Origin of the sequence: Streptomyces bauhiniae, assembly GCF_004784475.1 — a bacterium.
In the GTDB taxonomy this organism is placed as follows: domain Bacteria; phylum Actinomycetota; class Actinomycetes; order Streptomycetales; family Streptomycetaceae; genus Streptomyces; species Streptomyces seoulensis.
Genome location: NZ_SRRT01000001.1, coordinates 734,401 through 1,129,882 on the forward strand (window position 1 = coordinate 734,401; position 395,482 = coordinate 1,129,882).

346 protein-coding genes, 6 tRNA genes, 4 pseudogenes and 2 riboswitches (1 of these 358 cut by a window edge) are annotated in these 395,482 nt (G+C 71.2%); of the genes and pseudogenes, 227 read left to right on the forward strand and 129 right to left on the reverse strand.

Annotated elements, in window-relative coordinates:
* On the forward strand, positions 1-569 hold the 3' portion of the coding sequence (locus tag E5083_RS03520; protein ID WP_167513443.1) for an HAD domain-containing protein. It extends 40 nt beyond the left edge of the window; only the last 569 of its 609 coding nucleotides appear in the window; its start codon lies off the left edge, out of view; it ends in the stop codon at positions 567-569.
* 23 nt (positions 570-592) lie between these two features.
* Here the strand turns inward: E5083_RS03520 and sodN are convergent, their stop codons facing one another.
* On the reverse strand, positions 593-988 hold the full coding sequence (gene sodN / locus E5083_RS03525) for a superoxide dismutase, Ni (RefSeq protein WP_030807512.1): 396 nt from the start codon (positions 986-988) through the stop codon (positions 593-595).
* A 144-nt stretch (positions 989-1,132) separates the two neighbouring features.
* On the opposite strand from sodN, the gene sodX reads away from it, so the two are divergent.
* Complete coding sequence (sodX, locus tag E5083_RS03530) at positions 1,133-1,564, forward strand: nickel-type superoxide dismutase maturation protease (RefSeq protein ID WP_135784087.1); 432 nt, start codon at positions 1,133-1,135, stop codon at positions 1,562-1,564.
* Here the strand turns inward: sodX and E5083_RS03535 are convergent.
* Positions 1,450-2,097, reverse strand: coding sequence for a CGNR zinc finger domain-containing protein (locus tag E5083_RS03535; RefSeq protein ID WP_135784088.1), 648 nt, complete (start codon positions 2,095-2,097; stop codon positions 1,450-1,452). The genes sodX and E5083_RS03535 overlap by 115 nt on opposite strands.
* Positions 2,098-2,144: 47 nt before the next feature.
* Here E5083_RS03535 and E5083_RS03540 point away from each other — a divergent pair, with 47 nt between their 5' ends.
* Complete coding sequence (locus E5083_RS03540) at positions 2,145-2,960, forward strand: class I SAM-dependent methyltransferase (protein ID WP_135784089.1); 816 nt, start codon at positions 2,145-2,147, stop codon at positions 2,958-2,960.
* 59 nt (positions 2,961-3,019) lie between these two features.
* Here E5083_RS03540 and E5083_RS03545 read toward each other — a convergent pair whose 3' ends face one another.
* From E5083_RS03545 to E5083_RS03555, 3 genes are read right to left on the reverse strand one after another with little or no spacing between them, the layout of a single operon-like run.
* Complete coding sequence (locus E5083_RS03545) at positions 3,020-3,820, reverse strand: amino acid ABC transporter ATP-binding protein (RefSeq protein WP_135784090.1); 801 nt, start codon at positions 3,818-3,820, stop codon at positions 3,020-3,022.
* Entirely contained in the window at positions 3,817-4,746 is a 930-nt protein-coding gene (locus E5083_RS03550) for an amino acid ABC transporter permease (RefSeq protein ID WP_135784091.1), read from the reverse strand. Before E5083_RS03550 ends, E5083_RS03545 begins: the two co-directional genes overlap by 4 nt.
* Before the next feature lie 31 nt (positions 4,747-4,777).
* Positions 4,778-5,728, reverse strand: a complete 951-nt coding sequence (locus E5083_RS03555) for an ABC transporter substrate-binding protein (RefSeq protein WP_135784092.1) — start codon at positions 5,726-5,728, stop codon at positions 4,778-4,780.
* 553 nt (positions 5,729-6,281) lie between these two features.
* Here E5083_RS03555 and E5083_RS03560 point away from each other — a divergent pair.
* The 4 genes from E5083_RS03560 to E5083_RS03575 all read left to right on the forward strand — a co-directional run bounded on the left by E5083_RS03560 (position 6,282) and on the right by E5083_RS03575 (position 9,698).
* Entirely contained in the window at positions 6,282-7,505 is a 1,224-nt protein-coding gene (locus E5083_RS03560) for an NAD(P)-dependent malic enzyme (protein WP_135784093.1), read from the forward strand.
* Positions 7,506-7,852: 347 nt separating this feature from the next.
* Positions 7,853-8,818: a zinc-binding dehydrogenase gene (locus E5083_RS03565; RefSeq protein WP_030807535.1), complete on the forward strand. Its 966-nt coding sequence runs from the start codon at positions 7,853-7,855 to the stop codon at positions 8,816-8,818.
* Positions 8,819-8,925: 107 nt separating this feature from the next.
* Positions 8,926-9,135 (forward strand): helix-turn-helix domain-containing protein, encoded by a 210-nt coding sequence (locus E5083_RS03570; protein WP_030807538.1) that lies wholly within the window; start codon positions 8,926-8,928, stop codon positions 9,133-9,135.
* The gene (locus tag E5083_RS03575; RefSeq protein WP_135784094.1) at positions 9,135-9,698 is read left to right on the forward strand and encodes a Clp protease N-terminal domain-containing protein; all 564 of its coding nucleotides are present in this window, start codon (positions 9,135-9,137) and stop codon (positions 9,696-9,698) included. Before E5083_RS03570 ends, E5083_RS03575 begins: the two co-directional genes overlap by 1 nt.
* A 20-nt stretch (positions 9,699-9,718) precedes the next feature.
* Here E5083_RS03575 and E5083_RS03580 read toward each other — a convergent pair whose 3' ends face one another.
* The 3 genes from E5083_RS03580 to E5083_RS03590 all read right to left on the reverse strand — a co-directional run bounded on the left by E5083_RS03580 (position 9,719) and on the right by E5083_RS03590 (position 12,092).
* Positions 9,719-10,765 carry a PadR family transcriptional regulator gene (locus E5083_RS03580; protein WP_135784095.1) on the reverse strand — a complete coding sequence of 349 codons (1,047 nt, stop codon included), beginning with the start codon at positions 10,763-10,765 and terminating at the stop codon, positions 9,719-9,721.
* A 1-nt stretch (position 10,766) separates the two neighbouring features.
* Positions 10,767-11,657 (reverse strand): DUF4097 family beta strand repeat-containing protein, encoded by an 891-nt coding sequence (locus E5083_RS03585; protein WP_135784096.1) that lies wholly within the window; start codon positions 11,655-11,657, stop codon positions 10,767-10,769.
* Positions 11,658-11,912: 255 nt separating this feature from the next.
* Positions 11,913-12,092, reverse strand: a complete 180-nt coding sequence (locus E5083_RS03590; RefSeq protein WP_003992906.1) for a DUF6104 family protein — start codon at positions 12,090-12,092, stop codon at positions 11,913-11,915.
* A gap of 226 nt (positions 12,093-12,318) precedes the next feature.
* Here E5083_RS03590 and E5083_RS31625 point away from each other — a divergent pair, with 226 nt between their 5' ends.
* The 8 genes from E5083_RS31625 (at position 12,319) to fxsT (ending at position 25,421) form a co-directional block, all read left to right on the forward strand.
* On the forward strand, positions 12,319-12,855 hold the full coding sequence (locus E5083_RS31625) for a CU044_2847 family protein (protein WP_244317362.1): 537 nt from the start codon (positions 12,319-12,321) through the stop codon (positions 12,853-12,855).
* Between the two features lie 80 nt (positions 12,856-12,935).
* A complete protein-coding gene (locus E5083_RS03600) occupies positions 12,936-14,951 on the forward strand; it encodes a VMAP-C domain-containing protein (RefSeq protein ID WP_341869856.1) in 2,016 nt (671 codons plus the stop codon).
* A gap of 100 nt (positions 14,952-15,051) precedes the next feature.
* Positions 15,052-16,089, forward strand: a complete 1,038-nt coding sequence (locus E5083_RS03605) for an AAA family ATPase (RefSeq protein ID WP_135784098.1) — start codon at positions 15,052-15,054, stop codon at positions 16,087-16,089.
* A 7-nt stretch (positions 16,090-16,096) separates the two neighbouring features.
* Positions 16,097-19,387 carry an SAV_2336 N-terminal domain-related protein gene (locus tag E5083_RS03610; protein ID WP_135784099.1) on the forward strand — a complete coding sequence of 1,097 codons (3,291 nt, stop codon included), beginning with the start codon at positions 16,097-16,099 and terminating at the stop codon, positions 19,385-19,387.
* Positions 19,388-19,423: 36 nt separating this feature from the next.
* Positions 19,424-19,609, forward strand: a complete 186-nt coding sequence (fxsA, locus tag E5083_RS03615) for an FxSxx-COOH cyclophane-containing RiPP peptide (protein ID WP_135784100.1) — start codon at positions 19,424-19,426, stop codon at positions 19,607-19,609.
* 137 nt (positions 19,610-19,746) lie between these two features.
* On the forward strand, positions 19,747-20,892 hold the full coding sequence (locus E5083_RS03620) for an FxsB family cyclophane-forming radical SAM/SPASM peptide maturase (protein ID WP_135784101.1): 1,146 nt from the start codon (positions 19,747-19,749) through the stop codon (positions 20,890-20,892).
* On the forward strand, positions 20,889-22,286 hold the full coding sequence (locus tag E5083_RS03625) for an aKG-HExxH-type peptide beta-hydroxylase (protein ID WP_135784102.1): 1,398 nt from the start codon (positions 20,889-20,891) through the stop codon (positions 22,284-22,286). The genes E5083_RS03620 and E5083_RS03625 overlap by 4 nt, the downstream gene beginning before the upstream one ends.
* A gap of 129 nt (positions 22,287-22,415) precedes the next feature.
* Complete coding sequence (gene fxsT / locus E5083_RS03630; protein WP_135784103.1) at positions 22,416-25,421, forward strand: FxSxx-COOH system tetratricopeptide repeat protein; 3,006 nt, start codon at positions 22,416-22,418, stop codon at positions 25,419-25,421.
* 75 nt (positions 25,422-25,496) lie between these two features.
* Here the strand turns inward: fxsT and E5083_RS03635 are convergent, their stop codons facing one another.
* The 4 genes from E5083_RS03635 to E5083_RS03655 form a co-directional block, all read right to left on the reverse strand.
* Positions 25,497-29,342 carry a multifunctional oxoglutarate decarboxylase/oxoglutarate dehydrogenase thiamine pyrophosphate-binding subunit/dihydrolipoyllysine-residue succinyltransferase subunit gene (locus tag E5083_RS03635; protein ID WP_135784104.1) on the reverse strand — a complete coding sequence of 1,282 codons (3,846 nt, stop codon included), beginning with the start codon at positions 29,340-29,342 and terminating at the stop codon, positions 25,497-25,499.
* A 314-nt stretch (positions 29,343-29,656) separates the two neighbouring features.
* Positions 29,657-30,769 carry a HAMP domain-containing sensor histidine kinase gene (locus E5083_RS03645; RefSeq protein ID WP_135784106.1) on the reverse strand — a complete coding sequence of 371 codons (1,113 nt, stop codon included), beginning with the start codon at positions 30,767-30,769 and terminating at the stop codon, positions 29,657-29,659.
* Entirely contained in the window at positions 30,766-31,506 is a 741-nt protein-coding gene (locus tag E5083_RS03650; protein ID WP_030816749.1) for a response regulator transcription factor, read from the reverse strand. The genes E5083_RS03645 and E5083_RS03650 overlap by 4 nt, the downstream gene beginning before the upstream one ends.
* A gap of 108 nt (positions 31,507-31,614) precedes the next feature.
* Complete coding sequence (locus E5083_RS03655; protein WP_135784107.1) at positions 31,615-32,301, reverse strand: spermine/spermidine synthase domain-containing protein; 687 nt, start codon at positions 32,299-32,301, stop codon at positions 31,615-31,617.
* A gap of 126 nt (positions 32,302-32,427) precedes the next feature.
* On the opposite strand from E5083_RS03655, the gene lon reads away from it, so the two are divergent.
* Positions 32,428-34,857, forward strand: coding sequence for an endopeptidase La (gene lon / locus E5083_RS03660; RefSeq protein WP_135784108.1), 2,430 nt, complete (start codon positions 32,428-32,430; stop codon positions 34,855-34,857).
* A gap of 57 nt (positions 34,858-34,914) precedes the next feature.
* Here the strand turns inward: lon and E5083_RS03665 are convergent, their stop codons facing one another.
* Positions 34,915-35,742, reverse strand: coding sequence for a lysozyme (locus E5083_RS03665; RefSeq protein WP_135784109.1), 828 nt, complete (start codon positions 35,740-35,742; stop codon positions 34,915-34,917).
* A gap of 227 nt (positions 35,743-35,969) precedes the next feature.
* Here E5083_RS03665 and E5083_RS03670 point away from each other — a divergent pair, with 227 nt between their 5' ends.
* Positions 35,970-36,461 carry a MarR family winged helix-turn-helix transcriptional regulator gene (locus tag E5083_RS03670; RefSeq protein ID WP_135784110.1) on the forward strand — a complete coding sequence of 164 codons (492 nt, stop codon included), beginning with the start codon at positions 35,970-35,972 and terminating at the stop codon, positions 36,459-36,461.
* 19 nt (positions 36,462-36,480) lie between these two features.
* Here E5083_RS03670 and E5083_RS03675 read toward each other — a convergent pair whose 3' ends face one another.
* Positions 36,481-37,269 (reverse strand): protein phosphatase 2C domain-containing protein, encoded by a 789-nt coding sequence (locus tag E5083_RS03675; RefSeq protein WP_135784111.1) that lies wholly within the window; start codon positions 37,267-37,269, stop codon positions 36,481-36,483.
* 381 nt (positions 37,270-37,650) lie between these two features.
* Between E5083_RS03675 and E5083_RS03680 the strand changes: the two genes are divergently transcribed.
* Genes E5083_RS03680 through E5083_RS03700 form a run of 5 tightly spaced genes read left to right on the forward strand, consistent with a single transcriptional unit; the run spans position 37,651 to position 43,250 of the window.
* Complete coding sequence (locus tag E5083_RS03680) at positions 37,651-40,410, forward strand: sensor histidine kinase (RefSeq protein WP_208753943.1); 2,760 nt, start codon at positions 37,651-37,653, stop codon at positions 40,408-40,410.
* Positions 40,407-40,907 (forward strand): roadblock/LC7 domain-containing protein, encoded by a 501-nt coding sequence (locus E5083_RS03685; protein WP_135784113.1) that lies wholly within the window; start codon positions 40,407-40,409, stop codon positions 40,905-40,907. Before E5083_RS03680 ends, E5083_RS03685 begins: the two co-directional genes overlap by 4 nt.
* The gene (locus tag E5083_RS03690; RefSeq protein WP_135784114.1) at positions 40,904-41,326 is read left to right on the forward strand and encodes a DUF742 domain-containing protein; all 423 of its coding nucleotides are present in this window, start codon (positions 40,904-40,906) and stop codon (positions 41,324-41,326) included. The genes E5083_RS03685 and E5083_RS03690 overlap by 4 nt, the downstream gene beginning before the upstream one ends.
* Positions 41,307-41,963: a GTP-binding protein gene (locus E5083_RS03695; RefSeq protein ID WP_030816740.1), complete on the forward strand. Its 657-nt coding sequence runs from the start codon at positions 41,307-41,309 to the stop codon at positions 41,961-41,963. The genes E5083_RS03690 and E5083_RS03695 overlap by 20 nt, the downstream gene beginning before the upstream one ends.
* A 30-nt stretch (positions 41,964-41,993) precedes the next feature.
* Positions 41,994-43,250: a styrene monooxygenase/indole monooxygenase family protein gene (locus E5083_RS03700; RefSeq protein ID WP_135784115.1), complete on the forward strand. Its 1,257-nt coding sequence runs from the start codon at positions 41,994-41,996 to the stop codon at positions 43,248-43,250.
* A gap of 35 nt (positions 43,251-43,285) precedes the next feature.
* Here the strand turns inward: E5083_RS03700 and E5083_RS03705 are convergent, their stop codons facing one another.
* The 7 genes from E5083_RS03705 to E5083_RS03735 all read right to left on the reverse strand — a co-directional run bounded on the left by E5083_RS03705 (position 43,286) and on the right by E5083_RS03735 (position 49,815).
* On the reverse strand, positions 43,286-44,332 hold the full coding sequence (locus tag E5083_RS03705; protein WP_135784116.1) for a C40 family peptidase: 1,047 nt from the start codon (positions 44,330-44,332) through the stop codon (positions 43,286-43,288).
* 115 nt (positions 44,333-44,447) lie between these two features.
* Positions 44,448-44,759, reverse strand: coding sequence for a hypothetical protein (locus E5083_RS03710; RefSeq protein ID WP_135784117.1), 312 nt, complete (start codon positions 44,757-44,759; stop codon positions 44,448-44,450).
* Between the two features lie 5 nt (positions 44,760-44,764).
* On the reverse strand, positions 44,765-45,424 hold the full coding sequence (locus E5083_RS03715; RefSeq protein ID WP_135784118.1) for a TetR/AcrR family transcriptional regulator: 660 nt from the start codon (positions 45,422-45,424) through the stop codon (positions 44,765-44,767).
* 46 nt (positions 45,425-45,470) lie between these two features.
* A complete protein-coding gene (locus E5083_RS03720; protein WP_135784119.1) occupies positions 45,471-46,412 on the reverse strand; it encodes an AurF N-oxygenase family protein in 942 nt (313 codons plus the stop codon).
* A 121-nt stretch (positions 46,413-46,533) separates the two neighbouring features.
* The gene (locus E5083_RS03725; RefSeq protein ID WP_135784417.1) at positions 46,534-47,985 is read right to left on the reverse strand and encodes a penicillin-binding transpeptidase domain-containing protein; all 1,452 of its coding nucleotides are present in this window, start codon (positions 47,983-47,985) and stop codon (positions 46,534-46,536) included.
* Positions 47,986-48,017: 32 nt separating this feature from the next.
* Positions 48,018-49,379: an FtsW/RodA/SpoVE family cell cycle protein gene (locus tag E5083_RS03730; RefSeq protein WP_135784120.1), complete on the reverse strand. Its 1,362-nt coding sequence runs from the start codon at positions 49,377-49,379 to the stop codon at positions 48,018-48,020.
* A gap of 25 nt (positions 49,380-49,404) precedes the next feature.
* Entirely contained in the window at positions 49,405-49,815 is a 411-nt protein-coding gene (locus tag E5083_RS03735; RefSeq protein ID WP_135784121.1) for an SH3 domain-containing protein, read from the reverse strand.
* A gap of 144 nt (positions 49,816-49,959) precedes the next feature.
* On the opposite strand from E5083_RS03735, the gene E5083_RS03740 reads away from it, so the two are divergent.
* Complete coding sequence (locus E5083_RS03740; protein WP_135784122.1) at positions 49,960-50,733, forward strand: NERD domain-containing protein; 774 nt, start codon at positions 49,960-49,962, stop codon at positions 50,731-50,733.
* Here E5083_RS03740 and ligD read toward each other — a convergent pair whose 3' ends face one another.
* Positions 50,734-51,615, reverse strand: coding sequence for a non-homologous end-joining DNA ligase (gene ligD / locus E5083_RS03745; RefSeq protein ID WP_135784123.1), 882 nt, complete (start codon positions 51,613-51,615; stop codon positions 50,734-50,736).
* Between the two features lie 65 nt (positions 51,616-51,680).
* Here ligD and ku point away from each other — a divergent pair, with 65 nt between their 5' ends.
* Positions 51,681-52,712 (forward strand): non-homologous end joining protein Ku, encoded by a 1,032-nt coding sequence (ku, locus tag E5083_RS03750; protein ID WP_167513444.1) that lies wholly within the window; start codon positions 51,681-51,683, stop codon positions 52,710-52,712.
* Positions 52,713-52,850: 138 nt separating this feature from the next.
* A complete protein-coding gene (locus E5083_RS03755; protein WP_135784125.1) occupies positions 52,851-53,918 on the forward strand; it encodes a hypothetical protein in 1,068 nt (355 codons plus the stop codon).
* A gap of 135 nt (positions 53,919-54,053) precedes the next feature.
* On the opposite strand, the gene E5083_RS32120 is transcribed toward E5083_RS03755, so the two are convergent.
* A complete protein-coding gene (locus tag E5083_RS32120) occupies positions 54,054-54,527 on the reverse strand; it encodes a hypothetical protein (RefSeq protein ID WP_341869857.1) in 474 nt (157 codons plus the stop codon).
* On the opposite strand from E5083_RS32120, the gene E5083_RS32125 reads away from it, so the two are divergent.
* A complete protein-coding gene (locus E5083_RS32125) occupies positions 54,520-54,606 on the forward strand; it encodes a DUF3761 domain-containing protein (RefSeq protein ID WP_341869859.1) in 87 nt (28 codons plus the stop codon). The genes E5083_RS32120 and E5083_RS32125 overlap by 8 nt on opposite strands.
* Positions 54,607-55,027: 421 nt before the next feature.
* Here E5083_RS32125 and E5083_RS03765 read toward each other — a convergent pair whose 3' ends face one another.
* Positions 55,028-55,897: a hypothetical protein gene (locus E5083_RS03765; protein WP_135784127.1), complete on the reverse strand. Its 870-nt coding sequence runs from the start codon at positions 55,895-55,897 to the stop codon at positions 55,028-55,030.
* 486 nt (positions 55,898-56,383) lie between these two features.
* On the opposite strand from E5083_RS03765, the gene E5083_RS03770 reads away from it, so the two are divergent.
* Complete coding sequence (locus tag E5083_RS03770; RefSeq protein ID WP_244317363.1) at positions 56,384-56,944, forward strand: hypothetical protein; 561 nt, start codon at positions 56,384-56,386, stop codon at positions 56,942-56,944.
* Positions 56,945-56,967: 23 nt separating this feature from the next.
* Here E5083_RS03770 and E5083_RS03775 read toward each other — a convergent pair.
* A protein-coding gene (locus tag E5083_RS03775; protein ID WP_425276693.1) for an IS5 family transposase occupies positions 56,968-57,764 on the reverse strand; the annotation gives its coding sequence in 2 pieces (ribosomal slippage) (positions 56,968-57,434 and positions 57,434-57,764; 798 coding nt in all).
* Positions 57,765-57,841: 77 nt separating this feature from the next.
* Between E5083_RS03775 and E5083_RS03780 the strand changes: the two genes are divergently transcribed.
* Complete coding sequence (locus tag E5083_RS03780) at positions 57,842-58,321, forward strand: hypothetical protein (RefSeq protein WP_135784128.1); 480 nt, start codon at positions 57,842-57,844, stop codon at positions 58,319-58,321.
* A 26-nt stretch (positions 58,322-58,347) separates the two neighbouring features.
* Here the strand turns inward: E5083_RS03780 and E5083_RS03785 are convergent, their stop codons facing one another.
* A complete protein-coding gene (locus tag E5083_RS03785) occupies positions 58,348-58,809 on the reverse strand; it encodes a UTRA domain-containing protein (RefSeq protein ID WP_135784129.1) in 462 nt (153 codons plus the stop codon).
* Positions 58,810-58,872: 63 nt separating this feature from the next.
* Positions 58,873-58,944: transfer RNA gene (locus tag E5083_RS03790), tRNA-Arg, on the reverse strand.
* Between the two features lie 626 nt (positions 58,945-59,570).
* Between E5083_RS03790 and E5083_RS03795 the strand changes: the two genes are divergently transcribed.
* The 25 genes from E5083_RS03795 (at position 59,571) to E5083_RS03915 (ending at position 85,486) form a co-directional block, all read left to right on the forward strand.
* On the forward strand, positions 59,571-59,978 hold the full coding sequence (locus E5083_RS03795) for a response regulator (RefSeq protein ID WP_135784130.1): 408 nt from the start codon (positions 59,571-59,573) through the stop codon (positions 59,976-59,978).
* A 44-nt stretch (positions 59,979-60,022) separates the two neighbouring features.
* Positions 60,023-61,060, forward strand: coding sequence for an ArgS-related anticodon-binding protein NrtL (nrtL, locus tag E5083_RS03800; protein ID WP_135784131.1), 1,038 nt, complete (start codon positions 60,023-60,025; stop codon positions 61,058-61,060).
* Between the two features lie 16 nt (positions 61,061-61,076).
* Positions 61,077-62,468, forward strand: a complete 1,392-nt coding sequence (lysA, locus tag E5083_RS03805; protein ID WP_135784132.1) for a diaminopimelate decarboxylase — start codon at positions 61,077-61,079, stop codon at positions 62,466-62,468.
* Between the two features lie 133 nt (positions 62,469-62,601).
* The gene (locus E5083_RS03810; RefSeq protein ID WP_167513446.1) at positions 62,602-63,894 is read left to right on the forward strand and encodes a homoserine dehydrogenase; all 1,293 of its coding nucleotides are present in this window, start codon (positions 62,602-62,604) and stop codon (positions 63,892-63,894) included.
* A 6-nt stretch (positions 63,895-63,900) separates the two neighbouring features.
* On the forward strand, positions 63,901-64,959 hold the full coding sequence (gene thrC, locus E5083_RS03815; RefSeq protein ID WP_030815927.1) for a threonine synthase: 1,059 nt from the start codon (positions 63,901-63,903) through the stop codon (positions 64,957-64,959).
* Positions 64,960-65,227: 268 nt separating this feature from the next.
* Complete coding sequence (gene thrB / locus E5083_RS03820) at positions 65,228-66,145, forward strand: homoserine kinase (RefSeq protein ID WP_135784133.1); 918 nt, start codon at positions 65,228-65,230, stop codon at positions 66,143-66,145.
* Between the two features lie 405 nt (positions 66,146-66,550).
* Positions 66,551-68,551, forward strand: a complete 2,001-nt coding sequence (rho, locus tag E5083_RS03825) for a transcription termination factor Rho (RefSeq protein ID WP_135784134.1) — start codon at positions 66,551-66,553, stop codon at positions 68,549-68,551.
* Between the two features lie 360 nt (positions 68,552-68,911).
* The gene (locus tag E5083_RS03830; RefSeq protein ID WP_135784135.1) at positions 68,912-70,042 is read left to right on the forward strand and encodes an LCP family protein; all 1,131 of its coding nucleotides are present in this window, start codon (positions 68,912-68,914) and stop codon (positions 70,040-70,042) included.
* Between the two features lie 161 nt (positions 70,043-70,203).
* Positions 70,204-70,422, forward strand: coding sequence for a 50S ribosomal protein L31 (gene rpmE / locus E5083_RS03835; protein ID WP_030815934.1), 219 nt, complete (start codon positions 70,204-70,206; stop codon positions 70,420-70,422).
* 107 nt (positions 70,423-70,529) lie between these two features.
* Entirely contained in the window at positions 70,530-71,606 is a 1,077-nt protein-coding gene (gene prfA, locus E5083_RS03840) for a peptide chain release factor 1 (RefSeq protein WP_135784136.1), read from the forward strand.
* 93 nt (positions 71,607-71,699) lie between these two features.
* Entirely contained in the window at positions 71,700-72,539 is an 840-nt protein-coding gene (prmC, locus tag E5083_RS03845) for a peptide chain release factor N(5)-glutamine methyltransferase (RefSeq protein ID WP_030815940.1), read from the forward strand.
* A gap of 52 nt (positions 72,540-72,591) precedes the next feature.
* The gene (locus tag E5083_RS03850) at positions 72,592-73,239 is read left to right on the forward strand and encodes an L-threonylcarbamoyladenylate synthase (protein WP_086692404.1); all 648 of its coding nucleotides are present in this window, start codon (positions 72,592-72,594) and stop codon (positions 73,237-73,239) included.
* 52 nt (positions 73,240-73,291) lie between these two features.
* Positions 73,292-73,951 carry an arsenate reductase/protein-tyrosine-phosphatase family protein gene (locus tag E5083_RS03855; RefSeq protein WP_030815947.1) on the forward strand — a complete coding sequence of 220 codons (660 nt, stop codon included), beginning with the start codon at positions 73,292-73,294 and terminating at the stop codon, positions 73,949-73,951.
* A 118-nt stretch (positions 73,952-74,069) separates the two neighbouring features.
* Positions 74,070-75,308: a serine hydroxymethyltransferase gene (locus E5083_RS03860; protein ID WP_135784137.1), complete on the forward strand. Its 1,239-nt coding sequence runs from the start codon at positions 74,070-74,072 to the stop codon at positions 75,306-75,308.
* A 139-nt stretch (positions 75,309-75,447) separates the two neighbouring features.
* Positions 75,448-76,791 (forward strand): MraY family glycosyltransferase, encoded by a 1,344-nt coding sequence (locus tag E5083_RS03865; protein ID WP_135784138.1) that lies wholly within the window; start codon positions 75,448-75,450, stop codon positions 76,789-76,791.
* A 277-nt stretch (positions 76,792-77,068) separates the two neighbouring features.
* On the forward strand, positions 77,069-77,509 hold the full coding sequence (locus E5083_RS03870) for a Cg1360 family ATP-synthase-associated protein (protein ID WP_135784139.1): 441 nt from the start codon (positions 77,069-77,071) through the stop codon (positions 77,507-77,509).
* 210 nt (positions 77,510-77,719) lie between these two features.
* Positions 77,720-78,556 carry a F0F1 ATP synthase subunit A gene (atpB, locus tag E5083_RS03875; RefSeq protein WP_135784140.1) on the forward strand — a complete coding sequence of 279 codons (837 nt, stop codon included), beginning with the start codon at positions 77,720-77,722 and terminating at the stop codon, positions 78,554-78,556.
* A 74-nt stretch (positions 78,557-78,630) separates the two neighbouring features.
* Positions 78,631-78,879, forward strand: coding sequence for an ATP synthase subunit c family protein (locus E5083_RS03880; protein WP_010357477.1), 249 nt, complete (start codon positions 78,631-78,633; stop codon positions 78,877-78,879).
* Between the two features lie 38 nt (positions 78,880-78,917).
* Positions 78,918-79,463 (forward strand): F0F1 ATP synthase subunit B, encoded by a 546-nt coding sequence (locus tag E5083_RS03885; protein WP_030815957.1) that lies wholly within the window; start codon positions 78,918-78,920, stop codon positions 79,461-79,463.
* Positions 79,460-80,275, forward strand: a complete 816-nt coding sequence (locus E5083_RS03890; RefSeq protein WP_135784141.1) for a F0F1 ATP synthase subunit delta — start codon at positions 79,460-79,462, stop codon at positions 80,273-80,275. The genes E5083_RS03885 and E5083_RS03890 overlap by 4 nt, the downstream gene beginning before the upstream one ends.
* A gap of 134 nt (positions 80,276-80,409) precedes the next feature.
* Entirely contained in the window at positions 80,410-82,002 is a 1,593-nt protein-coding gene (gene atpA, locus E5083_RS03895; protein ID WP_135784142.1) for a F0F1 ATP synthase subunit alpha, read from the forward strand.
* 21 nt (positions 82,003-82,023) lie between these two features.
* A complete protein-coding gene (locus E5083_RS03900; RefSeq protein ID WP_135784143.1) occupies positions 82,024-82,941 on the forward strand; it encodes a F0F1 ATP synthase subunit gamma in 918 nt (305 codons plus the stop codon).
* Entirely contained in the window at positions 82,942-84,378 is a 1,437-nt protein-coding gene (gene atpD / locus E5083_RS03905; protein WP_030815964.1) for a F0F1 ATP synthase subunit beta, read from the forward strand. It abuts the gene before it with no gap.
* Between the two features lie 111 nt (positions 84,379-84,489).
* On the forward strand, positions 84,490-84,867 hold the full coding sequence (locus E5083_RS03910; protein WP_030815967.1) for a F0F1 ATP synthase subunit epsilon: 378 nt from the start codon (positions 84,490-84,492) through the stop codon (positions 84,865-84,867).
* Positions 84,868-85,039: 172 nt separating this feature from the next.
* Entirely contained in the window at positions 85,040-85,486 is a 447-nt protein-coding gene (locus E5083_RS03915; RefSeq protein ID WP_135784144.1) for a DUF2550 domain-containing protein, read from the forward strand.
* 23 nt (positions 85,487-85,509) lie between these two features.
* On the opposite strand, the gene E5083_RS03920 is transcribed toward E5083_RS03915, so the two are convergent.
* Positions 85,510-87,336 (reverse strand): glycoside hydrolase family 18 chitinase, encoded by a 1,827-nt coding sequence (locus E5083_RS03920; RefSeq protein WP_135784145.1) that lies wholly within the window; start codon positions 87,334-87,336, stop codon positions 85,510-85,512.
* A 195-nt stretch (positions 87,337-87,531) separates the two neighbouring features.
* Here E5083_RS03920 and E5083_RS03925 point away from each other — a divergent pair.
* The 4 genes and pseudogenes from E5083_RS03925 (at position 87,532) to E5083_RS03940 (ending at position 90,334) form a co-directional block, all read left to right on the forward strand.
* Positions 87,532-88,226, forward strand: a pseudogene (locus E5083_RS03925) (response regulator transcription factor).
* Positions 88,223-89,671, forward strand: a complete 1,449-nt coding sequence (locus tag E5083_RS03930) for a sensor histidine kinase (protein ID WP_135784146.1) — start codon at positions 88,223-88,225, stop codon at positions 89,669-89,671. Before E5083_RS03925 ends, E5083_RS03930 begins: the two are co-directional and overlap by 4 nt.
* Positions 89,672-89,726: 55 nt before the next feature.
* The gene (locus E5083_RS03935; RefSeq protein WP_135784147.1) at positions 89,727-90,137 is read left to right on the forward strand and encodes a hypothetical protein; all 411 of its coding nucleotides are present in this window, start codon (positions 89,727-89,729) and stop codon (positions 90,135-90,137) included.
* On the forward strand, positions 90,134-90,334 hold the full coding sequence (locus E5083_RS03940) for a hypothetical protein (RefSeq protein ID WP_135784148.1): 201 nt from the start codon (positions 90,134-90,136) through the stop codon (positions 90,332-90,334). The genes E5083_RS03935 and E5083_RS03940 overlap by 4 nt, the downstream gene beginning before the upstream one ends.
* A gap of 63 nt (positions 90,335-90,397) precedes the next feature.
* Here E5083_RS03940 and E5083_RS03945 read toward each other — a convergent pair whose 3' ends face one another.
* Entirely contained in the window at positions 90,398-90,970 is a 573-nt protein-coding gene (locus E5083_RS03945; protein WP_135784149.1) for a cob(I)yrinic acid a,c-diamide adenosyltransferase, read from the reverse strand.
* Between the two features lie 189 nt (positions 90,971-91,159).
* Here E5083_RS03945 and E5083_RS03950 point away from each other — a divergent pair, with 189 nt between their 5' ends.
* From E5083_RS03950 to E5083_RS03960, 3 genes are all read left to right on the forward strand, one after another.
* The gene (locus E5083_RS03950; protein WP_135784150.1) at positions 91,160-92,008 is read left to right on the forward strand and encodes a 3-hydroxyacyl-CoA dehydrogenase family protein; all 849 of its coding nucleotides are present in this window, start codon (positions 91,160-91,162) and stop codon (positions 92,006-92,008) included.
* A gap of 179 nt (positions 92,009-92,187) precedes the next feature.
* Positions 92,188-92,511 (forward strand): STAS domain-containing protein, encoded by a 324-nt coding sequence (locus tag E5083_RS03955; protein ID WP_031181232.1) that lies wholly within the window; start codon positions 92,188-92,190, stop codon positions 92,509-92,511.
* A 257-nt stretch (positions 92,512-92,768) separates the two neighbouring features.
* Positions 92,769-95,273 carry an ATP-binding protein gene (locus tag E5083_RS03960; RefSeq protein ID WP_135784151.1) on the forward strand — a complete coding sequence of 835 codons (2,505 nt, stop codon included), beginning with the start codon at positions 92,769-92,771 and terminating at the stop codon, positions 95,271-95,273.
* A 12-nt stretch (positions 95,274-95,285) separates the two neighbouring features.
* Here the strand turns inward: E5083_RS03960 and nucS are convergent, their stop codons facing one another.
* On the reverse strand, positions 95,286-95,957 hold the full coding sequence (nucS, locus tag E5083_RS03965) for an endonuclease NucS (protein WP_031181234.1): 672 nt from the start codon (positions 95,955-95,957) through the stop codon (positions 95,286-95,288).
* Positions 95,958-96,255: 298 nt separating this feature from the next.
* Between nucS and E5083_RS03970 the strand changes: the two genes are divergently transcribed.
* Complete coding sequence (locus E5083_RS03970) at positions 96,256-96,648, forward strand: SCO5389 family protein (RefSeq protein WP_135784152.1); 393 nt, start codon at positions 96,256-96,258, stop codon at positions 96,646-96,648.
* 28 nt (positions 96,649-96,676) lie between these two features.
* On the opposite strand, the gene E5083_RS03975 is transcribed toward E5083_RS03970, so the two are convergent.
* Complete coding sequence (locus tag E5083_RS03975; protein ID WP_135784153.1) at positions 96,677-97,705, reverse strand: LLM class flavin-dependent oxidoreductase; 1,029 nt, start codon at positions 97,703-97,705, stop codon at positions 96,677-96,679.
* 243 nt (positions 97,706-97,948) lie between these two features.
* On the opposite strand from E5083_RS03975, the gene E5083_RS03980 reads away from it, so the two are divergent.
* A complete protein-coding gene (locus E5083_RS03980) occupies positions 97,949-98,281 on the forward strand; it encodes an ATP/GTP-binding protein (protein WP_135784154.1) in 333 nt (110 codons plus the stop codon).
* 12 nt (positions 98,282-98,293) lie between these two features.
* Here E5083_RS03980 and E5083_RS03985 read toward each other — a convergent pair whose 3' ends face one another.
* From E5083_RS03985 to mce, 5 genes are all read right to left on the reverse strand, one after another.
* The gene (locus tag E5083_RS03985; protein WP_135784155.1) at positions 98,294-99,148 is read right to left on the reverse strand and encodes an ABC transporter permease; all 855 of its coding nucleotides are present in this window, start codon (positions 99,146-99,148) and stop codon (positions 98,294-98,296) included.
* Positions 99,145-100,272 (reverse strand): ABC transporter ATP-binding protein, encoded by a 1,128-nt coding sequence (locus E5083_RS03990; RefSeq protein ID WP_244317364.1) that lies wholly within the window; start codon positions 100,270-100,272, stop codon positions 99,145-99,147. Before E5083_RS03990 ends, E5083_RS03985 begins: the two co-directional genes overlap by 4 nt.
* Positions 100,273-100,481: 209 nt before the next feature.
* Positions 100,482-101,417 carry a coiled-coil domain-containing protein gene (locus tag E5083_RS03995; protein ID WP_135784157.1) on the reverse strand — a complete coding sequence of 312 codons (936 nt, stop codon included), beginning with the start codon at positions 101,415-101,417 and terminating at the stop codon, positions 100,482-100,484.
* A gap of 157 nt (positions 101,418-101,574) precedes the next feature.
* Complete coding sequence (scy, locus tag E5083_RS04000; RefSeq protein WP_135784158.1) at positions 101,575-105,420, reverse strand: polarized growth protein Scy; 3,846 nt, start codon at positions 105,418-105,420, stop codon at positions 101,575-101,577.
* A gap of 208 nt (positions 105,421-105,628) precedes the next feature.
* On the reverse strand, positions 105,629-106,069 hold the full coding sequence (gene mce, locus E5083_RS04005) for a methylmalonyl-CoA epimerase (protein WP_135784159.1): 441 nt from the start codon (positions 106,067-106,069) through the stop codon (positions 105,629-105,631).
* A gap of 149 nt (positions 106,070-106,218) precedes the next feature.
* On the opposite strand from mce, the gene E5083_RS04010 reads away from it, so the two are divergent.
* Together E5083_RS04010 and meaB are read left to right on the forward strand one after the other, a co-directional pair.
* A complete protein-coding gene (locus E5083_RS04010) occupies positions 106,219-107,418 on the forward strand; it encodes an acetyl-CoA C-acetyltransferase (RefSeq protein WP_208753946.1) in 1,200 nt (399 codons plus the stop codon).
* Between the two features lie 43 nt (positions 107,419-107,461).
* The gene (meaB, locus tag E5083_RS04015; protein ID WP_135784161.1) at positions 107,462-108,418 is read left to right on the forward strand and encodes a methylmalonyl Co-A mutase-associated GTPase MeaB; all 957 of its coding nucleotides are present in this window, start codon (positions 107,462-107,464) and stop codon (positions 108,416-108,418) included.
* A gap of 155 nt (positions 108,419-108,573) precedes the next feature.
* Here the strand turns inward: meaB and E5083_RS04020 are convergent, their stop codons facing one another.
* The 4 genes from E5083_RS04020 to E5083_RS04035 form a co-directional block, all read right to left on the reverse strand.
* Positions 108,574-109,050 carry a MarR family winged helix-turn-helix transcriptional regulator gene (locus E5083_RS04020; protein WP_086695678.1) on the reverse strand — a complete coding sequence of 159 codons (477 nt, stop codon included), beginning with the start codon at positions 109,048-109,050 and terminating at the stop codon, positions 108,574-108,576.
* Positions 109,051-109,142: 92 nt separating this feature from the next.
* Positions 109,143-109,949, reverse strand: coding sequence for an AIM24 family protein (locus tag E5083_RS04025; protein ID WP_135784162.1), 807 nt, complete (start codon positions 109,947-109,949; stop codon positions 109,143-109,145).
* Positions 109,946-110,596: an AIM24 family protein gene (locus tag E5083_RS04030; RefSeq protein WP_135784163.1), complete on the reverse strand. Its 651-nt coding sequence runs from the start codon at positions 110,594-110,596 to the stop codon at positions 109,946-109,948. Before E5083_RS04030 ends, E5083_RS04025 begins: the two co-directional genes overlap by 4 nt.
* Before the next feature lies 1 nt (position 110,597).
* Complete coding sequence (locus E5083_RS04035; RefSeq protein WP_135784164.1) at positions 110,598-111,230, reverse strand: AIM24 family protein; 633 nt, start codon at positions 111,228-111,230, stop codon at positions 110,598-110,600.
* A 198-nt stretch (positions 111,231-111,428) separates the two neighbouring features.
* On the opposite strand from E5083_RS04035, the gene E5083_RS04040 reads away from it, so the two are divergent.
* Both E5083_RS04040 and E5083_RS04045 read left to right on the forward strand, forming a co-directional pair.
* On the forward strand, positions 111,429-111,773 hold the full coding sequence (locus E5083_RS04040) for a DUF3817 domain-containing protein (protein ID WP_135784165.1): 345 nt from the start codon (positions 111,429-111,431) through the stop codon (positions 111,771-111,773).
* Positions 111,770-112,063, forward strand: a complete 294-nt coding sequence (locus E5083_RS04045) for an MTH1187 family thiamine-binding protein (protein WP_093798987.1) — start codon at positions 111,770-111,772, stop codon at positions 112,061-112,063. Before E5083_RS04040 ends, E5083_RS04045 begins: the two co-directional genes overlap by 4 nt.
* A gap of 51 nt (positions 112,064-112,114) precedes the next feature.
* Here E5083_RS04045 and E5083_RS04050 read toward each other — a convergent pair whose 3' ends face one another.
* Positions 112,115-113,092, reverse strand: coding sequence for an ArsR/SmtB family transcription factor (locus E5083_RS04050; RefSeq protein ID WP_135784166.1), 978 nt, complete (start codon positions 113,090-113,092; stop codon positions 112,115-112,117).
* Positions 113,093-113,167: 75 nt separating this feature from the next.
* Here E5083_RS04050 and E5083_RS04055 point away from each other — a divergent pair, with 75 nt between their 5' ends.
* The 3 genes from E5083_RS04055 to E5083_RS04065 all read left to right on the forward strand — a co-directional run bounded on the left by E5083_RS04055 (position 113,168) and on the right by E5083_RS04065 (position 115,585).
* Entirely contained in the window at positions 113,168-114,412 is a 1,245-nt protein-coding gene (locus E5083_RS04055; RefSeq protein ID WP_135784167.1) for an MFS transporter, read from the forward strand.
* Positions 114,413-114,423: 11 nt separating this feature from the next.
* Entirely contained in the window at positions 114,424-114,933 is a 510-nt protein-coding gene (locus E5083_RS04060) for a MarR family winged helix-turn-helix transcriptional regulator (protein WP_135784168.1), read from the forward strand.
* 157 nt (positions 114,934-115,090) lie between these two features.
* Positions 115,091-115,585, forward strand: coding sequence for a hypothetical protein (locus E5083_RS04065; protein ID WP_244317365.1), 495 nt, complete (start codon positions 115,091-115,093; stop codon positions 115,583-115,585).
* 1 nt (position 115,586) lies between these two features.
* Here the strand turns inward: E5083_RS04065 and E5083_RS04070 are convergent, their stop codons facing one another.
* Positions 115,587-115,928 (reverse strand): DUF3817 domain-containing protein, encoded by a 342-nt coding sequence (locus E5083_RS04070; protein ID WP_135784169.1) that lies wholly within the window; start codon positions 115,926-115,928, stop codon positions 115,587-115,589.
* Between the two features lie 138 nt (positions 115,929-116,066).
* On the opposite strand from E5083_RS04070, the gene icmA reads away from it, so the two are divergent.
* On the forward strand, positions 116,067-117,767 hold the full coding sequence (icmA, locus tag E5083_RS04075) for a coenzyme B12-dependent isobutyryl-CoA mutase large subunit (protein WP_135784170.1): 1,701 nt from the start codon (positions 116,067-116,069) through the stop codon (positions 117,765-117,767).
* Positions 117,768-117,773: 6 nt separating this feature from the next.
* Here the strand turns inward: icmA and E5083_RS04080 are convergent, their stop codons facing one another.
* Positions 117,774-118,424, reverse strand: a complete 651-nt coding sequence (locus tag E5083_RS04080) for a TetR/AcrR family transcriptional regulator (RefSeq protein ID WP_135784171.1) — start codon at positions 118,422-118,424, stop codon at positions 117,774-117,776.
* A gap of 223 nt (positions 118,425-118,647) precedes the next feature.
* Here E5083_RS04080 and E5083_RS04085 point away from each other — a divergent pair, with 223 nt between their 5' ends.
* The 4 genes from E5083_RS04085 to E5083_RS04105 all read left to right on the forward strand — a co-directional run bounded on the left by E5083_RS04085 (position 118,648) and on the right by E5083_RS04105 (position 122,867).
* A complete protein-coding gene (locus E5083_RS04085) occupies positions 118,648-119,619 on the forward strand; it encodes a tetratricopeptide repeat protein (RefSeq protein WP_135784172.1) in 972 nt (323 codons plus the stop codon).
* Positions 119,620-120,242: 623 nt separating this feature from the next.
* Positions 120,243-120,896: a DUF6230 family protein gene (locus E5083_RS04095; RefSeq protein ID WP_135784173.1), complete on the forward strand. Its 654-nt coding sequence runs from the start codon at positions 120,243-120,245 to the stop codon at positions 120,894-120,896.
* A 116-nt stretch (positions 120,897-121,012) separates the two neighbouring features.
* Complete coding sequence (locus tag E5083_RS04100) at positions 121,013-121,540, forward strand: DUF6114 domain-containing protein (RefSeq protein WP_135784174.1); 528 nt, start codon at positions 121,013-121,015, stop codon at positions 121,538-121,540.
* Positions 121,530-122,867: a hypothetical protein gene (locus E5083_RS04105; RefSeq protein ID WP_135784175.1), complete on the forward strand. Its 1,338-nt coding sequence runs from the start codon at positions 121,530-121,532 to the stop codon at positions 122,865-122,867. Before E5083_RS04100 ends, E5083_RS04105 begins: the two co-directional genes overlap by 11 nt.
* A 91-nt stretch (positions 122,868-122,958) precedes the next feature.
* On the opposite strand, the gene pyk is transcribed toward E5083_RS04105, so the two are convergent.
* The 3 genes from pyk to pta form a co-directional block, all read right to left on the reverse strand.
* Positions 122,959-124,389: a pyruvate kinase gene (gene pyk / locus E5083_RS04110; protein ID WP_135784176.1), complete on the reverse strand. Its 1,431-nt coding sequence runs from the start codon at positions 124,387-124,389 to the stop codon at positions 122,959-122,961.
* A 120-nt stretch (positions 124,390-124,509) separates the two neighbouring features.
* Positions 124,510-125,718: an acetate kinase gene (locus tag E5083_RS04115; protein ID WP_135784177.1), complete on the reverse strand. Its 1,209-nt coding sequence runs from the start codon at positions 125,716-125,718 to the stop codon at positions 124,510-124,512.
* Entirely contained in the window at positions 125,715-127,805 is a 2,091-nt protein-coding gene (gene pta / locus E5083_RS04120; RefSeq protein WP_135784178.1) for a phosphate acetyltransferase, read from the reverse strand. The genes E5083_RS04115 and pta overlap by 4 nt, the downstream gene beginning before the upstream one ends.
* 209 nt (positions 127,806-128,014) lie before the next feature.
* Here pta and E5083_RS04125 point away from each other — a divergent pair, with 209 nt between their 5' ends.
* Positions 128,015-129,040, forward strand: a complete 1,026-nt coding sequence (locus E5083_RS04125; RefSeq protein WP_135784179.1) for an ATP-dependent 6-phosphofructokinase — start codon at positions 128,015-128,017, stop codon at positions 129,038-129,040.
* A gap of 6 nt (positions 129,041-129,046) precedes the next feature.
* On the opposite strand, the gene E5083_RS04130 is transcribed toward E5083_RS04125, so the two are convergent.
* The 3 genes from E5083_RS04130 to E5083_RS04140 form a co-directional block, all read right to left on the reverse strand.
* Positions 129,047-129,706: a hypothetical protein gene (locus E5083_RS04130; protein WP_135784180.1), complete on the reverse strand. Its 660-nt coding sequence runs from the start codon at positions 129,704-129,706 to the stop codon at positions 129,047-129,049.
* Between the two features lie 73 nt (positions 129,707-129,779).
* On the reverse strand, positions 129,780-130,484 hold the full coding sequence (locus tag E5083_RS04135; protein WP_135784181.1) for a response regulator: 705 nt from the start codon (positions 130,482-130,484) through the stop codon (positions 129,780-129,782).
* Positions 130,481-132,136 carry a sensor histidine kinase gene (locus E5083_RS04140; protein WP_135784182.1) on the reverse strand — a complete coding sequence of 552 codons (1,656 nt, stop codon included), beginning with the start codon at positions 132,134-132,136 and terminating at the stop codon, positions 130,481-130,483. The genes E5083_RS04135 and E5083_RS04140 overlap by 4 nt, the downstream gene beginning before the upstream one ends.
* A 123-nt stretch (positions 132,137-132,259) precedes the next feature.
* Here E5083_RS04140 and E5083_RS04145 point away from each other — a divergent pair, with 123 nt between their 5' ends.
* Positions 132,260-133,663, forward strand: coding sequence for a cation:dicarboxylate symporter family transporter (locus E5083_RS04145; RefSeq protein ID WP_135784422.1), 1,404 nt, complete (start codon positions 132,260-132,262; stop codon positions 133,661-133,663).
* An 82-nt stretch (positions 133,664-133,745) separates the two neighbouring features.
* Here E5083_RS04145 and E5083_RS04150 read toward each other — a convergent pair whose 3' ends face one another.
* Positions 133,746-134,360 carry a TetR/AcrR family transcriptional regulator gene (locus E5083_RS04150; RefSeq protein WP_208753948.1) on the reverse strand — a complete coding sequence of 205 codons (615 nt, stop codon included), beginning with the start codon at positions 134,358-134,360 and terminating at the stop codon, positions 133,746-133,748.
* 131 nt (positions 134,361-134,491) lie between these two features.
* Between E5083_RS04150 and E5083_RS04155 the strand changes: the two genes are divergently transcribed.
* Positions 134,492-136,225, forward strand: coding sequence for an MFS transporter (locus E5083_RS04155; RefSeq protein WP_135784184.1), 1,734 nt, complete (start codon positions 134,492-134,494; stop codon positions 136,223-136,225).
* Between the two features lie 120 nt (positions 136,226-136,345).
* On the opposite strand, the gene E5083_RS04160 is transcribed toward E5083_RS04155, so the two are convergent.
* Together E5083_RS04160 and E5083_RS04165 are read right to left on the reverse strand one after the other, a co-directional pair.
* Complete coding sequence (locus tag E5083_RS04160; protein ID WP_135784185.1) at positions 136,346-138,484, reverse strand: tetratricopeptide repeat protein; 2,139 nt, start codon at positions 138,482-138,484, stop codon at positions 136,346-136,348.
* Entirely contained in the window at positions 138,481-138,891 is a 411-nt protein-coding gene (locus E5083_RS04165) for a hypothetical protein (protein WP_135784186.1), read from the reverse strand. Before E5083_RS04165 ends, E5083_RS04160 begins: the two co-directional genes overlap by 4 nt.
* A gap of 119 nt (positions 138,892-139,010) precedes the next feature.
* Between E5083_RS04165 and E5083_RS04170 the strand changes: the two genes are divergently transcribed.
* The 4 genes from E5083_RS04170 (at position 139,011) to E5083_RS04185 (ending at position 143,088) form a co-directional block, all read left to right on the forward strand.
* Positions 139,011-139,439, forward strand: coding sequence for a MerR family transcriptional regulator (locus E5083_RS04170; protein ID WP_135784187.1), 429 nt, complete (start codon positions 139,011-139,013; stop codon positions 139,437-139,439).
* Positions 139,436-139,759 (forward strand): thioredoxin family protein, encoded by a 324-nt coding sequence (locus E5083_RS04175; protein ID WP_135784188.1) that lies wholly within the window; start codon positions 139,436-139,438, stop codon positions 139,757-139,759. Before E5083_RS04170 ends, E5083_RS04175 begins: the two co-directional genes overlap by 4 nt.
* A 134-nt stretch (positions 139,760-139,893) precedes the next feature.
* Positions 139,894-142,170: a HelD family protein gene (locus E5083_RS04180; protein ID WP_135784189.1), complete on the forward strand. Its 2,277-nt coding sequence runs from the start codon at positions 139,894-139,896 to the stop codon at positions 142,168-142,170.
* Between the two features lie 63 nt (positions 142,171-142,233).
* The gene (locus E5083_RS04185; RefSeq protein WP_135784190.1) at positions 142,234-143,088 is read left to right on the forward strand and encodes an aminotransferase class IV family protein; all 855 of its coding nucleotides are present in this window, start codon (positions 142,234-142,236) and stop codon (positions 143,086-143,088) included.
* 153 nt (positions 143,089-143,241) lie between these two features.
* Here the strand turns inward: E5083_RS04185 and glgB are convergent, their stop codons facing one another.
* The 4 genes from glgB to E5083_RS04205 form a co-directional block, all read right to left on the reverse strand.
* Entirely contained in the window at positions 143,242-145,596 is a 2,355-nt protein-coding gene (gene glgB / locus E5083_RS04190) for a 1,4-alpha-glucan branching enzyme (protein WP_135784191.1), read from the reverse strand.
* A 32-nt stretch (positions 145,597-145,628) separates the two neighbouring features.
* Positions 145,629-147,023 (reverse strand): maltokinase N-terminal cap-like domain-containing protein, encoded by a 1,395-nt coding sequence (locus E5083_RS04195; RefSeq protein WP_135784192.1) that lies wholly within the window; start codon positions 147,021-147,023, stop codon positions 145,629-145,631.
* A gap of 104 nt (positions 147,024-147,127) precedes the next feature.
* A complete protein-coding gene (gene treS / locus E5083_RS04200; protein ID WP_135784193.1) occupies positions 147,128-148,828 on the reverse strand; it encodes a maltose alpha-D-glucosyltransferase in 1,701 nt (566 codons plus the stop codon).
* The gene (locus E5083_RS04205; protein WP_135784194.1) at positions 148,825-150,933 is read right to left on the reverse strand and encodes an alpha-1,4-glucan--maltose-1-phosphate maltosyltransferase; all 2,109 of its coding nucleotides are present in this window, start codon (positions 150,931-150,933) and stop codon (positions 148,825-148,827) included. The genes treS and E5083_RS04205 overlap by 4 nt, the downstream gene beginning before the upstream one ends.
* A gap of 454 nt (positions 150,934-151,387) precedes the next feature.
* Here E5083_RS04205 and E5083_RS04210 point away from each other — a divergent pair, with 454 nt between their 5' ends.
* Positions 151,388-154,006 (forward strand): glycosyltransferase family 1 protein, encoded by a 2,619-nt coding sequence (locus tag E5083_RS04210; protein ID WP_135784195.1) that lies wholly within the window; start codon positions 151,388-151,390, stop codon positions 154,004-154,006.
* Positions 154,007-154,073: 67 nt separating this feature from the next.
* Positions 154,074-154,670, forward strand: coding sequence for a hypothetical protein (locus E5083_RS04215; protein ID WP_135784196.1), 597 nt, complete (start codon positions 154,074-154,076; stop codon positions 154,668-154,670).
* Here the strand turns inward: E5083_RS04215 and E5083_RS04220 are convergent.
* The 8 genes from E5083_RS04220 to glgX all read right to left on the reverse strand — a co-directional run bounded on the left by E5083_RS04220 (position 154,667) and on the right by glgX (position 168,970).
* Positions 154,667-155,188, reverse strand: coding sequence for a DUF1990 family protein (locus E5083_RS04220; protein WP_135784197.1), 522 nt, complete (start codon positions 155,186-155,188; stop codon positions 154,667-154,669). The two genes, E5083_RS04215 and E5083_RS04220, sit on opposite strands and share 4 nt — an antisense overlap.
* Positions 155,189-155,258: 70 nt before the next feature.
* Positions 155,259-156,896 (reverse strand): M4 family metallopeptidase, encoded by a 1,638-nt coding sequence (locus E5083_RS04225; protein ID WP_135784198.1) that lies wholly within the window; start codon positions 156,894-156,896, stop codon positions 155,259-155,261.
* 255 nt (positions 156,897-157,151) lie between these two features.
* Complete coding sequence (locus E5083_RS04230; protein WP_208753953.1) at positions 157,152-159,188, reverse strand: M4 family metallopeptidase; 2,037 nt, start codon at positions 159,186-159,188, stop codon at positions 157,152-157,154.
* Positions 159,189-159,490: 302 nt separating this feature from the next.
* Positions 159,491-161,251 (reverse strand): ABC transporter ATP-binding protein, encoded by a 1,761-nt coding sequence (locus E5083_RS04235; RefSeq protein WP_135784200.1) that lies wholly within the window; start codon positions 161,249-161,251, stop codon positions 159,491-159,493.
* Complete coding sequence (locus tag E5083_RS04240; RefSeq protein WP_135784201.1) at positions 161,248-162,960, reverse strand: ABC transporter transmembrane domain-containing protein; 1,713 nt, start codon at positions 162,958-162,960, stop codon at positions 161,248-161,250. The genes E5083_RS04235 and E5083_RS04240 overlap by 4 nt, the downstream gene beginning before the upstream one ends.
* 22 nt (positions 162,961-162,982) lie before the next feature.
* Positions 162,983-164,848, reverse strand: a complete 1,866-nt coding sequence (locus tag E5083_RS04245) for an ABC transporter ATP-binding protein (RefSeq protein WP_135784202.1) — start codon at positions 164,846-164,848, stop codon at positions 162,983-162,985.
* Positions 164,845-166,647: an ABC transporter ATP-binding protein gene (locus E5083_RS04250; protein WP_135784203.1), complete on the reverse strand. Its 1,803-nt coding sequence runs from the start codon at positions 166,645-166,647 to the stop codon at positions 164,845-164,847. Before E5083_RS04250 ends, E5083_RS04245 begins: the two co-directional genes overlap by 4 nt.
* A 76-nt stretch (positions 166,648-166,723) precedes the next feature.
* Positions 166,724-168,970 carry a glycogen debranching protein GlgX gene (gene glgX, locus E5083_RS04255; RefSeq protein ID WP_208753954.1) on the reverse strand — a complete coding sequence of 749 codons (2,247 nt, stop codon included), beginning with the start codon at positions 168,968-168,970 and terminating at the stop codon, positions 166,724-166,726.
* Positions 168,971-169,208: 238 nt separating this feature from the next.
* Here glgX and E5083_RS04260 point away from each other — a divergent pair, with 238 nt between their 5' ends.
* The 5 genes from E5083_RS04260 (at position 169,209) to E5083_RS04280 (ending at position 174,166) form a co-directional block, all read left to right on the forward strand.
* Entirely contained in the window at positions 169,209-170,441 is a 1,233-nt protein-coding gene (locus E5083_RS04260; RefSeq protein WP_135784204.1) for a L,D-transpeptidase, read from the forward strand.
* Between the two features lie 165 nt (positions 170,442-170,606).
* Positions 170,607-171,836, forward strand: coding sequence for a L,D-transpeptidase (locus E5083_RS04265; protein ID WP_208753956.1), 1,230 nt, complete (start codon positions 170,607-170,609; stop codon positions 171,834-171,836).
* A gap of 78 nt (positions 171,837-171,914) precedes the next feature.
* Entirely contained in the window at positions 171,915-172,682 is a 768-nt protein-coding gene (locus E5083_RS04270) for an enoyl-CoA hydratase/isomerase family protein (RefSeq protein WP_130332491.1), read from the forward strand.
* Between the two features lie 180 nt (positions 172,683-172,862).
* Positions 172,863-173,471: an ATP-binding protein gene (locus E5083_RS04275; RefSeq protein WP_208753975.1), complete on the forward strand. Its 609-nt coding sequence runs from the start codon at positions 172,863-172,865 to the stop codon at positions 173,469-173,471.
* An 86-nt stretch (positions 173,472-173,557) separates the two neighbouring features.
* Positions 173,558-174,166 carry an ADP-ribosyltransferase gene (locus E5083_RS04280; RefSeq protein ID WP_135784207.1) on the forward strand — a complete coding sequence of 203 codons (609 nt, stop codon included), beginning with the start codon at positions 173,558-173,560 and terminating at the stop codon, positions 174,164-174,166.
* Here the strand turns inward: E5083_RS04280 and E5083_RS04285 are convergent.
* Positions 174,120-174,779 carry a GNAT family N-acetyltransferase gene (locus E5083_RS04285; RefSeq protein WP_135784208.1) on the reverse strand — a complete coding sequence of 220 codons (660 nt, stop codon included), beginning with the start codon at positions 174,777-174,779 and terminating at the stop codon, positions 174,120-174,122. The genes E5083_RS04280 and E5083_RS04285 overlap by 47 nt on opposite strands.
* A gap of 109 nt (positions 174,780-174,888) precedes the next feature.
* On the opposite strand from E5083_RS04285, the gene E5083_RS04290 reads away from it, so the two are divergent.
* Complete coding sequence (locus E5083_RS04290) at positions 174,889-175,101, forward strand: EF-hand domain-containing protein (protein WP_135784209.1); 213 nt, start codon at positions 174,889-174,891, stop codon at positions 175,099-175,101.
* A gap of 43 nt (positions 175,102-175,144) precedes the next feature.
* On the opposite strand, the gene E5083_RS04295 is transcribed toward E5083_RS04290, so the two are convergent.
* Entirely contained in the window at positions 175,145-175,702 is a 558-nt protein-coding gene (locus E5083_RS04295) for a GH25 family lysozyme (protein ID WP_135784210.1), read from the reverse strand.
* A gap of 77 nt (positions 175,703-175,779) precedes the next feature.
* Between E5083_RS04295 and E5083_RS04300 the strand changes: the two genes are divergently transcribed.
* Positions 175,780-176,241 carry a redoxin domain-containing protein gene (locus tag E5083_RS04300; protein ID WP_135784211.1) on the forward strand — a complete coding sequence of 154 codons (462 nt, stop codon included), beginning with the start codon at positions 175,780-175,782 and terminating at the stop codon, positions 176,239-176,241.
* On the opposite strand, the gene E5083_RS04305 is transcribed toward E5083_RS04300, so the two are convergent.
* Positions 176,228-177,082 carry a PP2C family protein-serine/threonine phosphatase gene (locus tag E5083_RS04305; RefSeq protein WP_135784212.1) on the reverse strand — a complete coding sequence of 285 codons (855 nt, stop codon included), beginning with the start codon at positions 177,080-177,082 and terminating at the stop codon, positions 176,228-176,230. The genes E5083_RS04300 and E5083_RS04305 overlap by 14 nt on opposite strands.
* A 214-nt stretch (positions 177,083-177,296) precedes the next feature.
* Here E5083_RS04305 and E5083_RS04310 point away from each other — a divergent pair, with 214 nt between their 5' ends.
* Positions 177,297-178,316, forward strand: a complete 1,020-nt coding sequence (locus tag E5083_RS04310) for an LLM class flavin-dependent oxidoreductase (protein WP_135784213.1) — start codon at positions 177,297-177,299, stop codon at positions 178,314-178,316.
* Between the two features lie 13 nt (positions 178,317-178,329).
* Here E5083_RS04310 and E5083_RS31630 read toward each other — a convergent pair.
* The 6 genes and pseudogenes from E5083_RS31630 to gcvT all read right to left on the reverse strand — a co-directional run.
* A pseudogene (locus tag E5083_RS31630) lies at positions 178,330-178,491 on the reverse strand (alcohol dehydrogenase catalytic domain-containing protein); the annotation flags it as partial.
* A 22-nt stretch (positions 178,492-178,513) separates the two neighbouring features.
* On the reverse strand, positions 178,514-179,137 hold the full coding sequence (locus tag E5083_RS04320; RefSeq protein ID WP_135784214.1) for a flavin reductase family protein: 624 nt from the start codon (positions 179,135-179,137) through the stop codon (positions 178,514-178,516).
* 27 nt (positions 179,138-179,164) lie between these two features.
* Positions 179,165-180,532: an L-serine ammonia-lyase gene (locus tag E5083_RS04325; protein WP_135784215.1), complete on the reverse strand. Its 1,368-nt coding sequence runs from the start codon at positions 180,530-180,532 to the stop codon at positions 179,165-179,167.
* 104 nt (positions 180,533-180,636) lie between these two features.
* Complete coding sequence (gene glyA, locus E5083_RS04330; RefSeq protein WP_135784216.1) at positions 180,637-181,905, reverse strand: serine hydroxymethyltransferase; 1,269 nt, start codon at positions 181,903-181,905, stop codon at positions 180,637-180,639.
* A gap of 15 nt (positions 181,906-181,920) precedes the next feature.
* Positions 181,921-182,298, reverse strand: a complete 378-nt coding sequence (gcvH, locus tag E5083_RS04335) for a glycine cleavage system protein GcvH (protein ID WP_135784217.1) — start codon at positions 182,296-182,298, stop codon at positions 181,921-181,923.
* 120 nt (positions 182,299-182,418) lie between these two features.
* Positions 182,419-183,546: a glycine cleavage system aminomethyltransferase GcvT gene (gene gcvT, locus E5083_RS04340; protein ID WP_135784218.1), complete on the reverse strand. Its 1,128-nt coding sequence runs from the start codon at positions 183,544-183,546 to the stop codon at positions 182,419-182,421.
* 41 nt (positions 183,547-183,587) lie between these two features.
* Positions 183,588-183,704, reverse strand: a riboswitch (glycine riboswitch).
* A riboswitch (glycine riboswitch) is annotated at positions 183,705-183,793 on the reverse strand.
* 181 nt (positions 183,794-183,974) lie between these two features.
* Between gcvT and E5083_RS04345 the strand changes: the two genes are divergently transcribed.
* The 10 genes from E5083_RS04345 to E5083_RS04390 all read left to right on the forward strand — a co-directional run bounded on the left by E5083_RS04345 (position 183,975) and on the right by E5083_RS04390 (position 194,883).
* Positions 183,975-184,640 carry an AAA family ATPase gene (locus tag E5083_RS04345; protein ID WP_135784219.1) on the forward strand — a complete coding sequence of 222 codons (666 nt, stop codon included), beginning with the start codon at positions 183,975-183,977 and terminating at the stop codon, positions 184,638-184,640.
* A 64-nt stretch (positions 184,641-184,704) separates the two neighbouring features.
* The gene (locus tag E5083_RS04350) at positions 184,705-185,496 is read left to right on the forward strand and encodes an enhanced serine sensitivity protein SseB (protein WP_135784220.1); all 792 of its coding nucleotides are present in this window, start codon (positions 184,705-184,707) and stop codon (positions 185,494-185,496) included.
* 197 nt (positions 185,497-185,693) lie between these two features.
* Entirely contained in the window at positions 185,694-186,419 is a 726-nt protein-coding gene (locus tag E5083_RS04355) for an enhanced serine sensitivity protein SseB C-terminal domain-containing protein (RefSeq protein WP_208753976.1), read from the forward strand.
* A 392-nt stretch (positions 186,420-186,811) separates the two neighbouring features.
* A complete protein-coding gene (locus tag E5083_RS04360; RefSeq protein ID WP_030808264.1) occupies positions 186,812-187,810 on the forward strand; it encodes an ABC transporter permease in 999 nt (332 codons plus the stop codon).
* Positions 187,811-187,865: 55 nt separating this feature from the next.
* Entirely contained in the window at positions 187,866-189,611 is a 1,746-nt protein-coding gene (locus E5083_RS04365; RefSeq protein ID WP_135784222.1) for an ABC transporter substrate-binding protein, read from the forward strand.
* Between the two features lie 72 nt (positions 189,612-189,683).
* On the forward strand, positions 189,684-190,691 hold the full coding sequence (locus E5083_RS04370) for an ABC transporter permease (RefSeq protein ID WP_135784223.1): 1,008 nt from the start codon (positions 189,684-189,686) through the stop codon (positions 190,689-190,691).
* A complete protein-coding gene (locus E5083_RS04375; RefSeq protein WP_135784224.1) occupies positions 190,688-191,785 on the forward strand; it encodes an ABC transporter ATP-binding protein in 1,098 nt (365 codons plus the stop codon). The genes E5083_RS04370 and E5083_RS04375 overlap by 4 nt, the downstream gene beginning before the upstream one ends.
* Positions 191,782-193,209 carry an ABC transporter ATP-binding protein gene (locus E5083_RS04380; RefSeq protein ID WP_425276687.1) on the forward strand — a complete coding sequence of 476 codons (1,428 nt, stop codon included), beginning with the start codon at positions 191,782-191,784 and terminating at the stop codon, positions 193,207-193,209. Before E5083_RS04375 ends, E5083_RS04380 begins: the two co-directional genes overlap by 4 nt.
* Positions 193,210-193,293: 84 nt before the next feature.
* Positions 193,294-193,953, forward strand: coding sequence for a trimeric intracellular cation channel family protein (locus tag E5083_RS04385; RefSeq protein WP_135784225.1), 660 nt, complete (start codon positions 193,294-193,296; stop codon positions 193,951-193,953).
* A 69-nt stretch (positions 193,954-194,022) separates the two neighbouring features.
* Positions 194,023-194,883: a thioesterase family protein gene (locus E5083_RS04390; RefSeq protein ID WP_031181726.1), complete on the forward strand. Its 861-nt coding sequence runs from the start codon at positions 194,023-194,025 to the stop codon at positions 194,881-194,883.
* A gap of 12 nt (positions 194,884-194,895) precedes the next feature.
* On the opposite strand, the gene E5083_RS04395 is transcribed toward E5083_RS04390, so the two are convergent.
* Positions 194,896-195,543 carry a TetR family transcriptional regulator gene (locus tag E5083_RS04395; protein ID WP_135784226.1) on the reverse strand — a complete coding sequence of 216 codons (648 nt, stop codon included), beginning with the start codon at positions 195,541-195,543 and terminating at the stop codon, positions 194,896-194,898.
* Between the two features lie 122 nt (positions 195,544-195,665).
* On the opposite strand from E5083_RS04395, the gene E5083_RS31080 reads away from it, so the two are divergent.
* From E5083_RS31080 to E5083_RS04415, 5 genes are all read left to right on the forward strand, one after another.
* Positions 195,666-195,830, forward strand: a complete 165-nt coding sequence (locus E5083_RS31080; protein ID WP_167513447.1) for a hypothetical protein — start codon at positions 195,666-195,668, stop codon at positions 195,828-195,830.
* 37 nt (positions 195,831-195,867) lie between these two features.
* Positions 195,868-196,143, forward strand: a complete 276-nt coding sequence (locus E5083_RS04400) for a DUF4190 domain-containing protein (protein ID WP_135784227.1) — start codon at positions 195,868-195,870, stop codon at positions 196,141-196,143.
* Between the two features lie 55 nt (positions 196,144-196,198).
* Positions 196,199-197,368, forward strand: coding sequence for a cysteine desulfurase family protein (locus E5083_RS04405; RefSeq protein WP_135784228.1), 1,170 nt, complete (start codon positions 196,199-196,201; stop codon positions 197,366-197,368).
* 98 nt (positions 197,369-197,466) lie between these two features.
* Positions 197,467-197,700, forward strand: coding sequence for a type II toxin-antitoxin system VapB family antitoxin (locus E5083_RS04410; RefSeq protein WP_135784229.1), 234 nt, complete (start codon positions 197,467-197,469; stop codon positions 197,698-197,700).
* Positions 197,697-198,107, forward strand: coding sequence for a PIN domain-containing protein (locus tag E5083_RS04415; RefSeq protein ID WP_135784230.1), 411 nt, complete (start codon positions 197,697-197,699; stop codon positions 198,105-198,107). Before E5083_RS04410 ends, E5083_RS04415 begins: the two co-directional genes overlap by 4 nt.
* Before the next feature lie 7 nt (positions 198,108-198,114).
* Here E5083_RS04415 and E5083_RS04420 read toward each other — a convergent pair whose 3' ends face one another.
* Entirely contained in the window at positions 198,115-198,774 is a 660-nt protein-coding gene (locus E5083_RS04420; RefSeq protein ID WP_135784231.1) for an N-acetylmuramoyl-L-alanine amidase, read from the reverse strand.
* A gap of 96 nt (positions 198,775-198,870) precedes the next feature.
* On the opposite strand from E5083_RS04420, the gene mnmA reads away from it, so the two are divergent.
* Positions 198,871-199,995 carry a tRNA 2-thiouridine(34) synthase MnmA gene (gene mnmA, locus E5083_RS04425; protein WP_135784232.1) on the forward strand — a complete coding sequence of 375 codons (1,125 nt, stop codon included), beginning with the start codon at positions 198,871-198,873 and terminating at the stop codon, positions 199,993-199,995.
* 13 nt (positions 199,996-200,008) lie between these two features.
* Here mnmA and E5083_RS04430 read toward each other — a convergent pair whose 3' ends face one another.
* Positions 200,009-200,791 (reverse strand): alpha/beta fold hydrolase, encoded by a 783-nt coding sequence (locus tag E5083_RS04430; protein WP_135784424.1) that lies wholly within the window; start codon positions 200,789-200,791, stop codon positions 200,009-200,011.
* 61 nt (positions 200,792-200,852) lie between these two features.
* A complete protein-coding gene (locus tag E5083_RS04435; RefSeq protein WP_135784233.1) occupies positions 200,853-201,176 on the reverse strand; it encodes a DUF427 domain-containing protein in 324 nt (107 codons plus the stop codon).
* Positions 201,177-201,235: 59 nt separating this feature from the next.
* On the opposite strand from E5083_RS04435, the gene E5083_RS04440 reads away from it, so the two are divergent.
* The 12 genes from E5083_RS04440 (at position 201,236) to E5083_RS04495 (ending at position 213,552) form a co-directional block, all read left to right on the forward strand.
* Entirely contained in the window at positions 201,236-201,775 is a 540-nt protein-coding gene (locus tag E5083_RS04440; RefSeq protein ID WP_135784234.1) for an LOG family protein, read from the forward strand.
* 16 nt (positions 201,776-201,791) lie between these two features.
* Positions 201,792-202,481: an SDR family oxidoreductase gene (locus E5083_RS04445; RefSeq protein ID WP_208753958.1), complete on the forward strand. Its 690-nt coding sequence runs from the start codon at positions 201,792-201,794 to the stop codon at positions 202,479-202,481.
* A 34-nt stretch (positions 202,482-202,515) separates the two neighbouring features.
* Entirely contained in the window at positions 202,516-203,523 is a 1,008-nt protein-coding gene (locus tag E5083_RS04450) for a methionine synthase (RefSeq protein ID WP_135784236.1), read from the forward strand.
* A gap of 15 nt (positions 203,524-203,538) precedes the next feature.
* Positions 203,539-205,734, forward strand: coding sequence for an NAD-dependent DNA ligase LigA (gene ligA / locus E5083_RS04455; RefSeq protein WP_135784237.1), 2,196 nt, complete (start codon positions 203,539-203,541; stop codon positions 205,732-205,734).
* Positions 205,735-205,994: 260 nt separating this feature from the next.
* Positions 205,995-208,214 (forward strand): putative bifunctional diguanylate cyclase/phosphodiesterase, encoded by a 2,220-nt coding sequence (locus tag E5083_RS04460; protein ID WP_135784238.1) that lies wholly within the window; start codon positions 205,995-205,997, stop codon positions 208,212-208,214.
* A 126-nt stretch (positions 208,215-208,340) separates the two neighbouring features.
* Positions 208,341-208,637 (forward strand): Asp-tRNA(Asn)/Glu-tRNA(Gln) amidotransferase subunit GatC, encoded by a 297-nt coding sequence (gatC, locus tag E5083_RS04465; RefSeq protein ID WP_018544665.1) that lies wholly within the window; start codon positions 208,341-208,343, stop codon positions 208,635-208,637.
* Between the two features lie 6 nt (positions 208,638-208,643).
* Positions 208,644-210,137, forward strand: a complete 1,494-nt coding sequence (gene gatA / locus E5083_RS04470; RefSeq protein WP_086696012.1) for an Asp-tRNA(Asn)/Glu-tRNA(Gln) amidotransferase subunit GatA — start codon at positions 208,644-208,646, stop codon at positions 210,135-210,137.
* Positions 210,134-210,373: a hypothetical protein gene (locus tag E5083_RS04475; RefSeq protein WP_030808328.1), complete on the forward strand. Its 240-nt coding sequence runs from the start codon at positions 210,134-210,136 to the stop codon at positions 210,371-210,373. Before gatA ends, E5083_RS04475 begins: the two co-directional genes overlap by 4 nt.
* A 16-nt stretch (positions 210,374-210,389) precedes the next feature.
* Complete coding sequence (gene gatB / locus E5083_RS04480; protein ID WP_135784239.1) at positions 210,390-211,904, forward strand: Asp-tRNA(Asn)/Glu-tRNA(Gln) amidotransferase subunit GatB; 1,515 nt, start codon at positions 210,390-210,392, stop codon at positions 211,902-211,904.
* A gap of 105 nt (positions 211,905-212,009) precedes the next feature.
* Complete coding sequence (locus tag E5083_RS04485) at positions 212,010-212,375, forward strand: hypothetical protein (protein ID WP_208753959.1); 366 nt, start codon at positions 212,010-212,012, stop codon at positions 212,373-212,375.
* 23 nt (positions 212,376-212,398) lie between these two features.
* Positions 212,399-212,974 carry a GNAT family N-acetyltransferase gene (locus tag E5083_RS04490; RefSeq protein WP_135784240.1) on the forward strand — a complete coding sequence of 192 codons (576 nt, stop codon included), beginning with the start codon at positions 212,399-212,401 and terminating at the stop codon, positions 212,972-212,974.
* A 35-nt stretch (positions 212,975-213,009) separates the two neighbouring features.
* Positions 213,010-213,552 (forward strand): hypothetical protein, encoded by a 543-nt coding sequence (locus tag E5083_RS04495; RefSeq protein ID WP_135784241.1) that lies wholly within the window; start codon positions 213,010-213,012, stop codon positions 213,550-213,552.
* A 30-nt stretch (positions 213,553-213,582) separates the two neighbouring features.
* Here E5083_RS04495 and E5083_RS04500 read toward each other — a convergent pair whose 3' ends face one another.
* Both E5083_RS04500 and E5083_RS04505 read right to left on the reverse strand, forming a co-directional pair.
* Positions 213,583-214,734 carry a PQQ-dependent sugar dehydrogenase gene (locus E5083_RS04500; protein WP_135784242.1) on the reverse strand — a complete coding sequence of 384 codons (1,152 nt, stop codon included), beginning with the start codon at positions 214,732-214,734 and terminating at the stop codon, positions 213,583-213,585.
* A 67-nt stretch (positions 214,735-214,801) separates the two neighbouring features.
* On the reverse strand, positions 214,802-215,800 hold the full coding sequence (locus E5083_RS04505) for an aldo/keto reductase (protein ID WP_135784243.1): 999 nt from the start codon (positions 215,798-215,800) through the stop codon (positions 214,802-214,804).
* 74 nt (positions 215,801-215,874) lie between these two features.
* Here E5083_RS04505 and E5083_RS04510 point away from each other — a divergent pair, with 74 nt between their 5' ends.
* The 6 genes from E5083_RS04510 (at position 215,875) to serA (ending at position 225,746) form a co-directional block, all read left to right on the forward strand.
* Positions 215,875-216,813, forward strand: a complete 939-nt coding sequence (locus E5083_RS04510; RefSeq protein WP_135784244.1) for a 2-hydroxyacid dehydrogenase — start codon at positions 215,875-215,877, stop codon at positions 216,811-216,813.
* Between the two features lie 373 nt (positions 216,814-217,186).
* Entirely contained in the window at positions 217,187-220,186 is a 3,000-nt protein-coding gene (locus E5083_RS04520) for a putative bifunctional diguanylate cyclase/phosphodiesterase (RefSeq protein ID WP_167513448.1), read from the forward strand.
* A gap of 252 nt (positions 220,187-220,438) precedes the next feature.
* Positions 220,439-222,289: an acetolactate synthase large subunit gene (locus E5083_RS04525; RefSeq protein WP_135784246.1), complete on the forward strand. Its 1,851-nt coding sequence runs from the start codon at positions 220,439-220,441 to the stop codon at positions 222,287-222,289.
* 37 nt (positions 222,290-222,326) lie between these two features.
* Positions 222,327-222,851, forward strand: a complete 525-nt coding sequence (ilvN, locus tag E5083_RS04530; protein WP_135784247.1) for an acetolactate synthase small subunit — start codon at positions 222,327-222,329, stop codon at positions 222,849-222,851.
* Between the two features lie 110 nt (positions 222,852-222,961).
* The gene (ilvC, locus tag E5083_RS04535) at positions 222,962-223,960 is read left to right on the forward strand and encodes a ketol-acid reductoisomerase (RefSeq protein WP_135784248.1); all 999 of its coding nucleotides are present in this window, start codon (positions 222,962-222,964) and stop codon (positions 223,958-223,960) included.
* Positions 223,961-224,144: 184 nt separating this feature from the next.
* Positions 224,145-225,746: a phosphoglycerate dehydrogenase gene (gene serA, locus E5083_RS04540; protein WP_135784249.1), complete on the forward strand. Its 1,602-nt coding sequence runs from the start codon at positions 224,145-224,147 to the stop codon at positions 225,744-225,746.
* A gap of 55 nt (positions 225,747-225,801) precedes the next feature.
* Here the strand turns inward: serA and E5083_RS04545 are convergent, their stop codons facing one another.
* On the reverse strand, positions 225,802-227,340 hold the full coding sequence (locus tag E5083_RS04545; protein ID WP_135784250.1) for an MFS transporter: 1,539 nt from the start codon (positions 227,338-227,340) through the stop codon (positions 225,802-225,804).
* Positions 227,341-227,449: 109 nt separating this feature from the next.
* Between E5083_RS04545 and E5083_RS04550 the strand changes: the two genes are divergently transcribed.
* Positions 227,450-228,019 (forward strand): TetR/AcrR family transcriptional regulator, encoded by a 570-nt coding sequence (locus E5083_RS04550; protein WP_135784251.1) that lies wholly within the window; start codon positions 227,450-227,452, stop codon positions 228,017-228,019.
* 4 nt (positions 228,020-228,023) lie between these two features.
* On the opposite strand, the gene E5083_RS04555 is transcribed toward E5083_RS04550, so the two are convergent.
* Complete coding sequence (locus E5083_RS04555; protein ID WP_208753960.1) at positions 228,024-229,217, reverse strand: PucR family transcriptional regulator; 1,194 nt, start codon at positions 229,215-229,217, stop codon at positions 228,024-228,026.
* A gap of 165 nt (positions 229,218-229,382) precedes the next feature.
* Between E5083_RS04555 and E5083_RS04560 the strand changes: the two genes are divergently transcribed.
* From E5083_RS04560 to cimA, 6 genes are all read left to right on the forward strand, one after another.
* A complete protein-coding gene (locus tag E5083_RS04560) occupies positions 229,383-230,309 on the forward strand; it encodes a proline dehydrogenase family protein (RefSeq protein ID WP_135784253.1) in 927 nt (308 codons plus the stop codon).
* A 39-nt stretch (positions 230,310-230,348) separates the two neighbouring features.
* Positions 230,349-231,980: an L-glutamate gamma-semialdehyde dehydrogenase gene (gene pruA / locus E5083_RS04565; RefSeq protein ID WP_135784254.1), complete on the forward strand. Its 1,632-nt coding sequence runs from the start codon at positions 230,349-230,351 to the stop codon at positions 231,978-231,980.
* A gap of 506 nt (positions 231,981-232,486) precedes the next feature.
* Entirely contained in the window at positions 232,487-232,618 is a 132-nt protein-coding gene (locus E5083_RS31960) for a hypothetical protein (protein ID WP_086690483.1), read from the forward strand.
* A gap of 94 nt (positions 232,619-232,712) precedes the next feature.
* Positions 232,713-233,756, forward strand: coding sequence for a 3-isopropylmalate dehydrogenase (locus E5083_RS04575; RefSeq protein ID WP_135784255.1), 1,044 nt, complete (start codon positions 232,713-232,715; stop codon positions 233,754-233,756).
* A 289-nt stretch (positions 233,757-234,045) separates the two neighbouring features.
* Positions 234,046-235,134: a branched-chain amino acid aminotransferase gene (locus tag E5083_RS04580; RefSeq protein ID WP_135784256.1), complete on the forward strand. Its 1,089-nt coding sequence runs from the start codon at positions 234,046-234,048 to the stop codon at positions 235,132-235,134.
* Positions 235,135-235,486: 352 nt separating this feature from the next.
* Positions 235,487-237,091, forward strand: a complete 1,605-nt coding sequence (gene cimA / locus E5083_RS04585) for a citramalate synthase (protein ID WP_135784257.1) — start codon at positions 235,487-235,489, stop codon at positions 237,089-237,091.
* 16 nt (positions 237,092-237,107) lie between these two features.
* Here cimA and E5083_RS04590 read toward each other — a convergent pair whose 3' ends face one another.
* Entirely contained in the window at positions 237,108-237,728 is a 621-nt protein-coding gene (locus E5083_RS04590) for a GPP34 family phosphoprotein (protein ID WP_135784258.1), read from the reverse strand.
* A gap of 79 nt (positions 237,729-237,807) precedes the next feature.
* Positions 237,808-239,676, reverse strand: coding sequence for a ricin-type beta-trefoil lectin domain protein (locus E5083_RS04595; RefSeq protein WP_135784259.1), 1,869 nt, complete (start codon positions 239,674-239,676; stop codon positions 237,808-237,810).
* A 252-nt stretch (positions 239,677-239,928) separates the two neighbouring features.
* Between E5083_RS04595 and E5083_RS04600 the strand changes: the two genes are divergently transcribed.
* Together E5083_RS04600 and E5083_RS04605 are read left to right on the forward strand one after the other, a co-directional pair.
* Entirely contained in the window at positions 239,929-242,952 is a 3,024-nt protein-coding gene (locus tag E5083_RS04600; RefSeq protein ID WP_135784260.1) for a glycoside hydrolase family 3 protein, read from the forward strand.
* Between the two features lie 60 nt (positions 242,953-243,012).
* Entirely contained in the window at positions 243,013-244,389 is a 1,377-nt protein-coding gene (locus tag E5083_RS04605; protein ID WP_135784261.1) for a hypothetical protein, read from the forward strand.
* A gap of 93 nt (positions 244,390-244,482) precedes the next feature.
* Here the strand turns inward: E5083_RS04605 and E5083_RS04610 are convergent, their stop codons facing one another.
* Positions 244,483-245,091, reverse strand: a complete 609-nt coding sequence (locus tag E5083_RS04610) for a YceI family protein (RefSeq protein ID WP_135784262.1) — start codon at positions 245,089-245,091, stop codon at positions 244,483-244,485.
* A 237-nt stretch (positions 245,092-245,328) separates the two neighbouring features.
* Here E5083_RS04610 and E5083_RS04615 point away from each other — a divergent pair, with 237 nt between their 5' ends.
* From E5083_RS04615 to E5083_RS04625, 3 genes are all read left to right on the forward strand, one after another.
* Positions 245,329-245,826, forward strand: a complete 498-nt coding sequence (locus E5083_RS04615; protein ID WP_135784263.1) for a hypothetical protein — start codon at positions 245,329-245,331, stop codon at positions 245,824-245,826.
* Between the two features lie 278 nt (positions 245,827-246,104).
* Positions 246,105-247,688, forward strand: coding sequence for an acyl-CoA carboxylase subunit beta (locus E5083_RS04620; protein ID WP_135784264.1), 1,584 nt, complete (start codon positions 246,105-246,107; stop codon positions 247,686-247,688).
* A 23-nt stretch (positions 247,689-247,711) separates the two neighbouring features.
* Positions 247,712-247,900 (forward strand): acyl-CoA carboxylase subunit epsilon, encoded by a 189-nt coding sequence (locus E5083_RS04625; RefSeq protein WP_135784426.1) that lies wholly within the window; start codon positions 247,712-247,714, stop codon positions 247,898-247,900.
* 53 nt (positions 247,901-247,953) lie between these two features.
* Here E5083_RS04625 and E5083_RS04630 read toward each other — a convergent pair whose 3' ends face one another.
* The 9 genes from E5083_RS04630 to E5083_RS04670 form a co-directional block, all read right to left on the reverse strand.
* Positions 247,954-250,968, reverse strand: a complete 3,015-nt coding sequence (locus tag E5083_RS04630) for an NACHT N-terminal Helical domain 1-containing protein (RefSeq protein ID WP_135784265.1) — start codon at positions 250,966-250,968, stop codon at positions 247,954-247,956.
* Positions 250,969-251,064: 96 nt separating this feature from the next.
* The gene (locus E5083_RS04635; protein ID WP_030793786.1) at positions 251,065-251,646 is read right to left on the reverse strand and encodes a GTP-binding protein; all 582 of its coding nucleotides are present in this window, start codon (positions 251,644-251,646) and stop codon (positions 251,065-251,067) included.
* Positions 251,627-252,199 (reverse strand): DUF742 domain-containing protein, encoded by a 573-nt coding sequence (locus E5083_RS04640; RefSeq protein ID WP_135784266.1) that lies wholly within the window; start codon positions 252,197-252,199, stop codon positions 251,627-251,629. Before E5083_RS04640 ends, E5083_RS04635 begins: the two co-directional genes overlap by 20 nt.
* A 93-nt stretch (positions 252,200-252,292) precedes the next feature.
* Positions 252,293-252,706, reverse strand: a complete 414-nt coding sequence (locus tag E5083_RS04645) for a roadblock/LC7 domain-containing protein (RefSeq protein WP_005479603.1) — start codon at positions 252,704-252,706, stop codon at positions 252,293-252,295.
* Between the two features lie 10 nt (positions 252,707-252,716).
* On the reverse strand, positions 252,717-256,091 hold the full coding sequence (locus tag E5083_RS04650; protein WP_135784267.1) for a nitrate- and nitrite sensing domain-containing protein: 3,375 nt from the start codon (positions 256,089-256,091) through the stop codon (positions 252,717-252,719).
* A 366-nt stretch (positions 256,092-256,457) separates the two neighbouring features.
* Positions 256,458-257,033 carry a GTP-binding protein gene (locus E5083_RS04655; RefSeq protein WP_030808427.1) on the reverse strand — a complete coding sequence of 192 codons (576 nt, stop codon included), beginning with the start codon at positions 257,031-257,033 and terminating at the stop codon, positions 256,458-256,460.
* Positions 257,014-257,412 carry a DUF742 domain-containing protein gene (locus tag E5083_RS04660; protein WP_030808431.1) on the reverse strand — a complete coding sequence of 133 codons (399 nt, stop codon included), beginning with the start codon at positions 257,410-257,412 and terminating at the stop codon, positions 257,014-257,016. The genes E5083_RS04655 and E5083_RS04660 overlap by 20 nt, the downstream gene beginning before the upstream one ends.
* Positions 257,413-257,523: 111 nt before the next feature.
* Positions 257,524-257,937 carry a roadblock/LC7 domain-containing protein gene (locus E5083_RS04665; protein ID WP_020128762.1) on the reverse strand — a complete coding sequence of 138 codons (414 nt, stop codon included), beginning with the start codon at positions 257,935-257,937 and terminating at the stop codon, positions 257,524-257,526.
* A gap of 9 nt (positions 257,938-257,946) precedes the next feature.
* The gene (locus tag E5083_RS04670; protein WP_208753961.1) at positions 257,947-261,705 is read right to left on the reverse strand and encodes a sensor histidine kinase; all 3,759 of its coding nucleotides are present in this window, start codon (positions 261,703-261,705) and stop codon (positions 257,947-257,949) included.
* Between the two features lie 598 nt (positions 261,706-262,303).
* On the opposite strand from E5083_RS04670, the gene E5083_RS04675 reads away from it, so the two are divergent.
* The 9 genes from E5083_RS04675 to E5083_RS04715 all read left to right on the forward strand — a co-directional run bounded on the left by E5083_RS04675 (position 262,304) and on the right by E5083_RS04715 (position 266,536).
* Complete coding sequence (locus E5083_RS04675; RefSeq protein WP_135784268.1) at positions 262,304-262,498, forward strand: hypothetical protein; 195 nt, start codon at positions 262,304-262,306, stop codon at positions 262,496-262,498.
* Positions 262,499-262,875: 377 nt separating this feature from the next.
* Positions 262,876-263,661, forward strand: a complete 786-nt coding sequence (locus E5083_RS04680) for a fumarylacetoacetate hydrolase family protein (RefSeq protein ID WP_135784269.1) — start codon at positions 262,876-262,878, stop codon at positions 263,659-263,661.
* Positions 263,654-265,138 carry a glutamate--tRNA ligase gene (gltX, locus tag E5083_RS04685; RefSeq protein ID WP_135784270.1) on the forward strand — a complete coding sequence of 495 codons (1,485 nt, stop codon included), beginning with the start codon at positions 263,654-263,656 and terminating at the stop codon, positions 265,136-265,138. Before E5083_RS04680 ends, gltX begins: the two co-directional genes overlap by 8 nt.
* A gap of 99 nt (positions 265,139-265,237) precedes the next feature.
* Entirely contained in the window at positions 265,238-265,966 is a 729-nt protein-coding gene (locus tag E5083_RS04690; protein ID WP_208753962.1) for an HAD family hydrolase, read from the forward strand.
* Positions 265,967-266,057: 91 nt separating this feature from the next.
* Positions 266,058-266,129, forward strand: a tRNA-Gln gene (locus E5083_RS04695).
* Between the two features lie 39 nt (positions 266,130-266,168).
* Positions 266,169-266,241: transfer RNA gene (locus tag E5083_RS04700), tRNA-Glu, on the forward strand.
* A 28-nt stretch (positions 266,242-266,269) separates the two neighbouring features.
* A tRNA-Glu gene (locus tag E5083_RS04705) sits at positions 266,270-266,342 on the forward strand.
* A 21-nt stretch (positions 266,343-266,363) separates the two neighbouring features.
* A tRNA-Gln gene (locus E5083_RS04710) sits at positions 266,364-266,435 on the forward strand.
* A 28-nt stretch (positions 266,436-266,463) separates the two neighbouring features.
* Positions 266,464-266,536: transfer RNA gene (locus E5083_RS04715), tRNA-Glu, on the forward strand.
* A gap of 168 nt (positions 266,537-266,704) precedes the next feature.
* Here E5083_RS04715 and ndgR read toward each other — a convergent pair.
* Positions 266,705-267,421, reverse strand: a complete 717-nt coding sequence (gene ndgR / locus E5083_RS04720) for an IclR family transcriptional regulator NdgR (protein ID WP_135784271.1) — start codon at positions 267,419-267,421, stop codon at positions 266,705-266,707.
* 197 nt (positions 267,422-267,618) lie between these two features.
* On the opposite strand from ndgR, the gene leuC reads away from it, so the two are divergent.
* The 4 genes from leuC (at position 267,619) to E5083_RS04740 (ending at position 270,882) form a co-directional block, all read left to right on the forward strand.
* The gene (gene leuC, locus E5083_RS04725) at positions 267,619-269,046 is read left to right on the forward strand and encodes a 3-isopropylmalate dehydratase large subunit (protein WP_135784272.1); all 1,428 of its coding nucleotides are present in this window, start codon (positions 267,619-267,621) and stop codon (positions 269,044-269,046) included.
* A gap of 2 nt (positions 269,047-269,048) precedes the next feature.
* Positions 269,049-269,642 carry a 3-isopropylmalate dehydratase small subunit gene (leuD, locus tag E5083_RS04730; RefSeq protein ID WP_135784273.1) on the forward strand — a complete coding sequence of 198 codons (594 nt, stop codon included), beginning with the start codon at positions 269,049-269,051 and terminating at the stop codon, positions 269,640-269,642.
* A 263-nt stretch (positions 269,643-269,905) separates the two neighbouring features.
* Positions 269,906-270,136 (forward strand): SCO5555 family protein, encoded by a 231-nt coding sequence (locus tag E5083_RS04735; RefSeq protein ID WP_030808451.1) that lies wholly within the window; start codon positions 269,906-269,908, stop codon positions 270,134-270,136.
* A 137-nt stretch (positions 270,137-270,273) separates the two neighbouring features.
* Entirely contained in the window at positions 270,274-270,882 is a 609-nt protein-coding gene (locus tag E5083_RS04740) for an HU family DNA-binding protein (RefSeq protein ID WP_135784274.1), read from the forward strand.
* Between the two features lie 119 nt (positions 270,883-271,001).
* Here the strand turns inward: E5083_RS04740 and E5083_RS04745 are convergent, their stop codons facing one another.
* Together E5083_RS04745 and cofC are read right to left on the reverse strand one after the other, a co-directional pair.
* Positions 271,002-271,205: a hypothetical protein gene (locus tag E5083_RS04745; RefSeq protein ID WP_135784275.1), complete on the reverse strand. Its 204-nt coding sequence runs from the start codon at positions 271,203-271,205 to the stop codon at positions 271,002-271,004.
* 9 nt (positions 271,206-271,214) lie between these two features.
* Positions 271,215-271,865 carry a 2-phospho-L-lactate guanylyltransferase gene (cofC, locus tag E5083_RS04750; RefSeq protein WP_135784276.1) on the reverse strand — a complete coding sequence of 217 codons (651 nt, stop codon included), beginning with the start codon at positions 271,863-271,865 and terminating at the stop codon, positions 271,215-271,217.
* 222 nt (positions 271,866-272,087) lie between these two features.
* Here cofC and E5083_RS04755 point away from each other — a divergent pair, with 222 nt between their 5' ends.
* The 3 genes from E5083_RS04755 to E5083_RS04765 are packed head-to-tail and all read left to right on the forward strand — an operon-like array spanning position 272,088 to position 275,166.
* Positions 272,088-272,945: a lysophospholipid acyltransferase family protein gene (locus E5083_RS04755; RefSeq protein WP_135784277.1), complete on the forward strand. Its 858-nt coding sequence runs from the start codon at positions 272,088-272,090 to the stop codon at positions 272,943-272,945.
* Positions 272,942-273,952, forward strand: a complete 1,011-nt coding sequence (locus E5083_RS04760) for an NAD(P)H-dependent glycerol-3-phosphate dehydrogenase (RefSeq protein WP_135784278.1) — start codon at positions 272,942-272,944, stop codon at positions 273,950-273,952. Before E5083_RS04755 ends, E5083_RS04760 begins: the two co-directional genes overlap by 4 nt.
* A gap of 56 nt (positions 273,953-274,008) precedes the next feature.
* A complete protein-coding gene (locus E5083_RS04765) occupies positions 274,009-275,166 on the forward strand; it encodes a D-alanine--D-alanine ligase family protein (protein WP_135784279.1) in 1,158 nt (385 codons plus the stop codon).
* 20 nt (positions 275,167-275,186) lie between these two features.
* Here the strand turns inward: E5083_RS04765 and E5083_RS04770 are convergent, their stop codons facing one another.
* Together E5083_RS04770 and E5083_RS04775 are read right to left on the reverse strand one after the other, a co-directional pair.
* The gene (locus E5083_RS04770; protein ID WP_135784280.1) at positions 275,187-275,705 is read right to left on the reverse strand and encodes a DUF3515 domain-containing protein; all 519 of its coding nucleotides are present in this window, start codon (positions 275,703-275,705) and stop codon (positions 275,187-275,189) included.
* A gap of 20 nt (positions 275,706-275,725) precedes the next feature.
* Positions 275,726-275,959: an Lrp/AsnC family transcriptional regulator gene (locus E5083_RS04775; protein WP_135784281.1), complete on the reverse strand. Its 234-nt coding sequence runs from the start codon at positions 275,957-275,959 to the stop codon at positions 275,726-275,728.
* 205 nt (positions 275,960-276,164) lie between these two features.
* On the opposite strand from E5083_RS04775, the gene E5083_RS04780 reads away from it, so the two are divergent.
* Complete coding sequence (locus tag E5083_RS04780; RefSeq protein WP_135784282.1) at positions 276,165-277,127, forward strand: thiamine-phosphate kinase; 963 nt, start codon at positions 276,165-276,167, stop codon at positions 277,125-277,127.
* Entirely contained in the window at positions 277,124-277,921 is a 798-nt protein-coding gene (gene thiD / locus E5083_RS04785; RefSeq protein WP_135784283.1) for a bifunctional hydroxymethylpyrimidine kinase/phosphomethylpyrimidine kinase, read from the forward strand. The genes E5083_RS04780 and thiD overlap by 4 nt, the downstream gene beginning before the upstream one ends.
* Before the next feature lie 90 nt (positions 277,922-278,011).
* Here the strand turns inward: thiD and rpmB are convergent, their stop codons facing one another.
* Positions 278,012-278,197, reverse strand: coding sequence for a 50S ribosomal protein L28 (gene rpmB / locus E5083_RS04790; protein ID WP_004924906.1), 186 nt, complete (start codon positions 278,195-278,197; stop codon positions 278,012-278,014).
* Positions 278,198-278,456: 259 nt separating this feature from the next.
* Here rpmB and E5083_RS04795 point away from each other — a divergent pair, with 259 nt between their 5' ends.
* Positions 278,457-280,097, forward strand: a complete 1,641-nt coding sequence (locus tag E5083_RS04795; protein ID WP_135784284.1) for a DAK2 domain-containing protein — start codon at positions 278,457-278,459, stop codon at positions 280,095-280,097.
* A gap of 15 nt (positions 280,098-280,112) precedes the next feature.
* Here E5083_RS04795 and E5083_RS04800 read toward each other — a convergent pair whose 3' ends face one another.
* Positions 280,113-282,962, reverse strand: coding sequence for a tetratricopeptide repeat protein (locus tag E5083_RS04800; protein ID WP_135784285.1), 2,850 nt, complete (start codon positions 282,960-282,962; stop codon positions 280,113-280,115).
* A complete protein-coding gene (locus tag E5083_RS04805; RefSeq protein WP_135784429.1) occupies positions 282,959-284,776 on the reverse strand; it encodes an HSP90 family protein in 1,818 nt (605 codons plus the stop codon). The genes E5083_RS04800 and E5083_RS04805 overlap by 4 nt, the downstream gene beginning before the upstream one ends.
* 196 nt (positions 284,777-284,972) lie before the next feature.
* Here E5083_RS04805 and recG point away from each other — a divergent pair, with 196 nt between their 5' ends.
* From recG to mutM, 8 genes are all read left to right on the forward strand, one after another.
* Positions 284,973-287,174, forward strand: a complete 2,202-nt coding sequence (gene recG, locus E5083_RS04810) for an ATP-dependent DNA helicase RecG (protein WP_135784286.1) — start codon at positions 284,973-284,975, stop codon at positions 287,172-287,174.
* Between the two features lie 132 nt (positions 287,175-287,306).
* Positions 287,307-287,894, forward strand: a complete 588-nt coding sequence (rsmD, locus tag E5083_RS04815; RefSeq protein WP_135784287.1) for a 16S rRNA (guanine(966)-N(2))-methyltransferase RsmD — start codon at positions 287,307-287,309, stop codon at positions 287,892-287,894.
* A gap of 26 nt (positions 287,895-287,920) precedes the next feature.
* A complete protein-coding gene (coaD, locus tag E5083_RS04820; RefSeq protein ID WP_030808495.1) occupies positions 287,921-288,400 on the forward strand; it encodes a pantetheine-phosphate adenylyltransferase in 480 nt (159 codons plus the stop codon).
* A gap of 129 nt (positions 288,401-288,529) precedes the next feature.
* Positions 288,530-289,621, forward strand: a complete 1,092-nt coding sequence (locus E5083_RS04825; RefSeq protein ID WP_135784430.1) for a cell division initiation protein — start codon at positions 288,530-288,532, stop codon at positions 289,619-289,621.
* 134 nt (positions 289,622-289,755) lie between these two features.
* On the forward strand, positions 289,756-290,409 hold the full coding sequence (locus tag E5083_RS04830; protein ID WP_086695411.1) for a YceD family protein: 654 nt from the start codon (positions 289,756-289,758) through the stop codon (positions 290,407-290,409).
* 2 nt (positions 290,410-290,411) lie between these two features.
* Positions 290,412-290,585 (forward strand): 50S ribosomal protein L32, encoded by a 174-nt coding sequence (gene rpmF, locus E5083_RS04835; protein WP_003951102.1) that lies wholly within the window; start codon positions 290,412-290,414, stop codon positions 290,583-290,585.
* A 7-nt stretch (positions 290,586-290,592) separates the two neighbouring features.
* Positions 290,593-291,441: a ribonuclease III gene (gene rnc, locus E5083_RS04840; protein ID WP_208753964.1), complete on the forward strand. Its 849-nt coding sequence runs from the start codon at positions 290,593-290,595 to the stop codon at positions 291,439-291,441.
* Between the two features lie 82 nt (positions 291,442-291,523).
* Positions 291,524-292,384: a bifunctional DNA-formamidopyrimidine glycosylase/DNA-(apurinic or apyrimidinic site) lyase gene (gene mutM / locus E5083_RS04845; RefSeq protein WP_135784289.1), complete on the forward strand. Its 861-nt coding sequence runs from the start codon at positions 291,524-291,526 to the stop codon at positions 292,382-292,384.
* Here mutM and E5083_RS04850 read toward each other — a convergent pair.
* Entirely contained in the window at positions 292,357-292,758 is a 402-nt protein-coding gene (locus tag E5083_RS04850) for a winged helix-turn-helix transcriptional regulator (protein ID WP_135784290.1), read from the reverse strand. The genes mutM and E5083_RS04850 overlap by 28 nt on opposite strands.
* Before the next feature lie 67 nt (positions 292,759-292,825).
* On the reverse strand, positions 292,826-293,857 hold the full coding sequence (locus E5083_RS04855) for a CAP domain-containing protein (protein WP_135784291.1): 1,032 nt from the start codon (positions 293,855-293,857) through the stop codon (positions 292,826-292,828).
* 179 nt (positions 293,858-294,036) lie between these two features.
* On the opposite strand from E5083_RS04855, the gene E5083_RS04860 reads away from it, so the two are divergent.
* From E5083_RS04860 to E5083_RS04880, 4 genes are all read left to right on the forward strand, one after another.
* Positions 294,037-294,318, forward strand: a complete 282-nt coding sequence (locus E5083_RS04860; protein ID WP_086694401.1) for an acylphosphatase — start codon at positions 294,037-294,039, stop codon at positions 294,316-294,318.
* Positions 294,319-294,699: 381 nt separating this feature from the next.
* Positions 294,700-294,903, forward strand: a complete 204-nt coding sequence (locus tag E5083_RS04870; RefSeq protein WP_030808525.1) for a hypothetical protein — start codon at positions 294,700-294,702, stop codon at positions 294,901-294,903.
* 221 nt (positions 294,904-295,124) lie between these two features.
* Entirely contained in the window at positions 295,125-298,697 is a 3,573-nt protein-coding gene (gene smc, locus E5083_RS04875) for a chromosome segregation protein SMC (protein ID WP_135784292.1), read from the forward strand.
* A 226-nt stretch (positions 298,698-298,923) separates the two neighbouring features.
* A complete protein-coding gene (locus E5083_RS04880) occupies positions 298,924-300,342 on the forward strand; it encodes a sugar porter family MFS transporter (protein WP_135784293.1) in 1,419 nt (472 codons plus the stop codon).
* Between the two features lie 536 nt (positions 300,343-300,878).
* Here E5083_RS04880 and E5083_RS04885 read toward each other — a convergent pair.
* The gene (locus E5083_RS04885) at positions 300,879-302,336 is read right to left on the reverse strand and encodes a cytosine permease (protein ID WP_135784294.1); all 1,458 of its coding nucleotides are present in this window, start codon (positions 302,334-302,336) and stop codon (positions 300,879-300,881) included.
* A gap of 180 nt (positions 302,337-302,516) precedes the next feature.
* On the opposite strand from E5083_RS04885, the gene ftsY reads away from it, so the two are divergent.
* Positions 302,517-303,731 (forward strand): signal recognition particle-docking protein FtsY, encoded by a 1,215-nt coding sequence (gene ftsY / locus E5083_RS04890; protein ID WP_135784295.1) that lies wholly within the window; start codon positions 302,517-302,519, stop codon positions 303,729-303,731.
* 90 nt (positions 303,732-303,821) lie between these two features.
* Here the strand turns inward: ftsY and E5083_RS04895 are convergent, their stop codons facing one another.
* Positions 303,822-304,484 (reverse strand): bifunctional DNA primase/polymerase, encoded by a 663-nt coding sequence (locus E5083_RS04895; protein ID WP_135784296.1) that lies wholly within the window; start codon positions 304,482-304,484, stop codon positions 303,822-303,824.
* A gap of 460 nt (positions 304,485-304,944) precedes the next feature.
* On the opposite strand from E5083_RS04895, the gene nsdA reads away from it, so the two are divergent.
* The 5 genes from nsdA (at position 304,945) to ffh (ending at position 312,600) form a co-directional block, all read left to right on the forward strand.
* Positions 304,945-306,423: a transcriptional repressor NsdA gene (nsdA, locus tag E5083_RS04900; RefSeq protein WP_135784297.1), complete on the forward strand. Its 1,479-nt coding sequence runs from the start codon at positions 304,945-304,947 to the stop codon at positions 306,421-306,423.
* Between the two features lie 358 nt (positions 306,424-306,781).
* A complete protein-coding gene (locus E5083_RS04905; protein ID WP_135784298.1) occupies positions 306,782-308,122 on the forward strand; it encodes an ammonium transporter in 1,341 nt (446 codons plus the stop codon).
* A complete protein-coding gene (locus E5083_RS04910) occupies positions 308,119-308,457 on the forward strand; it encodes a P-II family nitrogen regulator (RefSeq protein WP_031181810.1) in 339 nt (112 codons plus the stop codon). The genes E5083_RS04905 and E5083_RS04910 overlap by 4 nt, the downstream gene beginning before the upstream one ends.
* 26 nt (positions 308,458-308,483) lie before the next feature.
* Positions 308,484-310,931 (forward strand): [protein-PII] uridylyltransferase, encoded by a 2,448-nt coding sequence (locus E5083_RS04915; RefSeq protein WP_135784299.1) that lies wholly within the window; start codon positions 308,484-308,486, stop codon positions 310,929-310,931.
* 118 nt (positions 310,932-311,049) lie between these two features.
* Complete coding sequence (gene ffh, locus E5083_RS04920; protein ID WP_135784300.1) at positions 311,050-312,600, forward strand: signal recognition particle protein; 1,551 nt, start codon at positions 311,050-311,052, stop codon at positions 312,598-312,600.
* 69 nt (positions 312,601-312,669) lie between these two features.
* Here the strand turns inward: ffh and E5083_RS04925 are convergent, their stop codons facing one another.
* Positions 312,670-313,512, reverse strand: coding sequence for a methyltransferase domain-containing protein (locus E5083_RS04925; RefSeq protein ID WP_135784301.1), 843 nt, complete (start codon positions 313,510-313,512; stop codon positions 312,670-312,672).
* Between the two features lie 436 nt (positions 313,513-313,948).
* Between E5083_RS04925 and E5083_RS04930 the strand changes: the two genes are divergently transcribed.
* The 17 genes from E5083_RS04930 to E5083_RS05010 all read left to right on the forward strand — a co-directional run bounded on the left by E5083_RS04930 (position 313,949) and on the right by E5083_RS05010 (position 327,003).
* Positions 313,949-314,548, forward strand: a complete 600-nt coding sequence (locus tag E5083_RS04930) for a hypothetical protein (protein WP_135784302.1) — start codon at positions 313,949-313,951, stop codon at positions 314,546-314,548.
* Positions 314,549-314,801: 253 nt separating this feature from the next.
* Positions 314,802-315,224, forward strand: coding sequence for a 30S ribosomal protein S16 (gene rpsP / locus E5083_RS04935; RefSeq protein ID WP_031183689.1), 423 nt, complete (start codon positions 314,802-314,804; stop codon positions 315,222-315,224).
* Positions 315,225-315,229: 5 nt separating this feature from the next.
* Positions 315,230-315,469: an RNA-binding protein gene (locus E5083_RS04940; protein ID WP_005479813.1), complete on the forward strand. Its 240-nt coding sequence runs from the start codon at positions 315,230-315,232 to the stop codon at positions 315,467-315,469.
* 82 nt (positions 315,470-315,551) lie between these two features.
* On the forward strand, positions 315,552-316,103 hold the full coding sequence (gene rimM, locus E5083_RS04945; protein WP_135784303.1) for a ribosome maturation factor RimM: 552 nt from the start codon (positions 315,552-315,554) through the stop codon (positions 316,101-316,103).
* Entirely contained in the window at positions 316,100-316,933 is an 834-nt protein-coding gene (gene trmD / locus E5083_RS04950) for a tRNA (guanosine(37)-N1)-methyltransferase TrmD (RefSeq protein WP_135784304.1), read from the forward strand. The genes rimM and trmD overlap by 4 nt, the downstream gene beginning before the upstream one ends.
* A gap of 135 nt (positions 316,934-317,068) precedes the next feature.
* Positions 317,069-317,419: a 50S ribosomal protein L19 gene (rplS, locus tag E5083_RS04955; RefSeq protein WP_007493339.1), complete on the forward strand. Its 351-nt coding sequence runs from the start codon at positions 317,069-317,071 to the stop codon at positions 317,417-317,419.
* Between the two features lie 45 nt (positions 317,420-317,464).
* Positions 317,465-318,157, forward strand: a complete 693-nt coding sequence (gene lepB / locus E5083_RS04960) for a signal peptidase I (RefSeq protein ID WP_135784305.1) — start codon at positions 317,465-317,467, stop codon at positions 318,155-318,157.
* Entirely contained in the window at positions 318,150-319,259 is a 1,110-nt protein-coding gene (lepB, locus tag E5083_RS04965; protein WP_135784306.1) for a signal peptidase I, read from the forward strand. The genes lepB (E5083_RS04960) and lepB (E5083_RS04965) overlap by 8 nt, the downstream gene beginning before the upstream one ends.
* Positions 319,225-320,133: a signal peptidase I gene (lepB, locus tag E5083_RS04970; protein ID WP_425276688.1), complete on the forward strand. Its 909-nt coding sequence runs from the start codon at positions 319,225-319,227 to the stop codon at positions 320,131-320,133. Before lepB (E5083_RS04965) ends, lepB (E5083_RS04970) begins: the two co-directional genes overlap by 35 nt.
* A gap of 173 nt (positions 320,134-320,306) precedes the next feature.
* On the forward strand, positions 320,307-321,059 hold the full coding sequence (gene lepB, locus E5083_RS04975; protein ID WP_135784308.1) for a signal peptidase I: 753 nt from the start codon (positions 320,307-320,309) through the stop codon (positions 321,057-321,059).
* On the forward strand, positions 321,049-321,555 hold the full coding sequence (locus E5083_RS04980) for an NUDIX hydrolase (protein ID WP_135784309.1): 507 nt from the start codon (positions 321,049-321,051) through the stop codon (positions 321,553-321,555). Before lepB (E5083_RS04975) ends, E5083_RS04980 begins: the two co-directional genes overlap by 11 nt.
* A gap of 56 nt (positions 321,556-321,611) precedes the next feature.
* Positions 321,612-321,920: a DUF2469 domain-containing protein gene (locus E5083_RS04985; protein ID WP_003993268.1), complete on the forward strand. Its 309-nt coding sequence runs from the start codon at positions 321,612-321,614 to the stop codon at positions 321,918-321,920.
* A 144-nt stretch (positions 321,921-322,064) separates the two neighbouring features.
* A complete protein-coding gene (locus E5083_RS04990; RefSeq protein ID WP_135784310.1) occupies positions 322,065-322,430 on the forward strand; it encodes a YraN family protein in 366 nt (121 codons plus the stop codon).
* Positions 322,431-324,056, forward strand: coding sequence for a YifB family Mg chelatase-like AAA ATPase (locus E5083_RS04995; RefSeq protein WP_135784311.1), 1,626 nt, complete (start codon positions 322,431-322,433; stop codon positions 324,054-324,056). It abuts the gene before it with no gap.
* Positions 324,053-325,210 (forward strand): DNA-processing protein DprA, encoded by a 1,158-nt coding sequence (dprA, locus tag E5083_RS05000; RefSeq protein ID WP_135784312.1) that lies wholly within the window; start codon positions 324,053-324,055, stop codon positions 325,208-325,210. The genes E5083_RS04995 and dprA overlap by 4 nt, the downstream gene beginning before the upstream one ends.
* Positions 325,211-325,538: 328 nt before the next feature.
* Complete coding sequence (whiG, locus tag E5083_RS05005) at positions 325,539-326,381, forward strand: RNA polymerase sigma factor WhiG (protein WP_031183700.1); 843 nt, start codon at positions 325,539-325,541, stop codon at positions 326,379-326,381.
* A gap of 64 nt (positions 326,382-326,445) precedes the next feature.
* Positions 326,446-327,003, forward strand: coding sequence for a TetR/AcrR family transcriptional regulator (locus E5083_RS05010; RefSeq protein ID WP_135784431.1), 558 nt, complete (start codon positions 326,446-326,448; stop codon positions 327,001-327,003).
* Between the two features lie 20 nt (positions 327,004-327,023).
* On the opposite strand, the gene E5083_RS05015 is transcribed toward E5083_RS05010, so the two are convergent.
* Complete coding sequence (locus tag E5083_RS05015) at positions 327,024-327,602, reverse strand: M23 family metallopeptidase (protein WP_135784313.1); 579 nt, start codon at positions 327,600-327,602, stop codon at positions 327,024-327,026.
* 271 nt (positions 327,603-327,873) lie between these two features.
* On the opposite strand from E5083_RS05015, the gene rpsB reads away from it, so the two are divergent.
* The 5 genes from rpsB to E5083_RS05040 all read left to right on the forward strand — a co-directional run bounded on the left by rpsB (position 327,874) and on the right by E5083_RS05040 (position 332,489).
* Positions 327,874-328,779 (forward strand): 30S ribosomal protein S2, encoded by a 906-nt coding sequence (gene rpsB / locus E5083_RS05020; RefSeq protein WP_135784314.1) that lies wholly within the window; start codon positions 327,874-327,876, stop codon positions 328,777-328,779.
* Positions 328,780-328,926: 147 nt separating this feature from the next.
* Entirely contained in the window at positions 328,927-329,763 is an 837-nt protein-coding gene (gene tsf, locus E5083_RS05025) for a translation elongation factor Ts (protein WP_030808611.1), read from the forward strand.
* Positions 329,764-329,953: 190 nt separating this feature from the next.
* A complete protein-coding gene (gene pyrH, locus E5083_RS05030; protein ID WP_135784315.1) occupies positions 329,954-330,712 on the forward strand; it encodes a UMP kinase in 759 nt (252 codons plus the stop codon).
* Positions 330,713-330,891: 179 nt separating this feature from the next.
* On the forward strand, positions 330,892-331,449 hold the full coding sequence (gene frr / locus E5083_RS05035; RefSeq protein WP_026248385.1) for a ribosome recycling factor: 558 nt from the start codon (positions 330,892-330,894) through the stop codon (positions 331,447-331,449).
* Positions 331,449-332,489 carry a phosphatidate cytidylyltransferase gene (locus tag E5083_RS05040; RefSeq protein WP_135784316.1) on the forward strand — a complete coding sequence of 347 codons (1,041 nt, stop codon included), beginning with the start codon at positions 331,449-331,451 and terminating at the stop codon, positions 332,487-332,489. The genes frr and E5083_RS05040 overlap by 1 nt, the downstream gene beginning before the upstream one ends.
* A 132-nt stretch (positions 332,490-332,621) precedes the next feature.
* Here the strand turns inward: E5083_RS05040 and E5083_RS05045 are convergent, their stop codons facing one another.
* Complete coding sequence (locus tag E5083_RS05045; RefSeq protein ID WP_135784317.1) at positions 332,622-332,849, reverse strand: hypothetical protein; 228 nt, start codon at positions 332,847-332,849, stop codon at positions 332,622-332,624.
* A gap of 308 nt (positions 332,850-333,157) precedes the next feature.
* Positions 333,158-333,469 carry a hypothetical protein gene (locus E5083_RS31085; protein WP_167513450.1) on the reverse strand — a complete coding sequence of 104 codons (312 nt, stop codon included), beginning with the start codon at positions 333,467-333,469 and terminating at the stop codon, positions 333,158-333,160.
* A 433-nt stretch (positions 333,470-333,902) separates the two neighbouring features.
* Between E5083_RS31085 and E5083_RS05055 the strand changes: the two genes are divergently transcribed.
* On the forward strand, positions 333,903-334,133 hold the full coding sequence (locus E5083_RS05055) for a hypothetical protein (RefSeq protein ID WP_135784318.1): 231 nt from the start codon (positions 333,903-333,905) through the stop codon (positions 334,131-334,133).
* Between the two features lie 90 nt (positions 334,134-334,223).
* Here the strand turns inward: E5083_RS05055 and E5083_RS32310 are convergent.
* Together E5083_RS32310 and E5083_RS31090 are read right to left on the reverse strand one after the other, a co-directional pair.
* Positions 334,224-335,442: pseudogene (locus tag E5083_RS32310) on the reverse strand (tyrosine-type recombinase/integrase); the annotation flags it as partial.
* A gap of 55 nt (positions 335,443-335,497) precedes the next feature.
* Positions 335,498-335,674 carry a hypothetical protein gene (locus E5083_RS31090; RefSeq protein ID WP_167513451.1) on the reverse strand — a complete coding sequence of 59 codons (177 nt, stop codon included), beginning with the start codon at positions 335,672-335,674 and terminating at the stop codon, positions 335,498-335,500.
* Between the two features lie 229 nt (positions 335,675-335,903).
* Here E5083_RS31090 and E5083_RS05065 point away from each other — a divergent pair, with 229 nt between their 5' ends.
* The 6 genes from E5083_RS05065 (at position 335,904) to E5083_RS05090 (ending at position 345,802) form a co-directional block, all read left to right on the forward strand.
* The gene (locus tag E5083_RS05065) at positions 335,904-340,025 is read left to right on the forward strand and encodes an NACHT domain-containing protein (protein ID WP_135784319.1); all 4,122 of its coding nucleotides are present in this window, start codon (positions 335,904-335,906) and stop codon (positions 340,023-340,025) included.
* A 72-nt stretch (positions 340,026-340,097) separates the two neighbouring features.
* Entirely contained in the window at positions 340,098-340,292 is a 195-nt protein-coding gene (locus E5083_RS31465) for a hypothetical protein (RefSeq protein ID WP_208753965.1), read from the forward strand.
* A gap of 417 nt (positions 340,293-340,709) precedes the next feature.
* Complete coding sequence (gene rlmN / locus E5083_RS05075) at positions 340,710-341,816, forward strand: dual-specificity RNA methyltransferase RlmN (RefSeq protein WP_135784320.1); 1,107 nt, start codon at positions 340,710-340,712, stop codon at positions 341,814-341,816.
* A 229-nt stretch (positions 341,817-342,045) separates the two neighbouring features.
* The gene (locus tag E5083_RS05080) at positions 342,046-343,119 is read left to right on the forward strand and encodes a thiamine ABC transporter substrate-binding protein (protein ID WP_135784321.1); all 1,074 of its coding nucleotides are present in this window, start codon (positions 342,046-342,048) and stop codon (positions 343,117-343,119) included.
* Between the two features lie 59 nt (positions 343,120-343,178).
* Complete coding sequence (locus E5083_RS05085; RefSeq protein WP_135784322.1) at positions 343,179-344,780, forward strand: ABC transporter permease; 1,602 nt, start codon at positions 343,179-343,181, stop codon at positions 344,778-344,780.
* Positions 344,780-345,802: an ABC transporter ATP-binding protein gene (locus E5083_RS05090; RefSeq protein WP_135784323.1), complete on the forward strand. Its 1,023-nt coding sequence runs from the start codon at positions 344,780-344,782 to the stop codon at positions 345,800-345,802. The genes E5083_RS05085 and E5083_RS05090 overlap by 1 nt, the downstream gene beginning before the upstream one ends.
* Positions 345,803-345,871: 69 nt before the next feature.
* On the opposite strand, the gene E5083_RS05095 is transcribed toward E5083_RS05090, so the two are convergent.
* The 8 genes from E5083_RS05095 to E5083_RS05130 form a co-directional block, all read right to left on the reverse strand.
* Entirely contained in the window at positions 345,872-346,576 is a 705-nt protein-coding gene (locus tag E5083_RS05095) for an LAETG motif-containing sortase-dependent surface protein (protein WP_167513452.1), read from the reverse strand.
* Positions 346,577-346,734: 158 nt separating this feature from the next.
* Entirely contained in the window at positions 346,735-347,862 is a 1,128-nt protein-coding gene (locus E5083_RS05100; RefSeq protein ID WP_135784324.1) for an LOG family protein, read from the reverse strand.
* Positions 347,863-347,888: 26 nt separating this feature from the next.
* Positions 347,889-348,446 carry a chloramphenicol phosphotransferase CPT family protein gene (locus tag E5083_RS05105; protein ID WP_135784325.1) on the reverse strand — a complete coding sequence of 186 codons (558 nt, stop codon included), beginning with the start codon at positions 348,444-348,446 and terminating at the stop codon, positions 347,889-347,891.
* A gap of 10 nt (positions 348,447-348,456) precedes the next feature.
* Complete coding sequence (locus tag E5083_RS05110; protein WP_135784326.1) at positions 348,457-348,864, reverse strand: VOC family protein; 408 nt, start codon at positions 348,862-348,864, stop codon at positions 348,457-348,459.
* Between the two features lie 94 nt (positions 348,865-348,958).
* Positions 348,959-350,215: a hypothetical protein gene (locus E5083_RS05115; protein ID WP_135784327.1), complete on the reverse strand. Its 1,257-nt coding sequence runs from the start codon at positions 350,213-350,215 to the stop codon at positions 348,959-348,961.
* Entirely contained in the window at positions 350,197-350,937 is a 741-nt protein-coding gene (locus E5083_RS05120; RefSeq protein ID WP_135784328.1) for an ABC transporter ATP-binding protein, read from the reverse strand. Before E5083_RS05120 ends, E5083_RS05115 begins: the two co-directional genes overlap by 19 nt.
* A 190-nt stretch (positions 350,938-351,127) precedes the next feature.
* Complete coding sequence (locus tag E5083_RS05125; protein ID WP_135784329.1) at positions 351,128-352,492, reverse strand: aspartate aminotransferase family protein; 1,365 nt, start codon at positions 352,490-352,492, stop codon at positions 351,128-351,130.
* The gene (locus E5083_RS05130; RefSeq protein ID WP_161191822.1) at positions 352,489-353,019 is read right to left on the reverse strand and encodes an Lrp/AsnC family transcriptional regulator; all 531 of its coding nucleotides are present in this window, start codon (positions 353,017-353,019) and stop codon (positions 352,489-352,491) included. Before E5083_RS05130 ends, E5083_RS05125 begins: the two co-directional genes overlap by 4 nt.
* A 207-nt stretch (positions 353,020-353,226) precedes the next feature.
* On the opposite strand from E5083_RS05130, the gene E5083_RS05135 reads away from it, so the two are divergent.
* The 5 genes from E5083_RS05135 (at position 353,227) to E5083_RS05155 (ending at position 359,299) form a co-directional block, all read left to right on the forward strand.
* A complete protein-coding gene (locus E5083_RS05135; RefSeq protein ID WP_135784331.1) occupies positions 353,227-354,675 on the forward strand; it encodes a gamma-aminobutyraldehyde dehydrogenase in 1,449 nt (482 codons plus the stop codon).
* Positions 354,676-354,798: 123 nt separating this feature from the next.
* On the forward strand, positions 354,799-355,992 hold the full coding sequence (locus tag E5083_RS05140) for an extracellular solute-binding protein (RefSeq protein ID WP_244317368.1): 1,194 nt from the start codon (positions 354,799-354,801) through the stop codon (positions 355,990-355,992).
* Positions 355,993-356,027: 35 nt separating this feature from the next.
* Positions 356,028-356,471 (forward strand): helix-turn-helix transcriptional regulator, encoded by a 444-nt coding sequence (locus E5083_RS05145; RefSeq protein WP_135784333.1) that lies wholly within the window; start codon positions 356,028-356,030, stop codon positions 356,469-356,471.
* Positions 356,472-356,481: 10 nt separating this feature from the next.
* The gene (locus E5083_RS05150; RefSeq protein ID WP_167513453.1) at positions 356,482-356,892 is read left to right on the forward strand and encodes a VOC family protein; all 411 of its coding nucleotides are present in this window, start codon (positions 356,482-356,484) and stop codon (positions 356,890-356,892) included.
* Positions 356,893-356,932: 40 nt separating this feature from the next.
* Positions 356,933-359,299, forward strand: a complete 2,367-nt coding sequence (locus E5083_RS05155) for an ATP-binding cassette domain-containing protein (protein ID WP_135784335.1) — start codon at positions 356,933-356,935, stop codon at positions 359,297-359,299.
* Between the two features lie 36 nt (positions 359,300-359,335).
* On the opposite strand, the gene E5083_RS05160 is transcribed toward E5083_RS05155, so the two are convergent.
* The gene (locus tag E5083_RS05160; protein WP_244317369.1) at positions 359,336-359,983 is read right to left on the reverse strand and encodes a DUF305 domain-containing protein; all 648 of its coding nucleotides are present in this window, start codon (positions 359,981-359,983) and stop codon (positions 359,336-359,338) included.
* A gap of 202 nt (positions 359,984-360,185) precedes the next feature.
* On the opposite strand from E5083_RS05160, the gene E5083_RS05165 reads away from it, so the two are divergent.
* A complete protein-coding gene (locus E5083_RS05165) occupies positions 360,186-361,688 on the forward strand; it encodes an LVIVD repeat-containing protein (protein ID WP_135784336.1) in 1,503 nt (500 codons plus the stop codon).
* Positions 361,689-361,855: 167 nt separating this feature from the next.
* Here the strand turns inward: E5083_RS05165 and E5083_RS05170 are convergent, their stop codons facing one another.
* Positions 361,856-362,713: a hypothetical protein gene (locus tag E5083_RS05170; protein ID WP_135784337.1), complete on the reverse strand. Its 858-nt coding sequence runs from the start codon at positions 362,711-362,713 to the stop codon at positions 361,856-361,858.
* A 135-nt stretch (positions 362,714-362,848) separates the two neighbouring features.
* On the reverse strand, positions 362,849-363,253 hold the full coding sequence (locus E5083_RS05175) for a hypothetical protein (protein ID WP_244317370.1): 405 nt from the start codon (positions 363,251-363,253) through the stop codon (positions 362,849-362,851).
* 465 nt (positions 363,254-363,718) lie between these two features.
* Here E5083_RS05175 and E5083_RS05180 point away from each other — a divergent pair, with 465 nt between their 5' ends.
* The gene (locus E5083_RS05180; protein WP_135784338.1) at positions 363,719-364,483 is read left to right on the forward strand and encodes a hypothetical protein; all 765 of its coding nucleotides are present in this window, start codon (positions 363,719-363,721) and stop codon (positions 364,481-364,483) included.
* A 217-nt stretch (positions 364,484-364,700) separates the two neighbouring features.
* Here E5083_RS05180 and E5083_RS05185 read toward each other — a convergent pair whose 3' ends face one another.
* The 3 genes from E5083_RS05185 to E5083_RS05205 form a co-directional block, all read right to left on the reverse strand.
* Entirely contained in the window at positions 364,701-366,746 is a 2,046-nt protein-coding gene (locus E5083_RS05185; RefSeq protein WP_135784339.1) for an AAA family ATPase, read from the reverse strand.
* A gap of 623 nt (positions 366,747-367,369) precedes the next feature.
* A complete protein-coding gene (locus E5083_RS05200) occupies positions 367,370-368,059 on the reverse strand; it encodes a glycerophosphodiester phosphodiesterase (RefSeq protein WP_135784340.1) in 690 nt (229 codons plus the stop codon).
* Positions 368,060-368,175: 116 nt separating this feature from the next.
* Complete coding sequence (locus E5083_RS05205; protein ID WP_135784341.1) at positions 368,176-369,225, reverse strand: adenosine deaminase; 1,050 nt, start codon at positions 369,223-369,225, stop codon at positions 368,176-368,178.
* Positions 369,226-369,366: 141 nt separating this feature from the next.
* On the opposite strand from E5083_RS05205, the gene E5083_RS05210 reads away from it, so the two are divergent.
* Positions 369,367-370,128 carry a DUF4190 domain-containing protein gene (locus tag E5083_RS05210; protein ID WP_135784342.1) on the forward strand — a complete coding sequence of 254 codons (762 nt, stop codon included), beginning with the start codon at positions 369,367-369,369 and terminating at the stop codon, positions 370,126-370,128.
* 19 nt (positions 370,129-370,147) lie between these two features.
* On the opposite strand, the gene E5083_RS05215 is transcribed toward E5083_RS05210, so the two are convergent.
* Entirely contained in the window at positions 370,148-370,741 is a 594-nt protein-coding gene (locus E5083_RS05215) for an NADAR family protein (protein ID WP_135784343.1), read from the reverse strand.
* A gap of 177 nt (positions 370,742-370,918) precedes the next feature.
* On the opposite strand from E5083_RS05215, the gene E5083_RS05220 reads away from it, so the two are divergent.
* The 8 genes from E5083_RS05220 to E5083_RS05255 all read left to right on the forward strand — a co-directional run bounded on the left by E5083_RS05220 (position 370,919) and on the right by E5083_RS05255 (position 380,590).
* Positions 370,919-372,457: a gamma-aminobutyraldehyde dehydrogenase gene (locus E5083_RS05220; protein ID WP_135784344.1), complete on the forward strand. Its 1,539-nt coding sequence runs from the start codon at positions 370,919-370,921 to the stop codon at positions 372,455-372,457.
* 31 nt (positions 372,458-372,488) lie between these two features.
* Entirely contained in the window at positions 372,489-373,736 is a 1,248-nt protein-coding gene (locus E5083_RS05225) for a polyamine ABC transporter substrate-binding protein (protein ID WP_135784345.1), read from the forward strand.
* Between the two features lie 5 nt (positions 373,737-373,741).
* Positions 373,742-374,893 (forward strand): ABC transporter ATP-binding protein, encoded by a 1,152-nt coding sequence (locus tag E5083_RS05230; RefSeq protein ID WP_208753966.1) that lies wholly within the window; start codon positions 373,742-373,744, stop codon positions 374,891-374,893.
* On the forward strand, positions 374,893-375,819 hold the full coding sequence (locus tag E5083_RS05235) for an ABC transporter permease (protein ID WP_135784347.1): 927 nt from the start codon (positions 374,893-374,895) through the stop codon (positions 375,817-375,819). Before E5083_RS05230 ends, E5083_RS05235 begins: the two co-directional genes overlap by 1 nt.
* A 1-nt stretch (position 375,820) precedes the next feature.
* Complete coding sequence (locus E5083_RS05240) at positions 375,821-376,621, forward strand: ABC transporter permease (protein WP_135784348.1); 801 nt, start codon at positions 375,821-375,823, stop codon at positions 376,619-376,621.
* Between the two features lie 22 nt (positions 376,622-376,643).
* The gene (locus E5083_RS05245; protein ID WP_135784349.1) at positions 376,644-378,074 is read left to right on the forward strand and encodes an NAD(P)/FAD-dependent oxidoreductase; all 1,431 of its coding nucleotides are present in this window, start codon (positions 376,644-376,646) and stop codon (positions 378,072-378,074) included.
* 119 nt (positions 378,075-378,193) lie between these two features.
* Complete coding sequence (locus tag E5083_RS05250) at positions 378,194-378,655, forward strand: hypothetical protein (RefSeq protein WP_135784350.1); 462 nt, start codon at positions 378,194-378,196, stop codon at positions 378,653-378,655.
* A gap of 171 nt (positions 378,656-378,826) precedes the next feature.
* The gene (locus E5083_RS05255) at positions 378,827-380,590 is read left to right on the forward strand and encodes a chitinase (RefSeq protein ID WP_244317372.1); all 1,764 of its coding nucleotides are present in this window, start codon (positions 378,827-378,829) and stop codon (positions 380,588-380,590) included.
* Between the two features lie 58 nt (positions 380,591-380,648).
* Here E5083_RS05255 and E5083_RS32200 read toward each other — a convergent pair.
* Together E5083_RS32200 and gabT are read right to left on the reverse strand one after the other, a co-directional pair.
* A pseudogene (locus tag E5083_RS32200) lies at positions 380,649-380,948 on the reverse strand (phosphatase PAP2 family protein); the annotation flags it as partial.
* 646 nt (positions 380,949-381,594) lie between these two features.
* Positions 381,595-382,929, reverse strand: coding sequence for a 4-aminobutyrate--2-oxoglutarate transaminase (gene gabT, locus E5083_RS05265; protein WP_135784352.1), 1,335 nt, complete (start codon positions 382,927-382,929; stop codon positions 381,595-381,597).
* Between the two features lie 246 nt (positions 382,930-383,175).
* Between gabT and E5083_RS05270 the strand changes: the two genes are divergently transcribed.
* From E5083_RS05270 to E5083_RS05290, 5 genes are all read left to right on the forward strand, one after another.
* Positions 383,176-385,302 carry an ATP-binding protein gene (locus E5083_RS05270; protein ID WP_135784353.1) on the forward strand — a complete coding sequence of 709 codons (2,127 nt, stop codon included), beginning with the start codon at positions 383,176-383,178 and terminating at the stop codon, positions 385,300-385,302.
* A gap of 121 nt (positions 385,303-385,423) precedes the next feature.
* Complete coding sequence (locus tag E5083_RS05275) at positions 385,424-386,980, forward strand: PucR family transcriptional regulator (protein ID WP_135784354.1); 1,557 nt, start codon at positions 385,424-385,426, stop codon at positions 386,978-386,980.
* Between the two features lie 130 nt (positions 386,981-387,110).
* On the forward strand, positions 387,111-388,556 hold the full coding sequence (locus E5083_RS05280) for an aldehyde dehydrogenase family protein (RefSeq protein WP_135784355.1): 1,446 nt from the start codon (positions 387,111-387,113) through the stop codon (positions 388,554-388,556).
* 255 nt (positions 388,557-388,811) lie between these two features.
* On the forward strand, positions 388,812-389,648 hold the full coding sequence (locus E5083_RS05285) for a formate/nitrite transporter family protein (protein ID WP_244317373.1): 837 nt from the start codon (positions 388,812-388,814) through the stop codon (positions 389,646-389,648).
* A 148-nt stretch (positions 389,649-389,796) separates the two neighbouring features.
* A complete protein-coding gene (locus tag E5083_RS05290; RefSeq protein WP_135784357.1) occupies positions 389,797-391,734 on the forward strand; it encodes an acyl-CoA dehydrogenase family protein in 1,938 nt (645 codons plus the stop codon).
* A gap of 3 nt (positions 391,735-391,737) precedes the next feature.
* On the opposite strand, the gene E5083_RS05295 is transcribed toward E5083_RS05290, so the two are convergent.
* Positions 391,738-392,196 (reverse strand): lamin tail domain-containing protein, encoded by a 459-nt coding sequence (locus tag E5083_RS05295; protein ID WP_135784358.1) that lies wholly within the window; start codon positions 392,194-392,196, stop codon positions 391,738-391,740.
* 201 nt (positions 392,197-392,397) lie between these two features.
* Here E5083_RS05295 and dxr point away from each other — a divergent pair, with 201 nt between their 5' ends.
* The 3 genes from dxr to E5083_RS05310 form a co-directional block, all read left to right on the forward strand.
* The gene (gene dxr, locus E5083_RS05300; RefSeq protein ID WP_135784359.1) at positions 392,398-393,666 is read left to right on the forward strand and encodes a 1-deoxy-D-xylulose-5-phosphate reductoisomerase; all 1,269 of its coding nucleotides are present in this window, start codon (positions 392,398-392,400) and stop codon (positions 393,664-393,666) included.
* A complete protein-coding gene (locus E5083_RS05305) occupies positions 393,663-394,967 on the forward strand; it encodes a M50 family metallopeptidase (RefSeq protein WP_135784360.1) in 1,305 nt (434 codons plus the stop codon). Before dxr ends, E5083_RS05305 begins: the two co-directional genes overlap by 4 nt.
* 172 nt (positions 394,968-395,139) lie before the next feature.
* The coding region (locus E5083_RS05310) for a flavodoxin-dependent (E)-4-hydroxy-3-methylbut-2-enyl-diphosphate synthase (RefSeq protein ID WP_167513455.1) at positions 395,140-395,482 on the forward strand (343 nt) is incomplete at its 3' end.

A 395,482-nucleotide genomic window follows, 5' to 3' on the forward strand; every position in this document is an offset into this window, starting at 1 on the left:
TCATACCCTTCCCCGGCGCGGACGGCTCGACCCCGGCCACCCACACCCGTCACGAGGTCGTCCCCATCGGCCGCAGTGCCGACAACCCGGTGACCATCTGGCTCGACCCCGCCCACGGCCCCAAGCTCGCGGACGTGATCGGCACAGGACTGGTCACACCCGTCTGGTGCACCAGTTGGCGGCAGGACGCGGCCACCCTGATCGGGCTCCTCCTCGGCCTCCCGCACCTGCCGTATGTCGATCTCCCGCGCCCGCAGATCACCACCAGCCACCCCAACGGCTACCTATGGAAGCGGGACTACGTCGACGCCTGGCTGGGCAACGCCCCCGCTGTGTGGATCGACGACGACTTCACCGGGCTGGATCACGACTGGGCGTCGAAGCGAACCGCCCTCGGCGTCGCAACCCTGCTGATCCAGCCGGACCCACATGTCGGGATCGAGGATCGCCACCTGGCCGGGGCCAGGGCGTGGCTTGCGCACGGAACCGACCCCGGCTTGACCAGCCTTCTTGCCCGAACGACGAAGACCGCACCCGGCCCCTCGGAGGGACCGGGTGCGGTCACATAGCCAGAAAAGCTGGACCCGAAGGATCAAGCCTTCTTGGTCTCCCAGAAGATCTTGTCGATCTGGGCGATGTAGTCCAGGGCCTTCTGGCCCGTCGCCGGGTCCGTGCTCGCCTTGGCGGCGGAGAGGGACTTGACGGCCTCGTTGATGAGGGTGTGCAGCTCGGGGTAGCTCTCGAAGTGCGGCGGCTTGAAGTAGTCGCTCCAGAGCACGTCCAGGTGGTGCTTGGCCAGCTCGGCGCGCTGCTCCTTGATCACCGTGGCACGGATCTGGAAGTGCAGGTCGTCGTTGGCGGCCATCTTCTCCTGGATGGCCTTCACCGACTCCGCCTCGATGCGGGCCTGGGCGGGGTCGTACACACCGCAGGGCAGGTCGCAGTGGGCGCTGACCTTGACCTTGGGGGCAAACAGGCGGGAAAGCATGGAGCGTTCCTTCCTCGTGATCGTCTTCTCAGGTGGGACATTACTCCCTGAGGGACTGGTTTTCCCGAGTGCCCCCCAGGGCTTAGGACAAAAGTCCGGGGTCAGACTGAGACTGTGGGGATACGGACCGGGGAGGTGCCGGGGATGCCGGAGCTGTCGCAGGAGAGCGAGCGGGGCAGAGCGCTGCCGCCCTTCGGGCTCGCCGAGGTCACGGGCCCCTCCATGGTGCCCACGCTGCACCACGGGGACCGCCTGCTGCTGCGGTACGGCGCTCCCGTCCGGCCGGGCGGGATCGTCGTCCTGCGCCACCCGTTCCAGCAGGATCTGCTGGTCGTCAAGCGTGCGGTGGAGCGGCGCGAGGGCGGCTGGTGGGTGCTCGGCGACAACCCGTACGCCGGCGGGGACAGCACCGACTACGGGGTCGTGCCCGAGGAGCTGATCCTCGGGCGGGCCTGGCTGCGCTACCGCCCGCCGGCCGGCCGGCGCTCGCCGCTCGCGGTGGTGCGCTGGGCGCTCTCCGCGGCCAGACCGCTGCTGTCGGACCGGTCGGCGGCCAGGCGCTTCCGGGCGCGGTAGGCGGCGACGTTGGCGCGGGTCGCGCAGCGGTCGGAGCAGTAGCGGCGGGAGCGGTTGGTGGAGGTGTCCAGGTAGGCGTTCCGGCAGGGGGCGGCCTCGCACAGGCCCAGCCGGTCGACGCCGTACTCGGTCAGATGGAACGCCAGCCCCATCGCGGCGATGGCCGCGTAGCCCGCGGTCGCGTTCGACGGGTGATCGGCCAGGTGCATGTGCCACAGCGGGCGGCCGTCGTCGTCGCGGAAGTCGTGGCCGGAGATCTGCGGGCTGACCGGGAACTCCAGCAGCAGGGAGTTCAGCAGGTCGACGGCGAGCGTCTCGTCCCCCTCGTCCGCCGCCTCGAACACCGCGCGCAGCCTGCCGCGGACCGAACGGAAGCGGGTGACATCGGCGTCGGTGGCGCGGCGGGCCGCCGACGCGTTCACGCCGAAGAGTTCGCGTACGGCCTCCACCGAGGTCAGGGAATCCTTGCCCTGGCCCGGCTCCTCGCTGTTGACGAGGCGTACGGCGTAGTCCGAGTAATGGGCCAGTTCCACTTGTAGTCCTTACGGGGGCGCTCTATGGTCGTGTCTGCGGTCGGGTAATGGCCGGGCGCACTTCCAGGGTATTACGCGTGCGCGGAAGGGGATGGGGAAGCGTGACCACCATAGGTACGGGGACGGACTGGGCCGCCTGGCAGGAGAGCTGGGACCGGCAGCAGGAGTGGTACATGCCCGACCGCGAGGAGCGGTTCCGGGTCATGCTCGACATGGTGGAGGCGTTCGCCGGTACGGCTCCGCGCGTGCTCGACCTCGCCTGCGGTACGGGCACGATCACCGCGCGGCTGCTGGCGCGGTTCCCGGAGGCGATCAGTACCGGGGTCGACCTCGATCCGGCCCTGCTCGCCATCGCGCGCGGCACCTTCGCGGGGGACGAGCGGGTCACGTTCGTCGAGGCCGACCTCAAGGACGCGGACTGGCCGGCGGCGCTGCCGTACGACTCCTACGACGCGGTGCTCACGGCCACTGCCCTGCACTGGCTGCACACCGAGCCGCTCACCGTGCTGTACGGGCAGCTCGCGGGGCTGGTGCGGGAGGGCGGGGTGTTCATGAACGCCGATCACATGACCGACGGGTCCACGCCCCGGATCAACGCCGCCGAACGCGCCCAGCGGCACGCCCAGATGGAACGGGCCAAGCGGGACGGGGCGCTCGACTGGGCCGAGTGGTGGCAGCTCGCCGCCCAGGACCCGGTCCTCGCCGGGCCCACCGCCCGCCGCTTCGAGATCTACGGCGAACACGCCGACGGCGACACCCCGTCCGCCGCCTGGCACGCCTCCGCCCTCCGCGAGAAGGGCTTCGCCGAGGCCCGCCCGGTGTGGTGCTCGCCCTCGGACACGCTGCTGCTGGCGCTGAAGTGACACACGGCCGAGGGGCGGTACGGGGTGTCCCGTACCGCCCCTCGGTCTGTCCGTGACGCCTACAGCACCTTCGACAGGAACGACTGGGTGCGTTCGTGCTGGGGGTTGGTGAGGACGTCCCGGGGGTGGCCGGACTCGACCACGACGCCGTCGTCCATGAAGACGAGCGAGTCACCGACCTCGCGGGCGAAGCCCATCTCGTGGGTCACGACGATCATCGTCATGCCGTCCTCGGCCAGGTCCCGCATCACGTCCAGGACCTCGCCGACCAGCTCCGGGTCGAGCGCCGACGTGGGCTCGTCGAAGAGCATCAGCTTGGGCTGCATCGCCAGGGCGCGGGCGATGGCGACGCGCTGCTGCTGGCCGCCGGAGAGCTGGGCCGGGTAGTGGCCGGTGCGGTCACCGAGGCCGACCCGGTCCAGCAGCCGCTGGGCACGCTCGCGGGCCACGGCCCTGGTCTCGCCCTTGACCCGGATGGGGGCCTCGACCACGTTCTCCAGCGCGGTCATGTGCGGGAAGAGGTTGAAGCGCTGGAACACCATGCCGATGTCCCGCCGCTGCGCCGCGACCTCCTTCTCCCGCAGCTCGTGGAGCTTGTCGCCCTTCTGCCGGTAGCCGACGAGATCGCCGTCCACCCACAGCCGGCCGGCGCTGATCTTCTCCAGGTGGTTGATGCACCGCAGGAAGGTGGACTTGCCGGAACCGGACGGGCCGATCAGGCAGAACACCTCACGCGGATTCACCTCGAGGTCGATGCCCTTGAGGATGTGCGCGAGACCGAAGGACTTGTGCACGCCCTCGGCCCGGACCATCGGCTGTCCGCTGGTGCTCTGAACGATGTCTTTGGACAGCTTGCTCATCGGGCCACCTCCGGGCGGCGGAACGAACCGAACAGTCGGAGGTTCTTCTTCAGACGCTGGAACGGGGTCGGCGGCAGGTTGCGCGTCGAGCCGCGGGCGTAACGGCGCTCCAGGTAGTACTGGCCGACGCTGAAGAAGCTCGTGAGGATCAAGTACCAGATGGAGGCGACGAAATACATCTCAACCACGGCCAGGGAAGTGCTGGAGATGTCCGTGGAGCGCTTGATGACTTCGTTGAACTGCACCGCGTACGCCAGCGACGACGTCTTCAGCATGTTGATGAACTCGTTGCCGGTCGGCGGGACGATCACCCGCATCGCCTGTGGCAGGACCACCCGGCGCAGTGTCTGACCACGGGTCATGCCCAGGGCGTTGGACGCCTCGGTCTGGCCCTCGTCCACCGACTGGATACCGGCGCGGACGATCTCCGACATGTACGCGGCCTCGTTCAGGCCGAGGCCCAGCAGGGCGGCCAGGAACGGGGTCATCACCTGGTTCATCTCGTCCTTGTAGAACCCCAGGTTGAGGATGGGGAACACGAGGGCGATGTTGTACCAGATCAGCAACTGCACCAGCACCGGGGTGCCGCGGAAGAGCCAGATGTACAGCCAGGCGACCGTGCTGGTGACGGGGTTGGACGACATCCGCATCACCGCGAGGGTGATGCCGAGGACGAGGCCCAGGAGCATCGCCAGCACCGAGATGTACAGCGTGTGCCAGACGCCGGACAGGATGGTGCCGTCCGTCAGGTAGTCGGGGATGACGCCGTAGTTGATGTTCGCGTTGGAGAAGGCGAGGCCGATCAGCACCAGGACGGCGATGACGGCCGCACCGGCCACCCAGCGGCCGTAGTGGCGCACCGGTACGGCCTTGATCTGCTCCGGCGGTACCGACGGCGCCGGAGTCTTGTCGAGCGTAGGAGTCACGGGGACGGCCCTTCAGTCTTGCCGGAGCTGCTCAGGAGCCGCCGTTGATCTTCGCCTCGGTGACCGCGCCCTGCTTGACGTTCCACTTCTCGAGGATCTTCGCGTACTCGCCGTTCTTGATGATGGCGTTCACGGCGGCCTGGATCGCGTCGCGGAGCTGGGTGTTCTTCTTGCTGACCGCGATGCCGTACGGGCCGGCCTCGATCTGGTCGCCGACGACCTCGAAGTCCTTGCCGCCACCGGAGGTCTTGGCGTTGTAGGCCGCGACGGGGAAGTCGTTCAGGTCGGCGACGGAGGCACCCTGCTTGAGGCGGAGCAGCGCCTCCGGGTCGGTGTCGAAGGTCTGGAGGGTGAAGGGCTTCTTGCCGTCCTTCTTGCACTTGGCGTTCTGCGCCTTGGCGATGCCCTCGGAGGTGGTGCCGCGCTGCAGGGCCACGACCTTGCCGCACAGGTCGTCCAGGGTCTTGATGCCCTTCGGGTTGCCCTTCTGGACCAGGATCGAGGTGCCGGCGGTGAAGTAGTCGACGAAGTCGACGCCGGTGCCGGCCTTCTTCCCCGTGTCGGAGTCGATGCCGTTCTGGCGGTCCTTCGTGTCGTTCATCGCGGACATGATCGCCTGGGAGCGGCCGCTCTGGAGCCCCACGATGAGCTGGTCGAACTTGCCGTTCTGGAACTGGAACTCGACACCGAGCTGCTTGCCGAGAGCGGCCGCGATGTCGGGGTCGATACCGACCGCCTTGCCGCCCTCCATGTACTCGACCGGCGGGTAGGCGATGTCCGAGCCCACCTTGATGACGCCCGACTTCTTGATGTCGGCCGGGAGCTTGGCGGCGAGCGGGGCGTCGGTGGACGAGCCGGAGCCTGTGGCCTTGTCCGTCTGGTCGCCGCAGCCGGTGAGGAGCAGGGTGCCTGCGACCGCGATCGCACCGGCCGCTGCGATCCGGGACCGTGCGGTCGTACGACGGGTGGAGCTTGCGGTCATCGTGGTTCCTCCGGCGGATGGGAAGAGAAGACGTACCGATGGGGTCGACGAGAACACACACCTTCGGGTGCCGCGACCTCGTGGGTTTACGGCATCCTGCCATTCGGACTAGGCCATTCAGGGCCGTCACAATGTCAAAATCGGATAACGGGTGACCGAGAACCGCATCAGGTCGGTACATCCGCGCTCCATTCCCACCGGATGATCTGCGGAAATACGGTGTTCACACCGGAAGATCCGTAGGGGGTCTCACGATCCGGACGGCCGGTGTGCGGTGATTCGGGGGATTCGCGGGGCGGTTGAGGTTCCTCTGAGGTGCGCCCGTTACCCCTCCGCGCGACATGTGACCTTGCGCCTAATGGACTCGTGGTCCGCCCCTCCGTCCGGTATGAAGGTTCTTTACACCCCTCATCCGGGGCTCAGGGCGCGTGTGCGGCGCGCCCGTCGCGTATGTGCTCGTACGTATCCGTCAATCGAGCCGTGCGCGGTGCCCGCCCACTCCTCACCCGGAGTGGTCGACCCTCAACCATGCATACCTAAGGGGTAAGACAAAGTGGCAGCGGAGATCGTCAATCCTCGCAGCGACAGTGGTGCCGGACCGGAGGGCGGGGCCGAGCCCCTGGACTCCTTCGACCCCGCTTTCGCGCTGCACCGCGGCGGCAAGATGGCCGTGCGGGCCACCGTGCCGATCCGGGACACGGAAGACCTTTCCCTCGCGTACACCCCCGGCGTCGCGCGCGTGTGCACCGCGATCGCGGAAACGCCGGAGCTGGTCAACGACTACACCTGGAAGTCCTCGGTCGTCGCCGTCGTCACCGACGGCACGGCCGTGCTCGGTCTCGGGGACATCGGTCCCGAGGCGTCCCTCCCCGTGATGGAGGGCAAGGCGATCCTGTTCAAGCAGTTCGGCGGGGTCGACGCGGTGCCGATCGCCCTCGACTGCACCGGAGTCGACGAGATCGTGGAGACCGTCGTCCGGCTCGCCCCCTCCTTCGGCGGGGTGAACCTGGAGGACATCTCCGCGCCGCGCTGCTTCGAGATCGAGCGGCGCCTGCAGGAGCGGCTGGACATCCCGGTCTTCCACGACGACCAGCACGGCACCGCCGTCGTCACGCTGGCCGCGCTGCGCAACGCCGCCCGGCTCAGCGGGCGGGACATCGGGCAGCTCCGCGTCGTCATCTCCGGGGCCGGGGCGGCCGGGGTCGCCATCGCCCGGATGCTGATCGAGGCCGGCATCGGGGACGTGGCGGTCGCCGACCGCAAGGGCGTCGTCTCCGCGGACCGGACCGATCTGACCGACGTCAAGCGGGAGTTGGCCTCCTTCACCAACAAGGCGAAGCTCACCGGCACGCTGGAGGACGCGCTGGCCGGGGCCGATGTGTTCGTCGGTGTCTCCGGTGGCACGGTCTCCGAGGAGGCGGTCGCCTCCATGGCGAAGGGCGCCTTCGTCTTCGCCATGGCCAACCCGAACCCCGAGGTGCACCCGGAGGTCGCGCACAAGTACGCGGCCGTCGTCGCCACCGGGCGCTCGGACTTCCCCAACCAGATCAACAACGTGCTCGCCTTCCCCGGCATCTTCGCCGGTGCGCTCCAGGTGCGGGCCTCCCGGATCACCGAGGGCATGAAGATCGCCGCCGCCGAGGCGCTCGCCGCCGTCGTCGGCGACGACCTCTCCGCCGACTACGTGATCCCCTCCCCGTTCGACGAGCGCGTCGCCCCCGCGGTCACGGCCGCCGTCGCGGCCGCGGCCCGCGCGGAGGGCGTCGCCCGACGCTGAGCCTGCGCGCAGCGTTCACCGGAAACGGCCTCGCCCCTTGGGGGGCGGGGCCGTTCGTGCTGTGTGGGGGCCGGCCTGAAGGGTGCGGGGTGTCGGCGCCCGGCGCCGGCTGGGGGTGTGGTGTTCGTGGGCGGGCTGGGGAGCGTTGGTCGGGCGGGAGTGACGTGCTCGTGCAGCGTCCTCGACCGAGGGACAGTGCGGTGTCTGGGGAGTGGGTCGGAGGCTGAGCCGGCCGGGTGCGGGGGCGTCGTCGTTCCGCGCCGGTTCGGTGGGGCGGTGTGCAAGAGGGTGTGTGTCACACCGGTGGGCGGTTCCGTCCGGGCGGGGTGGAATCTATCGTCGACGGCATGTTCGCCGCCTATGCCGCCCGGATCGACCGTGATCAGCCGCTCTCCGGCCTGGAGTTGGGGGAGCGTCCGGCCCCCGAGGCCCGGCCGGGCTGGAGCACCGTCGACGTCCGCGCCGCCTCCCTCAACCATCACGACCTCTGGTCCCTGCGGGGCGTCGGGCTCCCCGAGGACCGGCTGCCGATGATCCTCGGCTGTGACGCCGCCGGGATCGACGAGGACGGCAACGAGGTCGTCCTGCACTCCGTCATCGGCCAGAGCGGCCACGGGGTCGGCCCCCGCGAGCCCCGCTCCATCCTCACCGAGCGCTACCAGGGCACCTTCGCCGAACAGGTCGCCGTGCCCACCTGGAACGTGCTGCCCAAGCCGAAGGAACTCTCCTTCGCCGAGGCCGCCTGTCTGCCCACCGCCTGGCTGACCGCATACCGGATGCTCTTCACCAACGCCGGGGTACGGCCCGGTGACTCGGTGCTGGTGCAGGGCGCGGGCGGGGGTGTCGCCACGGCCGCGATCGTGCTCGGCCGGGCCGCCGGGCTGCGGGTCTTCGCCACCAGCCGGGACGAGGCCAAGCGGAAGCGGGCGCTGGAACTGGGCGCCGTCGAGGCAGTGGAGCCGGGGGCGCGGCTGCCGCAGCGGGTGGACGCCGTCATCGAGACCGTCGGCGCCGCGACCTGGTCGCACTCCATCAAGTCCCTCCGCCCCGGCGGCACCGTCGTGATCTCCGGCGCCACCAGCGGCGACCGCCCCTCGCACGCCGAGCTGACCCGGATCTTCTTCCTTGAACTGAAGGTCGTCGGCTCCACCATGGGCACCAAGGACGAGCTGGAGGACCTGCTCGCCTTCTGCGCCACGACCGGCGTACGTCCCGTCATCGACGAGATCCTCCCGCTGGACCGCGCCCGCGAGGGCTTCGAACGGCTGGAGTCCGGCGAGCACTTCGGGAAGATCGTGCTCAGCAACTCCTGAAATTCGTATGGCGAGTCGGCGGGTCCGGGGTGTCGGGCCCGCCTTTTCGCGCCCCTTCATGTCAACCAGGGTTGACATCCCGAGCGATGTCAACCTAGGTTGACATCATGACGGATGCAACGGATCTCGCCCAGCGGGCCGGTGACCGCGATCCGCGGGTCGGGCTGCGGGCCGTGGCCGCACTGCGCCGGCTGCTGGAGCAGTTGGAGGCGGTGCAGGTGCGCGGGGCGCGCAATCAGGGCTGGTCGTGGCAGGAGATCGCCGCCGAGCTGGGTGTCAGCAGGCAGGCCGTGCACAAGAAATACGGGAGGCAGTGATGTTCGAACGCTTCACCAAGGACGCCCGTGAGGTCGTCCAGGGCGCGGTCACCCACGCGGAACGCGCGGGCGTACGGTCCATCGGCGCCGAACATCTGCTGCTCGCCCTCCTCGACCGCGAGGGCAGCCGGGCCTCCTTCGCCTTCGCCGCGCTCGGCCTCGCCGAACGCAAGGACTCCCTGCGCGAGGCGCTGGCCGAGGCGCGGCGCCGGGCGGGCCTGACCCGCGCGGACGCGGACGCCCTAGCCGGACTCGGGATCGACCTCACGGAGATCGTCGCGAAGGTCGAGGAGACGCACGGCGCCGGTGCTCTCTCCGGCGACCGCCGTGACGCGGGCGGCTGGTCGGGCCGCCGGACCTTCGAGCAGGACGCCAAGGACGTGCTGGAGGGGGCGCTGCGTGCCGCCGTGGGCCGCCGTGACCGGCGCATCGGCGACGAGCACCTCCTGCTCGCCCTCACCGTGCGGCCCGGAGTCCCCGCCGAGGTGCTCGCCGACCACGGCGTGACCCAGGAGTCGCTGCGGCGGGTCCTCTACGGCGAGGGGACGGCCCAGGCGGGCTGACCCGAGTCCCCTGGAGGGGCTCAGACCTTCGGGCCGTTGAGTATCGCGCCGATGTGGGCCGCCGCCGTCGACAGATGGCGGCGGACGTCCTGGAGCTGGGTCTCGGTGACGCCGTGGTCGCGGGCCGCGTCCCGGACGTCGTCCCGGAAGCGGTCCAGCAGACGGTCCAGGTCGCGGGCCGGGTCGCCGGTCGGGGGCTCGTGGGTCCAGGCCGGCTCGTACTCCATCGGGAAGTCCGGCGGGGTCTCCGAGTACTCCGGGCCGGGGTCGGCCTTGGCGCTGCCGGTGGCCGCCGTGCCGGGCCGCCGGGTGTGCTCCTTGCCGAAGTCGCCGAAGTTGCCGAATTCCCGCGCGAGTTCGGCCAGGCCCTCGCGGACGCCGGTCGGCCAGTCGCCGCGGGTGAAGTGGTCCTGCACCCGCTCCTGGACCCGGCCCGCGAGGCGCCGCATCTCCTCCTGGGCCTGGGCGTTGGCCCGCGACTGCGCCTCCTGGGCCTGGCGCCGGGCCTGTTGGGCCTCCTCGCGGGCGCGGCGGCTCTCGTCCTTGGCGCGCCGGGCCTGCTCCTTCCACTCCTGCTTGGCGCGGCGCATCTCCTCCTTGGCGGTCCGCCACGCCTCGGCGTCGCTCCGGGTGCCCGGCTCGTCGTAGGGACCCGGACCCGTGGCGCCTGCCTTGCCCGCGCGGGTACGGGAGGCGGCCGCGCGCATCTCGCGGCGGAGGTCGCCCGCGGCGCCCCGGACGTCAGCCTTTATCTCGGCGGCGAGTTCCGCGACGGACTCGCCGATCTCCATCTCCAGGTCGGCCAGTTCCCCGCTGCGGTCGGCCAGTTCGGCGCGGCCCGCGTCGGTGATCGAGTAGACCTTGCGGCCGCCCTCGGTGGTGTGGGTGACCAGGCCCTCGGCCTCCAGCTTGGCCAGGCGCGGGTAGACCGTGCCGGCCGAGGGGGCGTACAGACCCTGGAAGCGCTCTTCGAGGAGCCGGATCACCTCGTAGCCGTGGCGCGGGGCCTCGTCGAGCAGCTTGAGGAGGTAGAGGCGGAGGCGGCCGTGGGCGAAGACGGGGGGCATGTCAGAGCACCTTCTTGTCGGTCGTGCCGTCCGCGGGGGAGGCGGGGGCGGGGCCGGGGCCGGACTCCCAGGCGGTGTCCTCGTCCTCCTCGGCCGGGCGGCGCAGCAGGGCGATCGAGCCGGAGACGGTGGTGGCCCGGAGCTTGCCGCTGCCCGAGCCGAGGCGGCCGGTGATCTTGTGGGCGCCCCACTGGCCCTGGACGCGCAGGCCGTCGAAGGCGTTGGAGATCGAGCCGCTCGCGGTGTTCGCCTCCACGTCGGTGTCGCCGGGGTGCGGGAGCCGTATGGCGATCTCGCCGGAGACGCTGGTCAGGCGTACGTCGGTGGGGCCCTCCGGGTCCAGGTCGATGATCATGGAGCCGCTGACCGAGTCGGCGCGGACGGAGGGACCCGCGCCCTCGACCACCGTCAGGTCGCCGGAGACGGACTTGAACCGCAGGTCGCCGCTGACGGCCTGGGCCTCCACGCTGCCCGAGACGGTGTCCGCGCGGACCGGGCCGGAGACGCCGACCAGGGTGGTGTCGCCGGTGACGCCTTTCACCACGGACGGGCCGCGGACGCCCGAGACCACTGCGGCGGCGCCCACCACGCCCACCTCGACGCGGGTGCTCGCGGGGACGGCCAGGGTGACCACCGCGCTGCGGCGCCAGCCCTCGCGGTCCAGCCACTTCAGGAAGCCCTTCCAGGGCAGGTCCTCGTACGCCACCGTCAGGGTGCCGTGCCGGTGGGTGACGATCAGGGGTGGGCCCTCGATGTCCGAGATCTCCAGGCGGGCGGAACTCTCCTCGGTGCCCACGACGTTCACCGTGCCGTTGACCACGCGCACGTTCAGCTCGGTCACGGGGGCGTCGAAGCTGAGCTTCTGGGGTTCGGCGACGGTCCACTCGGACACGGGTCCTCCTCGGGCGTGACGCGGACAAGTAGGCGGAGCGGGGCGATGTGCGGTGGGCGAGCGTGCCTACTCGTCACGCCATATCGCGTCTCCTGTCATTCACGATATATCGTGGCCGTCGGAAGTCAAGACACCCTTTCGGGGGGCGAGGGTCCAGCGCTGATCGGGCATGGCTGTGCGGGCCCTGCCCCTCCGGACGGGCCCGCAAGTGAAGTGGGCGAGGGCGGCCGGCACCCCCGGTGAATGCCCGGAGGGCTACTCGTCGTCCTCGTCGTCCAGCCGCGCCAGCCACGTGGCCAGGCGTTCCACCGGGACCTCGAAGTCGGGGTTCAGGTCGACGAACGTACGCAGTTGCTCGGCGAGCCACTCGAAGGTGACCTCTTCCTCGCCGCGCCGCTTCTCCAGTTCTTCGATGCCTCGGTCGGTGAAGTACATGGATGACGCTCCGTCGGTCTGTGCAGGGGTAGGGCCGGTCCCGGGCGGGAAGAACCCTCATTCGCGGACGTGACCGCGAGGGGAGAGGGCGCCGCCTGTTCCGGCTGGGGAGCCGGGAGAGGACAGGAAAAGCATAGGCAGCCGCCGGGCGAGGTGGGCAGCCGGTGCCGAGGGGCGCCGGTCACGGCCGGTGACGGGGGACGAGCGGGGAGAGGACGGGGGTCCGATGAACGGGGACTCGACGCGGGTCGCGCGGATCGAGCTGCCGGACGGTACGCCGGTGTGGGCGCGGATCTCGGGCGCGGAGGAGCTGTCGTACACCGACACCGGCTTCCACGAGCGGGTGGAGGCCAGCGTGGAGAGCCTGCACTCGCTGATCACCGGGGTCGCGCGCTCGCTCTCCGGCCCGCTGAGCGCGGTACGGCCCGACGAGGTCAGCGTCGAGTTCGGCATCGAGCTGACCGCGAAGGCCGGCAAGGTCGTCGGCCTCCTCGCGGACGGCGAGGCCAAGGCGGCGCTGACGGTCACCCTGACGTGGAACGGGGGGCCACCGGAACCGGGGGCGGGCCTCGCGCTGGGCGGCGATGGCCCGGTGCCCGTCGGTGGAGGCGAGCCGGGCGGCCCGACCTCCGGCCCTCACCCGCCTTCCGGCCCCCACCCGCACCCCGCCCCCCACACGCCCTCACCCCCTCCCTCCGCCCCCCAACCCTCCCCGACCCCCCGGCCCGAAGCGTCGCTCGGTGTGTGGGGGCATACGGGATGAGCGTGGGGTACGGCGGGGGCGCATCGGAGGGGGGCGGTGCTGCGGAGCTTGCGCTGCGTGACCTCGTTCTGGGGGCCACCGTGCGCATTCATCGCGCGGGGGCCGGGTATGCCCACGACGAGCCCGCAGGCTTCCTCGGCAGTGGTTTCTTCGTCGCGCCGAACTGGGTTCTGACCTGCGCACACGTGGTTCACGCCGGGGAGGGGGGCGAGGTCACCGTGGTGTACCGCAACAGCCCCTACGACGATCCGCGCCCGGTGCCCGGGCGCGTCGCCGCGATGCTCCCCGAGCAGACCGGGCGCCCGGTACCGGGGAGTTGGCCCGCGCCCGACCTCGCCCTGGTCCGGCTGCGCGAACCGGTCGGCCACACCTGTGTGTACGTGTCCGAGCGTCCCAACCCGCACTTCGGCGGCACCCGGGTGTTCTACGCGGGCTGGACCGCCCCCAGGGGCAGGCTCCAGATCCTGGACGGCTCGCTCACCGTGCAGGGCACCATCAGCGCCTGGTCGCCGGAGGAACAGGTCCGGCTCGGGCAGAACGACCTCCCCTCCGGCGTCTCCGGCGGACCCGTGGTCGACCCCGTACGCGGCGAGGTCGTCGGCGTGCTCAAGTCCCGCGCGGACCACGGAGGCGGCGGCACCTCGATCGGCGTGGAACGGCTGCGCACGCTGCGGCTGCCCGTCGAGGGCGACGACGTCTACCAGTCCGTCTTCCACGCCCACGACCGCTACCACCGCGACCGTCAGCAGAGCGCCGACTCGCCCGACCCCACCTGGGCCGACATCCAGGGCGAACTCGGCGCCCGCCCCGGCCGCACCCTCACTCCGCAGCAGCGGAGCGAGCTGCTCGGGCTGCTCGCCGACCTGCCCCCGCCGGTCAGCACGCGCGGCCTGCTCGACGTACTCCGGGCGCTGCCCGACTTCCGCGTACCGTCGCTCGTACCCGCCCCGCGCGGCTGGCGTGACGGGCTCGGGCTGCTCTACGAACACGCCCGGCAGGACGGCGCGTTGAAGCTGGTGCTCGACTACGCGATGGGCGTGCTGTCCGCCGAACGCCCGCCCGCCCCCAGCGCGTTGGCCGCCGAACGCGCCCTGTGGGAGTGGGTACGGCACACCGCGACCGGCCTGGACAGCGGTTACCGGCACACCCTCGCCCAGCGGCGCACCGAGCTGCTCGGCCGGACCCAAGTGGCGGACCGGCAGGCCGCGTTCAAAAACACGGGCCGGGGCACGGCGGTACTGGAGCCGGTACGCCCGCCGCTCACCGCCCACCCCGAGCCCTCCGTACTGCTGGTGGTGCTGCGCCGGGGCTGGGAGCCGGACCACTGCGACTGGTCGGTCTCCGTCGGCAGCGGCACCGATCAGGAGCCGGCCCGGCTGTACGAGGGCGAACGCGCCCCGCTGGACGGCCTGGCCGGCCACGTGGCCGCGCCCCTCGCCGAGGCGTTCCGGCACTGCGACGAACCCGGCCGGCCCGCCACCCTGTACGCGGCCCTGCCGCACCTGCACCTCAGCCTGCCCGTGGACGACTGGCGCCTCGCCCCCGACGCCCTCCCGCTCGGTGCCGAACGCCCGGTCCTGGTCCGCTGCTCGGACCGCGACCAGCTCCCCGACGAGGCTCCGGCCTGGGAGGCGTACGAGGACCCGGACGCCGAACGCCGGGACCGCTGGCGGCGGTTGCGTCCGCGCCCGGCGCATGCCGAGGTGCTGGACTGCGACGACGGCGTGCGCAGACCCGTACCCGACACGGCGGCGCTGCGCGGGCTCGGGCCGCAGACCGTGCCGGTGCTGTGCCGTCCCGGCGATCCGCACTCGACGGACGGTCCTGCCGCGCTCGGCCGGGTGCTGCGGGCCGGGTTCGGGGTGGTGCTGTGGCGACGGCGGCCGGACGGCGTGTGCGGGGAGTTCCACCGGGGCGTGAAGACGGCCGTGGACGACGGCGAGGGCGCTCTGGCCCTGCCCGGCGTGCTGCACCGGCTGCGCGAGCAGGTGTACGCCGGGCTCACCGAGGCGTACTGGGCGCACGGCGCGACCCTGCTGTACGACGACCCGCACCGCCCCCTGCCCGGCACCGGAGACCTGCTGGAGGCCCCGTGATCCGGCGCCCCGGTTCCTCCCTGATCCCCTTACCAGGCGTCCGGCGGCTCGATACCGTGAGGATCGCCCCGCCCCCGGCGACGAGCGACGAGGACCGGACATGACCGAATCCAGTGAGTGGCTCATCTACCGAGGCGCCGGGGAACCCCACGACGGGATGAGCCGGCTGCCCCCGCCCCCGCCCTGGCGCGACTTCTCCGCACGCGGTGCCGAGACCGCCCAGGAGGAGCCGGACGGTGACGGCTCCCGTGACCGCAGGCTCGGCGCGCACCGGCACCTGGCCGAGCTGCACCGGCCCGGCGCCGAGGAGCTTGAGATGATCAACGCGGCGCTGTATCTGCGCCGCCCGCTCCTGGTCACCGGCAGCCCCGGCGCGGGCAAGAGCACCCTCGCGCACTCGGTGGCGTACGAGCTGGGGCTCGGCGAGGTGCTGCGCTGGTCCATCGTCAGCCGTTCGGCCCTCCAGGACGGGCTCTACCACTACGACGCCATCGCCCGGCTCCAGGATGTGCAGATCGCCGCGCAGGGCGGGTACGGCAGCGCGGCCGGGAGCCCCGGTTCCGTCGAGGCGATCGGCGGCTACATCCGGCTCGGCCCGCTCGGCACCGCCCTGCTGCCCTCGGACATCCCGCGCGTGCTGCTCATCGACGAACTCGACAAGAGCGACATCGACCTGCCCAACGACCTGCTGAACGTGCTGGAGGAGGGCGAGTTCGAGATACCCGAGCTGCGCCGCCTGGCCGACCGGCTGCCCGACGGCGAGGCCGAGGTGCTCACCGCCGACGGCACCAAGGTCCGGGTGCGCGACGGCCGGGTGCGCTGCACCTCGTTCCCCTTCGTGGTGCTCACCAGCAACGGCGAACGGGACTTCCCCGCCCCCCTGATGCGCCGCTGCATCCACCTGGAGCTGGGCCGCCCCGACCACAACCGGCTCGCCACCTTCGTCCGCGCCCACCTCGGGGACGAGGCCGCGCGGGCCGGTGACGATCTCATCGCCCGCTTCCTGGAGCGCTCGCGCAGTGAACTCCTTGCCACTGACCAGTTGTTGAACGCCCTCTACCTCACCGACGCGGCCGCCCCGCCGAGCCGGGAGCGCCTGGCCGATCTGCTCATCCAGCGACTCGACCGCCCGAGGTGAGGGGCCGATGCCCGACGCACCGGCACGACACGGCCCCGACACCCCCGACCCGCTCGCCGAACTCGTGCTCCAGTTGCGGGGGGCCGGTCTCGAACCGGACGTCGAGGGGCTGAGCGACGCCCTGTGGCTGGCCCGGTGGACGGGCGAACGCGAGCCGAGCGGCGCGGTCGAACGGGCCCGTGAGGAGCCGACACCCCCGCCCGTCTCCCCGCCCAAGCCCCAACTCCCGCCCCCGCCAAGGGAGCCCGAGGCCCTGACCCCCGGCCCCGACCGCAGCGTCCCCCTCTACCCGGCGCCCCGCGACGGCCAGACCCGCGTCGGACCCGGCACCCGCCTCACCGCACTCCCGGTCGGCGTGCCCACCGCCCCCGCGCTGCCCTCCACCCTCGAACTCCAGCGCGCCCTCAGGCCCTTGCAGGCGTACCGCAGCGCCGCGCCCCCGCTCCGCCGCGAGCTGGACGAGACCGCGACCGCCGAACTCAGTGCCCAGGCGGGCGGATTGATCCTCCCCGTGTACCGCGAGGTGCGGCGCGGGGACGCCCGGCTGCAACTGGTGCTGGACGCCGCCCCCTCGATGCGGGTGTGGGACCGGCTCTTCGCCGAACTGGAAGAGGTCTTCGCGCAGTTGGGTGCCTTCGGGGACATCCGGATCGCGCATCTGCACACCGGGCCCGACGGCGAGGCCACGGTCAGCGCCAGTGCCGATCCGCGCGGGGCGCCGCAGCACACCGTGGACCGGCTCAGCGACCCCACCGGGCGCCGGATCACCCTGCTGGTCAGCGACTGCGCGGGCCCGCTCTGGCGGTCCGGCGGGGCGCACCGGCTGCTGCACCGGCTGGCCCGGCTCGCCCCCGTCGCCGTACTCCAGCCGCTCCCGCAGCGCCTGTGGAGCCGGACCCGGCTGCCGGTCACGTACGGCGAGCTGACCCGTGGCGACACCCCGGGCGGCACCGCGCTGCGCGTCCGCACCCCCGACGGCGCGCCCCTCGTACCGCCGCCCGGTGTACTGCCCGTACCGGTGCTGCCGCCCGAACCCGTGGCGCTCGGGGCGTGGGCGCGGCTGCTCGCCGGGGCCGGTGCCGGGCCGGTGCCCGGCGCGGTGGGCTGGGTGCGGGCCGACCAGCAGCCCGTGCCGCAGGCGAGAGCGGGGCGCAGGCCGACGCCGGTGGAGCGGGTCAGCCGGTTCCGCTCCGCCGCCTCACCGGCCGCCGGACGCCTCGCCGTCTACCTCGCCGCCGCCCCGCTCTGCCTGCCGGTGATGCGGCTGGTGCAGCGCACCATGCTGCCCGGCTCGGGCCCCGCCGAACTCGCCGAGGTGCTGCTCGGCGGCCTGGTCCGGCGGGCGGGGGAGGACCACGGGCCGGACGCCGGGCAGTGGTACGAGATGGAGGCGGAGGTGCGGGAGGCGCTGCTGTCCACGCTCGGCCGGGACGAGGCCCTGCTCGTCCTCAAGCACTGCTCGGAGTACATCGAGCAGCGCTTCGGCAAGGGCGGCGCCAACTTCCCGGCCCTCGCCCTCGCCCAGCTCGGCGGCGCCGCCCACCCGGCGCGCGGGGACGAAACCCCGGTCGAATCCCGCCTGTTCGGCGCGTACCCCGGTGACAGCGGCGACGCCACCCTCGTCCCGCAGCCCTTCGCCGAGGTCGCCGCGCGAGTACTGGAACGGTTCATGCCGCTGCCGGAACAGTTCCGGCTCTACGGCACCCGGCCCGGCACCGCCGCCGGGCCCCGGCCCACGCATCCGGCGGTGGTCCGCGCCCGCACGCTGCTCGCCCGGTTCGACGCCGACGGCATGGTGCAGGACGTGATCGACGCCGTACAACTGCTGCGCGGCGCCACCGAGAACGAGCGGCCCGCCGGGGCCGATCCGGAGCTGTGGGCCGAGTACGCGCACGCCACGCTCCGGCTGTGGGAGGTGCAGGGCGGGCCGGCGCTGCTGGCCGAGGCGGAGGCCGCCGCCGAGCGGGCCGTGGCACATCCGCACGCCCAGCGGGAGCGGGCCGCGCTGGCGCGGGTGCTGCGCGCGGGCGCCACCGACCGCAGACGGCGCGGCGACCGGCCCGCCGCGCTGGACCTGCTGCGCCGCGCCGACCGGGAGTACGCCGTCGCCTGCGCCGCCCCCGACCTGGAGCCCGCGCAGGCGCTGCGGCTGACCCTGGAGCGGGTCGGCGCGCTGGAGGCGCAGTGGCGGCTCGGCGGGGACAGCGCGCTGCTCCAGGGCGCGGTCGGCATGCTGGAGGCGTTCGCCGACTTCTGGCCCGACCGAGGACACCGCCCGCCCGAACTGCCCCTCGCCCACGGCAGACTCCTGCTCCGCCTGGCCGACGCCACCAACGACCCCGTACAGCAGCGGGGTTACGCGGCACAGGCGGCCGGCTCGCTCCGTGACGCGCTGGCGGCAGGGGAGGACGGGGGGCGCGAACTCGTGCTCATCCGGCTCGACTTGGTGGACGCCCTCCTGCGTTCCGGCGGTGACCTCGCCGAGGCCCAGGAACGCGTCGACGCCGCGCTCGCCACGACCACCGGACGCGCCCTGCGCGCCCAACTCCATGTCCGCACGGGCCGGATCGGGGTCGCCCGGTACGCCGACACGGGCGACCCGCGCGAACTCCGGGACGCGGCCGAGGCGTTCGCCCGCGCCGCCGCCGACACCTCCAGAGAGGCCGCCGAATACCCCGACGTCCTCGCCGAGTGGGGTGAGGTACTCCTGCGCCGGGCCGACGCCGAGAGCGGGGAGCGGGCCTGGGAGGCCCTCGCCCACGCGATCCGCGTCCTGCGGGACTGCCGCCGCGAGACCCACACCGGCAGCCCGCACACCGCGCACCGCCTGCTGATGCTGGGCCGCGCCCTGATCCGGCGCTACCGGCTGCGCGGCGACCGGGTGGACCTGCGCGAGGCGGAGCATCTCTTCGGGCTGGCCGCGGCCGAGGCGGACGACCCGCTGCTGGCCGCGCGCTGCTCGCTGGAGCTGGGACAGGCGCAGTACGAGGCGTACCGGAGCCTGGCCCGGCCGACCCGGCTGGACGACGCGGTGGACGCCTTCCGGGCGGCGGCCGAGTCGGCGCGGGAGGCCGAGGCGGCGGCCGAGTCGGACCGCGACCGCCGGATCGCCGTCGAACTGGGCGCGCAGGCGCACCACTGGCGGGGTATGTCCTATGAGGCGGCCACCCGGCCGCGCGCGGCCCGCGACGCGTACCGCGCGGCCCGCGCCGAGTGGGCGCGGCTGCCCGAGGACAGCCTCGGCACCGGCGCCCCCACCGCCGAGGACACCGCCGGCCGGCTCGCCGGACTCGGCTGACCCGCACCACACCGAAGGGCACCACGGGAGGCAGCGATGACCAGCGCGCGGGACGAGACACCCGTACCGGAGCACGGCGAGCCACTGCCCGACCTGCTCACCCTCGACCTGGAGGACCTGCGCACCCTGGACCACCCCGTGCTGCGCGAGGTCCTGGACACCCTCACCGAACGGGCGCGAAGGCCCGCCGAGATGCTCTGGGGCTTCAACAACTGCCTCTGATCCGCACGCTCTTGGTCACCCGACGGCGGAAACCGGCAACATCCGCCGCCTTGCGTTTGACTGCGGGCCGCGACCGGGAACGCCCCCGAACACACGGGCGAACGAGCCGCGCCCGCATCGCGGTACGGGGGTACGGGATGTCCGGGACGAGCGCCGCCCCGACGCGGGCGCGACCGCGCCCCTTCCGCCAGTTCATCGTCAAGGCGCACGGCCGCTGCAACCTCGCCTGCCGCTACTGCTACCTCTACGAGGGCCCCGACCACACCTGGCGCACCCGCCCCGCCGCCGCCCCCGCCGAGGTGCTCGACCGCACCGCCGACCGCATCGCCCGGCACGCCCGCGACCACGCCCTGACCGCGCTCTCCCTCGTCCTGCACGGCGGCGAACCCCTGCTGGCCGGCGCGGACACCCTGGCGCGCTTCACCGACACCGTCCGCGCCCGCGTACCCGAGGGCTGCGCCGTGCACGCCACCGTGCAGACCAACGCCACCCTGCTCACCCATGACCGGGTGGCCGTCCTCGCCCGGCACGGCATCCGCGTCGGCATCAGCCTCGACGGCGGGAACGCCGCCCTCAACCACCGGCGCGTCGACCATGCCGGACGCCCCTCCTGGGCCGCCGCCGAGCGCGGCGCCCGCCTGGTCGCCGACCACTTCCCCGAGGCGTACGCGGGCATCCTCACCGTGGCCGACCCCACCACCGACCCCGTCGGGACGTACGAGTCCCTGCTCGCCCTCCGCCCGCCCGCGCTCGACCTGCTGCTGCCCCACGGCAACTGGTCGGCCCCGCCCCCGCATGCGGGCGAGTACGGCGACTGGCTGTGCCGCGTCTTCGACCGCTGGTGGTCGGCCGGGCGGCGCGAGACGCGGGTACGGCTCTTCGAGGAGTGCCTCGCCCTGCTGCTCGGCCTGCCCGCCGCCACCGAGTCCCTGGGGCTCGCCCCCTTCGACGCCGTGGTCATCGAGACCGACGGCTCCATCGAACAGGTCGACTCGCTGAAGTCGGCGTACGACGGCGCCGCCCAGACCGGGCTCGACGTGTTCCGGCACGACTTCGACCAGGCCCTCGCCCACCCCGGCGTCGCCACCCGGCAGGCCGGGCTCGCGGGGCTGGCCGGACGCTGCCGGGCCTGCCCGCTGGTCGCGGTGTGCGGGGGCGGGCACTACGCGCACCGGTACCGCGCCGGAGGCGGCTTCGCCAACCCGTCGGTGTACTGCGCCGACCTCCAGCGCTTCATCCGGCACGTGGCGGCGCGGCTCGCCGAGGAAGGAGGCACCCCGTGACGGCACCGCCGGCCCACGCCCTCGACGAACTCAGCCACACCGGGGGCGGCCCCGACACCCTCGCCCTCCTCGTCCGCGACCAGGACACCCGGCGCATGCTGCTGCTGCGCGCCGTCCTGGACGCCGCCGAGGGGGCCGACCCCGCCGACTGCCCGCCCGCCGCGAAGCGCCGGCTGCGCGAGGACTGGGCCCTGCTGGCCGAGGCCGACCGCGCCGCCGACGGACCCCGCTCGCCCGCCCGGACCCGGCTCACCTACCCCTTCACCGGGCCCTGGGCCCGCCGCTGCCTGACCGCGCTGACCACACCCGACGGCACCGGCGAACTCCCGCTGGAACTGGCCTACTTCAGCGCCCTCGCCGCAGCCGCCGCCGCCCGCGCCGGCCTGCCGTTCGCCACCGAACTCACCGCCCGCGACGGCCTGCTCTGCCTGCCCTCCCTCGGTGTCCTGCGCACCGGACGGTCCGGCTCCGCCGCCATCGAGGTGCGGCACAAGAACGGCCGCCTGACCCTGCGCCGACGCGGAGCCTCCGACGTCCACGTCCGGCTGGAGCAGGGCGTGGGCGCCTGGTCCGGCGCCCCCGCCTGGACCCCGGCCCACGCCCTGCCCGGCCTGCTGCCCGGCGCCGCCCCGGTCCCGCTGGACGACCTCGACCCGTACCGCACCCCGCCCCGCGACCCCGGACGGTTCGCGTTCAGCGGGCCCAGCGGGCCCGACCACGCCGAGCGCAAGCGCTGGCTGCAGGCGTGGTCCGGCACCGCGCAGGCGCTGCGCACCGGCGGCGAACAGCGGCTCACCGAGACCCTCGCCTTGCTGCGCTGCCTCGTCCCGCTCGCGCCCCCGCCCGGCTCGGACGGCCGGGGCAGCTCCAGCGGCACCCGGCGGGAGGCGTTCGGCGCGCTGCTCAGCACCACCCCCGCCACCCCGACCGCGCTGGCCGCCACCCTCGTCCACGAGATGCAGCACACCAAACTCGCCGCCCTCGGCGAACTGGTGGAACTCCACCGCGCCGGACCCGAGGCCCGCTACTTCGCCCCCTGGCGCCCCGACCCGCGCCCCTACGACGGGCTGCTGCACGGCACCTACGCCCATCTCGCGCTGGCCGGCCACTTCCAGCGCACCGCGCTCGCCGAGCCCGCCCGCCGCGAGGCCGCCTGGGCCGAACACGCCCGCTACCACGCCCAGGTCGCCGCCGCCCTGCCCGCGCTCGTCGCCTCACCCGACCTCACCCCGGCCGGACGCCGCTTCGTCGACGGCATGGCCGCCGCCCACGAACGGCTCTCCGCCCGCCCCGCACCACGGGGGCACACGGCGCGCGCGCAGGCGTACGTCAAGGCGGTACGCACCCTCTGGGCGCAGCGACAGCCCCCCACGCCGCCGATCCCGAACGGGTGAAATGCCGACTTCGCACCCCCCGCTGCGCGAAGATCGGCCCACCGAGGCGTTCGGCTCCGGCGGTCGCCGTACTCCCCAGGGCCGCGCCGAGGTTCTACGATTTCCTGTCTACGTGCTGGAGGCCGCCGCATGTCTGAATCCCGTACGCCGGCACCGAGCGGGAACGGAACCGCGAGGCAGACCGTCACCATCAGCTTCGCCGGGTTCAACCGCGCCTGGGCCGCCTGGATCGGGGACCGGCTGGAGCGGCGCGGCCTCCGCGTGGTCTACCTGCGCTGGGACGCGCCCCCGGACCAGCCCCTCACCGACCTGCTGCGCGACCTCACCCTCGCCGAGGGCCGCACCCTGATCGTGGTCAGCGAGTGGTACTTCCAGCTCGGCCCGCGCACCCACGACGAGTGGAACGCGGCCCTGCGCGAAGTGGTGGGGGCCGATCCGGGCCGGTTCGCCGCCGTCTCCGTCACCAACGCGCCGCTGCCCTCCGCCGTCGCCGCGCTCGCCCCCGTCGACCTCACCAACATGGGCGCCGACGAGGCCGAACGGCGCCTGCTGGACCGCCTCGACCTGCCCCACGACACCCGCCCGGCCGGCGACCCGGCCCGCCCCGCGCCCCGCTTCCCGGCCGCCATGCCCGACGTGTGGGGCGGGGTGCCGCGCCGCAACACCCGCTTCACCGGCCGCGAACCGCTGCTCAACGACGCCTACCACCTGCTCCAGGGCAGCGACCCCGGCGCGGGCGTCCTCACCCTGCACGGCATGTCCGGCGTCGGCAAGACCCAGCTCGCCGCCGAGTACGTCTACCGCTTCGGCTCCGAGTACGACGTGGTGTGGTGGGTCAACGCCGAGAAACGCGTCAGCTACCGCCGCCTCCTCGCCGAACTCGCCCCCAAACTCGGCCTGTCCACCGGCGCCGAGTACGGCGAGCGGCTCCGCGCCGTCCGGGACGCGCTGCGCCGGGGCACCCCGTACTCCCGCTGGCTGCTCGTGCTGGACGGCGCCGACGAACCCGACCAGATCTGGGACCTCGTGCCCACCGGCCCCGGCCACGTCCTCATCACCTCCCGCAACCCCGAGTGGGGCGAGCACAACAGCAAGCTGCTCGAAGTCCCCGTCTACGGCCGTGACGAGTCGGTCGCCTTCATCCGCCGCCGCGCGCCCCGGCTCACGGAACCCGACGCCGACCAGCTCGCCCAGGCACTGGAGGACCTGCCGCTGCTGCTCGACCAGACCGCGGGCTGGCTCAACGACTCCGACCTCTCGGTGGAGGAGTACATCGCCCTGCTGGACGGCGGGATCGACCAGGACGTGGTCAAGGTGTCCGCGGACTTCCCGCTCGCCTTCCAGACGGCCTGGTCGATACTGCTGAACAAGCTCCGCGAGACCGTCCCCGAGTCCGTCGACCTGCTGCGGCTGTGCACCTTCTTCGCCCCCGGCTTCATCCCGGTCCGGCTGCTGAAGGAGATGAACCACGACGACCTGCCCGAACAGCTCGCCGGGCTGCTGGACGACCCGCTGCTGTGGAACAAGGCCGTCAACCAGCTCCGCCAGTACTCCGTGGTCCGGCTGGAGTCGCACGAGGCCATGCTGGACGAGGCCGTCGCCTCCGGCGAGTCGGTGTACCTGCACCGGATGGTCCACCAGATCGTGCACAAGGACATGCCCGAGGCCGACCGGAAAGAGTTCATCGAGGTGGTCCGCCGCGCCCTCGCCGAGGCCGACCCCGGCCGCCCCACCGACACCCGCAACTGGGACGCGTACGCCGAGATCGTCCCGCACCTGAAGTACGCCGACGTGCTGCGCAGCAAGGACCGCCGGGTGCAGGGGCTGGTGCTCAACTGCCTGCGGTACATGCTGTTCGCGGGGGAGTACACCGCCGGCGTCAACCTCGGCGGGCGCGCCCTCGCCACCTGGCGCGAGCTGCTCGGCGCGTCCCACCCGCGCGTCTGGGAGGTGACGTACCACTACGCCAACCTGCTGCGCTCGGCCGGCCGCTTCCAGGAGACCGAGGCCATCGACCGGGCCGCCCGCGAGCAACTCCTCGCCGAACGCGGCGAGCACGACCTCGACCACCTCAGGATGGCCGGCGGACTCGCCGCCGACCTGCGCGAACTCGGCCAGTACGACGCCGCGCTGGAACTCGACGAATGGCTCTACCCCACCTACCGCGAGCTGTTCGGCGAGCACGATTCGCGCACCCTCAACGCCCAGAACAACCTCGGCTTCACCCTGCGCCTCCTCGGCCGCTACGAAGAGGCCCGAGGCTTCGACACCCGCACCCTGGAGGCCCGCCGCCAGCTCCTCAAGGGGCGCCACCCCTGGACCCTGTTCTCCGAGGTCTCCTACGCGGTCGACCTGCGCCTGCTGGGCCGCTACGCCGAGGCCGAGTCCATCCAGGCCAAGAACGTCCGCGAGTACCGCATCGTCATGGGCCCGGACAACCAGAACACCCTGCGCGCCGAGCACAACCTCGCCCTGTGCCGGCTGCGCGGCGGCGACCGGGCCGGGGCGGGCGAACTGCTCACCCGCGTCCTGGAGGGGCTGGAGCGCAAGCTCGGGGACAGCCACACGCACACCCTGGCCGCCGCCGTCAGCCAGAGCTGCTTCGCCCGCGAGCACGGCGACATCGACCAGGCCCGCGAGGCCAGCGAATCCGTCCTCGCGCGCTACGAACTGCTGCTGCCCGAGGGCCACCCCTTCATCATCGGCGCCCGCGCCAACCACGCGCTGGTGCTGCGCAGCGTCGGCGAACGCGACCACGCCCACGTACTGAGCGAGCAGAGCCTCGCCGACATGACCGCCGCGCTGGGGGAGACGCACCCGTACGCGCTGGGCTGCGCCGTCAACGCGGCCGCGCTGCGCAACCTGGTCGGGGACACCGAGGCCGCCGCCGACCTCAGCCGGCTCACCATCCTGCGCGCCACCGACACCCTCGGCCGCACCCACCCCCTCACCCTGACCGCGCGGGTCGCCTACGCGGCCGACCTGCGGGCCCTGCGCGACCGCCAGCAGGCGGAGAAGGTCGAGCAGGAGGCCCTGGCCGACCTCGTCGCCACCCTCGGCCCCCAGCACGTCCACACCATCTCCGCCCGCTCCCGCAACCGCCCGTACTGGGACTTCGAGCCGCAGGCGAGCTGAGAGCACGGAAAAGGCCCGGCCCCCCGGATCAGATCCAGGGGGCCGGGCCCTTGTGCATCGCTCAGTGAGCCGGGGTCACGCCTCGAAGACCTCGTTCACGAGCTGCTCCTGCTCCGCCTGGTGGCGCTTCGCGGAGCCCACCGCCGGGGAGGAGCCGTGCGCGCGCGAGATGCGGCGCAGGCGCTCGCCCGCCGGGACGTCGGCACCGACGGCCAGGTCCAGGTGGTCGATCAGGTTGAGCGCGATGAACGGCCACGCACCCTGGTTCGCCGGCTCCTCCTGCACCCACAGGTACTTCTCGGCGTTCGGGTACTTGTTGACCTCGGCCTGGACCTCGGCGCCGGGCAGCGGGTACAGCCGCTCGATGCGGATGATCGCCGTGTCCGTGGCGCCGCGCTTCTGCCGGCCGGCCTCCAGGTCGTAGTAGACCTTGCCGGAGCAGAAGACGACCTTGCGGACGGCGGCCGGGTCGACCGTGTCGTCGCCGATGACCGGACGGAACTCGCCGGAGGTGAACTCCTCCGCCTTCGAGGCCGCCGCCTTCAGACGCAGCATCGACTTCGGGGTGAAGACGATCAGCGGCTTGTGGTCCGGGTTGTGGACCTGCCAGCGCAGCAGGTGGAAGTAGTTCGCCGGCGAGGTCGGCATCGCGACCGTCATGTTGTTCTGCGCGCAGAGCTGCAGGAACCGCTCCGGACGGGCCGAGGAGTGGTCCGGGCCCTGGCCCTCGTAACCGTGCGGCAGCAGCAGGACCACACCGGAGGTCTGGTTCCACTTCTGCTCGGCCGAGGAGATGAACTCGTCGACGACCGTCTGCGCGCCGTTGACGAAGTCGCCGAACTGCGCCTCCCACATCACCAGCGCGTCCGGGCGGGCCAGCGAGTAGCCGTACTCGAAGCCCATCGCCGCGTACTCGGAGAGCAGGGAGTTGTAGACGTTCAGCCGCGCCTGGTCCTCGGAGAGGTACTGCAGCGGGGTGTACTCCTCGCCGGTCTCCCGGTCGATGAGCACCGCGTGGCGCTGGCCGAAGGTGCCGCGCTGGGAGTCCTGGCCCGCCAGGCGGACCGGCGTGCCCTCCAGCAGCAGCGAGCCGACGGCGAGGGTCTCGCCCATGCCCCAGTCGATCGTGCCGTCCTCCACCATCGCCGCCCGGCGCTGGAGCTGCGGCTGGAGCCGCGGGTGGACGGTGATGTTGTCCGGGACGTTGACCTGGGACTCGGCGATCCGCTTGACGACCTCCGCGGAGATCGCGGTCGGGACCGCCGCCGGGAAGCCGTCCTTGGGCGCCTGGGACTCGCCCTGCGCCGGCTGCGAGGTGACCTCGCGGACCTCGGTGAAGACCTTCTCGAGCTGGCCCTGGTAGTCCTGGAGCGCCTGCTCGGCCTCCTCCAGCGTGATGTCACCACGGCCGATCAGGGACTCGGTGTACAGCTTGCGCACCGAGCGCTTCTTGTCGATCAGGTCGTACATCAGCGGCTGGGTGAAGGCCGGGTTGTCCGACTCGTTGTGCCCGCGGCGGCGGTAGCAGATGAGGTCGATCACCACGTCCTTGTTGAACGCCTGGCGGAACTCGAAGGCGAGCCGCGCGACGCGGACCACGGCCTCCGGGTCGTCGCCGTTCACGTGGAAGATCGGGGCCTCGATCATGCGGGCCACGTCGGTGGCGTACATCGAGGAGCGCGAGGACTCCGGGGCGGCGGTGAAGCCGACCTGGTTGTTGATGACGATGTGGACCGTGCCGCCGGTGCGGTAGCCGCGCAACTGCGACATGTTCAGGGTCTCGGCCACCACGCCCTGGCCCGCGAAGGCCGCGTCGCCGTGGATCGCCACCGGCAGCACGGTGAAGTCCGTGCCGCCCTTGTTGATGATGTCCTGCTTGGCGCGGGCGACGCCCTCCAGGACCGGGTCGACCGCCTCCAGGTGCGAGGGGTTGGCGACCAGGGAGACCGCGATCTGCTCGCCGTCGAGACCGGTGAAGGTACCTTCGGCGCCCAGGTGGTACTTCACGTCACCGGAGCCGTGCATCGACTTCGGGTCGAGGTTGCCCTCGAACTCCCGGAAGATCTGCGCGTACGACTTGCCGACGATGTTGGCGAGCACGTTCAGCCGGCCGCGGTGGGCCATGCCGATGACGACCTCGTCCAGGCGCGACTCGGCGGCCGAGTCGATGACCGCGTCCAGCAGCGGGATGACGGACTCGCCGCCCTCCAGCGAGAACCGCTTCTGGCCGACGTACTTGGTCTGCAGGAACGTCTCGAACGCCTCGGCGGCGTTCAGGCGGCGCAGGATGCGCAGTTGCTCCTCACGCTCCGGCTTGGAGTGCGGGCGCTCGACGCGGTCCTGAATCCACTTGCGCTGCTTGGGGTCCTGGATGTGCATGAACTCGATGCCGGTGGTGCGGCAGTACGAGTCGCGCAGCACGCCCAGGATGTCGCGCAGCTTCATCATCGACTTGCCGGCGAAGCCGCCGACGGCGAACTCGCGCTCCAGGTCCCACAGGGTGAGCCCGTGCTCGGTGATGTCCAGGTCGGGGTGCTTGCGCTGCTGGTACTCCAGCGGGTCGGTGTCGGCCATGACGTGGCCGCGGACCCGGTAGGAGTGGATCAGCTCGAAGACGCGGGCGGCCTTGGTGACGTCGTCGTCGTGGCTGGCGTCGATGTCCTTGAGCCAGCGGACCGGCTCGTAGGGGATGCGCAGCGCCTCGAAGATGTCGTCGTAGAAGCCGTTCTCGCCGAGGAGGAGGTTCGCGACCTGGCGCAGGAACTCGCCGGAGGCGGCGCCCTGGATGACCCGGTGGTCGTAGGTCGACGTGAGCGTCATGACCTTGGAGACGCCGAGCTTGTTCAGGGTGTCCTGGCTGGTGCCCTGGAACTCCGCCGGGTAGTCCATGGAGCCGACGCCCATGATCACGGACTGGCCGGGCATCAGGCGCGGCACGGAGTGCACGGTGCCGAGGCCGCCGGGGTTGGTCAGGGAGACCGTGACGCCGGTGAAGTCGTCCATCGTGAGCTTGCCCTCGCGGGCGCGGCGGACGATGTCCTCGTAGGCCTGCCAGAACTCGAAGAAGTTCAGCGTCTCGGCCTTCTTGATGGCCGCGACGACGAGCTGGCGGTCGCCGTTGGGCTTCACCAGGTCGATGGCCAGACCGAGGTTCACGTGCGGCGGCTTGACCAGGGTCGGCTTGCCGTCCTTCTCACCGAACGAGTGGTTCATCGCCGGCATGGCCTTGATGGCCTGCACCATGGCGAACCCGATGAGGTGCGTGAAGGAGATCTTCCCGCCGCGGGCGCGCTTGAGGTGGTTGTTGATGACGATGCGGTTGTCGAACAGCAGCTTCACCGGGACCGCGCGGACCGAGGTGGCCGTCGGCAGCTCCAGCGAGGCGTTCATGTTCTTCACCACGGCCGCGGAGGGACCGCGCAGCGTCACGTACTCGGGGCCCTCGGGGGCCTCCGTGGCGGGCGCGGCGGCGGCCTTCGGCTTCGCGGCGGGCGCCGGGGCCGGCTTCGCCGGGGCCTGCGCGGCCGGGGCGGCCTTGGCCGCGGGTGCCTGCGCCGGAGCCTGAGCCGGCGTGGCCGGGGCCTGCGCGGGCTTGGCGGCCGGGGCCGACTGGGCCGGGGCCTGGGCCGGTGCCGGGGCGGGCGCGGCCGGAGCCGGGGCGGCCTGGGCCGGGGGAGCGGTGGGGGTGGTGCCCGCGGCCCCCGCGGCCGCGGTACCCGCCGGAGCCGAGGCGGCGGGCGCCCCCGGCTTGTAATCGGCGAAGAAGTCCCACCAGGCACGGTCTACCGAATTCGGGTCCTGGAGGTACTGCTGATAGATCTCGTCGACGAGCCACTCGTTCGGTCCGAACGCCGCGGCGGCGTTCTTCCCGGCTTGGTCGTCGGTGGAGACGTTCGAGTTACTGGGGGACTGTGGCGACACGGCGGTAACCGCCCTCTTCCGCTTCACAAGGTGATGGACAGCGGGAATAAAGGCTACGCCTCCAAGAGCGGGAAGGTCAGGTCGGGCCCGTTCATCGTCGTGCAAGTCACATCGCGAACCGCGTTTCGGGCCGCGAAATGGCGGGAAACAAGCGGGGTTCCGGATACGGGTGGGACGTCGCGGGCATGCGGAATCGGGGCCCTGAGCGTCCTCGCTCCGCGCATCGCGCCGGCCCGTGCCTGATCACACGTGTCCGCCTGGGCGGACGAGTGTGATCTTGATCATCCGACTGAACCCCAAGCGGGCCGGGCGCGTCAACTCGACGCCGAAGCCGCTCCCGGAAGGGTGACGATGATCCGGCAGCCGCGCTCGGATTCGGCCACACCGATCCGGCCGCCGTGCAGATCGACCGCCCAGCGGGCGATGGCCAGCCCCAGACCGGTGCCGCCGTCGCTGCCCGGACCGTGCGGGCGGGTCACCGCGCCCCGGTTGAACCGCTCGAACACGCGGTGCCACTCCGAGCGGGGGATGCCCGGACCCTCGTCCAGCACCTCCAGCTCCAGCGACTCCGGACGCGAGCCGCGCCGGGCCTTCACCGTCACCCGGCCGTGCGGCGGGCTGTGCTTGACCGCGTTGTCTATGAGGTTCGCCACCACCTGGTGGATGCGCTCGGGGTCGGCGTGCGCGGTCAGCTCCGGCGGGGACACGTCCAGGTGCAGATGCACGTCGGTACGGGTGTGGCTGCCGGAGCCGGAGGCGATGCCGGCGCGCGCGGAGGCGACCATGTTGGCCTCCTTGAGCACCCCGGAGAGGTACGGCCAGACCTCGAAGCGGCGCGCCTTCAGCGGGACCACGCCGTTGTCCAGGCGGGAGAGGTCGAGCAGGGTCTCCACCAGCCGGCCCAGCCGGTCGGTCTGGCGCAGCGCGGTGCGCATGGTCTCCGGGTCGGCCTCGGTGACGCCGTCGACGATGTTCTCCAGCACCGCGCGCAGGCCCGCGATGGGGGTGCGCAGCTCGTGCGAGACGTTCGCCACCAGCTCCTTGCGCTGGAGGTCCTGTGCCTCCAGCTCGTCCGCCATGACGTTGATGGTGACGGCCAGGTCGCCCAGTTCGTCGCGGCGGCCCTCGCTCACCCGGCGCGTGTAGTCGCCGTGGGAGATGGAGCGGGCCACCGCGTTCATCTCGTCCAGCGGCGCGGTGAGCGAGTGGGCCACGAACTGGGTGATCAGCAGCGTGGCGATCATCGAGAAGACCGTGATGAAGCGCAGCTCGGTCTTGGTGTGCACCGCGATCATGGAGAGACCGGTGGTGATCAGCACCGAGATGACGACCAGCGCGCCCAGCTTGGTCTTGATCGAGAACGGGCGTACGCCGCCCCAGGGTTCGTCCCCGGAGCGCCGGCGCCCCGCTTCCCGTCCGCGGCTCACGGGGTCGGCGTCTCCAGCGCGTAACCGACCCCGTGCACCGTGCGGATGCGCTCGGCGCCGATCTTCCGGCGCAGGGCCTTGATGTGGCTGTCCACGGTCCGGGTGCCGGAGGCGTCGGCCCAGTCCCAGACCTCGGCGAGAAGCTGCTCGCGGGAGAGCACCGCGCGCGGGGTGTTGGCCAGGCACACCAGCAGGTCGAACTCGGTGGGCGTCAGGTGGACGTCGTCCGACTTCACCCGCACCCGGCGCTGGGCGTGGTCGATCTCCAGCTCGCCGAGGCGGAGTATCCCGGAGCGGGGGGTGGTCGCGGCGAGCGCGGCGCGCTCCATGCGGCGCAGCAGGACGTGCACGCGCGCGGCCAGCTCCCGCATGGAGAACGGCTTGGTCATGTAGTCGTCGGCGCCGACCCCGAGGCCCACCAGCATGTCGGTCTCGTCGTCGCGCGCGGTGAGCATCATGACCGGCACCGGGCGGGACGCCTGCACCCGGCGGCAGACCTCCAGGCCGTCGAAGCCGGGCAGCATGATGTCGAGGATCAGCAGGTCGGGCTGCCATGCCTCGGCCGTGTCGACCGCCGACGGACCGTCACCGGCGGTCTGCACGAGGAATCCCTCGGCGCGGAGCCGGGCCGCGATGGCGTCGACGATCGTGGGGTCGTCCTCGACGACCAGTACCCGGCGCTGCGCGCCCTGTGACGTCGTGGCCGCACCGGTCTGGGAGGTGTGTGTCTGCTCCATCGCCCGCCCCTGTTGCTTTCCGGAATCCGTGGGGTGATCCCATGACTGCGATTGACGCTTGAATGATCCGCGTCACGCTGCACATTACGGGGACACGCCGGGCCGTCGCTATCCAGGTCGGACGGCGAGATGGACCACGTCGGGAACGCCACGGGCAACGGGGACCTCTTCGGTACGCACCTGTCGGAACCCGGCATTCCGCAAGGTTCCTTCAAATTCCGGAGAGGGCTGGGCCGACCACGTCGCCAGGACCCCGCCGGGCCTCAACACCCTTGCGCACGCGGCGAGTCCACGTGGTGTGTAGAGCCCTTGGTTGCCCTCCGTGACGGTCCAGCCGGGCCCGTTGTCGATGTCGAGGCATACCGCGTCGAACGTGTCGGATGTCTCATTGACGAATGCGACCAGATCCGCCTCCACGACGCGCGTGCGCGGGTCGGCCAGCGCCTCGGCGGAGATCTCGGCCAGCGGGCCGGTGCGGTGCCAGTCGATGACGGCGGGCTCGCGCTCGACGACGGTGACGCGTCCCCAGCGGGGGTCGGCGGCCGCCTGCGCCAGCGAGAAGCCGACGCCCAGCCCGCCGATCAGCACCTCCGGCGCCGGGCGGTCGTCCAGCGCGTCCCGCGCCGCGTCCACCAGCAGCCGCTCCGAGCGGCCGTCGGAGGTGTCCATCAGGAAGCACCCGTTGGCGATGATCTGGAGCAGCGCCCCGCTGCGGCGCAGCGCCACCTCCCCGTACGGTCCCTCGCGCCGGTCCAGGACCACCGGGTCCCCGGCGCTGTCGTGCGTGGCAGTCATGCCGCCATCCTGCCCCGGCCGCGCGGGGGATTTCCGTTCGCCGAGAGCGAACGATGTTCGGGGAACATTCAACCGCTCAGGAGCATTGAGTCAGTGTTACTCAAGTTGACTGCCGAAGGGGAGATCATGGCTGCTGAGTCGGGTGAGTCCATGGAGTTCACGCTCGTTCTGCCCGTGCTGCCGCTCGACGGCGAGGTCGTGCTGCCCGGCATGGTCGTGCCGCTGGACCTGAGCGACGCCGAGATCCGGGCCGCCGTGGAGGCCGCCCAGGCCGCCGCCCGTGCCGAGTCCGGCAAGCCCAGGGTGCTGCTGGTCCCGCGCATCGACGGCACCTACGCCAAGACCGGTGTGCTCGGCACCGTCGAGCAGGTCGGCAGACTCGCCGACGGCGACCCCGGCGCCCTGGTCAAGGGCCGCCACCGGGTGCGCATCGGCGCGGGCACCACCGGCCCCGGCGCCGCGCTGTGGGTCGAGGGCGCCCGGGTCGAGGAGACCGTGCCCGAGCCGCTGCCGGGCCAGGTGACCGACCTGGTCAAGGAGTACAAGGCGCTGGCCACCACCTGGCTGCGCAAGCGCGGCGCCTGGCAGGTCGTGGACCGGGTCCAGGCCATCGACGACGTCTCCGCGCTCGCCGACAACTCCGGTTACTCGCCGTTCCTCACCACCGACCAGAAGACCGAACTGCTGGAGACCACCGATCCGGTGGCCCGCCTGAAGCTCGCCGCCCAGCAGCTCCGCGACCACCTCGCCGAGCAGGACGTGGCGGAGACCATCGCCAAGGACGTCCAGGAGGGCGTCGACAAGCAGCAGCGCGAGTTCCTGCTGCGCCGCCAGCTCGAAGCGGTCCGCAAGGAGCTGCGCGAGCTGAACGGCGACGGCCCGGACGCGGCCGAGGAGTCCGACGACTACCGCGCCCGCGTGGAGGCCGCCGACCTGCCCGAGCGCGTCCGCGAGGCCGCGCTCAAGGAAGTGGAGAAGCTGGAGCGCTCCTCCGACCAGTCGCCCGAGGGCTCCTGGATTCGCACCTGGCTGGACACCGTCCTGGAGATGCCGTGGAACGAGCGGACCGAGGACGCGTACGACATCCAGGGCGCCAAGGAGATCCTGGACGCCGAGCACGCGGGTCTGGACGACGTGAAGGCACGCATCACCGAGTACCTCGCGGTGCGCAAGCGGCGCGGTGAGCGCGGCCTCGGTGTGATCGGCGGACGGCGCGGCGGTGCCGTGCTCGCGCTGGTGGGCCCGCCTGGTGTCGGAAAGACCAGTTTGGGAGAGTCTGTCGCCCATGCGATGGGGCGCAAGTTCGTCCGCGTCGCCCTCGGCGGTGTCCGCGACGAGGCGGAGATCCGGGGTCACCGGCGCACCTACGTCGGTGCGCTGCCCGGCCGTATCGTCCGCGCGGTCAAGGAGGCCGGGTCGATGAACCCGGTCGTGCTGCTCGACGAGATCGACAAGGTCGGCTCGGACTTCCGGGGCGACCCGGCCGCCGCCCTGCTCGAAGTGCTGGACCCGGCGCAGAACCACACCTTCCGGGACCACTACCTGGAGGTCGAACTCGACCTGTCCGACGTGGTCTTCCTCGCCACCGCCAACGTCCTGGAGGCGATCCCGGAGGCGCTGGCCGACCGGATGGAGATCGTCCGGCTGGACGGCTACACCGAGGACGAGAAGGTCGTCATCGCCCGCGACCACCTGCTCCCGCGCCAGTTGGAGCGGGCCGGTCTCACCGGCGACGAGGTCACGCTGGAGGAGGGCGCGCTGCGCAAGCTCGCCGGGGAGTACACCCGTGAGGCGGGCGTGCGCACCCTGGAGCGGACCGTGGCCCGGCTGCTGCGCAAGGTCGCGGCCCAGCACGAACTGGGCGAGCGGGAACTGCCGTTCACCGTCCGCGAGGAGGATCTGCGCGCTCTGGTGGGCCGTCCGCACCATGTGCCCGAGTCCGCCCAGGACCCGGCCGAGCGCCGTACCGCCGTCCCCGGTGTGGCGACCGGGCTCGCGGTCACCGGCGCCGGCGGCGACGTGCTCTACGTCGAGGCGTCGCTCGCCGACCCGGAGACGGGCGCGGCGGGGCTGACCCTGACCGGGCAGCTCGGTGACGTGATGAAGGAGTCGGCGCAGATCGCGCTGAGCTTCCTGCGCAGCCACGGCGCCGAGCTGGAGCTGCCGGTGGCCGACCTGAAGGACCGGGGTGTGCACATCCACTTCCCGGCGGGCGCGGTCCCCAAGGACGGGCCGAGCGCGGGCGTCACCATGACCACCGCGCTGGCCTCCCTGCTCTCCGGCCGGCTGGTCCGCACGGACGTGGCGATGACCGGCGAGGTCTCGCTGACCGGGCGGGTGCTGCCGATCGGCGGGGTGAAGCAGAAGCTGCTCGCCGCGCACCGCGCCGGGGTGACCACCGTGATCATCCCCAAGCGCAACGAGGCCGACCTGGACGACGTCCCGGCCGAGGTGCTGGAGAAGCTCGACGTGCACGCGGTGACCGACGTCCGCCAGGTGCTGGAGCTGGCCCTCGCGCCCGCCGCCACCGTGGCGGAGGTGCCGGTCGCGGCCTGAGCGGGGCGAAGGCCCGAGTCCCCTTCTCGCGAGGGGGCTCGGGCCTTTCGCGCGTCCTTATCCGTTGGCCAGCGCCTGCACCCGGTCCAGGGCGCCGTTGAACTTGTCGTGGTCGCCGACCGTCGGGCCGGAGGAGGTGTACTGCCACATCGTCTGCACGCCCCAGCCGGCCGGCAGCGTGCCCGGCGCGGTGGCGTACCGGGCGATCCACAGCGGGTTGACCGCGCCGAAGGCGGCGGTGTTGCCCGTGCACTGGGTCCACCAGCTCGTCGCCGTGTAGATCACCGCGTCCCGGCCGGTGCGCGCCCGGTAGGTGTTCAGGAAGTCCGCGATCCAGTTGGTCATCGCGGCCCCGGCCTTGCCGTAGCAGGCGTCGCCGTACGGGTTCCACTCGATGTCCAGCACGCCGGGCAGCGTCCGCCCGTCCCGCGACCAGCCGCCGCCGTGGTCCACGAAGTAGTTCGCCTGCACCGCGCCGCTCGTGGTGTCCGGGGTGGCGAAGTGGTACGCGCCCCGGATCATGCCCACGTTGTACGAGCCGTTGTACTGCTGGGCGAAGGACGGGTTGGTGTAGTACGTGCCCTCGGTGGCCTTGGTGTAGGCCCAGCGGACCCCGCTGTTCCACAGGGTCGCCCAGTCGACGTTGCCCTGGTGGCCGGAGACGTCGACGCCCTCGGTCTGGGCGGCCCGGGTGCCGGCCGGGGTGCCGGAGCGGCCGTCGTGGGAGAGGACGCCCATGCCGAGGTAGGCGTCGCCGCGGTGGGGCGCGGCCTGGGCGGGAGCGGCGCCGAGGACGCCGAGGACGAGGCTGAGCGCGCCGAGCAGGGCCGTGACCAGGACGGCGGACGTGCGCGGGCGGGCGGGACCGGGTCTGTGCACGGGCATGGGCGTGGCCTTTCGGGGTGAAAGTGGGGGACCTGAAATGACCGACGAGCCTGTTGCGCCGGGCCGCCGCGAGGGGCCCGCCCAAAAAGCTACGCACGTAGATGCGGGGGTGGGAAGGGGGTCCGGTTGCCGCCGTTGGTCTACGCCTGCGAAATACTGACGGAGCTGCGGCGATGACGGGGTCCGGCAGAAAATTTCAGACGGCGAAACCGGGCAGGGGTACTGAGGTGCACGAGGACGGGAACAACGGTACGGGCGAGGGCACCGCACCCGTGGCGCCGCGCTGTGTCGACCAGGAATTCCTGGCGCTGGAGCGTGAACTGACCGTGCTGCTGCGGCGGGCGCGGGCCAACCAGGGGGAGATGGCGCGCGAGGTCCACCCCGACCTGGAACCGGCCGCGTACGGCCTGCTCATCCGGCTGGACGAGCAGGGCGGCCAGCGGGCCACCGAGCTGGCCGCCTACATCGGCGTCGGCAAGGCCACCATGTCCCGCCAGTTGCGCGCGCTTGAGGACCTCGGTCTGATCGCCCGCGAGCCCGATCCGGCCGACGGCCGGGCCTGGCTGGTCACCCTCACCGACGAGGGCCGGGGCCGGGTGGGCCAGGTCCGGGAGGCCCGCCGCGCCCGCTACGTCAGCCAGCTCGCCCACTGGGACCGCCGCGAGGTCGCCGAACTCGCCCGTCTGCTGCACGAGTTGAACGGCATCGCGGAGAAGTAGCCGGACGTCGCGCGGGCTTCTACAGCTCCACGTGGACGGCCGTCGCGTCGTCGTGCGTCTTGCTGCGGCCCAGGAACGCCCGCTCCTCGCGGTCCGCCAGCTCCAGTTCCCGCACCCGGTCCACCAGGGCGCGGGTGCCCTCCTTGGCGACCAGGTCGAACAGGGCCGTCCAGTCGCCCTCGTGGAACTTCTCCGTCCAGCGGGCCGCGCCGTCGGTCAGCGCGACCAGCGAGCGCACCCCGGCGCGCGGCACCGAGCCGGTGACCGCGTACCGGACCACCTCGGGGTCGGCGGCGGCCGTGAAGAAGCCGCCCTCCTTGTTGCGCAGCTCGGCGTCCACCACGTCCGCACTCGCCAGCGCTCCCCGCGGCAGCCGGGCCAGCCGGTCGTCCAGCACCGGGGTCACCGTGCCGTCCGGGGCGCGGAGCAGCAGCGCGGAGTCCGAGAGCACCAGGTACTCGACCGTCTCGGCCGACCAGCGGACCAGCACCACCGTCGCCTGGGGCGTACGCGGGTGAGAAAGGTCACAGGCGGTCAGATGGGCCTTCGATGTTTGGCTGATCGCCCGGCCGAGAATCTCCGCCAGCGTCAGATCTCGGTGGGAAACGGTCAGTTCGGTCAGCGCGCCGCCCAGCTTGGCGGTGAACCAGGGCACCGGGTGCGAGCAGCCCGGCGCGTACGGGGGCGGTGTCACCCCGTCCAGCAAGATCACGCAACCGCCCTGACCGCAGGCGGGTAGTCCGACCCCCGCGAAGTCCTCGTTGGGCCGGTCGGCGGTGCCGGGTTCCGAGACGAGATCAGTACGCACCCCGCCAGTCTGCACGAACCCTTCACGAGCGGGGGCAACGGCCGGAGTGCGCACCCGGTTCGGGGCGGCCGACCAGCCCGGACGCCGGAATTGGCGGCAATTGACACGGTCCGGGAACGCGTGGCGGCGAATATTGCCAAAGCCTGCCCCCCGCGTCCAACCGGCCCGCCGCACAAGGGTGTCCGGCGCGCCGTCACGACTTGCCCGCCAACTCCCCTCCGATGTTCACTCCTTCGGGTGGCGGGTCAGGTGATGCGCGGCCACTGCCCACCGGCGCTGGGAGGGTCGGGAACCACGTACCGGGTGTACGCACCACTTGGCACCGAGACGACGGGGCGCCGCCCGGCCCTTCCGTAGACGAGTTCAGGATTGCGAGCACCGGTGCAGAAGAAGCGGCCTCGGCGCACAGGCAGGCAGACGGCCCCCCGGGGGACCGCCGAGCAGAACCCCGTGGGCGCTGGACGCCCCACCCATGTGCGCAACCGGCTGATCGTCGCCGTGGCCGTGGTGGCCGCCGCCATAGCCGCGGCAGGCGCCCCCGCCCTGCTCACCGCCTCCGGGGACCTCCATGAGTCCCAGAAGCTTGTGACGCTGGCGGACGAGACGCAGGACGCCCTCGCGCTCGCCCACTCGCTGGCCGACGAGCGCGACGAGGTCACCTCCTACGTGGCCGCCGGACGCCCCAAGACCAAGGCGCCCTCCGAGCAGCGCGGCACCCGTGTGGACCGCCAGGTCGAGGACCTGCGCGCGGACACCGACCTGCCGTCCCGGCTGCGCACCGCGCTGGACGGCATCGCCACCGTCCGCCGCGCCGCCCTGACCGGCAAGACCGACGCGCTGCGCACCCACCAGGCGTACTCGGCCACCATCACCGAGCTGCACCGGCTCGCCGAGGAGCTGGCCGACCGGACGCCTCCGCGCGCGGGCTCCGGCGCCTACGCGCTCGCCGGTCTGGACACCGCCGTCCAGCAGTCCGCCGCCGCGCGCGGCCTGCTGCTGGCCGCGCTGAGCGTCCCCTCCACGCCCAGCACCTCGATCAGCCCGGTCACCGGCCTGCCGGTCACCACCAACGGCAGCTCCGAGGCGGACACCAAGCGGCGCGACGCGCTCACCACCGCCGCCCAGCGCGCCCGGCTGCGCGCCGACGCCGGCCTCGCCACCTTCCGCGAGACCGCGCCCAAGGACGCCGTCACCTCCTACGACTCCACGGTCACCGGCCCCGAGGTCAACTCCGCCGACAAGTACCTGGACTTCCTCACCGCCCAGCCCACCTTCGGCGACCGGCAGCTCGCCGTCAGCGCCAAGAAGCTGGACGCCGCGCTCTCCGCCCGCGTCGACCTGATGCGCGGCGCCGAGTCCGCCCTCTACGAGCGCCAGGGGCAGAGCCTCGCCGGTCTGCGGGACGACGACGTCACCGGCCTGGAGATCCGCATCGCGGTGCTCGGCGCCCTGATGCTCCTCGCCGTCGGCGTCGCCACCGCCATGGCCCGCACCCTGACCCGCCCCCTCTCCGTACTGCGCCGGGGCTCGGCCCGCCTGGCCGGCGCCGAGGACCCGGCCGGGCAGGAGCCGATCGCCTTCACCGGGCGCAACGACGAGTTCGCCCAGGTCGTCCGCTCCGTGAACGCCCTGCACGCACACGCCGTCGCCCTGCACGAGCGGGTCGCCACCCTGGAGGCCGACCGCAAGCACCTGGTCGGCCAGCGCCAGAAGATGGCCGACGCCCGCGAGGAGTTGCGCGCGGAACTCAGCGAGTCCAGCGCCCAGTTGGAGCGGCTGCGGGAGAGCATCGGCGGCACCTTCGTCAACCTCGCGCTGCGCACCCTCGGCCTGGTCGAGCGCCAGCTCTCCGTCATCGAGGGGCTGGAGGAGCGCGAGCAGGACCCGGAGCGCCTGGCCACCCTGTTCAAGCTGGACCACTTCGCCACGGTGATGCGGCGCCACAGCGAGAACCTCCTGGTCCTCTCCGGCACCGAGCACATCCAGCCCGCGCACGGCCCGGTCCCGCTGGTCGACGTGGTCCGCGCGGCCGTCAGCGAGATCGAGCGGTACGAGCGCGTCCGGATCGCCGCGCTGCCCCCGCACGCCCATGTGGCCGGCTTCGCCGCCGACGACCTCTCCCACCTGCTGGCCGAACTGATGGAGAACGCCAGCTCGTTCTCCCCGCCCGACCTGCCCGTCGAGGTCTCCGCCTGGCTGCTGGAGTCCGGCGAGGTCATGCTGTCGGTGCAGGACGAGGGCATCGGCATGGCCGCCGAGCGCATGGAACGGCTCAACGGCCGCCTCGCCGACTTCGACCCCGAGTCGCCGTACGAGCAGGAGGGCGAGGACGGTCTCGGCCTCGGGCTGTACGTCGTCGCCCGGCTCGCCCACCGGCACGGCATCCGCGTCCAGTTGCGCGAGCAGAAGCAGGGCGGGGTCGCCGCCGTGGTCGTGCTGCCGCAGTCGCTGCTCGCGGAGACCCCGGCCGCCGCGGTTCCGCACCACGCCACCCGTACCGACGCCACGCAGAGCTTCTCGCTGCCGGGCGCCGACGCCGAGGCCAACTCCAACGTGCTGCGCGGCCGCCCCAAGGGCACCGACCCGCTCGTGGCCCTCGCCGAGAAGGCCGTGGCCGCCAGCGAGAGCGCGGAGAAGGCCGACGCCCCCGACCCGGTGATCCCACGTCAGGCCACCCGAGAACTGCCGCCCGAGCCGGTGCCCGCCGCGCCGCCGGAGTCGGCCCCCGAGACCACGATGGAGCTGCTGCTCCCGCCGGCCGCCCCCGCCGACGGGAACACGGCCGCCACCCCTGAGGCCGCCACGACAGCGGACGTCGCCCCCGGGCACGCCGCCCCCCTCCCCGCCGAGGCCACGCACGACCGCGCCCCGGACGAGACGGAGGAGAAGCTGACGAGCAAGGGCCTGCCCAAGCGCACCCCGAAGATCACCGCGCCCGAGGCCCCGGTCCGCCCGCGCGCCACCGGCGTCGACGCCGAGGCCCTGCGCCGCAGGCTCGGCGGCTTCCGCCAGGGCGCGCAGGCCGGGTACCGCGACGTCGAAGCGGAGATCGCCGAGCACACGGCGCAGAACCAGCGGCCCGCCACCAGCGCGAACGCCGAAGAGTCCACGGGGGGACACGCCGAGGAGGCAAGCAGTTGACCACGCCCAGTACCTACGGACTGAGCAGTGAAGCCCGCAACCTGCATTGGCTGCTGACCAACCTGGTCGAGGAAGTACCCGGTATCCAGTCGGTCGCGGTCGTCTCCTCCGACGGCCTGCTCCTGCTGTCGTCCGACCCGAACCGGGCCGAGGCGGACCGGCAGAACCGGCCGGCCACCAAGGGCCCCCGCGGCTCGGCCGCCGACCTCGCCACCATCGTCTCCGGCATCGGCAGCCTCACCGTGGGCGCCGCCAAGCTGATGGACTACGGCTCGGTCAAGCACACCATGGTCGCCATGGACGAGGGCAGTCTCTTCGTCATGTCGATCAGCGACGGCTCGCTGCTCGGTGTGCACGGCTCCGCCGAGTGCGACATGAGCGTGATCGCGTACCACATGGCGCTCTTCGTCGGCCGGGCCGGGCACGTGCTCACCCCGGAACTCCGCAGCGAGCTGCGGAAATCCATGGAGTCCGAACCGAGCGGGAGCGTCCGATGAGCGCCATCGCCAAGAAGACGCAGCTCCCCACGCGCGGCGGCGACCGCAAGGCCGCCCGCGTGCGCCCCTACTCGCTCACCGGCGGCCGCACCCGCTTCGGCCACGTCCTCCTGGTGGAGACGTTCGTGGCCAGCACCGCGGCGCTCGACGCCCCGGAGGAGCGCAAGGAACTGGCGAACGGGGCCGCTCCGCGCGTGATGCCGGAGATGGTCGCCATCGTCGAACTGTGCCGCCGTATGCGCACGGTGGCCGAGATCGCCGCGCTGCTGAGAATGCCGCTCGGCGTGGTCCGGGTGCTCCTGAGCGACCTCGCGGACCAGGGAAAGATCCGTGTGTACGGCACCGGGACCGGTCACGGCACCGGCCGTCCGGACCGCGCGCTGCTGGAAAGGGTGCTGAGTGGACTCCGCCGTCTCTGACGCGACCGCCCCCGTCGGGAACGCTCCCCTCGTCGACGGCCCGGCCGAGCCCGTCGAGGAACTGAAGTCCTGGCAGCAGGACCGCAGCCGGGCACCCGTCGCCACGAAGATCGTGGTGGCGGGCGGCTTCGGCGTCGGCAAGACCACCCTGGTCACCGCGGTCTCGGAGATCACCCCGCTCCAGACCGAGGCGCTGATGACCCAGGCGAGCGAGGAGACCGACGACCTCACCGCCACTCCGGGCAAGACCTCCACGACCGTGGCCATGGACTTCGGCCGCATCACGCTCGACGACGACCTGGTGCTCTACCTGTTCGGCACGCCGGGCCAGCAGCGGTTCTGGTTCATGTGGGACGACCTGGTGCGCGGCGCGATAGGCGCCGTGGTGCTGGCCGACACCCGCCGGCTCAAGGACTGCTTCCCGGCGCTGGACTACTTCGAGAGCTGCGGCCTGCCCTACGTGGTCGCGGTCAACCACTTCGACGGCAGCGAGATGTTCGGGCCGGAGGACGTGCGGGAGGCACTGACCATACCGGCGCACATCCCTGTCATGATCATGGATGCGCGGCGCCGGATCTCAGCGATCGAGACCCTCCTGGCCCTGGTGGGCCACGCGCTCGACGTAACCCCCGAGTAGCCAAAAGCCCCCCGTAGGAGACACCCCCGCATGCGGAAGATACTCGTCGTGGGAGCCGGCCAGTCCGGTCTCCAGCTCGCCCTCGGCCTCCAGTCGCACGGCTACGAGGTCACCCTGATGTCCAACCGGACGGCGGACGAGATCCGTTCCGGCCGGGTCATGTCGACGCAGTGCATGTTCGACACCGCGCTCCAGCACGAGCGTGACCTCCAGCTCAACTTCTGGGAGTCCCAGGCCCCGAAGATCGAGGGGCTCGGCGTCTCGGTCGCCGCCCCCGGCTCGTTCGACCCCGGCCCCTCGCAGCGGGCCATCGACTGGGTCGGCAAGCTGGACGGCTACGCGCAGTCGGTGGACCAGCGGGTCAAGATGGCCGGCTGGATGGAGACCTTCGCCCAGCGCGGCGGCCAGCTCGTCATCCACGGCGCGGCCGTCGGCGACCTGGACTACTTCTCCCGCACCTACGACCTGGTGCTGGTCTCGGCCGGCAAGGGCGAGCTGGTGTCGATGTTCGCCCGCGACCCGGAGCGCTCCCCGTACACCGAGCCGCAGCGCGCGCTCGCGGTGGCGTACGTGCACGGGCTCGGCCCGCGGCCGGAGCACCCGGAATTCGACGCGGTCCGCTGCAACCTGGTGCCGGGCGTCGGCGAGATGTTCGTGATGCCGACCCTGACCACCTCCGGCCGCGCCGACATCCTGTTCTGGGAGGGCATACCCGGCGGCCCGCTCGACGTCTTCAACGGCGTCAAGGACCCCGCCGAACACCTCTCCCTGACCCTGGAACTCATGGAGAAGTTCCTGCCCTGGGAGTACGCGCGCGCCACCAAGGTCGAACTCACCGACGCCGGCGGCACCCTGGCGGGCCGCTACGCGCCGACCGTGCGCAACCCCATCGGCCGGCTCCCCGGCGGCGGCCTGGTGCTCGGCGTGGCCGACGTGGTCGTGGCCAACGACCCGATCACCGGCCAGGGCTCCAATTCGGCGTCCAAGTGCGCCGCCGCCTACCTGGCGTCCATCCTGGAGCGCGGCGACCAGCCGTTCGACGAGGAGTGGATGAAGGCCACCTTCGACCGCTACTGGGACACCGCCCAGCACGTCACCAAGTGGACCAACGCCATGCTGGCCCCGCCGCCGGAGCACATCCTCAACCTCATCGGCGCCGCCGGCCAGCTCCAGCCGGTCGCCGACCGCTTCGCCAACGGCTTCAACGACCCGTCCGACTTCGAGAACTTCTTCTACGACCCCGCGAAGACGGAGGCGTACGTCGGCTCGGTGGCCGCCGGCGCCTGACCCCCGCACGACTCTCCCGGCCCCGTGCCCGCCTCTCACAGGCGGCGCGGGGCCGCGTCGGGTCGTACGGCGCCCAGGACCGGGTTGGCCGCGAGGGGGGAGATCTTGACGGTCTCACCGGTACGGGGGGCCTGCACCACCTTGCCGTCGCCCAGGTAGAGCGCGACATGGGTGGCCTCGGGGAAGTAGATCACCAGGTCACCGGGGCGCAGGGAGTTCAGCGGGACGTGGGGGAGCCGGGCCCACTGCTCCTGGCTGGTGCGGGGGATGGGGGTGCCCGCGCGGGCCCAGGCGCGGGAGGTCAGGCCCGAGCAGTCGAAGGAGGCCGGGCCCGCGGCGCCCCAGCGGTACGGCTTGCCGAGCTGGTCCAGGGCGTACCGGACCGCCTGGCCGCCCTCCGCCGAGGCGGGCCGGTCGTCGTCGCCGAGGGCACCGGAGTCGGTGAGGCGCCGCTGCGCCTCGGCCACGCCGTCCTGCTCCAGTTGGGACACCTCGCTCTGCTGTTGCGGGGTGAGGGAGGCGAGCAACCGCTCCACATCCGACAGGCGCTTCGTCACGTCGTCCCGCTGCTTCTTCTGCTTCTCGGCCAGGGTGAGCTGGGTGTCCAGCGCCTTGCGGGCCGACTTGGCGAGAGCGTCCGCGCGCTTCTCGGTGCCGGTCAGCCGGTCCAGGGTGGCGGCGCGCTCCCCGGCGACGCGGCCGATGACATGGCCCTCGTCGAGCGCCTGCTGCGGGTCGCGGGCGAGGAGGACGCGGACGTAGACGGAGAAGTCCGAGCTGTTCTGGTACTGCTCGCGGGCGAGCCGTCCGGCGTCACCCTGGCTGCCCTTCAACGCCAGTCTGGCCTTTGCCAGTTCGCCGTCCAGCCGCTTCACCTCGGCGCGCTGCGCGGTGAGCTTCTCGGCGGTGGCGTTGTAGGTCTCGGTGGCCTGCTCGGTCTGCCGGTACAGCCGCTGAAGATCCGTCAGCAGCTCGGCCACCGGGCGCTGCGGCTCCGGTGCGGCCAGGGCGGGCGCGGGCGCGAGGGCGGCCTGGGCCGCGATCGCGGCCGTACAGGCCAGGCGGAGCAGGATTCCTGACACGACATCACCTCCGGTACGCGGGGCGGGCGGACGTCCCGCCTGCCTCCGTACCGCGAGCTTGTGCCGCGCTTCGCCGGGTCCGCGCGCCGAACGTGCGCGGACCGGCGCAACCTTGTCACCCGGTCGGGTCGTCCGGCTTGCCGTGCGGCGTGTTGTCCCGCCCGGGCCGGGACCAGGGCCAGCGCGGTCGGTCGGCGGCGCCGAGACCCTCCGGGTCGTGCACGTACTTCCACCCGCGCACCAGCCCCAGCCTCCTGGTGTGCCCACGCGGGGTGCGCCGGTAGACCAGCACGGTGGACGGGCCGCCGGCCGCGTCGGGGACCGGGATGCGGTAGGTCTTCGGGGGGTGGCCGGTCGGGCCGAGCAGCACGGGCAGCACCCGGCCGTCCATCGGTCCGCCCTCGAAGGGGGTGTCCTGACTCTTCACGCCTTTTAGTCTCGGTCATCCCCGGCGAGCGCGGCGACGACCGCCGCCGTCTGCGGGTCGCGTCCGGCGGTCACCACCAGGACGGCGGTGAACTGCTCGACCAGCCAGTCCCGCAGCTCGTCCCGCGGCGGCCGTTTGTCCTCGTCCAGCCAGATCAGCGACGACGCCTCGACCGCCGCGATCCACATCCGCACCGTCATCCGCAGCCGGGGCCCCGGCTCGGCCACCCCGAGGTGGCGGTAGAGGTGCTCGGCGGCGGCCCGGCGCACCCCGTCCACGAGGGCGGTGGTCCGGGAGGTCTCCACCACGCTGCCGCCCTGGAGCAGGGCGCTGAACCCGGTGTCGTGCTCGTCCACGAAGGCCAGGTAACGGTCGAGGACCCGCGCGAGCCGGGCCGCCGTCGGCCCCTCGCGGGGCTCGTCGAAGCAGAGCCTCAGCGCCTCGGCGGCCGAGGTCAGCGCGGCCTCGTAGAGCTGCTGCTTGCCGCCGGGGAAGTAGCGGTAGACCAGCGGGCGGGAGACCCCGGCCGCCTCCGCCACGTCGTCCAGCGAGACGTCCTCGGGGGCGCGGTGCGCGAACAGGGCCAGCGCCGATTCCAGGAGCTGGCTGCGGCGCTGTTCCACGCTGAGGCGTCGGTAGGCGGGGGTGGCGGCCTGCGGGGTCATGCCCCGCAGCGTAATCGCCCGCCCCCTTTCCGCGCGTCGGCCCCCGCTAGGCCAGCAGCCCCGACGCCTTCCACAGCCGCCGCCCGGCGCCGCGCAGGACGCCGATCTCGTCCAGGAACTCGGTGAGCCGGCCCGCGCCGGTCTGCATCACCTCGCGCCGGTGCCCGCTGGCCTTCACCTGGGCCAGCGCCTCGCGCTTGTCGAGGCCGACGTTGGTGTACACCTCCGGGTTGATGAAGGCGATGGAGAAGACCCGCGCGAACTCGCCGGAGGTGACGCGGGTGAACTCCCGCGACCACTTCGGCGCCGTCACCATCTGGCGGCGCAGCTCCTCACGGGCGTACCGGACGTGCCGGGCCTCCTCCACCACGTGGATGCGCGTGACGCCCCGGATCAGGGGCTGCACCCGCTCGTCGGGGAAGGTGAGCCGCTGCATCCAGTCCAGCACCTCCTCGCCGAGCAGGGTGGCGGTGAAGGAGCCGGGGGTGGTGGAGATGGTCTTGAACAGCCGCCCGAGGTTCTGGTGGGCCCGGCTCACCGGGTACCAGGGGGTGCCGCCGCGGGTGACCACGCGGGCGAACATCTTGGAGTGCCGGCACTCGTCCTCGATCTCGGTGAGGGCGTACCGGACGTGGGCGCTGGTGGCCGGCTTGTCGTAGATGTGCCGGACCAGGAGCTGCATCAGGATCAGCTCGAACCAGATGCCCAGCGAGGCGAGCGCGGCCGCCTCGTGCCGGGACAGGTCGATGCGCTGCTCCTCGCTCATCTTGTGCCACAGGGGGGTGCCGTACAGCGACACCAGCTCCGGGGGCCAGAACCACTTGCCCTCCTCGAAGGGGGCGTCCCAGTCCAGCTCCTTGTCCGGGTCGAAGGAGTGCTTGGCGGAGGAGACGAGCAGTCGCTCGGCCACCTGCTCCCGGTCCTTGAGCGCGCCCAGCGCGTCGCGCAGCCCGTCGAGCGCGTCCGCTTCCGTCGTCAGGGTCGTCATGGCCTCTAGTCACCTCGTCCAGCCAGGGGTACGTCGTCGTCCGCCTCTTATGAGACTGCGTGTCAGCAAGGGCGTCAATCCCTCGCGCACGACTTTTCCCGACGACGGGTCGCCTCCGGCTTCAGGAACCGAGCACCGCCCGCATCACATCCCGGGCGATCGGCGCCGCGTCCCCGCCCCCGCTGATCTCCCCCCGGTCCGCCGAGGCGTCCTCCACCACCACCGCGACCGCCACCGCCGGCTCCGGCGCGCCGTTGGCCTGCGCCCAGGAGACGAACCAGGCGTACGGCAGCCCGGTGTTGCCGACCCCGTGCTGCGCGGTGCCCGTCTTGCCGCCGACCGTGGCACCCCGGATCGCCCCGTTGCCCCCGGTGCCGCGCTCCACCGCGTCCCGCATCAGCTCCTTCAGCCGGGACGCCGTCGACGCCCGCATGACCTGCGTCGGCGGATGCGCGCCGCCGCCCGCGACCGTCTCGCCCCCGGCGCGGGTGGTGCGCTCCACGAGGTACGGCGCCCGCGCCTGCCCGCCGTTCGCCACCGCCGCCGACACCATCGCCATCTGGAGCGGGGTGGCCCGCGTGTTGTACTGCCCGATGGAGGACAGGCCCAACTGCGCCTTGTCCACCACCGTGTCGAAGGTGGACTCCGCCACCGCGAACGGCACCCGCAGCTTGGTGTCGTTGAAGCCGAAGGCCCCCGCCGTCGCCGCCATGTCCTTCAGCCCCACGTCCACGCCCAGCTTGGCGAACACCGTGTTGCAGGACCACGCGAACGCCTCCCGCAGCGAGGCGTCCCGGCACCCGTCGGCCTCGTTGGTCAGCCGGGTCGTGGTCCCGGGCAGCCGGTACGGGTCGGGGGAGTCGGTCGGCGCGTCCAGGTCCGTGATCACCCCGGCGTCCAGCGCGGCCGCCGCCGTGACCACCTTGAACGTCGAGCCCGGCGGATAGGTCTGCCGCACCGCCCGGTTCAGCATCGGCTTGTCCGGATCGGCGTTCAGCCGCTCCCACGCCGCCGACGCGCCCGTACCGTTCCCCGACAGCCGCGCCGGGTCGTACGACGGGGTCGACACCAGCGCCAGCACCTTGCCGGTGGTCGGCTCGATCGCGGCCACCGCCCCCTTGCGGCCGCCCAGCCCCTGGTACGCGGCCTTCTGCGCCTTGGCGTTCAAGGTGGTGACGACGTTCCCGCCGGGCGCGCTCGCCTCTTCGTGCCACACCGGGAACCCCGACAGCAGCGGATCGGTGCCGGACAGCAGCCGGTCCTCCGCGTGCTCCAGGAAGGTCGAGCCGAACCGCTGCGAGGCGAAGCCGGTCACCGGGGCGTACAACGGGCCGTCCAGGTAGGTGCGTTCGTAGCGGAGCTGCTCCCCGGTGTCACGGGAGCCGGTCACCGGGGCGCCGCCGACCAGGATGTTCCCGCGCGGCTGCTGGTAACGGGCGATGGCCGAGCGCCGGTTGGCCGGGTTGTCGCCGTACGCGCCGGCCTCGACCACCTGCACGCGGGCCGCGTTGGCCAGCAGCGCCAGCAGGAGGAGGCCGCAGAAGACCAGGGCGTGCCGGATGTACGGGGCCATCGGGAGGTTGGCCGGGGTGTCGCCGGGCCTGCTCACGGGGCCTCCTCGCCGTCGTACTGGCTGCGCGCCGAGTCGCTCACCCGGATCAGCAGGGCCACGATCGCCCAGTTGGTGACCACCGAGGAGCCGCCCTGGGCGAGGAACGGCATCGCCATGCCGGTCAGCGGGATCAGCCCGGTCACCCCGCCCGCGATCACGAACACCTGGAGCGCCAGGATCGACGCGAGACCCACCGCCAGCAGCCGCCCGAACGGCTCCCGCAGGGCGAGCGCGGCCCGGAAGCCCCGCTCCACCAGCAGCGCGTACAGCAGGAAGATCGCCGCGAGTCCGGCGAGGCCCAGTTCCTCACCGGCCGTCGCCAGGATGAAGTCCGACTTGGTGGCGAAGCCGATCAGCGTGGAGTGGCCGAGCCCCAGCCCGGTGCCGGTCATGCCGCCCGCCGCGAAGGCGAACAGCGACTGCGCGAGCTGGTTGGGCCCCTGACCCGCCTCGATGGTGCCGAAGGGGTGCAGCCAGTCCTCGATCCGGCCGTGCACATGCGGCTCCAGATGCCCCACCGCCCACGCGCCGAGCACCGCCAGCACCAGCCCCACCGCGATCCAGCCGGTCCGCCCGGTCGCCACGTACAGCAGGACCACGAAGAGGCCGAAGAACAGCAGCGAGGTGCCGAGGTCCCGCTCCAGCACCAGCACCCCGACGCTCAGCAGCCAGATCGTCACGATCGGCCCGAGCACCCGCCCGGTCGGGAACTGCAGCCGCCAGAGCCGCCGCCCGGTGTACGCCAGCGCGCTGCGGTTCGCGGCCAGATACGCGGCGAAGAACACCGCCAGCAGCACCTTCGCGAACTCGCCCGGCTGGATGGAGAACCCGGCGATCCTGATCCAGATCCGGGCGCCGTTGACCGCCGGGAACAGGATCGGCAGCAGCAACAGCACCAGCGCCGCCGCCACGCACACGTACGAGTACCGCTGGAGCACCCGGTGGTCGCGCAGCACCAGCACCACCACGATGAACAGCCCCACCCCGAGCGTCGACCACACCAACTGCGCCGGGGCCGCCCGGTCGGCCGGGGTCTGGAGGTCGAGGCGGTAGATCAGCACCAGCCCGAGCCCGTTCAGCAGCACCGCGATGGGCAGCGGCAGCGGATCGGCGTACGGCGCCCGCAGCCGCACCGCGATGTGCGCCAGCAGCGCGAGACCGCCGAGCCCGGCCCCGTACCCCGCCGCGCCGGGCGGTACGGCGCCGGTGCGGGCCAGACCGACCGCGCAGTAGCCGTACACCGACAGCAGCACGGCCAGCACGATCAGGGCCAGCTCGACCCCGCGCCGCCGGGGCAGCCGGGGGCGCGGGGTCGCGGTGCGGGAGGCGGGCGGCGCGGTCCCGGCCTGGGTCATCGGCGGGAGTTCCGCTGGCGGGAGGTCAGCACCAGCGGGGGGCGGGCCCGACGTTGCCGATGTACCGGGCCGAGGCCCACGCCCAGGTGCCGTCGGTCAGCAGGTACCAGAGCGGGTTGGTGCCGACCCGGTCGCCGTTCACCTTGCAGTAGATCGACACGTGCTCGCCCTGCTCCGCGAAGCGGACGCGGCGGGTGCCGCGGTCGGGGCGGTCGTGCAGCCAGATGCCGCCCTTGGCGGTCACCACACCCTCGTACCGGCGCGGGTCGCGGTCGCCGCGCCCGCCCGCGTGCCCGTCGGGGCCGCCCTCCTGCTGAGCGGCCGGCGCACCCCCGGCCGGGCCGTCCGCGGCACCGGCGGGCACCGCCCCGCCGAACAGCACGCCCGTCACGGCCGCCAGAGCCAGACCGTGGAAGAGGACGGAACGCAGGGACATGGGAGACCTCCGAAAGCGGACGGAACTGACTAACCGCCACATTAGGAGCCGTGGAGCGCGGTGGCGCGGCGCAGTGGGCCATCGGGGAGGAGGTGCTTGCTCCCTTCGGGGCGGACTGCTCCCATGGACGGGGGTGATGGTGCGATGAGCGGACTGCGGGTGGTGCCGAGCCGGGGGCGGCTGTACGTGTGTGACGCGGGCGGGGGCGGGGTCGCCTGGTACGACCGGGGGAGCGGCCGGGTCAGCCTGCTCGTCGCCGAGCGGGAGCGGGACGTGCTCGACGCGCTCAAGCCCTTCCTCACCGGCCCGGTGACCCTCGGCCCGCCCCTGCTCCCCGACGCCACCGAACTCGCCCGGCTGACCCTGCCTCCGGACGACGACCTCGCCCCGAACCGTCCGGGCGAGGCCCTGCTGGTCGCCCTGGACCGCGACCCCGCCCCCAAGTTCCGTGCCGACCCGCGCCGCCGCGCGCTCCTCGCGGAACAGGTCGTGGGCGCCGCCCTGGAGCAACTGGAGGGGGCGGGCTGCCGCACGCTGCACTCCGTACCGCTCCCCGGTGGCGGCCGCATCCCGCACCTGCTCGTCGGCCCGGCCGGCCTCTTCGCCGTCGGCGCGCTGTACGCCCGCGGGCGCCGGGTGCGGGTCTCCGGCCCGCTGGTCGCGGTGGGCCGCCGCGCGCCCGAACCGCTGCCACGCCGGCTGCGGGCCGACGCCGAGCGGGCCGCGTACGCCCTGACGGCCGGGGTCGGCCCGGTGCTGGTCGTGGTCGGCCCGGCCGAGGTGAGCGCCGAGGGTCTGCGGGTGCTGCGGGAGACGGAGCTGCCGGGGCTCGCCCGTCCGGGTGCCGTACTGCGGCCCTCGGAGGTGGAGGCGCTGTACGCGCGGGCGCGGGACCGGCGGACGTGGGCGGTGCTGTGACTACGGCAGCGGTGCCGCCCGCTTCGGGTCCAGGAGGCCCGCGAGGAGATCCCCGTACCGCTCCACCCTGGGCGCGACGTCCTCGGGCAGGAACGTCAGCTCGGCCGGGTCGCGGCAGTCCTCGACCTCGTCCCAGGTGACGGGCGTGGAGACGGTGGGGGTGCTGCGGGCGCGCACGGTGTAGGGGGCGGCGGTGGTCTTGCGGGCGGCGTTCTGGCTCCAGTCGACGAACACCTTGCCGGGCCTGAGGCTCCGGGTCATCCGGTGCAGCACCAGCCCCGGCATCGCCCGCTCCGCCTCCTTCGCGAGCGCCTTGGCGTAGTCGCTCGCCTCGGCCGAGGACCCGCCCCGCACCGACGCCAGCAGGTGCAGCCCCTTGGACCCGGCGGTCTTGGCGTACGCCTCGATGCCGTCCGCCGCGAGCCGCTCCCGCAGCCACAGGGCGACCTCGCAGCAGTGGACGACGGTCGCGGGCGCGCCGGGGTCGAGGTCGAACACCAGCCGGTCGGCCTCGTCCGGGCTCTGGACCAGCCACTGGTGGGTGTGGAACTCGGTCACCAGGTTCGCCGCCCACATCAGGCTCGGCAGGTCCTGGACCACCACCATCCGGGCCGCGCCCGCCGAACGGGGCACCTCGGCGGTCGTGACCCAGTCGGGCGTACCCGGCGGCACGTTCTTGGTGAAGAACACCTCCCCGCCGGGCCCGTCCGGATACCGCAGCAGGGACACCGCCCGGTCCCGCAGATGCGGCAGCAGCACCCCGGCGGCGGTGGCGTAGTAGTGCAGCAGCTCGCCCTTGGTGAAGCCGGTCTCCGGGTACAGCACCTTCTCCAGATTGCTGAGCGAGACCCGCCGCCCCTCCACCTCCGTCACTGGCGTCATAGGATGACAATCCCAGAAACGGGATGAATCGGATAAACCGACACTGTGTGGAAGGGACCCGGCACGTGCGATCCATATGGAACGGCGCCATCTCCTTCGGCCTCGTCAGCATCCCCATCAAGCTGGTGAACGCCACCGAGAGCCACGCGGTCTCCTTCCGCCAGGTCCACACCGAGGACAACGGCCGCATCCGCTACCGCAAGGTCTGCGAACTGGAGGACCGCGAGGTCACCCAGTCCGAGATCGGCAAGGCGTACGAGGGCGCCGACGGCGAGATGATCCCGATCACCGAGGACGACCTCTCCCACCTTCCGCTGCCCACCGCCCGCACGATCGAGATCGTCGCCTTCGTCCCGGCCGACCGCATCGACCCGCTCCAGATGGACGCCGCGTACTACATCGCCGCCGCCGGAGCGCCGGCCGCCAAGCCGTACACCCTGCTGCGCGAGGCCCTCAAGCGCAGCCACAAGGTCGCCATCGCCAAGTTCGCGCTGCGCGGGCGGGAGCGGCTGGGGATGCTGCGCGTGGTCGGCGACGTCATCGTCCTGCACGGCCTGCTCTGGCCCGACGAGGTACGCGCCCCCGAGGGCGTCGCCCCCGACGTGGACGTCACCGTCCGCGACCAGGAGCTGGACCTCGCCGACGCCCTCATGGACACCCTCGGCGAGGTCGACCTCAACGACCTCCACGACGAGTACCGCGAGGCCGTCGAGGAGGTCATCGCCGCCAAGGCCGCCGGCGAGACCCCACCCGAGGCCCCCGCCCCCTCCGACGGCGGCAAGGTCCTCGACCTCATGGCCGCGCTGGAGAAGAGCGTCCGCGAGGCCCGCGAGTCGCGGGGCGGCGAGGGCGAGGCGGAGGTCCGCGACCTCCACGGCCGGGGCACGCCGAAGGAGACGGGGGCGCGGAAGTCCACCTCCAAGACGGCGGCGAAGAAGACGACGAGCGCGCGGAAGTCGACGTCCAAGGCGGGGGAGTCGAAGGCGGCGGCGAAGAAGACGGCGTCCAAGTCGACGTCGAAGGCGACGGAGAAGAAGCCTGCGGCGAAGAAGGCACCGGCGAAGAAGAAGGCGGCTGCGGGGAAGCGGTCGGCTTGAGGGGGTGGGGCTGGCGGGGCGCCGCACCACCACGACCGGCGTCAGTCACGTACCCAGGGTCGCCGCCCGCGCACGCCCCCGCATCCCGTACCTCGGATTCACCTCCCCGAACGGCGCGCCCTCAGGCACGATGAACGTGTGACATACGTGGTGACCGTGGCGATGGCCCCGCCCCAGGGGGCTCCGGAACTCGACGCGCTGCGCCGGGAGGGAGTGGTCTTCCTGCTGCGCAAGGGCTTCGACTCGCTGGAGGCGGTCGAGGGCCCGGACGGCATGGAGGTCGACCTGCTGGACGACGTGATCGCCGCCCATCCCGGCGGGGCCCTGCTGAAGCTGTTCGTGGACGCCCCGGCGCTGGAGTTCGCGGAGGACGCGGCGCGGGAGGTGGTGACGGAGCTGATGGAACGTACCGAGGCGCTGTCCGACTGGCGCCTGACCCGCTGCGCGGTGGAACTGAACTCCGAGCTGCTCCAGGAGAGCCTGGACGCGGCCGACGGCCCCGACGCCCCGCCGTCCGACCCCGCGGAACGCGCGAGGCGCCACGCGGCGGGCACGACCCCCGCGCCCCCGGACAGCCCCGGCCATTCGGAGAGCCAGGCGATGCGTACGAGGCTCCGCGAACTGGCCCCGTCGCTGACGGCGTTCACCTTGGAGGCGTTCGGCCACCACGAATCGATGCCGGAGTGCGAGGTCGGCAGAGAGGCGGCGGAGATAGCGGCGGGCGCCGTGGTCTACGCGATCGACCTCCTGGTGGACGAACTCTTCACCGACCTGGCCGCCTTGGAGGACGACGGCCCCACGGTCGCCCGCAGCAACGCGACGTTCATGATCCTGGACGATCTCCCCCCACACCTGGCGGACGCGTACACGGTCCTCTTCACCCGCCGCCTCACCGTCACCGCGATCACCCTCACGGGCCGCCTGACCCGCCCCCCGTTCGACCACCCCACCTGCCTGGCCGAAGAACTCCTCCTGAAGTCCCTGCTGAACCAGGCGGAGGTAACGGCCGACCTCTACAGCCTTCTGTCGGACGAGGTAACCCAGGCCCTCGAAACCTTCGCCACCACCCTCCACCCCCCAACCTCCCCCCACCCGGCGACCCCTGAGGACCCGGACACCTGGTTCACCCCGTACACCCCGGTCTCGCCGGTGCATCCGTACGCGGCGAACGAGAACGAGGAGACGGTGGTGGAGTTGCCGGAGTGAGGGTGTCGCAGGGCTAGTTGAGAGTTGAAGTGTCACAACTCCGTCACCATCTGCACGAGTTCCTCACATGTGACGCGTCGGCGTAGCTAGGTTCATCCCTCACGTACTCGCCTCGGGGGGACCTCTCATGACCTACTACCAGCCGCAGCCACCGTTCCAGCCGCCGCCCGCGCCGACGCGTCCCGCCCCGAAGTGGGCCCGCAAGCGCTTCGTACTCCCCGCTCTGGGCCTCGCGTTCATCCTGGGCATAGGCAGCGCCGGCGCCGACGCCCAGAACGCGAACACCACAAAGTCGGTCTCCAACACCAAGCCCCTCCCAACCGCCACGGCCACGGTCACCGCGACAGCCACGGCAACGGCAACGGAGACGGCGAAGCCGGAGCCCGCGCCGACGGTGACCAAGACGGTCAAGGTCCGGGTAACGGTCACGGCACACGCCGCGGCGGCGGGTTCAGGAAGCTCAACATCCGGCGGCTCCTCCTCCAGCGGCGGCACCACCTCATCCGGCGGCGGCTCTGGCTCGTCCGGGGGCGGCTCTGGCTCGTCCGGGGGCTCGAGTTCCTCGGAAGGCTCCACCTCGGGGGGCGGCGGCGCGACGGCCCTGTGCAACGACGGCTCGTACTCGTACGCCGCCCACCACCAGGGGGCCTGCTCGCATCACGGCGGGGTTGCCGTTTTCTACCGTTAGTCGACAGCGGACGGGCGTCTGAGTGCCCGTCCCGGTCCCCACCCACTCCCTCATACGCAAAGACTCCGTCGTCAGCGCTTCCGCTGTCGACGAGGTCTTTAGCCCGCCTATAGCGGCACTCCCGGCGAGCCAAACCTGCAGACGGCTTCAAACGGCGTCTGCGTGGGGTAGTCAGCCGCAGCTCAGCGGCTTGCGCAGGCAACTCCCGAGCTAGCTAGTCCGCGAATAGGCCGGGTGCCTAGTCCCGTCGGCCCCAGCCACTCAGGCGCCACGAGACGTTGGCCGCCCGGCTCTATGCTGGGGCTGGGTCTGTTGGCGTGCCTCTACGCACCAAAACTTCCCCCAGGTTTCAGCACTTTGAGGTAACTTTGCGTGCTTTTGTTCACGGATGCTCAGGCGTCAGCAGTGGATAGCGGTGCCTTTAATTGCTCCTTGATGCGGACTGTGGCCGCGTTGCGTGCAGCTCGATTTTGGCGGCGCGGACGAACTTTATCTCACTTTCGTTGAATTGGCGAGAGGCATCAAAATACGAGCTGTGAGAGGTTGGGGGGTGAGATGCCCATCCCTCCAGGAGGGCTTCGAACTCTTCGTGGTCCAGAGTGCCGGGCGGTAGCGCCTTCCCTGCTTCGCGGCAGGCTCTTTGCGCCTCTCGGGCTTCCGGGGCGTTTGACTCATCCGGACCTGAAGAGTCATTGGAGCGGAAACGGCTTAGGTCGATTAGCGATTCCATGAATATTTCAGCGGCGGACCGCATGTCTGGCAACTCGCCATCCATGAGGCGGCCGATTTTGCCCCATGCCCTCTCGTAAATCGCCTGCTTGCTGAGGTAATACCCTATCATTTCCGCTGCGCGGGTCATTTCTGCAGCGGGGCCGGCTACGCTATCAGGACCTTCTAGTTCGATGATTGTTTGCGTTTCTTTAAGGATCGCGATAGTCCCCTCAAGGGTAGATCTTCCGGCGCTGATGCTCTCTGCTGATAGGTCATCCGCGTTGTCCATGACGAACCGTTCACCCCGCTCCTTCACGCGGTTTGCGGCAAGGAGGAATGATGCGTAAGCCTCCCGTTGGATACTGCGACGCCACTGCAGGTGAGCAGCGTTCGACTCGGCACGAACAGCGTCCAGTGCAGCACTGTATGCAGCCTCGGCTTGAGCTAGCCCCGCCTCGTTGGTCGCCTTCGCAGTACACATGGCGGCCTTCAATTGCCATCGGCCAACGAGCACAGTTGCAGGAATTCCGATCAGCGCGACGGCGGCCGCGGACAGCGTGCCTATCCCCTCAAGATCCATGCAGCTCATGGTGCCGCATCGGACTGGTGTGCTCACACGATTTGGTCGAAGGAGTCTGGTCCACCATCTTGGAAGATCACGTAAGCGGATGAGGGTCGGCCAGGGAAGGCCCTATGCCTTCCTGTCTGAGTCACCGTGACTTCGGCCCTCACGCGAGGGTGTAGCGCATCACGGCTGACGTGTCGACGCACGCGGTGATCGCGAGCATCCCATTCTCATAACGACGACAGAGCCGCAGGTGTGAGGCGCGTCACTGGTCTGTGGCGGTAGTCGTACCGAGCGGTCACTGTCTGCCTCTATCCGTGGAGGCTGATGTCAGTGGCGGGTGTCAAGCTCCCGAAGACCATCTAGAGGGCTAGGTGGCAGACTCATCCGGTGGGACAGGCAACAACTTAGACGGTGTCTTGATTGGCTGGGTAAGGTGGCGTTTCCGCGGGTCGATGGGGCGGATCACGCCGGAGACGTCGCTTGGGCGATCATCAGACGATGCAGACGGACAACTGGTCAATGCTTGCCGACTCGGAGCGGGAGCAGTGGGAGCACGTGCCCCACCAGATGGTCGGCCCGTTATATTTCAGTATTGATCGACATGAAGCCATTACGATCATGGCGGAGCACGGCTTCTCTGGCACCGAGAGTGAGATCGAAAGCTGGAACCCGCAGCGTGCTCAGTGGCGCGTCGAGTTCCGCCGTACTGCGTCGGACGAGCAGCGCCCCGCCGTGAAGTGCTACTTCATCGAAGGCGTGGGTCTGACATGCGTGCTTGTTGACGGGTTGCGCGGCCCTCAAGTCAGCTGCCAGGGGATTCAGCTGATCGGTCGGGTGCCGTCGGAGCTGGACGCGCAGATGGAAGCGCACGCACTGGAGCGAGAGTTGGGCATCTGGTTCTGCCCGACGGGTGACCTGGGCTGGCCCGACTTCGGGTTCGAGAGAGGTGCACAGCGCGCCGGCGATACCGTCGTGAGCTGGGCTTCCTTCTTCAACACCGGGGAGATCGCGGGCACCTCCTGGGACATCACACCGGCAGAGGTCTGGCATCACTGGTAGGCGGCCCTGATGCTGAACGGGAGCTATCTGATGAGTCGCCGGTAGCAGATCAGGGCGCTGGCGATGCCAGCGAAGGCCAGGAAGTGATCGGCCTTGCGCTCGTAGCGGCGGTGCAGGCGACGGCATCCATTCAGCCAGGACATCGTCCGCTCGACCACCCAGCGGTACCGACCCAAGCGACCGGAGCTTTCGACCCCGCGGCGGGCGATGCGCGGCACGATCTGGCGACGGCGAAGCCAACCTCGCAGGTGGTCGAAGTCGTAGACCTTGTCCGCATGCAGCTTGGCCGGGCGCCGTCGCCGGGGCCCGAAGCGGGAGCGGATCGGTGGGATGCCGCGCATCAATGGGATCAGCGCCTGGCTGTCGTGGAGGTTGGCGCCGGAGATGCCGACCGACAGAGGCAGCCCGTTGCGGTCGCAGATCACGTGAATCTTCGACCCGAGCTTGCCGCGATCGGTCGGATTCGGTCCGGTCAAGGGCCCCCTTTGACCGCCCGGACACTGACCGAGTCGATCGCGCAGCGCGACCAGTCCAGCTCGCCGTTCACGCCAAGTCGATCGAGGACCACGCGGTGCAGCTTGGCCCACACCCGCGCCGTGGACCAGTCCGTGAAACGCCGGTGCACCGTCTGCCAGGACGCGTCGAAGACTGGCGGAAGCTGCCGCCAAGCGCAGCCTGAGGTGGCGACGAAGATGATCGCGGCCAGGACTGCGCGGTCATCGCACCGCCGCCGGCCTCCGCCCTGGGCGCGTATCGGCGGCTCCGGCGCCACGTCCTGGAAGATCTCCCACAGCCCGTCCGGCACCAGCCGCTCAACCATGTCCATGCCCGTAGCAACGAGCTATCACCAATCGAGACACCGTCTTAGACCGACTATCAACATGGGGAGGGGGCACCGTGGGCGCCGTTCTGGTCCCGGTTCTGACCGCTGGCTCTGTGGTCGCCGCAGCCATAGCCACCCCGCTCGTCAGTGGCATCGTGCAAGCTCGAAGTGGCGACCGCCTCCGCGCCTCGGGCGCGGCGAATTTGGAGCTAGTAGACAAGTTGCGCTCGCGTGACCAGGAGTGGCAGCAGGAGATCGACAGCGTCCATGACTTGCTGCGGAGGCAGGTAGCTCAGATCAGAGACCGGGACCAAGCCGAGCTGGACAGGCGGCGCGAGTGGAGCGCTCTCTTCGTGGTGGCCTTTCTCTATCTACTCGGCATCCCCCTACTTGTGTTGTTCTACCGGCTTGATCAGTGGTGGGCGTGGACTCTCAACTGGGCTCTCTTGATCTTCCTCATCGCCATGACGATTGCTGGAATCGACCGTGCAGTTCATCCCCCCGCGCCGACAGACGAAGAAGACCAATCCAGTGGCACGCCCGCTCCTGGGTGATCGCTCAGAACATTCCTACAGCCGCGCTACTTCCTGGGGCACCAAGCTCCGCCTGCTCCCGTCCCGTGCGCCGTCGACCCATACACCGTGGAGCGGGTGTGGTTCATGGTCAGCCGGGAGACCTCGTCCTTCGACGGCATGCGGGAGAGGAAGTGCACCGGCTTGTACCCAAGTTTGGCAAGCCGGGCGTAGGTGCCGCCCGGCCCCGTTTCCTCCTGGGTGATCGCGGAACCGGCAACCAACGACATGGGCAGGTAGCTCGGCGCGAGCAGGACGGGCTTGCCGGCGAGGACGAAGCGCCGACGTCTGACGCACACCTGCTCGTCATCACCGAGATCCATAACGGCGCTGACATGATCCGGCGCTACCTCTGCGCACACCGTGACCTGCTTCCGGGACCGACATATGTGAACGACGGGTCCGGCTTGGCCGCCAAGAGTCTGCGGTTTCCGACACGGGGCTGCTCGCAGCCGCACCCGCCTGTACATACGCGAAGACCCCGGCCTCAGCGTTTCCGCTGGTGTCGGGGTCTTTGGGCACCTCGTGCAAGGTGCCCCCGGCAGGATTCGAACCTGCGCACACGGCTCCGGAGGCCGTTGCTCTATCCCCTGAGCTACGGGGGCGTGTCGGGCGTTGCGCTGGGCGCTTGCGGCGACGGGTAGAACCCTAGCAGGTCTTGCGGGGTGATCAGGAACGGGTTTGCCCAGGCGGGGTCGGCTTGTGGGGGTCGCCTGGGGGAGGGCTTTGTTTTGGGGCTTGGCCGGAGCCCGGCCGTGTCCGAGGGGGCATCCGGCGCCCGTGGTTCGGCGGGGTTCCCGGTGGCCGGCCGTGCAAGTTCGTCCCAGGGATGGCCCTGCCGCACTCTGTCACTCGGCCGGTGTTCGTTCGAGGATCACTGTGTATGTGGTCCCGGCTGGCATCATCCACCCCTGCGGCGTTCCCCCCCGGGTGTCCGTGGCCCCGGCCTGGCCCCGGTCGGCGTCCATCCCTACGGCGCCCGCCGTGCCTGTGGGGCCGGCCTGGCGCCGGCCGGCACTCGCCCCTACGTCATCTGACCGGGTCCGTGGCCCGGGCCCGACCCCGGCCGGCATCCACCCCCACGGCCCCCCAACCCCCCCCGTGGTCCCACCCCATACCCACCCCTCCGTAGCGGAGCGTCCCGCGTCACCCCAAATCCCGCCACCACCCGTCAGAGCGAGAACTCGGGAAAACCGGGACGCGGCCCCCCGTCCCGACCTACTCTCGAGTTGTGTCAGGCGCGTCCGGCCGGGTGCTTGTTGTGGATGACAGCAAGGGCATCCGGCAGCTGATCAAGGTCAATCTCGAGCTGGAAGGGCTTGAGGTGGTGACCGCGGTCGATGGTGCCGAGTGTCTTGATGTGGTGCACCATGTGCGCCCGGACGTCATCACGCTCGACGTCGTCATGCCCCGTCTCGACGGGCTCAGTACCGCCGCCCGCCTCAGGGCCGACCCCCGTACCCGCGACCTCCCGCTCGCCATCATCAGCGCGTGCACGCAGTACGAGGTGGAGAGCGGGCTCGACTCCGGTGTCGACGCCTTCCTGCCCAAACCCTTCGAGCCCGACGAGCTGGTTCGCCTGGTCAAGGGACTGCTGGAGCGGAGCGACCGGCGCGACGGGGTCTGCTCCGGCGGCTAGCCACCCCTCTCCGCCCGCCCTCCCCCCTCCCCTAGGCTTGTCCCGTGACCCCCGCCGAGCTGTCCCGTGCCGTCCTGGACGCGGTGTGCCGTGCCGTGGACGCGGGGGAGCTGGACGTGGCTCCGCCGGAGCGGGTCACTCTCACCGAGCCCGGCCCCGGCGGCTGCGGGGACTTCGCGACCAACGTCGCCCTCCGCCTCGCCCGCCCCGCCGGCCGGCCCCCGCTGCGCGTCGCCGACATCCTGCGGGCGCGGCTGCTCGACGCGGACGGGGTACGCGACGTCGTCGTCACCGGGCCCGGCTTCCTCAACATCAGCCTCCGCGCCCGCGACGACCTGCTCACCGGGCTCGTCCGCGAGATCCGCGCGCGCGGTACGGAGTACGGGTACGGGGACGCCCTCGCCGGGCAGACCGTCGTACTGCGCGTGCCGTACGAGGTGCGTGCCGAGGTCGTCGCCGACGCCGTCGCGCGGATCATCGCCACGCAGGGCGGCCGGGCGGAGATCGAGCACGGCGAGCCCGTCACGCTACGGCCCGTGCCCGCGCCCGAGGACCCCGCGTCGCTCGGCCCCGACGCCGCCCGCTGGGCCCTCCTCCACCCCGCCCCGCACGACCGCCCCCGCATCACCGCCGACCACCTCGTCCAACGCGAGATCAACCCCCTCTTCCGCATCCGCTACGCCCACGCCCGCGTACGAGCCCTGCTCCGCAACGCGGGCGACCTGGGCTTCTCGGCGGAACCGGGCGAGCTGGCGTCCGAGGCCCACTTCGACAGTGCCGCTGGCGCGAGCCACTCCGCCCCCGGCGCCTCCGCCGCACCACCCCACCCCCTCCAACCCCCCCTGCTGGACCACCCCCGCATCCTCCGCGCCGCCGCCACCCAGCACGCCCCCGACCGCCTCGCCCGGCACCTCCTGACCGTCGCCGATGCTCTCCTCCCCCTGCTTCCCGAGGTGCTTCCCGTAGGGGAGGAGAAACCCGGGGCCGCCCATCGTGCCCGGCTGGCGCTTGCCGAAGCCGCCGGGGCGGTGCTTGCCGGTGGCCTGTCCCTGCTCGGCATCGACGCACCCGAACACCTCTGAGAACAGAGAGCCACTCATGAGCCGTTCCGCCCACCCCGCCGGGCCCCGTCACGCCGATGTGCTGCCCGAGGGGCACTACTCGGCCCCGCCGGCCGACCTGAACGCCCTCGACCCCAAGGTGTGGGCCCACACCGTGCGCCGGGACGAGGACGGTGTCGTCAGCGTCGGCGGGCGTACCGTGACCGAGCTGGCCGAGGAGTACGGCACGCCCGCGTACATCCTCGACGAGTCCGATTTCCGGGCCAGGGCCCGCGCCTGGCGGACCGCGTTCGGCACCGACGCCGACGTCTTCTACGCCGGCAAGGCGTTCCTCTCCCGCGCCGTCGTGCGCTGGCTCGACGAGGAGGGGCTCAACCTCGACGTCTGCTCCGGCGGCGAACTCGCCACCGCACTGTCCGCCGGGATGGACCCCGCCCGCATCGCCTTCCACGGCAACAACAAGTCCGTCGAGGAGATCACCCGCGCCGTCGAGGCCGGCGTCGGCCGGATCGTGCTCGACTCCTTCCAGGAGATCGCCCGCGTCGCGCACATCGCGCAGGGACTCGGCAAGCGGCAGAAGGCGCAGATCCGCATCACCGTCGGCGTCGAGGCGCACACCCACGAGTTCATCGCCACCGCGCACGAGGACCAGAAGTTCGGCATCCCGCTCGCGGGCGGCCAGGCCGCGGAGGCCGTACGCCGCGCCCTCACCCTCGACGGGCTCGAACTCATCGGCATCCACAGCCACATCGGCTCGCAGATCTTCGACATGTCCGGCTTCGAGGTGGCCGCCCACCGCGTGGTCGGGCTGCTGAAGGACATCCGCGACGAGCACGGCGTCGAGCTGTCCGAGATCGACCTCGGCGGCGGCCTCGGCATCGCCTACACCAGCTCCGACGACCCCCGCGAGCCGCACGAGATCGCCAAGGCGCTCACCGAGATCGTCACCCGCGAGTGCGAGGCGGCCAAGCTGCGCGTCCCCCGTATCTCCGTCGAGCCCGGCCGCGCCATCGTCGGCCCGACCGCGTTCACGCTGTACGAGGTCGGGACGGTCAAGCCGCTCGACGGGCTGCGCACGTACGTCTCCGTCGACGGCGGTATGTCGGACAACATCCGCACCGCGCTGTACGACGCCGAGTACAGCGTCGCCCTCGTCTCGCGGGCCAGCGACGCCGAGCCGATGCTCACCCGCGTCGTCGGCAAGCACTGCGAGAGCGGGGACATCGTGGTCAAGGACGCGTTCCTCCCCGCCGACCTGGCGCCGGGCGACCTGATCGCCGTCCCCGCCACGGGCGCCTACTGCCGGTCCATGGCGAGCAACTACAACCACGTCCTGCGTCCGCCGGTCGTCGCGGTCGGCGACGGCGAGGCGCGGGTGATCGTCCGGCGCGAGACGGAGGAGGACCTGCTCCGGCTGGACGTCGGCTGAGGCCGGAAGGGCCGCCCGGGGCCCCGTTCCGGGAACGCGAAACAGATGTCTCACGATCCGGACGAAAGGCGGAAAGCCCCATCCGGTGAGTGAGACTGGTCGGACCGTAGACGGTGAGAGGAAACGAGGTCGGATGATGCGTACGCGTCCGCTGAAGGTGGCGCTGCTGGGCTGTGGAGTGGTCGGCTCCGAGGTGGCGCGCATCATGACGACGCACGCCGACGACCTCGCCGCCCGCATCGGGGCCCCGGTCGAACTGGCCGGGGTCGCCGTACGGCGGCCCTCGAAGGTGCGCGCCGGGATCGACCCCGCGCTCGTCACCACCGACGCGACCGCCCTGGTCAAACGGGGTGACATCGACGTGGTGGTGGAGGTCATCGGCGGCATCGAGCCCGCCCGCGCCCTGATCACCACCGCGCTGGAGCACGGCGCCTCCGTCGTCTCGGCCAACAAGGCCCTGCTCGCCCAGGACGGCGCCGCCCTGCACGCCGCCGCCGAGGAGCACGGCCGGGACCTCTACTACGAGGCCGCCGTCGCCGGTGCCATCCCGCTGATCCGCCCGCTGCGCGAGTCCCTCGCCGGCGACAAGGTCAACCGCGTGCTCGGCATCGTCAACGGCACCACCAACTTCATCCTCGACAAGATGGACTCCACCGGCGCCGGCTACCAGGAGGCCCTGGACGAGGCCACCGCGCTCGGGTACGCCGAGGCCGACCCCACCGCCGACGTCGAGGGCTTCGACGCCGCCGCCAAGGCCGCCATCCTGGCCGGGATCGCCTTCCACACCCGCGTCCGCCTCGACGACGTGCACCGCGAGGGCATGACCGAGGTCACCGCGGCCGACTTCCGCTCGGCGCGCGAGATGGGCTGCACCATCAAGCTGCTCGCCATCTGCGAGCGGGCCAGGGACGGCGCCTCGGTCACCGCCCGCGTCCACCCCGCGATGATCCCGCTGAGCCACCCGCTGGCCTCGGTGCGCGGCGCGTACAACGCGGTGTTCGTGGAGTCCGACGCGGCCGGACAGCTCATGTTCTACGGCCCCGGCGCCGGCGGCGCGCCCACCGCCTCGGCGGTCCTCGGCGACCTCGTCGCCGTCTGCCGCAACCGGCTCAACGCTACGACGGGGCCCGGCGAATCGGCGTACGCGGCACTGCCCGTATCCCCGATGGGCGACGTCGTCACGCGGTACCACATCAGCCTCGACGTCGCCGACAAACCGGGTGTCCTCGCCCAGGTCGCCACGGTCTTCGCCGAGCACGGGGTGTCGATCGATACGGTTCGGCAGCAGGGGAAGGACGGCGAGGCGTCCCTCGTCGTCGTCACGCACCGCGCCTCCGACGCGTCCCTCACCGGGACCGTGGAGGCGCTGCGCAAGCTCGACACCGTGCGGGGTGTCGCCAGCATCATGCGGGTTGAAGGGGAGTAAGCGGCAATGACCCACCAGTGGCGCGGAATCATCGAGGAGTACCGGGACCGGCTGCCGGTCACCGACAGCACGCCCGTCGTGTCGCTCCGCGAGGGCGGCACGCCTCTCGTGCCCGCACAGGTGCTCTCCGAGCGCACGGGCTGCGCGGTCCACCTCAAGGTGGAGGGGGCCAATCCCACCGGCTCCTTCAAGGACCGGGGCATGACCATGGCCATCACGCGGGCCAAGGAGGAGGGCGCCAAGGCGGTCATCTGCGCCTCCACCGGCAACACCTCCGCCTCGGCGGCCGCCTACGCGGTGCGCGCGGGCATGGTCTCGGCGGTGCTCGTCCCGCAGGGCAAGATCGCGCTCGGCAAGATGGGCCAGGCCCTGGTGCACGGCGCGAAGATCCTCCAGGTCGCCGGGAACTTCGACGACTGTCTCGACCTCGCGCGTGCCCTGAGCGACAACTACCCGGTGGCGCTGGTCAATTCGGTCAACCCGGTGCGCATCGAGGGCCAGAAGACGGCCGCCTTCGAGATCGTGGACATGCTGGGCGACGCCCCCGACATCCACGTCCTCCCGGTCGGCAACGCGGGCAACATCACCGCCTACTGGAAGGGCTACCGGGAGTACGCCGCCGACGGCCCGGCCACCCGTACCCCGCGCATGTGGGGCTACCAGGCGTCGGGCAGCGCGCCCATCGTGCGCGGCGAGGTCGTCAAGGACCCCTCCACCGTGGCCACCGCCATCCGGATCGGCAACCCCGCCTCCTGGAGCTACGCGCTGGCGGCGCGGGACGAGTCCGGCGGCCACATCGACGAGGTGACGGACCGTGAGATCCTGCGCGCCTACCGGCTGTTGGCCGCGCAGGAGGGGGTCTTCGTGGAGCCCGCCTCCGCCGCCTCGGTGGCCGGACTGCTCAAGGCCGCCGAGCAGGGCAAGGTCGACCCCGGCCAGACCATCGTGTGCACCGTCACCGGCAACGGCCTGAAGGACCCCGACTGGGCCGTGGCCGGCGCCCCGCAGCCGGTCACCGTGCCGGTCGACTCGGCCGTCGCCGCCGAGCGGCTCGGCCTCGCCTGACGCCGGGCCCGAGAGGGTGCACAGGGGGCTTGCGACACGCATCGTGCGCCTCCTGTGCGCCCTATGTCGCGGCGGAACCTTCCTTCGATAGGCTGGGGGCAACCCGCCCACCGCACATGCCCATCGCGTGTGGCACGGCGCCGCCGCCCCAAGCGGCCCGGCGGGTTCTCCGTACGTCACCACGTCATCGAGTGTCCGCACCGGATGCCCCTCGCGGGCCATTCGGCAGTCACGTCCGTCAACGCAGCTCAAGGAGAGACTTCGAGCGATGGCCGGTCCCGCCTTCCGTGCCGCCGCCGTCCGGGTGCGCACCCCCGCCACCAGTGCCAACCTCGGTCCGGGCTTCGACGCCCTGGGCCTCGCGCTGGGGCTGTACGACGACGTGGTCGTCCGGGTCGCCGACTCCGGGCTGCACATCGACATCGCCGGTGAGGGCGGCGAGACGCTCCCGCGCGACGAGCGCCATCTGCTCGTACGCGCCCTGCGCACCGCCTTCGACCTGCTGGGCGGACAGCCGCGCGGGCTGGAGATCGTCTGCGCCAACCGCATCCCGCACGGCCGGGGCCTCGGTTCCTCCTCCGCCGCCATCTGCGCGGGGATCGTCGCCGCGCGCGCGGTGACCATAGGCGGCGAGTCCCGTCTCGACGACACCGCGCTGCTGGAGCTGGCCACCGAGATCGAGGGCCACCCCGACAACGTCGCGGCCTGTCTGCTCGGTGGATTCACCTTGTCCTGGCTGGAGTCGGGCGCCGCCCGCGCCGTCCGGACCGAGCCCGACCCCTCCATCGTCCCGGTGGTCTTCGTGCCCGCGAAGCCCCTGCTCACGGAGACCGCGCGCGGACTGCTCCCGCGCACCGTCCCGCATGTCGACGCCGCCGCCAACGCGGGCCGTGCCGCACTGCTCGTCGAGGCCCTCACCCGGCGCCCCGAGCTGCTGCTGCCCGCCACCGAGGACCGGCTGCACCAGGAGTACCGCGCCCCCGCCATGCCGGAGAGCGCCGCACTGGTGGAAAGGCTGCGCGCGGACGGTGTCGCGGCCGTCATCTCCGGTGCCGGGCCCACCGTCATGGCGCTCACCGACGAGGCCACCGCCGACAAGGTGCAGGCCCTCGCGGGCGCCGACTGGGCGGCCAACCGGCTGAGCCTCGACACACAGGGAGCGAGCGTGCTGCCGCTTGCGCCCTGACACCCGGTTGCCGGATTTGGAGAGGGGGAATGTTTGTTGCATCCGGTAGTGTTAATCTCAAGTCTGCACCCGACCCCACCATGGCGAGGTGCTTCGTGTCCCCGTCAGGGACAGACATTCTTCCGGGAGCCTCCCAAGCCACTCCGTGTTCCGTGCGCCGTACCTGGGCAGTACGTCGTGTGGCAGCACTGAGCGAGTCAGCGGGCACGCTCCGGAATCGGCGCCGCCGCGCCATGTGACACCGGGTGTCACGGCTCGCGGGAGCGTCATCACCAGAAATTCTCTTCCGCCGCTTCATGGCGGACCACCGCCCCGGCTCGGTACTTCCGAATGGCACCGATGCCGGACAGCACAACCGGTCGCCGAGCCAGACAGGCCGACGTCCGCTCCAGGGAAGGACCCTTCGTGAGCGACACCACCGATCTGATGGGCGCACGTGTCGAGGAGACCGCTGCCGCGCCCGCCACGGACTCCGCGCCTGCCACCGGTGCCGGCTCCCGGCGGCGCCGTGGTACCGGCCTCGAGGGCATGGTGCTGGCCGAGCTCCAGCAGGTCGCCTCGGGCCTCGGCATCAGGGGCACCGCGCGGATGCGCAAGAGCCAGTTGATCGAGGTCATCAAGGAGGCCCAGGCCGGGGGAAGCGCCCCCAAGGCCGAGGCCCCCGAGGAGACCAAGCCCAAGCGCCGCGCCACCTCCAAGGCCCGTACGGGTGAGGACGCCGGCGAGGCGAAGGCGGAGAAGGCCGCGCAGCCGGCCGCCGACAAGGCCGCCCAGATCGACATCCCCGGCCAGCCGGCCGGCGGTCCCGCCCGCGCGGGCGAGGCCGAGCGCGAGGACGCGCCGAACGAGCGCCGCCGCCGTCGTGCCACCGCCGACGCGGGCAGCCCGGCCGCCGCCGAGTCCACCGAGACCAAGGGCGACAAGAGCGAGCCGAAGGGCGACGCCCAGCAGCAGCCGCAGGCCGACGGCAAGGCCGACGACGGCGAGGGCCGTGGCCGCCGCGACCGCCGGGACCGTGACCGCGACCGGGGCGGCCGTGACCGCGACCGCCGCGGCAAGGGCGACGACCAGCAGGGCGGCGGCCGTCAGGACCGCCAGCAGGGTCAGCAGCAGGGTGGCCGCCAGGACCGTCAGGACCGCGACCGCCAGCAGCAGCAGGATGACGACGACTTCGAGGGCGGCCGCCGTGGCCGTCGCGGCCGCTACCGCGACCGCCGTGGCCGTCGTGGCCGCGACGAGATCGCCGAGCCGCAGGTCAACGAGGACGACGTCCTGATCCCCGTCGCGGGCATCCTGGACATCCTCGACAACTACGCGTTCATCCGCACCTCCGGCTACCTGCCGGGCCCGAACGACGTGTACGTCTCTCTCGCCCAGGTCCGTAAGAACGGTCTGCGCAAGGGCGACCACATCACCGGCGCGGTCCGCCAGCCGAAGGAGGGCGAGCGCCGCGAGAAGTTCAACGCGCTGGTCCGCCTCGACTCGGTCAACGGCATGGCGCCCGAACACGGGCGTGGGCGGCCGGAGTTCAACAAGCTGACGCCGCTGTACCCGCAGGACCGGCTCCGTCTGGAGTCCGAGTCCGGTGTGCTGACGACCCGGATCATCGACCTCGTGTCGCCGATCGGCAAGGGCCAGCGCGGTCTGATCGTGGCCCCGCCGAAGACCGGCAAGACCATGATCATGCAGGCGATCGCCAACGCGATCACGCACAACAACCCCGAGTGCCACCTGATGGTCGTCCTGGTCGACGAGCGTCCGGAAGAGGTCACCGACATGCAGCGGTCGGTGAAGGGCGAGGTCATCTCCTCCACCTTCGACCGCCCGGCCGAGGACCACACCACGGTCGCCGAGCTGGCCATCGAGCGCGCCAAGCGTCTGGTGGAGCTGGGTCACGACGTGGTCGTGCTGCTCGACTCGATCACGCGTCTGGGCCGTGCGTACAACCTCGCCGCCCCGGCGTCGGGCCGCATCCTCTCCGGTGGTGTCGACTCCACCGCCCTGTACCCGCCCAAGCGCTTCTTCGGTGCCGCGCGCAACATCGAGGACGGCGGCTCGCTGACCATCCTCGCCACCGCGCTCGTCGACACCGGGTCCCGCATGGACGAGGTGATCTTCGAGGAGTTCAAGGGCACCGGCAACATGGAGCTCAAGCTCGACCGGAAGCTCGCCGACAAGCGCATCTTCCCCGCGGTGGACGTCGACGCGTCCGGTACCCGCAAGGAAGAGATCCTGCTCGGCAGCGAGGAGCTGGCCATCACCTGGAAGCTGCGTCGCGTGCTGCACGCGCTCGACCAGCAGCAGGCGATCGAGCTGCTGCTGGACAAGATGAAGCAGACCAAGTCGAACATCGAGTTCCTCACCCAGATCCAGAAGACGACGCCGGCCCCCGGCAACGGTGACTGAGCCCCGCTGAGCCACCCGCTTCGGACCTGAGGGCCGCCCCCGCCGCACACGCGGCGGGGGCGGCCCCTTTTCGTGCGCCGATTGCGCACTGCGCGCTCCCGCGAGACCTTTGCCACAGGTGTGACGTTCGGTACCGACTTGGCGCGGTACGGCCCCTTGACGGAAAGCGCAGGTGAACGGGGAGACGGTCCGCCGTCCCGATCACGGAGGGTGACAACTGCCGTACCAGGCGGCGCAGCGCTTTGTGCGAGCCTGTCCCGAGTTTCCCTGGTCGACCAGGTGGAGCGACGATGGAGTGGTGATGACCGCTCCCGACCCTGAACGCAGGGGGTAACCGAACGGACGAGACCTAGGAGCGCAGTGTCCACCGAGAGCACGCCGGAGCCCGGCATACCGGAGACCGGGAACGGCCCCCGCCGCCGGGGCAAGGGCCGCCGCCGCAAGCCCCGCAGTACGGGCCGCAAGGCCCTGCTCGCCACGGCCTGGACGGCCGCGGGCGTGGTCGTGCTGGCCGGTGCCGGCGCCGGGTACGTCTACTTCAAGCTGAACGGCAACATCCACAGCATCGACATCAACCAGATGCTCGGCCGCGACCGGCCCGCCAAGGCCGACAACGGCTCCCAGAACATCCTGGTCCTCGGCTCCGACACCCGCGACGGCGCCAACCGGAAGATCGGCGGGGGAGCGGCCGACAGCGGCGCCCGCTCCGACACCGCGATGATCGTCCACCTCTACAAGGGCCACAAGAAGGCGTCCGTGGTGTCCATCCCGCGCGACACCCTCATCGACCGCCCCGCCTGCGCCGACACCAAGGGCCACACGTACCCGGCGGCGAAGAACGTCATGTTCAACTCGGCCTACGCCACCGGCGGCGCGCCCTGCGCGGTCAGAACCGTCGAGTCGCTCAGCGGCATCCGCATGGACCACTACCTGGAGGTCGACTTCGCGGGCTTCCAGCGCCTGGTCGACGACCTCGGCGGCGTACGCGTCACCACCACCCGCCCCATCCAGGACCCGGACAGTCATCTCCACCTGGCGGCCGGCACGCACACCCTCGACGGCGCGCAGGCGCTCGGCCTGGTGCGTACCCGGCACGGTGTCGGCGACGGCTCCGACCTCGGCCGCATCCAGCTCCAGCAGGCGTTCGTGAAGGCCCTCATCGCCCAGACCAAGCAGGTCGGCGTGCTGAGCAACCCCAAGAAGCTGTACGACCTCGCCGACACCGCGACCCGGACCGTGACCACCGACTCCGACCTCGGCTCGGTCAACTCCCTCGCGGACTTCGCGGGCGGCCTCAAGGGCATCAGCGCCTCCGGGATGCACATGGTCACCATGCCGGTCCAGTACGACCCCGCCGACCCCAACCGGGTGCTGCTGGAGCGGACCAAGGCCCGGCAGATCTGGACGGCGCTGAAGAACGACCAGCCCGTCCCGGACTCCGCGACCGCGGGCTCGGCCACCGGCGGCGCCAAGGGCGTCGTCACCCCCTGAGCCTGCCCCCGGGCCGACCCAAGGGCCCGGGGAATAGAACAGCCCCACCCCCGGTTTTGGGGGATGGCGCCAGTCCTGGCAGACTGGTACGTCGGCTCCGGTTCACGCTCCCGCATTCCCGCGGTGGCGACCCGGCGCCCTCCCGGAACCTAGGAGACACCTTGAAGCGCGACATCCACCCCGAGTACTTCGAGACCCAGGTGAGCTGCACCTGTGGCGCCTCGTTCACCACCCGGAGCACCATCGACGGCACCATCCGTGCCGAGGTCTGCTCCGAGTGCCACCCGTTCTACACGGGCAAGCAGAAGATCCTCGACACCGGTGGCCGCGTGGCCCGCTTCGAGGCCCGCTTCGGCAAGGCTTCCGGCTCCAAGAAGTAGCGAGCCCCGAACCGCCGGTCCACGGTCGCGCCCCGCGAGGGGCGTGACCACGGACCGGCGTTTTTGGTCGCCCGCCAGCCCTTCACCCGCAGTACAGGAGCCGAAAGATGTTCGAGGCAGTCGAGGAACTCGTCGCCGAGCACGCCGATCTGGAGCGCAAGCTCGCCGACCCGTCGGTCCACGCCGACCAGGGACACGCACGCAAGCTGAACAAGCGCTACGCCGAGCTGACCCCGATCGTGGCCACCTTCCGCTCCTGGAAGCAGTCCGGGGACGACATCGAGACCGCCCGTGAGCTGGCGGCCGACGACCCCGACTTCGCCGCCGAGGTCAAGGACCTGGAGAAGCAGCGCGAGGAGCTGACCGACAAGCTCCGCCTGCTCCTGGTCCCGCGCGACCCGAGCGACGACAAGGACGTCATCCTGGAGATCAAGGCCGGCGCCGGCGGCGACGAGTCCGCCCTGTTCGCCGGTGACCTCCTGCGCATGTACCTGCGCTACGCCGAGCGCGTCGGCTGGAAGACCGAGATCATCGACGCCACCGAGTCCGAGCTGGGCGGCTACAAGGACGTCCAGGTCGCGGTGAAGACCAAGGGCGGCCAGGGTGCCACCGAGCCCGGCCAGGGCGTCTGGGCCCGGCTGAAGTACGAGGGCGGGGTGCACCGCGTGCAGCGGGTGCCCGCCACCGAGTCCCAGGGCCGCATCCACACCTCCGCCGCCGGTGTGCTCGTCACCCCCGAGGCCGAGGAGGTGGACGTCGAGATCAACCCCAGCGACCTGCGGATCGACGTGTACCGGTCCTCCGGCCCCGGTGGCCAGTCGGTCAACACCACCGACTCCGCCGTGCGCATCACCCACCTGCCCACCGGTGTGGTCGCCTCCTGCCAGAACGAGAAGAGCCAGCTCCAGAACAAGGAGCAGGCCCTGCGCATCCTGCGCTCCCGGCTGCTCGCCGCCGCCCAGGAGAAGGCCGAGGCGGAGGCCGCCGACGCCCGCCGCAGCCAGGTGCGCACCGTGGACCGCTCCGAGAAGATCCGCACGTACAACTTCCCGGAGAACCGCATCTCCGACCACCGCGTGGGCTTCAAGGCGTACAACTTGGACCAGGTGCTCGACGGCGAGCTGAGCGCGCTGATCCAGGCGTGCGTCGACGCCGACTCGGCCGCGAAGCTCGCGAGCGCCTGAGAACACCTGAGAACGCCAGGCAGGACCACGCACGAGGACCGGAGGAGAAGCGTGCAGCAAGACTTCGGGGGGCGACCCCCGAGCCCCCGCAGCGTGCTGCTCGCGGAGGTGGCCCAGGCCACCCAGCGGCTGGCCGACGCCGGAGTGCCCTCCCCGCGCACCGACGCCGAGGAGCTGGCCGCCTTCGTGCACGCCGTCAAGCGCGGCGCCCTGCACACCGTGAAGGACTCCGACTTCGACGCCCGGTACTGGGAGGTCATCGCCCGCCGCGAGCAGCGCGAGCCGCTCCAGCACATCACCGGGCGGGCCTACTTCCGCTATCTGGAACTCCAGGTCGGCCCCGGCGTCTTCGTGCCCCGGCCGGAGACCGAGTCGGTGGTCGGCTGGGCGATAGACGCGGTACGCGCGATGGACGTCGTCGAGCCCAGCATCGTCGACCTGTGCACCGGCTCCGGCGCCATCGCGCTGGCCCTCGCCCAGGAGGTGCCCCGCTCGCGGGTGCACGCCGTCGAGCTGTCCGAGGACGCGCTGCGCTGGACCCGTAAGAACGTCGAGGGCTCGCGCGTCGACCTGCGCCAGGGGGACGCCCTGTCCGCCTTCCCGGACCTGGACGGCCAGGTCGACCTGGTCATCTCCAACCCGCCGTACATCCCGCTCACCGAGTGGGAGTACGTCGCCCCCGAGGCCCGCGACTACGACCCCGAGCTGGCCCTGTTCTCCGGCGAGGACGGGCTCGACCTGATCCGGGGCATCGAACGCACCGCGCACCGGCTGCTGCGCCCCGGCGGTGTCGTCGTCATCGAGCACGCCGACACCCAGGGCGGCCAGGTGCCGTGGATCTTCACCGAGGAGCGGGGCTGGGCCGACGCGGCCGACCACCCCGACCTCAACAACCGCCCCCGGTTCGCCACGGCCCGCAAGGCGACGCTGTGACCACCGCGCAGCACCATTTCCAGAGTTACGTGTACGAGGAGGCCCGCTAGACATGGCACGGCGATACGACACCAACGACGCCACCGACCGCGTGACGGGCCTGCGCGAGGCAGCCGCCGCCGTACGCCGGGGCGAACTGGTGGTGCTGCCGACCGACACGGTCTACGGCATCGGCGCCGACGCGTTCTCCTCGGAAGCCGTCGCCGACCTGCTCGCCGCCAAGGGCCGGGGCCGCAACATGCCCACCCCCGTCCTCATCGGCTCCCCGAACACCCTGCACGGCCTGGTCACCGACTTCTCCGAGCTGGCCTGGGAACTCGTCGACGCCTTCTGGCCCGGCGCGCTCACCCTGGTCGCCCGGCACCAGCCGTCCCTGCAGTGGGACCTCGGCGACACCCGCGGCACCGTCGCCGTGCGCATGCCGCTGCACCCGGTCGCCATCGAGCTGCTCACCGAGGTCGGCCCGATGGCCGTCTCCTCCGGCAACCTCACCGGCCACCCCGCCCCGGAGACCTGCGACGACGCCCAGCGCATGCTCGGCGACTCCGTCTCCGTCTACCTCGACGGCGGCCCCACCCCGGGCAACGTGCCCTCCTCCATCGTGGACGTCTCGGGCCCCGTTCCGCTGCTGCTGCGCCAGGGCGCGATCTCCCCGGAGGAGCTGCGCAAGGTCGTACCCGACCTCGAGGTGGCGAATTGACGGCCCCCCAGCGGTACGTCCCGCCCGAGCGCTCCGGGCAGGGGGTCCCCCCATGCGCGGCATAGGCGGCGCGGACCGCCCGGCGGAGCAGACCACGACCTTCGGGTTCCCGCGCGACACCTTCCGCATCCTCCACGTCAGCACCGGCAACGTCTGCCGCTCGCCCATCACCGAGCGGCTGACCCGGCATTTCGTGGCGGAACGGCTGGGGGTGCTCGGCGGCGGCCTGATCGTGGAGAGCGCCGGCACCTGGGGCCACGAGGGCGCCCGGATGGAGGAGAACGCGGAGACCGTGCTCTCCGAGTTCGGCGCGGACGCGGCCGGGTTCACCGGCCGGGAACTGCTGGACGAGCACGTCATCATGGCCGACCTGGTGCTGACCGCCACCCGCGACCACCGCGCCCAGGTCATCTCCATGGGCCACTCGGCGGGCCTGCGCACCTTCACGCTGAAGGAGTTCACCCGCCTGGTCCGCGCGATAGACCCGGCCACCCTGCCGCCGCTGGAGGACGGCGTGGTGCTGCGCGCCCGCGCCCTGGTCCGCGCGGCCGCCGCGCTGCGCGGCTGGCTGCTCGCCCCCACCGCCGAGGCGGACGAGGTGTATGACCCCTACGGGGCCCCGCTGCCCTTCTTCCGTTCCATCGGCGACGAGATACGCGACGCCCTCGACCCGGTCGTCACCGCGCTGACGGGCGTGCCCGCCCGCATGTGACGCGCGCCGGGCTCCGGCGCCGGGACTCCTCCGGCGGCCGAGCGGCCGCCTCCCGCACGGCCTACATTGGAGACCTGGGGCCTCGCCCCACGTCACCGTCGACCGCCCGGAGCCCGTCATGTCGGTCACACCCGTGCTGGAAGCGGACACTCTGAGCCGGCAGGACCCGGAGCTGGCCGAGATCCTGCGCGGGGAGCTGGACCGGCAGTCGACGACCCTCCAGCTCACCGCGGCCGAGAACTTCGCCTCGCCCGCCGTGCTCGCCACCCTCGGCTCCCCGCTGGCCAACAAGTACGCCGAGGGCTATCCCGGCTCCCGGTACCACGGGGGCTGCGCGCTGGCCGACACCGCCGAACGCATCGCCGTGGAGCGCGCCAGGGCCCTCTTCGGCGCCGAGCACGCCAACGTCCAGCCCCACACCGGCTCCTCGGCCATGCTGGCCGCCTACGCGGCCGTGCTGCGCCCCGGTGACACCGTCCTCGCCCTCGGCCTGGACGACGGCGGCCATCTCACCCACGGCTCGCCCGCCAACTTCTCCGGCCGCTGGTTCGACTTCGTCGGCTACGGCCTGGACCCGGAGACCGGTCTTGTCGACCACGACGAGGTGCGTCGGCTGGCCCGCGAACACCGGCCCAAGGCTCTGGTGTGCGGCTCGATCGCCTACCCCCGCCACTTCGATCACGCCTTCTTCCGCGAGGTCGCCGACGAGGTCGGGGCGTATCTCATCGTCACCCTCACGCACTCCGCCGGGCTGGTCGCCGGGGGAGCGGCGCCGAATCCGGTGCCGTACGCGGACCTGGTGTGCGCCACCACGCACAAGACGCTGCGCGGGCCGCGCGGGGGACTGATCCTGTGCGGGGCCGGGCTCGCCCAGCGGGTCGACCGGGCGGTGTTCCCCTTCACCCAGGGCGGGGCCCAGATGAACAGCGTCGCCGCGAAGGCCGTCGCGTTCGGGGAGGCGGCCACTCCGGCCTTCGCGGCCTACGCCCACCAGACGGTCGCCAACGCGCACGCGCTCGCCGGGCACCTGGCCGACGCCGGGTTCACGGTCGCCACCGGCGGCACCGACACCGCCCTCATCGTGGCCGACCCCGCCCCGCTCGGCATGGACGGCCGCACCGCGCGCGGGCGGCTCGCGGCCGCCGGGCTGGTGCTGGACTGCTGTGCGCTTGCGCACACCGGCGGCCGGGCGCTGCGGCTCGGCACCGCCGCCGTCACCACCCAGGGCATGGGGGAGCCGGCCATGGCCCGGATCGCCGCTCTGCTGGTCGGCGTGGTGAGCGGTGCCCACGACCCGGCCGCCGCACGGGCCGAGGTACGCGAGCTGACCGCCGACTTCCCGCCGTATCCGGAGTGAGCAACCGGGTGCGAGGGGTGCCATACGGGTACGGAACGACCCCGTCGGAACCATCCCCGTCCCCCGCTGGTCCTTAACCGTACGTGTCCCTCGCTAGGGTGTGGGGCTGTGATGGCCAGCGAGATCTGTGGGGATGCCCGTGCGTGAATACCTGCTGACGCTTCTCATCACGGCCGCGGTGACGTACCTGCTGACAGGGCCGGTACGGAAGTTCGCGATCGTGGCGGGAGCGATGCCGGAGATCCGGGCACGGGACGTGCACCGGGAGCCCACTCCGCGGCTCGGCGGTATCGCCATGTTCTTCGGACTGTGCGCGGGCCTGCTCGTCGCGGACCACCTGGAGAACCTCAACGAGGTCTTCGCCAAGTCCAACGAGCCCCGCGCCCTGCTGTCCGGGGCGGCGCTGATCTGGCTGATCGGCGTGCTGGACGACAAGTTCGAGATCGACGCGCTGATCAAGCTGGGCGGGCAGATGATCGCCGCCGGTGTGATGGTGGTGCAGGGTCTGACGATCCTGTGGCTGCCGGTGCCCGGTGTGGGCCTGGTCGCCGTCACCCAGTGGCAGGGCACCCTGCTGACCGTCGCCCTGGTCGTCATCACCATCAACGCGGTCAACTTCGTGGACGGCCTCGACGGTCTCGCCGCCGGCATGGTCTGCATCGCCACCGCCGCGTTCTTCATGTACGCCTACCGCATCTGGTACGGCTACGGCATCGAGGCGGCCGCCCCGGCGACGCTGTTCGCGGCGATCCTGATGGGCATGTGTCTGGGCTTCCTGCCGCACAACATGCATCCGGCGCGCATCTTCATGGGCGACTCCGGTTCGATGCTGATCGGGCTGGTGCTGGCGGGCAGCGCGATCTCCGTCACGGGGCAGATCGACCCGGACCGGCTGAACCTGTTCTCCGGTTCCGAGCGCAGCACCGTGCACCAGATGGTGCCCGCGTACATCCCGCTGCTGCTGCCGCTGTCGATCATCGCCATCCCGGCCGCCGACCTCGTACTGGCCATCGTGCGCCGCACCTGGCGCGGCCAGTCCCCCTTCGCGGCCGACCGCGGGCATCTCCACCACCGCCTCCTGGAGATCGGGCACTCGCACAGCCGGGCGGTGCTCATCATGTACTTCTGGTCGGCCCTCATCGGCTTCGGCGTCCTCGCCTACTCGGTCAACTCGGCCTCGATGTGGATCGTCCTCGGCGTCGTCTTCCTCAGCGCCATCGGCCTGGTCATGCTCCTCCTGCCCCGCTTCACCCCCCACGCCCCCCGCTGGGCCCAGCACTTCGTCCCCCCGCGCTACCGCCGCTATCCGGAACCTCCGGAGACCGGCGCGGACTCCGGGGACGAGTCCGGCGAAGCGGCCACCGCGGACCTCACCGAGGCGACCCCCGAGCCGGCCGCGGTGGCGGCGGTGCCGGGTGTCAACGGGGCGACCGCGATCGGCGCTCGTACGCGTTCCGCCAAGAATCGCAAGGTAAGAATCTGACTAGAGCATTGCCAAGTCGTGGGGGAGCAAAGCGCCCTAATACCAGACAAGCTCACCCGGTTCTTGCACCTGTGCGCGTCGTCACCCTCATGTGTGACAACAGATGCACCCCCAGGTAAAGACCTCATCAAATAGTTTGTGATACGGTTCACGAGAACCCAGGACAGAGCCGGAGACCGTGAAGCAACGGTCCGACGGCGTAAGAGTTTCCGTACTCGGTCCGGGACTACGCTCGTCCATGACGACACCTGCCCCCTGTGAAAGCGGAGTTGCCGCCATGCCGTCCAATGACGTCCGGATTCTTGCCCAGGCCGCCGTGCCCACGGCTGCCGTCGGCGCGATCGCCGCCGTCGTCAGCGGTGTGGTCGCCGGTGGCAAGGGTGCGATCGGGGCCGTCGTGGGCACACTGATCGTCATCCTCTTCATGGGGATCGGTCTTTACGTCCTGCAGCGCACCGCCAGGTCGTTCCCGCAGCTCTTCCAGATGATGGGCCTGATGCTCTACGCGGCCCAACTCCTGCTGCTGGTCGTCTTCGTGGGTCTGTTCAAGAACACCACCCTGTTCAACCCCCGTGCCTTCGCCGTCGTTCTGGTGGTGGCCACCCTCACGTGGATCGTCGCCCAGGCGCGCGCCCACATGAAGGCCAAGATCCTCTACGTCGATCCCGATGCTTCGTCGAAGGACGACAAGTCCCAGAAGACGGACCGATCGTCGTGAGGGGTAGGGCCGGGATAAAGGCGCGGGAGAGATCCTGCTATCGTCCGGTGCCAACTGCGGCATCGCGGGCGCGGGCACTCAAGCTGACGCCTGTTCCACTGCGAGGCTAGATGCCCCCCAGCCGCCCCCACATCCGTAACACCAGTCCCGTGCCGAACCGCGGCCGTACGCCGCGCCGACACAACGAGGTTGCCGTACCTATGCGCCACGATGAAGGAGCCCGCGGTGAGTGCTGATCCGACGCAGACGCTCGCTTTCGACACGAGCTGTCACCTGTTCTCCGGGTGCGGCTTCCCGGCTCCGGGCCTGCACTCGTTCCTGTTCAAGCCGCTCTGGGGCGACGCGGACAGCAACCTGTACTTCAACAAGACGATGCTGCTGGCCCTGATCGGCTCCATCGTCGTCGTGGCCTTCTTCTGGGCCGCCTTCGCCCGCCCGAAGGTCGTCCCCGGCAAGCTCCAGATGATCGCCGAGTCCGGCTACGACTTCATCCGGCGCGGCGTCGTCTACGAGACGATCGGCAAGAAGGAGGGCGAGAAGTACGTACCTCTGGTCGTCTCGCTGTTCTTCTTCGTCTGGATGATGAACCTCTGGTCGATCATCCCGGTCGCCCAGTTCCCGGTGACGGCGATCATCTCGTACCCGGCCATCCTGGCCGCGATCGTCTACGTCCTCTGGGTCGGTCTCACCTTCAAGCGCCAGGGCTTCGTCGGCGCCTTCAAGAACTTCACCGGTTACGACAAGTCGCTCGGCGCGGTGCTCCCGCTGTCGATGACGATCGAACTGTTCTCGAACCTGCTGGTCCGGCCGTTCACGCACGCCGTGCGGCTCTTCGCCAACATGTTCGCCGGTCACACCCTGCTGCTGCTCTTCACGATCGCAAGCTGGTACATGCTGAACGGCATCGGCATCGCCTACTCCGCCGTCTCGTTCGTCATGGTCCTCGTGATGACCGCCTTCGAACTCTTCATCCAGGCTGTCCAGGCGTACGTCTTCGTGCTCCTCACGTGCAGCTTCATCCAGGGCGCGCTCGCCGAGCACCACTGAGCAACTGCGCCTCACCCATCCAGACATCCGGTGGCCATCCCCCACCGGTCATTGAAAGAGAAGGAAGAACCGGCATGTCCGCTCTCCAGACCCTTGCCGCCGGCGTCGAGATCAAGGGCAACCTCGGCTCCATCGGTTACGGCCTCGCCGCCATCGGCCCGGGCGTCGGCGTCGGCATCATCTTCGGTAACGGCACCCAGGCGCTCGCCCGCCAGCCCGAGGCTGCCGGCCTGATCCGCGCCAACCAGATCCTCGGCTTCGCCTTCTGTGAGGCGCTCGCCCTGATCGGTCTGGTCATGCCGTTCGTCTACCCGAGCGCCTGATCCGACCGACGCCCTTTAGCTAGACGAAAGGCACTGATATGAGCCCCCTGGTAATGCTGGCGGCTGAGGAGGCCGAGAACCCCCTCATCCCGCCGATCCCAGAGCTCGTCATCGGCCTGATCGCCTTTGTCATCGTCTTCGGCTTCCTCGCCTGGAAGCTCCTCCCGAACATCAACAAGGTTCTGGAGGAGCGCCGCGAAGCGATCGAGGGCGGGATCGAGAAGGCCGAGGCCGCGCAGACCGAGGCTCAGAGCGTCCTCGAGCAGTACAAGGCCCAGCTCGCCGAGGCCCGTCACGAGGCCGCCCGGCTGCGCCAGGAGGCTCAGGAGCAGGGTGCGACGCTCATCGCGGAGATGCGGGCCGAGGGCCAGCGTCAGCGCGAGGAGATCGTCGCCGCCGGTCACGCCCAGATCGCGGCCGACCGCAAGGCCGCTTCGGCCTCGCTCCGCCAGGACGTCGGCAAGCTCGCCACCGAACTGGCCGGCAAGCTCGTCGGTGAGTCCCTCGAGGACCACGCCCGGCAGAGCCGTGTGATCGACCGCTTCCTCGACGAGCTCGACGAGAAGGCCGAGGCCACGCGATGAACGGAGCGAGCCGCGAGGCCCTGGCAGCCGCACGGGAGCGTCTCGACGCGCTGACGGACTCCACCTCCGTGGACGCCGCGCAGCTCGCCGACGAGCTGGCGGCCGTCACCGCGCTGCTCGACCGCGAGGCCGGCCTGCGCCGGGTCCTCACCGACCCGGCGCAGCCCGCCGAGGCCAAGGCCGAGCTGGTGCAGCGCCTGATCGGCGGCCAGGTGAGCGGTCCGACCGCCGACCTGGTGACCGGTCTCGCCCGGTCCCGCTGGTCGCAGCCCCGCGACCTGGTGGACGCGCTGGAGGAGCTGGCGGACATCGCCGACCTCACCGCCGCGGAGAAGTCGGGCACGCTGGACGACGTCGAGGACGAGCTGTTCCGGTTCGGCCGGATCGTCGCCTCCGACCCGGCCCTGCGGGCCGCGCTGACCGACCGGTCGGCGTCCACCGCGGCCAAGGCCGAGCTGGTGCACCGGCTGCTGGGCGGACGGGCCAAGCCCGTCACCGAGCGTCTGGTCACCCGACTGGTTACCGCGCCGCGTGGACGTAGCCTGGAAGCGGGACTCGAGTCCCTGTCCAAGCTGGCCGCGGAGCGCCGGGACCGGCTGGTGGCGACCGTCACCTCGGCGGTGCCGCTGAGCGAGGCCCAGAAGCGTCGCCTGGGTGACGCCCTGGCCAAGCTCTACGGCCGCCGGATGCACCTCAACCTGGACGTGGACCCCGAGGTCATCGGCGGTATCCGGGTGCAGGTCGGTGACGAGGTCATCAACGGCTCCCTGGCGGACCGGCTGGACGACGCCGCCCGCCGTATGGCGAGCTAGAACTCAACACGCAGTACGTAATTACGGCCCTGGTTGGGCCGTGCAGAGGATTCACCTCGTTCAGGGGGGAGTCCGGAGTCAGACATCCCCCCAAAGTGAAACTTCGGGCCCAACAAGGAGAGCAGGGAACCCAGATGGCGGAGCTCACGATCCGGCCGGAGGAGATCCGGGACGCACTGGAGAACTTCGTCCAGTCGTACAAGCCGGACGCGGCCTCGCGCGAGGAGGTCGGTACGGTCACCGTCGCCGGCGACGGCGTCGCGAAGGTCGAGGGTCTTCCCTCGGCCATGGCCAACGAGCTGCTGAAGTTCGAGGACGGCACCCTCGGCCTCGCCCTCAACCTCGAGGAGCGCGAGATCGGTGCCATCGTTCTCGGCGAGTACAGCGGCATCGAGGAGGGCCAGCCGGTGCACCGCACCGGAGAGGTCCTCTCGGTCGCCGTCGGCGACGGCTACCTCGGCCGTGTCGTCGACCCGCTGGGCCAGCCGATCGACGGCCTCGGCGAGGTCGAGACCGACGGCCGCCGCGCCCTCGAACTGCAGGCCCCCACGGTCATGGAGCGCCAGTCGGTGCACCAGCCGATGGAGACGGGCTACATGGCGGTCGACGCCATGACCCCGATCGGCCGCGGCCAGCGCCAGCTCATCATCGGTGACCGCCAGACCGGCAAGACCGCCCTGGCCGTCGACACGATCATCAACCAGCGCGACAACTGGCGCACCGGCGACCCGAACAAGCAGGTCCGCTGCATCTACGTCGCCATCGGCCAGAAGGGCTCCACCATCGCCGGCGTACGCCGCGCGCTGGAGGAGAACGGCGCGCTGGAGTACACGACCATCGTCGCCGCCCCGGCGTCCGACCCGGCCGGCTTCAAGTACCTGGCGCCGTACACCGGTTCCGCCATCGGCCAGCACTGGATGTACCAGGGCAAGCACGTCCTGATCGTCTTCGACGACCTGTCGAAGCAGGCCGACGCCTACCGCGCCGTGTCCCTGCTGCTGCGCCGTCCGCCGGGCCGCGAGGCGTACCCCGGTGACGTCTTCTACCTGCACTCCCGTCTGCTGGAGCGCTGCGCGAAGCTCTCCGACGACATGGGCGCCGGCTCGATGACGGGTCTGCCGATCGTCGAGACGAAGGCCAACGACGTCTCGGCGTTCATCCCGACCAACGTCATCTCCATCACCGACGGCCAGTGCTTCCTGGAGTCGGACCTCTTCAACGCCGGTCAGCGTCCCGCGCTGAACGTCGGTATCTCCGTCTCCCGAGTCGGCGGTTCCGCCCAGCACAAGGCGATGAAGCAGGTCTCCGGCCGACTGCGCGTGGACCTCGCCCAGTTCCGTGAGCTGGAGGCGTTCGCCGCCTTCGGTTCCGACCTGGACCAGGCGTCCAAGAACCAGCTCGACCGCGGTCAGCGGATGACCGAGCTGCTGAAGCAGAACCAGTACCAGCCGATGTCCACCGAGGACCAGGTCGTCTCGATCTGGGCCGGTGGTACGGGCCGCATGGACGACGTGCCGGTCGAGGACGTCCGTCGCTTCGACAAGGAGCTGCTGGAGTACCTGCACCGTTCGCACCAGGGCCTGATGACCTCCATCAAGGAGGGCGGCAAGATGTCGGACGACACCCTGCAGGGCATCGGTGACGCGATCGCGGAGTTCAAGAAGCAGTTCGAGACCTCGGACGGCAAGCTCCTCGGCGACGACACCCCGGCCTCTCCCGCCAAGTGACGTAAGGAAGGGACCTGACTCATGGGAGCCCAGCTCCGGGTCTACAAGCGTCGCATCCGATCCGTCACCGCGACCAAGAAGATCACCAAGGCGATGGAGATGATCGCCGCCTCGCGTGTCGTCAAGGCGCAGCGCAAGGTGGCGGCCTCCAAGCCGTACGCGGACGAGCTGACCCGCGCGGTCAAGTCGGTCGCCACCGGCTCGAACACCAAGCACCCGCTCACCACGGAGGCCGAGAACCCGACCCGTGCCGCGGTCCTGCTCCTCACGAGCGACCGCGGCCTGGCCGGCGCCTTCAACTCCAACGCCATCAAGGCGGGCGAGCAGCTCACCGAGCGCCTCGAGCGCGAGGGCAAGCAGGTGGAGACGTTCATCGTCGGCCGCCGCGGTGTCGCGCACTACAACTTCCGTGAGCGCAAGATCGCGGAGTCGTGGACGGGTTTCACCGACGAGCCCACGTACGGGGACGCCAAGAAGGTCGCGGCGCCCCTGATCGAGGCCGTCGAGACGCCCGACGCGGACGGCGGCGCGGACGAGCTGTACATCGTCTTCACCGAGTTCGTCTCGATGATGACGCAGACGGCGGTCGCCGAGCGGCTGCTCCCGCTGCGCCTCGACGAGGTCACGGAGGAGAAGACCGGCGACGGTGAGATCCTCCCGCTGTACGACTTCGAGCCGTCGGCGGAGGACGTCCTGGACGCCCTGCTGCCCCGGTACGTCGAGAGCCGCATCTACAACGCGATGCTCCAGTCGGCCGCTTCGAAGCACGCCGCCACGCGGCGCGCGATGAAGTCGGCCACCGACAACGCGGGCGAGCTGATCAACACGCTCTCCCGTCTTGCCAACGCGGCCCGCCAGGCCGAAATCACCCAGGAAATCAGCGAGATCGTCGGTGGCGCCAGCGCCCTGGCCGACGCGACCGCGGGGAGTGACCGATAAATGACCACCACTGTTGAGACCGCGGCGGCCACGGGTCGCGTCGCCCGCGTCATCGGCCCGGTCGTCGACGTGGAGTTCCCCGTCGACGCGATGCCGGAGATCTACAACGCCCTGACCGTCGAGGTCGCCGACCCGGCGAAGCACGGCGAGAAGAAGACGCTGACCCTGGAGGTCGCCCAGCACCTGGGTGACGGCCTGGTCCGCACCATCTCCATGCAGCCCACCGACGGTCTGGTCCGCCAGTCCGTCGTGACGGACAGCGGCGACGCGATCTCCGTCCCGGTCGGCGACTTCACCAAGGGCAAGGTGTTCAACACCCTCGGTGAGGTGCTGAACGTCGACGAGAAGCACACCGGCGAGCGCTGGCCGATCCACCGCAAGGCCCCGAACTTCGACGAGCTCGAGTCGAAGACCGAGATGTTCGAGACGGGCGTCAAGGTCATCGACCTGCTCACCCCGTACGTCAAGGGCGGCAAGATCGGCCTGTTCGGCGGTGCCGGTGTCGGCAAGACGGTGCTCATCCAGGAGATGATCTACCGCGTCGCCAACAACCACGACGGTGTCTCGGTGTTCGCCGGTGTCGGTGAGCGCACGCGTGAGGGCAACGACCTCATCGCGGAGATGACCGAGTCGGGCGTCATCGACAAGACCGCGCTCGTCTTCGGTCAGATGGACGAGCCGCCGGGCACCCGTCTGCGCGTCGCGCTGGCCGGCCTCACCATGGCCGAGTACTTCCGTGACGTCCAGAAGCAGGACGTGCTGTTCTTCATCGACAACATCTTCCGCTTCACGCAGGCCGGTTCCGAGGTCTCCACGCTGCTCGGCCGCATGCCGTCCGCCGTGGGTTACCAGCCGAACCTGGCCGACGAGATGGGTCTCCTCCAGGAGCGCATCACGTCGACCCGCGGTCACTCGATCACCTCGATGCAGGCGATCTACGTCCCCGCGGACGACCTGACCGACCCGGCCCCGGCCACCACGTTCGCCCACCTCGACGCGACGACGGTGCTGTCCCGTCCGATCTCGGAGAAGGGCATCTACCCGGCCGTGGACCCGCTGGACTCCACGTCCCGCATCCTGGACCCGCGGTACATCGCGCAGGACCACTACGACTGCGCCATGCGCGTCAAGAACATCCTGCAGAAGTACAAGGACCTCCAGGACATCATCGCGATCCTCGGTATCGACGAGCTGGGCGAGGAGGACAAGCTCGTCGTCCACCGTGCCCGTCGCGTGGAGCGCTTCCTGTCCCAGAACACCCACGTCGCCAAGCAGTTCACCGGCGTGGACGGTTCGGACGTTCCGGTGGACGAGACCATCGCCGCGTTCAACGCGATCTGCGACGGTGAGTACGACCACTTCCCGGAGCAGGCGTTCTTCATGTGCGGTGGCATCGAGGACCTGAAGAAGAACGCGAAGGAGCTGGGCGTCTCCTGACACCCGCGCTCCTGGCCGGGGGGCGGGCACGTCCCGCCCCCTCGGCCAAGCCCCCTGATATTGACCCCGACACCCGGCACATCCGCCGGGTGGTGATCCGAGGAGCCAACCTTGGCTGCTGAGCTGCACGTCGAGCTGGTCGCCGCCGACCGCCAGGTCTGGTCCGGCGAGGCCACCCTGGTCGTCGCGCGCACCACGTCCGGCGACATCGGCGTCATGCCCGGTCACCAGCCGCTGCTCGGTGTGCTGGAGTCGGGCCCGGTGACCATCCGCACCAGCGACGGCGGCACTGTCGTCGCCGCGGTGCACGGCGGTTTCATCTCGTTCGCGGACGACAAGCTGTCGCTGCTGGCCGAGATCGCCGAGCTGGCGGAGGAGATCGACGTCCAGCGCGTCGAGCGCGAGCTGGAGCGAGCGAAGGCGGAGGACGACGAGGACGCCCAGCGTCGCGCCGACGTCCGTCTGCGGGCGGCGACCTCCGCGCGCTGATCATCGCGCCGTGTGACCATCATTCAGCCGCGGCCGGCCCGGAAACATTCCGGTGCCGGTCGCGGCTGAGGTGAATCCGGGTGTTTTTCCGGTTCCATTACCTGGCTCTGCGGTTTCATTACCCTGAGCCGAAAGCAGTTCCACTACCTGGGAGACGAGGAGGTCGGTGCCGATGGTCCTCGCTCTGACTGTGTGCGGAATCGTGGTCGCGCTCGTGGTGGTGGGTCTGTTCCTGTTCGGCCTGCGCCGCAGGCTCATCCAGCGGTCCGGCGGCACCTTCGACTGTTCGCTGCGCTGGGACGTGGCGGAGCAGAGCGATGTGAACGGCAAGGGCTGGAGCTACGGCATCGCCCGCTACAACGGGGACCGCATCGAGTGGTTCCGGGTGTTCTCCTACGCCCTGCGCCCGCGCCGGGTGCTGGAGCGCTCGCGGATCGAGGTGGCCGGACGCCGGCTGCCCGAGGGCGAGGAGGAGCTGGCGCTGCTGTCCGACGCGGTGATCCTCGCCTGTGTCCACCGGGGCACCCGCCTCGAACTCGCCATGAGCGAAGACGCGCTGACCGGATTTCTCGCGTGGCTGGAAGCAGCCCCGCCCGGTCAGCGCGTCAACGTCGCTTGAGGGGCTAGGCCCCCCGAACTTCCTTACGACAGGCCGTTGCTGAGGGCCGTCACGAGTTCACCGTTGCTGGTGTCCCCGGTGAAGTCCCAGAAGAACGCGCCGCCCAGGCCCTGCTGCTTCGCCCAGCTCATCTTGCCGGCGATGGTCGACGGGGTGTCGTACGACCACCAGTTGCTGCCGCAGTGGGCGTACGCGGTGCCCGCGATCGTGCCGGTGACCGGGCAGGAGCCCTTGAGCACCTTGTAGTCCTCGATACCGGCCTCGTAGGTGCCCGGAGCGGCTCCGGTGGCGGTGCCGCCGGGGGCGTCCTGGGTGACACCGGTCCAGCCGCGGCCGTAGAAGCCGATGCCGATGAGCAGCTTGTTCGCCGGGACACCGGCCGCCTTGTACTTGGCCATCGCGTCGGCGGTGGTGAAGCCCGCCTTCGGGATGCCGCTGTACGAGGTGAGCGGGGAGTGCGGGGCCGTCGGACCCTTGGCGTCGAAGGCGCCGAAGAAGTCGTACGTCATCACGTTGTACCAGTTGAGGTACTGCGAGGCGCCCGCGTAGTCGGCGGCCTCGATCTTGCCGCCGCTGGAGCCGTCCGCGGTGACCGCGGCGGTGACCAGGTAGTTGGCGCCGAACTTGGCGCGCAGCGCGGAGGCCACGTTCTTGAAGGCCGCGGAGCCGCTGGTGTCGCAGGACAGACCGCAGGCGTTGGGGTACTCCCAGTCGATGTCGATGCCGTCGAAGACATCGGCCCAGCGGGGGTCCTCCACCAGGTCGTAGCAGGACTGGGCGAACGCGGCCGGGTTCTTGGCCGCCTCGCCGAAGCCGCCGGACCAGGTCCAGCCGCCGAAGGACCACAGCACCTTGATGTTCGGGTACTTGGCCTTGAGCTGCCGGAGCTGGTTGAAGTTGCCGCGCAGCGGCTGGTCCCAGGTGTCGGCGGCGCCGCTGACCGACTGGTCGGCGGTGAACGCCTTGTCGTAGTCGGCGTAGGAGTCACCGATCGCGCACTTGCCGCCGGTGACATTGCCGAAGGCGTAGTTGATGTGCGTGATCTTGGACGCGGAGCCGGACGTCACGATGTTCTTGACGTTGTAGTTCCGGCCGTAGATGCCCCACTCGGTGAAGTAGCCGAGCTTGACCTTGTCGCCGGTGGCGGGCGGCGGGTTGGTGCCGCCGCCGGTGGTGCGCACGGCGGTCGCGGCGCTGGCCGGACCGGTCTGGTCGGCGGTGTCGCGGGCGCGCACGCTGTAGGAGTAGTCGGTGCCGGCGGTGAGGCCGGTGTCCGAGTACGAGGTGGTGGTGACGGTGGCGACCTTGGCGCCGTCGCGCAGCACGTCGTAGTTCTTGACGCCCTTGTCGTCGGTGGCGGCCGACCAGCTCAGCTTGACCGAGGTGTCGGTCACGGCGGAGGCGGTGGGCTGGCCGGGGGCGGAGGGCGCCGCGTCGCCGGGCACCGTGGTGCCGTCACAACTGTCGCCGTTCAGCTTGCAGTTGCTCGGGGAGCCGGTGCCCGCGCCGTTGAAGGCGAAGGAGATGGAGGAGCCGGGGGCGACCGAGCCGTTGTACGACTTGTTCTTCGCCGTCCAGTGGGTGCCGGAGGAGGTGACGTCGGCGTCCCACGCGGAGGTGACGGACGTGCCCGAGGGGAAGTCCCACTCGATCGTCCAGGAGCTGATGGCGGTGGTGCCGGTGTTCTTGACGGTCCACTTGCCTTCGAAACCGCTGCCCCAGTCCTGGGACTTCACATAGCTCGCGGTGACGTTGGTGGCGGCCTCGGCGGGGGCGGCCAGGCCGACGAGGCCGGCCAGGGGGAGCAGCAGGGTCACGGCACCCGCCGCGACTCTGTGTCTGAAGCGCATGTGCGCCTCCCTCGATGTCGGGGGGAACTTCACGAGGCATGGGGGGCATGACTGAGCCTTCACGCCCATGCTGTGCCGCGACAATAGGAAAGGTCTGGACCAGAGGTCAATAGGTCTGGACCATTTGTTCCGCAATTCGACTTAACCTCAACTCCTCTGTTGCTGTTGAGGTTTGGCAGTCCGCGAGGAGGACGCGTGAGTGACTCGGCAAGCCCCGGAACCGTCCTGGTGGTGGACGACGACGCGGCGATCCGCCGCTCCCTGGAGCGCGGCCTCAGGCTGAACGGCTTCACCGTGCGCACCGCCGCCGACGGCCGCCAGGCGCTCGCCGCCATCGGCCAGGAGCCGCCGGACGTGCTGGTGCTGGACGTGTCGATGCCCGGCCTCACCGGCATCCAGGTGTGCGCTCGGCTCCGCGAGGAGGGCCGCGAACTGCCCGTCCTGATGCTGTCCGCGCTGGACGAGACCGCCGACCGGATCGCCGGGCTCCAGGCGGGCGGCGACGACTACCTGGTCAAGCCCTTCGCCCTCCAGGAACTCGTGCTCGGCTGCGCGCCCTGCTGCGCCGCAGCCCGCCCAGCGGCCGGGAGGTGCTGCGCGAGGCCGGGATCGAGATAGACCCCGGCGCCCGTACCGCGCTGCGCGACGGCCGCGTACTCGACCTGACCCGGCGGGAGTTCGAGCTCCTGGAGGTGCTGATGCGCAACGCCGGGCTCGTCCTCACCCGCGACCAGCTCCTCGAACGCGTCTGGGGTTACGACTTCGAGGTACGTACCGACGCCGTCGACACCTTCGTCAGCTATCTGCGCCGGAAACTGGAGGCCGACGGCGCGCCCAGGCTGGTGCACACCGTGCGCGGGGTCGGCTTCGTGTTCCGGGAGGCGCGGTGAGGCTCTCCGCCCGTGTCGGCCTCGCCGTCGGCTGCACCGTCCCGCTGCTGGTGCTGGCCTCCGGCTGGCTGCTGACCCACCTGGTCGCCCGCGACCTGCACCGGGCCGGCGACCAGCACCTGCGCCAACGTGCCGCCGCCATCGCCCCGGACGCCCGCGCCCTGCTGCGCGCCTCGGCGGGCAACCGCCCCCGCGTGGCCGACCAGCGCGAGCGGCAACTCTTCAGCGCCGCCCTCGACGTCGGCGTACGCGTCCAGGGGCCGGACGGTGTCTTCAGCGGCGGCCCCCAGCCCGGCGCCTCGGCCCAACTGCCCGAGCGGACCGGGGTGCCGGTGACCATCCGCGACGGCGCCCGGAGCTGGCGCGGGCTGGCCCGGCCGGTGCGCGGCGGCACCCTGTGGGTGTTCGCCCCGGACACCGCCGACCGGGCCCAAGTCCTGCTGGTCCGGCGCCGGGTGGTGTTCACCGCGCTGCTCGCGGCGCCCGCCGCCGGTGCCCTCGCCTGGGCCCTGGCCGCCGGTGCGAGCGCGCCCCTGCGCCGCCTCACCCGGCGTACGGCGGGCCTGGACCCGCGCACCAGCGGCGTACGGCTCGGACCGGAGCGCACCGGCGTCACCGAGGTCGACGAACTCAGCGCCACCCTGCGCACGGTGCTCGCCCGCTACGACGAACAGGCCGCCCGCACAGCCGAGGCGCTCGACACCGCCCGTTCCTTCTCCTCGGCCGCCGCGCACGAACTGCGCACCCCGCTGATGAGCATGGGCACCAACCTCGACGTCCTCGACCTCCCCGGCCTGCCCGACCCCGACCGGGACGAGGCACTGGCCGACCTCCGCCTCGAACACGCCCGTCTGCTGCACCTGCTGGTGATGCTCCGGGAGCTGGGCCGGGGTGACCTGGTGGAGGCCGAGACCTTCGCCGCCGTGGACCTCGCGGACCTCGCCGACACCGCCGTGGCCGAGGTACGGAGGCGGGACCGGGGCGCCGATGTCGTCCTGGACGCCGAGCCGGGGGTCACCGTGCCGGGGTGGGAGCCGGGGCTGCGGCTGCTGCTGGACAACCTGCTCGCCAACGCGCTCGCCCACGGCCGCGATCCGGCGGGCGTCGCGCGGATACGGGTGGCCGTGGGGCGTGCGGGGGAGCAGGCCGTGGTGGTCGTGGCCGACCAGGGGCCCGGCATACCGGCCGCGTCCCGCCAGCGGCTCTTCGAGCGGTTCCAGCGGGGCCCTGACAGCACCGGCTCGGGGCTGGGGCTCACCCTGGTCGCCCAGCAGGCCGCGCTGCACCGGGGGAGCGTCGGCGTCACCGACGGCCCGGACGGCACCGGGGCCCGCTTCGAGGTACGGCTGCCGCTGGACGGCACCGGGGCGCCGGGGCGGCGGGACTGGCTGATCGGGACGGCCGGGGCGAACCGGTCACAAGGTTTCCCCAAAGACGCCTCCTAGCCTCCGGGGCGACGGACGGCACCACAGCCCGTCCCGGACGTGAACGGAGACGCACATGGACGCACGACGAAGCACCCGCACCCTCCTCGCGGGCCTCGCCACGGCGGCGCTGCTGGCGGGCTCGGCCGGTGCCGCGTCCGCCGCCGACGCCTCTCCCGGCGCCAAGCCCGCCGGTGACGGCGCGCGAGCCCTCTGCAAGCGGGCCCCGAAGGTCGACCAGCGCATCGACCGCGCCCTGAAGCGGCTCGACGCCGGCAAGGCCCGGCGCGGCTCCGTGGCCCGGCTCCAGCAGCGCGTCGACAACGCCAAGAAGGCCGGCCACACCGAGATCGCCACCTTCCTCCAGGGCCGCCTCGACACCCGGGAGTCCCTGAAGAAGGACCTGGAGCAGCGCAAGAAGGACCTCGCCGGGGTCAAGACCTGGTGCGCGAAGAACGACGGCGGCAACAAGGACAGCGCCAAGTGAGGCCCGGCACCCGGCGCGCGGCGGCGGCCGTCACCCTGGCCGCCCTCGCCGCCCTCACCACCGCCTGCGGCCACGACGACGCCGCCACCCCGTCCAGCACCCCCTCGGGCTACGCGGACATGAAGCAGAAGGTCGACGCCGCGGAGTCGGCGGCCGCCGCGGCCGACCGCGACGCCACCAGCGACGCGGACCGGTAGGGGCGGCCGGAGAGGTCGCAAAGGGGGCGTCTCGCGGAGGCGCCCCCTTCGCCGTACCCGGCCCTAGCGCTCGCCCCCCGGTACCCACAGCACGTCGCCGGTCTCCTTGTTGGCCGTGCGGGCCAGGATGAAGAGGAGGTCGGAGAGGCGGTTGAGGTAGGTCGCGGTGAGGGGGTTCATCGTCTCGCCGTGCACCTCCAGGGCGGCCCAGGTGGAGCGCTCGGCCCGCCGGACCACCGTGCACGCCTGGTGCAGCAGGGCCGCGCCGGGGGTGCCGCCGGGCAGGATGAACGACCGCAGCTTCTCCAGCCGTTCGTTGAACCGGTCGCAGTCCGCCTCAAGGCGGTCCACGTAGAACTGCTCGACCCTCAGCGGCGGGTACTGAGGGTTCTCCACCACCGGCGTCGACAGGTCGGCGCCCACGTCGAAGAGGTCGTTCTGCACCCGGGTGAGGACCGTGACGACCTCCTGGTCCAGCCCGCCCAGCGCGACGGCGGTGCCGATCACCGCGTTCGCCTCGTTGGCGTCCGCGTACGCGGAGATCCTGAGGTCGGTCTTGGCGGTCCGGCTCATGTCGCCGAGGGCGGTGGTGCCCTGGTCGCCGGTCCTGGTGTAGATGCGCGTCAGATTGACCATACGGCCAGCGTAGTTGCCCCAAAGGGCGCGAAGCGGTGCGGATTTGACGGACCGGAGCGGCACAACCGGAACGTGACGGGTGTCTCACGCCGTGAGACCGTGACACGCATTACTTACGGTCCTCAAGGCGTCGCCCGAGCGCTAATGTCCGCCGAGAGGAACCATAAACAGCGCGTAAGGGGAGTCGGAGTGGCAGGGAAGCTCGCCGTCATCGGGGCCGGTCTCATGGGGTCCGGCATCGCCCAGGTCGCCGCACAGGCCGGCTGGGACGTGGTTCTGCGCGACGTCACCGACGAGGCGCTCAAGCGCGGTACCGACGGCATCCGGGCCTCCTACGACAGGTTCGTCGCCAAGGGCAAGCTGGACGCGGCCGACGCCGAGGCGGCCCTCGCCCGGATCACCCCGACCACCGACCTGGACGACGTCGCCGACGCGGACGTCGTGATCGAGGCGGTCTTCGAGAAGCTGGAGGTCAAGCACGAGATCTTCCGCGCGCTCGACAAGATCGTGCGCCCGGACGCCGTGCTCGCCTCCAACACCTCCGCCATCCCGATCACCAAGATCGCGGCCGCCACCGAGCACCCCGAGCGCGTGGTCGGCGTCCACTTCTTCTCGCCGGTGCCGATGATGCAGCTCGTCGAGCTGGTCCGGGGCTACAAGACCAGCGACGAAACCCTCGCCACCGCGCGGGAGTTCGCCGAGTCGGTCGGCAAGACCTGCATCGTCGTCAACCGCGACGTCGCCGGGTTCGTCACCACCCGCCTCATCTCGGCCCTCGTGGTCGAGGCCACCAAGCTCTACGAGTCGGGCGTGGCCACCGCCGAGGACATCGACCTCGCCTGCAAGCTGGGCTTCGGGCACGCCATGGGCCCGCTGGCCACCGCCGACCTCACCGGGGTCGACATCCTGCTGCACGCCACCGGCAACATCTACACCGAGAGCCAGGACGAGAAGTTCGCCCCGCCGGAGCTGATGCGCCGGATGGTGGACGCCGGTGACATCGGCCGCAAGAGCGGGCAGGGCTTCTACACGTACTGACCGCGTCCGGATCACCCGCCGATCCCGTGCGCGTCCGTACAACCGCTCAGGGGGATCACCCCCGCGGGTGAATTCGGTATCGGTTCGCTTACAACCAGCAACCGCATCGACACCCACACAGTCAGACGTTGCACAGCACCGTCACGGAGAACGCCACTCGCACTCAACGGGGAGCGCATATGTACATCAGGGGCGACCACGCCGAGCTGGTCGTCGGGGGGCGCCTCGACGTCCGCAGCGCGGCGGACGCCCGTACGGCCCTCCACGCGGCCCTCGACGACGGGATCGGCGATCTGGTGCTGGACCTGTCCGAACTGGACTCCTGGGACGCCACCGGACTCGGCGTCATCATGGGCGCACACCGGCGCGCGGGCCGCTGCGGCCGGCGTCTGGTGCTGCGCCGGGTGCCGCCGCAGATGCAGCGGCTGCTCGTGGCCACCCGGCTGCACCGCATTCTCGCCATCGAGGGCGGAGTCGGCGTGGAGTCGCTGCCCCGCGTGTGAGGTTCCGGAACCGGGGCAGGCTCCAAGTCGTCCCGAACGGCGCGTCGCGCACATACCTCACCGGAAGGTGATCTCCCGGATCTCTCGGGCCGTCCGGCACCCCGCCCTGTCGGGGACCCCTGCCGACGGTTTAGGGTTCGGTCGCCCGCCGCCTCGTGTAATCCGCGAGCGGGCCCGGACCAGAAGCGACAGCGCGATGTGCGGCAGGCCGGGAGGGGCCGAGATCGGCACACGACGCTTTTGGGGGCTTTGAACCCATGGACCCGAACTTTCCGGGAACCGAGGACCACGGTCAGGCACTGAGCCGCCGTCCGCCCCGGGACCCCCTCACCGCCGACTTCGCCCCGAGCGGCCCCGTGCCCGCCCGTACCACCCGGCTGGTCTGCGGCGACTTCCTGCTCACCGTCAACCCGGTCGACGGCAGCGAGATAGAACCCTGCCCGCCGCACGAGCGCCCGGAAGCCCCCGCCAAGCGCACCCCGGCCGCCCGCGCCGAGTACGAGCGGGCCGCCCTGCCGCCCGCCCCGCCCGGACACCGGGTGGCTGCCCCAGAGTTGCTGGAGCGTCAGGAGATACGCGAGCGGCTGGTCCGGCTGCTCACCCGCGGCCGTACCGTCCGCCTCACCGGCCCCGGCGGCTCCGGCCGCACCGCCCTGCTCGACCTCGTCGCGGAGGACTGCGCCGACCTCGCCCCCGACGGCGTGGTCCGGCTGGACGGCCTGCACCGCACCCCCGAGGACCTGCTGCGCGACCTCTTCCACACCGTCTACGACGCCCCCCGCCACCGCCTCCAGCCGGACGAACTGCGCGAGACCGTCAAGGAGATCGGCGCCGTCGTCCTCATCGACGACCTGGAGTTCGGCGGCACCGCCCTCACCGACCTGCTCGAAGCCGCCCCCGAGTGCGCCTTCCTCCTCGCCGCCACCCCGGACACCCCCGCGGCCGCCGGTGACATCGAGGAGGTCGGCCTGCCCGGACTCGACCGCGCCGCCGGGGTGGAGATCCTCCAGCGGTCGGTGGGCCGGGACCTGACCGAGGAGGAGGCCGTCTGGGCCGGCGACCTCTGGTTCGAGTCCGAGGGCCTGCCGCTGCGCTTCGTCCAGGCCGGCGCCCTGCTCCGCCAGCGCGAGCAACTGCGCGCCAGCGGCGGCGTGGTGGACGAGTACGGCGTCTTCGAGGACGTACGCGGCCCCGCCGACGCGGTGCTCGACCTGCCGCTGGAGGACGAGGAGGCCGAGGAGGTGCCGCTGCCCTCCCTCGCGGAGGCCGCCGCGCCCGCCCCGCTGCTCGCCTCCCGGCTCGGCACCTCCGCCCGTGCCGCCCTGCGCTTCGCCGTCGCCCTGGACGGCGAGCTGCCGCACCCGGCGCATCTGCCGGCCCTGGTCGGCGACACCCACGCCGACGCCGCGCTCGGCGAACTCCTCGGCTGCGGGCTCGTCTCCCCGGCCGGCCCCCGCTACCGCCTCGCGGCCGGGGTGCGCGCCCAGTTGGAGGCCGCCGGATACGACGAGGACGCCCCCGCCGAGGCCCGTGCCGCCGCCCGGCACTACGCCTGGTGGGCCGCCCACCCCTCCGTCACCCCGGAACGCGTGTGCGCGGAGGCCGCGGCGGTGCTGACCGCGCTGGAGACCGTGCTGCCCGGCACCGAACCGGCCGACGGGGGCGAGGACGAGCAGGCGACCGCCGTCCGGCTCGCCCACGCGGCCGGCGCCGCCTTCGCCGCCGGGCTGCACTGGACCGCGTGGGAACAGGCCCTGCACGCCGGGTCCGAGGCCGCCCGCCTCGCCCAGGACGTCCCGGAGCGCGCCTACTTCCACCACGAGCTGGGCATCCTCGCCCTGGTCGACGGCCAACTGGACCGCGCGCGCTCGGAGTTGGAGGTCTCGCACGGGATGCGCACCGCGCTCTCCGACATGCGGGGCACCGTCGCGGGCCGTCGCGCGCTCGCCCTGGTCGCGGACCGCAGCGGCGATCTGCCGGGCCTGGCCGCGCTGATGGCCGCCGAGGAGCCCGCACCCGCCCGCACTGCGCCGCTCGCCCCGGTCCCGGCCGCGCTTACCCCGTCGTACGGCTACGGGCCGGAGACCGTCGTCGCCCGGCAGCCCGGCGCGGCGAAGGAGCGCACCGGGGTACGGGCCATCGCGCGGCGCAATCTGGTGGCCGCCGGGTCCGGCGCGCTGCTGGTCGCCGTACTCGGCACCGTCGTCACCCTCGGCATGACCTCCGACGAGGGCGCCGGACGCAACCCGGCGAGCAATGTGGGCGGCAACCCGACCGCGACCCAGGACCTGGACGACGGCACGCTGGGCGCCGTCCCGAAGCGCGACGAACCCACCCCGGCCGGCGTCACCACCACCCGCCCGGTCGGCCCCGGCCCGGACGGCACCCCCGGCACCTCGGACGACCCCTCGCCGTCCGCCACCACGGGCAGCCCGAGCGCCGATCCGACGGGCACGCGGGGCACCGGGGGCGGGACGAGCCCCGAGCCGTCGCACGGCGGCGGCTCCACCGGGCCCACGGGCAAGCCGACCAAGACCGGCAGGCCCACGACGTCCCCGAGCGACCCCGACGACGAGCCGACCAGCCAGGAGCCGACCGACCCGGAGACGACGCCTCCGGACGACCCCACCACACCCCCGACCACCTCGACCTCGGCCAGTGGCCCGGCCGACAGCGCCACGGCGTCCGCGCCCGCCTCCACCGAGGCCACGGAGACCACCGAGACCCCGGTGAGCGCGAGCACCGAACCGCCGGTGATCTGAGGGTTCAGGGGATCAGAACAGGCGGAGCTTGTCGTCCTCGATGCCGCGCATGGCGTTGTAGTCGAGGACCTGGCAGCCGATGCCCCGGTCCGTGGCCAGCACGCGGGCCTGGGGCTTGATCTCCTGGGCCGCGAACACCCCGCGCACCGGGGCGAGATGGGGATCGCGGTTGAGCAGCTCCAGATAGCGGGTGAGCTGCTCCACGCCGTCGATCTCGCCGCGCCGCTTGATCTCCACGGCGACCGTGCCGCCGTTGGCGTCCCGGCAGAGGATGTCGACCGGGCCGATCGCCGTCATGTACTCGCGGCGGATCAGGGTGTAGCCCTCGCCGAGCGTCTCGATGCGGTCGGCGAGCAGCTCCTGGAGGTGCGCTTCCACGCCGTCCTTGATCAGACCGGGGTCCACGCCCAGTTCGTGGGACGAGTCGTGGAGGACTTCCTCCATCGTGATGATCAGTTTCTCGCCCGCTTTGTTGATGACGGTCCACACGCCCGCCTCGTCACCCGTGCCCTCCTTCAGGGTGCAGGGCGGCGACATCCAGTTGAGGGGCTTGTAGGCCCGGTCGTCCGCGTGGATGGAGACGCTGCCGTCCGCCTTGACCAGGATCAGGCGGGGGGCCGAGGGCAGGTGGGCGGTGAGCCGGCCGGCGTAGTCGACCGAACACCGGGCAATGACGAGACGCATGGTCGGCAACGCTACTCGACGCGCACCCGTGCACGCGATTCGCCCGCGTCCCACCCGGTGCCCGGCGTCCCGCCCGTCCGACGGGCCACCCCAATTGTCCCTGATAACTCTTGTTCATCCCTGGCCGATTGTGACCGCAGTACGACCGTTCCATATACGCATTCTGCTGGTGTGGTCACCGACGGTTGCCTACCGTAGGAGCAGGGAGGCCGCGTGGGGGTACGGAGCGTCTCCGGTGTCGCGCACTCCCTTTTCTGTCCGGCAACCCCTGTCCATCGGGGGTGCGAGAGGAGAACCCATGTCGCTCGACGTCTCACCGGCCCTACTGGAACAGGCCGAGCGAGGCGAGGTCGACGAAGCAGAATTCGTCGACTGCGTCCGGACCTCCCTGCCCTTTGCGTGGGAGATGATCAGCTCCCTGGTGGCCCGGCTGAAGGTGGACGGCGGACCCTTCGCCGACAACCAGACGCCCCCGCCGGACGAGCAGGCGCGCGGCCAGTTGCTGCGCGCGCTCGCCAGCGACGCCATACGCGGTGCTCTCCAGCGCCACTTCGGCGTACGTCTGGCCTTCCAGAACTGCCACCGGGTGGCGGTGTTCCCGCTGGACCCGTCGGTGGACGAGAGGCTGGCCCGCTTCACCTCGGTGCGCGCCCAGCTCCTCAACCAGTCCCCGGAGCTGCGGGACTGCTGACGCACACGTGCGACGCCGGCTCCGGCGGTCAGCGCAACTGGGGGAGCACCTCGGCGCCCAGGCGCCGCAGGTTCTCCTCGGTCGCGTCCAGATCGCCGGAGCCCTCGACGAGCAGAGCGAAGCGGGAGATCCCGGTCCGCTCCGCGGTGGCCGCGAGACGATCCGCGGCCAGCCGGGGCGTACCCACCGGGTGCAGCCCGCAGAGCAGTTCGGTGTAGGCGTACGGGTCGCGCATCGCGCGCGCCCGGCCGTCCACCGTCATATGGGCTTCAAGGCCCCGTTTCAGCCAGCCTGGCATGGCCTTCAGCAGTGTCTCCACTGCGTCGGAGCGGCTGTCCGCGAGCTGGCAGACCCCGGCCGAGACATGGCCGGCCGCCGCGGTCTCCTCGGGCGAGCGGCCCGACTCGCGGGCGTGGCGCCGCCAGAGCGCCACCATCTCGGCCTTCTCCTCGTCCCCGACGTGCATCCCCAGCAGCATCGGCAGACCCCGCTCCGCCGCCAGCCGCACGCTCTTCGGCGAGGTGCACGCCACCACCACCTCCGGGCCCGGCGTCTCGGTCAGCGCGTCCGCCGGGCGCGGCACCACCGGCACCTCGCGGAACGCGTACCGCTCGCCGGAGGCGCCGACCGAGGGCTCGCGCAGCCAGCGCAGCAGCAGGTCCAGCGCCTCGGGGAAGCCCCGCTCGTACGCCCCGAGCCCGGCGCCGAACACCTCCAGGTCGACCCAGGGCCCGCCCCGGCCGACGCCCAGGGTGAACCGGCCGCCGCTGGTGACGTGCAGCAGCGCGGCCTGCTCGCCGAGGGCCACCGGGTGGACGGTGGGCAGCACGCTGACCGCGGTGCCGACCCGGACGCGGCGGGTGCGGCCCAGCAGCAGGGCGGCCAGGGTGACGGCCGACGGACAGGTGCCGTACGGCACGAAGTGGTGCTCGGCCAGCCATACCGTGTCGAGCCCGGCCTCGTCGGCCACCTCGGCGGAGCGCACCGCCCGGTGCAGGGCCTCTCCGGCGCCCTGGCCCGGATACTGGGCCGCCAGCACAAAACTTCCTACGCGCATCGCATTTCCCGCTTCCTTGGCTCCGACCGGGAGCTCCCCCGACCGGCATAACCACATGACACGTGCCCAGGACACGGCTTCGTGGAGGGATTTGCGGATTGTCTGCAGAATGGTCGCTTCTCTGCTGGAATGGATCGGCCTGGTAGGGGACTTGTACGGGTTGGCGCCCTACGCCTACCCCCGGCCGGTGCCGCGTAGGCTGGACGCGGCCCGTGCTCCCTGTATAGCCCCAAGAGGTGTCCCGTGTCCCCGCGTCGCAACCGACCCAAGGCGGCAGACTCGTCCGGCCGAGGTGCCGAGGACGACCGGTCGGGCCGGTACGGCGGCTGGCAGTCCACCGAGTCCTGGCAGGGCGAGGAGTGGAACGTCCGCCATGTCGCCGGGGCGAGCGCCGAGGGCAAGACCTACCGCTGCCCCGGCTGCGACCAGGTGATCCCCTCCGGCGTCCCGCACGTGGTGGCCTGGCCGGAGCACGTGGGCGTCGACGACCGGCGGCACTGGCACAAGGCGTGCTGGAACGCACGGGACCGCCGCACCACACGGGTACGGCGGTCCGGAAACTCGCCCAGGTTCTGAAGGTGCGCGGGGTTACACGTCCCGGCTCTCCAGCAGCGCGTACGCCCCGGCGAACGCCGCCGCGGTCACGCCCAGCATGATCCACAGCGGCTCCCAGCCCGAGGGCCCGGAGTGGCTGAGGGTGTTGTCGTAGAACACGCCCATCTGGCTCGGGATCGAGTACTCCAGCAGCGCCTGCTGCACCTTCTCCAGCGAGCCGGCGTTCATGAACAGCGCGATCACCAGCGGGGCCAGCACCGCGCCGATCATGATGGTGATGGCGCCCGCGGAGTGCCGGATCATCGAGCCGACCAGCAGCGACAGCAGGCCGAGCAGCGCGATGTAGAGGCTGATGCCGAGCGTGGCCTTCAGCCATTCCGCGCCGGACGGGGTCCGGGTGCCGTTGCCCTCCAGCATCGAGGTCTGGATCAGCGCCACCAGCGACACCGTCGCCAGCGTCACCACGAAGGCGACCACGAAGAACACGATCGACTTGGCCGCCAGCACCCGGCCCCGGCTCGGGCACGCGGTCATCGTCGTACGGATCATGCCCGTGCCGTACTCGGACGCCGTGGTCAGCACACCCAGCGTCATCACGCACATCATGCCGAGCAGCAGCCCGAAGAAGCCGAGGGTCAGCGGGTTCTGGCCGTCCAGCTCACCGGCGCCCCGGACCGCGACGGCGGCCAGCAGGCCGATGCCGACCACCAGAGCCACGAACACGCCGAGCGTCCACACCGTGGAGCGCACCGACTTCATCTTCGTCCACTCCGAGGCCAGCGCGTGCCCGAGATGCGTGGGCGTGACCGGGATCGGTGAGCTGTAGCCGGACTGGAGACCGCCGGACGCCTGGGGCGCCTCGGGCATCGGGGGCTGCTGGTGGCTCATCGGGGGTCCTCGGGCTTGGTCGGTTCGGCGGGCGCGGCGTACGGGTTCGGCGGCTGCGGGCCGGGAGCGGTGGGCGCCGGCGGGGCGTACGGGGCGCCCGGCTGGGGCGGCGGCGGGGCGTACCAGCCCGGCTGGCCCTGGCCCGGCACCGGCATCGGGGGCTGCACACCGGGCGGCAGCGGCTGCTGGAGCCCGGAGCGCTGGTCCACGGTGGAGCGGTAGTCGACGGCGCCCTGCGTCATCCGCATGTACGCCTCCTCCAGCGACGCCTGGTGCGGCGACAGCTCCCACAGCCGTACGTCCGCCTCGTGCGCCAGGTCGCTGATGCGGGGGAGGGCGAGACCGGTCACCCGGAGCGCGCCGTCCAGCTCGGGCAGCACATGGCCGCCCGCCTCGGTCAGCGCCGAGGTCAGCTTCTCCCGCTGCTGCGGCTCGCTGTCCGGGGTGCGCACGCGCGCGAAGTCGGCGGAATTGGCCGAGATGAAGTCGGTCACGCTCATGTCGGCGAGCAACTGACCCCGCCCGATCACGATCAGATGGTCGGCGGTCAGCGCCATCTCGCTCATCAGGTGCGAGGAGACGAAGACCGTACGGCCCTCCGCGGCGAGCGCCTTCATCAGATTGCGGACCCAGAGGATGCCCTCGGGGTCGAGGCCGTTGACCGGCTCGTCGAACAGCAGCACCTGCGGGTCGCCCAGCAGAGCCGCCGCGATGCCGAGGCGCTGGCCCATGCCGAGCGAGAAGCCCTTGGAGCGCTTGCGGGCCACTTCCTGCAGCCCGACGACCCCGAGCACCTCGTCCACCCGGCGGGCCGGGATGCCGGAGAGCTGGGCGAGGCTCAGCAGATGGTTGCGGGCGCTGCGGCCGCCGTGCACCGCCTTGGCGTCGAGCAGCGCGCCGACCTGACGGGGCGCGTTGGGCAGCTTGCGGTACGGGAAGCCGCCGATGGTCACCGAGCCGGCGGTGGGGTTGTCCAGCCCGAGGATCATCCGCATGGTCGTCGACTTGCCGGAGCCGTTGGGCCCGAGGAAACCGGTCACCGCGCCGGGACGCACCTGGAAGGAGAGGTCGTGCACGGCGGTCTTGTCGCCGTACCGCTTGGTCAGGCCAACAGCCTCGATCATGCTCCGCACCCATCGGAAGGTTCAGGACAGCGCAGCGCGTGCCCCCGTAAGGGTTAGGAGGATAACCGGGGCTGCCCGGTTCCGCTCAAGAGAAAGTAAAGCCAAAGGGTCACGGGGCGTGTCCGAACACCGCCGAGAGCGGCCGAAGCCCCCTGCCGCGCCGGCGGCAGAGGGCTTCGCCCGCGCTCAGCGGGAACGCGCCCGAGGTGTTACCGGGTCTGCTGCGCCGGCACACCGCGGCCCGCCGTCTCGTCCTCCACCGGGGAGCCGGCGGCGGCGACCGCGGCACCCGTCAGCGTGGCGAGCATCTCGCGGACGTTGGTGAGCTGGGCGTTGATGCTGTCGCGGCGGTTGGTCAGCGCCGCCAGCTCCCGCTCGGACTCCGAACGGATGCGGTCCGCCTTGGCGTTGGCGTCCGCCACGATGTCCTCGGCCTGACGCTGCGCCGTCTCCACCGTCTGGCGCGCACGGCGGTCGGCGTCGGTGCGCAGCTTCTCCGCCTCCAGACGGAGCTGCTCGGCGCGGTGCTCGATCTCCGCGAGCCGCTTCTCCGCCTTCTGCTGACGCGACGCCAGGTCCCGCTCGGACTGCTCGCGGCGCTTGGCGAGATTCGTCTCGAAATCGGCGGCGGCCTGCGCGGCCTTGGCGCGGGTCTCCTCGAAGAGGGCGTCCGCCTCCTCGCGCTTGGACTGCGCGTCCTTCTGCGCGTCGGCGCGGAGCTGCGACGCCTCGCCCTTGGCCTTCTCGACGATCCGGACGCCCTCGTCCTCGGACTTCGCCTTGCGCTCGGCGGCGAACGACTCCGCGTCGTTGCGCACCTGCTGGGCGGCCGACTCGGCCAGCTCACGGTGCTGTTCGGAGGCGCGCCGGGCCTCCTCGCGCAGGTCCTTCGCCTCCTCCTCGGCAAGGCGCAGGATCTTCTCGACCCGCGCGCCCAGACCCGCGTACGACGGCTCCGCGTCGGTGATCTGGGCCTGGGCGTTCTGCGTTTCGAGGTGGAGCTCCTCGATGCGCTTCTCCAGTGCGGTGATCCGGGAGAGCGCGCTGTCACGGTCGGAGACGAGCTTGGAGATGCGTTCGTCCACCTGAGCGCGGTCGTATCCACGCCGCACTAGCTCGAAGCCGTAGGGGGAAGTGTCGCTCATGGGGTTCCTGTCGAATGAGACCGGTGAGGTGATAGAGGGAATCCTAGGCGCCGAAGCGGTGTGTCATCGAGCGGATACGTGTTTGGTCTGGAGAATGACACCTCTTTCGGGTGGCTGACCCCCCGAAAACTTGCCATGCCCCGTCCCGATCCCCGTACTACGCGTCGGAGTTCTTGCCACCCGACCGGGGCGGACCCACCGTCGCTCCCGCCTTGACCCCGCTGTCCTTGCCCGCCGGGCCCTCGAACGACTCCAGCGCCTCCAGCACGTCCTGCACGCGCGAGATCTCGGTGTTGATGTCCTCGCGGCGGCGCACCAGGATCTCCAGCTCCCGCTTGCCCTCCTCGACCGTGCGCCGCGCCTCGCGGATCGCCTCGGCCTTCAGGTCCTCGGCCTCCTTGACGAGCCTGGTCTTCTTCTGCTCGGCCTCCTTGAGCAGACCCTCCGCCTTCTTCACGGCGGCGATCCGCACCTTGCCCGCCTCGGAGTTGGCCTCCGACACCAGCTCCTTGGCCTTCGCCTGCGCCTTGGCGAGCTGCTCCTCGGCCGCCTTGATCAGCGCGTCGCAGCGGTCGCCCGTCGACTTCATCGTCTCGGCCGCCTCCCGGCGGGCCCGCTCGTGCAGCTCCTCGATCTCCGAGGTGACCCGCTCGCGCAGCTCCTCCGCCCGCTCCCGGATCGCGGTCGCGTCCCGGCGCGCGCCGACCAGCAACTCGTCGGCGTCCGTACGGGCCTTCTCCACACGGGAGTTGCCCTCCACCGTCGCCGCCGACACGATCCGCTCGGCCTCGGTGCGGGCCGCGCCCACCATCGAGTCGGCCTGGCCCTCCGCGTCCGCGGTGGCCTGCTGCGCCTGCTGCCGCGCCTCCGCGAGCAGCTTGTCCGCCTCGGCCGCCGTCTCCGAGATGAGGGTGTCGACCTGCTCGGCCGCCTCCGAGCGCCGCTTGTTGGCCTCGCTGCGCGCCTCGTCCAGCGTCCGGTCGGCCTCCTCGCGGGCGGAGCTGGTCAGCCGCTCGGCCTCCGTCTCCGCCTCGGACCTGACCCGCTCGGCCTCGGCGCGCATCCGCTCCGCGTGCCGCTGCGCCGTACCGACCGTCTCCGCCGCCTCGGCGCGCAGCCGCTCGGCGTCGTCGGTCGCGTCCGCGATCAACTGCTCGGCGTTCGCCACCGCTTCGGCACGGACCCGCTCGGCCTCGGCGGCCGTCTCATTCTGGAGCCGCTCCGCCTCGGAACTCGCCTCGGTGATGAGGGTGTCGGCCTGCGTCGCCGCGTCCGAGCGGATGCGGTTGGCGTCCTCGCGGGCGTCCGCCCGGGTCCGGGACGCGGCCTGGTCGGCCTCCGCCAGCTTGTCCGACGCCTCGGTGCGCACCCGCTGCGCGTACTCGGCGGCCTCCGAGCGCAGCCGCTCCGACTCCTCGGCCGCCTCGGCGACCGTGTGCTCGGCGAGCGCCTTGGCCGCCTCCGATTCCTCGCTCGCCTCCCGGCGCAGCCGCGTCGCGTCCTCGCTGGCCCGCTCCCGCTCGGCGTAGGCGTCGGTGCGGACCCGGTCCGCCTCCTCCTCGGCCTCGCGCCGGGTACGGTCCGCCGCGTGCTCGGCGGCCGAACGCAGCCCGGTGATCTCCTCCTGCGCCTGCTCGTGCAGCCCGCTGACGGAGTCCCGTACCTGCGCCGCGTGGGTCTCGGCGGCGGACACCATCTCGGTGGCCCGGCGGTCCGCCTCCTCCACCAGCCGGGTCGCCTCGGCCTGCGCCTCCTCCACGCGGGTGCGCGCCGCGGCGAGCAGCTCCTCGCTCTGCTCGCGGGCCCGCTCGCGCTCCTGGTCCGCCTCCTCGCGGGCGGCGCCGAGCAGCTCCTCCGCCTCGCGGCGGCGCCGGGCGGCCTCCTCCTGGGCGGCGGCCAGCGTCTCGGACGCCTCCGTGCCCAGCCGCTCGGCGGCGGCCTGCGCCTCCGCGCGGACCCGGTCGGCACTCTCCTGCGCCTCGGCCTTGAGCCGCTCGGCCTCGGCCGCGGCCTCCGACCGCAGCCGCACGGCCACCGACTCGCCCTCGGCACGCGAGGCGGACGCGTCCGCCGCGGCCTCGTCGCGCAGCCGCTCGGCCTCGGCCGCGGCCTGCTCCTGGAGCGTACGGATGCGCTCGGCGGCCTCCGAACGCAGCCGCTCGGCCTCCTCGCCGGCCTCGCGGCGGATACGGGACGCCTCCTCGCGGGCCTCGGTCAGCGCCTGCTCGGCCGACTCCAGGCGCTCCTGCGCCTCGGTCTGCAGCCGGGTCAGCTCACCGGCGGCCTCCTCGCGGCGCGCCTCGGCGGCCTTCTCGGCCTCCTCGCGCAGCTCGCGCGCGGCCTTCTCGGCTTCCGCCCCGACCGTTTCCGCCCGTTCCTCGGCCTCGGCCTTGAGCCGCTCGGCCTCCTTACGGGTGCGCTCGAGGGTCTCCTCGGCCTGCCGGCGCAGGCTGGTCGCCCGCTCGATGGCCTCGGTGCGGACCTTCTCGCTGTCGGTGGTGGCGGTCTTGCGCAGCTCGTCCGCGTCCGCCTTCGCCTTGGCGAGGAGTTCCTCGGCGGACTTGGCCGCCTCCTCGATCTGGGTGACCGCCTCCCGGCGGGCCTCGGCGCGGATGGAGTCGCCCTCGGTGACCGCGTCGGCGCGGAGCTGCTCGGCCTCGCCGCGCAGGCGCCGGGCCTCCTCCTGCAGCTCGACCGTCTTGGCCCGGTACTCCTTGGTGTCGTCCTTCGCCGTGCCCTTGAGCTCCTCGGCGATGTCGTGCGCCTCGGCACGCAGCCGGTCCGCCTCCGCCTCGGCCTCCGAGCGGATGCGCTCGGCCTCCTCGGTGGCGGCCTTGGTGGTCTTCCGGGCGTCCTCGGCGGCCTTGTTCAGGACCTCCTCGGCCGTCCGGGCGGCCTTGGAGAGCTGGCTCGCGGTCTCCTCGGCGGTGGCGCTGCGGGCGTTCTCCCCGGCCTCGGCGAGGATCTTCTCCGCCTCGGCACGGGCATCCGCGACGATCTGCTCGGCGTCCGCCTTGGTGGTCTCGGCCTCCTTGGTGGCCTCGCTGACCAGCCGGGCGACCTGCTCCTTGGCGGTACGGGTCCGGGTCTCGTTGGCGGCGTCGGCGCCTGCCAGCGCCTTGGCGGCGGCCTCCTTCGCCTCGGTTACCAGCTTCTCCGCCTCGGAGCGGGCGCTGCGCAGGGCGCGCTCGGCCTCCGCCATCCGCTCCTCGGCGGTGCGGCTCAGCTCGGCGGCCTGCCGGCGCGCGGCGTCGGACTCGCTGGCGGTGGAGGTACGGAGCTGCTCGGCGTGGTCGGTGGCCTCCTGCGCCTGCGAGGAGGCGGCGTTCAGCAGCCGCTCGGCGTCGGTACGGGCCCGGCGCAGGATCTGCTCGGCCTCGCTGCGGGCCGCCTCCGCGTCGGTGCGCAGCCGCTCACGGGCCTCGTGGGTCAGCCGCTCGGCCTCGGCGCGGGCGGCGGCCATGGCCTGCTCGGCCTCGGCGCGCGACTCGTCCAGCAGCCGGCGGGCCTGCTGCTCGGTACGGGCGCGGAGCTGTTCGGCCCAGGCCACGTTCTCGTTGACGTGGGACTCGACCGTCTGGCGGCGCTCGGCCAGCTCCTGGTCGAGCTGCTGGCGGCGGGTGACCGCCTCCTGGTGCAGCTCCGCCTGGAGCCGGGCGGAGTGCTCGGCGTGCTCCTGGAGGATGCGCTGGGTCTGCGCGCGGGCCTGGCTCAGCTCGCGCTCGGCGTCCTGCCGCAACTGGTCGGCCTGCACCTGGGCGTTGCGGAGCAACTGCTCGGCCTGGTACCCGATGTCACCGCCGTCGTAGGCGGGACGGGTCATCAGGGTGCGGCGCGCCTCGTGCAGCTTGGCGCGCAGCACCTCGACCTGGTAGCCGAGGTCCTCGGCGTGCTGGATCGCCTTTTCCCGCTCGGTCTTCAGCCGCTTCATCTCGGCCTCGAACCGAGAGAGGTGGTCGACGTCAGCCGCCGGCTCTCGCTCCTGGCTCTCGTAGCCCCGCACTGCGCGGTCCCATCCGTCCCCTGGTGAATTTCTCCGACGAGCACCGTCCATCCGCCGGACGGGGCCCTCCGGGGAATGGTGTCAGATCAACGGCGGAGCACGGGCTGCTGCCCCGACGCTCGTCCCCCGAAACCCGGACCCCGGCATCGGTCGTCCCCCGTGTTCGGGGACGACCGCCCCCAACCCTACCGGCCCTTATGTACGAGAGTCAGTGCTCAGGTGACTCAACTGCCGCCGAAGTGACCAGTTCTGTCAGGACTCCGTGGCAATCCTTGGGGTGCAGGAAGGTGATCCGGGACCCCATGGAACCGATGCGGGGCTCGTCGTACAGCACGCGTACGCCCTTGTCGCGGATGCCGGCGGCGTCCGCGTCCACGTCCGCGGTGCCGAAGGCGATGTGATGGACGCCCTCCCCGTTCTTGGCCAGCCACTTGCCGACCGCGGAGTCCTCCCGCGTCGGCTCCAGCAACTGGAGGTAGGAGGCGCCGCCGTCCGAGGTCTCGTTGATCTTGAGCATGGCCTCCCGGACGCCCTGCTCCTCGTTCACCTCGGTGTGGAACACCTCGAAGCCGTAGGTCGTCCGGTAGAACTCGACGGTGGTGTCGAGGTCGTGGCAGGCGATCCCGATGTGGTCGATTCGCGTCAGCATGGTTTCAGTGCAGCGCTCCGGCGGTGGTTACGCAACGTGCGCGCGATCACACCGCAATGGCGATGACGGGCTCCGGTACCGCTCAGTACATTCGAAGTAAACCCTCGTTCACTCCTCGGCTGTGCAGGCCGGTAAGGGGATCGCAGCTCATGTCTTCTGGAAAGACCACCTCTGTGATCGTCGCGGGCGCTCGGACGCCCATGGGACGGTTGCTCGGTTCGCTGAAGTCCTTCTCGGGTGCCGACCTGGGCGGCTTCGCCATCAAGGCGGCCCTCGACCGCGCCGGGATCAGCGGCGACCAGGTCCAGTACGTGATCATGGGCCAGGTGCTCCAGGCGGGTGCCGGTCAGATCCCGGCCCGCCAGGCGGCGGTCAAGGCCGGCATCCCGATGAACGTGCCGGCGCTCACCGTCAACAAGGTCTGCCTCTCCGGCCTCGACGCGATCGCGCTGGCCGACCAGCTCATCCGCGCGGGTGAGTTCGACATCGTGGTCGCGGGCGGCCAGGAGTCGATGACCAACGCCCCGCATCTGCTGCCGAAGTCCCGCGAGGGCTTCAAGTACGGCGCGATCGAGATGCTGGACTCGATGGCCCACGACGGGCTGACCGACTCCTTCGAGAACATCGCCATGGGCGAGTCCACGGAGAAGCACAACACCCGCCTCGGCATCGGCCGGGCCGCGCAGGACGAGATCGCCGCGCTGTCCCACCAGCGGGCCGCGGCCGCGCAGAAGAACGGCCTGTTCGAGGCCGAGATCACCCCGGTGGAGATCCCGCAGCGCAAGGGTGACCCGGTGCTGTTCAGCAAGGACGAGGGCATCCGCGGGGACACCACCGCCGAGTCGCTCGGCCGGCTCCGGCCCGCCTTCACCAAGGACGGCACCATCACCGCCGGGTCCTCCTCGCAGATCTCCGACGGCGCGGCCGCGGTGGTCGTGATGAGCAAGGCGAAGGCGGAGGAGCTGGGCCTTGAGTGGCTCGCGGAGATCGGCGCGCACGGCAATGTCGCCGGTCCCGACAACTCCCTCCAGTCGCAGCCGTCCAACGCCATTCAGCATGCGCTGGGCAAGGAGGGCCTGACGGTCTCCGACCTGGACCTCGTCGAGATCAACGAGGCGTTCGCGGCGGTCGCCGTGCAGTCAATGGACGACCTCGGGGTGTCCACGGAAAAGGTGAACGTCAACGGCGGTGCCATCGCCCTCGGCCACCCGATCGGCATGTCCGGCGCCCGGCTGGTGCTGCACCTGGCGCTGGAGCTGAAGCGCCGGGGCGGCGGGGTCGGCGCGGCCGCGCTGTGCGGTGGCGGCGGGCAGGGTGACGCGCTGATCGTGCGGGTACCCAAGGGCTAGATCTTCTTTTCCGGCGGTGTGCGCGAGTGAACGGAGCTGTGTGATGCGGGACGTCTCCTCTCTGGTGGCCGAGGCCAGGGAAGGCCGGCCCCGGGCCGTGGCCCGGCTGATCTCCCTGGTCGAGGGGGCGTCCCCGCAGCTACGGGAGGTGATGGCGGCGCTCGCCCCGCTGACCGGCAACGCGTACGTGGTCGGTCTGACCGGCTCGCCCGGCGTCGGCAAGTCCACCTCCACCTCCGCGCTGGTCACCGCGTACCGCAAGCAGGGCAAGCGGGTCGGCGTCCTCGCCGTCGACCCGTCCTCGCCGTTCTCCGGGGGCGCGCTACTCGGGGACCGGGTCCGGATGTCCGACCACGCCTCCGACCCCGGCGTCTACATCCGCTCCATGGCCACCCGCGGTCACCTGGGCGGGCTCGCCTGGGCCGCGCCGCAGGCGATCCGGGTGCTGGACGCGGCCGGCTGCGACGTGATCCTGGTCGAGACGGTCGGCGTCGGCCAGTCCGAGGTGGAGATCGCCTCCCAGGCCGACACCTCCGTGGTCCTGCTGGCGCCGGGCATGGGCGACGGCATCCAGGCGGCCAAGGCCGGAATCCTGGAGATCGGTGACGTCTACGTCGTCAACAAGGCCGACCGCGACGGCGCCGACGCCACCGCCCGCGAGCTGAACCACATGCTCGGCCTCGGCGAGGCCCGAGGCCCCGGCGACTGGCGCCCCCCGATCGTCAAGACGGTCGCGGCCCGCGCGGAAGGCATCGACGAGGTCGTCGAGGCCCTGGAGAAGCACCGGGCCTGGATGGAGGAACACTCCGTCCTCGCCGAACGCCGTCGCGCCCGAGCGGCCCGCGAGGTGGAGACCATCGCGGTCACCACCCTCCGCGAACGCATCGGCGACCTCCACGGCGACCGCCGCCTCTCCACCCTCGCCGACCGCATCGTCACCGGCACCCTCGACCCGTACCGCGCGGCGGACGAACTGGTCGAGGGCCTTACGCAGGGCTGAGGTCCGTCGACAGCGGGGCTCGTCGACAGCGGGGCTCGTAGGCAGGAGAGCGCCCCACCCTCCCGCGCGCCGGATACGGCGCGTCGGGCGGATGGGGCGCTCTTCTGTGACCGGTTGAGCGGGCCCGCGGGGTCACCGCCGGCCCACCGGGCGGCTTACGGGCGGCCGCGTTGGTCGCGGAGATGCTCCGCGATGGGCTTGAGGGACTTGTCGAGGTCCTGGAGGGCGTCGGGGGAGAGGAGGTCGATGAAGTGGCGGCGGACGGAGGCCACGTGGTGCGGGGCCACCTTCCGCATCGTCTCCAGCCCGTGCTCGGTCAGGACGGCGAAGAGGCCGCGCCGGTCCGACTCGCAGTTCTCCCGGCGGACCAGGTCCGCGTTCTCCATGCGCGTGATCTGATGCGAGAGGCGGCTCTTGGACTGCATGGTCGCGCCCGCCAGGTCGCTCATCCGCATCCGCATGTCTTCCGACTCGGACAGATTGACGAGGATCTCGTAGTCGTTCATCGTCAGGCCGAACGGCTGAAGATCCTTCTCTAGCTGGTACGTCAACAGCCTGTTGACCTCCAGGTGGGTGCGCCAGGCGCACTGCTCCGCATCGGTCAGCCAGTGCGTGGCCGTCTCGGTCTCCATGAATGAAGTCTACCTAAGAAGTTGAATGGCGAACTACTCTGGGTGATGTGACTGTGCGCACGCGTTCGACGTCACACTCCGCAGACTACCGCTCACAGCCCGAAGCGACGCTGGAGGTCTCCTAGCTGTCCGGGAAGGCGCGGTACCCCGGAAGCCCCCGTTCCGGGCCCCATCGGCCCTGCTGCGCCCCCTCCGGGTACCCCCGGCTCGGACGGAACAGCACCCGTGGACGGCTCGGCCATCAGCGTCTCGCTGGACTGGAGCAGCACCGTCCCCGCACCCGTGAACTCGAACTGGTGCTCCTCCCCGGAAGCCCCGCCGATCCCCGTCATCGCACGTAGACCGCCCAGCACGCCGGTGAGATAGGAGTGGTCGTAGTGATGGCAGGGGGAGGGGCAGTCGGCCCAGCCGACCAGCGCCTGCGGGTCCACCCGGATCGGCGGCTCCATGAAGACCACCGGCCCGTTGGAAGCGGCGACGAACTTTCCGGTTCCGATGAGCGTCAGAAAGCCCGGCACGATCGACTGTTTGAGTGCCAAGCTTGGCTGAAAAGCGATCAAGTTGCCCGCGCGAACGGTCAGGTTGCCCTGTTCCAAGTCGTACGAATTCACGTCGAAGGCCCGGTCCGCGAGGAGCATCTTGCCCGAGCCCTCCGCCACCACCCAGTCGCTCGCGTGCAGTGGCGAATGGAAGGAAGTACGCACCAGCCGGTCCAGCCGGCCGTGCCCGATGCCGTTGAAGTCGATCGACCCGTAGTAGGCGATCATCTTCCCCTTCTGCAGGAACCACTGGCTCCCCTTGAGCTCCACACAGAAGGTGTACGGGTTCACGTTGTCGTCGGCAGGGAGCGTCACCGGGTCGAAGACCACCGGGCCGCCCGCGCTCGGGTAACCGCTCACAGCTTCTCCTCCGACGCCTGGACGTACACCGTGCCGTGGCCGCTCAGCTCCAGTTGGAACGCCTCGCCCGAGCCGCGCCCCACCATGTCCCGCCAGCCCAGCGCGGTGGACAGCTTGTTGCGCACCTCGCCGTGATGGGCGACGTACGCCTGGGGGTCCACATGGACCGGGCGCTGCGGAGTGATGGGCAGCTCGAAGACCCCGCCGTGCGCCATCACCGCGACCGCGCCGTGGCCCTGGAGGGTGGTGGTGAACAGGCCCTGCCCGGTCGCCTGGCCGCGCACCAGGCCCATCACCCCGCCCTGCGAGCCGAGGAACATCGTGCCCTGCCGCAGCGAGCCCTCGAAGGCGAGCAGCCGGTCCGCCTCCACGTACAGGGTGTCGCCGGTGAGGGAGATGACATGGACGTGATGGCCGCCGTGCCCGAACAGGACCGTGCCGCTGCCCTCCACCGTCATCAGCGGAGCCGCCTCCCCGGCGACCCGGCGCCCGAGCATCGACATCACCCCGCCCTGCCCGCTCTGCATGTTCGGGGTGAAGGACACCTCACCGGTGTACGCCAGCATCGCCCCGCGCTGACTGAACAGCCGCTGCCCCGGCGCCAGCCGGGCCTCGACCATCTTGGAGTTGATCTCCCGGAAGCTCATCTCACAGGTCCCCCGCGATCGTGTTCCGCTCGCTGGGCTGCACATAGACCAGCCCGTCGCCCTCGAAGCGGAGCTGGAACGCCTCCCCGCCGCCCTCGCCCATCAGGGTGCGGAAGGTGACGCCGGACTGGAAGGACTGCCGTACGTTCCCCTGGTGGGCGATGTAGGCGCCCGGATCGACGGTCAGCGGGTACTGCGGGCTGACCCGGAGCACCACCGCCGGACCGTCGGACAGGATCGCGGCCTGGCCGGTGCCCTCCACGGTCGTGGTGAACAGCCCGTTGCCCTGGGAGGCGCCCCGCAGCCCGGTGAAGGTGGTGCCCGTGCGCAGCCCGGCATCGGTCGCCAGCAGGTTGCTCGACTCCACGTACAGCGTGTCGCCGCGCAGGGCGACGAGATTGATCTCGGCCGCCCGGTCCGCGAACCAGCAGGTCCCCTGTCCTCTCACCTCCATCACCGTCATCTGCTCGCCGGTGAGCCGCCGCGTCACCATCCCGCGCAGCCCCTCACCGCCGCCGCTCAGCTTCTTGAAGGCCATCTGCCCGTCGTACGCGACCATCGAGCCGTTCTTCGCCTTCACGGCGTCCCCGGTCACGTCGACGGCGAGGACCTTGCTTCCCTGCAGTCGGAACATCGCCACACCGTGAAAGTAGCCTCCGGCCGGGTGGAGAGAACAGGGCCCACGGGTGGAGAACGACCCTGAGCACACCCCTAGGGGCACCGTTTGTCACAATGGGAGGACGCTTGTGCTTCCGTTCACAAAGCGGATCATGAGCCGGCCCTCCACCGGCCGGACCCCGCCCTCCAGCAAACGTTCCCCCGAAGGTGACCCGTGGACCTCAAGACCGCATCCGCCCTCCGCCGCCTCCGCCTGGTCTCGGCGCCGGAGGCCGTGTCCTTCCTCGTCCTGCTGCTGTGCTCGGTGCTGAAGCGGACCACGGACTTCAACGGGGTCCCCGTGATGGGCGCGGTCCACGGCGTGCTCTTCGTCCTGTACGTGATCTTCTGGCTGGACGCCTGGAACCGGACCAATTGGAGCTTCGGCACCGCCGCCCTCTACTTCGTCCTCTCGGTGCTGCCCACCGGCGGCTTCTTCGCCGAGCGCAAGCTGCGCCGGGAGTCCGAGAACGCCGTCATCGCGGCCCGCGCCCGCGAGGAAGGAATCGTGAACGCATGATCGTCGCCTTCTCCGTGACACCCCTCGGCGTCGGGGAGGACGTGGGGGAGTACGTCGCCGACGCCGTCCGCGTGGTCCGCGAGTCCGGGCTGCCGAACCGCACCGACGCCATGTTCACCTCCGTCGAGGGCGAGTGGGACGAGGTGATGGACGTCGTCAAGCGCGCCGTCGCCGCCGTCGAGGCCCGCGCGCCCCGCGTCTCCCTGGTCCTCAAGGCCGACATCCGCCCCGGCGTCACCGACGGCCTCACCTCCAAGGTCGAGACCGTGGAACGGCATCTGGGCGCCTGACGCCCCCGCACACCCCGGTCCGGCAGGGGCCGGGGTGTGCGCATGCCCCCCTCATCCTCCTGAGGCCAGCGCCATCCCCAACGGCGTTCTTTCGTACAGCACTTGATGCCCGTACCGGCGGGCCGTCAGCAGGCCGCTCTCGCGCAGGACCGTCAGGTGGGACGAGACGGAGGAGGGGGCGAGGCCGAGGCGGTGGGCCAGGGCGGTGGTGGAGGCCGGGTCGTCCAGGGCCGCCAGTACGGCCGCGCGGTTGCGGCCCAGCAGGCGCACCAGGGCGTCCGGGGTGCGGGTGCCCGGCTCGGCCCACAGGGCGCCGACACCGCGCGCCGGATAGACGAGGGTCGGCTGCCAGGGCGGGTCGAAGCCGGTGATCACGTCCGGCCAGCAGAACACGCTCGGCATCAGCACCAGGCCCCGCCCGCCGAGCCGGCGCTCGTACACCCCGCCCGGCAGGGTCAGCGTGCGGCCGTCCCAGCTCAGCCGGGCGTCCAGCTCGGGCAGCAGGGTGCCGAGGCCGACCTCGGCGAGGCGGCGCGAGTGGAAGGCGACGTCCGCCTCCAGCAGCGCCCGCAGCCGGGGCCACTCCGGCTCCACCAGCACCCGCCAGGCCACCTCCAGGGCGTCCGCCAGCTCCCGCACCATCCGCACCGGGTCCGCGAGCCAGGCCCGGCCCTGCTCCGAGGTCAGCGCGCCCGGAGTGCAGGCCAGCGAGCGTGCGGTGTCCTCGCGGGCCGCCTCCGGGTCGGCCGCCCGTACCGCCGCGATCTCCTCCTCGAAGGTGGCCGCCGGGCCGATGGGCGGCGCCCCGAGCCAGTCGGGGGAGTGGCCCCGGCGGGGCATCAGCAGCCACAGGGGGGCGAGGTCCAGGCCGGCGGCCGCCGTACGGATGCGGCGCAGCCAGGGCACGTGGTAGCCCTGCCGGTCGGGGCGGCGCAGCGTGCGCACCGCGTCCTGCGTCTCCCACAGCGGGGAGACGGCGAACCGGCAGTTCAGGAAGTCGTCCTCACCGAAGTGCAGGTGCGAGGCCATGACCGCTCCCCCCTGACATTCGGCTGGAGCCGAAACTCTACGCCGACCGGTCCCGCCCCCGGCAGGCTGCCCGGCATGTCCGCACCGCCCACGGCCCCGGTGGCTCCCCGTACCGGATACCGCCACGTCCTCGCCGTCCCCGAGTTCCGCGCCCTGTTCGCCGCGCATGTGCTGTCCCTGCTCGGGATGGTCGTCAGCGAGATCGCGCTGTCCGTCCTCGTCTACGACCTCACCTCCTCGCCCCTGATGAGCGCGCTGGCCTTCGCGGTGGGTTTCCTGCCGTACGCGCTGGGGGGCACCCTGCTCGCGCCGGTCGCCGACCGGTTCCCGGCCCGGCGGGTGCTGGTGGTGTGTGACCTGGTGTGTGCCGCGTGCGTGGCGGTGATGGTGGTGCCGGGGACGGGGGTCGCGGTGCTGCTGGGGCTGCGCTGCGGGGTCGCCGTCGTCTCGCCGGTGTTCTCCGGCACCCGGATGGCGACCCTCGCGGACGTCCTCGGCGACGGGGACGCCTTCGTGCTCGGGCGGTCCCTGATCCGGATCGTCTCGCAGAGCGCGCTGCTCGTCGGGTACGGGACGGGCGGGCTGCTGCTGACCGTCGTCAGCCCCCGGCACGCGCTGCTGATCACGGTCGGCACCTTCCTCGCCTCGGCCGCGCTGCTGCGCTTCGGCACCCGGCGGCGGCCGGCCCGGGGGCGGCCTGAGCGGGCGGAGAAGGGCGGCGGGACCCGTGCGCTCCTGGCCAACCGGCGCGTACTCGTGCTGCTGCTCGTCTTCTGGGTGCCCTCGATGTTCCTCGTCTTCCCCGAGGCGCTCGCCGCCCCGTACTCCCACACGCTCGGCGCGGGGTCCACCGGGCTGGGGCTGCTAATGTGCGCGCTGCCCGTCGGCACGATCGCCGGGGAGCTGTTCGCGGGGGCGCGGCTCGGGGCGGCGACGCGGGAGCGGATCGTGCTGCCGCTGCTGTGCCTCGCGGTGGTGCCGTACCTCGGTTATGCCCTTGCGCCCGGACTCTGGCCGTCGCTGCTGCTCCTGGTGCTGGCCGGGGCGTGCTCGGCGTACACGCTCGGGCTCGACCAGTGGTTCGTGCGGGCGGTGCCGGAGGAGCTGCGGGGGCGGGCGATGACGTTGCTGAGCGCCGGGCTGATGACGATCCAGGGGGTCGGGATGGCGCTGGCGGGGGTGGTGGCCGAGGTCATGGGGGTGCGGGCGGCCGTCGTGGCGGCGGGAGCGGTGGGCACGGTGTGCTGTGTGGTGCTCGCCGTGGGGTGCCGGGTGACCGAAAGCCGAGACGGGGCTGCTCGCGATATGACCGGCCGGTAGGGTCTGATGACGTGCCCAAGCCTCTCAGTCTCCCCTTCGACCCCATCGCCCGTGCGGACGAGCTCTGGAAGCAGCGCTGGGGAAGCGTGCCCTCGATGGCCGCGATCACCTCGATCATGCGGGCCCAGCAGATCCTGCTGGCCGAGGTCGACGCCGTGGTCAAACCGTACGGGCTGACCTTCGCGCGCTACGAGGCGCTGGTGCTGCTCACCTTCTCCAAGGAGGGGGAGCTGCCCATGTCCAAGATCGGCGAACGGCTGATGGTCCACCCCACCTCGGTCACCAACACCGTCGACCGCCTGGTCAAGACGGGCCTGGTCGCCAAACGCCCCAACCCCAAGGACGGCCGCGGCACCCTCGCCGTCATCACCGACAAGGGCCGCGAAGTCGTCGACGCCGCCACCCGAGACCTCATGACCATGGACTTCGGCCTCGGCGCCTACGACGCGGAATCCTGCGGCGACATCTTCACCCTGCTCCGGCCACTGAGGGTGGCGGCGGGCGACTTCGAGGCGGAGTAAAGGGGCCGCGTCAGCGCGGGGGCAGCTCGTACCGCTTGCAGGTGATTCCACCTGTGATCTGCGACTTTACGGCTTTGCGGGCCCATCTCCGTGCGAAGCTGCGGTCCGTCATCGCTCGATGACGGCACCCGCTTTACTCACGGCAGGGAGACGCCCGATGCTGCCCGACGTCCTGTTCAAGGTCCGCCCCACCGTCCGCACCGCGCACAGGGCGGTCGGCGCGCTGGCGCTCGCCGCCGCGACGGCGCTGGGGACGGCGGGTACTGCGTCGGCCAGTGCCGTGGGGACGGCCACGATCGGCAGCTTCAGCTACGAACTGCACGGAGTCGGGGTTCAGGTACCCGTCGGGTGCTTCCTGACCCACCGGATCGAGGGGTCGGGCCGACGGATCACCGATCAGTTCGCGGGCGTCGACTGTGTGGGCATCGCCGCCACGTTCTCCAGGTTCTGCAACTGGAGGATCGACTTCACGTACACGGACACCGACAACCGGACCTACCGGACGTCACGCGGGGCCACCCACAACAGCTGCTCGGGAGACCCCCTGCGGCACGCGGCACCGCAGGTGCTGCCGAAGTACGGCAAGGCGTGCGCGCGGTTCTACGTCAACGGCAGGCAGCGGGCCTCGCAGTGTCACTCCGTCGTGAAGTGACTCAGGCCGACGCGGTCTGGGGCTCCGGGGCCTTGATGACCAGGGGCTCGACCTCTCGGGTCACCTTGCGCTCGACGAAGAACGCGGCGGTCGGGATCGTGCCCGCGAGCAGGACCCAGGCCAGGCGGCCCAGCGGCATCTTGGCCTTGGACCCGAGGTCGAAGGCGAAGACCAGGTAGACGATGTACAGCCAGCCGTGGGCGATGCCGACGCCGGTGACGAAGCCGTCGAACCCGTCCAGGTGCAGCAGCCGCTTCCCGATGACACCCACCGTGAGGGCGAGCAGCAGCACAGCGGTGACATAGGCCATCACCCGGTAACGGGTCAGGACGCTCCTCTTCATGGCATCGAGCGTAACGGGTCGCCTCCCGGTCCCCGGACGCGGGGAGACCGACATCACCGGACGGCTGGTACACCCGTTCGGCCGCAGAACGCGGCCAGCCATCGACATTTACTAGGACGTCCAAGTAAATTCGATGGTATGGACGCTCACGCGATCGAAGAAGGCCGCCGGCGGTGGCAGGGTCGGTATGACCGCGCGCGGAAGCGCGACGCGGATTTCAGTACGTTGTCGGGGGACGCGGTCGAGCCGGTGTACGGGCCGCGGAGCGGGGACGTGTACGAGGGGTTCGAGCGGATCGGCTGGCCGGGGGAGTACCCGTACACGCGCGGGCTGCACGCGACCGGGTACCGGGGGCGGACCTGGACCATCCGCCAGTTCGCCGGGTTCGGGAACGCGGAGCAGACCAACGAGCGGTACAAGATGATCCTCGCGGCGGGCGGCGGCGGCCTGTCCGTGGCGTTCGACATGCCGACCCTGATGGGCCGCGACTCCGACGACCCGCGCGCGCTGGGCGAGGTCGGGCACTGCGGGGTGGCCATCGACTCGGCCGCCGACATGGAGGTCCTCTTCGGGGGCATCCCACTCGGTGACGTCACCACCTCGATGACGATCAGTGGCCCCGCCGTCCCCGTCTTCTGCATGTACCTGGTCGCCGCAGAGCGCCAGGGCGTCGACCCGGCGGTGCTGAACGGCACGCTCCAGACCGACATCTTCAAGGAGTACATCGCCCAGAAGGAGTGGCTCTTCCAGCCCGAGCCGCACCTCCGCCTCATCGGTGACCTGATGGAGCACTGCGCGGCCGGCATCCCCGCGTACAAGCCGCTCTCCGTCTCCGGCTACCACATCCGCGAGGCCGGGGCCACGGCCGCGCAGGAGCTGGCGTACACCCTCGCGGACGGCTTCGGGTACGTGGAGCTGGGCCTCTCCCGCGGCCTGGACGTGGACGTCTTCGCCCCCGGCCTCAGCTTCTTCTTCGACGCCCACGTGGACTTCTTCGAGGAGATCGCCAAGTTCCGCGCCGCCCGCCGCATCTGGGCCCGCTGGATGCGGGACGTGTACGGGGCGAAGACCGACAAGGCGCAGTGGCTCCGCTTCCACACCCAGACCGCCGGGGTCTCGCTGACCGCGCAGCAGCCGTACAACAACGTCGTCCGTACCGCCGTGGAGGCGCTCGCGGCCGTGCTCGGCGGCACCAACTCGCTGCACACCAACGCCCTGGACGAGACCCTCGCCCTGCCCAGCGAGCAGGCCGCGGAGATCGCGCTGCGCACGCAGCAGGTGCTGATGGAGGAGACCGGCGTCGCCAACGTCGCGGACCCGCTGGGCGGTTCCTGGTACATCGAGCAGCTCACCGACCGCATCGAGGCGGACGCCGAGAAGATCTTCGAGCAGATCAAGGAGCGGGGCCTCAGGGCCCACCCCGACGGGCAGCACCCCGTCGGCCCCATCACCTCCGGCATCCTGCGCGGCATCGAGGACGGCTGGTTCACCGGCGAGATCGCCGAGTCCGCCTTCCGCTACCAGCGGTCGCTGGAGAAGGGTGAGAAGCGGGTCGTCGGCGTCAACGTCGCCACCGGCTCCGTCACCGGCGACCTGGAGATCCTCCGGGTCAGCCACGAGGTCGAGCGCGAGCAGGTCCGCGTCCTGGCCGACCGCAAGGCCGCCCGCGACGACACGGCCGTACGCAAGGCGCTCGACGCCATGCTCGGCGCCGCCCGCTCCGGCGCCAACATGATCGAGCCCATGCTGGAGGCGGTACGCGCGGAGGCCACCCTCGGCGAGATCTGCGGGGTGCTGCGCGACGAGTGGGGGGTGTACACCGAGCCGGCCGGGTTCTGACCCGCGTCAACTCACCGGTTCACCCGGCGGGGTGAGGTTCGGGAGCGGGGTGGTGAGGCCCAGGAGGAGGATGTGGGTGAAGCCCCGCGCCCACTCCTCGTCCGCCGGTTTGCCGCTGACCAGGGTGCGGTGCACCACCGCGCCGGCCGCCATGTCGAAGATCAGGTCGACCGTGCGCGCGGACTCCTCCGGGTCGGCTTCCGGCGGGAGTTCGCCCCGCTCCTGGGCCCGCGCCCGCCCGGCCAGCACCAGCCGCTTCTGCCGCTCCACGATCGAGGTGCGCACCCGCTCCCGCAGCGCGTCGTCCCGCGTGGACTCCGCGACCACGCCCATCAGCCCGCACTTGGCCTCCGGACGGTCCAGGATCGCCGCGAACTGGAGCACCACGCCCTCGATGTCGGCCGCCAGCGAGCCCCGGTCGGGCAGCGCCAGCTCGTCGAACAGCTCCGCCACCGCGTCCACGACCAGCTCGTGCTTGCCCGACCAGCGGCGGTAGAGCGTCGTCTTCGCCACCCCGGCCCGCGCGGCCACGTCCGACAAGGTGAGCCCGGACCAGCCCAGTTCCACCAGCCCTTCCCGCGTCGCGGCCAGGATCGCGGCATCCGCGGCGGCGCTGCGCGGGCGCCCGGTACGACTGGCGGGAGTGCGGCTCTGCATGAAGAGGACACTATCCGGGCACCTCAGCATGTCGTGAGGGAGATCACCGGAAACCGCTGTCGCGGAACCCCCCACTGCTATTACGCTACGACTCGTAGCGAAAGCTCGTGACGGACGTACACGAGTGATGACCACTGGCGCGGGTGGGGACCCGGCGCCGAGCGCGATCGCCGACCACGATCGTTTTTTTCCTTCATACGCCGGAACGGGGGAGGATAGACGCATGCAGCCACGGAACATGTCCATGAGCGGCGTCGTCGACCTCGCCGCGGTGAAGGCGGCCCAGGAGGCCAAGGCCAAGGCGGAGCAGGCGCGCGCCGAAGCCGCCCGGCACGGCGGCGCGGGCGCGGTGTCGCCGGCCGACCTCGTCATCGACGTCGATGAGGCGGGCTTCGAGCGCGAAGTCCTCCAGCGCTCCGCCGAAGTCCCGGTCGTCATCGACTTCTGGGCCGAATGGTGTCAGCCCTGCAAGCAGCTCAGCCCGGTGCTGGAGCGGCTGGCCGTCGAGTACAACGGGCGCTTCCTGCTCGCCAAGGTCGACGTCGACGCCAACCAGATGCTGATGCAGCAGTTCGGGGTCCAGGGGATTCCCGCCGTCTTCGCGGTCGTCGCGGGACAGGCGCTGCCCCTCTTCCAGGGCGCGGCCGACGAGCAGCAGATCCGGGAGACCCTCGACCAGTTGATCCAGGTCGCCGAGCAGCGCTTCGGCCTGACCGGTCTGACCGTCGACCCGGACGCCGCTCCGGGCGCCGCCCCCGCCGCCGAGGTGCCGGAGGGGCCGTACGACGCCCTGCTGGCCGCGGCCGTGGCGGCGCTGGACGCGGGTGACCTCGGCGGTGCCGTCCAGGCGTACCGCAATGTGCTGGCCGACGACCCGGCCAACACCGAGGCCAAACTCGGCCTCGCGCAGGCCGAGTTGCTCCAGCGGGTGCAGGGCATGGACCCGCAGCGGGTGCGCAAGGACGCGGCCGAGAAGCCGGCGGACGCGGAGGCCCAGATCGCCGCCGCCGACCTGGATCTGGTGGGCGGTCATGTCGAGGACGCCTTCGGCCGGCTGACCGACACCGTGGCCCGTACCGCCGGCGACGACCGGGACGCGGTGCGTCGCCGGCTGCTGGAACTGTTCGAGGTCGTGGGCGCCGACGACCCGAGGGTGGTGGCCGCGCGCAGGGCCCTGGCGCGGGCGCTGTTCTGACGCCGCGTCGGGGCGCGATGCGCGTGATGCCGGGTTCGCCGAATGGCCGGTCTGGTGCATGAGTGATCACGCTTTACCAAAACTTGGTAAACCAGCCTGCTGTTACTCCGAGTAAGTCACAGCCGTTGATCTGTCCGGCTTCGCCCGAGGATCAACGGCTTTGCTCTGCCCACTGATGGCACGGTCTGTCGCGCTCCGAGACCGCTGGGTCGTTGTTCGGTTATCGCGCCGTTACTAGCCGGTAACGGCGCCCCTTGTGCGGGCGGCGAGAATGCACCACGATCGGCCACGCTCGGTCCATTTCCGCACCCCGGCACCCGGCCGGGAAGCGGGAGACTCTGGGTCCCCACCGAGCAGAGCCGGCGGCAGTGGCGCCGGCTCTGGGGCAGGGGGGTCTTCACCGTCCCGGTGGAGCCTGTCCCGAAGGTTGTGCGTGATGTGCGTCAGGCGCGACCAGTGGTTGTCGCTCGGGGGTGAACGCCGGTTGTTCGGGCGCGGGTTCGTGCCGTCGAGCGAGGGCGCTCCCCTTCCCGAGGACGTAGCACTTCTCCCATCCCTGCCCGGCCGAGCCGCCCGCTGGGGCGATTCCGGGACAGGAGATGTACGTCCGAGAAGGAGGAAATATGGAGTCCCAGGTGCGTGGCGGGACCAGATGGAAGCGCTTCGCTGTGGTCATGGTGCCCAGCGTCGCCGCTACGGCCGTGATAGGCGTCGCCCTCGCGCAGGGTGCTCTCGCCGCGTCGTTCAGCGTGTCGGGTCAGTCGTTCAAGGTGACCGCGAAGACGCTCAACGGCCAGGGCTTTTCGCAGTACGGCGCGATCGACTCGGGTTACACCCTGAGTGGCGAGAAGACGGCCCATCCGGTGGCGGTCTCGGCGTTCTCCAGCGCCAAGATCCAGAAGATGTGCCAGTCGGTCGTCACCCCCGGCATTCCGGGGATCGGCTCCGTCACGCTGCGGCTGACGGCGGGCGACAGCACCAACCCCGACAAGCAGGTCGCCGCCGAGAACCTGTACATCGACGTCGAGGACCTGGGCGCTGACGCCACGTTCCACGACATCAACATCGGTGTCGCGGGCAAGGACCTCAAGGGTCCCGGCATCAAGAGCGGTGAGATCGCCAACAAGCAGGCCAACCCGTACGGGTTCGCCCAGGAGGCGACCTCGGCCGAGCTGACCGATGTGAAGCAGACGGCGTGGGCCACCACCGCCGGAACCTTCAAGCTCAACGGTCTGCACATGGGCCTGTCCACGGGCACCAAGGCCGAGTGCTACTAGGCACTGCCTGACGGGCGGGGGAGCCTTGACTCCCCCGCCCGTCCACTCTCCGGCCGCTGCTTCATCCGCGGCCCACATCTCCACCACAGCAATGCCGCACCAGGGAGCTGTTTTCCATGAGCGCCGAGACTCCTGCCGCCGCACCCGGCCAGTTCACCCGCCGGAGGCTGCAGTTCCGCGCCTGGCGGGGCGCCCGGCCTTTCTGGGCCGGTCTGTTCGTCTTGCTCGGCGGCTTTCCGATCATGTACTTCCCGTACGCCCATCTGCAGATCGGTCATCTGACGGTGGCGATGGCCACCACCGCCGGAGCCGGTTCGCTGATCATCGGCGTGCTGCTCATCGTGCTGGGCATCAGCCTCTGGTTCCAGAAGCATGTACGGGTGTTCGCGGGCGTCGCGGCGATCCTGCTCGCGCTGGTGTCCATCCCCGTGTCCAACTTCGGCGGCTTCGTCATCGGCTTCCTGCTCTCCATGGTGGGCGGCGCGATGGGCATCGCCTGGACGCCCGGTCCGGCGGCCAAGGCGGAGGAGTCCGGCCGGTACGGCGTCCCCGCCCCGCGCGGCGAGGAGCCGGTGAGCGCGCCGATGGACCTGTCAGGAACGAGCCCGGCCAACGAGGCGAACGGGAGGCACAGTGCCGGCTGACGAGGTGACCCACGGGCCCGATGTGGACGGGTCCCGTGCGAGAACCGGGCCACGCCACGCGGCCCCCAAGAAGCTGCTGTTCACCCGGCTCCACATGCCGGCCGGGAAGGCCATCGCCTCCGTGGCGATGCCGACGGCGGTACTGATGGGCATGGGCTTCACGTCCACGCTCGCCATCGCCGACAGCGGCGGCGGCACCCCGGCCTCCAACAGCCAGAAGGCGGCCGACTACAAGGACTGCGTCGAGGCGCTGGGCGGCACGGTGGACGGCACCTCCGCGAGCCCCTCGCCGTCCGCGAGCGAGAGCACCGGCTCGGCCACGCCCAGCCCCTCGGCGTCCGCCGGGGACAAGGCGGACGAGGGTGACGGCAAGGCGTCCTCGCCGGATTCAGGTTCCGGCGACGACAAGGGCGGTACGTCCGCCACCGGTTCCTCCTCCTCCGCGTCGAAGCCCGCGGCCGCGCCCTCCGCGCAGCCGCCGGCCGCGAAGGACACCCCCGCCGACACCCCCTCGCCGTCCGCGAGTTCCAAGGGCGCCGACGGCGGTCTGCTCGGGACGATCGGGGACGCGATCGGGGACGTACTGACCGGCGGCAAGAAGGCCGGTACGCCGTCCGCGACTCCGACGCCCTCCGCGACAGAGCCCGCGCCGTCCGCGTCCACCACCCCGGCGCCCTCTTCCTCGGCTCCCGCCAAGGGCGACGAGGACAAGGCGGCCGACGCGCCCGCAGCGGGAGCCAAGGGCTCGGAAAAGGGTTCCGCGAAGGCCGGTGAGAAGGCCGAGGAGACCCCCGAGCCGAGCACCTCCGCCTCCACGAGCCCCAGCCCCTCCGCGAGCGCCTCCGACGCCGCCGAGGACTGCGAGAAGGCCACGGACGACGTCGGCGGCATCGACAACAAGCAGCTCCTCGCCGACGACCCCTGGTACCTCAACGCCAGCTCGCTGCTGCTCAAGGGCGCCGACTACCAGGGCGTGGTCCAGGTACGGACCGCGAGCGGCAAGGTCAAGAAGGTGCTGAAGTACGTCATCTCCGACGGCACCGACATCGGCGACCTGCACCAGACGGTGAAGGACAAGGCGTCCGGCAAGACGTACCACGTCCAGGCCGGCAAGGGCACGACGTCCACGATCCGCGACGGCGACACCACCATGTACACCGAGAGCATCTCGGGCAAGCTGTTCGGTCTGATCCCGATCACCTTCAGCCCGGACAGCCCGCCGCCGCTGAACATCCCGCTGATCTACTTCACGGACGTCACCGTCCAGCAGGCCGCCCAGTTCGGCGGCACGCTGACCATCCCCAAGCTGCACCAGTACGCCGACTGACGTACCACAAAAGCCCGTTCGGGAGCCGCACAACACCGTGGCCCGGTCCCCCTCAGCGAGGGGAACCGGGCCACGGTCCTGTCGGGGTGCGTCAGTTGCGGTCGCCGCCGCCGACGTGGTGCACCCGGACCATGTTGGTGGTGCCGGGGACACCGGGGGGCGAGCCCGCGGTGATGACGACCGTGTCGCCGTCGTTGAAGCGGCCCAGCTTGGCCAGCTCCTGGTCGACCATGTCGACCATCTCGTCCGTGGTGTTGACGAACGGCACCACGTGCGACTCCACGCCCCAGCTCAGCGTGAGCTGGTTGCGGGTGCCCTCGTCCGTGGTGAAGGCCAGGATCGGCTGGGCCGCGCGGTAGCGGGAGAGCCGGCGGGCGGTGTCACCGGACTTGGTGAACGCGATCAGGCCCTTGCCACCGAGGAAGTCGGCGATCTCGGCCGCCGCACGGGCCACCGAACCACCCTGCGTACGCGGCTTCTTGCCCGGCACCAGCGGCTGGAGGCCCTTGGAGAGCAGCTCCTCCTCGGCCGCCTTGACGATCTTCGACATCGTCTTGACGGTCTCCACCGGGTACGCGCCCACGCTGGACTCGGCCGACAGCATGACCGCGTCCGCGCCGTCCAGGATCGCGTTGGCCACGTCGGACGCCTCGGCGCGGGTCGGCCGGGAGTTGGTGATCATCGACTCCATCATCTGGGTCGCCACGATCACCGGCTTGGCGTTGCGCCGGCACAGCTCGATCAGGCGCTTCTGCACCATGGGGACCTTCTCGAGCGGGTACTCGACGGCGAGGTCGCCACGGGCGACCATCACACCGTCGAACGCCATCACGACGTCCTCCATGTTCTCGACCGCCTGCGGCTTCTCCACCTTGGCGATCACCGGGACCCGGCGGCCCTCCTCGTCCATCACCTTGTGGACGTCCTGCACGTCCTTGGCGTCGCGGACGAAGGACAGGGCGACCATGTCGCAGCCCATGCGCAGGGCGAAGCGCAGGTCCTCGACGTCCTTCTCGGACAGCGCGGGCACGTTGACGGCCGCGCCGGGCAGGTTGATGCCCTTGTGGTCGGAGACGACACCGCCCTCGATGACGATCGTCTTGACCTGCGGACCCTCGACGTCCACGACCTTCAGCTCGACGTTGCCGTCGTTGATCAGGACCTGGTCGCCGCGCGAGACGTCACCCGGCAGGCCCTTGTAGGTCGTACCGCAGATGTGCTTGTCGCCCGGCACGTCCTCGGTCGTGATGACGAACTCGTCACCGCGCTGCAGCTCCACCGGACCCTCGGCGAAGGTCTCCAGCCGGATCTTCGGGCCCTGGAGGTCGGCCAGGACGCCGATGGCGCGCCCGGTCTCCTTGGCGGCGGCCCGGACGCGGTCGTACCGCGCCTGGTGCTCGGCGTGGGTGCCGTGACTGAAGTTGAACCGGGCCACATTCATGCCCGCCTCGATCATGGCGACGAGCTTGTCGTGGGAGTCGACCGCGGGGCCGAGAGTACAGACGATTTTCGAACGGCGCATGAGGCGATCCTATCGGTTTGTTTCACTGCGGAATATTCCGGCCGGCGGAAGATCCGGCGGACGATACACACGATGCAAATGGGCGGACAGGCGCTCAGGCGTGTTACTCCGGTGTAATGCTCAGCTCTTCTTTCCGACCAGCGCATAGGTCTGCGTCGCGATCTCCAGTTCCTCGTCGGTCGGCACCACGGCGACGGCCACCCGCGCGGACGCGGGCGAGATGAGCCGGGCGTCGTCGGACCGTACGGCGTTCAGCTCCTCGTCCACCGCCAGGCCAAGGCCCTGAAGGCCCGCGACCGCCGCGGCACGCACGGCCGCCGCGTTCTCCCCGACCCCGGCCGTGAACGCCACCGCGTCCACCTGTCCGAGTACGGCGTAATAGGCGCCGATGTACTTCTTGATGCGATGAATGTAAATGTCGAAGGCGAGGGCCGCCGCTTCGTCGCCCTCGTCGACGCGGCGCCGGATCTCCCGCATGTCATTGTCCCCGCACAGACCGAACAGACCGCTCCTCTTGTTGAGAAGAGTGTCGATCTCGTCCATGGACATATCCCCGACCCGGGCCAAATGGAAGATGACCGCCGGGTCCAGATCACCGGACCGGGTACCCATCACCAGCCCCTCCAGCGGGGTCAGCCCCATCGAGGTGTCCACGCAGCGGCCGCGCTCCACCGCCGAGGCGGACGCGCCGTTGCCCAGGTGCAGCACGATCACGTTCGCCTCCTCCGGTGCCTTGCCGAGCAGCCGCGCGGTCTCCCGCGACACATAGGCGTGCGAGGTGCCGTGGAAGCCGTAGCGGCGGATGCGGTACCGGTCGGCGATCTTCGGGTCGATCGCGTACCGCGCCGCGGACTCCGGCATCGAGGTGTGGAACGCGGTGTCGAAGACGGCGACCTGGGGCAGGTCCGGGCGCAGCGCCGTGGCGGTACGGATGCCGGTCAGGTTGGCCGGGTTGTGCAGCGGGGCGACCGGGACCAGCCGCTCGATCTCGGTGAGCACCGAGTCGTCGATGACGGTGGGCTCGGTGAAGAACATCCCGCCGTGCACCACCCGGTGCCCGATCGCGGCCAGCTCGGGGGAGTCCAGGCCGAGGCCGTCGCGGGCCAGCTCCTCGGCGACCGACTTCAGCGCGGTCTCGTGGTCGGCGATCGGCCCGCTCTGCTCACGGCTCTCGCCGGTGGCCACCAGGGTGTGGCGCAGCCGGGAGGTCTGCTCGCCGATCCGCTCCACCAGGCCCACCGCGAGACGGCTGCTGTCCCGCATGTCCAGGAGCTGGTACTTCAGCGAGGACGAGCCGGAGTTGAGGACGAGTACACGGGTGGGGGTCACTGCTGGGGAGCCCTTTCGGTCGGCGCCTGCGCCTGGATCGCGGTGATGGCGACCGTGGTGACGATGTCCTGCACCAGGGCGCCACGCGAGAGGTCGTTGACCGGCTTGCGCAGGCCCTGGAGAACCGGTCCGACCGCGATCGCCCCGGCCGAGCGCTGGACGGCCTTGTAGGTGTTGTTGCCCGTGTTGAGGTCCGGGAAGATCAGCACGCTGGCCTGTCCTGCCACCTCCGAGCCGGGCAGCTTGGTCGCGGCCACGGCGGCGTCCACGGCCGCGTCGTACTGGATCGGGCCCTCGATCTTCAGGTCGGGCCGGTGCTCGCGGGCCAGCTCGGTGGCCTCGCGCACCTTGTCCACGTCGGCGCCGGAGCCGGAGGTGCCGGTGGAGTACGACAGCATGGCGATCCTCGGCTCCACGCCGAACTGTGCGGCCGTCGCCGCCGACTCCACCGCGATGTCCGCGAGCTGCTCGGCGTTCGGGTCGGGGTTGACCGCGCAGTCGCCGTAGACCAGCACCTTGTCGGCCAGGCACATGAAGAAGACCGAGGAGACGATCGCGGAGTCCGGCTTGGTCTTGATGATCTCGAAGGCCGGGCGGATGGTGGCCGCGGTGGAGTGCACCGAGCCGGAGACCATGCCGTCGGCCAGGCCCTCCTGCACCATCAGGGTGCCGAAGTAGTTCACGTCGGAGACCACGTCGTAGGCCAGCTCCACGGTGACGCCCTTGTGGGCGCGCAGCGCGGCGTACTTCTCGGCGAAGGAGTCGCGCAGCTCGGAGGTGGCCGGGTCGATCAACTGGCAGTCGGCCAGGTCGATGCCGAGGTCGGCGGCCTTCTTGCGGATCTGGTCCACCGGGCCGAGCAGGGTGAGGTCGCACACGCCCCGGCGCAGCAGCACCTCCGCCGCGTGCAGGACGCGCTCCTCGGTGCCCTCGGGCAGCACGACCCGGCGCTTGTCGGAGCGGGCCTGCTCCAGCAGCTTGTGCTCGAACATCATCGGGGTGACCCGGCCGCCGCTGGGCGCGGAGACCCGGCGGGCCAGGTCGGCGGTGTCCACGTACCGCTCGAACAGGCCGAGCGCGGTCTCCGCCTTGCGCGGGGTGGCGGCCGTCATCCGGCCCTCCAGCGAGAACAACTGCCCGGCGGTGGGGAAGCTGGTGCCGGCCACCGAGAGCACCGGGGTGCCGGGGGCGAGGCGGGCGGCCAGGGTGAGGATCTCCTCGCTGGGCACCTCGTTCAGGGTGAGCAGCACACCGGCGATGGGCGGGGTGCCGGCGCTGTGCGCGGCCAGCGAGCCGACGACCAGGTCGGCGCGGTCGCCCGGGGTCACGACCAGGCAGCCGGGGGTCAGGGCGGCGAGGAAGTTGGGCAGCATGGCGCCGCCGAAGACGAAGTCCAGCGCGTCGCGGGCGAGGCCCGAGTCGTCGCCGAGCAGCACCTTGGCGCCGAGGGCCGCCGCGATCTGGGAGACGGTCGGCGCGGAGAGGGCGGGCTCGTCGGGCAGGACGTAGCAGGGGACCGGCATGCGGTCGGTGAGCCGGCCGGCGATCTCGTCGCGGTCCTCGCGGGCGGCGCGGTTGGCGACCATGGCGAGGACGTCGCAGCCGAGGCCGGCGTAGGCGCGGTAGGCGTTGCGGGTCTCGGCGAGCACCGACTCGGCGGACTGCTTGCGGGCGCCGACCACCGGGATCACGGACGCGCCGAACTCGTTGGCGAGGCGGGCGTTGAGGGCCAGCTCGTCGGGGAGCTGGGTGTCGGCGAAGTCGGTGCCGAGGACGAGGACCACGTCGTAGTCGCGGGCGACCCGGTGGAAGCGGTCGACCAGGGCGGAGACGAGTTCGTCGGTGCCGCGCTCGGCCTGGAGCGTGGACGCCTCCTGGTAGGCCATGCCGTACACGGTGGCGGGGTCCTGCTGGAGGCGGTAGCGGGACCGCAGCAGTTCGAAGAGGCGGTCGGGGCCGTCGTGGACGAGGGGGCGGAACACCCCGACCCGGTCGACCTGCCGGGTCAGCAGTTCCATGACGCCCAGGTCGACGACCTGACGGCCGTCGCCCCGGTCGATCCCGGTCACGTACACGCTGCGTGTCACGCGTGCTCTCCGATCCTTGCTCTCACAAAAATCGCCCACCCGAGGTGAGCGGAACCCTCTTGACAATACCTCCGGGCCTGGATAAGGCGCCCGTCAGCATGGTGGGGGCCTTTCGGTGCTGGTGGGGGCGGTGGTCGTCGGCCGTTCGGCGGGCGTGAAAGAATCGGAGCGGCTCACCGGTACCCACAGCGAGCAGGAGACACAGCACGATGCGCATCGGAGTTCTCACCGCAGGCGGCGACTGCCCCGGCCTGAACGCCGTGATCCGGTCGGTCGTGCACCGCGCCGTGGCGCACTACGGCGACGAGGTCATCGGTTTCGAGGACGGTTACCGGGGGCTGCTGGACAGCCACTACCGCACCCTCGACCTGGACGCGGTCAGCGGCATCCTCGCGCTCGGCGGCACCATCCTCGGCTCCTCCCGCCTGGAGCGGGACCGGCTGCGCGAGGCGTGCGAGCGGGCGACCGACATGGCCCAGGAGTTCGGCATCGACGCGCTGATCCCGATCGGCGGCGAGGGCACGCTGACGGCGGCCCGGATGCTGTCCGACGCGGGGCTGCCGGTCGTCGGTGTGCCGAAGACCATCGACAACGACATCTCCGGCACCGACCGCACCTTCGGCTTCGACACCGCGGTGGGCGTGGCCACGGAGGCGATGGACCGGTTGAAGACCACGGCCGAGTCGCACCAGCGGGTCATGGTCGTCGAGGTCATGGGCCGGCACGCGGGCTGGATCGCGCTGGAGTCCGGCATGGCGGCCGGCGCGCACGGCATCTGCCTGCCCGAGCGGCCCTTCGACCCGGCCGACCTGGTCAAGATGGTCGAGGAGCGGTTCGCGCGCGGCAAGAAGTTCGCCGTGGTCTGTGTCGCCGAGGGCGCCCACCCGCTCGACGGCACGATGGACTACGGCAAGGGCGACATCGACCAGTTCGGCCACGAGCGCTTCCAGGGCATCGGCACCGCCCTCGCCTACGAACTCGAGCGCCGCCTCGGCAAGGAGGCCCGCCCGGTCATCCTCGGCCACATCCAGCGCGGCGGCACCCCCACCGCCTACGACCGCGTCCTCGCCACCCGCTTCGGCTGGCACGCCGTCGAAGCCGCCCACCGAGGCGAATTCGGCGGCATGACCGCCCTCCGCGGCACGGACATCGCGATGGTCCCACTGGCGGAAGCGGTCACCGAACTGAAGACGGTCCCCGTGTCCCGCATGGACGAGGCGGAGTCGGTCTTCTAGCCGCCCTTATCGCAGCCGCCCCAGGATGCGATCGAGGTCCAGGTGCGCCGTCAACAGCGCGGGCAACCCCCGCAACGACGGCGCCCCTCCCGTTTCCGCCTCCCACCGCCGATGCAGCGCCAGCGCGTCCCGCGCGTCGGGGATGCCGTACAGCTCCGCCAGTTCGATGCCCTTCTGCAGTTCGCGGAACCGGTACGCGCCGACGAAGCGAGCGATGAAGCCGGCCACGATCAGGACGAAGCTCCCGGCCGTGGCGAGCAGTGCCGTCCCGGCGACGCAGGCTCCCGTCGTCAGCTCCTTCTCGGGGTGCGGCGCCCAGAGAATCACTCGAACCAGCCCGTAGACCAGGGCCACACCGGCCAGGACGAAGAGGTACTGCCAGATGACGCGGCGCTGGGACGTGCGGCGCAGTTCCCGGTAGCGGGCGAGCTCACGGTCGACGCGCCTCTTGTCCTCCGGGACGAGGGGCGTGCCCGACCAGAACTCGAAGAAGCTGTCCCTGACGGCGTCGGCGTACTTCTCCGCCAGGGCAGTGGCCATCGCCGCGTTGCTGCGCACCCCGGCCTGGAACTCCGCGATCAGCAGGAGCAGGAGGGCGGCCATCGTGGCGCTGATGATGGCCGCGAAGTCGTTCGACATGGCCAAGTGGCTCTGGGCGAGAGTCATGGGACCGATGATCGCTGAGCCGGGTGCGGGTCAGAAGCCCCGCGCGCAAGGGAGTTGAGGCTCGGGGCCGGGCTCAGCGGCCCCTTCCCTCCTCCTCCGACAGCCAGCGGTAGATCAGTTCTGGGCGGCCTACCTGGCCGTACTGGGGGCTTCGGGTTGCTCGGGCTGTGGTGACGAGGTGTTCGAGGTAGCGGCGGGCTGTGATGCGGGAGATGCCTACCGATTCGGCTACGCCTGCTGCGGTGAGGCCGGTGGGGGTGGTGCGTAGGGCGGCTGTCACGCGTTGGAGGGTGGGGGCGCTCAGGCCCTTGGGGAGGGTGGGGGGAGTGGGGGTGCGGAGGGTGGCCAGGGCCTGGTCGACCTCGTCCTGGCCGCTCGCTTCGCCTGCCGCCGCGTGGTAGTCGGCGTAGCGGAGGAGGCGGTCGCGGAGGGTGGCGAAGGTGAACGGTTTCAGGACGTACTGGACCACGCCCAACGAGACGCCTTCGCGGACCACCGCCAGGTCGCGGGCCGAGGTGACGGCGATGACGTCCGCCTGGTGGCCCGCCGCGCGGAGGGAGCGGGCTAGTTGAAGGCCGTGGACATCCGGGAGGTGCAGGTCGAGGAGGATGAGGTCTACCGGGGTGCGGTCCAGGGCGCGGCGGGCGGCGGCGCCGGTGCCGGCCTGGCCGACGGCTATGAAGCCGGGTACGCGGCCGACGTAGAGGACGTGGGCGTCCGCCGCCACCGGGTCGTCTTCTACGACCAGGACGCGGATGGGGGGCCGGTCGGGGGTCATGTGCCGCCTCCCGGCGTCCTGCTGCGTCCCAACGCTCGGGTGTTTTCGTCATCCGCCGGCGGCCCCAGCGGCAACCGTGCCTCGAACACCGCCCCGCCGCCCTCCGCCTCCGCCACCGTCAGCGTGCCCGTGAGCCGGGTGACCGTCTGCCGGGCCAGCGCCAGGCCGAGGCCCCGCCCGCCCGGCCCGGCCGGCTTGGTGGTGAAGCCGCGCCGGAAGACCAGGTCCGCGTGGGCCGGGTCGACGCCGGGGCCGGTGTCCGCCACCCGTAGGAGCAACGCCTCCCCGGCCGCGTACGCCGTCACCGTGACCCGTGCCCCCGCGCTGCCCTGCGCCGCGTCCACCGCGTTGTCGATCAGGTTGCCCAGGATGGTGACGAGGTCGCGCACCGCGAGGTCCGGCGGGAGTACGCCGTCGTCGAGCCGGCTCTCGGGCGAGACGACCAGCTCCACGCCCCGCTCGTGCGCCTGCGCGGTCTTGCCCAGCAGCAGCGCGGCCAGCACCGGCTCGCCCACCGCCGCGACCACCTGATCGGTGAGCGTCTGCGCCAGCTCCAGCTCGGCCGTGGCGAACTCCACCGCCTCCTGGGCCCGCCCCAGCTCGATCAGCGACACCACGGTGTGCAGCCGGTTCGCCGCCTCGTGTGCCTGCGACCGCAACGCCTGACTGAACCCCCGCTCGGAGTCCAACTCACCCATCAGTGACTGGAGTTCGGTCACATCCCGGAGCGTCACGACCGTACCCCGGTGCTCCCCGCCGGACACCGGCGAGGTGTTGACCACCAGCACGCGGGACGCGGTGAGGTGCACCTCGTCCACCCGCGGCTCGGAGGACAGCAGCGCCCCGGTGAGCGGCCCCGGCAGCCCCAGCTCCGCGACCGAGCGGCCGACCACCTCGCCGCCGACTCCCAGCAGCTCGCGCCCGCCGTCGTTGATCAGCGCCACCCGGTAAGCCCCGTCCAGCATCAGCAGCCCCTCGCGCACCGCGTGCAGCGCCGCCTGGTGGTAGTCGTGCATCCGGCTCAGCTCAGCCGCGTTCATCCCATGGGTGTGCCGCCGCAGCCGCGCGTTGATCACGTACGTACCCACCGCCCCCAGCAGCAGCGCCGCCCCCGCCACCCCGAGCAGCGCCGTGACCTGGTCCTGGACCCGCGCGCTGATCGCCTCCACCTTGATCCCGGCGCTCACCAGACCCACCACCCGGCCCCCGTCCGTCACCGGTGTCACCGCGCGCACGGACGGGCCCAGCGTGCCGGTGTACGTCTCGGTGAAGGTGTGCCCCCGCAGGGCGGGCCCGGTCCGGCCGAGGAAGCGCCGGCCTATCTCGTCCCGCGTCGGATGGGTCCAGCGGATGCCCCGCGGGTCCATGATCGTGACGAAGTCGACGTCGGCGTCCCGCATCACCCGCAGCGCGTACGGCTCCAGCTCGGCCGACGGGTCCGGCGTACCGATCGCCGCCCGCACCGAGGGCGCGTCCGCGATGGACCGGGCCACCGCCGTGACCTGGCGTTCCGCCGCGTCCCGCGCCTGGCGCTGGTCGCTGACGTAGGTGAACAGCGCGTACCCGGCCACCACCACCGCGACCAGCACCGCCTGCATGGCGAAGAGCTGGCCCGCCAGGCTGCGGGGTCGGGGGAGGGCGGGGGCGCGCATGCCTAGCAGTGTGCCTGTCCGTTCGGGCGTGAACTAAATGAACGGAAGGGTGACCGCCCTCACACGGCGGGAGATAGTCTCCGCGATCCCCTGCAACGCCCGGACGTGAGCCGCACGCCGGTCATGCCGACGAAGACGTCAAGGAGAGCAGTCGTGGCCGCCAGCACCCCCGGTACGGCACCAGCCGCCCCCGCCGTGAAGCGGGACCGTACCCATTACCTGTACATCGCCGTCATCGTGGCGGTCGCGCTCGGCATCGCCGTGGGCCTGATCTGGCCCGACGCCGGGGTGGAGCTGAAGCCGCTCGGCACCGGCTTCGTGAACCTGATCAAGATGATGATCTCGCCGGTCATCTTCTGCACGATCGTGCTCGGGATCGGCTCCGTACGGAAGGCCGCGAAGGTCGGCGCGGTCGGCGGCATCGCGCTCGGCTACTTCACCGTGATGTCGCTGGTGGCGCTCGCCATCGGCCTCGTCGTCGGCAACGTCCTCCACCCCGGCGAGGGCCTGCACCTGACCGCCGCGCTCCGCCAGAGCGGCCACGCGCAGGTGTCCGCCGACGCGCTGCCCCCGGTGGACTTCGTGCTCTCGATCATCCCGGTCACCTTCGTGTCCGCCTTCACCGAGGGCCAGGTCCTGCAGACCCTGCTGGTCGCGCTGCTCACGGGCTTCGCGCTGCAGGCGCTGGGCGCGGCCGGACAGCCCGTACTGCGCGGCATCGAGCACATCCAGCGGCTGGTCTTCCGCATCCTGGCCATGGTCATGTGGGCCGCGCCCATCGGCGCGTTCGGCGCGATCGCGGCCGTCGTCGGCTCGTCGGGCATCGACGCGCTCAAGAGCCTCGCCGTGCTGATGTTCGGCTTCTACGTCACCTGCGTGCTGTTCGTCTTCGTGGTACTCGGCGCGCTGCTGCGCATCGTCTCCGGGCTGAACATCTTCTCGCTGCTGAAGTACCTCGCCCGTGAGTTCCTGCTGATCCTGTCGACCTCGTCCTCGGAGTCCGCGCTGCCGAGGCTCATCGCCAAGCTGGAGCACCTCGGTGTCAGCAAGGCGGTCGTGGGCATCACCGTGCCGACCGGGTACTCCTTCAACCTCGACGGCACCATGATCTACATGACCATGGCGTCCCTCTACATCGCGGACGCGCTGGGTACGCCGATGTCGCTCGGTGAGCAGATCCCGCTGCTGCTGTTCCTGCTACTGGCGTCCAAGGGCGCGGCGGGGGTCAGCGGCGCCGGTCTCGCCACGCTCGCGGGCGGACTCCAGTCGCACAAGCCGGCGCTGGTGGACGGGATCGGGCTGGTCGTCGGTATCGACCGCTTCATGAGCGAGGCACGGGCGCTGACCAACTTCGCGGGCAACTCGGTCGCCACGGTGCTGATCGGTACGTGGACGAAGGAGATCGACTCGGAGCGGGTGCGGCGGGTGCTCGCGGGGGAGTTGCCGTTCGACGAGACGACGTTGCTGGACGAGGGGCGGCCCTCGGCGGAGGAGGAAGCGGGCGGAAAGGAACTCGCCAAGGCGTGACGGGAGTTCCGGCCCCCGTCTGAGGGGCCTTCTGTCGCCGGCCGCCCGACCCCGCCTGAACCGGGGCCGGGCGGCCGGTCTTTCATGCCGTCTCGCCCGCCCGCGCCACCAACTCCCGTGCCCTGTCGCTCGGTACGCCCGCCGCCGTGAGCGCGGTGACCGCCGCCGCCGGCCCCGCCTCCTCGGGCGGAAGCAGCCCCTCGTTCACCGCCTCCATGACCGCGAAAAGAAGCTGCTCATGCACGAAGGCCAGCGCGGCGGCGGGCAGCGGCGAGCTGAACACCCCTTCGTCCAGGCCACGTTGGAGCACCTGTGTCTTCTGCTCGCGCAAGGGGGCGAGGCGGTCGCGGATGCCCTGGACGGTGACCGTGCGCTGGGCCAGCGCGACCAGCAGCCGGTAGCGGTCGGCGATCTCCCACACCGCGAGCACGGAACGGGCCACCGCGTCGGCCGGTCCGGCGCCGTCGTCCCGGGCGCACAGGTCCGCGTCCGTCAGCACCTGCACCGCCTCGTCGACGAGCGTGCCGATCAGCGCCTCCCGGCTGGGGAAGTGCCCGTACACCGTGCGCCGTACGACACCGGCGGCGCGCGCGATCTGGTCCATCGAGGCGTCCGGGTCGCGCAGCAGCTCGGCGAGGGCGACGTCGAGGATGCGGCGGCGGTTGGTGTCGGCGCGGCTGGGGTTACCCGTGGTCATGGCAGTCATTGTGCACACCTTCTCGACTTGCACAGCCCTGTGCAAGGTCGTACATTGCACAGGGTTGTGCAATTGCACGCCACTGTGCAAGTACCCGTTGTGCCTGTTGTCGAGGAAGGTCAGCCGCTGTCATGCGACTCGTCATGAACGAACCGGTCGAGAGGATGGAGCGCCCGTACGCCCGGCGCTGGTGGGCGCTGCTCGTGCTCTGCCTCAGCCTGCTGATCATCGTGATGGCCAACACCGCCCTCACGGTCGCCGCGCCCGACATGACCCGCGACCTCGGGCTGTCCAGCGCGGACCTCCAGTGGGTCATCGACGGCTACACCGTCCCGTACGCCGCGCTGATGCTGCTGCTCGGCGCGATCGGCGACAAGTACAGCCGCCGCGGGGCGCTGATCCTCGGCCTCGTCGTCTTCGGCGGCGGCGCGGTGTTCGGCAACCTCGCGGACTCGTCCGCCACGGTCATCGCGGCCCGAGCGGTCATGGGAGTCGGCGCGGCGCTGATCATGCCTGCGACGCTCTCGCTGCTCGCGGCGACCTTCCCGCGCGCCGAGCGGGTCAAGGCGATCACCCTGTGGACCGCCACGGCGGGCCTCGCGATCGCGGCCGGCCCGGTCGTCGCGGGCGCGCTGCTGCGGGACCACGGCTGGGCCTCGACCTTCCTGATCAACGTGCCGGTCGCCGCCGTGGCGATCGTCGGCGCGCTGGTCCTCGTACCGCCGTCCAAGGCGGGTCACCACGACCGCATCGACTACGTCGGCGGTCTGCTCTCGGTCCTCTGGATCGCCGCGCTGGTCTACATGATCATCGAGGGGCCGCACTTCGGGTGGGGCGTCAAGGCGGTGACGGCGGCGGTCGTCGCGGGCGTCGGCCTGATCGCCTTCGTCCTGTGGGAACTCCGCCACCCGCGCCCGGTGCTGGACGTACGCCGCTTCGCCAACCGCCGCTTCGCGGGCTCCAACCTCGCGGTCGCCCTCTTCTTCCTGGCCGTCTTCGGCGCGTTCTACTACCTCACCCAGCACCTCCAGTTCGTCCTCGGCTACGACGCCCTGGAGACCGGCGTCCGCATGCTCCCCCTGGCCGGCGCGGTCTTCGCCGGCTCCGCCGTGACCGGCTACCTCACCCCGCGCGTCGGCATGCGCTGGACGGTCGGCGCGGGCATGGTCGCCGGTACGGTGGCGCTCGCGCTGCTGACCCGTGTCGACGCGGGCTCGACGTACGCCGACTTCGTCCCGTCCCTGATCATCCTGGGCCTCGCCATCGGCCTCGCCCTCTCCCCGTGCACGGACGCGATCATGGGCGCGTTCCCGGAGTCCGAGCTGGGCGTGGGCGGCGCGGTCAACGACACCTCCCTCGAACTGGGCGGCTCCCTCGGCATCGCGATCCTGGGCTCCCTGCTGGCCACGTCCTACGACGACCACCTGACGTCGGCGACAAAGGGGTCCGGCCTCCCGGCCGACGCCCTCGCCACGGCCCAGGACTCGGTGGGCGCGGGCTACGCGGTGGCGCAGGCGATCGGCGAGAAGGCCCACTCCCTCACCGCGAAGGCGGCCGCCGCGGGCGACCCGCAGCAGGCGGCCCAACTCAAGCAGCAGGCAACGTCCTTGGCCTCGGGCGCGCATCGTATGGCTGAGGCCGTGGGGTCGTCGTTCTCGGACGCGGTGGCGCATACGAGCCTGATCGGGGCGGTGATCCTCGGGGTGGGGACGGTCGTGGTGGCGGTGTTGCTGCCGGGGCGGGAGACACCGGGGGTGGCTGAGGCGGTCGAGACCACCGAAGTGACCGCGGTCGCGGAGCCGGACTCGGAGCAGGAGATCACGCCAGAGTCGGCCCGTAAGGCCGCGGACAGCACTACCACCTGACGTCGCCACCTCCGACCTTGCCGTGTCATGCCGTGCCGCAACCGCGAATCCGCGGGCCCGGCACGGCATGCTCGCAGTAAGGAGATCGACGCCAATGGAGCCAACGCGATTCGAGATTCGCTACGGCTGGCTCAGCAAGCGCCGGTACTCGTCCAGACGTCCCTCCGACCACACTGTCCACGGGTGAGACGTGCCCAGTACGTCAGTCCGTGCGTTCACCACTGTCTCCATCTGCTCGATCGCTTCCGCGTACCGACCGAGTTCGGCGAGGATGTTGCTCAGCAGGGTTCTGGCGGCCAACGTGATCGGGTAGAGGCCTCCGTATCGCTGCTCGTGCGCCGCAAGAGCTCTGCGGGCAGTGGGTAGTGCCTCAGCGTTTCGTCCCGCGCGTCGGAGGAGATCCGCCTGGTCGAGTTCAGCCAACAATGTGATCGAATGCTGCTCACCGACTGTTCGATAACAATCCGCGACCAGGGTCTGCCCCATGGCGACTTCTTCGTCCAACTCTGGTCCTGGGGCTACTTCGGACACGTATGCCTTCGCAATGAGCGTCAGCGGGTGGACGGGTCCCAATGTCTCGTTCCTGCCCGCGATGGCCCGCCAGATGAGTTGCATTGCCTCGGGTTCACGCCCGAGCTGCCACAGCGCCCGCGACAGGCCCAGGCAGCTCTCCAGCGTGTCCAAGGCAGCAGAGCCGAGGGAGCGCTCGCATGCTTCGAGCACTTGACGATGCAAGACCTCGGCTTCCTCGAATCGACCGAGCCGGTACAGGGCCCGCCCGGCACGTTGGCGCAACCTGAGGACCAGCGGGTGGTCTTCGGGCAGACACTGCTTGGCGAGTTCGACGGCTCTGTCGGCGGCGGCCAACGCGGAGGAAAAGTCGCCGTCGCGATGGAGCGCGATTACGAGCCTCAACGAGCACTCGGTGGCCTCCTCCACAACCGATTGAGCGACCGACCAGTCCACAACCCTTCGCAGCAGCGCCAGCACATGAGGGGCAAGCAGGTTGATATGAGGGTCGTGCGCGACGCGTTCCGGATTCTCCGGCAGCGTGGCTTTGAGTTGCCGGGCGGCCGTTGCGGCGAGTTGCTCCCTCTGGTCGGAGGGGATGGTCCGGGCCACGCTGTCGAGCAGCACACCGTGGGTGCGCAGGCAGCTCACACCTTCGGGCAACAGCTCCGTCAGGGACTGGTCGAGCAGCCCCCGAAGGGCTGACTCGATGCGGAACACCGGGAGGTCCGAGCCGACTTCGGCGCCTGAGAGCAGGGTCACGGGCAGCGGGTCGTTCGCCCAGCAGGCGAGTAGGCGCAGCAGGCTGTTGGCTTCGGGCAAACCCTGCCCGGCAAGGGCGTCGAGAGAGAGCTGCCAGGTGCGGCTGAGCAGATGCCGTGATTCGCTGGTGTCCAAAGCGCCTTGATCGATCAGCTCGATGGGATCGCGGCCGTCCCCGCCATCGAGCTGATGGCCGTAGTCGGCCAAGGTCCAGGGGTCGATGACCTGGTGGGCCAGGAAGCCGCCGGCAAGTGTGAGTGCGAGCGGTAGCCGACCAAGGCGGTCGGCGACAAGCGCCGCTTCATCGACCGTTCCGGCGTGGGGCGCGAGATCGCGCAGTACGAGAGCAGCTTCGTCACGCGGGAGCACACCGACATGCAGGAGTTCCGCGCCGGGCCACCAGCGGGCTGCTGCTTGTCGACTCGTAACGACGACGATGCCGGCCGGGCTGGTGCGTAGCCAGCCGCCGTCGCGGAGGATCGCGGGATTGTCGGCGTTGTCGAGGACCAACAGCCAGGGTTGGTCGGAGTGATCGAGGCACTGCCAGACGAGGTCGGCCGCTGGACGCAGCCCACTGCGCGCACCCATCAGTTCGGCGTCGGTGGCACCGCGGTCGGCGGCGACCGCGAGCATCCCGGCGCGCAGGGAGGCGGGGTCCGAGGCGTTGACCCATAGGCCGATCCGGCCGGCATGGTGGGTGGCGTGATCGAAGAGGGTGTAGGCGACGGCGGTCTTCCCGCAGCCGCCGAGGCCATGCAGGACATAGACACGGTTGCCGACGCCGGGTTCGAGGGCGGCGCGGAGCCGCCTCATCTCCTCGGTCCGGTCACGGAGCACCACGGGGGCACGGCCGACCGCGGGCCGGCGAACCGAGTCGGGGCCACTCCAGTCGGGGCCGTGGTGATGGTGTTCGGTGATGTGCTGGTCGCCGGATGCCTGGTAGACGCGGCCCTGGCCGTCGGCCCGGGCGTCGTTGCCGCCGGTCACCGCTCGGTGAAGTTCTGGTCTCGGCCTGCCTGGTAGACCCGTGCCTGCCCGGAAGCGGTGGCGTGCTGCGTCACCGACGACGTCACAGCAGCCGCCGGGGTCAGTTCCGCGAGCAACGAGCGAAGGTCTTCGGCAGCCTCCGGACGGGCCACGAGAAGCCGCCGGATACGGCCCTGCCACTCCGCACCCAGCTCTGCGGCCGTGTCCGCGTCGCCGCCACCCTGCGCGGCCATCAGGACGACGCGGGTTGTGTCGAGCTCCGCGGCGATGGCCTCGGCCCGCTCCGGCTGACTACGCCTCCACAACGAGGCGATACCGTCCCTGGCTCGCTGCCACACCTCCGTCGTCAACGAAGACACCAGGGTTGTCCCTGCGGTTGCCGCCAGCGCGGCCAGCTCCGGATCCATGAATCCGCCCCTCGTATCGGCCTCGACGTGAGATCTCAGACTACTCATTCCGGGCTCGCCCGATCAGGTGGTTCCGGCCGTTTGCCTTCACCCTTGCGTCATCCCCTACCGTCCCTGACATGCGAATCGGTGAGCTGGCCGAGCGGGCCGGGACGACCACTCGGGCGTTGCGGTATTACGAGGCGCGGGGGTTGTTGCCCGCGCGGCGGGATGCGCAGGGGTATCGGGAGTACGACGAGCGGGATCTCGTGCTGCTCAGGCAGATCCGCACGCTCCGGGACTTCGGGTTCGAGCTGGAGGAGACGCGGCCGTTCGTGGAGTGTCTGCGGGCCGGGCATGCGGAGGGGGACGCGTGTCCGGCGTCGCGGGAGGTGTACCGGCGGAAGCTGGATGAGCTGGACGGGCTCATCGGGGAGCTGGTGGCGGTGCGGGAGACGGTCGCGGGGCAGTTGCGGCGGGCCGAGGAGGCGCGGGCCGGGCTGGCCGCCGAGGCGCTGGTTCCGGGGGGTCCGGAACCCGTGTGCGAGCTGGGAGGGAAAAAAGGATGAGCGGTCTTGACGAGGTCACGGACGCGAATTTCGAGGCGGAGGTGCTCGGGGCCGATCTCCCGGTGCTGGTGCAGTTCACCGCCGACTGGTGCGGGCCCTGCCGCCAGCTCGCGCCGGTGCTGAAGGACATCGCCTTCGCGGAGGGCGACCGGCTGAAGGTGGTCCAGCTCGACGTGGACCGCAACCCCGGCACCACCCTCGCCTACCAGGTGCTCTCCACCCCCACCCTGCTGGTCTTCCAGGACGGTGAGCCGGTGCGCTCCCTGGTCGGCGCCCGCCCCAGGCGCAAGCTGCTGGAGGAGCTGGCCGACCTGCTCTGAACCAGACACCCGCAAGCAAAGAAATCCCCCGGGCATTGGCGCCCGGGGGATTTCTTTCGGTATATTGGACCGTTCACGACTTCTTTATGATGCTTTCACGAAGAGGTCATGCGGAAGCTTGATGAGCACAGTATATGCGGGCGGGAGTGGAATTGTCAAACACCGAATTTCCGGACGATGAATTGCGGTTCGAGCAGGAATTCATCGACGGACTCTACGAGCGCGTGGACGAGCTGCGCGGCGACGCCGAGACCGGCGTCAAGGACGCCCTCGCGCAGGGCGACAAGCCCCAGCAGGCACGCCTGGAGCGGGACATCCTGGTCGCCGAGCGCTCCGGGCTGCTCGCCGCGCTGAACTCCGTCGACGGCTCGCTCTGCTTCGGCCGGATCGACCTCGCCGACGGCACCACCCACCACATCGGCCGTATCGGCCTGCGCCGCGAGGACACCGAGCGCACCCCCGTCCTCATCGACTGGCGCGCCGACGTCGCCCGCCCCTTCTACGTGGCCACCGGCCACACCCCGATGGGCCTGCGCCGCCGCCGGCACATCACCAGCGAGGGCCGTACCGTCACCGCGCTGCACGACGAGATCCTCGACCTCGGCGACGACACCCGCACCGGCCACGAGGACCCCACCGGCGACGCCGTCCTGCTCGCCGCGCTGAACACCGCCCGCACCGGCCGCATGAACGACATCGTGCAGACCATCCAGGCCGAGCAGGACGACATCATCCGCGCTCCCCACCGGGGCATCATGGTGGTCGAGGGCGGCCCCGGCACCGGCAAGACCGCGGTCGCCCTGCACCGCGCCGCCTACCTGCTCTACGAGCACCGCGACCTGCTCGCCCGCCGCGCGGTGCTCATCGTCGGCCCCAACCCCGCCTTCCTCGGCTACATCGGCGAGGTACTGCCCTCGCTCGGCGAGACCGGCGTCCTGCTGGCCACGGTCGGCGAGCTGTTCCCCGGCGTGAAGGCCACCGCCACCGACACCCCCGAGGCGGCCGTGGTGAAGGGCCGCGCCGAGATGGCCGACGTGCTCGCCGCCGTCGTGGCCGAGCGGCAGGCGCTGCCCGACCCGGTGATCGCCGTCGAGCACGACCGCGAGGTGCTGATGCTCGACGAGGGCCTGGTCGCCACCGCCCGCGAGCGCACCCGCGCGGCCAAGCTGCCGCACAACGCGGCCCGCGAGCACTTCGAGGGCCACATCCTCAACACCCTCACCGACCTGTACGCCGAGCGCGTGGGCACCGACCCCTACGACGGCAGCAGCCTGCTCGACCCCTCCGACATCACCCAGATCCGCGACGAACTCGCCGAGAACCCCGAAGTCTGGGCCGCCATCGACCAGTTGTGGCCCCGGATCACCCCGCGCCGGCTGGTCGCGGACTTCCTCGCCGAGCCCGACGGCCACCTCTCGCCCGAGGACGCCGACGCGGTACGCCGTCCCGTGACCCGCGCCTGGACCGTCGCGGACGTCCCCCTGCTGGACGAGGCCGCCGAACTCCTCGGCGAGGACGACCGGCTGGCCCGCGCCCGCGCCGACCGGGAGCGGGAGACGCAGATCGCGTACGCGCAGGGCGTGCTGGACGTGTCGTACGCGTCCCGCACCTACGAGTTCGACGACAAGGAGGAGGACGACCCGGAGTCCTCCGAGGTGCTCAGCGCACACGACATCATCGACGCCGAGCGGTTCGCGGAGCGGCACGAGGAGGACGACCACCGCAGCGCCGCCGAGCGCGCCGCCGCCGACCGGACCTGGGCGTTCGGGCACATCATCGTGGACGAGGCGCAGGAGCTGTCCCCGATGGCGTGGCGGCTGCTGATGCGGCGCAGCCCGACCCGCTCCATGACCCTGGTCGGGGACCCGGTGCAGACCGCCGAGGCGGCCGGCGTCGGCTCCTGGTCGGAGATCCTCCAGCCGTACGTCGAGGACCGCTGGGAGCACACCCGGCTCGGGGTCAACTACCGCACCCCGTCCGAGATCATGGACCTGGCCGCCGCCGTGGTCCGCGCCGAACACCCGGACTTCGAACCGCCCAGCTCGGTCCGCTCCACCGGCGTACACCCCTGGGTACGCGACGCCTCCGACGACCTGCCCGGCGCGGTGGCGCAGGCGGTGGCCGAGCTGACCCCCGCCGAGGGACGGCTCGCGGTCATCGCACCCCGCGCCCTGCACGCCACCCTCGCCGCCGCACTGGACGGCGTCACGGCGGCCGAAGAGCCCGACCTCACCCGGAACGTGGTCCTCCTCGACCCCCGCCAGTCCAAGGGCCTCGAATTCGACTCGGTCCTGGTCGTCGACCCCGCCGCCTACGGCACCAGCGACCTGTACGTGGCCCTCACCCGCGCAACGCAGCGCTTGGGGGTGCTGCATACCGGCCTGCTGCCGTCAGGGCTGAAACAGGAGTAGGGCCTGTTGCGAAAGTCGATCCAGTGCGCGTGACGTCAAGGCGGTGTCTAGGGTGGGCGAGAGATGGCCGTAGGGCTGGGTACGGATGAGGGAGGGGTCGACATCGACCGGGTGGAAGTCAACGGTGTCGAAGCGGACAGCGAAGACCTAAAGGTGCTCGCGCGGGCCAACTACTCGCACTTCTCCTCGTTGCAGGTGCGGGGTCGAGCGGTCCGAGGACTGGATCTGCACCTGAAGAGGTTGGACGACAGTACGCGGGAGCTGTTCGGAACGGGGCTGGACGACGATCGGGTGCGGTCCTGTGTGCGGCACGCGCTCCTTGCTTCCCCGGACGCGGTGACGGTTCGCGTGACCGTCTTCAGCCGTCACCAGGCTGCCGTGCTGAGCGGCGAGGTGGTGGAGCCGGACGTGGCTGTGACGACGAGCGCTCCCCTCGCGTCTCGGACCTCACCTGTGCGACTGCGGACAGTGGAGTACGAGCGGGATCTGCCCCACGTCAAGCACGCCGGGACATTCGGACTCAGCCTTCGCCGGCGCCAGGCGGTGCTCGCCGGGTACGACGACGTTCTGTTCACCGATCGCGACAGCCGGATCAGCGAGGCATCGATCTCGAACATCGGTTTCTTCGACGGCGAGAGAGTCATCTGGCCCCAGGCTGCCGTATTGCCGGGAATCATGATGCAGCTTCTGCAGCGAGGACTGGCGGCCAAGGGCATACCGTTCGAGCGGCGTGAGATCCACCTCCGAGACCTCGGCGCCTGGGCGTCCGGCTCTCCGACCCTCGCGGCCTTCCTCTCGAACTCCATCTCGCCGGCCGTCCCGGTCGCGAGCATCGATGAGGCGGTGTTGACCGTCGATCCCGACGTGACAGACCTGCTCGTGGACTGCTACGAGACCAACCCCTGGCAAACCGTGTAGGCGTTGCGGGACCGTGTTGGTCACCGGCCGTGATCAGTATCGACGACATCGCGCCAGGGGGCACCGGTCCGAGTCCGCCACCGTGTGCCGTCTATCAGCCGTCCGCCGTTTCCAAAGCGGCGGACAGCCGAGAGAGGGTCGTCTTCTGTCGCTTTACGCCGGCCGCAGCCACACCGTCGCCAGCGGCGGCAGCGTGAGGCGGATGCTGGCCGGGCGGCCGTGCCAGGGCTGGGGTTCGGGCTTGACCGTGCCCTCAACACCGACATCGCCGCCGCCGTAGCGGGCGAGGTCGGTGTTGAGGGTCTCGTGCCAGGCGGGGATGTCGTCGGGGACGCCGAGGCGGTAGTCGTGGCGGGCCAGCGGGGAGAGGTTGGCGACGCACAGCAGCGGGCCGCCCTCGGCGTCGCGGCGCAGGAACGCGAAGACGTTGTCCTCCGCCGCGTCCCCGACGATCCACTCGAACCCCGCCGGATCGGTGTCCCGCTCCCACAGGGCCGGGGTCGCCCGGTACGCGGTGTTGAGGTCGCGGACCAGCTCCCGTACCCCCCGGTGCTCGGACTCGGCGCCGTAGGCCGGGTCCAGCAGCCACCAGTCCGGGCCGTGTGCCTCGGACCACTCGGCGCCCTGCGCGAACTCCTGGCCCATGAAGAGGAGTTGCTTGCCAGGGTGGGCCCACATGAAGGCCAGGTAGGCGCGGAGGTTGGCGCGCTGCTGCCACCAGTCGCCCGGCATCTTGGAGACCAGCGACCGCTTGCCGTGCACGACCTCGTCGTGGGAGATGGGGAGCACGTAGTTCTCGCTGTACGCGTACACCATCGAGAAGGTCATCTCGTGGTGGTGGTACTTGCGGTGCACCGGCTCGTGGCTCATGTACGCCAGCGAGTCGTGCATCCAGCCCATGTTCCACTTCAGCCCGAAGCCCAGCCCGCCGAAGCCGCTCGGCCCCTTGTGATGGGTCGGCCGGGTCACCCCGTCCCAGGCGGTGGACTCCTCGGCGATGGTGACCACGCCGGGGCAGCGCCGGTAGACGGTGGCGTTCATCTCCTGGAGGAAGGCGACCGCGTCCAGGTTCTCCCGCCCGCCGAACTCGTTCGGCGTCCACTGGCCCGCCTCGCGCGAGTAGTCCAGGTAGAGCATCGAGGCGACCGCGTCCACGCGCAGCCCGTCGATGTGGAACTCCTCGCACCAGTACACCGCGTTGGCGACCAGGAAGTTCCGCACCTCGCGCCGCCCGAAGTCGAACTCCAGCGTGCCCCAGTCCGGATGGGCGGCCCGCAGCGGATCGCCGTGCTCGTACAGCGGGCGCCCGTCGAACTCGGCCAACGCCCACTCGTCACGCGGGAAATGGGCGGGCACCCAGTCCATCAGCACCCCGATGCCCGCCTGATGCAGCTTGTCCACCAGGTACTTGAAGTCGTCGGGCGTACCGAGCCGGGCCGTCGGGGCGTAGAACCCGGTGACCTGATAGCCCCAGGAACCCCCGAAGGGATGCTCGGCCACCGGCATCAACTCGACGTGCGTGAAGCCGAGATCACCGACATACGCGGGCAGTTGTTCGGCAAGCTGACGGTACGTCAGTCCTGGTCGCCAGGACGGCAGATGCACCTCGTACACCGAGAACGGCGCCTCGTGCACCGGGCGGTCCGCGCGGTGGGCCATCCACTGAGCGTCGCCCCACTCGTGGCGGGAGACGTCCACGATCGAGGACGTGGCCGGCGGCACCTCCGTACGCCGGGCCATCGGGTCCGCGCGCAGGGTGCGCGAGCCGTCCGGGCGGGTGATCTCGTACTTGTACAGCTCACCCTCCCCGACCCCCGGCACGAACAGCTCCCACACCCCGGTCGAGCCCAGCGAGCGCATCGGGAAGCCGGTCGCGTCCCAGAAGTCGAAGCCGCCCGCGACCCGCACCCCGAGCGCGTTCGGCGCCCACACCGCGAACCGGGTCCCGGTGACGCCCTGCTGGGTGAGTACCCGCGACCCGAGCGCCTGCCACAGCTCCTCGTGCCGCCCCTCGCCCAGCAGATGCAGGTCCAGCTCGCCGAGCGTGGGCAGGAAGCGGTACGGGTCCTCGGTCTCGTGCTCCGTGCCGTCGTACGACACCAGCAGCCGGTAGGCCGGGACCTCGGTCAGCGGGAGCAGGCCGGAGAAGAAGCCCTCCCCGTCGTCGCTCAGCTCCGCCCGCACGTCGTCGAAGACGACGGTCACCGCCTCCGCGTACGGCCGGAACACCCGGAAGGCGACCCCGCCGGGCACCGGATGCCCGCCCAGCACGGTGTGCGGGTCGTGGTGCGTGCCCGCGAGCAGCCGCTCACGGTCGGCCGGGTCCAGAGCGGGGGAGACCGCGGGCACCTCGGGCGTACGCGCCTTCGGGATCGCGGGCGCGTTCTCCGGCGAGTCCGCCTGCCTGCCGGGTTTCGCCCGGACCTGCTTCACCGGTGCCGCCTGCGAGGACTTGGCCTGCTTCTTGCCGGACTTGCTCTTCGGGCCGGCTGGCTTCTTGGACGTCACGGACGAGTCTCCCGGTCGGGGTCAGGTCGGGCTCATGACAGGTCGGGCGAGGCGAGACGGCGCACCGCCGACATCGGGACCGCCAGCCACTCGGGCCGGTGCCGGGCCTCGTAGACGACCTCGTAGATCGCCTTGTCGGTCTCGTACGCGCGCAGCATCACCGGGTCGGTACGGGGGTCGCGGCCGGTGACCTCGGCGTACCCGGTGCAGTAGGCGGCCCGGCAGGCGTGGGCCCAGTCGGGCGCCGGAGTCTTGGCGGAGTGGGCCGCGTAGTCGAAGGAGCGCAGCATGCCCGCGATGTCGCGCACCGCGGGCTGCGGCATGCGCCGCTCGGCCAGCGGACGGGACGGCTCGCCCTCGAAGTCGATCAGCGACCAGCCGTCGCCCGGCGAGCGCAGGCACTGACCGAGGTGCAGATCGCCGTGCACCCGCTGCGCGGTCCAGGTCTGCCCCTCGCGGGCCAGGTCGGCCAGCGCCTCGAAGGCCGAGCGCAGCCCGGTCTCGTACGGCCGCAGCGCGGGCACCGCCTGGACGGCAGCCGCGAGCCGCTCGGTCATCCCGCCTGCCAGCAGCTCCAGTTGGGCATGGCCGAGGGTGACGGTCGGCAGGGCGCGGGCGAGGGCGGTGTGCACCTCGGCGGTGGCCCGGCCCAGCGCCCGCGCCTCGCGGGTGAAGTCCTCGCCCTTGGCCAGCTCGCGCAGGGCCAGTTCCCAGCCGTCGGTCGCGCCGTTCATGAAGGGCTGGAGCACCGCGAGGACGTACGGCTCGGTGTCCAGGTCGGCGCGGAGCCAGGCCACCGGCGCGGGCACCCGCTCGCAGCCCTCGCGGGCCAGGGCGAGCGGCAGTTCCAGGTCGGGGTTGACGCCGGGGGTGACCCGGCGCAACAGCTTGAGGATGAACGTATCGCCGTACACCACCGAGGAGTTGGACTGCTCGGCGGTCATCAGCCGGGCCACGAGCTGGTCCCGGATCTCGTGCGCCGGGTCCCGCTCGAAGCGCAGCGCGCCGACGCGGGCGCCGGTGCGCAGGGCTTCCAGCAGCACTTCGGCGGGCCGGGGGTCGTACAGGGCGTCGTAGACCGTGCGCCCGTCGAGCGGGCCGTCCACGACATGGCCGATCAGCGCGGGCGCCAGCCGGGGTGGCAGCGCCTCGCGCACGCCTATCAGCAACTGGTAGCAGTCACCGGGCTGCGGGAGAGCGCCCGGCACCGGCGGCTGATGGACGCGCAGGAGTACGTGGTAGAGCCCCAACCTCCCCTCGGGAGGCAGGAGTTCAGTGGCAGCCACCAGGTCGAAACCGGTGACCGCGCGCCCCTTCCCGGCGAACCAGCGCTGCCGGGGCAGCCATTCGCGCAACAGGGGATCGAGCGATTCGAGCAGCTCGGTCGTAGTGCCTGACGTGCTGGAGGGGGTGACCGTTTCCGCCATGGGGCGTCACGTCCTTTCCCCGGGTCGTCGGGGTGTTACTGAACGGTGCCCCGAGCGGGGCGGCGGAAACCGGTGGTCGCCCCGCTCGATCGCAACTACCCGGACTACACGGCGTCCTGGCGCAACCGGAACCAGTAGAAGCCGTGCCCGGCCAGCGTCAGCAGGTACGGCAGCTCGCCGACGGCCGGGAAGCGCACCCCGCCGAACAGCTCCACCGGGTGCCGTCCGGTGAACTGGCGCAGATCCAGCTCGGTGGGCTGCGCGAACCGGGAGAAGTTGTGCACGCAGACCACGAGGTCGTCCTCGTACTCCCGCAGGAACGCGAGCACCGCCGGGTTGGACGAGACCAGTTCGGTGTACGAGCCCAGTCCGAAGGCCGGGTTCTGCTTGCGGATCTCGATCATGCGGCGGGTCCAGTGCAGGAGGCTGGACGGCGACGACATCGAGGCTTCCACGTTGGTGACTTGGAAGCCGTGGACGGGGTCCATGATGGTCGGCAGGAAGAGCCGGCCGGGGTCGCAGGAGGAGAAGCCCGCGTTGCGGTCGGGGGTCCACTGCATCGGCGTACGCACCGCGTCCCGGTCGCCGAGCCAGATGTTGTCGCCCATGCCGATCTCGTCGCCGTAGTACAGGATCGGCGAGCCCGGCAGGGAGAGCAGGAGAGCGGTGAACAGCTCGATCTGGTTCCGGTCGTTGTCCAGGAGGGGTGCGAGGCGCCTGCGGATGCCGATGTTGGCGCGCATACGCGGGTCCTTCGCGTACTCGGCCCACATGTAGTCGCGTTCCTCGTCGGTGACCATTTCGAGGGTCAGCTCGTCGTGGTTGCGCAGGAAGATGCCCCACTGGCAATTCGTGGGGATCGCCGGGGTCTTGGCGAGGATTTCCGAGACCGGGTAGCGGGATTCGCGGCGGACGGCCATGAAGATGCGGGGCATGACCGGGAAGTGGAACGCCATGTGGCATTCGTCGCCGCCGGTGGAGTAGTCGCCGAAGTAGTCGACCACGTCCTCGGGCCACTGATTGGCCTCCGCCAGCACGACCTTGTCGGCGTACTGCTCGTCGACCTCCTTGCGGACCCGCTTCAGGAAGTCGTGGGTCTCGGGGAGGTTCTCGCAGTTGGTGCCCTCGCGCTGGTAGAGGTACGGCACCGCGTCCAGCCGGAACCCGTCGATGCCGAGGTCCAGCCAGAACTTCAGCGCCGAGATCATCTCCTCCTGCACGGCCGGGTTGTCGTAGTTCAGGTCCGGCTGGTGCGAGAAGAAGCGGTGCCAGTAGTACTGCTTGCGCACCGGGTCGTACGTCCAGTTCGACGCCTCGGTGTCGACGAAGATGATCCGGGCGTCCTGGAACTGCTTGTCGTCGTCGGCCCAGACGTAGTAATCCCCGTACGGGCCCTCGGGGTTGTTGCGGGACTCCTGGAACCACGGGTGCTGATCACTGGTGTGGTTCATGACGAAGTCGATGATGACCCGCATGCCCCGCTGGTGCGCGGCGTCCACGAACTCCACGAAGTCCGCGAGGTCCCCGAACTCGGGGAGCACGGCCGTGTAGTCGGAGACGTCGTAACCGCCGTCGCGCAGCGGGGACTTGAAGAACGGCGGGAGCCAGAGGCAGTCCACGCCGAGCCATTGCAGGTAGTCGAGTTTGGCGGTCAGACCCTTGAGGTCACCGACACCGTCGCCGTTGCTGTCCTGGAAGGAACGGACCAGGACCTCGTAGAAGACGGCACGTTTGAACCATTCCGGGTCCCGGTCCTTGGCCGGCGTGTCCTCGAAGGTGTCGGGAACGGGCTCGTTGACGATCATATGGCGGGTGACCCTCCGATCCGCGGGTTGGACGGTCGCAGAACCGAGAACACATGCGCGGGTCGACGACCCGGTTCGAGTCGCACATAGTTGGCCCTGCCCCAGTGATAGGACTCGCCGGTGAGCAGGTCGCGCACCGGCGCCGACTCGTGCCAGTCGAGGCCGAGTTGCGGCATGTCCAACGAGACCGTGGCCTCCTGGGTGTGGTGCGGGTCGAGGTTGGCGACCACCAGAACCGTGTTCGAACCGCTGCGCTTGGAGTAGACGATCACTCCGTCCTGGTCCGCGTGGTGGAAGTGGATGTCCCTGAGCTGGTGCAGGGCCGGGTTCTCCCGGCGGATCTCGTTGAGCCGGGTGATGAGCGGCGCGATGGTGCGGCCCTCGCGGGCGGCCGCCTCCCAGTCCCTCGGCTTGAGCTGGTACTTCTCCGAGTCCCAGTACTCCTCGCTGCCCGCCTTCAACGGCTCGTTCTCACAGAGTTCGTAGCCGCTGTAGATGCCCCAGGTGGGGGAGAGGGTCGCCGCGAGGATCGCCCGCACCTCGAAGGCCGGGCGCCCGCCCTGCTGGAGGTAGGCGTGCAGGATGTCCGGGGTGTTGGCGAAGAAGTTGGGCCGCATGTAGGCGGCCGCCTCCCCCGAGAGTTCGGTGAGGTACTCGGTCAGCTCCTGCTTGTCGTTGCGCCAGGTGAAGTAGGTGTACGACTGCTGGAAGCCGACCTGGGCGAGGGTGTGCATCATCGCGGGGCGGGTGAACGCCTCCGCCAGGAAGATGACGTCGGGGTCGGCGCGGTTGATCTCCCCGATGACCCGTTCCCAGAACACCACGGGCTTGGTGTGCGGGTTGTCGACGCGGAAGATGCGGACGCCGTGCTCCATCCAGTGGCGGAGCACCCGTACGGTCTCGGTGACCAGGCCGTCCATGTCGGCGTCGAAGGCGATCGGGTAGATGTCCTGGTACTTCTTCGGGGGGTTCTCGGCGTAGGCGATCGTGCCGTCGGGGCGGTGGTGGAACCACTGGGGGTGCTTCTCCACCCAGGGGTGGTCAGGGGAGCACTGCAACGCGAAGTCCAGGGCCACCTCCAGCCCCAACTCCCGTGCGCGGTCCACGAAGTGGTCGAAGTCGTCCAGCGTGCCGAGGTCGGGGTGGACGGCGTCGTGGCCGCCCTCCGGGGAGCCGATCGCCCACGGGACCCCGACGTCGTCCGGGGTCGCGGTCAGGGTGTTGTTGCGGCCCTTGCGATGGGTCGTCCCGATGGGATGGATCGGCGGGAGGTAGACCACGTCGAAGCCCATCTCCGCGATGGCCTCCAGACGCTTCTCCGCCGTCCGGAAGGTGCCGTGGGGTTCGTCCAACGTCCCTTCCGAGCGCGGGAAGAACTCGTACCAGGAGCCGTACAGCGCCCGTTGCCGCTCCACCTGGAGGGGGAGCGGGTCGGAGGCCGTCACCAGTTCGCGCAGGGGGTGGCGGGCGAGGATCTCGGAGACCTCCGGGGCCAGGGCCGAGGCCAGACGCCAGGCGGCCGGGCGGTCCTCGTCGCGCAGGGCCGTGACCACGTCCAGCACGGTGTCCCGGTGCTCCGCCGGGACCCCGGCGGCCGCGCGCTCGTACAGCAGCGCGCCCTCCTCCAGTACGGCGTCGGTGTCGATGCCGGCCGGGATCTTGATCTCGGCGGTGTGCCGCCAGGTGGCGAGCGGGTCGGACCATGCCTCCACCGAGTAGGTCCAGTTTCCGGGCCGGTCCGCGCTGACCGTGGCGCCCCAGCGGTCGGTGCCGGGGGCGAGTTCGCGCATCGGGGTGAACGGTCCCGGGCGGCCGTCCGGGTCGCGCAGTACGACATCGGCGGCGACCGCGTCGTGCCCCTCGCGGAACACGGTGGCCGACACCTCGAAGACCTCGCCGGGCACCGCCTTCGCGGGCCTGCGCCCGCCCTGGACCACCGGCCGCACGTCCAGGACCGGGATACGGCCCGTCACAGGCCGGCTTCCTTCCGGCCCGGCGGTCGGGGCCGCGTCCGGCGGTGGGGCCTTGTGGGCCGGCCGGGCCGGTTTTCTGCCGGCCGCCTTGCCGGGGGTCACCGGTGCTGACGAGTGGTGCGTGGCGGGCATGACCGCTCCTGTCCGCGTCGACATGGGTGTGGGCCGGGTGTGCGGGCGACGGTTCCTGCTGCGGTGCTGTGGTGCCTGGTGCGTCGTACCGGGGGAGCCTTCCCACCCGGTTCGGGTGGGCAATCCGGAACTTTGGTCAACTACTCGCGCGTACAACTGCGTACGGGCCCGGCCTTACCTCTCCCGGATTCCCGCCCGGCGTGCCTTGACTCCCCCCGGTACGGCGGGGTTCGGCCAATTCCCGGTGCTTCCCCGTACTTCCCGGCACTTCCCGGCGCTTGCGCACCCCGCGCCCCTCCTCCGCGCTCCGTTCACCTGCGTACCGGATGTGCCGTTTTCGGGCCGCTTCACCCGGATGCTTCCTCGGTGACGCCCCGGTAACCACTACCGTCGACAATGACGACGAGACGTACAGCGCCGTGCGTCTCACCATGCGACGCGTCCGAGGTGGAATGTGAAGGCGATCCGTCGGTTCACCGTCCGTCCAGTTCTCCCCGAACCCCTCCGGCCGCTCAGCGACCTGGCGCGCAACCTGCGCTGGTCCTGGCATGCGGAGACGCGCGACCTGTTCCAGTCCGTCGACCCCGGGCACTGGGCCGCCGCCGAGGGCGACCCCGTACGGCTGCTGGGCCGGGTGAGCCCCGAGCGGCTCGCCGAGCTGGCGGAGGACCGGCGCTTCCTGCGCCGGCTGACCGCGGTCGCCGACGACCTGGACGACTACGTGACCGGCGACCGCTGGTACCAGCAGCAGGGCGACGGGCTGCCCGCCGCGGTCGCGTACTTCTCGCCCGAGTTCGGCATCACCGCGGCCCTGCCCCAGTACTCCGGCGGCCTCGGCATCCTGGCCGGCGACCACCTCAAGGCCGCCAGCGACCTGGGCGCCCCGCTGATCGGCGTCGGACTGCTCTACCGGCACGGCTACTTCCGCCAGACCCTCTCCCGCGACGGCTGGCAGCAGGAGCACTACCCCGTGCTCGACCCCAACGAGCTGCCCCTCGTCCAGCTCAAGGAGGACGACGGCACCCCCGCCCGCGTCTCCCTCGCGCTGCCCGGCGGCCGCGCCCTGCACGCCCGGATCTGGGTCGCGCAGGTCGGCAGGGTGCCGCTGCTGCTGCTCGACTCCGACGTGGAGGAGAACGACCCCGCCGAACGCGGTGTCACCGACCGGCTCTACGGCGGTGGCAGCGAGCACCGGCTGCTCCAGGAGATGCTGCTCGGCATAGGAGGTGTCCGCGCGGTGCGCACCTACTGCCGGCTCACCGGGCACGCCGAGCCGGAGGTGTTCCACACCAACGAGGGGCACGCCGGGTTCCTGGGCTTGGAGCGGATCGCCGAACTGGGCCGGCTGGGAATCGACTTCGACGCGGCGCTGGAGACCGTACGGGCCGGGACGGTGTTCACCACGCACACCCCCGTGCCCGCCGGCATCGACCGCTTCGACCGGGACCTGGTCGCCCGGCACTTCGGGCCCGACGCCGAGCTGTCCGGGCTCGACCCGCGCCGGGTGCTGGCGCTGGGCACCGAGACCTATCCGGGCGGCGAGCCGGGCCTCTTCAACATGGCCGTGATGGGCCTGCGCCTGGCCCAGCGGGCCAACGGGGTGTCCCTGCTGCACGGGCAGGTCAGCCGGGAGATGTTCGCCGGGCTCTGGCCGGGGTTCGACGCCGAGGAGGTGCCGATCACCTCGGTCACCAACGGGGTGCACGCCCCGACCTGGGTCGCCCCCGAGGTGCTGCGGCTCGGCTCGCGCCAGCTCGGCGTGCAGCGGGCCGAGGACGCGCTGACCGTCGGCGGCTCCGAGCGCTGGGACGCGGTCGCGGAGATCCCGGACCAGGAGATCTGGGAGCTGCGCCGCACCCTGCGCGAACAGCTCGTACTGGAGGTACGGTCCCGGCTGCGCGCCTCCTGGCGGCAGCGCGGGGCGGCCGACGCCGAGCTGGGCTGGATCGACGGGGTGCTCGACCCGGACGTGCTCACCATCGGTTTCGCCCGGCGCGTGCCCTCGTACAAGCGGCTCACGCTGATGCTGCGGGACAAGGAGCGGCTGACCGAGCTGCTGCTGCATCCGCAGCGGCCGGTGCAGATCGTGGTGGCGGGCAAGGCGCACCCGGCGGACGACGGCGGCAAGAAGCTCGTCCAGGAACTGGTGCGGTTCGCGGACGACCCGCGGGTGCGGCACCGGATCGTGTTCCTGCCCGACTACGGCATGGGGATGGCGCAGAAGCTCTACCCCGGCTGCGACATCTGGCTGAACAACCCGCTGCGCCCGCTGGAGGCGTGCGGCACGTCCGGGATGAAGGCCGCGCTCAACGGCTGTCTCAACCTCTCGGTGCTGGACGGCTGGTGGGACGAATGGTTCCAGCCCGACTTCGGCTGGGCCATCCCCACGGCGGACGGCGCGGCCACCGACCACGAGCGCCGGGACGACATCGAGGCCGCCGCGCTGTACGAACTCCTGGAGGGCCGGGTCACCGCCCGCTTCTACGAGCGCGGCCGGGCCTCGCTGCCCGACCGGTGGATCGAGATGGTCCGCCAGACCCTCACCCTGCTCGGCCCGAAGGTGCTGGCCGGCCGCATGGTCCGCGAGTACGTCGAGCGGCTCTACGCCCCGGCCGCCCAGGCCCACCGCGCGCTCGCCCCGGACACCGCGCGCGAACTGGCCGGCTGGAAGGCGCGGGTGCGGGCCGCGTGGCCGGGGGTGAGCGTGGACCACGTGGAGACCACGGCGCCCACCGCCACGGCGGAGCTGGGCTCCAGTGTCGGGCTGCGGGTGCGGGTGGGGCTCGGTGAGCTGACCCCGGACGACGTGGAGGTGCAGGTGGTCTCCGGCCGGGTCGACTCCGGCGACCGCATCACCGACGCGAGCACGGTCCCGCTGAAGCCGGTCGGCAACCCCGACCTGGAGGGCCGCTGGCTCTACGAGGGCCCCCTCTTCCTCGACCGCACCGGCCCCTTCGGCTACACCGTCCGCATCCTCCCCACCCACCGCCTCCTCGCCTCCACAGCGGAGACGGGCCTGGTGACCGCGCCTTCGGAGGAGGCGGTGGAGTCGGCGGGGGTGCTGCTGCGCTGAGCGTTCGCTGCCGGAGGGTGAGCCGTATCGTTCACCCTCCGACAACGGACAAGGACTCTCAGCCCAGATGTTCACTTACTGGCTCGCGGCCGTGCGTCGCCTGGCCGTCGCGGCGCTGGTCGTCGTGCTCGTCGTCGGCGGTGCCGCCGTCGCCCTCCTGGTCTCCGACGGGAGGGGGTGGGCGGGGGCCCTGGCGGAAGGGGTGGGCATCGGGGCCGGGTGGGGGGTGGTGTTCGTGTGCCTGATCGCCACGTCGAGCACCGGGCAGGCGGGACGGGCGGCGCGGCGGTACGGGGTGGTGCTCGACGAGCGGGCCGCCGTCGTGCCGGCCGTGGGGCGGGTGGAGGTGCCGATACGGCCGGGGACCACGCCGTACCAGGTGACGGACACCGTGCTGCACGCGCTCAAGGGGGTGTCCGCGCCTCGGGTGCGGGAGGTCGTGGAGTTCACGCACGGGAAGCTGGACGTGCGGTACGCCGGGCCCGGTGACGTGGAGGTGGCCCTGCGGGTCACCGTCACGACGCACGGGGACACCGCCACCGTGGAGATGACGGCCGAGCCCACCAAGGCACGGAAGAAGCTGGACGGCGGGGCGTCCTGGAGTGTGCTGACCGCCGTCGAGCCCGCGGTGCGGGAGGCGCTGGCCCAGGAGGCCGCGGCCTAGCTCTCGTCCTCGTCCGCGCAGAGCCGCTTCAGGGTGGCGCCGCAGCGGCGGGCGTAGGCGTGCTGGAGGGCGCGGGCGAGGGGGCCGGCGGTGCGGGTGTACCACTTGGCGGGGCGGCTGTAGGCGGCGACCGTGAGCCAGACCGTGCCGTCGCCGGTGCGCTCGACGACGAAGGCTTCCTCGCCGTCCTCGGGGTGGCCGGGCAGGGTGCCGTACGCCCAGCCCGCGCGGCGGGGCTCGTCGGCGGCCCAGACGACCCGGCAGGGAGCCTTGATCATGCCCGCGAGGTTGACCGTGACCTCGGTGCCGGGGGTCGCGCGCTCGGCGGAGGTCTCCATGCCGACGCCCATCGCGCGGTGCATCTCCCAGGTCAGGACCGCCTCCGTGGCCCGGCGGAAGACGCCCGGACCCTCGCCGATCCGGGTGCGGGAGAAGAGGTGGTGGAAGCCGGGCGGGCAGACGGCGAGATCGTCGCGGGTCGCGCCGACCGGCTCGTAGGTGAAGGGCGCCGAGGACATGGGCACCAGACTAGGGCGCCCCCCGGAAGATCACCTTCCCAGGGGGCGCCCAGTCTCAACTACTGGACTGCTAGCTGACGTTGACCGCCGACCAGGCAGCCGCCACCGCCTTGTACTCGGCGCTGGAGGTGCCGCCGTAGAGCGCGGAGGCCGCGTTCAGGGTGCCGGTGCGGGCCGCCTTGTAGTTGGTCGTCGACGTGAAGTACGTCGTGAGCGCCTTGTACCAGATCTGGAGCGCCTTGGCGCGCCCGATGCCGGTGACCGTGGAGCCGTTGGAGGTCGGGGAGTTGTACGAGACCCCGTTGATCGTCTTCGCGCCGCTGCCCTCGGACAGCAGGTAGAAGAAGTGGTTGGCGACGCCGGACGAGTAGTGCACGTCCTTGTTGCCGACCGTGGAGGACCAGTAGTCGGCCGAGCCGCCGTCCTTGCTGGGCTTGTCCATGTAGCGCAGCGGGGTGCCGTCGCCGTTGATGTCGATCTTCTCGCCGATGAGGTAGTCACCGGGGTCCGAGGCGTTGTTCGCGTAGAACTCCACGCCGGTGCCGAAGATGTCGGACGTGGCCTCGTTCAGGCCGCCGGACTCGCCCGAGTAGTTCAGGCCCGCGGTGTTGGAGGTGACACCGTGGCTCATCTCGTGGCCCGCGACGTCCAGCGAGGTCAGCGGGTCGACGTTGCCGGAGCCGTCGCCGTAGGTCATGCAGAAGCAGGAGTCGTCCCAGAACGCGTTCACGTAGGCGTTGCCGTAGTGGACGCGGGAGTAGGCGCCGACGCCGTTGTTCTTGATGCCGCTGCGGCCGAAGGTGTTCTTGTAGAAGTCCCAGGTCTCCGCCGCGCCGTAGGCGGCGTCGGCGGCCGCGGTCTGGTCGGAGGAGGAGCTGGAGGCGGTGCCGGTGCCGAAGACGTTGGTGGTGCTGGACACCAGGGTGCCCGTGCCGGACGTCTTGCGGGCCAGGTTGTAGGTCTTGTGGTTGCCCCGGGCGCTGTCGGTGAGCTGGTACGTCGAGCCCGACTGCACGGAGTTGAGGGTGACCGTGCCGGAGTACAGCGTCTTGCCGGTCGCGTTCTCGATGCCCTGGTACTCGAAGAGCTTCTTGCCGGTGGCCGCGTCGGTGATGACGTGGAGCTGGTTCGGGGTGCCGTCGTCCTGGAGGCCGCCGACGATCGTCTCGTAGGCGAGGACGGGCTTGCCGGAGCCGGCCCAGATGACCTTGCGGGCGCCGTCCGACGCGGTCTTGGCGGAACCGAGGGTCTTCGCGGCACCGACCGCCTGCTTCTCCGCCTTGGCCGGGGTGACCTGCGGCTTCAGCGAGGCCACCTTGATGGCCGACGTGGTGGCCTTGGTGACGCCCTCGGCCTTGCCGGACTTGGCGGTGTGCACCACGAGGTCGCCGCCGAGGACCGGCAGGCCCGCGTAGGTGCGCTCGTAGCGGGTGTGCACGGTGCCGTCGACGTCCTTGACGACGTCTCTGACCACCAGCTTCTCCTTGGCGCCGAGACCTATGCGCTGGGCGGTCTCCGGGGCGTCGGTCTGCGCCTGCTGGATCAGCGTGGTGCGCGCCGAGGCCGACAGCAGCGTCGGGGCACCGGCCAGGGTCTTGCTCTCGGCGCTCGCGCTGGAGGACAGGCCCGTGGAGAGGAGCGCACCGGCGGCGACGGCGGTGGCGATGACGAGCGTGGTGCGCTTGTGACGCGCGTAGAGGGGGCTCACAGTAGCTCCTTGACGTGGGGGCGTCGGCCAGCGTGGGGTCACTGGCCGGGGTGGTGCGTACTGAAGTCGCTGTGCTGCGGCGGGTGGGGAGAGCGTGGCACCAGGGACGCGTACATGTCATGACCCTGTGGTGATGTTGGCCGAAACCTTGCGTCTTGATGTTGTTGCGGGCGTGTGAACGGGTGCCGTCCGGAGGGCTGTTCACCCATCCGACGGCACCCGTTCACCGGCCGCGAGGGGCGGCGGAGGGGTGGTCTACGGGAAGGTGACCTTCCAGGAGTTGAGCATGCCCTTGTCCTGCGCCGCCTGGTCCTGGACCTTCAATTTCCAAGTGCCGTCGGCGGGTTCGGCCGACGCGTTGACGGTGTACGTCTCGTCCACGTCGTCCCCGGAGTCCGAGGAGCTGAAGTTCTTCAGCCGGTACGAGGTGCCCGACGGGCCGACCAGATCGATCACCAGATCACCGCGCCAGGTGTGGGTGATGTTGACGGCCACGCGCAAGTTGCTTGGCGCGTTTCCGCTCCTGCCGGTGACCGTGATGTCCGAGGTGATGGCGGGACCGTTGTCCGGGATCGCCACCGGAGTGGTGGATTCGTACGAGGTGCCCGTGTCGCCGCCGGGCCGGGTGCCGACCCCGACGCCCGCCCAGGCGTCCTGCACGGCCGCGTACTCGGCGCTCGTGGTGCCGTACAGCTCACCGGCGGCGGCCAGGGTGCCGGTGCGGGCGCCGGAGTAGTTGGTGGTGGAGGTCCACTTGGTGGTGAGCGCCCGGTACCAGATCTGGAGGGCCTTGTCCCGGCCGATGCCGGTGACCGGGAGGCCGTCGGCGGTGGGGGAGTCGTAGGAGACGCCGTCGATCACCTTGGCGCCGCTGCCCTCGCTCAGCAGATAGAAGAAGTGGTTCGCCGGGCCGGAGGAGTAGTGCACGTCCACCCCGCCGATGCCGGAGTACCAACTGTCCTTGGACGCGCCGTCCTTGCTCGGCTTGTCCAGGTAACGCAGCGGGGTGCCGTCGCCGTTGATGTCGATCTTCTCGCCGATGAGATAGTCACCGGGGTCGGAGGCGTTGTTCGCGTAGAACTCCACGCCGGTGCCGAAGATGTCGGACGTCGCCTCGTTCAACCCGCCCGACTCACCCGAGTAGTTGAGCCCGGCCGTGTTGGAGGTGACGCCGTGGCTCATCTCGTGCCCGGCGACGTCCAGGGCGGTCAGCGGGTCGGCGTTGCCGGAGCCGTCGCCGTAGGTCATGCAGAAGCAGGAGTCGCTCCAGAAGGCGTTCACATACGAATTCCCGTAGTGCACACGGGAGTAGGCGCCGACGCCGTTGTTCTTGATGCCGCTGCGGCCGAACGTGTCCTGGTAGAAGTCCCAGGTGACCGCAGCCCCGTAGTGCGCGTCCGCGCCCGCCGTCGCCGGGTCGGAGATCGTGCCGTTGCCCCAGGTGTCGGTTCCCTGCGAGAACAGGGTGCCGGTGCCGGAGGTGCCCCGGTTGAGGTTGTACGTCTTGTGGCCGCCCCGGTCCCCGTCGGTCAGGGTGTACGCGGAGCCGGACTGGGTGGTGGTGAGCGGGACCTGGCCGCTGTACTGGGTGTTGCCGACGCCGGTGCGGATGCCCTGGTACTCGTAGAGCTTCTCGCCGGAGGTGGCGTCGGTGATGACGTGCAGCTCGCTGGGGGTGCCGTCGTCCTGGAGGCCGCCGACCACCGTCTCGTGGGCGAGGACCGGCTTGCCGGTGGCGGCCCAGATCACCGTGCGCACGCTGTCTGCGGCCGACTTGGTGCCGCCGAGCTTCTTCGCCCGCGCCACCGCCTGCCGCTCCGCCGTGGCCTTCGGCACGGCCGGGGTGAGGCCGGCGACCTTCAGCGTGGCGCCCGACGCCTTCACCACGCGCCGGGTCGCGCCCGAGGGCGCGGTGTCCACGATCAGGTCGCCGCCGAGCACGGGCAGGCCCGCGTAGGTGCGCTCGTAGCGGGTGTGCAGGGTGCCGTCGCCGTCCTTGACGACATCGCGGGCGACGAGCTTCTCCTCGGCACCGAGCCCGATCGAGCGGGCGGTGTCCGCCCGGCCGGCGTCGGCGTCCCGGATCAGTCCGGCGCGCTGGGCGGCGGTGAGGCGTACGGAGCTGTGGGCGGGGTTCGCCTTGCCCGGCTGGGGCTTGGCGGGCGCCGCGGTCGCCGCGCCGGACTGGACGGCGGCGGCGATGAGCGCGGCGACACCGGCCAGGGCGACGGTGGCGGTGCGGCGGCGGGAGGCGCGTCTGCGGGAGGGGTTGCTGGAGGGGCTGCTGCTCAACACTGACTCCTTCTGCGTGGCCGCCGGTCGCGCGGCCGAGGGAGACCGGACGGTGGGTTGGGGCGTCCGGGGCAGAACAGGGCGGTGCGAGGTGCGCGGTGCGTGCTCCGGGTCCGGGCGCGGGTGGCGCGGGACGCGTGAGCGCTGTGCGGTCGCTGTGAGTCGGTCGTGGGAAGAGTGACAGGGGAGCGGGGGGCCTGTCAGGAGCGCGTCGGGAAGTTGGCCGGAAGGTGTGCCTCCCGTGCCAACTCCCCTTTATTCCAGGCGTGTTGAGCGGTGTTGCGCAGGTGTGTCGACGGCCCTCAGACCGTGCCGCCGTCCCCGTGCCAGGTGCGCCACAGCGCCGCGTACGCGCCGTCCGCCGCCACCAGTTCGTCGTGCGTGCCCAGTTCGGTGACGAGGCCGTCCTCCATCACCGCGACCCGGTCCGCGTCGTGCGCGGTGTGCAGCCGGTGCGCGATGGCGATCACCGTGCGGCCCGCGAGCACCGCCGCCAGACCCCGCTCGGTGTGCCGGGCGGTGGCCGGGTCGAGCAGGGCGGTCGCCTCGTCCAGGATCAGCGTGTGCGGGTCGGCCAGCACCACGCGGGCCAGCGCGAGTTGCTGCGCCTGCGAGCCGTCGGTCACTGTGCCGCCCTGGCCGAGCCCGGTGTCCAGCCCCTCGGGCAGCTCCCGCACCCAGCCGTCGGCGCCCACGGCCACCAGCGCCCGCCACAACTCCTCGTCCGAGGCGCCGGGTTCGGCGATCAGCAGGTTGTCCCGCACCGAGCCGAGGAACACATGGTGCTCCTGGGTCACCAGCACCACCTGGCGGCGCAGCCGCGCGGGCGCCAGCTCCGCGACCGGGACCCCGCCCACCGTGACCGAGCCGGAGGCGGGCGCGTCGATGCCGGCCAGCAGTCTGCTCAGCGTGGTCTTGCCCGCGCCGGACGCGCCCACCACCGCGAGCCGCTCACCGGGCCGGACCGTCAGGTCCACCCCGCGCAGCACCTCACCGCCCCGCTCGTACGCGTACCGCACCCCGCGCACCTCGATCCGGTCGTCCGCCGGGGTCCGCGCCGTGTCCACCGGGGCGCGCGGCGCTTCGGCGATACCCTCCACGCGGGCGAACGAGGCTCCGCTGGACTGGAGTTGCTCCAGCCGCATCAGCACCATGTCCAGCGGATCGGTGAACTGCCGCATGTACAGCGCCCCGGCCACCACGGCGCCGAGACCGATCAGCCCGCGCCCGTGCAGCCAGCCCCCGACCAGCAGCACCCCGGCCACCGGGATCGTGTACGAGATCTCGACGGACGGGAAGAACACCGTCCGCAGGCCCAGCGTGCGGTAACGGCTGCGGCGGGACTGCTCCAGCGCCTCCCGGCTCGCCGCCGTACGCGCCTTCTCCAGTCGGAACGCCTCCACCGTGCGGGCGCCCGCCGCCGTGGCCGCCACGATCTCCGCGACCGCCGAGGTCGCCGCGCCCTCGGCCAGATAGGCGTCCCGCGCCCGCCGCAGGTACCAGCGCACCGCCAGCCACACCGGGGTCAGCCCGAGCAGCCCGAACAGGCCGAGCCACGGGCTGAGCACGAACACCGCGCCGAGCACGAACAGCGCCTGCACCGCGTACACCAGCAGCTCCGGGCCGATGTCGCGCAGCGTGGTGCCGACCGTCGCCACGTCCGCCGTGCCGCGTGCCGTCAGGTCGCCGGTGCCGGCCCGCTCGACCACCGACGCGGGCAGCCCCAGCAGCCGTTCCACGAAGGTCTCGCGCACTCGGGCCAGCGTCCGCTCCCCGAACCGGTGCGCCACGTACCGCGCCCAGCGGGCCAGCACCAACTGGGCCAGCGCGCACAGCAGAATCCACAGCGCGAGCCGGTCGACCGCGCCGGTCCCGCGTCCCGCGCGTACGTCGTCCACGATCCGGCCGACCAGCCAGGGGCCCACGATGCCCGCACCGGCCGCCAGCGCGTTCAGGGCCAGCGCGGCCGCGAAGGCCCGCCCGTCGGCGCGCACCAGCCGGGCGGCCGCCCGCCGTACCGTGCCCCGGTCCGCGACCGGCAGCGCTCCCGTGTCCGTCGTCACCGCGAGACCTCCCCGTCCGCCAAGTCCCTTGCCACCAGCGCCCGGTAGCCCTTCTCGCGGTCCAGCAGCAGCCGGTGCGGGCCGCTCGCGGCCACCTTGCCGTCGACCAGGAACAGCACCGTGTCCGCCACGTCCAGCAGCAGCGGCGAGGTCGACGTCACCACCGTCGTACGGCCCTCCCGCGCTTCCCTCAGCCGGTGCGCGACCGCCGACTCGGTGTGCGCGTCCAGCGCCGAGGTCGGCTCCACGGCGAGCAGCACCTCGGGGTCGGCCAGCAGCGCCCGTGCCAGCCGTACCCGCTGCCGCTGGCCCCCGGAGAGGCTGCGGCCCTGCCCGGACACCACCGTGTCCAGCCCCTCGGGCAGCCCCCGTACGACGTCCTCGGCGACCGCCGCCCGCACCGCCCGGCGCACCGCGGCCTCGTCCGCCGGGCGCCCGGCGGACACCGTCTCCAGCAGGGGCCCGGCGAACAGGTCGGCCTCGTTGTCCGCGACCAGCACCCGCGCGCGCACCTCGGCCAGCGGCACCGCGTCCAGGCGGACGTCACCCCACAGCGCCTCGGTCGGCCCGTACCGGCCGAGGCGGTCCACCACGGCGGTGGCGTCGGCGGAGCGGGCCGCGACCAGCGCGGTCAGCCGGCCCGGCGCCACCCGGACACCGGACGCCGGGTCGTGCAGCTCGGCCGGGTGTTCGGGGGCGGTGAGCGTGCCGTCGTCCGGTTCCGGTGCCAGCCGGAGCAGGGCGACCACGCGGCGGGCGGCCACCACGGCCCGGTTCAGGTCGTAGTTCATCTCCACGAAGAACGCGACCGGGCCGATCAGCACCGCCGCGTACCCGTACACCGACACCAGCTCGCCCACCGTGATCGCGCCCTCGGCGGCCAGTTGGGCCGCCAGCCAGGTCACCGCGGCCAGGAACAGCGTCGGCAGGCCGAGACCGAGCGCCTGCACCCAGCTCGTCACCGCGCCCACCCGGTAACCCTGCTCCCGCAGCCGCCCGGAGTCCCTGGCGAAGGCGTCCGCGAACAGCGACTTGCCGCCGAGCCCGCCGAGCACCCTGAGGCCCCCCGCGAGGTCGCCGATGCGGGCCGTGAGGATGCCCTGGCGCTCCCGGTACTCGGTCTCGGTGCCCTGGAGGCGGCGGGTCAGCGGGCCGGTGAGCAGCGCGATGACCGGCACGCCCAGCAGCACCACGGCGGCCACCGAGCCGGAGATGGTGAGGAGCTGGGCGGCCACAGCCGAGTAGACGACGACCGAGCCGACGCCCGGCCCCATCACGGTCAGCGCCTGCGCGAGGGTCTGCACATCGCCGACCCCGACGGTGACGACCTCACCGGCCCCCACCCGGCGCGGCAGCGCCGCACCCAGCCGGGCCGCGTGCTCCACCACCAGTTTCACCGTGCGGAAGTTGGCGTCCATCCGCACCCGCGTCATGGTGCGGTGCCGCATGATGCTCAGCCACGCGCACCCCACCCCGGCCGCGAACATCGCGCCGGTCCAGGCGGCCAGCACCCCGAGCCGCCCCGGCACCAGCCCGTCGTCCACCGCCCGCGAGAGGAGGTACGGCTGGGCCGCCATCAGCACCAGCCACGCCGAGCCCAACACCGCGCCGGCCAGCGAGCGCCCCGGCTGGCGCAGCGCCAGCCACCACAGGTAGCGCCAGCCGCCCCGCGTATCAGGTATGCCGGGATCTCCGTACGCGTCGATCATCCTGCCCCCGTTCCACCGGCCGTCACTGAGCCAGACTGGTCCGCCACGCCTTGTGCAGCTCGGAGAACCTACCGGAACCGGCGATCAGTTGGTCCGGGCGGCCGTCCTCGACGATCCGGCCGTGCTCCATCACCAGTACCCGGTCGGCGATCTCCACCGTGGACAGCCGGTGCGCGATCACCACCGCGGTACGGCCGCGCAGCACGGTCGTCATCGCCCGCTGCACCGCCCGCTCACCGGGCACGTCCAGCGAGCTGGTCGCCTCGTCCAGGATCAGCACCGCCGGGTCCGCGAGCAACGCCCGCGCGAAGGCGACCAGTTGGCGCTGGCCCGCCGAGATACGGCCGCCGCGCTTGCGTACGTCGGTGTCGTAGCCGTCGGGCAGGGCGCTGATGAACTCGTGCGCGCCGATGGCCTTCGCCGCGTGCTCGATCTCCTCCCGCGTGGCCTCGGGGCGGCCGATGGCGATGTTGTCCGCGACCGTGCCGGAGAACAGGAACGCCTCCTGGGTCACCATCACCACCCCGCGCCGCAGTTCGGGCAGCGCCAGCTCGCGCAGGTCGACCCCGTCGAGCAGGACGGCGCCCTCGGTCGGGTCGTAGAACCGGGCCAGCAGCTTGGCCAGCGTCGACTTGCCCGCGCCGGTGGAGCCGACCACGGCGACCGTCTGCCCGGCCGGCAGCGTCAGGTCGAAGTGGGGCAGCACCTCGCCGCCGGTGCGGTAGGCGAACCGCACCCCGTCGAAGACGACCTCGCGGCCGGGGAAGTCGGTCTTCAGCGGCGGGAGTTCACGGGACTCGGCGGGCTCCGGCACGGACGGTACCTGGGCCAGCAGCCCGGCGATCTTCCCCAGCGAGGCGGCCGCCGACTGATAGGAGTTGAGGAACATCCCCAGCCGGTCGATCGGGTCGTACAGCCGCCGCAGGTAGAGCACCGCCGCCGCCAGCACACCGAGCGCCAGGGTGTCGGAGGCCACCCGGTAGGCGCCCCACAGCACGATCCCGGCCACCGCCGTGTTGGCGACCAGCCGGGAGCCGACCACGTACTGCGCCATCTCCAGCAGCGAGTCCCCGTTGCTGCGCTCGTGGTGCCGGTTCAGGGTGGCGAACTCGGCGTCGTTGGCGGCCTCGCGGCGGAACGCGCGCACCGGGCGGATGCCGTTCATCGTCTCCACGAACTTCACGATCAGCGCCGCGATCGCCGTGGAGCGGGCGGCGAACACCTGGTGCGCACGCCGCTGATAGCGCCGCACCAGCAGGTACAGCGGCACGAACGAGGCGACCGCGACCGCGCCGAGGCCCAGGTCGAGCCAGAGCAGCAGGGCGGAGATGTACACGAAGGACAGCACCACCGTGACCAGCTCCTGCAGCCCCTCGTCGAGGAGTTCGCGCAGCGCCTCCACGTCCGTGGTGGAGCGGGAGATCAGCCGGCCGGAGGTGTAGCGCTCGTGGAAGTCCACGCTGAGCGCCTGCGCGTGCCGGAAGATCCGGCCGCGCAGGTCCAGCAGCACGTCCTGGTTGACCCACGCGGACGCGCGGATGAAGGCGTACTGCAGTCCGCCGGAGGCCAGCGCGCACAGCGCGTACCCCGCCGCCACCGCGAGCAGCGGCCCGTGGTCGTGCCGGCGCACGGCCGGTACGGCGGTGTCGATGGCGTACGCCACCAGCAGCGGGCCGGTCTGCGCCGCCGCCTGCTGGAGCAGCAGCAGGAGCACGGTGAGCGCGACACGGGCCCGGCGCGGGGCGAGCAGCGAGCGCAGCAGGGCGGCGGTGGCGCCGGGCGGGGTGGGCAGGACGTCCCGGTCGAAGGGGTCGCTCGAGGCCGGTGGGAGATGCGGTTCGGGCAGGTCGTCGTCCGTGGTGGGGGCAGCGGACGTCGTGGTGGTCATCGGGAGTCCTCGGGTTCCTCGGGAGCCTCGCGCGGGCCGCCGGACATCAGGTGGGCGTACTCGGCGTTGGTGCGCAGCAGTTCGTGATGGGTGCCCACGGCGGTGATCCGGCCGTCGGATAGCAGGGCGACCCGGTCGGCCAGCAGCACGGTGGAGGGACGGTGGGCCACGATCAGCGCGGTGGTGTCGGCCAGCACCCGGCGCAGCGCCGCCTCCACGGCCGCCTCGGTGTGCACGTCGAGCGCGGACAGCGGGTCGTCCAGCACCAGGAACTCCGGCCGCCCGGCCACCGCGCGGGCCAGCGCGAGCCGCTGCCGCTGGCCGCCGGAGAGGCTGAGCCCCTGTTCGCCGACGCGGGTGTCCGGGCCCTCGGGCAGGGCGTGCGCGAAGTCCGCGTGCGCCACGGCGAGCGCCCGGTCCAGCTCCTCGGCGCCCGCGTCCTCACCGGCGCCCATGAGGACGTTCTCCGCCACGCTGGTGGAGAACAGGGTGGGCTCCTCGAAGGCGACGGCGACCCGGGCGCGCAGTTCCTCGCGGGGGAGGGCGGTGATGTCGACGCCGTTGAGGGTGATGCGGCCCGAGGTGGCGTCGTGCAGGCGGGGGACCAGCGAGGTCAGGGTGGTCTTGCCGCTGCCGGTCGCGCCGACCAGCGCCATCGACTCGCCGGGGCGGATGTGCAGGTCGACCCCGTCCAGCACCGGGCGGGCGCCGGGGGCCGCGTCGGCGTGGCGGAAACCCACGCCCTCGAAGCGGAGGCCGCGCTCGCCGGGCTCGGGGGTGGTCGCGTCCTTGGTGTCGGCATGGCCCTCCGGATGCTCGTCCAGCACCTCGAAGTACCGTTCCGTGGCCGTCGCCGCCTCCTGGCACATCGCCAGCAGGAAGCCGATGGACTCCACCGGCCAGCGCAGCGCCAGCGCGGTGCTGAGGAACGCGACCAGCGTGCCCGCTGACAGCGAGCCGTCCGCCACCCGCAGCACGCCCAGCACCAGCGCGGCCCCGATCGCCACCTCCGGCAGCGCCACGATGACCGCCCAGATGACCGCCAGCAGCCGCGCCTTGCCGACCTCGGTGTCCCGCAGCATCAGCGCCGTACGGCGGAACGCGCGGGCCTGGCTGCGGTGTTGGCCGAAGCCCTTGACGACCCGGATGCCGAGCACGCTCTCCTCGACCAGCGTGGTCAGATCGCCGACCTGGTCCTGCGCCCGCCGGGCCGCGTGCGCGTACCGCTGCTCCACGACCACGCAGACCCACAGCAGCGGCACGGCGGGCCCGAGCACCACCAGGCCGAGCACCCAGTCCTGCACCAGCATGATCCCGAGCCCCACGACGATCGTCACGCCGTTGACCAGCAGGAACGTCAGCGGGAAGGCGAGGAACATCCGCACCAGCATCAGATCGCCGGTGCCCCTGGAGAGCAACTGGCCCGAGGGCCAGCGGTCGTGGAAGGCCACCGGGAGCCGCTGGAGCCGCCGGTAGAGGTCGGCGCGCATGCCCGCCTCCACGCCCGCCAGCGGACGGGCCACCAGCCAGCGCCTTATGCCGAACAGCAGCGCCTCCGCCACCCCGATCAGCAGCAGGTACAGCGCGCCCAGCCACACCCCGGCGGGGTCGCGCGCGGCCACCGGGCCGTCGACCATCCACTTCAGGACGAGCGGGATCACCAGACCGAGACAGGAGGCGACGACCGCGACGGCGGCGGCCGTGAACCAGCGTGCGCGCACCGGGCGTACGTAGGGCCACAGCCGGAGCAGGGTACGGGCGGCGGAGCGGCGCCGGGCGGGGGGAGAGTTGGTGGACACCGGGGTCAGCGTACGGACCGGCCCCCGTCCCGCCCACCGAGTTTTCCGGCCCCTGTGCACCCCCCTCCGCACCCTTTCAGAGGACCCGCAGCAGCAGCACCGTCCGCGCCGGCACGGTGATGTCGGTGTCCGCGTCGAGGACCGTGCCCGGCGCCCGGAGCTGGTCCTCGCCCGAGGTGTCCACCACCACCTCGTACCCCGTCGCCCAGGGTGCCCCCGGAAGGGTGAAGGCGGTCGGCTCGTGCCCGGCGTGCAGCACGGCGAGGAAGCTGTCGTCCACCACCGCCGCGCCCCGCTCGTCCCGCCCCGGAATGTCCCGGCCGGACAGATACATGCCCAGCGTGGCGGCGGGCGCGTACCAGTCGCCCTCGGTCATCTCCGCGCCCCGCGCGGTGAACCAGGCCAGGTCCCTCAGGCCGTCCGCCGAGTGCGCGCGGCCGGAGAAGAAGGCGCGGCGGCGCAGCACCGGATGCTGGTGGCGCAGCGCGATCAGCCGGCAGGTCAGGTCGAACAGGGGCCGCCAGTCCGGGTCGTCCAGCAGCGACCAGTCGAGCCAGCTCAGTTCGCCGTCCTGGCAGTAGGCGTTGTTGTTGCCGCCCTGGGTGCGGCCCAGCTCGTCGCCGGCGACCAGCATCGGCACGCCGGTGGACAGCAGCAGGGTGGTCAGCAGGTTGCGCAACTGCCGTCTGCGCAGGGCGCGTACACCCTCGTCGGCCGTCTCGCCCTCGGCGCCGCAGTTCCAGGAGCGGTTGTCGTCGGTGCCGTCCCGGTTGTCCTCGCCGTTCGCCTCGTTGTGCTTGCCGTGGTACGAGACCAGGTCGCGCAGGGTGAACCCGTCGTGCGCGGTGACGAAGTTGACCGAGGCGTACGGGCGGCGGCCGCCCCAGGCGTACAGGTCGCTGGAGCCGGACAGCCGGTAGCCCATCTCGCGCACGTCCGGCAGCGCGTGCCGCCAGAAGTCGCGCACCGTGTCGCGATAGCGGTCGTTCCACTCCGTCCACAACGGCGGGAAGGCGCCCACCTGGTAGCCGCCCGAGCCGATGTCCCACGGCTCGGCGATCAGCTTCACCCTGCGCAGCACCGGGTCCTGGGCGATGACGGCCAGAAAGGGCGACAGCATGTCGACGTCGTGCATCGAGCGGGCCAGCGCCGCCGCCAGGTCGAAGCGGAAGCCGTCCACGCCCATCTCGGTCACCCAGTACCGCAGCGAGTCCGTGATCAGCCGGAGCACCTGGGGCTGCACCACGTGCAGGGTGTTGCCGCAGCCGGTGTAGTCGGCGTACCGGCGGGCGTCGGGCTGGAGGCGGTAGTAGCCCCGGTTGTCGATGCCCTTCAGGGAGAGCGTGGGGCCGAGTTCGCCCGCCTCGGCCGTGTGGTTGTAGACCACGTCGAGGATCACCTCGATCCCGGCCGCGTGCAGCGCGCGCACCATCCGCTTGAACTCGCCGACCTGCTCACCGGTGGTGCCGGAGGCCGCGTAGGCCGCGTGCGGGGCGAAGTAGCCGATGGAGTTGTAGCCCCAGTAGTTCTTCAGGCCCCGGCGCAGCAGATGGTCCTCGTGCGCGAACTGGTGGACGGGGAGCAGCTCCACGGCCGTCACGCCCAGCTTCACCAGGTGCTCGATCGCCGCCGGGTGCGCGAGACCGGCGTAGGTGCCGCGCAGCTCCTCGGGGATGCCGGGGTGGAGCTTGGTGAAGCCCTTGACGTGCAGCTCGTAGATGACGGAGTCCGCCCACGGCGTCTTGGGGCGGCGGTCGTCGGACCAGTCGTCGTCGTCATGCACCACCACGCCCTTGGGCACGAAGGGCGCCGAGTCCCGCTCGTCCCGCACGGTGTCCGCGTAAGCCTGCTCCGGCCAGTCCCGGACATGCCCGTACACCTCCGGCGGCAGCGCGAACTCCCCGTCCACCGCGCGGGCGTACGGGTCCAGCAGCAGCTTCGCCGGGTTCCAGCGGGCGCCGGTCCACGGGTCCCAGCGGCCCTCCACCCGGTAGCCGTAGCGCCGGCCGGGCAGCACTCCGGGCACGAAGCCGTGCCAGATCTCGTGCGTCAGCTCGGTGAGCCGGACCTGGGTCTCCCGGCCCCGCTCGTCGAACAGGCACAGCCGCACCGCCTCAGCGCCGCCCGCCCACAGCGCGAAGTTGGTGCCCGCCACCCCGTCCGGGCCCATGCGGAACCGGGCCCCCAGCGGGGTCGGCGTCCCCGGCCACGCGGGCGGCGCGGCGCGCCGGGCACCGCGCACCGGGGACGCCGACCCCGCTGAGGTCCCGCTCTGGGCGGCCGGTTCCCCGGCCCGTGCCCGCTGCTCGGCTGCGCTCGTCACCAGTCGGCCCCTCTTTCAGTGGCTCGGCCTTCCGGGGCACGACCGCCCGCGCCGAACGGCCGACCGCACCCGCGGGCCCGCCAGGGCCCCGGGCACGCTCGGCCGGCCGGTACGGCAGCGCCCCGACGGCTCCGGCGCGGGCGCGGCGGCTCCCCTTCGCGTCGTCCTTCCCTCTGTTCTGCCCATCCGCGGGGTCGCACTCACGTTTCCCCGGAGCGTGCCGCGTCGTTGTGTCGGCGTGAGGCACCTACAAGGACGCGCGCGGCGCGCGCTGGCCGCACTGGCCACGGCACTTTCATGGGCGGTACTGCTGGCCGGGGCCGCCGGCTGCACCGCGGACGGCTCAGGACCCCTGGGCATCGGCGGCCCGCCGAACAGACCCCGGACCGTCGAGGACGCCATCCGGGTGACCCCGGACGACGGCGGCAAGGGCGTGCGCCCCGGCGAGCGGCTGCGGGTGAAGGTGCCCGACGGGCGGCTGGAGAAGGTCACGGTGACCCGCTCCCAGGACGCCCAGGACACCACCGTCGCCGGGCACATCGCGGGGGACGGCCGCTCCTGGAAACCGGACGACGACAAGCTGGCCCTCGCCGCCCGCTACACCGTGGACGCGGTCGCCGTGGACGGCGACGGCCGCCGCTCGGCCCGGCACACCACCTTCACCACCTACGTCCCCGACCAGCGGTTCATCGGCTACGTCACCCCGGAGAACCGCTCCACGGTCGGCACCGGAATGATCGTCTCCCTCGCCTTCAACCGGGACATCACCGACCGGGCGGCCGTGGAGAAGGCCGTACGCGTCACCGCGAAGCCGGCCGTCGACATCCGCGCCCACTGGTTCGGCAAGAACCGGCTGGACTTCCGCCCCGAGCGCTACTGGAAGCCCGGCACCGAGGTCACCGTCGACCTCGCCCTGCGCGACGTGGAGGGGGCGCCCGGCGTCTACGGGCTGCAGCGCAAGACCATCGCCTTCACCGTCGGCCGCAGCCAGGTCTCCCTGGTCGACGCGGCCGCGCACACCATGGAGGTGCGCCGGGACGGGGAACTCCTGGCCACCGTGCCGATCACCGCGGGCGCCCCCAAGACGCCCACGTACAACGGCAAGATGGTGGTGATGGACATGCTGGAGGTGACCCGCATGAACAGCCAGACGGTCGGCTTCGGCGGGGAGTACGACATCCCGGACGTGCCGCACGCCATGAAGCTCACCGACTCCGGCACCTTCCTGCACGGCAACTACTGGTCGCCCGAGTCGCCGGGCGAGGTCAACGTCAGCCACGGATGCGTGGGGCTGCGGGACGTCAAGGGTGGCGGCGCGGACACCCCGGCGGGCTGGTTCTTCGACCGCAGCCTGGTCGGGGACGTCATCGAGGTCGTGCACAGCAAGGACAAGACGGTCTCCCCGGACAACGGCCTCAGCGGGTGGAACATGGCATGGAAGCAGTGGAAGGCGGGCAGCGTGCTCCGGTGACCCGGTGAGCTGCGAAGTTCCGGGTCTCGGTGACTGGTTGAAGTTGCGACTGAACGGTGACATTCGACGGACACCGAGCCCGGAACCCGGCGGCTAGCATTCCCGGATGAGCGCGGGGCGCGCCGGGGTGTGGACCTGTGACCAGGTCCGGGAGGGGAGAACGACTTGAACGTGCGGCCGATATCGGGGGCTTCGGCAGGAACTCGGCACAGGGGTCGTAAGGGGCTGGCGCTCATGGCGGGGGCGCTCGTACTGTCGCTGGCCGCCTGCGGCGGCGGCGAGACCACGGGGAGCGGGTCGGACAACGCCAAGAGCAAGGACAGTCAGGACAAGCAGTCCTCGGCCGCCGTCACCATCGCGCCGAAGTCGGGCGCCACGTCCGTGGACACCAGCGGCGCGCTGAAGGTCAAGGTCGCCGGGGGCCGGCTGACCAGCGTGGTCGTCAAGGACAGCAAGGGCACCGAGGTCGACGGCAAGCTCGCCGCGGGCGGCGCCGCCTGGACGCCGGCCAAGCACCTGGCCGCCGCCACCAAGTACACGGTGCACGCGGTCGCCGAGGACTCGCGGGGCCGCAAGGCCGCCGAGGACTCCAGCTTCACCACGCTGACGCCCAAGAACACCTTCATGGGCACCTTCACCCCGGAGGACGGCTCCACCGTCGGCGTCGGCATGCCGTTCTCGCTGCGCTTCACCCGCGGCATCACCGACCCGGCCGCCGTGGAGAAGGCCATCCGGATCAAGACCGAGCCCGCGGTGGACGTCGAGGGCCACTGGTTCGGCAACGACCGCCTGGACTTCCGCCCGGAGAGCTACTGGAAGCCCGGCACCAAGGTCACCGTCGACCTCGACCTGGACGGCGTCGAGGGCCGCGACGGGGTGTACGGCAAGCAGCGCAAGACGGTGAAGTTCACCATCGGCCGCAGCCAGATCTCCTACGTCGACGCCAAGAAGCACACCATGAAGGTCGTGCGGGACGGCAAGACCCTCAAGACCCTCCCGGTCACCACCGGCAAGCCCGGTTACGAGACCTGGAACGGCAAGATGGTCATGACCGAGAAGCTCGCCGTGACCCGGATGAACGGCGAGACGGTCGGCTACGGCGGTGAGTACGACATCAAGGACGTGCCGCACGCCATCCGCCTCACCGACTCCGGCACCTTCATCCACGGCAACTACTGGGGCGGCGGCGCCTTCGGCAACTACAACGCCAGCCACGGCTGCGTGGGCCTGCGCGATGTGCGCGGCGGCTACGACGGCGGTGTCCCGGCGGCCTGGTTCTTCAACAAGTCCATGGTCGGTGACGTGGTGATCGTGAAGAACTCGCACGACCGCACGGTCGCCCCGGACAACGGCCTCAACGGCTGGAACATGAGCTGGGCGGACTGGAAGAAGTAACCATTCCGCGAGGCGGGCCCGGTGCTGTGAGGAACGGCACCGGGCCCGTCGGCGTTAGTGGCCGTTAACCTGCTGCGCATGACCGTGAATCTCGAAGTCGCCGAAGGCGTCGGCACGCTGCGCCTGGACCGGCCGCCGATGAACGCGCTGGACGTCGCCACCCAGGACCGGCTGAAGGAACTCGCCGAGGAGGCCACGCGCCGCGAGGACGTGCGCGCCGTGGTGATCCACGGCGGGGAGAAGGTGTTCGCGGCGGGCGCGGACATCAAGGAGATGCAGGCGATGGACCACACCGCGATGGTCCTGCGCGCCCGCGCCCTCCAGGACGCCTTCACCGCCGTCGCCCGCATCCCCAAGCCCGTCGTCGCCGCCGTCACCGGGTACGCGCTCGGCGGGGGCTGTGAGCTGGCGCTGTGCGCGGACTACCGGATCGCCGGGGAGAACGCCAAGCTGGGCCAGCCCGAGATCCTGCTCGGCCTGATCCCGGGCGCGGGCGGCACCCAGCGGCTGCCCCGGCTGATCGGCCCCTCCAAGGCGAAGGACCTCATCTTCACCGGCCGCATGGTCAAGGCCGACGAGGCCCTCGCCCTCGGCCTGGTGGACCGGGTCGTCCCGGCCGGCGAGGTGTACGAGCAGGCGCACGCCTGGGCCGCCCGGCTCGCCCAGGGCCCGGCGCTGGCGCTGCGCGCCGCGAAGGAGGCGGTCGACGCCGGTCTGGAGACCGACATCGACACCGGGCTCACGGTGGAGCGGAACTGGTTCGCGGGGCTGTTCGCCACCGAGGACCGCGAGCGGGGGATGCGCAGCTTCGTGGAGGAGGGGCCGGGGAAGGCCAAGTTCCTCTGAAAGACGGCAAGTCGGCCCCCTGTGGCCCTTGCAATTGACGCGTCGTCTGATTCGGCTCTCCCGGCGGGCCGGTTTATGGCAGCCTTAACCGCACCTTAAGCCTGCCTCGCCGAGGGAGCCGCACGATTGCCCGGAACCGAGCCGTCGCCGCAGGTCGACCGGGCCACCGCCGACCCCGACCTGCCGCTGGCATATGCCGAGAGACTGGAGCAAACCAGGGGCGCACGGGGGGCGTATTCCTCCGGATCGGCCCCGGAGGCCCCCGGTGACGGCCATCATGGGTCCATGGCGGGGCTGGATGGCATCGATCAGCCACGGGGACACAGCCGTGCTGCCGCGGCGCGTTGGTCGCCCGCGGTCGAGGACGAACAAGGGCTCAGAGCGCTCGAGTTGTTCGGCAACCCCGCGGAGGCGGAGGTTCCGCTCCCGTCGCGCCCCGAGTCCGCCGCCACCGCGCGCAGACTCGCCCAGATCGTCATCCTCCGGCACTGGGGACTGACCCCCAAGCTGACCGAGGACGCGGTCTTACTCGTCTCCGAACTCGTGGGCAACGCCGTACGGCACACCGGGGCCCGCGTGTTCGGCTTACGGCTGCGCCGCCGGCGCGGCTGGGTCCGCGTGGAGGTGCGCGACCCCTCGCGGGGGCTGCCCTGTCTGATGCCGGTGCAGGAGACGGACATCAGCGGGCGGGGGCTGTTCCTCGTCGACAAGCTCGCGGACCGCTGGGGCGTCGACCTGCTGCCGCGCGGCAAGACCACCTGGTTCGAGATGCGGGTCTCCGACCGCTAGGAATACCTGACTTGAGGCTGGCGGACACGCCCCCGATGGGGTGATGATCCACCGTTCGTCCCGGCCGGACCGCCATCGTGCGGGGCATGATCACAACTCGTCTGCGGCGCAGCGTCACCGCTGCCGCCCTCTCCCTCGGCGCCGTCCTCGCCACCACGGCCGCCACCCCCGCCGCCGCTCCGGCGGAGCTCAAGTCCCGCGCCGCCGCGCCCTCCTGTCCGCAGTTCCAGGACAAGGTGCACGCCGCCGCCGACCGCCGGGTGGACGTCGACCGGATCACCCCGGACCCGGTGTGGCGCACCGGCTGCGGCACCCTCTACCGCAGCGACAGCCGCGGCCCGGCCGTCGTCTTCGAGGAGGGTTTCCTGCCCAAGGACACGGTGAACGGGCAGTACGACGTGGAGAGTTACGTCCTCGTCAACCAGCCCTCGCCGTACGTCTCCACGACCTACGACCACGACTTGTACAAGACCTGGTACAAGTCGGGCTACAACTACTACATCGACGCCCCCGGCGGGGTGGACGTCAACAAGACCATCGGCGACACCCACAAGTGGGCCGACCAGGTCGAGGTCGCCTTCCCCGGCGGCATCCAGCGCCAGTACGTCATCGGCGTCTGCCCGGTCGACAAGACCACCAAGACCGAGATCATGAGCAACTGCCAGAGCAACCCGTACTACCGCCCCTGGCACTGAGCAGCACCTCCGCCCCGACGGGCCGGTACCCGGCCGCCAGGAACGCCCGCGCACTCCGGGCGTTCCCCGGCGAGACCTGAGCCCACACCGGCCTGTCGGCCAACTGCCGGGCGGTGACGGCCAGTCCGCGCCCCAACCCGGCGCCTCCGCCGTCCACCTCCAGCGCCACTTCCAGCCGCCCGCCCACCCCGCGCCCGACGACCAACAGCCCGCCGTCGGCCACCCACACGCGCACCGCGTCCCGCCTCCGACGCGCGCGGACCGCACGGGGGTGCCCGGTGTCCGCGACCTCCCGCAGCGGCAGCGTGGGCGGGCCCGGCAGGGGAGTGCCGACCCAGAGCGCGTCGACCGTCTCCGCCGTGCGGCCGGTGCGGTCCATCAGGGCGGTGAGGAAGCGGGGGTGCATGGGGGCGGCGAGCGGATCGCAGTCCACGGCGGCCAGGGTGGCGCGTACCCAGGCGGGGTCCTCGTCGGTGAGGACGAGGGTGTGCGCGGTGAACGCCAGTACGCCGGCGTCCCGTTGGCAGGGCTGGGGGAGGACGGTCACCGTGCCGTCCGGGGGGAGGAAGCGGTCGTGGGCCACCGCGTCGAGCAGTTCCGGCAACGTCTCCATCGTGCTCGCCTCTCGGTCCGGGGCAGCCGCCGGTCGGGTGGAGCGTTAATCTGACCAGCGGCAGTACGCCGACACGGTATGAGAAGTACGAGCACAGAGGGGCGGATCGGTGGCGGACATCGAGGAAGCACGCAAGCAGTTCCAGCGGATCGACGCGGACGGCGACGGGTTCATCACCGCGGCCGAGTTCAAGTCCGCGCTCGCCCAGCAGGGCGACTTCAACGTCACCGAGACGGTCGCCGAGGTCGTCATCAAGACCCGTGACATCGACGGCGACAAGGTGCTGACGTTCGACGAGTTCTGGGCCTACCTGAACAAGTGACGTACCCGGCAGGGGTGTCCGCGCCGTGCGGACACCCCTGCCGTCACCTCCCGGTCGCCCACGCCTTGAGCGCGGCCTTGCTGGAGAAGTCCGCCACGTTCTTGTCGTACGGCTCCGAGGTGTACTGGTGGAACTTCCAGTCCGCCTTGATCCGGGGCTTGCCGGCGCTCACGTAGTCGGCGATCCACAGCCCGTCGCCCGCGTACGACGTGGTGTCGATGTTCAGCCAGTAGTCCCGGTTGGTGTACAGCACCACCCGGTTGTCCGGCCGCCGACTGCGCAGCGTGCGGATGAAGCTGTCCTTCTCCGCGTTGCTCGCGTGCGTGCCGTCACCGGTCACCTCCCAGTCGACGGCCAGGATGTCGCCCGGCCGGTCGGGAGCGTGGCTGAGGAAGTACTCGGCCTGGGCGGTGAGGTTGCCCGGCCACAGGAAGTGGTAGAAGCCCGTGACCAGACCCGCGTCCCGCGCCGTCTTCGTCTGGGCCGCGAGTCTCGAGTTGACGTACGAACGGCCCTCCGTCGCCTTGATGAAGGCGAACTGGAGTCCGTCGGTCTCGTACGACGAGGACTGATACGCGCTGACGTCGATGCCATGGAGCATGAAGGTCTTGTGCCCCCCACGCCGCCGCTCGGAACATCCCGCTCCGCGCGTCTTACCGACCCGATGGAGGAACCTTCATGCAGCGCACCGTGACGACGTCCGAGGGCCAGGTCACCGTGCCGTCCCCCGAACACGAGTGGACCGTACTGTTTTTCATCACCGAGCCCGGCATCGGGGAACGCGTGCCCGAACTCGGCGGCTGCACCACGGGGTTGTGCTCCGCGCGGGACGCGGCGGCGAGGTTCGCCCGCGCCAAGGCCCGCGTGTTCGGCGTCAGCGCGCACGCCCCCGGTCACCTGGCGGAGTTCGCCGCCGGCCGCGAACTCGGCTACCCCCTGATCGGGGACGAGGACCTCTCCCTGGGCCGCGAGCTGGGCGTGCCCGAGGTGCGGGCCGAGGGGCGCGTGCTGTTCGAGCGGGCCGGGGTGGTCCTGGACCGCACCGGTGCCGTGCGGTCGTTGATCCACCCCATCCCCGATCCCGGCCGGCACGCGGAGGTGGTGCTGGCCGAGCTGGACCGGCTCGCTAGCGCGACCTGAGTACGTACGCCGCGAGGCCGGCGGCCAGGGCGGCGGCGGCGAGCGCGTACACCGTGCGCTTGTCGCGGTGCGGGGCCTGGAGGGGCGTGCGGGAGACGACCGGGGGCGCGGGGGCTTCGCCCTGGACGACGTCGGCCACCACGACGGAGATGTTGTCCCTGCCACCCGCGCCGAGCGCCAGCTCCACCAGCCGGTCGGCGGCCTCCTCCCGGCCGGACAGGCCGAGCGCGGCGGCGAGTTCGGCCTCGGGGACCAGGTCGGAGAGGCCGTCGGAGCAGAGCAGGAAGCGGTCGCCGGGCAGCGTCTCCAGGCGGAACAGGGCCGGGCTGAGCGACTCCCCGCCGACCAGCGCCTTCGTCACCATGGCCCGCTGCGGATGCGCGAGCGCCTCGGCGGGGGTGATCCGGCCGTCGTCCAGCAGGGTCTGCACCAGCGAGTCGTCACGGGTCAGCAGCACCAGCTCACCGGCGCGCATCAGATACGTACGCGAGTCCCCGACGTTGGCCACCACGAACTGGTCGCTGTCGGCCTCCATCAGCACCGCCGTGAGCGTGGTCCCCATCCCCTCCAGCTCGGGCGAGGTCCGCACCGCGTCCGCGATGGCCCGGTTCCCGGCGAGTATCGCCCCGCGCAGCGCCTCCATGGGCTCCGCCCGCGTCCGCTCCGGACCCAGCTCGGCCATGTGCGAGATCACCACGGAGCTGGCCACCTCGCCCGCGGCGTGCCCGCCCATCCCGTCCGCCACCACCAGCAGATGCGGTGCCGCGTACACCGAGTCCTCATTGACTTCCCGGACCAGCCCTTTGTCACTGCGGACCGTGAACCGAAGGCTCAGAGACATGCTTTCTCCTGGCAGGCGAACCCGTCCCGGCGGGGCCCTCGCCACCGCTGCGGGACGGAAAAACAGGGGGAGTTGGAACTACAGACACCATGCCCGGCCACACCGCACCGGACGCCTGTGAGTTTCCCCGGCCCTCCGGCTCTGATTGCGGGCCGCTCCCGCTTGTGAAACGTTCGCCGGTAGGCACTCCGTTCCCGACGATTGTGGCGCCGACATGACTACTGAGCGCGTTCCGCTGTCGATCCTCGACCTCGTCCCCGTGGCGTCGGGCACCGATACGCCCACCGCGCTCAACCAGTCCGTCGAGCTGGTGCGGCTCGCGGACGCGCTCGGCTACCACCGGTACTGGTACGCCGAGCACCACAACGTCGTCACCTTCGCCTCCTCCGCGACCTCCCTGCTCATCGGCCGCGCCGCCGAACACAGCGAACGCATCCGGCTCGGCTCGGGCGGCGTGATGCTGCCCAACCACAGCCCGCTGATGGTCGCGGAGTACTACGGCACCCTCGCCGAGATGTACGGCGACCGCATCGACCTCGGCCTCGGCCGCGCACCCGGCACCGATCCGACGACGGCCGCCGCGCTGCGCCGGGGCGGCGCGGCCACCGACACGTTCGTCCAGGACGTCGTCGACCTGCACCGCTACCTCAGCTCCCGCGACGGCGAGGGGCCCGAGGTGCGGGCGGTGCCTGGCCAGGGCACCGAGGTCCCGCTGTGGATGCTGGGCTCCAGCCTCGACGGCGCGGCCGTCGCCGCCTACCTCGGGCTGCCGTACGCCTTCGCCTCGCACTTCGCCCCGCAGATGCGGCGCGAGGCGCTGGAGCTGTACCGCTCGCGCTTCTCGACGGAGGCCCCCACCGCCGAGATCCCGGAGCCGTACGCCATGGTCGGCGTCAACGTCCTCGTCGCCCCCACCGACGAGGAGGCGCACTACCTGTTCACCACCGCCCAGCAGATGGCCGCCGGCATCTACTCCGGCCGGCGCGGCCCGCTGCGGCCCCCGGTCAGGGACCTGGGGACCGTGATCGGCCCCGAGGTCGCCCGGTTCGTGGACGACTTCCAGCAGGTGCGCGCGGTGGGCTCCCCGGAGACGGTCGTCACCGAGCTGGAGGCGCTGGTCGCGGACCTGTCGGCCGACGAACTCATCATCACGACCTACACCCACGACCCCGCACACCGCGCCCGCTCATTCTCGCTGCTGGCCGAGGCGTGGGGGCTGGACGGCGCCGGCTGAGCCGCCACGACCGCACGGGCAGCAACTGGCCGGCCGGTACGGCGACCTTCGCGGCGTATCCGCCGCCGGTGAGCAGCGCGCACACCTCGTCGCCGACCGACCGGCCGGAGACCTGGGGTCCGAGCGCGGAGACCGTGCCGGAGCAGTCCAGGCCGAGGTAGGTGGAGGCGCCGGGAGAACCGCCTTGAAGCAGGGGCTCAGCTCCGCTCGCCCTGCTGCCAGTCGCGCCAGCGGATGCGGGGCTTCTCCAGCACCTCGCCGAGCGTGCCCCACTCGTCGCGGCCCAGCCGGGAGAGCGGGCGCAGCCGCTCGATGTCCGGGAGACCGTCCTTCGCGAGCGCCTCTTCGCTGACCACCGCGTGGACCACCCGGCCGAACACCACCGTGGAGTCGCCCAGCGTCAGCAGGCTGTGCAGCTCGCACTCCAGCGCCGCCGGGGAGGCCGCGACCCGAGGAGGCTTGACCCGCAGCGAGGGCTCGGGCTCCAGCCCAACCGCCCCGAACTCACTGACGTCGGACGGGAAGTCGGTCCCGGTGTCGTTGATCTCCCTGAACAGTCCCTCGGGCGCCAGGTTCACCACGAACTCCCCGGTCTCCTCCACGTTCCGCAACGAGTCCTTACGGGTCACCGACGTGAACTGCACGATCGGCGGCTGCACGCAGGACACCGAGAAGAACGAGTGCGGAGCGAGGTTCGGCCGGTCGGGGTGATCCCTCGGCACCGTGGACACCCATGCGATCGGCCGCGGCACCACCACCGAGGTGAGAAGCCGGTAGAACGCGTGCGGGGCCATGGCCGAGGGATCGAAATCGGTACGCATGATCCCCAGTATTCAGCGGCCCGGCTTCTAGCACTCGATGATGTTCACCGCGAGCCCGCCCCGCGCCGTCTCCTTGTACTTCACGGACATGTCCGCGCCCGTCTCCTTCATGGTCTTGATGACCTTGTCGAGGGAGACCTTGTGGGAGCCGTCGCCGCGCATGGCCATCTTGGCGGCGGTGACGGCCTTCACCGAGGCCATGCCGTTGCGCTCGATGCAGGGGATCTGGACCAGGCCGCCGACGGGGTCGCAGGTCAGGCCCAGGTTGTGCTCCATGCCGATCTCGGCCGCGTTCTCCACCTGCTCCGGGGAGCCGCCCAGCACCTCGGCGAGCGCGCCCGCCGCCATGGAGCAGGCGGAGCCCACCTCGCCCTGGCAGCCGACCTCGGCGCCGGAGATGGAGGCGTTCTCCTTGAAGAGCATGCCGATCGCGCCGGCCGCCAGCAGGAAGCGGACCACGCCCTCCTCGTCCGCGCCGGGCACGAAGTCCATGTAGTAGTGCAGCACCGCCGGGATGATGCCGGCCGCGCCGTTGGTGGGCGCGGTGACCACGCGGCCGCCCGCCGCGTTCTCCTCGTTCACCGCCATCGCGTAGAGGGTGATCCACTCCATGGCGTGCGCGAGCGCGTTGCCCTCGGCGCGGAGCTGGCGGGCGGACATGGCGGCGCGGCGGCGGACCTTCAGGCCGCCCGGCAGGATGCCCTCGCGGGACATGCCGCGGGCCACGCACTCGCGCATCACCCGCCAGATCTCCAGCAGACCGGCGCGGATCTCGTCCTCGGTGCGCCAGGCCCGCTCGTTCTCCAGCATCAGCGCGGAGATGGACAGACCGGTCTCCTTGGTGAGCCGGAGCAGCTCGTCCCCGGTACGGAAGGGGTACTTCAGCACCGTGTCGTCCAGCTTGATCCGGTCCGCGCCGACCGCCTCCTCGTCCACGACGAAGCCGCCGCCGACCGAGTAGTACGTCTTGGTCAGCAGCTCCGCGCCCGAGGCGTCGTACGCCCAGAGCGTCATGCCGTTGGCGTGGTAGGGCAGGGTCTCGCGGCGGTGCAGGACCAGGTCGTCGTCGTACGAGAAGGCGATCTCGTGCTCGCCGAGCAGGCTGATCCTGCCCGCCTTCCGGATCGCCTCGACGCGGGCGTCGGCGCCCTCCACGTCCACCGTGCGCGGGGACGCGCCCTCCAGGCCCAGCAGCACCGCTTTCGGGGTGCCGTGGCCGTGGCCGGTGGCGCCGAGCGAGCCGTACAGCTCGCAGCGGACGGCGGCTACGGGGTCCAGCACGCCCTCGTTGCGCAGCCGGCGGGCGAACATGCGCGCTGCGCGCATCGGGCCGACCGTGTGGGAGCTGGACGGGCCGATGCCGATCGAGAACAGGTCGAAGACCGAGACGGCCACGGTGACTCCTCCATACGAACAGGTACAAAAGGTAATGCGGGCACAGCACGGGTGCCCCGCCCACCGGCGAGGGGGCGGGGCACCCGGATGACAACTACGGGGTACTACTCGCCCAGCGCCGGATACAGCGGGTGCTTGTCCGCCAGCACCCGCACGCGAGCGGCGAGCGCAGAAGCGTCGTAGGACGGCTTCAGCGTCTCCGCGATCACGTCCGCGACCTCGGCGAAGTCCTCGGCGGTGAAGCCGCGGGTGGCGAGGGCGGGCGTGCCGATCCTCAGGCCCGAGGTGACCATCGGCGGGCGCGGGTCGTTCGGAACCGCGTTGCGGTTGACCGTGATGCCGACCTCGTGGAGCCGGTCCTCGGCCTGCTGCCCGTCCAGCTCCGACGCACGCAGGTCCACCAGGATCAGGTGCACGTCCGTGCCGCCGGAGAGCACGTTCACCCCGGCCTCGCGGGCGTCCGGCGCGGTCAGCCGCTCGGCCAGGATGCGGGCACCGTCCACCGTACGACGCTGGCGCTCCGCGAACTCCTCCGAGGCCGCGACCTTGAAGGAGACCGCCTTGGCGGCGATCACGTGCTCCAGCGGGCCGCCCTGGAAACCGGGAAAGACCGAGGAGTTCAGCTTCTTGGCGAAGTCCTTCTTCGCCAGGATGATGCCGCCGCGCGGGCCGCCGAGCGTCTTGTGCGTGGTGGAGGTCACCACGTCCGCGTGCTCGACCGGGTTCGGGTGCAGCCCCGCCGCGACCAGACCGGCGAAGTGCGCCATGTCCACCCACAGGTGGGCGCCGGCCTCGTCCGCGATCCGCCGGAACTCCGCGAAGTCGAGCTGCCGGGGGTACGCCGACCAGCCCGCGATGATCACCTTCGGGCGGTGCTCCTTGGCGAGGCGCTCGACCTCGGCCATGTCGACCAGGCCGGTCTCGCCGTCCACGTGGTACGCGACCACGTTGAACTGCTTGCCGGAGAAGTTCAGCCGCATCCCGTGGGTGAGGTGGCCGCCGTGCGCCAGGTCGAGCCCGAGGATGGTGTCACCGGGCTGGGCCAGCGCGAACAGCGCCGCCTGGTTCGCGGAGGCGCCGGAGTGCGGCTGGACGTTGGCGTACTCGGCGCCGAACAGCTCCTTCACCCGGTCGATGGCGATCTGCTCGGCCACGTCGACGTGCTCGCAGCCGCCGTAGTAGCGGCGGCCCGGATAGCCCTCGGCGTACTTGTTGGTCAGGACCGACCCCTGCGCCTCCATCACCGCGAGCGGTGCGAAGTTCTCGGAGGCGATCATCTCCAGGGTCGACTGCTGGCGGCGCAGCTCGGCGTCGACCGCGGCGGCGATCTCCGGGTCCAGCTCGTGCAGGGGCGTGTTCAGGACGTCAGTCATACGGCTTCCGGCTCCTCAGCCTGCGATGTAGGCGGTGTACTCGTCGGCGGTCAGCAGGTCGGCGGGCTGCTCGGCGACGCGCACCTTGAACAGCCAGCCGCCCTCGAAGGGCGCGGAGTTCACCAGCGACGGGTCGTCCACGACGTCCTGGTTGATCTCGGTGATCTCACCGGAGACGGGGGAGTACAGCTCGGAGACCGACTTGGTGGACTCCAGCTCGCCGCAGGACTCGCCCGCGGTGACCTCGGCGCCGACCTCGGGAAGCTGCACGAAGACCACATCGCCGAGCGCGTTGGCCGCGTGCTCGGTGATGCCGACCGTCGACGCACCGCCCTCGGCGGCCGACAGCCACTCGTGCTCCTTGCTGTAGCTCAACTGCTGCGGGTTGCTCATGACCTGAATTCTCCTGTACGCGAGGACGTGCTCGTCGGGGGAAAAGGGCTCGAACCGCTGAAGAGCGGGTGAAATGTGCGCAGGGTCACGCCGGCGACCGGCCGGACCCGGTGCCAGTGTCTACTTGGCGCGCTTGTAGAAGGGCAGCGCCACGACCTCGTACGGCTCGTGGCTGCCCCGGATGTCCACGCCCACACCGGTGCTGCCGGGGGCGGCGTGCGCGGCGTCGACGTAGGCGATGGCCAGCGGCTTGCCGAGGGTGGGGGAGGGGGCTCCGGAGGTGACCTCGCCGATCACCTTGCCGTCCGCGACGACGGCGTACCCGGCGCGCGGCACCCGGCGGCCCTCGGCGATCAGGCCGACCAGGACGCGCGGGGGCTGGGCCTCGGCGCGCTCGGCGGCCTTCGTGAGCGCCTCGCGGCCGACGAAGTCGCCCTCCTTGCCGAACTTCACCACGCGGCCGAGACCGGCGTCGAAGGGGGTCAGCTCGGTGGTCAGCTCGTGCCCGTACAGCGGCATGCCCGCCTCCAGGCGCAGGGTGTCCCGGCAGGACAGGCCGCACGGCACCAGACCGGCGGCGGAGCCGGCCTCCAGCAGCGCCTCCCAGAGCTGCGGCGCGTGCTCGGGCTTCACGAACAGCTCGAAGCCGTCCTCGCCGGTGTAGCCGGTACGGGCGATCAGCGCGGGCACACCCGCGACGGTGCCGGGCAGGCCGGCGTAGTACTTCAGGCCGTCGAGGTCGGCGTCGGTGACCGACTTGAGGATGCCGGGGGACTCCGGGCCCTGGACGGCGAGCAGCGCGTAGGCGTCGCGGTCGTCGCGGACCTCGGCGTCGAAGCCGGCCGCGCGCTCGGTCAGCGCGTCCAGCACGACCTGGGCGTTGGAGGCGTTGGCCACGACCATGTACTCGTGCTCGGCGAGCCGGTAGACGATCAGGTCGTCCAGGATGCCGCCGTCGGCGCGGCAGATCATGGTGTAGCGGGCGCGGCCCACGCCGACCGAGGCGAGGTCGCCGACCAGGGCGTGGTTCAGCAGCGCGGCGGCCTCGGGGCCGGTCACCGTGATCTCACCCATGTGCGAGAGGTCGAACAGCCCGGCCCGGGTGCGCACCGCCTGGTGCTCGTCGCGCTCGGAGCCGTAGCGCAGGGGCATGTCCCAGCCGGCGAAGTCGGTCATGGTCGCGCCGAGCGAGCGGTGCACGGCGTCGAGCGCGGTATGGCGCGGGGCGTGGGGGTCTGTGCTACTCATCGGTCGTCTCCCAGGGGCAACGGGGATGGGGCGAGGAACGTTCCTCCCCATCTGTCATCGGAACCTGAGAGGTTCGCCATGACCGGCCCCCAGGGGGGTGTCACTGGCTTGCACCTTGGGTGGGGCCACTGCGACAGCGGCCCGCTTTTCAGATGTGCCTCGCCCGCGCGGTAACGGTGCCTGAGAGATTCAAGGGAGGGACTTGCTCCTTCGGCGCCCCGGATGGGGACTCTCCCGCGCGGATTCAAACGGCCGGTATGCAGTTGGCGGGCACATCATCGCACGGCAGGGCCCGGCCCTGAAGGGGCCACCGGCTGTGACATGCCCGTAGCCGTTCCGGGACCCGTCCGGCGACCTCGCGCATTACCTTCTCTTTACATTGGTTGGGCAGGGGATGACCTGAGCCCACTGGGGGAGGGACGATCACGGTGAACAGAACCACGGTGTACGCCACGACCACCGGCATCCCGGTGCGGCAGCGGCCCTGCGCGGGCGCCCGGGAGCAGGCGAAGAGCCCCGCGCCGGCCGTCCGCGACCTGCGCGACCGCCCCGGCGGCGGCCCCCGCACCCTCCGCTTCGGCCCCCGCGACCTCGCCGTCGTCACCGGGCTGCCCGGCAGCGGCAAGTCCACCCTGATGCGCCGTACGGTCCCCGGCCGCCGCGTCGACTCCCAGGACGCCCGCGACCGCTGGGCCGCCCGTCTGCCCGCCGCGCTGCCGTACGCGTTCTACCGCCCGCTGGTCCGCCTCGCCCACTACGCCGGGCTGCGCCGCGCGCTGGCCTCCGGCGAGGGCGTCGTCGTGCACGACTGCGGCACCCAGCCCTGGGTGCGCGCCTGGCTCGCCCGCGAGGCGCGCCGCAGGGGCGGCACCCTGCACCTGGTCCTGCTCGACGTGCCCGCCGACACCGCCCGGCGCGGCCAGCGCGAGCGCGGCCGGGGCGTCTCCCGGTACGCCTTCCACCGTCACCGCACCGCCACCGCCCGCCTGCTGGACGCCGTGGAGCGCGGCGAGAGCCCGGCCGGCTGCGGCTCGGTCGTCCTGCTGGACCGCGCCTCGGCGGACGGCCTGAAGCGGATCGAGTTCGCCACGTGAGCGCCCGCATCCGTACCGGATAGCCTTCTGCACCACAGCATGACTCCCAGCAGGCGGTAGGCACATGGACTTCCCGGCGGACCTTCCCGCGGACTTCCCGGCACAGGCACACCCCCACCCGCACGGCGGTTGGCCCGGCAACGAACTGGAGGAGGTCCTCTCCGCCTCCCTCGGCATACCCGCGGCCGGCGCCCGCGTCATCGAAGTGCTGGCCCGCGCCTTCGTCTGGATACCCCTGCCCAACGGCGGCGGCCCGCACAGCGGTCCGCTCGACCTGCCCACCGTCGAGATCGACGGCCAGGTGTACGTCCCGGTGTTCAGCTCCGAGGAGCAGTTCCGGCAGTCGCCCGGCGGACACCTCCCGCACACCGTCGCCCCCGCCGTGGAGTTCGCGCGCGGACTGCCGCCGCAGGCGGGCATCGTCATCAACCCCGGCGGCGTGGTCGGACTCCCGCTGCCGCCCGACGCGGTGGCCGCGCTGTGCCGGGCCGGGGGCTCCCCGCTGGACGGTCCCGCCTCCGGCGGCCGGGTGCGGCTCTTCGAGCCCGACTGGCAGGAGGACCCGGTGGACTTCCTCGCCGCCGCCTCCGCCGAGTTCGCCGCGACCGGCGTGGTCGTCAGCGCCCGGCGCTGCCTCGCCGTCATCGAGACGGCCGAGCCGGTGCTCTTCGTCGGCGTCGAACTCGCCCACTTGGAGGGCGACGCGCGCGCCCTCCCGCTGGACGCCCTCGGCAAGGCCCTCGGCCGCGCCCCGGCCCCCTGGCCCGTCAACCTGGTCCTCCTGGACGCCACCCAGGACCCGGTGGCCGACTGGCTACGGACGAACGTCCGCCCCTTCTACCAGTACGGCAACTGATTCAGCAGGGCCGAGCCCCGAAGGGGGGAGGCCCTCAGGGGCGCGGGGAACTGCGCGACAAACCACGACGCACCCGCACCCGCGAACCGGCACAACCCCCCACCCCGGTGGGCGCTTAAGCTGTCATCACACGCGGGGAACATGACGAAGGGGCGGTAGGACAGGTGAGCGCGAGCCCAAGCGGCAGCGTCGAGCACATGCTGCGCCAGGTCACTCCCGGACGCTACGACGCCTACGAGGCACTGCTCCGCGCCCTCGCCACCCCTTCGTCCGGCCAGATCTGGATGCTCCTGTGGCACGGCCAGGCCGGCTCCCCGGACGCGCAGTACGGGAGGATGGAGGTCGACGGCTTCGGCTATGCCCCCTGCGTGACCTCCGCCCAGGAACTCTCCGCCAGCGGCTGGAACCGGTCCTACGAGGTGGTCGACAGCCTCGACGTCGCCCGCACCCTCTACCCGGAGCAGTACGGCCTCTGGCTCAACCCGCACGCCCCCGGCGGCGGCGTCGGCATCCCCTGGCTGGACCTGCGCCGCATCGCCACCGGCCTGGACCGCCAGCCCGCCGGTCCCCTGCGGCTGTCCGAACCCGCCATCGAGGTACCGCAGTTCTACGCCCTGCTCGCGCAGAACGCCCACCGCACCCCCGCGCTGCGCTCCCTGCGCCGCGCCTGGGTCCAGCCCGCCCTCGGCGCCCCCTACCTCGCCCTCGGCCTCGACGTGTACGAGTCGACCCCGGCCGCGGTGGACTCCGTCCGCGCGATGATGCAGCAGTCGGTCGGCGCGGTCCCCGAGGGCCTGCCGGTCTCCACGGTCGCCATGACCGACGACTTCGACCCCGTCGTCCTCTGGATGCGCGCCAACGCCCGCCCGTTCTACGACCGCGAGGCCCACGGCGCGGTGGCTCCGGTGGGCGGGGCGTACTGACTCCCGCTCCCCGCGCCCGTGTTCGCGACGGCTACGGAGCAACACAACGCGTGTGAAGCAAATGTGGTGGCCCCTCGGCCGCTCGGGGGTCTCCACGGCACCTCTGCGCGCGTAGACGGACACCGCTACGAGCCCATCCGCGCCGAATGGCCGGTCTGTCCCAACTGGCCACTATTCGATAATAGTTACCCGCGGATCGGATAACGGAATCCCCTGTAACGCATCACAGTTGCGCATACTTTCGCCGTCAGCTCTGGCGGGTGATCGCGACCAGGTTGAAGACTCCCGAGTCAGAGCACGAAGTGAAGACTTCGTGATCGAGGCAAAGCGACAAAGCCGCGATCAGCGGCAGGCACAGGCCGGTCACCACCGGCGAGAGGGGTCAGGTCACTGTGACCGCACCGATCGAGACCACCGGAGCCGAAGCCGAGGTACAGCCCGAGGCTGTACTCGACGGCGCCGGCAAGGGACGGATCGAGGGTCGTTCTCTCGGGCAGATCGCCTGGTCCCGTTTCAAGAAGGACAAGGCGGCCGTCGCCGGAGGCGTCATCGTCATCCTCCTGGTCCTGATGGCGGTCCTCGCCCGGCCGATCCAGGCCGCCTTCGGGCTCGACCCCAACGCGTTCCACCAGGACCTGATCGACCCCAACACCTCGCTCCCCAAGGGCGCTTGGGGCGGCATGAGCCTCGACCACCCGCTGGGTGTGGACCCGAAGTTCGGCCGTGACACCGCCACCCGCATCCTCGAGGGCTCCTGGGTGTCGCTGGTGGTCGCCTTCGGCGCCACCATCCTGTCCAACGTGATCGGCGCGATCCTCGGTGTCGTCGCCGGCTACTACGGCGGCCGGGTCGACTCGGTCATCAGCCGCCTGATGGACACCTTCCTCGCCTTCCCCCTGCTCCTCTTCGCCATCGCGATCTCGGCCACCCTCCAGGGCGGCGCGTTCGGCCTCACCGGCCTGCCGCTGCACCTGAGCGTGCTGATCTTCGTCATCGGCTTCTTCAACTGGCCCTACCTGGGCCGGATCGTGCGCGGCCAGACCCTCGCCCTCCGGGAGCGCGAGTTCGTCGACGCCTCGCGCGGCATGGGCGCCAAGGGCCCGTACATCCTCTTCCGTGAGCTGATGCCGAACCTGGTCGGCCCGATCATCGTCTACTCGACGCTGCTGATCCCGACCAACATCCTCTTCGAGGCATCCCTGAGCTTCCTCGGCGTCGGCATCCAGCCCCCGCAGGCTTCCTGGGGCGGCATGCTCCGCGACGCGGTGAACTTCTACCAGGTCGATCCGCAGTACATGATCGTGCCCGGTCTCGCCATCTTCCTGACCGTCCTGGCGTTCAACCTGCTGGGTGACGGTCTCCGCGATGCTCTCGACCCGCGCAGCCGCTGACGTCTGCCGCGACGAGTCCACCAGATTTCCGACAGTGAAGGGGAAAGCGCCCATCATGCGAAGGTCAGCGCTGGCCGCGATAGCGGCCATTGGCTCCGCGAGTCTGCTCGTTGCAGGCTGCAGCAAGGCCGATGACAACAAGAACGACGCCAAGTCTGCCGGGGCCAACGCCGCGACCAAGAGCGTCGTCAATGCCTCGGACAAGAAGGGCGGGACGGTCACCTACGAACTGTCCGACGTCCCGGACTCGTTCGACCCCGGCAACACGTACTACGCGTACATGTACAACCTCAGCCGGCTGTGGGCCCGCCCGCTGATGACCTTCCAGCCCGCGCCGGGCGAGAAGGGCAACACCCTGGTCCCCGACCTCGCGGCCGGCAAGGGCACGCCGAGCGACGGCGGCAAGACCTGGACGTACAAGCTGCGTTCGGGCCTGAAGTACCAGGACGGCACGCCGATCACCTCGAAGGACGTCAAGTACGCCGTCGAGCGCTCCAACTTCGCGCGTGACGTGCTCTCCCTCGGCCCGAACTACTTCCAGCAGCTCCTGGCCGGCGGCGACAAGTACAAGGGCCCCTACAAGGACAAGAGCGACAAGGGCCTGTCCTCCATCGCCACGCCGGACGACACCACCATCGTCTTCCACCTGAAGCAGGCGTTCCAGGAGTTCGACTACCTGGTCGCCGCGCCGCAGACCGCGCCGGTGCCGAAGGCCAAGGACAACGGCGTCGACTACGTCAAGAACATCGTCTCCTCGGGCTCGTACCAGTTCCAGAGCTACGACGACGGCAAGCAGGCCGTCCTCGTCCGCAACAAGAACTGGGACGCGAAGAACGACACCCTGCGCAAGCAGCTCCCGGACAAGATCGTCGTCAAGCTGAAGGTCAACGCCGAGACGATCGACAAGGACGTCCTCGCGGGCAACGCGATCGACCTCGCCGGCACCGGTGTCCAGTCCTCGACCCAGGCCCAGGTCCTCGCCGACCAGAACAAGAAGGCCGGCACGGACAACACCTTCGGTGGCCGTCTCGTCTACATGGCGATCAACACCAAGGTGAAGCCGTTCGACAAGGTCGAGTGCCGCAAGGCCGTGCAGTACGCGATCGACAAGGTCTCGGTGCAGACCGCCGAGGGCGGCCCGATCCGCGGCGACATCGCCTCCACCGTCCTGCCGCCCGACATCACGGGCTACGAGAAGGCCGACGCCTACGCCACCGCCGGCAACAAGGGCGACGTGGCGAAGGCCAAGGAGCAGCTCAAGGCCTGCGGCAAGTCGAGCATCTCGACCAACATCTCGGCCCGTTCCGACCGTCAGCCGGAGATCGACGCCGCCACGGCGATCATCAACTCGCTGAAGAAGGTCGGCATCAACGCCACCCTCAAGCAGTACCCGTCGGGCAAGTACTTCACCGACTACGCGGGCGTGCCGAAGTTCACCGAGAAGCAGAACATCGGCCTGGAGATGATGCAGTGGGGTGCCGACTGGCCCTCCGGCTACGGCTTCCTGCAGCAGATCCTGAACGGCAAGGCGATCAGCCAGTCCGGCAACACGAACCTGTCGCAGTACGACAACAAGGACGTCAACGAGCTGCTGGGCAAGTCCATCGCGACCCAGAGCGAGTCCGAGCGCAACACGTTGTACGCGCAGATCGACAAGAAGACCATGGATGACGCGGTCATCGTCCCGCTGACCTACTTCAAGGTCCTGCTGGCCCGCCCGGCCAACTACACCAACCTGGTCTCCACGGCTGCCTTCAGCGGTCAGTACGACTACCTCAACATCGGCTCCACCCAGAAGTAGCAGCCCCGGAAGGCAGGTGAAGGCATTGGTGCCCGCGGGTCCCCCGACCCGCGGGCACCAGCGCCGGTCCCCGTGATCTCGTACATCCTCCGCCGGACGTTCGCGGCAGTGATCCTGCTGCTGGTCGTCTCCGCGGTCACCTTCGCCATCTTCTTCCTGCTGCCACGGCTGGCCGGCCAGACAGCGGACCAACTGGCGCAGCAGTACATCGGCAAGAGCCCGTCGAAGGCGGACATCGCCGCGGTCAAGCACAACCTCGGTCTTGATCAGCCGATCTACGCGCAGTACTGGCATTTCATCAAGGGGATCGTGTCCGGCGCGACCTACGACCTCGGCCCGACCACGGTGCACTGTGACGCGCCGTGCTTCGGTTACTCCTTCAAGAACCACCAGGCGGTGTGGCCCGAGCTGACCTCCCGCCTTCCGATCACCCTCTCGCTGGCGCTGGGCGCCGCGGTGCTGTGGCTGGTCTCGGGTGTGATCGCCGGTGTCATCTCGGCACTGAAGCCGCGCTCGTTCCTCGACCGCACCTTCATGGGTGTGGCCCTGGCCGGCGTCTCGCTGCCCATGTTCTTCACGGGCAACCTCGCCATCCTGCTCTTCGTGTACCAGTGGCCGATCTTCGGCAGCACCTACGTCCCGTTCACCGAGAACCCCGGCCAGTGGGCCAACACCCTGTTCCCGGCGTGGTGTTCGCTGGCGCTGCTGTACTCGGCCATCTACGCGCGCCTGACCCGCTCGGGCATGCTGGAGACCATGAACGAGGACTTCATCCGCACCGCCCGCGCCAAGGGCCTGCGGGAGAAGCGGGTCGTGTTCCGGCACGGTCTGCGTGCCGCCCTCACCCCGATCATCACGGTCTTCGGCATGGACATCGGTCTGCTGCTCGGCGGCGCGGTGATCACGGAGTCGGTGTTCTCGCTGCCCGGCATCGGCCAGTACGCGGTGCAGGGCATCACCGACAACGACCTGCCCAAGATCCTCGGCGTGACCATGCTCGCCGCCTTCTTCGTCGTGATCGCAAATCTCCTGGTGGACGTGGTGTACGCGGCCGCCGACCCGCGCGTGAGGCTCTCGTGACCGAACTTTCCAAGACCGGCGCCGCCGTGGGGGAACCCGTGTCCCCCGCCACGGCTTCCGAGGCGTTCCTGGAGGTCCGCGACCTCAAGGTGCACTTCCCGACCGACGACGGCCTCGTCAAGTCCGTCGACGGGCTCAACTTCTCGCTGGAGAAGGGCAAGACGCTCGCCGTCGTCGGCGAGTCCGGCTCCGGCAAGTCCGTCACCTCGCTGGCGATCATGGGCCTGCACCGGCTGGGCGCGCGCGGCAAGAACGTCCAGATGTCCGGCGAGATCCGCCTGGCCGGCCAGGAACTGGTCTCCGCCTCCCCGGACGAGGTGCGCAAGCTCCGCGGCCGCGAGATGGCGATGATCTTCCAGGACCCGCTGTCCGCGATGCACCCGTACTACACGATCGGCAACCAGATCGTGGAGGCGTACCGGGTCCACAACAAGGTGACCCGGAAGGTGGCGCGCAAGCGGGCCATCGAGATGCTCGACCGGGTCGGCATCCCCGAGCCCGGCAAGCGGGTGGACAGCTACCCGCACGAGTTCTCCGGCGGTATGCGCCAGCGCGCCATGATCGCCATGGCCCTGGTCAACGACCCCGAGCTGCTCATCGCGGACGAGCCGACCACCGCGCTCGACGTGACCGTGCAGGCGCAGATCCTGGACCTGATCCGGGACCTGCAGAAGGAGTTCGGCTCTGCGGTCATGATGATCACCCACGACCTCGGTGTGGTCGCCGAGATCGCCGACGACGTGCTGGTGATGTACGGCGGCCGGTGCGTGGAGCGCGGCCCGGTCGACGAGATCTTCGACAAGCCGCAGCACCCCTACACCTGGGGTCTGCTCGGCTCGATGCCCCGCATCGACCGGGTGACCGAGGAACGGCTGATCCCCGTCAAGGGCCAGCCGCCGAGCCTCATCAACGTCCCCTCGGGCTGTGCGTTCAACCCGCGCTGCCCCTACGCGGACATCCCCAAGGGGAACGTCACCCGCACCGTGCGCCCCGAGCTGGAGCTGGTGGACGCCGGGCGGCACTGGACCGCCTGCCACCTCTCGGCCGAGGACCGCGAGCGGATCTGGACCGAAGAGATTGCGCCGAAGCTGTGACTGAGACCAACAAAACCGACGGGGCCGCGATCCCGCAGCAGGCGCCGGCCCCCGAGACCGGCGGGGAAGACCGGGACGTGCTGCTCCGCGTCGAGGGGCTGACCAAGCACTTCCCGATCAAGAAGGGCATCCTGCAGCGCCAGGTCGGTGCGGTGAAGGCCGTCGACGGCATCGACTTCGAGGTGCGCAAGGGCGAGACCCTGGGCGTGGTCGGCGAATCGGGCTGCGGAAAGTCCACGATGGGCCGGGTCATCACCCGCCTCCAGGACCCGACCGGCGGCAAGATCACCTTCGACGGCCAGGACATCACCCGGCTGGGCACCGGCCGGATGCGTCCGCTCCGGCGCGACATTCAGATGATCTTCCAGGACCCGTACGGCTCCCTGAACCCCCGGCACACCATCGGCTCGATCGTCTCGGCGCCCTTCCGGCTCCAGGGTGTCGAGCCCGAGGGCGGGGTGAAGAAGGAGGTCCAGCGGCTGCTGGAGCTGGTCGGCCTGAGCCCCGAGCACTACAACCGCTACCCCCACGAGTTCTCCGGCGGCCAGCGCCAGCGCATCGGGATCGCCCGCGCGCTCGCGCTGAAGCCGAAGCTGGTGGTGGCGGACGAGCCGGTGTCCGCGCTGGACGTGTCGATCCAGGCGCAGGTCGTCAACCTCATGGACGACCTCCAGGAGGAACTGGGTCTGACGTACGTGATCATCGCGCACGACCTCTCGGTCGTCCGGCACGTGTCGGACCGGATCGCGGTGATGTACCTCGGCAAGATGGTCGAGATCGCGGACCGCACCTCGCTGTACGAGGCGCCGATGCACCCGTACACCAAGGCCCTGATGTCGGCCGTGCCGGTTCCGGACCCCAAGCGCCGGGGCGCCAAGAGCGAGCGCATCCTGCTCCGCGGTGACGTGCCCTCGCCGATCTCGCCGCCGTCGGGCTGCCGGTTCCACACCCGGTGCTGGAAGGCGACGGAGATCTGCAAGACCACCGAGCCCCAGCTCCTGGAGCTGCGGCCGGGGCAGCGGGTCGCCTGCCACCACCCGGAGAACTTCGCCGACCAGGCCCCGCAGGACACCGTCCTGCTGACGGCGGCGAAGGAAGCCTCCGAGCTGGTGCCGGACGCGGTGCTGGAGGAGTCGGCGGAGACGTCGGCCGCCGTCGCGGCGGAGGTCGCCGAGACCGTCACCACCAAGGAGCCGGAGGCCGAGAAGCCTGCCGTCACCAAGGAGCCGGAGGCCGAGAAGCCTGCCGTCACCAAGGAGCCGGAGGCCGAGAAGCCTGCCGTCACCAAGGAGCCGGAGGCCGAGAAGCCTGCCGCCACCAAGGAGCCAGAGGCCGAGAAGCCTGCCGTGGCCAAGGTCGAGAAGACTGAGAAGGCCGAGAAGAGCACCACCGTCGACACCGAGAAGGCTGCCGACGACAAGTGAGCCGGCGGCCGCCGTTCGCCCGGCGGCCGCCCCTCCCGCCTTGCTTCGCAAGGTCCGCACCCCGCGACAGGTCAGAATGTGCGGGTGCAGCTCGATCAGATCTTCAGTCCCTCCGTCCAGCACACGCTCGATGTCATCGGCATCTTCGTGTTCGCCATCTCCGGCGCCCTGCTGGCCGTCCGCAAGAACTTCGACGTCTTCGGGATGGCCGTGCTCGCCGAGGTGACCGCGCTGGGCGGAGGGCTCTTCCGTGACCTGATCATCGGGGCCGTACCCCCGGCCGCCTTCACCGACCTCGGGTTCTTCGTCACCCCGCTGCTCGCCACCGTCGTGGTCTTCTTCCTCCACCCGCACGTGGAGCGCATCCAGGCGGCGGTGCTCGTCTTCGACGCGGCCGGACTCGGCCTGTTCTGCGTCACCGGCACCACCAAGGCGTACAGCCACGGCCTCGGCCTGACCGCCTCCGCCACCCTGGGCCTGGCCACCGCCGTCGGCGGCGGTGTGCTGCGCGACGTGCTCGCCAACGAGGTGCCCTCGCTGCTGCGCTGGGACCGCGACCTGTACGCGGTGCCCGCGATCGTCGGCGCGACGATGGTGGTGCTGTGCATCCGCTTCGACGCGCTGACCTCCGTGACCAGCGGGCTCGCCGCGGCCACCGCGTTCGTGCTGCGGCTGCTGGCCATGAAGTTCCACTGGCGGGCACCGCGCGCCTGGAACCGGCGGTCCACGGTCATGGAGGAATGAGATCCACTGTTCATGCCGCCGCAACGCAGAAAGCTACCGCTTAGTAATTAGCTGTTGTACCGTTCACCCATGCCAGAAGCAGCCTCCGCCCCCGCCACTCGAGCCGTGATCGGCGACAGCGAGTTCGACCGCGACACCGAGGTCGTCCGCCGCGCGCCCGGCGTCTACGACATCGACCTCTCGGCCGGCTGGACCATCATCAGCGCCGTCAACGGCGGCTATCTGCTGGCCGTGCTCGGCCGGGCCCTCGCGGACACCCTCCCGCATCCGGACCCGTTCACCGTCTCCGCGCACTACCTGACGGCGTCCCAGCCCGGCCCCGCGGTCATCCGCACCGAGACCGTGCGCACCGGCCGCACCCTCTCCACCGGCCAGGCGTCGCTGTTCCAGTACGACGCCGAGGGTAACGAGGTGGAGCGCATCCGCGTCCTCGCCTCGTACGGCGACCTCGCCGCGCTCCCCGACGACGTGCGGACGAGTGCCGTACCGCCCGCGATGCCGCCGCTGGAGCGCTGCCTCGGCCCGGCGGACGGTCCGGCGCCGGTGGACGGCAGTTCGGCCATCACCGAGCGGCTGATGCTGAAGCTGGACCCGGCCACCGTCGGCTGGGCGGTCGGCGCGCCCTCCGGCAAGGGGGAGATGCGGGCCTGGTTCGGGCTGGCCGACGGCCGGGACGCGGACCCCTTCTCGCTGCTGCTCGCGGTGGACGCGCTGCCGCCGACCGCGTTCGAGATCGGGCTGACCGGCTGGGTGCCGACCGTCGAACTGACCGTGCACGTACGGCACCGGCCCGCGCCGGGGCCGCTGCGGGTGTCCATCACCACCCGCAACCTGGCCGGCGGCTTCCTGGAGGAGGACGCCGAGGTCTGGGACAGCGAGGACCGGCTGGTCGCGCAGTCCCGCCAGCTCGCGCGCGTCCGCCTGGGCTGAACCGGCCCTGTTTCACGGCCCGGAGGGCGTCTCCTGGTCCAGCCAGTGCCTGCTGCCGAGCGTGATCAGGCGCAGTTGCCGGACGGCCAGGTGGGTCACCCGCTCCCACTCGCCCTGCGGGGCCTCCAGCGCCTCCAGGAAGAGCTGGGCGGTGATGAGCATCTGGTCGACGTAGAGATGCGCGAGCATCGTCAGGTCGTCGTCCGACCAGCCCTCCGACTCGCGGTCCAGGGCCAGTTCGGCCTTCACCTCCTCGGTGAAGCGCGCGAGCTGGTCCCGGATCGCCTCGCGCACCGGCTGCACCCCGCCGTGCCGCTCGCGGGCGATGAAGCGGACGTGCGCCGGGAAGGCCCGTACGAGCCGGTCGATCAACTCGACCGCGCGGCCGATGCGTTCCTCCGAGTCGTTCGCCGCCGAGACCGTCGGCCCCACCATCGGGTGCAGGCTGCTCAGCGCCTCCTCGACCAGGGCCACCCCGAGATCCGCCGTGGAGCGGAAGTGCCGGTAGAACGCGGTCGGCGCCACCCCCACGGCACGGGTCACCTCGCGCAGTCCCAGACTGCTCAGGCTCTGCTCCTCCAGCAGCACCAGGGCCGCGTCCAGGAACGCCTGACGGGTCTTCTGCTTCTGGGCCTGCCGGATGCCGAGGGTGTGACTCATGTCATCCAGTTAACAACTGTTCTCCGGAATTGGAAAGCCGTGCGGAGGGTTAGACTCGGAGTCAGTGAACAAGTGTTACTACAACTGTTCACCGAGACCGACCCTGAGGGGGGATCGAAACCATGCTGTTCCTCGTTGCCGCACTCATGCTGCTCGGTGTCGCGCTCGGCACCGTGGCGCACGTACCGGTGGGCGTCAGCGTCGCCGTCGCCGCCTTCATCGGTGTCTGGCTCGTGATCTTCGCCGTCCGTGAGCGCCATGGCCGACGACGCACCCCCAGCCACTGACCCGTCCGCCCGCACCGACCATCAGGAGCTGAGCACCATGCATCTCACCGCACCTGCCACCGGTCAGGTCGAGGCGAAGCCGCGCCGCGACGCCGACGGCATGGCCGTCGCGTCCTTCATCCTCGGCCTGCTCGGCCTGCTCGTCCTCAACCTCTTCCTGGGCCCCGTCGCCATCGTCCTCGCGGGTGTCTCGCTGTGGCGCGGCACCAGCCGCCGGGGCCGCGCCTACCTCGGCCTGGCGCTCGGTGTGGCCGACCTCGTGGTCCTGTTCGCCACCATGCAGTTCACCGACACGGTGTCCTGGAGCCTGTGACCGACCGGCGCGGGGCCGATGGCGCCCCCGCGCGGCCCGTAGAATCGGCGTCACCATGGCTTACCTCGACCACGCGGCCACCACGCCGATGCTTCCCGAGGCCGCGCGGGAGCTGACCGACCGGCTCGGCGTCACCGGCAACGCGTCCTCCCTGCACGCCTCCGGCCGCCGGGCGCGCCGCACCGTCGAGGAGTCCCGCGAAGCCCTCGCCGAGGCCCTCGGCGCCCGCCCCAGCGAGGTGGTGTTCACCTCCGGCGGCACCGAGGCCGACAACCTCGCCGTCAAGGGCCTGTACTGGGCCCGCCGCGCCGCCGACCCCAGCCGGGTCCGGGTGCTGGCCAGTCCCGTCGAGCACCACGCGGTGCTGGACGCCGTCCACTGGCTGAGTGAGCACGAGGGCGCCACCGTCGAGTACCTCCCCGTCGACGCGCACGGCCGCGTCCACCCCGAGGTGCTGCGCGAGGCCATCGCCCGCAACCCCGACGACGTCGCGCTGGCCACCGTGATGTGGGCCAACAACGAGATCGGCACCCTGATGCCGGTCCGTGAACTGGCCGACGTAGCGGCCGAGTTCGCGGTGCCGCTGCACGCCGACGCGGTGCAGGCGTTCGGCCAGGTGCCGGTCGGCTTCGCCGCCTCCGGGCTCGCCGCGATGACCGTCTCCGGCCACAAGATCGGCGGCCCCTACGGCATCGGCGCCCTGCTGCTCGGCCGCGAGTACAGCCCCGTACCCGTGCTGCACGGCGGCGGCCAGGAGCGCCATGTCCGCTCCGGCACGCTGGACGTGCCCGCCATCGCCTCCTTCGCGGTCGCCGGACGCCTCGCCGCCGAACGGCAGGAGTGGTTCGCCCGCGAGATTGGCACCCTGCGCGACCGCCTGGTGGAGGCCGTACAGGCCGCCGTGCCGGACGCGCTGCTCGGCGGCGACCCGGCACCCGGCGGCCGGCTGCCGGCCAACGCGCACTTCACCTTCCCCGGCTGCGAGGGCGACTCCCTGCTCCTGCTGCTGGACGCCCAGGGCATCGAGTGCTCCACCGGCTCCGCCTGCACCGCGGGCGTCGCCCAGCCCAGCCACGTCCTCCTCGCCACCGGCACCGACCCCGACCTGGCGCGCGGCACCCTGCGCTTCTCCCTGGGCCACACCTCGACCCAGGACGACGTGGACGCCGTCGCCAAGTCCATCGGCCCCGCAGTGGAACGCGCCCGCGCGGCCGGGCTGACTTGACGGACCTTGCCGGGCCTCACGCACGTCGGTCCTCATGTGATGTGGGCGATGTATGCTCTCCATGTACATAGCCGATAGCGCTTCAGGTGAGGTGGCTCATGACCGTCACGCAGATCGACCTGGACGACGAAACGCTGGCCGCGGCCATGCGGCTGATGGGAACCACGACGAAGAAAGAGACGGTCAACACGGCCCTGCGTGAGTACGTGCGCCGGGTCGAGCGTCTCAGGGCGGCCGAGGCCCTCGCTGAACGCGGTGCACGCGGGGAGTTCGACGCCGCCGCGCAAGCACACGCGGCGGCGAAGCGCGCCCGCCTGGACGCCGCCGAGTGAACAAGTTCCTGCTCGACACCTCCGCCCTGTGGTACTTGTTCCGCACGCCGGGCGCGCTGGGGTCCTGGGAGGGTTACATCGGAGCGGGCGGTTTCTGGATCTCCGAGCCGACGCGCACCGAGTTCCTGTACTCGGCCGTGAACTCCGCGCACCGTGACGAACTCGCCGACGAGCTGGACACGCTCTGCTCCCTCGCTCCCGTGCCGAAGGGTGCCTGGCGCTGGGTCGACACGGCTCAGTACAAGCTGACGCAGAAGGGGCAGCATCGATCGGCCGGCGCCATTGACCTGCTCGTCTGCGCCACCGCGGTTCACCACGATCTGACCGTCCTGCACCTGGACGACGACTTCACCACCGTGGCCCGCGTGGTCACGGAACTGCGCGAACGGAATGTGCGCGACCGCTGACCGCCGTCTAGGCCGAGGTCTTCCCGAGCGCCGTACGGGCCCCGCGCGCCAGCCGTATGTACCGGTCCCAGTCCCAGTGCGGGCCGGGGTCCGTGTGGTCCGTGCCCGGCACCTCGACGTGGCCGATGACGTGCTCCCGGTCGACCGGCATGCCGTACCGCGCGCATATGGCGGCCGTCAGCCGGGCCGAGGAGGCGTACATCGCGTCCGTGAAGGACTTCGGGTCGTCCACGAAGCCGACGTGCTCGATGCCGACACTGCGCTCGTTGAAGGACCGGTTGCCCGCGTGGAAGGCCACGTCCAGCTCGCGGATGAGCTGGGTGACCCGGCCGTCCGCGCGCACGATGTAGTGCGCCGCCGCCTGGTGCGCCGGGTCCTGGAACACCTTCACCGCCGACGCGTACCCGCCCTGGGTGACATGGACGACCACCCGGTCCACCGGGTAGTCGTCCGGGCGGTCCGCGTGCCGGTAGTTGGCCGGGGAGGCCGCCACCCAGCGGGCGCCCGCGAAGTCCACCGCGCCCGGCACCCGCTGCCGCTCCACGCCCGGCAGGCGCCAGTACAGCCGCGAAAGCTCGTCGTGCGCCAGCGCAGCCGCCCCCGCCGCGGCCACCGCACCTCCGATGAGCAGCGCGCGCCGGCCCAGTCTGCGATCCCCGTCGTCCATCTCCACCCCGTACGCCCCGATTCCGCCGAACCCCTCCTGATCACCAACGCACACCCGGCGTCCCCGGTTCCCGCGGCCCCGTACCCTGGAAGGGCTATGACTGAGACCTCGCCGCGCCCCCTCCGCGTCCTCGCCGCCATGTCCGGTGGCGTGGACTCCGCCGTCGCCGCCGCGCGTGCCGCGGAAGCCGGTCACGACGTGACCGGTGTCCACCTCGCGCTCTCCGCCAACCCGCAATCCTTCCGGACCGGCGCGCGGGGCTGCTGCACCATCGAGGACTCGCGCGACGCCCGCCGCGCCGCCGACGTCATCGGCATCCCGTTCTACGTCTGGGACCTCGCCGACCGCTTCCGCGAGGACGTCGTGGAGGACTTCATCGCCGAGTACGAGGCCGGCCGCACCCCCAACCCGTGCCTGCGCTGCAACGAGAAGATCAAGTTCGCCGCGCTGCTGGACAAGGCGCTCGCGCTCGGCTTCGACGCGGTCTGCACCGGCCACTACGCCAAGGTGCTGGTGGACGAGGACGGCAACCGCGAGCTGCACCGCGCCTCCGACATGGCCAAGGACCAGTCCTACGTGCTCGGCGTGCTGGACGACCGCCAGCTCGCGCACGCCCTGTTCCCGCTCGGGGACACCGTCACCACCAAGGACGAGATCCGCGCCGAGGCGGAGCGCCGGGGCCTGGCCGTCGCCAAGAAGCCCGACTCGCACGACATCTGCTTCATCGCCGACGGCGACACCCAGGGCTTCCTCGCCGGCCGGCTCGGCAAGGCCGAGGGCGACATCGTGGACGAGGACGGCAACCGGCTCGGCACCCACGAGGGCGCCTACGGCTACACCATCGGCCAGCGCAAGGGCCTGCGCCTGGGCACCCCCGCCCCCGACGGCAAGCCGCGCTACGTGCTGGACATCTCCCCGGTGAACAACACGGTGACCGTGGGCCCCGCCGCCGCCCTCGACGTCACCGCGCTCACCGCGATCAAGCCCCGCTGGTGCGGCACCGCCCCCGAGGGCCCCGGCACCTACACCGCCCAGCTCCGCGCCCACGGCGGCGAGACCGAGGTCGACGCCGAGCTGGTGGACGGCGAACTGCGGGTCACCTTCACCGAGCCCGTCCGGGGCGTCGCCCCCGGCCAGGCGATCGTGCTGTACGACGGCACGCGCGTGGTCGGCTCGGCGACCATCGCCACGACCACGCGGGCCACGGCCGCCGCGGTCTGATCCCCGGCCCGGCTCAGCCAGTGACGAAGTCGGCCAGCACCGGTGCGAGGAACGCCGGCTCGACCGCGTGCGTCTGCCCCTCCAGCACCGCGTACGCGCCGTCCGGCACCGCCTCCGCGACCGCGCGGGCGCCCGCGCGCAGCCACTCTGGGCTCAGGCTGCCCGTCACCGACAGCACCGGCACCGGGACGCGGGAGAGCAGCTCCGCCGGGAGCAGGCCGTCGCCCATCAGGGCGGCGTCGTACGCGAGGCTCGGCGCGACCTGCTCCAGGCCGGGCCACATGGGGGACTGGCGGGCCCGCTGGATCATCTCCTCGCCCAGCCCGGTCAGCCGCAGGAACAGCTCCGCCGCCCCGCCCCGGTCGCCCGCCGCCAGCGCTACGTCCAGGGCCGCCGCGTACGCCACCTGGCGTTCCGGGCCCTCGGGCAGGAAGTCGTTGAACGGCACCTCGTAGACCGCCGCCCGGGTCACCGGCAGACCGCTCGCGGCCGCCAGCAGGGCCAGCGCGCCGCCCGAGGACAGCCCGAAGAGCGCCGCCTCGCCGCCCACCGCCGTAAGGAGGGCCGCCAGGTCCTCCACCTCGCGATCGACCGCGTACGGCGCCGTGTCACCGCTCGCGCCCCGGCCCCGGCGGTCGTAGACGACGGCCCGGCAGCGATCCGCGAGCGCCGCCGCCAGCGGGGCGAGCGTGAGCCCGGTGGACATCGCCCCGCTGACCAGGATGACCGTGGGCCCCTCGCCGGTCACGCGGTACGCGAGCGAGGTCCCGTCGACGGAAGTCGTCTTCTTGTCCATGCCCGTGGACACTGCCGTACGGGTGCCGGAGTCACCGGTCACGACACGGCGCGCCGCGCCGTCAGGCCACTTCGGGGTCGTAGAAGCAGTAGTGGTCCTTGATCCGGGCCACCTCCGGCTTCGGGTCCGGGTACGCCCACACCAGATCGGGCGCGTCCGGCAGCGACCAGTAGGACGCCGTGCCCTTGAAGGGGCAGTCGGTGTGGGTGTCCGACTCGGTCAGCAGATCGAGCCGGACGTCCTCGGCGGGGAGGTAGTACCGGGGCGGACAGCCCGTCTCGTGCAGCACGAGGGGGCGGTCGGTCTCCGCGAGCACCTGGCCGTCGTGCACGACGCGCACGCGCTGCTCGCCCTCTTCGATGGTGATCGTGTGTCCGTGTGCCATACCCGGACAGCACGGGAGGGGCCGCCGTTGTTCCCGCGTGCCCGCGTACCGTGGGCTCCATGAACATCTGCGTCTTCCTCTCCGCCGCCGACCTCGACGAGCGCTACACGCGCCCCGCGCGGGAGTTCGGGGAACTCATCGGCAAGGGCGGCCACACGCTCGTCTGGGGCGGCTCGGACTCCGGCCTGATGAAGGTGGTCGCGGACGGCGTGCAGGAGGCCGGAGGCAGGCTCGTGGGCGTCTCCGTGGAGTTCCTCTCGGCGGTCGCCCGGCCCGGCGCGGACGAGATGGTGATCGCCGCCGACCTCGCCGAGCGCAAGCGGCTGCTGCTGGAGAAGGCCGACGCGGTGGTCATCATGGTCGGCGGCACCGGCACCCTGGACGAGGCCACCGAGATCCTGGAGCTGAAGAAGCACGGCCGCACCGCCAAGCCCGTCGTGCTGCTCAACACCGCCGGCTTCTACGACGGCCTGGAGCAGCAGTTCCGCCGCATGGAGGCCGAGGGCTTCCTGCCGCGCCCGCTGTCGGAGCTGATGTACTTCGCCGACGGCCCTGCCGCCGCCCTGGCCCACCTGGAGGAGTCCCTCGCCGCGGGCTGATGCGACCATGGCGGGCATGGCTACTCATGTGATCACCGGCGCCGGTTCCGGCATCGGCGCCGCCGTCGCCCGCCGGCTGCACGCGCGCGGGGACGACCTCGTGCTGCACGCGCGCGACGCGGGCCGCGCCAAGGAGCTGGCGGCCGAGTTCCCCGGCGCCACCACCCTGGTGGGCGACCTCGCCGACCCCGACAAGCTGTCCTGGGCCTTCTCCCACCAGTCGCTGCCGGACCGGGTGGACTCGCTGCTGCACATCGCCGGGGTCGTCGACCTCGGGGACGTCGGGGACCTCACCCCCAAGTCCTGGCGCCACCAGCTCAATGTCAACCTGATCGCGCCCGCCGAGCTGACCCGGCACTTCCTGCCCCAGCTCCGCACCGCCCGCGGCCAGGTGCTCTTCGTCAACTCCGGCGCCGGACTCAACGCCCACGCCGGCTGGTCCGCGTACGCCGCCTCCAAGCACGGGCTGAAGGCGCTCGCGGACTCGCTGCGCCAGGAGGAGCACGGCAACGGCGTCCGGGTCGGCTCCGTCTACCCCGGCCGCACCGCCAGCCCCATGCAGGCCAAGGTGCACCAGCAGGAGGGCAAGGAGTACGACCCCGCGCGGTTCATCGACCCCGAGTCGGTCGCGGACACGATCCTGCTCGCCCTGGACCTGCCCAGGGACGCCGAGATCAACGACCTGACCGTGCGCCCCGGCCGCTGACGCGCCCGCCCGCCGTACGGCATACCCTGCCGGGGTGAGTGAGAACACCCAGGTCACCTTCCCCGCGGCCACCGGCGTCGGCTCGATGCCCGGCGGGGACGCGCGCGAGGCCGCCAAGACCGTCACCGGCAGCCTGGAGGACTTCCCGTACCTCGCCGAGCTGCCCGCGCGCGGCCCCGGCGCCGACATGATCGGCCGCACCGCCGGGATGCTCGTCGAGCTGTACGCGCGCGTGGAGCCCAGCGGCTGGCGGCTGTCCGACCGGCCCGGCCGCGACACCCGGCGCGCGCACGCGTGGCTGCGCCAGGACCTCGACGCCCTGGAGGAGTTCACCCAGGGCTACGAGGGCGACCTCAAGGTGCAGGCGGTCGGCCCCTGGACGCTGGCCGCCGCGCTGGAACTGCGCAACGGCGAGGCGGTGCTGTCCGACCCCGGCGCCTGCCGCGACCTCACCGCCTCGCTCGCCGAGGGCCTGCGCCTGCACCTGGCCGACGTCCGCCGCCGCATTCCGGGCGCCCGCGTGGTGCTCCAGCTCGACGAGCCCTCCCTCACCGCCGTGCTGCGCGGCCAGATCCGCACCGCCAGCGGCTACCGCACCCACCGGGCCGTGGACCGGCAGGTCGTGGAGTCCGGGCTGCGCGAGGTGCTCGGCGCGAGCGGGAACGGCCCCACCGTCGTCCACTCCTGCGCCCCCGACGTGCCGTTCGCGCTGCTGCGCCGCGCGGGCACCGACGCCGTCTCCTTCGACTTCGACCTCCTCACCGAGCGTGACGACGACGCGATCGGGGAGGCCGTCGAGGGCGGCACCCGGCTGTTCGCCGGTGTCGTGCCGGGGACGGACACGGCATTGTCAGACCCTGCCGGTAGCGTCATGGGTGTCAGGACGCTGTGGCGCAGGCTGGGGCTGCGGCCGGGGCTGCTCGCGGAGGCGGTCACGGTCACGCCCACGTGCGGTCTCGCGGGTGCTTCCCCCGCCTTCGCCCGCCAGGCGCTCGCCCACTGCGTCCGGGCGGCGAGATCCCTCGCGGACAACCCTGAGTAACGGGAGGACACTACGGTGGCCGGCGACAAGCAAGCGGCGACGACGGCGGTGCCCGCCGAGGCGCGCGAGAGGCACGGGCGGCTCGCGGAGCAGGTCGAGGAGCACCGCTTCCGGTACTACGTGAAGGACGCTCCCGTCGTCAGCGACGCGGAGTTCGACCAGCTCCTGAAGTCCCTGGAGGCCCTGGAGGAGGAGTTCCCGGAGCTGCGCACCCCGGACTCGCCCACCCAGAAGGTCGCCGGGTCCTACGAGACCGAGTTCACCGCGGTCGCGCACCGCGAGCGGATGCTGTCCCTGGACAACACCTTCAACGACGAGGAACTCGCCGCCTGGGCCGACCGCATCGCCCGCGAACTCGGCGACCAGACCTACCACTTCCTGTGCGAGCTGAAGGTCGACGGACTCGCCGTCAACCTCACCTACGAGCACGGCCGCCTCACCCGCGCCGCGACGAGGGGCGACGGCCGCACCGGTGAGGACATCACGCCCAACGTCCGCACCATCACCGACATCCCCGACCGCCTCCAGGGCGACAAGGTGCCCGACCTCGTCGAGATCCGCGGCGAGGTCTACTTCCCGATGGACAAGTTCCTGGAACTGAACGAGCGTCTGGTCGCAGCCGGGGAGAAGCCCTTCGCCAACCCCCGCAACGCGGCCGCCGGTTCGCTCCGCCAGAAGGACCCCCGCGTCACCGCCAGCCGGCCGCTGCACATGGTCGTCCACGGCATCGGCGCCCACGAGGGCTTCACCGGCCTGACCCGGCTGTCCGAGGCGTACGACCTGCTGAAGACCTGGGGCCTGCCCACCTCCCCGCACAACCGCGTGGTCGACGGCCTCGACGGCGTACGGGAGTTCATCGCCTACTACGGCGAGCACCGGCACTCCGTGGACCACGAGATCGACGGGGTCGTCGTCAAGCTCGACGAGATCCGCCTCCAGGGCCGGCTCGGCTCCACCGCGCGTGCCCCGCGCTGGGCCATCGCGTACAAGTACGCGCCGGAGGAGGTCAACACCAAGCTGATCGACATCAAGGTGGGCGTCGGCCGCACCGGCCGCGTCACCCCGTACGCCCAGGTCGAGCCGGTCACGGTGGCGGGCAGCGAGGTGGAGTTCGCCACCCTGCACAACCAGGAGGTCGTCAAGGCCAAGGGCGTGCTCATCGGGGACACCGTGGTGCTGCGCAAGGCCGGTGACGTCATCCCGGAGATCCTCGGGCCCGTCGCCGACCTCCGGGACGGCAGCGAGCGGGAGTTCGTGATGCCCGGCGAGTGCCCGGAGTGCGGCACGACGCTGCGGCCCATGAAGGAGGGCGACATCGACCTCCGCTGCCCCAACGCCCGCACCTGCCCGGCCCAGTTGCGGGAGCGGGTCGCCTACTTGGCGGGGCGCGAATGCCTGGACATCGAGCACTTCGGCGGGGTCGCCGCCGCCGCGCTCACCCGGCCCCTGGAGCCCGCCGACCCGCCACTGGTGGACGAGGGCGACCTCTTCGACCTCACGGTGGAGAAGCTGCTGCCCATCAAGGCGCATGTGCTGGACCCCGACAGCGGCCTGCCCAAGCGCGACCCGAAGACCGGCGAGGAGAAGGTCGTCACCGTCTTCGCCAACCAGAAGGGCGAGCCGAAGAAGAACACCCTCTCCCTGCTGGAGCACATCGAGGCGGCCAAGCAGCGCCCGCTCGCCCGGTTCATCAACGGCCTCTCCATCCGGCACGTCGGCCCCGTCGCCGCCCAGGCGCTCGCCCGCGAGTTCCGGTCCATCGACCGCATCGAGGCGGCCACCGAGGAGGAGCTGGCCGCCACCGACGGGGTCGGCCCCATCATCGCGGCCGCGCTCAAGGAGTGGTTCGCCGAGGACTGGCACCGCGAGATCGTGCGTAAGTGGAAGGCGGCCGGCGTCCCGCTGGAGGAGGAGGCCACCGGCGAGGACGAGGGGCCGCGCCCGCTGGAGGGGATGACCGTCGTCGTCACCGGCACGCTGGAGAACTTCACCCGTGACGGCGCCAAGGACGCGCTTCAGAGCCGGGGCGCCAAGGTGACCGGGTCCGTCTCCAAGAAGACCTCCTTCGTGGTCGTCGGCGACAACCCCGGCTCCAAGTACGACAAGGCGATGCAGCTCAAGGTGCCGGTGCTCGACGAGGACGGATTCACCGTCCTGCTGGAGCGCGGACCCGAGGCCGCGGCCGAAGTCGCGCTTCCGACCGGGGAGTAGCGGTTGAAGGCCACCCGTACGGCGCATATCAGATGCATACGGGTGGCCCGTACGCATTCGGGCGACCGTCCACGACCGCTGCCCGAGGAAGCCCTCCGCGGCCTACTGTTGAGGGGTGCGCCCGCCGTGCCCAGCCGCGGCCGGTGCATCCCCGTGCCCGACAGCCGGCACGGGGAAGGGCTTTTAACCGCCGAGCCGCTGAGGGTCCTCGGGGCCAGGGCCGCGTGGCGTGGGCACCGCCGGCTGTGAGAGGGACGGGAATGGAACCGACCGAGAGCGCCGCCCCCGGCTCGCGGCCGCGCCTGCGCCGCCGCGCGGGCGCGTGGCGGGGGAACCGGTGGACCGGGCACGGCAAGGACCGCGCGGGACCCGACTCCCGCGCCGACGGCGTCGATCCGCACGCGGCGGTGGTCCTCGCCGCCGACCTCGGACCGCCCCCGGACGGTCAAGGGCGCGCGAGAATACCGACGTTGCCCGCCGTCCTCGCCGGAGCGGCCGCGCTCGCCCTCGGCGCCGGGCTCTACGGCGCCTTCAGCGGCGGCCACGCACTCTTCCCCGCCGGTACGGCCGGATGGGCGCTGGCGCTGCTCACCGGCCTCGTCGTCGGCCATCTCGTCATGCTGGGCCGGGCCCGCTGGAGCGGCGGCACCGCCTCCGGCGCCGCCCTCACCCTCGCCACCCTGCTGCTGTACGGCTGGGTCCCGGCCGGACTGGTCAGCCTCACCGTCGTCGTGCTGGTCGGCGCCGCCCGGCGCAACTGCCGCCGCGAGGGCCTGCTGCACGGCGCGGTGGACATCCTCGCCATCGGCGCCGGCGCCCTGGTGCTCGGCGCCTTCGGCCGGGTCGGCAGCGTCGAGGAGCCCTGGCGGCCCGGCAGTTGGGGACTCGGCACCGTACCCGAGGTGGTGCTCGCCGCGGGCGCCTACCTCGTCGTCAGCCGGGGACTGCTCTGGTATCTGCACGCCCCGCGCGGGGGCGGGGTGCCCACCATCGCCCGTACCGCCCTGGTCCGGCAGGGCCTCGTCGCCGTCGCGCTGCTCGGCATCGCGCCGCTGGTGTGCGTGGTCGCCGACGCCCGGCCGGTGCTGCTGCCGCTGTTCGTCATCCCGCTGATCGCGCTCGACTCCACCCTGTGGATGGCGCGGGCCCGCGCGGAGGAGCAGTTGCGCGACCCGCTGACCGGGCTGCCCAACCGGCAGTGGCTGCTGGAGCGCATCTGGACCGCGCTGGACGACGCCGAACGCATCGGCGCCCGCTCGGCGTTGATGCTGATCGACCTCGACCGCTTCCGGTCGGTCAACGACACCCTCGGCCATCTCGCCGGTGACCGGCTGCTGTTGCAGATCGCGGACCGGCTCAAGAACGCCCTGCCGGACGGAGCGGAGGCCGCGCGGCTGGGCGGGGACGAGTTCGCCGTCTTACTGCCGGTGGCCGACTCCACCACGTCGGCCACCCGCATCGCGCGCGGGCTGGTCACTACGCTGGGCTCGCCCCTCGACCTCGACGGACTCACGCTCGTGCTGGAGGCCAGCGCGGGCGTCGCCGTCTTCCCCGACCACGCGCTGGACGCCGAGGGCATGCTGCGCCGCGCGGACGTGGCGATGTACCAGGCCAAGCGGGACCGCTCCGGCGTGGAGGCGTACGAGTCCAAGCGGGACTCCAACACCCCCGACCGGCTGGCCCTGCTGGGCGATCTGCGCCGGGCGCTGGACGCGCACGAGGTCCAGTTGCACTACCAGCCCAAGGTCCGCTTCGACGGCCAGGTGGCCGGCCTGGAGGCCCTGGTGCGCTGGGTGCACCCGGAGCGGGGCAAGGTCCCGCCGGACGAGTTCATCGCGATAGCCGAGTCCTCCGGGCTGATGCCCCACCTCACCGAGTACGTGCTGGAGACCGCCCTCGCGCAGGTCGCCCGCTGGCGCGAGCAGGGGCTGAGGGTGCCGGTCGCGGTGAACGTCTCCCCGCGCGACGTGCACACCCCCGGCTTCGCCGGTTCCGTCGCCGCCCGGCTGGCCCGGCACGGGGTCCCGGCGGGGGCGCTGCAACTGGAGATCACCGAGCACGTCCTGCTGGAGGACCCGCAGCGGGCCGCCGACACCCTGGCCGCGCTCGCCGGACACGGCGTGAAGATGTCCCTGGACGACTTCGGCACCGGCTACTCCTCCCTGGTCCACCTGCGGCGGCTGCCGGTCAGCGAACTGAAGATCGACCGGTCCTTCGTGGCCCGGCTCGCGGTGGACGCCGAGGACGCCGCGATCGTGCGCTGCACGGTCGACCTCGCGCACTCGCTCGGCCTGGTGGTCGTCGCCGAGGGCGTCGAGGACGACGAGACCTGGGAACACCTGCGCGACCTGCGCTGCGACGCCGTACAGGGGTGGCTGGTGGCCGCCGCGATGCCGCCCGAGGAGACCACGGCCTGGCTGCAGGCCCGCGGCCCCCGCGGCTGGCAGCGGCCCCGCGCGGCGCTCCCGGCGGGGGAGTAGCCCCCGGCTCAAGCCGGGGGAACGTTTCCCCTGACGAGGGGGCCCGGGGAAACCGTTTAACGGTGACCGGCCCCCGACCCATAGGATTGGCCCAAACCACACACACTCACCCCAGAGGATCGCTGCATGCCTGGCATCACGCGCGAGGAGGTCGCCCACCTCGCCCGGCTGGCGCGTCTGGAGCTGAAGCCCGAAGAGCTCGACCACTTCGCCGGCCAGCTCGACGACATCATCGGCGCGGTCGCCCGCGTCAGCGAGGTCGCCGACCAAGACGTACCGCCGACCTCGCACCCGCTCCCGCTGACGAACGTCATGCGGGCGGACGAGGTCCGTCCCTCGCTCACCCCCGCGCAGGCGCTCTCCGGCGCCCCCGCCCAGGAGCAGCAGCGTTTCAAGGTGCCGCAGATCCTGGGGGAGGACTAAGAAGTCATGACCGACATCATCAAGCTCACGGCCGCCGAGACCGCCGAGAAGATCGCCTCCGGCGAGCTGACGGCCGTCGAGGTCGCCGAGGCACACCTGGCGCGCATCGAGGCCGTCGACGAGAAGGTGCACGCCTTCCTGCACGTCGACCGCGAGGGCGCCCTCGCCCAGGCGCGCGCCGTGGACGCCAAGCGCGCCCGCGGCGAGAAGCTCGGCCCGCTGGCCGGCGTCCCGCTCGCGCTGAAGGACATCTTCACCACCGAGGGCGTGCCGACCACCGTCGGCTCGAAGATCCTCGAGGGCTGGCTCCCGCCGTACGACGCGACGCTCACCAAGCGGCTGAAGGCCGCCGACGTCGTCATCCTCGGCAAGACCAACATGGACGAGTTCGCCATGGGGTCCTCCACCGAGAGCAGCGCCTACGGCCCGACCGGCAACCCCTGGGACCTCACCAAGATCCCCGGCGGCTCCGGAGGCGGCTCCGCCGCCGCGCTCGCCGCCTACGAGGCCCCGCTCGCCATCGGCACCGACACCGGCGGCTCCATCCGCCAGCCGGCCGCCGTCACCGGCACCGTCGGCGTCAAGCCGACCTACGGCTCGGTCTCCCGCTACGGCATGGTGGCCTTCTCCTCCTCCCTGGACCAAGGCGGCCCCTGCGCCCGCACGGTGCTGGACACGGCCCTGCTGCACGAGGTCATCGCGGGCCACGACCCGCTGGACTCCACCTCCATCGACGCCCCCGTACCGCCGGTCGTCGAGGCCGCGCGCAACGGCTCGGTGGCGGGGATGCGGGTCGGCGTCGTCAAGCAGTTCCGCGGCGAGGGCTACCAGGCCGGTGTCCTGCAGCGCTTCGACGAGTCCGTCGAGCTGCTCAAGGAGCTGGGCGCCGAGATCGTCGAGCTGGACTGCCCGTCCTTCGACCTCGCGCTGTCGGCGTACTACCTGATCGCGCCGTCCGAGTGCTCGTCCAACCTCGCCCGCTTCGACGGCCTGCGCTACGGCCGCCGGGTCGGCGACGACGGCACCCACTCGGCCGAGGAGGTCACCTCGCTCACCCGCGAGGCCGGCTTCGGCGCCGAGGTCAAGCGCCGCATCATGCTCGGCACGTACGCCCTCTCCAGCGGCTACTACGACGCCTACTACGGCTCCGCGCAGAAGGTCCGCACCCTCATCACGCAGGAGTTCGAGAAGGCGTTCGAGCAGGTCGACGTGATCGTCTCCCCGACGACGCCGACCACCGCCTTCCCGATCGGCGAGCGCGCCGACGACCCGATGGCGATGTACCTCGCGGACCTGTGCACCATCCCGACGAACCTCGCGGGCAACGCGGCCATGTCGCTGCCGTGCGGTCTCGCCCCGGAGGACAACCTCCCCGTCGGCCTCCAGATCATCGCCCCGGCGCTGAAGGACGACAGGCTGTACAAGGTCGGCGCCGCCGTCGAGGCCGCCTTCGTGGAAAAGTGGGGTCACCCGTTGATCGAGGAGGCACCGTCGCTGTGAGCGCACTGAACAAGGCCAAGGGCTTCAAGCAGTCGAGGTCCGGCACGTACCTGTCCATGGCCGGCACCGCGTTCAGCGCGGTCGGCGTGGCCAAGCAGATCAAGAAGGCCCGGTCGGAGCAGGACACGCTGCGCCTGATCGACGCCGCCGCGTCCGCCGTCGCCATCGTCACCGGCCTCGCCATCCTCTACCGCGAGCTGAAGCGGCTGGGCGACGACGACGTCCTGCTGGGCTGAGAGGGAAGTTTTCACCGTGACCACCACGACCGACCTGGTGTCGTACGAGGACGCGCTGTCGTCGTACGACCCCGTCATGGGCCTTGAGGTCCATGTCGAACTCGGCACCCACACCAAGATGTTCTGCGGCTGTTCGACCGAGCTGGGCGCCGAGCCCAACTCGCAGACCTGCCCGGTCTGCCTCGGCATGCCCGGCGCGCTCCCGGTCGTCAACGCGACCGGCGTCGAGTCCGCGATCAAGATCGGCCTCGCGCTGAACTGCTCGATCGCCGAGTGGTGCCGCTTCGCCCGGAAGAACTACTTCTATCCGGACATGCCGAAGAACTTCCAGACCTCCCAGTACGACGAGCCGATCGCCTTCGACGGTTACCTCGACGTGCAGCTGGAGGACGGGGAGACCTTCCGCGTGGAGATCGAGCGCGCCCACATGGAGGAGGACACCGGCAAGTCGACGCACGTCGGCGGCGCCACCGGCCGGATCCACGGCGCGTCCCACTCCCTGCTGGACTACAACCGCGCGGGCATCCCGCTCATCGAGATCGTCACCAAGCCCATCGAGGGCGCGGGCGAGCGGGCTCCCGAGGTCGCGCGCGCCTACGTCCGCGAGCTGCGCGAGGTCATCCGGGCGCTCGGTGTCTCCGAGGCGCGGATGGAGATGGGCCAGATGCGCTGCGACGTGAACCTGTCGCTGCGCCCGCACGGCCGGGAGAAGTTCGGTACGCGCTCCGAGACGAAGAACGTCAACTCGCTGCGCTCGGTCGAGCGCGCCGCCCGCTTCGAGATCATGCGCCACGCGGCCGTGCTCGACGGCGGCGGCACGATCGTCCAGGAGACCCGCCACTTCCACGAGGACACCGGGTCGACGACCTCGGGCCGCGTGAAGGAGGAGGCCGAGGACTACCGGTACTTCCCGGAGCCCGACCTCGTCCCGGTGGCGCCGTCCCGCGAGTGGGTCGAGAAGATCCGCGCCGCGCTGCCCGAGCTGCCGCTGGCCCGCCGTACCCGCCTGCTGGCGGAGTGGGGCATCTCGGCCACCGACATGCAGTCGATCACCAACGCCGGTGCGCTGGACCTGATCGTCGCCACCATCGACGCCGGTGCCGACGCGGCCTCCGCCCGCAAGTGGTGGATGGGCGAGCTGGCGCGCAGCGCCAACGAGTCCCAGAAGGCGCTGGACGAGCTGGCGATCACGCCGGTGCAGGTCGCGCGGGTCACCGAGCTGGTGACCTCCGGCGACCTGAACGACAAGCTGGCCCGCCAGGTCATCGAGGGCGTCCTCGCCGGTGAGGGCACGCCGGACGAGGTCGTGGAGAAGCGCGGTCTGAAGGTCGTCTCCGACGAGGGTGCGCTGACCACCGCCGTCGACGAGGCCATCGCCGGCAACCCGGCCATCGCGGACAAGATCCGCGGCGGCAAGGTGGCGGCGGCCGGCGCGCTGGTCGGCGCGGTCATGAAGGCCACCCGCGGCCAGGCCGACGCCGCCCGCGTCAAGGAGCTGATCCTGGACCGGCTGGGCGTGAGCGAGGGCTGAGTCCCGCGCTGCAACGTGGCCCCGGAGGTCGATCCTCCGGGGCCACGTCCGCTTTCCGGGGGCCGCGAAAAGGCGCGCGACCCGCAGGCGCTACGCTCGCCCGCCATGAGTGGACGTACCGATTCCGTCGCCGGACCCGCCGAGGCCGAGGAGGCGGAACGGGCGGAACCCGTCGTACGGCCCGAAGAGGACGCCATGGACGCCGTGGACGACGCCGAGTTCTACGACGAGGCCCGCCGCGCCCGCTGGCTCGCCACCGGCACCGGCGCCCTCCTCACCCTCGCCGGGGTCGCCGCCGCCCTGCTCCGCCTGACCGGCCCCGCCCCCGCCCTGGTCCCCGCCGCGTACGCCACCGGCGCCGCCGTCTGCGCGGCCGCCGCCCTCCTCGGCGCCCGGGGCCGCACCCGCCGGGCCCTCTGGCTGCTGATAGCCGGGACGATGATCATGGCCCTCGGCGACCAGTTCGACTGACCCCTGGAAGGGACCACAGCACGATGTACGCGACACCACTGGGCGTGGACGGCGCCGAACTGCGCCCGATGGAGGTCTGGCACGCGCCCGACTTCTTCGCCAACATCGACGCCGAGCGCGAGTTCATCGGCCGCCACGTCGGCCTCCCGGACGTGGTTCCCGACCTGGACGGCGCCCGCGCCTTCCTCAAGCGGTACGCCGACAAGCGCGCCACCGACACCGGGAGCCTGCACGGCGTCTGGCTGGACGGCACCCTGGTCGGCGGCCTGATGTTCCGGCTGTGGGACAACGAGACCGGCGTCGCCGAGGCCGGCTGCTGGCTCGTACCCGGCGCGGGCGGGCGCGGACTCGTCACGCGGGGCATGACGATCCTGCTGGACTGGGCCTTCGGCGAGCGCGGCATGCACCGGGTGGAGTGGCACGTGGCCCCCGGCAACCAGCCCAGCGTCAATGTGGCCCGCCGCCTGGGCATGAGCCGCGAGGGCGTGCTCCGCGAGAACTACCCGCACCGGGGCGTCCGTACCAGCACCGAGGTCTGGGCGGTGCTGGCCCCCGAGTGGCGCGCGGCCCGTGAAGCCGCAGCGCACAGCGGCCGTTAAGACGCCTCTCAGACTCCGTCCGTACGGTGCCGGGCATGGCTACGAAGACAGCGGAAGGCGCCGGGACCGAGACCGGCGCACAGCACGACGAGACGGTGGCGGAGACCGCCGTGACCGAGGAAGCCCAGGCACCCGAGCAGCCGGAGACCGGCGAGGAGACGGTTGCCGCCGAGCCGCGCCGCGCGTCCGGGGTCGGCCAGGGCGCCGGTGCCGTGGTGTCCGCCGCGCTCGGCCTGGTCTCGCTCAACGGCGGCTGGGTCGGCACGATCGCCTCGGCCCGCGCCCAGCTCATGGGCCAGCTCAAGACCTCCTCCCAGGCGGGGGTCGCCCAGCAGATCAAGGCGGTCTACGGCGACGCCTGGCACGCCACCGCCCTGTGGGCCGGCCTCTTCGCGGTGGCCGCGCTGGTCGTGGGCGTGGCCGTGCTCGTCCGCCCCGCGTTCGGCGCGCCGGGCCGGCCGCAGGCCCCGTGGATCAAGTCGGTCGCGTGGGGCGGTGTCGCGCTCGGCGTCATCGGCCTGCTGCTGGCCGCGCTGAAGTACTCCGACGCCCTGCTCGGCCTGCCCTCGGCGGGCTGACCGTACGGGGGCGGTGTCGCACCGCCCCCGTCAGCGGACCCGCAGCTCCAGCAGGCGGTCGTCGCCCTTCTTGGGGTCGCCCCGGCCGTCGGTGTTGCTGGTCAGCAGCCACAGCCGGTCCTGCCCGGCCGGGGCCACCGTGCGCAGCCGGCCGTACTCGCCGTCCAGGAACGCCTGCGGCGGGGCCGACGCCGAGGTGGAGCGCAGCGGGACGCGCCACAGGCGCTCACCCCGGAGGCCGACCATCCAGATCACGCCGTCCACGTAGGCGATACCGCTCGGGGAGGCGTCGTCGGTGTGCCACTGGGCCAGCGGATTCTGGAAGCGCGCGTCGGTGCCCTTGCCCTCGGTGCCGGGCCAGCCGTAGTCGCCGCCGGGCTTGATCGCGTTCAGCTCGTCCCAGGTGTCCTGCCCGAACTCCGAGGCGAACAGCCGCTGTTGCCTGTCCCAGGCCAGACCCTGCACATTGCGGTGGCCGTAGGAGTACACCGGGGAGCGGCCGAGGGGGTTGCCCGGCGCGGGCTCGCCCTCCGGGGTGATCCTGAGGATCTTGCCGCCGAGGGACTTCTTGTCGGGGGCCAGCCCGCTGTCGCCGCTCTCGCCGGTGCCGACGTACAGCATGCCGTCCGAGCCGAAGGCGATCCGGCCGCCGTTGTGGATGTGGCCCTTGGGGATGCCCTTGAACACCGTGTCCGGGGCGCCCAGTTGATCACCGGGGGCCCTTTTCTCGTCGTACCGGACGCGGACCACGCGGTTGTCGGAGGCGGAGGTGAAGTAGGCGTAGACCATGTGGTCCGAGGCGAAGCCGGGGGAGAGGGCGATGCCCAGCAGGCCGCCCTCACCGGCGGGCTCGACCCCGGAGATGCGGCCCGCCACGGTCTTCTTGCCGGTCTTGGCGTCGATCCGGGTGATCGTGGCGTCGTCGCGGGAGGAGACCAGCAGGTTCCCGTCGGGCAGCGGGGCCAGCCCCCACGGGCTCTTCAGACCCTCGGCCACGGTACGCAGCACCTTCACCGAGCCCTTGGCGGGCGGCGCGGACTCGGAGGGGGACTGGGCGGTGGCGGTCACCGTGCCCCCGGAGGGCGACCCCCGCCCGTCACCCCCGTCCGAGGAGCAACCAGCGGCCAGCAGCAGCGTGGTCGCGGCGAGTACGGCGGGCACGGTTCGGCTTCGCACGGTCATGGTCCCTTCGAAGGGGTCGCACCGACACTGCTACCCCACCAGACGCGCACCGTGCGCGTCTGCGGATTCAGTCCCACGATCCCAGCGCCGGGGGCAGCGCGGCCACCTCGGCGAGGTCCTCGGGGGTCAGCCGCAGCCCGGCCGCCGCCGCGTTCTCCCGCGCCCAGCGCTCCCGCTTGGTGCCGGGCAGCGCGATGACCTGCGGTCCCTGTGCCAGCACCCAGGCCAGCGCCACCTGCGCCGGAGTGACGTCCTCGCCGTGCCGCCGCGCGATACGGCGGAGTCCGGCCACGACGGGCTGGTTGGCCGCCATCATCTCGGCCGTGAAACGGGGGTGGCGGGCGCGCAGATCGTCCGGTTCGAAACCCTCGCCGGGAGTGAGCGTGCCGGTGAGGAAACCATTCCCCAGCGGCATCGCCGCGAGGAAGCCGATGCCCCGCTCCGCGCACCAGGGCAGCAGCGCGGTCAGCGCCTCCGGCGACCACACCGACAGCTCCGCCTGCACCGCGCTCACCGGGAACACCTGCTGCACCCGCCTCAACTGGCGCAGCGTGCCGTCGTACAGCCCGTTCCCCGAGCGGCGTCCGCCGCGCGCGCCGACCGCGCACAGGCCCAGCGCGCGGACCTTCCCGGCCCGCACCAGGTCCGCCATCGCGCCCCAGGTCTCCTCGACCGGGACCTCGGGGTCGGCGCGGTGCAGTTGGTAGAGATCGATCACGTCGGTCTGCAGGCGGCGCAGCGAGGCGTCGCAGGCCCGCTTCACATAGCCGGGGCGCCCGTTGGCCACGATGTGCTGCTCGCCCACCAGCAGCCCGGCCTTGGTCGACACGAAGGCGTCCGCGCGCCGCTCCTTCAGCACCCGGCCCAGCAGCAGTTCATTGGTGAACGGGCCGTACATGTCGGCCGTGTCCAGCAGGTCCGAGCCCAGGTCCAGCGCCCGGTGCACGGCCCTCACCGACTCCTCGCCCCGCTGCCGCGACCCGCTGTACGCCCAGCTCATCGGCATGCACCCGAGCCCCACGGCCCCCACCGAGAGCGCCCCCGCGCCGATCCTCCTGCGCTCCACCTGCCGCGAACCTCCCTCGAAGAGGCTCCCAACCTAACCGTTGCGCCCCGCCCGCCTGAACTAGCCTCCTGACCATGACCGACGACGTCTGGCTGCCGATCCCGCCCGAGGAGATCAAGGGCCTTCCCGAGGGGCCGAACTACCTGTTCTGGGACGGTGGTGAGTTCCCCGGTGACCCCGCCGAGTGCGCGGTGTACGTGGTGCCGTACATGCGGCGCGAGCCCGTGAAGGTGCGCCCGCTGGAGGCGATGACCGGCCTGCGAGTGGTCCAGACGCTCACCGCGGGCGTGGACGACATCACCGCGAACCTCTCCCTGATCGCCCCCGGCGTCCAGCTCTGCAACGCCCGCGGCGTCCACGACACCAGCACCGCCGAGCTGGCCCTCACCCTCACGCTGGCCTCGCTGCGCGGGATTCCGGGGTTCGTGCGGGCGCAGGAAGAGGGGCGCTGGCAAGGGGAGTTCCGGCCCGCTCTGGCCGACCGGAACGTGCTCATCGTCGGCTACGGGGCCATCGGTTCGGCCGTCGAGGACCGGCTCGCGCCCTTCGAGGTGGAGCGCGTGATCCGGGTGGCGCGCTCCGGGCGCACCACCGCGCGCGGGGTCGTGCATCCGCTCACCGAACTTCCCCGACTGCTCCCGGAAGCGGACGTGGTGATCCTCGCGACGCCCCTCACCGACGAGACGCGGGGCCTGGTGGACGCCGCCTTCCTGGCCCGCATGAAGGACGGCGCCCTGCTGGTGAACATCGCGCGGGGGCCCGTAGTGGACACCGATGCCCTGCTCAGCGAGGTGGAGAGCGGGCGCCTCACCGCCGCGCTGGACGTCACCGACCCCGAACCGCTGCCGCCGGGGCACCCGTTGTGGCGGGCGCCGGGCGTGCTGATCACCCCGCATGTGGGCGGCCCGAGTTCGGCGTTCCGGCCGCGCGCGGAGCGGCTCTTGGTGGACCAGTTGACCCGGTTCGTGAACCATGAGCCACTGCGCCACGTGGTCCTCACCACCGGGGCGTGAGCCGCTTATCGGCACCCTCCGCGACCCTCCAGGCGCGGTGTGTGCCCGCATAGTCGCTGGTCGTCACGGAGAGTAGAGAAGCTATGTCCCTGAGTGACGATCCTGGTGTATCGTCCCGACAGGGGTGCGCCGCCGACCGATCGGCGCCGGGGACGAACATTTCAGCTCTGTGAGGGGGGCGACGGGCGATGCACGGCCTATGGACGAACGATCCGACGCGGCGGAGCCGCCGACGGCGACCCTGGCGCACGACCGCGCGCAGGCGCGAGCGGCCGATGAGCCGGCTCGCCCTGCGCCCCCGGCCGGGCGCCCGGCACAGGCATCCGCACCGGCCCCCGAGGGGCACCGGCGCGAACCGCACCGGGAGGGCGCGGTGAGCGCGCCGCCGGTGACCACGACCGCGCTCGACGGGGCGCCCCGCGCGCCGCAGCAGCCCGTCCGTACGCCCCCCACCCGGCCACCGGCAGCGGCGGGCGACGGATCGCGGCTCACCCAGCAGCTCGCCCTCGCCCTGATCTGCGCGGCCTACGCCGTCGGCTCGGCCTTCGACTGGGGCAATGAGCAACTCGCGCTGTTCATGGGCGACTTCGGGCTCAGCGCGGCGGCCGGCACCGCCGCCGTCTCCTGCTTCCTCTACGCCCGCACCCGCCGCGTCCGCTTCCGCCCCGCCTGGCTGCTCTTCGCCCTCTCCTCCGCGATGGCCGCCCTGGGCAACGCGGTCTGGGGGTGGTACGAGGTCGTCCTCGAACGCCCCGTGCCGAGCCCCAGCTACGCCGACCTGTTCTTCCTCTGCTTCGCGCCGCCCGCCATCGTGGGCCTGCTGGTCCTCGCCAAACGCCCGGCGAGCCGGGCCGGCTGGATCTGTCTCACGCTGGACGCCTGGCTCATCGGCGGCTCGCTGCTCACCCTCTCCTGGAGTCTGGCGCTCGCCCAGACCGCCCGGATCGACGGACCGAGCGTCGAGCACACCGCCCTCTCGCTGGCCTACCCGCTGCTGGACATCGTGCTGGTCAGCATGGTGCTCGCGCTGCACTTCCGGCGCAGTCCGGGCAACCGCACCGCCGTCAACACCGCGATCGGCGCCCTGGCGCTCACCGTGATGTGCGACGCGCTGTTCACCTCCCCGCTGCTGCACAGCAGTTACCGCTCCGGACAACTGCTGGACGCCGGCTGGTTCGCGGGCTCCCTGCTGCTCGCCTACGCCCCCTGGGCCGCCCCCAGGGGGCGCGAGGGCGACAGAGGCGCGTCCGAGACCCGTGTCGTGCACGAGCACGTACCGGGCCAGCGCGGCCCGTCCACCGCGCAGGCCCACCCGCCGGGCACCGAGGGCCACCGGTACCCGTCCGGACGGCCGCTCACCGGCTCGCTGGCCGCCCTCACCCCGTACCTCGCCGCAGCCGTCTGCACCCTGGGCATCCTGTACAACGTGCTCAACGGGCGCCGGCCCGACCACGTGGTGCTGATCACCGCGGGCGCCGTGGTGCTGGCCCTCGTGATCCGCCAGGGCATCATGCTGCTGGACAACATCACCCTCACCCAGGAACTGGCGCAGAAGGAGAACCACTTCCGCTCCCTGGTGCAGGGCTCCAGCGACGTCATCATGATCGCCGCGCCCAACGGCGTCCTGCGCTACGTCTCCCCGGCCGCCGCCGGGGTCTACGGCAGCAGCGCCGAGGCCCTGATCGGCACCGAACTGGCCGCGCTGATCCACCCCGAGGACCTGGGCTGTGTGGTGCACGAGGTACGCCGCTTCCTGGCCGCCGATCCGCTGGCCGAACCCACCACCCGCATCGAGTGCCGCTTCCGCTCGGGCCGGGGCGGCTGGCTCAACGTGGAGTCCACCGTCAACCGGCACCACGGCGGGCTGATCTTCAACAGCCGGGACGTGACCGAGCGGGTCCGGCTCCAGGCCCAGCTCCAGCACAACGCCGAGCACGACCCGCTCACCGACCTGCCCAACCGGGCCCTGTTCACCCGCCGCGTCCAGCAGGCCCTGTCCGGACGTCGGGCCACCGACCGGGGGGCCGCCCTGCGCGGCACCGCCGTGCTCTTCATCGACCTCGACGGCTTCAAGGCCGTCAACGACACCATCGGCCACCAGGCCGGGGACGAGCTGCTGATCCAGGCCGCGCGCCGGCTCCAGGACTCCGTACGCCAGGGGGACACCGCCTCCCGGCTCGGCGGGGACGAGTTCGCGGCCCTGATCACCGGCGACGGCACCCGCGACCGCGCCGCCCGCGAGCGGCACATCCTGGAGCTGGCCGACCGGCTGCGGCTCACCCTCTCCCAGCCCTACGCCATCGACGGCAACGATGTCCGGGTCAACGCCTCCATCGGCGTCGCCTTCGCCGAACCCGGCCTCGGCGCGGGCGAGCTGCTGCGCAACGCCGACCTGGCGATGTACCGGGCCAAGGCCGGCGGCAAGGGCCGGGTGGAGCTGTACAAGCCGCAGATGCAGCAGGACGTGGTCCGCAAGGCCGAGCTGGCCGGACGGCTGCGCGCCGCGCTGCACGAGGGCGAGTTCGCGCTGCTGCACCAGCCGGTGGTGTGTCTCAACGGCGGCCGGATCTCCTCGGTCGCCACCCACGCCCGCTGGCGCTCGGCCCAGGGGGTGCTGTTCACCCCGGCCGAGTTCCTACGGGTGGCCGAAGACGGCGACCGTACGGCCGAGCTGGAGCGCTGGATACTCCAGGAAGCCGTCGAGCAGGCCGCCGAGCGCGCCGCGGGCGGCCTCGTCGTCCCGGTGTCCGTACGGATGAGCGCCCGGCGGCTGCTGGACCGCTCGCTGCCGCTCGGCTCCATCGAGGCGCTGCTGACCCGGCACGGACTGCCGCCCGGCGCGCTGATCATCGAACTGTCCGGCACCGACCCCCGGATCTCCCAGGACGAGCTGGAGCGCCGCCTGACCGCGCTCAGCCGCCTCGGGGTACGCATCGCGCTCGACGGCTTCGGCTCCGGCCACGCGGCCATCACGGCGCTGCGCAGGCTCCCCGTGGACATCCTCAAGCTCGACCGAGGGCTGATCGAGGGTGTCGTGGAGTCCGCCCGGCTGCACAAGATCACCAGCGGGCTGCTGCGCATCGCGGGCGACCTCGGCCTGCAGACCGTCGCCGAGGGCGTGGACCTGCCCGAACAGGTGGTCGCGCTGCGCGCCATGGGCTGTACCCACGGCCAGGGCATGGCGTTCGCCGGGCCGGTGGACGAGTACCGGCTGCGCCGGGCGCTCGCCTCCGGCCGCTTCCCGGTGCCGCACGCCCCGGCCGAGCCGGTCTTCGCGGGGAAGGGTGCCGGGCTCTACTCCGGGACCATGTCCACCGTGTTCGGCGGGACGGCGCTCCGCTCACATGATGAGACGGCCGTCCCACCCACTTGACACATGGTGCGCGCCGGGGGGAGGGTCAATGCCATGCGCACCCGAATTCTCGTACTTGGAAAGCGCGTCGGCTGAGCTGGGGCTTCGTCGGACACCGTCCGGAAATCCCAGCACCCCTCACCGACGCGCCCCCCTCGCTTGCCTAGCGGCACGAGGGGTTTTTTGTTGCACGAGTGCCCCTCGTGCGGCCCCCCGCTCCGCACCCAGACCGCCCGAACCTCGCAAACCCTCAAGCTCGAGAAGAGAATGACGATGACCGAGCAGGCCACCGGGGCCCACCATCCGCAGCCGCGGCCCCGATCCGGAGGACAGCACTCCGCCCCCGTCGAGCACGTCACGGGAGCGCAGTCCCTCATCCGCTCGCTCGAGGAGGTCGGGGTCGACACCGTATTCGGCATTCCGGGGGGCACGATCCTTCCCGCGTACGACCCGCTGATGGACTCCCAGCGGGTGCGCCACGTGCTGGTCCGCCACGAGCAGGGCGCGGGTCACGCGGCCACCGGCTACGCGCAGGCCACCGGCAAGGTCGGCGTCTGCATGGCGACTTCGGGTCCCGGCGCCACCAACCTGGTCACCCCGATCGCCGACGCCAACATGGACTCGGTGCCGCTGGTCGCGATCACCGGCCAGGTCGTCTCCAAGGCGATCGGCACGGACGCCTTCCAGGAGGCGGACATCGTCGGCATCTCCATGCCGATCACCAAGCACAGCTTCCTGGTGACCAAGGCCGAGGACATCCCGCGGACGATCGCCGAGGCGTTCCACATCGCCTCCACCGGCCGCCCCGGCCCGGTCCTGGTCGACATCCCCAAGGACGTGCTCCAGACGCGGACCACCTTCTCCTGGCCGCCCCAGACCGACCTGCCCGGCTACCGCCCGGTGACCAAGCCGCACGCCAAGCAGATCCGCGAGGCCGCCAAGCTCATCACCGGCGCCCGCCGTCCCGTCCTCTACGTCGGCGGCGGTGTGCTCAAGGCCGGCGCCACCGCCGAGCTGAAGGTTCTCGCCGAGCTGACCGGCGCCCCCGTCACCACCACCCTGATGGCACTGGGCGCCTTCCCCGACAGCCACCCGCAGCACGTGGGCATGCCCGGCATGCACGGCTCGGTCACCGCCGTCACTGCGCTGCAGAAGGCGGACCTGATCGTCGCCCTCGGCGCCCGCTTCGACGACCGGGTCACCGGCAAGCTGGACAGCTTCGCGCCGTACGCCAAGATCGTGCACGCCGACATCGACCCGGCCGAGATCGGCAAGAACCGCGAGGCCGACGTGCCGATCGTGGGCGACGCCCGCGAGGTGCTCGCCGACCTGATCCAGGCCGTGCAGAAGGAGCACGACGAGGGCCGCCGGGGCGACCACACCGCCTGGTGGAGCGACCTCAACCGCTGGCGGGAGACCTACCCGCTCGGCTACGAGACCCCCGAGGACGGCTCGCTCTCCCCGCAGGCGGTCATCGAGCGCATCGGGCAGCTCGCCCCCGACGACACGATCTTCGCGGCGGGCGTCGGCCAGCACCAGATGTGGGCCGCCCACTTCATCCAGTACGAGAAGCCCGCGACCTGGCTCAACTCCGGCGGCGCCGGAACCATGGGGTACGCGGTCCCGGCCGCGATGGGCGCCAAGGCCGGACAGCCCGGCCGTACGGTCTGGGCGATCGACGGCGACGGCTGTTTCCAGATGACCAATCAGGAACTCACCACCTGCGCCCTGAACAACATCCCGATCAAGGTCGCCATCATCAACAACGGCGCCCTCGGCATGGTCCGCCAGTGGCAGACGCTGTTCTACAACCAGCGCTACTCCAACACCGTGCTGCACTCCGGCCCCGACGGACCCACCGGTCCCAGCGCCGGCACCCGCGTCCCCGACTTCGTGAAGCTGGCCGAGGCGATGGGCTGCCACTCCATCCGCTGCGAGCGCCCCGAGGACCTGGACAAGGTCATCGAGGAGGCCAACGCGATCAACGACCGTCCGGTCGTCGTCGACTTCATCGTCCACGAGGACGCGATGGTGTGGCCGATGGTCGCCGCCGGGACCTCCAACGACGAGGTCATGGCCGCGCGGGGCGTCCGTCCCGACTTCGGCGACAGCGACCAGGACTGACCGAGGACGAGCGAGAGAGACCGAGAGAGACCACGACATGTCCAAGCACACGCTCTCCGTCCTGGTGGAGAACACACCGGGCATCCTCGCCCGCATCGCCGCCCTCTTCTCCCGGCGCGGCTTCAACATCGACTCCCTCGCGGTGGGTGTCACCGAGCACGCCGACATCTCCCGCATCACCATCGTGGTGAACGTCGAGGACCTGCCGCTGGAGCAGGTGACCAAGCAGCTCAACAAGCTCGTCAACGTGCTGAAGATCGTCGAACTGGAACCCGGACAGGCCGTCCAGCGTGAACTCGTTCTGGTGAAGGTCCGCGCGGACAACGAGACCCGGTCGCAGATCGTGGAGATCGTCCAGTTGTTCCGCGCCAAGACCGTCGACGTCTCCCCGGAGGCCGTCACCATCGAGGCCACCGGGTCCGGCGACAAGCTGTCCGCGATGCTGAAGATGCTGGAGCCCTTCGGCATCAAGGAGCTGGTGCAGTCCGGCACCATCGCCATCGGGCGCGGCTCCCGCTCCATCACCGACCGCTCCCTGCGCGCCCTCGACCGCAGCGCGTGACCCCCGGCCCGGCCGCCCTTTCGGGGCGACCGGATGCCGAGACCCCGAAACCTTCCGTCCCCCCGCCGCAATACGGTGGGCGCAGCACCCGCACCTCAAGGAGAGAACCAGTGGCCGAGCTGTTCTACGACGCCGACGCCGACCTGTCCATCATCCAGGGCCGCAAGGTCGCGGTCATCGGCTACGGCAGCCAGGGCCACGCCCACGCCCTGTCGCTGCGGGACTCGGGCGTCGACGTCCGCGTCGGTCTGCCCGAGACCTCCAAGTCCCGTGCCAAGGCCGAGGAGCAGGGCCTGCGCGTGGTCACCGCGGCCGAGGCGGCCGCCGAGGCCGACGTCATCATGATCCTGGTCCCGGACCCGCTCCAGGGCCAGATCTACGAGGAGTCCATCGCCCCGAACCTGAAGGACGGCGACGCGCTGTTCTTCGGCCACGGCTTCAACATCCGGTTCGGCTTCATCAAGCCCCCGGCCGAGGTCGACGTCTGCATGGTCGCCCCCAAGGGCCCGGGCCACCTGGTCCGCCGCCAGTACGAGGAGGGGCGCGGCGTGCCCTGCATCGTCGCGGTCGAGCAGGACGCCTCCGGCAACGCCTTCCCGCTGGCCCTGTCGTACGCCAAGGCCATCGGCGGCACCCGCGCCGGTGTCATCAAGACCACCTTCACCGAGGAGACCGAGACCGACCTGTTCGGTGAGCAGGCCGTGCTCTGCGGCGGCACCGCCGCCCTGGTCAAGGCGGGCTTCGAGACGCTGACCGAGGCCGGCTACCAGCCGGAGATCGCCTACTTCGAGTGTCTGCACGAGCTGAAGCTGATCGTCGACCTCATGTACGAGGGCGGCCTGGAGAAGATGCGCTGGTCCATCTCCGAGACCGCCGAGTGGGGCGACTACGTCACCGGCCCGCGCATCGTCACCGACGCCACCAAGGCCGAGATGAAGAAGGTCCTCGCCGAGATCCAGGACGGCTCCTTCGCCAAGAACTGGATGGACGAGTACCACGGCGGCCTGAAGAAGTACGACGAGTACAAGAAGCAGGACTCCGAGCACCTGCTGGAGACCACCGGCAAGAAGCTGCGCAAGCTGATGTCCTGGGTCGACGAAGAGGCGTGAGCCTCCTGGCGGCCGGCGGCGGCGCCCCCTGGCGGGGTGCCGCCCGCCCGGCCGCCGCGCCACTACACTGCTGCACAACCAACGCGTCAGGCCCACAGTGTCGTGCGTCTTCCACGCGGCTAGCACCCCTCCACCGCCAGCGGCCGTCGGGACGGCCGTCCGCTATGGACTTGTGAGGACTCACGTGAGCTCGTACCCCAGTCGAAAAGCCACGGTACTCATCGCTGAAGAGCTGTCGCCCGCCACCGTGGACGCACTCGGGCCGGACTTCGAGATCCGGCACTGCAACGGAGCCGACCGCGCCGAACTGCTCCCCGCCATCGCCGACGTGGACGCGATCCTCGTCCGCTCCGCGACCAAGGTCGACGCCGAGGCGATCGCCGCGGCCAAGAAGCTGAAGGTCGTCGCACGAGCCGGCGTCGGCCTGGACAACGTCGACGTCTCCGCCGCCACCAAGGCCGGCGTGATGGTCGTCAACGCCCCCACCTCCAACATCGTCACCGCCGCCGAGCTGGCCTGCGGTCTGCTCGTGGCCAGCGCGCGCAACATCCCGCAGGCCAACACCGCCCTGAAGAACGGCGAGTGGAAGCGCAGCAAGTACACCGGCGTCGAGCTGGCCGAGAAGACCCTCGGCGTGGTCGGCCTCGGCCGCATCGGCGCCCTGGTCGCCCAGCGGATGTCCGCGTTCGGCATGAAGGTCGTCGCCTACGACCCCTACGTACAGCCCGCGCGGGCCGCGCAGATGGGCGTCAAGGTGCTGTCGCTGGACGAGCTGCTGGAGGTCTCCGACTTCATCACCGTCCACCTGCCCAAGACCCCCGAGACCCTCGGCCTGATCGGCGACGAGGCGCTGCGCAAGGTCAAGCCGACCGTGCGCATCGTCAACGCCGCGCGCGGCGGCATCGTCGACGAGGCGGCGCTGTACGCGGCGCTGAAGGAGGGCCGGGTCGCCGGCGCCGGGCTCGATGTGTACGCGAAGGAGCCGTGCACCGACTCCCCGCTGTTCGAGCTGGACCAGGTGGTCTGCACCCCGCACCTGGGTGCCTCCACCGACGAGGCCCAGGAGAAGGCCGGTATCGCGGTGGCCCGCTCGGTGCGGCTCGCCCTCGCCGGTGAGCTGGTGCCGGACGCGGTCAACGTCCAGGGCGGTGTCATCGCCGAGGACGTGAAGCCCGGTCTGCCGCTGGCCGAGCGCCTCGGCCGCATCTTCACCGCGCTCGCGGGCGAGGTCGCGGTCCGCCTCGACGTCGAGGTGTACGGCGAGATCACCCAGCACGATGTGAAGGTGCTCGAACTCTCCGCGCTCAAGGGCGTGTTCGAGGACGTGGTGGACGAGACCGTCTCCTACGTCAACGCCCCGCTGTTCGCGCAGGAGCGCGGGGTCGAGGTGCGCCTCACCACCAGCTCCGAGTCGGCCGACCACCGCAACGTGGTCACCGTGCGCGGCACCCTCGCGGGCGGCGAGGAGGTGTCGGTCTCCGGCACGCTGGCCGGCCCCAAGCACGTCCAGAAGATCGTCGCGGTCGGCGACTACGACGTGGACCTCGCGCTCACCGAGCACATGGTCGTCCTCAGCTACGAGGACCGTCCCGGTGTCGTCGGCACCGTCGGCCGGGTCCTCGGCGAGGCGGGCATCAACATCGCCGGTATGCAGGTGGCCCGTTCCACCGCCGGCGGCGAGGCGCTGGCCGTGCTGACGGTGGACGACACGGTCAACCCGGCCACGCTGGCCGAGCTGGCCCAGGAGATCGGGGCGACCTCCGCCCGGTCGGTCAACCTGGACTAGGACATACCGGAGCGCCGGGCGGACCCCTTGCGGGCCGCCCGGCGCTCCGGCGTTTCTACGGCTGCTTCGCATCCCGTCCGCGCAGGGTCAGCGCCGCGCCGATCGCGGCCAGCGCCAGCACGCCCGCCCCGAAGAGGGCCGCCGCGTGCATCCCGGAGGTGAACGCCTCCCGCGCCGAGGCCAGCAGCGCCTCCCCGGACCGGCCGGGCAGCCGGGCCGCGGTGACCAGCGCGCCGCCGAGCGTCTCGCGGGCCTCCGCCGGGGCGCCGGACGGCATCCGGTGCCGGTACACGGCGGCGCCGACCGAGCCGAGGACCGCCATGCCCAGCGCCCCGCCGAACTCCGTGGCCGTCTCCAGCAGGGAGGAGGCGGTGCCCGCCCGCTCCGCCGGGGCGCTGCCCATCGCGAGGTCGGTGAGCTGGGACAGCACCATCACCGCACCGCAGGCCAGCACCCCGGCCGCCGCCAGCAGCAGCCACAGCGACCCGGTGCCGGTCAGCGCGAGCAGCCCGTACCCGGCGGCCGAGACCGCGAACCCGGCGGCCACCACCCGGCCCCGGTCCACGCCCCGGGCGACCAGCGCGGCGGTGACCGGACCCGCGACCCCGATCAGCACCGAGGGCACCAGGCTCCACAGCGCGGCCGACAGCGGGCTCTTGCCCAGCACCGACTGGAGGTACTGCGTGGTGAAGATCGCCGACCCCAGCATGCCGAAGGCGGACACCAGGGTCAGCACCACGGCCGGGGTGAAGCCCCGGTTGCGCAGCAGCGCGGGCGGCACCAGCGGGGAGGCGGCGGTGCGCTGGCGGTGGACGAAGAGGGCGGCGAAGAGCAGGCCGACCGTCACCGACATTACGTACCGCACGTGCCAGCCCTCGGACGGGATCTCCTTCAGGCCGTAGATCACCGGGAGCACGGCGGCCAGCGAGAGCGGGACGCTGATCCAGTCGAAGCGGCCGGGGGAGGGGTTGCGGGACTCGGGGAGCAGGAACGGGCCGAGCACCAGCAGCAGGAGCATCGCGGGCAGGTTGACCAGGAAGACCGAGCCCCACCAGAAGTGCTCCACCAGCACCCCGCTCATCACCGAGCCCAGCGCGATGCCGCTGGTCATCACCCCGGACCACAGCCCGATCGCCTTCGCCCGCTCGGCGGGGTCGGTGAACATCGTGCGCAGCAGCGCCATGGTGGACGGCATCAGGGTGGCGCCGCCGACGCCGAGGACCGCGCGGGCCGCGATCAGGGTGGTGGCGCTGTCGGCGTAGGCGGCGAGGACCGAGGCGGCGCCGAAGGCGGCGGCCCCCGCCAGCAGGAGGCGACGGCTGCCGACGCGGTCGCCGAGCGAGCCCATCGTCATCAGCAGGCCGGCCAGGACGAAGCCGTAGATGTCGAAGATCCAGAGCTGCTGGGTGCCGGTCGGGCGGAGGTCCGCGCTGATCGCCGGGGTGGCGAAGTACAGCACGGACACGTCCATCGAGACCAGCAGCAGCGGCAGCATCAGCACGCCCAGCGCGGTCCACTCGCGCCGTCCGGCACGAACGGGGCTGTCCTGGACGGGGGTTGGGGTGGTGCTCGTCGTGCTCTTCGGGTTCACCATGCCGAGGAATGTACGCGCGTCTTAAACACCTGTCTAGAACGACTGTATAAGTCATGTGTATAAGTCGCGCGTCTAGGACGCTTGTATGGACCGGGGTACGCTGGCCGGCATGGGACACCGTGAGGATCTGCTCGAGGGCGCCAAGCGCTGCCTGCTGGCGAAGGGGTTCGCCCGGACCACCGCGCGCGACATCGTGAAGGAGTCCGGCACCAACCTGGCCTCCATCGGCTACCACTACGGCTCCAAGGACGCCCTGCTGGCGCAGGCGTACGTGGCGCTGGTGGAGGAGGCGGGGGACACCTTCGGCGGGGCCGAGCCGGCCGGGGCGCCCGGCTCGCTGGAGCGCTTCCACTGGGTGTGGTCGAACATCATCTCCGCGATGCGCGAACCCGGTTCGGTCTTCCGGCTCAGCATGGAGGTCATGACCATCGAACTCCCCGAGGTCCGCGCCTACCTGGGCCGCGAACAGCGCGAGGGCGGACGCGGCCTGGTCGCGCTGCTCACCGGCGTACCGGAGGACGAGGTCACCGACGAGAGCGCCGACACCCTCGGCAACTTCTACCTCACCCTGATGACCGGCCTCATCGCCCAGTGGAGCTTCGACCCCGAAACGGCCCCGGACGCGGACGCCCTCACGGCGGGCCTGCGCCAGGTCGTGGAGGGCGTGCGCAAGAGCTGACCGCTCAGCCCAGCCGGGCCCGTTTCAGGGCCATGTGCAGCAGCAGGCGGTCCTCGCCGTCGTCCAGGTCCAGGCCGGTCAGGCGTTCCACGCGGCCCAGGCGGTAGTAGAGGGTCTGGCGGTGGATGCCGAGTTCGGCCGCAGCCCGGCCGGCCTGGCCCGCGCAGTCGAGGTAGACCTCGGCGGTGCGGGCCAGTTCCTGGTGGGCGGGGGAGAGCAGCGGTGCCGCCACCGGGTCCTGCACCGACCTCGGGGGCAGCGCGGACAGCAGCCGGTACGGGCCGATGCCCCGCCACTCGGCCACCGGCGCGAACCTCGGCTCGGCCAGCGCGGCCCGCGCTGCCGCCGACGCCTCCTGCCACACCGTGCCCAACTCGGCCAGCCCGGCGCGGGGTTCACCGACCCCCACCCCGACGACCGCGCCCTCCGCCTCCTTGACCAGCCGCGCGGCCGCCACCAGCGCCGGGGCCGTCACCTCCGTGCTGCGCAGCCGCACCAGCACCGCGAGGCTCTGCGCCGTCGCGCCCCACGGCACCGTGCACAGGGCGGTGGCGTGCGGGACGGTGCGCACCGAGGGGGCGTCGTCGGGGTCGGCGGAGAACCAGGGGGCGACGCAGACCACGGTGTGCGGGCCGTCCGCGCGCGGGCCCAGCGCGGTGCGCAGGTCGGTCACGGCCATGTCCCGCTGCCAGCCGTCCTCCGCCGTGAGCACCGCCCGCAGCTCCCGGCCGAGCCCCGCCCCGGCCCGCGCCTCGTCGGCCAGCAGCGCGCCGATCCGCCCGGTCACCGGCATGGCGGCGGCGAGCTGGGCGTCGCTCGGGCCGGGGTCGTCGTCCAGCAGCCAGACGTAACCGAGGACGACACCCCGATGGCGTACCGGCAGGCAGATCCGGCCCCGGTAGACGCCCGCCTCCGGGGTGGGCGGGATGCGCACCGGCTGCGTGGCGCGGGTGATGCCGAAGCCCTCGAACCACGCCCGCACCGCCGAGGTGGAGCGCCGGGTCAGGATCGAGCGGGCCCGCACCGGGTCCAGCGCGGTGGGGTCCAGCTCGCCCTCGCTGTCGTACGCCCCGAAGGCGATCAGCTCGAAGTCCCGGTTCTCCAGGGTCGCCGGGGCGCCCAGCAGCTCGGAGATCTCGTCCACCAGCTCCTGGTAGTCATCTCGGTAATCGGCCGCCACCCGGGCATTCTGCCGCATTTCCGAGCGCGCTTCATACATCTGTCTGAGAACCGGTGATCGGATGCGTGACGTCTGTCGATGGCCCACCATCGAAGAGATCCCTAGGTTTCACGGTGGTTCTCCGTGCCGTCCCCGAATCGTCGGGTCCCGGCCGTTTCGGTGCTTTTGTTGTGGAGGTGCCCCGTGCTGGGTCCCGTGATTCTCGCCGCCTCGCGCAGCGACCGGATGCGTCGTCTGATCTCGGCCGCCCCGGTGACCAAGCAGGTCGTCGACCGGTTCATCCCCGGCGAGACCGTGGACGACATCGTCCCGGTCATCGCGGAGCTGACCGCCAAGGGCCTGCAGCTCACCATGGACGTCGTCGGCGAGGACATCACCACCCCCGAGCAGGCCACCGCCGCCCGCGACGCCTACCTCGCGCTCATCGACCACCTCAAGGACCTCGACCTGGGCGAGCGGGTCGAGATGTCGGTGAAGCTCTCCATGTTCGGCCAGGCGCTGGAAGGGGGCCACGAGCTGGCCCTCGCCAACGTCCGACCGGTCGTCGAGGCCGCCGCCGCCATCGGCACCACGGTCACCCTGGACGCCGAGGACCACACCACCCTCGACTCGATGTTCGCCATCCACGAGGAGCTGCGGAAGGACTACCCGCAGACCGGCTGTGTCATCCAGGCGTACCTGTTCCGCACCGAGGCCGACGCCCGCCGCCTGGCCGCCGCCGGCAGCCGGGTCCGCCTGGTCAAGGGCGCCTACAAGGAGCCCGCCGAGGTCGCGTACCAGCAGAAGCACGAGATCGACAAGGCGTACGTCCGCGTCCTGAAGACGCTGATGGAGGGCGACGGGTACCCGATGATCGGGTCCCACGACCCCCGCCTCATCTCCATCGCCCAGGAACTCGCGCACCGCGCGGGCCGTAAGCTCGACGAGTACGAGTTCCAGATGCTCTACGGCATCCGGGGCGACGAGCACCTGCGGCTGGCCGCCGAGGGGCACCGCATGCGTGTCTACACCGCCTACGGCACCGACTGGTACGGCTATTTCATGCGCCGTCTCGCCGAGAAGCCGGCGAACCTCCAGTTCTTCGTACGCAGCATGATCACCAAGGGCTGAGCCCGAACACCCGCTCAACGTAAAGGAGTTACGGTTCTCATGGACGCTGTGACCCAGGTCCCCACCCCCGTCAACGAGCCGGTGCACGGCTACGCCCCCGGCAGCCCCGAGCGCGCCCGTCTGGAGGCCAAGCTGAAGGAGCTGGCCGAGAACCCGGTCGACCTGCCGATGACCATCGGCGGCGAGAAGCGGATGGGCGGCGGCGAGTCCTTCCAGGTGGTCCAGCCGCACAACCACAAGGCCGTCCTCGGCACGTTGCGCAACGCCACCCGCGAGGACGCCCAGGACGCGATCGACGCCGCCCTGGCCGCCGCCCCGGCCTGGCGCGCGATGTCCTTCGACGACCGTGCCGCGATCATCCTGCGCGCCGCCGAGCTGCTCTCCGGCCCCTGGCGCGAGACCATCGCCGCCTCCACCATGCTGGGCCAGTCCAAGACCGCCCAGCAGGCCGAGATCGACAGCCCCTGCGAGCTGGTCGACTTCTGGCGCTTCAACGTGCACTACGCCCGCCAGATCCTGGCCGAGCAGCCCCCGGCCAACTCCCCGGGCGTGTGGAACCGCATGGACCACCGCCCGCTGGAGGGCTTCGTCTACGCGATCACGCCGTTCAACTTCTCGGCCATCGCCGCCAACCTGCCCACCGCGCCCGCCCTCATGGGCAACGTGGTGGTCTGGAAGCCGTCCCCGACGCAGACCCACGCCGCCGTGCTGCTGATGCAGCTCCTGGAGGAGGCCGGGCTGCCCAAGGGCGTCATCAACCTGGTCACCGGCGACGGCATCGCGGTCTCCGAGGTCGCCCTGGAGCACCGCGACCTCGCGGGCATCCACTTCACCGGCTCGACCAAGACCTTCCAGTACCTGTGGAAGACGGTCGGCAACAACATCGAGAAGTACCGCGCCTACCCGCGTCTGGTCGGCGAGACCGGCGGCAAGGACTTCGTGGTCGCGCACCCCTCCGCCGACCGCGCCGTGCTGAAGACCGCGCTGACCCGCGGCTCCTTCGAGTACCAGGGCCAGAAGTGCTCGGCCACCTCCCGCGCCTACATCCCGGCCTCCATCTGGAACTCCGGTTTCAAGGAGGAGTTCGCGGCCGAGATCGACGGCATCACCATGGGTGACGTCACCGACCTGTCGAACTTCATCGGCGCGGTCATCGACGAGCGCTCCTTCGCCAAGAACAAGGCCGCCATCGACCGCGCCGCCGAGGACCCCACCTGCACGATCGTGGCGGGCGGCTCCTACGACGACTCGGTGGGCTACTTCGTCCGCCCGACCGTCATCGAGTGCTCCGACCCCGACAACGAGGTCTTCCGCACCGAGTACTTCGGCCCGATCCTCGCCGTGCACGTCTACGAGGACGAGAAGTACGACGAGATGCTGACCCAGATGGAGTCGGTGTCCGACTACGCGCTCACCGGCTCGGTCATCTCCAACGACCGCGCGGCGGCGGCGTACACGATGGAGAAGCTCCGCTACGCGGCGGGCAACTTCTACATCAACGACAAGTCCACCGGTGCCGTCGTCGGCCAGCAGCCCTTCGGCGGCGGCCGCGCCTCCGGCACCGACGACAAGGCCGGCGCCCCGCAGAACCTGATGCGCTGGACGCTGACCCGCGCCATCAAGGAGACGCTGGTCCCGCCGACCGAGTACGGCTACCCGCACATGGGCTGAGCCCCCTGGGCCCCAAAGCCCTCATGATCCGGCCCGGCGAGCCCGCCCTGAACGGTCTCGCCGGGCCGTCGTGCTGTCCGGCCGCTGCTGGCGTGCGCCCATGGCTGACAGCTTCTCCGCCTCCTGGACGTCCTGACCGTCCACCTGCCGGACGCCCCGCCCCCGCCCCCGGAACCCCTGGCCGAGGCCCGCGCGCTCCTGGAGTGCGTCACCGGCGAGACCTTCCCCGCCGCCCTCTCCGTTCGTCGTCGGCTGAGCCTCAGTCGGAAAGCCGCAGGTGGGGAGAGGTGCCGTCTCAGATAGTAGGAAGTCCGAGTAATCATGCAGACAGGCGCGGTCCGGTCCCTTAGCTTGGGATGAGCCGAACGAATCGCTCCATCCAGCGAATGGCGGTCGTGAGCCGCGCCCCGCGCAGGCAATCCCTGCGGCGTGCGCTCCCCGCGTCTTCCGGCGTCTCACAGCTCACCGCTGCCGTGCAACCACTCTGTCGAAGGAGTCGATTTCCCATGGCCGAGACGACCGTCCGCCGCCGCGTGCGCCACGCCTCCCGCTCGAACGACACCGACCGCGCCCAGGCCGCCGCCGCCCTCCAGCGCGCCCTCGACCGCCGGGACAACGGCGGCGAGACCGGCCACTGAGCCGAGCCGCGCCCGACGGACCGTCCGCCGCTCGCGTTGTCCGTATCGCGGACGGTCCGTGTCATCCCGTGGGACGCGGAGTAGGGTGCCGCACATGTCCCGCAGCATCGATCTCGCAGTGATCCCCGGCGACGGCATCGGCCAGGAGGTCGTGACCGAGGGTCTCAAGGTCCTCTCCGCCGTCCTGCCCCAGGACGTGAAGCTGGAGACCAAGGAGTACGACTTCGGCGCCCGGCGCTACCGCGCCACCGGTGAGACCCTCACCGACGCCGACCTCGACTCCCTCAAGGCCCACGACGCCATCCTGCTCGGCGCCATCGGCGACCCGTCGGTGCCGTCCGGCGTGCTGGAGCGCGGCTTCCTGCTGAAGCTCCGGTTCGCCTTCGACCACCACGTCAACCTGCGCCCCTCCAAGCTGCTCCCCGGCGTCGCCACCCCGCTCGCCGGCCAGCCGGAGATCGACTTCGTGGTGGTCCGTGAGGGCACCGAGGGCCCCTACACGGGCAACGGCGGCACCATCCGCACCGGCACCGCGCAGGAGGTCGCCACCGAGGTCTCGGTGAACACCGCCTACGGCGTCGAGCGTGTCGTCCGGGACGCCTTCGCCCGTGCTCAGGCCCGCCCGCGCAAGAAGCTCACCCTGGTCCACAAGAACAACGTGCTCACCTTCGCCGGGCACCTGTGGACCAACATCTTCAACAGCGTGGCCGAGGAGTACCCCGAGGTCACCACCGAGTACATCCACGTGGACGCGGCCACCATCTACCTGGTGACCGATCCCGGGCGCTTCGACGTGATCGTCACCGACAACCTCTTCGGCGACATCATCACCGACCTCGCCGCGGCCGTCTCCGGCGGCATCGGCGTCGCCGCCTCGGGCAACATCAACCCGGCCCGTACGTACCCGTCCATGTTCGAGCCGGTGCACGGCTCCGCCCCGGACATCGCCGGACAGGGCAAGGCCGACCCCACCGCCACCGTCCTCTCCGTGGCTCTGCTGCTGCGCCACCTCGGGTACGACGCCGAGGCCGACCGGGTGGACGCGGCCGTGGCCGCCGACCTCACCGAACGCGCGGACCTGCCCCCGCGCACCACCGCCGAGATCGGCGACGCGCTCGTAGGCCGGGTAACCGGCTGACCCGTAAGGCCCCGTGAAAGGGCCGCCGGGTCGCCTCAGGCGCCCGGCGGCCCTTTGCCGTGCCCGCCCAGGGTGCCACCATCAACCCCTGGGTCGTATTCACCCCGATTCCTTCCGGCGTCCCCGCCGCGCGATAATCGAACGCGGAGCCGCGATATGAGGGAATGCCCGGACGGCGTGAGCGCGGCCCGCCACCACCGGTGCCGCGCCCTGCCGGGGGTGACCTTCAGGCACCGGCCGCCCCGCCGGAACCGCCCGTCCCACGCCAGGAAGAGAAGGACTGCCGCCCATGACGACGCCCACGATCGAGCTCAAGCCCTCCGCCCACCCGCTCGCCGCCGCGGAGCGCGAGGCGATCCTCACCAGCCCCGGCTTCGGCCGCAGCTTCACCGACCACATGGTGACGATCAAGTGGACCGAGGGCCGCGGCTGGCACGACGGCCAGCTCGTCCCGTACGCGCCGATCCCGCTCGACCCGGCCACCAACGTCCTGCACTACGCCCAGGAGATCTTCGAGGGCCTGAAGGCGTACCGCCAGCCCGACGGCACGGTCGCCACCTTCCGGCCCGAGCAGAACGCCCTGCGCTTCCAGCGCTCCGCGCACCGCCTGGGCATGCCCGAGCTGCCGGTCGAGACCTTCATCGAGGCGTGCGACGCGCTGATCGCCCAGGACATCGACTGGGTCCCGGCGCACGGCGGCGAGGACTCCCTCTACCTGCGCCCCTTCATGATCGGCACCGAGGTCGGCCTGGGCGTGAAGCCGTCCAACGAGTACCTGTTCCTCGTCATCGCCTCCCCGGCCGGCGCCTACTTCCAGGGCGGCGTGAAGCCGGTGTCGATCTGGGTCTCCGAGGACCGCGTCCGCGCCGTCCCCGGCGGCATGGGCGACGCCAAGACCGGCGGCAACTACGCGGCCTCCCTGCTCGCCCAGGCCGAGGCCGCCGCCAAGGGCTGTGACCAGGTCTGCTACCTCGACGCGGTCGAGCACCAGTGGGTCGAGGAACTGGGCGGCATGAACCTGTGCTTCGTCTACGGCGACAAGATCGTCACCCCGACCCTGACCGGCTCCATCCTGGAGGGCGTCACCCGTGACTCCCTGCTGGCCGTCGCCCGCGACCTCGGCTACGAGGCCGAGGAGGGCCGTATCTCGGTCGACCAGTGGCAGCGCGACACCGAGAACGGCACCCTCACCGAGGTCTTCGCCTGCGGCACCGCCGCCGTGATCACCCCGGTCGGCACGGTCAAGCGGGCCGGCGCCGAGTGGAAGCAGAGCGGCGGCGAGCCCGGCGAGGTCACCCTCCGCCTCCGTCAGGCCCTGCTCGACATCCAGCGCGGCACCACCGGGGACCAGCACGGCTGGATGCACCGCATCGGCTAGCCGCACCCGTGGGACCGCCCTGGAGGCTCCGGGGCGGTCCCTTTCGGACAGTGCGGCCCGCATCGTGAGACACCCCGTGGGACGGTGGGCGTTCTGTGCCAGACTTCCCCCGTGCTCTCGCTCACCATGATTATGGGCAGCAGGCGCGCCGGTCCGCAGTGACCACCTCGCACGACCACATGCGGGTGGCACCGTCGTCCTCGACCCGCGCGCAGACCTCTCGCACCCGCGAGGGGTTTTTTCGTTTTCCGGCCCAACCGCAGCCGGGGGCGGAGCGCGAGGGACCATGGGGGGAACGGTGGAGCCGGTCATTTCCGGTAAGACCGACATTCACAACAGGAGCCTTCAGACCATGACCGCAACCAGCGAGCTCGACGATTCGTTCCACGTCTTCGACACCACGCTGCGCGACGGCGCGCAGCGCGAGGGCATCAACCTCACCGTCGCGGACAAGCTGGCCATCGCACGGCACCTGGACGACTTCGGCGTGGGCTTCATCGAGGGCGGCTGGCCCGGCGCCAACCCGCGCGACACCGAGTTCTTCGCCCGCGCCCGCGAGGAGCTGAAGCTGAAGCACGCGGTGCTCGTCGCCTTCGGCGCCACCCGCCGACCCGGCGCCAAAGCCGCCGACGATCCGCAGGTCAGAGCGCTGCTGGAGTCCGGCGCCCCCGTCGTCACGCTGGTCGCCAAGGCCCACGACCGGCATGTGGAGCTGGCGCTGCGCACCACGCTGGACGAGAACCTGGAGATGATCCGGGACACCGTGGCCCACCTGCGCGCCGAGGGCCGCCGGGTCTTCGTCGACTGCGAGCACTTCTTCGACGGCTACCGCGCCAACCCCGCCTACGCCAAGGCGGTCGTCCGCACCGCCGCCGAGGCCGGGGCCGACGTGGTCGTGCTGTGCGACACCAACGGCGGGATGCTCCCGGCGCAGATCGGCGCCGTGGTCGGCACCGTCCTCGCCGACACCGGCGCCCGGCTCGGCATCCACACCCAGGACGACACCGGCTGCGCCGTCGCCAACACCCTCGCCGCCGTGGACGCGGGCGCCACCCACGTCCAGTGCACGGCCAACGGCTACGGCGAGCGCGTCGGCAACGCCAACCTCTTCCCCGTCGTCGCCGCGCTGGAGCTGAAGTACGGCAAGAAGGTCCTCCCCGAGGGGCATCTGCGCGAGACCACCCGGATCTCGCACGCCATCGCCGAGGTCGTCAACCTCACGCCCTCCACCCACCAGCCCTACGTGGGTGTCTCCGCCTTCGCCCACAAGGCCGGGCTGCACGCCTCCGCGATCAAGGTCGACCCGGACCTGTACCAGCACATCGACCCCGAGCGGGTCGGCAACACCATGCGGATGCTCGTCTCCGACATGGCCGGACGCGCCTCGATCGAGCTGAAGGGCCGGGAACTCGGCGTCGACCTCGGCGGCGACCGCGCCCTGGTCGGCCGGGTCGTCGAGCGCGTCAAGGAACGCGAGCTGAAGGGCTACACGTACGAGGCCGCCGACGCCTCCTTCGAGCTGCTGCTGCGCGCCGAGGCCCAGGGCGCTCCGCTGAAGTACTTCGAGGTGGAGTCCTGGCGGGCCATCACGGAGGACCGCCCCGACGGCACCCACGCCAACGAGGCCACGGTGAAGCTGTGGGCCAAGGGCGAGCGGATCGTCGCCACCGCCGAGGGCAACGGCCCGGTCAACGCCCTCGACCAGGCGCTCCGGGTGGCGCTGGAGAAGATCTACCCGCAGCTCGCCAAGCTGGAGCTGGTGGACTACAAGGTCCGCATCCTGGAGGGCGCCTCCGGCACCCGGTCCATCACGCGCGTGCTGATCTCCACCAGCGACGGGGCGGGGGAGTGGTCCACGGTCGGCGTCGCGGAGAACGTCATCGCCGCCTCCTGGCAGGCCCTTGAGGACGCCTGCACCTACGGGCTGCTGCGCGCGGGCGTCGAACCGGCCGAGTAGCGGGCGCGGGCGGCGGTCAGGGGGCGCGCCAGACGTTGTCGAACGCGTCCTCCTCGATCCGCCGCCGCTGCCGTACCGCCTCCAGTTCGGTCAGCGCGTCGCCGAGCGCGGCGAGGACGACCGCCACCCGGTCGTCCACCTTGTCGTCCTCGGCGTGCTCGGCCGGCTCCTCGTGCTCGGGCTCGTCGATGCCGAGGGCCGAGGCGAGGCCCGCCAGGAGCGGCTCGTGCCGGGCCCACCGGTCGGCCGCGTGCCGCCGGGCGTCGGAGTCGATCCGCTCCACCGACCGGTCCGCGCGCCGGAAGAGCTGCCGCAGACCGGAGCCCGACGGCTCGGTGTGCTCCAGCTCGTCGCGGTAGGCGGCGGAGAGCCCGTCCCCGCGCCGCCACAGCCAGTCCTCGGCGCTCTCGTACGGCTCGGTGCGGATCAGCGACGCGGCGGCCTTGTCCAGCATCGGGTCGCCGGTGAGCTGACCGGAGACGGGGACGATCACGTCGTCCCGCAGGGTGACCACCTGGGCGGCGAGCAGGTCGAGCAGCTCCGCCGCGGCCAGCGCCAGCGACAGATCCCCCTGCTCCACGGGCCGGTCGGCGGGTACGTCCAGCGCGACGAACAGCAGATCCTGCGGTGTGGTCATCTCGGGCTCCCCGGTCACGGTCGGTACGGCGCGGGTACCACCATCACCCGCGCCGGAAACCCGGGACCGCCTGCCTCGGCTACCTCAGCGTCCACTTCTGGTTGGCCGCCCCGGTGCACGACCATATCTGGGCCCGCGCCCCGTTGGCCGAGGAGTTGTCCGTGACGTCCAGGCACTTGTCCGCCGCGGTGTTCACCACGTCCCCGGTGGCCGCGTTGTACGACCAGCGCTGGGCGCCGGTGCCGTTGCAGTCGTAGAGCTGGACCTTGGCGCCGTTCGCGGTCGACGCGGAGACCACGTCCAGGCACTTGCCGAGCGCCTTGACCGAGCCGTCGGCCGCGACCGTCCACTGCTGGGCGGTGCTGCCGTTGCAGTCGTAGAGCTGCACCGCCGTGCCGTTGGCGCTCGAACCGCCCGCCACATCCAGGCACTTGCCCGCGAGCCCGGCGAACGCACCGGTGCGGGAGCTGTCGCCGGACTGGCCGCCGGCCCAGGTGAAGGTGGCCGAGGTGCGCGCGGGCAGCGTGTAAGTGGCGTGCTGCCCACCCCAGTTGATCGTCACCTGCTTGGCCGAGCCGGCCCCGTTGTACGCGATCAGCGCCTTGCTGCCGTCCGGGTTGCGCCAGGCCACGTTGGGCACAGCCGAGGACGCCGTGGAGGCGATGCGCTGGGCGCCGGGGCGGACGAACTTGGTGAGGTGGCCCATGTCGTAGTACTCGACGGTGTAGTCCACGCTCCCGCTGCGGCCGTCGCCGTTGTGCACGGTGATCAGGCCGGTGCAGGTGCCGCAGCCGCCGTTGTGCGGGCCCATGTTCTGGTCCACCGCGAGGGACCACTTGGTCACCGACTTCGCCCAGTTGCGGGTGTAGTTGATGATGTCGGAGAGGTCCTCGCGCTGCTGGTCGGCGATCCAGGTGCCGCCGGAGTGCTCGGTGGCGAAGGCGTCCAGCGCGGGGTACTGGTTGTGCACGGCCGTCTGCTTGGTGACGTCACCGCCGTAGCCGTGCCAGGCGATCCCGCCGAAGTTGGGGTGGCTGCGCACCGCCGCGTCGTCCACGGTCTGGGCGGCGTAGGAGTCGTAGGTGTCCCAGTTCCAGTCGTGCGCGAGGACCTTGGTGGAGAGCCCGGCCTGCTGGAGCTTGGGCAGCAGCTCGCTCTTGGTGAAGTAGGCGAGCCCACTGGCGTTCCAGCTCATCGACGGGTAGCCCGAGCAGCAGGTCGGCTCGTTCTGCGCGGTGACGTAGGAGACGGGCACGCCCTGGTCGCGGTAGCCCTGGAGGTACTTCACGAAGTACGAGGCGTAGGCGCCGTAGTCCTCCGCCTTCAGCCAGCCGCCGTTGAGGGAGCCGCTGTCCTTCATCCACGCCGGGGCCGTCCACGGGGACGCCATCACCGTGAGATCCGGGTTCAGTTGGCGGGCCTGCTTGGTGAGCGGGAGGACGTCCGCGAGGTCGTGGGCGAGGGAGAACTTGGCGAGCGAGGGGTCGGTCTGCCCGGCCGGCACGTCGTCGTAGGTGTAGCCGTTGCGGGCCAGGTCGGAGGCGCCCATCGGGTTGCGCAGGAAGGACAGGCCGATGCCGTCGGTGGGGGAGAACAGCTTGCGCATGGTGGCGTCGCGGGTCGCCTGGGACAGGGCGCCGCTGCTGTTCATCAGCCAGGCGGCGGTGTCGGTGAAGGAGGCCCCGCCACCGGTGAAGGTCTGGTAGCGGGTGTTCTCGTCCACCGTGATGTTCTCGCCGCCGCCTCCGGCACCGGCCGAGAAGGCGAACGGCGTCTGCGGCTCCAGGCCGCGTACGACATGCCGTCCGGCGGAGTCGTCGGTGGTGGTCAGCCAGGCCGTGACCGGCTCACCGGCCGCGTGCGCGGCGGGGGTGGCGAGCGTGGTGATCCCGGCCGTCGTCAGCAGCGCGGCCAGCAGCAGCCGGGCCGGACGCAGGGGTCGTCTCATGGGGCGCCGCCCTTCGAGGTGGGGGACAGGGGCGTGCGAGCCGTGAGTAAATGACGGCTCCGGGGCCGCGTCAAGGGTTCGCGCATTCAGAAGGCGAACGCACAGCCCGGCTGGATCTTCATCGAGTTGACGGAGCGTCACGTCACGTACGGAGGGTTGACGGGGGTCAGGTGGCCCCAGTTCACTCAAGCCGTGAGCTAAGTCCTGAGTGAACGCTATGTCCTGAGTGAACCCAGAGCCGAGGGAAGGTCCATGCGCAGAACCGCCCTGCTCGTCTCCACCGCTCTGCTGACCGCACTGCTCCCGCTGGCCGGAGGCATCGCCACCGCCTCCGGCGCCGACGGTCCCGACCCGGCCCCCGTGCCGGTCGACCGCTTCGAGGGCGAGGTGCCCTTCGCCGCCCAGCCCGCCGAGGGCATCTTCACCTGGGGCGGCGACAGCGACGACCCGCCCACCCTGGCGCTGACCGCCCGCCCGGACGCCCCCGAGGGCGCCAAGGTGCTGACCGGAAGCTACGACATCAGCGGCTACGGCGGCTTCACCCACGACTACGCCGCCACGGCCCCCGCCCACGACTGGTCCGCCCACCGGGGCGTGCGGCTGTGGTGGGAGGGACAGAACAGCGGCAAGAAGGTCACCTTCGAGATCAAGGACGGCGGTGCGCACGGCGAGGCGTCCGAGCTGTGGACGACCTCCTTCACCGACGACTTCACCGGCTGGAAGCGGATCGAGCTGCCGTTCTCCGCGTTCACCTATCGCACGGACTACCAGCCGGTCGGCGGCATCGACCACGTCCTCGGCCTCACCCAGATGTGGGGCTACGCGGTCACCCTGCCCACCGGCGTCAAGGGCCGCTTCGCCATGGACGGCGTCGAGCTGTACGGCGCCGCCGACCCGGCGCTGCGCGCCTCCGTCACCACCGACGCGGCCGTCCGCCCGGTCAAGGAGGGCGGCACGGCGAGCGTCCGCGTCACCCTGGCCACCACCGACGCGAAGCCCGTCACCTCCCCGGTGACCGTCGCGTACGCCACCGGCGAGGGCACCGCCCGCCCCGGCAAGGACTACACGCCCGCCCACGGCACCCTCACCTTCCCGGCCGGCACCCCCTCCGGGACCTCCCGGACGGTGAAGGTGACCACCCTGAAGGACCGCACCGCCGAGTCCGCCGAGACCATCCCGCTGGGGCTCACCGTCACCGGCGCCAAGGCCCCGGCGGATAACCCGAAGATCGTCATCGACGCCCACGGACTGCCGTATCTGGACAGCAAGTTGCCGGTGCGCAAGCGGGTCGCCGACCTGCTCGGGCGGATGTCGCTCGCGGAGAAGGCCGGGCAGATGACCCAGGCCGAGCGCGGCGCCGTCTCCGACCAGAACGACATCGCCGCCTACGACCTGGGCTCCCTGCTCTCCGGCGGCGGCTCCACGCCCACCCCGAACACCCCGGCCGCGTGGGCGAAGATGATCGACGGCTTCCAACTGCGCGCCCAGGCCACCCGCTTCCAGATCCCGCTGATCTACGGCGTCGACGCGGTCCACGGCCACAACAACCTCACCGGCGCCACCGTCCTGCCGCACAACATCGGCATCGGCGCCACCCGCGACCCCGAACTCGCCCGGCGCACCGGGGCGGTGACCGCCTCCGAGGTCCGCGCCACCGGCATCCCGTGGGACTTCGCGCCCTGCCTCTGCGTCAGCCGCGACGAACGCTGGGGCCGCTCCTACGAGTCCTTCGGTGAGGACCCGGCGCTGGTGAAGTCGATGGAGACGGTGATCCAGGGCCTCCAGGGCCGCGCCGACGGCCGCGATCTCGCCCGCGCCGACAAGGTGCTGGCCACCGCCAAGCACTTCGTCGCCGACGGCGGCACCGCCTACGGCTCCTCCACCACCGGCACCTACACCGTCGACCAGGGCGTCTCCACCCTCACCCGGCAGCAACTGGAGGCCGTCCACCTCGCGCCGTACCAGGACGCGGTGGACCGGGGGGTGGGCACCGTGATGCCCTCGTACTCCTCGCTCGACGTGATCGGCGACGGACGCGGCCCGGTCAAGATGCACGCCCGCGCCGACATGATCAACGGCGTGCTCAAGGGGCGGATGGGCTTCGACGGGTTCGTCATCAGCGACTGGAACGCCGTGGACCAGCTCCCCGGCGACTACGCGACCCAGGTCCGCACCTCGGTCAACGCGGGCGTCGACATGATGATGGTCCCCTACACCTACAAGGAGTTCAGCGCGGCCCTGACCGCCGAGGTGAAGGCGGGCCGGGTCAGTGAGCGGCGGATCGACGACGCCGTCTCCCGCATCCTCACCCAGAAGTTCCGCCTCGGCCTCTTCGAGCACCCCTACGCCGACACCTCCGGTGCCGCCGCCATCGGCTCCCCGGCCCACCGGGCCGTCGCCCGCGAGGCGGTCGCCAAGTCGCAGGTGCTCCTGAAGAACGACGGCGGCCTGCTGCCGCTCCGCAAGAGCCAGAAGGTGTACGTCGCCGGGTCCAACGCCGACGACATCGGCAACCAGTCCGGTGGCTGGACCATCACCTGGCAGGGCTCCTCCGGCGACATCACGAAGGGCACCACCATCCTCGCCGGCATCCGCGAGGCGGGCGGGAAGGTCACCTACTCCAAGGACGCCTCCGCGCCGATGGCCGGGAACGACGTGGGCGTGGTCGTCGTGGGGGAGACCCCCTACGCCGAGGGCGTCGGAGATGTGGGCAACGGCCATGAGCTGACCCTGTCCGCCACCGACCGGGCCACCGTGGACAAGGTGTGCGGCGCCATGAAGTGCGTGGTGCTCACCGTCTCCGGCCGCCCGCTGCTGATCGGGGACCGGCTCGGGAAGATCGACGCCCTGGTGGCGTCCTGGCTGCCCGGCACCGAGGGCGCCGGCGTGGCCGACGTGCTCTACGGCAAGCGGCCCTTCACCGGTCAGCTCCCGGTCACCTGGCCGCGCAGCGAGGCCCAGTTGCCGATCAACGTGGGCGACAAGGCGTACGACCCGCAGTACCCCTACGGGTGGGGCCTGACCACACAGGTCGCGGCCAAGGACAGTGCGCTGACCACCCTCGGCAAGGCGGCCGCGACCGCCGAGCGCCGGCACGACGACCGCCGGGGGCGCGAGCTGGTGAACCAGGCCCGGCTGATCGTCCAGCACAAGGTGGGCCAGCACATCACGGCGGCCGTGTCCAAGCCCTTCGCCGAGGCCGACCACGCACTGCTGACCGGACGGTACGGACAGGCACTGATCAAGCTGCTCCAGGCGTACCGGGCGGCCCGCTGACCAGCATCGTAGGTCCGCACACCTGACCGAACGGGGGAGGCTTCGGGTAGCGTCGGAAGCATGAAGGCCGTGCTCCCGACCCGCGCCCGAAGCCTCCCCGCACTCCTCCTCGCGGCGCTGGCGCTGGCCCTGGTGCCCCTGTTCGTGTTCGCACCCGGTGCCAGTGCCGCCACCAGCGCCTCCACCATCGGCCAGGCCCTGCGCAAGAGCCCGGTCTACGTCGACCCGGCCGCCTCCGGACAGCTCTCCCGCGCCGACGCCGACGCCCTCGCCAAGAAGATCAAGGACGCCGGCAAACCGGTGTTCGTCGTGGTCCTCCCCGCCGATTACCCGACCAAGACCGTCCTGAGCGACGTCCGTGCGGCCACCGGCATCACCGGTCTGTACGGCATCCGCGTCGGCGACCGCTTCGCCGCCGGCGCCGACCCCTCGGTCATCTCCGCCACCGCCCGCCAGAACCTGGTCTCCAGCGTGCAGGGCGAGGGCGCCAAGGCCCAGCTCACCGACTTCACCGACCGCGCACTGGACACCGTGCGCGGCCACGCCCCCTCCACCTGGGGCTCCTCCGACAACGGCGGCGGGGTCTCCACCACCGCGCTGATCGTCGCCGGGGCGGTCGTGGTGGCGGGCGGCGCCGGGGTCTACACCCTCAGCCGCCGCAACCGGCGCCGCCGCGAGGCGGAGCAGCAGGCGGCGCTGGAGCGGCTGCGGGTCGTCGTGGACGAGGACATCACCGCCTTCGGCGAGGAACTCGACCGCCTCGACTTCCAGCCCGGCGAGCCCGGCGCCGACGACGCGATGCGCACCGACTACGAGAACGCGCTCAACGCCTACGACGACGCCAAGCGCCGCATGGGCGAGGCCCGGAAGCCGGAGGACGTGCGCGGGGTCACCGAGGCGCTGGAGGACGGCCGGTACTCCCTGGCCGTGCTCGCCGCCCGGCGCGAGAAGCGCCCGCTGCCCGACCGGCGCCCGCCCTGCTTCTTCGACCCCCGGCACGGCCCCTCCGTCACCGACGCCGCCTGGACCCCGGCCGGCGGCAGCACCCGTGAGGTGCCGGTGTGCGCGGCCGACGCCACCCGGCTCGCCGACGGCCGCGAACCGGCCGCCCGCGAGGTGGAGACCGAGTACGGCCGCCGCCCCTACTGGGACGCGGGTCCCGCCTACGGCCCCTGGGCGGGCGGCTACTTCGGCGGCGGCCTGCTGCCCGGCCTGCTCGCCGGCACCCTGCTCGGCGGCATGATGGCCACCCCGTCCTACGCGGCCGACTTCGGCGGTGGGTACGGCGACTTCGGGGACCTGGGCGGTTTCCAGGGCGGCGACATGTCCGGCACCGACTTCGACCCCGGCGGGTTCAGCGACGGCTTCGGCGGCGGGGACTTCGGCGGGGGCGGCGACTTCGGGGGCGGCGGGGACTTCGGCGGCGGAGGCTTCTGAGGCCCTGGACTTCTTGTACGCGTGAGCGCCCCGTCCCCTCCGGTAAGGGAGGAGCGGGGCGCTCGTGCGTGGTCCGGCCGGACCGCCGTGGGCTCACGCGTTCTTGATGGCCGACACGTCGAAGTTGAGCTTGATCTTGTCGGAGATCAGCACGCCGCCCGTCTCCAGGGCCGCGTTCCAGGTCAGGCCCCACTCCGAGCGCAGCAGCTCGGCCTTGCCCTCGAAGCCGACGCGCTGGTTGCCGAACGGGTCGGTGGCGGCGCCGTTGAACTCCAGGTCGATGGTGATGGGCCGGGTCACGCCGAGGATGGAGAGGTCGCCGGTGATGCGGTAGTCGTCGCCGCCGAGGGACTCCGCGCCCGTGGAGCGGAAGGTCATCGTCGGGAACTCGTCCGTCTTGAAGAAGTCGGCGGACTTCAGGTGGGTGTCGCGGTCGGCGTTGCCGGTGTCGATGCTGTCCATCACCACGTCCAGCGTCGCCGTGGACTTGGCCGGGTCGTCGCCGTCCAGGTGCAGCGCGCCGGTGAACTCGGTGAAGCTGCCCTTGACGTTGGTGACCATGGCGTGCCGCGCGGTGAAGCCGATCGAGGTGTGCGCGGGGTCGATGGTGTAGTCGCCGGTCAGCGCGGCGAGGCCGGTGCCCGCGGCGGCGGGGGCGGCGGTGGTCTCGGGGGTGCTGTCCTTGCGGCCGAAGATACCCATGGTGTGCTCCTTGAGAGAGTTGCGGGGGAGTCTGTTTAACGTTCAACGAACCCGACGTCTGCCACCGTAGACCCATTCAGTTCGGTTTTCAACATCATCCGGTACGTGTTTCCACTCTTGCGCAGAGTTACCGCCGACGCCCTCTGGCGGACGCGCGTAGAACTCGGGCACCATCTGTCTGCACCACCTGCACAGCCGCCCCAAAGCAAGCACGGCCAACCGCAGGAAGGGTCATTCATGAAGGTCCGCTCCGTCCTTACCGCGCTCGCCCTCGTCGTCGCCCCGGGCGTCGCCGTGGTCGGCACCGCATCCGACGCCTTCGCCGTCACCAAGATCAGCCACGCCACCGCCACCCAGATGTTCCGCGACGTCGGCATCACCTGGTCGTCCTCCGGCGGCTGCTCCAACCGCCAGAACTCCACGTGTACGTCGTTCGACCAGCTCAACCTCGCCACCGCCCAGGGCGCCCAGACCCTGAAGCGGGCCACCGGCTGCGCACTCAACATCACCGGCGGCACCGAGGTCGGCCACGCGTCCGGCACCTACTCGCACTACAACGGCTACAAGCTCGACTACGGCAAGAACACCTGCGTGACCTCGTACATCAAGAACACCTTCAGCTACATCGGGCTGCGCGGGGACGGCGCACCGCAGTATCAGTCCGGGTCGGGCAACATCTACGCCGACGAGGGCAACCACTGGGACGTCCTGTACTACAACTGCGGCGGCTGCTGAGCCGACGCGCACCGGACGGCGGAAGGTAGGGTTGCCAACACCCCCCGTTCCGCCGTCCGGGTGTCCCCGTGTCACTCCGGGGATGGCATGTCCCACCCAGGAATCCAGGGGTCTGTGACACCCCCCACTTTGTGGCAGCCCTACAAAGGCAGCGCCCTCTGAGCAGTCGGAACGCCTGCATCACGGCCCGGTTCTGTTCGGTCGTACCAGGAAAACGCTCCGGAGACTGTACGGAGTCGACGGCCTGGTTTTCGCGTGGTCCTTCGTATGGTCACTACATGACCGTTTTGGAAGAGACGACGGGTGAGCCGGCGGACGCGCGCGGGCGGGTCGCCGAGCTGCACGTGATCCGGGCGCAGGCCCTGGCGGGCCCCAGCGAGAAGGCGACCGAGGCGCAGCACGCCAAGGGCAAGCTGACCGCCCGGGAGCGCATCGAGCTGCTCCTGGACCCGGACTCCTTCCAGGAGGTCGAGCAGCTCCGCCGGCACCGCGCCACCGGCTTCGGCCTGGAGGCCAAGAAGCCGTACACCGACGGTGTCATCACCGGCTGGGGCACGGTGGAGGGCCGTACGGTCTTCGTCTACGCCCATGACTTCCGCATCTTCGGCGGCGCGCTGGGCGAGGCCCACGCCACGAAGATCCACAAGATCATGGACATGGCCATCGCGGCCGGTGCTCCGCTGGTCTCGCTCAACGACGGCGCCGGCGCCCGTATCCAGGAGGGCGTCTCCGCGCTCGCCGGCTACGGCGGCATCTTCCAGCGCAACACCAAGGCGTCCGGTGTCATCCCGCAGATCTCGGTGATGCTCGGCCCGTGCGCGGGCGGCGCGGCCTACAGCCCCGCCCTCACCGACTTCGTCTTCATGGTCCGCGAGACCTCGCAGATGTTCATCACCGGCCCGGACGTCGTCAAGGCGGTCACCGGCGAGGAGATCACCCAGAACGGCCTCGGCGGCGCCGACGTGCACGCCGAGACCTCCGGCGTCTGCCACTTCGCGTACGACGACGAGGAGACCTGCATCGCGGAGGTGCGCTACCTCCTCTCGCTGCTCCCGCAGAACAACCGCGAGAACCCGCCGCGCGTGGAGTCCTCCGACCCCGCCGACCGGCGCGGCGACGTCCTGCTCGACCTGGTCCCGGCCGACGGCAACCGGCCCTATGACATGACCAAGGTCATCGAGGAGCTCGTCGACGACGGCGAGTACCTGGAGGTCCACGAGCGCTGGGCCCGCAACATCCTCTGCGCGCTGGGCCGCCTCGACGGCCAGGTGGTCGGCATCATCGCCAACCAGCCGCAGGTGCTGGCCGGTGTGCTGGACATCGAGGCGAGTGAAAAAGCCGCGCGCTTCGTGCAGATGTGTGACGCCTTCAACATCCCGATCATCACGCTGCTGGACGTGCCTGGCTTCCTTCCCGGCGTCGACCAGGAGCACGGCGGGATCATCCGCCACGGCGCGAAGCTGCTGTACGCCTACTGCAACGCGACCGTGCCGAGGATCTCGCTCATCCTGCGCAAGGCGTACGGCGGCGCGTACATCGTGATGGACAGCCAGTCCATCGGCGCCGACCTCACCTACGCCTGGCCCACCAACGAGATCGCCGTGATGGGCGCCGAGGGCGCGGCCAATGTCATCTTCCGTCGGCAGATCGCCGACGCCGAGGACCCCGAGGCGATGCGGCAGAAGATGGTCAAGGAGTACAAGGCCGAGCTGATGCATCCGTACTACGCGGCGGAGCGCGGCCTGGTCGACGACGTGATCGACCCCGCCGAGACCCGCGAGGTCCTGATCAGGTCCCTCGCGATGCTCCAGTCCAAGCACGCCGACCTGCCCTCCCGCAAGCACGGCAACCCGCCGCAGTGACCGAGACCCCGGAGACCATCGCCATGACCCATGCCGACATCCGCGTCGAAAAGGGCCTCGCCGACCCCGAGGAAGTAGCCGCCATAACGGCAGTCCTCCTCGCCCGAGCCGCCGCCCGCCCCACCGCCCCGACCCACCACCCCCGCCCCCGAGCGGCCTGGCGCCGCCTGGAACGCGAAGGCGGCTTCCGGGCACCGCATAGCTGGCACTGAGCTTCGCTCCGAAGGGCCCTTCCGTTCTGGGAGGGCCCTTCGGCGTGGCCGCCTTAGACGATGCGCACCTCGACACCGGGAAAGTCCAGGGCGCCGCGATCATGGGGGAGCACACAGTTCTGGAGCTGTAGGCGCTTCACCTTGGGAGGCTTGAAGTTCGGTGTCTCCAGCCACGCCGAGACGTCGAACCGATTCAGGCAAAGCTCTGGTATCGCGGGGAGAGCGGCGAGGTCGACCGGAGAAAAGTTGTAGGGCCACAAGTTCAGCCTGCGCAGGCCGGAGAGTGCGGTTTGGCACTGCGCGAGATCAGTGTCACGGGTGACTTCCAACAGATAAACGTCAACCATCTTCTGCCCGAGGCGCAGACTGCTTATATCGGGAGTATTCAAGACGCTCATGCCGAGGTGGGTGAGAGATGGGAAGAACTCCAGCGCTTCCAGATGAGTGAACACTGCGTCCGCGCCCAATAGCAGCCAATTGAGGCTGGGCATCTCAGGCATGTGTGACAGGTCGACTTCGCCGATCAGTGACCACATGATCAGGTCACGGACCGGCGGCAGCATCCGTAGTGCGCTCAGGTCGTCGAGAGGGAAGCGGATGTCGACCCTGTTGGGCGACAGCCGTCCCAAGGGACGCAACTGGCCGGAATGCTTGACGACAACACTGTGATGCGCGAGCTGAACACCGGACAGCACGGCGTCGGCATAGACGTCCGGATCGAAGTAGCTCCAGCTCTGGATCAGTTGCCGCACCACGTGGTCACGCTTGTCGCCCACGTAACTGGACAGCAGCCCGAGTGCCTCAGACCCCCCTATCAATGCCAGGGTCCGCACCGTCTGTACAGCAGCCTTCTCCGACAGCTCCGTGAGCGATCTCGGCATCTTGCGCAGCAGGCTGGTCCCTACCGCTGCCAGTTGCGCCGGATCGCTCTCGCGCCGCGCCGGCAGCAGCGTCTCCACCGCCGTGTCGACCCGCCCGGCCAGCTCCTCGGACAGTTGCGGCACCGTCTCCTGACACGCCGCCGTCAGCAGATGCAGCTTGCGGGTCCAGCGGGGTTCAGACGCGGCCCGGTCGAGAATGCCGTCCAGCAACTCCTCCCGCTGGGGCCGGTTCGCGTGGCCCGCTGCCATGATGATCGTCTCGCGCCACAGGTCCAGGTGTGCTCGCTCGATCAGGTTGCCGATGCGGTCCTCCTCCGCCGCCTCCTCCGCCGACAGGTACTCCTGGAAGGTGCGGTGGACGAAGTCGAGGCGGCCGAGGGTGGGGGAGCGGAGGATGCCGGAGCGGTCGCGGAGGCTTTCCAGGACCGCTCGGCCGTCCTCCTCGTCCAGGTGCCGCATCCCCGCCAGTTTCCGGCCGACGTGGACCGCGGCCTGGTCCAGGGAGATCTCGCTGCGGTTGTTGTCGGAGAGGCGCCAGGCCAGGTCCCGTAGCAGGACAACCTTGTCGCCCAGGCTCAGCCCGCTGTCCACCGCGCTCGGCACGTTCCGGTCCGCGTCCCGCTCGTGGACCAGCGTGTGGAGGGCGTTGCGGTACAGCTCCATGCGGTCGCGGGGGAGTTGGCTGCCCCGGTTGAGGTGCATCGCGCAGAGCATGGCCGCCAGCAGCGGAGTCCCCGCCAGGGACTGCAGATGCGGCCGGTCTTTCAGGCTGTTCAGCAACGACTGCTCGTAGCGCGGCAGTTCCTCCACCGGACACGGCAGCTCCTCGCCCAGCTCGCGCACCGCCTGATGCCACTGCCGGACGAACGCCGCCAGATCGGGCGGCGTCATCCGGTCCAGGTGCAGCGCGGTGAACTTCTCCCGCCGCAGCCAGTCCGCACCGGCCGCCGCCGGACGGGAGGTCACCACCATCCGCACCTCGGGATACGCGGCCAGCAGCTTGCGCAGCCACTCCCGCACCCCCCGCCGCTCGGCGTCGAGGAGTTCGTCCACCCCGTCGATCAGCAGCAACGCCCGCCCGCCGGCGAGCTGACGCTCCACCCACGCCTTCGGCATCACCCCGGTGATCTGCCCGGCCACCGAATCGAGCATCGCCTCCGGCGCCGGCAGCGCCCGCCCGCTGTACTCCCGCAGCTTCACGAAGACCGGCGTCAGCCCGTTCCAGCCGGCCAGCTCCCCGGTGAACGCGCCCCGCGCCGCCGTGACCGCCAGCCACCGCAGCAGCGTGGTCTTGCCCGACCCCGCCTCACCCCGGAGCAGTACCCGCGTGGGCCCGCCCAGCGCGGCCTCCACCCGCATCCCGGCGCCCTCGCCCCCGGAGTTCTCCCAGTCGCTCATGTCCGGCCGGAGCAGCGGAAGCGCACGCCTCGCCCCCTCGCGCCGCGCCCGCATCTCGTCCCCCGTCGCCCGCAGGCTGACGTACGCCACCGAGAGCCGCACCTGCGCCCCGGCCCGGTCGGAGGTGCGCCGGAACAGCTCCACCTCGTCCAGGGTCGTGCTGACCAGCTCCAGGTACCGGCGCCGGAACTCGCCGTCCCGGTCCGTGCCCTCGGGGGCGAACAGCGAACGGTCGGGCAGCCGTTGCAGCACCCGCGCGATCTCCGCGCCCAACGACGTGGTCCGCGCGAGCAGTTCACTGAGTGCCCGCTCCTCGAAGACCGGCAGCCCCCGCACGATCCGCACGTAGTACTCGACGCACTCGGCGAACAGCACCTCGTACAGCCGGGTCTCCGCCTCGCCGAGGCCGACCGGCGGGCGTGCCGCACCCGTCAGCCGCCGCACGATCTCCGCGGGCCGCGCGTCCGCCGCCAGGATCGCCTCGTCGGACAGGTCCGCCGCCGCGAACGTGTCGCATACCGCGTCGATCACGGCCTGGCGGCTGTTCTCCGCCAGGCCGGGGAACTCCCGCTCCAGAAACGGCGCCAGCCGGTCGTAGACCGCGTCGGCCATCTCGTCGAACTGCCGCTCCACACCCCGCTGGAAGCGCAGCCCGGACACCCGCACCCGGATCAGCTCGGACATGTCCATCCGGCGTTCCTGCTCGCGGCGCTTGCCGCCGAGCCACATCTGGGCGGCCGCCTTCGCCACGGTCGAACCCAGCCGCAGCGCCGCTGTCTCGCCCACCATCGCATCCCCCTCCATGCCACAGAAGGACCAGTGTGGCAGCGGGGTACGACAAAGGGGCCCCTTCCGGTGTGGAAAGGGCCCCTCGACGTGGAGTCGCTACCGCAGGCGGGCCATCAGCGCGTGCTCGACCAGAGTGATCAGCGCGCTCTTGGCGTCCGCGCGGTGGCGGGCGTCCGTGGTGATGATGGGGGCGTCCGGGCCGATCTGGAGAGCCTCGCGGACCTCGTCGGGGTTGTAGGGCTGGTTGCCGTCGAAGCCGTTGAGGGCGATGACGAACGGCAGACCCGAGTTCTCGAAGTAGTCGACCGCGGGGAAGCAGTCGGCCAGGCGCCGGGTGTCGACCAGCACGATGGCGCCGATGGCGCCGCGTACCAGGTCGTCCCACATGAACCAGAAGCGGTCCTGGCCCGGCGTACCGAAGAGGTACAGGATCAGGTCCTGGTCCAGGGTGATGCGGCCGAAGTCCATGGCCACCGTGGTGGTGGTCTTGTCCCCGGTGTGGGTGAGGTCGTCGATGCCCGCCGACGCGGACGTCATGACGGCCTCGGTACGCAGCGGGTTGATCTCCGAGACGGCCCCCACGAACGTGGTCTTGCCCACGCCGAAGCCGCCCGCCACCACGATCTTCGCGGAGGTGGTGGAGCGGGAAGGACCGCCGCTAGAGCTTGCGAAGTCCACTGAGCACCCTTTCGAGCAGTGTCACGTCTGGCTGGCCGCCGGCGTTCTCGTCGCCGCCGGGCTGATGGATGGCGACCAGGCCCGCCTCCGCCAAGTCGGCGACGAGAATCCTGGCCACGCCGAGGGGGATCGTGAGCAGGGCCGAGATCTCGGCCACCGACTTGATCTCCCGGCACAGGTTGCAGATCCGCTGATGCTCGGGCAACTGGCCCTGCATCTGGTGCGGTGCCGCGGTGGTGTGCACCAGCGCCTCGATGGCGAGCTGGTAGCGGGGGCGGGTCCGGCCGCCGGTCATGGCGTACGGACGCACCAAGGGGTTGCTGGCGCCGGACGGGGCGGCCGCTGGCTCCTGGCGCCGCGGCGGCTGTACCGGCTGGATGCGCGGGGCCGACGGCTGGTCGTACGGCGAAGGGCCGGGGCCCTGCGGTGCGTACGGCTGCCGGTGGTCGGGGACGGAGGGGTAGTCGTACCCGTTCGCCGAGCCGCCGTCCTGTCCCTGCGCGGGACCGTACGACCAGTTGCCCGAAGACGGACCGCCTGGGGGTGTTGCCACTTTCTCCTCCTCCGACTGTGCCGGGCACCATCGCTGTGGAGCCGCGTCCCAAGACCTTACGGCCCCGGGACGCGAACGCGCACCGTCCGCTTGTTAGTTGAGAAGGCTGCCCTGGAGTTCCGCCCGGAGATCCGGGGTCAGGACCGTGCCCGCACGGTCCACCAGAAGGGCCATCTCGTACCCGATGAGGCCGATGTCCGCCTCCGGGTGGGCCAGGACCGCCAGCGACGAACCGTCGGATACGGACATGATGAAGAGGAATCCCCGCTCCATCTCCACAACCGTCTGGTTCACGCTGCCCCCCTCGAAGATGCGGGAGGCGCCTGCCGTCAGGGACGTCAGACCGGATGCGACGGCCGCGAGCTGGTCGGCGCGGTCGCGGGGGAAGCCTTCGGACATCGCCAGAAGGAGTCCGTCGGCGGAGACCACCACGGTGTGGGACACACCCGGAGTGTTGTCCACGAAGTTGGTGATCAACCAGTTAAGGTTCTGTGCCGCCTGGCTCATCGGGCTCACACTAACGCTCCTGGTCGTAGGTGCTGTCAGGCCCACCGTGCTGATGGTTGGTGGCCTGGCCGTTCGTTTCACTGCCTGCGCTGCGTCCGCGCTGGACGCCTCGACGCAGGTTGCTCAGCCTGCCCCGGACATCCTCCGGGGCGCGGGAGACCTGTGGGCCCCCCTGAGGGGTGCTCTCGGCGGTGCCCTCGACCAGGTTGGCCTTGGGTACCCGCCGCGGCAGGCCGGAGGACGTGACCCCGCCCGCCTTGGGCTTGCGCAACTGCGAAGCCTGCTGCCAGCGCTCGTCGTTCGCCGAACGCCAGTCGTCGGGGCCGCTGCCCGCCGGGGCCGGGGCCTCCTGGCGGCCGAGCGACGCGCCGTTGGCGCCGGCGGAGCCGTTCAGTCCGGTCGAACCGTTCAGTCCGTTCGAACCGTTCGCTCCGTGCAGCCCGCTGGAGGCGAGGCCGCTGGAACCCAGTCCGCCCGAACCGTGCACGTTCAGGCCGCCGGAGTTGCCCAGCGGGGCCGAGCCGCCGGCGCCACCGCGACGGGGCAGACCCGCGTTGGTCACACCGCCCGCGGCCGGACCGCCCGGCGCCGGACGCTCGAAGCCACCGTGGCCGCCAGGGCCGCCGTGGCCGTTGGTCCCCAGGTCACCGGGGTCGGCGGCCTGCGCCGGCTCCGACTCCGCAGCGTACTGGGCCGGGTAGCCGTTCTGGAAACCGTTCTGCTGGGGCCAGTCGTCCTGGAAGGACTGCTGCTGCCCGTCGTACGAGCCGCCGAAGGCGTCACCGGCAGGCGCGTTCTGGCCCTGCTGGGGGTAACCGGACTGCGGGTAGCCGCCGTCCTGCCCGAAGTACTGCTCGTCGTAGGCGGGCTGCTGCTGCTCCTGGTAGCCCTGCTGCTCCTGGAAGGCGTCGGTCTGCCGCTGCTCGGGGAAGCCCGCGCCGTTCTCCTGGTAACCGCCGGGCGCCTGCTCGAAGCCGTCCTGGTAGCCGGGCCGGCCGCCGTCGGTGCCGTCCTGCGGGCCGGGGTGCGCCTGGGCCTCCAGGGCCGCCCGGCGCTCCTCGCGCTCCAGGGAACGGCCGACCGGGTCCAGACCGCGCAGGTCGTCGGGCACCTCGGTGTAGCGGCTGTCGTCGAAGCCCAGCTCCGCCGCCGTGCGCATCGGCTGTCCCTGCGCCTGCGGCTGCGGGTTGAAGCTCTCGCCGGCGAACTGCTGCTCCGGGATGATCTGCGAGACCGTGAACTCCTCGCGGTCGAGCTGCGTCTCGCCGCCGCCACCGTGGGTGATCGCGTCGGGCAGCATGACCAGGGAGGTCGTACCGGCCTGCTCGCCCGAGGGGCGGAGCTGGACGCGGATGCCGTGCCGGTCGGACAGCCGGCCGACCACGAACAGACCCATGCGCTGGGAGATCGCGGCGTCCACGGTCGGCGGGTTGGCCAGCTTGTGGTTGATGTCCGCGAAGTCCTCGGCGGTGAGGCCGATGCCCTTGTCGTGGATCTCGATCATCACGCGGCCGTCGGGGAGGCGGGTCGCGGTGACGCGGACCTTGGTCTGCGGGGAGGAGAACGTGGTGGCGTTCTCCAGCAGCTCGGCGAGCAGGTGCACGAGGTCGGTGACCGCGCGGCCGTGGATCTCGGCCTCCGGGACGCCGGACAGCTCGATGCGCTCGTACTGCTCCACCTCGGAGGAGGCGGCGCGCAGCACGTCGACCAGCGGGACCGGCTGGTCCCAGCGGCGGCCGGGCTCCTCGCCGGCGAGGACCAGCAGGTTCTCGCCGTTGCGGCGCATACGGGTGGCCAGGTGGTCCAGCTTGAAGAGGTTCTCGAGCTGGTCCGGGTCGGCCTCGTTGTTCTCCAGGTCGGTGATCAGGGTCAACTGGCCCTCGATCAGCGACTGGTTGCGGCGCGACAGGTTGGTGAAGATCGCGTTGATGTTGCCCCGCAGCAGCGCCTGCTCGGAGGCGAGCCGCACCGCCTCGCGGTGGACCTGGTCGAAGGCGCGGGCGACCTCGCCGATCTCGTCCTTGGTGTGGATCGGGATCGGGGCGACCCGGGTGTCGACCCGGCCGGGGTCGGTACGGGAGAGCTGGTCGACCAGCATCGGCAGCCGCTGCTCGGCGATGCCGAAGGCGGCGTTGCGGAGCTGACGCATCGAGCGGCTCATCTGGCGGGCGACCGTACCGGCCAGGATGAAGGCCAGCAGCAGGACCAGGACGACGGCGACACCGGTGATGATCGCGGAGGTCTTGGCGTCGTCGGCGATGCCGGACGCCTCGCTCACCGCCTTGTCGGCCATGTCCGACTCGATGGAGCGGTACGCCTTGAACTTCAGCGTGTTGACCGCCCACCAGTTGGCGGGGGTGATGCCCTGCACCGCGAGCTGCTGACGCTCCAGCGGGTCGGTCGAGTTGAGCTGGGCCAGCGCGGCGACCATCTTCTGCGGGTCGGACGGCGGCGCCTTGTACGACGGGTCCTTCGACTTGGCCTCGGCGGCCAGCGCGGCACCCTGGTTCTGGATGTCCCGCTTCTCCTGCTCCAGCCGGTCCGCGTCGGCCTGGGTGCCACCGCCGAGGTACTCCTCGACGGCGATGCCCTCCAGGTAGGCGTAGGTGGAGAGGGCCACGCGCTGGGTCGCCAGGTTCGGCGCGTCCGGGCCGGGCTTGACCAGCATGTGCATGCCGATCGAGCGCTCCAGCGACAGCGCGGCCTTGGTCAGCGAGATGGCGTAGACGGTACGTCCGTAGGACGTGATGTTTCCGGTGCCCAGGCCCAGCTCGTTGGCGAACTCCATCAGCGGGTGGGCGACCTTGATGTAGCCCTCCTCCGTCTGGACGCCGGTGAACTTGGGGCCGTAGGCACCCGCGCGCAGCGTCTGGAGGAAGGGCTCGGTCTCGCGGAACAGCTTGAGGCGGCGCTCCAGGCCGGGCTTGGCCGGCATGTTCTGCGCGGCCCGGCTGAAGGCGGCGGCTGCCTGGTCGGTGTTCTTGCGGGCCGCGTCGACCGTGGCCTTGTCCTGGGCCGTGGCCGCCTTGCCCTTGAGCAGGGGAGCGGCGCTGAGGTCACGCTCGTTGTACAGCGCGTCGGCGTAGGACAGGGACGTCTGCACCAGGATCGCGGTGTTCTCGGCGTCCTCGGCGTCCTGCCAGGTGTCGATCGAGTTCTTCACCTGGAAGCCGCCCATGACGAGGGCGACCAGCACGGGTATGAGCAGGATCGCGTTCAGCCTGGTCGGCACACGCCAGTTGCGCGGGGAGAAGCGGCCCCCGCTGGACGCGGGAGCGGCCTCCGGCTCCGGTCCGGCCACCACGGGGGTGGGCGCCGCAGCGCGCGGCGGCGGGGTGAAGTTGCCCCGTGCCGACGGCTCGGGACCGTTCTTGCTTCGCCTCACTCGACCAACAACCTCTCGGCGGGTCGGCACCTGTCGTGCCGCAGTCTCTCAGAGCCCGGTTCCTCTTCGACCACTCAGTACGTCTTTGACCCCTGGGCAGTTCAGGCATTCCAGCATGTCGACCTGGGCAGTAACAAACGGGGGCGGCACCGTTGTAAGCGGCAGATAAAACGGGTCATTACCGAGCGAGCCCCGCAAAAGGCAAGGGCTTTGTGAGCGCAGCGGTACCGGTCGACCGCGTCGCGTGGCGAACTACGGGATTTCCTCTGCCGAACTGTTATGAACACCGGAGCCGACCGTGTCAAAGGCCACAGCCGGCTCCGGGTGCGCTACGACAACTGCCTTACGGCAGATCGCACTTGAGCCCTACCGCAGGCGAGCCATCAGAGCGTGCTCGACCAGCGTGATCAGCGCGCTCTTGGCGTCCGAGCGGTGCCGGGCGTCGGTCGTGATGATCGGAGCGTCGGGTCCGATCTGCAGGGCCTCGCGGACCTCGTCCGGGTTGTACGGCTGCTGGCCGTCGAAGCCGTTGAGAGCGACGACGAACGGCAGACCGGAGTTCTCGAAGTAGTCCACGGCCGGGAAGCAGTCCGCGAGCCGGCGGGTGTCCACGAGGACCACCGCGCCGATGGCGCCGCGCACCAGGTCGTCCCACATGAACCAGAAGCGGTCCTGACCGGGCGTACCGAAGAGGTACAGGATCAGGTCCTGGTCCAGGGTGATGCGGCCGAAGTCCATGGCGACGGTGGTCGTCGTCTTGTCCCCGGTGTGGGTGAGGTCGTCGATGCCCGCCGACGCGGACGTCATGACGGCCTCGGTGCGCAGCGGGTTGATCTCCGAGACGGCGCCCACGAACGTGGTCTTGCCCACGCCGAAGCCGCCCGCCACCACGATCTTGGCGGAGGTCGTGGCCCGCCCCGAGTCAGAGCTTGCGAAGTCCACTGAGCACCCTTTCGAGCAGCGTCACATCGGGAGCGCCGCCGTTGTTCTCGTCGCCGCCCGGCTGGTGAACGGCGACCATGCCGGCCTCGGCGAGGTCGGCCACCAGAATGCGGGCCACGCCGAGGGGCATGGCCAGGAGCGCGGAGACCTCCGCGACCGACTTGACCTCCCGGCAGAGGTGGCAGATGCGCTGGTGCTCAGGGAGCATTCCCATCAGCGCTGCCGGGTCGGCCGTGGTGCTGATCAGCGCCTCGATGGCGAGCTGGTAGCGCGGCCGGGTCCGGCCACCGGTCATCGCGTAAGGACGTACCAGTGGCTGGTCGCCCTCGTCTCCGTACGGTTCCGCGTACGGATCATGAGAGGCGTTGGGCGGGGTCATGAATCCTCCGGGCGGGACAGCAAGTTGGTCAGTCGTGCCGTCTGACGGGGCCGGTGGGGGGATTGTGGCGGCCGGACGGTTGTTTCGTGTGCTGGGTGGTGCCGGGGTGGGTCAGTGGAGCAGACTGCCTTGTAGTTCGGCGCGCAGGTCCGGGGTGAGTACCGCACCCGCGCGGTCGACGAGCAGGGTCATCTCGTAGCCCACGAGGCCGATGTCGCACTCGGGGTGCGCGAGCACCGCGAGGGACGACCCGTCCGAGACGGACATGAGGAACAGGAAGCCGCGTTCCATCTCGACGACGGTCTGCGCCACGCTGCCACCCTCGAAGATCCGGGACGCCCCGGCCGTGAGAGAGGTCAGGCCGGACGCGACGGCCGCCAACTGGTCGGCGCGGTCCCTCGGGAAGCCTTCGGACATCGCCAGCAGAAGGCCGTCGGCGGAGACCACCACCGTGTGCGACACCCCTGGGGTGTTGTCCACGAAGTTGGTGATCAACCAGTTCAGGTTCTGTGCCGCCTGGCTCATCGGACTCAACTAACGCTCCTGCTGGTGAGTGGGGCTCGGGAAGCTGCCGGTCTGGCCGCCCCCGGCCTGACGGCCCTGAGCGATACCCCGACGGAGATTGGTCAGCCGGCCGCGTACGTCGTCAGGCGCACGGGAGACCTGCGGACCGCTGTGGTGCTGTTGCTGCTGTGCCGTGCCCGGGACGAGGTTCGCCTTGGGCACACGGCGCGGCAGACCGGAGGTGGTGACACCGCCCGCCGCGGGCTGCCGTACGCGCTCCGCCTGCCGGACGAGTTCGTCGTTCGGAGAGGTGCGCCACGAGCCGGTGGTGGACGACGACTGCTGCGGGGCGGGCGTGGGGGCCTGCGCCTGCGGCTGCTGAGGGGCGGCCGGAGCGGACTCCGGCTGCTGCTGCTGTTCCTGCTGGAACCAGTTGGTCTCCAGCGTGTCGTACAGCGGGGTCCGGCCGTCACCGGTGTTGCCGGCCGGGGCCGGGGGCAGCGCCCAGTTGTCGGCCGGGGCCTGACGCGCCGGACGCTGCGGGGCGGCGGGCCGCTGCTGCTCGAACTGACCGGTGTTTCCGGCCTGGTTCGGGTTCTGCGCGGCCTGGTTGCCGTTCTGGTGCTGCGCCGGACGGCCGGGCAGCGCGTGCTGGCCGGTGTGGCCGGCCTGGTACGCGTCGTAGCCCTGCTGGACCGGGAACTGGCCGGTGTGCTGCGGGGCCTGGGGGTTCTGCCGGCCCTGCTGCTGGCCTTGGGGGCCGCCGAACAGGTCGGGGCGGGTGTACTCGTCGCCGCCCTGCTGACGGCCGTAGCCGGCTCCCTGCTGGGCGCCGGGCTGCTGGTACTGGCCCATGTTCTGCTGGTCGTTGGCTCCCGGACGCTGGAACTGGCCCGTGTGCTGGGCCCCGCCCGCGCCGGGCCGGGCGAACTGCCCGGTGTGCTGCTGCTGGTCGCCCGCGCCGTAGAGGTCCTGGCGGGGGAAGCCGCCGGTCTGCGAGGGGTCCTGCGCGTCGATGCGGGGCATCTCGGCGGTGCCGCCCATGCCGTGGCGGTCGTCGATGCGCGGCATGCGCGCGGTCTGCGACGGGTCCTGCTCGTCGTGGCCGCGCGGCACGTCCAGCGAGGCACGCGAGCCGGGGTTGCCACCGGGCAGCTCGGCACGCGGGCCGCCACGCGGCGGGAGCTGCGGCTGACGCCCCTGCTCGGCACCGGCACCGGCGCCACCGCGCTGCTGCTGGGCCGGGCCACGGCCGCCGAAGGCGTCCTGCTGCGGGCCGGAAGCCTGGGGGGCCGGACGGTTCTGCTGGTTCTGCTGACCGGGCTGGTTCGGCTGGAAGGCACCGGGGCCCTGCGGGCCACGGGCGCCACCGGGACCGCCGGGGCGGCCGCCGTTCTGGCCGTTGCCGGGAAGGGCCGCGCGCGGACCCTGGCCCGCGCCGACCTGGCCGCGCTGGCCGGAGCCGCCGGCCAGGAGTCCACCGGCGGCCGGAGCGCCGCCGAGGGCACCGCCACCGCCGCCGTTGTTCCGGCGTGCCGCCGCGGCACCGGCCGCGGCCTGCGCGGCGGCGGGACCGCCACCGGAGCCGGAGCCGCCGGCCTTGCCCGGAGCGGGCTTCTTGCCGCCCTGGGCGACGTCGACGGGCAGCATGACCAGCGCGGTCGTACCACCGGAGTCGGACGGGCGGAGCTGGATGCGGATGCCGTGGCGCTGCGACAGCCGGCCGACCACGAACAGACCCATGCGGCGGGAGACCGACACGTCCACGGTGGGCGGCGCGGCGAGGCGCTCGTTGATCGCGGCGAGGTCCTCGGGGGAGAGGCCGATGCCGGTGTCGTGGATCTCGATCAGCACGCGGCCGTCGGGCAGCGCGTGACCGGTGACCTTGACCTTGGTCTGCGGGGAGGAGAACGAGGTGGCGTTCTCCAGCAGCTCGGCGAGGAGGTGCACGAGGTCGTTGACGACGCGGCCGGCGACCTCGGTGCTCGGCACCGACGCCAGCTCGATGCGCTCGTACTGCTCCACCTCGGAGGCGGCGGCGCGGAGCACGTCGACCAGTGGGACCGGGCGGGTCCAGCGCCGGCCGGGCTCCTCACCGGCGAGGACGAGGAGGTTCTCGCCGTTACGGCGCATGCGGGTCGCGAGGTGGTCGAGCTTGAACAGCGAGGAGAGCTGGTCGGGGTCGGCCTCGCGGGACTCCAGCTCGGAGATGAGCGAGAGCTGACGCTGGATCAGGCCCTGGGAGCGGCGCGAGAGGTTGGTGAACATCGCGTTGACGTTGCCTCGCAGCAGCGCCTGCTCGGCGGCGAGTCGGACCGCCTCGTGGTGCACCTCGTCGAAGGCCGCGGCCACCTGGCCGATCTCGTCCCGCGAGTGCACACCGACCGACTCCACGGACGTGTCCACGTCCTGCGGGTCGGACTCGGAGAGCTGCTTGACCAGCTCGGGCAGCCGGTCCTGGGCGACCTTGGTGGCGGTGTCCTGGAGGCGGCGCAGCGAACGGATCATGGACCGGGCCACGACGAACGCGCCGACCAGCGAGACGCCGAGCACGAGCAGGATCAGCACACCGGAGATGATCGCCTCCTGTTCGGAGGTCGCCTTCAGCTCGCGGGCCTTCTGCTCCATGCTGTCGAGCAGCTCGTGCTCGATCTTCTTCATCTGCTGGATCTTGGTGGAGCTGTCGTCCACCCAGTCCAGGTACGAGCGGGCCGGCTGGCCCGCCAGGCCGTCGCGCGACTCGAAGACGCGCTTGGCGTAGAGGTCGGCCGCCTGGATCGTCGGGTTGTTCTCGTCGATGGGCTTGAGGATCTCCTCGGCGCCCTGGCTCGCGTAGACCTTGCGGAAGATGTTGAGCTCGGAGCCCTCGCTGTCGTACGCGGCCTCGCCGTAGAGGCGGTCGTTGGTCGACAGGTCGCCCTTGGTGGCGTTGCTGGCGGGCAGGGCGGCCGCGATGACGGCGCGCTGCACCGACGCATACTCCTTGGCCGTGGAGAACGCGGCCAGGGCGCGGGTGCGCTGGATCATCTCCGGGTTGCTCGACGCCTCGGCCATGTCCTGGGAGAGGTCGATGAGCTGGGTGATCAGCCGGTGGTACGCCTCGACGGTCTGGGTCGAGTTGCCCTCGGAGGTGTACGCGTCCCGGCGGATCTTGCCGAGCGCGTCGAGCTGGGAGACCAGGCCGACCAGGGTGTCGCGGACGCCCTGGAGGTTGCCGTCCTTGCTCGCCGCGTCGATGTCCTCGGCGGAGTCCTCGAAGGTCTTCTTCGCGTTGTCCGTCTTGTCGCGGAAGCCCTTGACCGTGTAGTCGGACGACTTGAGGCCGTGCGCCAGGGGACCGGCGGACTGGTCGCGCTCCTCCTGGAGGGCGGCGGCCAGCTCGGTCGCGCGCTGGGTCATCTCGGTCAGCAGCTTCATGTTGTCGAGCTGCTTGATGTCGTCCATCGAGTCGCCGATGCGCAGACCACCGAGCGTGGTGGCCGCGACCACCGGCAGCGCGAGCAGCGACACCAGACGCGTGGAGATGCGCCAGTTGCGCAGCGCCATGCGGGAGCCGGTGCTGGGCGTGCTCTTGGCGGTCTTCGCGGTGGGCGCCGCGGGCTTGGTGCCGGACGCGCCCGCCGGGGCGGAGGCGCCGGGGCGTCCGCCGCGCTCGCCCTTGTCGCCGGACGGTGCCTTGCCGGCGCTCTGGGCGTGCTGGTGCGAGGAGCCGCCGGCCATGGGGGCAGTCCCGCCGTGCGGCTCCGGCTCGGCCGAACCGCTGCCATCCCTCTTGAAACGTCCCTGCACTAGCGTCGCAACCTCTGGACCAGGCGCCCCTCCGCGCGAACGGCGGGACACGGTGTCGGCGTCATGAAGGGCGCCCTGAATACGCCCCCCGTGTGGTCTTGAGTGACCGGCGCTGGATTCCCCCCTGTCTCACCGCCACGCGGCGCGGCGTCGCGCCCCCTGCGCCGGCTCGTTCCTGCGGCGGTCCGTGGCATTCCAGCACAGTGCCGGATCTCCAACAAGGGACGTACCCCGAGCTGTGACCTACGTGACGGCGCGTGATCCGGGGGTCACGTCGGGTGGAACCTGATCACCCGTATAGGCGGGCAATTCCGGCGAGTCGAGCGCGTGTGCGGGACGCTCGAACGGTGTCCCAGTCGCCATGATCAGGAGCGGAATGGTGGGTTCAGATGACCAATGTCCGTTTCATCGCCCCAGGCCCACCGTCTGAATTGACCCATTTGCGTGGCTCCTAGTGAGCAAACTCACACACCGATCACGGGTGGTTCACGTGAGTGACGGGGATTCGCATGTTTAGCCTGACGCTTTACAGGATGAGCGGCTCTGCCCATTCCCACCCGATCACCCCACCCGATCACGAGGCCACAGGACGACAACGGTGAAGACGACGATGATGTTCCAGACGACGGCGAACCCGCGACGCACGACGCTGGTGCACCTGAAGGACGCCGGCGAACTGCGGATCGCCGAGCTGCCCGAGCACCCCACCGACCTCCCCGGCCGGACCGCCAACCCCCGGCGCACCATTCTGATGGAGCTGCCCGCCTCCGCCGTGGTCGAGGCCGGCGTCTGAGCGCACCCGTCCCGCCCGAGCGCGGCCCGGCGGCCCGTCCCCGTGACGGCCCACCGGGCCGCGCTCGCTTTTTCCCGCTCGGCGCATTACCGGCACCGGCGGGGGATATCCGCCCTCCGCTAATCCCGCCCCGCGCATTTCCCGGCACCGTCCGGCGGCATTACCCGTAATGCGCCCTCGCCCCGGCTGCGCGCCCGTCGGCCCGTGCCACCACTGGCCCACCGCCCCGCCCGCGACCACCGGAAATCCGGAATTAATCCGCCCCCGTTTCCGCGCCGCATAACCGCCGCCCGCACCACCGGCCGAACGCCGGACGCGCGGACCGGTTAACCTGGGACGTCAGTACGCCGGTTCTCAGTGAGAGGCGCCAGAATCCCGTGCGCATCGCCAGGTTCTCCATCGACGGGAACGTAGCCTTCGGCGCGGTCGAGGGCGACAAGCAGGACGAGCTCGTCCTCGACATCATCAAGGGCATCCCCTTCGCCGACCACGAGCTGTCCGGCACCAAGGTGCCCCTCAGCAAGGTCCGGCTGCTCCCGCCCGTGCTCCCCAACAAGGTCGTGGCCTTCGGCCGCAACTACGCCGAGCACGCCAGGGAACTGGGCAGCGAGGTGCCCGACGTCCCGTTCGCCTTCTTCAAGCCCTCCACCTCGGTGATCGGCCCCGGCGACGACATCCAGTACCCGCCGTTCACCAAGGAACTGCACTACGAGGCCGAGCTGGCCGTGGTCATCGGCCGCATGTGCCGCGAGGTCCCGCGCGAGCGCGTCAAGGACGTCATCTTTGGCTACACCTGCGCCAACGACGTCACCGCCCGCGACGTACAGCGCGCCGAGAAGCAGTGGGCCCGCGCCAAGGGCTTCGACTCCTCCTGCCCGCTCGGCCCCTGGGTGGAGACGGACATCGACCTCGCCCGCGCGAACGACCTCACCGTCCAGCTCACCCTCAACGGCGAGCAGCGCCAGCTCGGGCGCACCAGCGAGATGGTCCACCCCATCGAGGACCTGATCGTCAACATTTCCGAGGCCATGACGCTGCTCCCCGGCGACGTGATCCTCACCGGCACCCCCGCGGGCGTCGGCTCCATGAGCGTCGGCGACGAGGTCGCCGTCACCATCGAAGGCATCGGCACTCTCACCAACAAGGTTGTCAAGCGTGGCTAGCGCATCCGGCTCCCCCGTACGCGTCCGTTTCTGTCCCTCGCCCACCGGTAACCCCCACGTGGGCCTGGTGCGCACCGCCCTGTTCAACTGGGCGTTCGCCCGCCACCACGAGGGCACCCTGGTCTTCCGGATCGAGGACACCGACGCGGCCCGCGACTCCGAGGAGTCCTACAACCAGCTCCTGGACGCCATGCGCTGGCTCGGCTTCGACTGGGACGAGGGTCCCGAGGTCGGCGGCCCGCACGCGCCGTACCGCCAGTCGCAGCGGATGGACATCTACAAGGATGTCGCGCAGAAGCTCCTGGACGGCGGGTACGCCTACTACTGCTACTGCTCCCAGGACGAGTTGGACACCCGCCGCGAGGCCGCCCGCGCCGCCGGCAAGCCCTCCGGCTACGACGGCCACTGCCGCGAGCTGAGCGCCGCGCAGGTCGAGGAGTTCACGGCCCAGGGCCGCGAGCCGATCGTCCGCTTCCGGATGCCGGACGAGGCGATCACCTTCGACGACCTGGTGCGCGGCGAGATCACCTACCTCCCGGAGAACGTGCCGGACTACGGCATCGTGCGCGCCAACGGCGCCCCGCTGTACACCCTGGTGAACCCGGTCGACGACGCGCTGATGGACATCACCCACGTCCTGCGCGGCGAGGACCTGCTCTCCTCCACCCCGCGCCAGATCGCCCTGTACAAGGCGCTGATGGAGCTGGGCATCGCGAAGCAGATCCCGGCCTTCGGCCACCTGCCGTACGTGATGGGCGAGGGCAACAAGAAGCTCTCCAAGCGCGACCCGCAGTCCTCGCTCAACCTCTACCGCGAGCGCGGCTTCCTGCCCGAGGGTCTGCTCAACTACCTCTCCCTGCTGGGCTGGTCGCTCTCGGCGGACCAGGACATCTTCTCCGTCGCGGAGATGGTGGCCGCCTTCGAGATCTCGGACGTGAACCCCAACCCGGCGCGCTTCGACCTGAAGAAGTGCGAGGCGATCAACGCCGACCACATCCGGCTGCTCGACGTGAAGGACTTCACCGAGCGCTGCGACCCCTGGCTGAAGGCCCCCTTCGCCCCCTGGGCGCCGGAGGACTTCGACGAGGCCAAGTGGCAGGCGATCGCCCCGCACGCCCAGACCCGGCTCAAGGTGCTCTCCGAGATCACCGACAACGTCGACTTCCTCTTCCTCCCCGAGCCCGCCTACGACGAGGCTTCGTGGACCAAGGCCATGAAGGAAGGCTCGGACGCGCTGCTGCGCACCGCCCGGGAGAAGCTGGAGTCCGCCGACTGGACCTCGGCCGAATCCCTCAAGGAGGCCGTGCTGGCCGCCGGCGAGGCCCACGGCCTCAAGCTCGGCAAGGCCCAGGCCCCGGTCCGCGTGGCCGTGACCGGCCGCACCGTCGGCCTCCCCCTGTTCGAGTCCCTGGAGGTACTCGGCAAGGAGAAGACGCTGACCCGCATCGACGCGGCACTGGAGCGGCTCGCGGCGTAACGAACGCCACACCGTCAGGGGCGGCATCCGGCCACCGGATGCCGCCCCTCGGCGTTCCGGCGCGCTGCCGTGGGGGCGGGTGCCCGTTACCGTCGGCCCATGAGCATCCGAGCCGTGGTCTGGGACGTGGACGACACCCTTTTCGACTACACCACCGCCGACCGTGAGGGCATGCGGGCGCACCTCCTGGCGGAAGGGCTGCTCGCCCGGTTCGAGACGCCGGAACAGGCGCTCGCGGCGTGGCGGACGGCGACCGAGGCGCACTGGGCGCGGCACGCGGCGGGGGAGTCCACGTTCGAGGGGCAGCGGCTGGACCGGGTGCGGGCGTTCCTGGGGGCGGAACTCAGTGACGCCGAAGCTGAGGAATGGTTTCTGCGCTACGTCGGGCACTACCAGGCGGCCTGGCAGGTCTTCCCGGACGTGCTGCCCGCCCTGGACGCCCTCCCGGAGCACCGGCACGCGGTGCTGTCCAACTCCAGCCTGACCGTCCAGGAGCACAAGCTGCGCACCCTGGGCCTGCGGGACCGGTTCGAGTCCGTGCTGTGCGCCGTCGAGCTGGGGGTGTCCAAGCCGGCCGCCGGGGCCTTCCTGGCCGCCTGCGAGGGGCTGGGGCTGCCCCCGCACGAGGTGGCGTACGTCGGGGACCATCCGGAGATCGACGGGCGGGGCGCGGCGGAGGCCGGGATGATGTCCGTATGGATCGACCGGGGCGGCCCGCACGCGCGGGCGGCCGGGACGGTCCTGGCCCACCGGATCACCACCCTCGCCGAACTCCCGGCGCTGGTCCGCGCCGATACCCGTTTTGGAGCCCCGTCCACCTTCGGGTAATGTTCTTCCTGCGCCGAGGGGAACGGGCCGAAAGGCCGGGCCCCAGGCGCATCTGCTAGAACAAGATCCCCACTCGGGGCTTGCGTTCCAGTGGCCTATGGTGTAATTGGCAGCACGACTGATTCTGGTTCAGTTAGTCTTGGTTCGAGTCCAGGTAGGCCAGCTCGCAGAGCTCATCTGCACCCGCGGATCTTGTCCGCGAGCCCCCGTTGTGTAGCGGCCTAGCACGCTGCCCTCTCAAGGCAGTAGCGCCGGTTCGAATCCGGTCGGGGGTACTGGTTCCGATCACTCGGAATCGCTAGGGCCCCCGTTGTGTAGCGGCCTAGCACGCCGCCCTCTCAAGGCGGTAGCGCCGGTTCGAATCCGGTCGGGGGTACTGACTGGTCTAAACCATCATTGGTCTATGGTGTAATTGGCAGCACGACTGATTCTGGTTCAGTTAGTCTTGGTTCGAGTCCAGGTAGACCAGCTCGGACCTGCGGAAACGCAGTGTCCAGGCCCCCGTTGTGTAGCGGCCTAGCACGCCGCCCTCTCAAGGCGGTAGCGCCGGTTCGAATCCGGTCGGGGGTACAGAAGGAAGGCTCCTCGCGAACGCGAGGGGCCTTCGTTGTATTCCGGCTCCTGCCTCAACAGCCGTGCGCCGAAGCCCCGTTGAGCCAAGCAGGTCGGGCGGGAGCGGGCCGCGGCGTTGGGGCCCGCTCCCGCCCAGGGGAAGCGTGGAAGCAGTGGGGAGAGCGCTCAGCCGGAGCGGCGCAGCGCCTCCGACAGCCGGCCCGCCGCGTCGATCACCGCCTGGGCGTGCATCCGGCCGGGATGCCGGGTCAGCCGCTCGATCGGTCCGGAGACCGAGACGGCGGCCACCACACGGTTGGACGGCCCGCGCACCGGCGCCGAGACCGAAGCCACGCCCGGCTCCCGCTCGCCGATCGACTGTGCCCAGCCCCGGCGGCGCACCCCGGACAGCGCCGTCGCCGTGAAGCGCGCCCCCTGCAGACCCCGGTGCAGCCGCTCGGGCTCCTCCCAGGCCATGAGGATCTGCGCCGAGGAACCCGCCTTCATCGTGAGCGTCGAGCCCACCGGCACCGTGTCCCGCAGTCCGGACAGCCGCTCCGCGGCCGCCACACAGATCCGCATGTCGCCCTGGCGCCGGTAGAGCTGCGCGCTCTCGCCCGTCACGTCCCGCAGATGCGTGAGCACCGGGCCGGCCGTCGCCAGCAGCCGGTCCTCGCCGGCCGCCGCGGCCAGCTCCGACAGGCGCGGGCCCAGGATGAACCGGCCCTGCATGTCCCGCGCCACCAGCCGGTGGTGCTCCAGAGCCACGGCCAGCCGGTGGGCCGTGGGTCGTGCCAGTCCGGTGGCCCCGACCAGACCCGCGAGGGTGGCCGGACCGGACTCCAGAGCGCTCAGGACAAGGGCCGCCTTGTCCAGAACGCCGACGCCGCTACTGTTGTCCATGCAACGATACTCCCGTCTCACTCTGTGAAACGCAAGTTCAATTTTCTCCGGAACGCGCCACTCTTGAAGCACACGGCGGCCCGCGTACGGCGGGCGCGGTGCCGGACGCCCGTACGCACCGAGATCACGGCGCGGGCGTCGCTTCCTCAGGTTCTCTAGATGTGTCGGCGGAACCGTGGCCGGCCGGAGGGAAAGCGATGGGTAGGACACTCGCGGAGAAGGTCTGGGACGACCATGTCGTCCGGCGCGCCGAGGGCGAGCCCGACCTTCTCTACATCGATCTGCACCTGCTGCACGAGGTGACCAGCCCGCAGGCGTTCGACGGTCTCCGCAAGAGCGATCGCGCGGTCCGTCGTCTCGATCTGACCATCGCCACCGAGGACCACAACACTCCGACCCTGGACATCGACAAGCCGATCGCGGACCCGGTTTCGCGGGCTCAGTTGGAGACGCTGCGCAAGAACTGCGCGGAGTTCGGGGTGCGGCTGCATCCGCTGGGCGACGTCGAGCAGGGCGTGGTGCACGTGGTGGGCCCGCAGCTCGGGCTGACGCAGCCCGGCACGACCGTGGTGTGCGGTGACTCGCACACTTCCACGCATGGTGCGTTCGGTGCGCTGGCGTTCGGTATCGGCACCTCGCAGGTCGAGCATGTGCTGGCGACGCAGACGCTGCCGATGGCCCGCCCCAAGACCATGGCGATCACCGTGGAGGGTGAACTGCCCGAGGGCGTCACCGCGAAGGACCTGATCCTGGCGATCATCGCCCGGATCGGCACCGGCGGCGGTCAGGGTTATGTCCTGGAGTACCGGGGCCCGGCCATCGAGAAGCTGTCGATGGAGGCGCGGATGACCATCTGCAACATGTCCATCGAGGCCGGCGCCCGCGCGGGCATGATCGCCCCCGACGAGACCACCTTCGCCTACCTCCAGGGCCGCCCGCACGCCCCCGAGGGCGCCGACTGGGACGCGGCCGTCGAGTACTGGAAGACGCTGCGCACCGACGATGACGCGGTCTTCGACGCCGAGGTGGTCATCGACGCGGCCGAACTCTCCCCGTTCGTCACCTGGGGCACCAACCCCGGCCAGGGAGCGCCGCTTTCGGCGCACGTCCCCGACCCGGCTTCGTACGAAGACGCATCGGAGCGGTACGCCGCCGAAAAGGCCCTGGAATACATGGGGTTGACCGCCGGGCAGCCGCTGCGGGACATCGCCGTGGACACCGTGTTCGTAGGCTCGTGCACCAACGGCCGCATCGAGGACCTGCGCTCGGTCGCCGAGATCCTCCGGAGCCGCAAAGTCGCCGACGGCGTACGGATGCTGGTCGTCCCCGGCTCCGCGCGGGTGGGTCTGCAGGCCGTGTCCGAGGGGCTGGACGTGGTCTTCAAGGAGGCCGGTGCCGAATGGCGGTACGCGGGCTGCTCGATGTGCCTGGGCATGAACCCCGACCAGCTCGCACCGGGGGAGCGCTCCGCGTCCACCTCCAACCGCAACTTCGAGGGCAGGCAGGGCAAGGGCGGCCGTACCCACCTGGTCTCGCCGCAGGTCGCCGCCGCCACCGCCGTCCTGGGCCACCTCGGCTCGCCCGCCGACCTGTCCGACACCCCCGTGCCCGCTGGAGTGCGATAACGATGGAAGCCTTCACCACCCACACCGGCCGGGCCGTGCCGCTGCGCCGCAGCAACATCGACACCGACCAGATCATCCCCGCCCACTGGCTCAAGAAGGTCACCCGCGACGGCTTCGAGGACGGCCTGTTCGAGGCATGGCGCAAGGACGACACCTTCGTCCTCAACCAGCCCGAGCGGCAGGGCGCCACGGTCCTGGTCGCCGGCCCCGACTTCGGCACCGGCTCCTCCCGCGAGCACGCGGTGTGGGCACTGCAGAACTACGGCTTCAAGGCCGTGATCTCCGCCCGCTTCGCCGACATCTTCCGCGGCAACTCGCTGAAGAACGGCCTGCTCACGGTCGTCCTGGAGCAGAAGATCGTCGACGCCCTCTGGGAGCTGACCGAACGCGACCCCCAGGCCCCCGTCACCGTCGACCTCGAAGCCCGCGAGGTACGCGCCGAGGGCGTCACCGCCCCCTTCGAGCTGGACGAGAACTCCCGCTGGCGACTGCTGAACGGCCTCGACGACATCTCCCTCACCCTGCGCAACGAGGACGACATCGCCGCCTTCGAGAACGCCCGCCCCGCACACAAGCCGCGCACCCTGACGAGCTGAGCAACCGCTCGCACGCATAAGGTTTCGGCCACCTCGACGGCCGCCGCGTACCCCCGATCGCCACGATTGGGGGTACGCGCATGTCCGGGTCCGGACGCCTCCGAACGCACCCCAAGCGCTCTCCAACTCTCCTTCACCGCAACGAAGTTGCAGGTCCGGGCGCCCTCCCGCGGCACCCCCTCCCCGAGCCCCGAAACGGCGCGCGGAGGCGGCAGTTGCCCCCTGCGCAGGCGACAACTCGCCCCAGATGGCACAATCTGTGCATGGAACACGACGGCCAACTCCAGCTCTATGCGGCAGTCGCGGACCAACTCAAACAAGCGCACGCAACCGTGCGCACACTGCAAGTCCCGGAGGGCGTACGGATGGCGCTGACCCGGAAGCTGCTGGTCATTACGGCCGCGGCCAAACACGATCTCGCCGGCGCGGCAACGCGTCTCGAACGATTCACCGCGGACCTCGAAGCGGGCCGGATGCCCGAAGAGGACCGCTGAATCCGTCCGGGACCGCCGAAACCGATGCGGCACAAGGGTGAGAAGCCCGTTTCGTGTTTGATTTGCGGTATATATCTGCCTAACGTGCGAAAAAGCTTGAACACTTTCGTTCTGGCGATGTCTCCGAAGGGGAAGACGTGAACAAGGCGCAGCTCGTAGAAGCGATTGCCGACAAGATGGGTGGCCGCCAGCAGGCCGCCGATGCTGTCGACGCGGTCCTGGACGCCATCGTCCGCGCCGTCGTCGCGGGGGACCGGGTCTCGGTCACCGGCTTCGGGTCCTTCGAGAAGGTGGACCGCCCCGCCCGCTACGCCCGTAACCCCCAGACGGGCGAGCGTGTTCGGGTCAAGAAGACCTCGGTTCCGCGCTTCCGCGCCGGCCAGGGCTTCAAGGACCTGGTGAGCGGTTCGAAGAAGCTTCCCCGTGGTGGCGAGGTCTCCGTGAAGAAGGCGCCCAAGGGCAGCCTGACCGGCGGCGCTTCCGCGACCGTGAAGAAGGCCGCGGCCAAGAAGGCCACCGCCAAGAAGTCCACCGCCAAGAAGGCGGCGCCGGCGAAGAAGACCACGGCCACCGCCAAGAAGGCCGCCGCGAAGAAGGCCCCGGCCAAGAAGGCCACCGGCACCACCGCGGCCGCCAAGAAGACCACCGCGAAGAAGAGTCCCGCGAAGAAGGTCACCGCCAAGAAGGCGCCCGCCAAGAAGTCGACGGCACGCAAGACCACCGCCAAGAAGACCACCGCCCGCTAGAGGCACGGACTTCCACGGCACCCGGTCCTCAAGGGCTCACACGCGCCGGGCCGGACTCCCCTGGGGAGTCCGGCCCGCGGTGCGTTCATACGGCCGCTCAGCGCCCGTTCAGCGCCCGTTCAGAAGGTCTGGAGGGTGACCAGCGTGATCCGCAGCCCCTCGTCCCGCCCCTCGGTCTCGATCCGCACCCGCTGACCGGGCCGCAGCAACCGCAGCCCGCCCGCGTCGAAAGCGGCCGCGTCGAAGGGCACCGGGGTGCCGTCGTCGAGCAGCACCTGCCCGCTGCGGCTCTCGGGGTCGTAGGTGTAAGCGGTGGCCTGCATGTCCGCAGCCTACTGCCCGGCGAGCGGCACCGGCGCGGTCCACGAGGCGCTCGCCGCCGCGGTGTACGGGCCCACACCCAGCGCCAGCGCCACCCGCAGGTCGTCGCCCGTGTCCACGTCCCGCCGTACCGATTCGACGCTGCCCGGCGCCAGTTCCGCCGCGCCCGAGGCGCGGTGCCGGGCGCGGGAGGCGCCGCCGAAGGCCGGGGCCAGTTCCCGGCCGGGCGCCGCCGCGAGCAGGGTCGTGCCCCACGCGGCCGCGTCCGCCAGGAAGGCGCGCGGGAATTCGGCCGCCGCCGTGAGGACCCGCGCCAGTTCGGCGGGGCGCAGGGCGGGCAGATCGGCGTTGAGCGCGGCGACGGCCGCCTCCGGGCGGACCGCGCGCACCGCCGAGGCGCCGTGCGCCAGCGCGGCGTTCAGGCCGCCGGCCGGCTCGTCCGGCACGATCCGGGCGCCCAGCGCGGCCAAGGCCCGTCCGGCCACCGGGTCGTCCGTGACGACCGCCACATCCGCGACCTCGGGACACTCCAGTACGGCGGCCACCGTGTCCTGCGCGAACGCCAGCACCAGGCCGGGCCGCGCCCCGTCGGCAACGGCGTCCGCGAGCCTGCTTTTCGCCCGCGCCAAGGGCTTCAGGGGGATGACCAAGCTCCACTGCACCGGCGTACCGTCCCTCTCTGCTCGCGCTCATTGTCACCCGCTCCCACCAGGCGGCCCGAGCCGCCCCGAGGTGTGGGGGAATGCTGTGAAGGCCAGTCCGGGGGCGGTCGCCGCGGACATGCGGGCGTACGGTGTTCTCGACAGACCGGCGGCCCGGAGTCACACTTGTGCGGCCCCCGGCCGAGGTGAAGGCCCTCAGAGGCCATGGAGGAAGGTGTCCGCGTGTCCCGCCGCAGAATCGGCTTCTGGTACCGCTTCGCCGCGGTGATCTGCAAACCGCCGCTGGCGGTTCTGATCAAGCGGGACTGGCGAGGAATGGAGCACATTCCGGCCGACGGCGGATTTATCACCGCGGTGAACCACAATTCCCACGTGGACCCCTTCGCGTACGCGCACTATCAGTACAACACCGGACGGGTTCCGCGATTCCTGGCGAAGAGCGGCCTTTTCAAGAAGGGATTCGTCGGCGCCGCGATGCGCGGTACCGGACAGATCCCCGTCTACCGCGAGAGCACCGACGCGCTGAGCGCATTCCGCGCCGCGATCGAGGCGGTGGAGAAGGGCGAGTGCGTCGCCTTCTACCCCGAGGGCACCCTGACCCGCGACCCCGACGGCTGGCCCATGGCCGCCAAGACCGGCGCCGCCCGCGTGGCCCTGCAGACCAAGTGCCCGGTCGTGCCGGTCGCCCAGTGGGGCGTCAACGAACTCCTGCCGCCCTACGCGAAGAAGCCCCACCTCTTCCCGCGCAAGACCCACCACGTGCTGGCCGGCCCGCCGGTGGACCTCTCCCGGTTCTACGACCGGGAGATGACCGCCGACGTCCTGAGGGAGGCCACCGAGGTCATCATGGCGGCCGTCACCCGCCAGCTCGAGGAGATCCGCGGCGAGAAGGCACCGGCCGTGCCCTACGACCCGCGCCGCGAGCGGATCGAGCAGCGCCGCCGCACCCGCGCCCAGTCCGGCCCGATCGCCCCGTCCGGCCACTCCGTGCGGTCCGGCGACGGCCAGGTCCAGGACACCGTGCCCGCGCCCGCCGCCGAGGCCACGCCCACCGCCACCGAAGGGGGAAGCGGCAAGTGAGCACGCCTGTCCGGGTCGCCGTCATGGGCACCGGCTCCTGGGGCACCGCGTTCGCCGTGGTCCTCGCCGACGCGGGCTGCGAGGTCACCCTCTGGGCCCGCCGCGCCGAAGTGGCCGACGCGGTCAACTCCACGCGCACCAACCCCGGCTACCTGCCCGGCGTCGAGCTTCCGCCGGGCGTGCGCGCCACCTCCGACGCCGCCGAGGCGCTCGGGGACGCCGACTTCGTCGTGCTGGCGATCCCCTCGCAGACCCTGCGCGCCAACCTCGCCGACTGGGCGCCGCTGCTCGCCCCGCACTCCGTGCTCGTCTCCCTGATGAAGGGCGTCGAACTCGGCTCCGCCATGCGGATGAGCGAGGTCATCGAGGACGTCGCCAAGGTCGGCCCCGAGCGGATCGCCGTGGTCACCGGGCCCAACCTGGCCCGTGAGATCGCCGCCCGGATGCCCGCCGCCGCCGTGGTCGCCTGCACCGACGAAGCGGTCGCCCGGCGGCTCCAGGCGGCCTGCCACACCCCGTACTTCCGGCCGTACACCAACACCGACGTCATCGGCTGCGAACTCGGCGGCGCGGTCAAGAACGTCATCGGTCTCGCCGTCGGCATCGCGGACGGCATGGGACTCGGCGACAACGCCAAGGGCTCGCTCATCACGCGCGGCCTCGCCGAGACCACCCGGCTCGGCATGGCGCTCGGCGCCGACCCGCTGACCTTCTCCGGACTCGCCGGACTCGGGGACCTGGTGGCGACCTGCTCCTCGCCGCTGTCCCGCAACCACACCTTCGGCACCAACCTCGGCAAGGGCATGACGCTTCAGGAGACCATCGCGGTCACCAAGCAGACCGCCGAGGGCGTCAAGTCCAGCGAGTCCGTGCTGGATCTGGCCCGCAGGCACGGTGTCGACATGCCGATCACCGAGACGGTCGTCGGAATCGTGCACGACGCCAAGCCGCCCGTCGTCGCTCTCAAGGAGCTGATGTCGCGCAGCGCGAAGCCCGAACGACGCTAAACGCGTATACGCTGCAGCGTTCCCCCTGGTGTACTGTCCGGTACTCTCAACGCGATATGAGCACCGAGAACCTCCCCCAGAGCCCTGCCGCGCAGCCCCGTAAGCCGCGGGTGGCCGTCGTGTTCGGCGGCCGCTCCTCCGAACACGGGATCTCCACCGTCACCGCGGGTGCCGTCCTGGGCGCCATCGACCGGACCAAGTACGACGTCCTGCCGATCGGCATCACCCGTGACGGCCGCTGGGTGCTGACGGCCGACGAGCCGCAGCGGATGGCCATCACGGACCGCCGCACCCCGGAGGTGCTGGACGTGGCGGAGTCCACCGAGGGCGGCGTGGTGCTCCCGGTCGACCCGGCCAACCGCGAGGTCGTCTACAGCGAGCCCGGCGCGGTGCCCAAGGCGCTCGGCGAGGTCGACGTGGTCTTCCCGGTGCTGCACGGCCCCTTCGGGGAGGACGGCACCCTGCAGGGTCTGCTGGAGCTGTCCGGTGTGCCCTACGTCGGCTCGGGCGTGCTCGCCTCGGCTGTCGGCCAGGACAAGGACTACATGAAGCGGGTGTTCACCTCCTTCGGGCTCAAGGTCGGCCCGTACGTGGTGATCCGGCCCCGCGAGTGGCAGCGGGACGAGTCCGCCGCCCGCAAGCGGATCGTGGACTTCGCCGGTGAGCACGGCTGGCCGCTGTTCGTGAAGCCAGCCCGCGCCGGCTCCTCCATCGGCATCACCAAGGTCGACGACCTCTCGGGGCTCGACGAGGCCATCGCCGAGGCCCAGCGCCACGACCCGAAGATCATCGTGGAGGCCGCGCTGTCCGGCCGCGAGCTCGAGTGCGGTGTCCTGGAGTTCGAGGACGGCCCGCGCGCCTCGGTCCCCGCCGAGATCCCGCCGCCGAGCGCGCACGCGTACTACGACTTCGACGCCAAGTACATCGACTCCACGCCCGGTGTCGTCCCGGCCCCGCTCACCGACGAGCAGACCGCGGAACTCCAGCGGCTCGCCATCGAGGCGTTCGAGGCCGCGTCCTGCGAGGGCCTGGTCCGCGCGGACTTCTTCCTCACCGACGACGGCGAGTTCGTCATCAACGAGATCAACACCCTGCCCGGCTTCACCCCCATCTCGATGTACCCCAAGATGTGGGAGGCGTCCGGCGTCGGCTACGCGGAGCTGGTGGACCGCCTGATCCAGGCGGCACTGCGCCGCCCGACCGGGCTGCGCTAGCCGCTCACCGCGTCACCGAGTCAGCGCATGGAGGCGATCCCCTCGGGGATCGCCTTCTTCACGGCCGGGGCCAGGTCGACCAGGACCGCCGTCGAGTCGTCCGGGCCGGACAGCTCCTTCGGCAGCGTGATCTCCACATAGGCGCGGCGGTTGGCGGTGGTGAAGCGCGAGGAACCGTCGTCCCGCTTCTCCATCAGCCAGTCCACGCCGTCCACCCCGCCGGCCAGCGCGGCGGGGTCGTGGCCCTGGGCCACCTTGGGGTCGGTCATCTTCGGCGGCCGGACCACCCCGCAGCGCAGTATGATCGCCGGGCCCGACCAGCCCGCCGTATAGGCGGAAGCGGGCCGTGGGTCGTCGCGGTGCCGGCCGTCCACCTTCTTCGGCAGCGCCTCGTCCAGACGCCGGCACAGGGGGGCGGTCCGTGCGTCGGGGCGGGGAGCCGCGACCGTGGTGCCGTCGTCCGCCGTGGAACAGCCCGCGACCGCGATCAGCAGCGCGGGCGCGAGCAGGCCGAGGGGCCGGTGACGGAAGAAGTTCACCGGCCAAGCGTAGACGGGGGCTACAGATGCACGACCGGGCAGGTCAGGGTGCGTGTGATGCCGTCCACCTGCTGGACCTTGGCGACCACCATGCGACCCAGCTCGTCGACGGTGTCGGACTGGGCGCGGACGATGACGTCGTAGGGACCCGTCACGTCCTCGGCCTGGATCACGCCGGGGATCTGGCCGATCGTCTCGGCGACGGTCGACGCCTTGCCGACCTCGGTCTGGATCAGGATGTACGCCTGTACCACGGAACCTCCAGGGCGGCCACGAGGATCATGTGGGGAAGAGGAACGCCACGGTATCGCGTCGCCGCTCTCCGAGGGGAGACCCTGGGGGACGGGGCACGCGCGCCGGGGTGCGGGCACGACGGAAGTTGACGGTCACCTCGACCGTATCGGGGACACTGATGACGCGCGACCGGGCACGGGACAGGGACAGAAGGGGCTTGAGGCCATGAAGGGCACAGTGGGTGAGCTTGGTGAGTTCGGGCTCATCCGGGAGCTGACCTCCCGTCTCACCACCACCCCGGCGGTCCGGGTCGGCCCCGGTGACGACGCCGCCGTGGTCGCCGCCCCGGACCGCCGGGTGGTGGCGAGCACCGACATCCTGCTGGAGGGCCGGCACTTCCGCCGCGACTGGTCCACGGCGTACGACGTGGGCCGCAAGGCAGCCGCCCAGAACCTCGCCGACATCGCCGCGATGGGCGCCGTGCCCACCGCGCTGCTGCTCGGCCTGGTCGTCCCCGCCGAACTCCCGGTGACCTGGCCGACCGAGCTGATGGACGGCCTGCGCGACGAGTGCCAGGTCGCGGGCGCCTCGGTGGTCGGCGGCGACGTCGTACGCGGTGACACGATCATGGTGTCGATCACCGCGCTCGGTGATCTGCGCAATCAGGAGCCGGTGACCCGCTCCGGCGCGCAGCCCGGCGACCTGGTGGCCGTCACGGGCTGGCTGGGCTGGTCCGCCGCCGGGTACGCGGTGCTCTCGCGGGGCTTCCGCTCGCCGCGCGCCTTCGTGGAGGCCCACCGCCGCCCCGAGCCGCCGTACCACGCGGGCCCGGCCGCCGCCGCGCTCGGCGCCACCGCGATGTGCGACGTCAGCGACGGACTGATCGCGGACCTCGGGCACATCGCGGACGCCAGCAAGGTGCGGATCGACATCCGTTCCGGCGCGATCGACATCCCCACCCAGATGAACGACATCGGCCAGGCGGTCGGGGTGGACCCGCTGCAGTGGGTGCTCACCGGGGGAGAGGACCACGCGATCGTGGCCACCTTCCCGCCCGACACCAAGCTCCCGGCCCGCTGGAAGGTGATCGGCGAGGTGCTCAACCCCTCGGCGCTGCCCCAGGTCACTGTGGACGGGGCGCCCTGGACCGCCACCGGCGGCTGGGACCACTTCGGGGACCCGGAGTGAGGGCCGCCGGGCAGGCGCCGCCGCGCGTCCTCACCGTGGCCGGCTCGGACTCCGGCGGCGGAGCGGGCATCCAGGCCGATCTGAAGACGATGCTGGCGCTGGGCGTGCACGGGATGAGCGTGATCACGGCCGTGACCGCGCAGAACTCCCTCGGGGTGCAGGGCGCCTGGGAGCTGCCGGTGGAGGCGGTGCGGGCGCAGTACCGCAGTGTGGTGGACGACATCGGCGTCCAGGCCGTGAAGACCGGGATGCTGGCCTCGGCGGAACTGGTCGAGGCGGTCGCGGAGTTGATCTCCACCACGGACGCGCCCGTGGTGGTGGACCCGGTGGGCGTCTCCAAGCACGGCGACCCCCTGCTCGCCGCCTCCGCCCTGGACTCGGTGCGCACCCGGCTGCTCCCGGTGGCGACCGTGGCCACCCCGAACCTGGACGAAGTGGCCCAACTCACAGGATTCCAGGTCACCTCGGAGGCCGATCTGCGCCCGGCGGCACAGGCCGTGCTGGCCTACGGGCCCCGGTGGGTGCTGATCAAGGGCGGGCATCTCACCGGCGAGGCCGTGGACCTGCTCACCGACGGCGACCAGGAGTTCCGGCTGCGTGCCCCGCGCCACGACAACCGGCACACCCACGGCACCGGCTGCACCCTGGCCTCCGCCATCGCCTCGGAGCTGGCGAAGGGCCTGACCGTGCCGGAGGCGGTCACGGCGGCCAAGGAGTACGTCACCGGAGCGATCGCCCACGGGTTCGCGCTGGGCGGCGGGATCGGCCCTGTGGACCACGGCTGGCGGTTCTGAGTCTCACGAAGGCAAAGCGAAGAGCCGGCCCACCCGAAGGTGGACCGGCTCTTCACAGCAACCGACTATGGCCGCGCGCTTAGCTGTGCGTCAGCGCGAGACCTTGCCGGCCTTGATGCACGAGGTGCAAGCGTTCACGCGCTTCGGCGTCCCGCCGACCACAGTACGAACGCGCTGGATGTTCGGGTTCCAGCGACGGGGCGTACGGCGGTGCGAGTGCGAGATGTTGTTGCCGAAGCCCGGCCCCTTGCCGCAGACGTCGCAGTTGGCAGCCACGGGTCACTCCAAAGACTTCAGATGCACTTACGGTTGATCCCGGCATGCCGGGATCGAGATCAGGAAAACCTGAGATCTTTCAGTGGCGCTGCCAGGGGGAATGGCCCGACCGGGATCGGGCAACCGGAGCAGCATACAACGACTGCTTCCGTACAACGAAACTACCACGGTGGCCCGGCACCCCGTGCCCGGCCCTCCCGCTATGGACGCCGCCCCACGGTCTACGCTGCGTCCCACGTCCAGCCACAGGGAGGCGCAGGTGGCGCAGGTGCCGCAGACATTCCTCGATGCTCTCGCGGTGCGCACCTGGTGCGGTCTGGCGCTGCGCTCGCTGGGGCGGGCGCGCGAGGAGATCGACGCGATCAACGTCTATCCCGTCGCCGACGGGGACACCGGCACCAACCTGTACCTGACCGTGGAGTCCGCGACGGCGGCCGTCGAAGCGGTGTTCGCCGGGTACGAGGAGGGGGGCCCTTCCTTCGCGGACGCCCTGCGCGCGATGGCCCACGGCGCCCTGATCGGCGCCCGCGGCAACTCCGGCACGATCCTCGCCCAGCTCCTGCGCGGCATGGCCCAGGTGCTCACCGGCAGTGACGTCTCTCACGTGGACGGCGTTCTTCTCCGGACGGCGCTGCGCCGGGCCGCCGACGCCGCCCGCGAGGCCGTGGCCCACCCGGTCGAGGGCACCGTCCTCACCGTCGCCTCGGCCGCCGCCGACGCCGCCGACGGGACCGAGGGCGACTGCGGGACCGTCGTCCTGGCCGCCTACGCGGGAGCCCGCGCCGCCCTGGCCGCCACCCCCCGGCAACTGGCCGTGCTGGGCCGCGCCGGCGTCGTGGACGCGGGCGGGCGGGGTCTGGTGACCGTGCTGGCCTCACTGGTGGAGGCGGTCACGGGAGAGGCGGTACCGGAGGAGACGTACGCCTCGGCGGCCGGGGCCGAGGTCTGCCCGGACGCCCCCGAGCACGTGGGGGAGGGCGGGCCCGCCTACGAGGTCATCTACCTGCTGGAGGCCGATGACGCGGCCGTGGCCCGGCTCCGGGAACGGCTCGACGCCCTCGGCGACTCCCTGGTCGTGGTCGGCGGCGACGGGCTGTGGAACGTCCATGTGCACGTCGACGACGCCGGTGCCGCCGTGGAGGCGGGCGTGGAGGCCGGCCGGCCGTACCGGATCAGGATCACCCACTTCGCCGTCGGTGACGTGCACACGGGCGGGGAGCGGACGCCGCGCGAACCGGCGCAGCGGGCCGTCGTCGCCGTGGTGCCCGGCGAGGGGCTGGCCGGGCTGTACGCGGAGGCGGGCGCCACCACCGTCCTCGCCCGCCCCGGTGAGCCGCCCGCCAGCGGGGAGCTGGCCCAGGCCCTCCGGCGCGCGCACGCCCGCGAGGTCGTCCTGCTGCCCAACGACGCCGAACTGCGCCACACGGCCGCCGCTGCCGCCGAGCAGGTACGCGCCGAGGGCGTCCGGGTCGCCCTGATCCCGACCCGCTCGGCGGTGCAGGGCATCGCCGCGCTCGCCGTGCACGAACCGGAGCGCCGGTTCGACGAGGACGTGGTCCAGATGACCTCGGCCGCCGGAGCCACCCGGTACGCCGAGGTGCTCGTCGCCGAGCGCCAGTCGTGGACCACGGCCGGGATCTGCCAGGCCGGGGACGTGCTCGGGCTGATCGACGGCGACGTGGCCGTGATCGGCCCCGACCTCACCGGTACCGCCGAGACCGTGCTCGACCGCATGCTGCAGGCGGGCGGCGAGCTGGTCACCCTGGTCGTCGGCGACGACGCTCCCGAGGCCGTCGCCGACCGCCTCGAAGCCCGCGTCCGCGAGTCCTACCTCGCCGTCGACACCGTGGTCTACCGGGGCGGCCGGCAGGGCGCGCCGCTGCTCATCGGCGTGGAGTGAGCTGAGGAGCCGGAGTCACTCCTCGTCCAGCAGGCGGGACGCCGTCTCGCGCCGGAGGCGGACCGTTTCGTCGGTGGCGTCGGCGTCCTCGTAGGCCGCGAGTACGGCACGCGCGCGTGCGCTCGCCCCGGCCGTCCGGCCCAGCTCGGCCTCCAGCGCGGCGGCGGCCAGTTCGGCGCCGGTGCGGCCGTGCAGGCCGTCCGTGCCGAGGTGGGCGAACAGCGCGGCCGATCGCTCCAGCTCCGCCAGCGCCTCCTCGCGCTCCCCTGCCACCGAGGCCAGCAGCTCCCCGAACTGGCGGTGCGTGTGCGCGAGTTCGGTGGTCAGCCGGGCCTCCTCCAGCGGGTCGTCCGCCTCCGCCAGCGCCTCCCCGCACACCCGCACCGCCCGCGCCATCAGCTCCCGCGCCCCCGGCACTCCCGCGTCCAGCCGGGGCGCCAGCCAGGCGCGGGCCCGCAGGGCGCGCACGGTGAAGTACGGGTTGCCCAGCGCCTCCCACAGCTCACCCGCCCGTACGTACGCCCGGTCCGCCTCCGCCGGGAGGTCCGCCTCGGCCAGGGACTCGCCGGCCAGGTGGGCCAGCGTCGCGTGGTCCTGCTGCTCCGGCCAGTGCTCGGCGATGCCGGCCGCCAGCAGCCGGTGCTCGGCCGCCTGACGGTGCTCGCCCAGCTCGCTCAGGCAGTCCCCGAGCCACCAGCGGGTCTGCACCAGCGCGCCGTCCCCGTGCACCTCGGCCGACAGCTCGGCGAGCGCCGACTCCAGCACCTCGGCCGCCTCCGTCCAGCGCCCCTGGCGCAGCAGCAGGCCGCCCAGCAGATGCCGGCCCCAGGCGCCGAAGGTGCCGCTCTCGCCCGCCTCGTCCGCCCAGTGCGCGGCCTGGAGGGCATGCCCGGCGGCCTCCTCGGTGCCGCCCCGCGCCCCGATCAGCTCGGCGAGCTGGAGGTGGAGCTGGGCCCGCCCGGTCGGCTCCAGATACGCCCCGCCGTGCTCCAGCGCCGACCGCAGCGCCCGCTCGGCCTCGGCCGGCTCCCCGAGGTGCTGGGACAGCGCGCCCACCCGCGCCTCGTACTCCACGGCGAACCAGGGCAGCCCGGCGCCGGTGTACTCGGCAGCCGCCCGCCGGAACAGGTCGGCCGCGCGGGGCAGGTCCCCGCCCAGCTCGGCCAGTTCCGCCAGCATGGCCCGCGCCTCGGCCCCGCGCGCCACCAGCCGTACGTCGTCCCCGGTGCGGCCGCCGACGAACGCCAGCACCTCCCGCGCGGCCCGCTCCGCCTCCCCGGCGGGGGCGCCCTCGTGGACGCACCGCATGAGTACGCGGGCCCGGCTGATCAGCACCCCCGCCGTCTGCCGGGGGCCGGTCACCCCCTCCGCGTACAGCGCGAGCACCTCGTCGTACAGGCCGTCGACCGTCTTGCGCGCGGGCTCCGTGTCGCCGGTCAGGGCGCGTACGTACGCTCCACGCGCGCGTGCCGCGAGGGCCTCGCCGGGGTCGTCCGCCTCCGCGTAGAGGGCGGCGGCCTCCTCGAAGTGCGGGATGCCGTCGGCGCCCTGGACCATCGCCTCGTTGTCGGCCAGCTCGGCACGCGCGCGTGCGTCGAGTCCGGCGCCGTCGGCGGCCCGCGCGAGGGCGGCCCATGCCTGCGGGGCGTCCGGCTGGAGGGTCTCCGAGAGTTGCCGCGCCCGCGCCAGCAGCTCGGGCACCCCCGGCTCCTCCTCCGGGACCTCCTCGTCGGCCGGCGGGGGCGGCGCCGGAGTCGTCCGTACGCCCAGCGGGAGGCGCTCCACCAGCGGCTTCGCCGCCATCGTGGCGCGGGTCAGGTCACCGATGTGCGAGCTGCCGTTGCGCGCGTCGAACCGCGCGGCCAGCTCCAGCGCCTCCCCGCGCGCGTGGACGGCCAGCTCCCGCGCGGTCCACGTCCGCCCGGCCGGGCCCGGCACCTCCCGGGCGCCCTGCCCGAGCGCGGTCAGCCGGTCCATCAGCAGCGTCACCACGGCCAGGAACTCCAGCAGGCTGCGCGGATGCCCGGTGTCCGTGAAGTACGCGGGCCGCTCCGCCAGCAGCTCCAGAGCGCGCCCCTCGTTCCCGCTGAGCGCGCAGAACTCCACATGGGCGGCGTACGCGTCCCGCATGCTCTCCATCGGCCGCACCAGCCTGATGCCCCGCAGATGATGGGCGCGCGCCTCCTCCACCCGGCCAAGCCGCAGCAGCGGAACCAGTGAGCGGGCCAGCACGCCGTGCGGCTCGTGCGCACAGGCGAACTCGCCCTCCAGCACCGGCGCCCACAGCTCCAGCGCCTCCGCGTCCCGGCCCTGCCGGGCCTGCCAGCCGCCCTGCCCGCGCAGCTCGCAGGCGTGGCAGTCGGCCATGTCGTCCCGGTCGGCGGCCAGCCACGCCGTGTACGCCCGCTCGGCCCGCGCCCGGTCCCCGATGTGCGAGGCGATGCCGAACTCGGCCGCGCGTACGGCCCGTTCGGAGTACCCGGCGAGCCGGTAGCGGCGCTCCATCTCGCCGAGCCAGTTCTCCACCGACGCCAGCGGGATGTGCGGCTGGCCCAGCATGCCTGCGGTCATCCACTTGAACGTCCAGTGCAGCGCGTGCGCCTCGTACGCGTCGAAGTCCTCCGGCCGCTCGTCCCACATCCGCAGCAGCCGCGCGAACGGGACGAACACCCGGTCCTTCTCCGAGCTGTAGCTGTAGACCTTCACCTGATGGCCGAGCGCCTCGATCACCGCGAGCGGGATGTCCAACTTCTCGGCCTCGGCGAGGAGTTCCTCCGCACGCGCGTTGCGTGCCGGGCCCTCCGGCCGCTCTCCGTTCTCCGCCATGGCCTGGCGCAGCGCCTCGAAGTCCATGATCCGGCTCATCGTCCCTCGTCCTCCTTGAGCGTCGCCCGGTCCAGCAGTCCGGCGAACGCCCGGTTCACCAACGCTGAGTCGGCCGGCCGCAGCGGGCGGTGCGCCAGCAGCAGCGCCTGCCCGTACAGCGCCTCGGCCGCCGTGCCCGTCAGCTCCGGGTCGGTCAGCGAACCGACGCGCCGGATCAGCGGGTTGAGATGGTTCAGCACCAGCCGGGCGCGTGGCGCGGTGCCGCGCAGCGAGCCCAGGATGCCCGCCCACAGATCGTCCGCCCGCTCCTCCGCCTCCGCCCGCGCCCGCTCGTGCCGCGCCGACCGGTCGTCCAGATGCAGCGCGGGCACCGACACCGGGTGGAACGCCCGCAGCACCACGTCACAGTCCAGCGGATCGAGCCTGGCCCGCGCGGACGCCAGGAAGCCGGACAGCGCCAGCTCCGCCGCCGGGTCCACCGAGTCCAGATGCGCGGTCACCGTGTCCGCGTCCAGCTCCGCGACCACCGTGCCCGGCCGCACCGACGGCAGCGCCTCCACCAGCTCCGCGTCGTAGGTGTAACCCCCGTTCACCACCCCGACACCCTGCGCGGCCGCGATCGGCGCGACCTGGCGGAACTCCTCGACGCTCCGGGTGAAGTGCACCACCGGGTGCCGCCGCGCGAACTCCGCCAGCGACAGCTCCCCGTCGCTGGTCTCGAACGGCAGCCAGGGCAGCATGACCTTCAGCATCTCGCCGTCGTGCCGGGCCAGCGCCCGCACCCCGAGGTGGTGCACGGCCAGGAACGCCGACAGCCGCTCCGGGTCACCCGCCGCGAGCCCCGTCAGCCAGTCCCGCACCCGCTCGCCCAGCGCCTCGCGCACCCCGGCCAGCGTCTCGTCCTCGTACAGCGCCTCGCGCGACGCGGTGGGCCGCAGCGTGTCCGTGTCCAGCACACAGCGGACGAAGAACGCCCAGTCCGGCAGGAGCTGTTCGGCGCGCTCGGTGAGCAGCATGCCCTTCAGATGCACCCGGTGCGTGGCCCGCTGCGCCGGGCTCACCGCCGAGGGGAGGACGTACGCCACTCCGCGCACCCCGGCCAGCGGCACGTCCAGCGTGATCGCGTCCAGCGGGGTGAAGCCGAACAGCTCCCGGCAGTGCGCCTCCAGCGCCGCCCGCCGCTCCACCGGGCTCGGCCAGGGGCGGTCCCAGGGCGCCGGGAGATCGGTGACCCGCTCGTCGTCCACGCGTACGTCGTATGGCAGCAGCGAGCCGAAGTCCCGCGCCAGGGTGCGCACCCGCGCGGGCGCCAGCCACTCGCCGGCACCCGGCCGCGCCACCAGGTGCACGGTCGTGCCCGGTTCCGGGTGCGCCGAGTCGGGCAGGGTGCGCACGGTGTACGAGCCGTCGTCGGCGGCCGTCCACTCCACCGGCGGCGCGCCGGGCGTACGAGCGCTGCGGCTGACCACGCGGATGCGCTCGGCGACCACGAAACAGGCCAGCAGACCGATGCCGAACCGGCCGAGGAACCCGGATCGGGTCTCCTCCAGGCCCTCCGCCCGCTTCGAACTGCGGCCGATGGTCGCCAGCAGGGTGTGCACGTCCGACTCGGTGAGCCCGATCCCGCTGTCCTCCACCCGGAGCCCGCCCCGCCCGTCCGGGAACAGCCGCACCCGCGCCGGGGCGCCGGGCTCCTCCGCCCGCCGGGCGGTGACGGCGTCCACGGCGTTCTGCAGCAGCTCGCGCAGGTAGACCTTGGGACTGGAGTACAGGTGCTGGGAGAGCAGGTCCACCAGACCACGCAGGTCGACCTGGAAGGTGTGCGGGGATGACTGAGGGTTCTGGGAGTCCATCGTCACGGCGCCGGCGGGAGGGGGCTTCGCGCGGCGCGGGGTCGGGCGGTCGGGGTGCTGTGGGGGCGGTGACCGCGGGGGATGGCCGGAGGCGCGTCATCCTAGGCGCGAAGGGCCGAGCTGACCAGGTACTTCGGGGATCTCGCGCGGACCGGGCGGAGTCACCTGTACGGCGATGTCGGTGGTGTGGTGTGCAATGGATCTCGTGCCCGCACTGCGAGAACCCCTGAAGAAGGTGCTCGGTCCCGCCACCGCGAAGGTGATGGCCGAGAACCTCGGCCTGCACACCGTCGGCGACCTCCTGCACCACTACCCCCGCAGATACGAGGAGCGCGGCCAGCTCACCCACCTCGCCGACCTCCCCATGGACGAGCACGTCACCGTGGTCGCCCAGGTCGCCGACGCCCGGCTGCACAGCTTCGCCTCCTCGCGCGCCCCGCGCGGCAAGGGCCAGCGGCTGGAGGTCACCATCACCGACGGCAGCGGCCGCCTCCAACTGGTCTTCTTCGGCAACGGCGTGCACAAGCCGCACAAGGAACTGCTGCCCGGCACCCGCGCGATGTTCTCCGGCAAGGTCTCCGTCTTCAACCGCCGCCTCCAACTCGCGCACCCCGCGTACGAATTGCTGGACAAGGACGCGGAGGACGGCGACGAGGCGGTGGAGAGCTGGGCCGGCTCCCTCATCCCGATCTACCCCGCCACCGCCAAGCTGGAGTCCTGGAAGATCGGCAAGGCGGTACAGACCGTGCTGCCCAGCGTCCAGGAGGCCGTCGACCCGCTCCCCGGGTCCCTGCGCGAGGGGCGCGGCCTGGTCGAGCTGCCCGAGGCCCTGGTCAAGATCCACCGCCCCGCCACCAAGGCCGACATCGCCGACGCCCGCGCCCGCCTCAAGTGGGACGAGGCGTTCGTCCTCCAGGTCGCCCTCGCCCGCCGCCGCTACGCCGACACCCAGCTCCCCGCCGTCCCCCGCCGCCCCCTGGCCGACGGCCTCCTCACCGCCTTCGACGCCCGCCTCCCCTTCACCCTCACCGAAGGCCAGCAGCGCGTCTCCGCCGAGATCTTCAATGACCTCGCCACCTCCCACCCGATGCACCGGCTGTTGCAGGGAGAGGTGGGCTCGGGCAAGACAATGGTGGCCCTCCGCGCCATGCTCGCCGTGGTCGACGCCGGCGGGCAGGCGGCGATGCTCGCGCCCACCGAGGTGCTCGCTCAGCAGCACCACCGGTCCATCACCGAGATGATGGGGGAGCTGGCCGAGGGGGGCATGCTGGGCGGGTCGGAGCACGGGACCAAGGTGGTGCTGCTGACCGGGTCGATGGGGGCGGCCGCGCGCAGGCAGGCGCTGCTGGACATCGTCACCGGTGAGGCGGGGATCGTCATCGGCACCCACGCGCTCATCGAGGACAAGGTCCAGTTCCACGACCTCGGCCTGGTCGTCGTGGACGAACAGCACCGCTTCGGCGTCGAGCAGCGCGACGCCCTGCGCGGCAAGGGCAAACAGCCCCCGCACCTCCTCGTCATGACGGCCACCCCGATCCCGCGCACGGTCGCGATGACGGTCTTCGGCGACCTGGAGACCTCGGTCCTGGACCAGCTTCCGGCGGGCCGCTCCCCGATCGCCACCCATGTCGTCCCGGCCGCCGACAAGCCCCACTTCCTCGCCCGCGCCTGGGAACGCGTCCGCGAGGAGGCCGAGAACGGCCACCAGGCGTACGTGGTCTGCCCCCGCATCGGCGACGAGGACGAGAGCGCCGCCGAGAAGAAGGCCACCGAGGGCGACAAGCGACCCCCGCTCGCCGTCCTCGACATCGCCGACCAGCTCGCCCGCGGTCCGCTCCAGGGCCTCAGGGTCGAGGTGCTGCACGGCAGGATGCACCCCGACGACAAGGACGCCGTGATGCGCCGCTTCGCCGCCGGGGAGACGGACGTCCTGGTCGCCACCACGGTCATCGAGGTCGGCGTCAACGTCCCCAACGCCACCGCGATGGTCATCATGGACGCCGACCGCTTCGGCGTCTCCCAGCTCCACCAGCTCCGCGGCCGCGTCGGCCGAGGCTCGGCCCCCGGCCTCTGCCTCCTGGTCAGCGAGATGCCCGAGGCCAGCCCCGCCCGCCAGCGCCTCAACGCCGTCGCCTCCACCCTCGACGGCTTCGAACTCTCCCGCATCGACCTCGAACAACGCCGCGAGGGCGACGTCCTCGGCCAGGCCCAGTCCGGCGCCCGCACCAGCCTCCGCGTCCTGGAGGTCATCGAGGACGAGGAAATCATCACGGAGGCAAGAGAAGAAGCGACAGCGCTGGTAGAGGCAGACCCGGAGCTGGAGCGCCTACCCGGCCTACGCACAGCCCTGCAGGCCCTCTTGGACGAGGAAAGAGAGCAGTACCTGGAAAAGGGCTGAGCTGGATTTCCGTTAAGGGGCGCGGGGAACTGCGCGATCGACCACAGCGCACCCGCACCCGCCACCGCACCACAAGAACCCCCCACCACCTGCGAAAATAGAAGAACGCCCCCGCAGAAGAAGGACCCTCACATGACCCGCGTGATCGCCGGCACCGCAGGCGGACGCCGCCTGGCCGTCCCGCCAGGGACCGGCACCCGCCCCACATCAGACCGCGCACGCGAAGCCCTCTTCTCCACCTGGCAATCCCTCCTCGGCACCCCCCTCAACGGCGAACGAGTCCTCGACCTCTACGCCGGCTCCGGCGCGGTCGGCCTGGAGGCACTGAGCCGCGGCGCGGCCCACACCCTCCTCGTGGAGGCAGACGCCCGCGCCGCGAAAACCGTCCGCGACAACGTCCGATCCCTGGGCCTCCCCGGCGCCGAAGTCCGGGCGGGCAAAGCGGAACAAGTCATCCGTACCGCACCCCCCGCCGCCCCCTACGACCTGGCCTTCCTCGACCCCCCGTACGCCGTCTCGGACGACGATCTCCGCGAGATCCTCCTCACACTCCGCTCCGGGGGCTGGCTGACCGCCGAAGCCCTCGTCACCGTGGAGCGAAGCACCAGAGGGGGCGAATTCCACTGGCCGGAGGGGTTCGAGCCGATCCGGTCCCGTCGCTACGGCGAGGGAACGTTTTGGTACGGTCGCGCCGCCTCACCGTGCGAAGACGCACGATGACCGGACCCGAGAGCGAGGGATCTCCCGTGCGCCGCGCCGTCTGTCCCGGATCGTTCGACCCGATCACCAACGGACATCTCGACATCATCGCCCGCGCCTCCCGCCTGTACGACGAGGTGTTCGTCGCGGTGATGATCAACACCTCCAAGAAGGGCCTGTTCGACGTGGACGAGCGGATCGGCCTGATCCGCGAGGTCACCGCCGAGTACGCCAACGTCCGCGTCGAGGCCCATCACGGCCTCCTCGTTGACTTCTGCAAGGACCGCGACATCCCCGCCATCGTCAAGGGCCTGCGCGCGGTGAGCGACTTCGACTATGAGCTGCAGATGGCCCAGATGAACAACGGCCTCACCGGCGTGGAGACGCTGTTCGTGCCGACCAACCCCACCTACAGCTTCCTCTCCTCCTCGCTGGTCAAGGAGGTCGCGGCCTGGGGCGGCGACGTCTCCCACCTGGTGCCCCCGCAGGTGCTCGCGGCGCTCGGCGACCGGCTCCGGAAGGACTGAGCCACGGGGACGCGACCGAGGAGGCGACCGGGCGAGGTGACAACACGTCACCCGGTGTCGGACGGCCGCCCCATGGCCGTACAGTCGTCCCGTCCGTCTCCAACACAGCAGTAGAGAGTGGCGAGCCAGGTGGACGTCCAGAACAAGCTCGACGAGATCGTCTCGGCGGTCTCCGGTGCCCGGTCCATGCCCATGTCGGCCTCCTGCGTGGTCAACCGCGCGGAACTGCTCGCGCTGCTCGAAGAGGTCCGCCAGGCGCTGCCCGGCTCCCTCGAACAGGCCCAGGAGCTGATCGGGGGCCGCGAGCAGATGGTCGAGCAGGCCCGCCAGGAGGCCGAGCGGATCATCGAGACCGCGCACGCCGAGCGCGGCAGCCTGATCGCCGGCACCGAGGTCGCCCGCCACTCCCAGGCCGAGGCCGACCGCATCCTGGCCGAGGCCCGCGCCGAGGCCGAGCAGGTCCGCGCGGACGCCGACGACTACGTCGACTCCAAGCTCGCCAACTTCGAGGTCGTCCTCACCAAGACCCTCGGCTCGGTCGGCCGCGGCCGCGAGAAGCTGCTCGGCACCGGCCCCGGCCTGGACGAGCACGGCTACGAGGACGAGGAGGCCCCCGAGCGCAGCCAGGACCCGGAGACCCTGCGCCACGACGCGGACGCCTACGTCGACGTCAAGCTCGGTGCCTTCGAGGCGGTGCTCGCCAAGACCCTGGAGGCCGTCCACCGCGGCCGGCAGAAGCTGCACGGCCGGATCGCCACCGACGACCTCGGCGCCCTCGCGGACGACACCACGACCTTCCAGCACTCCAGCGACGCCGACTACCTGGCCGACCTCGCCGCCCTCGCCGACACCCCGCCCGCCCCGGCCCAGCGCGCCCCGGCCCCGGCCCAGGAACCGGTGTACGAGCCGCAGGAGACGTACGGCTACCAGCAGCCCGACGCCTACCCGGCGGCCTACCCCGCGCAGCCCGGCTACGCCCCGCAGGAGGCGTACGGCTACCAGCAGGACCCGTACGCGGCCCCCAACGGCTACGCCCCGCAGGCCGACGGCGCCTTCCACGGCTACGACGCCCAGCAGGCGCCGTACGACCCGAACCAGCAGCAAGGCCAGCAGCAGGGGCAGGCGCAGCAGGACTACGCCCTGGACGAGACCAGCCTCTTCGACACCGGCATGATCAGCGCGGAGCAGCTCCGGGCGTACGAGCAGGGACGCGGGCTGTAGTCGCGCGGGGACCCGATTGGGCCCTGAGCGAAAGGTCCAGTATCCTGGCTGTTCGGTCGCGTGTATCCCCGCGATCCGCGCTGCCCGGAAGAACCGTCGGGCCGCGTCCCTCCTAGCTCGGACCGAAAGCAGGAATGGCTTCCAACGCACGCCTCGACCACCGCAACCCCCTCGTGATCGACACCCACGAGCTGGGCCGGCGGCCTGGTGCGATGCAGCGCCTGACCCGCGAGGTCGACGCCCCCCGGGACCTCGGTATCGAGGGCGTCGTCGGAGTGCCGGAAGGCGCCCCGCTCGAGCTGGACCTCCGTCTGGAGTCGGTCATGGAAGGGGTGCTTGTCACAGGCACCGCCCGTGCATCGGCCAAGGGGGAGTGCGTAAGGTGTCTGGAGCCGGTCGGGCTGGAGCTCGAAGCGGACTTCCAGGAAATGTTCTCGTACCCTGACGCCGACGACCGTGGCCGCGTGATCGCGGAACCGGGCGACGACGCCGAGGACGACGAGGACAGGCAGTACATCGAGGACGGCTTGATCGACCTCGAACCTCTGCTGCGGGATGCGGTGGTGCTCGCACTGCCGATGCAGCCGGTGTGCCAGGACGACTGTCAGGGTCTATGTTCCGAATGCGGAGCGCGGCTCACGGACGACCCGGACCACCACCACGACGCCGTCGACATCCGTTGGGCGGCATTGCAGGGACTCGCCGACACCATGTCGGACGGCGAGAAGGACGAGATGAGCGGCGACGTGCCTCGATCAGCACGTGCCGACGAGAAGCAGGAGAAGTAGCCGTGGCTGTTCCGAAGCGGAAGATGTCGCGCAGCAACACGCGCCACCGCCGGTCGCAGTGGAAGGCTGCGGTCCCCACCCTGGTTGCGTGCGAGCGCTGCCACGAGCCCAAGCAGCAGCACATCGCGTGCCCGTCTTGCGGCACCTACAACAAGCGCCAGGTCCTCGAGGTCTGAGCGGCCGGTGAGAGGCACTGTGTCCACTGCCAAGAAGGTGGAAGACGCCGAAGCCAACGCTTCCCGCCGACGCGGGAACGGCAAGGCGGAGAACATGGCCTCGTCCCACACGCTTCTGGAAGGGCGGCTCGGCTACCACGTCGAGTCCGCCCTTCTGGTGCGTGCGCTGACCCACCGTTCCTACGCGTACGAGAACGGCGGCCTGCCGACGAACGAGCGGCTGGAGTTCCTCGGGGACTCCGTGCTCGGTCTCGTCGTCACGGACACGCTGTACCGCATCCACCCCGACCTGCCCGAAGGCCAATTGGCCAAGTTGCGGGCCGCGGTGGTCAACTCGCGTGCGCTGGCGGAGGTCGGCCGTGGCCTCGACCTGGGTTCCTTCATCCGGCTCGGCCGTGGTGAAGAGGGCACTGGCGGCCGGGACAAGGCGTCCATCCTCGCCGACACCCTGGAAGCGGTGATCGGCGCGGTCTATCTCGATCAGGGCCTCGACGCGGCGTCCGAGCTGGTCCACCGGCTCTTCGACCCGCTGATCGAGAAGTCCTCGAACCTCGGAGCCGGCCTGGACTGGAAGACCAGTCTCCAGGAGCTCACCGCGATCGAGGGGCTCGGCGTGCCCGAGTACCTGGTCACGGAGACCGGTCCCGACCACGAGAAGACCTTCACTGCTGCTGCCCGCGTCGGGGGCGTCTCGTACGGCACCGGCACCGGCCGCAGCAAGAAGGAGGCGGAGCAGCAGGCCGCCGAGTCCGCCTGGCGGGCCATCAAGGCCGCCGCGGACGAGCGCGCCCGGACGGCGAAGGCCGTCGAGGCCGAGGCCGCCCCGGACGACACACCGTCGTCCGCCACCGCCTGACCAAGCACATCCCGAGCGCCCGCCCCCGTCCGTCGGGGGCGGGCGCTCGGTTCTTCCCAACGGTTTTCCACAGGGGGTTGCGATGCCCGAGTTGCCCGAGGTCGAGGTCGTCCGGCGGGGTCTTGAGCGGTGGGTCGGGGGGCGTACCGTCGCCGAGGCCGAGGTGCTGCATCCGCGGGCGGTGCGGCGGCATCTTGCGGGGGCCGACGACTTCGCGCACCGGCTGAAGGGGCACCGGTTCGGTACGCCCAGCCGACGCGGCAAGTACCTGTGGCTGCCGCTCGCGGACACCGGGCAGTCCGTTCTCGCCCACCTCGGGATGAGCGGCCAGTTGCTGGTGCAGCCGCACGCGGCGCCGGACGAGAAGCATCTGCGGGTACGGGTCCGGTTCGCCGACGAACTGGACACCGAGCTGCGCTTCGTGGACCAGCGCACCTTCGGCGGGCTCTCGCTGCACGACAACACCGCCGAGGGCCTGCCCGACGTGATCGCGCACATCGCCCGCGATCCGCTGGACCCGGTCTTCGACGACGAGGTGTTCCACCAAGCCCTGCGGCGCAAGCGCACCACGATCAAGCGGGCCCTGCTGGACCAGTCGCTGATCAGCGGCGTCGGCAACATCTACGCGGACGAGGCGCTGTGGCGCTCCCGCCTGCACTACGAACGCCCCACGGCCACCTTCACCCGCCCGGTCACCGCCGAACTCCTCGGCCACGTACGGGACGTGATGAACGCGGCCCTCGCGGTCGGCGGCACCAGCTTCGACAGCCTCTACGTCAACGTCAACGGCGAGTCCGGCTACTTCGACCGCTCCCTGGACGCCTACGGCCGCGAGGGCCTGCCCTGCCGCCGCTGCGGTATGCCGATGCTGCGGCGCCCGTGGATGAACCGGTCCAGCTACTTCTGCCCCAAGTGTCAGCGGGCGCCGCGCGTCTCGTCGTAGCGGGCGCGGGCGGTGAGGACCTCGTCCATGGCGCCCTCCACGCAGTGGATGAGGGCGAGCAGGCGCTCGGCGACCTTGCGGCCGAGGTCGGTGAGTTCGTAGTCCACGCGGGGCGGGTTGACCGGCTGTGCCTCCCGGTGCACCAGCCCGTCCCGCTCCAGTGCCTGGAGCGTCTGGGACAGCATCTTCTCGCTGACCCCGTCCACCCGCCGCCGCAACTCATTGAACCGCAACGACCCCTCGTACAACGCCCCCAGCGCCAGCCCACCCCACCGCCCGGTGACATGCTCCAAGGTCCCCCGCGACGGACAGGCCCGGGCGAACACATCGAAGGCACAGTCCTCGACCACCGGCTCCTGAATGCTCCCGCTCATGCCTTCAGAGTAGGTGAGGGGTGCGCTAACCGCCAGGTTGCACTAACCAATGGTTAGCGCCCGGTGTTCAGTAGCCGAAGTCCTGGGTCCACCAAGGGCCGCCCGCGGCCATGTGGACGCCTACGCCGAGGGTTTTGAAGTCGCAGTTGAGGATGTTGGCTCGGTGGCCGGGGCTGTTCATCCAGGCTTCCATGACGGCGGCGGCGTCGGACTGGCCGCGGGCTATGTTCTCGCCGCCGAGGCCCGTTATGCCGGCCTTCGCGGCGCGGTCCCAGGGGGTGGCGCCGTCGGGGTCGGTGTGGTCGAAGAAGTCGCGGGCGGCCATGTCGCCGCTGAACGCCTCGGCGAGCCCGGTGAGTGCCGAGTTCGCCGCGACCGGGGTGCAACCGACCTTCGCCCGCTCGACGTTGACCAGCCGCAGCACCTCCGCCTCGGCGGCCGCCTGCGCGGACACCGTGACCGGCGCCGAGGTCTCGGGGGCCTTCGGCTTCGGGGCCGGCGCCTTGGGCTGGGACTCGGTCGGCTTCGGGTCGGGCTTGGGGTCCGCGGCCGGCTTGGAGGGGGCCGGCTTGGCGGGCGCCGGGGCCTGCGAGGTGGGGGCCGACGCCGGGGCGGACGGGGCCGGGGACGCCGGGGCCGTGCTCTGCCGGCCGCCCGTGGCGGGGCTGCTCGGGGTGTCCGCGCTGCCGGAGGCACCGCCCTGCTCGCTGGCCGCGTTGCCGGGGGCGCCCACCGCCTGCACGGTCTCGCCGGGGCCGCTGCTGGTGCCGCCGCCGAGCCGGTAGTTCTGCAGACCGGGCACCGCGCCGGTGGCGACGGCCGCCGTGCCGAGGGCGACGGCGGCGGAGACGCCCAGCAGGCCCGTACGCACCGGGGTGGCGGCCTTCTTGGCGCGCCGGTGGCCGCGCTGCTTCGTGCCGACCGTCGCGGCGAAGTCGGCCTCCAGGGCCCGGCGCTCGTCGTCGGTGGCGTACAGATAGTCCGTGCTGCGGGCTGCGGTCGCCGCGTACGCCTGCGGCCGCTGGTACGACGCGGTGCCCCTGGGTTCGTACGACTCCGGCTCCGTGATCGTGGTGCCGGATCGTCGATGGCGTCCCATGCCCTGCCCCATTCCTCGTTCTCGCGGTCGGCCGACGCCGGGTTGCGGCGGATTCCCCCCGGCCGATCCAACTCACTCGATCGAGTGAGTTTCAGATGAGAGTCATTGGACCGGGACGGTACCGCATGCCACTGGGGCAGGGTGTGCCTCGCGGGACATCCGGCGGTTAGGTTGCAGCCATGAGTGAGGAAGTACGGCTGGTGGCCTGGGTGCGCGGACAGGTCCAGGGAGTGGGTTTCCGCTGGTTCACGCGTGCCAGGGCGCTGGAGATCGGCGGGCTGAGTGGTTTTGCTCTCAATCTGGCCGACGGACGGGTCCAAGTGGTCGCCGAGGGGCCCCGCGACGGCTGTGAGGGGCTGCTCGACTGGCTCCAGGGCGCCGACACGCCCGGACGGGTCGATGGTGTCACCGAGATCTGGGACACACCCCGCGGCGGATACGACGGCTTCGCCATCCGCTGACCCGGTACCCGCGAGACCCCTCCGGACCCCCTCCGCGAGGGTGCCGGACGGGGGTCCCCGGAGCGGAAAGAGGCTGGTGGTTGCCAAGAACGGCTCCACGTGGCAGGCTCCCGAGGTACACCTGATCGTCACGCCCCGAGGGCCCCGTACAAGCAGCAGCGCCGCCGTCCACCGGCCGCGCGCCGCGGGTTCGCCCCCCAATACGGGGTGTGATCGTGTTGACCGTCAAACTTTTTGGTGAGACGCTGAAAGCCCCGCGCATCTTGGCTGTTTGGCATGACGAACGGCAGTGCAACACCAGCGTGTGCCAGGCATGCCGGGTGCGAATCCCTCACGACCCAACCGCTTCGGTCGGTCACTCAGTGTGGAGGACCATCCATCATGGCAAAGGCGCTTCTCGGTTACGTCGGCGGCTCCGACCCGCGACTCCTCGCCGAGATGCGACGGCTCCAGCAGCGCGTACAGGATCTGGAATCCGAGCTGACTCGGATTCAGTCGGAGAACGACGCGCTGACGGCTGCCGCTTCTCAGGACAGGATCATGGAGAGCATCGACGCACACCAGGCGGAGCCTGCGCTCACCTGATCACTGCATCGCTCCACGACAGCAGTCGCTTCAAGCAGACCCGGACGGCGAGGCCCGCCTGTCCGAGTCCATAGGGACGCTTCGGCGTCCCTCAGTTCTTTCCCCCGCGCATCCTTTCAGCCTCTTCAACAAATGGTGTGCCCTTCGCGCACTTGGGCGAAACCGTGGGGTTGCGAGTGTTCATGGAGTGAGATACCGCCTGCCCGGTAAAGTCCGGATGCGTGCATCTCAAGGCCCTGACCCTCCGCGGCTTCAAGTCGTTCGCCTCCGCGACCACGCTCCGCTTCGAGCCGGGCATCACGTGCGTCGTCGGCCCGAACGGCTCGGGCAAGTCCAACGTCGTGGACGCGCTGAGCTGGGTCATGGGCGAGCAGGGCGCGAAGTCGCTGCGCGGCGGCAAGATGGAGGACGTCATCTTCGCCGGCACCACCGGCCGTCCGCCGCTGGGTCGCGCCGAGGTGTCCCTCACCATCGACAACTCCGACCGCGCGCTGCCCATCGAGTACGCCGAGGTCACCATCACGCGGACCATGTTCCGCAACGGCGGCAGCGAGTACCAGATCAACGGCGACACCTGCCGGCTGCTGGACATCCAGGAACTCCTCTCCGACTCCGGCATCGGCCGGGAGATGCACGTGATCGTCGGGCAGGGCCAGCTCGACTCGGTCCTGCACGCCGATCCCATGGGCCGGCGTGCCTTCATCGAGGAGGCCGCGGGCGTCCTGAAGCACCGCAAGCGCAAGGAGAAGGCGCTGCGGAAGCTGGACGCGATGAAGGCCAACCTCGCGCGCGTGCAGGACCTCACCGACGAACTCCGCCGCCAGCTCAAGCCGCTCGGCCGCCAGGCCGCTGTCGCCCGCCGCGCCGCCGTCATCCAGGCCGACCTGCGCGACGCCCGCCTCCGCCTCCTCGCCGACGACCTCGTACGGCTCCGCCAGGCCCTCGGCGCCGAGATCGCCGACGAGGCCGCGCTGAAGGAGCGCAAGGACACGGCCGAACGCGAACTGCGCCAGGCCCTCCAGCGCGAGGCCCAGTTGGAGGACGAGGTACGCCGGCTCGCGCCCCGCCTCCAGCGCGCCCAGCAGACCTTCTACGAGCTGTCCCAACTGGCCGAGCGGGTACGCGGCACCGTCTCCCTCGCCGAGGCCCGCGTGCGCAGCGCCACCTCCGCGCCCCCCGAGGAACGGCGCGGGCGTGACCCCGAGGACCTGGAGCGCGAGGCCGCCCGCGTCCGGGAGCAGGAGGCCGAGCTGGAAGCCGCCCTGGAGGCGGCCCGGCACGCCCTCGACGACACCGTCGCCCATCGCGCCGAACTGGAGAGCGCGCTCACCGCCGAGGAACGGCGCCTCAAGGACGTCGCGCGGGCCATCGCCGACCGTCGCGAGGGCCTCGCCCGGCTGTCCGGCCAGGTCGGCGCCGCCCGCTCCCGCGCCGCCTCCGCCCAGGCCGAGATCGACCGCCTCGCCGCCGGCCGCGACGAGGCCCAGGAACGCGCGGTCCGGGCCCAGGAGGAGTACGAGACCCTGAAGGCCGAGGTCGACGGGCTCGACGCGGACGACGCCGACCTCGCGGAACGGTACGAGGCGGCCAGGCTCCGGCTCGCCGAGGCGGAGGCCGCGCTCGGCGCCGCCCGCGACGCCGTCACCGGCGCCGAACGCGAACGGGCCGCGCTGCGCGCCCGCCACGACGCCCTCGCGCTTGGCCTGCGCCGCAAGGACGGCACCGGCGCCCTCCTCGCCGCCCGCGACCGCCTCACCGGCATCCTCGGCCCCACCGCCGAACTCCTCACCGTCACCCCCGGCCACGAAACGGCCCTCGCCGCAGCCCTGTCCACCTCCGCCGACGCCCTCGCCGTCACGACCCCCGCCGCAGCCGTCGAAGCCATCCGCCACCTCCACAAGGAGGAGGCGGGCCGGGCGTCGCTGCTGGTGGCGGGGGGTCCGGAGGAGAGCGGTCTGCGGCCGGGTGAAGGACATACCCCCGCCCCCGGAGGGCATCCCTTTGCCGCTGACCTCGTGCGGGGGCCCGGTGAGCTGGTGCCCGCCGTGCGGCGGCTGCTGCGGGGGATCGTTGTGGTGGGGACGTTGGAGGAGGCGGAGGCGGTTGTGTATGCGCGGCCTGAGTTGGTCGCCGTTACCGCCGAGGGGGACCTGCTCGGGGCCCACTTCGCGCAGGGTGGGTCGGCCGGGGCGCCGAGTCTGCTGGAGGTGCAGGCGGCTGTGGACGAGGCGGCCGGTGCGCTGGCGGAGCTGGCCGGGCGGTGCGAGGAGTTGGGGCGGGCGCAGGAGGAGGCGGCCGGGATGCGGGCCGAGGCCGTGGCGCTCGTGGATGAGCTGGGGGAGCGGCGGCGGGCCGCCGACCGGGAGAAGACGGACGTCGCCCAGCAGCTCGGCCGGCTCGCCGGGCAGGCGCGCGGGGCCGCGGGGGAGGCCGAGCGGTCGGCGGCGGCGGCCGCACGGGCGCAGGAGGCGCTGGAGCGGGCCGTCGCCGAGGCGGAGGAACTGGCCGAGCGGCTGGCCGCGGCCGAGGAGATGCCGGCCGAGGAGGAGCCCGACACCTCCGTACGCGACCGGCTCTCCGCCGACGGGGCCAACGCGCGGCAGACCGAGATGGAGGCGCGCCTGCAGGTCCGAACGCACGAGGAGCGGGTCAAGGGGCTCGCCGGGCGGGCCGACTCGCTGGACCGGGCCGCGCGCGCGGAGCGAGAGGCACGCGCGCGTGCGGAGCGGCGGCGGGCCCGGCTGCGCCACGAGGCGGCGGTCGCCGGTGCGGTCGCGGACGGCGCCCGGCAACTGCTGGCCCACATCGAGGTCTCCCTCGCCCGCTCCCAGCGCGAGCGCGACGCCGCCGAGGCCGCGAAGGCCGTACGCGAAAAGGAGTTGGCCGACGCGCGCGCTACGGGACGCGAACTCAAGGCGGAACTCGACAAGTTGACGGACTCGGTACACCGGGGCGAGGTGCTCGGCGCGGAGAAGCGGCTCAGGATCGAGCAGTTGGAGGCCAGGGCGCTGGACGAACTCGGGGTCGAGCCGGAGGGCCTCGTCGCGGAGTACGGCCCCCTCCAGCCGGTGCCGCCCTCGCTCCCGGCGGACGGCGAGGAGCTGCCGGAGGACCCCGAACACCCCCGTAACCAGCCGCGTCCCTTCCACCGCGCGGAGCAGGAGAAGCGGCTGAAGGCGGCCGAGCGGGCCTACCAGCAGCTCGGCAAGGTGAATCCGCTGGCGCTGGAGGAGTTTGCGGCGCTGGAAGAGCGGCACAAGTTCCTCAGTGAGCAACTGGAGGACCTGAAGAAGACGCGGACGGATCTGCTGAGGGTGGTGAAGGAGGTCGATGAACGGGTCGAGCAGGTCTTCACCGAGGCGTTCCGGGACACCGCCCGCGAGTTCGAGGGCGTCTTCTCCCGGCTCTTCCCCGGCGGCGAGGGCCGGCTGGTGCTGACCGACCCGGACGACATGCTGGCCACGGGCGTGGACGTGGAGGCGCGGCCGCCGGGGAAGAAGGTGAAGCGGCTGAGCCTGCTGTCCGGCGGGGAGCGGTCGCTGACGGCCGTCGCCCTGCTGGTGGCGATCTTCAAGGCCCGCCCCAGCCCGTTCTACGTCATGGACGAGGTCGAGGCGGCCCTGGACGACACCAACCTCCAGCGGCTGATCGGGATCATGCGGGAGCTGCAGGAGAGTTCGCAGCTCGTCGTGATCACGCACCAGAAGCGCACCATGGAGGTGGCCGACGCGTTGTACGGCGTCTCGATGCAGGGTGACGGTGTGTCGAAGGTCATCTCGCAGCGGCTGCGCTAGCCGGCGTTTCAAGATCGAATACGTGTGCGTTTACTTCTTGAACAACTTCGGCGCGCGCGTATCTCTTAAGTCACAGCCATCCAGGTATTGACTTCGAAACTTGAAGGCATAGTCTCTGCAACGTTGCTTTTACCTTCAGGTGTAAGTGGCGCCAAGTTGTGCGCCACTGGAACCTGGAAGGGCTCGCCCCCACCCGGCAGCGTTGCCGTGGCCCGAGGAGTTACACGTGACCAGCACAGCGCAGGCACCCCAGCCAGGAGCCCGTTCGGCTCATCCCGAACATCTCGGGCACGTCATCTTCATCGCGGCCGCCGCCGCGATGGGTGGTTTCCTGTTCGGCTACGACAGCTCCGTGATCAACGGCGCCGTCGAGGCCATCCGGGACCGGTACGACGTGGGCTCGGCCGCCCTCGCCCAGGTCATCGCCATCGCGCTGATCGGCTGCGCCATCGGCGCCGCCACCGCCGGCCGCATAGCCGACCGGATCGGCCGTATCCGCTGCATGCAGATCGCCGCCGTCCTCTTCACCATCAGCGCGGTGGGCTCCGCCCTTCCGTTCGCGCTGTGGGACCTCGCCTTCTGGCGCATCATCGGCGGTTTCGCCATCGGTATGGCCTCGGTCATCGGCCCGGCCTACATCGCCGAGGTCGCCCCGCCGGCGTACCGCGGCCGGCTCGGCTCCTTCCAGCAGGCCGCGATCGTTATCGGCATCGCCGTCTCCCAGCTCGTCAACTGGGGCCTGCTGAACGCCGCCGGCGGCGACCAGCGCGGCAAGCTGATGGGCCTCGAGGTCTGGCAGGTCATGCTGGGCGTCATGGTGATCCCGGCCGTCCTGTACGGCCTGCTCTCCTTCGCCATCCCCGAGTCCCCGCGCTTCCTGCTCTCCGTCGGCAAGCGTGAGCGCGCCCGCGAGATCCTGGCCGAGGTCGAGGGCAAGGGTGTCGACCTCGACGCGCGGGTCAACGAGATCGAGCACGCGATGAAGTCCGAGCACAAGTCGTCCTTCAAGGACCTGCTCGGCGGCAGCTTCTTCTTCAAGCCGATCGTCTGGGTCGGTATCGGCCTCTCGGTCTTCCAGCAGTTCGTCGGCATCAACGTCGCGTTCTACTACTCCTCGACGCTGTGGCAGTCGGTCGGTGTCGACCCGACGGACTCCTTCCTGTACTCCTTCACGACGTCGATCATCAACATCATCGGCACCGTGATCGCCATGATCTTCGTGGACCGGATCGGGCGTAAGCCGCTGGCCCTCATCGGCTCGGTCGGCATGGTCGTCGGTCTGGCGCTGGAAGCGTGGGCGTTCTCGTACCACCTCGTCGACGGCAAGCTGCCCGCGACGCAGGGCTGGGTCGCGCTCGTCGCCGCCCACCTCTTCGTCCTGTTCTTCGCGCTCTCCTGGGGCGTCGTGGTCTGGGTCTTCCTCGGCGAGATGTTCCCGAACCGGATTCGCGCCGCCGCGCTCGGTGTCGCCGCGTCCGCGCAGTGGATCGCCAACTGGGCCATCACCGCGAGCTTCCCGTCGCTGGCCGACTGGAACCTCTCCGGCACGTACGTGATCTACACGATCTTCGCCGCGCTCTCCATCCCCTTCGTCCTGAAGTTCGTCAAGGAGACGAAGGGCAAGACCCTGGAAGAGATGGGCTGACCGCCCCCCTGATCCGAGGAGAGGGGCCAAGTCCCCGCTGCCCCTCCCCTCGCACCTCCACCGCCCCCACCCCGGCCACTGCCGGGGGTGGGGGCGGTGTTGTTTATGGGGGGCGGGGGTTGCGGCGGCCGGAGTGGGGGCTGGTGCTCGATTGAGTGCCTGGGGGGTGTGTGACGGGAGGGTGTGAGCCGGCGCGCGGATGAGGAGCCGACGCCCGGAGTGTGGGCTGGGGCCAGTTGGAGGTCGGGGGTGCGGGACGGTGTTGGGGTGGGCCCAGTGGTGGGGTTGCCCCTTTGGCAGGGGGCTCGGGCCAGGCGTGCGGGCGGCGCCGGGGCGGCCGACGCGGCTGCAAGTGAGGATGCTCAGGGTGCGCGCGCTGCGCGCCGGGCTCGACATGCCGGCACCCAGCCCCAAGAGCGAGCTGGTCGAGACTCCCGCTGACGAACTTCCGGGAGTGCCACCCGTCAGGCCCGGCGGCCGCCGGAGCCAGGCACGCCGAAGGCCCCCTCAGCAGAGGGGGCCTTCGAGGGGTGGGGTCAGACCGTGGCCGGGATCGGGTCCTCGGCCGGAGCCGGAGCCGGGGCGGGGGTCGGGGGAGTGACTCGGGGCTTCGGGAGGGTCAGGTACAGCGCCGCCGAGATGACGATCGCCGCGATCCAGCCCAAGCCGTACTCGCCGATGGGGTTGTTCCTGGCGAGGGGGCCGGTGAACCAGTCCGACGTGGTGAAGAGGAGGCCGGAGACGAGGCCGATGGCCCAGGAGGACACCGCGGCGGGGGAGAAGCCCGCGCGGTACCAGTAGGCGCTGGTACGGGTCGTGTCGGCGAGGGCGCGGGCGTCGTACTCCTTGCGGCGGAGCATGTCCGCGCCGAAGACGCCGGTCCAGGCGGAGAAGGCGACCGCGAGCATGGAGAGGAAGGCGATGAAGGAGCCCATGAAGCTGGACGCCACCAGCATCAGCACCCCGCCCAGCGCCAGCGAGATCACCGCGTTGACGGAGACCGCCCAGTGGCGCGGAATCCGGAAGCCGAGGGTCTGCGCGGTGAAGCCGGCCGAGTACATCGACATCGAGTTGATCAGCAGCATGCCGACCACCGCGATCAGCAGATACGGCACCGCGATCCACAGCGGCAGGATCGTGCCGAGGAAGGACACCGGGTCGGACGCCGAGGCCAGGTCGGGGGTGCCCACCGCCATCACCGCGCCCATGAGGACCAGCGGCAGTACCACGATGCCCGCACCGCCGACGGTCTGCCCCACGATCGCCCGCGAGGACGCCGTACGCGGCAGATAGCGGGTGAAGTCCGGCGCGGACGGAATCCAGCTCACCCCGCCCGCGGCGATCATGCCGACTGCCGTGATCAGCGAGGCCGTCGACCCCGCGCCGCCGTGCATGACCCGTGCCCAGTCGGTGTGCACGGCGAGATACGCCAGCACCAGCACCGAGAAGACACCGAAGAGATACGTCGCGTACTTGCTGCACTTCTGCACCGCGTTGATCCCCAGCCCGGAGATCACGAACGTGGCGATCACGAACAGCAGCAGCGTGACCATGTCCAGCACACCGTTGGCCTTGATGCCGAGCGCGAGGTCCAGGATGGTGAGCAGCGCGTACGCGCCGGTCACCGCGTTGATCGTCTCCCAGCCCCAGCGCGCGACCCAGATCAGCGAACCGGGCAGCAGATTGCCGCGCTGGCCGAAGACCGCCCGCGACAGCGCCATCCCCGGCGCGGCACCCCGCTTGCCGGCGATCCCGATCAGCCCGACCAGGCCGTAGGAGACGACGGGTGCGACGGCCGCGACCACGAGGGCCTGCCAGAAGTTCAAGTGGTACGCCACGACCAGGCTCGCGCCCATCGTGAGCAGCAGCACGCTGATGTTGGCCCCCACCCAGGTGGGGAAGAGCCCGCGAGTGCGCGCGGTACGTTCGTGATCGGGGACCGGCTCGATGCCACGGGTTTCCAGCGCGCCCTCGCGCGCGGCCGTCTTGCTCATGGAGGGGGAGTGTCCTAGCGGTGGGGGACGAGGACGACGGGCTCGACGCGCGGAGCGGAGCCAAGAGTCATCGTAGTTTAATCCGACTCCACTACCCCTGTGGCATTTGTCTCCTGGAGGAAATGCCAGGAGCGCGGAAGCCCTTTCGTCGGATACCCCATGGCCGATACTGGTCGGGTTATGGAAACCATCATCCTTGCTGTAGTCATCGCCGTGGTCGTGCTCGGCGCGCTCGGCGGGCTCCTCATCACCAGCAGGCTCAAGAAGCCGCTGCCCCCGCCCCCGCCCTCCCCTCCTTCCAAGACCGACCTGACCGCGCCCCCGGCCGAACCGCACGTCGGTGACGAGGCCGAGACCCCGCGCGACGAACAACGCCGGACCATCGAGGAGGTGGACCTGCCGGGCGGCGGCGCCCCCACCACCGTCGAGGAGCCCCCCGCCGCCGAGAAGGCTCCCGAGATCGAGATCCCGGAGCCCAGCGCCGGACGTCTCATCCGGCTCCGCACCCGCCTCTCCCGCTCCCAGAACGCCCTCGGCAAGGGCCTGCTCACGCTGCTGTCGCGCGAGCACCTCGACGAGGACACCTGGGAGGAGATCGAGGACACCCTCCTCACCGCCGACGTCGGCGTCCAGCCCACCCAGGAACTGGTCGAGCGGCTGCGCGAGCGCGTCAAGGTGCTCGGCACCCGCACCCCCGAGGAACTGCGCGGCCTGCTCCGAGAGGAGCTGCTGAAGCTCGTCGGCACCGACATGGACCGCGAGGTCAAGACCGAGCCGGAGAGCCGCAAGCCCGGCATCGTGATGGTCGTCGGCGTCAACGGCACCGGCAAGACGACCACCACCGGCAAGCTCGCCCGCGTCCTGGTCGCCGACGGCCGCACCGTCGTCCTCGGCGCCGCCGACACCTTCCGCGCGGCCGCCGCCGACCAGCTCCAGACCTGGGGCGAGCGCGTCGGCGCCTACACCGTGCGCGGCCCGGAGGCCGGCGACCCCGCCTCCGTCGCCTTCGACTCGGTGAAGGAGGGCAAGGAGATGGGCGTCGACGTGGTGCTCATCGACACCGCCGGCCGTCTGCACACCAAGACCGGCCTCATGGACGAGCTGGGCAAGGTCAAGCGCGTCGTGGAGAAGCACGCCCCGCTGGACGAGGTGCTGCTCGTCCTCGACGCCACCACCGGCCAGAACGGCCTGGTGCAGGCCCGCGTCTTCTCCGAGGTCGTGGACATCACCGGCATCGTGCTCACCAAGCTCGACGGCACCGCCAAGGGCGGCATCGTCATCGCCGTGCAGAACGAGCTGGGCGTCCCGGTCAAGCTCATCGGCCTCGGTGAGGGCCCCGACGACCTGGCGCCGTTCGACCCGGAGGCGTTCGTCGACGCGCTCCTCGGTGACTGACCCCCGTCACCCCGCCCGCGACCACGCCGAAGCGCCCGCCCCCAGCAGAACCGGGGGACGGGCGCTTCGCCGTACGAGGAGTGCGCCGCGCTACGCCGGGGCGGCCGAGCGGTGCGCCACATAGGCCAGCGTGCCCAGCAGCAGCCGGGCCGCCGGCGGACGCGCCGCCCCGTCCAGCACCGGCGGCCGGAGCCAGCGCACCGGGCCGAGGCCGCCCCGGTCCGAGGGCGGGGCGGTGATGTACGTACCCGGACCGAGGCCGCGCAGGTCCAGCGCCCCGGGGTCGTCCCAGCCCATGCGGTACAGCAGGTGGGGCAGCTCGGCGGCGGTGCCGGGGGCGACCAGGAAGTGCGCGCGGCCCTCCGGGGTCGCGGCGACCGGACCGAGGGGCAGCCCCATCCGCTCCAGCCGCACCAGCGCCCGGCGTCCTGCGGCCTCCGCCACCTCGATCACGTCGAACGCCCGGCCCACCGGCAGCATCACCGAGGCGCCCGGTACCTCGGCCCACGCCCGGCTCGCCTCGTCCAGCGTGGCCCCGGCCGGCACCCGGGGCGCGAAGTCCAGCGGATGCGCGCCCGGTTCCGGGCAGTCGGCGCGCCCGCAGGAGCAGGCGCCGCCCGAGGCACGCGCCCCCGGCACCACGTCCCAGCCCCACAGGCCGGTGAACTCGGCGGCCGTGGTGCATTCCGGCGTGCGGCCGCGCCGACGCGTGCCGGAGCGGATCTCCCGGATGCCGCCGATCGTGAAGCCCATGCCCCCTCCAACGGGTCCAGCGCGCCGGTGGTTACGAAACGGAGCGAGAGGGATGCGGAACGTGACTCCTCGACTCCCGCTTTCCCTCACCTCTACCGGGACAAGGCGGCGCATCGCGGCACGAACGGTGGTGAACGGGGCTTCGCGCGCCCCCACGCGCTTCCCTCCGCCCACTGTCGGTCGTCCGGTGTCAAGTGAAGCGCGCGGCGGTCATCGTGAGTTCATTCGAAGGGGTGGCGAATGGTGGCGTTTCAAGGATCGCCGTGGCTGGAAGGGTGATCGTGGGATTACTGTGAGTGTGCGAGTCCCGGGGGCACATGCAGTCATGGGTATGCCGGAGGCAAGCCGTCAGCTCGTTCGAAGGGTGAGAACCAGCGGACGGGCGGCCCGGTCCACCGGCATTCTGATAGGGCTTGGCGCATCCGGCGACAGGTGGATTTCAGGGAATGGGGGCGTTCCAGTGGGCGGCAACGGCGGTGGCGGGACGAACGCTGACAAGCGCCCCAACGACCTGCTCGGCTCGTGGTTCGTGCGCAGCGGCTGGTCCAAGGGGGAGCTGGCCCGCCAGGTGAACCGCCGGGCCCGGCAGCTCGGCGCCAACCACATCTCCACCGACACCTCGCGCGTCCGCCGCTGGCTGGACGGCGAGAACCCGCGCGAACCGATCCCGCGCATCCTCTCCGAGCTGTTCTCCGAGCGCTTCGGCTGCGTCGTCTCCATCGAGGATCTCGGCCTGCGCGTCGCCCGCCAGTCGCCCTCCGCGTCCGGCGTCGACCTGCCCTGGACCGGCCCGCAGACCGTCGCCCTGCTCAGCGAGTTCTCCCGCAGCGACCTGATGCTCGCCCGGCGCGGCTTCCTCGGCACCTCCCTCGGCCTCTCGGCGGGCCCCGCGCTCATCGAGCCCATGCAGCGCTGGCTGGTCCCCACCCCCGCCTCGCCGGCCCCGCCCGAGCCCGACCCGCTGCACGAACCCCGCAGGCCCGGCCGGCTCTCCCGCCCCGAGCTGGAGCTGCTGGAGTCCACCACCAAGATGTTCCGCCAGTGGGACGCCCAGTGCGGCGGCGGCCTGCGCCGCAAGGCGGTCGTCGGGCAACTGCACGAGGTCACCGACCTCCTCCAGGAACCCCAGCCCGAGGCCACCACCCGCAAGCTCTTCAAGGTCGCCGCCGAACTCGCCGAACTCGCCGGCTGGATGTCGTACGACGTGGGACTCCAGCCCACCGCGCAGAAGTACTTCGTGCTCGCGCTGCACGCGGCCAAGGAGGCCGGGGACAAGCCCCTCGGGTCGTACGTGCTGTCCAGCATGAGCCGCCAGATGATCCACCTCGGCCGCCCGGACGACGCCCTCGAACTCATCCACCTCGCCCAGTACGGCAGCCGGGACTGCGCCAGTCCGCGCACCCAGTCCATGCTGTATGCGATGGAGGCCCGCGCCTACGCCAACATGGGCCAGCCCGGCAAGTGCAAGCGCGCCGTCCGCATGGCCGAGGACACCTTCGCCGACGCCGACGACTGGGACGACCCGGACCCCGACTGGATCAGGTTCTTCTCCGAGGCCGAACTGCACGGCGAGAACTCGCACTCCTTCCGCGACCTCGCCTATGTCGCCGGCCGCAGCCCCACCTACGCCTCGCTCGCCGAGCCGCTGATGGAGCGCGCCGTCGACCTGTTCGCCAAGGACGGCGAACACCAGCGGTCCTACGCGCTCAACCTGATCGGCATGGCCACCGTGCACCTCCTCCAGCGCGAACCCGAGCGGGGCAGCGCCTACGCCTCCCGCGCCATGGAGACCGCCCGCAAGGTCCGCTCGGAACGGGTCAACACCCGTATCCGCAAGACGGTCGGCGCGGCCGTGCGGGACTTCGGGGACCTCTCCGCCGTCGTCGACCTCACCGAACAGCTCGCCGTCGACCTTCCGGAGAGCGCCGAGTCGGGCTGATCGGCCCGCGCCACCCCATGCCCCGGCCGCGGCCGGTCCTCCCGAACTGCCCGACTCGGCTCCCCCATGCCAGGTCATCGAGAGGCCGGACGCGGCCGGTTCACGTATGCCCCCACCCGCCTGTCGCTACGGCGAGCCCGGCGCCGGTTGCGCCACGATAACGACCGGTGTGCGCGGCAGCGGGCAGTTCATGGAGGCGTAACACGCCAGGTGCCTTCGTCACCCCCGCGAAACAGGCGGGCGCCCCGGTCGAAACCGCGCTGCGTCAGTCTCTGGCGCATAACCGGCCCACCCCTCACTTGACCGGACCGCTCAGGCACCGCCCGCACGGGGCCGTACAACCGATGAGGAGACGCCGATGGCAGCAGCCATCACGCTTGCCGCGGAGGCACCCAAACTGTCCGCCGCGAACACAGGCTTCATGCTGATCTGTTCCGCCCTGGTGCTGCTCATGACACCGGGCTTGGCCTTCTTCTACGGAGGCATGGTCCGCGTCAAGAGCACCCTCAACATGCTGATGATGAGCTTCATCAGCATCGGCATCGTCACCCTCCTCTGGGTGCTCTACGGCTTCTCCCTGGCCTTCGGCTCCGGGTCCGCCTTCATCGGCTGGAACGCCGACTGGCTCGGACTGAGCAACATCGGGCTGACGGAACTCTGGCCGGGCTACACCATCCCGGTGTTCGTCTTCATGGTCTTCCAGATGATGTTCGCCATCATCACCCCCGCCCTGATCAGCGGAGCCCTCGCCGACCGGGTCAAGTTCTCGGCCTGGGCCCTGTTCGTCGCCCTGTGGGCCACGGTCGTCTACATCCCGGTCGCCCACTGGGTCTGGGCCTCCGACGGCTGGGCCTTCAAGCTCGGCGTGATCGACTTCGCGGGCGGCACCGCCGTCCACATCAACGCCGGTGCCGCTGCCCTCGGCGTCATCCTGGTCATCGGCAAGCGCGTCGGCTTCAAGAAGGACCCGATGCGCCCGCACAGCCTGCCGCTGGTCATGCTCGGCGCCGGTCTGCTGTGGTTCGGCTGGTTCGGCTTCAACGCCGGCTCGTGGCTGGGCAACGACGACGGCGTGGGCGCCCTGATGTTCGTCAACACCCAGGTCGCCACCGCCGCCGCCATGCTGGCCTGGCTCGCCTACGAGAAGATCCGCCACGGCGCCTGCACCACCCTCGGCGCGGCCTCCGGCGCCGTCGCCGGACTCGTCGCCATCACCCCGTCCGGCGGCGCCGTCTCCCCGCTCGGCGCGATCGCCGTCGGCGTCATCGCCGGAGTCGCCTGCGCCGCCGCCGTCGGCCTGAAGTTCAAGTTCGGCTACGACGACTCCCTCGACGTCGTCGGCGTCCACCTGGTCGGCGGCATCGTCGGCTCCCTGCTCATCGGCTTCTTCGCCACCGGCAAGGGCCAGTCCGACGCGGCCGGCGTCTTCTACGGCGACCACACCTTCGACCAGCTCTGGAAGCAGTGCGCCGGCGTCTTCGCCGTCCTCGCCTACTCCCTGCTGGCCTCCGCCGTCCTCGCCTTCCTCATCGACAAGACCCTCGGCATGCGGGTCCCCGAGGACGAGGAGGTCTCCGGCATCGACCAGTCCCAGCACGCCGAGACCGCGTACGACTTCAGCGGCACCGGCGGCGGAGTCGTCGGCGGCTCCACGGCCCAGGCGCTCGCCGCCTCGAAGATCAAGAAGGTGGACGCATGAGGCTCATCACGGCGGTCGTCAAGCCGCACCGGCTCGACGAGATCAAGGAAGCCCTCCAGGCGTTCGGTGTCCACGGACTCACCGTCACCGAGGCCAGCGGCTACGGCCGCCAGCGCGGGCACACCGAGGTCTACCGGGGCGCCGAGTACACCGTCGACCTCGTCCCCAAGATCCGCATCGAGGTGCTGGCCGAGGACGAGGACGCCGAGCAGCTCATCGACGTCATCGTCAAGGCCGCCCGCACCGGCAAGATCGGGGACGGCAAGGTCTGGTCCCTGCCCGTCGAGACCGCCGTCCGCGTCCGCACCGGCGAGCGCGGCCCGGACGCGCTCTGAGCACGAACGAAGACAGGAGTCGCTGGGTGACGCGCACGGACGACCGTAAAGAAGCCGACGACACGGGACCCAGCGGCTACGCGGCGGCCCGGCTGCACCTCCTCAACGAGGGGGCGCGGTCCGGGCCGCCGCGCCGTACCGCCCTCGCCGGACTCACCGACGACTGGCTGACCGGCCTCTTCACCGCCGCCGCCCCCGCCGCCAAGGGCATCTCCCTGGTCGCCGTCGGCGGCTACGGACGCGGCGAACTCTCCCCCCGCAGCGACCTCGACCTGCTGCTCCTGCACGACGGCAGCGACCCCGCCGCCGTCGCCGCCCTCGCCGACCGGCTCTGGTACCCCGTCTGGGACCTCGGCATCAGCCTCGACCACTCCGTCCGCACTCCCGCCGAAGCCCGGAAGACCGCGGGCGAGGACCTCAAGGTCCAGCTCGGCCTGCTCGACGCCCGCCACCTCGTGGGCGACCTCGGCCTCACCGCCGGACTGCGCACCGCGATCCTCGCCGACTGGCGCAACCAGGCCCCCAAACGCCTCCCCGAACTCCAGGAACTCTGCGCCGAACGCGCCGAACGCCACGGCGAACTCCGCTTCCTCCTCGAACCCGACCTCAAGGAAGCCCGCGGCGGACTCCGCGACGCCACCGCCCTCCAAGCCGTCGCCGCCTCCTGGCTCGCCGACGCGCCCCGCGAGGGCCTCGCCGACGCCCGCCGCCGCCTCCTCGACGCCCGCGACGCCCTCCACCTCGTCACCGGCCGCGCCACCGACCGCCTCGCCCTCCAGGAACAGGACCAGGTCGCCGCCGAACTCGGCCTCCTCGACGCCGACACATTGCTCCGCCAGGTCTACGAGGCCGCCCGCGTGATCTCATACGCCGGTGACGTCACCTGGCGCGAGGTCAACCGCGTCCTGCGCGCCCGCGCGGTACGGCCCCGGCTGCGCGCCATGCTGGGCGGCGGCAAGCCCGTCGCCGAACGCTCACCCCTCGCCGAAGGCGTCGTCGAGCAGGACGGCGAGGCCGTCCTCGCCCGCACCGCACGCCCCGAACGCGACCCCGTACTGCCCCTGCGCGCCGCGGCCGCCGCCGCGCAGGCCGCCCTCCCGCTCTCCCCGCACGCCGTACGGCGCATGGCCGCCACCGCGCGCCCCCTGCCCACCCCCTGGCCCGCCGAGGCCCGCGAGCAGCTCATCACCCTGCTCGGCTCCGGACGCCCCACCGTCGACGTATGGGAGGCACTGGAGGCCGAGGGGCTGATCACCCGCCTGCTCCCGGACTGGGAACGCGTCCGCTGCCGCCCGCAGCGCAACGCCGTCCACGTCTGGACCGTCGACCGGCACCTCATCGAGACCGCCGTGCGCGCCTCCGCCCTCACCCGCCGCGTCAGCCGCCCCGACCTGCTCCTCGTCGCCGCCCTGCTGCACGACATCGGCAAGGGCTGGCCCGGCGACCACTCGGTGGCCGGCGAGATCATCGCCAAGGACGTCGCCGCCCGGCTCGGCTTCGACCGCGCCGACGTCACCGTCCTGGCCACCCTCGTCCGGCACCATCTGCTGCTGGTCGAGACCGCCACCCGCCGCGACCTCGACGACCCCGCCACCGTCCGCGCCGTCGCCGACGCCGTCGGCAGCGAGAGCACGCTGGAACTCCTGCACGCCCTCACCGAGGCCGACGCCCTCGCCACCGGCCCCGCCGCCTGGTCCACCTGGCGCGGCTCCCTGGTCACCGACCTCGTCCGCCGCGTGTCCGCCGTGCTCGCCGGCGAACACCCGGACACCGAACCCGAACCCGCCGCGCCCACCGCCGAACAGGAACGCCTCGCCATCGAGGCCCACCGCACCGGCGGCCCCGTCCTCGCCCTGCGCGCCCAGGCCGAACCCGGCCCCCCGGAGGAGACCGGCGAGCCGCTCGGCGTCGAGCTGCTCATCGCCGTCCCCGACCAGCCCGGCGTCCTGCCCGCCCTCGCCGGGGTCCTCGCCCTGCACCGGCTCACCGTCCGCACGGGCGGGCTGCGCACCTTGCGGCTCCCCGACGATGTGGACGACGGCGGCTCCGTCCTGCTGCTCGACTGGCGCGTCGCCGCCGAGTACGGCTCGCTCCCGCAGGCCAGCCGGCTCCGCGCCGACCTCGTCCGCGCCCTCGACGGCTCCCTGGACATCACCGGCCGCCTCGCCGAACGCGACGCCGCCTACCCCCGCCGTCGGGGCCGCGCGGCCCCGCCACCACGCGTCACCGTCGCCCCCGCCGCCTCCCGCCACGCCACGGTCATCGAGGTCCGCGCCCAGGACGCCCCCGGCCTCCTCTTCCGCATCGGCACGGCCCTGGAAAAGGCGGCGGTACGGGTCCGCAGCATGCACGTCAGCACCCTGGGCGCCAACGCCGTCGACGCCTTCTACGTCACCAGCGGCACCGGGGCGCCTCTGCCACCGGAGGACGCGACCGCGACGGCCCGGGTGCTGGAGGAGACGCTGCGCGCCTGAGCACAGGTGCCGGAACTCCCCGCCCGCCGGGTGCGACGGGCGGGGACGAATCGCTTGCGCGGCCGGATACCCTGGAGGGCAGCCCAAAACGACTCCGACCTCGAGGACCGACGCCGCCGTGTTCGATACTCTCTCCGACCGTCTCAGCGCGACGTTCAAAAATCTCCGCGGCAAGGGCCGGTTGTCCGAGGAGGACGTCGACGCCACGGCCCGCGAGATCCGCATCGCGCTCCTTGAGGCCGACGTCGCGCTCCCTGTAGTCCGCTCTTTCATCAAGAACGTGAAGGAGCGCTCGCTCGGCGCCGAGGTCTCCCGGGCCCTGAACCCGGCCCAGCAGGTACTCAAGATCGTCAACGACGAGCTGGTCACCATCCTGGGCGGTGAGACGCGCCGTCTGCGGTTCGCCAAGCAGCCGCCGACCGTGATCATGCTGGCCGGTCTGCAGGGTGCCGGTAAGACCACGCTCGCGGGCAAGCTCGGCCGCTGGCTGAAGGAGCAGGGCCACTCGCCCCTGCTCGTCGCCTGCGACCTCCAGCGCCCCAACGCCGTCAACCAGCTCAGCGTCGTCGCCGAGCGCGCCGGTGTCGCGGTGTACGCCCCCGAGCCGGGCAACGGCGTCGGCGACCCGGTCAAGGTCGCCAAGGACTCCATCGAGTTCGCCAAGGCCAAGGTCCACGACATCGTGATCGTGGACACCGCCGGCCGCCTGGGCATCGACCAGGAGATGATGGCGCAGGCCGCGGACATCCGCGACGCCGTCTCCCCGGACGAGATCCTCTTCGTCGTCGACGCCATGATCGGCCAGGACGCGGTCAACACCGCCGAGGCGTTCCGCGACGGCGTCGGCTTCGACGGCGTGGTGCTCTCCAAGCTCGACGGTGACGCCCGCGGTGGTGCCGCCCTGTCGATCCGGCAGATCACCGGCAAGCCGATCATGTTCGCGTCCAACGGCGAGAAGCTGGACGAGTTCGACGCGTTCCACCCCGACCGGATGGCCTCCCGCATCCTCGACATGGGTGACCTCCTCACCCTGATCGAGCAGGCGGAAAAGACGTTCAGTCAGGAAGAGGCCGAGAAGATGGCCTCGAAGCTGGCGTCGAAGAAGGGCCAGGACTTCACCCTGGACGACTTCCTGTCCCAGATGGAGCAGGTCAGGAAGATGGGCAGCATCAGCAAGCTGCTCGGCATGCTCCCGGGCATGGGCCAGATCAAGGACCAGATCAACAACATCGACGAGCGGGACGTGGACCGCACGGCCGCCATCATCAAGTCGATGACCCCGGCCGAGCGCACCGACCCGACCATCATCAACGGCTCCCGCCGCGCCCGTATCGCCAAGGGTTCCGGTGTCGAGGTCAGCGCGGTGAAGGGCCTGGTGGAGCGGTTCTTCGAGGCGCGCAAGATGATGTCCCGCATGGCCCAGGGCGGCGGGATGCCGGGCATGCCGGGGATGCCGGGCATGGGCGGCGGCCCCGGCCGCTCCAAGAAGCAGCCCAAGAAGGCCAAGGGCAAGCAGCGTTCGGGTAACCCGATGAAGCGCAAGCAGCAGGAGCTGGAGGAGGCCCAGCGCCGCGAGGCCGCCGCGCAGGGCGGCAACGCGCTCGGTCTGCCCCAGCAGGGCGGCCAGGACTTCGAACTCCCCGACGAGTTCAAGAAGTTCATGGGCTGAGGTCCCGCCGTACGTGCCGAGGGCGCCCCTTCTTCGTGAGGGGGCGCCCTTCGCGCGTCGGGGCAGGCCCTAGGGCACGCGGGCGATCAGGTAGCGGAAGACGTTCGGCATCCAGACCGTTCCGTCCGGGCGCCGGTAGGGGTGCAGGGACTCGGTCAGCTCCTTGCCGACCTGTTTGCGGTCGGTCGCCGCGACGGCCGCGTCGAACAGTCCGGTCGACACCAGCCCGCGTACCGCGCTGTCGGTGTCGGCGTAGCCGAAGGGGCAGGCCACCCGGCCGGAGCCGTCCGGCCTCAGTCCCGCGCGCCGGGCGACCTCCTCCAGGTCGTCGCGGCGGGCCGGGCGCCAGGTGCGGGCGCCGCGCAGCGGTTCGGCCAGTTTGGCGGCGACCCGGAGCACGGTGGAGGTGGCGCACCGCTCGGGCGGGCCCCAGCCGGCCAGCACCACGGCGGCCCCGCGCGCGGCCAGCGGCAGCGCGGCGGCGAGGGTGTCACCGAGGCCGGCGGAGTCGTCGAGGGCGCCGACCGTCTCGTAGGCGGTCACGAGGGTGTACGGGGGTGTGTCGTCGTCGGCCGCGTCCGCGGGGGAGTCCGCCTGGACGAGCCGGGCGTCCAGGGGGCCGTCCGGGTCCAGGCGTTCGCGGGCGAGGGCGAGGTGTTCGGGGCGGGAGTCGACGCCGGTGACGGCCGCGCCCTTGGCGGCCGCCAGCAGCAGGGCGAGCCCGGAGCCGCAGGACAGGCCCAGCAGGCGGGTGCCCGGTCCCACTTCGAGGCGCTCGTGGACGGTCTCGTGGAGCGGGAGAAGCATCCGCTCCTGGATCTCCGCCCAGTCGCGCGCGCGTTTGCGGGGGTTCACGCGGGGTGGTGCGGAACCCGCGTGGGCCAGGTGCTCCCGCACGAGCGTAGGTGTCATAGGTAGCGCCCCAATCCGCCGGCTGTCCGTCGCTGTGCCCGGTGTGTGGCCCCCGTGTGCCGTGCGTGCGCACTTTCCACGTATGCCAGGTAACTCCCGGCTCGCCGTGTCGTCCAGTGGGTGTGGGGCCCGGCTTGCCGCCGGTTGGCGCGTGTGGCTCGAATTCACGCCCCCGCAACGCTGCCGCGCACCACCGGGTTCGGCGGCGCTCGGGCGTACCCGGTAACGTGCGGGTTCCGGCGGTGGCAGTAGCCCCGCCGACGCCGGCCGCCGTACGTCTTGCTACGCACCGGCTTGTGGGGAGCTGCGAGGCTTCTGCGTGAAACGGCGGACCCGCCCTCGTCAGGACGCATCGGCGACAACTGACGGGTAGGTGCAAATTATTTGAGATGCCCCGGAATAGGAACACAGCGGCACCCCCGCTCGTTGTCATTACGTGAGCACGACACAGACACCACCTGTTCTCGCCGCGGAGCTGGCGCAGGCGTGGGCCGACATTCAGCGGTACCACCCCGAGCTGCCCGACCTCGCCGCACCGGAATCACTGATCGGGGAGTCGTCGTCCGCGTGCGGGCACGAGCTCTCCTTCGAGCGGCTGCTGCACGAGGCGGTGCACGGCATCGCCGCCTCTCGCGGGGTGCGCGACACCTCGCGCGCCGGCCGCTACCACAACCGCCGTTTCCTCGCCGTCGCCGAGGAGCTGGGCCTGGACCACCCCGAGGAGCCGCATCCCAGCAGCGGTTTCTCGCTGGTCACGCTCAACCCCGAGGCCAAACGGCGCTACCGTCCGACCATCGACCGGCTGCAGCGGGCGCTGAAGGCGCACACGGTGGCCACCTCCGCCGACACCACCCGCACCTTCCGGGGCCCGGCCGCCCGGCACGGCTCCTCCGGGGGCGGGGTCCGGGTCAAGGCGGTCTGCGACTGCGGGCGCAACGTCCGGGTGGTCCCCTCGGTCCTGGCGCAGGCGCCGATCATGTGCGGCGGCTGCGGCAAACCGTTCCGCATCCCGGAAACCGTAGCGGCGGCCGGCTGACGCGACGGCTGCTCGTGGCAGCCGTACGGTCGGTTTCCACCCCCCTGCGGGCCGCGTCCCGCAAGCATGCCCAAGATCGCCGGCCCCGTCCCGGAAGGCCCCGCAGGGTGTGGCACAATGGCTAGCTGTACTCGACAGTCGCACAGGACCCCTCTCTCCTCCGGCTGACGCGTCCATCGGGCACTCGGGTACCGCAACCCCACGCGGCAACTCCGCCGTGCCCAACACGTCAATTCCAGGAGAACTCACTCCCGTGGCAGTCAAGATCAAGCTGAAGCGTCTGGGCAAGATCCGTTCGCCTCACTACCGCATCGTCGTCGCCGACTCCCGTACCCGCCGTGACGGCCGGGCCATCGAGGAGATCGGCAAGTACCACCCGACCTACAACCCGTCGGTCATGGAGGTGGACGCCGATCGCGTCGCCTACTGGCTGGGTGTCGGTGCGCAGCCGACCGAGCCGGTGCTCGCCATTCTGAAGAAGACCGGCGACTGGCAGAAGTTCAAGGGCGAGCCGGCCCCCGCGCCGCTGCTCGTGGCCGCGCCGAAGGCCGAGCGTCCGTCGTTCGAGGGCCTCGGCTCCGACGACGACAACAAGGGTGAGGCCATCACCCAGAAGAAGAAGGCTGAGAAGAAGGACGAGGCGGCCGCTGAGTCCGCCGAGTCGACCGAGGCCTGAGCAGCATGCTCGAAGAGGCGCTTGAGCACCTCGTGAAGGGCATCGTCGACAACCCCGACGATGTGCAGGTCGCCTCGCGTGACCTGCGCCGCGGGCGCGTGCTGGAGGTCCGGGTGCACCCCGACGACCTCGGTAAGGTGATCGGCCGCAACGGCCGCACCGCGCGTGCTCTGCGTACCGTCGTGGGCGCCATCGGCGGCCGCGGTGTCCGTGTCGACCTCGTCGACGTGGACCACGTCCGCTGACGCTTCATAGCAACCGGCTCGGGCCGGGGAGGGCCACTGGGCCGTCCCCGGCCCGCAGTCGTATGACAGGAGATCTGTACTCGTGCAGTTGGTAGTCGCACGGATCGGCCGTGCTCATGGCATCAAGGGTGAGGTCACCGTCGAGGTGCGGACCGACGAGCCGGAGTCCCGGCTCGCACCGGGCGCCGTCCTGGCCACCGACCCGGCGTCCACCGGGCCGCTCACCGTCGCCACCGGCCGCGTGCACAGCGGCCGTCTCCTCCTGCGCTTCGAGGGGGTCACCGACCGCACCGGCGCCGAGGCGCTGCGCAACACGCTGCTGATCGCCGACGTCGATCCGGAGGAGATGCCGGAGGACGAGGACGAGTACTACGACCATCAGCTCATCGACCTCGACGTGGTCACCGAGGACGGCACGGAGGTGGGCCGGATCACCGAGATCTCCCACCTGCCCTCCCAGGACCTCTTCATCGTGGAGCGCCCGGACGGCAGCGAGGTGCTGATCCCGTTCGTGGAGGAGATCGTCAGCGAGATCGACCTGGAGGAGCAGCGGGCGGTCATCACGCCGCCGCCGGGGCTGATCGACGACCGCGCCGAGATCGCCTCCGCGCGCGACGAGGACGAGGGCGCATGAGGCTCGACGTCGTCACGATCTTCCCGGAGTACCTGGAACCGCTGAACGTTTCCCTCGTCGGCAAGGCCCGCGCGCGCGGCCGGCTCGACGTGAACGTCCACGACCTGCGCTCCTGGACCTACGACCGGCACAACACGGTCGACGACACCCCCTACGGCGGCGGCCCCGGCATGGTCATGAAGACCGAGCCCTGGGGCGACGCCCTGGACGGCGTGCTGGCCGACGGCTACGAGTCGGGCGCGCACAGCCCCGCCCTGATCGTGCCGACCCCCAGCGGCCGCCCCTTCACCCAGGAACTCGCCGTCGAGCTGTCGGAGCGCCCCTGGCTGGTCTTCACCCCGGCCCGGTACGAGGGCATCGACCGCCGGGTGATCGACGAGTACGCGACCCGGATGCCGGTCTACGAGGTGTCCATCGGGGACTACGTCCTCGCCGGCGGCGAGGCGGCCGTCCTGGTGATCACCGAGGCCGTGGCCCGGCTGCTGCCCGGCGTGCTCGGCAACGCCGAGTCGCACCGGGACGACTCCTTCGCCCCCGGCGCCATGGCCAACCTCTTGGAGGGGCCGGTCTACACCAAGCCGCCCGAGTGGCGGGGCCACGGCATCCCGGACGTGCTGCTCAGCGGGCACCACGGCAAGATCGCGCGCTGGCGGCGGGACGAGGCGATGCGCCGCACCACCGCCAACCGGCCCGATCTGATCGAGCGCTGCGACCCCGCGACGCTCGACAAGAAGGACCGGGAGATGCTCTCCATCCTGGGCTGGTCCCCGGACCCGGAGGGCCACTCGTCCGGGCGATTTTGGCGCAGGAGCGAGGGCGTGGAACAATAGGCCGCTGTTGTGCGTCCGTCCGGCGTGCGCCCCTGCCACAGGGGGACACGACGCCCGTTCCGACCCGCACGGCAGACCTCTTCGAACATCTAGTTCCGTTGATGACCTGTGGCATCAGCGAAGAAAGCAGACGAAATGTCTCACCTGCTCGACACCGTCGACTCCGCGTCGCTGCGCACCGACGTCCCGGCCTTCCGCCCGGGTGACACCGTCAACGTGCACGTCCGCGTCATCGAGGGCAACCGCTCGCGTGTGCAGCAGTTCAAGGGCGTCGTGATCCGCCGCCAGGGTGCGGGCGTCCGCGAGACCTTCACGGTCCGCAAGGTCTCCTTCTCCGTCGGCGTGGAGCGTACCTTCCCGGTGCACACCCCGATCGTCGAGAAGATCGAGCTCGTCACCCGCGGTGACGTGCGCCGCGCCAAGCTGTACTACCTCCGTGAGCTGCGCGGCAAGGCCGCGAAGATCAAGGAGAAGCGCGACAACTGAGCGCCTGCCTTCAGTCCTGACGGGGCCGGATAGCATCTGGCCCCGATGGACACCGAAGCACAGCCCGCCGAACGCGACCGTTCCCGCCCACCCGGTACACCGGGTACGCGGGGCCGGTCGCGTTTCGCGTTGGCCCCGCTCGCCGAGCGCGTGCCGGGCGGCCGGTTCACCCTGGCGCTCCTCACCTGCCTCGTCTTCCTGCTGCTCCTGAGCACGTTCGTGGTGCGGCCGTTCGTGATTCCGAGCGGTTCCATGGAGCCCGGATTGAGGGTCGGGGACCGCGTACTCGTAAACAAGTTGGCGTACCGTTTCGGTGCCCGTCCGAGCCGCGGTGACGTGGTGGTGTTCGACGGGACCGGCTACTTCGGGCACGCCGACTACGTCAAGCGCGTTGTAGGGGTGGGAGGCGACCATGTGGTCTGCTGCGACAGGGAGGGGAGGATCGAGGTGAACGGCCGCCCGGTCGACGAGACGGGGTTCCTCTATCCGGGGAACAGCGCGTCCGACGTGCCCTTCGACGTGGTGGTGCCCGACGGCCGCCTCTTCCTGCTCGGTGACCACCGCGCCCGCTCCAGCGACTCCCGCGACCACCTCGGCTCCCCGGGCGGCGGCATGGTCCCGGTGGAGGACGTGGTGGGCCGCGCCGACTGGATCGTCTGGCCGTACGGCCACTTCACGCGCATCGAGCGCCCCCGCGCCTACGCGCACGTACCTGCCGCGGAGGCCGCGCATGGGTAACCGGGCAAGGCCGCGCGGGGTCACCGGCGCGGCCGCCGACAATCCGCTGCCCACCGGCGCCCGCCGGACCTCCCGGCCGAGCGCCGGCCGTTCGCGGGCGGAGCGGCGCAAGCTCCAGCGCAAGGTGAAGCGCAAACGCAGACGGTCGGCGGTGCGGGAGATCCCGCTGCTGCTCGGGGTCGCGGTGCTGATCGCGCTGGTGCTGAAGACCTTCCTGGTGCAGGCGTTCGTGATCCCGTCCGGCTCGATGGAGCAGACGATCCGGATCGGGGACCGGGTCCTGGTCGACAAGTTCACCCCCTGGTTCGGCTCCCGGCCGACGCGCGGGGACGTGGTGGTGTTCCACGATCCGGGCGGCTGGCTGACCGGTGAGGAGACACCGAAGAAGAACGACCCGGTCGTGGTCAAGCAGGTGAAGGAGGGGCTGACCTTCATCGGGCTGCTTCCCTCGGACAACGAGAAGGACCTGATCAAGCGGGTCATCGGGGTCGGCGGTGACCATGTGAAGTGCTGCGACGCCGAGGGCCGGGTCACGGTCAACGGCGTCCCCCTCACCGAGGGCGCCTACATCTACCCCGGCAACGCCCCCTCCGCGACCTCCTTCGACATCACGGTGCCCAAGGGCCGCCTGTGGGTGATGGGCGACCACCGGGGCAACTCCGCCGACTCCCGCTTCCACCAGAACACGTCGTACGGCGGGACCGTCTCCGAGGAGTCGGTCGTCGGCCGGGCGATGTTCATCGGCTGGCCCTTCGCGCACTGGACGCGCCTGGACGAACCTAAAACCTTCGCAAGCGTCACCGACGCGGCGTCCGGGGCGAGTGCGGCCCGTGCCCCGTCGCATAGGGTTGCCCCCTACGATCCGAACGGACTGACCCAGCTCCCGACCCCTGCGGAACTCCCGCTCGTTATGGGAGTGGTGGGCCTGCACCGTGCATGGGGCAGGCGGCGGCACAGAGTAAGGAGTTGGCGTGGGGGATGTGGCGGTTGGCGCACGGTCGGGGCACGACGGCGAGGAGCACCGCGGGCACCCCGTGGGGTCCGACGCCTCGGCCCCGGACGGCGCCGTGAACTCCGGGAACGGCTTCGCGGCGGCCGGTGACGGCACCCCGCCCGGCCGGCCCCCGCATACCGACGAGGGCGGCGGGGGCGGCGGCGGTGCCGCGCGCCGGCCGGAGAAGCAGCGCTCGTTCTGGAAGGAACTGCCGATCCTCGTCGGCATCGCGCTGGTGCTGGCCCTGCTGATCAAGACGTTCCTGGTGCAGGCGTTCTCGATCCCGTCCGACTCGATGCAGAACACCCTCCAGCAGGGTGACCGCGTCCTGGTGGACAAGCTCACCCCCTGGTTCGGCTCCGAGCCCGAGCGCGGCGAGGTCGTCGTCTTCCACGACCCCGGCCAGTGGCTGGCGGGCGAGCCGACGCCGGAGCAGAACGCGGTGCAGAAGGCGCTGAGCTGGATCGGCCTGATGCCGTCCGCCGAGGAGAAGGACCTCATCAAGCGCGTGATCGGCGTCGGCGGGGACACGGTCGAGTGCGAGGGCAGCGCCCCGCTGAAGGTCAACGGCAAGGCGCTGGACGAGCCGTACGTCTACCCAGGCAACACGCCGTGCAGCGTGGACGACCAGGGCGGCCAGTTCAAGGTCAAGGTGCCCAAGGGCTACATCTGGGTGATGGGCGACCACCGCCAGAACTCGCGGGACTCCCGGTACAACCAGACCGACGAGAACCACGGCATGGTCCCGGTCAAGGACGTCGTCGGACGCGCGATCGTGAAGGCGTGGCCGATCAACCGCTGGGGCACCCTGCCGATCCCGGACACCTTCGACCAGCCGGGCCTGGACAAGCAGAGCTCGGCCGCCGCTTCGCTGCCGTACGCGCCGGGCGCCGGTGCGGTCGCGCTTGTGGTGCCGGTGGCGGTGTGGCGTCGCCGTAAGGCGGCTCGTCCCGCTGGCGCGGAGGCCGCGCGCGAGGTGTGAGCCGCGCTTTCGCGCGCGAGGTACGCACGCTGCCGAGGGCGGTGTTTCCCGAAAGACCTGGTGAAGAACCGGTCACCGGGGGACACCGCCCTCGCGGCTTTCCGGCCCGGTGTGCTACCAAAGGCGGATCGTGGCAGGCCGGGCGACCCCGGCGGAGGGGACCGGGAGACGACATGGCAAGTGCCCAAGGCGCGGAGTCCGCGGGGCCCAACGGGGGCCTCGGCGGGAAACTGTCGGGCGTGGCGGTGGCCGTCGGCCTGCTGCTCTTCCTGGCCGGCTTCGGCTGGGCCGCGGTGACCTACCGGCCCTACACCGTGCCGACCAGCTCGATGACCCCGACCATCGACGCCGGTGACCGGGTGCTGGCCCAGCGGGTCGACGGCGCGGACGTGCGCCGGGGTGACGTGGTGGTGTTCAGCGACAAGACCTGGGTGACCGGTGCCGACGTGGTCAAGCGGGTCGTCGCGGTCGGCGGGGACACCGTCGCCTGCTGCACCGACGGCAAGCTGAGCGTCAACGGCAAGCCGGTCGACGAGCCCTATCTGCCCAAGGGCACCCCGGCCGAGGTCAAGGGCTTTCCGACGGTGACCGTGCCCAAGGGCCGCCTCTTCCTGCTCGGCGACGAACGCCAGGGCTCGCTGGACTCCACCGCCCACCTCACCGACGCGGCCGAGGGCACGGTGAGCCGCGGTGCGGTGCACGCCCGCGTGGACTCCGTGGTCTGGCCGATGCGGGGCATGCTGGCCCGGCCGACCGGGTTCGAGGCGCTGGGCACGGTGTCGGAGCCGGGTCCGCTGCGGCTGATCGAGGTGATGATCGTCGCCGGTGCGGTGCTGGTCCTGGGCGGCGCCGCCTACGGCCCGGTCGCGGCGCGCGTGGGCCGTTCCCGCGCCCGGAGCAGCGCGGAGCCCGTCCATGCCGGCTGAGGACACCTACGCGGGCGGGCTGCGCAAGGTCGCCCGTGTGGTGCTGCTCGACCCCGCCGACCGCGTCCTGCTGCTGCACGGGCACGAACCGGACGATCCGGCCGACGACTGGTGGTTCACCCCCGGCGGCGGCGTGGAGGGAGCCGAGACCCGCGAGCAGGCCGCGCTGAGGGAACTGGTCGAGGAGACCGGCATCACCGAGGTCGACCTGGGCCCGGTGCTGTGGCGCCGCCGGTGCTCCTTCCCGTTCGCCGGGCGCCGCTGGGACCAGGACGAGTGGTACTACCTCGCCCGTACGACCCAGACGGTGACGGCCGCCCTCGGGCTGACCGAGCTGGAGCGGCGCAGCGTGTCCGGAGCGCGCTGGTGGACGTGCCGGGAACTCGAGCGGGCGCATGAGACGGTGTATCCGACCAGGCTCGCCGGGCTGCTGCGCACGCTGCTCGACGAGGGTCCCCCGGCCACGCCCGTGACCCTCGACACGGAAATCGTCTGAGGGTTCGCCGGACTGGCGCACAATGGGGGGATCGCACGGCTGAAGGGGAAGCTGCCATGAGCGCCGAGGACCTCGAGAAGTACGAGACCGAGATGGAGCTGAAGCTCTACCGGGAGTACCGAGACGTCGTCGGTCTGTTCAAATACGTGATCGAGACGGAACGGCGCTTCTACCTCACCAACGACTACGAGATGCAGGTGCACTCGGTCCAGGGTGAGGTGTTCTTCGAGGTGTCGATGGCCGACGCCTGGGTGTGGGACATGTACCGCCCGGCGCGGTTCGTCAAGCAGGTCCGGGTGTTGACGTTCAAGGACGTGAACATTGAGGAGCTGAACAAGAGTGATCTGGAGTTGCCGAGCGGGTGAGGTCGTTCTGAGGCCGCTCGGGTAGGGCCGACGCTGGTCGTCACTCACACGGGTGGCGGAGATATCCACAAGTGAGGCTCCGTCCACCAAGATCCACTTCTTTCGGCGTGCCCCGTCACGGTGGGTGCCGGAGGTGGTGCCGACATGAACAAGGCACGCAGTGGACTGGGCAGGTACGGCGAGGATCTGGCCGCGCGGCGGCTGACCGAGGCCGGGATGAGCATCCTGGAGCGCAACTGGCGCTGCGGACGCTCGGGAGAGATCGACATCGTGGCGCGGGACGGCGGCACGCTGGTCGTCTGCGAGGTGAAGACCCGGCGGGGCGGGGAGTTCCAGCACCCGATGGCCGCCGTGACGCCCGAGAAGGCGCGACGGCTGCTGGACCTGGCCGAGCGATGGGTGCATACGCACGGCGGAGCACCGCCGGGAGGGGTCCGGGTCGATCTGGTCGGGGTGCTGCTGCCCCGGCGCGGGGCGCCCGCCGTGGAGCATGCGCGGGGGGTGGCCTAGATGGGATTCGCCCGCACCTGCTCGGTGGCCCTGGTCGGGGTCGAGGGTGTCCTCGTCGAGGTCCAGGCCGACCTGGAGCCCGGAGTGGCCGCCTTCACCCTGGTGGGGCTGCCGGACAAGAGCCTGACGGAGAGCCGGGACCGGGTCCGCGCCGCCGTGGTGAACTCCGGTGGCGAGTGGCCGCAGAAGAAACTCACCGTGGGGCTGAGCCCGGCCTCGGTGCCCAAAGCCGGCTCGGGATTCGATCTCGCCGTGGCGAGTGCTGTGCTCGGTGCCGCCGAGCGCATCGACCCCAGGGTGCTCGCCGACATCGTCATGATCGGCGAACTCGGTCTTGACGGCCGGGTCCGGCCGGTCCGGGGCATCCTTCCCGCCGTGCTGGCCGCCGCAGACGCCGGGTACACCCAGGTCGTCGTCCCGGAGTGCGCCGCCGCCGAGGCCGCGCTGGTGCCCGGAGTGTCCGTGCTCGGCGTACGCAGCCTGCGCCAGCTCATCGCCGTCCTCGCGGACGAACCGGTGCCCGAGGAGGAGCCGGACGCGCCCGGGCGCCCCGATCCACTCCTCGCCGGGCTTCGGATGCCCGGTACCGGCTCGGCCACCGGTATGCACAGCGCCGGAGCGGCCCAGCACGACCAGGGCCACGACCTGGCCGACGTGGTGGGCCAGACCTCGGCGCGTTCGGCGGTGGAAGTGGCGGCCGCCGGCGGTCACCATCTCTTCCTCGAAGGCCCACCTGGCGCGGGCAAGACGATGCTCGCCGAACGGCTCCCCGCCGTACTGCCCCGGCTGACCCGGCAGGACTCCCTGGAGGTCACGGCCGTGCACTCGGTGGCCGGGCTGCTGCCACCGGGCAAACCGCTCATCGACGTGGCGCCCTACTGCGCCCCGCACCACTCGGCCACCATGCAGTCACTGGTCGGCGGCGGCCCCGGCATCGCCCGGCCCGGCGCCGTCTCCCTGGCCCACCGGGGCGTGCTCTTTTTGGACGAGGCGCCCGAGTTCCACAGTCAGACGCTGGACGCGCTGCGACAGCCGCTGGAGTCCGGGCATGTGGTGATCGCGCGGAGTGCGGGCGTGGTGCGGTTCCCGGCGCGGTTCCTGATGGTGCTCGCGGCCAACCCCTGCCCGTGCGGGCGTTTCTCGCAGCGCGATTCCCTGTGCGACTGCCCGCCCTCCGCGATCCGGCGTTACCAGTCCCGGCTCTCCGGCCCGCTGCTGGACCGGGTGGACCTGCGGGTCGAGGTCGATCCGGTGACCCGCGCCCAGTTGACCGACCCCGGTGCGCGCGGCGAGTCCACCGCGACCGTGGCCGACCGGGTGCGCGAGGCCCGGCAGCGGGCGGCGGCCCGGCTGGCCGGGACCCCGTGGGGCACCAACAGCGAGGTGCCCGGCCGGGAACTGCGCAGCCGCTTCCATGCCGTCACGGGTGCGATGGACGAGGCCGAGCGCAATCTGGAGCGGGGCGTGCTCACCGCACGCGGCATCGACCGGGTGCTGCGGGTGGCGTGGACCGTCGCCGACCTGGTCGGACACGACCGCCCGGACGCCGGGGACGTGGCCCTCGCCCTGCAACTGCGCACCGGCGTCCCCCGTGGCGTCCCCATGGCCATCGGAGCCCTGGCATGACGGCGGACCGGGCGGCGGAGGAGCGGACCGGGCGGGTGTTCCTCACCCGCGTGATCGAGCCCGGCGACGACATCGGCGGACGGTGGCTGCGGCTGTTCGGGGTGCCGGAGGTGGTGCGGCGGCTGCGGGAGGGCGGCGACCCTCTGCCGGGGGTGAGCGGCACCCGCTGGCGCGGGCTGCTGGCACGGGCGGTGCGGGCCGAGCCGGAGGCGGACCTGGCGGCCGCGCGGGAGGCCGGGGCACGGTTCGTGTGTCCGGGGGACGCCGAGTGGCCCGCCCAGCTCGACGACCTGGGCGACGGGCGCCCGGTGGGTCTGTGGGTGCGTGGCCGGCCGGGGCTGCGGATGTGGGCGCTGCGTTCCGTGGCCGTCGTGGGCGCCCGCGCCTGCACCGAGTACGGCTCCCATGTGGCCGCCACCCTCGCCGCCGGGCTGGCCGAGCGGGGCTGGGTGGTCGTCTCCGGCGGGGCGTACGGGGTCGACGGCGCCGCACACCGGGGTGCCCTCGCGGCCGACGGGGCGACCGTGGCCGTGCTGGCCTCGGGGGTGGACCAGGCGTACCCGCGCGGGCATGCCGCGCTGATCGACCGGATCGCTCAACAAGGTCTCGTCATCGGGGAGTTGCCACCGGGGGACCATCCGACGCCCAGCCGTTTCATCGTCCGCAACCGGGTGATCGCCGCGCTCACCCGGGGCACGGTCGTCGTGGAAGCCGCCTGCCGCAGCGGGTCCCTGGTCACGGCCCGCGCCGCCCAGCGGCTCGGCAGATTCACCATGGGAGTGCCCGGCCCGGTGACCAGCGGACGCTCCGCAGGGGTGCACGAGCTGCTGCGCGGGGAGGCGGTGCTCGTCACCGACGCGGCGGACGTGATCGAACTCGTCGGCGGGATCGGCGAACTGGCCCCGCCCCGGCGCGGCCCGGTGCTCCCGCGCGACCTGCTCGACCCCGACGCGGCCACCGTCCTCGCCGCCCTGCCCGCCGCCCGCCCGGCCGGCCCGGAGGAGATCGCCCGCGAGGCGCGCACCACCCGCGAGGAGGCGGTCGCCCGGCTGTACGAGCTTCGAGCGCTTGGCTACGTCGAACGACACGACGACGGCTGGAAGTTGACACGCCAGGCGATGCTGTCGGTCGGGAAAGACCCGCACCCGCCCTGACCGAGGGTGTTCGGCCGTCCGGGGGAATCCTCTACGCCCTTGGGATTTACCGGAGTTGACGCCCGTAACCGGTCACGCTGAGCGAACCGGGTGACGCGGGGGAGCGGCGTCGCACAGGGGTGCGCGCACGGGTGGTGCCCCACTGTTCGCACACCGCGACTCCTCAGTCACGCTACGCTCACGAAAGTTCGGGCGCGGACGGGCCGGCCCGCACCCTCTTGCGCGGCCCGCGCCCAGCGACGACCCGGTATCCAGCCCCTACCCCGCATCCCCCGCTCACGGCACGGCAGTTCACAGCACTTCACGGCAGAACGGCACTAGGCGACGAATGCCCCAGCACACCTCCGGCTCCGACCGGGCGGCGGCCCCCCCAGCCGCCCGCGACGGCGGCAGCGTGCGACCGCCCGCTCCTTCGACGCTCGACGAGCTGTGGCGGTCGTACAAGGCGACGGGGGACGAGCGCCTCCGGGAGCAGCTCATCCTGCACTACTCGCCGCTCGTGAAGTACGTCGCGGGACGGGTGAGCGTCGGGCTGCCGCCCAACGTGGAGCAGGCCGACTTCGTCTCCTCCGGGGTGTTCGGGCTGATCGACGCGATCGAGAAGTTCGACATCGAGCGCGAGATCAAGTTCGAGACGTACGCGATCACCCGGATTCGCGGCGCCATGATCGACGAACTGCGGGCGCTGGACTGGATTCCCCGTTCGGTCCGGCAGAAGGCGCGCAACTACGAGCGGGCCTATGCGGCGCTGGAGGCGAAGCTGCGGCGGACCCCGAGCGAGCAGGAGGTCGCCACCGAGCTGGGCGTGGAGGTCGAGGAGCTGCACGCGGTCTTCAGCCAGTTGTCCCTGGCCAACGTGGTCGCGCTGGAGGAGTTGCTGCACGTCGGCGGCGAGGGCGGCGACCGGCTCAGCCTCATGGACACCCTGGAGGACACCGCCGCCGACAACCCCGTCGAGGTGGCCGAGGACCGGGAGCTGCGCCGCTTCCTGGCGCGGGCCATCAACACCCTGCCCGACCGGGAGAAGACCGTGGTCACGCTCTACTACTACGAGGGTCTGACCCTGGCCGAGATCGGCAACGTCCTCGGGGTCACCGAGAGCCGGGTCAGCCAGATCCACACCAAGTCGGTGCTCCAGCTCCGGGCCAAGCTGGCGAGCTTCGGACGCTGACTCCTGCCGTGTTCCCCGGCCGGTCCGTAAAGTGGGGGGCGTGCCAAGGATTCGAGCGGCCTCCGTGGCCGAGCACCGGTCGATGCAGCGAGCCGCCCTGCTGGACGCGGCCCGCTCCCTGCTGTCCGAGGGCGGGACGGACGCGCTGACCTTCCCCGCGCTCGCGGAGCGCACCGGTCTTGCCAGGTCGTCGGTGTACGAGTACTTCCGCTCGCGGGCCGCCGTGGTCGAGGAGCTGTGCGCGGTCGACTTCCCCGTCTGGGCGGCGGAGGTCGAGGCCGCGATGGCGGACGCGCCCACCGCCGAGGGCAAGGTCGAGGCGTATGTGCGCCGGCAGCTCGCCCTGGTCGGGGACCGGCGGCACCGGGCCGTCGTGGCGATCTCCGCGAGCGAACTCGACGCCGGGGCGCGGGAGAAGATCCGCGCCGCGCACGGCGGGCTGGTGGCGATGATCGTCGAGGCGCTGGCCGGCCTCGGGCACGAGCAGCCCCGGCTGGCCGCGATGCTGCTCCAGGGCGTCGTGGACGCGGCCGTGCGCCGTATCGAACTCGGTGCGGCCGAACACCCCGAGGCGATCACCGAGGCGGCGGTCGCCATGGCCCTGCGGGGCGTCCGGGGCTGAGTTTTCGGGGCTGACACCGTTCAGCCCGGCGGCACCGGAACCCCCAGCACCGGCAGCAGCCGGGACGGACCACGGCCGAGCAGCCAAGGCGGCAGCAGGTCCAGCGGGTTCAGATAGGTCTCCCCGTCCAGCAGCCCCCAGTGCACACACGCCTCCGGGCAATGTGACCCGGCGCCCTCCACCGTCCCCACCACCTCCCCGGCCTCCACCTCCGCGCCCGTCTTCACCCCGGCGCGCACCGGCTCGTACGTCGTCCGCAGCGAGGTGCCCGCCAGGGCCACCGCGACCACGCCCCGGCCCGCCACCCGCCCCGCGTACGACACCCGGCCCGCCGCCACCGCCCGCACCGGGGCGCCCCGCGCCGCCGCCAGGTCCACGCCCCGGTGCCCGGCGGCGTACACGGTGGCGGGCGGCTCCCAGCCCCGCAGCACCGCCGGACGCGTCCCCACCGGCCAGGTCCGGGCCAGCGCGGGCACCCGCTCACCAGGAGGTTTCTCCGGGGGCGGCGGGTCCGCCCACGCCAGGGGCGTGAGCACGGCGAAGGTCAACAGCAGGGGCACAAGCACCCAGTTCGTCACGTATCGCACCAGTGATCGCATGCGAGAACCCTGCCGTTCGCCGGCCGATCTTGGCGGGATCTGTGGACAACCTGCCGGTTGTGGACAGCGGCGTCACCCGGTGCCCTGGCCGTCCCGTACACTTCTTCTGGCGATCCGGGTCACCGGGTCGACTTCGCACGCCCCGGTACGAAGCCCGTCACAGGGTTCGTACAAGCGCCCCTCGGTCCTTCGCGGCACGGCGCACCGCGGGCGTCAGGCGCGACCGCCGTCCGGCGGACGCGGCACAACCGAGAATCTCAAGGAGATGGCCATGGCCGTCGTCACGATGCGGGAGCTGCTGGAGAGCGGCGTCCACTTCGGTCACCAGACCCGTCGCTGGAACCCGAAGATGAAGCGCTTCATCTTCACCGAGCGCAACGGCATCTACATCATCGACCTGCTCCAGTCGCTGTCGTACATCGACCGCGCCTACGAGTTCGTCAAGGAGACCGTCGCCCACGGCGGCACGGTCATGTTCGTCGGCACGAAGAAGCAGGCGCAGGAGGCCATCGCCGAGCAGGCCACCCGCGTCGGCATGCCCTACGTCAACCAGCGCTGGCTGGGCGGCATGCTCACCAACTTCTCGACCGTCTACAAGCGTCTGCAGCGCCTCAAGGAGCTCGAGCAGATCGACTTCGAGGACGTCGCCGCCTCCGGTCTGACCAAGAAGGAGCTGCTGGTCCTCTCCCGCGAGAAGGCCAAGCTCGAGAAGACCCTCGGTGGTATCCGCGAGATGCAGAAGGTGCCCAGCGCCGTCTGGATCGTGGACACCAAGAAGGAGCACATCGCGGTCGGCGAGGCCCGGAAGCTCAACATCCCGGTCGTCGCCATCCTCGACACCAACTGCGACCCCGACGAGGTCGACTACAAGATCCCGGGCAACGACGACGCGATCCGCTCCGTCACCCTGCTCACCCGCGTGATCGCCGACGCCGTCGCCGAGGGCCTCATCTCCCGCTCGCGCGTCGCCACCGGTGACAAGGGCGAGAAGGCCGCGGCCGAGCCGCTGGCCGAGTGGGAGCGCGACCTGCTCGAGGGCGAGAAGAAGGCCGACGAGGCCGCCGAGGCCGTCGAGATCGCCGCCGAGGCCCCCGCGCCCGACGCCCCGGTCTCCGAGGCCGTCGAAGAGGCTGCCGCCGAGGTCGAGGCCGAGGCCCCCAAGGCCGAGCAGGCCTGACACCGGAGCTGACGGTGGGGGCGGCATGAACCCCGCCCCCGCCCGTCATCCGTAGCCCGACACGACGCCCGCGACCCGGCCACCCGCCGGTCGCGGGCCCGTGCGGATCTCCGATCTCCCAAGACTTCCAGAAAGACTCACTGACTCATGGCGAACTACACCGCCGCCGACGTCAAGAAGCTCCGTGAGCTCACCGGCGCCGGCATGATGGACTGCAAGAAGGCGCTGGACGAGGCCGAGGGCAACGTCGAGAAGGCCGTCGAGGCGCTGCGCATCAAGGGCCAGAAGGGCGTCGCCAAGCGTGAGGGCCGCTCCGCCGAGAACGGCGCCGTGGTCTCCATCATCGCCGACGACAACTCCGAGGGTGTCCTCGTCGAGCTGAAGTGCGAGACGGACTTCGTCGCCAAGGGTGACAAGTTCCAGGCCGTGGCCAACGCCATCGCCGAGCACGTCGCCAAGACCTCCCCGGCCGACATCGAGGCGCTCCTCGCCTCCGAGATCGAGCCCGGCAAGACCGTCCAGGCGTTCGTGGACGAGGCCAACGCCAACCTCGGCGAGAAGATCGTCCTGGACCGCTTCGCGCAGTTCACCGACGGCTACGTCACCGCGTACATGCACCGCACGATGCCCGACCTGCCCCCGCAGATCGGTGTCCTCGTCGAGCTGGACAAGCCCAACGCCGAGGTCGCCAAGGGCATCGCCCAGCACATCGCCGCCTTCGCGCCGAAGTACCTCTCCAAGGAGGACGTGCCGGCCGAGGTCGTCGAGTCCGAGCGTCGCATCGCCGAGGAGACCACCCGCGCCGAGGGCAAGCCCGAGGCCGCGATCGCCAAGATCGTCGAGGGTCGTCTCAACGGCTTCTTCAAGGACGCCACGGTGCTCGGCCAGCCGTACGCGCTGGACAACAAGAAGTCCGTCCAGAAGGTGCTGGACGAGGCCGGTGTCACCCTGAAGCGCTTCTCGCGCATCAAGGTCGGCATCTGAGTCCGTACCGCGATCGACGCGCGACCCCGATAGGGTCGACAGCAGTCGTCCGCGCAGACCGCCGCCCGTGGCTGTGCGGCGGACGGCAGCAGATCTGACGAGGAGGCCATTGCCGCGCAAGGGAGCGAGAAGCGACCCACCGGCAATGGCCTTCTTCGTATGTGCAACACGTGAAAGAGGCGGGATCTCCATGACCACCAAGGCCCAGAAGAGCGACGACGGCAAAGTAAGCGGCCGGTTTCTGCTGAAGCTGTCCGGAGAGGCCTTCTCCGGCGGCGGTGGCCTCGGCGTCGACCCGGACGTGGTGCACAAGATCGCCCGCGAGATCGCCGCCGTCGTGCGTGACGGCGCGGAGATCGCGGTCGTGATCGGCGGCGGCAACTTCTTCCGCGGCGCCGAGCTGCAGCAGCGCGGCATGGACCGGGCCCGCTCCGACTACATGGGCATGCTCGGCACCGTGATGAACTGCCTCGCCCTCCAGGACTTCCTGGAGAAGGAGGGCATCGACAGCCGCGTGCAGACCGCCATCACCATGGGCCAGGTCGCCGAGCCGTACATCCCGCTGCGCGCCGTGCGCCACCTGGAGAAGGGCCGCGTGGTCATCTTCGGTGCCGGGATGGGCATGCCGTACTTCTCCACCGACACCACCGCCGCCCAGCGCGCCCTGGAGATCGACGCCGAGGCGCTGCTCATGGGCAAGAACGGGGTGGACGGGGTCTACGACGCCGACCCCAAGACCAACCCCGACGCCGTCAAGTTCGACGCGCTCGGCTACGGCGAGGTCATCACCCGTGACCTCAAGGTCGCCGACGCCACCGCCGTCACCCTGTGCCGCGACAACAGCCTGCCGATCGTCGTCTTCGAGCTGCTGGCCGAGGGCAATATCGCGCGGGCCGTCAAGGGTGAGAAGATCGGCACGCTCGTGGGTGACGAGGGCAGCCGGGACTGACCGGCGACCCCGCGCCACCGGCGCGACCCGTCCGGGGCAAGGACGGGACGCGCCCCGGCCGGGGGATGGACAATGTCCTGCCGGTCGGGAACCGTGCAGGAAGCAGACGCGACGCAGCCGGCCCGCCGCCCGAACGGGCATCGCGGCCGGGCCTTACTCAAGACACGCAGGAGCAAGTGGTGATCGAAGAGACCCTCCTCGAAGCCGAGGAGAAGATGGAGAAGGCCGTCGTGGTCGCCAAGGAGGACTTCGCCGCGATCCGCACCGGCCGTGCGCACCCCGCGATGTTCAACAAGATCGTGGCGGACTACTACGGTGCCCCGACGCCGATCAACCAGCTCGCCTCGTTCTCCGTGCCGGAGCCGCGCATGGCCGTGGTGACCCCGTTCGACAAGAGCGCGCTGCGCAACATCGAGCAGGCGATCCGGGACTCCGACCTGGGCGTCAACCCCAGCAACGACGGCAACATCATCCGTGTGGTGTTCCCCGAGCTGACCGAGGAGCGCCGCCGCGACTACATCAAGGTCGCCAAGCACAAGGCCGAGGACGCCAAGGTCTCGATCCGCTCCGTGCGCCGCAAGGCCAAGGACGCCATCGACAAGCTGATCAAGGACGGCGAGGTCGGCGAGGACGAGGGCCGCCGCGCCGAGAAGGAGCTCGACGACCTGACCGCCAAGTACGTGGCGCAGGTGGACGAGCTCCTCAAGCACAAGGAAGCGGAGCTGCTCGAAGTCTGATGAGCGACTCTTCCTGGGGGGCGCCGCCGCAGGCGGGGCAGGCCGGGTACTGGGGGCCCACCGCGGGTGGGCCACTCCAGGGGGCTGTCACGGCGGGTCCCGCATACGATGCGCCCGAGGCGCAGCAGACTCGCCCCATGCCCAGCGTGCCCGACGTACCCGCGTATGGCGGAGACCAGGACGACGACCCGATGCCCGACGCCCCTCAGCCGGTGCCCGTGCCGAAGAAGACCGCGGGCCGTGACCTGAGCGCGGCCATAGGCGTCGGCGTGGGGCTCGGCGTGGTCATCATCGCCTCGCTCTTCGTCGTCAAGGCTGTCTTCGTCGGTGTGGTCGCCGTCGCGGTGGTCGTCGGTCTGTGGGAGCTGACCAGCCGGCTCCAGGAGCGCAAGGGGATCAAGGCACCCCTGGTGCCGCTCGCGGTGGGCGGTGCGGCCATGGTCGTCGCCGGGTACGCGCGCGGCGCCGAGGGTGCCTGGGTCGCCATGGCGCTCACCGCGCTGGCGGTGTTGGTCTGGCGGATGACGCAGCCGCCGGAGGGCTACCTCAAGGACGTCACGGCCGGTGTCTTCGCCGCGTTCTACGTGCCGTTCCTGGCGACCTTCGTGGCGATGATGCTCACCGCCGGCGACGGTGCCTGGCGGGTGCTGACGTTCCTGGTCCTCACCGTGGTCAGCGACACCGGCGCGTACGCGGTCGGCTGGCGCTTCGGCAAGCACAAGCTCGCTCCGCGCATCAGCCCCGGCAAGACGCGCGAGGGCCTGATGGGCGCGGTCGCCTTCGCCATGGTCGCGGGCGCGCTGTGCATGCAGTTCCTCATCGACGACGGCGCCTGGTGGCAGGGCCTGATCCTCGGCCTCGCGGTCGCGTGCAGTGCCACGCTGGGCGACCTCGGCGAGTCCATGATCAAGCGCGACCTCGGCATCAAGGACATGGGCACCCTCCTCCCCGGCCACGGAGGAATCATGGACCGCCTGGACTCCTTGCTCCCTACGGCCCCGGTGGTGTGGCTGCTGCTGGTGGCGTTCGTGGGGTCCTGAGCCCGTCTACGGTCTCTGGGCCCCGCTCTCTTTCCGAGAGCGGGGCCCACTGCGTTGTCCGCTTACTCCGGCTGCCGCTTCTTGACGCTGCGCCGTTCGACAAACCGTCTTCCGCCCGCAGGAGACCGTTGATCACGCGAACGGCGACAGGCCCCTGTCCTCCAGGTGGGCGAGCAATGATTCAAGGCATGCGTCTGCCGTGGCCAGGTCGGCACGGAAGAACGAATCCTCGCCGAACGGCCCACCGCTGACGATGACCATCCATGCGGTCCGCTGTTCAACCATGCGGTCACCGTCGGCCTTGAAGACCGTCGTGACTCCGCGCTCGGCCAGCCACTCCATCAGCTCCAGCAGGTCCACTCGCACCCCTCCGGAGAGATCGTCTCATCCCTGGAGCACGCGCCCCTGTGCTGCAAGGCTGATCAGAGCTGACGGCCGACACTTACGGGTGACCACCCCCACCCCGCTCCGGCCCGGGCACCCCAAGTCGATCTGAGACACTGGTACCACCATGCCCAAGCCCGGAGAACTGGTGTTGCGCGCAGCTCGCTGACGCTGTGACCGGCACTCTTGGGTGTGTAGAACATGGCCGTGTCGGGGCTCGGGCCGTGTCCGGGCCGTCGGAGCATGGCTAAGCCCGCCCCATCTTACGGAGCGGGCCGATGCCGTCAGATCCGGCGGCGGGTTGCCACCATGTAGCAGACCAGCGGCAGGATGGCCGCCAGGGAAAGAAGCGCGGCGGTCATCTGCCACGGCAGTCCGAGGCCGGCCACTTCGAGAGCCTTGGCCATGACCGGCGGTCCGATCACGGTTCCGCAGATGCCGAAGGCAAGGTGGCTCGTCTCCAGCATGCGCCCCGCTTCTCCACTCGGAACGGCCGCAGTGAAGGTCGGGCCACTACGAGTGGTCGTGATCTTGACGTAGGCGGCGGCGCTGGGTTCGTCGCTGCTGTTGAACGGGATCACTTCGTTAGAACTCATTGTGGGCTTTCTGAGGCCCGGTTCACGTTGGTCCAGGCGCTTTGCCTGGGTAGTAACCGTTCCTCCGCCCGGTACGTCATCTAGCACCCTGTAGCTAGATCGGGACCGGACGTAGCCACGCGGTGAGCTCCATGGTGTACCCCCCCTTCGAGTCTCAGCAGGTGCTCGCACCTGCGCTAACTATCGAGGCAAGATCCCCCCGAGTTGGTGTTCTGTGTCTATCAACGGGCCCTCCTCTCGCATCGCATGGAGTTGGCTGACTGGGGCGCGGTCTGATGGACCGTCTCAGTCAGCTTGGGCACACCGTAACACCACCAGGTGCGTTATTGCACCTGGATATGGCATGGTGGGTGTTAGAAGCTGGACCTGAGCGCGTCATCTAGGTGCGTACGCGCACTAAGATCAGCAAGGTTGAAGAGGAAGGGAGGTGTCTATGGCTTCGGTGAAGAGTCGCCTGCCGGCGAACGAGAGGTACTCAGTCACGCTCGTGCCCCCGGCAGTGGAAGCCATCAATAAGCTCGTGGAGGCAACAGGGCTGACCAAGACAGACGTGATCAACAGAGCGGTGCAGGTTTACGCCTTCTTGGAAGAGCGCATGGGTGAAGGTAACGATGTTGTGCTGCGCAGCCCTGACGGCGAGTACGAGCGTGTCCACATCGTGTAGGAAGCGGAAGACCGGTTCCGCGCCAGCCAGATATGCATATGCCGGGTGGAGCGACACTTTGAGGTGTTGCCCCACCCAGCAGGTGCGATGCTATGTATTGGCCTTACGAAGCAGGATCGCGTCAACAGCCTTCCGAGTACGCTCCTGGCTCGACGGCATCAGATGCGCGTACACCCGCAGCGTCAGCCCAGGGTCGGCGTGTCCCAGGTACTCGCTCACGGCCTTGATGCTTTCGCCGGCGTCCAGAAGTGCCTCAGGGCGTGCATGCCGTGCTCATGGGCGGACGGGTTACTTGGCGTTCCCTCCGGCGTCCGAGATCAGACCGACCGACGCGAGGGCGGGCTTCCACTCCTGGATGTTGAAGTTGCTGCGCCAGACCAGCCCGCTTGCGGTGTTCGTGAACAGGAGACGGGCAGACACCTTCGGGCCGTCCGGCTTGCGCCAGGGCAACGTGATCTCGACCGGCTTGAAGGCGCCAAGGTGAGCCCGCAGGGCCTCAGCCACCGAGGGCGGTAACGGCACGTCCCGCTCCTTGTTGCACTTGGGCGGAGCGAACACCGCCTTGTTGCACTTGGGCGGAGCGAACACCGCCTTTTCTCGGATCAGCTTCACCTGCCGGACGACCCGGATGATGCCGCCGTCGAAGTCGAGCGCATCCTCCGCCAACCTCACGATCTCGCCTTGACGAAGCCCGCACCCGGCGCCCACGTCCACGATGGGCCGGTAACGCTGGGGGAGCGCTGCACGAACTGCCTCAACCTGGGCAGGCAACCACGGCACAACACGGCGTTGCTCAACGGCCGGCGGACGGACGGACTTCGCGGAGCACGGGTTCCGGGGCAGCAGCCCGTCGTCGACGGCCGCACTGAGGACGGCCCGCACGCCGCCGTAGAGGTTCCTTGCGTAGCCGCCACTCACGGCCGGGTCGTTCTCCAGCGCGTTCACCAGGCCCCGGACGTGTTCCGGGCGGAACGAGTCCAGCGGCCGAGAGCCCGATCAGGCGAAACGCGTGCAGGCGTAACCGCTGATCGACGACCACCACACTGGCCGGGTCGATGCCGTGGGTCTTGAGCCACTTCTCGGCGTAGCTCTTGAAGGTGATCTGGGCTGCACGCGGGTCGATGTACCGACCGCGGGACATGTCCGAGGCGATCCCGGTGAGCCACTGCTCGGCGAGCCGCTTCTGGCGGTCCGGGAAGCTCTTGGACTTCTCGGTTCCGTCCGGGCCGACGTACCAAGCCCGGTAGCACAGGCCGGTGCCGTGCCGGTCGGTCTTGACCTTGCGGCTCTTACCGTCCGGGCCGGTCTGGCGAGGGCCGCGACATCGGCCTCAGGCCGATTTGCAGCTCGGCGCACATCCATGATCAACGAGTACGAAGCCACCAGTCCAGGACGGCGATGGCGACGGCTCCGGTGGAGCCGGCGAAGCCGAGGACGGCGCGGCGGCCGGCTTCTCGCCACAGCGTCTGCGGGCGGGGCCGCGGGCCAGCGGGCGGGGTCGTGGAGCGGGTGGTGGCGGGCTTACGGCGGCGGTTGGCCATGGCGGGTCTTCCCCCTTGTGGCGGTGTGGATGGTGGTGCGCCGGGCCCGGCGTTGCTTCGAGATTGGCCTCGTGGGAGTGGTCTGGTCTCAAGGGCGGGGTGGGTGAGGCAGGTTGGGTACTAACCTGCTGGTCCGCACTGGTGCGGTACGGCTGCCCGATCCACCCGTTTCAGGCAGCCGGGGGCTGCCGGGTGGCGAGACAGGGTCGGCATCAGGGGGGAAGAAGCTGTGGGAGTTCACCGCGAGACGCTTTACCGGCGGCTGCGCACGCTGCGCACCGAGGCGGAGGCCGCGTACCGCGAGCGGCACGGGTCCGGTGGTCTTCAGGCGCCGCTGGAGCAGCAGGTCCGCAGGACTGGGCTGCCGGGTACATCGACGTTCGAGGGGAAGGTGGCCAGCCGGTGGGCTCCGAAGGGCATAGCGTCCTTCAACACTCCACAGCCGGACAGTTTCGAGCAGGTCCTGGCCCTGGTCGCGGTCTGGGAGTCCTGGACTGATGCCCGGACACTCGACTCGGACGGCCGGGTCCGCCCAGCCTGGCTCGCATCAGAGGCTCGCAGAGACTGGCAGCTGCTGCTGGACAGCGCCTGGCAGGAGACCGCCGACGGCCGGCGCCGTACTCCCACCGCACCCGGTATGGAGGCCGAGGCGGATGCTGCTGTGGCCCGCTACTTCGAGCGCCTGGTCGTGACGTGCGGGCGGCTGAACCTCGATGTCCTGGGTGGGAGTGAGCGGGCGGGTGAGCAGCCCATGATCCGGCTGCGGCAGGTGTTCGAGGCCCCGCCGGCGTCGTGGGACCCGCCGAAGCCGGAATTGCCAGCGCGGCTCTGGCAGGAACTGGTGGAGCGCGGCGAGGTGCCGGCGGAGGAGTTGCCTCCGGGGCTGCGGGCGGAGCAGGTCAAGGAGTGGCGTAAGACACGGGTGGAGCGGCCGCCGGTGCCGGTCCTCGAGGCGGTTGCCTCAGCTCAGGGCCAGCGACTGGTGCTGCTGGGCGATCCGGGGGCAGGCAAGTCGACGCTGTCGCGGTTTCTGGCGCTGGCGATCGCCGGCGGGCTGGAGGAGGTGCCCGCCGAGCTGCGCGGTCTGGTGGAGGCGGGCACGGTGCCGGTGGTCGTGGAGCTGCGGCACCTCGCCGACGAGAGGTGGCGGGGCCGGACGGTGGAGGACTTCTGGGAAGAGTTCGACAACATCGAACGCATGTGCCTACCGCGGAACGTCTTCGAGTACCTGTTGGAGCGCACGCACCGGCCGGTGCTGGTGGTCTTCGACGGCTTGGACGAGATCTTCGACCCCGGTCGGCGGGCTGCTGTCGCCCGGCAGGTGGCGGCATTCGCCGAAGTTCACGAGCACGTGCGGGTCATCGTCACCTCGCGCGTCATCGGCTTCACCCGCGAGGTGTTCGCCAACGCCGGGTTCGCCCAGGCCAAGCTGGAGGACCTTCCCCGGCGGCAGATCGAGTCGTTCATCCGGCGCTGGTATATCGCTGCCCACCGCGACGACCTCAACGAGGCCTCCCGCCTCAGCGAACGCCTCATCAACGCCGTGCGCGGATTCACGTCCGTGGCGGAGTTGGCGGGCAACCCCTTGCTGCTGACCATCTTGGCCTCCATCGGCCTGGGTACCACCATCCCCCGCGACCGTCGCGAGGTCTACCGGCACGCGGTCGACGTCCTCACCAGCCGTTGGGACCGCGACGCCAAACATCTTCCCCTCCCCCGCCAAGACCACCCCGATGTCGCCGCCGCCATCGATGAACTCGACATGGGCCTGCTCCAAGAGCTCCTCCAACGCCTCGCCCGCCGCCTGCAGGAGAGCGCGGGCAGCCCCGAGGGCAGCCCCCTCATCCCCCGCGGCGACCTCACAGACATGATCGCCGAGTATGTCGTCACCGACATGAACTACCCGCATCACGTCGGCCGCATCGTCGCCGGCGCCGTGGTCACCCGGCTACACGAGCGGGCCTTCCTCTTGCACCCCCACGGCGCCGGCATGTACGGCTTCGTGCACCGCACCTTTCTCGAATATCTCGCCGCACGTGAACTCAACCGACGCTACGCGGGCCGCGAATGGTCCCCCGAAGAGCTCATCGACATGCTCGCCGACCGCGCCACCAACCCCGTCTGGCACGAAGTCATCCTGCTATTCATCGGCGAGATCAGCAGCCAGGCGGAAGCCGAACACGCCACCTTCATCGCCCGCCTGCTCCACATGCACCGCCGGCGCAGCACCCCCGCCTACCGTCAAACAAACGGCAGTACAAAGTTTCTGGAGCTTGCCATCCGTGTGCTTGCCGAAGCCCACCGGATTCCCCGCGCACCCGCCAGACCCGGGAAGCATCCCGAACGATCACTTGCCATCCAGAGCAACGCCGTGATCGACACCCTCACCGCCCACCTCTCGGACTTCCCATGGGCCACGCTGACTGGCGCTGTGCCTGCGATGATGTCCTTCCCCTGGTCATGGACCGGCCGCGAGCGCTACCAGCGCTGGCACCGTACAGAAATTCCCTCCGATTCGGGAGATGGGAAGGACGTCCTTGCAGCGTCGCTGTGCCGTACGCCTCAGGAGGCCGGCCGTCTGGCTCGAGTCCCATGGGGGTACTGGACGGGAAATGCCGCTGTACGGGTGCTGGGGGAGCGGTGGCCCGACAGGGACGACACCTACACCGCCATCCTTAACACCGCCCGCGACACCAACGCCAGCGGTTACGCCCGCAGCACGGCCCTGGAGGTGCTGGGGGAACGGTGGCCCGACCGGGACGACACCTACACCACAGCCCTCGATGCCGCCCGCGACACCAACGCCAGCAACACCACCCGCAGCACCGCCCTGGAGGTGCTGGGGGAACGGTGGCCCGACCGGGACGACACCCATACCGCAGTCCTCAACACCGTTCACGACACCAACGCCAGCACACCTGACCGCGATGCCGCCCTGCGGGTGCTGGCCCAACGGTGGCCCAACCGGGGCGACACCTACACCACCGTCCTCGAGGCCGCCCGCGACCGCGACTCCAACTCACGCGACGTCGCCGCGCAGGCGCTGGGGGAGCGGTGGCCCGACCGGGACGACACCTACACCACAGTCCTCGAGGTCGCCCGCGACACTAGCGACAACGCCAGCGACTACGGCAGCGGCTATGCCCGCAGCACTGCCCTGGAGGCGCTGGGGGAGCGGTGGCCGGACCGGGACGACACCTACACCGCAGTCCTCGATGCCGCCCGCGACACCAACGAGAACGACGACGACTCCGTCACCCGGGGCACTGCCCTGCAGTTGCTGGGGGAGCGGTGGCCGGACCGGGACGACACCTACACCGCAGTCCTCGATGCCGCCCGCGACACCAACGCCAGCAACTACGCCCGGGGCATTGCCCTGCAGTTGCTGGGGGAGCGGTGGCCCGACCGGGACGACACCTACACCGCAGTCCTCGATGCCGTCCACGACACCAACGCCAGCAACTACGCCCGGGGCACTGCCCTGCAGTTGCTGGGGGAGCGGTGGCCGGACCGGGACGACACCTACACCACAGTCCTTGATGCCGCCCGCGACACTAGCGACAACGCCAGCGACAACGCCCGGGGCACTGCCCTGGAGGTGCTGGGGGAGCGGTGGCCGGACCGGGACGACACCTACACCACAGTCCTTGATGCTGCCCGCGACACTAGCGACAACGCCAGCGACAACGCCCGGGGCACTGCCCTGGAGGTGCTGGGGGAGCGGTGGCCTGACCGGGACGACACCTACACCACAGTCCTTGATGTCGCCCGCGACCGCGACTCCAACTCACGCGCCGTCGCCGTGCGAGCGCTCGGGGAGCGGTGGCCCGACCGGGACGACACCTACACCACCATCCTCGAGGCCACCCGCGACACCAACGCCAGCAACACCACCCGCAGTACCGCCCTGCGGATGGTGGGGGAGCAGTGGCCCGACCGGGAGGATGCCTATGCCGCAGTCCTCGATGCCGCCCACGACACCAGCGACAACGACACCACCCGCAGCACCGCCCTGCTGGTGCTGGCCCAACGGTGGCCCGACCGGGACGACACCTATACCACAGTCCTCGAGGCCGCCCACAACACCAACGCCAGCAACACCACCCGCGACACCGCCCTGTGCATGCTGGCCCAACGGTGGCCAGAGCTCGAAGTTACATGGGACTGTGCAGCGATTCGCTTTACGGAAACAGGCAATGAGATAAGTGACGCCCTATTGCAAATCCTGACTCTGGTATGGCCAGAAAAATCAAGGACGGAAGAATTGCTGCTAAAGCTTGCGAAAGAACGGCCGAACAATACGGTAATAAATAGCTCGCTGTCTTACCTTCGCTCAACAGCGCTTGAGTGAGATCTGAATGATCACCGCCTCCAGGGTCTGTGCGCTTACCGGGGTAATTGATGATCACGGAAGAGGCATCAAGTGACTGAGCTCTTTCAGCTGAACGAGCGCAGCCCCTACGGCTCTACTCTGGCCGAGGCAGTGCGCGAGAACGTCGCGGATACGGCGCGTGAGCTGGACGAAGCGGTGCGGGACGTGCGGGGGTACGAGTACGCCGTCATCATCGGACACGCGCTTTTTCCCTTCAAGTACGCCGACCGTCTCAAGCCCCTCTAACGTGCACGGTTGGCGGCCAACGCTTCCCCCACGCGCCGTCGGATGCTGCTGAGCCATGGGCCGGAGTCGCAAAATGGCCTATTCCCCGTGGACGACGAGTTCACGACAGAGGAGTACGAAGAACTTCACGAGACGAGGCCCTGGGTGCCTACACGAAGCTCGTGTGTCTGCTCTTCACGGCCGACCCCGAGAACGGCGTCCACGTCATCCACTGGGGGGACGCCCACCTCGAACGTGATCGCACCTTCACCTGGTTCCACAGTGAACAGCTGCGGGTGGCCCTAGCCTCTCGAGTGAACCCTGCCGTCTCTGGGCCGTCCGAGGCTGCTCAGCGCCGACCGGTGGCGACCACTACAGACAGTCGTAGCTAGCCACACCCCCGGTTCACCCAAATCGATCTGAGACACTGGTACCACCATGCCCAAGCCCGGAGAACTTACTTTCGTTGCCCCCCGCGGAGCCAAGAAGCCGCCGCGGCATCTCGCTGATCTTTCGCCTGCGGAGCGGAAGGATGCTGTCGCGGAGGCGGGGGAGAAGCCGTTTCGTGCCAAGCAGCTTTCGCAGCACTACTTCGCGCGGTTCGCGCACGATCCGGAGGAGTGGACCGACATCCCCGCCGGTTCGCGTACCAAGCTCCAGGAGGCGCTGTTCCCGGAGCTGATGTCGGTGGTCCGGCATCTGGCCACGGACCAGGGCACCACCCGTAAGACCCTGTGGCGGCTGTTCGACGGCACGCTGGTGGAGTCGGTGCTGATGCGGTACCCGGACCGGGTCACCATGTGCATCAGCAGCCAGGCCGGGTGTGGGATGAACTGCCCGTTCTGCGCGACCGGGCAGGCGGGGCTGGACCGGAATCTGTCCACCGCCGAGATCGTGCACCAGATCGTGGACGGTATGCGGGCGCTCAGGGACGGGGAAGTGCCCGGCGGCCCCGCGCGGCTGTCCAACATCGTCTTCATGGGCATGGGCGAGCCGCTCGCCAACTACAAGCGGGTCGTCGGCGCCATCCGGGCCCTCACCGACCCCGCTCCCGACGGCCTCGGCCTGTCCCAGCGCGGCATCACCGTGTCGACCGTCGGCCTCGTCCCCGCCATCCACCGCTTCGCCGACGAGGGCTTCAAGTGCCGGCTGGCGATCTCCCTGCACGCCCCCGACGACGAGCTGCGCGACACCCTCGTCCCCGTGAACACGCGGTGGAAGGTGCGCGAGGTGCTGGACGCCGGGTTCGAGTACGCGGCGAAGTCGGGCCGCCGGCTGTCCATCGAGTACGCGCTGATCCGGGACATCAACGACCAGGCGTGGCGCGGCGACCGGCTCGGCCGGATGCTCAAGGGCAGGCCCGTGCACGTCAACCTGATCCCGCTCAACCCCACCCCCGGCTCCAAGTGGACCGCCTCCCGTCCCGAGGACGAGAAGGCGTTCGTGGAGGCCATCGCCGCGCACGGCGTGCCGGTGACCGTCCGGGACACCCGCGGTCAGGAGATCGACGGGGCGTGTGGCCAGCTCGCGGCCACCGAGCGGTAACCTGGGCCGGTCAGCACAACGTCATACCAGTCATACATCTGCATATTCCGACAGGGGAGCGCCACAGCGCTGAGAGTGCGGCAACCAGGCCGCAGACCCTCTGAACCTCGCCCAGGTCATTCTGGGTAGGAAGTTCGGTCATCACTCAAGCTGTTGCGCCCTGCCCGGCCTCCCGCGCGGAGTCCGGGCAGGGCCGCGTCTCTTCCTGGCCCACCCAGGAGGACCACCAGTGCACACCAAGACCTTCGTGGCCGCGGCGGTCGGCCTCGGCCTGCTCACGCTCTCCGCGTGCGGGTCCACCGACACCAAGGGCAGCGCGGACACCAAGACCGTGACCCTCGTCAGCCACGACTCGTGGGCCGCGTCCAAGAACGTGATCGCGGACTTCGAGAAGCAGTCCGGCTACAAGGTGCGCGTCCTCAAGGACGGCGACGCCGGCCAGGCCGTCAACAAGGCGGTCCTCACCAAGGACAACCCCCAGGGCGACGTCTTCTTCGGCGTCGACAACACCCTGCTCTCCCGCGCCCTCGACAACGGCCTCTTCCAGCCGTACGCCGCCAAGGGCCTCGGCCAGGTCGACCCCGCCTTCCAGCTCGACGCGGCCAAGCACCGCGTCACCCCGGTCGACCACGGCGACATCTGCGTCAACTACGACAAGGGGTACTTCACCGAGCACAAGCTGAAGCCGCCGCGCACCTTCGCCGACCTCGCGGAACCGAAGTACAAGAACCTCCTGGTCACCGAGAACGCCGCCACCTCCTCGCCCGGCCTCGGCTTCCTGCTGGGCAGCGCCGCGAGTTACGGCGACAAGGGCTGGGAGGGGTACTGGAAGAAGCTGAAGGCCAACGGCGTCAAGGTCGTCGACGGCTGGGAGCAGGCGTACTACCAGGAGTTCTCCGGCTCCTCCGAGGGCAAGAAGGCGGGCGGTGACCGGCCGCTCGTCGTGTCGTACGCCTCCTCGCCGCCCGCCGAGGTGATCTACGCCAAGAAGAAGCCGCAGACCGCCCCGACCGGCGTCGCGGACGGCACCTGCTTCCGGCAGGTCGAGTTCGCCGGCCTGCTGAACCACGCGAAGAACCCCGAGGGCGGCAAGGCGTTCCTCGACTTCCTGCTGTCGAAGCAGTTCCAGCAGGACATGCCGCTGAACATGTTCGTGTACCCGGTGATCAAGGACGCGAAGGTCCCCGCCGAGTTCACCGAGTACGGGCCCGCCGCCAGGGACCCGCAGACCATGGCGCCCGAGAAGATCGCCGCCAACCGCGACCAGTGGGTCAGCTCGTGGACGTCGCTCGTACTGAAGTAGCCGGAGCAACTGAAGCGGCCGGACCGCGCGGCCGCGGGAGCGCGGCGCGGCTCGGGCTCATGGCCCTGCCCGTCGCGTTCTTCGCCCTGTTCTTCGCCTGGCCCGTCGCCGCGATCACGGCGCGCGGGCTCAAGGCCGACGGCACCTGGCACCTCGGGCGGTTCGCCGAGGTGCTGGGCCGCTCCGACATCCGGCACGTGCTCTGGTTCACCACCTGGCAGGCGCTCGCCTCCACCGCGCTCACCCTGGTGATCGCGCTGCCCGCCGCCTGGGTCTTCGCCCGGCTGGAGTTCCCCGGCAAACAGGTGCTGCGGGCCGTGGTCACCGTGCCGTTCGTGCTGCCCACGGTGGTCGTCGGCACCGCGTTCCTCGCGCTGGTCGGCCACGGCGGACTGCTGGACGAGCTGTGGGGCGTCCGCCTGGACACCACGGTGTGGGCGATCCTGATCGCGCACGTCTTCTTCAACTACGCCGTCGTCGTCCGCACCGTCGGCGGCCTCTGGGGCCAGCTCGACCCCCGGCAGGAGGAGGCCGCCCGGATGCTCGGCGCCTCCCCGCTGCGGGCCTGGCGCCAGGTGACCCTCCCCGCGCTGGCGCCCGCCGTGGCCGCCGCCGCGCTGATGGTCTTCCTGTTCACCTTCACCTCCTTCGGCGTGGTCCAGATCCTCGGCGGACCCACCTTCTCCACCCTGGAGGTGGAGATCTACCGCCAGACCTCCGAGGTCTTCGACCTGACCACGGCCGCCGTCCTCACCCTGGTCCAGTTCGCCGCGGTCGGTGCGATCCTCGCCGTGCACGCCTGGACGGTACGGCGCCGGGAGACCGCGCTGCGCCTGGTCGACGCCTCCGTCACCGCCCGCCGCCCGCGCGGCGCCGGCCAGTGGGCGCTGCTCGGCGGAGTGCTCGCCACCATCGCCGTCCTGCTGGTGCTGCCGCTCGGTGTGCTGGTACGCCGCTCGCTGGACGCGCCCGGCCTCGGCTACTACCGGGCGCTGACCGACGCCGACGGCGGTACGTTCCTGGTGGCGCCGCTGCACGCGGTGTGGACCTCGCTGGAGTACGCGGTCGCCGCCACCGGTATCGCCCTGGTGGTCGGCGCCCTGGCCGCGGCGGCGCTGGCCCGCCGGGACGCGGGCCGGCTGATGCGCGGGTTCGACGCGCTGCTGATGCTGCCGCTCGGTGTCTCCGCCGTGACGGTCGGCTTCGGCTTCCTGATCGCGCTGGACGAACCTCCGCTGGACCTGCGCCAGTCCTGGTTCCTGGTCCCGCTCGCCCAGGCGCTGGTCGGCGCCCCCTTCGTCGTACGGACCATGCTGCCGGTGCTGCGGGCGGTGGACGGCCGGCTCAGGGAGGCGGCGGCCGTGCTCGGGGCGTCGCCCTGGCGGGTGTGGCGGGAGGTCGATCTGCCGCTGGTGCGGCGGGCGTTGCTGATCGCGGCCGGGTTCGCGTTCGCGGTGTCGCTCGGTGAGTTCGGGGCGACCGTGTTCATCGCCCGGCCCGACAACCCCACGCTGCCGGTCGCGGTGGCCCGGCTGCTGAGCCGGCCCGGTGAGCTGAACTACGGCCAGGCAATGGCCCTTTCCACGATTCTCATGGTCGTCTGCGCGGCCGCGCTGCTCGTGCTGGAGCGGCTGCGCACCGACCGGACGGGGGAGTTCTGATGCTGCTGAGCCTTGAGGAGGCGACCGTCCGTCTCGGCGGGCGGCCGGTGCTGGACACGGTGGACCTCGGGGTCGCCGAGCACGAGGTGGTGTGCGTGCTCGGGCCCAGCGGCAGCGGCAAGTCGACCCTGCTGCGGAGCGTGGCCGGACTCCAACCCCTCGACAGTGGACGGGTGTTGCTCGACGGCCGTGACCAGGCGGGGGTGCCCGCGCACCGGCGGGGGGTCGGGCTGATGTTCCAGGACCATCAGCTCTTCCCGCAGCGGGACGTGGGCGGCAACGTCGCCTTCGGACTCCGTATGCACGGCATGCCCAAGGGGCAACGGGACGTCCAGGTAAGGGAATTGCTGGAGCTGGTCGGGCTGCCCGGTGCGGCCCGGCGGGCGGTGGCCGGTCTTTCGGGCGGGGAGCAGCAGCGGGTCGCCCTCGCGCGGGCGCTCGCGCCCCGGCCGAGGCTGCTGATGCTGGACGAGCCGCTCGGGCAGCTCGACCGCTCGCTGCGGGAGCGGCTGGTGGTCGAACTCCGGGAACTCTTCAGCCGGTTGGGCACCACCGTACTCGCCGTCACCCACGACCAGGGCGAGGCGTTCGCGCTGGCCGACCGGGTGGTGGTGATGCGGGACGGGCGGATCGCGCAGTCCGGGACCCCGCTGGAGGTGTGGCGCAGGCCGGCCGACGCCTTCGTGGCCCGGTTCCTCGGCTTCGAGAACGTGGTCCCGGCGAGTGTGACCGGCACGGCCGCCGACACTCCGTGGGGCAAGCTGCCCGTGCCCGAGGGGTCGCCGCAGGGTGCCGTGGAGCTGCTGGTGCGGCCCGCCGGGGTGCGGCTCGTGGCCGCCGGTGAGGGGCTCGCCTGCACGGTGACCGCCCGTACCTTCAAGGGAACCCATGTGGCGCTGCGGCTCCAGCCCCGCGACGGCGGCCCGCACCTGGAGGCGGCCTGTCCGCTGCGCGAGGCACCGGAGACCGGGGCCGAGACGGGGGTGGAGTTCGACGCGGCGGAGACCGTCCTCCTCGGCTGACCCGCGCGAAAGGCAGCGGCCCGCCCCCGTGCGAGACGGGGACGGGCCGCTGTCGGGTACGGCGGAGCGTCAGCTCCCGCTCTTCGCGCCACGGCGGCGCATGCCGAAGTACACCGCGCCACCGCCGACGATGACGAGGGCACCGGCGACACCGGCGATCAGGCCGGTGTTGGAGTTCGCACCGGTCTCGGCGAGGTTGGAGTCACCGATCGCCGCGGAGGGGGCGTTGCTCGGCGCCTCGGACACCGGGGCGGCCTCGCTGCTGCTCTCGCTCGCGGACGGGGTGGCGCTGTCCTCGGCGGGCACCGACGCGGACGGGGTCGGCGCCGGGGACTCGGAGGCGGGCGCGGTGGGGGAGGGGGACTCCTCCTTCTTGCACGCCGTGGCCGGGGCAATCACGTTGGGCGTGATGCTCTTGTTGTTGATGAAGCGGGGCACGTTGACGTTGACGCGGTAGACCGCGCCGGGCGCCCAGTCCTCGTCGAAGACGATCGTGGCGCCTTCCTTGGTGCCGGTCACCACCTGCTCGCCGATCTTCTTCTCGTCGGCGCCGTTGTTCTCCAGGAACACCGAGACGGTGGCCTTCTGGCCGGAGAAGTCGCGGTCGGTGACGGTGATCTGGCCCTTCTCACCCTTGCACGTGGCCTCGGCCTTGAACTCGCTGATGTTGCACGCGAGAGCCTGACCGGAGACACCCAGGACCAGGGCGGCCGACGCGGAGGCCAGGCCCAGGATGCGCACGGAGCGGCGCGCGTTACGGCGGGATATGGACAAGTCATGTCCTTTGCTGAGTGCAGAACTGCGGGGGGCAGAAGGGGAGTTGGAGCGGCGGACGGAGCGGAGCCCCAGCTTCCCCACAAGACACACAGGTTTATAAGCGCGTCATAAGCATGTCAATGCGCAGGCGCCCAACGGGCGTTGACTTTACCTTCTTATTGCTCGGCGAGACGTTTCAACGCGTCGGAAGCCAGCTCGATCCGGCCAACCAGGGCGATACGGGACTCCATCGGCCGTTCCCGTGCCAACGCCCGCAGCAGTGGCCAGGTGGGGAGCTTCTCGGTCCAGTGCTCCTCGTCCACCAGCACCATGGGCGTCGGATTCCCGCGCGAGCCGTAGTAGTTGGGGGTCGCGTTGTCGAAGATCTCCTGTACGGTCCCGGCCGCGCCCGGCAGGAACACCACCCCGGCGTTGGAGCGGGCCAGCAGGCCGTCCTCCCGCGTGGCGTTGGCGAAGTACTTGCCGAGGTGGGAGGCGAACGCGTTGGGCGGCTCGTGCCCGTAGAACCAGGTCGGGATGCCCACCGACGCACCCCCGTCCGGCCAGCGTTCCCGTACCTCGAAGGCGGCCCGCGCCCAGTCCGTCACGGACGGGGTGAACGAGGGCGCCTTGGCCAGAATGCGCAGGGCCTCGGTCAGCATGCCGTCCTCGAACGGCGCCGCGTACGCGCCGAGGTTGGCCGCCTCCATCGCGCCCGGACCGCCCCCGGTCGCCACCGTGAAGCCCGCGCGGGCCAGTTGGCGGCCGAGCCGGGCCGCACCCGCGTACTCCTCGGTGCCGCGGGCCATCGCGTGGCCGCCCATGACGCCCACCACCCGTGCGCCGGTGAGGAGTTCGTCCAGCGCGTCGGAAATCGAGTCGTCGTGGACCGCGCGCAGCATCGAGGCCAGGATGTCGCCGTCGGACTTGGTCCGCTGGAACCACGCGTACGCCAGCGCGTCCGGTGTCGCCTCGTACCCGTCGGCCAGCGAGGCGAACAACTCCTCGGGCGTGTAGGTGAATCCGCGGTACGGGTCGAAGGGCAGGCCCGGTACCGGCGGGAAGACCAGGGCGCCACCGGCGGCGACCTTGGCTGCCGCTTCGGCGTCCATCGGGCAGCCGAGGAAGACGGCGCCCTCGGTGTCCAGCCTCAGCAGGTCCTCCGTACGGCCGGTCAGGTCGACGGCCTGTACGCGGAACCCCGCGAGTGTGCCGTGCGCGGCGACGACGGCGTCGAACTCCGCCGGCGACTCGATCTCATGGTCCGGGGCGACCTCTTCGGGCCGGGCGGGTATCGGAGGCATCCGCACATGCTAATGCTGCGCCCGCCTCACCCCTCGATGGCGTACCGCGCCCGCAACCGGCTGAAGGCGGTCGGGGTCGGCCGGTGCGGGAGGAAGTCCCGGATGCGCTCGGCGCATTCGCGCGGGGACGCGGTGCCGGTGTCGCACTCCAGGTCATAGTCGCCGTGGGTGTGGACGAGGTCGTACTGCAGGGCGGCGAGGCCCGTCTCCCGGTCGCCGCGGACCCGCTCGCGCCGCTCCAGCTCCGGAAGCGGGCAGTGGACGCCGACGAAGAGCACGTCCTTCGGGCGCAGCACGGTCAGGCAGTCGGTCAGCCGCCACGGCTCACTGAGCACGTGGTCCACCACGAGATCGTTGCCCACCTCGGCCATGGCCGCGACCGAGCGGTGGAAGCCGAGCCGGGTCCGGCGCAGCGCGGCGTCGAACTCCTCCGGGGACAGCTCCCGTTGGGCCCGCATGGCGTTGAAGGCGTCCACCGAGAGGTGGGAGTACACGCCGTCCAGGAGGCCGAGCAGCTCGCGCGCGATGCTCGACTTCCCGGAACTCGACGTGCCGTTGAGGAAGATGATCCGGCCGGGCGTCATGCGGGCATGATCACCCCTGGACGGCGGCGGGGTCCATCCACATGATTTCCCAGGTGTGGCCGTCGAGGTCGTCGAAGGCGCGGCCGTACATGAAGCCGTGGTCCTGGGTCCGGCCGTGCGAGGTGCCGCCGGCCGCGATGGCCTTCTCCACCAGCTCGTCCACCTTCTCCCGGCTCTCCGCGCTCAGACAGAGCAGGGTCTCGCTGGAGGTGCGGGAGTCCACGATCGTCTTCTGGGTGAACTGGGAGTAGTGCGCGGGCGCCAGGAACATCGCCACGATGGTGTCGCTGATCATCACGCTGACCACTTCGTCCGTGCTGAACTGCTCGTTGATGCCGTAACCCAGCTTGCTGTAGAACTTCCGGGTGGCGGGCACGTCGGCGGTGGCCAGGTTCACGAAGATCATCTGCTGGTACACGGTTTCTCCCCTGCGATAGGCGCGCGATACGCGTTCGCCGGTATAGACGACGGGCCGCCGGAAAACTCATCGGCGGCCCGTGAACTCGTCCCCGTCACTTCGCCGGCGGCAGCGCCGACAGGTAGGCGATCAGCAGGGTGAGCGGTACGAACAGGGCGATCAGCGCGGCGGCCCGCAGGGCGGCGGAGCCCCGCAGCATCGTGGCCGGGGCGCCGAGGCGGAGCAGCGCGGCCGTCGTGCCGGCGCGGGACTGGCGGGTCTCGACGGCGGCCGTCAGCAGGGTGGCCAGGGTGCAGCCGCCGACCACCAGGGTAGCCACGGTGGACAGCGGGCCGAAGGCGGCGGCCGGCTGGTCGTACATCGCGGTCGTGGCCAGCGCCGCCGACGTCACCGCGCAGACCACCCCCAGCGGGCGCCCGATCCGGGTGGCCTCGGACATCAGCACCCGCCCCGCCAGCAGCCGCAGCGCGCCGGGCTGTGCCGACTGGAGGACCTTCCCGCACAGGTAGGTGAGGCCCGGCGCGGCCAGGACCAGTCCGAGCGCGGTGAGCAGCCAGCCGCCCAGCACCGCCGAGCCCTCCACGGGCAGCGCCAGCACGGACGCCGGGGCGGCCCGGTTCGCGTACGCCTGCACGGCGAGGCCCGCCGCCAGCGCGGCGACACCCCAGGGGAAGCCCGCCGGGGCCTCACGGGGCGGCGGCGCGACGGTCAGCACGTCCGACCAGCCCTCGGCCTCGGCGTCCACCGGGACTTCGGCCGAAGCGGGCGTCTCCGCCTTGTGGAGGACGGCGTGCCAGCGGGCGCCGAAGGACGCCGTGCCCTTCGCGGCGGGCCGGCGTGGGTCCCTGGGACGCAGGCTGAGCGCCACCGCGCCCGACGCGGCGAGCGGCAGCAGCGCCAGCAGCGTCAGCGCGGCCGGGACCGGGAGCGGCCGGTCGGCCGCGAGGAACTGCGCGCCCTTCCCGTCGATGGGCAGCCCCGACAGGTCGCCGCGCAGATGCAGGAAGAACAGCAGGGCGACCACCGAGCCCAGTGTGCAGGCGAGCAGCGTGGTCAGCGCGGAGACCGCCATCAGCCGGCCCGGCCCGAGCCCCACCGCCGACAGCCCCGGCCGGGGCCGGGTGCCGGGGTCGGTACGGGCCACCGCCAGCGCCAGGTAGACCGTCGCCGCGAGCGGCACCACGCACCAGGCCAGCCGCAGCGCGGCCGCGCCCGGGGTCTGGGGGTGGTCCATCGCGTAGCCGAGGGAGCCGAGCAGGAGGAAGCCGGTGCCCGCCGAGGCGGCCGCCACCAGCAGGCGGCGCACCTGGACGGCGGGTCTGGCCGCGCGGGTCAGACGGAGAGCGAGCACGCCGCCCGGCCTTCCGTGTCCGGGGCGTCCGGGAGGTGCACGGTCTTCACCCGGCGTCCGTCCAGCAGTGAGACCGAGCGGTCGGCGAGGGCCGCCGTCTCCGCGTCGTGGGTCGCGAGGACCACCGTGATGCCGTGCGAGCGGGCCGCCGTGGTGAGCGTGCGCAGCACGTGCCCCCGGTCGGCGCGGTGCAGCGGCGCGGTCGGCTCGTCGGCGAACAGCACCGTCGGCCCGGGGGCCAGCGCGCGGGCGATGGCGACGCGCTGCCGCTCCGCCTGGAGCAGTTCGTGCGGGCGCTTCTTCGACTTGTCCCCTACGTCCAGCCGCTCCAGCCACTCCATCGCGGCCACCTTGGCGCGGCGGCGGCTGGTGCCGCGCAGCATCAGCGGCAGCGCCGCGTTCTCCCAGACGTTCAGCTCCGGCACCAGCGCCGGGGCCGGGTCGATCCAGCCGAAGCGGTCGCGGCGCAGCTTCTCGCGGGCCATCGGGCCCAGGGTGTGCACGGGGGAGCTGTTGAACCACACCTCGCCCCCGCCCACCCGGACCTGCCCGGACAGACAGCGCAGCAGGGTCGTCTTGCCGCTGCCGCGCGGGCCGCCGACCGCGAGGATCTCGCTCTCCCGGACGCCCAGCGAGATGCCGGCGATGCCGGGGGAGCCGTCGGGATGCTTGAAGTGCAGGGAGCGTGCCCACAGCACGTCGTTGTCCGGCGGAGCCTCCATGGCGTACACCTCGGTTCTGATCCGTTTTCCCGTGTCCGTATGCCCTGTTCGGGGGAACGAAGACCGGGCCGATCGGTCACTGGGCACGCTAGGCAGCACCGAGGGGGAGGCGGCACAGAACACGGCCCCGGGCCGCCGTTCTCACTCGAACGGGCGGCGCCGGGGCCGGGGGCGGGAGGGGACGGAGGGGTTACAGCTTCGCCCACGCCTCCGTCAGGGTCGCGCGCAGGATCTGCTCGATCTCGTCGAACGTCTCCTGGTTGGCGATCAGCGGCGGGGCGAGCTGGATCACCGGGTCACCGCGGTCGTCGGCGCGGCAGTACAGGCCGTTCTCGAACAGGGCCTTGGAGAGGAAGCCGTAGAGGACGCGCTCGATCTCGTCGGCGTCGAAGGACTCCTTGGTGTTCTTGTCCTTCACCAGCTCGATGCCGTAGAAGAAGCCGTTGCCGCGGACGTCGCCGACGATCGGCAGGTCGTGCAGCTTCTGGAGGGTGCGCAGGAAGGCGCCCTCGTTGTCCAGGACGTGCTGGTTGAGGCCCTCGCGCTCGAACAGGTCGAGGTTGGCGAGGCCGACGGCGGCGGAGACCGGGTGGCCGCCGAAGGTGTAGCCGTGCAGGAAGACGTTGTCGCCCCGGTAGAACGGCTCGGCGATGCGGTCGGAGACGATCGTCGCGCCGATCGGGGAGTAGCCCGAGGTCATGCCCTTGGCGCAGGTGATGATGTCGGGGACGTAGCCGAACTTGTCGCAGGCGAACATGGTGCCCAGGCGGCCGAAGGCACAGATGACCTCGTCGGAGACGAGCAGTACGTCGTACTGGTCGCAGATCTCGCGCACGCGCTGGAAGTAGCCGGGCGGCGGCGGGAAGCAGCCGCCGGCGTTCTGCACCGGCTCCACGAAGACCGCGGCGACCGTGTCCGGGCCCTCGAAGAGGATCTGCTGCTCGATCTGGTCGGCGGCCCAGCGGCCGAACGCCTCCGGGTCCTCACCGTGGATCGGGGCGCGGTAGATGTTGGTGTTCGCCACCTTGTGCGCGCCCGGCACCAGCGGCTCGAACGGCGCCTTCAGCGCGGGCAGGCCGGTGATGGACAGGGCGCCCTGCGGGGTGCCGTGGTAGGCCAGCGAGCGGGATATCACCTTGTGCTTGGCGGGCTTGCCGACCAGCTTGAAGTACTGCTTGGCCAGCTTCCACGCGGTCTCCACGGCCTCGCCGCCGCCGGTGGTGAAGAAGACCTTGTTGAGGTCGCCGGGGGCGTAGCCGGCCAGCCGCTCGGCCAGCTCGATCGCCTTCGGGTGGGCGTAGGACCACACCGGGAAGAAGGCCAGCTCCTGCGCCTGCTTCAGCGCGGTCTCGGCCAGCTCCACCCGGCCGTGCCCGGCCTGGACCACGAACAGGCCCGCCAGGCCGTCGAGGTACCGCTTGCCCTTGTCGTCGAAGACATGGGTGCCCTCGCCCCGCACGATGGTGGGGACGGGCGAGTTCTCGTACGACGACATGCGGGTGAAGTGCATCCACAGGTGGTCGTAGGCGGTGCGGCTGAGGTCCTTCTGGGTCATCGCGTTCCCCACATATAGGTCTGCTTCTTGAGCTTGAGATAGACGAAGCTCTCGGTGGAGCGGACGCCGGGCAGGGCCCGGATGCGCCGGTTGATCACGTCCAGCAGGTGGTCGTCGTCCTCGCAGACGATCTCGGCGAGGACGTCGAAGGAGCCCGCGGTCATCACCACGTACTCGACCTCCGACATGGCGCTCAGCGCGTCCGCGACGCCGTCCACGTCGCCCTCCACGTGCACCCCGACCATCGCCTGGCGGCGGAAGCCCACGGTGAGCGGGTCGGTGACCGCCACGATCTGCATCACGCCCTGGTCGAGCAGCTTCTGCACCCGCTGCCGCACCGCCGCCTCGGAGAGGCCGACCGCCTTGCCGATCGCGGCGTAGGGCCTGCGGCCGTCCTCCTGGAGCTGCTCGATGATGGCGAGGGAGACGGCGTCCAACTGCGGGGTCGCCCCCCTGGACTCGCTCCTGGACTCGCGGGCGGAGTCCCTGTGTTCTGTGCTTCGACTGGCCACGCCCTCACTGTGCACGACACCTCGACAGTTTCGCAAGGCTCGATCGATGAAATTCGTTGTTTACGAGCGTGCAGTGTGCGGATTTCGCAGGACGGGTGGCGGCGGGGGTGTTGAAAACGCGGTTGTCCCGACTAGGGTTGGGTTGTCTCAGCCACCGGACAGCCGTGCGGCCTTCCGGGGCGGGGACAGCTCGAACCCTCGAACCAGATCAGGAGGCCGGCAGTGAGCACCGAGCCGCGTGGGCTGCGCAAACTCCGGAACTATGTCGCCGGTGAGTTCCGGGACGCCGCCGACGGACGGACCACCGAGGTGGTCAACCCCGCCACCGGTGAGGTGTACGCGACCGCGCCGCTGTCCGGGCAGGCGGACGTGGACGCCGCCATGGACGCGGCCGCCAAGGCGTTCCCGGCCTGGCGCGACACCACCCCCGCCGAGCGGCAGAAGGCCCTGCTGAAGATCGCCGACGCGTTCGAGGAGCGGGCCGAGGAACTCATCGCGGCCGAGGTGGAGAACACGGGCAAGCCCGTCGGGCTCACCCGCTCCGAGGAGATCCCGCCGATGGTCGACCAGATCCGCTTCTTCGCGGGCGCGGCGCGGATGCTCGAAGGCCGCTCGGCCGGCGAGTACATGGACGGCCTGACCTCGATCATCCGCCGTGAGCCGATCGGCGTCTGCGCGCAGGTCGCGCCGTGGAACTACCCGATGATGATGGCCGTGTGGAAGTTCGCCCCGGCGCTCGCCGCGGGCAACACGGTCGTCCTCAAGCCCTCGGACACCACCCCCGCCTCCACCGTCCTCATCGCCGAGATCATCGGCTCGGTCCTCCCGGCCGGCGTCTTCAACGTCATCTGCGGCGACCGCGACACCGGCCGCATGATGGTCGAGCATCCCACCCCGGCGATGGCCTCCATCACCGGCTCGGTGCGCGCGGGCATGTCGGTGGCCGAGTCGGCGTCCAAGGACCTCAAGCGGGTCCACCTGGAGCTGGGCGGCAAGGCGCCGGTCGTCGTCTTCGAGGACACCGACATCCCCAAGGCCGTCGAGGACATCTCGGTGGCGGGCTTCTTCAACGCCGGCCAGGACTGTACGGCCGCGACGCGTGTCCTCGTCCAGGAGTCCATCCACGACGAGTTCGTGGCCGCGCTCGCCAAGGCCGCGTCCGAGACGAAGACCGGGCAGCCGGACGACGAGGACGTGCTGTACGGCCCGCTGAACAACCCCAACCAGCTCAAGCAGGTCGCCGGCTTCATCGAGCGGCTGCCCGCGCACGCCAAGGTCGAGTCCGGCGGCCACCAGGTCGGGGACAAGGGGTACTTCTACGCCCCGACCGTGGTCTCCGGCCTTCAGCAGGACGACGAGATCATCCAGAACGAGGTGTTCGGGCCGGTCATCACCGTCCAGTCCTTCACCGACGAGGACCAGGCCGTCGAGTGGGCCAACGGCGTCGACTACGCGCTGGCCTCCTCGGTGTGGACCAAGGACCACGGGCGCGCCATGCGCATGTCCAAGAAGCTGGACTTCGGCTGCGTGTGGATCAACACCCACATCCCGCTGGTCGCGGAGATGCCGCACGGCGGCTTCAAGAAGTCGGGCTACGGCAAGGACCTGTCGGCGTACGGGTTCGACGACTACACGCGGATCAAGCACGTGATGACTTCTTTGGACGCGTGAGGCCCTGCCGGGTCCCGCCGGATGTCGACCACGGGCGCGTGGGGGGCTGGTCGCGCAGTTCCCCGCGCCCCTGGGTCGGCAGCCGGATTGTTCCTTCAAGGGCTCGGGCGGCACACTTTCCGGGTGCTTCACACCTCTGTTCGTGGTTCCGCCCCCTCCCGCCGGTCCGTGCTGCGGGCGCTGGGGGGCACCGCCGCGCTCGGCGCGCTCGCCGGGTGCGGGGTGCCGTCGGCGTACGTGCGTCCCGGCGACCGCTCCGCCCCCGACCGGTCCGCCACCGACCACCGGCTGACCTGGTCGAACTGGCCGCTGTACATCGACACCGATGACGACGACGCGAACAAGCGGCCCACGCTCGACGCCTTCGAGAAGCGCACCGGGATCTCCGTCGACTACGTGGAGGAGATCAACGACAACGACGAGTTCTTCGGCAAGATCAGCCCCGCCCTGATGAACCACCGGCCCACCGGCCGGGACCTGATCGTCATCAGCGACTGGATGTGCGCGCGGTACGTCCGCCTCGGCTGGGTCCAGCGGATGGACCGGGCCGGGCAGCCGAACGTCGAGAAGTACCTGGACCCCCTGCTGCGCCGCCCCGCCTTCGACCCGGGCCGCCTGTTCACCGTCCCCTGGCAGTCCGGCATCACCGGCATCGCGTACGACCGCCGCCGGCTCGGCCGGGAGATCCGGCACGTGAAGGACCTCTGGGCGAGCGACCTCAAGGGCCGGGTGACGCTGCTGTCGGGGCTCGACGAGGCGTTCGCGCTGCTGATGCAGGGCAACGGCGTGGACATCACCCGCTGGACGGCCGCCGACTTCCACACCATGTGCGACGAGGTCGAACGCGAGGTCCGCCGGGGCCAGATCCGCCGCTTCACCGGCAACGACTACACCAAGGACCTGGTCAGCGGCGACGTCCTCGCCTGCCAGGCGTACTCCGGCGACGTCATCCAACTCCAGGCCGACAACCCGCACATCCGCTTCGTCGTCCCCGAGGAGGGCGCCGAACTCTGGTCGGACTCCCTGATGATCCCCGACCGCGCCACCCACAAGGCCAACGCCGAGCGCCTGATCGACTACTACTACACCCCCTCGGTAGCCGCCGAACTCGCCACCTGGGTCAACTACGTCTGCCCGGTCCCGGCAGCCCAGCACATCCTCGCCAACAGCCCCGACCCCGCCACCGCCGCCCTCGCCGCGAACCCCCTGATCTTCCCCAACGGCCCCATGCGCAAGCGCCTCGCCATAGCCCGAGACATCAAGCCGACGGAACGACCGGAGTTCACACGCCGCTGGAACGCGATCGTGGGGTTGTAGGGGGCCGACGCCCCCTCCCGTGGCACGATTTCAGGATGACCAGCTCACCCGGTGACCCGCACCGTCTGCGGGAGCTAAGGCTGTTGCGGCGGGTGCGGGATCGGATTGATCGGGAGTATGCGCGGCCGTTGGATGTGGAGGCGTTGGCTCGGGGGGTGAACATGTCGGCGGGGCATCTGAGTCGGCAGTTTCGGGCGGCGTACGGGGAGTCGCCGTACAGCTATCTGATGACGCGGCGGATCGAGCGGGCGATGGCGTTGCTGCGGCGGGGGGATCTGAGTGTGACCGAGGTGTGTTTCGAGGTGGGGTGCTCGTCGCTCGGGACGTTCAGTACGCGGTTCAGTGAGCTGGTCGGGATGGCGCCGAGCGTGTACCGGATCGAGGCGGCGCGGGCGACGGAAGGGCTGCCGACCTGCGTGGTCAAGGTGGTGACCAGACCGGTCAGGAATCGAGAAGCGCGGGGTCCGGGCCACGGCTAGCGTGACGGCCATGGACATCAGCATTCACGCCAGCTTCCTCCCGCAGGACGACCCGGAGGCGGCCCTCGCCTTCTACCGGGACACCCTCGGCTTCGAGCTGCGCAACGACGTCGGCCACAACAACCTGCGCTGGCTCACCGTGGGCCCCAAGGGCCAGCCGGACACGAACATCGTGCTGAGCCCGCCCGCCATGGACCCCGGCATCACCGACGACGAACGGCGCGTCATCACCGAGATGATGGCCAAGGGCACGTACGCCAGCCTCGTCCTGGCCACCCCCGACCTGGACGGCACCTTCGACCGGCTGGTGGCCGCCGGTGCCGACATCGTCCAGGAGCCCGCCGACCAGCCGTACGGCCTCCGGGACTGCGCGGTACGGGACCCCGCGGGCAACATGCTCCGCATCCAGGAACACCGCTGAGCGGTACGACGAGGGGCCGGTACGTGAAGAGGGAGACAGCATGAGCACAGGCACGGACGTGCACGCCGCCGACAGCCACGAGATGATCCGGGTCCACGGCGCGCGGGTGAACAACCTCAAGGACGTCAGCGTCGAGATCCCCAAGCGCCGGCTGACGGTGTTCACCGGCGTCTCCGGCTCCGGCAAGAGCTCGCTGGTGTTCGGCACCATCGCCGCCGAGTCGCAGCGGCTGATCAACGAGACGTACAGCGCGTTCGTCCAGGGCTTCATGCCGACGCTCGCCCGCCCCGAGGTGGACGTGCTCGACGGGCTGACCACCGCGATCATCGTGGACCAGCAGCGCCTCGGCGCCGACCCCCGCTCCACCGTCGGCACCGCCACCGACGCCAACGCCATGCTCCGCATCCTGTTCAGCCGGCTCGCCGCCCCGCCCCTCGGCCCGCCCAGCGCGTACGCCTTCAACGTCGCTTCGGTGCAGGCCAGCGGCGCGATCAAGGTGGACAAGGGGGCGCGCCGGGCGGAGAAGGTCACCTTCAGCCGCACCGGCGGCATGTGCCCGCGCTGCGAGGGCCGGGGCGCCATCACCGACATCGACCTCACCCAGCTCTACGACGACAGCAAGTCGCTGCGCGAGGGCGCGCTCACCATCCCCGGTTACAGCGTGGACGGCTGGTACGGCCGTATCTACACCGGCTGCGGCTTCTTCGACCCGGACAAGCCGATCGCCAAGTTCACCAAGCGCGAGCTGCACGACCTGCTCCACAAGGAGCCCACCAAGATCAAGGTGGAGGGCATCAACCTCACGTACGAGGGCCTGATCCCGAAGATCCAGAAGTCGTTCCTCGCCAAGGACGTCGACTCGCTCCAGCCGCACGTCCGCGCCTTCGTTGAGCGGGCCGTCACCTTCACCGTCTGCCCCGACTGCGCGGGCACCCGGCTCAGCGAGGGCGCCCGTACGTCGACCATCGATGGCGTGAGCATCGCCGACGCCTGCGCGATGCAGATCACCGACCTCGCCGAGTGGGTACGCGGCCTCGACGACCCCTCGGTCGCCCCGCTGCTGACCGCGCTGGGCCACAGTCTCGACTCCTTCGTGGAGATCGGCCTCGGCTATCTCTCCCTCGACCGCCCCTCGGGCACGCTGTCCGGCGGCGAGGCGCAGCGGGTGAAGATGATCCGCCACCTCGGCTCCTCGCTCACCGACGTCACGTACGTCTTCGACGAGCCCACCACCGGACTGCACCCGCACGACATCCAGCGGATGAACGGCCTGCTGCTGCGCCTGCGCGACAAGGGCAACACCGTGCTGGTCGTGGAGCACAAGCCGGAGACCATCGCCATCGCGGACCATGTGGTGGACCTCGGTCCGGGCGCCGGTACGGGCGGCGGCGCGGTCTGCTTCGAGGGCACGGTGGAGGGGCTGCGGGCCTCGGACACCGTCACCGGGCGCCACTTGGACGACCGGGCCTCGCTGAAGAAGAGCGTCCGCAACGCCACCGGCGCGCTGGAGATCCGGGGCGCGGACGCCAACAACCTGCGCGGGGTCGACGTGGACATCCCCCTCGGGGTGCTGGTCGCGGTGACCGGTGTCGCCGGGTCCGGCAAGAGTTCGCTGGTGCACGGGTCGGTGCCCGCGGGGGAGGGGGTCGTCTCCGTCGACCAGGGGGCGATCAAGGGGTCCCGGCGGAGCAACCCGGCGACCTATACAGGGCTTTTGGACCCGATCCGCAAGGCGTTCGCCAAGGCCAACGGGGTCAAGCCGGCGTTGTTCAGCGCCAACTCCGAGGGCGCGTGTCCCACGTGCAACGGCGTCGGGGTCGTCTACACCGACCTCGCCATGATGGCCGGGGTCGCCACGACGTGCGAAGAGTGCGAGGGGCGGCGCTTCCAGGCGGCGGTGCTGGAGTACCGGCTCGGGGGCCGCGACATCAGCGAGGTGCTGGCGATGCCGGTCAGCGAGGCGGAGGCGTTCTTCGCGGAGGGCGAGGCGCGCATCCCGGCCGCGCACCGCATCCTGACCCGCCTCTCCGACGTAGGTCTCGGCTACCTCACCCTCGGCCAGCCGCTCACCACCCTCTCCGGCGGCGAACGCCAACGGCTCAAGCTGGCCACGCACATGGGGGAGAAGGGTGGCATCTACGTCCTGGACGAGCCGACGGCCGGACTGCACCTCGCCGATGTGGAGCAACTCCTCGGTCTGCTCGACCGGTTGGTGGACTCCGGGAAGTCCGTCATCGTCGTGGAGCACCACCAGGCGGTGATGGCCCACGCGGACTGGATCATCGACCTGGGGCCGGGCGCGGGGCACGACGGCGGGCAGATCGTGTTCGAGGGGACGCCGGCGGAGCTGGTGGCGGACGGATCGACGCTTACGGGGCGGCACTTGGCGGAGTACGTGGGGGAGTGAGGGTTCCGGCCAGGGCGGTCAGGTCGGCCGCCTTGGTCAGAGCATGTCGCGCATCCGGACGATCTCGCTGGTCTGCTGGGCGATCACGTCGTCCGCCATCTCCTCGATCTGGATGTTGTTGCCCTGTGCCTTCACGTCGGTGGCCATGGTGATGGCGCCCTCGTGGTGGGCGATCATCAGCTTGAGGAAGAGCTGGTCGAACGCCTTGCCCCGGGCGGCGCGCAGTTCGGTGAGCTGAGCTTCGGTGGCCATGCCGGGCATGGTGCCGTGGTCGTGAGCGGTGCCGCCCTTTGCATTCGTGGTCAACCAGCCCTTCATGGCGCTGATTTCGGGACCCTGGGCGGCGGAGATGCGCTCCGCGATGCGCTTGACCTGTGTGGACTCGGCTCTCTTCGGGGCGAGTTCGGTCATCGTCAGGGCCTGGGTGTGGTGGACGATCATCATGCGGGCGTAGGAACGGTCCGCCGCGTTGGGGGAGTTGTCGTCCTCGCGCTGCTCGGCGGCGTCCTCGGCGGACATGGTCCGGTTCGCCTCGCCGGGCTTGCCGGGGGCGATGACCGAAGGGCCGCTGTGCGGGGCGGAGTTGGCGCCGGAGTCGCCTGCGTTTCCGGAGCAGCCCCCGGCCGTGAGTATGGCCGCGGCCGTCAGGAGGGCCGTGGTGAGGGAGGCGCGGCGGTGAGGCACGGGGGTCTCCTGCGTTCGTGGGGGTGCTGCTACGGCTGCGTTCGTGGGGGTGCGGCTACGACCGTCCTAGCACTCTTCCGCCCGCGAATGACCGAGAACCTTCGGACGCGACTCATTGCGCACTGTTGACCTGTCCATGACGCGGACGATACTGCGGGGGAGTGTGAGCCGCGCCCCCACGTCCGGCACCAGGGAGGAAGCAGTGACCCTGTCCCACGATCCCCGAACCCGTCGCAGACGCCTGGGAGTTGCCGCCGCCGCGGCAGGTCTCCTGGCCGCGCTGCTCACCACCGCACCGGCCTCCGCCACCCCCGATCCAGGCGACAGCCCCGTCGCAGGGAAGCGCGTCTCTCAGAGCGAGGCGGCCGAGGTGCGGGGCGCGATCGCGGACGGCGAGATACCGGGGCAGGACGAGATCGTCCACTCCGCCAACATCGAGCACCTCACCAACGTCCCCAAAGACGCCCTCCCCGGCTACAACACCGACCTCGCCTTCCAGGGCCGGTACGCCTACGCCGGCAACTACGACGGCTTCCGCATCTTCGACATCAGCAACCCGAAGGCGCCGAGAACGGTCGCCCAGGTGCTGTGCCCCGGCTCGCAGAACGACATCTCCGTCAGCGGCAACCTGCTGTTCCTCTCCACCGACTCCTCGCGCAGCGACAACTCCTGCGCGAGCACGACCCAGCCCGCGACCGAGAAGTCGTCGTGGGAGGGCATGAAGATCTTCGACATCAGCGACAAGGCGAACCCGAAGTACGTCGCCGCCGTGGAGACCGCCTGCGGCTCCCACACCCACACGCTGGTGCCCGAGCGGAAGAACGTCTACATCTACGTCTCCTCGTACTCGCCCAGCGCCACCTTCCCCGACTGCCAGCCGCCGCACGACGGCATCTCGGTCATCAAGGTGCCGCGCAAGGCGCCCGAGAAGGCGGCCGTGGTCGGCTTCCCCGTCCTCTTCCCCGGTGAGGGCCCGGACGGCGGCGGCAACCCCGGCGCGCCCACCAACCCCGGCGTCTCCAAGACCACCGGCTGCCACGACCTGACCGTGCTGCCCTCCAAGGACCTCGCGGCGGGCGCCTGCATGGGCGACGGCATCCTGTTCTCCATCAAGGACCCCGAGCACCCGAAGGTCATCGACCGGGTCCAGGACAACGTGAACTTCGCCTTCTGGCACTCCGCGACGTTCAACCAGCGCGCGGACAAGGTCGTCTTCACCGACGAGCTGGGCGGCGGCGGGGCGGCCACCTGCAACGCGGCCATCGGGCCCAACCGCGGTGCCGACGGCATCTACGACATCACCGGCCGCGGCGACCACCGCAAGCTGGTCTTCCGCAACTACTACAAGATCCCCCGCCACCAGGCCGACACCGAGAACTGCGTCGCCCACAACGGCTCCCTCATCCCCGTCAAGGGCCGCGACCTCATGGTCCAAGCCTGGTACCAGGGCGGCATCTCCGTCTGGGACTTCACCAACTCCGCCCACCCCCACGAGATCGCCTACTTCGAACGCGGCCCCCTCACCACCGACACCCTCCAAATAGCCGGCTCGTGGTCCGCGTACTACTACAACGGCTACATCTACTCCAACGACATCATGAAGGGCTTCGACGTCCTGAAGCTGAGCGATCGTCGTACGGACTCGGCTCGGCGGGTGCATCTGCCGGAGCTGAATGTGCAGACGCAGCCGGAGTATTTCGACTGAGTGGGCCTGATAGGCACCGGCGGCTTCCCTCACAGCGGGGGAGCCGCCGGTTCGCGTCCGCCGAGGGCGTCGTGAGGGATTGGGGAACTCGTCGGTGCTCCGGAGGGGGAGGTCGACGACCTGACGGTCCGGGAGCACCGGCGTCTGCTCGAGCAACGCTCGCGTGCTCAGCCTGCCTGAAGTTCCTCGATGACCTGATCAGCCGTGCGCCGCGCGGGCTCCCGCCGGGGGTCCTGCGGGTGGGCGTGCGGGCCGAGGATCTTCGAGCACACGAAGAGCGTCATCAGTTTGCCGTCCCTGCTCTCGAAGTCGTGGTGCCGTTCCTGGCGCACGCGCTCGGCGAGGGCGGGGACGGCCAGCGATGCCGCCCACAGGGAGGCGGCGTCCAGTCCCTGCGGTGCGTTGCCCCAGTCCTCCCAGTCGAAGAGGCTGAACACCGGTGCCGTCACGTTCGCCCAGTTCAGGTCGGCGTGGGCCGGGACCCAGCGACGGACGGTCGTATCGAAGCCCTCGGAGAACACGGTTCGAATGGACGTGGTGACCAGGTCCTGCGTGATGACTTCGGTGTCGGGGGTCGCCACTCGCCCAGTCGCATGGGCTGCCAGTGCGTCCAGAGATGCGTTCAAGCCGGTCCACCACTCCGCCGGAAGCTCAGGAGCGTTGCTCAGGACGGCACTTCCCACGGGCGCGGCAGGCAGAAGGCTCGTTTCGTCGGCGCGCCATCCCACCGGACCGTCTTCGTCCTGCCAGACGACACACTGCCGCCACACCGGCATGGCGACGCCCTTCAGCCGGACAGCGACTTCCGTGCCGTTCCACCCCTGGTCGGTGATTTTGGCGAGCGGACGCCGCTCGACCCGAACCCAGGTGTCACGCTCCGTACGAGCCCCCACGGACCGCCGCTTGCGGACCACCGTGTCCCTGAGGAAACGCGTCTGGAGAGCGGGTGCGACGCGGTCCAACACCTCGTCGACCGGCTGCACTCGTAGATCAACGTCCTGAATGGTGGAGTACGAGAGGGCCATGGACGGGACCGTAGCAGCGGGGTAGGTTTCGGTACTCCCGGCTCGGCGAGAACGCGTTGGGTCCCCTGCGGGATTCAGGCCTGCGACACCCGCTTTAGCCCTCCGCTCACGCATCACCCGCGCAGGCGAGGCCGATCAGGAGTTCAGACTCTTGCGACGCACGCGCATGTAGGTTCCTGATGTGGTACTTCCGCCCCACCCGCCAGTCGTGGCGATGTCCCATCCTTGCTGGGCGCGCATCTGCTTGGCGAACGCGTCTAGGTCATTGATGGCGCACCCGCAGTCCAGATGGACGCGGACAGTGATGTAGCTGCCCATCGGCTTCTTCTCACTGGGGTCCAGCGTCCAGCGGACGGCGTGCTCGTGGTCGGCGAGTCCCGTGCGCTCCTGGTCGTGAAGGAGTCCGTGCGCCCGGGCGTACTCGTCGAGGGCGTCGATGACGAACAGGTCGCTTCGCCAGGAGCCCGGCCATACGGCGAACAGGCGGGACTCCTTGTCGCGAGCCCGCTCGTAAGTGCCGTCATCAACGCCGTGGGACACCGTTCCGTCCTTGGCTACTTCGATCTAGCACAGCGTCTTCGCGGTATACGGGAAGTCCCTGCCAACAGCCGCCGCGCTGCGAGGTTCCATGCTGCTCCTCTGGGCTGGTGGCTCAGACCGACTGGCCGTCAAGTATTAGGGCCTCCAGGTGATCCTGACATGAGACGCAACTCGATGGAGGGGATTTCTGAACCGCGATCACGCAGCGAGGAGGAGTCCGCATGACAGTGGCTCATCGGCGCTGCCGCATACCTGCGTCGAGGACGCCTTCGCACTGACTGCGCCTACTTCACGACTTTATCCATGATTGCCACCAGGCCAGCGCCCGGGTAGCCTGCCGCCAGCCATGCGGACTCGGGCTGAGGTGCCGGGTCTGACAGCAACCCGCCTCGGCCATGCGAATGAGCATGTAGCTCAAACGACACGTTGTTCGGAAGGGTTTCCCCTTACCTGTGGCGGTATCGCGTGGGTTCGCTGGTGCCGCTTCTGAGACCTGATGTGAGACAGGAAATGATTCATTCGTTCATCGCGCACACGAGTCCGGGGCGGAGCAGAGTATTCGCCATTGCCAAAGGCCCTCGCGACGAGTTGGAGGCGGTCACCACACTGGGAGCGGGAGATCTCCATCTGACCGGGGAACTCGTCGATGCACTCAACTGCTTCCTGGCTGACCGAGACGAGGCTTCTCTCGGAGTGGTGCTGGATCGAGTCCCGAAGCCGGTGCGTATGGCCGCGCAGCAATATCTAAAGAACAAGTGCACACCAATGCTGGGAGCTTTCACTAGCTTTGGGCCGATTGACCTGGTGCGCCCCGCCGTCTATTTCGGTGATATCGATGGCGAACTCGAGGAGTACCTTGAGGGCGCTTACATGATCGGGCTCGGCATTCGCATGTCGAACGAGCGCGGCAGCGATGGAGATGTCGACTGGGTTGTGCAACTGCTCAGCGACGAGGTCTCCGTGCCTGCCAGCGCCGAGCCGCGTACATGGGCGCTCCCTGTGGAAGCGAAGCTCTTGCAAACCTGGACGAGTAAGCAACTGACTGGCGGTATCGGCCCCGTTCGTAGCGCGCTCAATGTGGCGGAAGATGCGAGTGCCGAGGGGCATTGGGTAAGGATTCATACGTTGCTTCACAGTGACCGTGATGTGGACTTCGAGGGCAACGGGTCCTCGGAGTTCGTCGTCGACGTCTTCGGTGCGCCCATCCCACTACAGCACTTGGACGAGTAGGCCGGCCGTGCTGCCGCAGTTCAGCGAGCAGGTCCTGCGGGCTGCCACCGGGCGGCGACTGCGCATAGTGCACGAGGTTGGCCTCCATCGAGGTCAGTAGTCGGTGAGGGTAGTGCTCCAGTCCATGGGCGCGCCGAGTTGGGGCGCCCATGGACTGCCTTGTGGTTCGCGCACGGCCACGCTGAGCCATCCGGCTGAAGGTCTCCTGGGGGCTTGGTCACCCGTCAGTTCGGACGAAGCGGCAGAAATGCGCCTCAAGTCTCAGAGAGGCGGATTCCTTGGACTGCTTACCTCCGACCTTCAAAGCTCGCACAGTGGCTGAGTTGGCGTCGGGCAGGTTGGTCCAGTACACCCCGTCGCGATGCAGTTCAACGATGGTGTTGGCGCCGCGTGCGATAGGCGTCGGGACATGTCGAAGTTCGAGCGGCTCGTCAGGCCCTTCGCTCAACGCACGAGCTGTGATCAGAACCGCGAGGTTGTATTCCTCCGCAATGCGGCGTGCGACGTCCATGCTCAATGCCAGACCCTCCTCGTCCAGCTCGCTGTAGCTCTGGATCGTGTCGACCACCCACAGGGCAAGGCGACCGCGCTGCGGTGGCATGACCGTAGTTGCGGCTTCCCGGAACACCTGTTCAAGCGGGAGCCCGATGGTCGGGGTGTGCCAGCCTGGCACTCTGACTGAGGAACTTGATGCGTGGCGACGCACGGAGTCGAAGTCCACCGTATCTGCGGGGTATCGCAGATCTGCTCCGCGGGCGGCGGTGACGAGCTTCCGCTCGATCGCCTCGGAGTTGATCTCGCAGGTGCTGAAGACTGTGAGTCGATCGGCTGTGGCATTGTGCAGCGCGATGTTCAGCGCCATTGTCGAACGGCCGGCAGTCGGCACGGACACGATCGCAGTGACCGTCCCAGGCTCCAGTTTCAGGAAGTCGTTGACGTCCGGCCACGGAGTGGCACCAGGAATCTTGCCGAGGTCGATCCAGGTGCCTTCCTCATCAGTGCCAGGCACCGGCTGCGGTACTTCATCGGGTTCCTCGTTCTCTGTGCCCTCGGCGGCGTTTTCAGCGGGCCATGCGTGCAAGGGGATCTGCGCGGCGTGGGATGCCACCTGCATCATGTCCGGCTGCCACATCACCTTGCTGAAAAACGTCTCCCCCATGGCCGAGAGAGGGAGATTCCATGGCCTCCCGAAGGACTTGACGTCCCAGCCGTTGGCGCGGGCCCTGTCGGCGCTGGCGCTGATCCGTCCGATGGTGCTGTTGGCGGCTTGCCGCTTGTTCACTCCGCCACGCTGGTAGTAGGCGGCGGAGTCCTTGGCCGCCCGATAGATGAAGTTGAAGACCTGCCCCAGGCTGAAGGTGCTCAGGGCGTCCTGGAGGGCGGTGCGGGTCCCCTCGCCCTGGTTCATTTCAAGATGGTGCTCACCGAGCTTCATCGCGAGGTAGTCCTGTGCGTCCACCAGCACCAACTCGTCCCATAGGTCGCGCCACTGGCCCGCCCAGGCGGTGGGCCACGGGCCTTCCCGGAAGGTGCGATTCAGAGCCTGGAGGAGGCGGGGGTGCCGATCAGTGAGCTTGTCGGCCTGGCCCATGAGGTAATAGCTGACGCGGCCGAGGTAGAAGGAATCGCTGAGTTCCCCGTTGTCGTCCAGGGCGAAGGCGTCGAGGTGCGAGTCCGGATGCACTTTGATCAGGCGCGTCGCAGCCTTCAGGAGCCCACGCTCGAAGTCGTACCGAAGCTGCTCGGGAGCCCAGCGGCGCTCCTTGGGCCAGATGTTGGTGGGAGACGTCAGCCCGGCGTCTTCAACTGCCGGGTCGCTTAAGAGGGCATGCAGCGCGATGGCCTCGAGAAGCGTGAGGTCGGCGGGCTTCAAGTCAGGACCGTTGAGGACGGGGTACTTCTCGTAGACCTCGGCCCGGCGCCGCGCCTTCTGTTCCTTGACCCGCGCGGCCTGCTCTTCCACTTCCCGTTCGTGGCAGCTCGGGCACTTCCAGCTTTCGAAACGGAGGGCTTGAGCGAGGTCACTGCGGCTGGACACGGGGTAGGGGTCCTCGCAGGACTTGCACAACAGGTCGGCCAGGTAGGCCGTGCCGGCCTGCTGGGCGATGCGGGTCATCTGCTGCGGCTTCAGCCCGTACTCCGCGCGGATGGCGGTGACGGTCTGGGCCCACGTCTCACCGTCTTGGTTGAGTCGCCAGTACGCCTCGAAGGCGGCTGCCTCGGGCGCATCGTTCGTGAGCACCTTGAGTTCGAGCTGAGCCACGTTCCCCCCTAGGTATTGTCGTCAGGTGCCAATTATTCCGAGTTTGCGGACTCGGGAGGGGCGTTTTAGCTGCGCTGACCTGCTCTGAAGAACGATGCTCCGTCTTCCGCCGCCGCGAAAAGGCGTTGTTGCGGCTACGGGGGCCGCGTCTTCGCCAAGAAGAGTGGTGAGATGCTCCGCCCCGCCAACGTCACGCGGCGGTTCATGGAGCTGTAGGAGGAGATCGATCTCCTGCCGGTCCGGCTCCAGGCCTCCGTGATGAAGCTGCGATCGTCGCCTGCGCAGCTGGGGCCGACCTGAAGGACGTCCAGGAGATGCTCGGCCACTCCTCGATCACCATCACGGCCGACACGCACACAAGCCTGCTCCCCGAAGCGGAGGCCGAGCCCGCCGACGCGAAGCATCCCGGCCCGGAGTCCGTGCCGGATGATGCTGATCCGGTGGGATGCCATTCGGAGATTAACTCGCCGTCCGCTCGCGCACCGCTCACGTAAACGGCCCCGGACGGGACGTCCGAGGCCGATCAGGAGCCTCCTTGGGGAAGAAGGCCCAGGTCAGAGCGGTAACGCGTTGTGGCCCGGCAGGATTCGAACCTGCGACACCCGCTTTAGGAGAGCGGGGCTCTATCCCCGCTGCTTTCGCAGGGCGGTCAGGGTGTCGATTCTGTTCGTTGTGATCGAGTCCGCGCCCAGGGTCAGCAGCTTGCGCATGGAGTGGGTCGTGTCTGGGGTCCAGACTGAGAGGAGGTAGCCCTCTTTGTGGACTCGGTGGGACAGGTCTCGGTCGACCAGGGAGAAGCGGTAGTTGAGGTAGTGGGGGCGTAGGGCTGTTAGGAGGGCGGGGCGGGGGCGGGCCTTGGAGGTCCAGGTGAGGGCCAGTTCGGCGGCGGGGGCGGCTGCGCGGAGGGTTAGGAGGGATTGGGGGCCTGAGGAGTAGTAGACGCGGTCTTCTGCGCCCGCCTGGCGGACTGTGTCGAGGACTCGGTCCGCCGCCCGGGGGGTTACTCCGCCGCACAGGTCCGCCATGATTCGCGTGCCCTCTGTTGCCGACAGGGCTTCCGCCAAGGTCGGGATGCCGCCTGCCGTCAGTTCTGTTACCTGGGAGGCCGTCAGCGTGGACAGGGGGCGGTCGACCTCCCACAGGCGCTTCAGGGTGTCGTCGTGCAGGAGGACGGGGACGCCGTCGCGGGTGAGGCGTACGTCGATCTCGACCGCGTCCGCGCCCCGGTCGAGCGCGGAGCGCAGGGAGGCGAGGGTGTTCTCGCGGAAGCGGTAGGGGTCGCCCCGGTGTGCGACGGCGGTCCAGGTCTGCATGGTCGTCATTCTGGCAGTCGGCGCGGTGTCCGCGGGCGAAGCCCCGCAGGCGAGGGCCGGTCGTGGGGCGCCGGACCGGGCCGTCAACAGTCCGGCCAGGGCCCCGCCGTCCCGCCTCAGCCCGCCAGCCACGCCTCCGTGTACGCGTCGATCTCCGACGAGATCCGCTCCTTGCCCGCCGCGTCCAGGAACGACGCCGCCACCGCGTTCTTCGCCAGCGCCGCGAGACCCCGCTCGTCCAGGTCCAACAGGCGGGCCGCGATCGCGTACTCCTTGTTGAGGTCCGTGCCGAACATCGGGGGGTCGTCGGAGTTGATGGTGACGAGGACGCCCGCGTCCACGAACTGCTTCAGCGGGTGTTCGTCCAGGGTGCGGACCGCGCGGGTGGCGATGTTGGAGGTGGGGCAGACCTCGAGGGCGATGCGGTGCTCGGCCAGGTGGGCGAGGAGCTTCGGGTCCTGGGCCGAGCTGGTGCCGTGGCCGATGCGTTCCGCGCCGAGGAAGGTGAGCGCGTCCCAGACCGTCTGCGGGCCCGTGGTCTCGCCGGCGTGCGGGACCGAGTGGAGGCCGGCGGCCCGCGCGCGGTCGAAGTACGGCTTGAACTGCGGGCGGGAGACGCCGATTTCGGGGCCGCCGAGGCCGAAGGAGACCAGGCCCTCGGGGCGGACGCGGTCGTCCGTCGCCATCCGGGCCGTCTCCTCCGCCGACACCAGCCCGGCCTCGCCGGGGATGTCGAAGCACCAGCGCAGTACGGTCCCGAAGTCGGCCTCCGCGGACTTGCGGGCGTCCTCGATCGCGTCCATGAAGGCCCGGTCCTCTATGCCGCGCCGCACCGAGGAGAACGGGGTGACGGTCAGCTCGGCGTACCGCACCTGCTGCCGGGACATGTCACGCGCGATCTCGTACGTCAGCAGCCGGACGTCCTCCGGGGTGCGGACCAGGTCCACGACCGACAGGTACACCTGGATGAAGTGCGCGAAGTCGGTGAAGGAGAAGTAGTCCGCCAGCGCCTCGGGGTCGGTCGGGACCTTGGAGTCGCGGTGCCGTGCGGCCAGTTCGGAGACGATGCGGGGGGAGGCGGAGCCCACGTGGTGGACGTGGAGTTCGGCCTTGGGCAGGCCGGCGATGAAGTCGTGCGGATCGCGGGCGGCGCTGCGCTCGGTCAAGGGAGCCTCCCCAGGCTGGTCGGACGGTGCGCAGACATCCTAGGACGGGGCCCAAGACGTTCCGGTCGGCCAGGGGCAGCTCCGTACGGCCCATCGGGCGCCTCTAACATGGGCTGACAAGCTACGTGGGGGGATGAGGACGTGACGGAGCAGACGCAGCCCGACGGCGGACGAGGGACGAACGGTCAGGACCCGTGGGCACCGCCCCAGGGCCCCTCCCTCCACAAGCAGGACCAGACCCCGCCCTCGGTCCACGACCAGGCGACCATGGCCGCCATGCCCGCCGCCGGCTTCGGCCCCCAGCCCGGCCAGCCCGGCCAGCCCGGCCAGCCCGGCCAGCCCGGCCCCACCGTGCCCCCGCAGCACACCGGCCCCACCGTCCCGCCCCCGCCCATCGGCCCGAACGGCCCCGGCGTCCCGCCCTACACCCCCGCGCCCCCGCCCGGCTACGGCTACCCGAGCCACCCCGGTCCGCAGGGCTACCCCGGCCCGCAGAACTACGGCCCCCAGGGCTACCCCCAGCCCCCGGCCTACGGCTGGGGCGCCCCCATGGGCCCCGCCCCGCAGAACAACGCCGGCACCGCCGCCCTGGTGCTCGGCATCCTCTCCATCGTCCTGTTCTGCCTCTACGGCGTCGCCTCCCTGATCCTCGGCGTCATCGCCGTGATCCTCGGCGTCCAGGGCCGCAGGCGTGCCGACCGCGGAGAGGCGACCAACCGCGGGCAGGCCCAGGCGGGCTTCGTGCTGGGCATCATCGGCATCATCGTGGGCGTGGTGACGCTGGCCCTCTTCATCGGCCTCATCGTGTTCGCCGCGAACCACGAGGACAGCCGGCAGGACGACGACCCCTTCGGCTCCTCCTACAACTCCGCGCCCCAGCTCCCCGGCGCACCCCGCATCTGAAAGCAGCCGCCCCCCAGCCTCACCCCGCCTCTGACCGCAGCCGCTCCCGCGCCTCCATCAGCGCGAACCCCAGCAAGTTCGCCCCCTTCCAGCGAGCCGGGTCCCACGCCGCCTCGTCCTGAACGCTGAGCCCGATCCCCCACACCCGGTCCACCGGGCTCGCCTCCACCAGCACCCGCTCACCCGTGCCCAGCAGATACGCCCGCAGCCCGGGGTCGGCGGCGAACTTGTGCACGCTGCCCTCGACGACGATCCGGAACCGCTCCCGGCGCCATATCTCCTCGTCGAACCCCCGGACCAGCCGCCCCGCCTTCTTCGCCCCGGCCGGATGCCCCGCGGCCAGCACCAGCCGCTCGGCGTCCGGGTCGGCGAAGAGGCGCGCCTTGGCCGCCATCATCCAGTGCTCGGCCGTCGCGTACGCGACCCCGTCCACCGTGAACGGCGCCGGCCACCACTGGCTCAGGCACCCCGCGCCCACGCTCCCGTCCGACTGCGGGCGATGCCCCCAGAAGTGCAGGTACTTCACGGGCACCCCGGCCCGGACCGCGCCGGTCAGCGCTTCCACCCCGTCGATCTTCCCCATGCACCGAAGTGTGGCAGCCGCCACTGACATTCCGTCCGGACCTGAAAGCCCTGAGTAGACAGCCCGCCGACAGATTCCGTCGCGTAACCAAAAGGCAACAACGGAATCCCTTGTTGCACTCCCACTCCTCTGTCAGGATCGGCACTCAAATCGAGCTGGAGCCACGCCACCCGGCCCCCGAAGGGGTGTCCGGCGGAGGAGAGCGACATGCACAAGCCGGGCACCGACACCCCGGAACGATTTCCCGCCCGCGACCGCTTCGCCGAGGGCGCGCAGTTCGTCGCGGGCCGCCCCGTGCCGGGCACCTCGGGCCGTACCCACGCGGTGACGGACCCGGCAACCGGCGAGGAGGTGTACCGCTACGAACTCGCCGGGGAGAGCGACGTAGACGCGGCCGTGGCCGCCGCGCGCGCCGCCTTCCCCGGCTGGGCCGCCGCCACGCCGGGCGAGCGCTCCGACGCGCTGAACCGTTTCGCCGCCGTGCTCGCGGACCGCGCCGAGGACTTCGCCCGTGCCGAGTCGCTGCAGTGCGGCAAGCCGCTGAAGCTGACCCGCGAGTTCGACGTCCCCGGCACCATCGACAACACCGCCTTCTTCGCGGGCGCCGCCCGGCAGCTCCAGGGCCAGTCGGCGGGGGAGTACTCCGGCGACCACACCTCGTACGTCCGGCGCGAGCCCATCGGCGTGGTCGGGTCGATCGCGCCCTGGAACTACCCGCTCCAGATGGCCGCGTGGAAGGTGCTCCCGGCCGTCGCTGCGGGCAACACCATCGTGCTCAAGCCCGCCGAGCTGACCCCGCTCACCTCGCTGCTGTTCGCCCGGGCGGCTGTCGACGCGGGCATCCCGGACGGCGTGATCAACATCGTCAACGGGACCGGGCCCGTTGCGGGGGAGCGGCTGGTCGGGCACGGGGACGTGGCGATGACGTCGTTCACCGGGTCCACCGCCGTCGGCCGCAGGGTGGCGGAGATCGCCACGGCCACCGTGAAGCGGCTGCACCTGGAGCTGGGCGGCAAGGCGCCCTTCGTGGTGTTCGACGACGCCGACCTGGAGGCCGCCGCGAACGGCGCGGTCGCGGGCGCGCTGATCAACACCGGCCAGGACTGCACGGCCGCGACCCGCGCCTATGTGCAGCGCCCGCTGTACGAGGCGTTCGTGGAGCGGACCGCCGCGCTGATGGAGACCGTGCGACTCGGCGACCCCTTCGCGCCCGGCACCGACCTCGGCCCGCTGGTCTCGCACGCCCACCGCGACCGCGTCGCCGGCTTCGTGGACCGGGCCCGCGCCTACGCGACCGTGGTCACCGGCGGCGAGGCCCCCGGCGGCGACCTGAAGAGCGGCGCCTACTACCGGCCCACCCTCATCACCGGCGCCGCCCAGGACAGCGAGATCGTCCAGTCGGAGATCTTCGGTCCGGTCCTCGTCGTCCTCCCCTTCGACACCGACGACGAGGGTCTGCGGCTGGCCAACGACACCCCGTACGGCCTCGCCGCCTCCGCGTGGACCGGCAATGTCTACCGCGCCCAGCGGGCCACCCGCGAGCTGCGCGCCGGGTGCGTGTGGATCAACGACCACATTCCGATCATCAGCGAGATGCCGCACGGCGGATATAAGGCGTCCGGCTTCGGCAAGGACATGTCGGCGTACTCCTTCGAGGAGTACACGCAGGTCAAGCACGTCATGTTCGACAACACGGCGGCCGTCCGCAAGGACTGGCACCGCACGGTCTTCGGGGACCGCCCCTAAGCGTCCCGTTCTCCGAAAGGGCACCACGCGTATGGATCAGTACGAGCCCGACCGCCTCACCCCTCCCCAGATTGCCGCCGTGCGGCGCAGTCTGCGGAGCGGGCGGGCGGCCCTGACCCGCCGGTCGCTGCTGCGGGCGTCGGCCGGAGGCGTGCTCACGGCCGGTGGCCTCGGCGCGCTGAGCGCCTGTGGCATCCCGGCGGCCGGACGGACACCGGGCGGCACCTCGGCGGACGACCGCTCGGCCAAGGAGAAGACGGTGAACTTCTCCAACTGGACCGAGTACATCGACGTGGACGACAGCGGCAAACGCCACCCCACGCTCGCCGCGTTCCAGCAGCAGACCGGGATCAGCGTCCGGTACACCGAGGACATCAACGACAACAACGAGTTCTTCGGCAAGATCAAGCCGCAGCTCGCCGCGGGCCAGGAGACCGGCCGTGACCTGATCGTCCTCACCGACTGGCTGGCCGCCCGGCTGATCCGGCTCGGCTGGGTGCAGAAGCTGGACCCGGCGAACCTCCCGCACGCCTTCGCCAATCTCTCGCCGCAGTTCCGCACCCCCGACTGGGACCCCGGCCGCGCCTACTCCTACCCCTGGCAGGGCATCTCCACGGTCATCGCCTACAACAAGAAGGCGCTGGACGGCATCGAGGTGAGATCCGTCTCCGACCTGCTCGACAACCCCAAGCTCAAGGGCCGGGTCGGCTTCCTCTCCGAGATGCGGGACAGCGTCGGGATGACCCTGCTCGACATGGGCAAGGACCCGGCCGATTTCACCGACGACGACTACGACGCGGCGATAGCCCGGCTGCAGAAGGGCGTCGACAAGGGCCAGATACGCCGCTTCACCGGCAACGACTACACGTCCGACCTCGCCAAGGGCGACTTCGCGGCCTGTGTCGCCTGGGCCGGTGACGTGGTCCAGCTCAAGGCGGACAGCCCCGATGTGGACTTCATCATTCCGGACAGCGGTTATGTCACGTCGACGGACAATATGCTGATCCCCAACAAGGCACGTCACAAGACGAACGCCGAGCGGCTGATCGACTTCTTCTACGAACCCGAGCAGGCCGCCGCGCTCGCCGCCTACATCAACTACGTCACTCCGGTCGAGAACGTGAAGCCCTGGCTTGCGAAGATCGACCGGGACGCGGCGGACAATCCGCTGATCGTCCCCGACAAGGCCATGCAGGCGAAGTCCCACGCCTTCCGCTCCCTGAGCCAGAAGGAAGAGACGGCCTACGAAGAGAAGTTCGCGAAGCTCACAGGGGCGTGACGAGGATGAAGACGACGACAGACGGCAGCGGCGACGTCCGCCTCGCCGGCATCGGCAAGACGTACGGCTCCTTCACCGCCGTGCACCCGCTGGACCTCACCGTGCCCCAGGGCTCGTTCTTCGCGCTGCTCGGTGCCTCCGGCTGCGGCAAGACCACCACCCTGCGCATGATCGCCGGGCTGGAGGAGCCGACCTGCGGGACCGTGCACCTCGGTGACCTCGACGTCACCGGGCTGCCCCCGTACAAGCGGCCGGTCAACACGGTGTTCCAGTCCTACGCGCTCTTCCCGCACCTCGACATCTTCGAGAACGTCGCCTTCGGCCTGCGCCGGCGCGGCATCAAGAGCGTCAAGAAGCAGGTCGAGGAGATGCTGGAGCTGGTCCAGCTCGGCGAGCAGGCGCGCAAGAAGCCGCACCAGCTCTCCGGCGGCCAGCAGCAGCGCGTCGCGGTCGCCCGCGCCCTGATCAACCACCCCAAGGTGCTGCTGCTGGACGAGCCCCTCGGCGCCCTCGACCTCAAACTGCGCCGCCAGATGCAGCTTGAGCTGAAGCGCATCCAGACCGAGGTCGGCATCACCTTCGTCCATGTCACGCACGACCAGGAGGAGGCCATGACCATGGCCGACACGGTCGCCGTGATGAACGCGGGCCGCGTCGAGCAGCTCGGCTCGCCCACCGAGCTGTACGAGAACCCGGGCACCACCTTCGTCGCCAACTTCCTCGGCACCTCCAACCTGATCGAGGCGGAGGTCGACTCCCGCAGCGGCGGTGACATCGTGCTGCGTGCCGGGGACGGCAAGCTGCTGCTGCCCGAGGCGCGATGTCCGGCGCCCGCCCCGGCCGGCGGCAAGCTGCTGGTCGGCATCCGCCCCGAGAAGATCGCGCTCACCCACGCCGACGACGCGGGCTCGGTCCCCGAGGGTCGCAACCGCCTCACCGGCACCGTCGCGGACGCCAGCTTCATCGGCGTCTCCACCCAGTACGTGATCGACAGCCCCGTGGCGGGCGCGCTCGCGGTGTACGCGCAGAACGTCGAGCGGGACACCCGGCTGGTGCCCGGCGCCGAGGTCGTCCTGCACTGGAACCCGGCGCACACCTTCGCCCTCGACGCGGCCCAGGACATCGACGCCGGCACCGAGGAAGAGGCGGCCGTCTGATGTCCACCCTCGCCGAGGCGCCCCCGCCGCTCGCCCCGCCGGAGCCCGCGAAGCCGCCCCGCAAGCGCGGCCGGTTCACCCCGTACTGGCTGCTGCTGCCCGGCATCCTCTGGCTGGTCGTGTTCTTCGCGCTACCGCTGGTCTACCAGGCGTCGACCTCGGTGCAGACCGGGTCGCTGGAGCAGGGCTACAAGGTCACCTGGCACTTCGCCACCTACTGGCACGCGCTCGCCGAGTACTGGCCGCAGTTCGTCCGCTCGGTGCTCTACGCGGCCGCCGCGACCGTGCTCTGCCTGCTGCTGGGCTACCCGCTGGCGTATCTGATCGCGTTCCGCGCCGGGCGCTGGCGGAACCTGATCATGATCCTGGTGATCGCGCCGTTCTTCACCAGCTTCCTGATCCGCACCCTCGCCTGGAAGACGATCCTCGCGGACAACGGGCCCGTGGTGCACGCGCTGAACACCCTGCACGTGCTGGACGTGACCGGCTGGCTCGGCTGGACCGCGGGCGACCGGGTGCTGGCCACCCCGCTGGCGGTGGTGTGCGGGCTGACGTACAACTTCCTGCCGTTCATGATCCTGCCGCTGTACAGCTCGCTGGAGCGGATCGACGGACGGCTGCACGAGGCGGCCGGGGACCTGTACGCCCGGCCCTGGACCACCTTCCGCAAGGTGACCTTCCCGCTGTCGATGCCCGGCGTGGTCTCCGGCACCCTGCTCACCTTCATCCCGGCGGCCGGTGACTACGTCAACGCCGAGCTGCTCGGCTCCACCGACACTCGCATGATCGGCAACGTCATCCAGACCCAGTTCCTGCGGGTGCTGGACTATCCGACGGCCGCCGCGCTCTCCTTCATCCTCATGGCCGCGATCCTGGCCATGGTCACGTTCTACATCCGCCGGGCCGGGACGGAGGACCTCGTCTGACATGGCCGTCTTCACCTGGCTCAAGCGCCGTCTCGTGGTCGTCGCGGGACTGCTGACGCTCGCCTATCTGCTGCTGCCGAACATCGTCGTGACGGTGTTCTCCTTCAACAAGCCCAAGGGCCGCTTCAACTACGAGTGGCAGCACTTCTCCACCGACGCCTGGACGGACCCGTGCGGGGTCGCCGACATGTGCGGCTCGCTCGGGCTCAGCCTGCAGATCGCCCTGTGGGCCACCATCGGCGCCACCGCGCTCGGCACGATGATCGCCTTCGCGCTGGTCCGGTACCGGTTCCGGGCGCGCGGCGCGGTCAACTCGCTGATCTTCCTGCCGATGGCGATGCCCGAGGTCGTCATGGCCGCCTCGCTGCTCACCCTGTTCCTCAACATGGGCGCGCAGCTCGGCTTCTGGACGATCCTGATCGCCCACATCATGTTCTGTCTGAGCTTCGTCGTCACCGCGGTCAAGGCGCGTGTGATGTCGATGGACCCGCGCCTGGAGGAGGCCGCCCGCGATCTCTACGCGGGACCGGTGCAGACCTTCTGGCGGGTCACCCTGCCCATCGCGGCACCCGGAATCGCCGCGGGCGCGCTGCTGTCCTTCGCGCTCTCCTTCGACGATTTCATCATCACGAATTTCAACGCGGGCTCGACCGTCACCTTCCCCATGTTCGTCTGGGGCTCGGCACAGCGCGGAACGCCCGTTCAGATCAATGTCATCGGGACGGCGATGTTCCTGATCGCCGTACTGTTCGTGCTGGTCTCGATGCTCGTCACCCGTAGACGCGGTCACCAGAAGGCGTAAAGCCCCGTAGGGAGTTGAAATCATGGCCCCTAGCGCCATGAGCCGTGGAAAAGACAACTGGGTCGCTTCCCTCTCCGAAGCCCAGCCGGTCCCCTACTGGCTGGAGGACCCCGGCAAGCCGCACCCCGAGCCCGCCCTCACCGGCACCGAGACCTGCGACCTCCTCGTGGTCGGCGGCGGCTACAGCGGACTGTGGACCGCGCTCAACGCCAAGGAGCGCGACCCCGGCCGGGACGTGGTGCTGCTGGAGGGGCGCGAGGTGGGCTGGGCCGCCTCGGGCCGCAACGGCGGGTTCTGCGCCGCCTCCCTCACCCACGGCCTCGCCAACGGCCTGGCCCGCTGGCCGGACGAGATCGGCACGCTGCACGACCTCGGCGCCCGCAACCTGGACGGGATCGAGGACGCGCTCGCCCGGCACGGCATCGACTGCGACTTCGAGCGCACCGGCGAGATCGACGTGGCCACCGAGACCTACCAGGCGTGGGAACTGCGCGACTGGCACCGGGAACTGCGGGACAAGGGCCTCGCGGACGGCATGGAGTTCCTTGACCGGGACGCCCTGCGCGCCGAGGTCGGCTCGCCCACCTTCGAGGCCGGCCTGTGGGACCGCCGGGGCGTGGCCCTGCTGCACCCCGCCAAGCTGGCCTGGGGCCTGAAGCGGGCCTGCCTCGCCCTCGGGGTCCGGGTCTACGAGCACACCCCGGCCCTGACCCTGAAGCAGTACGGCGCCGGGATGGAGGCCGGCACCCCGTACGGCACGGTCCGCGCCCGCAAGGTCGCGCTCGGCACCAACATCTTCCCCAGCCTGCTGCGCCGGGTCCGCTCCTACACGGTGCCGGTCTACGACTACGCGCTGACCACCGAGCCGCTCAGCGCCGAGCAGCTCGACTCGCTCGGCTGGAAGAACCGCCAGGGCCTCGGGGACGCGGCCAACCAGTTCCACTACTTCCGGCTCACCCCGGACAACCGGGTGCTGTGGGGCGGCTACGACGCGATCTACCCCTACGGGGGCCGGGTGCGCGCGGAGTACGACGACCGGCCGGAGACGTACGCGAAGCTGGCCGGGCACTTCTTCACCTGCTTCCCGCAGTTGGAGGGCGTCCGCTTCACCCACGCCTGGGGCGGCGCGATCGACACCTGCTCCCGCTTCTCGGCGTTCTTCGGCACCGGCCATCAGGGCCGGGTCGCCTACGCGGCGGGCTATACGGGACTCGGTGTCGGGGCCACCCGCTTCGGCGCCGATGTGATGCTGGACCTGCTGGACGGCGCGGACACCGAGCGCACCCGGCTGGAGATGGTCCGCAAGAAGCCGCTGCCGTTCCCGCCCGAGCCGTTCGCCTGGACCGGGATCGCGCTGACCCGCTGGTCGCTGGCGCGGGCCGACGCGCAGGGCGGGCGGCGCAATCTGTGGCTGCGGGCCATGGACCGGCTGGGGCTCGGGTTCGACAGCTAACGCAGGCCCATGTGATTCAGGTCACATTAAAGAGGCCGGTGAACCCGCGTAATGCGGACGGCCCGAACTCCCTCTCATTCGCAGACGCGCGTGTCCGCGAACGAGAGGGAGGTCTTTTCATGACAGGGGCGAAGACTGCGGTGGAGTGGCTGGCGTCCGTCGCGCCGGACCCGGAAGCCTGCCGCTGGGAGTGGGAGCGCAGCCCGCTGGGGGTCGCGCTGCTGCCCGCCGGTAAAGCCTGGGACGTGCTCGTCCTGCCGGGAGAGCTGGGCTATCCGACGCTGGACGTGCTCACCCGCGTCCTCGATCAACTGGGGCCCGTGCTGGTCGACTTCGGGGACAACCGGGTGGGCTTCTTCGTACCGCCCGGCACCGCCGCCCGCTGGCTGGGCACCGGCATCCGCACGGCCGGGTCCGGCACCTGGATCGTCGTGCCGCACCCCGGCCGGGCGACCCAGGGGGTGCGCTGGCTGGTGCCGCCGGACGGGTCCGGCACGCTCACCGACCCGGCGTTGCTGGAACTGGCGATGCACGAGGCGGCCGCCGCGCTGGCGACCGAGGAGGACGGGCGCCGCTCCTGACTCCTTGACGGGAACCCCTGGCCGGGGCCGTCCGGCGGGGACTCCTTGACGGGAACTTCTTGACAACAGAATTGGTCTGGACCAAGTTGGGTGCACCCTCGACCTCCAACTCCCCCATGCCTGGAGGCATTTGTGGACCGTTCCCGACCCCTGGTCGCATTCCTCACGGTCATGGCTCTCGCCGTGCCCGGCAGTGCCGCGCTCTCGTCGGCCGCCCGTGCGGCCGACGCGGACGCCGCGGTCAACGGCGGCTTCGAATCCGGGCTCTCCCCCTGGACCTGCACCGCCGGCACCACCGTCACCTCCCCGGTGCACAGCGGCGCCTCGGCGCTGCAAGCCACCCCGCAGGGCAGCGACAACGCCCAGTGCGCCCAGACGGTGTCCGTCAGACCCAACTCCCAGTACACGCTGGCCGGATGGGTACGCGGCTCCTACGTCTACCTCGGCGCGAGCGGCACCGGCACCACCGACGTCTCCACCTGGACCCAGTCCGCGCCCGACTGGCAGAAGCTCGCCACCACCTTCACCACCGGCGCCAACACGACCAAGGTCACGATCTACACCCACGGCTGGTACGGCACCGGCGCCTACTACGCCGACGACGTCTCCCTCGTAGGCCCCGGCGGCGGCACCACCACCCAGCCGCCCACCGTGCCGACCGGTCTGAAGACGGGCACGGTCACCGCCACCTCCGTCGCCCTGTCCTGGACCCCGGTGACCGGCGCGACCGGGTACGCGGTCTACCGGGACGGCGTCAAAGTCGCTTCCACGACCGGCACTTCGGCCACCGTGAGCGGCCTGAACCCCTCGACCGCGTACGCCTTCCAGGTCACCGCCACCAATGACGCGGGGGAGTCCGCCCGGTCCGCCACGGTGACCGCGACCACCCCGGCCCGCAGCGACGGCGGGGGCTCGACGGAACTGCCCGCCCACGCCCTGGTCGGCTACCTGCACGCGAGCTTCGCCAACGGCTCCGGGTACACGCGCATGGCCGACGTGCCCGACAGTTGGGACGTCATCGACCTGGCCTTCGGCGAGCCGACCTCGGTCACCTCGGGGGACATCCGCTTCGACCGCTGTCCCGTCTCCGAGTGCCCGAACGTGGAGAGCGACGCCGACTTCAAGGCCGCCATCAAGGCCAAGCAGGCCGCCGGCAAGAAGGTGCTGATCTCCATCGGCGGCCAGAACGGCCAGGTCCAGCTCACCACCACGGCCGCCCGTGACGCCTTCGTCTCCTCCGTTTCGAAGATCATCGACCAGTACGGTCTCGACGGCCTCGACATCGACTTCGAGGGCCACTCGCTCTCGCTGAACACCGGCGACACCGACTTCAAGAACCCGACCACCCCGGTGATCGTCAACCTGATCTCCGCGCTGAAGACCCTCAAGGCCAAGTACGGAGCCAAGTTCGTGCTCACCATGGCCCCGGAGACGTTCTTCGTGCAGAACGGCTACCAGTTCTACGGCAGCGGCAAGTGGGGCGGGCAGGACCCGCGCTGCGGTGCCTACCTCCCGGTCATCCACGCCCTGCGCGACGACCTCACCCTGCTGCACGTCCAGGACTACAACTCGGGCCCGATCATGGGTCTGGACAACCAGTACCACTCCATGGGCGGCGCCGACTTCCACATCGCCATGACCGACATGCTGCTCACCGGCTTCCCGGTCGCGGGGGACGCGAACAACGTCTTCCCGCCGCTGCGTCCCGACCAGGTCGCCATCGGCATGCCCGCCTCGGTCAACGCGGGCAACGGCTACGTCGCCCCGGCCGAGGTCACCAAGACCCTGGACTGCCTCACGAAGAAGACGAACTGCGGCTCCTACCCGACCCACGGAACCTGGCCCGCGCTACGGGGTCTGATGACCTGGTCGGTGAACTGGGACCGGTTCGCGGGCTGGGAGTTCCAGCGGACCTTCGACTCCTACTTCGGCTGAGCACCAGGGCCAGGCAGGTCAGCAGCACCGCGCCCAGGCACCAGGACGCCAGCACGTCCAGCGGCCAGTGGAAGCCCCGCCGCACCAGCCCGTACGACACCGCGAGCACCAGCGCGGCCGGGGCACCGACCGCCGCGAGGCGTGCGGCGCGGGTGCGGCACCAGGGCAGGAGGAGCAGCGCCGAGGCGCCGTACGCCACGGCCGCCGTCGCGGTGTGGCCGGAGGGGAAGTAGCCGGTGGCCGGGGGCACCACGGGGGTCCCCGGCCGCGCGGTCCACAGCTTCAGCGGGACCACGATCGCCGGGAGCACCGCCATCAGCAGCGCGGCCGCGACGGGTGGCAGCCACCAGCGGGGCATGCCCGCGCTCCGGCCCCGCCAGGCCGCGTACGCGAGGGCGAGCACCAGCAGCGGGACGGCCACCGTGATGTTGCCGAGGTCGGAGAGGAGTTCGGAGAAGCGGTCCGGGTGGACCAGGTCCCGGCTGAGCCGGGCGTCCAGCGCGAGCAGCGGGCCGTGGGCCAGCACCTGCCAGGTGAGCCAGGCGAACAGCAGCGCCGGGAGGCCGGTCAGCAGGGCGGCGGCGAGGGCGAGGCGGCGGGCGGGAGTGGACACCGGGCCAGCTTCGCATGCGGCGAGAAGGAGGTCGGCCGCCCCGGAACAGGGGGGGTGGTTCCGGGGCGGCCGACCGGACCGGGATGTCGCACGCCCCGGGGGGTTTGGGGCGGCGACCGTCCGATCGGTGTGGAGATCCCGGAGCCCTCAGGCCCCGGTTGTGTGCGCGAGGGCACGACCAGGTCGAAGCTGGGGAGGCCCCGGCCTGAACTCGCCCGCAGTCCCCTGCGAGCGGGGTGTATCTCTCATCGGGACCGAACTTACGGCAGGCGGAGGCGGTCGGACAGACGCAATCGCGTCCTGTCATCCACCTCGCACACGTTCTTCACACGGCCTGCCGCAGTCGTCCGCCAGAGGTACGGACCACTCGACGCACGAGCGGCTCGGTCGCTCAGATGCGGGAGAACGCCTGCTCGATGATGTCCAGGCCCTCGTTCAGCAGGTCCTCGCCGATGACCAGCGGGGGCAGGAAGCGCAGCACGTTGCCGTAGGTGCCGCAGGTCAGGACCAGCAGGCCCTCCTGGTGGCACGCCTTGGCCAGCGCGCCGGCCGCCTCGGCGTTCGGCTCCTTGGTGTCGCGGTCCTTGACCAGCTCGATGGCGATCATCGCGCCGCGGCCCCGGATGTCACCGATGATGTCGAACTTCTCGGCCATGGTGGCGAGGCGGCCCTTCATGACCTCCTCGATGTGCTTGGCCTTGCCGTTGAGGTCCTGCTCCTTCATCGTCTCGATCGCGCCGAGCGCGGCGGCGCAGGCCACCGGGTTGCCGCCGTAGGTGCCGCCGAGGCCGCCCGCGTGCGCGGCGTCCATGATCTCGGCACGGCCCGTCACGGCGGCGAGCGGCAGACCGCCCGCGATGCCCTTGGCGGTGGTGATCAGGTCCGGGACGATGCCCTCGTCCTCGCACGCGAACCACTGGCCGGTGCGGCAGAAGCCGGACTGGATTTCGTCGGCGACGAAGACGATGCCGTTGTCGTTGGCGAACTTCACGATCTCCGGCAGGAAGCCCTTGGCCGGCTCGATGAAGCCGCCCTCACCGAGCACCGGCTCGATGATGATCGCGGCCACGTTGTCCGCGCCGACCTGCTTGGTGATCTGGTCGATCGCCTGCTTGGCGGCCTCCGGACCCGCGTTCTCCGGACCGGTGGGCCAGCGGTAGCCGTAGGCCACCGGCACCCGGTAGACCTCGGGCGCGAACGGGCCGAAGCCGTTCTTGTACGGCATGTTCTTCGCCGTCAGCGCCATCGTGAGGTTCGTACGGCCGTGGTAGCCGTGGTCGAACACCACGACCGCCTGGCGCTTGGTGTACGCGCGGGCGATCTTGACGGCGTTCTCGACGGCCTCGGCGCCGGAGTTGAACAGCGCGGACTTCTTGGCGTGGTCACCCGGGGTGAGCTCGGCCAGCGCCTCGGCGACGGCGACGTAGCCCTCGTAGGGGGTGACCATGAAACAGGTGTGGGTGAAGTCGGCGAGCTGGGCGCTCGCGCGGCGCACCACGGCCTCGGCGGAGGCGCCCACCGAGGTCACGGCGATGCCGGAGCCGAAGTCGATCAGGCTGTTGCCGTCGACGTCCTCGATCACGCCGCCGCCCGCGCGCGTGACGAACACCGGCAGCGTGGACCCCACGCCCTGGGCGACGACCGCGGTGCGGCGGGCCTGAAGCTCCTGCGACTTCGGGCCGGGAATGGCGGTGACGACGCGGCGCTCCTGCGGAAGTGCGGTCATGCGGGGCTCCTGGGGGTATTACGGACGCTTGCCTTGTTTTCCCGCAGGCTAAGACGGGTGCCGTGGGGTGGGCATGCTCCATGTGGGCGTTGTCGGCACGGCCCATTGTCCGTGGTGGACATGGCGGGCCGGGTCCCCGGCGCGGCCGGACATCGGACACCGGCCGCGTAAACGGTGAACTCCCCTTGCGGGGGCGTTAGATTGACTCGCTGACGGTGACGGACCGGCTGGTCAGGGGGCAGGGCGATGGACAGCGAAGGTACGCGGGACACGCGGGCCACCCCTACGGGCCCGGTGCCGCGCCCGACGCGGCCCCCGGAAGGGTTCCCGCCGCCCCTGCCCACGATGCCACCCGGCGCCCCGCCCCGCCCGGACGGCTCGGCCTTCCTGGCCTGGCTGCGCGCCGCCCGGCCCGCCGCCGCGCCCGGTGTGTGGCGCCTCGGGCACCGGCCCCGGCCGGAGACCGAGCCCGAGCTGACCCCGGCCCGGCAGTTGCTCAGCGGGGCCGTGATCGCGTTCCTGGTCGGCTGGCTGGTGTGGTCGCTGCTGTGGAACGGCTACCTCGGCGGCTGGTGGGTGCTGCCACTGGATCTGTTCACCCCGGACTCCTGGCGCAAGAGCAACGACCCTGTCGGCCGCGCCGTCCTCTGGTACTCGTACTACACGCTCATCGCCCTCGCGATCCTCTTCGCCGTCGCCCGGATCGGGCGCTGGGGCGAGGTCTGGCGGCGGTTCGGGCCGCCCGCCTGGATGAAGACCGCCGCCCCGGCCGAACCGCCGCCGCCCGCGCCCGGCGAGGACCCCGCCGACTGGCCCGAGCTGCGTGCCCACGGCGCCCACGAGGCTGCCGAACGGCTCGCCGCAGAGGCGCGCACCGGGCTGATGCGGGACGTCGACCACGCCCGGATCGGCCGCGCCTGGCAGGGCGTGCGCTCCGGGACGAACACGCTGGCCGCCTTCACAGGGGCCGTCCTGCGCGATGGCTCCGCCGCCTGCCCGCACCCCTCCGGCGACCGCGACCTGCCCGCCCGGCAGGCCCGGCACGATCTGCTCACCGGCCAGGTCCGGCTCGGCACCGCCGCCGACGACCCGCGCAACCCCTACCAGTACCGGGGCGCCGGACTCGCCCTCGGCACCGACCTGCTCGGTACCTCCCTGGTCGCCGTCGGCCCGGCTGGTTCCGGCAAGACCGGCAGCCTCGTCCAGCCGCTCGCGGAGTCCCTCTGCCTGCACGCCCTCGCCGGCCGTGCCGCAGTGGTCAGCGTCGGCGCGGCCGGCGCCGGGATCGGCCCGGCCGAGGCGTACGACGTGGTGGTCCGCGTCGGCCACCCCGACTCCGTCTACGACCTCGACCTGTACGGCGGCACCACCGACCCCGACGAGGCGGCCGCGATACTCGCCGAGGCCCTCGTCGGCGACCTCGCCGACCCGCACCCCGGCTCCGACAGCCGCCGCTCCACCACCGTCCTCGCGCAGTTGCTCGGCCCCTTCCGCGCCGTCCACCAGCGCTTCCCCTCCGTGCCCGAGCTGCGCCAGCTCCTCGACGGCGCCCCCGGTCCCATCGCCGCGCTGCGCAAGGCGCTCACCGAGACCGGGCACGCCTCGCTGCTGCGCGAACTCGACGCGCGGGAGCGGCAGCAGGCGCACCCCGGTGACGTGGCCGCCGTGCTCGCGGACCGGGTCGCGCTGCTGGACCGGCCCGCGTTCGCCGCCTTCTTCGACACCTCCGGCGCGTCCCGGCCCTTCACCCTGAAGGCCCTCGACCACCCGGTGCGCGTCCGCATCGACCTGCCCCAGCGCGGGCACGCTGACGCCTCCCGCATCCTGGCCCGGCTGGTGCTGGCCCAGTTCACGGCCGCCGTCACCGCCCGCGAGGACCGGTCCCTCTTCGCCTGTCTGCTGCTCGACGAAGCGGCCGGGGTCGTCACCCCCGAGTCGGTGCGCGGCATCCAGCGGTTGCGCTCGGCCAACGCGGGCGTCGTGCTCACCCTGCGCACCCTGGACGACGTACCCCGCCCGCTGCGCGGCCCGCTGCTCGGCGCCACCGGGTGCCGCATGGCGTTCTCCGGCCTGACCCCCTGGGACGGCCAGGACTTCGCCGAGGTCTGGGGCAAGGAGTGGATCGAGACCCGCGACGTCACCGACCGTCAGATCATCGCGGAGACCCCGGCCGGCAAGGCCGTCCACATGCTCCGCCGGGTCATCACCGGCCAGGCCCCCACCGCCCGCGCGGTCACCGTCCGCCAGGTCGAACGCGAACGCTGGTCCGCCTCCGAACTCGCCCACGCGGTCCCTCCGGGCCACGCGGTGCTCTCCCTGACCACGGTCCGGGGTGAGCACGCGCCGCCCCTGCTGGTGGATCTGCGGGGCTGAACGGAGGTCCGCGACCGTACGGTGAGGCAGAATCGGGGTGGGTCGTTCATACGTGGCGGCCAAGAGATGACTGCCCCCGGCCGGCGCGATGGTGCGCCGCCCGTCCCGACCTGAAGGTCCCATGCCGCCGACGCTCGCCTCGCTCGTCCACCACTCCGCGCTGAAGCTGACGGTCCGCGCGGGGGAGGACCGGCTCGACGTGCCCGTGCGCTGGGCGCATGTCAGCGAGCTGGCCGACCCCGTGCCGTACATGGAGGGCGGGGAACTGCTGCTGATCACCGCGCTCAAGCTGGACGCGGAGGACCCCGAGGCGATGCGGCGGTACGTGAAGCGGCTGGCCGGCGCGGGCGTCGTCGGCCTGGGCTTCGCGGTCGGCGTCAACTACGACGACATCCCCGAGGCGCTGGTCCAGGCCGCCCGGCTGGAGGGGCTGCCGCTGCTGGAGGTGCCCCGGCGCACCCCGTTCCTCGCCATCAGCAAGGCCGTCTCCGCCGCCATCGCCGCCGACCAGTACCGCTCCGTCACCGCCGGCTTCGCCGCCCAGCGCGAGCTGACCCGGCAGGCGCTCACCACCGGCCCGGAGGGCCTGCTCGCCGCGCTCGCCGCCCAGGTCGACGGCTGGGCCGCGCTGTACGACGCGTCCGGCGCGGTCGTCGCCGCCGCGCCGGAGTGGGCGGGGCGCCGGGCCGCCCGGCTCACCGCCGAGGTCGAGCGGCTGCGGGAACGCCCCGCCCCCGCCTCCTCGGTGGTCGCCGCCCCCGACACCGAGGACCGTATCGAGCTGCACTCGCTCGGCACCGGCCGCCGCCCCCGCGCCGCGCTCGCCGTCGGCACCGCTGCCGCGCCCGGCACCGCCGAGCGCTACGCCGTGCACTCCGCCATCGCCCTGCTCACCCTCACCACCGAGCGCTCCCGCTCCCTGCACGCCGCCGAACAACGGGTCGGCGCGGCCGTCCTGCGGATGCTGCTCGCCGGGGAGCCCGACCACGCCCGCGCGGTCGCCGGAGACCTGTACGGCGGCCTGCTGGACGCGCCCTTCCGGCTGCTGGTCGCCGAGGCCGCGCCGCGTCAGGGGACGGACGGCGACCCGCTGGACGCCCTCGCCGAGGCCGCCGAGTCCGCCGCCGCCCGCTCCGGCGAGGCCGTCCTGGTGGTGCCCGACCGGGACCGGCTGGTGGTACTCGCCACCGACGGCGGCGCGGCCGTCGCCGCCTGCACGGCGTACCTCGTCCCGGAGTCCAAGAGCGACGACGACGCGCTCGTCGTCGGCCTCTCCGCCCCGGCCGGCCCCATCGCGGCCGCCACCGCCTACCGCCAGGCCGAGCAGGCCCTCTCGGTGGCCCGGCGGCGCGGCCGGGTCCTGGTCGAGCACGAGCACGTAGCTGCCGGCTCGGTCCTCCCGCTACTGGCCGACGACGCGGTACGGGCCTTCGCCGACGGCCTCCTGCGCTCCCTCCGCGACCACGACGCCACCGGCCGCGGCGACCTCGTCGCCTCCCTCCGCGCCTGGCTCTCCCGCCACGGCCAATGGGACGCAGCCGCCGCCGACCTCGGCGTCCACCGCCACACCCTCCGCTACCGCATGCGCCGAGTAGAAGAAATCCTCGGCCGCTCCCTGGACGACCCGGACGTCCGCATGGAGCTGTGGCTCGCCCTGAAGGCAACGTCGGGGGAGTAGCCCACCCCGCCGAACCGGCACATCGCCCGCCCCTTTCCGTACGACTCGGACAAGCGACCCCCGCCTCCGCCCGTCCTACCGTGGATCACGCAAAGCCACACCCCCCGACGCGGAAGGGCCGGACCCGCACATGACCTCTACCCACGCCTTCTGGCTGGCCGGCCGTGAGGTCGCCGGCGAGGACAGTTTTGATGTCACCTCTCCGTGGGACGGCCGGGTCGTCGGCCGGGCGAGTGTGCCCAGCGACGCGCAGGTCGAAGAGGCCGTGGCCGCCGCGTACGCGGTGCGCGACGAGTTCGCCGCCGTCCCCGCGCACGTCCGCGCGACCGCGCTCGACCACGTCGCCAAGCGGCTGACCGAGCGCACCGAGGAGATCGCGCAGTTGATCTCCGGCGAGAACGGCAAGCCCATCAAGTGGGCGCGCGGCGAGGTCGCCCGTGCCGTCTCCGTGTTCCGGCTCGCGGCCGAGGAGGCCCGGCGGTTCAACGGCGGCGAGGCCCAGCGGCTCGACACCGACGCGGGCGGCCAGGGCCGCATGGCGCTGATCCGCCGCTTCCCCAAGGGCGTCGTCCTCGGCATCGCGCCGTTCAACTTCCCGCTGAACCTGTGCGCGCACAAGGTCGCCCCGGCCATCGCCGCCGGTGTGCCGATCATCCTAAAGCCCGCCCCGGCCACCCCGCTGTCCGGCCTCGTCATCGGCGAGCTGCTGGCCGAGACCGACCTGCCCGCCGGGTCCTGGAGCGTCCTGCCGGTCGCCAACGACAAGATGCCCGCCCTGGTCCAGGACGAGCGCCTCCCGGTGATCTCCTTCACCGGCTCCGAGCAGGTCGGCTACGCGATCATGGACTCGGTGCCCCGCAAGCACTGCACGCTGGAGCTGGGCGGCAACGGCGCGGCCGTCGTCCTCGGCGACTGGGCGAGCGACGCCGACCTGGACTGGGCCGCGACCCGCATCGCGACCTTCTCCAACTACCAGGGCGGCCAGTCCTGCATCTCGGTGCAGCGCGTGATCATCGACGGCGCGGTGTACGAGCGGCTGCTCCCGCGCATCGTCGCCGCCGTCGAGGCCCAGGTCACCGGCGACCCGGCCGACGACAAGACCGAGGTCGGCCCGCTGGTCAGCGAGGCCGCCGCGCAGCGCGTCGAGTCCTGGGTGAACGAGGCCGTCGAGCTGGGCGCCACCCTGCTCACCGGCGGCGAGCGCGACGGCGCCACCTACGCGCCGACCGTCCTCACCGGCGTGCCGGCCGGCGCCACCCTCGCCACCGAGGAGGTCTTCGGACCGGTCCTCACCATCACCAAGGTCGACGGCGAGGCCGAGGCGTTTGCTGCGGTCAACGACTCCAAGTACGGCCTCCAGGCAGGCGTGTTCACCCACGACATCCAGGCCGCCTTCCGCGCCCACCGCGCCCTCGAGGTCGGCGGCGTCGTCATCGGCGACGTCCCGTCCTACCGCGCGGACCAGATGCCGTACGGCGGTGCCAAGCAGTCCGGCGTCGGCCGCGAGGGCGTCCGCTCCGCGATGGACGACTACACCTACGAGCGCGTCCTGGTCCTCACGGGCCTCGCTCTCTGACCTGCCACGGACAGGTCACCACCGGAACGGCCGGAGCCCGCTGTGCGGGGGCTCCGGCCGTTCCTTTTTGGCCACAGTGATAAGCACGGCCGATCGCACGATCGGTTTCGCCTCTTAAGTCCGATAAACAACGCCTATCTAGTCATTGATTGCACTTTTGACTTTTTCGTACGCACGGGCGCACACTTCCCTCCGCATCGAGCCGCAATCGGAGCGGTCATTCGCGGAAAGTGAGAGGGCATCGTGCCGATACCCATGGAAGACGCCCTGGACGCGCAGGTCGCCACCGCCCGGAGCAAGGCGAAGCTGCTCCGTTCCCCCGGCCGCTACCTGGTCCTCTCGGCGCTCGCCGGAGCCTTCATCGGCATGGGCGTCGTCCTGATGGTCAGCGTCTCCGGCCCGCTCAGCGCCGCGCACTCGCCCTGGGTCAAGCTGGTCCAGGGCCTGGTCTTCGGGGTCGCGCTGACGCTCGTGATCTTCGCCGGCGGCGAGCTGGCCACCAGCAACATGATGACGATGGTCCAGGGCGCGGTCCGCCGGGCCCTGACGCCCCTCACCGCGCTCGCCGTGATCGCCGGCTCCTTCGTCGGCAACCTGGTCGGCTCGGTCGCCCTCGCCGGACTGGTGCACGACGCCGGAGTGCTGGGCGTCGCCCCCGCCCCCGGAACCCCCGCCCCGGGCCTGGCCGCCCTGACCGGCATGCTCACCGCCAAACTGGCCGAGAGCGGCGAGGCGCTGTTCTTCCGCGGTGTGCTCTGCAACTTCCTGGTCTGCCTGACCGTGTGGATGGGCATGCGCACCCGCTCCGACGCGGCGAAGATCATGCTGACCTTCGCGGGCATCCTGGCCTTCGTCGCCTCCGGCTTCGAGCACGTCATCGCCAACATGACGACCTTCTCGCTCGGCCTCTTCGAGCACGTCCCCGGCGTGACCGTCGGCGCCTTCGCCCACAACCTCCTCTTCGTCGGCCTCGGCAACCTCGTCGGCGGCGGCCTGCTGGTGGGCGTCGCGTACGCCGTCGCCGGCCGGCGCGGCACCCCGGCCGCGACCGAGGCGCAGAAGCCCCAGGTCCCGACCCTCGAAACGGTCTGAGCCACCGCTGTCCCCCCGCGCGCCCGTTCACCTGAACGGACGCGCAAGGGGTGGTGGGGCGGCCCCGATTCAGGTACCAACGATCCAGTAGCAACGGGTCGGTTACCCACGGTCCGCCACCATCCCTCTTCGCGGCGAGGTGAGCCTCATGTCCGCCCCCACCACTCAACGCACCAACGTCTCCGAGCGCGAGGCCCGGCAGGTGGCGGAGGCCGCCCGCGAGCAGAACTGGCGCAAGCCCAGCTTCGCCAAGGAGCTGTTCCTCGGGCGCTTCCGGCTCGACCTCATCCACCCCCACCCGCTCCCCGACGCCGAGAGCGTCCGGCGCGGCGAGACCTTCCTCGCCGAGCTGCGCGCCTTCTGCGAGACGGAGATCGACGCGGCCCGCATCGAGCGCGAGGCCCGCATCCCCGACGAGGTCGTGGCCGGCCTGAAGCGGCTCGGCGCCCTCGGCATGAAGATCGACACCAAGTACGGCGGCCTGGGCCTCTCCCAGCTCTACTACAACAAGGCCCTCGCCCTGGTCGGCTCGGTCAGCCCCGCCGTCGGCGCGCTGCTCTCCGCCCACCAGTCGATCGGCGTCCCGCAGCCGCTGAAGATCTTCGGCACCCAGGAGCAGAAGGACGCCTTCCTGCCCCGCTGCGCCACCGACGCCATCTCCGCCTTCCTCCTCACCGAGCCGGACGTCGGCTCCGACCCCGCCCGGCTGGCCACCACGGCGGTGCCCGAGGGCGACGACTACGTCCTGGACGGCGTGAAGCTGTGGACCACCAACGGCGTCGTCGCCGACCTGCTGGTCGTCATGGCACGGGTGCCGAAGTCCGAGGGGCACCCCGGCGGCATCACCGCGTTCGTGGTGGAGGCCGACGCCGAGGGCATCACGGTGGAGCACCGCAACGCCTTCATGGGCCTGCGCGGCATCGAGAACGGCGTCACCCGCTTCCACCGGGTGCGGGTCCCGGCCGCCAACCGGATCGGCCCCGAGGGCGCCGGTCTGAAGATCGCGCTCACCACGCTCAACACCGGCCGGCTGTCGCTGCCCGCGATGTGCGCCGGCGCGGGCAAGTGGTGCCTGAAGATCGCCCGCCAGTGGGCCGCCGAGCGCGAGCAGTGGGGCAAGCCGGTCGCGCTGCACGAGGCCGTCGGCTCGAAGATCAGCTTCATCGCGGCGACCACCTTCGCGCTGGAGGCCGTCGTCGACCTCGCCTCCCAGATGGCCGACGAGGACCGCAACGACATCCGCATCGAGGCCGCGCTCGCCAAGCTGTACGGCTCGGAGATGGCCTGGCTGATGGCGGACGAGCTGGTCCAGATCCGCGGCGGGCGGGGCTACGAGACCGCCGAGTCGCTCGGGGCGCGCGGCGAGCGGGCCGTACCGGCCGAGCAGATGCTGCGCGACCTGCGGATCAACCGCATCTTCGAGGGCTCCACCGAGATCATGCACCTGCTGATCGCGCGCGAGGCCGTCGACGCCCACCTGTCGGTCGCCGGTGACCTCATCGACCCCGACAAGTCCCTCCAGGACAAGGCGAAGGCCGGTGCGGGCGCGGGCGTCTTCTACGCCAAGTGGCTCCCGAAGCTGGTCGCCGGGCCGGGACAACTGCCGTCGTCGTACGCGGAGTTCAAGCGCGGCGTCGACCTGTCCGGGCATCTGCGGTTCGTCGAGCGGCACGCCCGCAAGCTGGCCCGCGCGACCTTCTACGGGATGTCCCGCTGGCAGGGCCGGATGGAGACCAAGCAGGGCTTCCTCGGCCGGATCGTGGACATCGGCGCGGAGCTGTTCGCGATGAGCGCGGCCTGCGTACGGGCCGAGCGGCTGCGGCGCGAGGGCGAGCACGGCCGCGAGGCGTACCAGCTCGCCGACGCCTTCTGCCGCCAGGCCCGCGTCCGCGTGGACGAGCTGTTCGCCCGCCTGTGGCACAACACCGACGACATCGACCGCAAGGTGGTCAAGGGCGTCCTCGGCGGTGCCTACGAGTGGCTGGAGGAGGGCGTCCTCGACCCCTCGGGCGACGGCGCCTGGATCGCGGACGCCACACCGGGGGCGAGCGAGCGCGTCAACGCCCGCCGCCCCTACGGCGGTTAACCGCTAGCAGTACTTGTCGCTGCCGTTCCGGGTCGTCCACGAGCAGGTGTCGACCTTGGAGCCGTTCGACTTGGTCAGGGTCGCCGTGTCGCTGGTGTTGTTCCAGACGTAGGCACGGCGGCCCTGGTACTTGTCCGAGGTGGTGTCCCGGCCGCTGCCGGTGTGCACCTTCACGTACTTCCCGGCGCCGAGCTTGACGTTCGGGAAGACGTACTTGTGGTTCGAGGCGTCCTTCAGAATCCAGCCCTTCAGCGAGACCGCCGACCGGCTGGTGTTCTTGAGCTGGACCCACTCGCCGTTGAGGCTGGAGTTGGACCGGGTGTCCTTGCCGGGGCTGTCGAAGTACACCCGGTGGATCTGGACGGTGCCGGCCGCCTGGGCCGGGGTGCTCAGCAGGGTGCCGGTGAGCAGGGCCGCGCCGGCGAGAGCGGGCAGGGCGGCGCGAAGGCGCAGGGTACGCACGAAGAGATCCCCCCAAGGATGTCGTTCACAAAGACGCTGCACGGGCGAGAAGTTCACCCGTTCAACCGAATTGTTATCACAGGATCTTCACCCTGGTTTCACAACGGGAGAAACCTTCTGGCGCTATAAGGGTCCGTTTCCGGCCACCCGGCCGGGGGACGCGCGGTCCGGGCCGCCGCCGGGTGCGGCCACAATGGGGGGATGACCGACAGCCTTGCCAGCCCCGCCCCGCTCGCCGACCCGCATCTCGTGTTCGACCCCGTCGCGGGCGACGACCCGAAGGACGTGGTGATCCTCGGCTCCACCGGGTCCATCGGCACCCAGGCCATCGACCTGGTGCTGCGCAACCCCGACCGTTTCAAGGTCACCGCCCTCTCCGCGAACGGCGGCCGGGTGGACCTCCTCGCCGAGCAGGCGCGCAGGCTGCGGGTACGTACCGTCGCGGTCGCCCGCGAGGATGCGGCACCGGCGCTGCGCGAGGCGCTGGCCGGGCAGTACGGCACCGAGCCGCTCCCGGAGGTCCTGGTCGGCCCGGACGCCGCCGCCCAGCTCGCCGCCTCCGACTGCCACACCGTGCTGAACGGGATCACCGGCTCCATCGGCCTCGCGCCCACGCTGGCCGCCCTGGAGGCCGGCCGCACCCTGGCGCTGGCGAACAAGGAGTCGCTGATCGTCGGCGGCCCGCTGGTCAAGGCGCTGGCCAAGCCCGGCCAGATCATCCCGGTCGACTCCGAGCACGCGGCCCTCTTCCAGGCCCTGGCCTCTGGCAACCGCGCCGATGTGCGCAAGCTGGTCGTCACCGCCTCCGGCGGCCCCTTCCGCGGCCGGACCAAGGCCGAGCTGGCGGACGTCACCGTCGCCGACGCCCTCGCGCACCCCACCTGGGCGATGGGCCCGGTGATCACGGTCAACTCCGCGACCCTGGTCAACAAGGGCCTGGAGGTCATCGAGGCCCACCTGCTCTACGACATTCCCTTCGACCGCATTGAGGTGGTCGTGCATCCGCAGTCGTATGTCCACTCGATGGTCGAGTTCACCGACGGTTCCACGATCGCCCAGGCGACGCCCCCCGACATGGGTGGGCCGATCGCCATCGGCCTGGGCTGGCCCGAGCGCGTCCCGGACGCCGCCCCGGCCTTCGACTGGAGCAAGGCGTCCACCTGGGAGTTCTTCCCGCTGGACAATGACGCCTTCCCCTCGGTGAACCTCGCCCGGCACGTGGGCCGGCTCGCGGGCACCGCCCCGGCGGTGTTCAATGCGGCCAACGAGGAGTGCGTCGAAGCCTTCCTGGGCGGCGCTCTGCCCTTCAACGGGATCATGGAGACCGTCATCCGGGTGGTCGAGGAACACGGCACCCCGGTCACGGGAACTTCGCTCACGGTGTCGGACGTCCTCGAAGCGGAGACCTGGGCCAGGGCCAGGGCCCGCGAACTGACCAACCGGACGGCTACCGCGGAGGCGCGTGCATGACGACCTTGATGTTCATCCTCGGCATAGTGGTCTTCGCGGTCGGTCTGCTGGTCTCGATCGCCTGGCACGAACTGGGGCACCTGTCCACGGCCAAGCTCTTCGGCATCCGCGTCCCGCAGTACATGGTCGGATTCGGCCCGACCATCTGGTCACGGCACAAGGGCGAGACCGAGTACGGCATCAAGGCCGTCCCGCTCGGCGGCTACATCCGCATGATCGGCATGTTCCCGCCGGACGACGCGGGCCGGGTCTCCGCCCGCTCCACCTCCCCGTGGCGCGGCATGATCGAGGACGCCCGCTCGGCGGCGTACGAGGAGCTGAAGCCCGGCGACGAGACGCGGATGTTCTACACGCGCAAGCCGTGGAAGCGCGTCATCGTCATGTTCGCCGGGCCGTTCATGAACCTGATCCTGGCCGTCGGGCTCTTCCTCACCGTGCTGATGGGCTTCGGCGTCCAGCAGGAGACCAACACCGTCTCCTCGGTCTCCGCCTGTGTCATCGCGCAGAACCAGAACCGCGACGACTGCAAGAAGTCCGACCCGGCCTCCCCGGCGGCCGCCGCCGGGATCAAGGCGGGCGACAAGATCGTCTCCTTCGACGGCAAGCCCACCGAGAAGTGGAACACGCTGTCAGACCTCATCCGGGACAGCGCGGGCCGCAACGTCCCGATCGTGGTCGAGCGGAACGGCGAGAAGGTCACGCTGCACGCCACCATCGCCACCAACCAGGTGGCCAAGAAGGACGCCAGCGGCACCTACGTCCAGGGTGAGTACGTGACGGCCGGCTTCCTCGGCTTCAGCCCGGCGCGCGGTGTGGTCAAGCTCGGCTTCGGCGACTCGGTGGTCTGGATGGGCGACCAGGTCGGCCACGCCGTGGAGTCCCTCGTCGACCTGCCCGGCAAGATCCCGGCCCTGTGGAACGCCGCCTTCGGCGACGGCCCGCGCGAGCCGGACTCCCCGATGGGCATCGTCGGCGCCGCCCGCGTCACCGGCGAGATCGCCACGCTGGACATCCCGGCCTCCCAGCAGGTGGCCATGGCCGTCTTCGTGGTCGCCGGGTTCAACCTGTCGCTGTTCCTCTTCAACATGCTCCCGCTGCTCCCGCTCGACGGCGGGCACATCGCGGGCGCCCTGTGGGAGTCGCTGCGCCGCCAGGTGGCCCGCGTGCTGCGCCGTCCGGACCCCGGCCCGTTCGACGTGGCGAAGCTGATGCCGGTGGCCTATGTGGTGGCCGGGATCTTCGTCTGCTTCACCGTGCTCGTGCTCATCGCGGACGTGGTCAACCCGGTCCGGATCTCCTGACCTCGTACGACCAGGAAAAGCGGCCCGGAACGTGAGGTTCCGGGCCGCCGCCCATTGGGTGGGTTTGCCGGGTGGGATGTGCTGGCGGACAGCCCCGTGTCGTAATCTCAAAGTCTGGAGCCCGCGGTTCACGGGACCGGATCTTGATCCACGACTTGGGGTTGCACAGCAGATGACTGCGATTTCTCTCGGCATGCCGTCCGTACCGACCAAGATCGCCGAGCGGCGCAAGAGCCGGCAGATCCAGGTCGGCACCGTCGCGGTCGGCGGCGACGCCCCCGTCTCGGTGCAGTCCATGACGACGACGCGTACGTCGGACATCGGGTCGACGCTCCAGCAGATCGCCGAGCTGACGGCGTCGGGCTGCCAGATCGTACGGGTCGCCTGTCCGACGCAGGACGACGCGGATGCGCTGGCGACGATCGCGCGGAAGTCGCAGCTTCCGGTGATCGCGGACATTCACTTCCAGCCGAAGTACGTGTTCGCCGCGATCGAGGCGGGCTGTGCGGCGGTGC

Bases quoted from the DNA above. Each gene is read 5' to 3' on its own strand.
- prfA (WP_135784136.1), top strand. From the start codon at position 70,530: ATGTTCGAGGCAGTCGAGGAACTCGTCGCCGAGCACGCCGATCTGGAG.
- E5083_RS04220 (WP_135784197.1), bottom strand. From the start codon at position 155,188: ATGTCCTCGGCGCCCTTCACCTACGAGCCGGTCGGCGCGACCCGCGAC.
- treS (WP_135784193.1), bottom strand. From the start codon at position 148,828: ATGATCGTCAACGAGCCCGTTCCCGACACCTTCGAGGACACGCCGGCC.
- E5083_RS05215 (WP_135784343.1), bottom strand. From the start codon at position 370,741: ATGTCAGTGGCGGCTGCCACACTTCGGTGCATGGGGAAGATCGACGGG.
- E5083_RS04510 (WP_135784244.1), top strand. From the start codon at position 215,875: ATGACCGACGACGTCTGGCTGCCGATCCCGCCCGAGGAGATCAAGGGC.
- atpA (WP_135784142.1), top strand. From the start codon at position 80,410: ATGGCGGAGCTCACGATCCGGCCGGAGGAGATCCGGGACGCACTGGAG.
- E5083_RS04070 (WP_135784169.1), bottom strand. From the start codon at position 115,928: ATGAAGAGGAGCGTCCTGACCCGTTACCGGGTGATGGCCTATGTCACC.
- E5083_RS05090 (WP_135784323.1), top strand. From the start codon at position 344,780: ATGCTGCTGAGCCTTGAGGAGGCGACCGTCCGTCTCGGCGGGCGGCCG.
- E5083_RS03575 (WP_135784094.1), top strand. From the start codon at position 9,135: ATGTTCGAACGCTTCACCAAGGACGCCCGTGAGGTCGTCCAGGGCGCG.
- E5083_RS03555 (WP_135784092.1), bottom strand. From the start codon at position 5,728: ATGACCGCAAGCTCCACCCGTCGTACGACCGCACGGTCCCGGATCGCA.
- rplS (WP_007493339.1), top strand. From the start codon at position 317,069: ATGTCTCACCTGCTCGACACCGTCGACTCCGCGTCGCTGCGCACCGAC.
- gabT (WP_135784352.1), bottom strand. From the start codon at position 382,929: ATGACCGCACTTCCGCAGGAGCGCCGCGTCGTCACCGCCATTCCCGGC.
- E5083_RS03900 (WP_135784143.1), top strand. From the start codon at position 82,024: ATGGGAGCCCAGCTCCGGGTCTACAAGCGTCGCATCCGATCCGTCACC.
- ftsY (WP_135784295.1), top strand. From the start codon at position 302,517: ATGGAAACCATCATCCTTGCTGTAGTCATCGCCGTGGTCGTGCTCGGC.
- E5083_RS05275 (WP_135784354.1), top strand. From the start codon at position 385,424: ATGCCGCCGACGCTCGCCTCGCTCGTCCACCACTCCGCGCTGAAGCTG.
- gatC (WP_018544665.1), top strand. From the start codon at position 208,341: ATGCCTGGCATCACGCGCGAGGAGGTCGCCCACCTCGCCCGGCTGGCG.
- E5083_RS04610 (WP_135784262.1), bottom strand. From the start codon at position 245,091: ATGGGTATCTTCGGCCGCAAGGACAGCACCCCCGAGACCACCGCCGCC.
- E5083_RS04020 (WP_086695678.1), bottom strand. From the start codon at position 109,050: ATGGAGACCGAGACGGCCACGCACTGGCTGACCGATGCGGAGCAGTGC.
- E5083_RS05155 (WP_135784335.1), top strand. From the start codon at position 356,933: ATGAGCACAGGCACGGACGTGCACGCCGCCGACAGCCACGAGATGATC.
- E5083_RS03725 (WP_135784417.1), bottom strand. From the start codon at position 47,985: ATGGCCCCGTACATCCGGCACGCCCTGGTCTTCTGCGGCCTCCTCCTG.
- rsmD (WP_135784287.1), top strand. From the start codon at position 287,307: ATGACCCGCGTGATCGCCGGCACCGCAGGCGGACGCCGCCTGGCCGTC.
- E5083_RS04735 (WP_030808451.1), top strand. From the start codon at position 269,906: ATGGAACACGACGGCCAACTCCAGCTCTATGCGGCAGTCGCGGACCAA.
- nucS (WP_031181234.1), bottom strand. From the start codon at position 95,957: ATGCGTCTCGTCATTGCCCGGTGTTCGGTCGACTACGCCGGCCGGCTC.
- E5083_RS04485 (WP_208753959.1), top strand. From the start codon at position 212,010: ATGAGTGGACGTACCGATTCCGTCGCCGGACCCGCCGAGGCCGAGGAG.
- E5083_RS05170 (WP_135784337.1), bottom strand. From the start codon at position 362,713: ATGGCCCTCTCGTACTCCACCATTCAGGACGTTGATCTACGAGTGCAG.
- pyk (WP_135784176.1), bottom strand. From the start codon at position 124,389: ATGCGCCGTTCGAAAATCGTCTGTACTCTCGGCCCCGCGGTCGACTCC.
- E5083_RS03700 (WP_135784115.1), top strand. From the start codon at position 41,994: ATGCGGAAGATACTCGTCGTGGGAGCCGGCCAGTCCGGTCTCCAGCTC.
- E5083_RS05245 (WP_135784349.1), top strand. From the start codon at position 376,644: ATGGCCCCTAGCGCCATGAGCCGTGGAAAAGACAACTGGGTCGCTTCC.
- icmA (WP_135784170.1), top strand. From the start codon at position 116,067: ATGGACGCTCACGCGATCGAAGAAGGCCGCCGGCGGTGGCAGGGTCGG.
- E5083_RS04605 (WP_135784261.1), top strand. From the start codon at position 243,013: ATGAAGGCCGTGCTCCCGACCCGCGCCCGAAGCCTCCCCGCACTCCTC.
- E5083_RS05250 (WP_135784350.1), top strand. From the start codon at position 378,194: ATGACAGGGGCGAAGACTGCGGTGGAGTGGCTGGCGTCCGTCGCGCCG.
- E5083_RS04355 (WP_208753976.1), top strand. From the start codon at position 185,694: ATGCTGCGCCAGGTCACTCCCGGACGCTACGACGCCTACGAGGCACTG.
- E5083_RS04940 (WP_005479813.1), top strand. From the start codon at position 315,230: ATGCTCGAAGAGGCGCTTGAGCACCTCGTGAAGGGCATCGTCGACAAC.
- E5083_RS04830 (WP_086695411.1), top strand. From the start codon at position 289,756: ATGGCTTCCAACGCACGCCTCGACCACCGCAACCCCCTCGTGATCGAC.
- E5083_RS04305 (WP_135784212.1), bottom strand. From the start codon at position 177,082: ATGTCTCTGAGCCTTCGGTTCACGGTCCGCAGTGACAAAGGGCTGGTC.
- E5083_RS03975 (WP_135784153.1), bottom strand. From the start codon at position 97,705: ATGCGCGTAGGAAGTTTTGTGCTGGCGGCCCAGTATCCGGGCCAGGGC.
- gatA (WP_086696012.1), top strand. From the start codon at position 208,644: ATGACCGACATCATCAAGCTCACGGCCGCCGAGACCGCCGAGAAGATC.
- thrB (WP_135784133.1), top strand. From the start codon at position 65,228: ATGGCCGGTCCCGCCTTCCGTGCCGCCGCCGTCCGGGTGCGCACCCCC.
- E5083_RS04765 (WP_135784279.1), top strand. From the start codon at position 274,009: ATGAGCACCGAGAACCTCCCCCAGAGCCCTGCCGCGCAGCCCCGTAAG.
- E5083_RS04860 (WP_086694401.1), top strand. From the start codon at position 294,037: ATGAGTGAGGAAGTACGGCTGGTGGCCTGGGTGCGCGGACAGGTCCAG.
- E5083_RS04435 (WP_135784233.1), bottom strand. From the start codon at position 201,176: ATGGCACACGGACACACGATCACCATCGAAGAGGGCGAGCAGCGCGTG.
- E5083_RS04080 (WP_135784171.1), bottom strand. From the start codon at position 118,424: ATGCAGAGCCGCACTCCCGCCAGTCGTACCGGGCGCCCGCGCAGCGCC.
- E5083_RS04170 (WP_135784187.1), top strand. From the start codon at position 139,011: ATGCGAATCGGTGAGCTGGCCGAGCGGGCCGGGACGACCACTCGGGCG.
- E5083_RS04285 (WP_135784208.1), bottom strand. From the start codon at position 174,779: ATGGAGACGTTGCCGGAACTGCTCGACGCGGTGGCCCACGACCGCTTC.
- E5083_RS03570 (WP_030807538.1), top strand. From the start codon at position 8,926: ATGACGGATGCAACGGATCTCGCCCAGCGGGCCGGTGACCGCGATCCG.
- E5083_RS04410 (WP_135784229.1), top strand. From the start codon at position 197,467: ATGACCGTCACGCAGATCGACCTGGACGACGAAACGCTGGCCGCGGCC.
- E5083_RS03605 (WP_135784098.1), top strand. From the start codon at position 15,052: ATGACCGAATCCAGTGAGTGGCTCATCTACCGAGGCGCCGGGGAACCC.
- E5083_RS04665 (WP_020128762.1), bottom strand. From the start codon at position 257,937: ATGAGCCAGGCGGCACAGAACCTGAACTGGTTGATCACCAACTTCGTG.
- E5083_RS04780 (WP_135784282.1), top strand. From the start codon at position 276,165: ATGAAGGGCACAGTGGGTGAGCTTGGTGAGTTCGGGCTCATCCGGGAG.
- E5083_RS05220 (WP_135784344.1), top strand. From the start codon at position 370,919: ATGCACAAGCCGGGCACCGACACCCCGGAACGATTTCCCGCCCGCGAC.
- E5083_RS04745 (WP_135784275.1), bottom strand. From the start codon at position 271,205: ATGCAGGCCACCGCTTACACCTACGACCCCGAGAGCCGCAGCGGGCAG.
- E5083_RS05120 (WP_135784328.1), bottom strand. From the start codon at position 350,937: ATGGAGGCTCCGCCGGACAACGACGTGCTGTGGGCACGCTCCCTGCAC.
- E5083_RS04095 (WP_135784173.1), top strand. From the start codon at position 120,243: ATGGAGTCCCAGGTGCGTGGCGGGACCAGATGGAAGCGCTTCGCTGTG.
- thrC (WP_030815927.1), top strand. From the start codon at position 63,901: ATGACCCACCAGTGGCGCGGAATCATCGAGGAGTACCGGGACCGGCTG.
- E5083_RS04595 (WP_135784259.1), bottom strand. From the start codon at position 239,676: ATGAGACGACCCCTGCGTCCGGCCCGGCTGCTGCTGGCCGCGCTGCTG.
- E5083_RS03770 (WP_244317363.1), top strand. From the start codon at position 56,384: ATGCAGACGGACAACTGGTCAATGCTTGCCGACTCGGAGCGGGAGCAG.
- E5083_RS04495 (WP_135784241.1), top strand. From the start codon at position 213,010: ATGGCTACGAAGACAGCGGAAGGCGCCGGGACCGAGACCGGCGCACAG.
- E5083_RS03650 (WP_030816749.1), bottom strand. From the start codon at position 31,506: ATGGAGCAGACACACACCTCCCAGACCGGTGCGGCCACGACGTCACAG.
- E5083_RS04180 (WP_135784189.1), top strand. From the start codon at position 139,894: ATGCGGGCGGGAGTGGAATTGTCAAACACCGAATTTCCGGACGATGAA.
- E5083_RS04165 (WP_135784186.1), bottom strand. From the start codon at position 138,891: ATGGATCCGGAGCTGGCCGCGCTGGCGGCAACCGCAGGGACAACCCTG.
- ligD (WP_135784123.1), bottom strand. From the start codon at position 51,615: ATGACGCCAGTGACGGAGGTGGAGGGGCGGCGGGTCTCGCTCAGCAAT.
- E5083_RS04050 (WP_135784166.1), bottom strand. From the start codon at position 113,092: ATGGCCTCGCACCTGCACTTCGGTGAGGACGACTTCCTGAACTGCCGG.
- E5083_RS03870 (WP_135784139.1), top strand. From the start codon at position 77,069: ATGCCGTCCAATGACGTCCGGATTCTTGCCCAGGCCGCCGTGCCCACG.
- fxsA (WP_135784100.1), top strand. From the start codon at position 19,424: ATGACCAGCGCGCGGGACGAGACACCCGTACCGGAGCACGGCGAGCCA.
- E5083_RS05235 (WP_135784347.1), top strand. From the start codon at position 374,893: ATGTCCACCCTCGCCGAGGCGCCCCCGCCGCTCGCCCCGCCGGAGCCC.
- E5083_RS05230 (WP_208753966.1), top strand. From the start codon at position 373,742: ATGAAGACGACGACAGACGGCAGCGGCGACGTCCGCCTCGCCGGCATC.
- E5083_RS04620 (WP_135784264.1), top strand. From the start codon at position 246,105: ATGACCGTTTTGGAAGAGACGACGGGTGAGCCGGCGGACGCGCGCGGG.
- E5083_RS04300 (WP_135784211.1), top strand. From the start codon at position 175,780: ATGCAGCGCACCGTGACGACGTCCGAGGGCCAGGTCACCGTGCCGTCC.
- recG (WP_135784286.1), top strand. From the start codon at position 284,973: ATGGATCTCGTGCCCGCACTGCGAGAACCCCTGAAGAAGGTGCTCGGT.
- E5083_RS31090 (WP_167513451.1), bottom strand. From the start codon at position 335,674: ATGGCCAACCGCCGCCGTAAGCCCGCCACCACCCGCTCCACGACCCCG.
- glyA (WP_135784216.1), bottom strand. From the start codon at position 181,905: ATGACTGACGTCCTGAACACGCCCCTGCACGAGCTGGACCCGGAGATC.
- E5083_RS03690 (WP_135784114.1), top strand. From the start codon at position 40,904: ATGAGCGCCATCGCCAAGAAGACGCAGCTCCCCACGCGCGGCGGCGAC.
- E5083_RS04925 (WP_135784301.1), bottom strand. From the start codon at position 313,512: ATGACACCTACGCTCGTGCGGGAGCACCTGGCCCACGCGGGTTCCGCA.
- E5083_RS05280 (WP_135784355.1), top strand. From the start codon at position 387,111: ATGACCTCTACCCACGCCTTCTGGCTGGCCGGCCGTGAGGTCGCCGGC.
- E5083_RS03740 (WP_135784122.1), top strand. From the start codon at position 49,960: ATGAGCGGACTGCGGGTGGTGCCGAGCCGGGGGCGGCTGTACGTGTGT.
- E5083_RS04660 (WP_030808431.1), bottom strand. From the start codon at position 257,412: ATGACCCCGCCCAACGCCTCTCATGATCCGTACGCGGAACCGTACGGA.
- E5083_RS04245 (WP_135784202.1), bottom strand. From the start codon at position 164,848: ATGACCACCACGACGTCCGCTGCCCCCACCACGGACGACGACCTGCCC.
- E5083_RS03785 (WP_135784129.1), bottom strand. From the start codon at position 58,809: ATGTACAGGCGGGTGCGGCTGCGAGCAGCCCCGTGTCGGAAACCGCAG.
- meaB (WP_135784161.1), top strand. From the start codon at position 107,462: ATGCGGGACGTCTCCTCTCTGGTGGCCGAGGCCAGGGAAGGCCGGCCC.
- E5083_RS04805 (WP_135784429.1), bottom strand. From the start codon at position 284,776: ATGGACTCCCAGAACCCTCAGTCATCCCCGCACACCTTCCAGGTCGAC.
- cimA (WP_135784257.1), top strand. From the start codon at position 235,487: ATGACCGCAACCAGCGAGCTCGACGATTCGTTCCACGTCTTCGACACC.
- E5083_RS05085 (WP_135784322.1), top strand. From the start codon at position 343,179: ATGGCCCTGCCCGTCGCGTTCTTCGCCCTGTTCTTCGCCTGGCCCGTC.
- E5083_RS04980 (WP_135784309.1), top strand. From the start codon at position 321,049: ATGCCGGCTGAGGACACCTACGCGGGCGGGCTGCGCAAGGTCGCCCGT.
- E5083_RS03890 (WP_135784141.1), top strand. From the start codon at position 79,460: ATGAACGGAGCGAGCCGCGAGGCCCTGGCAGCCGCACGGGAGCGTCTC.
- E5083_RS03720 (WP_135784119.1), bottom strand. From the start codon at position 46,412: ATGACGACCCTGACGACGGAAGCGGACGCGCTCGACGGGCTGCGCGAC.
- mnmA (WP_135784232.1), top strand. From the start codon at position 198,871: ATGACTGAGACCTCGCCGCGCCCCCTCCGCGTCCTCGCCGCCATGTCC.
- E5083_RS04625 (WP_135784426.1), top strand. From the start codon at position 247,712: ATGACCCATGCCGACATCCGCGTCGAAAAGGGCCTCGCCGACCCCGAG.
- E5083_RS03850 (WP_086692404.1), top strand. From the start codon at position 72,592: ATGGCACGGCGATACGACACCAACGACGCCACCGACCGCGTGACGGGC.
- E5083_RS04010 (WP_208753946.1), top strand. From the start codon at position 106,219: ATGTCTTCTGGAAAGACCACCTCTGTGATCGTCGCGGGCGCTCGGACG.
- rlmN (WP_135784320.1), top strand. From the start codon at position 340,710: ATGCCCAAGCCCGGAGAACTTACTTTCGTTGCCCCCCGCGGAGCCAAG.
- E5083_RS04155 (WP_135784184.1), top strand. From the start codon at position 134,492: ATGCGACTCGTCATGAACGAACCGGTCGAGAGGATGGAGCGCCCGTAC.
- atpD (WP_030815964.1), top strand. From the start codon at position 82,942: ATGACCACCACTGTTGAGACCGCGGCGGCCACGGGTCGCGTCGCCCGC.
- E5083_RS03860 (WP_135784137.1), top strand. From the start codon at position 74,070: ATGTCGGTCACACCCGTGCTGGAAGCGGACACTCTGAGCCGGCAGGAC.
- E5083_RS04850 (WP_135784290.1), bottom strand. From the start codon at position 292,758: ATGAGCGGGAGCATTCAGGAGCCGGTGGTCGAGGACTGTGCCTTCGAT.
- E5083_RS04030 (WP_135784163.1), bottom strand. From the start codon at position 110,596: ATGAGCTTCCGGGAGATCAACTCCAAGATGGTCGAGGCCCGGCTGGCG.
- E5083_RS04125 (WP_135784179.1), top strand. From the start codon at position 128,015: ATGCGCATCGGAGTTCTCACCGCAGGCGGCGACTGCCCCGGCCTGAAC.
- E5083_RS04580 (WP_135784256.1), top strand. From the start codon at position 234,046: ATGACGACGCCCACGATCGAGCTCAAGCCCTCCGCCCACCCGCTCGCC.
- atpB (WP_135784140.1), top strand. From the start codon at position 77,720: ATGAAGGAGCCCGCGGTGAGTGCTGATCCGACGCAGACGCTCGCTTTC.
- lon (WP_135784108.1), top strand. From the start codon at position 32,428: ATGGCTGCTGAGTCGGGTGAGTCCATGGAGTTCACGCTCGTTCTGCCC.
- E5083_RS05305 (WP_135784360.1), top strand. From the start codon at position 393,663: ATGACGACCTTGATGTTCATCCTCGGCATAGTGGTCTTCGCGGTCGGT.
- E5083_RS05150 (WP_167513453.1), top strand. From the start codon at position 356,482: ATGGACATCAGCATTCACGCCAGCTTCCTCCCGCAGGACGACCCGGAG.
- E5083_RS04555 (WP_208753960.1), bottom strand. From the start codon at position 229,217: ATGCGGCAGAATGCCCGGGTGGCGGCCGATTACCGAGATGACTACCAG.
- E5083_RS03810 (WP_167513446.1), top strand. From the start codon at position 62,602: ATGATGCGTACGCGTCCGCTGAAGGTGGCGCTGCTGGGCTGTGGAGTG.
- E5083_RS03665 (WP_135784109.1), bottom strand. From the start codon at position 35,742: ATGCCCGTGCACAGACCCGGTCCCGCCCGCCCGCGCACGTCCGCCGTC.
- E5083_RS04215 (WP_135784196.1), top strand. From the start codon at position 154,074: ATGTTCACTTACTGGCTCGCGGCCGTGCGTCGCCTGGCCGTCGCGGCG.
- E5083_RS05285 (WP_244317373.1), top strand. From the start codon at position 388,812: ATGGAAGACGCCCTGGACGCGCAGGTCGCCACCGCCCGGAGCAAGGCG.
- E5083_RS04100 (WP_135784174.1), top strand. From the start codon at position 121,013: ATGAGCGCCGAGACTCCTGCCGCCGCACCCGGCCAGTTCACCCGCCGG.
- E5083_RS04905 (WP_135784298.1), top strand. From the start codon at position 306,782: ATGGCAGCAGCCATCACGCTTGCCGCGGAGGCACCCAAACTGTCCGCC.
- E5083_RS04240 (WP_135784201.1), bottom strand. From the start codon at position 162,960: ATGATCGACGCGTACGGAGATCCCGGCATACCTGATACGCGGGGCGGC.
- E5083_RS03985 (WP_135784155.1), bottom strand. From the start codon at position 99,148: ATGAGCCACCAGCAGCCCCCGATGCCCGAGGCGCCCCAGGCGTCCGGC.
- pruA (WP_135784254.1), top strand. From the start codon at position 230,349: ATGGACGCTGTGACCCAGGTCCCCACCCCCGTCAACGAGCCGGTGCAC.
- E5083_RS31085 (WP_167513450.1), bottom strand. From the start codon at position 333,469: ATGAGTTCTAACGAAGTGATCCCGTTCAACAGCAGCGACGAACCCAGC.
- tsf (WP_030808611.1), top strand. From the start codon at position 328,927: ATGGCGAACTACACCGCCGCCGACGTCAAGAAGCTCCGTGAGCTCACC.
- E5083_RS04460 (WP_135784238.1), top strand. From the start codon at position 205,995: ATGGAACCGACCGAGAGCGCCGCCCCCGGCTCGCGGCCGCGCCTGCGC.
- E5083_RS05225 (WP_135784345.1), top strand. From the start codon at position 372,489: ATGGATCAGTACGAGCCCGACCGCCTCACCCCTCCCCAGATTGCCGCC.
- E5083_RS03545 (WP_135784090.1), bottom strand. From the start codon at position 3,820: ATGAGCAAGCTGTCCAAAGACATCGTTCAGAGCACCAGCGGACAGCCG.
- E5083_RS04395 (WP_135784226.1), bottom strand. From the start codon at position 195,543: ATGAGTCACACCCTCGGCATCCGGCAGGCCCAGAAGCAGAAGACCCGT.
- E5083_RS03590 (WP_003992906.1), bottom strand. From the start codon at position 12,092: ATGTACTTCACCGACCGAGGCATCGAAGAACTGGAGAAGCGGCGCGGC.
- E5083_RS04405 (WP_135784228.1), top strand. From the start codon at position 196,199: ATGGCTTACCTCGACCACGCGGCCACCACGCCGATGCTTCCCGAGGCC.
- E5083_RS04195 (WP_135784192.1), bottom strand. From the start codon at position 147,023: ATGGCGGAAACGGTCACCCCCTCCAGCACGTCAGGCACTACGACCGAG.
- E5083_RS05270 (WP_135784353.1), top strand. From the start codon at position 383,176: ATGGACAGCGAAGGTACGCGGGACACGCGGGCCACCCCTACGGGCCCG.
- E5083_RS03735 (WP_135784121.1), bottom strand. From the start codon at position 49,815: ATGTCCCTGCGTTCCGTCCTCTTCCACGGTCTGGCTCTGGCGGCCGTG.
- mutM (WP_135784289.1), top strand. From the start codon at position 291,524: ATGCCCGAGTTGCCCGAGGTCGAGGTCGTCCGGCGGGGTCTTGAGCGG.
- lepB (WP_135784305.1), top strand. From the start codon at position 317,465: ATGGACACCGAAGCACAGCCCGCCGAACGCGACCGTTCCCGCCCACCC.
- E5083_RS04365 (WP_135784222.1), top strand. From the start codon at position 187,866: ATGCGAAGGTCAGCGCTGGCCGCGATAGCGGCCATTGGCTCCGCGAGT.
- E5083_RS03920 (WP_135784145.1), bottom strand. From the start codon at position 87,336: ATGCGCTTCAGACACAGAGTCGCGGCGGGTGCCGTGACCCTGCTGCTC.
- whiG (WP_031183700.1), top strand. From the start codon at position 325,539: ATGCCCCAGCACACCTCCGGCTCCGACCGGGCGGCGGCCCCCCCAGCC.
- E5083_RS04135 (WP_135784181.1), bottom strand. From the start codon at position 130,484: ATGACCCCCGACCGGCCCCCCATCCGCGTCCTGGTCGTAGAAGACGAC.
- E5083_RS31080 (WP_167513447.1), top strand. From the start codon at position 195,666: ATGCTGTTCCTCGTTGCCGCACTCATGCTGCTCGGTGTCGCGCTCGGC.
- ndgR (WP_135784271.1), bottom strand. From the start codon at position 267,421: ATGGACAACAGTAGCGGCGTCGGCGTTCTGGACAAGGCGGCCCTTGTC.
- gcvT (WP_135784218.1), bottom strand. From the start codon at position 183,546: ATGAGTAGCACAGACCCCCACGCCCCGCGCCATACCGCGCTCGACGCC.
- E5083_RS05255 (WP_244317372.1), top strand. From the start codon at position 378,827: ATGGCTCTCGCCGTGCCCGGCAGTGCCGCGCTCTCGTCGGCCGCCCGT.
- E5083_RS04855 (WP_135784291.1), bottom strand. From the start codon at position 293,857: ATGGGACGCCATCGACGATCCGGCACCACGATCACGGAGCCGGAGTCG.
- E5083_RS04645 (WP_005479603.1), bottom strand. From the start codon at position 252,706: ATGAGCCAGGCGGCACAGAACCTTAACTGGTTGATCACCAACTTCGTG.
- fxsT (WP_135784103.1), top strand. From the start codon at position 22,416: ATGTCTGAATCCCGTACGCCGGCACCGAGCGGGAACGGAACCGCGAGG.
- E5083_RS04055 (WP_135784167.1), top strand. From the start codon at position 113,168: ATGTCCGCACCGCCCACGGCCCCGGTGGCTCCCCGTACCGGATACCGC.
- E5083_RS04310 (WP_135784213.1), top strand. From the start codon at position 177,297: ATGACTACTGAGCGCGTTCCGCTGTCGATCCTCGACCTCGTCCCCGTG.
- dxr (WP_135784359.1), top strand. From the start codon at position 392,398: ATGACCGACAGCCTTGCCAGCCCCGCCCCGCTCGCCGACCCGCATCTC.
- leuD (WP_135784273.1), top strand. From the start codon at position 269,049: ATGGAAGCCTTCACCACCCACACCGGCCGGGCCGTGCCGCTGCGCCGC.
- gcvH (WP_135784217.1), bottom strand. From the start codon at position 182,298: ATGAGCAACCCGCAGCAGTTGAGCTACAGCAAGGAGCACGAGTGGCTG.
- E5083_RS31960 (WP_086690483.1), top strand. From the start codon at position 232,487: ATGGCCGAGACGACCGTCCGCCGCCGCGTGCGCCACGCCTCCCGCTCG.
- sodX (WP_135784087.1), top strand. From the start codon at position 1,133: ATGCCGGAGCTGTCGCAGGAGAGCGAGCGGGGCAGAGCGCTGCCGCCC.
- E5083_RS31625 (WP_244317362.1), top strand. From the start codon at position 12,319: ATGAACGGGGACTCGACGCGGGTCGCGCGGATCGAGCTGCCGGACGGT.
- E5083_RS04270 (WP_130332491.1), top strand. From the start codon at position 171,915: ATGACCGTGAATCTCGAAGTCGCCGAAGGCGTCGGCACGCTGCGCCTG.
- E5083_RS04690 (WP_208753962.1), top strand. From the start codon at position 265,238: ATGAGCATCCGAGCCGTGGTCTGGGACGTGGACGACACCCTTTTCGAC.
- E5083_RS04045 (WP_093798987.1), top strand. From the start codon at position 111,770: ATGATCGTCGCCTTCTCCGTGACACCCCTCGGCGTCGGGGAGGACGTG.
- E5083_RS04630 (WP_135784265.1), bottom strand. From the start codon at position 250,968: ATGGTGGGCGAGACAGCGGCGCTGCGGCTGGGTTCGACCGTGGCGAAG.
- E5083_RS04085 (WP_135784172.1), top strand. From the start codon at position 118,648: ATGCAGCCACGGAACATGTCCATGAGCGGCGTCGTCGACCTCGCCGCG.
- E5083_RS04885 (WP_135784294.1), bottom strand. From the start codon at position 302,336: ATGAGCAAGACGGCCGCGCGCGAGGGCGCGCTGGAAACCCGTGGCATC.
- E5083_RS04995 (WP_135784311.1), top strand. From the start codon at position 322,431: ATGGGATTCGCCCGCACCTGCTCGGTGGCCCTGGTCGGGGTCGAGGGT.
- E5083_RS03935 (WP_135784147.1), top strand. From the start codon at position 89,727: ATGGACGCACGACGAAGCACCCGCACCCTCCTCGCGGGCCTCGCCACG.
- E5083_RS04985 (WP_003993268.1), top strand. From the start codon at position 321,612: ATGAGCGCCGAGGACCTCGAGAAGTACGAGACCGAGATGGAGCTGAAG.
- E5083_RS04185 (WP_135784190.1), top strand. From the start codon at position 142,234: ATGGCCGTAGGGCTGGGTACGGATGAGGGAGGGGTCGACATCGACCGG.
- sodN (WP_030807512.1), bottom strand. From the start codon at position 988: ATGCTTTCCCGCCTGTTTGCCCCCAAGGTCAAGGTCAGCGCCCACTGC.
- E5083_RS05145 (WP_135784333.1), top strand. From the start codon at position 356,028: ATGACCAGCTCACCCGGTGACCCGCACCGTCTGCGGGAGCTAAGGCTG.
- E5083_RS04350 (WP_135784220.1), top strand. From the start codon at position 184,705: ATGGACTTCCCGGCGGACCTTCCCGCGGACTTCCCGGCACAGGCACAC.
- E5083_RS04990 (WP_135784310.1), top strand. From the start codon at position 322,065: ATGAACAAGGCACGCAGTGGACTGGGCAGGTACGGCGAGGATCTGGCC.
- E5083_RS03540 (WP_135784089.1), top strand. From the start codon at position 2,145: ATGGCCGGGCGCACTTCCAGGGTATTACGCGTGCGCGGAAGGGGATGG.
- E5083_RS05290 (WP_135784357.1), top strand. From the start codon at position 389,797: ATGTCCGCCCCCACCACTCAACGCACCAACGTCTCCGAGCGCGAGGCC.
- E5083_RS04615 (WP_135784263.1), top strand. From the start codon at position 245,329: ATGAAGGTCCGCTCCGTCCTTACCGCGCTCGCCCTCGTCGTCGCCCCG.
- E5083_RS05055 (WP_135784318.1), top strand. From the start codon at position 333,903: ATGGCTTCGGTGAAGAGTCGCCTGCCGGCGAACGAGAGGTACTCAGTC.
- E5083_RS03855 (WP_030815947.1), top strand. From the start codon at position 73,292: ATGCGCGGCATAGGCGGCGCGGACCGCCCGGCGGAGCAGACCACGACC.
- E5083_RS04590 (WP_135784258.1), bottom strand. From the start codon at position 237,728: ATGACCACACCGCAGGATCTGCTGTTCGTCGCGCTGGACGTACCCGCC.
- E5083_RS03715 (WP_135784118.1), bottom strand. From the start codon at position 45,424: ATGACCCCGCAGGCCGCCACCCCCGCCTACCGACGCCTCAGCGTGGAA.
- E5083_RS04140 (WP_135784182.1), bottom strand. From the start codon at position 132,136: ATGCGCGCCCCCGCCCTCCCCCGACCCCGCAGCCTGGCGGGCCAGCTC.
- E5083_RS04390 (WP_031181726.1), top strand. From the start codon at position 194,023: ATGCCAGAAGCAGCCTCCGCCCCCGCCACTCGAGCCGTGATCGGCGAC.
- E5083_RS03880 (WP_010357477.1), top strand. From the start codon at position 78,631: ATGTCCGCTCTCCAGACCCTTGCCGCCGGCGTCGAGATCAAGGGCAAC.
- E5083_RS04800 (WP_135784285.1), bottom strand. From the start codon at position 282,962: ATGAGCCGGATCATGGACTTCGAGGCGCTGCGCCAGGCCATGGCGGAG.
- ilvN (WP_135784247.1), top strand. From the start codon at position 222,327: ATGTCCAAGCACACGCTCTCCGTCCTGGTGGAGAACACACCGGGCATC.
- E5083_RS04175 (WP_135784188.1), top strand. From the start codon at position 139,436: ATGAGCGGTCTTGACGAGGTCACGGACGCGAATTTCGAGGCGGAGGTG.
- E5083_RS03945 (WP_135784149.1), bottom strand. From the start codon at position 90,970: ATGGTCAATCTGACGCGCATCTACACCAGGACCGGCGACCAGGGCACC.
- E5083_RS04910 (WP_031181810.1), top strand. From the start codon at position 308,119: ATGAGGCTCATCACGGCGGTCGTCAAGCCGCACCGGCTCGACGAGATC.
- E5083_RS04035 (WP_135784164.1), bottom strand. From the start codon at position 111,230: ATGTTCCGACTGCAGGGAAGCAAGGTCCTCGCCGTCGACGTGACCGGG.
- lepB (WP_135784306.1), top strand. From the start codon at position 318,150: ATGGGTAACCGGGCAAGGCCGCGCGGGGTCACCGGCGCGGCCGCCGAC.
- E5083_RS04320 (WP_135784214.1), bottom strand. From the start codon at position 179,137: ATGCGTACCGATTTCGATCCCTCGGCCATGGCCCCGCACGCGTTCTAC.
- E5083_RS04150 (WP_208753948.1), bottom strand. From the start codon at position 134,360: ATGACCACGGGTAACCCCAGCCGCGCCGACACCAACCGCCGCCGCATC.
- E5083_RS04550 (WP_135784251.1), top strand. From the start codon at position 227,450: ATGGGACACCGTGAGGATCTGCTCGAGGGCGCCAAGCGCTGCCTGCTG.
- mce (WP_135784159.1), bottom strand. From the start codon at position 106,069: ATGCTGACGCGAATCGACCACATCGGGATCGCCTGCCACGACCTCGAC.
- E5083_RS05105 (WP_135784325.1), bottom strand. From the start codon at position 348,446: ATGACGCCCGGCCGGATCATCTTCCTCAACGGCACGTCGAGTTCCGGG.
- E5083_RS04500 (WP_135784242.1), bottom strand. From the start codon at position 214,734: ATGACCGTGCGAAGCCGAACCGTGCCCGCCGTACTCGCCGCGACCACG.
- E5083_RS05200 (WP_135784340.1), bottom strand. From the start codon at position 368,059: ATGCAGACCTGGACCGCCGTCGCACACCGGGGCGACCCCTACCGCTTC.
- E5083_RS04420 (WP_135784231.1), bottom strand. From the start codon at position 198,774: ATGGACGACGGGGATCGCAGACTGGGCCGGCGCGCGCTGCTCATCGGA.
- E5083_RS04870 (WP_030808525.1), top strand. From the start codon at position 294,700: ATGGCAAAGGCGCTTCTCGGTTACGTCGGCGGCTCCGACCCGCGACTC.
- E5083_RS03970 (WP_135784152.1), top strand. From the start codon at position 96,256: ATGTCGCTCGACGTCTCACCGGCCCTACTGGAACAGGCCGAGCGAGGC.
- E5083_RS04545 (WP_135784250.1), bottom strand. From the start codon at position 227,340: ATGGTGAACCCGAAGAGCACGACGAGCACCACCCCAACCCCCGTCCAG.
- E5083_RS04600 (WP_135784260.1), top strand. From the start codon at position 239,929: ATGCGCAGAACCGCCCTGCTCGTCTCCACCGCTCTGCTGACCGCACTG.
- E5083_RS05125 (WP_135784329.1), bottom strand. From the start codon at position 352,492: ATGACCCAGAAGGACCTCAGCCGCACCGCCTACGACCACCTGTGGATG.
- trmD (WP_135784304.1), top strand. From the start codon at position 316,100: ATGAGGCTCGACGTCGTCACGATCTTCCCGGAGTACCTGGAACCGCTG.
- E5083_RS03990 (WP_244317364.1), bottom strand. From the start codon at position 100,272: ATGATCGAGGCTGTTGGCCTGACCAAGCGGTACGGCGACAAGACCGCC.
- lysA (WP_135784132.1), top strand. From the start codon at position 61,077: ATGAGCCGTTCCGCCCACCCCGCCGGGCCCCGTCACGCCGATGTGCTG.
- E5083_RS04145 (WP_135784422.1), top strand. From the start codon at position 132,260: ATGCCGACGAAGACGTCAAGGAGAGCAGTCGTGGCCGCCAGCACCCCC.
- E5083_RS03960 (WP_135784151.1), top strand. From the start codon at position 92,769: ATGGACCCGAACTTTCCGGGAACCGAGGACCACGGTCAGGCACTGAGC.
- E5083_RS04065 (WP_244317365.1), top strand. From the start codon at position 115,091: ATGCTGCCCGACGTCCTGTTCAAGGTCCGCCCCACCGTCCGCACCGCG.
- E5083_RS03730 (WP_135784120.1), bottom strand. From the start codon at position 49,379: ATGACCCAGGCCGGGACCGCGCCGCCCGCCTCCCGCACCGCGACCCCG.
- E5083_RS04445 (WP_208753958.1), top strand. From the start codon at position 201,792: ATGGCTACTCATGTGATCACCGGCGCCGGTTCCGGCATCGGCGCCGCC.
- E5083_RS04130 (WP_135784180.1), bottom strand. From the start codon at position 129,706: ATGACTCTCGCCCAGAGCCACTTGGCCATGTCGAACGACTTCGCGGCC.
- E5083_RS04895 (WP_135784296.1), bottom strand. From the start codon at position 304,484: ATGGGCTTCACGATCGGCGGCATCCGGGAGATCCGCTCCGGCACGCGT.
- E5083_RS04490 (WP_135784240.1), top strand. From the start codon at position 212,399: ATGTACGCGACACCACTGGGCGTGGACGGCGCCGAACTGCGCCCGATG.
- E5083_RS03915 (WP_135784144.1), top strand. From the start codon at position 85,040: ATGGTCCTCGCTCTGACTGTGTGCGGAATCGTGGTCGCGCTCGTGGTG.
- E5083_RS03655 (WP_135784107.1), bottom strand. From the start codon at position 32,301: ATGACTGCCACGCACGACAGCGCCGGGGACCCGGTGGTCCTGGACCGG.
- E5083_RS04295 (WP_135784210.1), bottom strand. From the start codon at position 175,702: ATGCTCCATGGCATCGACGTCAGCGCGTATCAGTCCTCGTCGTACGAG.
- E5083_RS03565 (WP_030807535.1), top strand. From the start codon at position 7,853: ATGTTCGCCGCCTATGCCGCCCGGATCGACCGTGATCAGCCGCTCTCC.
- E5083_RS04440 (WP_135784234.1), top strand. From the start codon at position 201,236: ATGAACATCTGCGTCTTCCTCTCCGCCGCCGACCTCGACGAGCGCTAC.
- E5083_RS04400 (WP_135784227.1), top strand. From the start codon at position 195,868: ATGCATCTCACCGCACCTGCCACCGGTCAGGTCGAGGCGAAGCCGCGC.
- E5083_RS03885 (WP_030815957.1), top strand. From the start codon at position 78,918: ATGAGCCCCCTGGTAATGCTGGCGGCTGAGGAGGCCGAGAACCCCCTC.
- E5083_RS05040 (WP_135784316.1), top strand. From the start codon at position 331,449: ATGAGCGACTCTTCCTGGGGGGCGCCGCCGCAGGCGGGGCAGGCCGGG.
- E5083_RS03620 (WP_135784101.1), top strand. From the start codon at position 19,747: ATGTCCGGGACGAGCGCCGCCCCGACGCGGGCGCGACCGCGCCCCTTC.
- pyrH (WP_135784315.1), top strand. From the start codon at position 329,954: ATGACCACCAAGGCCCAGAAGAGCGACGACGGCAAAGTAAGCGGCCGG.
- dprA (WP_135784312.1), top strand. From the start codon at position 324,053: ATGACGGCGGACCGGGCGGCGGAGGAGCGGACCGGGCGGGTGTTCCTC.
- E5083_RS03765 (WP_135784127.1), bottom strand. From the start codon at position 55,897: ATGGATCTTGAGGGGATAGGCACGCTGTCCGCGGCCGCCGTCGCGCTG.
- E5083_RS03610 (WP_135784099.1), top strand. From the start codon at position 16,097: ATGCCCGACGCACCGGCACGACACGGCCCCGACACCCCCGACCCGCTC.
- E5083_RS04575 (WP_135784255.1), top strand. From the start codon at position 232,713: ATGTCCCGCAGCATCGATCTCGCAGTGATCCCCGGCGACGGCATCGGC.
- E5083_RS04430 (WP_135784424.1), bottom strand. From the start codon at position 200,791: ATGGACAAGAAGACGACTTCCGTCGACGGGACCTCGCTCGCGTACCGC.
- E5083_RS03955 (WP_031181232.1), top strand. From the start codon at position 92,188: ATGTACATCAGGGGCGACCACGCCGAGCTGGTCGTCGGGGGGCGCCTC.
- E5083_RS04525 (WP_135784246.1), top strand. From the start codon at position 220,439: ATGACCGAGCAGGCCACCGGGGCCCACCATCCGCAGCCGCGGCCCCGA.
- E5083_RS03580 (WP_135784095.1), bottom strand. From the start codon at position 10,765: ATGCCCCCCGTCTTCGCCCACGGCCGCCTCCGCCTCTACCTCCTCAAG.
- E5083_RS05015 (WP_135784313.1), bottom strand. From the start codon at position 327,602: ATGCGATCACTGGTGCGATACGTGACGAACTGGGTGCTTGTGCCCCTG.
- E5083_RS05100 (WP_135784324.1), bottom strand. From the start codon at position 347,862: ATGCCTCCGATACCCGCCCGGCCCGAAGAGGTCGCCCCGGACCATGAG.
- E5083_RS04280 (WP_135784207.1), top strand. From the start codon at position 173,558: ATGATCACAACTCGTCTGCGGCGCAGCGTCACCGCTGCCGCCCTCTCC.
- E5083_RS04205 (WP_135784194.1), bottom strand. From the start codon at position 150,933: ATGCCCGCCACGCACCACTCGTCAGCACCGGTGACCCCCGGCAAGGCG.
- E5083_RS05240 (WP_135784348.1), top strand. From the start codon at position 375,821: ATGGCCGTCTTCACCTGGCTCAAGCGCCGTCTCGTGGTCGTCGCGGGA.
- E5083_RS03995 (WP_135784157.1), bottom strand. From the start codon at position 101,417: ATGAGCGACACTTCCCCCTACGGCTTCGAGCTAGTGCGGCGTGGATAC.
- lepB (WP_135784308.1), top strand. From the start codon at position 320,307: ATGGCAAGTGCCCAAGGCGCGGAGTCCGCGGGGCCCAACGGGGGCCTC.
- rpsB (WP_135784314.1), top strand. From the start codon at position 327,874: ATGGCCGTCGTCACGATGCGGGAGCTGCTGGAGAGCGGCGTCCACTTC.
- leuC (WP_135784272.1), top strand. From the start codon at position 267,619: ATGGGTAGGACACTCGCGGAGAAGGTCTGGGACGACCATGTCGTCCGG.